426 protein-coding genes, 10 pseudogenes, 8 riboswitches and 5 other annotated features (1 of these 449 running past the window's edge) are annotated in these 461373 nt (G+C 40.2%); of the genes and pseudogenes, 312 read left to right on the forward strand and 124 right to left on the reverse strand.

The features are described 5' to 3' along the window. From ACQKMH_RS00515 to ACQKMH_RS00540, 6 genes are all read left to right on the forward strand, one after another. Positions 1–1009, forward strand: partial view of a methionine ABC transporter ATP-binding protein gene (locus ACQKMH_RS00515; protein ID WP_427585592.1) — the 3' portion only. 14 nt of this gene lie to the left of the window's left edge; 1009 of the gene's 1023 nt are visible here — the last part of the coding sequence; its start codon lies off the left edge, out of view; its stop codon occupies positions 1007–1009. Between the two features lie 13 nt (positions 1010–1022). Further along, positions 1023–1673 carry a methionine ABC transporter permease gene (locus tag ACQKMH_RS00520; protein WP_427587465.1) on the forward strand — a complete coding sequence of 217 codons (651 nt, stop codon included), beginning with the start codon at positions 1023–1025 and terminating at the stop codon, positions 1671–1673. Between the two features lie 21 nt (positions 1674–1694). Beyond that, a complete protein-coding gene (locus ACQKMH_RS00525) occupies positions 1695–2567 on the forward strand; it encodes a MetQ/NlpA family ABC transporter substrate-binding protein (protein ID WP_427585593.1) in 873 nt (290 codons plus the stop codon). Between the two features lie 88 nt (positions 2568–2655). Next, positions 2656–3900, forward strand: a complete 1245-nt coding sequence (locus tag ACQKMH_RS00530) for a M20 family metallopeptidase (RefSeq protein ID WP_427585594.1) — start codon at positions 2656–2658, stop codon at positions 3898–3900. A 229-nt stretch (positions 3901–4129) separates the two neighbouring features. After that, positions 4130–4324, forward strand: a complete 195-nt coding sequence (locus tag ACQKMH_RS00535) for a Fur-regulated basic protein FbpA (protein WP_427585595.1) — start codon at positions 4130–4132, stop codon at positions 4322–4324. 125 nt (positions 4325–4449) lie between these two features. Beyond that, on the forward strand, positions 4450–4650 hold the full coding sequence (locus ACQKMH_RS00540; protein ID WP_427585596.1) for a Fur-regulated basic protein FbpA: 201 nt from the start codon (positions 4450–4452) through the stop codon (positions 4648–4650). Between the two features lie 30 nt (positions 4651–4680). Here ACQKMH_RS00540 and ACQKMH_RS00545 read toward each other — a convergent pair whose 3' ends face one another. The 3 genes from ACQKMH_RS00545 to ACQKMH_RS00555 form a co-directional block, all read right to left on the reverse strand. Next, on the reverse strand, positions 4681–5274 hold the full coding sequence (locus ACQKMH_RS00545) for a dienelactone hydrolase family protein (protein WP_427585597.1): 594 nt from the start codon (positions 5272–5274) through the stop codon (positions 4681–4683). 236 nt (positions 5275–5510) lie between these two features. Next, the gene (locus ACQKMH_RS00550) at positions 5511–5651 is read right to left on the reverse strand and encodes a YjcZ family sporulation protein (protein ID WP_427585598.1); all 141 of its coding nucleotides are present in this window, start codon (positions 5649–5651) and stop codon (positions 5511–5513) included. A 192-nt stretch (positions 5652–5843) separates the two neighbouring features. Beyond that, entirely contained in the window at positions 5844–6182 is a 339-nt protein-coding gene (locus ACQKMH_RS00555; protein WP_427585599.1) for a VOC family protein, read from the reverse strand. A gap of 147 nt (positions 6183–6329) precedes the next feature. Here ACQKMH_RS00555 and ACQKMH_RS00560 point away from each other — a divergent pair, with 147 nt between their 5' ends. The 3 genes from ACQKMH_RS00560 (at position 6330) to ACQKMH_RS00570 (ending at position 7941) form a co-directional block, all read left to right on the forward strand. Further along, positions 6330–6944 carry an undecaprenyl-diphosphatase gene (locus tag ACQKMH_RS00560; protein WP_427585600.1) on the forward strand — a complete coding sequence of 205 codons (615 nt, stop codon included), beginning with the start codon at positions 6330–6332 and terminating at the stop codon, positions 6942–6944. A gap of 121 nt (positions 6945–7065) precedes the next feature. Then, the gene (gene fabZ, locus ACQKMH_RS00565) at positions 7066–7491 is read left to right on the forward strand and encodes a 3-hydroxyacyl-ACP dehydratase FabZ (protein WP_427585601.1); all 426 of its coding nucleotides are present in this window, start codon (positions 7066–7068) and stop codon (positions 7489–7491) included. A gap of 27 nt (positions 7492–7518) precedes the next feature. After that, the gene (locus ACQKMH_RS00570) at positions 7519–7941 is read left to right on the forward strand and encodes an NUDIX hydrolase (protein WP_427587466.1); all 423 of its coding nucleotides are present in this window, start codon (positions 7519–7521) and stop codon (positions 7939–7941) included. A gap of 72 nt (positions 7942–8013) precedes the next feature. On the opposite strand, the gene ACQKMH_RS00575 is transcribed toward ACQKMH_RS00570, so the two are convergent. Then, positions 8014–8595, reverse strand: a complete 582-nt coding sequence (locus tag ACQKMH_RS00575; RefSeq protein ID WP_427585602.1) for a TIGR00730 family Rossman fold protein — start codon at positions 8593–8595, stop codon at positions 8014–8016. Between the two features lie 97 nt (positions 8596–8692). On the opposite strand from ACQKMH_RS00575, the gene ACQKMH_RS00580 reads away from it, so the two are divergent. The 4 genes from ACQKMH_RS00580 to ACQKMH_RS00595 all read left to right on the forward strand — a co-directional run bounded on the left by ACQKMH_RS00580 (position 8693) and on the right by ACQKMH_RS00595 (position 14010). Next, positions 8693–9013, forward strand: coding sequence for a MazG nucleotide pyrophosphohydrolase domain-containing protein (locus tag ACQKMH_RS00580; protein ID WP_427585603.1), 321 nt, complete (start codon positions 8693–8695; stop codon positions 9011–9013). Positions 9014–9290: 277 nt separating this feature from the next. Next, on the forward strand, positions 9291–9866 hold the full coding sequence (locus tag ACQKMH_RS00585) for a TetR/AcrR family transcriptional regulator (RefSeq protein WP_427585604.1): 576 nt from the start codon (positions 9291–9293) through the stop codon (positions 9864–9866). 71 nt (positions 9867–9937) lie between these two features. Further along, positions 9938–13105, forward strand: coding sequence for a bifunctional cytochrome P450/NADPH--P450 reductase (locus ACQKMH_RS00590; protein ID WP_427585605.1), 3168 nt, complete (start codon positions 9938–9940; stop codon positions 13103–13105). A gap of 455 nt (positions 13106–13560) precedes the next feature. Next, positions 13561–14010, forward strand: a complete 450-nt coding sequence (locus ACQKMH_RS00595) for an NUDIX hydrolase (RefSeq protein ID WP_427585606.1) — start codon at positions 13561–13563, stop codon at positions 14008–14010. Positions 14011–14055: 45 nt separating this feature from the next. Here the strand turns inward: ACQKMH_RS00595 and ACQKMH_RS00600 are convergent, their stop codons facing one another. Then, on the reverse strand, positions 14056–15453 hold the full coding sequence (locus ACQKMH_RS00600; protein WP_427585607.1) for an NCS1 family transporter: 1398 nt from the start codon (positions 15451–15453) through the stop codon (positions 14056–14058). Between the two features lie 284 nt (positions 15454–15737). Here ACQKMH_RS00600 and ACQKMH_RS00605 point away from each other — a divergent pair, with 284 nt between their 5' ends. From ACQKMH_RS00605 to ACQKMH_RS00620, 4 genes and pseudogenes are all read left to right on the forward strand, one after another. After that, a complete protein-coding gene (locus tag ACQKMH_RS00605; protein ID WP_427585608.1) occupies positions 15738–15935 on the forward strand; it encodes a hypothetical protein in 198 nt (65 codons plus the stop codon). 38 nt (positions 15936–15973) lie between these two features. Further along, a complete protein-coding gene (locus tag ACQKMH_RS00610) occupies positions 15974–16861 on the forward strand; it encodes an alpha/beta hydrolase (protein ID WP_427585609.1) in 888 nt (295 codons plus the stop codon). Positions 16862–17258: 397 nt separating this feature from the next. Beyond that, positions 17259–17860 (forward strand): annotated as a pseudogene (locus ACQKMH_RS00615) (BBE domain-containing protein). 105 nt (positions 17861–17965) lie between these two features. Then, entirely contained in the window at positions 17966–18124 is a 159-nt protein-coding gene (locus ACQKMH_RS00620) for a hypothetical protein (RefSeq protein WP_427585610.1), read from the forward strand. A 363-nt stretch (positions 18125–18487) separates the two neighbouring features. On the opposite strand, the gene ACQKMH_RS00625 is transcribed toward ACQKMH_RS00620, so the two are convergent. Continuing rightward, positions 18488–19819, reverse strand: coding sequence for a PLP-dependent aminotransferase family protein (locus ACQKMH_RS00625; RefSeq protein ID WP_427587467.1), 1332 nt, complete (start codon positions 19817–19819; stop codon positions 18488–18490). 256 nt (positions 19820–20075) lie between these two features. Here ACQKMH_RS00625 and azlC point away from each other — a divergent pair, with 256 nt between their 5' ends. From azlC to ACQKMH_RS00640, 3 genes and pseudogenes are all read left to right on the forward strand, one after another. Continuing rightward, positions 20076–20831, forward strand: a complete 756-nt coding sequence (gene azlC, locus ACQKMH_RS00630; RefSeq protein ID WP_427585611.1) for an azaleucine resistance protein AzlC — start codon at positions 20076–20078, stop codon at positions 20829–20831. Beyond that, complete coding sequence (locus ACQKMH_RS00635; protein ID WP_427585612.1) at positions 20828–21160, forward strand: branched-chain amino acid transporter permease; 333 nt, start codon at positions 20828–20830, stop codon at positions 21158–21160. Before azlC ends, ACQKMH_RS00635 begins: the two co-directional genes overlap by 4 nt. A gap of 232 nt (positions 21161–21392) precedes the next feature. Continuing rightward, positions 21393–21488, forward strand: a pseudogene (locus tag ACQKMH_RS00640) (phenylacetate degradation protein); the annotation flags it as partial. 321 nt (positions 21489–21809) lie between these two features. Here the strand turns inward: ACQKMH_RS00640 and ACQKMH_RS00645 are convergent. Beyond that, the gene (locus tag ACQKMH_RS00645) at positions 21810–23168 is read right to left on the reverse strand and encodes a D-serine ammonia-lyase (RefSeq protein WP_427585613.1); all 1359 of its coding nucleotides are present in this window, start codon (positions 23166–23168) and stop codon (positions 21810–21812) included. Between the two features lie 451 nt (positions 23169–23619). Here ACQKMH_RS00645 and ACQKMH_RS00650 point away from each other — a divergent pair, with 451 nt between their 5' ends. After that, a complete protein-coding gene (locus ACQKMH_RS00650) occupies positions 23620–24006 on the forward strand; it encodes a DUF192 domain-containing protein (protein WP_427585614.1) in 387 nt (128 codons plus the stop codon). 415 nt (positions 24007–24421) lie between these two features. On the opposite strand, the gene ACQKMH_RS00655 is transcribed toward ACQKMH_RS00650, so the two are convergent. Further along, positions 24422–24646 (reverse strand): LysE family translocator, encoded by a 225-nt coding sequence (locus tag ACQKMH_RS00655; RefSeq protein WP_427585615.1) that lies wholly within the window; start codon positions 24644–24646, stop codon positions 24422–24424. A 153-nt stretch (positions 24647–24799) separates the two neighbouring features. On the opposite strand from ACQKMH_RS00655, the gene ACQKMH_RS00660 reads away from it, so the two are divergent. From ACQKMH_RS00660 to ACQKMH_RS00700, 9 genes and pseudogenes are all read left to right on the forward strand, one after another. Beyond that, on the forward strand, positions 24800–25345 hold the full coding sequence (locus tag ACQKMH_RS00660; RefSeq protein WP_427585616.1) for a helix-turn-helix domain-containing protein: 546 nt from the start codon (positions 24800–24802) through the stop codon (positions 25343–25345). A 407-nt stretch (positions 25346–25752) separates the two neighbouring features. Continuing rightward, positions 25753–26556 carry an ABC transporter ATP-binding protein gene (locus ACQKMH_RS00665; protein WP_427585617.1) on the forward strand — a complete coding sequence of 268 codons (804 nt, stop codon included), beginning with the start codon at positions 25753–25755 and terminating at the stop codon, positions 26554–26556. 87 nt (positions 26557–26643) lie between these two features. Beyond that, positions 26644–27000, forward strand: a pseudogene (locus ACQKMH_RS00670) (iron chelate uptake ABC transporter family permease subunit). Between the two features lie 204 nt (positions 27001–27204). Beyond that, entirely contained in the window at positions 27205–28086 is an 882-nt protein-coding gene (locus ACQKMH_RS00675) for a PhzF family phenazine biosynthesis protein (RefSeq protein WP_427585618.1), read from the forward strand. A 151-nt stretch (positions 28087–28237) separates the two neighbouring features. Beyond that, the gene (locus tag ACQKMH_RS00680; RefSeq protein WP_427585619.1) at positions 28238–28939 is read left to right on the forward strand and encodes a response regulator transcription factor; all 702 of its coding nucleotides are present in this window, start codon (positions 28238–28240) and stop codon (positions 28937–28939) included. Further along, a complete protein-coding gene (locus ACQKMH_RS00685) occupies positions 28936–30279 on the forward strand; it encodes an ATP-binding protein (RefSeq protein ID WP_427585620.1) in 1344 nt (447 codons plus the stop codon). Before ACQKMH_RS00680 ends, ACQKMH_RS00685 begins: the two co-directional genes overlap by 4 nt. Positions 30280–30307: 28 nt before the next feature. Continuing rightward, entirely contained in the window at positions 30308–31039 is a 732-nt protein-coding gene (locus tag ACQKMH_RS00690) for a PepSY domain-containing protein (protein WP_427585621.1), read from the forward strand. A gap of 217 nt (positions 31040–31256) precedes the next feature. Beyond that, positions 31257–31925, forward strand: coding sequence for a beta-class carbonic anhydrase (locus ACQKMH_RS00695; RefSeq protein ID WP_427585622.1), 669 nt, complete (start codon positions 31257–31259; stop codon positions 31923–31925). Next, positions 31922–33679: a SulP family inorganic anion transporter gene (locus ACQKMH_RS00700; RefSeq protein WP_427585623.1), complete on the forward strand. Its 1758-nt coding sequence runs from the start codon at positions 31922–31924 to the stop codon at positions 33677–33679. Before ACQKMH_RS00695 ends, ACQKMH_RS00700 begins: the two co-directional genes overlap by 4 nt. A gap of 278 nt (positions 33680–33957) precedes the next feature. Here ACQKMH_RS00700 and ACQKMH_RS00705 read toward each other — a convergent pair whose 3' ends face one another. Together ACQKMH_RS00705 and blaOXA are read right to left on the reverse strand one after the other, a co-directional pair. Continuing rightward, positions 33958–34608 carry a DUF1796 family putative cysteine peptidase gene (locus ACQKMH_RS00705; protein WP_427585624.1) on the reverse strand — a complete coding sequence of 217 codons (651 nt, stop codon included), beginning with the start codon at positions 34606–34608 and terminating at the stop codon, positions 33958–33960. A gap of 270 nt (positions 34609–34878) precedes the next feature. Continuing rightward, positions 34879–35670, reverse strand: coding sequence for a class D beta-lactamase (gene blaOXA, locus ACQKMH_RS00710; protein ID WP_427585625.1), 792 nt, complete (start codon positions 35668–35670; stop codon positions 34879–34881). 429 nt (positions 35671–36099) lie between these two features. On the opposite strand from blaOXA, the gene ACQKMH_RS00715 reads away from it, so the two are divergent. Beyond that, a complete protein-coding gene (locus tag ACQKMH_RS00715; protein WP_427585626.1) occupies positions 36100–36303 on the forward strand; it encodes a DNA-binding protein in 204 nt (67 codons plus the stop codon). Between the two features lie 137 nt (positions 36304–36440). On the opposite strand, the gene ACQKMH_RS00720 is transcribed toward ACQKMH_RS00715, so the two are convergent. Then, complete coding sequence (locus ACQKMH_RS00720; protein ID WP_427587468.1) at positions 36441–37037, reverse strand: spore coat protein; 597 nt, start codon at positions 37035–37037, stop codon at positions 36441–36443. A 328-nt stretch (positions 37038–37365) separates the two neighbouring features. On the opposite strand from ACQKMH_RS00720, the gene ACQKMH_RS00725 reads away from it, so the two are divergent. The 18 genes from ACQKMH_RS00725 to ACQKMH_RS00810 all read left to right on the forward strand — a co-directional run bounded on the left by ACQKMH_RS00725 (position 37366) and on the right by ACQKMH_RS00810 (position 65542). Next, on the forward strand, positions 37366–37755 hold the full coding sequence (locus ACQKMH_RS00725; RefSeq protein WP_427585627.1) for an iron chaperone: 390 nt from the start codon (positions 37366–37368) through the stop codon (positions 37753–37755). Positions 37756–37924: 169 nt separating this feature from the next. Further along, positions 37925–38416, forward strand: a complete 492-nt coding sequence (locus ACQKMH_RS00730) for a PTS sugar transporter subunit IIA (protein ID WP_427585628.1) — start codon at positions 37925–37927, stop codon at positions 38414–38416. A 258-nt stretch (positions 38417–38674) separates the two neighbouring features. Then, positions 38675–39091, forward strand: a complete 417-nt coding sequence (locus ACQKMH_RS00735) for a VOC family protein (protein ID WP_427585629.1) — start codon at positions 38675–38677, stop codon at positions 39089–39091. Between the two features lie 1224 nt (positions 39092–40315). Further along, positions 40316–41332: an ABC transporter substrate-binding protein gene (locus ACQKMH_RS00740; RefSeq protein ID WP_427585630.1), complete on the forward strand. Its 1017-nt coding sequence runs from the start codon at positions 40316–40318 to the stop codon at positions 41330–41332. A 251-nt stretch (positions 41333–41583) separates the two neighbouring features. Then, the gene (locus ACQKMH_RS00745; protein WP_427585631.1) at positions 41584–43257 is read left to right on the forward strand and encodes a cache domain-containing sensor histidine kinase; all 1674 of its coding nucleotides are present in this window, start codon (positions 41584–41586) and stop codon (positions 43255–43257) included. 39 nt (positions 43258–43296) lie between these two features. Beyond that, positions 43297–44496, forward strand: coding sequence for a response regulator transcription factor (locus ACQKMH_RS00750; protein WP_427585632.1), 1200 nt, complete (start codon positions 43297–43299; stop codon positions 44494–44496). After that, a complete protein-coding gene (locus tag ACQKMH_RS00755; protein ID WP_427585633.1) occupies positions 44489–46375 on the forward strand; it encodes a substrate-binding domain-containing protein in 1887 nt (628 codons plus the stop codon). Before ACQKMH_RS00750 ends, ACQKMH_RS00755 begins: the two co-directional genes overlap by 8 nt. Before the next feature lie 201 nt (positions 46376–46576). After that, positions 46577–48103, forward strand: coding sequence for a sugar ABC transporter ATP-binding protein (locus ACQKMH_RS00760; RefSeq protein ID WP_427585634.1), 1527 nt, complete (start codon positions 46577–46579; stop codon positions 48101–48103). Next, complete coding sequence (locus ACQKMH_RS00765) at positions 48084–49085, forward strand: ABC transporter permease (protein ID WP_427585635.1); 1002 nt, start codon at positions 48084–48086, stop codon at positions 49083–49085. The genes ACQKMH_RS00760 and ACQKMH_RS00765 overlap by 20 nt, the downstream gene beginning before the upstream one ends. Further along, positions 49085–50137: a galactofuranose ABC transporter, permease protein YjfF gene (gene yjfF, locus ACQKMH_RS00770; RefSeq protein ID WP_427585636.1), complete on the forward strand. Its 1053-nt coding sequence runs from the start codon at positions 49085–49087 to the stop codon at positions 50135–50137. The genes ACQKMH_RS00765 and yjfF overlap by 1 nt, the downstream gene beginning before the upstream one ends. Positions 50138–50548: 411 nt before the next feature. Continuing rightward, positions 50549–53929, forward strand: coding sequence for a PA14 domain-containing protein (locus ACQKMH_RS00775; protein WP_427585637.1), 3381 nt, complete (start codon positions 50549–50551; stop codon positions 53927–53929). Between the two features lie 115 nt (positions 53930–54044). Continuing rightward, entirely contained in the window at positions 54045–55088 is a 1044-nt protein-coding gene (locus tag ACQKMH_RS00780) for an aldose epimerase family protein (RefSeq protein WP_427585638.1), read from the forward strand. 112 nt (positions 55089–55200) lie between these two features. Beyond that, positions 55201–56697 carry a UDP-glucose--hexose-1-phosphate uridylyltransferase gene (galT, locus tag ACQKMH_RS00785; RefSeq protein WP_427585639.1) on the forward strand — a complete coding sequence of 499 codons (1497 nt, stop codon included), beginning with the start codon at positions 55201–55203 and terminating at the stop codon, positions 56695–56697. Between the two features lie 29 nt (positions 56698–56726). Then, positions 56727–57929, forward strand: a complete 1203-nt coding sequence (locus ACQKMH_RS00790) for a galactokinase (protein ID WP_427585640.1) — start codon at positions 56727–56729, stop codon at positions 57927–57929. A gap of 486 nt (positions 57930–58415) precedes the next feature. Continuing rightward, positions 58416–59012, forward strand: a complete 597-nt coding sequence (locus ACQKMH_RS00795) for a TlpA family protein disulfide reductase (protein ID WP_427585641.1) — start codon at positions 58416–58418, stop codon at positions 59010–59012. A 123-nt stretch (positions 59013–59135) separates the two neighbouring features. Beyond that, a complete protein-coding gene (locus tag ACQKMH_RS00800) occupies positions 59136–62645 on the forward strand; it encodes a family 16 glycoside hydrolase (RefSeq protein ID WP_427585642.1) in 3510 nt (1169 codons plus the stop codon). Between the two features lie 229 nt (positions 62646–62874). After that, positions 62875–62953, forward strand: a riboswitch (ZMP/ZTP riboswitch). A gap of 139 nt (positions 62954–63092) precedes the next feature. Next, positions 63093–64292 (forward strand): phosphoglycerate dehydrogenase, encoded by a 1200-nt coding sequence (locus ACQKMH_RS00805; RefSeq protein ID WP_427585643.1) that lies wholly within the window; start codon positions 63093–63095, stop codon positions 64290–64292. 353 nt (positions 64293–64645) lie between these two features. Continuing rightward, positions 64646–65542, forward strand: a complete 897-nt coding sequence (locus ACQKMH_RS00810) for a DUF4405 domain-containing protein (protein ID WP_427585644.1) — start codon at positions 64646–64648, stop codon at positions 65540–65542. Positions 65543–65707: 165 nt separating this feature from the next. On the opposite strand, the gene ACQKMH_RS00815 is transcribed toward ACQKMH_RS00810, so the two are convergent. Further along, positions 65708–66181, reverse strand: coding sequence for a hypothetical protein (locus ACQKMH_RS00815; RefSeq protein WP_427585645.1), 474 nt, complete (start codon positions 66179–66181; stop codon positions 65708–65710). Positions 66182–66368: 187 nt separating this feature from the next. Here ACQKMH_RS00815 and ACQKMH_RS00820 point away from each other — a divergent pair, with 187 nt between their 5' ends. From ACQKMH_RS00820 to ACQKMH_RS00830, 3 genes are read left to right on the forward strand one after another with little or no spacing between them, the layout of a single operon-like run. Next, positions 66369–66563: a hypothetical protein gene (locus ACQKMH_RS00820; protein WP_427585646.1), complete on the forward strand. Its 195-nt coding sequence runs from the start codon at positions 66369–66371 to the stop codon at positions 66561–66563. A gap of 24 nt (positions 66564–66587) precedes the next feature. After that, on the forward strand, positions 66588–67649 hold the full coding sequence (locus tag ACQKMH_RS00825; RefSeq protein ID WP_427585647.1) for a M4 family metallopeptidase: 1062 nt from the start codon (positions 66588–66590) through the stop codon (positions 67647–67649). Positions 67650–67681: 32 nt separating this feature from the next. Next, positions 67682–67999, forward strand: coding sequence for a protealysin inhibitor emfourin (locus ACQKMH_RS00830; RefSeq protein ID WP_427585648.1), 318 nt, complete (start codon positions 67682–67684; stop codon positions 67997–67999). 229 nt (positions 68000–68228) lie between these two features. Here ACQKMH_RS00830 and ACQKMH_RS00835 read toward each other — a convergent pair whose 3' ends face one another. The 4 genes from ACQKMH_RS00835 to ACQKMH_RS00850 all read right to left on the reverse strand — a co-directional run bounded on the left by ACQKMH_RS00835 (position 68229) and on the right by ACQKMH_RS00850 (position 72650). After that, complete coding sequence (locus tag ACQKMH_RS00835; protein ID WP_427585649.1) at positions 68229–69668, reverse strand: GntP family permease; 1440 nt, start codon at positions 69666–69668, stop codon at positions 68229–68231. Positions 69669–69890: 222 nt separating this feature from the next. Continuing rightward, positions 69891–70919 carry a 4-hydroxy-2-oxovalerate aldolase gene (dmpG, locus tag ACQKMH_RS00840; protein ID WP_427585650.1) on the reverse strand — a complete coding sequence of 343 codons (1029 nt, stop codon included), beginning with the start codon at positions 70917–70919 and terminating at the stop codon, positions 69891–69893. Positions 70920–70944: 25 nt separating this feature from the next. Beyond that, on the reverse strand, positions 70945–71829 hold the full coding sequence (locus tag ACQKMH_RS00845) for an acetaldehyde dehydrogenase (acetylating) (protein WP_427585651.1): 885 nt from the start codon (positions 71827–71829) through the stop codon (positions 70945–70947). 47 nt (positions 71830–71876) lie between these two features. Next, positions 71877–72650 carry an IclR family transcriptional regulator gene (locus tag ACQKMH_RS00850; protein ID WP_427585652.1) on the reverse strand — a complete coding sequence of 258 codons (774 nt, stop codon included), beginning with the start codon at positions 72648–72650 and terminating at the stop codon, positions 71877–71879. Between the two features lie 313 nt (positions 72651–72963). Between ACQKMH_RS00850 and ACQKMH_RS00855 the strand changes: the two genes are divergently transcribed. The 3 genes from ACQKMH_RS00855 (at position 72964) to ACQKMH_RS00865 (ending at position 75676) form a co-directional block, all read left to right on the forward strand. Then, complete coding sequence (locus ACQKMH_RS00855) at positions 72964–73842, forward strand: phosphatidylinositol-specific phospholipase C/glycerophosphodiester phosphodiesterase family protein (protein ID WP_427585653.1); 879 nt, start codon at positions 72964–72966, stop codon at positions 73840–73842. 833 nt (positions 73843–74675) lie between these two features. Next, positions 74676–75236, forward strand: coding sequence for a competence protein ComK (locus ACQKMH_RS00860; RefSeq protein ID WP_427585654.1), 561 nt, complete (start codon positions 74676–74678; stop codon positions 75234–75236). A gap of 170 nt (positions 75237–75406) precedes the next feature. Continuing rightward, positions 75407–75676, forward strand: a complete 270-nt coding sequence (locus tag ACQKMH_RS00865) for an excalibur calcium-binding domain-containing protein (protein ID WP_230137119.1) — start codon at positions 75407–75409, stop codon at positions 75674–75676. A gap of 319 nt (positions 75677–75995) precedes the next feature. On the opposite strand, the gene ACQKMH_RS00870 is transcribed toward ACQKMH_RS00865, so the two are convergent. Continuing rightward, positions 75996–76370 carry a hypothetical protein gene (locus tag ACQKMH_RS00870; protein ID WP_427585655.1) on the reverse strand — a complete coding sequence of 125 codons (375 nt, stop codon included), beginning with the start codon at positions 76368–76370 and terminating at the stop codon, positions 75996–75998. 385 nt (positions 76371–76755) lie between these two features. Between ACQKMH_RS00870 and ACQKMH_RS00875 the strand changes: the two genes are divergently transcribed. Together ACQKMH_RS00875 and ACQKMH_RS00880 are read left to right on the forward strand one after the other, a co-directional pair. Next, positions 76756–78069 (forward strand): Nramp family divalent metal transporter, encoded by a 1314-nt coding sequence (locus ACQKMH_RS00875; RefSeq protein ID WP_427585656.1) that lies wholly within the window; start codon positions 76756–76758, stop codon positions 78067–78069. A 101-nt stretch (positions 78070–78170) separates the two neighbouring features. Next, entirely contained in the window at positions 78171–79148 is a 978-nt protein-coding gene (locus ACQKMH_RS00880) for a 2-hydroxyacid dehydrogenase (protein ID WP_427587469.1), read from the forward strand. Between the two features lie 282 nt (positions 79149–79430). Here the strand turns inward: ACQKMH_RS00880 and ACQKMH_RS00885 are convergent, their stop codons facing one another. Beyond that, positions 79431–79688 carry a zinc ribbon domain-containing protein gene (locus ACQKMH_RS00885; RefSeq protein WP_427585657.1) on the reverse strand — a complete coding sequence of 86 codons (258 nt, stop codon included), beginning with the start codon at positions 79686–79688 and terminating at the stop codon, positions 79431–79433. A 654-nt stretch (positions 79689–80342) separates the two neighbouring features. On the opposite strand from ACQKMH_RS00885, the gene helD reads away from it, so the two are divergent. The 3 genes from helD to ACQKMH_RS00900 all read left to right on the forward strand — a co-directional run bounded on the left by helD (position 80343) and on the right by ACQKMH_RS00900 (position 86421). Further along, complete coding sequence (gene helD, locus ACQKMH_RS00890; protein WP_427585658.1) at positions 80343–82679, forward strand: RNA polymerase recycling motor HelD; 2337 nt, start codon at positions 80343–80345, stop codon at positions 82677–82679. Positions 82680–82860: 181 nt separating this feature from the next. After that, a complete protein-coding gene (gene sspL / locus ACQKMH_RS00895; protein ID WP_427585659.1) occupies positions 82861–82995 on the forward strand; it encodes a small, acid-soluble spore protein L in 135 nt (44 codons plus the stop codon). A 255-nt stretch (positions 82996–83250) separates the two neighbouring features. Beyond that, positions 83251–86421 carry an ATP-binding cassette domain-containing protein gene (locus ACQKMH_RS00900; RefSeq protein WP_427585660.1) on the forward strand — a complete coding sequence of 1057 codons (3171 nt, stop codon included), beginning with the start codon at positions 83251–83253 and terminating at the stop codon, positions 86419–86421. A 268-nt stretch (positions 86422–86689) separates the two neighbouring features. On the opposite strand, the gene ACQKMH_RS00905 is transcribed toward ACQKMH_RS00900, so the two are convergent. Continuing rightward, the gene (locus tag ACQKMH_RS00905) at positions 86690–87958 is read right to left on the reverse strand and encodes an ATP-binding protein (RefSeq protein WP_427585661.1); all 1269 of its coding nucleotides are present in this window, start codon (positions 87956–87958) and stop codon (positions 86690–86692) included. Between the two features lie 229 nt (positions 87959–88187). Between ACQKMH_RS00905 and ACQKMH_RS00910 the strand changes: the two genes are divergently transcribed. From ACQKMH_RS00910 to ACQKMH_RS00940, 7 genes are all read left to right on the forward strand, one after another. After that, positions 88188–88643, forward strand: coding sequence for an SRPBCC family protein (locus tag ACQKMH_RS00910; RefSeq protein ID WP_427585662.1), 456 nt, complete (start codon positions 88188–88190; stop codon positions 88641–88643). A 122-nt stretch (positions 88644–88765) separates the two neighbouring features. Beyond that, entirely contained in the window at positions 88766–89566 is an 801-nt protein-coding gene (locus ACQKMH_RS00915) for a hypothetical protein (protein WP_427585663.1), read from the forward strand. A 41-nt stretch (positions 89567–89607) separates the two neighbouring features. Continuing rightward, a complete protein-coding gene (locus ACQKMH_RS00920) occupies positions 89608–89943 on the forward strand; it encodes a hypothetical protein (RefSeq protein WP_427585664.1) in 336 nt (111 codons plus the stop codon). Positions 89944–89979: 36 nt separating this feature from the next. Next, positions 89980–90789: a hypothetical protein gene (locus tag ACQKMH_RS00925; protein WP_427585665.1), complete on the forward strand. Its 810-nt coding sequence runs from the start codon at positions 89980–89982 to the stop codon at positions 90787–90789. A gap of 235 nt (positions 90790–91024) precedes the next feature. Further along, positions 91025–91273 carry a hypothetical protein gene (locus ACQKMH_RS00930; RefSeq protein WP_427585666.1) on the forward strand — a complete coding sequence of 83 codons (249 nt, stop codon included), beginning with the start codon at positions 91025–91027 and terminating at the stop codon, positions 91271–91273. A gap of 944 nt (positions 91274–92217) precedes the next feature. Next, positions 92218–92895, forward strand: coding sequence for a cell surface protein (locus ACQKMH_RS00935; protein WP_427585667.1), 678 nt, complete (start codon positions 92218–92220; stop codon positions 92893–92895). Between the two features lie 207 nt (positions 92896–93102). Continuing rightward, positions 93103–93429: a hypothetical protein gene (locus ACQKMH_RS00940; protein WP_427585668.1), complete on the forward strand. Its 327-nt coding sequence runs from the start codon at positions 93103–93105 to the stop codon at positions 93427–93429. Positions 93430–93642: 213 nt separating this feature from the next. Here ACQKMH_RS00940 and ACQKMH_RS00945 read toward each other — a convergent pair whose 3' ends face one another. After that, on the reverse strand, positions 93643–94626 hold the full coding sequence (locus ACQKMH_RS00945; RefSeq protein WP_427585669.1) for an ornithine cyclodeaminase family protein: 984 nt from the start codon (positions 94624–94626) through the stop codon (positions 93643–93645). Between the two features lie 34 nt (positions 94627–94660). Continuing rightward, a complete protein-coding gene (locus ACQKMH_RS00950) occupies positions 94661–95959 on the reverse strand; it encodes an MFS transporter (protein WP_427585670.1) in 1299 nt (432 codons plus the stop codon). A gap of 172 nt (positions 95960–96131) precedes the next feature. Here ACQKMH_RS00950 and ACQKMH_RS00955 point away from each other — a divergent pair, with 172 nt between their 5' ends. The 10 genes and pseudogenes from ACQKMH_RS00955 (at position 96132) to ACQKMH_RS01000 (ending at position 104116) form a co-directional block, all read left to right on the forward strand. After that, the gene (locus ACQKMH_RS00955) at positions 96132–96644 is read left to right on the forward strand and encodes a helix-turn-helix domain-containing protein (protein ID WP_427585671.1); all 513 of its coding nucleotides are present in this window, start codon (positions 96132–96134) and stop codon (positions 96642–96644) included. Between the two features lie 256 nt (positions 96645–96900). Then, positions 96901–97650, forward strand: coding sequence for a methionine ABC transporter ATP-binding protein (locus tag ACQKMH_RS00960; RefSeq protein WP_427585672.1), 750 nt, complete (start codon positions 96901–96903; stop codon positions 97648–97650). Then, on the forward strand, positions 97643–98305 hold the full coding sequence (locus tag ACQKMH_RS00965; RefSeq protein ID WP_063235218.1) for a methionine ABC transporter permease: 663 nt from the start codon (positions 97643–97645) through the stop codon (positions 98303–98305). Before ACQKMH_RS00960 ends, ACQKMH_RS00965 begins: the two co-directional genes overlap by 8 nt. 18 nt (positions 98306–98323) lie before the next feature. After that, positions 98324–99151, forward strand: coding sequence for a MetQ/NlpA family ABC transporter substrate-binding protein (locus tag ACQKMH_RS00970; RefSeq protein ID WP_427585673.1), 828 nt, complete (start codon positions 98324–98326; stop codon positions 99149–99151). A 322-nt stretch (positions 99152–99473) separates the two neighbouring features. After that, positions 99474–101255: a T7SS effector LXG polymorphic toxin gene (locus tag ACQKMH_RS00975; RefSeq protein ID WP_427585674.1), complete on the forward strand. Its 1782-nt coding sequence runs from the start codon at positions 99474–99476 to the stop codon at positions 101253–101255. Positions 101256–101267: 12 nt separating this feature from the next. After that, complete coding sequence (locus ACQKMH_RS00980) at positions 101268–101723, forward strand: SMI1/KNR4 family protein (protein ID WP_427585675.1); 456 nt, start codon at positions 101268–101270, stop codon at positions 101721–101723. Positions 101724–101993: 270 nt separating this feature from the next. Next, complete coding sequence (locus tag ACQKMH_RS00985; RefSeq protein ID WP_427585676.1) at positions 101994–102350, forward strand: hypothetical protein; 357 nt, start codon at positions 101994–101996, stop codon at positions 102348–102350. Positions 102351–102675: 325 nt separating this feature from the next. Continuing rightward, positions 102676–103020 (forward strand): annotated as a pseudogene (locus tag ACQKMH_RS00990) (tRNA-Val4). A 109-nt stretch (positions 103021–103129) separates the two neighbouring features. Then, the gene (locus ACQKMH_RS00995; protein WP_427585677.1) at positions 103130–103432 is read left to right on the forward strand and encodes a contact-dependent growth inhibition system immunity protein; all 303 of its coding nucleotides are present in this window, start codon (positions 103130–103132) and stop codon (positions 103430–103432) included. A gap of 175 nt (positions 103433–103607) precedes the next feature. Then, a pseudogene (locus ACQKMH_RS01000) lies at positions 103608–104116 on the forward strand (ankyrin repeat domain-containing protein). Positions 104117–104322: 206 nt separating this feature from the next. Here ACQKMH_RS01000 and ACQKMH_RS01005 read toward each other — a convergent pair. After that, on the reverse strand, positions 104323–106419 hold the full coding sequence (locus tag ACQKMH_RS01005; protein WP_427585678.1) for a GmrSD restriction endonuclease domain-containing protein: 2097 nt from the start codon (positions 106417–106419) through the stop codon (positions 104323–104325). A gap of 382 nt (positions 106420–106801) precedes the next feature. Between ACQKMH_RS01005 and ACQKMH_RS01010 the strand changes: the two genes are divergently transcribed. Then, the gene (locus ACQKMH_RS01010; RefSeq protein WP_427585679.1) at positions 106802–109612 is read left to right on the forward strand and encodes a DEAD/DEAH box helicase; all 2811 of its coding nucleotides are present in this window, start codon (positions 106802–106804) and stop codon (positions 109610–109612) included. A gap of 5 nt (positions 109613–109617) precedes the next feature. Here the strand turns inward: ACQKMH_RS01010 and ACQKMH_RS01015 are convergent, their stop codons facing one another. Then, the gene (locus ACQKMH_RS01015; RefSeq protein ID WP_133350234.1) at positions 109618–110031 is read right to left on the reverse strand and encodes a (deoxy)nucleoside triphosphate pyrophosphohydrolase; all 414 of its coding nucleotides are present in this window, start codon (positions 110029–110031) and stop codon (positions 109618–109620) included. Between the two features lie 383 nt (positions 110032–110414). Between ACQKMH_RS01015 and ACQKMH_RS01020 the strand changes: the two genes are divergently transcribed. Continuing rightward, a complete protein-coding gene (locus ACQKMH_RS01020; RefSeq protein ID WP_427585680.1) occupies positions 110415–113468 on the forward strand; it encodes a DEAD/DEAH box helicase in 3054 nt (1017 codons plus the stop codon). 196 nt (positions 113469–113664) lie between these two features. Here ACQKMH_RS01020 and ACQKMH_RS01025 read toward each other — a convergent pair whose 3' ends face one another. After that, the gene (locus ACQKMH_RS01025; RefSeq protein WP_427585681.1) at positions 113665–115623 is read right to left on the reverse strand and encodes an FAD-dependent oxidoreductase; all 1959 of its coding nucleotides are present in this window, start codon (positions 115621–115623) and stop codon (positions 113665–113667) included. Positions 115624–115962: 339 nt separating this feature from the next. On the opposite strand from ACQKMH_RS01025, the gene ACQKMH_RS01030 reads away from it, so the two are divergent. The 3 genes from ACQKMH_RS01030 (at position 115963) to ACQKMH_RS01040 (ending at position 119577) form a co-directional block, all read left to right on the forward strand. Continuing rightward, complete coding sequence (locus ACQKMH_RS01030; RefSeq protein WP_427585682.1) at positions 115963–117738, forward strand: sigma-54 interaction domain-containing protein; 1776 nt, start codon at positions 115963–115965, stop codon at positions 117736–117738. Between the two features lie 96 nt (positions 117739–117834). Continuing rightward, complete coding sequence (locus tag ACQKMH_RS01035) at positions 117835–117975, forward strand: hypothetical protein (protein ID WP_427585683.1); 141 nt, start codon at positions 117835–117837, stop codon at positions 117973–117975. Continuing rightward, entirely contained in the window at positions 117976–119577 is a 1602-nt protein-coding gene (locus ACQKMH_RS01040) for a sodium:solute symporter family protein (RefSeq protein ID WP_427585684.1), read from the forward strand. A 161-nt stretch (positions 119578–119738) separates the two neighbouring features. Here the strand turns inward: ACQKMH_RS01040 and ACQKMH_RS01045 are convergent, their stop codons facing one another. Next, positions 119739–120641 (reverse strand): DMT family transporter, encoded by a 903-nt coding sequence (locus tag ACQKMH_RS01045; protein ID WP_427585685.1) that lies wholly within the window; start codon positions 120639–120641, stop codon positions 119739–119741. Positions 120642–120802: 161 nt separating this feature from the next. Between ACQKMH_RS01045 and ACQKMH_RS01050 the strand changes: the two genes are divergently transcribed. Next, positions 120803–122179: a PLP-dependent aminotransferase family protein gene (locus ACQKMH_RS01050; RefSeq protein WP_427585686.1), complete on the forward strand. Its 1377-nt coding sequence runs from the start codon at positions 120803–120805 to the stop codon at positions 122177–122179. Between the two features lie 126 nt (positions 122180–122305). On the opposite strand, the gene ACQKMH_RS01055 is transcribed toward ACQKMH_RS01050, so the two are convergent. Continuing rightward, positions 122306–123223, reverse strand: a complete 918-nt coding sequence (locus ACQKMH_RS01055) for an aldo/keto reductase (RefSeq protein WP_427585687.1) — start codon at positions 123221–123223, stop codon at positions 122306–122308. Positions 123224–123949: 726 nt separating this feature from the next. Here ACQKMH_RS01055 and ACQKMH_RS01060 point away from each other — a divergent pair. Continuing rightward, entirely contained in the window at positions 123950–124300 is a 351-nt protein-coding gene (locus tag ACQKMH_RS01060; RefSeq protein ID WP_427587470.1) for a hypothetical protein, read from the forward strand. 286 nt (positions 124301–124586) lie between these two features. Further along, complete coding sequence (locus ACQKMH_RS01065) at positions 124587–126041, forward strand: Msr family ABC-F type ribosomal protection protein (protein ID WP_427585688.1); 1455 nt, start codon at positions 124587–124589, stop codon at positions 126039–126041. A 77-nt stretch (positions 126042–126118) separates the two neighbouring features. Here ACQKMH_RS01065 and ACQKMH_RS01070 read toward each other — a convergent pair whose 3' ends face one another. The 3 genes from ACQKMH_RS01070 to ACQKMH_RS01080 all read right to left on the reverse strand — a co-directional run bounded on the left by ACQKMH_RS01070 (position 126119) and on the right by ACQKMH_RS01080 (position 130151). Continuing rightward, the gene (locus ACQKMH_RS01070; protein WP_427587471.1) at positions 126119–126613 is read right to left on the reverse strand and encodes a L,D-transpeptidase family protein; all 495 of its coding nucleotides are present in this window, start codon (positions 126611–126613) and stop codon (positions 126119–126121) included. A gap of 880 nt (positions 126614–127493) precedes the next feature. Beyond that, positions 127494–129128 (reverse strand): flavin-containing monooxygenase, encoded by a 1635-nt coding sequence (locus tag ACQKMH_RS01075; protein ID WP_427585689.1) that lies wholly within the window; start codon positions 129126–129128, stop codon positions 127494–127496. Positions 129129–129200: 72 nt separating this feature from the next. After that, complete coding sequence (locus ACQKMH_RS01080; RefSeq protein WP_427585690.1) at positions 129201–130151, reverse strand: alpha/beta hydrolase; 951 nt, start codon at positions 130149–130151, stop codon at positions 129201–129203. Positions 130152–130297: 146 nt separating this feature from the next. Here ACQKMH_RS01080 and ACQKMH_RS01085 point away from each other — a divergent pair, with 146 nt between their 5' ends. The 6 genes from ACQKMH_RS01085 to ACQKMH_RS01110 all read left to right on the forward strand — a co-directional run bounded on the left by ACQKMH_RS01085 (position 130298) and on the right by ACQKMH_RS01110 (position 135803). Further along, on the forward strand, positions 130298–130993 hold the full coding sequence (locus ACQKMH_RS01085; RefSeq protein ID WP_427585691.1) for a response regulator transcription factor: 696 nt from the start codon (positions 130298–130300) through the stop codon (positions 130991–130993). A gap of 740 nt (positions 130994–131733) precedes the next feature. Then, a complete protein-coding gene (locus ACQKMH_RS01090; protein ID WP_427585692.1) occupies positions 131734–132072 on the forward strand; it encodes a hypothetical protein in 339 nt (112 codons plus the stop codon). Between the two features lie 157 nt (positions 132073–132229). Then, positions 132230–132955: a ZIP family metal transporter gene (locus ACQKMH_RS01095; RefSeq protein ID WP_427585693.1), complete on the forward strand. Its 726-nt coding sequence runs from the start codon at positions 132230–132232 to the stop codon at positions 132953–132955. A 595-nt stretch (positions 132956–133550) separates the two neighbouring features. Then, entirely contained in the window at positions 133551–134405 is an 855-nt protein-coding gene (locus ACQKMH_RS01100) for a hypothetical protein (RefSeq protein WP_427585694.1), read from the forward strand. 148 nt (positions 134406–134553) lie between these two features. Then, positions 134554–135039 carry a hypothetical protein gene (locus ACQKMH_RS01105; protein WP_427585695.1) on the forward strand — a complete coding sequence of 162 codons (486 nt, stop codon included), beginning with the start codon at positions 134554–134556 and terminating at the stop codon, positions 135037–135039. A gap of 398 nt (positions 135040–135437) precedes the next feature. Beyond that, positions 135438–135803 carry a hypothetical protein gene (locus ACQKMH_RS01110; RefSeq protein ID WP_427585696.1) on the forward strand — a complete coding sequence of 122 codons (366 nt, stop codon included), beginning with the start codon at positions 135438–135440 and terminating at the stop codon, positions 135801–135803. A 145-nt stretch (positions 135804–135948) separates the two neighbouring features. Here the strand turns inward: ACQKMH_RS01110 and ACQKMH_RS01115 are convergent, their stop codons facing one another. From ACQKMH_RS01115 to ACQKMH_RS01125, 3 genes are all read right to left on the reverse strand, one after another. After that, positions 135949–136830, reverse strand: a complete 882-nt coding sequence (locus ACQKMH_RS01115; protein WP_427585697.1) for a 5'-methylthioadenosine/S-adenosylhomocysteine nucleosidase — start codon at positions 136828–136830, stop codon at positions 135949–135951. A gap of 145 nt (positions 136831–136975) precedes the next feature. Then, positions 136976–137079, reverse strand: a riboswitch (purine riboswitch). 507 nt (positions 137080–137586) lie between these two features. Further along, positions 137587–137940 carry a hypothetical protein gene (locus ACQKMH_RS01120; RefSeq protein WP_427585698.1) on the reverse strand — a complete coding sequence of 118 codons (354 nt, stop codon included), beginning with the start codon at positions 137938–137940 and terminating at the stop codon, positions 137587–137589. A 159-nt stretch (positions 137941–138099) separates the two neighbouring features. After that, positions 138100–139023 carry an NAD(P)-dependent alcohol dehydrogenase gene (locus ACQKMH_RS01125; protein ID WP_427585699.1) on the reverse strand — a complete coding sequence of 308 codons (924 nt, stop codon included), beginning with the start codon at positions 139021–139023 and terminating at the stop codon, positions 138100–138102. 325 nt (positions 139024–139348) lie between these two features. On the opposite strand from ACQKMH_RS01125, the gene ACQKMH_RS01130 reads away from it, so the two are divergent. Further along, a complete protein-coding gene (locus ACQKMH_RS01130) occupies positions 139349–139918 on the forward strand; it encodes a dihydrofolate reductase family protein (protein WP_427585700.1) in 570 nt (189 codons plus the stop codon). A gap of 365 nt (positions 139919–140283) precedes the next feature. Here the strand turns inward: ACQKMH_RS01130 and ACQKMH_RS01135 are convergent, their stop codons facing one another. Then, entirely contained in the window at positions 140284–141168 is an 885-nt protein-coding gene (locus ACQKMH_RS01135) for a LysR family transcriptional regulator (protein ID WP_427585701.1), read from the reverse strand. 433 nt (positions 141169–141601) lie between these two features. On the opposite strand from ACQKMH_RS01135, the gene ACQKMH_RS01140 reads away from it, so the two are divergent. From ACQKMH_RS01140 to ACQKMH_RS01165, 6 genes are all read left to right on the forward strand, one after another. Continuing rightward, on the forward strand, positions 141602–142885 hold the full coding sequence (locus tag ACQKMH_RS01140; RefSeq protein WP_427585702.1) for a GntP family permease: 1284 nt from the start codon (positions 141602–141604) through the stop codon (positions 142883–142885). A 26-nt stretch (positions 142886–142911) separates the two neighbouring features. Continuing rightward, entirely contained in the window at positions 142912–143688 is a 777-nt protein-coding gene (locus tag ACQKMH_RS01145) for a 3-hydroxybutyrate dehydrogenase (RefSeq protein ID WP_427585703.1), read from the forward strand. Between the two features lie 146 nt (positions 143689–143834). Further along, entirely contained in the window at positions 143835–145262 is a 1428-nt protein-coding gene (locus tag ACQKMH_RS01150) for a GntP family permease (protein ID WP_427585704.1), read from the forward strand. Between the two features lie 199 nt (positions 145263–145461). Beyond that, complete coding sequence (locus ACQKMH_RS01155; protein ID WP_427585705.1) at positions 145462–145974, forward strand: DUF6773 family protein; 513 nt, start codon at positions 145462–145464, stop codon at positions 145972–145974. 11 nt (positions 145975–145985) lie between these two features. Beyond that, positions 145986–146183 (forward strand): helix-turn-helix transcriptional regulator, encoded by a 198-nt coding sequence (locus ACQKMH_RS01160; protein ID WP_063235187.1) that lies wholly within the window; start codon positions 145986–145988, stop codon positions 146181–146183. A 117-nt stretch (positions 146184–146300) separates the two neighbouring features. After that, positions 146301–146555, forward strand: a complete 255-nt coding sequence (locus ACQKMH_RS01165) for a sigma-G-dependent sporulation-specific acid-soluble spore protein CsgA (protein ID WP_427585706.1) — start codon at positions 146301–146303, stop codon at positions 146553–146555. Positions 146556–146601: 46 nt separating this feature from the next. Here ACQKMH_RS01165 and ACQKMH_RS01170 read toward each other — a convergent pair whose 3' ends face one another. Both ACQKMH_RS01170 and ACQKMH_RS01175 read right to left on the reverse strand, forming a co-directional pair. After that, positions 146602–147252 carry a hypothetical protein gene (locus ACQKMH_RS01170; RefSeq protein WP_427585707.1) on the reverse strand — a complete coding sequence of 217 codons (651 nt, stop codon included), beginning with the start codon at positions 147250–147252 and terminating at the stop codon, positions 146602–146604. Between the two features lie 235 nt (positions 147253–147487). After that, on the reverse strand, positions 147488–148360 hold the full coding sequence (locus ACQKMH_RS01175; protein WP_427585708.1) for a LysR family transcriptional regulator: 873 nt from the start codon (positions 148358–148360) through the stop codon (positions 147488–147490). Between the two features lie 191 nt (positions 148361–148551). Between ACQKMH_RS01175 and ACQKMH_RS01180 the strand changes: the two genes are divergently transcribed. The 5 genes from ACQKMH_RS01180 (at position 148552) to ACQKMH_RS01200 (ending at position 150470) form a co-directional block, all read left to right on the forward strand. Further along, positions 148552–148788: a DUF2798 domain-containing protein gene (locus ACQKMH_RS01180; protein ID WP_427587472.1), complete on the forward strand. Its 237-nt coding sequence runs from the start codon at positions 148552–148554 to the stop codon at positions 148786–148788. A gap of 199 nt (positions 148789–148987) precedes the next feature. Continuing rightward, a complete protein-coding gene (locus tag ACQKMH_RS01185; RefSeq protein WP_230159983.1) occupies positions 148988–149206 on the forward strand; it encodes a DUF1659 domain-containing protein in 219 nt (72 codons plus the stop codon). A 37-nt stretch (positions 149207–149243) separates the two neighbouring features. Then, positions 149244–149462: a DUF2922 domain-containing protein gene (locus ACQKMH_RS01190; protein ID WP_427585709.1), complete on the forward strand. Its 219-nt coding sequence runs from the start codon at positions 149244–149246 to the stop codon at positions 149460–149462. A 53-nt stretch (positions 149463–149515) separates the two neighbouring features. Beyond that, positions 149516–149671 (forward strand): YvrJ family protein, encoded by a 156-nt coding sequence (locus tag ACQKMH_RS01195; protein WP_057913045.1) that lies wholly within the window; start codon positions 149516–149518, stop codon positions 149669–149671. 337 nt (positions 149672–150008) lie between these two features. Continuing rightward, positions 150009–150470 (forward strand): KGG domain-containing protein, encoded by a 462-nt coding sequence (locus tag ACQKMH_RS01200; RefSeq protein WP_427585710.1) that lies wholly within the window; start codon positions 150009–150011, stop codon positions 150468–150470. Positions 150471–150582: 112 nt separating this feature from the next. Here ACQKMH_RS01200 and ACQKMH_RS01205 read toward each other — a convergent pair whose 3' ends face one another. From ACQKMH_RS01205 to ACQKMH_RS01220, 4 genes are all read right to left on the reverse strand, one after another. Further along, positions 150583–150975: a thiol-disulfide oxidoreductase DCC family protein gene (locus tag ACQKMH_RS01205; protein WP_427585711.1), complete on the reverse strand. Its 393-nt coding sequence runs from the start codon at positions 150973–150975 to the stop codon at positions 150583–150585. A 255-nt stretch (positions 150976–151230) separates the two neighbouring features. Next, positions 151231–152445 (reverse strand): Ger(x)C family spore germination protein, encoded by a 1215-nt coding sequence (locus ACQKMH_RS01210; protein WP_427585712.1) that lies wholly within the window; start codon positions 152443–152445, stop codon positions 151231–151233. Further along, positions 152429–153532 (reverse strand): spore germination protein, encoded by a 1104-nt coding sequence (locus ACQKMH_RS01215; RefSeq protein ID WP_427585713.1) that lies wholly within the window; start codon positions 153530–153532, stop codon positions 152429–152431. The genes ACQKMH_RS01210 and ACQKMH_RS01215 overlap by 17 nt, the downstream gene beginning before the upstream one ends. Before the next feature lie 26 nt (positions 153533–153558). Continuing rightward, the gene (locus ACQKMH_RS01220; protein WP_427585714.1) at positions 153559–155127 is read right to left on the reverse strand and encodes a spore germination protein; all 1569 of its coding nucleotides are present in this window, start codon (positions 155125–155127) and stop codon (positions 153559–153561) included. A gap of 359 nt (positions 155128–155486) precedes the next feature. On the opposite strand from ACQKMH_RS01220, the gene ACQKMH_RS01225 reads away from it, so the two are divergent. Continuing rightward, positions 155487–156005: a histidine phosphatase family protein gene (locus tag ACQKMH_RS01225; RefSeq protein WP_427585715.1), complete on the forward strand. Its 519-nt coding sequence runs from the start codon at positions 155487–155489 to the stop codon at positions 156003–156005. A 124-nt stretch (positions 156006–156129) separates the two neighbouring features. Here ACQKMH_RS01225 and ACQKMH_RS01230 read toward each other — a convergent pair whose 3' ends face one another. Next, entirely contained in the window at positions 156130–156972 is an 843-nt protein-coding gene (locus tag ACQKMH_RS01230) for an alpha/beta fold hydrolase (protein ID WP_427585716.1), read from the reverse strand. Between the two features lie 460 nt (positions 156973–157432). Here ACQKMH_RS01230 and ACQKMH_RS01235 point away from each other — a divergent pair, with 460 nt between their 5' ends. Continuing rightward, the gene (locus tag ACQKMH_RS01235) at positions 157433–158356 is read left to right on the forward strand and encodes a peptidoglycan-binding protein (RefSeq protein WP_427585717.1); all 924 of its coding nucleotides are present in this window, start codon (positions 157433–157435) and stop codon (positions 158354–158356) included. A 281-nt stretch (positions 158357–158637) separates the two neighbouring features. Here ACQKMH_RS01235 and ACQKMH_RS01240 read toward each other — a convergent pair whose 3' ends face one another. After that, on the reverse strand, positions 158638–159150 hold the full coding sequence (locus ACQKMH_RS01240; RefSeq protein WP_427587473.1) for a GNAT family N-acetyltransferase: 513 nt from the start codon (positions 159148–159150) through the stop codon (positions 158638–158640). 157 nt (positions 159151–159307) lie between these two features. Between ACQKMH_RS01240 and ACQKMH_RS01245 the strand changes: the two genes are divergently transcribed. The 12 genes from ACQKMH_RS01245 (at position 159308) to ACQKMH_RS01300 (ending at position 171749) form a co-directional block, all read left to right on the forward strand. Next, complete coding sequence (locus tag ACQKMH_RS01245) at positions 159308–160789, forward strand: sigma-54 interaction domain-containing protein (RefSeq protein WP_427585718.1); 1482 nt, start codon at positions 159308–159310, stop codon at positions 160787–160789. A gap of 267 nt (positions 160790–161056) precedes the next feature. Then, positions 161057–162493: a lysine 2,3-aminomutase gene (gene ablA / locus ACQKMH_RS01250; protein ID WP_427587474.1), complete on the forward strand. Its 1437-nt coding sequence runs from the start codon at positions 161057–161059 to the stop codon at positions 162491–162493. A gap of 2 nt (positions 162494–162495) precedes the next feature. After that, the gene (locus tag ACQKMH_RS01255) at positions 162496–162762 is read left to right on the forward strand and encodes a YokU family protein (RefSeq protein ID WP_427585719.1); all 267 of its coding nucleotides are present in this window, start codon (positions 162496–162498) and stop codon (positions 162760–162762) included. Between the two features lie 65 nt (positions 162763–162827). Further along, complete coding sequence (ablB, locus tag ACQKMH_RS01260; protein WP_427585720.1) at positions 162828–163691, forward strand: putative beta-lysine N-acetyltransferase; 864 nt, start codon at positions 162828–162830, stop codon at positions 163689–163691. A gap of 13 nt (positions 163692–163704) precedes the next feature. Further along, the gene (locus ACQKMH_RS01265; RefSeq protein ID WP_061464616.1) at positions 163705–163935 is read left to right on the forward strand and encodes a ferredoxin; all 231 of its coding nucleotides are present in this window, start codon (positions 163705–163707) and stop codon (positions 163933–163935) included. Positions 163936–164007: 72 nt separating this feature from the next. Then, entirely contained in the window at positions 164008–165375 is a 1368-nt protein-coding gene (locus ACQKMH_RS01270; RefSeq protein ID WP_427585721.1) for an aspartate aminotransferase family protein, read from the forward strand. A gap of 10 nt (positions 165376–165385) precedes the next feature. After that, positions 165386–166084, forward strand: a complete 699-nt coding sequence (locus tag ACQKMH_RS01275; protein WP_427585722.1) for a CoA transferase subunit A — start codon at positions 165386–165388, stop codon at positions 166082–166084. Further along, on the forward strand, positions 166069–166731 hold the full coding sequence (locus ACQKMH_RS01280) for a 3-oxoacid CoA-transferase subunit B (protein ID WP_427585723.1): 663 nt from the start codon (positions 166069–166071) through the stop codon (positions 166729–166731). Before ACQKMH_RS01275 ends, ACQKMH_RS01280 begins: the two co-directional genes overlap by 16 nt. Positions 166732–166750: 19 nt before the next feature. After that, positions 166751–167932 (forward strand): thiolase family protein, encoded by a 1182-nt coding sequence (locus ACQKMH_RS01285; RefSeq protein WP_427585724.1) that lies wholly within the window; start codon positions 166751–166753, stop codon positions 167930–167932. Positions 167933–167943: 11 nt separating this feature from the next. Then, the gene (locus ACQKMH_RS01290) at positions 167944–169269 is read left to right on the forward strand and encodes a peptidase (RefSeq protein WP_427585725.1); all 1326 of its coding nucleotides are present in this window, start codon (positions 167944–167946) and stop codon (positions 169267–169269) included. A gap of 159 nt (positions 169270–169428) precedes the next feature. Then, the gene (locus tag ACQKMH_RS01295; RefSeq protein ID WP_427585726.1) at positions 169429–170892 is read left to right on the forward strand and encodes an amino acid permease; all 1464 of its coding nucleotides are present in this window, start codon (positions 169429–169431) and stop codon (positions 170890–170892) included. Between the two features lie 248 nt (positions 170893–171140). Further along, positions 171141–171749 (forward strand): DUF7010 family protein, encoded by a 609-nt coding sequence (locus ACQKMH_RS01300; protein ID WP_427585727.1) that lies wholly within the window; start codon positions 171141–171143, stop codon positions 171747–171749. 35 nt (positions 171750–171784) lie between these two features. Here ACQKMH_RS01300 and ACQKMH_RS01305 read toward each other — a convergent pair whose 3' ends face one another. Continuing rightward, positions 171785–172060, reverse strand: a complete 276-nt coding sequence (locus ACQKMH_RS01305) for a hypothetical protein (protein WP_427585728.1) — start codon at positions 172058–172060, stop codon at positions 171785–171787. 121 nt (positions 172061–172181) lie between these two features. Beyond that, positions 172182–172404, forward strand: a binding site (T-box leader). 31 nt (positions 172405–172435) lie between these two features. After that, positions 172436–172658, forward strand: a binding site (T-box leader). 31 nt (positions 172659–172689) lie between these two features. After that, positions 172690–172913, forward strand: a binding site (T-box leader). 59 nt (positions 172914–172972) lie between these two features. Between ACQKMH_RS01305 and thrS the strand changes: the two genes are divergently transcribed. Next, on the forward strand, positions 172973–174880 hold the full coding sequence (thrS, locus tag ACQKMH_RS01310; RefSeq protein WP_427587475.1) for a threonine--tRNA ligase: 1908 nt from the start codon (positions 172973–172975) through the stop codon (positions 174878–174880). 87 nt (positions 174881–174967) lie between these two features. Here thrS and ACQKMH_RS01315 read toward each other — a convergent pair whose 3' ends face one another. Both ACQKMH_RS01315 and ACQKMH_RS01320 read right to left on the reverse strand, forming a co-directional pair. After that, complete coding sequence (locus ACQKMH_RS01315; protein ID WP_427585729.1) at positions 174968–175552, reverse strand: hypothetical protein; 585 nt, start codon at positions 175550–175552, stop codon at positions 174968–174970. Positions 175553–175798: 246 nt separating this feature from the next. After that, positions 175799–176425: a LysE family transporter gene (locus ACQKMH_RS01320; RefSeq protein ID WP_427585730.1), complete on the reverse strand. Its 627-nt coding sequence runs from the start codon at positions 176423–176425 to the stop codon at positions 175799–175801. A gap of 243 nt (positions 176426–176668) precedes the next feature. Between ACQKMH_RS01320 and ACQKMH_RS01325 the strand changes: the two genes are divergently transcribed. Next, complete coding sequence (locus ACQKMH_RS01325) at positions 176669–177895, forward strand: MFS transporter (RefSeq protein ID WP_427585731.1); 1227 nt, start codon at positions 176669–176671, stop codon at positions 177893–177895. A 609-nt stretch (positions 177896–178504) separates the two neighbouring features. Then, a complete protein-coding gene (locus ACQKMH_RS01330; protein ID WP_427587476.1) occupies positions 178505–179842 on the forward strand; it encodes an amino acid permease in 1338 nt (445 codons plus the stop codon). Between the two features lie 53 nt (positions 179843–179895). Here the strand turns inward: ACQKMH_RS01330 and ACQKMH_RS01335 are convergent, their stop codons facing one another. Then, positions 179896–181569, reverse strand: coding sequence for a ribonuclease J (locus ACQKMH_RS01335; RefSeq protein ID WP_427585732.1), 1674 nt, complete (start codon positions 181567–181569; stop codon positions 179896–179898). 319 nt (positions 181570–181888) lie between these two features. After that, positions 181889–182788, reverse strand: coding sequence for a TetR/AcrR family transcriptional regulator (locus ACQKMH_RS01340; RefSeq protein ID WP_427585733.1), 900 nt, complete (start codon positions 182786–182788; stop codon positions 181889–181891). A 255-nt stretch (positions 182789–183043) separates the two neighbouring features. Between ACQKMH_RS01340 and ACQKMH_RS01345 the strand changes: the two genes are divergently transcribed. Further along, positions 183044–184492 carry a DHA2 family efflux MFS transporter permease subunit gene (locus ACQKMH_RS01345; RefSeq protein ID WP_427587477.1) on the forward strand — a complete coding sequence of 483 codons (1449 nt, stop codon included), beginning with the start codon at positions 183044–183046 and terminating at the stop codon, positions 184490–184492. A gap of 117 nt (positions 184493–184609) precedes the next feature. On the opposite strand, the gene ACQKMH_RS01350 is transcribed toward ACQKMH_RS01345, so the two are convergent. Both ACQKMH_RS01350 and ACQKMH_RS01355 read right to left on the reverse strand, forming a co-directional pair. Next, entirely contained in the window at positions 184610–185278 is a 669-nt protein-coding gene (locus ACQKMH_RS01350) for an MOSC domain-containing protein (RefSeq protein WP_427585734.1), read from the reverse strand. A gap of 82 nt (positions 185279–185360) precedes the next feature. Then, positions 185361–187364, reverse strand: a complete 2004-nt coding sequence (locus ACQKMH_RS01355; protein ID WP_427585735.1) for a YhgE/Pip family protein — start codon at positions 187362–187364, stop codon at positions 185361–185363. Positions 187365–187486: 122 nt separating this feature from the next. Here ACQKMH_RS01355 and ACQKMH_RS01360 point away from each other — a divergent pair, with 122 nt between their 5' ends. Continuing rightward, on the forward strand, positions 187487–188392 hold the full coding sequence (locus ACQKMH_RS01360) for a LysR family transcriptional regulator (protein ID WP_427585736.1): 906 nt from the start codon (positions 187487–187489) through the stop codon (positions 188390–188392). A 321-nt stretch (positions 188393–188713) separates the two neighbouring features. Here the strand turns inward: ACQKMH_RS01360 and ACQKMH_RS01365 are convergent, their stop codons facing one another. Continuing rightward, positions 188714–189340, reverse strand: a complete 627-nt coding sequence (locus ACQKMH_RS01365; RefSeq protein ID WP_427585737.1) for a TetR/AcrR family transcriptional regulator — start codon at positions 189338–189340, stop codon at positions 188714–188716. Positions 189341–189533: 193 nt separating this feature from the next. Here ACQKMH_RS01365 and ACQKMH_RS01370 point away from each other — a divergent pair, with 193 nt between their 5' ends. The 3 genes from ACQKMH_RS01370 (at position 189534) to ACQKMH_RS01380 (ending at position 191683) form a co-directional block, all read left to right on the forward strand. Beyond that, positions 189534–190292: an SDR family oxidoreductase gene (locus ACQKMH_RS01370; RefSeq protein WP_427585738.1), complete on the forward strand. Its 759-nt coding sequence runs from the start codon at positions 189534–189536 to the stop codon at positions 190290–190292. Between the two features lie 101 nt (positions 190293–190393). Then, positions 190394–190708, forward strand: coding sequence for an ArsR/SmtB family transcription factor (locus tag ACQKMH_RS01375; protein ID WP_427585739.1), 315 nt, complete (start codon positions 190394–190396; stop codon positions 190706–190708). Positions 190709–190783: 75 nt separating this feature from the next. Then, a complete protein-coding gene (locus tag ACQKMH_RS01380; protein ID WP_427585740.1) occupies positions 190784–191683 on the forward strand; it encodes an NAD-dependent epimerase/dehydratase family protein in 900 nt (299 codons plus the stop codon). A 406-nt stretch (positions 191684–192089) separates the two neighbouring features. On the opposite strand, the gene ACQKMH_RS01385 is transcribed toward ACQKMH_RS01380, so the two are convergent. The 3 genes from ACQKMH_RS01385 to ACQKMH_RS01395 form a co-directional block, all read right to left on the reverse strand. Continuing rightward, positions 192090–192791 carry a FadR/GntR family transcriptional regulator gene (locus tag ACQKMH_RS01385; RefSeq protein ID WP_230161395.1) on the reverse strand — a complete coding sequence of 234 codons (702 nt, stop codon included), beginning with the start codon at positions 192789–192791 and terminating at the stop codon, positions 192090–192092. A 162-nt stretch (positions 192792–192953) separates the two neighbouring features. Next, positions 192954–194312 (reverse strand): glucarate dehydratase, encoded by a 1359-nt coding sequence (gene gudD / locus ACQKMH_RS01390; RefSeq protein WP_427585741.1) that lies wholly within the window; start codon positions 194310–194312, stop codon positions 192954–192956. Positions 194313–194342: 30 nt separating this feature from the next. After that, on the reverse strand, positions 194343–195710 hold the full coding sequence (locus ACQKMH_RS01395) for an MFS transporter (protein WP_427585742.1): 1368 nt from the start codon (positions 195708–195710) through the stop codon (positions 194343–194345). 311 nt (positions 195711–196021) lie between these two features. Between ACQKMH_RS01395 and kdgD the strand changes: the two genes are divergently transcribed. The 17 genes and pseudogenes from kdgD to ACQKMH_RS01480 all read left to right on the forward strand — a co-directional run bounded on the left by kdgD (position 196022) and on the right by ACQKMH_RS01480 (position 213343). Further along, positions 196022–196954, forward strand: a complete 933-nt coding sequence (gene kdgD, locus ACQKMH_RS01400; RefSeq protein ID WP_427585743.1) for a 5-dehydro-4-deoxyglucarate dehydratase — start codon at positions 196022–196024, stop codon at positions 196952–196954. Between the two features lie 17 nt (positions 196955–196971). Next, positions 196972–198435, forward strand: coding sequence for an alpha-ketoglutaric semialdehyde dehydrogenase GucD (gucD, locus tag ACQKMH_RS01405; protein ID WP_427585744.1), 1464 nt, complete (start codon positions 196972–196974; stop codon positions 198433–198435). An 83-nt stretch (positions 198436–198518) separates the two neighbouring features. Continuing rightward, positions 198519–199868, forward strand: a complete 1350-nt coding sequence (locus ACQKMH_RS01410; protein ID WP_427585745.1) for a glucarate dehydratase family protein — start codon at positions 198519–198521, stop codon at positions 199866–199868. 216 nt (positions 199869–200084) lie between these two features. Then, positions 200085–201404, forward strand: coding sequence for an MFS transporter (locus ACQKMH_RS01415; protein WP_427585746.1), 1320 nt, complete (start codon positions 200085–200087; stop codon positions 201402–201404). Positions 201405–201568: 164 nt separating this feature from the next. Then, positions 201569–203104 (forward strand): galactarate dehydratase, encoded by a 1536-nt coding sequence (garD, locus tag ACQKMH_RS01420; protein WP_427585747.1) that lies wholly within the window; start codon positions 201569–201571, stop codon positions 203102–203104. Positions 203105–203298: 194 nt separating this feature from the next. Then, the gene (locus ACQKMH_RS01425; RefSeq protein WP_427585748.1) at positions 203299–203751 is read left to right on the forward strand and encodes an N-acetyltransferase family protein; all 453 of its coding nucleotides are present in this window, start codon (positions 203299–203301) and stop codon (positions 203749–203751) included. 125 nt (positions 203752–203876) lie between these two features. Further along, positions 203877–204347 carry a VOC family protein gene (locus ACQKMH_RS01430; RefSeq protein WP_427585749.1) on the forward strand — a complete coding sequence of 157 codons (471 nt, stop codon included), beginning with the start codon at positions 203877–203879 and terminating at the stop codon, positions 204345–204347. A gap of 44 nt (positions 204348–204391) precedes the next feature. Beyond that, the gene (locus ACQKMH_RS01435) at positions 204392–204841 is read left to right on the forward strand and encodes an ASCH domain-containing protein (RefSeq protein WP_427585750.1); all 450 of its coding nucleotides are present in this window, start codon (positions 204392–204394) and stop codon (positions 204839–204841) included. A 209-nt stretch (positions 204842–205050) separates the two neighbouring features. Next, a complete protein-coding gene (locus ACQKMH_RS01440; protein WP_427585751.1) occupies positions 205051–205749 on the forward strand; it encodes a polysaccharide deacetylase family protein in 699 nt (232 codons plus the stop codon). Between the two features lie 211 nt (positions 205750–205960). Further along, complete coding sequence (locus ACQKMH_RS01445; protein ID WP_230161374.1) at positions 205961–206146, forward strand: hypothetical protein; 186 nt, start codon at positions 205961–205963, stop codon at positions 206144–206146. Positions 206147–206560: 414 nt separating this feature from the next. Further along, positions 206561–209596 (forward strand): efflux RND transporter permease subunit, encoded by a 3036-nt coding sequence (locus tag ACQKMH_RS01450; protein WP_427585752.1) that lies wholly within the window; start codon positions 206561–206563, stop codon positions 209594–209596. A gap of 292 nt (positions 209597–209888) precedes the next feature. Continuing rightward, positions 209889–210539 carry a DsbA family oxidoreductase gene (locus ACQKMH_RS01455; RefSeq protein ID WP_427585753.1) on the forward strand — a complete coding sequence of 217 codons (651 nt, stop codon included), beginning with the start codon at positions 209889–209891 and terminating at the stop codon, positions 210537–210539. Between the two features lie 47 nt (positions 210540–210586). Continuing rightward, a pseudogene (locus ACQKMH_RS01460) lies at positions 210587–211190 on the forward strand (nitroreductase family protein). A gap of 196 nt (positions 211191–211386) precedes the next feature. After that, positions 211387–211998 (forward strand): flavodoxin domain-containing protein, encoded by a 612-nt coding sequence (locus ACQKMH_RS01465; RefSeq protein ID WP_427585754.1) that lies wholly within the window; start codon positions 211387–211389, stop codon positions 211996–211998. Beyond that, a complete protein-coding gene (locus ACQKMH_RS01470; RefSeq protein WP_230161365.1) occupies positions 211919–212086 on the forward strand; it encodes a Fur-regulated basic protein FbpA in 168 nt (55 codons plus the stop codon). Before ACQKMH_RS01465 ends, ACQKMH_RS01470 begins: the two co-directional genes overlap by 80 nt. After that, the gene (locus tag ACQKMH_RS01475; RefSeq protein WP_427585755.1) at positions 212079–212228 is read left to right on the forward strand and encodes an FbpB family small basic protein; all 150 of its coding nucleotides are present in this window, start codon (positions 212079–212081) and stop codon (positions 212226–212228) included. Before ACQKMH_RS01470 ends, ACQKMH_RS01475 begins: the two co-directional genes overlap by 8 nt. A 662-nt stretch (positions 212229–212890) precedes the next feature. After that, a complete protein-coding gene (locus ACQKMH_RS01480; protein WP_427585756.1) occupies positions 212891–213343 on the forward strand; it encodes a DinB family protein in 453 nt (150 codons plus the stop codon). Positions 213344–213611: 268 nt separating this feature from the next. Here ACQKMH_RS01480 and ACQKMH_RS01485 read toward each other — a convergent pair whose 3' ends face one another. Beyond that, complete coding sequence (locus tag ACQKMH_RS01485; protein WP_427585757.1) at positions 213612–214244, reverse strand: DUF2238 domain-containing protein; 633 nt, start codon at positions 214242–214244, stop codon at positions 213612–213614. A gap of 105 nt (positions 214245–214349) precedes the next feature. Continuing rightward, positions 214350–214540 (reverse strand): annotated as a pseudogene (locus ACQKMH_RS01490) (alpha/beta fold hydrolase); the annotation flags it as partial. 544 nt (positions 214541–215084) lie between these two features. Here ACQKMH_RS01490 and ACQKMH_RS01495 point away from each other — a divergent pair. Beyond that, positions 215085–215645: a peptidoglycan-binding domain-containing protein gene (locus tag ACQKMH_RS01495; RefSeq protein WP_427585758.1), complete on the forward strand. Its 561-nt coding sequence runs from the start codon at positions 215085–215087 to the stop codon at positions 215643–215645. A gap of 543 nt (positions 215646–216188) precedes the next feature. On the opposite strand, the gene ACQKMH_RS01500 is transcribed toward ACQKMH_RS01495, so the two are convergent. Continuing rightward, positions 216189–216632, reverse strand: coding sequence for a hypothetical protein (locus ACQKMH_RS01500; RefSeq protein WP_427585759.1), 444 nt, complete (start codon positions 216630–216632; stop codon positions 216189–216191). A 231-nt stretch (positions 216633–216863) separates the two neighbouring features. Here ACQKMH_RS01500 and ACQKMH_RS01505 point away from each other — a divergent pair, with 231 nt between their 5' ends. Both ACQKMH_RS01505 and ACQKMH_RS01510 read left to right on the forward strand, forming a co-directional pair. Then, the gene (locus ACQKMH_RS01505; RefSeq protein ID WP_427585760.1) at positions 216864–218300 is read left to right on the forward strand and encodes a phospholipase D-like domain-containing protein; all 1437 of its coding nucleotides are present in this window, start codon (positions 216864–216866) and stop codon (positions 218298–218300) included. 131 nt (positions 218301–218431) lie between these two features. Further along, positions 218432–219283: an MBL fold metallo-hydrolase gene (locus ACQKMH_RS01510; RefSeq protein WP_427585761.1), complete on the forward strand. Its 852-nt coding sequence runs from the start codon at positions 218432–218434 to the stop codon at positions 219281–219283. 691 nt (positions 219284–219974) lie between these two features. Here ACQKMH_RS01510 and ACQKMH_RS01515 read toward each other — a convergent pair. Next, positions 219975–220652 carry a hypothetical protein gene (locus ACQKMH_RS01515; RefSeq protein ID WP_427585762.1) on the reverse strand — a complete coding sequence of 226 codons (678 nt, stop codon included), beginning with the start codon at positions 220650–220652 and terminating at the stop codon, positions 219975–219977. Positions 220653–221362: 710 nt separating this feature from the next. On the opposite strand from ACQKMH_RS01515, the gene ACQKMH_RS01520 reads away from it, so the two are divergent. Beyond that, on the forward strand, positions 221363–221533 hold the full coding sequence (locus ACQKMH_RS01520; RefSeq protein ID WP_427585763.1) for a hypothetical protein: 171 nt from the start codon (positions 221363–221365) through the stop codon (positions 221531–221533). A 319-nt stretch (positions 221534–221852) separates the two neighbouring features. Here the strand turns inward: ACQKMH_RS01520 and ACQKMH_RS01525 are convergent, their stop codons facing one another. From ACQKMH_RS01525 to kynU, 5 genes are all read right to left on the reverse strand, one after another. After that, positions 221853–222485: a LysE family translocator gene (locus ACQKMH_RS01525; RefSeq protein WP_377447842.1), complete on the reverse strand. Its 633-nt coding sequence runs from the start codon at positions 222483–222485 to the stop codon at positions 221853–221855. A gap of 221 nt (positions 222486–222706) precedes the next feature. After that, positions 222707–223333, reverse strand: a complete 627-nt coding sequence (kynB, locus tag ACQKMH_RS01530) for an arylformamidase (RefSeq protein WP_427585764.1) — start codon at positions 223331–223333, stop codon at positions 222707–222709. 40 nt (positions 223334–223373) lie between these two features. Then, complete coding sequence (kynA, locus tag ACQKMH_RS01535; protein WP_427585765.1) at positions 223374–224228, reverse strand: tryptophan 2,3-dioxygenase; 855 nt, start codon at positions 224226–224228, stop codon at positions 223374–223376. 49 nt (positions 224229–224277) lie between these two features. Beyond that, a complete protein-coding gene (locus tag ACQKMH_RS01540; protein WP_427585766.1) occupies positions 224278–225699 on the reverse strand; it encodes an amino acid permease in 1422 nt (473 codons plus the stop codon). A gap of 89 nt (positions 225700–225788) precedes the next feature. Further along, positions 225789–227066 (reverse strand): kynureninase, encoded by a 1278-nt coding sequence (kynU, locus tag ACQKMH_RS01545; RefSeq protein WP_427585767.1) that lies wholly within the window; start codon positions 227064–227066, stop codon positions 225789–225791. Between the two features lie 173 nt (positions 227067–227239). Between kynU and ACQKMH_RS01550 the strand changes: the two genes are divergently transcribed. The 7 genes from ACQKMH_RS01550 (at position 227240) to ACQKMH_RS01580 (ending at position 232187) form a co-directional block, all read left to right on the forward strand. After that, a complete protein-coding gene (locus ACQKMH_RS01550) occupies positions 227240–227854 on the forward strand; it encodes a TetR/AcrR family transcriptional regulator (protein WP_427585768.1) in 615 nt (204 codons plus the stop codon). 333 nt (positions 227855–228187) lie between these two features. Then, complete coding sequence (locus ACQKMH_RS01555; RefSeq protein ID WP_063232490.1) at positions 228188–228535, forward strand: hypothetical protein; 348 nt, start codon at positions 228188–228190, stop codon at positions 228533–228535. 19 nt (positions 228536–228554) lie between these two features. After that, positions 228555–229190 (forward strand): PspA/IM30 family protein, encoded by a 636-nt coding sequence (locus ACQKMH_RS01560; protein WP_427585769.1) that lies wholly within the window; start codon positions 228555–228557, stop codon positions 229188–229190. Between the two features lie 149 nt (positions 229191–229339). After that, on the forward strand, positions 229340–230086 hold the full coding sequence (gene liaF / locus ACQKMH_RS01565) for a cell wall-active antibiotics response protein LiaF (protein ID WP_427585770.1): 747 nt from the start codon (positions 229340–229342) through the stop codon (positions 230084–230086). Beyond that, entirely contained in the window at positions 230083–231129 is a 1047-nt protein-coding gene (locus ACQKMH_RS01570) for a sensor histidine kinase (RefSeq protein WP_427585771.1), read from the forward strand. Before liaF ends, ACQKMH_RS01570 begins: the two co-directional genes overlap by 4 nt. Beyond that, a complete protein-coding gene (locus ACQKMH_RS01575; RefSeq protein ID WP_053536075.1) occupies positions 231122–231763 on the forward strand; it encodes a response regulator transcription factor in 642 nt (213 codons plus the stop codon). Before ACQKMH_RS01570 ends, ACQKMH_RS01575 begins: the two co-directional genes overlap by 8 nt. 121 nt (positions 231764–231884) lie before the next feature. Beyond that, positions 231885–232187, forward strand: a complete 303-nt coding sequence (locus ACQKMH_RS01580; RefSeq protein ID WP_427585772.1) for a hypothetical protein — start codon at positions 231885–231887, stop codon at positions 232185–232187. A gap of 58 nt (positions 232188–232245) precedes the next feature. Here ACQKMH_RS01580 and ACQKMH_RS01585 read toward each other — a convergent pair whose 3' ends face one another. Further along, entirely contained in the window at positions 232246–233409 is a 1164-nt protein-coding gene (locus ACQKMH_RS01585) for an MFS transporter (RefSeq protein WP_427585773.1), read from the reverse strand. Positions 233410–233851: 442 nt separating this feature from the next. Continuing rightward, positions 233852–234088: a binding site (T-box leader), on the forward strand. A 59-nt stretch (positions 234089–234147) separates the two neighbouring features. On the opposite strand from ACQKMH_RS01585, the gene ACQKMH_RS01590 reads away from it, so the two are divergent. From ACQKMH_RS01590 to ACQKMH_RS01600, 3 genes are all read left to right on the forward strand, one after another. Continuing rightward, on the forward strand, positions 234148–235497 hold the full coding sequence (locus ACQKMH_RS01590; protein WP_427585774.1) for an amino acid permease: 1350 nt from the start codon (positions 234148–234150) through the stop codon (positions 235495–235497). A gap of 287 nt (positions 235498–235784) precedes the next feature. Beyond that, positions 235785–236441 (forward strand): phosphatase PAP2 family protein, encoded by a 657-nt coding sequence (locus ACQKMH_RS01595; protein ID WP_427585775.1) that lies wholly within the window; start codon positions 235785–235787, stop codon positions 236439–236441. Positions 236442–236637: 196 nt separating this feature from the next. Then, positions 236638–237792: a hypothetical protein gene (locus ACQKMH_RS01600; protein WP_427585776.1), complete on the forward strand. Its 1155-nt coding sequence runs from the start codon at positions 236638–236640 to the stop codon at positions 237790–237792. A 140-nt stretch (positions 237793–237932) separates the two neighbouring features. Here ACQKMH_RS01600 and ACQKMH_RS01605 read toward each other — a convergent pair whose 3' ends face one another. Beyond that, positions 237933–239321 (reverse strand): L-cystine transporter, encoded by a 1389-nt coding sequence (locus ACQKMH_RS01605; RefSeq protein WP_427585777.1) that lies wholly within the window; start codon positions 239319–239321, stop codon positions 237933–237935. Between the two features lie 323 nt (positions 239322–239644). On the opposite strand from ACQKMH_RS01605, the gene ACQKMH_RS01610 reads away from it, so the two are divergent. Then, positions 239645–240154 carry a GNAT family N-acetyltransferase gene (locus tag ACQKMH_RS01610; protein WP_427585778.1) on the forward strand — a complete coding sequence of 170 codons (510 nt, stop codon included), beginning with the start codon at positions 239645–239647 and terminating at the stop codon, positions 240152–240154. 61 nt (positions 240155–240215) lie between these two features. Then, positions 240216–240350, forward strand: coding sequence for a hypothetical protein (locus tag ACQKMH_RS01615; protein ID WP_427585779.1), 135 nt, complete (start codon positions 240216–240218; stop codon positions 240348–240350). A 4-nt stretch (positions 240351–240354) separates the two neighbouring features. On the opposite strand, the gene ACQKMH_RS01620 is transcribed toward ACQKMH_RS01615, so the two are convergent. Beyond that, positions 240355–241227: a DMT family transporter gene (locus ACQKMH_RS01620; protein WP_427585780.1), complete on the reverse strand. Its 873-nt coding sequence runs from the start codon at positions 241225–241227 to the stop codon at positions 240355–240357. Positions 241228–241686: 459 nt separating this feature from the next. Here ACQKMH_RS01620 and ACQKMH_RS01625 point away from each other — a divergent pair, with 459 nt between their 5' ends. The 3 genes from ACQKMH_RS01625 (at position 241687) to ACQKMH_RS01635 (ending at position 244080) form a co-directional block, all read left to right on the forward strand. Then, the gene (locus tag ACQKMH_RS01625; protein WP_427585781.1) at positions 241687–242598 is read left to right on the forward strand and encodes a putative protein N(5)-glutamine methyltransferase; all 912 of its coding nucleotides are present in this window, start codon (positions 241687–241689) and stop codon (positions 242596–242598) included. A gap of 149 nt (positions 242599–242747) precedes the next feature. Beyond that, positions 242748–243485, forward strand: coding sequence for a MerR family transcriptional regulator (locus ACQKMH_RS01630; protein WP_427585782.1), 738 nt, complete (start codon positions 242748–242750; stop codon positions 243483–243485). A 184-nt stretch (positions 243486–243669) separates the two neighbouring features. Then, entirely contained in the window at positions 243670–244080 is a 411-nt protein-coding gene (locus ACQKMH_RS01635; protein ID WP_427585783.1) for a UPF0715 family protein, read from the forward strand. Between the two features lie 70 nt (positions 244081–244150). Here ACQKMH_RS01635 and ACQKMH_RS01640 read toward each other — a convergent pair whose 3' ends face one another. Next, positions 244151–244831 (reverse strand): copper homeostasis protein CutC, encoded by a 681-nt coding sequence (locus ACQKMH_RS01640; RefSeq protein WP_427585784.1) that lies wholly within the window; start codon positions 244829–244831, stop codon positions 244151–244153. Between the two features lie 251 nt (positions 244832–245082). Here ACQKMH_RS01640 and ACQKMH_RS01645 point away from each other — a divergent pair, with 251 nt between their 5' ends. The 4 genes from ACQKMH_RS01645 to ACQKMH_RS01660 all read left to right on the forward strand — a co-directional run bounded on the left by ACQKMH_RS01645 (position 245083) and on the right by ACQKMH_RS01660 (position 247411). Beyond that, a complete protein-coding gene (locus ACQKMH_RS01645; protein ID WP_427585785.1) occupies positions 245083–245349 on the forward strand; it encodes a transporter suffix domain-containing protein in 267 nt (88 codons plus the stop codon). A gap of 53 nt (positions 245350–245402) precedes the next feature. Then, positions 245403–246044, forward strand: a complete 642-nt coding sequence (locus ACQKMH_RS01650; protein WP_427585786.1) for an NUDIX hydrolase — start codon at positions 245403–245405, stop codon at positions 246042–246044. Positions 246045–246420: 376 nt separating this feature from the next. Beyond that, positions 246421–246882: a DUF2690 domain-containing protein gene (locus ACQKMH_RS01655; RefSeq protein WP_427587478.1), complete on the forward strand. Its 462-nt coding sequence runs from the start codon at positions 246421–246423 to the stop codon at positions 246880–246882. An 85-nt stretch (positions 246883–246967) separates the two neighbouring features. Beyond that, entirely contained in the window at positions 246968–247411 is a 444-nt protein-coding gene (locus tag ACQKMH_RS01660) for a DUF2690 domain-containing protein (protein WP_427587479.1), read from the forward strand. A 97-nt stretch (positions 247412–247508) separates the two neighbouring features. Here the strand turns inward: ACQKMH_RS01660 and ACQKMH_RS01665 are convergent, their stop codons facing one another. Then, on the reverse strand, positions 247509–248036 hold the full coding sequence (locus ACQKMH_RS01665) for a methylated-DNA--[protein]-cysteine S-methyltransferase (RefSeq protein WP_427585787.1): 528 nt from the start codon (positions 248034–248036) through the stop codon (positions 247509–247511). Next, positions 248026–248622 (reverse strand): bifunctional transcriptional activator/DNA repair enzyme AdaA, encoded by a 597-nt coding sequence (locus ACQKMH_RS01670; RefSeq protein WP_427585788.1) that lies wholly within the window; start codon positions 248620–248622, stop codon positions 248026–248028. The genes ACQKMH_RS01665 and ACQKMH_RS01670 overlap by 11 nt, the downstream gene beginning before the upstream one ends. A gap of 251 nt (positions 248623–248873) precedes the next feature. On the opposite strand from ACQKMH_RS01670, the pseudogene ACQKMH_RS01675 reads away from it, so the two are divergent. The 11 genes and pseudogenes from ACQKMH_RS01675 (at position 248874) to ACQKMH_RS01725 (ending at position 262928) form a co-directional block, all read left to right on the forward strand. Then, positions 248874–249797: pseudogene (locus ACQKMH_RS01675) on the forward strand (DNA-3-methyladenine glycosylase family protein). A gap of 188 nt (positions 249798–249985) precedes the next feature. Next, positions 249986–250360 (forward strand): collagen-like protein, encoded by a 375-nt coding sequence (locus ACQKMH_RS01680; RefSeq protein WP_427585789.1) that lies wholly within the window; start codon positions 249986–249988, stop codon positions 250358–250360. 616 nt (positions 250361–250976) lie between these two features. Then, on the forward strand, positions 250977–252566 hold the full coding sequence (locus ACQKMH_RS01685; RefSeq protein WP_427585790.1) for an ATP-binding protein: 1590 nt from the start codon (positions 250977–250979) through the stop codon (positions 252564–252566). After that, positions 252566–253258, forward strand: coding sequence for a response regulator (locus ACQKMH_RS01690; protein WP_427585791.1), 693 nt, complete (start codon positions 252566–252568; stop codon positions 253256–253258). Before ACQKMH_RS01685 ends, ACQKMH_RS01690 begins: the two co-directional genes overlap by 1 nt. A 319-nt stretch (positions 253259–253577) precedes the next feature. Then, positions 253578–254870, forward strand: a complete 1293-nt coding sequence (locus tag ACQKMH_RS01695; RefSeq protein ID WP_427585792.1) for a CitMHS family transporter — start codon at positions 253578–253580, stop codon at positions 254868–254870. Positions 254871–255078: 208 nt separating this feature from the next. Next, positions 255079–257022: a PTS mannitol transporter subunit IICBA gene (locus ACQKMH_RS01700; RefSeq protein ID WP_427585793.1), complete on the forward strand. Its 1944-nt coding sequence runs from the start codon at positions 255079–255081 to the stop codon at positions 257020–257022. 86 nt (positions 257023–257108) lie between these two features. After that, positions 257109–259199, forward strand: a complete 2091-nt coding sequence (locus ACQKMH_RS01705; protein ID WP_427585794.1) for a BglG family transcription antiterminator — start codon at positions 257109–257111, stop codon at positions 259197–259199. Positions 259200–259204: 5 nt separating this feature from the next. Further along, entirely contained in the window at positions 259205–260350 is a 1146-nt protein-coding gene (locus ACQKMH_RS01710) for a mannitol-1-phosphate 5-dehydrogenase (protein WP_427585795.1), read from the forward strand. A gap of 594 nt (positions 260351–260944) precedes the next feature. Further along, the gene (locus ACQKMH_RS01715; protein WP_427585796.1) at positions 260945–261349 is read left to right on the forward strand and encodes a DoxX family protein; all 405 of its coding nucleotides are present in this window, start codon (positions 260945–260947) and stop codon (positions 261347–261349) included. Between the two features lie 4 nt (positions 261350–261353). Beyond that, positions 261354–262202: a VOC family protein gene (locus ACQKMH_RS01720; protein WP_427585797.1), complete on the forward strand. Its 849-nt coding sequence runs from the start codon at positions 261354–261356 to the stop codon at positions 262200–262202. Between the two features lie 39 nt (positions 262203–262241). Then, entirely contained in the window at positions 262242–262928 is a 687-nt protein-coding gene (locus ACQKMH_RS01725; RefSeq protein ID WP_427585798.1) for an FMN-dependent NADH-azoreductase, read from the forward strand. Between the two features lie 78 nt (positions 262929–263006). Here ACQKMH_RS01725 and ACQKMH_RS01730 read toward each other — a convergent pair whose 3' ends face one another. After that, positions 263007–264419 (reverse strand): sigma-54 interaction domain-containing protein, encoded by a 1413-nt coding sequence (locus ACQKMH_RS01730; protein WP_377355499.1) that lies wholly within the window; start codon positions 264417–264419, stop codon positions 263007–263009. Positions 264420–264798: 379 nt separating this feature from the next. Here ACQKMH_RS01730 and pruA point away from each other — a divergent pair, with 379 nt between their 5' ends. The 16 genes from pruA to ACQKMH_RS01810 all read left to right on the forward strand — a co-directional run bounded on the left by pruA (position 264799) and on the right by ACQKMH_RS01810 (position 284490). Then, the gene (gene pruA, locus ACQKMH_RS01735; protein WP_427585799.1) at positions 264799–266346 is read left to right on the forward strand and encodes an L-glutamate gamma-semialdehyde dehydrogenase; all 1548 of its coding nucleotides are present in this window, start codon (positions 264799–264801) and stop codon (positions 266344–266346) included. Positions 266347–266363: 17 nt separating this feature from the next. Next, positions 266364–267557, forward strand: a complete 1194-nt coding sequence (locus ACQKMH_RS01740) for an ornithine--oxo-acid transaminase (protein ID WP_427585800.1) — start codon at positions 266364–266366, stop codon at positions 267555–267557. Positions 267558–267579: 22 nt separating this feature from the next. Then, positions 267580–268845: a Glu/Leu/Phe/Val family dehydrogenase gene (locus tag ACQKMH_RS01745; protein ID WP_427585801.1), complete on the forward strand. Its 1266-nt coding sequence runs from the start codon at positions 267580–267582 to the stop codon at positions 268843–268845. Positions 268846–268882: 37 nt separating this feature from the next. After that, a complete protein-coding gene (locus ACQKMH_RS01750; RefSeq protein ID WP_427585802.1) occupies positions 268883–269137 on the forward strand; it encodes a hypothetical protein in 255 nt (84 codons plus the stop codon). 659 nt (positions 269138–269796) lie between these two features. Beyond that, positions 269797–270474 carry a DUF975 family protein gene (locus ACQKMH_RS01755; RefSeq protein ID WP_427585803.1) on the forward strand — a complete coding sequence of 226 codons (678 nt, stop codon included), beginning with the start codon at positions 269797–269799 and terminating at the stop codon, positions 270472–270474. A gap of 269 nt (positions 270475–270743) precedes the next feature. After that, positions 270744–271991 carry a CynX/NimT family MFS transporter gene (locus ACQKMH_RS01760; protein WP_427585804.1) on the forward strand — a complete coding sequence of 416 codons (1248 nt, stop codon included), beginning with the start codon at positions 270744–270746 and terminating at the stop codon, positions 271989–271991. A 36-nt stretch (positions 271992–272027) separates the two neighbouring features. Continuing rightward, positions 272028–272936 carry a LysR substrate-binding domain-containing protein gene (locus ACQKMH_RS01765; protein WP_427587480.1) on the forward strand — a complete coding sequence of 303 codons (909 nt, stop codon included), beginning with the start codon at positions 272028–272030 and terminating at the stop codon, positions 272934–272936. Positions 272937–273019: 83 nt separating this feature from the next. Beyond that, the gene (locus ACQKMH_RS01770; protein ID WP_427585805.1) at positions 273020–273199 is read left to right on the forward strand and encodes a DUF4083 family protein; all 180 of its coding nucleotides are present in this window, start codon (positions 273020–273022) and stop codon (positions 273197–273199) included. Positions 273200–273768: 569 nt separating this feature from the next. Then, positions 273769–275004 (forward strand): cytochrome P450, encoded by a 1236-nt coding sequence (locus tag ACQKMH_RS01775; protein ID WP_427587481.1) that lies wholly within the window; start codon positions 273769–273771, stop codon positions 275002–275004. A 325-nt stretch (positions 275005–275329) separates the two neighbouring features. Then, a complete protein-coding gene (locus ACQKMH_RS01780; protein ID WP_427585806.1) occupies positions 275330–275980 on the forward strand; it encodes a phosphatase PAP2 family protein in 651 nt (216 codons plus the stop codon). 83 nt (positions 275981–276063) lie between these two features. Continuing rightward, positions 276064–276678 carry a DedA family protein gene (locus tag ACQKMH_RS01785; protein ID WP_289315218.1) on the forward strand — a complete coding sequence of 205 codons (615 nt, stop codon included), beginning with the start codon at positions 276064–276066 and terminating at the stop codon, positions 276676–276678. Between the two features lie 180 nt (positions 276679–276858). Continuing rightward, on the forward strand, positions 276859–278496 hold the full coding sequence (locus ACQKMH_RS01790; RefSeq protein ID WP_427585807.1) for a spore germination protein: 1638 nt from the start codon (positions 276859–276861) through the stop codon (positions 278494–278496). After that, complete coding sequence (locus tag ACQKMH_RS01795) at positions 278486–279709, forward strand: Ger(x)C family spore germination protein (RefSeq protein WP_427585808.1); 1224 nt, start codon at positions 278486–278488, stop codon at positions 279707–279709. The genes ACQKMH_RS01790 and ACQKMH_RS01795 overlap by 11 nt, the downstream gene beginning before the upstream one ends. A 21-nt stretch (positions 279710–279730) precedes the next feature. Next, positions 279731–280840, forward strand: a complete 1110-nt coding sequence (locus ACQKMH_RS01800; protein ID WP_427585809.1) for a GerAB/ArcD/ProY family transporter — start codon at positions 279731–279733, stop codon at positions 280838–280840. A 27-nt stretch (positions 280841–280867) separates the two neighbouring features. Beyond that, entirely contained in the window at positions 280868–281098 is a 231-nt protein-coding gene (locus tag ACQKMH_RS01805) for a hypothetical protein (protein WP_230161028.1), read from the forward strand. 170 nt (positions 281099–281268) lie between these two features. Then, positions 281269–284490, forward strand: coding sequence for an SNF2 helicase associated domain-containing protein (locus ACQKMH_RS01810; protein ID WP_427585810.1), 3222 nt, complete (start codon positions 281269–281271; stop codon positions 284488–284490). 186 nt (positions 284491–284676) lie between these two features. On the opposite strand, the gene ACQKMH_RS01815 is transcribed toward ACQKMH_RS01810, so the two are convergent. Then, on the reverse strand, positions 284677–284862 hold the full coding sequence (locus tag ACQKMH_RS01815; protein WP_377355512.1) for a hypothetical protein: 186 nt from the start codon (positions 284860–284862) through the stop codon (positions 284677–284679). 435 nt (positions 284863–285297) lie between these two features. Between ACQKMH_RS01815 and ACQKMH_RS01820 the strand changes: the two genes are divergently transcribed. From ACQKMH_RS01820 to ACQKMH_RS01830, 3 genes are all read left to right on the forward strand, one after another. Next, complete coding sequence (locus tag ACQKMH_RS01820; RefSeq protein ID WP_427585811.1) at positions 285298–285780, forward strand: DUF2975 domain-containing protein; 483 nt, start codon at positions 285298–285300, stop codon at positions 285778–285780. 10 nt (positions 285781–285790) lie between these two features. Beyond that, positions 285791–286012, forward strand: a complete 222-nt coding sequence (locus ACQKMH_RS01825; protein WP_427585812.1) for a helix-turn-helix domain-containing protein — start codon at positions 285791–285793, stop codon at positions 286010–286012. Positions 286013–286090: 78 nt separating this feature from the next. Further along, a complete protein-coding gene (locus tag ACQKMH_RS01830; RefSeq protein ID WP_427585813.1) occupies positions 286091–286882 on the forward strand; it encodes a DUF817 domain-containing protein in 792 nt (263 codons plus the stop codon). A gap of 217 nt (positions 286883–287099) precedes the next feature. Here the strand turns inward: ACQKMH_RS01830 and ACQKMH_RS01835 are convergent, their stop codons facing one another. The 3 genes from ACQKMH_RS01835 to ACQKMH_RS01845 all read right to left on the reverse strand — a co-directional run bounded on the left by ACQKMH_RS01835 (position 287100) and on the right by ACQKMH_RS01845 (position 289128). Continuing rightward, positions 287100–287414, reverse strand: coding sequence for a DMT family transporter (locus ACQKMH_RS01835; RefSeq protein ID WP_427585814.1), 315 nt, complete (start codon positions 287412–287414; stop codon positions 287100–287102). Further along, on the reverse strand, positions 287414–287755 hold the full coding sequence (locus ACQKMH_RS01840; RefSeq protein WP_427585815.1) for a DMT family transporter: 342 nt from the start codon (positions 287753–287755) through the stop codon (positions 287414–287416). Before ACQKMH_RS01840 ends, ACQKMH_RS01835 begins: the two co-directional genes overlap by 1 nt. Positions 287756–287827: 72 nt before the next feature. After that, positions 287828–287928, reverse strand: a riboswitch (guanidine-I (ykkC/yxkD leader). Positions 287929–288132: 204 nt separating this feature from the next. Next, positions 288133–289128: a DMT family transporter gene (locus tag ACQKMH_RS01845; RefSeq protein ID WP_427587482.1), complete on the reverse strand. Its 996-nt coding sequence runs from the start codon at positions 289126–289128 to the stop codon at positions 288133–288135. A gap of 528 nt (positions 289129–289656) precedes the next feature. Between ACQKMH_RS01845 and ACQKMH_RS01850 the strand changes: the two genes are divergently transcribed. Beyond that, positions 289657–289941, forward strand: a complete 285-nt coding sequence (locus tag ACQKMH_RS01850) for an AbrB/MazE/SpoVT family DNA-binding domain-containing protein (RefSeq protein WP_230161044.1) — start codon at positions 289657–289659, stop codon at positions 289939–289941. Positions 289942–290002: 61 nt separating this feature from the next. On the opposite strand, the gene ACQKMH_RS01855 is transcribed toward ACQKMH_RS01850, so the two are convergent. The 4 genes from ACQKMH_RS01855 to ACQKMH_RS01870 all read right to left on the reverse strand — a co-directional run bounded on the left by ACQKMH_RS01855 (position 290003) and on the right by ACQKMH_RS01870 (position 294378). After that, complete coding sequence (locus ACQKMH_RS01855; RefSeq protein WP_427585816.1) at positions 290003–290440, reverse strand: N-acetyltransferase family protein; 438 nt, start codon at positions 290438–290440, stop codon at positions 290003–290005. Positions 290441–290668: 228 nt separating this feature from the next. Next, a complete protein-coding gene (locus tag ACQKMH_RS01860; RefSeq protein ID WP_427585817.1) occupies positions 290669–291814 on the reverse strand; it encodes a Ger(x)C family spore germination protein in 1146 nt (381 codons plus the stop codon). Between the two features lie 4 nt (positions 291815–291818). After that, positions 291819–293303 (reverse strand): spore germination protein, encoded by a 1485-nt coding sequence (locus tag ACQKMH_RS01865; protein WP_427585818.1) that lies wholly within the window; start codon positions 293301–293303, stop codon positions 291819–291821. Continuing rightward, a complete protein-coding gene (locus tag ACQKMH_RS01870) occupies positions 293278–294378 on the reverse strand; it encodes a GerAB/ArcD/ProY family transporter (protein ID WP_427585819.1) in 1101 nt (366 codons plus the stop codon). The genes ACQKMH_RS01865 and ACQKMH_RS01870 overlap by 26 nt, the downstream gene beginning before the upstream one ends. Positions 294379–294854: 476 nt before the next feature. On the opposite strand from ACQKMH_RS01870, the gene ACQKMH_RS01875 reads away from it, so the two are divergent. The 3 genes from ACQKMH_RS01875 (at position 294855) to ACQKMH_RS01885 (ending at position 296540) form a co-directional block, all read left to right on the forward strand. Beyond that, entirely contained in the window at positions 294855–295379 is a 525-nt protein-coding gene (locus tag ACQKMH_RS01875) for a YfiT family bacillithiol transferase (protein ID WP_427585820.1), read from the forward strand. A gap of 83 nt (positions 295380–295462) precedes the next feature. Further along, complete coding sequence (locus ACQKMH_RS01880) at positions 295463–295948, forward strand: SRPBCC family protein (protein WP_427585821.1); 486 nt, start codon at positions 295463–295465, stop codon at positions 295946–295948. 394 nt (positions 295949–296342) lie between these two features. Continuing rightward, positions 296343–296540, forward strand: coding sequence for a hypothetical protein (locus tag ACQKMH_RS01885; protein ID WP_427585822.1), 198 nt, complete (start codon positions 296343–296345; stop codon positions 296538–296540). Between the two features lie 79 nt (positions 296541–296619). On the opposite strand, the gene ACQKMH_RS01890 is transcribed toward ACQKMH_RS01885, so the two are convergent. Beyond that, the gene (locus ACQKMH_RS01890) at positions 296620–297015 is read right to left on the reverse strand and encodes a winged helix-turn-helix transcriptional regulator (protein WP_230161060.1); all 396 of its coding nucleotides are present in this window, start codon (positions 297013–297015) and stop codon (positions 296620–296622) included. Between the two features lie 137 nt (positions 297016–297152). Between ACQKMH_RS01890 and ACQKMH_RS01895 the strand changes: the two genes are divergently transcribed. The 4 genes from ACQKMH_RS01895 to ACQKMH_RS01910 all read left to right on the forward strand — a co-directional run bounded on the left by ACQKMH_RS01895 (position 297153) and on the right by ACQKMH_RS01910 (position 302576). Next, positions 297153–297671, forward strand: a complete 519-nt coding sequence (locus tag ACQKMH_RS01895; protein WP_427585823.1) for a DJ-1/PfpI family protein — start codon at positions 297153–297155, stop codon at positions 297669–297671. 483 nt (positions 297672–298154) lie between these two features. Then, positions 298155–300236: a methyl-accepting chemotaxis protein gene (locus ACQKMH_RS01900; protein ID WP_427585824.1), complete on the forward strand. Its 2082-nt coding sequence runs from the start codon at positions 298155–298157 to the stop codon at positions 300234–300236. Between the two features lie 295 nt (positions 300237–300531). Continuing rightward, on the forward strand, positions 300532–301887 hold the full coding sequence (locus ACQKMH_RS01905; RefSeq protein ID WP_427585825.1) for an arsenic transporter: 1356 nt from the start codon (positions 300532–300534) through the stop codon (positions 301885–301887). Positions 301888–301910: 23 nt separating this feature from the next. Then, positions 301911–302576, forward strand: coding sequence for a DUF2642 domain-containing protein (locus tag ACQKMH_RS01910; RefSeq protein WP_427585826.1), 666 nt, complete (start codon positions 301911–301913; stop codon positions 302574–302576). Between the two features lie 50 nt (positions 302577–302626). On the opposite strand, the gene ACQKMH_RS01915 is transcribed toward ACQKMH_RS01910, so the two are convergent. Further along, a complete protein-coding gene (locus ACQKMH_RS01915) occupies positions 302627–302908 on the reverse strand; it encodes a HesB/IscA family protein (protein WP_427587484.1) in 282 nt (93 codons plus the stop codon). A 452-nt stretch (positions 302909–303360) separates the two neighbouring features. On the opposite strand from ACQKMH_RS01915, the gene ACQKMH_RS01920 reads away from it, so the two are divergent. Continuing rightward, on the forward strand, positions 303361–304551 hold the full coding sequence (locus ACQKMH_RS01920; RefSeq protein WP_427585827.1) for an NlpC/P60 family protein: 1191 nt from the start codon (positions 303361–303363) through the stop codon (positions 304549–304551). 63 nt (positions 304552–304614) lie between these two features. Here ACQKMH_RS01920 and ACQKMH_RS01925 read toward each other — a convergent pair whose 3' ends face one another. The 8 genes from ACQKMH_RS01925 to ACQKMH_RS01960 all read right to left on the reverse strand — a co-directional run bounded on the left by ACQKMH_RS01925 (position 304615) and on the right by ACQKMH_RS01960 (position 313451). Further along, positions 304615–305244, reverse strand: coding sequence for a poly-gamma-glutamate hydrolase family protein (locus ACQKMH_RS01925; protein ID WP_427585828.1), 630 nt, complete (start codon positions 305242–305244; stop codon positions 304615–304617). A gap of 87 nt (positions 305245–305331) precedes the next feature. Continuing rightward, positions 305332–305481, reverse strand: a complete 150-nt coding sequence (locus ACQKMH_RS01930; protein WP_427585829.1) for a CapE family protein — start codon at positions 305479–305481, stop codon at positions 305332–305334. Positions 305482–305548: 67 nt separating this feature from the next. Continuing rightward, positions 305549–307132 (reverse strand): gamma-glutamyltransferase family protein, encoded by a 1584-nt coding sequence (locus ACQKMH_RS01935; RefSeq protein ID WP_427585830.1) that lies wholly within the window; start codon positions 307130–307132, stop codon positions 305549–305551. A gap of 71 nt (positions 307133–307203) precedes the next feature. Beyond that, on the reverse strand, positions 307204–308469 hold the full coding sequence (locus ACQKMH_RS01940) for a CapA family protein (RefSeq protein ID WP_427585831.1): 1266 nt from the start codon (positions 308467–308469) through the stop codon (positions 307204–307206). Positions 308470–308479: 10 nt separating this feature from the next. Then, the gene (pgsC, locus tag ACQKMH_RS01945; protein WP_427585833.1) at positions 308480–308929 is read right to left on the reverse strand and encodes a poly-gamma-glutamate biosynthesis protein PgsC; all 450 of its coding nucleotides are present in this window, start codon (positions 308927–308929) and stop codon (positions 308480–308482) included. 15 nt (positions 308930–308944) lie between these two features. Then, positions 308945–310126 (reverse strand): poly-gamma-glutamate synthase PgsB, encoded by a 1182-nt coding sequence (pgsB, locus tag ACQKMH_RS01950; RefSeq protein ID WP_230161085.1) that lies wholly within the window; start codon positions 310124–310126, stop codon positions 308945–308947. Between the two features lie 776 nt (positions 310127–310902). Next, entirely contained in the window at positions 310903–311115 is a 213-nt protein-coding gene (locus tag ACQKMH_RS01955) for a hypothetical protein (RefSeq protein ID WP_427585834.1), read from the reverse strand. A gap of 656 nt (positions 311116–311771) precedes the next feature. Then, positions 311772–313451, reverse strand: coding sequence for a methyl-accepting chemotaxis protein (locus ACQKMH_RS01960; RefSeq protein WP_427585835.1), 1680 nt, complete (start codon positions 313449–313451; stop codon positions 311772–311774). Positions 313452–313636: 185 nt separating this feature from the next. Continuing rightward, positions 313637–313679: riboswitch (PreQ1 riboswitch) on the forward strand. 55 nt (positions 313680–313734) lie between these two features. Between ACQKMH_RS01960 and queC the strand changes: the two genes are divergently transcribed. From queC to queE, 3 genes are read left to right on the forward strand one after another with little or no spacing between them, the layout of a single operon-like run. Then, positions 313735–314400: a 7-cyano-7-deazaguanine synthase QueC gene (queC, locus tag ACQKMH_RS01965; RefSeq protein ID WP_427585836.1), complete on the forward strand. Its 666-nt coding sequence runs from the start codon at positions 313735–313737 to the stop codon at positions 314398–314400. Next, positions 314400–314870 carry a 6-carboxytetrahydropterin synthase QueD gene (queD, locus tag ACQKMH_RS01970; protein ID WP_427587485.1) on the forward strand — a complete coding sequence of 157 codons (471 nt, stop codon included), beginning with the start codon at positions 314400–314402 and terminating at the stop codon, positions 314868–314870. The genes queC and queD overlap by 1 nt, the downstream gene beginning before the upstream one ends. Further along, positions 314863–315591 (forward strand): 7-carboxy-7-deazaguanine synthase QueE, encoded by a 729-nt coding sequence (gene queE / locus ACQKMH_RS01975; protein ID WP_427585837.1) that lies wholly within the window; start codon positions 314863–314865, stop codon positions 315589–315591. Before queD ends, queE begins: the two co-directional genes overlap by 8 nt. 52 nt (positions 315592–315643) lie before the next feature. On the opposite strand, the gene ACQKMH_RS01980 is transcribed toward queE, so the two are convergent. After that, a complete protein-coding gene (locus tag ACQKMH_RS01980) occupies positions 315644–315991 on the reverse strand; it encodes a DUF4260 domain-containing protein (protein WP_427585838.1) in 348 nt (115 codons plus the stop codon). A gap of 52 nt (positions 315992–316043) precedes the next feature. Then, positions 316044–316613 (reverse strand): TetR/AcrR family transcriptional regulator, encoded by a 570-nt coding sequence (locus ACQKMH_RS01985; RefSeq protein ID WP_427585839.1) that lies wholly within the window; start codon positions 316611–316613, stop codon positions 316044–316046. Positions 316614–316854: 241 nt separating this feature from the next. Here ACQKMH_RS01985 and ACQKMH_RS01990 point away from each other — a divergent pair, with 241 nt between their 5' ends. Then, a complete protein-coding gene (locus ACQKMH_RS01990; protein ID WP_427585840.1) occupies positions 316855–317139 on the forward strand; it encodes a hypothetical protein in 285 nt (94 codons plus the stop codon). Positions 317140–317185: 46 nt separating this feature from the next. Further along, a complete protein-coding gene (locus ACQKMH_RS01995) occupies positions 317186–318157 on the forward strand; it encodes an HD domain-containing protein (protein ID WP_427585841.1) in 972 nt (323 codons plus the stop codon). 154 nt (positions 318158–318311) lie between these two features. On the opposite strand, the gene ACQKMH_RS02000 is transcribed toward ACQKMH_RS01995, so the two are convergent. Then, the gene (locus ACQKMH_RS02000; RefSeq protein WP_427585842.1) at positions 318312–318779 is read right to left on the reverse strand and encodes an SRPBCC family protein; all 468 of its coding nucleotides are present in this window, start codon (positions 318777–318779) and stop codon (positions 318312–318314) included. A 366-nt stretch (positions 318780–319145) separates the two neighbouring features. Beyond that, positions 319146–319188, forward strand: a riboswitch (PreQ1 riboswitch). Positions 319189–319238: 50 nt separating this feature from the next. Here ACQKMH_RS02000 and ACQKMH_RS02005 point away from each other — a divergent pair. After that, a complete protein-coding gene (locus tag ACQKMH_RS02005) occupies positions 319239–319781 on the forward strand; it encodes a VUT family protein (protein WP_427585843.1) in 543 nt (180 codons plus the stop codon). Positions 319782–319803: 22 nt separating this feature from the next. Further along, the gene (locus ACQKMH_RS02010; RefSeq protein ID WP_427585844.1) at positions 319804–319956 is read left to right on the forward strand and encodes a hypothetical protein; all 153 of its coding nucleotides are present in this window, start codon (positions 319804–319806) and stop codon (positions 319954–319956) included. 107 nt (positions 319957–320063) lie between these two features. On the opposite strand, the gene ACQKMH_RS02015 is transcribed toward ACQKMH_RS02010, so the two are convergent. Then, positions 320064–320384 carry a PadR family transcriptional regulator gene (locus tag ACQKMH_RS02015; RefSeq protein ID WP_427585845.1) on the reverse strand — a complete coding sequence of 107 codons (321 nt, stop codon included), beginning with the start codon at positions 320382–320384 and terminating at the stop codon, positions 320064–320066. A 310-nt stretch (positions 320385–320694) separates the two neighbouring features. On the opposite strand from ACQKMH_RS02015, the gene ACQKMH_RS02020 reads away from it, so the two are divergent. Next, positions 320695–321441, forward strand: a complete 747-nt coding sequence (locus tag ACQKMH_RS02020) for an alpha/beta hydrolase (RefSeq protein WP_427585846.1) — start codon at positions 320695–320697, stop codon at positions 321439–321441. A 255-nt stretch (positions 321442–321696) separates the two neighbouring features. On the opposite strand, the gene ACQKMH_RS02025 is transcribed toward ACQKMH_RS02020, so the two are convergent. Then, complete coding sequence (locus ACQKMH_RS02025; RefSeq protein WP_427585847.1) at positions 321697–322401, reverse strand: DUF421 domain-containing protein; 705 nt, start codon at positions 322399–322401, stop codon at positions 321697–321699. Positions 322402–322785: 384 nt separating this feature from the next. Beyond that, a riboswitch (purine riboswitch) is annotated at positions 322786–322890 on the forward strand. A 169-nt stretch (positions 322891–323059) separates the two neighbouring features. Here ACQKMH_RS02025 and ACQKMH_RS02030 point away from each other — a divergent pair. Then, a complete protein-coding gene (locus ACQKMH_RS02030; RefSeq protein ID WP_427585848.1) occupies positions 323060–324253 on the forward strand; it encodes a nucleoside transporter C-terminal domain-containing protein in 1194 nt (397 codons plus the stop codon). A gap of 105 nt (positions 324254–324358) precedes the next feature. Here ACQKMH_RS02030 and ACQKMH_RS02035 read toward each other — a convergent pair whose 3' ends face one another. The 3 genes from ACQKMH_RS02035 to ACQKMH_RS02045 form a co-directional block, all read right to left on the reverse strand. Then, a complete protein-coding gene (locus ACQKMH_RS02035; protein ID WP_427585849.1) occupies positions 324359–325498 on the reverse strand; it encodes a CAP domain-containing protein in 1140 nt (379 codons plus the stop codon). A 5-nt stretch (positions 325499–325503) separates the two neighbouring features. Beyond that, a complete protein-coding gene (locus ACQKMH_RS02040) occupies positions 325504–325848 on the reverse strand; it encodes a hypothetical protein (RefSeq protein ID WP_427585850.1) in 345 nt (114 codons plus the stop codon). 342 nt (positions 325849–326190) lie between these two features. After that, positions 326191–326562 (reverse strand): winged helix-turn-helix transcriptional regulator, encoded by a 372-nt coding sequence (locus tag ACQKMH_RS02045; protein ID WP_137018715.1) that lies wholly within the window; start codon positions 326560–326562, stop codon positions 326191–326193. 186 nt (positions 326563–326748) lie between these two features. On the opposite strand from ACQKMH_RS02045, the gene ACQKMH_RS02050 reads away from it, so the two are divergent. Both ACQKMH_RS02050 and ACQKMH_RS02055 read left to right on the forward strand, forming a co-directional pair. Further along, positions 326749–327954 (forward strand): MFS transporter, encoded by a 1206-nt coding sequence (locus ACQKMH_RS02050; protein ID WP_427585851.1) that lies wholly within the window; start codon positions 326749–326751, stop codon positions 327952–327954. 194 nt (positions 327955–328148) lie between these two features. Continuing rightward, a complete protein-coding gene (locus tag ACQKMH_RS02055) occupies positions 328149–328991 on the forward strand; it encodes an aldo/keto reductase (protein WP_427585852.1) in 843 nt (280 codons plus the stop codon). Between the two features lie 132 nt (positions 328992–329123). On the opposite strand, the gene ACQKMH_RS02060 is transcribed toward ACQKMH_RS02055, so the two are convergent. Next, entirely contained in the window at positions 329124–329564 is a 441-nt protein-coding gene (locus ACQKMH_RS02060; RefSeq protein ID WP_427585853.1) for a MarR family winged helix-turn-helix transcriptional regulator, read from the reverse strand. Between the two features lie 184 nt (positions 329565–329748). Between ACQKMH_RS02060 and ACQKMH_RS02065 the strand changes: the two genes are divergently transcribed. The 4 genes from ACQKMH_RS02065 (at position 329749) to ACQKMH_RS02080 (ending at position 332978) form a co-directional block, all read left to right on the forward strand. Then, the gene (locus tag ACQKMH_RS02065) at positions 329749–330777 is read left to right on the forward strand and encodes an NADH:flavin oxidoreductase/NADH oxidase (protein WP_427585854.1); all 1029 of its coding nucleotides are present in this window, start codon (positions 329749–329751) and stop codon (positions 330775–330777) included. Positions 330778–331023: 246 nt separating this feature from the next. After that, a complete protein-coding gene (locus ACQKMH_RS02070) occupies positions 331024–331335 on the forward strand; it encodes a rhodanese-like domain-containing protein (protein WP_427585855.1) in 312 nt (103 codons plus the stop codon). 309 nt (positions 331336–331644) lie between these two features. Next, positions 331645–332727, forward strand: coding sequence for a tartrate dehydrogenase (locus ACQKMH_RS02075; protein WP_427585856.1), 1083 nt, complete (start codon positions 331645–331647; stop codon positions 332725–332727). Between the two features lie 65 nt (positions 332728–332792). Continuing rightward, the gene (locus ACQKMH_RS02080) at positions 332793–332978 is read left to right on the forward strand and encodes a sporulation protein Cse60 (protein WP_230154436.1); all 186 of its coding nucleotides are present in this window, start codon (positions 332793–332795) and stop codon (positions 332976–332978) included. A gap of 136 nt (positions 332979–333114) precedes the next feature. Here the strand turns inward: ACQKMH_RS02080 and ACQKMH_RS02085 are convergent. Beyond that, a pseudogene (locus ACQKMH_RS02085) lies at positions 333115–334006 on the reverse strand (SDR family oxidoreductase); the annotation flags it as partial. A gap of 363 nt (positions 334007–334369) precedes the next feature. Between ACQKMH_RS02085 and ACQKMH_RS02090 the strand changes: the two are divergent. Both ACQKMH_RS02090 and ACQKMH_RS02095 read left to right on the forward strand, forming a co-directional pair. Beyond that, positions 334370–334930, forward strand: coding sequence for an MEDS domain-containing protein (locus ACQKMH_RS02090; protein WP_427585857.1), 561 nt, complete (start codon positions 334370–334372; stop codon positions 334928–334930). An 18-nt stretch (positions 334931–334948) separates the two neighbouring features. Then, positions 334949–335263, forward strand: coding sequence for an MGMT family protein (locus ACQKMH_RS02095; protein ID WP_427585858.1), 315 nt, complete (start codon positions 334949–334951; stop codon positions 335261–335263). Positions 335264–335469: 206 nt separating this feature from the next. On the opposite strand, the gene ACQKMH_RS02100 is transcribed toward ACQKMH_RS02095, so the two are convergent. Next, the gene (locus ACQKMH_RS02100) at positions 335470–336735 is read right to left on the reverse strand and encodes an NAD(P)/FAD-dependent oxidoreductase (protein ID WP_427585859.1); all 1266 of its coding nucleotides are present in this window, start codon (positions 336733–336735) and stop codon (positions 335470–335472) included. 205 nt (positions 336736–336940) lie between these two features. On the opposite strand from ACQKMH_RS02100, the gene ACQKMH_RS02105 reads away from it, so the two are divergent. Continuing rightward, positions 336941–338542, forward strand: a complete 1602-nt coding sequence (locus ACQKMH_RS02105) for a putative polysaccharide biosynthesis protein (RefSeq protein ID WP_427585860.1) — start codon at positions 336941–336943, stop codon at positions 338540–338542. 122 nt (positions 338543–338664) lie between these two features. After that, a complete protein-coding gene (locus tag ACQKMH_RS02110) occupies positions 338665–339387 on the forward strand; it encodes a pseudouridine synthase (RefSeq protein ID WP_427585861.1) in 723 nt (240 codons plus the stop codon). 83 nt (positions 339388–339470) lie between these two features. Here ACQKMH_RS02110 and ACQKMH_RS02115 read toward each other — a convergent pair whose 3' ends face one another. After that, on the reverse strand, positions 339471–339692 hold the full coding sequence (locus ACQKMH_RS02115; protein ID WP_034309346.1) for a DeoR family transcriptional regulator: 222 nt from the start codon (positions 339690–339692) through the stop codon (positions 339471–339473). A gap of 543 nt (positions 339693–340235) precedes the next feature. Here ACQKMH_RS02115 and ACQKMH_RS02120 point away from each other — a divergent pair. Then, entirely contained in the window at positions 340236–340586 is a 351-nt protein-coding gene (locus ACQKMH_RS02120) for a hypothetical protein (protein WP_192206148.1), read from the forward strand. A gap of 64 nt (positions 340587–340650) precedes the next feature. Here the strand turns inward: ACQKMH_RS02120 and ACQKMH_RS02125 are convergent, their stop codons facing one another. Both ACQKMH_RS02125 and ACQKMH_RS02130 read right to left on the reverse strand, forming a co-directional pair. Continuing rightward, a complete protein-coding gene (locus ACQKMH_RS02125) occupies positions 340651–340830 on the reverse strand; it encodes a hypothetical protein (protein WP_427585862.1) in 180 nt (59 codons plus the stop codon). Between the two features lie 144 nt (positions 340831–340974). Then, positions 340975–341733 carry a DeoR/GlpR family DNA-binding transcription regulator gene (locus ACQKMH_RS02130; protein ID WP_427585863.1) on the reverse strand — a complete coding sequence of 253 codons (759 nt, stop codon included), beginning with the start codon at positions 341731–341733 and terminating at the stop codon, positions 340975–340977. Positions 341734–341961: 228 nt separating this feature from the next. Between ACQKMH_RS02130 and ACQKMH_RS02135 the strand changes: the two genes are divergently transcribed. Genes ACQKMH_RS02135 through phnX form a run of 5 tightly spaced genes read left to right on the forward strand, consistent with a single transcriptional unit; the run spans position 341962 to position 347261 of the window. Continuing rightward, complete coding sequence (locus ACQKMH_RS02135; protein WP_427585864.1) at positions 341962–342714, forward strand: ABC transporter ATP-binding protein; 753 nt, start codon at positions 341962–341964, stop codon at positions 342712–342714. Next, entirely contained in the window at positions 342707–344323 is a 1617-nt protein-coding gene (locus ACQKMH_RS02140; protein WP_427585865.1) for an ABC transporter permease subunit, read from the forward strand. The genes ACQKMH_RS02135 and ACQKMH_RS02140 overlap by 8 nt, the downstream gene beginning before the upstream one ends. Before the next feature lie 13 nt (positions 344324–344336). Beyond that, a complete protein-coding gene (locus tag ACQKMH_RS02145) occupies positions 344337–345329 on the forward strand; it encodes an extracellular solute-binding protein (protein WP_427585866.1) in 993 nt (330 codons plus the stop codon). Between the two features lie 25 nt (positions 345330–345354). Then, positions 345355–346449, forward strand: coding sequence for a 2-aminoethylphosphonate--pyruvate transaminase (gene phnW / locus ACQKMH_RS02150; RefSeq protein WP_427585867.1), 1095 nt, complete (start codon positions 345355–345357; stop codon positions 346447–346449). Beyond that, positions 346446–347261 carry a phosphonoacetaldehyde hydrolase gene (phnX, locus tag ACQKMH_RS02155; protein ID WP_427585868.1) on the forward strand — a complete coding sequence of 272 codons (816 nt, stop codon included), beginning with the start codon at positions 346446–346448 and terminating at the stop codon, positions 347259–347261. Before phnW ends, phnX begins: the two co-directional genes overlap by 4 nt. A 199-nt stretch (positions 347262–347460) precedes the next feature. On the opposite strand, the gene ACQKMH_RS02160 is transcribed toward phnX, so the two are convergent. Both ACQKMH_RS02160 and ACQKMH_RS02165 read right to left on the reverse strand, forming a co-directional pair. Next, entirely contained in the window at positions 347461–348816 is a 1356-nt protein-coding gene (locus ACQKMH_RS02160) for an APC family permease (RefSeq protein WP_427585869.1), read from the reverse strand. 350 nt (positions 348817–349166) lie between these two features. Beyond that, the gene (locus ACQKMH_RS02165) at positions 349167–350288 is read right to left on the reverse strand and encodes an alanine dehydrogenase (RefSeq protein WP_427585870.1); all 1122 of its coding nucleotides are present in this window, start codon (positions 350286–350288) and stop codon (positions 349167–349169) included. Between the two features lie 435 nt (positions 350289–350723). On the opposite strand from ACQKMH_RS02165, the gene ACQKMH_RS02170 reads away from it, so the two are divergent. Together ACQKMH_RS02170 and ACQKMH_RS02175 are read left to right on the forward strand one after the other, a co-directional pair. Then, complete coding sequence (locus tag ACQKMH_RS02170) at positions 350724–352349, forward strand: PucR family transcriptional regulator (RefSeq protein ID WP_427585871.1); 1626 nt, start codon at positions 350724–350726, stop codon at positions 352347–352349. Positions 352350–352675: 326 nt separating this feature from the next. Continuing rightward, the gene (locus ACQKMH_RS02175) at positions 352676–353740 is read left to right on the forward strand and encodes an NAD(P)/FAD-dependent oxidoreductase (protein ID WP_427585872.1); all 1065 of its coding nucleotides are present in this window, start codon (positions 352676–352678) and stop codon (positions 353738–353740) included. Positions 353741–353791: 51 nt separating this feature from the next. Here the strand turns inward: ACQKMH_RS02175 and ACQKMH_RS02180 are convergent, their stop codons facing one another. The 4 genes from ACQKMH_RS02180 to ACQKMH_RS02195 all read right to left on the reverse strand — a co-directional run bounded on the left by ACQKMH_RS02180 (position 353792) and on the right by ACQKMH_RS02195 (position 358280). Further along, positions 353792–355738, reverse strand: a complete 1947-nt coding sequence (locus ACQKMH_RS02180) for an FtsX-like permease family protein (protein WP_427585873.1) — start codon at positions 355736–355738, stop codon at positions 353792–353794. Further along, entirely contained in the window at positions 355728–356489 is a 762-nt protein-coding gene (locus ACQKMH_RS02185; RefSeq protein ID WP_342602618.1) for an ABC transporter ATP-binding protein, read from the reverse strand. Before ACQKMH_RS02185 ends, ACQKMH_RS02180 begins: the two co-directional genes overlap by 11 nt. 100 nt (positions 356490–356589) lie before the next feature. Then, on the reverse strand, positions 356590–357594 hold the full coding sequence (locus ACQKMH_RS02190) for a sensor histidine kinase (RefSeq protein ID WP_427585874.1): 1005 nt from the start codon (positions 357592–357594) through the stop codon (positions 356590–356592). Continuing rightward, positions 357591–358280 (reverse strand): response regulator transcription factor, encoded by a 690-nt coding sequence (locus ACQKMH_RS02195; protein WP_214771334.1) that lies wholly within the window; start codon positions 358278–358280, stop codon positions 357591–357593. Before ACQKMH_RS02195 ends, ACQKMH_RS02190 begins: the two co-directional genes overlap by 4 nt. Before the next feature lie 157 nt (positions 358281–358437). Here ACQKMH_RS02195 and ACQKMH_RS02200 point away from each other — a divergent pair, with 157 nt between their 5' ends. Then, positions 358438–358776: a zinc ribbon domain-containing protein YjdM gene (locus ACQKMH_RS02200; protein WP_427585875.1), complete on the forward strand. Its 339-nt coding sequence runs from the start codon at positions 358438–358440 to the stop codon at positions 358774–358776. Positions 358777–358852: 76 nt separating this feature from the next. On the opposite strand, the gene guaC is transcribed toward ACQKMH_RS02200, so the two are convergent. Then, entirely contained in the window at positions 358853–359836 is a 984-nt protein-coding gene (gene guaC / locus ACQKMH_RS02205; protein WP_427585876.1) for a GMP reductase, read from the reverse strand. Between the two features lie 538 nt (positions 359837–360374). On the opposite strand from guaC, the gene ACQKMH_RS02210 reads away from it, so the two are divergent. The 13 genes from ACQKMH_RS02210 to ACQKMH_RS02270 all read left to right on the forward strand — a co-directional run bounded on the left by ACQKMH_RS02210 (position 360375) and on the right by ACQKMH_RS02270 (position 371902). Next, positions 360375–361232 (forward strand): PHP domain-containing protein, encoded by an 858-nt coding sequence (locus tag ACQKMH_RS02210; protein WP_427585877.1) that lies wholly within the window; start codon positions 360375–360377, stop codon positions 361230–361232. Between the two features lie 249 nt (positions 361233–361481). Further along, a complete protein-coding gene (locus tag ACQKMH_RS02215) occupies positions 361482–362183 on the forward strand; it encodes a GntR family transcriptional regulator (protein WP_427585878.1) in 702 nt (233 codons plus the stop codon). A gap of 280 nt (positions 362184–362463) precedes the next feature. Continuing rightward, a complete protein-coding gene (gene phnG, locus ACQKMH_RS02220) occupies positions 362464–362889 on the forward strand; it encodes a phosphonate C-P lyase system protein PhnG (RefSeq protein WP_427585879.1) in 426 nt (141 codons plus the stop codon). A gap of 12 nt (positions 362890–362901) precedes the next feature. After that, positions 362902–363519 carry a phosphonate C-P lyase system protein PhnH gene (phnH, locus tag ACQKMH_RS02225; protein ID WP_427585880.1) on the forward strand — a complete coding sequence of 206 codons (618 nt, stop codon included), beginning with the start codon at positions 362902–362904 and terminating at the stop codon, positions 363517–363519. Next, on the forward strand, positions 363501–364637 hold the full coding sequence (locus tag ACQKMH_RS02230; RefSeq protein WP_427585881.1) for a carbon-phosphorus lyase complex subunit PhnI: 1137 nt from the start codon (positions 363501–363503) through the stop codon (positions 364635–364637). The genes phnH and ACQKMH_RS02230 overlap by 19 nt, the downstream gene beginning before the upstream one ends. Then, positions 364630–365484: an alpha-D-ribose 1-methylphosphonate 5-phosphate C-P-lyase PhnJ gene (locus ACQKMH_RS02235; protein ID WP_427585882.1), complete on the forward strand. Its 855-nt coding sequence runs from the start codon at positions 364630–364632 to the stop codon at positions 365482–365484. The genes ACQKMH_RS02230 and ACQKMH_RS02235 overlap by 8 nt, the downstream gene beginning before the upstream one ends. Then, positions 365485–366330: an ATP-binding cassette domain-containing protein gene (locus ACQKMH_RS02240; protein WP_427585883.1), complete on the forward strand. Its 846-nt coding sequence runs from the start codon at positions 365485–365487 to the stop codon at positions 366328–366330. Between the two features lie 31 nt (positions 366331–366361). Further along, entirely contained in the window at positions 366362–367540 is a 1179-nt protein-coding gene (phnM, locus tag ACQKMH_RS02245; protein WP_427585884.1) for a phosphonate metabolism protein PhnM, read from the forward strand. Positions 367541–367562: 22 nt separating this feature from the next. Beyond that, positions 367563–368276 carry a phosphonate C-P lyase system protein PhnL gene (locus ACQKMH_RS02250; protein WP_427585885.1) on the forward strand — a complete coding sequence of 238 codons (714 nt, stop codon included), beginning with the start codon at positions 367563–367565 and terminating at the stop codon, positions 368274–368276. Positions 368277–368404: 128 nt separating this feature from the next. Beyond that, on the forward strand, positions 368405–369439 hold the full coding sequence (gene phnD / locus ACQKMH_RS02255) for a phosphate/phosphite/phosphonate ABC transporter substrate-binding protein (RefSeq protein WP_427585886.1): 1035 nt from the start codon (positions 368405–368407) through the stop codon (positions 369437–369439). Positions 369440–369466: 27 nt separating this feature from the next. Further along, on the forward strand, positions 369467–370255 hold the full coding sequence (gene phnC / locus ACQKMH_RS02260) for a phosphonate ABC transporter ATP-binding protein (protein ID WP_427585888.1): 789 nt from the start codon (positions 369467–369469) through the stop codon (positions 370253–370255). Then, positions 370245–371030, forward strand: a complete 786-nt coding sequence (locus ACQKMH_RS02265) for a PhnE/PtxC family ABC transporter permease (protein WP_427585889.1) — start codon at positions 370245–370247, stop codon at positions 371028–371030. The genes phnC and ACQKMH_RS02265 overlap by 11 nt, the downstream gene beginning before the upstream one ends. A 59-nt stretch (positions 371031–371089) precedes the next feature. Next, positions 371090–371902: a PhnE/PtxC family ABC transporter permease gene (locus ACQKMH_RS02270; protein WP_427587486.1), complete on the forward strand. Its 813-nt coding sequence runs from the start codon at positions 371090–371092 to the stop codon at positions 371900–371902. 226 nt (positions 371903–372128) lie between these two features. Here the strand turns inward: ACQKMH_RS02270 and ACQKMH_RS02275 are convergent, their stop codons facing one another. Then, the gene (locus tag ACQKMH_RS02275; RefSeq protein WP_427585890.1) at positions 372129–372632 is read right to left on the reverse strand and encodes a DinB family protein; all 504 of its coding nucleotides are present in this window, start codon (positions 372630–372632) and stop codon (positions 372129–372131) included. Between the two features lie 770 nt (positions 372633–373402). On the opposite strand from ACQKMH_RS02275, the gene ACQKMH_RS02280 reads away from it, so the two are divergent. The 3 genes from ACQKMH_RS02280 to ACQKMH_RS02290 all read left to right on the forward strand — a co-directional run bounded on the left by ACQKMH_RS02280 (position 373403) and on the right by ACQKMH_RS02290 (position 375956). After that, positions 373403–374071, forward strand: coding sequence for a YdeI/OmpD-associated family protein (locus ACQKMH_RS02280; RefSeq protein ID WP_427585891.1), 669 nt, complete (start codon positions 373403–373405; stop codon positions 374069–374071). Between the two features lie 116 nt (positions 374072–374187). Next, positions 374188–375198: a permease gene (locus tag ACQKMH_RS02285; RefSeq protein ID WP_427585892.1), complete on the forward strand. Its 1011-nt coding sequence runs from the start codon at positions 374188–374190 to the stop codon at positions 375196–375198. Beyond that, a complete protein-coding gene (locus tag ACQKMH_RS02290; protein WP_427585893.1) occupies positions 375198–375956 on the forward strand; it encodes a TIGR03943 family putative permease subunit in 759 nt (252 codons plus the stop codon). Before ACQKMH_RS02285 ends, ACQKMH_RS02290 begins: the two co-directional genes overlap by 1 nt. 63 nt (positions 375957–376019) lie before the next feature. Here the strand turns inward: ACQKMH_RS02290 and ACQKMH_RS02295 are convergent, their stop codons facing one another. After that, positions 376020–377354, reverse strand: coding sequence for an aldehyde dehydrogenase family protein (locus ACQKMH_RS02295; protein ID WP_427585894.1), 1335 nt, complete (start codon positions 377352–377354; stop codon positions 376020–376022). A 174-nt stretch (positions 377355–377528) separates the two neighbouring features. Between ACQKMH_RS02295 and ACQKMH_RS02300 the strand changes: the two genes are divergently transcribed. The 12 genes from ACQKMH_RS02300 (at position 377529) to ACQKMH_RS02355 (ending at position 388628) form a co-directional block, all read left to right on the forward strand. Then, entirely contained in the window at positions 377529–378710 is a 1182-nt protein-coding gene (locus ACQKMH_RS02300) for a TetR/AcrR family transcriptional regulator (protein WP_427585895.1), read from the forward strand. 413 nt (positions 378711–379123) lie between these two features. Continuing rightward, positions 379124–379579 carry an RrF2 family transcriptional regulator gene (locus ACQKMH_RS02305; protein ID WP_230154509.1) on the forward strand — a complete coding sequence of 152 codons (456 nt, stop codon included), beginning with the start codon at positions 379124–379126 and terminating at the stop codon, positions 379577–379579. 74 nt (positions 379580–379653) lie between these two features. Further along, positions 379654–380364: a DsbA family oxidoreductase gene (locus ACQKMH_RS02310; RefSeq protein WP_427585896.1), complete on the forward strand. Its 711-nt coding sequence runs from the start codon at positions 379654–379656 to the stop codon at positions 380362–380364. Between the two features lie 165 nt (positions 380365–380529). Then, positions 380530–380811, forward strand: a complete 282-nt coding sequence (locus ACQKMH_RS02315; RefSeq protein WP_427585897.1) for a hypothetical protein — start codon at positions 380530–380532, stop codon at positions 380809–380811. 127 nt (positions 380812–380938) lie between these two features. Continuing rightward, the gene (locus ACQKMH_RS02320) at positions 380939–381481 is read left to right on the forward strand and encodes a hypothetical protein (protein ID WP_427585898.1); all 543 of its coding nucleotides are present in this window, start codon (positions 380939–380941) and stop codon (positions 381479–381481) included. A gap of 179 nt (positions 381482–381660) precedes the next feature. Then, on the forward strand, positions 381661–382476 hold the full coding sequence (locus ACQKMH_RS02325) for a uroporphyrinogen-III synthase (protein WP_427585899.1): 816 nt from the start codon (positions 381661–381663) through the stop codon (positions 382474–382476). A gap of 13 nt (positions 382477–382489) precedes the next feature. Continuing rightward, positions 382490–383938, forward strand: a complete 1449-nt coding sequence (gene cobA / locus ACQKMH_RS02330; protein ID WP_427585900.1) for a uroporphyrinogen-III C-methyltransferase — start codon at positions 382490–382492, stop codon at positions 383936–383938. A 260-nt stretch (positions 383939–384198) separates the two neighbouring features. Then, entirely contained in the window at positions 384199–384609 is a 411-nt protein-coding gene (locus tag ACQKMH_RS02335) for a DUF4064 domain-containing protein (RefSeq protein ID WP_427585901.1), read from the forward strand. 191 nt (positions 384610–384800) lie between these two features. Continuing rightward, positions 384801–386693 carry an immunoglobulin-like domain-containing protein gene (locus ACQKMH_RS02340; protein ID WP_427585902.1) on the forward strand — a complete coding sequence of 631 codons (1893 nt, stop codon included), beginning with the start codon at positions 384801–384803 and terminating at the stop codon, positions 386691–386693. Between the two features lie 187 nt (positions 386694–386880). Then, positions 386881–387264, forward strand: a complete 384-nt coding sequence (locus ACQKMH_RS02345) for a DnaJ family domain-containing protein (RefSeq protein ID WP_427585903.1) — start codon at positions 386881–386883, stop codon at positions 387262–387264. A gap of 64 nt (positions 387265–387328) precedes the next feature. Beyond that, positions 387329–387907, forward strand: a complete 579-nt coding sequence (gene lepB, locus ACQKMH_RS02350; protein ID WP_230154523.1) for a signal peptidase I — start codon at positions 387329–387331, stop codon at positions 387905–387907. Between the two features lie 235 nt (positions 387908–388142). Then, complete coding sequence (locus ACQKMH_RS02355; protein WP_427585904.1) at positions 388143–388628, forward strand: DedA family protein; 486 nt, start codon at positions 388143–388145, stop codon at positions 388626–388628. An 81-nt stretch (positions 388629–388709) separates the two neighbouring features. On the opposite strand, the gene ACQKMH_RS02360 is transcribed toward ACQKMH_RS02355, so the two are convergent. Beyond that, positions 388710–389444 carry an SDR family NAD(P)-dependent oxidoreductase gene (locus ACQKMH_RS02360; protein WP_427585905.1) on the reverse strand — a complete coding sequence of 245 codons (735 nt, stop codon included), beginning with the start codon at positions 389442–389444 and terminating at the stop codon, positions 388710–388712. 506 nt (positions 389445–389950) lie between these two features. Here ACQKMH_RS02360 and ACQKMH_RS02365 point away from each other — a divergent pair. The 8 genes and pseudogenes from ACQKMH_RS02365 (at position 389951) to ACQKMH_RS02400 (ending at position 399152) form a co-directional block, all read left to right on the forward strand. After that, positions 389951–391288: an MATE family efflux transporter gene (locus ACQKMH_RS02365; RefSeq protein ID WP_427585906.1), complete on the forward strand. Its 1338-nt coding sequence runs from the start codon at positions 389951–389953 to the stop codon at positions 391286–391288. Between the two features lie 146 nt (positions 391289–391434). Continuing rightward, complete coding sequence (pepV, locus tag ACQKMH_RS02370; RefSeq protein WP_427585907.1) at positions 391435–392847, forward strand: dipeptidase PepV; 1413 nt, start codon at positions 391435–391437, stop codon at positions 392845–392847. Positions 392848–392868: 21 nt separating this feature from the next. Next, positions 392869–393723: a D-amino-acid transaminase gene (gene dat / locus ACQKMH_RS02375; protein WP_427585908.1), complete on the forward strand. Its 855-nt coding sequence runs from the start codon at positions 392869–392871 to the stop codon at positions 393721–393723. Between the two features lie 338 nt (positions 393724–394061). Then, entirely contained in the window at positions 394062–395300 is a 1239-nt protein-coding gene (locus tag ACQKMH_RS02380) for an Nramp family divalent metal transporter (RefSeq protein ID WP_427585909.1), read from the forward strand. Between the two features lie 240 nt (positions 395301–395540). Beyond that, positions 395541–396095, forward strand: a complete 555-nt coding sequence (thpR, locus tag ACQKMH_RS02385; protein ID WP_427587487.1) for an RNA 2',3'-cyclic phosphodiesterase — start codon at positions 395541–395543, stop codon at positions 396093–396095. Between the two features lie 28 nt (positions 396096–396123). Then, on the forward strand, positions 396124–397134 hold the full coding sequence (locus ACQKMH_RS02390; protein ID WP_427585910.1) for an NERD domain-containing protein: 1011 nt from the start codon (positions 396124–396126) through the stop codon (positions 397132–397134). Between the two features lie 139 nt (positions 397135–397273). Beyond that, a pseudogene (locus tag ACQKMH_RS02395) lies at positions 397274–398059 on the forward strand (diacylglycerol/lipid kinase family protein); the annotation flags it as partial. Between the two features lie 310 nt (positions 398060–398369). Next, entirely contained in the window at positions 398370–399152 is a 783-nt protein-coding gene (locus ACQKMH_RS02400; RefSeq protein ID WP_230154535.1) for a phosphotransferase family protein, read from the forward strand. Here ACQKMH_RS02400 and ACQKMH_RS02405 read toward each other — a convergent pair. Further along, positions 399138–399428, reverse strand: coding sequence for a YtzH-like family protein (locus tag ACQKMH_RS02405; RefSeq protein WP_427585911.1), 291 nt, complete (start codon positions 399426–399428; stop codon positions 399138–399140). The genes ACQKMH_RS02400 and ACQKMH_RS02405 overlap by 15 nt on opposite strands. Positions 399429–399681: 253 nt before the next feature. On the opposite strand from ACQKMH_RS02405, the gene trmB reads away from it, so the two are divergent. Both trmB and ACQKMH_RS02415 read left to right on the forward strand, forming a co-directional pair. Further along, positions 399682–400320 (forward strand): tRNA (guanosine(46)-N7)-methyltransferase TrmB, encoded by a 639-nt coding sequence (trmB, locus tag ACQKMH_RS02410; RefSeq protein WP_427585912.1) that lies wholly within the window; start codon positions 399682–399684, stop codon positions 400318–400320. Positions 400321–400634: 314 nt separating this feature from the next. After that, positions 400635–401480, forward strand: a complete 846-nt coding sequence (locus tag ACQKMH_RS02415; protein ID WP_427585913.1) for a YtnP family quorum-quenching lactonase — start codon at positions 400635–400637, stop codon at positions 401478–401480. Between the two features lie 47 nt (positions 401481–401527). On the opposite strand, the gene ACQKMH_RS02420 is transcribed toward ACQKMH_RS02415, so the two are convergent. Beyond that, entirely contained in the window at positions 401528–401845 is a 318-nt protein-coding gene (locus ACQKMH_RS02420) for a hypothetical protein (protein WP_427585914.1), read from the reverse strand. Positions 401846–402022: 177 nt separating this feature from the next. Between ACQKMH_RS02420 and ACQKMH_RS02425 the strand changes: the two genes are divergently transcribed. The 3 genes from ACQKMH_RS02425 to ACQKMH_RS02435 all read left to right on the forward strand — a co-directional run bounded on the left by ACQKMH_RS02425 (position 402023) and on the right by ACQKMH_RS02435 (position 404723). Continuing rightward, entirely contained in the window at positions 402023–403096 is a 1074-nt protein-coding gene (locus tag ACQKMH_RS02425) for a M42 family metallopeptidase (RefSeq protein ID WP_427585915.1), read from the forward strand. Positions 403097–403178: 82 nt separating this feature from the next. Then, positions 403179–403691, forward strand: a complete 513-nt coding sequence (locus ACQKMH_RS02430; protein ID WP_427585916.1) for a DUF84 family protein — start codon at positions 403179–403181, stop codon at positions 403689–403691. Positions 403692–403853: 162 nt separating this feature from the next. Next, positions 403854–404723 (forward strand): AraC family transcriptional regulator, encoded by an 870-nt coding sequence (locus ACQKMH_RS02435; RefSeq protein ID WP_427585917.1) that lies wholly within the window; start codon positions 403854–403856, stop codon positions 404721–404723. A 146-nt stretch (positions 404724–404869) separates the two neighbouring features. Here ACQKMH_RS02435 and ACQKMH_RS02440 read toward each other — a convergent pair whose 3' ends face one another. Then, the gene (locus ACQKMH_RS02440; RefSeq protein WP_427585918.1) at positions 404870–405319 is read right to left on the reverse strand and encodes a YtoQ family protein; all 450 of its coding nucleotides are present in this window, start codon (positions 405317–405319) and stop codon (positions 404870–404872) included. A gap of 83 nt (positions 405320–405402) precedes the next feature. Here ACQKMH_RS02440 and ACQKMH_RS02445 point away from each other — a divergent pair, with 83 nt between their 5' ends. From ACQKMH_RS02445 to murC, 7 genes are all read left to right on the forward strand, one after another. Continuing rightward, on the forward strand, positions 405403–405951 hold the full coding sequence (locus ACQKMH_RS02445; RefSeq protein WP_427585919.1) for a hypothetical protein: 549 nt from the start codon (positions 405403–405405) through the stop codon (positions 405949–405951). A 110-nt stretch (positions 405952–406061) separates the two neighbouring features. Further along, complete coding sequence (locus tag ACQKMH_RS02450; protein WP_076364640.1) at positions 406062–406373, forward strand: thioredoxin family protein; 312 nt, start codon at positions 406062–406064, stop codon at positions 406371–406373. Between the two features lie 50 nt (positions 406374–406423). Then, a complete protein-coding gene (locus ACQKMH_RS02455; RefSeq protein WP_427585920.1) occupies positions 406424–407230 on the forward strand; it encodes a DUF1444 domain-containing protein in 807 nt (268 codons plus the stop codon). 369 nt (positions 407231–407599) lie between these two features. Further along, positions 407600–407703, forward strand: a riboswitch (glycine riboswitch). Positions 407704–408009: 306 nt separating this feature from the next. Then, positions 408010–409431, forward strand: coding sequence for an MFS transporter (locus ACQKMH_RS02460; protein ID WP_427585921.1), 1422 nt, complete (start codon positions 408010–408012; stop codon positions 409429–409431). A gap of 14 nt (positions 409432–409445) precedes the next feature. Further along, entirely contained in the window at positions 409446–410633 is a 1188-nt protein-coding gene (locus ACQKMH_RS02465) for a M20 family metallopeptidase (protein ID WP_427585922.1), read from the forward strand. 426 nt (positions 410634–411059) lie between these two features. Beyond that, the gene (locus ACQKMH_RS02470) at positions 411060–413870 is read left to right on the forward strand and encodes a DNA translocase FtsK (RefSeq protein WP_427585923.1); all 2811 of its coding nucleotides are present in this window, start codon (positions 411060–411062) and stop codon (positions 413868–413870) included. 282 nt (positions 413871–414152) lie between these two features. Further along, positions 414153–415457, forward strand: a complete 1305-nt coding sequence (murC, locus tag ACQKMH_RS02475) for a UDP-N-acetylmuramate--L-alanine ligase (RefSeq protein WP_427585924.1) — start codon at positions 414153–414155, stop codon at positions 415455–415457. 97 nt (positions 415458–415554) lie between these two features. Here the strand turns inward: murC and ACQKMH_RS02480 are convergent, their stop codons facing one another. Beyond that, positions 415555–416667, reverse strand: coding sequence for an aminopeptidase (locus tag ACQKMH_RS02480; RefSeq protein WP_427585925.1), 1113 nt, complete (start codon positions 416665–416667; stop codon positions 415555–415557). Between the two features lie 228 nt (positions 416668–416895). On the opposite strand from ACQKMH_RS02480, the gene ACQKMH_RS02485 reads away from it, so the two are divergent. From ACQKMH_RS02485 to ccpA, 5 genes are all read left to right on the forward strand, one after another. After that, complete coding sequence (locus ACQKMH_RS02485) at positions 416896–417405, forward strand: DUF948 domain-containing protein (RefSeq protein WP_427585926.1); 510 nt, start codon at positions 416896–416898, stop codon at positions 417403–417405. A gap of 50 nt (positions 417406–417455) precedes the next feature. After that, complete coding sequence (locus ACQKMH_RS02490) at positions 417456–418028, forward strand: YtxH domain-containing protein (protein WP_427585927.1); 573 nt, start codon at positions 417456–417458, stop codon at positions 418026–418028. Between the two features lie 135 nt (positions 418029–418163). Beyond that, on the forward strand, positions 418164–418490 hold the full coding sequence (gene ytxJ, locus ACQKMH_RS02495) for a bacillithiol system redox-active protein YtxJ (RefSeq protein ID WP_427585928.1): 327 nt from the start codon (positions 418164–418166) through the stop codon (positions 418488–418490). Between the two features lie 550 nt (positions 418491–419040). Next, positions 419041–420117, forward strand: coding sequence for a bifunctional 3-deoxy-7-phosphoheptulonate synthase/chorismate mutase (locus tag ACQKMH_RS02500; RefSeq protein ID WP_230154590.1), 1077 nt, complete (start codon positions 419041–419043; stop codon positions 420115–420117). 368 nt (positions 420118–420485) lie between these two features. After that, positions 420486–421490: a catabolite control protein A gene (gene ccpA / locus ACQKMH_RS02505; RefSeq protein ID WP_427585929.1), complete on the forward strand. Its 1005-nt coding sequence runs from the start codon at positions 420486–420488 to the stop codon at positions 421488–421490. A gap of 94 nt (positions 421491–421584) precedes the next feature. Here ccpA and ACQKMH_RS02510 read toward each other — a convergent pair whose 3' ends face one another. The 3 genes from ACQKMH_RS02510 to ACQKMH_RS02520 are packed head-to-tail and all read right to left on the reverse strand — an operon-like array spanning position 421585 to position 424068. Further along, positions 421585–422766 (reverse strand): acetoin utilization protein AcuC, encoded by a 1182-nt coding sequence (locus ACQKMH_RS02510; protein ID WP_427585930.1) that lies wholly within the window; start codon positions 422764–422766, stop codon positions 421585–421587. Next, positions 422759–423409, reverse strand: coding sequence for an acetoin utilization AcuB family protein (locus ACQKMH_RS02515; protein WP_427585931.1), 651 nt, complete (start codon positions 423407–423409; stop codon positions 422759–422761). Before ACQKMH_RS02515 ends, ACQKMH_RS02510 begins: the two co-directional genes overlap by 8 nt. Before the next feature lie 26 nt (positions 423410–423435). Next, positions 423436–424068: a GNAT family N-acetyltransferase gene (locus ACQKMH_RS02520; protein WP_427585932.1), complete on the reverse strand. Its 633-nt coding sequence runs from the start codon at positions 424066–424068 to the stop codon at positions 423436–423438. Between the two features lie 326 nt (positions 424069–424394). Between ACQKMH_RS02520 and acsA the strand changes: the two genes are divergently transcribed. After that, positions 424395–426113 (forward strand): acetate--CoA ligase, encoded by a 1719-nt coding sequence (gene acsA, locus ACQKMH_RS02525; protein ID WP_427585933.1) that lies wholly within the window; start codon positions 424395–424397, stop codon positions 426111–426113. Positions 426114–426272: 159 nt separating this feature from the next. Here acsA and ACQKMH_RS02530 read toward each other — a convergent pair whose 3' ends face one another. Beyond that, entirely contained in the window at positions 426273–429275 is a 3003-nt protein-coding gene (locus tag ACQKMH_RS02530) for a transglycosylase domain-containing protein (RefSeq protein WP_427585934.1), read from the reverse strand. 149 nt (positions 429276–429424) lie between these two features. After that, positions 429425–429641: a binding site (T-box leader), on the forward strand. Between the two features lie 66 nt (positions 429642–429707). Between ACQKMH_RS02530 and tyrS the strand changes: the two genes are divergently transcribed. Then, the gene (tyrS, locus tag ACQKMH_RS02535; protein WP_427585935.1) at positions 429708–430964 is read left to right on the forward strand and encodes a tyrosine--tRNA ligase; all 1257 of its coding nucleotides are present in this window, start codon (positions 429708–429710) and stop codon (positions 430962–430964) included. Positions 430965–431063: 99 nt separating this feature from the next. On the opposite strand, the gene rpsD is transcribed toward tyrS, so the two are convergent. Then, a complete protein-coding gene (gene rpsD, locus ACQKMH_RS02540; protein ID WP_057911405.1) occupies positions 431064–431666 on the reverse strand; it encodes a 30S ribosomal protein S4 in 603 nt (200 codons plus the stop codon). A gap of 537 nt (positions 431667–432203) precedes the next feature. On the opposite strand from rpsD, the gene ACQKMH_RS02545 reads away from it, so the two are divergent. Both ACQKMH_RS02545 and ACQKMH_RS02550 read left to right on the forward strand, forming a co-directional pair. Then, positions 432204–432542, forward strand: a complete 339-nt coding sequence (locus ACQKMH_RS02545; protein ID WP_427585937.1) for a hypothetical protein — start codon at positions 432204–432206, stop codon at positions 432540–432542. A 32-nt stretch (positions 432543–432574) separates the two neighbouring features. Then, the gene (locus ACQKMH_RS02550; protein WP_427587488.1) at positions 432575–432715 is read left to right on the forward strand and encodes a diguanylate cyclase domain-containing protein; all 141 of its coding nucleotides are present in this window, start codon (positions 432575–432577) and stop codon (positions 432713–432715) included. Between the two features lie 40 nt (positions 432716–432755). Here the strand turns inward: ACQKMH_RS02550 and ACQKMH_RS02555 are convergent, their stop codons facing one another. Continuing rightward, positions 432756–433235, reverse strand: coding sequence for a GAF domain-containing protein (locus ACQKMH_RS02555; RefSeq protein ID WP_427585938.1), 480 nt, complete (start codon positions 433233–433235; stop codon positions 432756–432758). Positions 433236–433389: 154 nt separating this feature from the next. On the opposite strand from ACQKMH_RS02555, the gene refZ reads away from it, so the two are divergent. Further along, positions 433390–434046 (forward strand): forespore capture DNA-binding protein RefZ, encoded by a 657-nt coding sequence (refZ, locus tag ACQKMH_RS02560; RefSeq protein ID WP_427585939.1) that lies wholly within the window; start codon positions 433390–433392, stop codon positions 434044–434046. A gap of 1 nt (position 434047) precedes the next feature. Here refZ and hisJ read toward each other — a convergent pair whose 3' ends face one another. Next, on the reverse strand, positions 434048–434851 hold the full coding sequence (gene hisJ, locus ACQKMH_RS02565; RefSeq protein ID WP_427585940.1) for a histidinol-phosphatase HisJ: 804 nt from the start codon (positions 434849–434851) through the stop codon (positions 434048–434050). Positions 434852–435019: 168 nt separating this feature from the next. On the opposite strand from hisJ, the gene ezrA reads away from it, so the two are divergent. The 7 genes from ezrA (at position 435020) to rarD (ending at position 444077) form a co-directional block, all read left to right on the forward strand. Next, positions 435020–436714 carry a septation ring formation regulator EzrA gene (ezrA, locus tag ACQKMH_RS02570; RefSeq protein WP_427585942.1) on the forward strand — a complete coding sequence of 565 codons (1695 nt, stop codon included), beginning with the start codon at positions 435020–435022 and terminating at the stop codon, positions 436712–436714. Between the two features lie 229 nt (positions 436715–436943). Continuing rightward, entirely contained in the window at positions 436944–438092 is a 1149-nt protein-coding gene (locus tag ACQKMH_RS02575; protein ID WP_427585943.1) for a cysteine desulfurase family protein, read from the forward strand. Next, positions 438089–439300, forward strand: coding sequence for a tRNA uracil 4-sulfurtransferase ThiI (gene thiI / locus ACQKMH_RS02580; RefSeq protein WP_427585944.1), 1212 nt, complete (start codon positions 438089–438091; stop codon positions 439298–439300). Before ACQKMH_RS02575 ends, thiI begins: the two co-directional genes overlap by 4 nt. A gap of 81 nt (positions 439301–439381) precedes the next feature. Then, entirely contained in the window at positions 439382–439588 is a 207-nt protein-coding gene (locus ACQKMH_RS02585) for an alpha/beta-type small acid-soluble spore protein (RefSeq protein WP_034309203.1), read from the forward strand. A gap of 138 nt (positions 439589–439726) precedes the next feature. After that, complete coding sequence (mbcS, locus tag ACQKMH_RS02590; protein WP_427585945.1) at positions 439727–441310, forward strand: acyl-CoA synthetase MbcS; 1584 nt, start codon at positions 439727–439729, stop codon at positions 441308–441310. Between the two features lie 155 nt (positions 441311–441465). Continuing rightward, positions 441466–443067 carry an amidohydrolase gene (locus ACQKMH_RS02595; protein ID WP_427585946.1) on the forward strand — a complete coding sequence of 534 codons (1602 nt, stop codon included), beginning with the start codon at positions 441466–441468 and terminating at the stop codon, positions 443065–443067. Positions 443068–443147: 80 nt separating this feature from the next. After that, positions 443148–444077: an EamA family transporter RarD gene (gene rarD, locus ACQKMH_RS02600; protein WP_427585947.1), complete on the forward strand. Its 930-nt coding sequence runs from the start codon at positions 443148–443150 to the stop codon at positions 444075–444077. Between the two features lie 92 nt (positions 444078–444169). On the opposite strand, the gene ACQKMH_RS02605 is transcribed toward rarD, so the two are convergent. After that, positions 444170–444997, reverse strand: a complete 828-nt coding sequence (locus ACQKMH_RS02605) for a protein-glutamine gamma-glutamyltransferase (protein WP_427585948.1) — start codon at positions 444995–444997, stop codon at positions 444170–444172. A gap of 302 nt (positions 444998–445299) precedes the next feature. Next, positions 445300–445409, forward strand: a riboswitch (TPP riboswitch). Between the two features lie 129 nt (positions 445410–445538). Between ACQKMH_RS02605 and ACQKMH_RS02610 the strand changes: the two genes are divergently transcribed. From ACQKMH_RS02610 to ACQKMH_RS02630, 5 genes are read left to right on the forward strand one after another with little or no spacing between them, the layout of a single operon-like run. After that, a complete protein-coding gene (locus ACQKMH_RS02610) occupies positions 445539–446543 on the forward strand; it encodes an ABC transporter substrate-binding protein (RefSeq protein ID WP_427585949.1) in 1005 nt (334 codons plus the stop codon). An 11-nt stretch (positions 446544–446554) separates the two neighbouring features. Next, positions 446555–446839: a thiamine-binding protein gene (locus tag ACQKMH_RS02615; protein ID WP_427585950.1), complete on the forward strand. Its 285-nt coding sequence runs from the start codon at positions 446555–446557 to the stop codon at positions 446837–446839. Continuing rightward, positions 446836–447618 carry an ABC transporter permease gene (locus tag ACQKMH_RS02620; protein WP_427585951.1) on the forward strand — a complete coding sequence of 261 codons (783 nt, stop codon included), beginning with the start codon at positions 446836–446838 and terminating at the stop codon, positions 447616–447618. Before ACQKMH_RS02615 ends, ACQKMH_RS02620 begins: the two co-directional genes overlap by 4 nt. Beyond that, the gene (locus tag ACQKMH_RS02625; RefSeq protein WP_427585952.1) at positions 447602–448345 is read left to right on the forward strand and encodes an ABC transporter ATP-binding protein; all 744 of its coding nucleotides are present in this window, start codon (positions 447602–447604) and stop codon (positions 448343–448345) included. The genes ACQKMH_RS02620 and ACQKMH_RS02625 overlap by 17 nt, the downstream gene beginning before the upstream one ends. Before the next feature lie 17 nt (positions 448346–448362). Beyond that, entirely contained in the window at positions 448363–449133 is a 771-nt protein-coding gene (locus ACQKMH_RS02630; protein ID WP_427585953.1) for a TatD family hydrolase, read from the forward strand. Positions 449134–449174: 41 nt separating this feature from the next. Here the strand turns inward: ACQKMH_RS02630 and ACQKMH_RS02635 are convergent, their stop codons facing one another. Beyond that, positions 449175–449975, reverse strand: coding sequence for an NAD kinase (locus tag ACQKMH_RS02635; RefSeq protein WP_427585954.1), 801 nt, complete (start codon positions 449973–449975; stop codon positions 449175–449177). Positions 449976–450339: 364 nt separating this feature from the next. Between ACQKMH_RS02635 and ACQKMH_RS02640 the strand changes: the two genes are divergently transcribed. The 9 genes from ACQKMH_RS02640 (at position 450340) to tpx (ending at position 459287) form a co-directional block, all read left to right on the forward strand. Further along, positions 450340–452007 carry a PrpR N-terminal domain-containing protein gene (locus ACQKMH_RS02640; protein WP_427585955.1) on the forward strand — a complete coding sequence of 556 codons (1668 nt, stop codon included), beginning with the start codon at positions 450340–450342 and terminating at the stop codon, positions 452005–452007. Between the two features lie 148 nt (positions 452008–452155). Then, the gene (locus ACQKMH_RS02645) at positions 452156–453130 is read left to right on the forward strand and encodes a 2-keto-3-deoxygluconate permease (RefSeq protein ID WP_427585956.1); all 975 of its coding nucleotides are present in this window, start codon (positions 452156–452158) and stop codon (positions 453128–453130) included. A gap of 30 nt (positions 453131–453160) precedes the next feature. Beyond that, positions 453161–454453: a four-carbon acid sugar kinase family protein gene (locus ACQKMH_RS02650; RefSeq protein ID WP_427585957.1), complete on the forward strand. Its 1293-nt coding sequence runs from the start codon at positions 453161–453163 to the stop codon at positions 454451–454453. Beyond that, positions 454453–455448: a 4-hydroxythreonine-4-phosphate dehydrogenase PdxA gene (gene pdxA, locus ACQKMH_RS02655; protein ID WP_427585958.1), complete on the forward strand. Its 996-nt coding sequence runs from the start codon at positions 454453–454455 to the stop codon at positions 455446–455448. The genes ACQKMH_RS02650 and pdxA overlap by 1 nt, the downstream gene beginning before the upstream one ends. A 341-nt stretch (positions 455449–455789) precedes the next feature. Next, on the forward strand, positions 455790–456791 hold the full coding sequence (gene sppA, locus ACQKMH_RS02660) for a signal peptide peptidase SppA (protein ID WP_427585959.1): 1002 nt from the start codon (positions 455790–455792) through the stop codon (positions 456789–456791). A gap of 12 nt (positions 456792–456803) precedes the next feature. Then, positions 456804–457343: an RDD family protein gene (locus ACQKMH_RS02665; RefSeq protein WP_427585960.1), complete on the forward strand. Its 540-nt coding sequence runs from the start codon at positions 456804–456806 to the stop codon at positions 457341–457343. Between the two features lie 100 nt (positions 457344–457443). Then, the gene (locus ACQKMH_RS02670; RefSeq protein WP_427585961.1) at positions 457444–458136 is read left to right on the forward strand and encodes a DUF2953 domain-containing protein; all 693 of its coding nucleotides are present in this window, start codon (positions 457444–457446) and stop codon (positions 458134–458136) included. A gap of 15 nt (positions 458137–458151) precedes the next feature. Further along, on the forward strand, positions 458152–458625 hold the full coding sequence (gene ytfJ / locus ACQKMH_RS02675) for a GerW family sporulation protein (protein ID WP_427585962.1): 474 nt from the start codon (positions 458152–458154) through the stop codon (positions 458623–458625). 161 nt (positions 458626–458786) lie between these two features. Further along, positions 458787–459287 carry a thiol peroxidase gene (gene tpx / locus ACQKMH_RS02680; RefSeq protein WP_427585963.1) on the forward strand — a complete coding sequence of 167 codons (501 nt, stop codon included), beginning with the start codon at positions 458787–458789 and terminating at the stop codon, positions 459285–459287. A gap of 166 nt (positions 459288–459453) precedes the next feature. On the opposite strand, the gene ACQKMH_RS02685 is transcribed toward tpx, so the two are convergent. Continuing rightward, positions 459454–459768, reverse strand: a complete 315-nt coding sequence (locus tag ACQKMH_RS02685) for a hypothetical protein (RefSeq protein ID WP_427585964.1) — start codon at positions 459766–459768, stop codon at positions 459454–459456. 571 nt (positions 459769–460339) lie between these two features. Here ACQKMH_RS02685 and ACQKMH_RS02690 point away from each other — a divergent pair. Further along, positions 460340–461326: a class I SAM-dependent methyltransferase gene (locus ACQKMH_RS02690; RefSeq protein WP_427585965.1), complete on the forward strand. Its 987-nt coding sequence runs from the start codon at positions 460340–460342 to the stop codon at positions 461324–461326. Positions 461327–461373 lie beyond the last annotated feature (47 nt).

Below are 461373 nucleotides of genomic sequence, written 5' to 3' on the forward strand. Positions count from 1 at the left end.
AAATGTTAAAAAGGTTTATCAAACAAAGAAACAGACTGTTGAAGCTTTGAAAGGAATCAATTTGACAGTAGAAAAGGGAGATATATTCGGTGTAGTCGGTTATAGCGGAGCAGGAAAAAGTACGTTGATTCGGTTAGTCAATCTGCTTGAACATCCTTCAGATGGCCGAGTGATCGTTGGGGGGAAGGAATTAACTTCATTGAACCCGAAGGAATTACGGGCAGAAAAGAAAAAAATCGGGATGATCTTTCAGCATTTCAACTTGCTAAATTCAAAGACCGTTTTTGATAATATCGCCATGCCGCTGGTTTTGTCGGGGACGCCCAGTAAAGAAATCAAAGAGCGGGTAGGCGAGTTGCTGGAGTTCGTTGGCTTATCAAGCAAAGCAAAGAGTTATCCGGAACAATTATCCGGCGGTCAAAAGCAACGGATCGGGATTGCGAGAGCATTGGCTACAAACCCATCGATCCTATTATGTGATGAAGCTACATCGGCATTGGATCCACAAACAACGAGTGCTGTTCTGCAGCTCTTAAAGAAAATTAATAAAGAATACAATATTACCATTCTATTAATCACTCATGAAATGTCTGTAATCAGGGAAATTTGCAATAAGGTTGCGGTCATGGAAGGCGGATGCGTGGTTGAACAAGGTTCGGTTTTCGAAGTTTTTGCGAAGCCGCAAACGGATATAGCAAAAAACTTCGTGAGAACGGTCATACATGACGAGATTCCACAAAGTTTCCTGAAAAGCATAGGGTCCCATATCCCGATTATTTGGAAAATTAACTTTATTGGGACTACTTCAGGCACTCCTTTACTTTCAACCATCTCGAAGAAATATGATGTGCATTTAAGTGTATTATCAGCCAATATTTCTGAAATTCAGGAAACGCCCTTTGGGAATTTGATCATCGAAGTGACAGGGAACAAAAATGAGGTGGACAAGGCTTATCAATATATTAAAGATGAGGGGATTCTCGTCCAGGAGGTGCAGATAAATGGGTAATACGCTTTGGGGAATGGAAATAACGGCCGAGCAGCTGTCGACAGCTTTCGGTGACACACTTTATATGGTAGCCATCTCATTGGTATTTTCCGGATTGATCGGGCTTCCGCTCGGTATCCTGCTTGTCATTACAAGGAACGGTCACATCCTGGAGAATAAATGGATCTTTAATGTATTGAACCCGATCATCAATATATTGCGGTCGGTTCCTTTCATCATCTTGCTTGTCGCACTGATTCCTTTTACTAGAATGATTGTGGGCAGTGCAATAGGAACGAATGCAGCAATTGTTCCACTGATCTTTTATGCAGCTCCTTATATTGCCCGTCTTGTGGAAAACTCCCTTTTGGAAGTGGACAAAGGGATCATCGAGGCAGCTCAGGCAATGGGGGCAACGACATGGCAAATCATATATTGCTTTTTGATACCTGAGGGACTTAGTTCATTGATCCTTACATTTACAACCGCCACGATTGGCCTTGTTGGATCTACAGCCATGGCAGGTGCCGTCGGTGCAGGCGGGGTGGGAGATTTGGCCTTGGCTTACGGTTATCAAAGGTTCGATACGATGACGATGGTCGTCACCGTAGCGGCGCTCGTGATCATCGTTCAATTACTGCAATCCACCGGGAATTTCGTTTCAAAAAAAATCAGAAGAAGATAAAAATTTGAGGAGGCAGGAAAAATGAAGAAAATCTTATTAACAATCATCGTATTGGCATTGGCCGTCGTGGCTGCAGCATGTGGGAGCAAAGAAGGTGCAGCAGGAGGCTCAGATGATGTAAAAACAGTAAAAGTGGGTGTCAGCAGCGGGGATACGAGAACGTGGGAATACATTGTCGACTTAGCGAAAAAGAAAGGCCTGAATATCGAACTGGTCACTTTTAACGATTATATCCAACCGAATCTTGCGTTAAGTGAAGGAGAAATTGATGCGAATTCATTCCAAACGGTTGCCTACTTCGATGAATTCGTTCAAGATCAAAATTTGAAATTAGAAGCCATCGGGTCGACTGTCATTGCGCCAATGGGTCTTTTTTCGAAAAAGCATAAAAGCCTTAAAAGTCTACCGGATGGAGCTACCATTGCCGTTCCGAATGAAGCTACAAACTTTGGCCGTGCATTACTCCTTCTTCAAGACGCTGGCTTGATTACATTGAAAGAGGAATTCAATGGGTCTGGATCATTGGAAATCATTAAAGATAATCCGAAAAAATTGAAAATCAAACCTGTTGCTGCCGGCAATACGCCGCGTCTATTGGATGATGCCGATGCCTCTGCGATTAATAACAACTTTGCCGTTGAAGCAGGCCTTACTTTAAAAGATGCATTATTCCATGAAAGTAAAACGGCAAAACCATATATTAATATCATTGCGGTGAAAAAGGGAGATGCCGATCGTCCTGAGCTGCAAAAATTAGTAGAACTTTACCAATCGAAAGAAGTGGAAGCGTTCATTGAAAAAACGTTTGACGGAAACACGATTCCTGCATATGTATCTGTAGATGAATTAGTGAATTACCAAGATGCCTGGACAAAACCGGCTAATGAAAAATGATGATTGAAACAAAGTGAAAAATTGCCGGATAGATTCAAGATACCTATCCGGCTTTTTATACCCAATAAATAAAAGGGGAGATAAGAATATGGGAATTGAACTAGTGAAGTCGCATCAGCAAATCATTGCAGATCACATCGATCAGCATTCCAAATTATATGTCGAAACGAGTCAAGCCATCCATGCCAAACCCGAAATTGGCAATCAAGAGTTCTTCGCTTCGGATACGTTAACCAAATTACTTCAAGATGCAGGATTTGAAGTGAGCCGCAATATAGCTGGGCATGAAACAGGATTCATCGCCAAAAAAACCTCTTTAAAGAATGGCCCCACAATTGCCTTTTTAGCCGAGTATGATGCATTGCCTGGTTTAGGTCATGCTTGCGGCCATAATATCATTGGCACAACGAGTGTAGCAGCAGGAATTTCCTTGGCTCAAGTGCTGGAGGAGACAGGGGGAGAAGTGATTGTTTTCGGAACGCCTGCTGAAGAGGGCGGGCCGAATGGTAGTGCAAAAGGCAGCTTTGTGAAGCATGGTCTATTTGATGAGGTGGATGCAGCCATCATTATCCATCCTGCTGGAAAAACGGGTGTAACAAGTCCGTTTTTGGCTGTCGACCCACTTGATTTTCATTTTTATGGAAAATCAGCACATGCAGCTGCAGCTCCTGAACAAGGCGTGAATGCTCTTGACGGGGTGATTCAGCTGTTCAATGGCATTAATGCTTTACGACAGCAGCTCCCATCCGAGGTCAAAATCCATGGAATAATCACCAATGGCGGGGAAGCGCCTAACATCATTCCTGAATATGCTTCCGCCAGGTTCTACATCAGGGCAACAACATGGGAACTATGCGAAGAAGTATCTCGGAAAATACGTGATGTGGCAAAAGGGGCGGCACTTGCCACAGGAAGTACGGTTGAAGTCGAACGTTTCCAAAATGAAGTACTCGATTTTGTGATCAATCCAGTCCTGGACGACCTGTTAAAAGAAGAACTGACGCAATTAGGGGAAGAAGTGGCTCCTAGAAAAGAGGATGGTTTTGGTTCGACAGATGCAGGAAATGTAAGCCATGTGGTACCGACAGCCCATCCATATATAAAAATTGGACCAGACGAGTTGATTGCCCATACGAATGAATTCCGTGATTGCGCGAAATCCCCAAGAGGAGACAAAGCCATCCTCACTGGAGCAAAAGCTCTTGCACTAACAGGTTATCGCTTGATTTCAGATAAAGACCTTTTGGATAAAGTTAAAACCGCATTTCATGAAGCGAAGCCAAGCCAAAGTAATGATAAAAAAAGTTACTCTAGAAAGAATCAAGCCCAATAAATTTAGAAAAATAAAAATTTATTGTTGACTGCGGATCACAGAGTTAGTATTATAAAAAATAACAATACCTAGTAATTGAATAGGGATTATAGGTTAATTGACCGGATAACCGGAGACTTTTCTTTCATGTAAAGAGATGTCTCCGGTTTTTTTGGTGAAAGGGCAAGCAGGCAGATCCCGACCGAATGATTCCACCGTAGTTGTTCAGATAATAAAGGGGGTTTTTATTATGGGGATATTATTACGTAAAGCTATTGAGAATAAAAGAAACTTTCTTATTAACAAATTGATTAACGAGGGAATTTATAAAAAGAATGACACCCATTTATTTGAATTAACCTTAACCGACTTAGAGGAAGAATATATGAAAATAAAAAAGAATGAATCCTTGCCTTCTGACGAGCCCTGTTTGAATATCCATTAATTCAATATTTCGGGCAGGGAGTGGTACGTTGAACTGTTGGAACAGGTATTCCTCATCGCTTCTTGCTTCAACCCGATTTATTTATGCTTCTAACACCATCAAATAACAAAAAAGGAGATGGCGACATGAGAAAGGGTGTGGAAGAAAAACGGAAGGAATTAATCTATAAACTCATGATCTATCATGTAAATAAGAGTGAGGAACAGCTTTCGAAGCTTTCTCTAACAGAATTGGCAATAGAGTACAAAAAGATTCAAACAGACTGTCATCCCCATAGTGATGCGGGTTCAATACATTGGATCAATACAAAATGTAAAGTTGAATGAAAGACCAGGTGGCTTAGTGTTACTTAGGTTCTAATGCTTCGTAAAAAAATTCATCATGGTGCTAAATGCCCTTTGAGCGGATTCAACATTATATTTTAAAGTGTAAGGGTCACTGAATCCGTGTTTTCCATTGAATTTATGTATGTCTATATGCTTTATTTTTAACGTTGAAATCAATTCATCCACATTAAAGGATTGTTCTTCTTCCGGAAAGAATAGCAGTGTAGGGCATTGAGGCTCCAATTCCACATAATTCCTAATGCGAGAACCGTAGTATCCAACTATTCCATTGACACTTCCTTCCTCACTGCACAGCCAAGCTACAGTTGCTCCTACGCTGAATCCAATGATAAATATTTTTTGATATTCATCTTTAACATCCGATATAATATCTTTTATTTTTTGTAAAGCGCCTGAGAAACCTATGTTCTTCATGAAATAATGATAAGCCGCTTCCTCTTGGGAATAATCAAAAGGTGTCTCCTGTGCTAATAAATTTGGACAAATGACATCGAAATTCTGCTTTGATAATAATTCACAAAACCCTTGTATATGTTGGTTAATTCCATAAATTTCGTGAATGACAATGATTACAGTATGAGACCTTTTCTGTCTTTGCGGCATGTTGTACCCCCTTGTACTGATACTTCCATTATACTAAATTTTATGAACGGTCGAGCTTTATTAAAATTCGTAGGAAAGCAGGTTGTTGGAGAATTGCCCGAAGTTGGGTAAGTTGAACGGCTTTTATTTTTATGATAAAGGTGGAAGAATATGTGCCCAAATTAAGCTTTTTATCTTGGAGATGGGAATCAAAATAAAAGAACCGACCATTTAAGGTCGGTTTTTTTCATTCTATATTAGCAGTATCCGCCATATCCTTGACCGCCGCCGTAACCGCCGCCGGCACAACTACAGCCGACAATGATTAAGAGTATAAACAATACGACTATAAAGGCGAAACCTCCGCCGAATCCAAAACCACTTTCACAACCTGACATATCGAAACATCTCCTTATTAGTTTTTAAAAAGGAATTAAATGGGTTATATAATCTTATGCTCTAATCATGATAATGACACAAATAGTCTCCAGGTTTGTTCATAAGATGAAATTTTGGAGGTGCACTTTTTAGAAACCACTTCCCCTGTTTTGCACAAATAAAAAAGCTGTCTTTAAGACAGCTCCGATAGTTTAACACAGTACTTCAACGCTAAATCCTCCAGGCGCCTCTACGTAGAAAGTATATCTGTGTAGGTGTTGTGGAGGTTTAACCATGAATCCATCAACTTTCAATCGTTGATTGATTCTGTTAACTTGTTCTTCATTTTCTTGAATGAATCCAACATGAAAAGTCTTGGGGTATTGTACATTTCGTCCTTTCATTAGTGTCAAAACGGAACCATCGTCATCTAACATTGCGGCGAACCCGTCCCCGCGACTTCCTGTACAGGTCAGTCCAAAATATGTTTCTAAAAACTCACGTGTTGCTGTAACGTCATTAACAGTTAAATTTAAATGATTGATTTTCATTCTTTCACCCCTTCTCTTTTATCATACAATTTCTCAATAACCAGGTGACAATATTGTAAGATGGCAGCTTAAACTGTTAGGAAGAACGATGGCGATTTACTCCCTTTCTCTTTAATATATAAGAAAAAGCGGAAAGTTGGGTAGATAATGGATTTTTTTGAACTGAACATTACTGGATTTAGAATGATAAATGACTTAGGGAAACAATACACTTATTTAAACTCTTCTGCCATTTTCATTGCCGAGTACATGGTATTTTTCTTCGCTTTAGCTGTCATCGTAATATGGTTAACTCGAAATGAACAGAGTAGAATGATGGTTGTTTGTGGGATGATTACGTTTGTAATAGCTGAAATGATGGGGAAAATGGCAGGGAGATTGCATTCGAACAATCAGCCATTTGCTGAATTGACCAATGTTAATAAGTTAATCGAAAAAGCAGTGGATAATTCATTTCCAAGCGACCATACCATTTTGTTTTTCTCGTTTTGTGTATCCTTTTGGCTTTTCAAAAGAGGATGGTGGTTGTTATGGATCATGCTGGCTTTACTTGTTGGTATTTCCCGTATTTGGGTAGGTGTCCACTTTCCTGCGGATGTACTGGCAGGAGCTATACTGAGCACCATTTCAGGCTTGGTGGTTTACCTTGTCGTTCCTAAAATAAGCTTGATTCATAAATTATTAGGGGGTTACGCGAGGTATGAACAAATGGTTCTATCCCCGTTAACTAAATTGAAGGAAAAAAAATCAAAGGATTTTTAAACGAGATCAAAGGTTGCTCAGGCAGCCTTTTTTTGTTAAATGGTAAATACAAAAATATCCATATGATGATACTGATGGTAAAATAAAGTGAAAGCAATCCATCGAAAAGGGGGACTTACCATTGATTGATATCCAGGAAATCAAAGACATTATCAGGCATCGCTACCCATTTCTTTTAGTTGATAGAGTTTTGGAATTGGAAGAAGGAAAGAGGGCGGTGGCCCTTAAAAATGTAACAGCAAATGAAGCGTTTTTTAATGGGCATTTTCTAAATTACCCAGTGATGCCAGGTGTATTGATCGTGGAGGCTTTAGCACAGGTAAGTGCTGTTGTTATGCTTACAAAAGACGAAAATCAAGGTCGTATTGGGCTATTGGCTGGGATTGATGGATGTCGTTTTAAAAAGCAAGTAAGTCCAGGGGACCAATTACGTTTAGAAGTGGAGATTACTCGCTTGAAAGGCCCTATCGGTAAAGGAAAAGGAAGGGCTACTGTCGATGGAGAAACTGTATGCGAGACAGAGCTCATATTTGCTTTTGGTGATTGATCTATCATTTGCAATAACGGGGGAATGATGGTGATACCGATAAAAAAAGCTTACGGGTATGTGACAAGAATCAATAAGGGAGAAACACAGGTATTGGTTTTTCAACATCCCATTAGGGAAGCGGGGATACAGATACCCAAGGGAACAGTGATGCCTCAGGAAGATCCTTACCAAGCGGTGATTAGGGAAATGAAAGAAGAAACAGGTCTGGAAAATTTTCATGTGGAGAAATTGATTGCGGAAGATTTTTGGGAGAAGGTTGATGGTGCCATACATAATAGATATTTTTATCAAATACGTGTATACAATGTTCCTGATGAATGGGATCATCGGCCAACAGGTGGAGGAGATGAAGAGGGGCTGACATTTCATTTCTTCTGGATCTCATCCGAACATGAAGTGCAACTTATTAAAGGGCATGGAGATTATTTAAACCAGATATTCAATTAACCCTTCAGTCCGCAGCAGTTATCACAACCGGCCAAGGTCATTATTGATCTTGGCCGGTTGTTTTTTTTATTATCAGGTTTGGTTTTCGGTAATGAAAGTTTTTACGGTTGGCGGTTCATATGTATTGAATTGATCAAGAAGTCCACTTGGTTCAACATCTACCATCGCCATGGAACGGAATTTTTCATGCAGGAACTGTTCATCGGACATATGATGGAATAAAGCGATCAAAGGATCATAATAATGATTGATATTTAAGAGTCCGCAAGGTTTTTGATGAAGACCAAGCTGTGCCCAAGTGAAAATTTCAAAGAATTCTTCTAATGTTCCTGGTCCACCTGGCAACACCATAAACCCATCTGCAAGCTCTGCCATTTTTGCTTTTCTTTCATGCATGGATTCAACGACAATCAGTTCAGTCAGGCTCTTATGTGCAATTTCTTTTTTTTCTAGAAACTCTGGCATGACTCCAATTACTTTTCCGCCCGCTTCTAAAACGGAATCTGCAACCGCACCCATGATTCCTACGCTTGAGCCCCCATAAACTAGGGTAATATTACGTTTTGCCAGTTCCACACCCAGTTTTTTAGCCTTTTCTAAATAGATAGTAGATGCTCCGTTGCTTGATCCACAAAATACAGCTAGACTTTTCAAAATATCACATCTCCCATTTCGTAATCTTCCTTTCATATCATACAAAATTCAAGGAGATTTGTTAAACTTGAATTATCTAAATGAAAGGTGGATGAATATGAACATCACTGAATTTCAACAATGGGTAAAAGATTATTATGAAGCACGAGGATGGTCAGAATTGGACATTTTCATTCGCATCGGCTTTTTGGCAGAAGAAACTGGCGAGGTGGCACGAGCCATTCGCTCCCTTGAAATTGGCAGGGATAGACCTGATGAGGTTATTGGTTCGTATGAAGAAAACAAACAGGAGTTAACCGAAGAATTGGGAGATGTGCTAGGAAACTTGATTGTGATTGCGAACAAGTACAATATCCCATTGGAAGAAGTGTTCAACGCCCATAAAAAGAAACTATCTGAACGCTATTATCATGCATAAGTTCCTTTGATTTAATTGATGAACATGAAAATCACCCTGTTTTAAACTTGAAGAGCTGTGACTATCGGCTCTTTTTTATATGGGCAAACGATGGTTTATAGTACCCATTTAATTCCTTAAAAAGAAATACTTTCAGCCTTTTATCCCCCTCCGTTAACAAAGAATTCACAAAATATGGGTAGTATGCGCGATTGAGATGGGATTTTATTGGGTATACACTTACATTAAAAAGGAATGAACATTCATTCCGCACTTGTAAAAAAAGGGGTGAATCATTATGATCACTGCAGTAAATAAACGAGACAGTATAGTATCCAGCGCTTTAGTGCTATTCGCAGAACGGGGATATGATGCGACAACGATCCCGATGATTGCTACATCGGCAGGAGTTGGAGCGGGTACCATTTATCGCTATTTCGAGAATAAGGAAGTGCTGGGCAACAAGATTTTTCAAGAGTACTTGGATATTTTCACTGAAACGGTCAAGAATGAATTTCCTCATGAAGATTCAATTCGAAATCAATTTCACCATATTTTTAAATCAATGGTTCACTTTACAACCGAGCAGGACCAAGCTCTTTATTTTATTAAAATACATAGTGGAGCCCATTTTTTAAATGAAGATAGTCATGCTAGCTTTAAAGGGCTATTGGATATATTTAAAAATTTTTTTGATAAAGGAAAAGAGAAAAAAGAAATTAAGGATATTCCTTCTTCAGCTTTGATTGCCATCATTTACGGAGCATTTCTTGAGCTTGAACGACTTGTTCGCATCGGGGAGTTAGAACCTGAACCAAAACTTTTGGAAGATGTGGAAGAAAGCTTTTGGGATGCAGTCCGATTGCACGCTTGAGACATTTTTAATTATAAACGGAATGAACGTTCATTCCGCATTCTAAACTATTGTAAAGAGGTGCTAATAAAATGGAAAAAACAACTCAGTTTCCACAGCCAAAGACATATGGCCCCCTAGGCAGCCTGCCTATCATTGATAAGGATAAGCCGCTTCAGTCTTTCATGAAGCTGGCACGAGAACTTGGGCCGGTTTTTCAGTTTCAATTTCCGGGTCGAATCACTACATTCGTATCCAGTGCTTCACTCGCTAAAGAAATTTGTGATGAAACTAGGTTTGATAAGAAAGTCGGTCCAGTCCTCCAAAAAGTGAGAGCGTTTGGTGGCGATGGTCTTTTCACAAGTGAAACGACGGAGCCGAATTGGAAAAAGGCCCATAACATCCTGCTGCCCAGCTTTAGCCAGCAGGTAATGAAGGGATATCATGCTAAAATGGTGGATCTTGCTACCCAACTCATTCAAAAATGGGCTCGCTTGAATCAAGCTGATGAGATAGATGTTCCTGAAGATATGACACGATTGACCTTGGATACGATCGGACTTTGCGGGTTCAATTACCGCTTTAACAGTTTTTATCGGGATACCACCCATCCTTTTGTCACCAGTATGGTGCGTGCTTTGGATGAAGCGATGAGCCAAACGCAGCGACTTGGCATCCAAGATAAACTGATGATCAAGTCTAAAAAACAATTCAGGGAAGACATTCGATATATGTTCTCTCTAGTGGATGAATTGATTACTGAACGAAAACAAAATGGTGATCAGGGAGAAGATGACCTTCTTTCCCATATGTTGAAAGGAGTCGATCCTGAAACGGGTGTATCGCTGGATGATGAAAATATTCGTTTTCAAATCATTACCTTTTTAATAGCTGGGCATGAAACGACGAGCGGTCTCCTATCGTTCGCCATCTATTTCCTCATGAATAACAGAGACAAGTTAAAAAAAGCGCAGCAGGAAGTCGATGAAGTGCTGGGTGATGATGTTCCTGTTTACAAACAAGTGAAAAAGCTGAAATATGTCCGGATGGTACTGAATGAAACGCTTCGTCTGTGGCCGACTGCTCCGGCGTTTACCGTTTATGCAAAAGAAGATACCATGCTGGGTGGAAAATACAATGTGAAGAAAGGTGATGTGTTCTCGCTGCTGATTCCCGAGGTTCACCGTGATCCATCCGTTTGGGGTGATGACGTTGAATCGTTCATTCCTGAGCGGTTCGAGGATTTGGATTCCATCCCTTATCATGCTTATAAACCGTTTGGAAACGGGCAGCGCGCCTGTATAGGACAGCAGTTTGCCCTTCATGAAGCGACATTGGTGCTCGGCATGGTTTTACAGCACTTTGACTTGATTGATCATGAAGAATATCAATTGGATGTTAAAGAAACTTTGACTCTCAAACCGGATGGATTGACTATGCGCGTTTCACCGAGGAAGCCGGCGATGTCATTTTCCGCTACTTCTCCAGAATCAAAGTCAGCGGACAAAGAAACCACGGTATCTCCAATCGAATCAGCACATGGGACACCATTACTCGTCCTGTTTGGATCAAATATGGGAACAGCGGAAGGGATTGCTCGTGACCTTGCTGAAACAGGGAAGCGACAAGGCTTCAATGCCGAGGTTGCCCCTTTAAATGATTACACCAATCGGCTTCCTCAAGAAGGAGCTGTTCTTATAGTCTCGGCATCTTATAATGGAAATCCCCCGGATAATGCGGGTGACTTCGTTTCATGGCTGAAGGAAAGCGAGGGTAACACATTGGATGGTGTTCACTATGCGATCTTCGGCTGCGGGGACCGCAATTGGGCCAATACGTACCAACGCATTCCGATCTTCATTGATGAGAGGCTGGAACAAAAAGGAGCAGTGCGGCTGTCAGAAACAGGATATGGAGATGCAAGCGATGACTTTGAAGGGGATTACGAGAAATGGACAGAAGCCCTTTGGCCGAATCTTGCCGAAACCTTTAACATTGAAGTGAATAGGAATGAACGGGAAATTAGTCCGATTGCGATGAACTTCGTAAGTGATGTGAGCGGCACACCACTTGCGCGCACCCATCATGCTTTTACATCCATTGTAAAAAGGAATTTTGAATTACAACATGAAGATAGCGAAAGAAGTACACGGCATATAGAATTATCTCTGCCAGAGGGAATACATTATCAGGAAGGCGATCATCTCGGGGTACTTCCGCAAAATCCATCGGAACTTGTCGAGCGAGTGCTCAGTCGATTTAACCTAAACGGACAAGATTACGTCAATCTAACTGGGGATTCCGGAAAAGCTGCCCATCTTCCTACAGGAAAACCGGTAAAACTCGAGGAGTTACTATCAAACTATGTGGAGTTCCAAGAACCCGCCACCAGGTCTCAAATTCGGGCGCTTGCCACTCATACGGTGTGTCCTCCACATGTAAAAGAACTTGAAGATCTTCTTTTGGACAGTATCTATAAACAAGAAATCCTGAACAAGCGCAAAACCATGCTTGACCTTATAGAAGAGTATCTTGCGTGTGAAATTCCATTTGAACGTTTTCTGGCTTTGCTGCCGCCTTTAAAAGCAAGATACTACTCTATCTCAAGCTCACCACTCCACAACGAAGGAGAAGCAAGCATCACCGTCAGTGTCGTCCGTGGAGAAGCTTTGAGCGGCAACGGGGAATACAAAGGAATTGCATCGAATTATTTGGCAGAACGCTTCCAAGGGGACAAAATAGCCTGCTTTATCAATACGCCGCAATCCAATTTCCAGCTCCCAGAGCAAACAGGAAAACCAATCATCATGATTGGCCCTGGAACAGGAATTGCACCATTCAGGGGGTTCATACAGGCACGTCGCGTTTTGAAAGAAAAAGGTGAAACTTTAGGGACTGCCCACCTTTATTTTGGATGCCGTAATCCGGAACACGATTTCCTCTATCAAGAAGAACTCGTGCAAGCCGAAAAAGAAGGCCTTGTAACACTGCACACCGCTTACTCAAGATGTCCCGGTCAAGAAAAAACATATGTCCAGAACAGATTAGCGGAAAACGCCCATGACATCCTTCCTTTATTACAAGAAGGAGGACACCTATACATCTGCGGAGACGGAAGCAAAATGGCACCCGATGTTGAACGAACACTAATCGAAAGCTATATGCATTTCTATCAAACACCGAAAGAAGAAGCCACAGTATGGCTGCAATCTTTAGAGGAAAATGGCAGATATGCGAAAGATGTATGGGCGGGAGCATAAATAGGAGGAGCAGCGATTCTTAAGGGAATCGCTGCTCTCTTTATGAGGCGATGATAAAAATCCGAATTCAGAGAAAAAACAGCAAAACTCACGAGTGAAAGCGCAAGCTCACTTGTATATCACTCAAACTCTAGAATATATCACTCAAACTCACGAGTAAATGCGCTAAAATAGAAGAATTGGAACTAATGGGGAGTGCATTCATACATTGACGGAGAGCGTTTATGGATTCTTTATTCATTGTTAATTTGAGAGTGTGTAAATACTTTTGAGGCAGAAGAAGTGAGGGAAGCTAATATGTTTAATAGTGGGCAAACTGTATTAGATATGCTTGATCAAGATCTTTCCTAATTATATGGACTGAAATATAGTGGGAAAATCACGTGTGAATCATTTGTATATTCGTAACAGTCATGTGGTGGGGTTAATTAACGATAAAGGGGTCACTTTGTATAATGTTTAAGTATACGGTTTGTTTTGTGAAGATAAATAATGAAATACTCATGCTTAATCGGGAGAAGGCTCCAATTATGGGTGTTTGGAACGGAGTGGGGGGTAAAATCGAGAAAGAGGAAACTCCTGATGAAGGTGCGTTGCGTGAAGTGTTTGAGGAAACGGGCATAAAAGTAGCGAACTTTTTTTCAAAAGGAACGGTTACCTGGGAGACTTCAGAAGGTGAACTGGATGGAATATATGTCTATTTGTATGAAGTGGATGATGATTTAACATTTGTAACACCCCAAAAAACACGAGAAGGTATTCTCGATTGGAAATCCATTGATTGGATTCTTCATCCCAGTAATCTCGGCATAGCGGAAATGGTTGCCCAGTACTTGCCGGTTCTATTGAAAAAAGAAGGAAACTACTCATTCATTTACAAAAATGGTCAAACATATCTTTCATAAGTTGAAAAAGAGATACTACCTTTTTAAGTAGTATCTCTTTTTTGCCTACTTCTCAAATATCGTACCCTTTTTGAATCTTGAATCCTTAAAGGTGAACTTCATCAGAATCATATAAGCAATGCCTGCCACGACAACGCCGATGATCCATGCCAGCTCGACTTTTATAAAGGCAGCGCTGGCGCCGATAAGCATGGCGAGCAGCGCGCATGGATTATATCCTGTAAATGGCCCGCCTTCTCTGTACAAATCGGCAACATTAATCTTTTGCTTTCTTAATAGATAATACTCGACTAATAAAATCGAAACGATCGGACCTAAAAATGCGGAATAAATCAGAATGAACAAACCAAGCCCCTTCGCCGAAGAATCCTGTACAAGCACCCAAGGGGAGGAGCAAAAGGCAAGAATTCCGGTTATGATAACGGCAACCTTATATTTCAACTTTGTAAGCAAAGTGATGACATATGTTGGCGGAATAATATTGGCAACCATATTTACTGCAATTGCACCGATAACGATAAATGCAGAAACGCCTACTGTGATATAAGGATTATCCACCACAATTGCAAACGCCTTAACGGGATTGGAAATGCCGGTAGCGGAAGCAAGCATTACACCGATTGTCAGTACTAAGCCGTATGCTAGTAAAATGGGCGAAAAATACAAAAACCCTCGTTTTGCATCACTGATGCCAGACTTAAGCTCTCTTGAATAGTCCCCTGCGCTTAAAAAGATAGCCGCATAATTTCCTAAAAACATCATGATGAAAGCAAAGAACGGCAAGCCCCATGACCCTTCAGCATGCACCCATTTTTCCGCGATGACCTCGCTATGTGATGTAAGCAGAATACCAAATACATAGACTAGCGCTAGCATGATAACAATGGATGCAAGCATTTCCACCCATTTGATGGCATGAAAGCCGTACAGCGAAAGCGCAATTTGCACCAATTGAATCACGACAAAGCAAATGACGGCATTATCAAAAGCACCACCCGTAATGACCTTCGCGATTTCGTTTAAAGCAGTACCGCCGATCCAACTTTGGAAACCGTACCAGATGATGGCCGGAATTCCGCGCAAAAGTGATGATATGATGGAGCCCTTCATCCCGAAGGACATTCTGAGCTGAACCACATAGGGAATGCCTGTCCTGTATCCAATCCTATCATTCAAAGCGAAAATCACGGAAATGATAGCGATGGCAATGGCAGCTGCAGCAAATGTCTGAATGATGTTCAATGTTGCGGTTCCCGCTACGACCAAGCTGGCTCCTAGTGTCATATTCCCTAAATTGACACCGTCTCCAATCCACATGAATGTATAGGATATCGGGCCAACCGTCCTATCTTCTTTGCTTTTCGGCTTCAGAGATTCGTCAAGACCCTCAGTATGATGGAACTCCGACTCTTCTAAAGCTTGCCTTTCTAGATATGTAGACAATGTACACTCAACTCCTATCCGAAGTGTTATATGATATAACTACCTATGTAATGAAAACTAACATGAGAAAAGTATACAGGTTTCGTATTTAGGAATCATTAGAAGAAGTGTGAAATTTCAGATATTATTTTGTGCTTTGTAACTAAAAGAATATCAAATATGTGAACAGAAAAAGACTTCCTGTAATTAACTGGGGGGATATGAGTCCTACTGTTTCGTGATTTGTTAGTAAGGTTGCTAAGGCAGCCTTTTTCTAGTTGAACAACAGGTGCCTTGTTCATTACTTGGATATTGATCTACTTGATAAGCTTATTGAAGAATACATTTACGAATTAGGGGAGATTGCGAATCAACATTTGAATGGGATTCTTATTTTCACAGTTTGGAATCAGTACGGTTACTTCAGTTTCTCCATCGTTCTCTATTGCGGATTTTTTTTCGGCGGATCGAGTGTGGGAACCTCTCAAACGAAGTGGGCATAAGCTGATAGTATATGTCGATTTGAAAGGATGTCTTGTACATGTTTCCTTATCTCCAAGAAATTCATCAATTCCCCTATCCCGATTATAGGTTTATGCCTCGAGGCTATTATTACTCCCCTTATTCTGAAGGATGGTGGCTCTGGAGCAATGGTACCCTCGAATCGGATGAAAGATACCGTTTACCCGCACAGCAACGGCTTACCTTCGTTCTCGTGCATGGTTCTTGGGCTGACGCTCACTTCTGGGACGGCGTAGCGGCGGAACTGCGCAGTCGAGGGCATGTCGTCTATACGCCGGAATACGCAGGTCACGGCAAAGATCCGAACAAAGATGTTACGCATGCGATGATCACGAAGTCCGTCGTTGATTTTATAATGAAACTGAACCTACGCAACTTTGTTCTCGTCGGGCACAGCTTCGGCGGAACTGTCATCCAAAAGGTTGCAGAACAGGTACCGGATCGCATAAAGCGCCTTGTCTTCTGGGACGCGTTCGTACTGAAAGACGGCGAATCGGTTGTCGACGAGTTCTCGACCCAAATGAGGCAAGGATTCGAGCAGCTCAGAGCCGGCTCGAAGGACGATACGATCATGCTTCCGTTTCCGCTGTTTCGGGATTTGTTCGTCAATACGGCCACTTTGGAGGAAGCCGAACGGATGTATGCAGGCATTACTCCGGAACCGGCTAAGCCGCTTTTCGAGAAGCTAGATCTTAAAGCATTCTACGCGCTGCCTACGCCCAAAAGCTATGTCTATTTCTACCAAGACAACGCATTGCCACAAGGAGAGGGCTTCGGCTGGCATCCGCATATGTCCATACGGCTCGGCCAGTTACGCCTGATCGTCGGCGACGGCGACCATTTTACGGACACGCGTACAAGGCCGGCTATGGTGGCGCAGAAGTTTTACGAGGCAGGCAGGGACTGATGTGCTGTAAGGGCATTTTATTGTGTAGCCAGAGCAAGATCAGTATGAAGGCCACTAGGTGAATATCCCTTTAGTAAGTGGTATGGATGGGTTCAGGATTAGAGGGTGAATAAAACCCCACTTTTTTATGAATCCGTCCTAGAGATTTCTCCAACTTAAATACAAGACTTACCCAACCAACTATTTCTGTTCCATATGATCAATGTTATTAATCCTATCCTATTAATGTCCTATCAATATCAGTCTAGTTGCATATTTTATTCTATACATTACATAGAATGTATATGTACATACACATTCTATATTTAACGAAGAAAGAAAAATTGGAAGAGTGAAAAATGAATTGTTTCATAGTTTAGTTCCAATACAAATGATATTAAGGTTAGGAGTCGAATTGATGGTCTCAAAAATACGACTGACGGGAAGAGTCATCTATAAAGGAGATACAGGATATGAACAGGCACGCAAAAACTGGAACCCGTACGTTGATACTTTTCCTCTTGTATTTGTCTTTGCTCAAAGCACTAAGGATGTTACAAATGCTATAAAATGGGCACGAATGAACAATGTGCCGATTCGGGTTCGGAGCGGGCGACAGCTTTGTTTCCGGATGAAGCAATCAAGATCATGCGCAGTTTCCTAGAAGAATCGATCGGAACAGAATCCAGTTTCCTTTTTCTGAACTGTGGTGGCGCTTTAAGTAGAATCTCTCCTGAGGCGACTGCTTTTTTTTGGCGGAATCCGAAGTTTTATTTGGAGTGGAATACAACTTGGACACAAGAATCTGAGGCATCAAGGAATCTTGCATTGGTTGCAAGAACACACCAGCAGTTGAATCCTTTCGTTGAAGGGGCCTACGTAAATTCTCCAGATCAGAATATTATAAACTTTGGACCGGCTTATTATGGAACTAACTTTGATAGATTACAAAGAATAAAAGCCAAGTATGATCCCGAAAATGTATTCCAATTTCCTCAAAATATTCCTCCTGAATTTTAAGTCTATCTTATGCATTTATCATTTTTTATGTTAGTCAGGTAAAAGATATCTAGAATTGTTAGTATGAAGAAACAACTTCCAATACCCGCATTAAAGTGTGATAAGATGTCGCTTTTATATAGTGTGGTTTACGCCACTAGTTTAGAGAAGTATTCAACGACAGAGAACGTCACATGCTCGATTATGAAAGCACCATTTCCAATCGATTATCAATCTACAATCCATGTTCGCATTAAGGGAACTTTAGCCTGCATGGCTGAATAAGAGGAGTTTGTAGGCTAACGGAAAAGGGATTCCTTTAAACATAATATAGTGTCAAACAACATAATTGTAGACCAATTGGTGTTCGGAATGAATGCTCTCATCCCGAACCATGATAGTAAAACAAGAATTGATTATGGTTATGTTTTTTACGGTAATCCTAATTGGATTGAAGAAATTTGCGATCACTCCTGCCGAATAACTGGCTAGCCGAGACCCCACAGACGCTTGCTTTGATGAGGCTTGGCAGACAGTCGGCGGAAAGGGAGCTGATTTCTGAAATCAACTGGAACGTTTATTAAAAATAAACTGTAGACAAACGTATGTAACTAAAGGTACAGGTTCGTAATCCTTCATCTTTTTGAATCAGTTGAGGTACTGTTTTAATAGGGCTAATCCTATTTTTAACTCATCAAATGAGTTTGTAGAAGAAAGTGCAATACGTAAATACATATCAGGGGTGGTCTGCCCGCTTTGAAAACGATTGGAATGAAAAACTCGAATACCGTGCCTTTTCAAATCCATTTCCAGCTCTAACGCATCGTAATGTCCTTGAATTGGAAGCCAACGATAAAAACTGAGAGGATGCCCAACATCCTTTCTTAAAGGAAAATATTCCGAATAAATATCATTTGCAGACTGTGCAAGCTGTTTCTTTTGAGAAACAATTTCATGAGCCTTCCCTGATAAGATAAGCTCTGTGATAACCTCTGCATCAAATGAAGAGGTTTTTACATTTATGTTGAAAATGGCCTGGGAAATTTTCTCCCGTAAAGCATCTCCATAGACCATATAGGCAACTCTTAATCCAGAACATATGGACTTAGAGGTGCTACAAATATAAACGCTTTGTTCTGGAAGCAAACGGAACATCGGCTGCCGGTAATCGGAGATAATACCTGCCGTCATAAATGCATGAATATCATCCTCGATCAAAATTAAACGATGTTTACGGATGACTGCAGCCAATTCTAGCTTTCGAATATCCGACATCATGATTGTGGTTGGATTGTTGCAAGAGGGCATCAGAAAAATGCCGTCAATCTTTATTTGACAACACTGCTTTTCAAGTTCGTCTGGCAGCATTCCAAACTGGTCTACGGGAATGGGCACTAACTTAATATGGAACATCTTTGCCAACTCGATAAAGTTTGAATATGTGTATAAGTCAGTTGCAATTCTATTACCAGGCTCAAATAAAGAAGCCAAGGCTATGGCCAATGCATTTTGGGCACCAGAAACGATTGCTATATGCTCTTGATCCGCGTGAATGCCGAAAGATTCCATCCAGTTTAGAGCTGCTGTTTTTTGATGTGGAATACCAGTCGGATCGTTGTAATTTAGTAACTGCTTCAAATAACTTTTGTTCACAGTTTTTTGAATAGTTTCTGCTACAATATCATTGGTTTGCTCAAAAGATGCCACAAAACCAAGATCAATGCTGTTTGCCGTTTTATCCGCAGAAATGGTTATAGAACGAGTGGCATTGGGAGCCACAAAGGTTCCGCTTCCCGTAACGGCATAAATTAATCCCTTTACCTCGCATATTTTGTAGGCACGGGTAATCGTGGTGAAGTTTAAATCAAGAAAATCTGCCAATTCTCGTTGCGGGGGCAACTTTGTTCCGGGTGCTAAAAAACCATTTGTTATATTTTGTTCAAGTAATGATGCAAGAGATTTATAAAAAGGACGCTTTATCGCTGTCTTATCAGGTTTCTAAGACATTGGATAATTGTCAAATGAATTTACTGGCATACTTCACCTCTACTATTTTTTTCCATACAATCATATCATTTTTTGTATGGAATTCTAATAATGAAACGGTATGATTTGAAAAGGCGCTTTACACGAATATAAGGTGATAAGTCTATCAGTACCCCCATTTTGATAAAATGGGGGAATTTTATTTTAATTGTAATCCATACAATTAACTTGTTTTTTGTACGGATTTTGTATGTTAAGTTTAAATAAATTTAGCCATCAGGATGTGATTTATATGAAAAAAAGAACTCAAATGATACCTGCATTTCGTGCAGCTTTTCCGTACACAGTGCCCATTTTGGCAGGCTTTTTATTTTTAGGCATCGCATATGGAATCTTTATGAATTCATTAGGTTTCAGTGCAATTTACCCGATATTGATGAGTCTAACAATATTTGCAGGATCAATGGAGTTTATTGCTGCCAATTTATTGCTTGTCGCATTCAATCCGATTAACGCTCTTTTTCTAACGTTAATGGTGAATGCACGGCATTTGTTTTATGGCATTTCCATGCTGGATAAGTATAGGGGGACCGGAAAGAAAAAGCTGTATCTGATTTTTGGGCTTTGCGATGAGTCTTTTTCCATCAATTGTACCGTTGATGTTCCGAAGAATGTAGACAAGGGCTGGTTCATGTTCTTCGTGACACTGCTCAATCATTCCTATTGGGTGATAGGATCGGCGATTGGCGGCATTTTTGGATCTCTTGTCAAATTCAACACAGAAGGACTCGATTTTGTTATGACGGCTCTCTTTGTAGTCATTTTCATTGAACAGTGGATGAAAGAGAAAAAACATCATAGTGCTCTCGCAGGGCTTGGGCTGTCAGTTGTCTGTCTTAGTATTTTTGGCGGAAGCAATTTCATCATCCCTGCCATGTTTTCAATTTTGGGGGTACTCACCTTACTTAGAAAGCCATTAGAGAAAGTTGAGGTCAAGGCCATATGACAATGGATGTAACACAGCAGATCATTACTATTGCAATGGTTGTTTTAGGCACAATGCTTACAAGGTTTATTCCATTCATCATTTTCCCATCTGGAAAACCCACACCGAAATATGTACAGTATCTAGGTAAAATACTGCCATCCGCGGTAATTGGGCTTTTGGTCATTTATTGTTTAAAGGATGTGAGCTTACAATCCGGAAGTCACGGCATCCCTGAATTTATGGCAATAGGGGTAGTTGCCCTGCTTCACATTTGGAAGAAAATGATGCTTCTTTCCATAGCGGGGGGAACGATTGTCTACATGATGTTGGTGCAATTGGTTTTTTAAAGCGCATCCGCCTCACGATACAATTCCTGTTATCAAGGGTACTGGGAGTGAAATATTCAATCAAAGGGGTAGGTAATAGTGAAGTAGAAAATTGATGAATATCAAATTTATGAAAAACACTATGAACAAATTCATGAGCAAGTAAAAAACGATCCGTATGATCAGTCGTTAGGCAGATCATGCTTTTTCCGTAGCCTGTAATGCATATGGAAAAACATCCTTAGGACTCTCGACAACAATCCAGTTTATTGAATCAGCTAAACCCGGAGACAAGATAGTAGCCCGTGCAAGTGAAGTGAAACGAAACTATCGGGCAGGATTCGAATAGACGTCTTGCATGAGCAAAACCTGATTGCAACCATGAAGGCGGTGTCATACCGTAAGAATCACTATTTTATTGAACTTGATGAACAGGATTAATCAGTTTAATAGTTATTGATCAGTGGACTTGAAAAAAATAGGGCTCCCCAGTAGATATGAGTAAGACAACACTCTAACTCAAAACCAAAGGAGGAACCCTAATATGAAATAATACAAGATAAACAAAATCAACTAATAGAGATAATTTCCGAAAAACACCTTGTTGTTGGAGTGGAAATCAACGTTCGAATGTCTACATTCTGACACGGGGTTACTCCCCCGTGTTAAATTACTTCTGTTTCTCTGCTAATTTCAACCCTTTTTGATAATATTGCGTCATCATTTCTGCAGGAACCATGCTTCCACCAGTCCCCCAAATAATATGTGTACTCTTACTCATCTTTTCCGTTAAATTATGCTTCTGTAAATAATCGATGCCCTCTTTACATAATTTACTTGGTCCTATCATGCCTGCTAGTGCTGAAGGTTCTAAATGAATCCCCTCTGTATCGACTAGTTCTTTTAGCAACATATACAACTTTTCATCGCTAACCGTATAATTGCCACTTAAAAAAGGTTCCATCGTTTTTCCTACAAACCCAGATGGCCTTCCAACAGCAAGTCCATCCGCGTCTGTAACATTATCAATACCAACATCTTGTACAGAAACTTTATCATGAAGTCCTGTCATTAAACCAAGTAACATACATGGTGAGTGGGTAGGTTCTGCAAAGAAACAGTGAATATGGTCTTGATACAATAATTTCAATCCAAAAGCTACGCCTCCAGGACCACCACCCACTCCACATGGAAGATAAACAAACAAAGGATGATTTTCATCTATTATTATCTCTAACTCTTCTAATTGTTTCTTCAAACGAGATGCAGCCACTGCATATCCTAAAAATAGATCGTGAGAATTTTCATCATCCACAAAATAACATGTCGGGTCACTATCTGCTTGGATTCGACCTTCCTCTACAGCTTTACTATAATCAGCTTCATATTCAATAACTTTGACATTTTTGCTTCTAAGCAAGTCTTTTTTCCACTGTTTTGCATCAGCTGACATATGAACGGAAACATTAAAACCTAACTTTGCACTGATGATGCCAATGCTAAGTCCTAAATTTCCAGTCGAACCTACTGCGATTGAATATTTTGAGAAAAGGGTTCGGAACCTATCACTATCTAAAATCGAATAATCATCTTGAACCGTTAACAATTGATGTTGAAAAGCTAATTCTTCTGCATGTTTGAGAATTTCATAAATCCCGCCTCTTGCTTTAATAGATCCTGATATAGGAAGGTGGCTATCGCATTTTAGTAATAATTCTCCTAATATAGGTTGTTGATAATCCTGTTCTAAGGATTGTTTCATGGCAGGAATCTTCACTAAAGGAGACTCTATGATACCATTCGTTCCTTTTGTTTCAGGGAAAACCTTGGCGATATATGGAGCAAAACGTTTCAACCTTTCCTCTGCATCTCTTACATCTTCTTGAGTAAGGGGGGATTTATTAATGCCCATTTGAAATTTTTCAATATTTGGATTGAGCCAAAATACTTCATCCATTGAAATGAGCTTTTTTAGTAAAGGATATTTATCTTTCCATGTTTGTATTTCTTTGCTTTCAATCTCTTTCATTTGTTTGATCCTCCTAATTTTATTGTAACAAGTGGGTTTGTGAATTTTAATTAAATATAATTAAATAAATTTTAACACATATTTCTCTCGAAGTTAATTTATATTAACTTTAATTAAACTTAACTTAACAATCGTTAAGAAGTTTCGATTATGGAAAATATAGATTTTGGCAAGAAAGTTGAAAAATATAGGAAAGCTAAAGAATTGAGTAGTAGAGAGTTTAGCAAAATTAGCTGAAGATCGGAGCTGTCTTAAGGAAGCTTTTTAATTGAACAAATCTTTTTATATATTGTTGCTGTGATAATTGAAAACCACGTATTAAATTAAAAACCCCAGAATAAGTATTGAAGTGAAAAGACGCTTTTTCGAAAAAAAGAAATTTCGATCTTATGAACTTCTTAAAAGACATCAATTTTCTTTCCTGCTTATAAATACTTGAAGGTGAGTGATCATGAAAAATAGAATAAAACGAAAAATGATAAAAATACACAGTGGAAACAGGGAAACTATATTAAGCGTTCAAGTTGCAGATACCCAAAGAAAAAGAGAAAAGGGCTTGATGTTTGTTAGAAAATTACCGGAAAATGAGGGGATGTTATTTGTGTTTTCAGAAAAAATGTTTGATGGATTTTGGATGAAAAACACATTAATTCCTTTATCTATTGCTTTTCTTGATTCAGATGGGGAAATTCTAAAAATACTTGATATGGAGCCGTGTAAAGAGGAAAATTGTCCTACCTATGATCCAGAACTTTTTTATCTTTATGCAATTGAAGTGAATCTTGGATGGTTTCAAAAGAATCAAATCAAAGAAGGGGATTATGTAATGCTTGATTGAAATTCATCTCACATTCAGTTATTTGAGGTGTGGTGATTTTTAATGGATATTTAGGTTAATATTACTGAAAAGATTGTGAAGAAATATTCTTAAACTAACAGGTAAGTTATCTGATCAGAGCGGTCTTTAAGGCAGCTCTTTTCTTATTGAACTAAGGTATAGCCAAGGAGTGGGTTCTATATGCCGCCAATTAGCAAAAGGGGGAGGTGCGTTTTTCTCTTGTTTTCACAAATTGGGGTAAAAAAGTTAAGAAAAACATGGCAACCTAGGGATTTAGTACATTAGAGAAGAGTCCTAGTTTAAATGCTGACTTCTGCATTTCAGAATTATTTAGATGTTCAACATTAGTAACTTCCTTCTTTGTCCTATTGATAAAAGAAGATAATCCGAGGTATTTCAAGTAGATAGCACCAACCTATTTAACGATTTCAAAAACAACAGCAGATTGCATTAAAATCGTTGAAATCCCAAAGGCAGCAGCGAATGTATGAACGAAAGAACCAGTTGACAAACCTATAGCCAATCTATAACCATCATTTCTTCCGTCTGAAATGGTCCTTTTGGTAATAAGTGCAGTATCGATACCTGGGCTCATTATCACAAATAATGAAAGGACTAAAAATGTAAAGAAATCATTCACTTTCTTCTCTCCTTACTGACTTGTAAAAAACCATATGATAAAATGTAATTTAATAAATGTTAAATAGAGTTTAACACATAAGTTCGATTGGTTATTTATTTATTTTTAATAACGTTAAATTACTTTTAATTTTATCTTTAAGGAGTTTTGTTGATGGAAAACATAGATATTGGTAAAAAAGTTGAGAAATACAGAACAGCGAAAGGTTTGAACAGTAGAGAATTAGCAAGATTAGCTGAAATAACCCCTTCAATGTTAAGTCAAATTGAACGGGGGTTGGCTAACCCTTCCATTCAAACGCTAAAGGTTTTAGCTAAAGCCCTTGATGTTCCTACCTTTAGTTTTTTACTTGAAGAAACAAACACCGAAGATTTAGTTGTTAGGTCAAATGAGCGAAAGAAAATGGTAGTTGAAAACCTATCGTATGAGTTAGTGTCACCTGATTTTACTGGAACACTGGCAACTGCTATTATGAATGTTCCTCCTAACACATCGTCGTCTGAGAAACTTTTGGAACACAAAGGAGAAGAAGTTGCTTATGTATTAGAGGGGAAAATTAAAGTGTTTTTAGATGATGAAGAATACATATTAGAAACTGGTGATAGTGTCAAAATACCTGGCTATATGAAGCATAAGTGGGAAAATAATTTTACTGAAACTGCTGTGATACTTTTCTCGGTGACTCCGCCAGCTTTTTAGGTTCATTGTTGAACTAACGGGGGTTAAATTCTATTAGGAAGGTTGCTGAGGCAGCCTTTTTCTTATGCAAAAAACGAGGCAGCATGTTATCCCTCATGCGGCAACATTTGTGGTACTTCAAACAGCGCGTAATTTATGTCCCCTTACTTTCTTCAATATCAACTTCAATCGTTCCAACTTCACTGCATATCCGTATTGCACTTAAAGGCGTTATTCAAATCAAGTGAAAGTCCCGAAATCCAATCTAGTTGCTATGCTGCAGTCCTTTTTTTAATATATTAGGACAAGTCACCATACAATGGAAGACTCTCTGTCATAACATATAACAACTTAAAGAAATAGGTAGTGACAGGTTGATAGAGAGACCATTCGAATTCCTTATTTGAAGCAACACTAGGAGTGATAACATGGATCCATTGGAAGCAAGATCATTAACATTAGCCTATGGGGAAACAATAGTTATTAACCAACTAAATTTACAAATTCCAAATGGGAAAATCACGGTTTTTATAGGTAGTAATGGTTGTGGTAAATCAACCTTGCTTCGTTCTTTAGCACGTCTATTACGTCCAAAGGAAGGTTCTGTTATCCTCAATGGGAAAGAGATTGAAAAATGGCCGACAAAAGAAATTGCCAAACATTTGGCTATTCTTCCACAGGGACCAATTGCTCCGGAAGGACTTTCTGTCATTCAATTGGTAAAGCAAGGGAGATACCCTTATCATAATTGGCTGAAACAATGGTCGGAAAAAGATGAAATGATAGTGAACAATGCATTGGAAGCTACAGGAATGAAATCTTTAGCGGATCGTTCGATTGACTCCCTATCTGGGGGACAACGACAAAAAGCCTGGATTGCCATGACACTTGCGCAACAAACAGACATCATTCTATTAGACGAACCAACCACGTATTTAGACATGACCCATCAAATCGAAATACTTGATTTGCTGTTTGAATTAAACGAGAAAGAACAGCGTACTATCGTGATGGTTCTTCATGATATAAATCTCGCTTGTCGATATGCTCAACATATTGTAGCGATTCATGACCGAAACGTTTTTGCTCAAGGAAAACCAGAAGATATTATAACTACTGATATGGTTCGTTCCGTTTTTCAAATAGAATGTGAGATTACTGTCGATCCATTGTTTGGGACACCTTTATGTATTCCATATGGCAAAGGGAGAAAAGTAAAAGATGGGAAGTAACAAAGCAGGAAGCACCTATGCTAAGGGCTGGGGAGAATTGAATTTTCTGGGATGGTCGCACTTATTACAATTCCCTTGAGCATTTTATTGATTAAAAAATTTGATGTGATTTCCTTTGGAGATGAAGTTGCTGAGGGACTGGGAGTAAATATTAAAGTGACGAGGCTTTTAGCGATTATGTTAGGAGTTTTTATGAGAGCAGTCAATGTATCTATTGTAGGGACAGTCGGGTTTATAGGTTTATTAGCACCCCATGCAGCTAGGAGAATGGTTGGGTTTGAACATAAAAAGGTTATTCCGGTCAGCCTTTTTCTTGGAGGAATCCTTTTAACTTCAGCTGATTTTATAGGATGACTTGTTTTAGCCCCTAAAGAAATTCCTTCTGGACTTGTCGTTGCTCTAATAGGCACTCCATATCTCATATATTTACTGAGAAAAATATAGGCGATGACGTATAAAAAGATCCTTTCTGACATCAGGGGCGGAATAATACTTAAAGTAAATAGGGCTTTTAACATGAGAGTTGCTCTGACAGCTCTTTTTTTTTTATGGAGCTAACTGGGTAAATAGCGTCTTTATTTTTAAAATTTTACATGTAATAATTTGTACATTCGTTAAAATAACTAAAAAGTAATCGAGGGGAAGTTAATGGAGAGGGTTAATTATTCTATTGTTGATGTGTTTTCAAATGGAAAATATACAGGAAATCAACTAGCGGTTTTTAAAAACGCTGGAAATATTCCGGATAATGAAATGCAACAAATAGCCAAAGAAATTAATTTTTCCGAAACTACCTTTATCATGTCTGATTCAAAAAATGATGGCGGCTATGATGTTCGGATTTTTACGCCTAATGAAGAGGTTCCTTTTGCTGGACATCCGACTTTAGGAACTGCATATATCATTCAAAACGAAGTATTAGAGGAACAATTGGATAACCTTATTTTAAACTTTAAAGGTGGTCAGATAACGGTTTCATTCAATAATCAAGAAGAGCTTCTATGGATGAAACAAAATGAACCAACTTTTGGCACGATTTTAGATACAGATAAAATTTCTGAAGTTTTACATATACATAAAGAAAACATAGATGATAGATTTCCGATTCAAGAAGTTTCGACGGGACTTCCAGTGCTTGTTGTCCCATTAAAATCATTGGAAGCAGTTAAAAAAGTAAAGATTAATAGAGAAAAATATTTTGAGTTAATTGAACATATGGATGCAAAAACCATTATGGTTTTTTCTCCAGAGACGTATGATTCGAAAAATGATTTGAACGTTCGAGACTTTGCGGACTATTATGGAATCCCCGAAGATGCAGCCACTGGCAGTTCTAATGGATGTTTAGCTGCTTACTTAGTTAAATACCGGTATTTTGAAAAAAGTGAAATAGACATTCGGGTAGAACAAGGGTTCGAAATCGAAAGACCTTCTTTATTGTTTTTAAAAGCAGGTGATGTTAACGGGGAAATCGACGTTCATGTAGGAGGTAAAGTAGTGAAAATTGCTCAAGGTGAATGGTTTCTTTAATGACCTAACCTACTCAACTGACAGATGCTCTAGGTTGCTGAGGCAGCCTTTTTCTTATTGAACGAGCAGGCATACTTACTATTAATCCAAACCATTATTGAAAATGAATGACACATAAATGGGGACAGTCACACAAAAGGAGGTCTTCCAAATGAATAAAGAATCAATACTAATCGTAGAAGACGAAGAAAAAATCTTAAGACTGCTTGAATTGGAGCTTGAAATCGAAGGCTACCAAATCGGAAAGGCAATGGACGGAAATGAAGCCCTTGAAGCGTATCGATCAAGAAAGTGGGATTTGATCTTATTGGATGTGATGCTTCCGGGCATAAGCGGGATCGAGCTGCTTCGGAAGATTCGTACGAAAAACAATTTCACCCCTGTCATCCTGTTAACTGCAAAGGGCTCGGTTGAAGATAAAGTTTCCGGTCTTGATCTCGGCGCGAATGACTACATCACTAAACCTTTCCAAACTGAAGAATTGCTTGCCCGAATTCGTGCGGTTTTAAGAATGCGGACTACAGCAACTTCAATGGAGGATGAAGACGATGGATGGCTCAATACTGCTGATTTAAAGGTGAATGTCAAAACACGCGAAGTCATTAGGGGTGAAAGTGAAATTGAACTAACGCCAAAAGAGTATGATTTACTTCTTTATTTATTGAAGAATAAGCGTCAAGTGCTAAACCGGGATCAGATTCTGGAAGCGGTTTGGGGGTATGATTTCTATGGAGAAACAAACGTGGTGGATGTGTATATCCGATATGTTCGCAAAAAGCTCGACTATGGCTTTGATACGCCGCTTATTCATACTGTAAGAGGCGTTGGCTACGTCATGAAGGATGCAAAATGAGACTGCGGAAGAAAATAAATTTATATACAGCGGTGTTATTCATTTTCCTGCTTCTTTTGATGAATGTTTCCATTTATTTTGTTTTCAGTAATCTGATAATGGTGAATGAACTTAATCGTGCGAAAGCGGAGACAGAGAAAATTGCCTATGATGTTAGTAAAAATGTCAATAATATATCACCAAATGATTTACTTCGAGCTTATCTGCCTATTGATGGCATGATTGGTATTGTAAAAGAGGGTCAACCAAAAGGAACAGTTGTTACATCCAATTCTGAAAAACAATTAAGCTATCGAAATAGTGGCTTTTACCCCGGTGAGAAGAGCGCAATCATCACTTATCATTTGAAAAAGTATGTATTCGTTTCACACCCGATTGTTTGGGTGGATGGAAGTGTAGTTAATCTTCAAATCACCAAAAGCATTACCGCAACAGAGGAAATGCTCGCTGTTCTGCGCATCGTGTTAATCGCTGTAACGGTCATTGCGATGATACCTGTTCTGATATCAAGCACTATTCTTAGTAACTTCATCGCCCGTCCGATTCGATCGATGATTGATACGATGAAGGCGATTCAAACAAGCGGCCAATTTAAGCGAATTAGACTTGAGGAAAAATCAAAAGATGAACTTGTGGAAATGGGAAAAACCTTTAATCATATGATTGATTTGCTACAAGCTAACTTCGAAAAACAGGAGCAATTCGTATCAAATGCTTCACATGAATTAAAAACACCGCTAACTGTCATCGAAAGCTATGCAAGTCTTTTGAAGAGAAAAGGGTTGGAGCGTCCTGATTTGTTTGATGAATCAATAGAGGCCATTCATTCTGAAGCCATTAGAATGAGAGAGATGACAGAGCAAATGCTCCTGCTTGCAAAGCATCAGGAAAAATGGAATATAGAGAAGGAAAACTTTAATCTGAACGCTATCATTGCAGAGTTAGCGAAAGTATATAAAAATGCGTACAATCGATCAGTGGAGATATATAGTGGCGATGCAATTGAAGCAGTAACGGACGTTCAAAAGTTAAAACAGCTTTTGTTTATTTTTTTAGATAATGCAAGAAAGTATAGTGACGAGCATATCTCAGTCTACATAGGACAAACAAGTAATGAAGCATATATCCGCATCGAGGACAGAGGGGATGGAATCCCAAAGGCTGAATTGCCAAAAGTGTTTGATCGCTTTTATCGTGTGGATAAAGCAAGAAGCCGAAAGCAAGGCGGGTCGGGATTGGGGCTTTCCATGGCAAAGGAAATTGCTGATGCAATTGATGTACGGATTGAAATGGATAGTCTCGAAGGCAGGGGAACGATCGTAACTCTATTATTTAATTAAGCAAGAATGACGTTGGATGGGGGATACGATGAAGAGTAGAAAAGTGCTGATAACAGCTGGATTGACTCTCGTTTTTGGTCTGCTTTTCGTCGGGTTTCAATGGTGGGCTCCATCATTATCCGCGGAAAGATTGACGAAAGAAGAAGTGAACCAGACAGCAAAGGATAAATATCCTGGAACCATTATAAAGACAACGAAAACTGAAGGTGAAGAATATCAGATTGAAATGCAGCTTGAGACTGGGGTATATCAAATTAGGATGGATGCGAAAAGCGGTGAAGTTCGTTCTATAAAAAAAGAAACCATAGTTCATGCAGCTGAAGAAACGACGGAAAAAACACCCCAAAAGCAACTGACCCAAAAAGAAATAAAGGCACGTATTTCATCACAGGGTGATCTGGAACAAATTGACTTTGTGCAGGAGAAAGACAACCCCTATTATAAAGCAGTTGTAAATAAGAATAACGAAAAAATCACATTAATACTCGACCCATATACAGGAACTATTATTGACTCAACTATGGTGGCGGATAGTATCATTACAGAAAAAGAAGCAATTGAGATTGCGGAAAAACATGTAAAAGGAACAGGTGACGATACAGAATTTTATCAACCCTCAGATCAGACACCCTATTATTTGGTCGAGGTTGAATTAGAGGACGATCGAGACGCAGTCGTCCAAGTGGACGGCTACACAAAAGAAGTAAAAACAATCACATGGGAAGATGATGAAGAAGATGATAAGGATGGACCTGAATAAATCAAGACGTAAATGGAACAAAAGATAAAAAAGGGTGATGCATCGTTTAATATGCATCACCCTTTTTTACTTCGTTGAGTAAGAAAAATGCAAAAAAAAGAGAAGAAACTGTAATAATTCTCACTAATTTCTAATCCATCTATCATTTAACTCTAATTTAATATCTTTAACATGGAATAAAGCACCAAATGATAAAGCAGAGCCAAATAAGTGTTGGATGAAAGGCATCTGGATTATTGTACATAGAACATTTGCACGTGAAAGGAGAATAAGTAATGTCAGTTATTTCGAGCATTCTGGATTACAACAAGACTTTTGTCGATCAAACAAATTTAAAGAGTTTCAAACGACAAAGTATCCAGATAAAAAGATCGTCATCATTACATGCATGGATACCCGTCTGTTGGAATTGCTTCCAAAGGCGATGGGGTTAAGAAATGGAGATGCGAAAATCATTAAAAACGCTGGAGCTATAGTTTCTCATCCTTTTGGCAGCATTATGCGCAGTATCCTTGTCGCTATTTATGAACTAAAAGTGGAGGAAGTGTGTGTGATCGGACATCACGGATGCGGTATGGTGGGGCTTCAATCATCTTCACTTCTTGATGCCGCAAAGCAGAAGAAAGTCAGTCAGGAGCAAATTGATGTCCTTACAAACTCTGGTATTGATTTATCAAAGTGGCTGTCGGGTTTTCAATGCGTTGAGGAGAGTGTAACAAATAGTGTTCGTTTGATCGAGAATCACCCATTATTACCGGATTCCATTGCCGTTCACGGTATGGTCATCCATCCCGAAACGGGTAAATTGGATCGAATCATAGATGGATATAGCGAAAATGTCCAAAAACGAAATACATATTCAATAAAAGAAGGAGCGATAAAATGATGGGTTCTAGCAGGCTTGAAGGATATAACTTAGGCCATTTTCAGAAAGACCTGGTTGCCGGGGTGGTAGTTGGGATTGTAGCGATTCCTTTAGCGATGGCCTTTGCCATAGCCTCTGGAGTAAGACCGGAATACGGGCTGTACACATCAATTATTGCCGGAATCATGGTCTCCATTTTTGGAGGCTCCAAATATCAAATTGCAGGCCCGACTGGAGCCTTTGTCCCGGTCCTGTTCGGGGTGGTCATGCAGTACGGATATGAAAAACTGTTAATCGCCGGTTTCTTGGCAGGTATCATGATTTTCCTTATGGGTGTCTTCAAACTGGGAAGATTCATCAAGTTTATACCCCGTCCAGTTACCATCGGCTTTACAGCTGGAATTGCTGTGATAATCTTCTCTGGGCAGATTGCCAATTTCTTTGGACTCAGTAACTTAAAAAAAGAAGAAGCCTTTCTTTTAAATATGAAAGAAATCTTATTGAACTTCAATACAGTGAATGTCTATAGTGTACTGGTAGCTATCATAAGTTTAACTCTCGTCATAGTAACTCCAAAATATTTACCGAAAATCCCCGGGGCATTGCTGGGATTGATTGTATCAACTCTAGTAGCCAGCTTATTCTTTCCAGGTCAGGTAGCGACAATTGGATCGGCTTATGGCGCCATTCCTAATGCATTGCCCCATTTTCAGTTTCCCCAGATCACTGGCGGCCTAGTAATTGAACTCCTGCCGGCTGCTTTGGTCATTGCCATGCTTGGAGGAATTGAATCACTTTTATCCGCAGTAGTGGCAGACGGAATGACCAACAGTAAACATAACAGCAATAAAGAGCTGATAGGGCAAGGATTGACCAATATGATTACGCCTTTATTTGGAGGCATTCCGGCTACAGGTGCCATCGCCCGTACCGCAACGAATATTAAAAACGGTGCAGTTTCCCCTATATCAGGTGTGATTCATGGGCTGGTGGTATTGCTGGTGTTAGTCAGTTTGGCTCCTTATGCTTCGGCCATTCCACTGGCCAGTATGGCCCCCATTCTTATGTTTGTCGCATGGAACATGAGCGAACGCAAAGAATTTTCACATATCATAAAAGCAAAAACCATGGATTCGGTCGTATTAATCGTTACCTTCGTGTTAACCGTATTGATTGACCTGACAACAGGTGTCGGAATCGGATTACTATTAGCCATTCTATCGTTCGTTAAACTGATGAGCGGTACATTGAAATTATCAAAGGTATTACCAGATCCAGCCGATCAACTAGTTAAACCAGAAATGGTGCAACAAGGTTCAAGCTGTCCGCAGATTAACATATATACGATAGAAGGACCTTTATTCTTTGGTACAATCGAAAGGCTGCAAGAAGAAATCGAGGAAATAATGCGTTCTAAACCAAAGGTCCTCCTATTAAGAATGAGCAATGTACCATTTATTGATACATCAGGAGAAGCACTTCTAACCGACATCGTGAAGCAATTCAAGTTCCACAATCTACAAGTGTTGATTTCCGGGATTCAACCCGAACCTAAAGAAATACTGATAAAAACTGGATTTATTGAACTGATAGGTGAGGAACAATTCTTTACCAGTACAGGTGATGCCATTAATAAAGCTTTATCCAAGCTTGATGAGAACCGTTGTAAAGGGTGTAAACAGTTTTCATTTGCTGAATGTGCCGCACTCTCCCGGCAAGTTCCAAAGTCTAAGGCAATAAAGCAGAAAAGAAAACGGGAGATAGGATTAACTTGATCCCTGTAAAGAAGATAAGGCATCTGCTTTTGGCAGATGCCTTTCTTTTCAACCTCTTTTATTAATTCCCAAGGGGGATAACTTGATTTATGATAGCCTAAATAAAATAATTCCTACTTTAACAAGATGATTTGCTTAATGTACGAAAAAAAGAAAGAAGCGAAAAAGCGATGATTATTTTTGGCTCGATGAAAAACCTAAGAAAATAACTACAATCATCCAAAGTGAAATCATTGACACATTAGCATGGTTTGCCCAGGGATTAATCCTGACAGAAGTTAATTTAATTGTATGCCACTAAAAGCATGATTCCAAATGTCCTCATCCCAAATTCGGTTAGGAACTTCTAAAACACAAACGTTTTCTAGGTTCCATTCTAATTCAGAAATACTTGTTGCCTCATCCGAGGGGATTAATATTAGTACATTAAATACTTTTTCTTTTAACATGTCCTGCATTGCTTGTTGAAACAAATAGGCTTGGTCATCATATGTTGACCATCTAACAAATAGGATTGAATCACTATTGTTCATTGTTTCATTGAATCTTGCTATTCTTTTATTTAAATTTTCTTTAAAATCAGGATATGTTTCAAACCACTCTTTATCAGGAAGGATGGGGAATTCGTGAACTGAAGTAACCTTATAGTAGTTATCTCTGACCAAATAAGTATTTACAGCAGTTATATCTACGTCATCGTCAAAATAAGTACCGGAACCATCTACTACATTCAAATTCCTCAATTCCATATATTCCTTGAACTGGTTTTCATATAGCCTTGCCACTTCTGCAAAAGACTCAGTATAGACCCAGTCAAGAGGCAAAGAAAAACTTCTTAAACCAAGTCTTCTAAGGTTCAAAGTGGGAGAGCAAGCACTCCCACAAGGAATGATTACATCATAAGTTTTCCTGAGTTCGGATAATTTCAATACTAATCCCCCTTCTATATTATCAAGACTATATTAGATGAGAATTTTCTCTTTTTTGATTGGACAAACCAAAGAAAGGCTCCAGAGCATGCAAAAGCCCAGGCTATCTACCTTTCAATGCAAGTAGAGAATAAAACCACCTTTTTCATGAGATATGTGGAAACTGATGATATAAAAAAGCGATGGTGCATACATACTGTGACATGATTTTAGATTTGTAGGTATATATAAAAAAACGCATGCCCAAGTATTAAGAGCATGCGTGAACTATCATTCTTTTATGATATCCAACTCTTTCAGGGCATCAAGCGTAATCGTCTTGGCTTTGCTTCCGCTGCCGTCCATGTTCGTTGCGAAGGCCCATTTCCCTTTGTCCGTTTCGATGTAACCCACATACCAGCCCAATCCCATATCGGAAAGGCGTGTACCGGTTTTTCCATGGAGGACATATGTGTCAGCCTCTTCATTGATCATGATTCTCTTAACCGTTCTCATATGCTGCGTATCAATGGGTAGTTTCTCCTCTACAAGGTTTTCGATGAATTGGACTTGTTCCTGTGCAGATATTTTTATAGAGCTATCCAGCCAGAACTGATCGATTCCACCGGAGATATCACGATTGCCGTAATCGAGCATGTTCACATAGTACTGCATGTTTTCCGCCCCAATATCGCGGGCCATTGCTTGATAATACCAGATCACTGAATGCCTCATGGCTGAAGCTAGTGTATGATCTCTATTCCAATCTTCAAATTCCCTGATTACGCCATCCCAGCGCTTCACTTCATATTCATCGCTCACCGCTTTTGTCTGTAAGCCGATTAATGCATTCGCCACTTTAAATGTCGATTCTGGAGTAAAACGTACTTTACTTCTCTTTTTGTTATAGATATAGACTTTATCATTTTTTAAGTTTTGGATGATCATCGTGCCATCCACACCATCGAAGGATTCCCCAATTTGCAATTCTTTCACAGTATGACCGTTTGCACTTGCATGAATCGTGCTCATGGAACCAGTGACTAGCAGGACAAGAATGAAACATAACATTTTGATTTTCATTACACACTCTCCTTTAAGGCTGGATTTATGAAACGCCAAAATCAATTCTATGTTTTTCCAAAAAATAGGATAACAATTAAAGTATACATTTTTCAAGAGAGGAACGATACATTTAATACTATCAATCAAGGAGGAATGAAGCGGGCATCCAAGGAATATTTAGAGTAAACGCTAGAATGGGGAGCGTTCCTGAAGGTTAACCAAAGAAAAATTAATAGCAATGAGTTACACGTATGTATTCGACAATGCTCATGCTTCAAAAATCAGTTTGATATCGTTCATATTTTTATTCTTACGAGTGGAAACTGGCTAAAAAAATATCTATATTTAAACATGATACGAAAGCAATAAAAGGGAACAATTTTTAGAGAGAGATCTATATAGAAGTTTGCTGTGTGTAGGATATTGTTTTTATAAGGAGGATGAATCATGAAAAATAACGAGAGTGATCTGCCCACGGAATTAGCGAAACCTGCACGGCGGGCCTTGGTCGGGGCGGGGTATGTGCATTTGGATCAGTTCACCCAGCTAAGTGAAGCAGAAATCCTACAGCTGCACGGGATGGGGCCAAAAGCAATGGAGCAGCTTAGGCGCGCACTTGCTGAGAAAGGGCTAACCTTCGGGGATAAATGAATTAGTTGTACAATCATGTTTACCTGATTCGAAACTGAGGTTCAAAAGCACCAAATAGAGTTGGATTTCCCTGATGAAAGCCGAGTTATCCTTGAAATATGAAGGATAACTCGGCTTTTTAATTGGAGTTGAGACTTTTAATTTATTATATTTTTTGTGGATGGGGCAAAACTTTTAATCATTTGTGTCATATCCTGTGGAGCCAGTTGTGGTACTTGGTAATAGCGGTGCTTGTTTTGATACAAAAAGATTTCATAGGCCATTTCAATAAAATTAGGGACACTGTCAGCAACGACCCGTCTTAGCACTGGGTTTGTCATTTCAGCAGCAGTCATGGCCAGCAGTGATCCGGTTGACTTGATTAAGCCTAACATATGTCCTGAAACGCCATGTTCATTCATGTCATTTACAGATTGATTTGGCTTTTTAGGCTGAGAGGGAGTTAATCCATATATAACATCATTATTCTGGTTCATTTCGTAGGGCTGGGAAACGTGCGATGGCTTTTTTCCTTGAGTGAAAGCTTCTACGGCAATGTTATATACATCCGTAATGAATGTATACTGATGGTTAAGAATCGCTTTTAACTCTTGGTCTTTGATGTGCTGGTCAAAGAGTTGATACTGATCTAATACATTAATAAATCCTGAAAGGACCTCGTGAGCATCAAATATTTCGTGACCACCATGGTTCACATTTGGCATCATATTTTCTGATTGTTGGTGGTTGGACATATTCATTTCATTTTGCAAAATCATTACCTCCAAATTTTTTTAGCATACTTCTTTAAGATGGTCAGTGACGCTTAAAAGTATGTAAGGTTTAATAAAAAAGAGGTAGTGCACTAGCATGCTTTGGTGCTTCTAACAGACTGGTCTTCCTTAGTATACTTGGCCTGCTTTAAACATTCCTGATGATGGGTTTAATGGCAGGAACAGATATATTTTCATGGAGCATTTCTGTTTAATTGAAGTGTTTTTAAGGGTAACGTAGCAGGATAGTGGCAGAAGAAAATGTTATAATATGGGTTAAGTATTCTGGGGATACATGAAAGGAGAAATCATGGAGGGAACCAATACGTTTAAAACGATTGATGAATACATACTACGATTTCCCGAAGAGGTTCAGGAGATACTAAGTACGTTAAGAAAAGTCATAAAAGATGCAGTTCCGGAAGCGGAAGAAAAGATGAGTTATCAAATGCCTACGTTTGCTTTACATGGAAACCTCGTGCATTTTGCTGCCTATAAAAACCATATAGGGTTTTATCCAACTCCTGGTGGGATCTCTGCTTTTGAACATGCTTTATCTGAATATAAAAGTTCAAAAGGGGCCGTTCAGTTTCCACTAAATAAGCCTATTCCTTATGAATTAATAAGCGAGATCGTTACATTTAGAGTGGAGGAAAACATAAAAAAGAAAGCAGAAGCCAAATTGAAAAAGAAAAAATGATTACATTCAATTCTTTCGATTATCATTTCGTAATGAATAATAGATGCAATTTTTCATTCTATGGGACAGGAAGGAATGTAATCAGATACAATCAGTGTGGACTGATTAGCACATACAGGGCTTGAAATCACCTTAATAATATCGACTGAAAGAGGAAGGTAGGGATAGTATGTTCAAAAAATTATTCGGTAAAAAAGAAAATGTGGAACAGCTGCTTGCTCCTATAAATGGACAAGTAATGAATATTGAGGATGTACCGGATCCGGTGTTTTCCGGGAAGATGATGGGGGATGGAATAGCGATTCTGCCTGAGGAGGGTTTGGTTGTCTCCCCTCTTGATGCAGAAGTGGTCCAGGTTTTTCATACTAAACATGCCTTAGGCCTTCGCACAAAAAGTGGCATCGAATTGTTAATACATATTGGCTTAGAAACAGTTAACCTGAAAGGCGAGGGATTCGAAGTCCATGTCGCAGAAGGGCAAAGTGTAAAAGCAGGGGACAAACTCGTTACATTTGATATCGAATTTCTAAAATCTAACGCACCCAGCATTGTAACTCCGATTGTCATCACGAATGGCGAGCTCGTTGAAAAACTAGAAAAAACAACTATCACCCAAGCACGTATTAACGAAACGGAGATTATGAAAGTTTATTTGAAGTAAAAGTGTCCAATTAGACGTTAAGTGCCTTCAAAAAAACTAGAACCTTCTAAAAATGAATAAAGTAAAAGCTGCAAAATATGCAGGCGAGCACTTGGCGAGAAAGGACTAAGATCCAGTGTTGCTCTTGAATCTTTTATATTTAGTGCCATAAAAGACTGGGGTGCCGGTCTCTCCTTTTTTGATGCAAGCAGGATATTCCGAAAATGCATCGAATAGTAGGTGAATGAACGTAAAATAATTCAAGCGAGGGTGAATTTGATGGGAGTTCAAGCAGAAAAGATTTTTGTTAACTTGCCTGTTAAAGATTTGGAAGCCTCAATAGAGTTCTTCACGAATGTTGGCTTTCAGTTTAATGAGCAAATGACCAATGAAAATGCAACGTGCGTGGTTATCAGTGAGACGATATATATCATGTTATTGGTTGAAGAGTATTTTAAATCGTTTACCAAAAAAGAAATCCCGGATACAGCAACGAGTACGGAAGCGATTGTGGCCCTATCGGTTAAAAGTAAGGAAGAAGTGGATGAAATCGTGAATAAAGCATTCGATGCTGGCGGAAAGCCTTTTAATGAAGCCATTGATCATGGGTTCATGTACGGTTGGAGTTTTAAGGATATCGACGGACATTCCTGGGAAGTATTTTACATGGATGAAAGCGGATTTAATCAAGAATAAAGCTAAGACAAAGGCACAATCCTTCACTAAGGACTGTGCCTTTATTTTTGAAATCAATGCCGTAAAGTCAACATGATGCCAAAGGAAAACATCAGGAGCTCCTATCAAATAATAGGAGCTTTTTTAATTCACTAATTGTACGGAATCAATCCATTCAGCTCAATTAGACCTGGTGGTGAAGGATATTGGAATATGAAGCGCCAATTAACGAGTTACGCGCGAGTAACGCTCGTGCAGTTTAAAAAATTACAAATAATTGCGTTTTATTGTAAATACTATTCTCGAACTTTTTTGTAATCTAATGGTAGTCCCCAGGAACCCTACAATCTTTGTCTATTTGTATAATCGTATCTCAGGGAAATGCGTACAAAAAAAGATAATGGAGGAAATTTCGTACGATGGGTATATCATTCGGCAACGGCTTGAATAAAAGTTTTAATACATGGGGGGGAGTCACCATAAAAAAGTGTGAGCATCAACAACAGTCGAAAATAAAACAGTTAAGTGGTCCTACTTTAATTATGTGTACAACATGCAATGAAATTATAAAAATAGTAAAAGGGTAATTTCCTCGATTATGATTTTGTGTTACAACTATAGAATCTAATAAAGAATAAACAGAATAGCCCCTCTCAGTCATGATGCAGAAAATATCTTCAAGTATTGATCAATTGAAACTCGTTCTGCTCCACATAAAGCTCTGGTCATTTCACTATTATCATTAAGATACTTCATTCCAATTAAAGTAACTAAAACTTCTCTACACGTGTTCCTTTTGTGAATTGATTTCTTCTTCCCCCTTTATTTCTACTAAGAGTGGCTGATGGAGTGTAGTCAATGGGGCCTTTTTGTGTAGAGATAATTACTTTAATCGCTGTAGAAGTAATGATAGGTTTCAGCCAAAACGCCATCCTTTTTCGTAAGCTTCTTACGATAAGCATAGCGTTTTTTCATGTGGAGGATATGATGTAAACTTCGCCTGATGGGCTGTGACGAACCCCCTATATGGGGAATTGGTAAAGGGAAAGCAATAAAGAAATACATTCTTGCTCTTGGTTTTTTTGTAAATGTGATCTTACTGGATTTCCTTGCTTTATTTTCTTCAGGATTTTGATGAAAACGCTTTAAAAAGACGAAATATTATAAATAATCCTGTTTTATTATAAATACAATTCCTTATTTTAGCTGTAATCTAATGGGGAATAAGATAAAGGGGGAAAAGAAATGGATAAAACAAAAAAGTTATGGATGTTCTTATTTACTTCATTGATGGCCATATTTTTGTTGGCAGGGTGTAATAGCCAATCATCTGGTTCAGGCGATGAAGGCAGTGATAGCGGAACGAAAGGTAAGGGAGATAAAATCGTTGTAGGATTCTCTCAAATTGGAGCGGAAAGTGGCTGGAGAACAGCGGAAACGGATTCAATTAAAAAAACGTTAGGTGATGATCCTCAATTTGAATTAAAATTCTCAGACGCTCAGCAAAAACAAGAAAATCAAATTAAAGCACTTAGAAGCTTTATTGCTCAAAAAGTAGATTTAATTGCATTGGCGCCTGTTGTTGAGTCAGGTTGGGAAACAGTACTTAAGGAAGCTAAGGATGCTGGTATACCCGTCATCTTGTTAGATCGTGGTATTGATGTTAAAGATGAATCATTATATACAAGCTTTATCGGATCTGATTTCATTACTGAAGGCGAAAACGCTGCCAAAGAGTTAATTAACTTAATGGGAGAAGATTCGAAAGTGAATATTGTCGAGTTACAAGGAACGGTAGGAGCAAGTGCGGCAAATGATCGCATGGGTGGATTTGCAAATGTGATTAAAGAAAACCCCAACTATAAAATCATTAAATCCCAAACGGGTGATTTTACACGTTCGAAAGGTAAAGAAGTCATGGAGGCATTTTTGAAATCGGATGGCGACAATATTGATGCGGTTTATGCTCATAATGATGATATGGCATTAGGTGCCATTCAAGCAATTGAAGAATATGGATTGAAACCAGGGGAAGATATCAAAGTTGTATCTGTAGATGGAATCAAGGATATTTTTAAAGCTGTTATTGCAGGGAAAGCAAATATCATTGTCGAATGTAATCCATTATTAGGGCCACAACTTGCTCAGGCTGCCAAAGATCTACAAGCTGGGAAAGAAATTGAAAGATGGATTAAAACAGATGAAGATGTTTTTGTAGGGAAAGAGAAAGCAGAAGAAGCATTACCATCCCGACAATACTAATATTTGGGCAAAAATCGAAATTGTTTATAACAATTTCGATTTTTATATTAAATCATTTTATTAAAAAAGAATTTTGATTATTGTGAATTTTATTGAAATTGAGTGTCACATTGGTAATAATATAATTTAGATCCAATTATAGGGGAGAGGGAGAGTTAATTATTGGTTCGCAATTGTTATCACATTTTAATAACAGCAGTCTTCGATTTAAACTATTTTTCTATTTTTTCATAATAATCATCATGTGTATTATGACATTAAGTTTTTTTGGCGGGGAAATATACAAAAAATCGATTGAAAAAGAAGCGAATATGCACACAGATCAGATGATTGACCAAGTATGGAATCATATTGAGATGCTAATTCAAGAGAATGATAATATTATGTATTATTTAGCAAATGAAGAGGTCGTTGAACAATTTATGGAACAAAAAAACCCATCAAAAAAGTTAGAACTGGCAGCCAAAGAAAAAGTCCAGATTTATAAAGATCGGCATAAGGAAATTGCAGGAATCATCCTCGTTAATCAGTACGATCAATTAGTTAGTAATGAAATGATACGTATTTCCAGAGATCCGCTTACAAAAGAATCCTGGTATAAAAAGGCCATACAAACACCAGGGAAAGTTCAGATAATTAGTAAGCCAATTGGCAGAAATCTTAAAAACACAAAGAATTACCAAGTCAACAATGTCCTATCACTTGTCAAAGCAATAGAAAATCCTGCAACCAAAGAAGTTGAGGGTGTAATTTTAATCGATTTAAAATTTGATTTCATGAAAAGCGTGATAGAATCGATCAAACTTGGGAAAAGTGGATTTATATTTATTATGGATAAAGAAAGTAAAGTTGTCTATTCACCAGTAAACTCAACTGTTTATCGCATAGATCCCAAATGGTTAGCAAAAAAAGAGTCTCCTCCAATTGAAAAAGAGATTGATCATGACAAGTTTCAAATTATTTATAATACGATTCCTGATATTGGTTGGAAGATTGTCGGTGTTTTTTCTATTAATGAAACGACAAAGGTTGTTTCTAAAGTACAAGGCTTTACATTAATAATTGCTATTATTACGCTAATAATCAGTTTGATAGTATCTTTATTTTTTGCAAATACGATAACGGAACCATTAAAAAAACTCAAGACGCTAATGGGGAATGTGGAAGAAAGACGCTTCGACTTACGTTTTCACTCGAAGTATAACGATGAAATTGGTCAATTGGGCAACAGCTATAATAAGATGATTCAGGAAGTGGAAGAACTCATTGACTTGGTTTATCAGGAACAAAAAAGTAAAAGAGAGGCAGAGCTAAAAATATTACAAGCTCAAATTAAACCGCATTTTTTATACAATACATTAGACACCATTCAATGGATGGCAAGTGAGTATAAAGCCTATAAAATTATCGAAATGGTTAATGCCCTTACAACCTTATTCAGAATTGGCTTAAATAAAGGGAATGAATTCATAACGGTAGAAGAAGAGGTCGAACATATAAAAAGTTACCTCACGATACAAATGACTCGGTATGAATCCAAAATAGAATATGAATTGAATGTTGACGAAACGGTGAAAAATCACCAGGTACTGAAGCTTATCTTACAGCCTTTAGTAGAAAACGCAATTTATCACGGAATAAGAAATAAAAGAGGGAAAGGGAAAATCTCAATCAGTATAGGCAACCAAGAAAATAAGCTTTTATTTTCCGTAAAGGATACAGGAATTGGTATTGAAGCGGATGCCTTACATCGATTGAATCATTCTTTAAAAAATATGAGTGGTGAACATAAAAATGGATATGGCTTATTTAATGTAAATGAAAGAATAAAGTTATCGTATGGATCACAATATGGAGTAGAAGTATATAGTGAATACAAAACAGGTACAACAGTCATGGCGATACTTCCTATAATTAAAAAATAAAGCGCTTACAAATTTAATGGATTATCGTGGAGGGTTAATATGTGGAAGTTATTAATTGCCGAAGATGAAACAACGATAAGAAAAGGCCTTAGGCATGCAGCTAATTGGGAAGATTATTCTATTAATATAATAGATGAAGCGGAGGATGGGGAAATTGCATTAGAAATGGCGATAGAACAAAAGCCAAATATATTATTTGTTGATATCAATATGCCGTTTCTAAATGGGTTAGAACTGATGAAACAATTGCGAAAACATCTTCCAGAAGCCATTTTTATTGTCATATCGGGCTACGATGAATTTGGCTATGCCCAACAGGCAATCAAGATGGACGCATTTGACTATTTAATAAAACCTGTTAATACTGAAGAACTAAAAAAGACGGTTAAAAGAGCAACGGAGCATTTGGAAAAAAACGGTAGAAGTAAGCAACTTGCTTTGCAATTAGAAGGCAATAAACCATTACTAAAAGAAACATTTTTACAAAAGTGGTGTTCAGGCTTGCTTTCAGAAGAAGAAGTGAATGAACAGTGCCAATTACTGGATATTAAACTTAGAGGAAATATAGGCATGTCCATCTTCAAGGTAGTTAGAGGAATGGATGACGGTGGAACGGAGAAGTACTGGAGTGATAGTCTCATAATATTTTCATTGAAGAATATTATCAAACATATTTTGAATGCGTACCCAAATGTTGAACTATTTGACGACAATTCGGGTAATATTGTCGTTCTTATACCAAACGTTAACATGGAGCAGCTAATCAAACAAAACAGGGAAATAAAAGAATATGCTGAAAGTTTTTTATGTAAAGTGATAGTTTGTGTGGAGAACATGTTCTGTGATGCTCTATCTTTTCCTAATCAATATACGAGTTTAATAAAAGAAATGAAATCATTTAAAAGTTTATCTCCAATGGTGTTATTGGCAAAAAATTATATTGATCAGCATTATTATGAGCATAAGATATCGTTAAAAGAAGTTGCCGGAATTGTGCAAGTGAGCCCTACGTATTTAAGTAAACAAATTAAAAATGAATTAGGTGTATCGTTTATACACTATCTTACAAAAGTACGAATAAATAAAGCACTTCTGCTGATAAAAGACCCGTATTTAAAAATCTATGAAGTTGCGGATATGGTTGGCTATAGTACACAGCATTACTTTTGTAGTGCCTTTAAGAAAGTGATTGGAATTTCGCCAATGGTTTATAAGAGCGGTGTAAAGAGCAATGACTAAAAATGTGAATTATGGAAAAATGATTATTGGGACAAGCGTCTGTTGCTTACTTCTTATAATAGTCTATTACAAAATGACCGATAAAGATGAAAAAGCGAAGCAAGAAATAGAATATGTGATTGGTGTGTCACAACCAAACTTACTTGAACCATGGCAAGTGCTGATGTATGAGGAGTTAACTGAAGAAGTGGCTAAACATGACAATATAAGAGTAATTTATACAGATGCCGCTCACAGCCCGGAGCAACAAATTGAAGATATACAAACATTGAAGTCCTATGGAATTGATCTTTTAATTGTATCGGTCGATAATTCTGCTGCATTGACTCCTGTGATCTCGGAGTTGTATGAAGAAATGCCTGTTATTGTTCTTGGAAGAGGTGTCGAGGGGTACAATTATACCTTATATATCGGTTCTGATCATTATTTCATAGGAGAAATGGCCGCAGAAGCTGCCATGAATTTACTAGGCAATAAGGGCGGGGACATTATTGAACTGCAAGGGGTAGCGAGTGCATTGCAAGTGGAGGAAAGAAGTAAAGGTTTTCGCGAGAAAATACACGAAAATTCGGATTATCGGATTACTGATTCAATTGTTGCAAACTGGCAGAGGGATATAGCAGAAGATAAGCTAAAGGAGTTATTGGTCCATCGGTCAAACCCACCTGACTTAATTTATGCGCACAACGATGCGATGGCTTTAGGTGTACATAAAGCCATCGAATCATTGAATCTTAAAGGGATTTCCATCATTGGCAGTGACGGAGTAAACAAACCGGACGGTGGGTTGCAATTAGTGAAAGAGAAAAAAATTGATACCACATTCATTACACCAACTGGCGGAAAAGAAGCTGTACAGTATGCTATTGATATTCTAAATCAAGACGCAGAGATCCCCAAAAAAATTATATTAAGAAACCACCAAGTAACACTTAAGAACGTAAATGGGTACTTACAAGAAAAAGATGTATCGATTAATCAGCTAAAAGAAGAAAATACAGAGGTCACATTAGGTTTTGCACAAGTCGGTAAAGAAAGTGACTTTAGAGCTGCCAATACCAATTCAATCATTACGGCAGCAAAAGCCGAAGGCGTAAACCTTATCCTGAAAAATGCAAATAATGATCAAGAAAAGCAAATTGCAATAATAAGGGGATTTATCGATCAGGGGGTAGATGTCATTGCATTTTCTCCGAAGGTCGAACATGGCTGGGATGAAGTACTGCAAGAAGCAAAGGATGCGGGAATTCCTGTCATCCTTTCTGATCGAGAGATTAAAGTAAATGATTCCTCATTATGGACATCGTTCATCGGTTCTGATTTTGTTGAGGAAGGCAGAAGGGCTGCACGATGGTTAGTCAATGAAAGTAATACGGCCGGAGAAGAAAAAAATATTATTGAATTGGAGGGTACTAGCAATGCTGCCCCTTCGATTGGCAGAAAACAAGGGTTCGAGGAAGTACTGCAGGATCATCAATCCTATCAAATTCTAGATTCTTTACTAGGCGATTTTACATTTGAAAAAGGGAAAGAAATGATGAACACTGCTTTAGCTCGATATGGTCGAGATATTGATGTTGTTTACGCACATAATGATGATATGGCGATTGGTGCGATTGAGGCAATTGAAGAATTTGGCTTGCGTCCTGGGAAAGATATTAAAATCATCTCAATTGATGCAACCAAAAAGGCATTTACTGCATTAAGTACAGGTAAACTAAACTTCTCTGTGGAATGTAATCCATTATTAGGCCCTCAACTAATGAGGTCTGCTAAAGATCTTAAGATGGGAAAAGAAATTCCTATGAAAATCATCACTTCAGAAAGAACATTCACAAAGGAAGAAGCAAAACAGGAAATCCAAATGAGACACTATTGAGGTCGTTATATAAGAAGAGCTATGGTATCCGTTCATACCATGGTTCTTCTTTTTGTTTTGGAGGCCTTGCATTAACTGAAAATTGTAAAAAAAGACCCTTTTTTTTAAATACATAAAATAAGGGCTACCTTATACTTAATTTAACACTTATTTTATGTAGGATTACATGATACTCAAATAGTGATAAAGAAGGTGTTATACATGAGTTCCATTTTACTGAAGGCTGAAGGAATTACCAAATCATTTCCTGGTGTTAAAGCATTGTCTAACGTGAATTTCAATTTACAAAGGGGTGAAATTCACTCTCTTATGGGAGAGAATGGAGCTGGCAAATCTACATTAATCAAGGTATTAACAGGTGTACATGAAAAGAACGGCGGTACGTTCTATTTGGAAGGTCAAAAGATAGAACCAGCGTCTCCCCAAGATGCACAGCGTTTAGGTATCAGTACCGTTTATCAAGAGATAAACTTATGTGAAAACCTTTCTGTTGCAGAAAATATCTTCATAGGCAGAGAACCAATGAGGAAAGGGAGAATCGACTGGAGTGAAATAAATCGAAGAGCAAAGAAGGTTCTCTCGGAACGATTGAATATAAACATCGATGTAACAAAAATATTATCCTCATACTCTACGGCCATACAACAAATGGTTGCGATCGCCAGGGCTGTTGATATGTCCAGTGGTGTGTTAATTCTTGACGAACCAACATCAAGTCTAGATAAAAATGAAGTAAAACAGTTGTTTGAGGTTATGCGGAATTTAAAAAATGAGGGTATGGGGATTATTTTTGTCAGCCACTTTTTAGATCAAATATTTGAAATTACGGATCGGGTCACGGTGTTAAGAAATGGTGAATTCATTGGCGAATATGAGACGAAAAACATATCTAGAACAGAGCTTGTTTCCAAGATGATTGGGAGGGAATGGGGAGAGAATTCCAGTCAAGAAGACAAGGAAATAAGGGAAGTTAGTCAAGAAATTTTTGTGGATGCGAGCAGTTTGGGCAGGCAGGGAACGATACATCCATTTAATTTACGTTTGCGAAGAGGAGAAGTCCTAGGATTAGCGGGATTGTTAGGTTCGGGCAGGACCGAGGTTGCTAAGTTGATATTTGGAATAGAAAAAGCAGATGAAGGAATCATGTCGATCGATAATGAAACAGTCAGGTCCATGAATCCAAAGGTGGCTGTCGATAAAGGCTTAAGCTTCTGCCCGGAAGATCGGAAGGTAGAGGGAATTGTGAATGATTTATCCATACGGGAGAACATTATCTTAGGTCTACAAGCAAAGAGAGGATTATTTAAATACATTCCAATGAAGGAACAAAAGGAGATCGCACAAAAATACATTGATTTACTAAGAATCAAAACTCCTACTATGGAACAAAAAATCGATAATTTGAGCGGTGGAAATCAGCAGAAGGTAATCCTGGCAAGATGGTTGGCGACAGACCCTAAATTATTGATATTAGATGAACCGACAAGGGGAATCGATATTGGGTCAAAAAGGGAAATCCGCAAGTTAATATTGGATTTAGCAGCTGAGGGAATAACGATTTTGTTTGTTTCTTCAGAATTAGAAGAAGTGGTAGCTTGCTGTGACAGAGTTGTTGTGCTGCGGGACCGTAACATGATTGGAGAATTACAAGGTGATGAAATGAGTGAATCGAAAATCATGGATATGATTGCAAAAGGAGGTGGTGTAAATGAATCAATTCCTGTATAGGATGGCTCAAACGAAAATATTTTGGCCAATTGTTGCCTTATTCGTACTTCTCCTCTTGAACTTCCTTTTAATTCCTGGATTCTTTTCGATAGAAATTAAGGATGGGCATTTATTTGGGAGTCTAATCGACATTTTTAATCGGGTAATGCCCTTATTAATTATATCGATTGGGATGACTTTAGTCATTGCAAAAGGGGGAATCGATATTTCGGTTGGATCCATTTTGGCCATTTCAGGAGCATTGGCTGCATATATCATGGAAAACTCTTCGATTTGGATCGCCCTAATTGCAGCGGTGGGGGTTGGGGTCATTTGTGGCATGTGGAATGGAATATTAGTTTCTATATTTGAGATACAGCCAATGGTTGCCACACTGATTCTTCTGACGGTAGGCAGAGGGATCGCCCAATTAATAACGGGTGGACAGATATTAACGATAGATGATGAGATTTACAAATATATCGGTTCGGGTTTCTTATTTGGACTGCCATTTCCGATATTTATTGGCGGAGCCATTTTTCTGATTATTTTGTACATGAAGAAAAGAACGGCAATGGGCTTATTTCTTGAATCTATAGGTAATAACATCACGGCAAGTAAATTTGCTGGCATTCAACCAAGGAAAATCATTTTCCTCGTATACACCATCAGCGGATTGTGTGCGGCGATTGCAGGGGTTATCGTTAGCGCCAATGTAAGCAGTGCTGACGCAAATAACGCAGGATTATGGATTGAGCTCGATGCCATTCTAGCCGTTGTAATCGGTGGCACGTCCATGCGCGGCGGAAGATATTTTCTTGGAGGTACGGTGGTAGGAGCTTTATTCATTCAGACACTGTCTACAACAATCTATTCCGTCGGCATAAATCCCCAAATCGTGATGGTCGTTAAAGCTTTTGTCGTGATTATGGTATGTCTATTTCAGTCAGAGCAGTTTAGGGGCCTATTTATGCAGTTTAACAAAAAGAAGGTGTCCATCTAATGAAGCATGTAAAATTCAGCATAAAAGAGAATCATATATTCATAATTGCTACCATGGTGTTAATTGTCATGTTATACGGATATGGTTCCTTTTCCTTTAGCGGTTTTTTTAGTACACAGGTATTTCTAAATCTATTTATTGACAATGCTTATTTAATTATTGTAGCTACAGGGTTGGCATTTGTCATCATTACTGGCGGTATTGACTTATCGGTTGGGGCGTTGGTTGCCTTTATTAGCATGGTTTCTGCATCGTTGTTGGAAGCTGGTGTAAATGCATACCTTGTCATAGCTCTTACGTTACTGATTGGAATCGCTTTCGGGGCATTCCAAGGTTATCTTATTTATCGCTTCGATCTCCATCCTTGGATTGTTACACTAGCCGGAATGTTTCTTGCAAGAGGTGCAAGTTTCCTCATTAGTACGGATAGCATTGTCATTACGAATGATACGTATAGCGCCATTTCACAAGCAAAAGTCTATTTGTTTGGAGGCAATTACATTTCAATAGGAGCCGTCATTGCAATCGTTGTGGTCGCTTTTGCAGTCTATATGGCCAAACTAACGAAGTTTGGGCGAAATGTATATGCCATTGGCGGAAATGTGAAATCAGCCAAATTAATGGGATTACCGGTGAAACGAACACTTATCATGGTATATGTTTTTTCGGGTTTTTGTGCCGCTTTAGGTGGAGTCGTTTTTACATTATATATGTTATCGGGATATGGTCTTCATTTATTGGGAATGGAAATGGATGCGATTGCTGCCTGTGTTATCGGCGGTATCCTGCTCACTGGTGGATATGGTTATTTAATTGGTCCAACGCTTGGTGTATTGAGTATGGGGATTATCCAAACGATTATTATGTTTCAAGGAACGCTTAGTTCGTGGTGGACAAAAATTGCAGTCGGGTTTCTACTGTTTTTATTCATTCTCTTACAACGGCTGATTGTCATGAGAAGAAGAAAAAGGAAAGTCATTCGACTCAAAAAAGTGACTGGGAATATACAAGTTCAGCCCCCGTCCCAGTCTGTATCAACCGATTATAAATAATCTTCGTTTTAGAAGCCCCGATTCAGATTAATTGGGGCTCTTTTCTAGTTTGTTTTTATTAAAGTTCTATTTTAAGAGGGTGATTGATTATATGCCTTTTGTACGTTCTCTTAATTAGTTCTGCTACAAACATATCATTGGTGATATAGACCTATCAGTTTGCGGCAGTGTTCGTATACTCTCCCTGTGTTCAGTGAAGAAATGAAAGAATTATCTGAAAAGTATAAAATGTAACTGGTTTTTACAAATAATTTTTCATGAATGATTGGTAAAGTAGTAATTGAAAGGAGTAGATTAGATGAATTAAGTCCATGTATCTTCTGTTCTTGGTGTTTCAATGAAAGTGATTTGAAAGCGATAACATAGTTGGCGTTTGCTTATGGCCGTACTTAGGGGAGGTAATTGTTCGTTATGAAGAAGGCATTAATGGGTTGTTTATTCGTTAGTTCTATTATGATAGGCGGGTTTAATGGATCACCTGCTTCAGCAGCCAGTGAAACTGACAATGGAAATCACGGTTTAAAAGGCGAGTACTACACTTCAACAAAGCCCGGTGTATTTGATTTCAATCAATTGAAGACGACAATCATGGATTACAACATCGACTTTTCAGACCTTAATCCAGCACTGGAGCAATTTACGGGGCAGAGCGATGCTGCTGCTGTGAGGTGGACTGGAAAACTGGTTGCTGAGCATTCGGAAGATTACACGTTTTATATGAAAGGGGACAATGGGTTCAGAGTATGGATTGACGGGGAACTTGCCATCGATTTTTGGGAAGATAAGTGGGATATTGAACAAAAAAGCAAGCCGATTTCATTGGAGGCAGGTAAAGAGTACGATATTAAAATTGAATATTTTGAACATGAAGGTGGAGCGAATTTAAAACTATTCTGGTCAAGTGACAGTGTTCCAAAACAAATCATTCCTAGCAGTGCCTTTTATTTACCTGAAGGCTATGAAATGGATGGGGGGGTTCAATCCGTACAAGTTCTTGAAGACGGTAAACAAGTAGAGCTTACGTTTGAAGACCCATTGGATAAACTACCACGAAATCTTGCAGACCATTTCGCTATCAAATTGAATGGAAGAGATTGGGAGATTGATGATGTCGCTTTAAAACAGAATAGCAAGAATACCGTTGTTATTCATACTGAACAGCCAATATATGAAAGGACAGGAAATCAAGTTCTAATCACATACGATGGAAAAGGAGCATTGCGTACGAAAGAAGGAAAAGATGTACCAGCCTTTTTAAACAGAGTTGAAAATCGTTCACAATTTAACATTGAAACGCCTTGGGCTTCTAAAGTGAATAAAAAGAACGTGCTGCCAGAATATCCAAGACCTCAATTGGCCAGGGAAGAATGGATGAATTTGAATGGGGAATGGGAATTCCAAAGTGCCGCTGATGGAGATGAACTGCCGACGGGGAAAAAATTAAAGGAGAAAATCTTAGTGCCTTTCCCAGTTGAATCAGCTTTATCTGATGTCGAAAGAATGGAAGATCATATGTGGTACAAACGTGATTTCACCATACCGGATAAATGGAAAGGCGAACATATTAAGTTGAATTTTGGAGCAGTTGACTGGAAATCGACATTGTATGTGAACGGGGAAAAGGTAGGGAAACACACAGGCGGTTATGATTCATTTAGCTACGATATCACAAAGTTTTTAGTGAAAGGAAAAAATGAACTGATTTTGGAAGTATATGATCCGACTGGCGGCGGGCAGGCGAGAGGAAAACAAACGCTTGTACCAGAAGGCATTTGGTATACACCAGCATCAGGAATCTGGCAAACTGTATGGATCGAGCCCGTTCCAAAGGCAAATATAACATCTTTGAAAACGACACCGGAAATAGACTCTGAACAATTAAAATTAAAAGTCAATGGGGACGGTGTCACAAACGAAACCGTTGAGGCAATTGTCTATAAAAAAGGGAAGAAAGTGAGCACTGTAACGGGCAAGGTAGGAAAGGAAATATCCGTTCCTGTTCCAGATGCACGATTATGGACTACCAAAGATCCGTTCTTATATGACATGGAAGTTCGCTTAAAAAAGAAAGGGAAAGTAGTGGATACGGTTGAAAGTTATTTTGGAATGCGTGAAATTACCATAGGCAAGGTGGATGGTAAGCTGCGTCCTTTAATCAATGGAGAATTCATATTCCAGATGGGTCCATTAGATCAAGGCTATTGGCCAGAAGGAAACTATACGGCTCCTACGGATGAGGCGCTGAAATTCGATATTCAAAAAACAAAGGAACTTGGATTTAATATGATCCGAAAGCACATTAAAGTGGAGCCTGCACGCTGGTATTATTGGGCTGATAAGATGGGCATGATCGTTTGGCAGGATATGCCGAGTTTAGAAGGTTCATCTGCAGGAGGGAAGGCAACTGCAGAGGAAAGAAAGCAATATGAACATGAATTTAAGGAAATGATTCAAGAGAAGTACAATCATCCTTCGATTGTGCAATGGACCGTATTTAATGAAGGCTGGGGACAATACGATACTGTACGATTAACGAATTGGGTAAAAGGATTGGATCCTACACGTGTCGTAACAAATGCAAGCGGCTGGACAGATCATCCTGTCGGAGATGTCATTGACTGGCACACATATCCGAATCCAAGATCACCGAACGTGGAGGAAGATCGTATCGCGGTCATTGGCGAGTATGGCGGATTGGGATTGGACGCACCAGGACATGAATGGGGTACAAGTGGCTGGAGCTATGCCATGCAGTCCAATAAGGAAGAAATAACAGATACGTATATCGAGTATATTGAATCATTAAAAGGATTCATACATGGGAATGGGTTAAGCGGGGCGGTTTATACTCAAACAACGGATGTTGAGGGCGAGTTGAATGGGTTGCTCACATATGACCGAAAAGTGACAAAAATGGATGGAAAAAGAGTAGCTGAGGCAAATCAGTCGTTAATAAAATCTGCTTCACCTAAATACGTTTTAAAGGAAGAAATAGATGAAACAAAAGCTGTATTAAAAAGTGCAAAAATGGGTAATACCCCTGGCACGTATCCAAATACGGCCATCTATTTCCTGAAAAAATCGATAAAAACGGCAGAGTCGGTTTATGATAATAAAAAATCTACATCCGAGGAATTTTTTAAGGCGGTAGACCAGTTGAAAAAGGATATCCAAAGCTTCAAATACGAGGTTAACTCACCGATTGAAAAAAAAGCTGTAGTGGATCAATTTGACAGTGGAGTTCTAGATAAGAAGTGGTCGGTCTTTAACGATAGCCCATCGAATTGGAGCTTGACTGAAAAACCTGATCACCTTACGATTACTTCCCAACCGGGTGATTCATTCCAGGATAGTAATAAAATCAGTAATGTCTTTCTACAGAAAGCTCCATTAGGGGATTTTGAGATAACGACGAAAGTGAACGCTTCAATTAGGAATAACCATGAACAAGCGGGTCTTTATGTATGGCAGGATCAGGATAATTACGTAAGACTTGGTCACGTTTGGGATAATGGATTAAAGCTGGAGACGGCAAAAGAAGAAGCGATGAAATACAGCAAAGCTCAAAATCTGGCATCACATCCCGGTGATGATACATTATTCTTGAAGATTAAAAGAGTTGGTGATGTATATTCAACTTATTATTGGGTGAACGGGCAATGGGAGAAAGCGGCAGACCCCATTACTGCTAAGCTAACGAATGTGAAAATTGGATTATATGCGGCAAGTCCTGTTAGTGGAAAAAATGTTAAAGCGAATTTTGATTACTTTACCGTTCAGGAAGTTAAATAATGAATTAGATATTCGCCCCATGTGAATCCACATGGGGTTGAATAAATGAAAGGTGCATTTTGGGTTTTTTACAAGCATGTAAGTGGTTTGTTAGGAACGGAAGGGGTTTAATTGCATGAGAATTACTTCGCGAAAATTTGGAGAAATAAACGATCAAGAAATACACGCATACACGATGACCAATAAGGAGATTGAGATCACTTGCATGAATTATGGATGTATCATCTCAAATATCATTATGAACGATAACGGTGGGAAACGTGAAAGCATCGTATTAGGATTCGATACTTTAGAAGAGTATATTCAGCATTCCCCTTATTTTGGCGCGATTGTCGGTCGTGTGGCTGGAAGAATAAAAGGGGCACAGTTTGAACTAGATGAAAATGTATATAGGTTAGCGAAAAATGAAAACAAGAACCATTTGCACGGGGGAATGGAAGGGTTTAGTCATAAAATATGGAAAGCGGAAATGATTGAGGGGAAAAGTGAAGTCGGTGTTGAGTTCTCCTATATGAGCCCTGATGAAGAAGAAGGATATCCAGGCAATCTTCATGTGAAAGTCACGTATACATTAAATGATAGAAATGAGTTTCAAATTACTTATGAAGGTAATGGAGATCAAAAAACCCTTTTGGATTTGACGAATCACACGTATTTTAACTTAAGCGGAAATGCCAAAAGGGATATTTTAGACCATACATTGAATGTAAAGAGCAGCAGGTTTTTAGAATTGGATCATGAACTATTACCAACAGGCGAATTTATCAATGTTGATCACTCATCGTTTGATTTTAGAGAAGGAAGAAAAATACGAGATGGAGTGAATTCAAAGAATCCGCAAAACCTGCTAGTGGGCCAAGGCTATGATCATCCCTTCCTTCTTGATCATGAAGCAGAAACAAACATCAGTTTATTTGATCATGAAAGTGGACGCAAAGTGAGCATTGAAACAGATCAACCATCAGTAGTCGTATATTCCAGTAATCAACTTATAGGAGATTTTAGTATCAGGGGAGTACATGCGCAAAAATATTTAGGTATTTGTCTTGAGACTCAAGGATTACCGGACTCTATCCATCATCCACATTTTCCATCTACTATCTTACAAGCAGATGAAACGTATCAATCCACTACTAAATATACATTTGAAGTTTATTGATATATCGATTTTTCAAGAAACTATTAGCCTCATATTTTGAAGTTCGAGGTTGAAATATAGCGAAAAAGATTAACAAAGGTCTGTACTGTCATGGAAAGCAGGGGTGTGGACAATGACTATCTATCAAGAAATTCAAAGATTACTTGAATACGGGAAAAAAAAGGACTTGTTTAAAAAAGATGATGAAATATATGTGCGCAACCGGATTCTCTCCGTGCTGGGATTAAGTGAATGGGAAGAAAGCACCTCAATGGAACCCATTCCTTCTGTTGCGGTTATTTTAGAAAAAATCATGGATTGGGCTTACGAGCATGGAAAGCTTAACTCTAATACGACCATAATGCGTGATATTTTTGATACGGAAATCATGAATTGTATGATGGCACGACCATCTGAAATGATTCGTGGCTTTTATCAAAATTACGAAGAAAGTCCGAAAAAAGCGACTGAACGCTTTTATGATATGTCGGTTGCATCGAATTATATCCGTGCCGACCGGATTGAAAGAAATAAGCAGTGGAAGGCAGTGACGCCATACGGAGAGATTGATATGACAATAAACCTAGCTAAACCGGAAAAGGATCTTAAAGAAATAGCTTTAATAAAGGATGCCCGGGAATCAACGTATCCAACATGTTTATTATGTATTGAAAATGAAGGGTATCAAGGAACACTTCGCAATCCAGCGCGAGCTACGCACAGGATCATTCCGATTACGTTGAAGGATGAAGATTGGTATATACAATACTCCCCATATGTTTATTATAACGAGCACTGTATTGTGTTAAGAAAACAACACATGCCCATGCAGATTTCGCGAGCGACGTTTGACCGCCTGTTGGACTTTACGAGGAAGTTTCCGCATTACTTTATCGGGTCAAATGCGGACTTGCCAATTGTGGGCGGATCGATTTTATCGCATGACCATTTCCAGGGCGGGGGTTATACGTTTGCTGTTGAAAGAGCTGAAATTGAAGAAACGCTACAGCTTGCAAGCTATCCATCCGTAACGATTGGTATCGTCAAGTGGCCGATGTCGGTAGTGCGGGTCTGTGGCAACCAAGAGGACGTGGCCAATGTAACGGAGCATATTTGGCGGAAATGGCAAGTATATAGCGACTCTACCGTTGGCATTATTGCTTATACCGGTGATACGCCTCACAACACCGTAACACCCATTGCGAGAAGACGCGGAGATTTATACGAAATGGATATCGTTCTAAGAAATAACAGGACATCCGAAGAACATCCGGATGGAATTTTCCACCCGCATCGCGAGCTCCATCATATTAAAAGAGAAAATATCGGTTTGATTGAAGTAATGGGCCTGGCCGTTTTACCTGGCCGTTTGGCATTCGAGTTGAAACGATTAGGAGAGTATTTAATCGCACCAGTCGAACGAAGTGAGTGGGAAGAGTCACTCTTAAAGCACTGGGATTGGTACAAAGAAATTTTACAAAAATATGAAACGATCACGACTGATAACGTCATGAGGATTTTAGAGGTCGAGGTTGGTGAAAAGTTTCAAAGGGTGCTTGAGCATGCTGGGGTATTTAAACAAACGGAAGAGGGCAAGCGTGCCTTTCTGGATTTTTTGGAGATTCTTTAATCAGGATTTAAAGAAGGGTGGTTTGAAAAATGGATGCTGCAGAATTAAAGGGGAAATTTGCTGAAGCGTTTGGATACGATGAAGGTATTCGGATTTTTTTTGCTCCCGGCCGTGTTAATTTTATTGGGGAGCATACCGATTATAACGGTGGCTACGTACTTCCAGCCGCGTTGACGTTCGGAACATGGGCGGCCGCAAGTACCCGAGAAGATGGCATATACCGTTTCCGTTCAACGAACTTTGATACGAAAGTGGAAAGCGACGTTTCAGAGATGATTTATAAAAAAGAGGATGATTGGGCGAATTATCCAAAGGGTGTTTTGCGTGAATTGATTCAGTTAGCGGGCCCGGAAAATTCCAAACACTATCACGGTGCCGATATTCTTTATCATGGCAACATCCCTAACGGAGCCGGCCTGTCATCATCTGCATCCATTGAGCTCGTCACTGGACTTGCTTTAAGCAAATTAGCAGGCATTGATATTCCGATGATCGAGTTAGTAAAACTGGCACAGCGCGCTGAAAACCATTTTGTCGGCGTAAACTGTGGAATCATGGATCAATTTGCAGTGGGTATGGGGAAAGAAGGCCAAGCAATGGCTTTAAAATGTGACACACTCGAATACGATTATATGCCAGTTAAAATCGACGGATATAAGCTTGTAATCACCAATACCAATAAACAGCGTGGACTTGCTGATTCGAAATATAACGTTCGCCGCAGAGAATGCGAACAGGGATTGGAAATGATCAAAACAGTCATTCCACATGTGAAGTCTTTAGGAGATGTCAGCTTTGAGGTATGGGAAAAGGTCCGCCACGTAATAAAAGATCCTGTTATTGGTCGTCGGGTAGAGCATGTCATTATGGAGAACGAACGAGTATTAGCTGCCATGAGGGTACTTGAAAGAAATGATTTAAATGAGTTTGGTGCATTGATGATACAAAAACATGAGTCACTGCGTGATTTATATGAAGTAACAGGTGCGGAGCTTGACACACTTTTTGACGAAGCTTCAAAAGTGGAAGGCTGCATCGGTACGTGCATGACAGGGGCAGGGTTCGGCGGATGTACTGTCAGCCTTGTAAAAGATGATGAGGTCGATACATTTAAAGAAAGAGTAGCAGAAAAATATACGGCGAAAACGGGCCTTGTGCCAACGTTCTATATTTGTGAAATAGGTGATGGAGCAACAGAAAAGCTTAAGGAGGAGAAACAATCCCGATTTTAGTGACAGGTATTGCCTCTGCCGAGAGAAAGCGCAAACTGTTTAGGATGGATACAATAACTTGGAAACCACCTGGCAATGTCTGTTCATTCCGTATGTCCACCGAGCTGCATCTTCGTACATACAGATGAAGTTCTTCCGGGAGGTTATTTCTTTGGAAATAAGATACGGATAGGGCTCTCGCTTCATTCCAATAAATTATTAAGCTAGGAACCTGTGAAACGGAGGCATTCTGAAATAGATATTTTCATAACACCAATCCCCTTACTAAATCAGTGAGGGGTTGTTTAATGTAGCTTTCACTCTTTCTAAAGCACCACATTTCCTTGACGCTGTCGCTACATAAGCGTAAATATTCTTTTGCCGAAAATCGCAAAAATTCTATGTTTATTGTAAATACATGCTGAATGTAACCATTTATGATAGATGTATGCGCTCGGTTATAAAATGATAGCGCTGCCATTCCGCGGGGGAAAAGGAAGGTTTTTTATGAAGAAAAACTTATGGCTATATATCGCTCTATTACTCGTCGTAATCTTTGCAGCCTTCCAGGCCGTAAATAATATGGCAGCCGACAAGGCAGATACAGGTGAGGTCAAAGCTTTAGATGCGGAAGATTTAGAAAAAATCATCAAAAAGAAGGATTCCAGAGAAATAGGGAAATCAACCGGTGTTAAAGCACCTCCGTTTACACTGAAATCACTGGATGGTTCCAACTATGTTTCCATTGGCGGAAAAAGCGCAAAACCGATCGTCTTGAATTTTTGGGCGAGCTGGTGTGATGCTTGCTCGGTCGAAGCTCTGGAGCTGAGAAAGCTCCACGAGCAGTATAAGGATCAAATCGATTTCTATGGAATTAATGTGACAACGGAGGAACAGCCCGAAAATATTAAGGCTTTCGTTACGAAAAACGAACTTAAATACTCGATTTTGCTAGATGAGCATAAGCACGCGGCCGATCTTTATGAACTACATTCGCTTCCTACTATGTTCTTAATCGATAAAGACGGCTACATCGTCGATACGTTCCACTTAGTGGATCCGCTTGAGCTAGATGAGAAGATTGGTCGTCTGGCAAAGAGGTGAATGTTCTAACCTTAACAAAGGAGGTGATCGAACATGGGAATTAAATTAAAGAGAAGGGGGCTATGCTTACCCTATCAGAGTGATAGAGTTTAATATTATAAAACATATAGTGAGGTGGATTCGTTGAAGTGCAAATTAATGATTGTGCAGCTTCTTGTTCTGACTTTATTTATATCGTGTGTTTTCCCGTTTTCTGCTCAAGCGGCCAAGCATCATGAAATCTCCGATTATTTCTCGGATCATTTCGATAAAACGATAATCAATGATAAATGGAATGTGATTGAAGGTCCATGGTCATTCGATTCAGGTAAGTTGACTGTAAGCAAGGGTGCAGGGTATAAGGCTATCGCCAAAGACACCACCGTTTCGGACTTTACTTTGGAGACCGATATCAGCCTCGCAGACCAGAACGGTGATGCAGGGGTATTGTTCCGGGTTAACGGGGCTGTGCCTGGTGCTGACAATGTCAAGGGCTACTACGCTGGAGTATCGGCTAATGGAACCGGGTCCGTGTTTTTGGGACGCATGAACAACAATTATACCGAATTGAAACGGGCTGCGGTTATCATTAAGCCAAACACATCCTATCATTTGAAGGTGACTGCTGTCGGCAGCAAAATCCAAATCTATGTGAATGGTGATTTGGTCCTTGAACAAACCGACAGCACGTATGCAAAAGGCAGCATCGGAATTAGAAGTTACAATTCGCAGCCATCTTATGATAACTTCACAGCAAGCACCATGGATGGCAGCAGCTTATTCTTGGATACGTTCGACATTGCTCCAGAGCAGGCAATCGACTCATGGAACATCATTAATGGAAGCTGGGAATTATCATCAGGATCTTTAAGGGTCAATAAGGGTGAGAGCCATAAAATTCTTGCTAAGGATAGCCAGTTCGATGACATGACTTTGGAAGTTAATATTAAATTACCTGGTGACACAGGAAATGGAGACGCCGGCCTGTTATTCGGATTGAATAAGGTTTCCAAGGGAGAAGATGGTGTGCGCGGTTATTATGCTGGAATCAGCGTTGATGGACACGTAACGCTTAATCAAATGAAAAACAACAAGCGGCAGGTACTGAAAACATCGAAAGTGTTTGATAGGATCGATCCGAATAAGCTTTACCATCTGAAAGTCGTAACGAACAAAAATGATATTAGGGTTTACGTAAATGATACGGTCACTCCAGTCATTCAATATCGTGATAAAAATCGATCACAGAAAGGTAAAGGTGGGGTTGGTCTGCAAACCAACCAATCCCAAGCATCATTTGATAACTTCATTGCAAGCGCATATGTGATACAGGACAAAACCTTCAAAGAACCGATTGCCAACAAAAAACCACTCATCGAGACACCATTTACACCGCTGCCTCTAGGGTCGGTGGAGGCCAAAGGCTGGCTTCAAAAGCAACTCGAGCTTCAGCGTGACGGGGCTACCGGTCATGCTGAGGATCTATATAGCGAATTGGGAACAAATGCAGCATGGCTAGGAGGCACAGCGTCAGATTCTGATTGGGAACGGCCTGTTTATTATTTAAAAGGCTTAATTCCTCTTGCTTATACGTTGAATGATGAGGAACTCATAGCCACTTCTCAAAAATGGATGAACGCCATATTGGCGAGTCAACGAAAGGACGGTTCCTTCGGTCCGGAAACAAACGACGATTGGTGGCCTCGCATGGTAGCTCTTTATGCGATGAAAGATTATTACGAAGCGTCTGGTGACGAACGCGTTCTCCCCTTCATGACCAACTATTTTAAGTATCAAGCCGCAAATTTGCCGGCCCAGCCTTTAAAGGATTGGGGAAAAATACGTGTTGGAGATAATATCGATACAGTCCTATGGCTGTACAACCGGACAGCCGATGCTTCCTTGCTGGAACTGACAGATTTGCTGGCAGGGCAGGGCTATCCGATTGCTGACATATTTAACAAAAATAAGTTCCAAGACTTTGGCAGTGATTTCCAACCAATCCATTCCGTCAATGTGAATGAAGCGATTAAAATGCCTGCCGTTTACTACCAACGTTCACATGCCAAAAGCGATCGTGAAGCTTTCGGGGCGGGAGTGAAAAATTTATCGAATCATAATCAGATCACCGGCATGACTTCCGGTACTGAAATGCTCGCTGGAACCTCTTCCACGCAGGGGGTTGAACTTTGTGCCATCACAGAGCGAATGCAAAGTAATGAGGAATCTGCGATGATTCTTGGCGATCCGAAGATTGGCGATGATTTAGAAAAAATCACGTTTAATTCTCTTCCTGGGGCTATGGATAAGGAAATCAAGAACCATCAATATTATTCCTTACCTAATCAAGTGGAGAGCAACCATGCAGATCATGGCTTTAAACAAAACTATTCCAACGGGATGATGCCTTCGCCGACTTCCGGTTATCCGTGCTGCCGCTTCAATATGCATATGGGCTGGCCATATTTCGTGAAGAATATGTGGGCAGCATCTGCCGATGGAGGCATCGGAGTCATTGCCTACGGGCCAAGCCAGGTATCCGTAAGACTGAAAAAGGCAAATGTTACGATTAAGGAGACCACAAATTATCCATTTGAGGATCAAATCAAATTTAATATAACGTCGTCTAAAAAGGTGCAGTTCCCGCTTAAACTGCGTATCCCGGCGTGGTCGGTCAAACCAACCGTAACGGTGAATGGAGAGAGTGTGAAAGCTGTGAAAGCAGGAGAGTATGTAAGCATCAACAGAAAGTGGAAGAGCGGCGATAAAGTTGTTCTTCAAGTACCGATGAAGCTTAAAACGACAACATGGATCAATAATTCCATTGGAATTGAACGCGGTCCGCTTGTGTACTCCCTGCAAATGAAAGAGAATTGGCAGGTTAAGGATAAGCCAATTGCTGAATTGCCAGGCTTCGATGCATCTGCTCTGGGATTCAATGAGTATACGGTGAAAGCGGATAATCCATGGAATTATGGTTTGCTCATTGACAGGGAGCATCCGGAAAAATCCATCGATGTGATTACCGGACCAATGCCGGAGAATCCGTTCAAGCAAGCGACGACACCAGTTAAGCTGGTAGCCAAAGCGAAAAAAATTCCAACATGGGGCAAGGCAGCCAATAATGTAGAAAGCGCAGAGCCGCCTGCTGGTCCGATTCTCTCCAAGGAGCCGACTGAAAACATAACGATGGTTCCTTATGGAGCGCAGAACCTGCGTATCACTTATTTCCCTGAAGTGACAGAGAAATTGGCAGACACAGGTGCAGCCAAATATGAAGCGGAACAAGCAGACCTTTTCCGTGCATCAGTGAGAACGAACGAACCCAACGCATCCGGAGGAAGCTATGTTGGCGGAATCGATTTTGCCGATAGCTATGTGAAGTTCAATCAAGTCAATGTTCCTAAAGCGGGAAATTACAACGTTGATATTTGGTTTGCAAATGGTCTCGATCCTGCAACAGGCAAAATGATTGTCAATGGCGAAGCAAGCTCGTTGAAATATCAAAATACGCGTAACTGGGGACGTTTCATGGCCACAAAAATGGAGGTTCCCCTGAAAAAAGGCACCAATACGATCACGTTCATGAAAGATCAAGGATTTTATGAATTGGATTATATTGTGGTCAGGCCGCTGCAAACTGACGGGCGCTAATAGATCATACAGTCAATCGCCATCACTAAAATGAATTGATTATTGGAACCCAGTCATTACCTTGCTGGGTTCTTTTTATAGGATTCTATTTATCTCCTATCATTGTATTCTTTAATGATTTTCTTTTATTAGTCCAGCTTTGCCTTAGTGAAAGAAATTAAAAAAAGAGATAAACCTTTAAATTAATATTGAAGATTGCTGAATAATTTGATAAAATAAAATAAATGAAAAGACTATGTGCAACTGGCGAAACACGGATAACCGTGAGGGAACACATAGTGTCGTAGCCGTTCGCCTGGGCAGAGGTAAGGGATTTTATCCCTTGCCTCTTTCTGTGTATTTACAGAAGATAGTGAAGTTTTAAAGGAATGCAGATTTTCATGGGTTTAAAATCTTGTTAATATTTTGAAATCTAAAAACTATCATGATCAAAGAGGAGCAAACAAAATGAGCACAATAACTTTAGAAAAAGTGAAAACGATCAAGGCGTTAAATAATATTGCCGAAAGCGGGCTAAATGTATTCAACAAAGGCGATTTTACGGTCGACAATGACAGTGAAAACCCTGATGCGATCGTTCTTCGCAGCTTTAATATGCATGCAATGGAATTCGGCACTGATTTAAAAGCAATCGCAAGGGCAGGCGCGGGAGTCAATAATATTCCGGTCGACAAATGCACCGATCAAGGAATTGTTGTTTTCAATACACCTGGTGCTAACGCAAACGCCGTAAAAGAAATGGTACTGACGTCATTGATGGCTTCATCTCGTAACCTTTTTGCTGGTGTGGCCTGGACAAAGACGCTGGAAGGCGAAGGAGAACAAATTCCAAAACTTGTTGAAGCAGGAAAGAAACAATTCGTTGGTAAAGAAATCAAGGGGAAAACTCTTGGCGTAATCGGTTTAGGTGCGATTGGTGCACTTGTAGCGAATGATGCCCTGGATTTGGATATGGACGTCATTGGGTTTGACCCGTTCATCTCTGTTGATACAGCTTGGAACTTGTCCCGCAATGTACAGCGCGCCATGACGATTGAACAATTGTTTGCAGAATCTGATTATATTACAGTACATGTGCCATTAACGGACGACACAAAAGGAATGTTTAACGAAGAAACATTCAGCATCATGAAGCCAGGCGTTCATATTTTGAATTTCTCACGCGGCGAGCTAGTGAATGAAAATGATATGGCAGCTGCACTTGAAAGCGGAAAAGTAGGAAAGTTCATTACAGACTTCCCGAATGAAAATGTGTTGAAAATGAAAAATGTCGTTCCAATTCCGCATCTTGGTGCCTCTACGCTAGAGTCAGAGGAAAACTGTGCCATCATGGCTGCTCGTCAGTTGAAGAACTTTTTAGAAACAGGGAACATCAAGAACTCTGTGAATTTCCCAAACACTTCCCTTCCTTATACAGGAAACCGTCGTGTGGCAACGTTCCACGAAAACGTTCCGAACATGGTTGGACAAATCACACTGGCTGTATCCGGCTTTAATTTGAACATCGCTGACATGGTTAACAGAAGCCGTGGGGGTTATGCGTATACGATCATCGACATTGACGGAGAAGTAAACGGCGATATCATCCCTGGTTTGGAAGAAAAAATTAAACAAATCGCAGGCATCGTCACAACTCGCATTATTTAATTTTTTCTTGCTCAAATGATCATCATTAGTACAAGCCTCAATTCCTTTAAGGAGTTGAGGCTTTTTAATTTTGTTAAACTTTTTGAACAAAATGGCATTCATTCCTGCTTCCTTTGGAACGAACGCACTTGCCAGTTCAGGAGCCTGTTTAAAGAATCGCGCCGGTTGTTAGTAGTTACTGTCTTCCAAGATAAAAATCCTCCCATTAATTATTCAACTTAAAAATCATTTCACCATGGCTTTAGGTACCCCTTAATAAAAAGTTAAGAAATTCTCTTCATAATAAGTTTCACCACGGGTAGCCCCCTAACACATAAGATAGCTTGGAGAAACAACATAGGAGGACAAAAAATATGAAAAAGATGATGTATGTTAAGCTTGGATTAGATATTCTAATGGCCGTTACGTTCGTATTATTTTTTAATAAACAAGTATTAGGGGGATTAACGTTTCACGAAATTGCCGGGTTAGCTATTGCCGTATTTTTTTTCACCCATGTGTTGCTCAATTGGCAATGGGTAAAAAAAGTTACTATTAAAATATTTGACCGTAGGCTGCCTCTTGCAACAAAATTTGGTTACTTTTTAAATGTAATGTTGTTAATGACAATGACCTTTATTATGATCAGTGGTATTTTTATTTCAAGAGTTGTATTCCCGAATATCAACGTTGGAAATGAACAATGGTTTAAAATTTCTCATATATCGATTTCGTTTTTAGCACTTATTTTAGTTGCAGCTCATGTTGGATTACATTGGAAATGGGTAATAAATGTTTTTAAAAATATAATTAGCTTCAAAACTCCGAAACCAAGCATAGGGATTTTAGCAAGAGTGGCAACAGTTGCCTTATTAGTGTTTGGAGGCTATCAAATGTACTCAACACATTTCATCAGGCAGGTGCAAGGAGTTGTGAGCGTGTTTAATCTTTCTTCTTCACAAATGCCAGAAGGCGGCTTTAAAGGGGGAGAAAAACCGAACTTTCAAGCTGGAGGCTTCGAAGGGGGAGAAAGACAAAACCTTCCGGAAGGCGGCTTGGAAGAGGGTGATGGCTCATTTGAAAAAGCAAACCTTTCAGAAGGTGGATTCAGAGGGGAAAAGGGTCACTTCGAGAGTTCGAACGCTTTAGGCGTTATCGTTACGTATTTTGGCATCATGTCTGTATTTATCATTATCATTTATTATATTGAAAAATTAATAATGAGCCATACACGTAAAAGAAAAAAACGAACTTTAGTGAAGGCGATTTAACGAGTGTGTAAATGTAATTTAGACTTCAGATGAGCACTCTACATAGCATAGAACAAACAAAATCAGTGACGATACTAAAAGAAGTCCCAAGTGAAGTAAACTACTTGGGACTTTTATTAGTTAATAGAAGGCGATCTGCTCTACAGCTTACGCAAGCGAACACCCTCAAAAATTTTGATTCCGCTGTTGATGAAGGATAGTTGATGTTAAAAAAGCTCCAACAGGAGGCAATTGCTGGGTATAGGAATTACCACTAATAGGATATTCATTTAGACTTATATCTGTCGTGGCAATCCACGTTCCATACTCACCTGCTTGTAGTGAGGGAGGCTTCATAAGTATGCGTCCCTGCAAAATAAAATGCCGGATTCTAATCTGGGGATCATCAAATATCGTTAAGTTTCCAGAGAAAGAGGCAAAAGGTGAATCAAATGTGATTTGTTTGGTGTTTTCATTCCAAAATCCATTAATCGGAATAGGTGAACCGCGAAAATTAACCGTACCAATTACACTGTTATTTGTAATAGATTGAATGACAAGTGTGCCAAAAATAATCGATCTGCCAGCTATAGAAGCATGGATGCCCCATACTGATGGGAATGGAAAACTAACTGAACTAGTACCTTGTGCAGTTACCAATGCTATGCCCTCCCTTAAAGAATAGGTTCTGAGGATAAAAGGATGAGATATGTTTTAGCTCCCTTGTTTTAATGAATATTTCAGTATATGCAGCACGAGCAGAATAAACCCATACACAAAGGTGAAGTTTTACATGACAAATCCTCATCCCTATATTTGTAGTACCAACAAAAGAGGGGTAAGCGGGATGGACTGGAATGGAATGAAGGGAAATGAGGTAAGTGCGGCGAAAGTATACTATAGAACTGAAAGATATATGGAGAGCAGCGATATAAAATGTTGCGGAACAGATAATTTGCCAATTGCCATGAATTACGTTGAAGACTGGACGCCGTTAAGAGGAGCTGCACCCTTGAATAACGAAGCACACCAATGGTTTTAAAAAAATCATGAAGGAGTGGCAAATATGCACAAAAAAGATTGTTCAAAAAAGATGTGCCAGTGTTTCATTGTCCCTAACTATATCTTAGAGAATTTGGCACAAAATGAAATAGAAGCAGCACGGATCAGTTTAGCGAAAAGCAGTCAAATGCGCAGGCGCAGAATTTTGAAAGAATTTGATATTGACGGTGTTGTCGCTTTAACTGATGCAGGACCAGGACGTCATGGTGAATCTGCCCGCCATGTTTATGATTGCAAGGGAAAAACCAAACTTCGCCAGAATGAGGTTAGAAAAGAAGGGGATCGATCAAGTGCAGACCCTGTGGTCAACACTGCATATGATTATAGTGGGGTTGTGCGTGACTATTTCAAGGATGTCCTGCACCGTAATTCCATTGATAACCAAGGCCTTGATCTCATCCTGAACGTCCATTATGGCGATAAATTCACAAATGCCTATTGGGACGGAGATGAAATGGTATTTGGTGACGGCGATGGGGTTATTTTCAGCAATTTTGCCAATTCACTCGATGTCATTGGGCACGAACTTACGCATGGTGTAACGCAGTTCACAAGCGGATTGGAATATGACGGTCAGTCTGGGGCTTTGAATGAGCATCTTTCAGATGTGTTTGGAATCGCGATCAAACAATTTCATTTAAAGCAAACAGCAGGAGATGCCGATTGGCTAATCGGTGCTGATATAATGGGACCAACACTAAAAGGACAAGCTCTCCGTTCCATGAAGGCACCTGGTACGGCATTTGACAATAAATTGATGGGGAAAGATATACAGCCTGATCATATGAGAAACTTCTATAAAGGGGATCGAGATAATCATGGTGTCCATATCAATAGCGGCATACCAAACAAGGCGTTTTATCTTGTATCGATGGAGATCGGAACCGACAAAGCAGCGTTGATTTGGTTCAATGCGATGCAGAATTTATTTGCCACGGCAAATTTCAATCAATTCGTCCAAATTGTCAGCAAGTCCGCACAAAAACTCGTCGATAGTGGAGAAGTTCCTGAAACTGCTATAAAAACAATTGAAAATGCGTTTAAAGCGGTTGGACTGCCTGAGTAGTTATCTTTTATGAATAGGAGGCTTCATCTAACATGCATATCCAATTTAGCTGCATAGGGGGAATGGCCAACCTCGATTTGAATGTTGTGATAAACACAGACGAATTACCGAAGGAAAAGTATGAGGAATTACAAAATTTGGTGAAGGTAGCTAATCTTTCTCATGCTGAACCAAGTAAAATGGCTGGAGCTAAAGCGCACGGAGCGGACTCTTTTTCATACAAGCTGGATATAGCAGATGAAAAGAAGGAACAGTCCTTCTTATTTACCGACACGACAGCTCCACATGAAGTACGGCCCTTATTGGATTATTTACGTAACTTGGCCATTGAAATAAAAATGGCAGAATAATAATAAAGTAAGAACCTTAATCACATCAAATAGGCAGCTGTAAAATAAACCAGTGCGTGTCCCTTTTTGATCGAGATGCACTGGTTCATTTTTTCTATTAATAATTGACACATACCTTTTTGAAGCAAATTAATAAGAAATTTTTGTAATCCATCAACCCTACTAAAAAAACAAGTAGACTTGTCTGAATATGAGACGTTGTCTACTTGCAGCACTACCTATACTATTGTTAAACGATTCCAGTTAGCATATAGACCCCAATTACAAGGAATGCTGTGATGGTTTTTATGATTGTTATAGCAAAAATATCTCGATAAGATTGGCGGTGTGTCAATCCTGTTACCGCTAGTAAAGTAATAACAGCTCCGTTATGAGGTAAAGTATCCATCCCCCCGGAAGCTAATGCGATGACACGGTGCATAACCTCCAGTGGAATACCAAACTGATTGGCGAGTTCAATATACTTGTCTGCCATAATTCCTAATGTAATCGACATCCCAGCTGTTGCGGAACCGGAAATCCCAGCTAAAATATTCGTTGTCACAGCCCCATTTATCAAGGGATGGGTAAAGGCTTGAGAAAGACCATCTCGAACTAAAGCAAACCCTGGAAGAGATGCGATGACAGCACCAAATCCAAACTCAGAAGCAGAGTTCATCGATGCTAATAAAGCGCCGCCGATACTAACAGACAGTCCTGCTTTTGCACCGGTCAAGACTCCTTTGTAGTTAAAAGCGATCGTAGCGAGTATCCCCATCACTAATGCCATTTCAACTGACCATATTCCCACAACTTGAGATGTTTCAATTTTTGCGTATCCATCCATCCCAACAGCAGTAAAATCAAATCCATTAGGATACCATTTTGGAATATAGATAGTAAATACCTTGTTCATGACACCAACGAGAGTAATCGGAATAAAAGCAATAATTTGACGGGCAACGGAAAACTCAGCCTCTAATGAGACGACTGGCAATTTCTCTGCTTCAGCCGCAGCGGCCATTTCTGTTTTTGCATCTCCTGCAAAACCATAATATCCTTCCTTCATTTTTTCTGCTTTACGACGACGAGAATCTAAATAACACATACCAAGAATAAAAACGATACAAGCCGCTATGAAACCTAGTGTTGGTGCAGCGTAAATATCTGTTTTAAAAAAGGTAGTGGGAATAACGTTTTGAACCTGCGGAGAACCAGGTAAAGCATCCATTGTAAATGTAAACGCTCCTAAAGCAATGGTACCAGGAATAAGCCGTTTCGGAATATTGGATTCACGGAATAAATTAGCCGCAAATGGATATACAGCAAAGGCTACCACAACTAAACTGACGCCACTGTAAGTCAAGATCGCACAAAGCAATACAATGGCTAACATGGATCGTTTAGGACCAACTACTTTAATGATTGTTTCGGCAATTGACTTTGCTAATCCTGACATTTCAACTACTTTCCCAAAGATGGCACCTAATAGGAAGATAGGAAAGTACAATTTAATATAATCTACCATCTTCGCCATAAAAACATTGGAGTAGAATGGAAGTACATGACCTGGGTCGGTTAAAAGGACGGCCAATAACGCACAAAGTGGAGCAAAAAGAATCACCGAAAACCCGCGATAGGCTACAAACATTAGTAATCCAAGCGATAGAAGAATAATAATTAGTTCCATAAAAAACCCCCGTTTCAGAATATGGCTTAAATTCAGATAGCAAAGCGCTTACAAAAATGATTTTCCAAGATACCTAAATAGGTATCCATGGATATAATGAAGGAAGATTCACTTTTTTAAGATAAGAGAAATCTTTTTCCAGATTAAGTTCGTAATCAATAGGCGTGAGCTAGCATCAATTATGTCTTCTATATTAATTAATGCACTAAGAATAGTACGATCTTAACGCGAAACAACGCCATGCTTTTCTTTTGCAATTTCTGCAGCCACATCCACGATCATATCCTCTTGGCCACCGACCACTTTACGCTTACCTAATTCAATTAAAATATCACGAGAATCAATATTGAATTTTTCTGCTGCGCGTTTTGCATGAAGAGCAAAGCTTGAGTATACACCAGCGTAACCAAGTGTTAGGCTGTCTCTTGTAATTTCTTGCGGAGTTTGCAGAATCGGTGCAATAATGTCTTCTGCTAAATCCATCATTTTGTATAAATCGACTCCTGTTTGAATTCCCATCCGTTCAAGAACGGCAACAAGTACCTCCGTTTGCGTATTTCCTGCACCAGCACCTAAGCACCGAACACTGCCATCAATACGAGTAGCTCCTTCTTCAATAGCCACTAACGAGTTTGCCATAGCTAGGGACAAATTGTTATGACCGTGGAAACCGATATTTATGTCTACAATCTGTTTTAGGACATGAATTCGTTCACGAACTTGGTTTGGAAGTAGTGCTCCGGCTGAATCGACCACATATACAGTATCAGCTCCATAGCTTTCCATTAACTTTGCCTGTTCAGCTAACTTTTCAACTGGGGCCATATGAGACATCATCAAAAATCCAACTGTTTCCATTCCTAGTTCCTTTGCCGCAGCAATATGTTGAAGAGCCACATCTGCCTCTGTAACATGTGTAGCGATACGAGCCATTTTTGCTCCCAATCTTGCAGCTTCCTTTAACTCTTTTACAGTACCAATGCCTGGGATTTGTAGAACAGCAATTTTAGATTTATCAGCTACAGAAACTGCCGCTTCGATTAATTCCATTTCATTCGTTCGTGATAGACCAAATTGTAAGGATGATCCAGCTAAACCATCGCCGTGAGATACTTCGATATAAGGAACGTTTGCATCATTCAAAGATTTTGCAACTTTAAGTACTTGATCTACAGTATATTGATGAGCGATCGCATGACTTCCATCCCGCAATGCTACCTCAGTGATATAGATATCTCTTTTATTCGTCATTGTGTTATAGGCCCCTTTCCACAGCTCAAACTGGTGCTTTCATTAATTGGTTTTTTGCAAACTCTTCTGCCACCCTAACGCCCGCCGCTGTCATAATATCAAGATTTCCTGAATACTTTGGCAGGTAATCCCCAGCACCCTCAACTTCAAGGAAGATGGTCACTTTATTCCCCTCGAAAATAGGTTCACTGCGGAGTCGATAACCAGGAACATAAGATTGAACAACTTTAGCCATTTCATCAATTGATTGCTTGATAGTTTCCTCGTCCAATGTCCCTTCTTCTACAAGAGTATAAACAGTATCACGCATGAGAATTGGAGGTTCAGCAGGGTTTAAGATCATAATGGCTTTTCCTTTTTTAGCACCGCCAACCTCAGCAATTGCACGTGAAGTGGTTTCAGTAAATTCATCGATATTCGCCCGAGTTCCAGGTCCTGCACTTCGACTGGAGATCGTGGCAACAATTTCAGCATATTCTACTGGACTAATTCGGTTTACGGCATGGACCATTGGGATTGTCGCCTGACCTCCGCATGTAATCAAATTGATATTATCTGCCTCTATATTTGATCCGAGGTTTACGGCTGGAACCACTAATGTTCCTACAGCAGCAGGTGTCATATCAATTACTTTTTTTCCTGCTTCCTTTAATACTCTCGCATTATGGATATGGGCTTTTGCAGATGTTGCATCGAAGATAATGTCTGCCAATTCTGGTCTTTCCAAAAACCCATCTATGCCAGTATCAATGGCCACATAACCTAATTCTCTCGCGCGATGTAATCCATCAGATTTTGGATCGATCCCTATAACAGTAGTCAACTCTAACACTTCAGAGCGTCCCAGTTTTATCATAAGATCAGTACCAATATTTCCTGAGCCAAGTACAGCAACTTTTACTTTTGACAAAATAAATCCCTCCTAATTATGAAAACATTCATCATACTATGTTCATATCATTGCGAATTATCTTTATAACCCAGACATTTTGAAATCTCAGAGGCAGCATTTTTTATTCCTGCGATTACTTCTGGAAGCCTATCTTGGCTAAGCCTCATTTTAGGTGATGCACAACTGATTGAAGCGATGACAGTTCCTTTGTTATCAAAAATGGGAGCCGCGACACATTTAAGCCCTAGCTCGATCTCTTCATCATCAATCGAATAGCCTTTCTCCCGTATTAATCCTAAATGGTTCTTAATTTCCTTTGTGTCAGTCATCGTATGTTCTGTAAACGGTTCCAAATCAGACGAAGATAAAATTCTGTCAATCTCTTTTTCATCCTGGTAGGCAAGAATAGCTTTACCTACACCTGTGCAATGAATCGGAGCTCTCTTCCCAATATGTGAATAGATTCTGAGAGCACTCGGTCCTTCTACCTTTTCAACGTAGATGAGTTCATCCCGCTGACGTACTACCAGGTGAACCGTTTCCTTCAGTTCCTCTACTAAACTCTTAATGATTGGTTGAGCAATTTTTCCAATATCAAGATGTTCGCCAATGTAATTACCAAGTTCAAAAAGCTTCATTCCCAACTTATACTTTAAATCATCTGGATTTTGTTGAAGATACCCTCTGTGCACTAAGGTTTTGATCAGCCCGTGAACCGTACTTTTGGATAAATTAAGTTGTTGACTAATATCTTTGATACTTAATTCTGGACCAGAGGCCAAAAACAATTCAAGGATATCAGCAGTTCTTTCAACTGATTGGATAAGACGTTCAGTCACGATTATCTTCCTCCGTTCGACATTATCGAATGCCGTTCGTAAATTTATTTATATATAGATAGTAAACTATCATTTTCCATCTCGTCAATATATTTTTATTTTTCTGAAAAAAAGAGCTGGTTTTAAAAAACATATATAAATTGAGAGTAACTTTTACTCTTCCTCAACAAAAAAGGATAGACAGCCATCCTATTTTTGTTTGTTTTTGTTGTAAACAATTTTTCAGATTCCGTTAAGGTTCTGTAAATACCATTGTTTTATTAAAAGAAAAAGCTACGATAGAAGTGAATTGATAAAGAGGAGGAAACTGAAAATGAATAAATGGTGGCTAACGATGTCTTTAGCTGTTGCTGTTGTTATGCCCTTTTCAGCAACAAATGCTTCCGCTGAACAGGTTAAGAAGGAACCGAAAGTGATAGTGCCACTTGTAAAAGCGCACGCACACAATGATTATGAGCATGCACGTCCTCTCTATGATGCACTGGATCATGGGTTCACAAGTGTAGAAGCGGACGTCTGGCTAAAAGACGGTGAATTACTGGTAGCCCATGATGAAATCAATGTTAAACCAGAGCGGACACTTAAGTCCCTTTATTTGGATCCATTAAAAGAAAAAGTGAAGCAAAACAAAGGCTCTGTTTACAAAAATCGTCACCAGGATTTCTTACTTTGGATCGATATTAAATCCGAGGACAAAGCTACATATGAAGAAATTGATAAACAACTGGAAGAATACAAGAAAATGGTTACAAAATTCTCAAAGTCAAAGGTAAACCAAGGTGCTGTGACTGTCATTATTTCTGGAAACCGTCCGCGTGAGCTAATGGAAAACCAGAAGGTGCGTTATGCCACATTTGATGGCCGAATGAGTGATCTGGAATCAGATGCACCTAATGAATTCATGCCTGTAATCAGCGACAACTGGACAAAGTATTTTTCATGGAATGGTGAAGGTAAGATGCCTCAAGCTGAACAAGAAAAGCTGGATCACATTGTCAAAACGGCTCATGCCAACGGTCAGATGGTTCGATTCTGGGCAACTCCAGACGAGGCGCTACCAAACCGTGAAGCTGTATGGGATGAGATGCTAAAAGCAGGAGTAGATCTTGTAAACACAGATGACCTTCCAGCCTTACAGCAATACCTGCTAGAAAATGATCCACACCCTACGAAACCACATATTAACTGGTAGACTATCATACTCTTTATCAATTAACCAGAGGATCCGCAGCGGGTTATCTGGTTTATTTTTGATGCCACCTAAGCCATATTTCTTAGACATATATCAGGAAGATGGAATGAGATTCATAGAACCGAAAAAAGATAATAGAAACCAATAAAAAAGTCTATCAAAAATAGGCTTTTTTGCGTTCACCGAAATGTCATTTCTACTCACTTTTCATATTGGTTTTGCTTATTATTTCTAAAAATGGACACAAATTAACAACTATATGTGGAAACTGACTAACAGTTTCATAGGAAATCAATCACTATCGCTTAATGAAGACGGTTCTTAAAGAGTAAGTCAATTATGCTAGTCATTTAGTTAAAAAGGGGGAGGTTTTACAAAAAATGCGGAAAATAGGATAATAGTCGCATAGGTGAAGTGAGATGCATATTAAGACAAGAAAGTTACAAATTCAGGGAAGAGTATCACCCACTTCATGAGAAAATATTAATCTTGTAAGCCCAATTCTTAAACGGCTTATCAACTCCACTAACATCATGAATTCCCCCTCCGAAAAGCAATCAATCCACTTAAAAAACAGCTGTTCCTGGAAATAAGATGAGGCCTCATTTTCACATATCTTCGACCGATAAAGGGAGTCGACTATTATTTCATGTAACCAATGACAAAAAACAATAGGCTAGTAAGATGGCTTTGCACTTATAGGAGGTGAGAAAAATGTGAACGAAAAATAGAAAAATCCATAGGGAGAAAGTCACCTAAGGGCTGGAAGCGGGCGTATACCTGACTGTATGTTCAGTCCTATTAATTAAATAGAAAATGGGGGAGTGAATGGAATGATCATACGAAAAAACTATTTAATGAATATGGAAACCGTGGCAATGATGGAGCGTTACGATTCAAATGGTGTAGAGATGACGATGGTGGTGGAAGGAGAAAACACATTTCTTGTTGCACAACCGCGCCAAGAAATCCTCAATCATACGCTAAATTATTTTGGATTGGATCTTGATGGCGGGCTTGCAGGGGCCAAATCGGTGCTTGGCGGAAAATACAGGCTGCCAGTTTGCCTAAACGCCCAGCTTGGAATGGTCTGGTTCTCCTCACGTTCATTCCGAAAAAGCGGAGGGGTCTGGTTTTCCTACATCCACATCAGTGACCTTGAGGAAATGAACGAAAAAGAAACCCTGGTCCACACAAACTATGGACATTGCCTTCCTGTGTCCTTAAGCAAAAATCAGCTCGCCTTCAAAAGGGACCAAGCATCCTATCTGCACACCACCTTCCATGAACGCTCTTTAGGCAAAAAAACCTTTTATTACGAACCGGGAAGCGGAATCACTTTTTGCAAAGAACCTGGTGAGGTTCATTACAGGGTGAAAGGAAGGGGAGATTAAAAACAGAGAGAGGAAGACCGCCGAATTGGTGGTCTTTTCTTAGGCGTAGATCAAGTGAGAGCAGGTTTTATTTAAGAAAACTCTAAATATGGAAATATAGTTATTGTAAAAAGTGGAATGATATATTATGATTAGTAAAAAGTTAATTTTTAGGAAAGGGAGTACATATTTTGAAACGAATATTTGCTATTTTACTATCTTTTGGACTAGTTTTGGGTCTCTCGTTTGGCGCGAATGATGTTGCCGGTGCCAAAACAAAGGTGAAGACGTATAAAAACTGTACAGCATTGAATAAAGACTATAAAGGAGGCGTAGCTCGTACATCTTCCGTTAAAAATAAAGGAGGAAAAACGAAATACAAACCTCACGTTTCAAAGGCGCTATATGATGCCAATAAAAAAAGCGATCGTGACAAAGACTTGATCGCTTGTGAAAAATAAGGAAATTCTAAGAGACCTTTAAAAAGAGGTCTCTTTTTATTAAGATTGCTGCTTTACAAAATGGTAAGCACTCAGGCAGTTTAGGATGGATGGAGGTCCATTACAGGGTGAAAGGGAAGGAATAATTAAATCAATAAGAGGAAGACCGCCGAATTGGCGGTCTTTTGTATTTCCAACATATCATTGATCGTTTTTGCTGCCTTCTAGTTTAGTTTTAATGAAATCGATCCATGTTCTAGTTGCTATACAGGTCTTTAGCTTTTTTCTCGCGGTTTATCTTCCACTAACCCAATTTAATTCAATAAGACAGACATCTTTTTTATCTTTCAAACCGTCCAGTATGTGTATTTTCTCGATTTATAAGTCCATCACCAAGATTGATTCTGCTCATAAGTCTCTCATGGTCCGAAGGAAAACGTTCTTTAATATTTGCAACTCCCTCTATTGTTAGGATATTACCATTAGGCCCAGGGCGTTCTTCTCTTTGAAATCCGGGGTTCAAACTATCATCAATCATTACAGGTCTGTCGATTGTATCGTTGTCATCATTATTATTAGTGGAGTCTCTATCAAGGTTTCCGGCATTATTAAATGGATCATTGTTATTATCTTGTGGCATGTATTTCACTCCTTCGCTTATATTATCCGCCGATGGCATTAATCTATTCGCACGCTGTACTAATCCCTTATCCATATAGTAACGAATCCTGTCTTTTCTAATCCGCACAAACTCCAATTCTCTTGAATTGTCATCAAGTACGAAGGGTAAAAAGGTTTTTTTACGAAAGGATATTAAAAATACGTATAAAAAATATTATTGACTTACATTTTAATTTGTCTTACAATTTCAATGTAAATATTCGAAAGATTCAATCAAATGGGAGGAGAGCTTTTTTAAGAGCCGATTCACTTCAACATGAAGCATGACAACATACTGCAGCACAAACTTTATGTGGATACAGGAATTCTATTGTCAGAAAGTTTCTTAATAAATTTCAATATCGGTAGTCTAGAGCTATCAAAGTATTTTGCTCGAGAAATGAAAGCGAATACATACACTTTGGAATGGAGTGAATAACTTGAAAAATCAATCAAATCTTGCTGAATCTACTGTGATTGTTTCTGAGGTCGAAAGTAAGAAACCAAATTTCATCACAAAGTTTAAAACTGCCTATGGTCCAGGAATTCTTGCCGTGTTAACGTGGCTTGGAGCCGGGGATCTGGTGACTTCTTCTGTTGCCGGTGCAGATTATGGATATAGTTTAATGTGGATTTTAGCTCTGTCATTAATACTTCGTTTTCTTATCGTTAATATTATTGCCCGGTTCCAGCTTTGCAACTCAGAGGGGCTAACTATCCTTGAAGGATATGGACGTATCCACCCATTTTTCGGTTACTTCATGTTTGGTTATGCATTAATCATGGGTCATCTTTTTAATGCGTATATGATTAAGGGAGCGGGAGAGGTATTATCGACCCTATTTCATGTTAATCAGTCATTCATAGCTTCAATGGTAGTTGTGGCATTAGTATTTATGCTTATAGGCAGAAATATTTATACCAGAATTGAAAGTGTAATGAAATTGCTTTTGGCAGTATTGACAATTGTCTTCTTGTACCTGGCCATTCAAGCAACTCCGGATGTGGGAGAAATTATTAAAGGGACAGTTGGTTTTAGCATTCCAAGTGATACTGGCGTCCATGGAGCATTATTGGTGGCGATTTCAATTATCGGAGCAGTGGCAGGATCTATATCGAACTTTGTTCATCCATATTTCATGAGGGAAAAGGGTTGGACGAAACCGAGTCACGTAAAAGTTCAAAGAAATGATTTACTGTTTGCCATCGGTGTTTGCATTGTTATAAATTTGGCCATTTGGGTTGTTGGTGCAGAAATTTTAAAACCGAATGGAATTCATGTGGAAACGATTGATGACTTGGCAATGGCATTGCAAATGTCGTTAGGACAACTTGGCTGGTACATTTTTTATCTTGGTGTATTTGGCGTATTATTCGCAAGTATAGTAGGGAAGTCAACTGGTTTTCCAAGATTGATTGTAGATGCCTTTTACGTAATAAGTAAGGATCGGCGCGAAAAGTACAATGGTAAATATGAAAAAGATCCAATGTATAAATGGATTATGATTTTTGTATTAGTTACGCCGCTTATTTGGTCAATTCCCGGCATGCCTGGTTTCATTACATTGACGATTGGCGTAAGTGCATTAAACATAATCGGTTTTCCAATCATCGCAATTGGAATGCTAGTGCTATCAAATAAAAAAAGCTTGATGGGAGCATATAAAAATAATTGGTTCGAAAATATTGTTCTTACTTTAGCTTCAATATTAGCGGTTTGGTCCGCAGTTCAATTAGCTATTACCTTTGTCTGAAATAATGGTAGATTATAGGTAGAGGTTATTAAACAACAAATGGCTTCTGTCGCGATTTGATCCCGAGGGGGTCCTACTTTATTGGAAGTGAGGTATCAATGATGAAACCGAAAGTAATCGTCTATAAGAAAGTGGAGCCAGAAGTGTTGGAATATATTCAAAGGACTTGTGATGTCGTATATTTTGAAGGTCTTGACTCACTAAATTACTCTGAATTTCTTCAAGAGCTGAAGAGCGCACAAGGTATATTAGGTTCAGGATTAAAAGTGGATAAAAGTTTACTCGATCAGGCACCGCAATTAAAAATCGTCTGTAATGCCTCAGTTGGTTACGACAATTTTGATGTAACAGAGTTGTCAAATCGAGGAATTATGGCTACGAACACTCCTGAGGTATTAAATGAGACAGTCGCAGATACGATTATGGGCTTGATATTATCTACAGCGAGAAGAATGCCTGAGTTGGATCAATTGGTTAAGTCAGGGCAATGGACATCTACGATCGGAGAAAAATGGTTTGGGGTGGACGTCCATCATAAAGTATTAGGAATTATCGGTATGGGTGGAATAGGATCTGCCGTTACAAAAAGGGCTCGTTTTGGATTCGATATGAACATCTTATATCACAACAGATCTAGAAATGAGGAAGCAGAGCAAAAGTATGGGGCAACATACTGTTCAATGGAAGATCTGTTAAAGCAGTCTGACTTTGTCTGCTTAATGACACCTCTTACTCCCCAAACTGAAAATATGATGGGGGAAAAAGAATTCAAGCTCATGAAAGAGAGCGCCATTTTCATCAATTGCTCAAGAGGGAAAACAGTTGATGAAGATGCCTTGGTCCATGCGCTGGCAACCGGGGAAATATACGCGGCAGGACTGGATGTCTTCGTACAAGAGCCCGTCAACGAAGACAATCCATTGCTTTCCATGAAGAATGTCGTTACCTTGCCTCATATCGGTTCCGCAACATCTGAAACCCGCTTGAAAATGGCGATGCTGGCCGCAACCAACCTTGTCGCCGGATTACAGGGAGAAATTCCACCTACCTTGATCAAAACTGGCGTAAGGGTAAAGTGATTTGTTAGAAGGCATGAAAGAATAGTAGAATGAATGACGCTGGATAGCCTTATGTTGGGCTATCCATTTTTTAATAACGGATTATTAAGTATTTTACTCACCCTGCAAAACAAACAAGCCCTCTCTATAAAGGAGGGCTTCAGACTGTAGACAAACTCGGGTAAATTGATTTCCACTCCAGGCACTCGCTTTTCGCGGGGGTCTCCCTTGGACGTGCTATTTTCGCACACCCGTCCCAATCACTTTTGAATGAAAAAAGTTCATTCGTTTTCTAATGGTTGATTAATTCCATCGCTCTAACTTTGGGATTCCTCTAGTAAAGAGCTTAGCAATAAATTTAGGCATCTTCATATTTTCCATCATATGATTTTGAACAAATTTTTGCATTTCTATCGCAGTAATATCTTGAGTGAATTCACCATTTATATAACAATGACTACAATATTTAGTGCTTTTACTACCATCTTTTTCAGTTCCTCCACCTAATTCATCTTTAGAAAGCGGCATTCCACAACTCTGACATGTTTTATATTGTTTCATTATAAATTCCTCCTACAATTTCAATATGCCAAATCATGAACGGAAACGATTCGGTAAAAGCCGCCCCCGTATTTTTAGTGATGGCACTCTACTATTAAAGAACTTTTTTATATTTTAAACAACTTAATTATTTTTTAATTACCTTTATTATCGTGTACCCATATGAAAAGGTCCAATAATCCTTTGTCTCTCTTCAATTACTCTATCCAAGAGCACTATAAATCCATCTGGCAAGCCTTTATTTAAGGATTTCAAAGAAGCACACGTTTTATAAAGTATTAGGAATTATCGGTATGGGTGGAATAAGATCTGCCGTTATGTCATGGGATACTACGAGTCGCCGTTGGTGTCGCCGCTACCATGAAATCAGTGACCGGCGAAGCAACGAAGCTTTCAAATATGTAATTAGTCATAAAAATAACCAGTCAAGCTACGGGCTTAACTGGTTACTGTACATGTTAAATTAAAGTTTAAAACGACGATTTATTATGGCAACTGTTGTGAAATATACATTGATATCATTCAGAAATTGTGATAAATTAGTATAGAAACACATTTATAAATATATAAAAACAGTTTGCCCCTTAATATAAGTATAAGGTAAAACTCACCTCTAGTCAACCCCAATTTTTATTTTTTGAAGGAGTGTCTGATATGAATAATGAAATTCGGCAGGAGCAAGAACGTTTGGATGAGGTGATAGAAACAATTGCGAATCAAATCAGCAAAATAGAAGGAGAAACTTCACAGCGCAGAAAAGAAGTTGTTAATATCCGTAAACACTTTTGGGATGACCTCAAGGTTAATATAGATACTTTCGATGATTACCTCGAGACCATCATTGGCTTAAGGCAGCAAGCTCAAGACTTGTCACAAAGCGAAGGCGCACATAGATATTCCTACAAGAGGTTGTCAACACTGCACCGCATGCAGGAGGTACCTTATTTCGGCCGGATTGATATTACTGAAGAAGGGTCTTCCCTTACGGAACATATTTATATTGGGACCTCCACTCTTACTGATACAACAGGAGAAAACTTCATTGTCTACGATTGGAGGGCTCCGATTTCGAGTGTTTATTATGACTATCCTCCCGGTCCCATAGAATACTCTACTCCTGGAGGCGTAATTCGGGGGATGCTGGAGAAAAAGTGGCAATATATCATCAAGGGAGGCGTTATCGAATCAATGTTCGATACGAGTCTCACCATTGGAGATGAGATACTGCAGCAGGTGCTTGGTAAGGGGACGGATAAGCATATGCACAGTATTGTGGCCACCATTCAACGGGAGCAAAATAGAATCATCCGGAACGATCGCGGACGACTGCTCATTGTTCAAGGTGCCGCTGGCAGTGGCAAGACATCAGCTGCCCTCCAACGGATCGCTTACTTGCTCTACAAGAATCGAGATAGGCTAAAAGCCGATCAAATCATTCTATTCTCTCCTAACTCAATGTTTAATAACTACGTATCAAATGTGTTACCCGAACTTGGCGAAGAGAACATGCAGCAGGTAACATTCCAGGAATACCTGGATCATCGTCTGACTGACTCGTTTCAAGTTGAGGATCCTTATGAGCAATTAGAATTTTTGTTGACTGCAGCGGATGATCCTTCCTATAGCACTAGGACAGCGAGTATCCGATTTAAGGCATCCATTCGCTTCTTTGAGATAATCAAAACATACAGACAATCACTAGAACTTTCTGGAATGCTCTTTAAAGGGTTGAAGTTCAGAGGGGAAACGCTCGTCTCCGCCAAACAAATCTCAGAAAGATTTTATAACACAGACACCACACTAAGATTTCACAATAGGATTGAAAAGTTGAAAGAGTGGTTATGTGATTTACTTGATGAAACGGAAAAGCTTGAATTGAAAAAACCTTGGGTCGAGGAAGAAATCGAGTATCTTAGTAAAGAAGACTATCAAAAGGTATACACCTACTTAGAGAAAAAACGCGGCCTTAATGAAGATTCCTTTGACGATTATGAGAAAGAGAATAAAATGCTCGCGCGTATGATTGTTCGTAAGAAATTGAAGACGTTACGCAAACGGATAAAAGCACTTCATTTTATCAATATTAAAGGAATATACAAGCAACTTTTTGACGAACAAATACGGATCGAACTGTGGAATGAGGGGAAAACACTTGCTGAAAGGGAAATATGCGTATCAACGCAAAAAATGCTGGACGAAGGTAAACTGTATTACGAAGACGCGACTCCATTTTTGCTGCTGAAGGAGCTAATTCAAGGATTTCAGACGAATTCTTCTATCAAATACGTGCTTGTAGACGAAGCACAAGATTACTCTCCATTTCAATTCGAGTTTTTGAAAAGGTTATTTCCATCTGCAAGGATGACCGTGCTCGGTGACTTTAACCAGGCAATATTTGCTCATGCCAGCGAACGGGTGGATTTCCAGACTCTTACCAGTTTATACGGAATAGGTGAAACCGAGAGTATAACCTTGGATCAAAGCTACAGATCCACAAAGCAGATTATAGAATTTACACGTGAACTAATTCCTGAAGGCCATCGAATTAAGGCATTCGACCGTGAAGGTGAGAAGCCTGTACTGACTCAAGTGTCTAGCCGTGATGAATTGCACCACAAAATCGTGTCTAAAGTCAAAGAGTTTCAAAGTCGTGCGTATAATACCATCGCAATCATATGTAAATCTGCTGCCGAAAGTGCCGCTGCATACGACGCCCTTAGTGTCCACGGTAAATTTAAACTCGTACAGAAAGGCACAAATGAATATGAACAGGGTGTTGTTGTTATTCCGGCTTATTTGGCCAAGGGCATCGAATTTGATGCTGTCATCATTTATGATGCATCTGTGCAAACATACGGTGATGAGAGCTTGCGAAGATTGTTCTACACCGCATGTACCCGGGCAATGCATGACTTACAGATTTATACGGTTGGCGAACCCAGTCCTTTCTTAAACGATGCAACGGATCGTTTACTTCTGACCATAGATTGACAAAGAGGGCCTCAAATATGGAAAACAGCTTTTTGAAGCCTGTATAGACTTTAGTTCTATGCAGGTTTTTTATTGGGGTAATCTTTATAAGTTCTTGATTGCAGGGAGACCTTCACAGAAAGAAACGACATCCATTTTAATTTACAACTGTTCGGACATAATAATCTTGGAGGTGAAGGAAGTGAGTAAAAAGTCAGCAGGAAGAGGCCAAATTGCACCAAGTGTTAACCCGCAGGGACATGGAAAAGACGTCGAATTCTCGACTGAGCCCAAAAGCGAGCTTGAAAACAAGGCGAAAAAGTCCAATACAAAATAAACGTACTTAGTAAAGAAAGCCCTTCTCTTAATCGAGAGGGGCTTTAATAATCTACAAGAAGGCTCTAATCATCTTATTGATTATGGGAAAAAACCCTATCCTAAGTCCACGATTTTTGTCGATGAATCATACGTTTTTGGAGCCTTGGAATGTGAAAGAATAGAAGGATGGGGCTACCGTTAAAAAAATACCAAATACATTTGTCGCTGTGCTAATATGAAAGACTGAGCTTAACAAAATGGAGAGGAGTTACATATGAAAATAAATCGATTAATAGCGAACAATATAAACCATTTAGATTCATCACTACCAGACGATCAATCATTAGGAATTGCTGGGTTATCCGGTTCCGGAAAAACGACTTTTTGTCAAACCATTGGGGAAGAATCCAAGAAGCGTCTCGTTTCCTTATTGCCCAAGTCTGAATATCAGTATTTATTTCCTAATATTATGGAAACCAACTTCAGTGCCATCAAGATGGAGGAAATGCCGCTGGTCCTTTTTCTCGGCAAATCATCCATTTCAGCCAATCCTCGTTCGACCATTGGCACACATACTGGTGTGTTTAAAGAGATTCGTGTTTGTCTTGCAGAAAAATTCAATCTTTCTCCGGAAGTTTTTTCTTTTAATAATGCCTTAGGCTGGTGCCCCACTTGTAAAGGACGCGGTACGACGAAAAATGTCGAATGTTCAAAGTGTGAGGGGAAGCGCTACAATTCAGAAGTCGAGCAATATACCATTGAATTATTAGATCGCCCGCATACTATTTCCGATATCAACAACTTAAGCATCGAAACGATCCTTTCACTCTCAGAGACCTTACATATTAGTGAAGCTAAACAGCATATTCTCCAAAATATAATCAATATGAATATTGGGTATTTAGGCTTGAATCGTATTATGGGGACAGTGTCAGGGGGAGAATTAACCCGGCTTTATTTGGCCGAATTCATGGCAACAAGTGAAAATACCGTGATCATCATTGATGAGATCTCCGTCGGTCTTGATCATCAAACACTTTTGAAAATTTTGGAACAGATTAAGCAATTAGGATATAAGAATCAAATTTGGCTCATTGATCACTCAGACACGGTGTTAGATAGCACAAATGAACAATTGTTCTTTGGACCTGGCAGCGGGAAATATGGCGGGAAAATTGTTGAGGAATCACCACGTCCCAAACCAATCAGCTGGGAACGAAATGAAGCAATGCCTACTGAATACTATCAATTTCAGGATCTTTACTGCCGTAATATTCAAATGGAAGAAATCCGCATTCCCAAGAATAGACTCGTTACCTTTACGGGTGAGTCAGGTTGTGGTAAATCTACACTAGTCAATGAATGTATCTCTAAAGATTTTCAGAAGCGGTATCCAAAGGATAAGCTGGTCATGGTCGGGCAGGACCGAAACAAATCGATTACCAGTCGTTCAACCGTTGCGACGTTTCTTGATATTAAAAAGAAACTAACCAAGTACAGTGATGAAATTGATGATATTTTTCAGCGTTCAATCGAAGATATCATCGAAGAATTGCCATCTGAAGACATCGCTCATAAACGCTTGAGCTTATTGATCAAACTTGGGCTTGGTTATTTGACGTTAGAAAGAAAAACACAAACACTATCGACGGGTGAATTTCAATGTGTCCACTTAGTTTCCGAGCTGTTTGCGAAGACTAGGAACCCGCATACGCTGTTCATTTTTGACGAGCCTTCAAAAGGGTTATCGCAAAATATTTTAAACCAATTCATTGATAGTGTCAGAGTCATTCTAGAGGATGAATCGGTCTCCATCATCATGATTGAACATAATGCCTATATGCTGGAAAGCTCGGATTATATCGTTGATTTTGGTAAAAGACAGCTAACGCCTGTCCAGCATCTTGACGTTGTCAGTCATGATGATTATTGTCGTAACAAAAACAGTGACGATCAAGTGGAGCCATTGCATATCTCTTCCACACTGCGGTCAAAAAATGGCATCAATTATTTACAGGAAAACCACCTGGACTATTTCAAAAAGGCAGAGAACGTCTACAAGGGCGGCATTTTAAAAAGCTTATCACCAATCGCTCGTGTGATTTATGGGGAGTACGAGTCAGACACGATTGCACCTGTAATCGCCATCGACCTTGAACGGCACTTATACAGTCAATATACGTTTCTTTATGAATTGGGCGGAATGATCAACCATATAGTGGCTGCACATCCGACCAATAAGGATACAAGAAGCTTCGATTTCTATTCTGCAGAAAATCATTGTCCGAGCTGTTCGGGGCGTCGGGTCATTGAAAAATTTGACATTGATGTAGTCATTCAAGATAAAAACGTACCATTCTGGGATGGCTTATTACATCCAGACGTGATGGAAGTTTTAAAATATTATCAACATTCAAAGCTGCAATTCCTGTTTGATGAGATCAAGAATGAACTCGGTCACGACATTAGTAAAAGCTATAATGAGATGACAGATGCCGAAAAGCACACCTTCTTATATGGGTATTGGGAAAAGTCCTTTTACGATAAAGCGGGCAAGGCGTCGCGAATTTGGGAAGGATTCAATTTCATCATTGGGCGTTATATCTTCGTATCGAAATCAATCATTAAAGAGCAGATGAAAGAAACAAAAGAGATGATCGCCTGTCCTGTCTGTCAAGGAACGGTCCTGAACCATCATAAAAAACTGACATTTGGTGATACGGATATTCGTGAGATCATCCAACAGCCGATTGATCAAGTCATCAAAATTGTAGGGAAGCTGCCGGAACTGGAAAAACTAAAAGCGATTGTGGGCGGCAATATCGCACTTACTGATGATGTCTCATTCCTTCCGCGGGAAACAAAAGCGGCGTTGAAAATGCTTGAACTGGAACTGGCAAGCTTTGTCGGCTATGAAGTGGTTTTACAAAATACCCAACCATTCTGGGGCAGCATTAATGGCAATATCGAAGCAATCAGCAGCAAAAATCAGATCACCATCTGTGACTTTGCCAATATTAACGAAACAAGAGAAACCATTATTGATAAATATTTCACCAATGGCAAATACAAAAAACTAACCTATGTCTATGAAGCATTTGGCTACAAAAAAATCGTTACCCAAATCAATAAAATTAAAGCAAGTCATAAATGCCCATTCTGTAATGGCAAGAAAGTCATTTCAGAAGATAACATCCATGACGGTGTATATAAATTAACCATCCCTTGTGTGAGTTGTCATGCCAGTGGAATCGATGATGAAGGGCGTAAAGAAATCGTCGAGGGCATCGACGTACAGACCTGGCTGACAGGGAAAGTAAGTGATGCTGTAACAGAAGGAGAACGTACCGAAGCCGTTGCCGATATTCCGATTTTCGCCCGGATTCGTGAATTGAACAAACGAGACATGATGGCGGTTTATCAATGCCTTGACCAGAAAAAATAAATTTAACAGCACTCTATTGAAAATCAAGTTTGTCTACAGCTTTATAAAGGTTTGTACAATTTGACCGTTGATTTCCACTACAGGCACTCGCTTTCCGCGGGCGGTCCGGGAGCCTCCTCGGCGCCTTTGCGCCTGCGGGGTCTCCCTTGGACACGCTTTTCCCGCAGGAGTCTCGCACCTTCCGTTCCAATCAACTTTGGTTTTAAATTTAAATAAAACCCTTTTTGTCTACAAACTAAAAGTCCGCCGTAAATGGCGGACTTTTTTATTATTTTGCAGAATAATCTTCTGGATAAACGGGAAGTGTTATTGAAATCGTTGTTCCCTTATTCAAAAGGCTATTTATATGAAGTGTACCATTCATCGTTTGGATGGTCTTAACAGCTACCATTGATCCCAACCCAGTCCCTTTTTCTTTGGAACTGTAATAAGGCTCGCCAAAACGATTTATTTGTTCTTTGTTCATTCCCACTCCATTGTCACTTATTTCGATAATGATGTCGAAATTATTTACATAGGAAACAATACTAAGTTCCCCGCCGTTTGGCATTGCCTCTATACCATTTTTAATGAGATTTAGGAAGCATTGCTTGAAATGTTGAATATTCCCCCGGGTAATCCCTGGAGCCAACTGTTCAGATATAGTAACTAAATTCATGCTAGCCAATGGTTTTATCATTTCAATTACATATCCTATTTCACGGTTAATTGAAATAGGATCCACTTTCTCAAGTGCAGGTTTTGCAAATGCTAAGTATTCACTAATAATGGATTCTGCACTATTAAGCTCCCTAACAACATGCTCTATATATTGTTCTTTTACTTCCTGAGTTAGATCAGGAGTCTTTAGCAGTTGAACAAATCCTTTCACAACCGTTAAAGGATTTCTAACTTCATGTGAAATGCTTGCTGCAAGCTGACTGACTACCTCCATTTTTTCAAGCCTTATCATTTGTGTCCGGATTAAAATGGCATCTTTTAAAATTTCCATGATATATACAGCTAAAGCAATAATGAAAGGTGGGAGGATAATAAAGTAAAATACATACGCCTCCGTTATTCGAAAATAATCAGACATAGCGAGTGAAATAAAGCTGGTTAGTATTCCTAGAAACAAAATTAATAGTATGGAGCTATTTAGCTTATTTTTTCTATTAAGATTTTTGAATTTGGAAGAAAATAGAGCCGATATAATAAAGATAACGATATATACAATTAACGTAAGTATATTGAAACCATAAAAAGCAAACCTAAAAGTTAATATGATGACTAACAGGGCAGCCCCTACAGGCCAGCCACCATAAAGGGTTCCTATTATAAAAGGGATTTGCCGGAGATCATGGACACAATATTCATCGATATAAATAGGAAACTTCATACATAATATAATAGGAATGCTCATGCATGCAGTGATAAGGGTCTTGCCATATTGACTTAACCTTTTGCCATGATCTAATAAAATGTAATAAATCAAAATACTTACCAAGATATAAAAGAGATTATCTAATATGTTTTGATTAATATAAATAAAATTCATAGGATTCTCCTGAAAAAGTAACCGTTTGGTTTATTATACAAGAATAACACTAAAAAAGAGAGTCTTAATAAAGTAATTTTTTTACAAAAAGGCATTTAAATTCAAAAAAAGTGTTGTTTAAAACCTCCTTTGGGTAAAAAAATGCAACTCGAATTATTTACCGATTTATCAGTTGAAAAGTTGGTTTTACATAATAAAGGAAATATAATATAGGTAGAGGTGATTTACATTGAAAAAATGGACAAGAGAAATAGAAATAAACGCTCCAATTGAACACGTTTGGAAATTTCTTGATGGTTCTGTAGAAAATATGCAAAAAATCATGCCTCAAGTAGTTGAACAAAAGCCGGTTAAAATAACGGAAGAAGTGGTTGGAAGCGTATATCGCCAAAAATATAGAGAAGGAAAACGAACAGAAGAGTATGATATAGAAACATTGGAATATTTGAATGAGACAAATGAGAAAAAGCTTAAAGTAGGCTTCATACTTGCAAAAATGTTTGATATTACAGCTTTATACGAACTAAATAAAATCAATGATAATAGAACTTCCTTTACATATACAGTCACCAGTCGCCCATTAAAGTGGTTTTTGAAATTACTTTTATTATTTGCCACCGATAAAGTGGTCGTTGAATTTTTAGACCGAGTCAAAAAGGTAGCTGAAGCAGAAGTAAGTAGTTAATGATATAAGTTTATTGAAAATCTGCTCGATAAGAATCCAACTTGATCAATTTTTTCAAGATGGATTCTTTTTATTTGTCGTGAAATGTGTTTACCTCTCCCTTTGACCCTATTAATCAGCAAATGAGTAAGGGAGATACTATTTTAGCTGGGTATCAAGCAGCTTCAACTAGAAAACTACAAGTTCATTATTTTGGGAAAACACCATCACTTTGGCAAAAAATAAAGGGTAAATATGAATTCACAGTAAAAACAGACCCTTCTTGGACAAGTAAAGGGAAACATAGTGATAAGCTCGTAAAGTGGTTACTTAATTTTGCAAGATCACCTATTCTTACTAACCCAGTGATGAGAACTTTACAGAGTTCTATAAAATCTTATCAAAGTCCTGCACATCTTTATAAACATTTGGCTGGATTCCCGAAGAATTTTGATCGAGTATCTGGAATGGAATTTATGAAGGGAAATCAAGCAAGGATGTCAACAGGTACAAAGGAAGTAATAGGTAAGACAATTACAAAAAGTGGTCTTGCAAAGGTTGGTATGAGAATACCTGGGGTAGGTACAGGTATATCAGTAGTAGCAAATTTTGGGGAGCTCTTTACAACTGAAAATAAGAATAAATCAACTGCTGAAAAGATAGGAAGGTTTACTGGCGGTTTTGCGGCTGATATGTTAACTATAGCTGCTGGTGCTAAAATAGGCGCAACAATCGGAAGTGTCGGAGGCCCTGTAGGTATAATTGTAGGTGGTTCCGTTGGTGCTCTTGCTGGGGGAATTGCAAGTTCTAAAGTTGGAGACATAGCCAAAGACTTCGGTGGAAAAGTTGGAAAAGAAGTTGATAAAACTACAAGGAAAATTGGATCAGCTATTACAGAAGCAGGAGGTAAATTAAAAAAATCTATTAGTAGTTGGTATAATTAATATAATATTATTGATTTTTTGTTATTAAAGGGGTAAAAGAAATGATTGCGGTGATTTTAGAAGTTTTTAAACTGTCATTAGGTGCATTTTTAGCTCTTCAATGGGTTTCAATAATGCTTTTTCTTATAGCAGAATGGGCAATGGTCGATTTCTACAAGTTAGGAACTTTTGATAATCCAAAATCTGTATTTGATAAGGTTCCAAATTTCATAATGAGGCTTATTCTTGGTACAGGTTTTTATTTTAATAATAGGTTTAGTAAATATAATTGGTTCACTAGAAAACTTTATATGTTAATTGCATTGATTTTAATTGGTATTGTTTCCATAATTATCTACAATCTCATTACTGTACCATTGGATCTAATTTTTAATTAATTTTATTAAATATAAAATGTAAGGATTTGAAAAAAAATGAACCACTTACTAACCTGCACAACTGAAGAACTCGCGTTGATGGTCAGTGTCGCTGGACATCATAACATCGCAAAGGGTATTGCTGAGGCATCCGTCGGGAGTAAATCCGAAAAAGAATGGATTGGAATCATGGAAGCAACTGTTCATCAGCTCATTATGAAACAAATGTGGGATCAAGAAAAAGAATATAAGGACGAAACTCCTTTAACAGAGGAAACAACTCAGTTTATTAAGAAGTACGTGGAGTCAAGACGTATGATTCGTTGCTCAAATGCACCTCAAAAATCCGTATTAATGTTACATCATTACGAAGGTGATAATTGGTTGTTCCATTTAATTGATCGGGATATTATTCATGAATTTGCAGTTATCCCGAATGCTCAAATAAAAAATATAATAAGAGAATATTATGGTATTTTATTTGAGCAATATGGTGGTAAGCAAACCTTCTCCTTAACTGATAAAGCATTTGATTGGCTTAGCAATCCGAAAAAAATTGAGAAAGTTCGTAATAACTCAATGTTTACGCAAAAAGAAGAAGATAGTTTCTATCTATTTATAGAAGATTTACGTGCGTTTGATTGGAAATTATTTAACATTTCAAATTTCAGTATCGTTTCTTTAGAAGATGAAATGTTTTTAGAAAATATTCTTTTCTTCCTCCCATCTAAACGCGGTGTATGGATTTCCGAATATACAGAAGATCCGAAAACTCCTATACATATCCATTTAGCAGATAATGAAGAATGGGAAACAATTTTAACTGGAATTGGTGATTGGGTAGACTTTCAAGTACAGAATCAGTAAGAATGATCGTTTCAAAGTTAAAAGATATAACTCTTTTATCGGATTTAACATTGATGAGGATTTTCTAATGAAGTGAAAAATCCAAAGGGAGCCTATTTTTATTCATATTGCCCGCCAGTATATTATGATTTTTGAATACCTTTTGATGCGCTTAAATGAAATCTATTGAAATCGAAATTGCTTTAAGTCCTTATTAAAAAGGCTTTTGTGTATGCTTAAATGAGTTGAAAGTACATTGAAAAATGAAAGTAAAAACAGTCTTAAAAACGTACGTTGGGAATCTCAGTTAACAAAATGTTCTCAGGTTAAACAACTATGGATCGAACGTTCACTTGAATCATCAAAAAATGGTTCAACATCAGTATTCTTAGCTTCAGAAGGTTCAGCAGCCATTACAGGTGAAGAAACCGGTGTTACAGGTGGGATATGTAATGCTAACAGTCTGTTAAAGCGGTACCTCATAAAAATAAACGGGCTTGCGTAATGCTTGCCCGTTAACTTGCGTCATAATCATATAAATAAATTGCTTTGCCTTCTCGATATCTTCATCACTAGCTATTACAACTTCTAAATCCCCGGTAACGTAAACCACATATCCGTATTTGACGGCCTTTCCAAAAGCGTCATAGAAGCCGGTGGAAAATACCCCCTAATCTCCATAACCTCCTGTCGACATATACTATCGTCCTTGGATAATAATATTAACAATTATAGTAATATTCTAAAATATAGTTAATTCCTTGATATAGGGGCATCTATACATAAAAGGGACACATACAATGATTTCTTTAATGATTGGTTGGATTGATTATTCGGGTGAACATTGAAATAAGGGGATGGCGGTTCTTGCTGCACAGTCATCTCTAGGAGCATTTGACGAACTCGGAAAAACAGTGGTTAAAACAAAATAAAAATTAGGTGGTGAATTTTGATTTTGATGTCTAGAAATAAAGAGAGTTTTAAGAAGGCTTTAAATTTTGGATTATTATTTTATGCGATATTCATGGGATTAAGTGGAACAATAACCTTTTCAGTTCTATTACTTTGGGCTGTCCCAAAAGAACAAATATCATCAATATTAGCACCTATACTTTTCATAGCTTTATTTCTCTATGGTTCTTGTGCCATATCTATACTTATTCGTTCAAAAATCAATAAAAAATGAGTGATTTTGAATTAATAACTTTTACCAATCTTAAAGGTAATTGATCGTGGCTAAATTGATTATATAAAAAATAGTAATCATAGGTTTTTTCTTCAATGCATCTGATATCACATGAGTATTTGGTTTAATTAATATTATTAAATATTCCATATATGAAAATCCTGAATTCAATTTTGGGATATTTGGTTAGTATAGCATTATGATAAAGCGTCTTATACCGCTGCTTATAAGAAATACTAACAGGAAGAAAGAGAGGTGAAAAAATGGGTGAGAAAAAAGTTCGGTTACTTGCTTCACTATTATTTATAGTTAGTCTTTCTTTGATAGTTTCAGATTGTTCTATTTCCAAGAAAGATGTAAATTCGGAGGATAAAAAAAATCTAAAGGTAATTCAAATGGTTGGTACTTTTGCTGTAGATGTGGATGATCCAAATGAAACTGTAGGTGATGCAGATTACGTTTTTATAGGCCGAGTCGATGAAGATGTTGACACTCTATACAAAGATCCTGTAACAATTGAAACTAGTGACGGTGCTAAAGAGGTTTCAACACCGTATACAAATTACCAAGTTACTGTCCTGCAAAATATAAAGGGTGATCTAGTTACAGATACTTCCATACCTATTCAAAAGGCAGGAGGGATAAATGAAGATGGCTCTTCTGTTATTTTGTATGAAGATGATACATTACCGGAAGAAGGAAAATCATATGTGTTTTTAGCGTATGCACAAGATGATGGTTCTTTATTAGTATCTGGTCCAAATTCGAATGAATACGTTGAAGGTATTAAGCAAGATGTGACTAGTGAAAAAATGGAAAAAGGTAAAGTTTCTTTGAACGAGGAAGCCACAGAGGTAGTTTCTGAGTATGAAAATGCATATGAAAATGAAATACCTACTGATAGAGACCGTTCAGAATCTGAATTTGATGATGAGCAATAAAATGAAAAAACTGGCGATGGTGATAGGTAGTTTATGTGTTTACTGAGTATGTTTAAAATTGAATGCTGATGATGTCATGCAGCTAATTCACTTACTTTTTATAAAAGTTCATGGAATTTAGAACCGTGGCCACCAGATAAAACATTGGCGGGTGCTTATATTAATATCTGTAATCCAGAATAAGCTATTTTTAGAAGGGGGGTTAAGATGCTAATTAAAAGTATGAGTGACTATTTTTATGAGCCATTTTACATACCGATTTTATTGCTGCTGCTTGGAATATTATATTTAGGTGCTTTAGTATATAGTTTTACAAAGATTAAGTTTAATAACATAGGTTATTTTTTGTTCGGAATATCTATAATAACGTATCTCCTTGTTGGATTGTATATGACCGGTAAAGGATATTATTCAGACGGACACGCTCCAGACATGTTTCTTTTTGGAAGTATGGGTTTTTTAGAGCTTAATTTATTAACTTATCCTTATATATCCCTTACTTTGGCGGTGGCTCTTGGAAAAAAAGGCGAATAATTCAGGTGGATAAATCAAAGCTTTTTGCACTATATGATGCCAATAAAATAAGCGACGGTGATAAAGACTTGATCGCTTGTGAAAGATAAGGATTATTCAAAGACCCTTCCGAAAGAAGGGTCTCTTTTTTAAAAGATGAAATGTTACTGCAAGCTAAGTCAAACAAATCGGGTTGTTATTACATTCAGCGATAGCAAAATGTAGGGGCTCCTGTTATACCTCAATCTCCATCCCGATGTTCCGTTCTTTTGATTGGCAGTAAACGCCTTTTGCTACAGCGAGGTCAAAGTAAGCAGCACCGACTGATTTAAAGAAGGTAATTTCCTCTTCATTATCCCTGCCTGTTTTTGTCAGCGTTACAAGTTCATAGAGCTCGCCGTGAATATCATTAAACGACCAATTTCCCTGATTGGCTGCAGAAATGAGTTCTCCTGCTTCATCCTTCACGCCCGCCAAATCGTCGACGATAATTTTAGCAGCGCGTGAAACCGTAGTATTATCCACTTCTTTCATATCCGGCAAATAAGACCCGACCCCGTTAATGTGTGTGCCCGGCTTTACATCCTGCCCATTAAATACAGGCTCGTTCGAGCGGGTTGCACAGCAAATAATATCTGCTTGACGAACTGCTGCTGAAACATCTTCGTAAACCTCAAAAGGAACGGTTACTCCGAATGCCCGCAGCTTTTCACCGAATTTCTCCGCTTTTTCTCGTGTGCGATTGACTAATAAAATACGTTCAATGTCCCTTACGGCTAACACACCGATTGCTTGTTCAAATCCCATAGCTCCTGTTCCAATAATCGTGAGAACCCGGGCGTCTTTACGAGCAAGAAAGTCTGTGGCGATGCCGCTCAATGCCCCCGTTCTGAGACGTGTTAAATAGGAGGCATTCAACAATGCTAAATGTTCGCCATTTTCTGCATCTGACAGCATGATGACCCCTTGTGTTGTTGCCATCCCCCTTGAAGGATTCTTCGGGAAAATGGTAACGACTTTGACCGCTGCAACTTCTTCAGATAAATCAGCGCTTGGCATGTAAAGTGCCGATGCCTCGTGTTGAGGGAAAGCAAGAACCGTGCGATGAGGGTTGTCTATTTTTCGAGCACCATGTGCATGCAATACGGCCTTTACATCCGCTATTGCGTCTTTCATTCCATAGGATTGTTGAATTACCTTCTCGCTTATAACCAACATTCAATTGTCCTCCTTGAAGTAAAAGAACCATGGATTACATGGCTCTATTATTATGGGTTTCGTCTAATTTCTGATTACTGCGATCCTTAACTGCCCAAATCGCTGCTAGTGACAGGACAGATGCAAAAATAATATAAATGGCGACAGGAACATAGGAGTTATTAAATCTATTAAGTAGAGCCGTTGCAACTAGCGGCGCTGTTCCTCCTGCCAGAGCTGCTCCGATTTGATATCCAAGCGTGATGCCGGTATAACGGATCTTTGCATCGAAAATTTCCGAGAACATCGTTCCAAGAACAGCTGTGATGGGGGCCCAAATAACCCCTAAACCTATCACTGTTGCAACGATTAATAGCAGTACCGATTTTTGCTGCAGCAACCAGAAGTATGGGAATGCAAACAGTGCCATCCCAATCGTTCCGCCTATAAACAGCTTTTTGCGGCCAATTGTATCGGATAAATTCCCCATGATAGGTATTAAAATCGTCGTTATAATGGTCGCAATCATGACTGCAGTTAATGTAGCTGTCCGGGAGAAACCGAGATTTGCAGTAGCATATGATACGACAAACGTGCTAAAAATATAAAATGGAGCTGTTTCTACCACTTTGGCTCCCACGGCGATAAGGACTTCACGCCAATAATTCTTAAGAGTTTCTACAATCGGCAGCTTTGGAACTTCTCCGGATTCCTTTACTTTTTTGAAAGACGGTGTTTCATCAATTCCTTTACGAATCCATAGGCCAAAAAATACAAGCAGAGCACTAAAAATGAATGGTAAACGCCAACCCCAAGTCATGAATGCGCTTTCAGGGAGCAGTGTCATAATAGATAAGGCAATGGTTCCAAGCAGCATTCCTATCGTAACACCCATCTGAGGAATAGCTCCGAACAAGCCCCGTTTCTCAGCGGGAGCATATTCAACGGCCAATAAAAGCGCGCCTCCCCATTCACCGCCAATTCCCAGACCTTGTACTAAGCGTAAGGTGATTAATAAAATCGGCGCCCAAATCCCAACGGCTTGATACGTAGGAAGAAGCCCCATCCCAAAGGTAGCGACACCCATTAAACTAAGTGTTAAAACAAGTGTTTTCTTTCTCCCGATACGATCGCCAATATGGCTGAAAATCACTCCGCCAAAGGGGCGGATGAAGAATGCTAACGCAAAGGATGCATAGGAAAGCAACAGCCCTATTGTCGGATCCTCATTCACGAAGAATAGCTGGTTAAACACGAGAGCTGAAACGGTCCCATATAAAAAATAGTCAAACCACTCAATCGAACTTCCGACTAAACTTGCGATTAAAATTCGTCGCATTTGTTTCTTCTCCATCTTGAGTCACCTCTTTAAAATTGAAGTGTCACTTCAATTTGTTATTTTCTTTATTTTAAATAATTAAAAATTTTCTGTCAATAATTTTTCATAAGTTATTAATGACGGAACATTCATCAAAATTTGTCATGTATAATGAAGCTAGATACTATGTAAAAAAGGGGGCATCCCTATGCCTTTTGATTCAATCGGAAATAAAATGAAATCATTGAGGAAAGAGCGAAAACTAACATTAAAGAGCCTTGCTGAACAAACAGGCGTTTCGATCAGCTTTTTATCACAAGTAGAACGGGGTAAATCAAGCGTCACTTTAGAGTCATTAAAAAAAATCGCTGATACATTAGATGTCAACCCAAGTTTCTTTTTTTCTGAAGACCGCTCCGAAGAAAATTCAGATTATAAACATGAACAATTTCATTATCAGAATTTATCCAGCGGCATACGTGATGCAGTTTTTTCGCCTATTCTAGTCACCTTAAAGCCAGGGGAAAATAAGGGAAGCGCTTTTTCCCATAGCGGACATGAATTCTTATTCATTATCGAAGGGAAGTTAACCGTGGAAATAGAGGGGGAGAGAACAGAACTCCATGAACAGCAGTCGTTCATGTTCGATGCTAGAAAAGCCCATTACTGGTTTAACTTCTCAGATCAAATTGTCCGGTTTTTGGTGGTGTCGTCGAAATAACGTCACGGTGTTCTGGAATGAAAGTATCCAGTTAACGAAATAGTTGGTTGTTGTTGTAAATGAGGTCATATGTCGTACAAAAGGATAGATGTAAACAGGGATTCCTCACTGTTCATCTATCCTTTCTAACTGTTAATTTGTGTCTTTGCATTAGGTCCTCATTAGTTGATAAAATGATTTATCAGCTGTGTTTCTTTGATGAAACGATAATGAGGAGCGGTATGCTTATCTTTCAACAAATAGAAAGTGGGATTTTATGATTAACCTGCATCAAGTGAGTAAAAAATTTTCACAGTTTCAGGCCATTAAGTCTGTTACTTTAACAATACCTAAAGGTGAAATTCATGGAATAATCGGAGCAAGTGGAGCAGGGAAATCAACGTTGCTGCGGCTAATGAATTTGTTAGAGGTACCAGATGCGGGCGAAGTGGAGGTAAACGGCCAAAGACTGACAACATTGAACAATAAAGCACTCCGAGGGGCACGGAAGTCGATTGGCATGATTTTTCAGCATTTTAATCTTGTGGCAAATAAAACGGTTTATGACAATGTGGCAGCCTCTTTAGAGCTGGCAAATTACCCAAAGAAAGAACGTCGGAACCGTGTTGTAGAGTGTCTTCAATTTGTCGGATTGGAGGGTGAGATGGAGAGATATCCTGCACAATTAAGTGGGGGACAAAAGCAGCGTGTTGCCATTGCAAGGGCATTGGCGAATAACCCGCAAGTGTTGTTATGTGATGAACCGACCTCTTCCCTTGATCCAAATACAACGGCTGAAATATTAGACGTGCTAGAGAACATAAACAAACGCTTCGGTGTGACGATTGTCATTGTTAGTCATGAGCTGGATGTCATTAAAAGTATATGCAATCGTGTTACGATCATGGCAGATGGAGAGATTTATAACACTGTCTTAATCGAACCAACCGGGATTCAAAAAAGGGATAATCGTCCAGAATACTTTATCGAACAATTAGCAGAGAATGGTGGGCTAGGTCATGCCTGAGATTTTAGTTCAATATGAGGCAGAAATTTGGCAGTCAATTGGAGAAACCATTACCATGGTTGGTGTGTCCATTTTAGCTGCGATTTTGATTGGATTGCCTGTCGGGACCTTGCTATTTCTTTGTAGGAAGGGTCATTTGCTTGAAAATCCGTGGGCTTTCTCGATATTAAATTTACTTGTCAATATCATCCGTTCATTCCCATTTTTGTTATTGGTTGTTTTTTTAATCCCGTTTACAAGGCTCATAATCGGCACAGCCATTGGTACAGCATCTGCTTGCGTCCCATTAGCAATCATTGCCATTGCCCATTATTCGCGATTGGTCGAGCAATCTTTATTGGATGTGCCAAAGGGTGTAATCGAGGCAGCCATTTCCATGGGGGCTTCCGTTAAGGATGTCATATTTAAATTTCTTTACGTGGAGGCTCGTTCAGGGCTTGTCCTCGGACTAACAACATCGATTATCAGCTTTATTTCCTATTCAACGATCATGGGAGTGGTCGGAGGCGGCGGTATCGGCGATTTTGCCATCAGGTATGGCTATCAGCAGTTTAAAACAGAGCTAATGATTTATATGATTATCATTATGATTATTCTAGTACAGCTTATCCAATTTATTGGAACAGCTGTAGCCAGAATGATTGATAAAAGATAAATAATGGAGGGAAACATCATGAAAAAAATACTCTTTCTCATGACAGCAATTATGCTACTTTTAGTAGGATGTGGAAAGGCGAATGAAGTAAAAGAGAAAGAAAATGCGCAGAATCAGGAGAAGGAAGAGGTAACATTGAAAGTGGCCTCACTCATTCCCCCAATGACGGAAATTCTTGAGCTTGTTAAACCAAAGCTGGCAGAGGAGGGCATTAACCTGGAAATGGTTGTATTAGGTGATAATGTGCAGCCTAACACCGCACTAGCGGCAGAAGAAGTGGATGTGAACTTCTTCCAACACGTTCCATATATGGAGGAATTCAATCGAAACAAAAATGCCGAGCTTGTACCAGTGAAACCCATTTATTTTGCCAATTATGGCGTGTATTCCAAAGAATACGATTCAATGGATAAATTGCCAGAGGGTGCCGTTATTGCCATTGCAAATGATGTGTCGAATATCGATCGTTCATTGGCATTGCTGGCACAGCATAAAGTTATTACTTTAAAGGAAAAAAAGGGTCCATACTATACAATGTCTGATATTACTGAGAACCCTAAAAACTATAAGTTTAAAGAAGTCGATTTATTAATGCTAGCGAGAACGTATGATGAAGCAGATGCGATCGTGATAACACCTGCTTACGCTGCACCGCTTGGATTGACACCAAAAAATGACGCTCTTCTCACAGAAGGTGTTGAAAATGACTTTGCGATTACATTAGTGGCACGCAAGGATAACGTGGATTCTGAGCCAGTCCAAAAGTTGGCAAAGGCTATGACAAGCCCAGAGGTACGCAAATTTTTAGAAGAGAAATATAGTGAAACGGCCATACCGGCATTTTAATTTTCAATACAAAGAAAGGGCTATTCCTTCAACAGGAATAGCCCTTATTTACGTATTAGTTTAAAATACTGTCCAGCTTGCCAATTTTTTGGCTCCTGGACAGCCCACTTTTGTTCAATATTACAAAGCTTAAAGAAATATTCTATTAGCCTATTCTCTTTGAAAACTATTTACTTCATTATTAATCCGTTTAGTAAAAAGAGCCTTCATTTCTTGAATAAATATAGAAACTCTTCTAAAATATATTTAGTCCATAATTTTACAGTGAATAAAAATATTACATATAAATGAATAAGAAAAGAAGTTGAAAGGACTTTCCATTATGTCGATGATTTACGAATCTCAAACACTAGTTTCTGCCATGCAAACGCGTGTCGGACAATATAAGGATCTGAAAGAACAGCTCACTGAATTAAAAAAAGGATTTGAGAGTATCGTTCATTTGGATGATGAGCTGCAGGGTCAAGGGGCAGAGGCCATTAAAGGGTTTTACAAAGCACAGATCGATGTTGTGGATTCTTGGCTGCGTCTGATTAATCGGCATGTTGCCTTTTTAAGTGGAATTCAAGGAGATACAATCGAAGCTAACCTGAGTGAAACCGTGGTTACGGTCCCTTTTTTAGAGGAAGAGCTGGATAACGCCAGTCGAAATTCCAAGGAAATGGTCACAGCCCAAAAAAATGATCTGAAAAAAATATTGGCTGGAATTGATGATATCATTCAGTTAGAACCCTTTTCCGATGATGTGTTCTTTGAGAATATGGAGAAAGCTGAAAGGAAACGGAACCAAACGATAGACAAAGTAAACGAGATCGATCATAAGTGGACGGCTGAATATGCTAAATCCGAAGCGGACCAAGCGGCAGTGACGGCACTCATGGAGCAATTGAAAGTATCCAGTACAAGGGGAGGAGTAGTATCCCCGCTCTATTTTAATGCAACAGCTTATAAAAATAGTGAAGCCTATAAAAACCTAGAAGTTAGGAAAAAAGAGACCGCGCAATATCTGAAGGTTAAGGAAGAGGAAGCAGAGAATCGCCGGATCAAAGAATTGAAGGCACAACTCGATCATGTCACAGATCCGAATGAGTTCCTCAAAATCGCCAAAAAGATCGGATATGAAAACTTAGGACCCACCCAGCAGCAATATGTCATGCAGCTAGAAGCATCCAAGCAAACAGCAGACATTGCAAAAGGAATCGGCGTAGGCCTGTATGATGTAGGTAAAGACTTTGTGACAGGAGTATGGGATTTTGTCACAGATCCCGGGGAAACAGTTGAAGGTGTAGCAAATTCGATCATGCACCCGATAAAAACCTATAAATATATATCCAAGTCCATCTCGGATTCATATGAAAGAGATATGGTAAATGGCGATGCCTACTCGCGGTCTCATTGGGTAACTTATGCCCTCGGAACAGTCGTCACATCAGTAGTGGGGACAAAAGGCGCAGGTGCTGTAGCGAAGACTGGTGTAGCAACTACAAAAGCGGCTGCAGTTAAAGGCGTTACGAAGGCAAAAGAACTGGCCTCTATCCCTAACCTATTGCCATACAATCCAAAAAACCAACTGTCGTTGGCAGGTGGAGTACCTTATAATGTGGTTAATGGTGCGGGGTTAAAAGAACAGTTAATATCTAAGGCTCAAAAAGTCTCAGATCCAACAAGAAAACCATTTACAGGGAAAAATATATCCCTACCTTGGTTGAATAATGAAAAATATAATGCTGTTGAAGTACAAGGGAAAGTTAAAGCAAAAGGTAAGATAAAAGATATAGACAGAAGAGTGTATCAGATCAAGGATTTAGATATAAATAAATTAGATCCGATAACAAATGAAACCAATTTGCAAAGAATGAAGAGTGGTCGTGCTCCTTATGCAAATGATGGAACTAAAATTAATTTACATCATTTAATTCAAGAAGAACCTGGCACTATGTTAGAGATACCAGAGAGTCTACATAAACAATATAGTAAAGTAATACATGGATTGAAAAATAATGGAGAAAGTTTTAGAAATATTCCTGAGCTTGAAAGTCAATATAAAGCATTCCATAGAAAGTATTGGAAGTGGAGAGGTAAGCAATACGAAATTCAAGACTAGAAGGTGAATAAGTTGAAGTATTCTGAGTTACAAGAATTTATTATGGAAAATCGTCAAGATGCTTATTTTACAGGTGGAGTAAGCGATGAAAAAGTTAAAGAAACTGAAATTAAACTACAAGTCCCACTTCCGGATAGCTACAAATGGTTTTTAAGAAACTATGGTTATGGTGGTATTTTTGGTGTAGAAATAATTGGTTATGGTTTAAATGGTCCAGCAGTAGTAGATGCCACTAATGATTATCAGAGATATTATAAATTAATTGATGGGATAGTTGTTATAGAAAACGTTGATGAATTTGCCTATTGCCTCGATACTAATAAAATGAAGAATGGTGAATGCCCAGTTATTATGTGGGATAATCAAGAAGGCTATGGTCGAAAGGTAGCTGATAATTTCCTAGATTATTTGATCGAAAGCCTTGAAGAGGCAAAAGAAAACTGGGATGAAGATGAAGAAGATTGGTAAAAGCTAGTGTAATAGTTAATTATCATGCTTGGAAAGTAAGAAATGTCTTTATATAAGAAGAAGTGGATAGAGCCTTACGAAAATCAAAGGGACTATCCATTTTTTTATTGATTTAGATTTATCGTACACTCATATCTTACAATGAAAAAAGGAACAAAACAGCTAGTATAGGGAAAGACTTTGTGACGGGAGTTTGGGGTTTGTCACAAATCCTGGGGAAACTATTAAAGCAGTGGCAAATTAGAATTTTAATATAAAGGAGAATAATAGATGAGTAAGATGGCAATTAAAATAAGCACTAATGGTTCATTTAGTAAATGTGTAGTACCCTTAAGAAAGTACACTGATTTAAGAATTACAGACATAAAAAATAAAATTGAAAACAAAGATTATTTTGCCGAAACAGATGCTAATGATATTGATGATATGGAGAATTTAAAAGGATTAGTTGATAATTTGATGAAGTTAGGTGCAGAAGTAAAAATGTTTGACAGTGATGAATATGGAGAAGGGATTTTCGATTATCTAGAAATTTCATACGACGAATTTAATAATAATATTGACCGATTAAAAGAAATCATGGAAGAATTACAGGATTACAATGATGCTTTGTCTGACGAAGTTTAATTTGAAAAGATTAATGCTATGAATTGGTCTTAATAACATTATTGTAAAAATCATATGTTAATGGTTTGTGTTAGAAATGCAACATAAGCGAGTGAAACTTTAAAGCACTTGATTGCCTTTTAGGCAACAGGTGCTTTTTGTTTTTATGAGATATTTGGATGACATAAATGATGCTTGACTGAAACTCAAAGTTCATACAGGTTGTACCATCATGGCATAATGATTTTATGCTTTGTATTAAAGTAGAAATGTATTTAGATAAAGATGAATCAATAGAAAAGGCATATCCATTATATATAAATGAGCTAAAAGGGGATAAAAGCGTATGAAATATTCATATGAATTTAAAAGAAACCCATTAGGATATCTAAAAATCATCCTTTCACAAGAAATTAACCTTTTCTCAGACTTCATTGAAGATATTGTATTTTAAACAGAAGTGGATGAGTATATTGATATTGTTCACAAAGTAATGGAAGGTGAATACGATGAATTTGAAATAGAAGTGAATGCTACCAGTGTGTTGATAAAAAAAGATACAACGGTTCTTCACCACTTTTATATCTTCGATAAGCCAAATAAGAACGAAATGGAAACTGAACAATTTAAAGAACTTATGCTAATATGGAGAAACAAAATTCTAGAAAGATACAAAGAATCTATGAATTAAGTTTTATAGATTTAGATAAAGTACAGGGCTACCCAAAATAATATGCCTTTATGTAATCCCATATCCTCTCAAACAGGTTATCCAAATTAATACTAAAGGTTGTGATGTTATGTTATCTTCTAACAAATTAGAAGAACCAGTTTTTCAGTTCTTGGCTGGAACTTTTCATCAGGATATTGAATCTCCAGAAGAGGCATTAGAAGAATTATTATCAGAGGAAAGTAAAGAGTATCTGGAATCTTCTATTGTCTTTTTAACAGATTTTATTGGAAGTGAGTATTCAGATATCGAAAAGAATGAATACATTCAATCTTGTGCAGATGGTGTGTACTTTCCCGCTCTTGGTTTAGAACCACTTCAGTGGCTCTATCAAGTAATTGAACAAATAAAAGAAGCTGTTAAATCAAAATAGAATTATATAATAGAAAACCTTGATTGGTTAAAAGCCTTTCAAGGTTTTTCTTTTGTGTGGGGCTACCTATCTTTATTCCCTAAAGGCCGAAAGAAAGAAAGAAAGAAAGAAACAAAGTCAGATTCAGATCTTGATGACATTATTGAAACAATAGAAGACCTAAAGGAGAAACTAAATGGATAAAACTCAAATTGCGAAAGACATTAGATGTGCCATCAAAAGTAGCAAGTTGGATACGGTAAGAGATTTACTTGAGAAAGAACCAGAAATGTTAACATGGGTAACTCCCTTTGGTACATGGTTACATATCGCAGCAGCTCATGGGCATTTAGAAATAATAGAATATCTTATTAATGCCGGGATAGATACTAATGCACAGGGTGGAACTTTTTCTACAAATGCCCATGAAAGAGCAGCTACCAAAGGCATTTAGATATTGTCGAATATCTCATTAACCAGAATGTTGAGATTGATACTAGTGAACCAGATAGGAATCCTCTGTTTGCTGCAATATATGGTGGTCATTTTGAAATTGTTAAATTGCTAGTTAATTATAATATAGATATATCTATAAAATACTCTGGTGACAACATGAAAGATATGGATGCTTATGCATTTGCCATTGAAAGAGGACAAACGGAAATTGCTGAATATTTAAAGCAGAAGGTGGATGAAAAGGAATAGGGATAAAGAGAATGTGTCTCATTAGGAACAAATGATTTGGCTGATGCCAAAAAAAGCGATCGTGATAAAGACTTAATCGCTGGTAAAGATAATTATTCTTTACTATTTAAAGACCCTTCCGGAAGAAGGGTCTCTTACTAATAAATAGAGTAACTACTTAAACTAGAGTAAGGATTACAAATTTAGTTTGCTTATATATTCCTTATTCATTCTGAATCAGAGTTTAATATAAATGACTGCTGAATAAGGTCCATAATAGGTTCTAAATCTGTCTCTGATTTTAAACTAATTTCGATGTCTCCATTTCCACGGTGGCCAATATCTGTGACATCTCTTCCAAGATGATCAGGATCATGTAATTCACCGAATTTACAATTTAGCCAAATCTTTATAGTTTGTTTTGCTGGTAATAAATCTACGAAATTTCTATTCCCATACTTAAAGGCGATATAAAATTTCTTTACTTCCTCATGTACGGAACTATCTATGTTTAAGATGCGAGTTTTTAATAAGTCATATAACTTATGGGTTTCAGAACTAAATGCATTGGCATGATGTTCAATTGAATAATCTGTTTTTGATTTTGACTCATTTTCGTTTTTCTTAAATCGTTTTAAAACATCTTCTGAAAGAGTCGGAGACTGCCAGACAGTAATTGCTCGTTCGGCTAAGATATTTGCTCTTTCTTCAATCGATTCTTTTTTCCATGTTGTAAATTTGGAAACACTACGATTTAACCATAATGGGCTATCTTTGAAGCCACCTACAAGAGATAATTTTTCAGAAAAACTTCGATCGCTTAATTCAGAATTATATCCAGTTAAAGTTAAATTGCCTAAAGTATGAAGGTAAGAAAGTTGGATTGCTTCCCACTCTGATCCTAAGGCTGTTTGCCATTCAACTGAAAGGTTTTTGTTTTGTGGCATTATATGTTCAATAGTATAATTTTCAACATTGACAATTTCTTTTCTATTATGATTTTCCAGCTTTCGTAACAGATAATTCCGATTTCTGAAGTTGTATAGATCTTTAATTAATAGGTCCCGACGAAATTCCTCATCAGATGGAAAGCGTCGATAGGATGTCTTAAATATAAATGCAGCTTTTAAGCTATTTAAGTAGTCAGTTTTATCAATCTCTTTTGACAAAGCTGCGAAAGTATTATTTAACGAATTTGTTGGTATACTGCAAATTGCGCGTCTGAAAACGTAACTTTCAACTAATCTAAAAACAGTAATTAGTTCGTCTTTATTAATAATGTTTTGTACATAGTCATTGTAAACTTGCATTAAGAATGGATTTGCGGTATCTACTCTAAGTCCACGTATATCACGAAATACATTTTCAAGTACAGGATCTTTATCACGCAAATTAAGATTTACATAATATTGCCCATATGAGTAAACATCGATAATTATTTCTTCAGTTGATAGGTGAGCGTGTTCAGTTACATAGGATTTAAATGCCTCGTATACAAAACCAATTTTGGGGATTACTCCTGTTTTAAGCGTAATATAATCCCTAATAAAGCGATCAAAATAGCTTGAATCAGGTAGTTTGTCGAACTTTATTTCAAGCTTATACCAATATTTGTTATATAGGTATTCCTGATCTTTTGGCTGTAACCCCATCAGGAAATAGTTGCGAATTAAATCAGCTTGTGATAAATCAAGCCCTGTAGAATTGAGACTCTCAAAGATTAATTGGGGGTTATCTTTATCACGATCTAAAGCTATATCCACAACAATAAGTTTATTAAGAGCTTGATAAATTTCATCCAAAGTTAATTGACTTTTCATTATCTTATCCTTGAAGTACTTCTGATTCTCTACAATTCTTTTTGAATAATCATCCTCGAATGCATTTCTTTCAAGTAAATCAATATAAGTTTGACGATCTTTTTGGGTTAACAATAGTTTATACTGGGTGTCATCTTCTTCTTCAGCGTTAAAAAGGAAGTAATTACGAACTTTCTTTGATGTAATTGATTCGCAGGTTTTAATCTGTTCTTCAATTACTTCAGAAAACGCAGATAATATTAAACTTAAGGTTGTTAATCTTTGCTGACCATCTATTACTAAAAGTTGGGGCACAGAAGTTACATGATATAAACCTTTCTCAACATAAACAATTGAACCTAAGAAATGTGCTGATAGATTCACTTCATCAGAGATTCGTTCAATATCGTCCCATAACTGAGCACATTGTTTTTTTGTCCAACTATATGTACGTTGATAAATCGGAATAACAAATTGCTTTGGCCCTTTTAGAAATTGTAAAAAGTTTGTCTCGGTGGCTTTCATAAATGTACCTCCCATTTTCTTTTCATACTATATATTATAACGAAATATGGATAATGGGTTTAATTATACAGGATGATGGTAGAGTCAAAACGTTTATATTAGTACTTAAAATTGCTGATAATTATTTATAGAGCAGAGAAGGTAATTCTTTCGGATGTGATATGTTGAACCGTATCATAAATGATGGTGAGCAAAGGAAATTATTCCTGAGAAAACTGAACACCTATTAAACATTATTTAGAATTAATTGCAACTTTCCTTGTAAGCTATATTTATGAAATTCTATGCTATCATTATCTAAGCACTAATGTTCGATAAATTATTCAATGTATCTTTAGATAGCTGAAACATTCTCTTATATAACCACAGTCAGGAGCAAATCATGAGCATCGAGAAAAAGCTAATTGTCAATTCGGACAAGGGTAATTTATTAAATGAATTAATTTCTTCAATAAATGAATGTGAAAAGTTTTATTTCAGCGTGGCCTTTATTAATTATAGTGGTCTTCAGCTGTTGTTGGATACTTTCAAAAACGCGGAAAAAAGGGGCGTAAAGGGGAAGATTATTACTTCTACTTATCTGAATTTTACTGAAGCGAAGGCTTTAAAGAAAATAAATGAGTTTAGTAATATTCATTTGAAGATTTTTGAGACAGATAAGGCGATTGGTTTTCATACGAAAGCGTATATTTTTGAATTTAAGGATAGTTATAAGGTAATTATTGGTTCTTCTAATATTACTCAAAGTGCCCTTAAGAGTAATATTGAGTGGAACGTTGAGATTATTGCTAAAGAGGATGCTCAATTTCTGAAAGATGTTTTAAAGGAATATGATGGCTTATGGAATAGTAGTGTCGTAGCGGATGACAATTTTATTAGTAAGTATGAAGAGTTTTTGAGTAAATTAAAGGGCTATACGAATACGCATCAATTTATTTATGAAAGCTCTGAATATATCATTCCTAATAACATGCAAAAACGTGCGGTTGAAAACCTTGAAAGAATTAGATCGTTTGGGGAAAAGAAGGCTTTAGTTATAGCAGCAACAGGGACAGGTAAAACGTATATGTCTGCTTTTGACGTAAAGGGATTCAAGCCTAAAAGATTACTGTTCATTGTACATAGAGAAGAAATATTAAAAAAAGCAAAAGAGACCTTTGAAAAGCTCCTTCCTAATGAAAAACTGACATTTGGATTACTGACTGGGAATCAAAAGCAAAAAAATGCTGATTATATTTTTTCTACCATTCAAACGATATCTAAATGTTACGAGGAATTTAAACGAGACGAATTTGATTATATTATTTTTGACGAGGCCCACCATGCGACAAGCCCTAGTTATCAAGCAGTGCTAGAATATTTCGACCCACAATTCACATTAGGGATGACAGCTACTCCAGAGAGAAGCGATCAACAAAATGTCTTTGACCTATTTGATAATAATGTTGCTTTGGAGGTTCGTTTACATGAGGCTTTAGAGGATGAACTGGTTATTCCCTTTCATTATTTTGGTATTACCGACATTGAGGGAATTGATTTAAGTGATGTAGATATTGACGATGTAGCGGAGATAACGAAGAGATTAAAGGTTAACGAGAGAGTCGACTTTATTATTAAGAATATGAATTTCTATGGTCATGACGGTGAAAAAGGAAAAGGCCTTGGTTTTTGCGTAACCGTTGAACATGCACAATATATGGCACAGGAATTTAATAGTAGGGGTATTCAAAGTATCTGTTTATCTGGAAATGACTCAGTTGAGCTGAGATCACATTATATAAATAAGTTAGAGGATGACCATGATGATTTAGAATTTATTTTCACCGTTGATATTTTTAATGAGGGTGTTGATATTCCTTCTGTAAATACAGTTTTAATGTTAAGACCTACTAATTCTCCGATCGTTTTTATTCAACAGCTAGGACGAGGACTCCGTAAACATAAAGATAAGAGTTTCCTAACAGTCCTTGATTTTATCGGGAATCATAGTAAAACGTTCTTAATTGCTATCGCTTTGAATGGTAGTCGATATTATGATAAAGAGAGCTTGAAGGTTGCTATTGCGACTGGATTTGCAAATATTCCAGGTTGTACACATATTCAAATGGATAAAATCTCTGAAGAACGGATATTGGCGCAGATTGATAAGGAAAACTTTAATTCTTTGAAGTATTTGAAGGAAGAGTACTTTGAATTTAAGAAAATGAATCAAGGTAAAATTCCTTTATTATTAATGGATTATATGAAATTTGATGGAGCTCCAGATCCGATTAAGTTTATTAATCGCGAAAAAACATATTTGCAATTTGTAGCAAAAGTAGAAAAAGAGGATTACTTGAAAAGGCTATTACTAGACGAGGCTTTTGAGGGAGTATTAAGGGAATTATCGAGTAAGCTACCTTTAAAGCGAGTGTATGAATTTGCTATTGCTAAATATCTCTTGGATCATGAGGATATTTCTTTAGCAACCGCAAAACATGAGATATTAAAGTTGGTTAAAGAGGTAGATGAAGATAGCGTATTGCATGCCTTTCAGTGTCTAAATCAGGATTATTATGATCCTGGTCAGAAAAAGAGGAACTTAAAGTTATTTGCTCTTGAAAATGATCATTTAACCAAGACATCTTCTTATCAAAAGGTTCTACAGAATGATGAATATAGAACGTATATAGAAGATCTTATTATTTATGGAATCTTTAGATATGAAAAGGAATTTAAAGAAGGCTACTATGGTGTGCCACATTTGAAGCTTTATGAGCAATATCAAATGGGTGATGCTGCATTACTATCAAATTATCGCAAAAGCCACAGTGCCTTTAGGGGTTCTGGTCTACTTTCAAATGGAAATGACTACTTCTTATTTATTGATTTGCACAAGGAAGAAGATATTAAAGAGAGCATTAATTACCACGATGAATTTATAAACGAACGCATTTTTCAATGGCAGACTCCAAATAGTACTGCCCCAAGTTCTGAGAGAGGAAAGAATATTGTTTTCAATCAGGATAGAGGGATACATTTACATTTATTTATTAGAAAGTATAAAGAAATAGACGGAAAGACAGAACCGTATATTTATATCGGGAAGGGTAACACCGTGGAATATGAAGGGGAAAAGCCAATTACTGTTACAATGGAATTAGAGAATGAAGTTCCGGCTAGTTTATATACTGAGTTCACTAAAAGAGTATAGTCTTCTCATTTGAGAAGACTATTTTTTTCATTGATCAATTGCTCCACAGCTGGAATGTCAGCAGGAGCCCATTTTAGTGAGCTTAGATTCTCACGCCTTAACCATATCAGTTTAGAATGTTCATTGGCTGTGGGTGTACCTTCAATGATTCTGCATTTTATAGACAATAAATTAATAATAAAGGTTTCATATTCATGCGTAGTATCATTAAAGACTGATGTCTCTGTTTCAACCTTGCATTGTAACTCTTCATCAATCTCTCTTTTTAAAGCAGTAAAAATATCTTCACCCTTTTCTACTTTTCCACCTGGGAATTCCCACATGTTCGGAATGCTCATATCTGGAGAGCGTAACGCACATAGTATTTCATCTTTGTCATTTTCAATAATGGCTGCAACTACTTTAACTTGCTTTTTCATGTTATCCTCCTATAGGTTTGCTATGATTAAATAATATCATGATTAAGTGAGGTTTGTTATAAAAGAAGAATTTGGGTAAAAATAGGATGTTTTGTTATAATTGTAAAATAAACTTTGAAGTGAAGCATTAAAAGCAGTTGTTGAACGCGGAGCTGAAATTAAGTCGTGTACAGGTGATTATTTATATGTGACCCAGCCAGATTTCATTGCAGATGTTTTTGGAGATTGATTCAAGAACTGATGTCCGGAAGTAACGGGAGGTCCTTTCATCCTTAGCTTATCTGTTTCAAAAGCAGAGCAAGATTGCTTGTTTTTTGGCTCAACTAATCTTTCGCGGTCAGCATTGAGGTAAATGAAAAGTTAATAACAATGGGAGTGAAAAGATGGAAATAAACAGAATAAAGTCAGTGCTTGAGTCATGGCTCTTAGTAGAATCATTAGCCCCAAGCGAAGTTTCTGGTAAAGGTGAGGTAATAAAAGAAGATTATTTTAAAGATAATCAAAATAGGGCTAAAACACGTTTGATAAAGCTTTATGAACGGCCTTGGGAGAAGGATCAATTAAAACGTAAAGATAAATATCAAATTCAATACCAGTATTATCTAGCTTGTTTTGATTATCATAAACTTGTCCGCTTTATACGAGAAATTTTTAAAAATAAGGAAGAGATTATTAATAAGGAGCATAAAACTTTATTTAGTTTTTCTTTTTCAGTAGACAGCAAGGGGCAATATGTAAAAGATTCTTTATTTGTTCCTTTCCTTATGTATGTAATGAAAATAATGACGGAAAATTCAAGAGTAAATTATGAGGATCTCATCACCCCTTTCCGGAGCCAATTGCAACTGTTTGAGGAACAGGCACAGACCATCTTTATTAATGGAGTAACAAAAGAGTCTTTAATAAAGATTCAGCAAGTTTACCAGCAGTATTTTCATCGATTAGATAATGATCAACTAAACTATTTGGGGATGGAAGTTACTAAAGCAGACCAAGAACCCAGATCTAAGAAATTTAACAGCTTCTACCAAGAAGACTTAGAACAAATACTAAAGAAAGGAGAGAACGAAACACTTGGTCAGTTTATTGAAGGAAAAGGGATTGAAGAACGAATAGATATTAATGAAAATAAAGAATATATTGAAGAAATCTTACAGCCTAAAAACATGCCAGATGGTCGCTGGCCGTCACCAGTAGATCATAGATTGTCATTAATGCAGCAAGTAGCTGTAAATCAAATCTTAAAGAATGACCAGAAAATTAGTTCTGTCAATGGACCTCCAGGAACAGGGAAGACTACGTTATTAAAAGATATTTTTGCTAACATTGTAGTCGAAAGAGGAAAAGGAATGGTGCAATTTAATAATCCCACTGATTGTTTTAAGAAAGTGAAAACAATTAATCTAAAAGGTTATCACTATCCTATCTATTTATTAGATTCAACACTAAGTAAGTATTCTATGGTTGTTGCTTCTAGCAATAATGGGGCTGTTGAAAATATCTCAAAGGACCTTCCTAAAAAGGATGAAATTATTCGTCCTGCTGGAAAAAGTAAATTCAAAGATTACGATGAATTGTATGCTAAAGAGGCGAAAGATTTATCTATGTACCCATCAGCAGCAAAAGATCTTTTAGGTGACAATAGTGATACCTGGGGACTTTTTTCTGGAGCTCTTGGAAAATCTGATAATATATCTAAATTTGGTTGGAAGCTATATCGTGGTAATAACAATGGAGAAGCTTTTCTTCAACAATTAGAACATGATAGTAAGCAAGTAAAATTAAAAGATTGGGAAGATGCTGTAAAGGATTTTCAGAATATTTTTGAATTAGTAAGACAAAAAAAAGAGAATCTTCAAAAATTTTCCGATGATTATAAGAGCATACAAGCTTCAGATATGCTATTAAAAGAGTTAGAGAATCAGCTACCTATACTTGAGCAAGATCAAATGAATATAGAGGATGAGAAGAGACATTTAGAACAGCAAAAGCGATTGACGGAACAACAAATTAAAACCTTACCTAAGCAATCCCTTTTGCAAAGAATCCTATTCAAAAAAAATATAAAAAAAATTGAGTTGGAAAAGGAATTAAATGTTATTATTTCATTCTTAAAAGGAGAAGAAAAAAAGCTTTACCTAAAAAGAAAACAACTAGAGGAGACTAAAGCGAAGGTAGAAGGAGTAAAAGAAATACTAGCTTCTTTCGCAGAACAGTTAGATTATTATAAAAATCAAGGACTAGCCTTACCTGAGGAAGGCTACTGGTCAAATTCGAAGCAGTCATACGAACGTCGCCAATTAAATACAATTTGGCTTACGGACGAACTAAATTCCACAAGGGGATTACTGTTTTTAAAGGCCATGAAACTCCATAAATTAATGCTAGCTTTTAATTTTGAAGCAATCAAATCTACTTTGCGATTATTAAATAATCGTAAACAATTGAATCTTAATGATACGGATCATAGATTATATCTAAAGAATATTTGGAAGTCAGTTCATTTAATTACACCGTTGGTCAGTACAACTTTTGCAAGTTTAAGCTCTATGTATAAAGGTGTAGAAGATGAATGTATAGATTACTTGTTTATAGATGAGGCGGGACAAGCAAGTCCCCAGCAATCAGCAGGTGCTATATGGAGGTCAAAGAGAGTAATAGTAGTAGGTGACCCAATTCAAATTGAACCAGTTGTAACAATCGATGAAACAATTTTAGGGGATATCAGAAAGTACTCCAATGTAGATGATAAATATATTGGTACGGGTGCCTCTGTTCAAACATTAGCAGATCTAGCAAATCCGTACGGAATGATCAATAATTATGACCAATGGATTGGAACACCATTATGGGTTCACAGAAGATGCTTAGATCCTATGTTTACCATTGCGAATGAAATAGCCTATGATAACAAAATGGTATTAGCTCAAAAGAGTCGAGGGAAGAGTGCTTGGTTTGATTGTAAAGGATTGGCTGTAAATCGTCAGTTCGTAACAGAGCAGGGAGATTTAGTAGCAGATCATATTGTTGAGTTATGGGAAAAGGCCTCCGCTCCTCCTGATGTATATATAATCTCACCTTTTACTGCAGTGAAAGATGGTATTAAACAGGTCCTAAAACAGAGGCTGAAAAATATGCAAATTTCTAATGAAGAAATAAAGGATTGGTTGGAAAAATCTGTAGGTACTGTTCACACATTTCAAGGGAAAGAAGCTGACATTGTTTATTTGGTAACTGGTACAGATGAAAATAGTGATGGAGCGGCTAATTGGTCATGTTCAAAGCCTAATTTACTAAATGTAGCGGTTACAAGAGCTAAAAAAGAGTTTTATGTAATTGGTGATTATCAACGCTTTTCTAAGAAACCCTTCTATGCATCTATCATAGAAAACATAGATGAGGTTAAAAGTGATAATATATCAGCCTTACACCTCTAAATTTTATATGAAAGGGATTAATAACTAAATGTGTTTTTTTTGAAAATCGTATTTTAAATACAAACTGGATCTATTAATGGTGGATGTCTTGATATTTAAATCAAACGATGGAGCAAATGGATAATATTTGGTTAGAGGTTTAGGGCAGTTGAAAACTATAAAAAAAGAGACATCCCCCAAGGAATGTCTCTTTCCCTTATAAACTTATAACACTCATCATCCCCTCATGCGTAGCTTCCTCTATCGTCCGCGGACCAAGGCAATCCCCAATCTGTTTCACGATGGGCGCATGGCCTTTCATTTCTTCGAATAGTTCTGTGTTGGGTATGCGTCCAAGGGAGAGGACGATGGAGTCCCAATTGGTTAGTTCTTGTTTTTGTTGGGTGAATAGGTTCCGGATAATGACATGATTTTCTTTGATTGCCCCGATGTCGTAATGGGGTAGGAGTTTGACGTTTAGGTTGTATAGTTTTTTTAGGTATTCATTCCTGAGATATTGGTGGACGGTTTCGCCGATGTGCAGTCGTGATGATATGAGTGTGACTTGGTGACCTTTTTCGGCTAGGTAGATGGCTGCTTCCATGCCGGGCCAGTCGCCGCCAAAGTCGAATACCAGTACGTTGTCGCCAACTTTTTTAGTTGAGCTGAAGAGGTCATCACTCATGATGATCCGTGGGTCATCGATTCCTTCGATGGCTGGTGTATAGGGCCGTGAGCCTGTGGCACAGATGATGGCGTCCGGTTTCGATTCGGATATTTCTTGGGTGGTGGCCGTTTTGCCTAATTGTACATTTATGTTGCTTCTCATTAGTTTGCGGGAGTAGTTATCGAGCATCGATTCTGCGAGTTCATGCCGCATGGGTGCTTTGCGCATGGTGCGGAGCAGGCCGCCGATTGATTTGCTTTGATCGATCAGTGTAACGGAATGACCGAGTGAGTCCGCTGTTATGGCTGCTTGTAATCCGCCGGGGCCGGCGCCGATGACCAGGACATTTTGTTTGTTTCTCGTTTTCTTTAATTCTGGTAAAATCCATGCTTCTTTACCTGTTGTCGGGTTTTGGACACAGCCGATTGGCAGTCCTTTATGATAGTGGCCGATACAGGCTTGTAAACAGCCTATGCATGCATCGATTGCTTGCAGGTCGCCACTTTTTGCTTTGTTGGGCATGTCAGGATCGACGATTAAGGCCCTTGTCATTCCTACGACATCGGCCTTTCCGGTTGATACGATCTGCTCAGCTTCAACCGGGTCGACAATTCGATTGCCGACAAAGACCGGTACGGCTCCTGCCATCCTGATTTTGAATCCATGTGGAGATAGGTATGCGTGCTTTATCGGTGATGGCGGAACGATATGTGTTGACCCCTCGAAGGTACTTGAATCTCCGGCCGTGACGTTGATGAAATCCAATCGGACTTTCTCCGCGAGATATTCGACGATTTGCACGGAATCCTTCATCGTTGTCCCGTCCATCGTCAATTCATCTGAACTCATGCGAATGCCGACGGTGAAGTCTTCCCCGACTCTTTCCCATACTTTTTCTAAAATTCCCACGATGAATCGCATCCGATTTTCAAATGACCCGCCATAGAGATCGGTGCGCTTATTTGTATGCACTGACCAAAACTGGGCAGGAAGATATCCATGTGAACAGCAAATTTCAACTCCGTCCAGTCCGCCATCCTTTGCCAGCTGTGCTGAATGGGCGAACCCTTCTATCACTCCTTCAATATCCTCTAAGCTCATTGGTTTTGGCATCACGCCGAAGCGCAAGCTGGGAACGGCCGATGGCGCCCATGCTGCATTTCGATAGTCGCTCGATACGACTTCTCGTCCTCCATGAAATAGCTGCGAGAAAACCTTCGTTCCATATGTATGGAGCGTTTCGGAAAGTTCTTTGTAGGCATCGACAATTCTCTGGTCATATCCGGCAATCGTTTTGGATGTAAGCATGCCGGATGGATGGACGGATGCCGCTTCAAGAATGATCAATCCGACGCCCCCTTTAGCGCGGGCTTCATGATAGGCGACCATATCCGAAGTGGGGATTCCGTCCGTGACATGATTTGTTTGATGTGCTGTACTTAAGATCCGGTTTTTTAATTCAGTAGAACCGATCGTTAATTGGGTAAACAGATTTTTGAATTGAGCCATAGTCGTGACCACTCCTTAATTTTAGATAGAATGAGAGTATAGAGGGATCGAATCGCCCACTACCTTTTCTCCATATAGGTTCAATATGCAATAATCATGCCGTTTGGGGAATGTGGCTGAATAAACATTTTTTATATTTGTAAAGAGGGTATAGCTCATGAATCGAGTATTTTATATATAGATAACTGAACCTTTTTTGAAAAGTGGTGATTCATTATAGGTTCAGGTTCGAAAATGGTTGGTATATGGACTTTCGTTGCTTATGAAAGGGGCACTTATTTTTTTGTGTACGAAAAAGTGTAACAAAATCGGTTCGAAATCAAAATATGGGGTGATTGTGTGGATACGGAAGTAAAAAAAGAATCACTAATTGTATTTTCCGATATTTCTATTTTGGATGTAAAATCCTTACTGAAAATTAATTCCTCGCCTTTTATTATCATGAAAAATCACTTGGACATCCTCGGCATATTAGAGGAAGGTTTCTTTTTGAAGAGATTGGATAGGGAGGGTCAAAATCAGGAAATCACGGCTTATCTTAATTCATCTTTTGTCGTTGTGGATGATGTCGATAAGCTCAATGAAGAGGATATGAGCACCTATGACTTTGTGATTCAACATGGCGATAACCAATATAGATGCTATCCGAACTATGAAGTAAGGGAAATATTGCTTAAAAAGAAGATTAAGAGCTTAATAAGTTTAAATGAATCACTGCATGAAGAGCTGGAGGTGACAAGAAAGAAAGTAAAGGAGCTCACACAGATCCTGCATTCCAGCTATGATGAAATATTTGTAACGGATGCAAATGGGGACACGTTATTCGTGAGTGAAGCGTGTAAGAAGCTTACAGGGCTGCCGCCGGAGGCCTTTATTAATAAGAACATTAAAGAGTTAGTTGAAAAGGGACTGATCGTCAATTCGGTTACATTAGAAACGATGAAAACGAAAGCGATCCATTCAGCGGAACAAACCTATCCGCATGGGTTGACTGTATTCAGCACAGCCAAGCCGATCTTTGATGAGGAGGGGAAATTATATAGAATTGTTTCGAATTCCAGGGATATCACCGAGCTAGTTGAGATGAAGAGTAAATTGAACCAAGTGAATCTTAGGAGTCAACTAGCACAAAATGAATATTCACAGAGTAAAAAAACCGTGTCGTTCAATAACTTCATTACAAATTCAGATAGGATGATACATGTTCTGGAATTAGCTGAAAAAGTGGCTCCAATGGATTCATCGATCTTCATCCATGGAGAAACTGGAGTCGGAAAAGGGGTATTGGCAAGGATCATTCATGATCTCAGTAATAGAAAGGATAAAAAGTTCATTCAAGTGAATTGCGGCGCGATTCCATCCGCATTAATTGAGTCCGAGCTGTTTGGCTACGAAAGCGGGGCCTTCACGGGAGCTAATAAGCACGGGAAACAAGGACTTGTTGAGAGTGCTGATGGAGGCACGTTGTTTCTTGATGAAATCGGGGAAATGCCGCTCGACATTCAGGTGAAAATCCTGCATCTGGTCCAGGATCGAACATTCATGAAGGTGGGGGGAACCAAGGAGAAAAAGGTGAATATTCGGATCATCTCCGCTACGAATAAAGACTTGAAGCAAATGATCAAGAATAATCAGTTTCGCGAGGATCTATATTATCGATTGCATGTCGTTCCATTGGAAATTCCACAGCTGCGTGAGCGAAAGGAAGATATCTTATTATTAACCGATTATTTCCTGAAGAAATTCAATGAAAAATACGGACAATCAATCCGTATCGATGATCATTCCAAGTTGATTTTGCAGCTGCAGCAATACCCGGGTAATGTCCGGGAATTGGAAAATGTAATTGAGCAAATTGTCGTGACGGCTAGAAAGCCCATCGTAACCATAGAAGATCTGCCTTCCGATTTAACGTACAAAGATACGGCACTAGTCAATTTAACGGGAATCATCCCCTTGAAAAAAGCGTTAGAGGAAACGGAAAAGCAATTATTGTCCCAGGCCCTTTCTACATATAAATCTACCCGAAAAATGGCCAAAGCCCTGGAGGTTAGCCAAACGACGATCATGCGCAAACTTGGCAAATACCAATTTGTATATGATGAGAATAAATAACGATGCCCCTTGTTGAAATCTGAAAATTCGAAAAGTTGGTATGGATATTGCATATTTAACTATTGATTATTTCAATTTTGATAAGGGGGTCAAGAAATGGGTGAGTTAATTTTCTCTTTAAGTTATGGGGGTTCATTAATTGTCATGGGGTGGATCACGAAGGTTTTTCTGATAAAAATGAAAAGGAATCAAGAAGCAATAAAAGAAAAGGATCCGATTGAAAAGGTGGGGATGTAGATGGCTTTCCTCATAGGAATCATTGTATCTTTTTGTGTTTATGTCGCAATCGGCATCTTTTTATTCAGGAAAGTGAAAAACTCAGAGGAATATTATGTATCTGGACGAAGTGGAAATACATTGATGATAACCGGTACGCTTGTTGCTTCTTTCTTGAGTACCGTATCCTTTATGGGAGAAGCGGGATTTTCCTATGAAGGGTACCCGATCTTGCTGCTTATCCTCGTTATTTTTAATGCAAGCGGCTATATATTCGGCGTTTTCCTGTTTGGGAGATATTTAAGGAGAAGCAGGTCATTAACGGTCCCTGAATATTTTGGTAATCGCTTTCAGTCCAAGAAAGTGCGATTGGCTGCTGCGATCACGACGATTCTCGGAATCTCTGCATACTTAGTTGCCGTCACTCAAGGTGCAGCCGTTTTATTGGCCGAGGTTTCCGGTGTTTCCTATCCAATGGCCTTGGTGATCATGTGGGTAGTCTATTCATCCTTTACCATTCTTTCAGGAGCGAAGGGAGTCATGGTGAATGATACCGTGATGTTCTTTTTGTTCTCCATCGCAACGTATCTTAGTTTTCCTTATATTATTAAATCCGCAGGTGGATTTCCTGAGGCCATCACCAAAGCCGCAAACCTGGCTGAACGACCTGATCTATTAAGCTGGCATGGCATTACCGGATCTGGCGCAACGATGGGAACTCCTTGGGAGGCATTGGCCTGGGCAGTCATCATGGGATTAGTCTGGGGAATTGTCATTGCAGTAAGCCCATGGCAAAGCAGCCGGTATTTAATGGCTAAAAATGAACACGTAGCCATCCGTGCTGGCGTTTGGGCAACCATATCGATTTTGACCGTCTACTTGTTTCTCCATATCAGCATATCGACGATCACCACGATTAAAGCGGATATCGCCCCGACGGAAAAGGTATTCATTTGGGCAGCGATGAATATTGTCCCTACATGGCTTGGGGTCATCATTATTAGCGGCATCATGGCCGCGGCATTATCTTCCTGTTCAAGCTTCCTTCAGATAATCGGGAGCAGTATAACACGGGATATTATGGAACAATCAAGAAATAAGAAATATGCAGATCACCATCTCTTGCGTGCCAGCCGCATTTCCATGGTTGTCATTAGCTTGATCATTTTATTGATTGGGTTGTTCCAGCCGCCAGCTGTCATGTGGATCGGTTATTTTGCGGCTACATTATTCGCCGCATCATGGGGACCAATCGCCATTTCAAGTGTATTTTCAAAGAAGATAACGAAAGATGGGGCTTTTTGGAGTATCGTTTTCGGTTTCTTTGGAGTGATTCTCGGAGAAAGCCTAGGCATGTTCGGGATTAGCCTTCCTGTTTACTTCAACCCTGTGATCATCGGATTAATTTTAAGTATAAGCGCACTCATCATTGGCTCTAAATATGGAGTGATCACCAAGGAAGAAAGGGAGTTTCAGGCAAATATCCTTCAAACTCCAATAGAAATAGACGAGCAAAAAGAAATGAACATCACTCGCAGATACCCAACCTATTTAATGATCAGCGGCGTCATGATCATCATGGTTACACTGGTGTTTTATTATTCGCCGATCCATATGAATTGATTGGGGACAAATAAATTAGTTATAGTGGATTCTATGTTTAACACATAGATTATCCACTATTTTTTTAGGTTTTGTTTTCATTAAAAATGACATCCGTTGCTCGTCTGTACTTTATTTTCCCTTCTAGTTTGTTGATATTTATTTTCTCAGGTGGTCTTGCATTAGATTTTCTCTGATACAGCTACTTTTTTTGTTACGTGAGCATTTTTGCCTAAAATAACAGAAAAGACAACAATCACTGCTGTTACAAGAGTGAAAAATGTGATGGATTCATCAAGAAATACGGTTGCAAATAGAATCATTAAAAATGGTTGTAAGTATTGAATCTGACTAACTCTTGATATTCCACCCATGGCCATTCCGCTATACCAAGCAACATATGCTAGAAATTGACTAACCACTGCGAGATACATTAAACTAACCCAAGCTTGGATAGGGGCATGGAGCATTTCAGTAGTAAGGTTTAGCCCAACTGGAATAATGAAAAATGGAGCACCGATCATTATTGCCCAAGCAATCACTTGCCAGCTGCCTAATTCTTTCGCTAATTTCCCCCCTTCTGCGTAACTAAGTCCCAGTATGATCACTGCTGTTAGTAAAGCTAAATCGGCAAATTGCAATTGACCGAATCCAAGATGAAGTGCATACATAATGACAGCTAAAGAGCCGATTATACTTGAAACCCAGAATTTGATTGAAGGGATTTCACCTGCTCTAAACATAGCAAATCCAGCTGTTGCTAACGGTAACAGGGCGACTTCCACAGCTCCATGAGAAACAGGCAAGGATTCCATTGCCCAGGAAGTGAGGAGAGGAAATCCTAAAACTGCACCAACAGCAACAATAAGGAGACTTTTGAATTGGCCTGGAGAAGGCAGTTTTTCCTTTCGAACGATCAATACTACAGCTACTAAAATAGCAGCAACAACTGTTCTTCCTAAACCGACGACCGTAGTCCCAAAATACTCTACAGCAATACTTGTAGCGGGGAGCGTTAAGCTAAAACAAATGACGCCTACTAATCCCAACAATAATCCTAATTTCTCCCTTGTTACTCCCTGCATCTTACCCAACCCCAATCTTTATATTTCGTATCACATCTGTACCATTGTTTATTTATCATAAAAAACAGTTTTGCTATAATTACCATACTATGAGTACATACAATGAAAATAAACCCGTTTTTTACTCATCTGACCTGGTACAGTTTAAGGAGGAATAATGGATGAACTCAAAATATATTAAGATAATGGAAGAAATTAAGCTTCGACTATCGGGTGGTTCGCTCATTGCAGGCAGTAAACTCCCTTCTGTTCGTCAGTTATCTGAATATTTTTCATGCAGTAAGAATACGGTCATTAAAGCATACGAGGAACTTGAAAAAGAGCATTTAATTTATTCCGTTCCTAAAAGCGGCTACTATGTTGTGAATGAATTTCAAAAAGCCACGGAAGAAAATGAGGTGATTGATTTCTTATCTGCAGGTCCAGATAAAAACGTTATGCCTTATGTGGAATTTCAACATTGTATGAATCAAGCAATTGACCAATATAAAGAAGAGCTTTTTACCTACTCTGACCAACAAGGGCTGTACTCACTACGAGTACAGGTAGTGAAGTATTTGCAAGATTTACAGGTGTTCACTCAACCTGAAAGATTAGTCGTTGTATCTGGCTCGCAGCAAGCCCTTCATTTATTAGTTTCTATGCCATTTCCAAATGGTAAAAACAATATTCTAATTGAACAGCCTACTTATTTCGGATTCATTGAGTCCATCAATATGCATCAAGCTACTGCTTTTGGAATTGAATTATCGATGGATGGGATTGATCTTGATCGTCTGGAATACATTTTTCGAAATAATGATATAAAATTTTTCTATATCATCCCGAGATTTCACAATCCACTTGGACATTGTTACACGAATAGCGAAAAGAAAAAAATCGTTGAGCTAGCAGAAAAATACGATGTATATATAGTGGAGGATGATATTTTAGGAGACCTTGATCCAAATCCAAAATCCGATCCTTTATTTTCTTTTGATCCTTCTGGGAGAGTGATTTATATAAAAAGCTTTTCGAAGGTTTTTCTCCCAGGGTTAAGGATTGGGGCTGTTGTTCTTCCTGCATTAATGATTAACAATTTTTTACGATATAAATTCAGTTCGGATTTCAATAGTTCAGCACTTTCACAAGGTGCGTTAGAAATCTATTTAAAAAGTGGTATGTTTAATAGCCATCTCAAAAAAGTAAAAGAGGTTTATCATACTAAAATGCAAATCCTTCAGGAAGCATGTGATGAATTGCTTCCGGCTAATACTTCTTTTTCTAAACCGAGTTCAGGATTCTATCTATCCATCAATTTGCCCGAGAATGTGACAGCCAAACAGGTCGTCCAAATGCTAAACGAGCAGCATATCTATGTTGATGATGCCTCTAGAATGTTTTTACCAGAATATAAAAAGGAAAATCTTGTTCGAATAAGCATCTCACAAGTGAACGAGAGTCAAATTAAATTAGGGGTAGAGCGATTGGCTCACTGTATTGCTTTAATTGACAGCAGAAAAAATAAACTGACTCCAAATAACTTTTTACACATTTAGTATGGGTGTTGATTTCCACCGCTTAGAAATTTGAACAAAATAGAACCCTCTAAAAAACGATGTTTTTTGGAGGGTTCTTAATTATCATTCTGATTTCTTTACACAGAAAAAGGTTGATCGGCGTGTTTACGGCAGCACATTGCCTGCCTCACGATAGATGCCATACCATTCTTCGCGTGTAAGATGAATATCGCTTGCCTTACAGCAATTCTTGAGGCGGTCTTCATTCATTGTACCGATGACCGGCTGCATATGTGCGGGATGGCGTAAGAGCCATGCGATGACAATTGTCGTGTTGCTGACTTCATATTTGTCGGCGATTTCATTTATCTTTTGGTTCAATTCAGGGAACTTGTCGTTTCCGAGGAATACGCCTTCAAAGAATCCGTATTGGAAAGGTGACCAAGGCTGAATGGTGATATCGTTCAGTCTGCAAAAATCCAGCACACTGCCGTCCCGGTTCACAGCGTGGTCATTGTCCATATTCACGTTAAATCCATTTGAGATCATGTTGGCGTTGGTGATACTTAATTGTAGTTGGTTTGCCACAATTGTCTGCTTCACCGATTTTTTTAGCAACTGGATCTGCATCGGATTTTGGTTGGAAACGCCGAAGTGGCGCACTTTTCCTGAGCTTTCAAGAATATCGAAGGCCTCGGCTACTTCTTCCGGCTCTACTAACGTGTCCGGACGGTGGAGAAGCAGAATATCCAGATAATCCGTCTTCATCCGCTTCAAGCTTGCGTCCACCGATTCGAGGATATGCTCTTTGGAGAAGTCAAACATCCCCTTGCGTATGCCGCACTTGGATTGCAGGATGATCTTTTCACGAATGTCCGCGTTCATCCCGATGGCGTCCGCGAATATTTCCTCACATTCGCCACTGCCATAAATATCAGCATGGTCGAAGAAGTTCGCACCCTCTTCCAGTGCCGTTTGGACAAATTGCCCAGCCTCGGCTTTGTCCAGCGAATTGATTCGCATGCAGCCGACTGAAACAACCGGCACCTCTAATGTGCTGTTTCCAAGTTTCATAGTCCTCATGAATTATGCCCTCCTTATTTGTAATTGAATACATGGTGTGCGAGTCCGTCATCTGCAGAGAAGAAATGGTTCACCCTTTCATTTCAGCGGGTTGCCCAGGTCTGTCTTAGCGTCACAAGTAAATCTGCGTATTTCTTTTTGATTGTGACACACACTCCTAGTAGTTTTCAAGATTTACCATGTGGTGACGAGAAATTCATGGAATCATCCATTATACAAAACAAAAAATTGACTATTGGAAATATCCTGGTTAGAATAGGGACAAGAATTGAAAGGAGCGATAAACGTGGCATTTTTACAACTATACTAATATACACACATATTATGGAAAAAACCGCTTTGCATAAGGGGTTATTTGCTGTGTGTATAGGATGGATATGTTGTAGAAGTTTTGTCGTTCTACCGAATATCTATGCCGATTATTTTAGTACACAGAGCCTTCTGTGTACTTTTTATTTTGGAGGGATTTAACTTGATGATGTTACTTTTCCATTGATACGAGTTTGGAAGCTCATATTGATTACATGGATTTGATAAAACACAATACAAAAAAGCTGGACATTGGCACGTTCATGTTTACAAGCGGAAATAGGAAATGGTTAAAACATAGTCTAATTTAATTTAAATCAGTGGAAAGCTGTATATATGAAAAGGAATGATAAAAATTAGAGCGATAATGCCAGATTTAAAAGATTAATGAGACTGAAAAATTTCGAATTTTTTCAAGTGGTATTGTCCGATGAAGAACAAAATGCATATTTACTAATACATGATAAAAATAAAAATCTCAAGAATGTAAAAGATAAGTTTATAGATGTATATCTTATAACGAATTTCGAATTATCTGACCTATCTTATCAAGACGTACTAAGCTTTAGTGAAGATCTTTTGGGGATGAAGTATCATTGCTCTTATCATCTACATACATTAAAAGTAGAAGAGGAGTTTGTTTTTGATTTTCCTTTTGACATGATGGCTATTCGAAAATATGTACAGGAAATGTTGATAAGATTAGATATCAAAGAACAGCTTCCTAATTTTCAAGAAGCTGACTTTGATCACTTATCTCAAGATTAAAAACCAAATGAAACATTTTATCTCTTATTCTATTCATCATAGATATATTCAACTATCTTCTAATTATTAGTTTTAACTTCGGGTTTTAATACATATCTATCGTTGCTTCAAACCAATTAGGTTACGGTAGCTGGTGTAATTGTTTTTAATTCAGTGATGATTATGAAGACGAAGTAGGAGGGGAGAAAATTGCATTTCTTATTATTCTTTTGATGCGAGCTTGAAATAGAAGCTCGTATCGATCCAAGCTATCGATACGAAATCACAAATTTCGGAGGTAGCGAATATGGAACAAATATGCTTTGAATTAGAAAATGTCGAAGTGACATATTTAGATAAAGATGTATTGAAGATTGAACGATTAGTTGTACATCAATTTGACCGCATCGGCATCGTCGGGAAAAATGGTACAGGGAAAAGTACGTTATTAAAGTTACTTGCTGGAGAAATGCAACAGACAAGTGGAAAAGTAAAGAGTTACGTTGATCATGGCTATTTTGAGCAAATTGAAGCCCCTGCTGTTGCAGAAACTGATCCAGCGTTACTGGGGAAATTAGCCGTTCCTCGAAATTCAGAATCGCTTAGCGGTGGTGAGCAAACGAGGTTGAAGCTTGCCCAATTGTTCACGCACTATTTTGAAGCGTTACTTATCGATGAGCCGACAACCAACTTGGACCAAGATGGCATTTCGTTTTTACTTGATGAATTACGCTATTACTATGGTGCGCTTGTAATAATTAGTCATGACAGGGCTGTATTGGATGAACTTGTCACAACGATTTGGGAAGTGCACGAAGGCAAGGTACATGTATATTCCGGAAATTACAGCGAGTATATGGCACAGAAGCAGTTAAAACGTGAACAACAGAGGCAAGCTCATGAACAATTCATAAAAGAAAAGAGTCGGCTTGAAAAAGCAGCGCAGGAAAAAATGAAAAAGGCTGAAAAAATCGCTCAAGCTGGAAGATTGTCAAAAAAAGAGGCGAATGCAAAACCGAATAAAACGTTTATGACGAAATCAAAAGGCACCAGCCAAAAAGCCGCACAACGTGCAGCGAAGGCAATTGAGCATCGAGCGGAAAAACTTCAAGAAGTGGAAGCGGTACAAGAGGAAAGGCAAATCATATTTCGCCAGTCAAAGCAATTGGAATTGCATAATAAGTTCCCGATTATGGCAGACCGATTGACTCTACAAGTTAAGGACAAAGTATTATTGGATGAAGTGAGTTTCCAGCTGCCACTCGGTAAAAAAATTGCCATTACAGGCAGCAATGGGAGCGGTAAAAGTACTTTGCTTCACCATATTGCGAATGATGGTGGGGGATTAGCGCTTTCTCCAAAAGCAAAAATTGGTTACTTCCGTCAAATGAGCTATAGATTTGGAAGGGATGAAACGGTTCTGCAATTCTTGGGAAACCGATCGGAATATGATGAAGGATTTTTAAGAAGCGTCCTGCATTTAATGCAGTTTGTCGGTACGGATATACTGAAAAGTGTTCAGTCATTAAGTGGCGGAGAAGCGATTCGCCTCCAACTTTGTCAGTTGTTCTTAGGGGAATACAACATTCTGTTATTAGATGAACCGACCAATTTTTTAGATATTCATGCCATTGAAGCATTGGAACGATTTATAGCGGCATATGAAGGGACGATAGTATTTGTATCCCATGACCAAGCGTTCATAAACCATGTAGCAGATCTTCAGTATAAAATTCTTGCGAAAAAATTGGTTCAATTGTAATTTTTAAGTTCATGCCAAAATAAGCCGATGAGACAATCTCGTCGGCTTATTTATAATGCGGGGAAAGCCCCTGCACACTAAGGGTGAATCGTAACCAATGTACCGATTGGAACAATCCTTGATAATTCCTCCACATCCCGATTATGCATGCGAATACAGCCTTTTGATACAGCTCTACCAATTGAGCTTGGATCGTTTGTTCCATGAATGCCATAGTGTTCTTTGGATAAACTCATCCACATTGTACCAAATGGACCACCAGGGTTGGGATCTTTATTAATGATGATGAATTGTCCTACTGGTGTACCGAACAGCATTCTTCCAACGGCGATCGGATATTGTTTTTGCAGTACGCCATCTTTTAGCAGCCTTAGCTTACGATTGTTAACTGACACATCAATTCTGTATGGAATGGTATCAGGAGGGGGAAAACCAGGGATCAAAATGGGTTGACCAGGATAAATGACATTTGGATTTATGGACGGGTTGGCATGAATGATGGATGATAGTGGTGTACGATAGTCCCTAGAAATCTGAGTCAGTGTTTCACCTGATTTAACTGTATGAATCAGCTTAAACACCTCCATAGGTTATAGTTGTCACGTTACATTGTATGTAGTTTATAAAAAGCGGTTATTGATCAGCTAGCTACAGGCTGGGGAGACTGTTATCTGTTTTTAATAAAACTTATTTATTAAGTAACTAAGCAGAAAAGTGGAATTGTCTACTTGGAAGAAAAGGGAGCAATTTTTTTGTAGGAAGGTGTAAGAAAAGACCTGTTAATGATCACGGCGCTGGGGTAGAAGTGAACCTATCATACAAGGATAAAGTCGTCTCCTTAAGAGATGGGAAGCATTATAAAAGAATTTGCAAAACCTATCCGAGAACATAATAATGATGTGCCTGTTCTTCTTCACGGTCTCGAAAGATGTGAGCAGTGGCAGTAGTCATGTTGGAAATCATTCATGTTAAGCAAATGAACATTACCAAAAATAAAAGTCCGTGAAATTAGTAACTTCCCGGACTACCTGTTTATGCACAAAATGTGCTTGTATGTTGTATTCATGATTTATTTTCAACTGTGTCGTCCTAAACTAACGCAGCGTTTAGGATTATTAGAAACATTTAAGGGATATATGTATTTGCTTAACCTTATTGAACAACCTAACCTGAAAAAAATCAATATAGATACAAATAAAAGCCGAGGCATGATTCCCCTCGACTTTTTCTCATTAATTGGAATTTTATATTTATGACATTACTGGATGATTAATCATACAAAAGGGATCTAGTATAGTATTCTTCTACTTGTGAAACCGTTGTAGGAAATTTTCCATTCAATTCAGTGTTTGTATAAAAAAATCCCCCGTAAGAATAGTGAATCATTCTGCCATAATGGAATACTGATTTTTTACAGGTGAGTTTTTAAAACATCTTCAATTTGGTGTTTTTTTAACGTAACGCAGTGGACAACAAAGAAAATCCTTCGTATCCCTTTGCAGCAATTTCATCGCATTTTTCGCGGTATGTTCCTACACCTCCAAGATAAATCTGGAAACCTCGTGGCTTACCTTGGATATTTGCACCTGTGTACCAGGATTCTGTCTTGGTAAAAAGTGTTGCTTCAGCGACCTCCCTGCAATGCAAACTCCAGGCTTCTTCTGCCTCTACCTTTGCCTCAATTGTATCTATATCATTCTTACAAAGATACTCGATACAATCTGCAATCCACTCCACATGCTGCTCAATTGATACAGGCATGTTGCTGAGTACGGAAGGACTTTCGGGGCCAGTAATCATAAACATGTTTGGGAAACCAGCGTTGGCGATTCCGAGGTATGTCCTTGTTTGTGCCCCTCCATCCCATTTTTCTTTCAATGATACCCCTTTCTTGCCTCGGATATCGATTTTCATTAATGGGCCAGTCATTCCGTCATAACCGGTAGCAAAAACGATCGTGTCCAGTTCATACTCTGCCTCTGTGGTTCGCAGACCCTTGTCCGTGATTTCTACAATTGGCGCTTTCCTCACATCTACTAAGCTGACATTCTCACGGTTATAAGTTTCATAGTAGCTGGTGTCAATGATCGGCCGTTTCGTACCGTAATAGTACGTTGGCATAAGTTTTTCCGCCATATCGGGATTTTGGACAATCTCTCCTATTTTGGTGCGGATGAATTCAGCAACAGTCTCGTTGGCAGCTTCGTTAATTGTTATGTCGATATAGGCACTGAATAGCCCTAATCCACCTTTTTCCCAAGCCTCTTGGTATACTCGTTGCCGTTCTTCAGGTGAAACTTCTAGCGCAGACTTTTCAGGGGGGATTACCGGTTGTCCTCCAGAAGATTTCCGCATTTGTTTCTTAATCTCCCTGAAGTTTTCTTTCGTTTGCCGAATATATTCCGGATCATAAGGATGGTTTCTCGCTGGGGCGCTATACTGTGGAGTCCGTTGAAAGACAGTAAGATGACCTGACTCTTGGGCAAGAACAGGGATAGCTTGAACACCACTCGAGCCAGTACCAATTATGCCAACTCTTTTATCCTTGAAATCTACCTTTTTGTCTCGCGGCCATTGACCAGTATGATACCATTCTCCCCTGAAGTTCTCTAATCCCTTAAAATTTGGAAGATTGGCTGATGAGAGGCAGCCTACTCCCGTGATGAAGTATTTAGCCGACACGCTGGTTCCATCATTTAAGTGAATCTGCCATCTATTAATCGATTCATCATAATGAGCAGATTGGATCCGTGTATTGAATTGAATGTCCGGACGTAGGGCGAACTTATCTGCCACAAAGTTTAGGTATCGAAGTATTTCGGGCTGTTCAGGATATCTTGAAGTCCACGTCCATTCCTTATATAGCTCTTCAGAAAAAGTGTAGTTATAATAGATGCTTTCTGAGTCGCACCTTGCACCAGGATACCGATTCCAATACCATGTACCTCCTACACCTTCACCTACCTCGAAAACACGAGTGGAAAAGCCGGCCTCACGTAAGCGATAAAGCATATATAGACCTGAAAAACCAGCCCCGACTACAATTGCATCAAAATTAGCGACATGATTCTGCTGAGTAGATTCCATTATCGTTCATCCTCCATTCAGAGTTCATAGAGTACCTTATTCTAAAAAATTCGATACATAAACCCTTTAATTTCAAAACTTACTGGTAACCTCTTGATTGATTTCCCTTAAAAACTGTGCGATTCTAGAAATTGATCCTTTTATACGCTCAGGAAAAACCGCCATATTGGTAAAATATCCATGGATTAGTCCTTGCTCGCAAATTGTTTCAACCTTTACTCCTGCTTCTTTCAACCGTTCGGCATAGGCCATTCCCTCATCCCGAAGGACATCATTCTCTGCAGTAATCACTAAAGCTGGAGGGAGTTTACTTACATCATCTGCTAATAATGGAGCTACATATTTATTGCTTGTTTCCTCGTCATTATTAAGATAGTTATTACCAAACCAAATCATTAGGTCTCTATCAAGACCAAATCCATTCTGAAATTCAAAATAAGATTTAGTGTCATAACTCAAGGCAGTTACCGGGTAAATAAGAATCTGTCCCGTTATGGCAGGGCCGTTTCGGTCTTTAGATAGGAGGGAGACTACGGCGGAAAGATTTCCTCCTGCACTATCACCGCCCACAACTAAATTGGAAGCGTTTCCATTAATTGCAGTGGCATTTTCACTAACCCATTTTAAAGCCGCATAGGAGTCTTCCACCGGCACTGGAAATTTATATTCTGGTGCTAGCCTATAATCCACAGAAACTACGATTCTTCCTGTTCGATTAGCAAGCATTCGGCAGCTTGCATCCGATGTTTCAAGATCACCTATAACCCAGCCGCCACCATGATAATAAACAAAGAGAGGAAAAGGACCTTGACCTTCAGGTGTGTAAATTCTGACATTAATTTCAGCATCCTGGCCTACAGAAATCAGCCGGTTCTCAACTTTTTCGATCGCTGCAAGCTCTATCTCGACCGGGGGAGCTAGTGAAAATAATTCTCTCACTGCTTGTGGCTCCATTGTATGAATAGCCGGCATTTGACTAAATATTTCTAAATACAACTTTGCTTGTGGATCTAAATTTGCCAAAAGACATCTTCCTTCCTAAAATAGAATAATAATTACATTGTAAGAAAACAAATTCTTAAAATGTCTACCTAAATTTTATAATTTTCTGTATAATTTGAATATTCCTAATTTTGCATGTGTGTTATCCCTCAAAAGGAGATGAATAAGTGGCCTCAGACTATACCATTCATGAAAATGTTCAAAAGCTTTCTGGTATTTCAAGTCATGAAGAACAATTATATAAAATTCTTGAAGTCTATTTGGAACTATTTCCGGTCCAAGATGCTTATTTATTTAGATATTCACCTTTAGGATATCTGGCAGAGGGAATTATATTACTCTCTTCAACTGGGTTAGTACATATTAGAGAAATACGGGATGATATTCGGTCTTTGTCCATCGTTTACTCAGCCATTCGAGAAAAAAAGGCAAAATACTGTTCAGGGATAGAATATTTAAAGCAAATGAGCAGCAGGTATATCATTTCTTCAAGCGTTAATTCAATGGTTGTTGTCCCCATTTGCTATGGTTCGAGCGTAATTGGGTACATTTGCTCTACAGAATTTATAAAGGGGGCAACATTTAATGATGAAGTACTATCATCTTTTACTCTTTACGGTAAACTCATTGGCAAATTTATTGAGAACTTTAACGGAGTAAAAAATTCATCATTATTAAGTAAGAGAGAGTTAGAGGTTATGCGGAAAATTGCGTGGGGGGAAAGTACAAAGGAAATGGCTTATTCCATGGATATTAGTGAATTTACTGTGAAACAATATGTTAAATCAGCCATTAAAAAGCTGGGAGCTACGAATCGTTCACATGCAGTTGGTGAGCTATTCCGGCAAGGAATTTTTCCATGAAATTGAAAGCGTTTTCCATTTATCGAATAGAAAAGAGTTTGTAACCACCATCCATTATTTGGAACTCCGATAATATACTACAAATTATATAATAATCGGCTGCATTACTCCTAGAATAATCTCCCATTTGAAGACTTCCTGAAACTTCAATCCTTACTTCGTTATAGTGATAAATATATACATCGATTTCGGTACAAAGGAAGTCTGAATGTCAACGGTTGCATGCCACGAGAAAAAAGATTCAAAAAGCAGTGCTCTCATCCATGTAATTTCTGGTCACTTGCTCCCTAAACGGTGCTTCCAACGCTATTTCGGAAAATTAAATTAAACAATTTGTGCATAAAAACACTCATCTATTTAATGAGTGTCAGGCTGTCGAGGGGGTCTCGACAGCCTAAGCACCGAGGTTAAGAAAATCTTCGAAATGACTGTGAGCATTTTTGTGTACCCAGTTTCTTGATCCGATTTGACGTATTGATTTACATTTATTTCGCTTCGGTGTTATACATGGCATCCCTCATTCTTTTATGCTTTCTCCCAAGGATATCCTGTTCATCACTTCCATATCTTTCTTCAGCTGCTACGGTTTTTGTGCTAAAACCTTTGTTTGGGGAGGCTGTTATCTGTTTTTAATAAAACTTATTTATTAAGTAACTAAGCAGAAAAGAAACCGAAATGAATGTTTGGTAAAATACATTTTTATGGAGACGGATTTTTACATATAAAGAGGGGGAAAAAAGGTGGAGGAACATGTGAAGAAGGCTTTAGTTGAATGGCATGAAGAAATTAGTGATGTATTAAATGGGATAGAAAAAGAATATGATGAAGTTAAACGTGAACTGCAGGTTTATTCCTATAAATTCAATATCACCAAGCAGGTTGTCCAATCGACCATTAATGATGAAATTATTCGGAGTATTCGCGAGCTCTATCATAAACCTTTTGAACAAAAACTGAACGAATTGAAGGGATCGATAAAGGAGCTGGAAGAAAAGAGAAAGGTCTTTCAAATGTTTGTTGATAAAATTGAAAAAGTTAGTGAAAAAGAGGAAGGAAAACCACATATATCAGTCATATAAGCTAGCGATGATCCAGTCCATGAATGATTGATAAACTCCTCGATTACAGCAGGGAATATACCTGCTTTTTTTTGTGGCAATTTTGATGGACCTACCCCCTGTTTACCGCAACATCAACTCGGGTACTATCCTATAAAAAAGGAAATGAGGGAATACCATGTGGAATGCGGTCTTTTGGGGAGGTGTTTCGGGTTCTGCTGTCTTGCTTGGTGCACTTGCGGCCATCTTCATTCCGATAAAGAAAAACATCATTGGCTACATCATGGCATTTGGAACGGGGGTATTGATTGGTGCGGCTGCATATGAGCTGCTTGCCGATTCTGTGAATGATGGAGGAATCTGGGCGACGGCAATTGGATTTATAGCAGGAGCCGGCGTGTTTACTTGCTTGGATTTTCTTGTTTCCAAAAAGGGTGCGGATAAAAGGAAACGGTCTAATAATAGTTCATCGAAAGAAGCGGGCATGGCCATTTTTATTGGGACGGTGATGGATGCCATACCAGAGTCGATCATGATTGGCGCAAGCTTAATAAGCGGAGGTACGGTAAGCTGGTTATTGGTCATTGCCATCTTCATCAGTAATATTCCGGAGGGACTTTCAAGTACAACGGGTCTGCTCAATAGTAACTATTCCAAGAAGAAAATCATGCTGCTGTGGTTTTCCGTCCTGCTCATCTCCGCATTATCCTCGATGTCGGGCTATCTCTTTCTCGATCATGCCCCGGAATATGTGATGGCAGCTATGGCAGCCTTTGCAGGCGGTGGCATTATCGCCATGATCGCGTCAACGATGATGCCTGAAGCATACGAAGACGGAGGACCGATCACGGGCATATTTACCGCAGCCGGCCTGCTCATCTCTTTGGTTCTGGATTCGATGTAACGCGAAGAGTAGCAAAAAAATAAGATTGATCTATTAAAGTATTGGGATTCAAACTTTTTGATACAGAGTTAGACATGAAGATTAAATCAAATGAGTCGGTCGTCCCTGACCTATATAATAAGAGAGACATTCGCCATAAGAATGTCTCTTTATAAATTTTAACATTCCTTTATGTGTTGCTTCCTCTAATGTGTGGGGTCCAAGACAATCCCCTATCTGTTTCACCGCGGGATCAAGCCTTTTTAATTTTTCAAATAGTTATGTATTGGGAACGCAATCAAGAGAGAATGATGGAATCCAAATTATCTGAATTTCTTCTTTTTGTTGTGTAAATAAATTTGGATAACAACTTGATCTTGCCCAATGATTTATACTCACAAATTGCAAAATATTTAAGTATAACAAAATCTACAGTTCAAGATACATAGGAAAGGGCTGATAGGAAAATATGTATTAGAATTACAACAGTTTTGTTCTGTGTGAATTAGATGAGTGTCTTTTTTTGTCGAATGAAAACCCTATACAAATATAATAAACAGAGTTACAATTCCATTTGTATTATATTAGAAAAAATGGATATAAAGGGAGAATTGTAATGAAGTTCAAAAATAAGTTTTATTCAGTGTTATGTACCACAGCTTTATTTAGTAGCCTAACAGGCTTTACAGCTTACGCTGAAGAGTCAGAAAGTGTGAACAATGAAGTTATCAGTAAAAATGAGAAAACTGCCAAAGTTGAAGACTCAAAAACGGGAGAGATTGTTAAAGTGAATTTTGAATCGAATGCAAATGGAATGGACATTTCTGATACACTTATTGAAGATATTGTAAGTCAAGCAGATGGCAGTGATAACATAACAATTTATGATGTAATAACGGACACAACTAAAGACACATCTGAAACATATTCTACAAAAAGTTTAGAAAATGCTCTAAGTCCTATTCAAAGTAAATCAGTTAAGGTATCGTCAGCAAGTGGAATTTCAACGTTTAGCATAATGGGGATTACTATCGAGGATGATGAATCAGATTACTCCGCACAAGGAGTAATCTATAAATATTCTACAGCAAAGAAATTTTCTGACAGAACAAATGGTGCCGCTAAATCAATTATATCAGTTCCAAGAGGATTAAAAGAAACTTTGTCGGACTCAGTAACTATTTCCAATAGCGCAACTGCGACAGGGTCGTTAACTAAGGGTGCAGCAGCGTCTTTAGATGCAAGTTTAAGCAATACAGTGTCGTATACTTATACTAGAACTCGAGAATTTTCAGGTCCTCCAAAAGGATATACAACAAGATTCTACTATTCAACAAAATACTATGATAGAGGTAATTATACAGTAACTAGAACTACTAGAGCTACGGGCAAGAAAAAGTATTTTAAAGGAACATATAGAGAACCTAGTAATCAAGATCCAATTGTAAATTGGTCTAGGGATGCAAAATAAAATATTAATCATATATAATGGTTTGCGATAATTGAAAATAATGTGAAAAACTTTACATTTAGTAAAGTTTTTTTCCCATCGTTATTCATAAATAAGCGAAGATACTACATAAGATATTATATAAAATAATGAAAGTAGTGACGGAAATATGAATAAAAAAAATATTTTTTTTGTATTGGTGGTATGTATTGTTATTGTTGCTGCAATAGTGAATTATTCTTCTCCTGGTTTAGCATCGAATATGATTTATTCCTATAGTGTAACTAAAAGTTATACAGAAAATGTAGAGAATACTACGAATTATGCTAAGGTTCCCTTTGGCAAGGAAGTGACTAAAAAAGTAGATTATTATAGTGGAGTTGATCTAAAAGACGGAGAAATTCCAAAGAGAATCGAGGCTGAATTAAAAGGTAGCTTCAATAAGCCAGTAAAATATAAACAAGAAATGATATTGACTGGCCCAGAAAAAGGATATAAATATCGAAATTATTTTATTACAGAAAAGCGCGATAAAGGTGAATATACAATTATTGAGAAAAATAAAATAACCGGAAAAGAAAAAAAGTATGATGGAACCTATATAGAACCTAGTTCACAAGATCCCTTAAAAAATTGGTCTCGAGATACAAAGTAATTTACCGGGGAATGCTACTTAATAGTATAAACACTTAACTTTTTGTTTCGTTTGTGTGGCAGCTATGAATAGTGTCCCTTGGCTTGGGGGAATTATTGTATGTAGAATCATGGCTGCAGTCTTATCTTCCTGTTCGAGCTTCCTTCAGATTATAGTGGGTAGTATAACATTAGATGAACTTAAAATCTTTACTAGAGCAAACAGTGTAATAAACTGATTGCTCTAGTGAATTTATGTTTATATTTGGTATAAGCGTTTATCAGATATTGATATTAATCGGGAGAAAATTTTTTTTGGAGAATACAGAATTAATTGTATGGTTGGTGTTAAAATATCATCTCAAAACATACACTCTTCATAGAAAAGTATTAGATTTTAGACATTGAGGAGATGGAGAAATGAACTTCGAGATGCAAATCGCGAATATGCTGGCTAAAAATATACATGGTTTTATAAAATTTGTTGATGAACATCATAAAAATAAAAACAACATCTTTTGTTTACATACAGATAAATTGTATCAATTAAAACTACTTGTTGAGGAGTTTAAGTTTCAAGTATGGGCAGATGAACTTAAAAGAATCAATCGGTTTACCTGGGATGAAAACTATACGCATTTATTGGTTGATAGATTTAGAAAAGGAATGAGCATCATTGAGGAATACGTAGAAAATAACTACAGTGATTTATTCATTTTTACCGCCAGACTTTACACATTGAATAGCCTCAGCTTATTATTTTGCAAGGAGGAAGAATCAATATAACCCAAAAAATAGTCCGGTAAATATGAGCACAGCCCTCCGCGAATAAAAGAAGAGCACATATTATTGTATCTAATATGTGCTCTTCTTTTATTTAATTATAGGGATAGTTTGCAATGATCAAAAAGACTTTCCTTCGAGCCCGATCTTATTTGCTTGGCATCGTAGAAATATATTGTTTGACTACTTCATAAACGTATTCTTGATTGGATGCTGCTGTATTAGGGTTATATTTACCGCCATTCACTTTATTATTGGATAGCACTCGTATTCCTAAGAAGGGCACATCGTAAGCTTTGGCGATTTGTGCTGCCGAGGCTCCTTCCATTTCTTCTACAGATGTACCATATTTCGTATGGAACCACTTAATCCGATCCACTTCATTATTCCAAACGTCTGCAGAACCGATAGTACCATCGACAACCTTACCTTTTGTGTAGGTATCTTTAACGGCATGAGCAGCTGCGAGTAAATCCTTATCTCCCTCGTAGTAGCGTGGTTTTTCAGCATTAGGATCCTCTCCTGCACTTCCTTCAGAAGCCATTAGGTCCATCGGTTTCCATACAGTTGGATCAATTCCTTGGTTTTCCGTTTTATCTGCCGTTTTTAATGAACCTAGGTTTACCGTTCTTTTTCCTAAAACAATATCAAAAACGTTTAAACTTGGATCATGACCGCCTGATGTGCCTTGATTGATGATGGCAATAGGGTTATATCTTTCTATAGCCAATGCTGTAGCGGCAGCTGTGTTTTCCATCCCTTTACCTGTTTTTGCAACGATTACAGGATAATTGTCTAAAGTTCCAATGTAAAATACAAAATCTCCTGATTTTTCCTCTTTAACATTTTTTAACTTTTTCGCGAAATTTTCAGCTTCGATTGGCATGGGACCTTGAACGATAATAGGCCTTTGAGCCTTTTTTTCTGCCGTTTCATTTTTGGGAGCAGAACTGCAAGCTGCAATCATCGACACGAAAAGTAAAGTAATGATTCCTAATAACGAGTACTTTTTTAACCTGTTTTTTCTCATATAAACTCTCCTTCAAATAAATTATCAGATCGTTTTGATACACTCGTAGGTTGGTCTAAAGAAAAAGGTCCAGAACGGCAGAATGATTTCTGCCTTCTAGACCTACAAAGTCAAAGTAAATCATCAGCTGCTCAAAAAAGCCGGCCAGACGAATACTTTAACTCGTAGTCTAGTTCTTTCACTGGGAACCAGGTAGAAACGCTCAGACCATATTTCCGAGCATATACGAGTAATGATATATACGATTATTACTTTGCTAATATAACAAATAAACGATAGATAATCAATAGAAAAAGTGAACATTAAAATATAAAAATGATTTAATGTTCGTATTTAAGAAGATGTAGTGCGTTAAAATCGTTGATTGGATCGTAGGGCATTCGCTTTCCGTGGTCGGTCTGGGAGCCTCCTCGGCGCTCGCCTGCGGGGTCTCCCTTGGACACGCTTTTCCGGCAGGAGTCTCGTACCTCCCGTTCCAACCAACTGGAACATTTTTTAAATAAAAAAAACTATAGGCAAACCCGCTTTTTTCGAATTTGTCTACAGTCTGAAACTGATGGATTTATCTGCTTAATTATTGGCTTAATCGTTTAGAACAATCCAATTACGGTATTACGGATCTTTTCAGCGATCTGCTGTTCACTTCGAAGATATCCCTCTTTCTTGATAATGGAAAAATGAGGACATTTGCATTCATTAATTAATAGAAGAAAATGATAATAGGATAGAAGAATAAGTGAAATGGGCTGCACCTATTTAATAATTCGCCCATAATATGATAGAAAAAGCGATTAATAAAGTGATGATTTTTAGCACGGCCTTCCGCTTTGATGGAGCATCTAACCATGTCAAAACAATGCTCACCATTATTCCAATAGAAAGAAGTACAACGCCAATTGTTTTCAGCCAAGTCATTTCAAAAATTGGTTCAAGCAAAAAGAATAGTAGACTGAGTGCCACTGAACCAATTGTAGAGATAAAACGCTTACTCGTAAAATCGGTCTTCACATCATTTTGTTCTTCTTCTGACATCTTTTTATAGGCCCGCCACATCATGAAGGCCGGAATCCCTATCATTAAAAATAATCGTACGATTGCATCTATATTCATTAAGTCCTCCAGAAATTACTAGCTACCATCCATATACGTTTGTGACTGGTAAAAGTTTCAAGATCTTCCTGCATAGTGACATCCGAATCACGTAAGGTCATACCCCTAAGACCCGATTGTCTAAGGGGTATTTCCACGTTCAAGCAGTTAGTGATAGCTTCAGGGTTTATCATGAACCAAAGTTATGACTACATTTCCCTTTTTATGTCCTTGTTCTACATAACGATGAGCCTCGGGAATTTGCGCCAGCGGGTAGCGTTTATCAATGACCGATTTTATTTTTCCAGTTTCGATAAGCTCCTTTAGGAATAGTAAATCTTCCGTAAGTATCTTTGCTATTCCTTGTCCTTCAACTGACACATATCGCCCGTTCGGTGTTAGTGCTTTTTTGCAAGTGGCTTTCGAGCTTTTACCGACTGCATCAAAGATGATATCATATCGCTCTTGTCTTTCTGTGAAATCCTCTATCGTATAATCAATGGCCTTTTGTGCTCCGAGTGATTGTACCAATTCAAAATTAGCGGCACTGCATACACCGGTAACTTCTGTTCCAAAGTATTTGGCAAGCTGTACGGCTGAAGTCCCTACCGAACCTGATGCACCGTAGATGAGGACCTTTTGTCCTTCCTGGATATTTCCTTTTCTGAAAAAATGCAGGGCTGTCGTTCCCCCAAAAGAAATGGCGGCGGCTTCCTCATAGGTGACATGATCAGGCTTCATCGCGATTGCCCCGTCTTCAGGTAAGCATGTGTATTCGGCATGAGCCCCAAAATTCATGCCAGTCATGGCAAAAATCTGGTCGCCCTTTTTGAATTTTTTCACATTCCTGCCCGTTTCCTCTATCTCCCCGGCCAATTCCACTCCCAGTATCGATTTTCGCGGTTTCCTAAGACCCAGGAAGATTCGCATCGGCAGCCACAACAAGAAAGGACTATTGAAACTCCGGACTCTTATGTCCCCTGAAGCCACTGTTGCAGCATGTACCTTCACCAGAACTTCGTTATCCTTGGGAGTTGGTTTTGCTACCTCTTTGAGTTCCAGTACATCGGGTGAACCGTATTTGGTGCATACCATTGCTTTCATCGCGAGTCTCCTTAGTTTTTGATTCAATCTTTTAATACTATGTTGGAAGCTGTAAGATAAAACTAACGTAACTGAAGTAACTTCGGATGAAATGTTGAAAAGCAGTGAGATTCATGGGGATTTGCGGGAACAATAGGTTTTCACTTCGCCTTTTGTAATGTCCCTGAGGTCATCCAATAGTACGTTCAATTCGGGTAATGCGCGAAGGCTTTTGGCTTTGCTGGTACACGATTTTGTCCGGCATCGGTCAGGGGCAAGTGTCTCGTTGAGTGGTCGAAACCTTATGATTAAGTGAAATTTCTATAAGACAAAAGGAGATGAAAGTATGGCCATTACCGAAAGACCAAGAAGAATAATTTTAGATTTAGCAGTTACTTTAGATGGATTTATTGAAGGGCCTAAAGGAGAAGTTGACTGGTGCATTATGGACTCTGAAATGGGGTTCATTGATTTCTTAAATCAAATTGATACTATTTTTTATGGGAGAAAAAGCTATGATTTATGGGGACAATATACTCCAGAAAATGAGGTATCTGATACAGAAAAAGAAATTTGGGAATTAGTTCATGGTAAAGAAAAATTTGTATTTTCTAAAACAAAAAAAGAGACGGATAATAAAGGAACAATCATAAATGATAATATTGTTGAAGAAGTAAATAAATTAAAGAAAAAGCCTGGTAAAGATATCTGGCTTTATGGCGGGGCAAGTCTTATTACATCTTTTATAAGATTGGGGTTGGTTGATGAATTTAGGTTATCTGTTCACCCTGTTATTTTAGGGGAAGGAAAACCTTTGTTCATTGACATAAAGGAGAGATTGAATCTAAAACTGGTTCATACAAAAAGCTTTTCCTCTGGCGTTGTTCAACTTTGCTATCACCTTAATGAAGAGTAATGGATAAGCATAATAATAGGAGTAATCCAAGGTGAAAATGAATTTCTTCCATACTACTGGGAAAGTTTGCGGCATAAGGAACATTGAAATGATCAAAAACTTTTTGATCTGAAAGGGTCGTTTTTTATTGTCCTAAATGTAATAAAACCCTGTTCATTAGGGGTGGAATTTCAAGTAATTTATGTAACCATCATTCTTTTATCTAAAAATGATAAAACGCTGTTCTTCCATTATTAACGTAGGAAGTAGCAGCGTTTTTTTGTTATGAGTTTAAAATGGGAACTTAAATGGAGACCCAATGTAATTTGGAACCTTTGACCTAAATGTCAGAAAATCGATAGGTAATTCTTTAAGGATAGCTAAATTTACAAGCTAACTCCCTCATTCAGCATCTTCAATAATTCTTTCAAGGCGTAGGAATGGTAGGCGTCTTTTTTAGTGATGATCCCGAGTTTCCAGTGAAGGTTCGAGTTGTTTAACGGGATGATTTTCACATTTTCGTTCGTTTGTTTATGGTATATCGATCTGGGCAAGAGGGTGATGCCTAGTTTGGATGAGACGAGCTCGATGATTAAATCCCATTGTGAGCTTTGGTATGAGATGTCTGGGGTGAATCCCTCTTTTTCACATGCCTGGATAATGTAATCATGTAAAGTGAAGTCTTCTGAAAAAAGGATGAACTTCTCGTCTTTCAATTCAGTCAAGGAGACGGCTGGTTTGTGGGCAAGTTTGTGATCTTCGTGAAGGAATAAAATGAATTCATCTTCAATGAAGGGGTAGATATTAAAGTTTGCTTCACTGGCTGGCAATACGACGATGCCTAGATCTATTTGGCCTTCTTCGACAAGCTTGCCGATCAGCTTGGCGCCCAATTCAACCAACTCGAGGGAAACTTTCGGATAACGTTTCTGAAAATTGCGGGCAATTTTCGGGAAAAACAGGGTACCGATCAGCGGAGGGATGCCAATTTTCACAACACCTGCGTTTATGTCCCTGAGATCATCCAAGAGTACGTTCAATTCGGATAAAGCGGCGAATGCTTTTTGGCTTTGCTGGTAGACGATTTGTCCGGCATCCGTCAGGCGCAAGTGTCTCGTCGAGCGATCGAATAACTCCACACGCAGTTCTTCTTCGAGTTTTTTGACGGCTTTACTTAAGGAAGGCTGTGTTAAATAAGATTTTGCAGCAGCATTCGTAAAGCTTTTATGTAACGCTACTTCCATAAATGATTTTAAATCTCGTAATTCCATAACTGTCTCCTATTTATTCGATATAAGCATAAAGTATATTCTTTTTATTCATTTTACTTATAAATTAAGTGGATGTAAACTATATGAGGATAAAAAAGCAAGTATATATAACCCTATATTAATAAAATATTCTTTTTTGTAGAAGTATAAGGGGAAAAGGCTTCCTATATGAGCTGTATATGATATTTTCCTTAATGAATATATTTCCAACAAATCAAGCTGCTTATTCAACTTTCTCGGAATGCGAACAAGGTATGTTTATTAAGTTATTTTGAGATAGCAAAAAAGGGTATTCTTGCTTTCATTTCTTTATAGGGTTGATGCTGTAAGACAGGGATTTTGAAGTTTACAGCTAAAGGGATATACACAATCAAGGGGGAAGCATGATGGAAAGCAAAACGATTTACATCACCTGGGAAAGAGGTGATTTCGAGTGTTAAGTATAATTGTAGGCTTAGTGCTGCTGATGGCTTTAGCATATTTGGGATGGTCCATTATTTGGGTGGCCCCGCTGGTGGCTGGAGTTGTAGCATTGATGAGCGGATTGGATGTATTTGATACGTATACCGGTACGTATATGACCGGATTGGTCGGATTCGTTCAGAAGTGGTTCCCAATCTTCTTATTGGGAGCGATTTTTGGAAAGTTAATGGAAGAAACGGGTGCAGCGAAATCCGTTGCCAAGAAGGTAACGCAGATCATTGGTAAAAAGAGGGCGATTCTTGGGGTACTGATTGCTTCCGCTTTATTGACATATGGCGGAGTTAGTTTATTTGTCGTCGTGTTTGCCGTTTATCCGATCGCTTTGGCGTTATTTAAAGAAGCAAACGTTACGAGAAGGCTGCTTGTTCCCACTTTTGCGCTTGGGGCATTCACTTTCACGATGACGGCTATTCCAGGTACACCGCAAATCCAAAACCTGATACCGATGGAGTATTTCCATACGACACCTACTTCAGGCATGATCATCGGGATCGTCACTTCACTGATAATGGCAGTTGGAGGTTATTTCTGGTTATCCTATAGAGAAAAATCTCTTTCTGCTAAAGGAGAAGGATTCATTGAATCGGCTGATTCGGTTACCGGTTCTGAGCAAGGTGAAAAAGTACCGAATTGGTTATTATCTTTAGTTCCACTTCTTATTGTTGTGCTATTGCTTAACGTTGTTAAATTAGAACCTATTTATGCTTTATTATTAGGGGTTCTGAGCATTATGATCATCAATATCAAGGATTACAAAAAGTTCATTTTCTCTGTTAATGAGGGAGCGAAAGGGTCAGTGATGGCCATCCTGAATACAAGTGCCGCTGTTGGATTTGGAGCTGTCATTGCCGTTATACCTGCATTTGATAACATCACTTCTTGGCTGCTTAATATTTCGAGCAATCCGCTCGTTGCTGAATCTCTTGCCGTACAAATCATGGCGATCATCACTGGCTCTGCATCAGGCGGTATGGGGATTGCGCTTAATGCTCTTGGCGATACTTTTTACAGCTTGTCACAATCGACGGGAATCAGCCCGGATGTATTCCACAGAATGGCGGCAGTTGCCTCAGGTGCATCCATTTTCCCTAATAATGGTGCTCTATTAACACTGTTGGCGGTTACAGGATTGACTCATAAAGAAACATATAAAGATGTTTTCGTGGTAGCGTTCATCATCCCGACCATTGCTATGATCGTCGGCATTATTATGGGTGCCATTGGTATCGTTTAATAAATATACTCTAGGAGGAATTCATAATGGTTGAAAATAAAGTTGTTATTATTACAGGTTCTGCTCGTGGTATTGGATTTGAAATTGGTAAGCATTTCGCTGAAAGTGGAGCCAAAGTCGTTCTTTCAGACATTAATGAAGAATCGGTGAAAGAAGCTGCGGAATCATTGAAAGAACTTGGTTTCGATTCAATTGGAATCAAAGCCGATGTAACTAAAGAAGAAGATATCGTAAATATGGTGAAGGAAGCTAAAGAAACGTATGGTTCGATCGACATCGTGATTAACAATGCCGGTTTGCAGCATGTCTCACCAATCGAAGATTTCCCAACGGCTAAATACGAATTGATGATAAAAATCATGTTGACAGCGCCGTTCATGCTAACTAAAGCCGTGTTCCCAATCATGAAGGAACAAGGTTTCGGCCGCATCATTAACGTCTCTTCCATTAACGGAGTTATCGGATTCGCAGGTAAAGCGGCTTACAACAGCGCAAAACACGGAGTCATCGGTTTAACGAAAGTTGCTGCTTTAGAAGGTGCAGAGCACGGTATTACGGTCAATGCTTTATGCCCTGGATATGTGGATACGCCACTTGTTCGCGGACAAATGGCAGACTTGGCGAAAACACGTAATGTACCAATTGAGGATGTATTAGCAGAAGTCCTTCTTCCATTAGTACCTCAAAAACGTTTATTGGATGTAAGTGAAATTGCTGATTATGCCTTGTTCTTGGCAAGCGATAAAGCGAAAAGTGTAACAGGTCAAGCCGTTGTCATTGACGGTGGATACACAGCTCAATAAATTGTAAAAGAAATAAATGATAAGAAACAATAAGGGTGAACCATTCTGACAAATTTTCATTTGACAGAGGGGTTCACTTTTAGTGCATTTTTGGCTAGGTTGGGGAAATTTTTCAAACTTGGATTAAATGTTTTAGGGGGATCTTCATGGACTTACTGATTATATTGCTATCTCTTGGGTTATTGATGTTTGCCGCATACCGCGGTTATTCTGTTATTTTGTTTGCACCTATTTTTGCACTTTTACCGGTTTTCTTCATTGACCCTGGTAATATTTTACCGTTCTATTCCGGGGTTTTCATGGAAAAGATGGTCATTTTCATAAAAAATTATTTTCCCGTCTTTTTATTAGGCGCCATTTTCGGGAAAATCATCGAAATGTCTGGAATCGCCGAATCGATTGCAAAGACAATCGTTCGCTTGATCGGTGCCAAACAAGCCATGCTGACGATTGTCCTTTTAGGTGCGATTTTAACCTATAGCGGCGTTAGTTTATTCGTAGCGGTTTTCGCCATTTATCCTTTTGCGGTTCAATTGTTCAAGCAAGCCGACATTCCTAAAAGGCTTATGCCGGCTACCATCGCGCTTGGAGCATTCACGTTCACCATGGATGCTTTGCCGGGAACGCCGCAAATTCAAAATGTCATTCCTACAACGTTCTTCGGTACGGATATTTATGCCGCACCGATCCTCGGCATCATAGGTGCCATTTTTGTCTTATCGGTTGGTTTGCTCTATTTAGAAAGCCGTAAGAGGCGGGCCAAAAAAGCGGGAGAAGGATATTATGGGCTCCCAGGGGAAAATATATCTGCACCAGAACAGGAAAAAGAGGAGCCAACACCTGATTTACATTCAAACCAAACGGTATTACGGCAGATTTTAGCTTTTGTTCCGCTGGGGTTAGTTGCCTTCATGAATAATTATTTGACCAAAGCGATACCGAAATGGTACCCGAATGGATTTGATTTTTCTGCGATCGGGTTGGAAGCCTATTCTGTTGACGTAACGGCCACTGCTGCAATCTGGGCGGTTGAAATTGCCTTGGTCGTCGGCATCGTCACGGCTCTTGCTTATGATTGGAAACGCGTTACGAAAAACATGAAAGAAGGACTGAACAACAGTATTGGCGGTTCACTGCTTGCCGTCATGAACACAGGATCCGAATACGGCTTCGGGGGTGTCATCGCTGCCCTTCCTGGATTTGCAAAAATCAGTGATGGAATATCCGGTGTATTTTCGAATCCGCTTGTCAATGGTGCTGTCTCGACCAGTGCACTCGCAGGAATAACGGGATCGGCATCCGGGGGAATGGGAATAGCCTTAAGCGCTATGGCCGATAAATACAATCAGGCAATCGCTGCGGCAAATATCTCACCTGAAGTAATGCACCGAGTAGTTGCCATGGCGTCAGGCGGGATGGATACACTTCCGCATAACGGAGCTGTCATTACCTTGCTTGCCGTCACGGGATTAACGCATAGACAATCGTATGGCAGCATCTTCATGATCACGGTTATTAAATCATTGGCTGTCTTTGTCATCATTGCCCTCTATACTTGGTTTGGTATTATATAAAATGATGTATTCACGAGTAAATCCCCAAAACTTACGAGAAAAACCCTAAATAAGGCTAGCGAGGTATCCATGCTTGATGTGTGGATACCTTTTTTTACGTATTGCAATATATAATTTATGAAATGTAATATATATGTTGCGAAAAGTTAAATAAATCATATAATAGAGGGGAGTAATGGAATTAAATGGAGGTCGATCAATGATGAATATATTTAAAAGAAAGAAAAAGATCACGGATGAGCGGATTGAGAATGTAAGAAATAAAATTTATAAAGAAATGTATCACGTCATCTTGGCCATTTGCCTGGTGAGTGCACTTTTCAAACTATATAAATATGGTGCAGGCAGCGGGGAGTTATATTTGGAATGCGTGATCATTGTTGCAGGAGGGCTGTATTACTTAGCTCGTTCCATTTTCTTAGGTGTATTCTGGGATGAAGTGGAAATGCATGACCGCACCAGCAAAACACCGATGAGCAGGAAAACGATTTTTGGTACGGTTGCGTTAGCACTCATCATCGCTATATTCATGGGGGTGAATAGTGCTGTATCCTATGCGGATAGCAGTTCCCAGGGCGTATGGTATTTTGTATTGGTATCGTTTGTTTCCGTTATGATCTATTTGCCGATTTTACTTCTGTTTTTTGGTGGTATATACTTGCTAGCGAAGAAAATCGGTATGAAAAATAGCGAAGATAATAAGAAATTGTAGGTGCGAATCCCTTGAAAAATATAAAACTGAAGCTTGCGAGAGTAGAAAAGGACTTGTCACAAGATGAACTGGCCAAGATTGTCGGCGTTTCCAGGCAAACGATAGGATTGATTGAATCCGGAAAGTATAACCCCTCATTAAGTTTGTGTGTAGGTATTTGTAAAGCATTATCGCGTACATTGGATGATTTATTTTGGGAGGAAGACTGATTAGGGGTATCCATTGACTTGGATATCTTTTTTTTCAGGAATTTTACATCAAAAAATGGGGGAAGGTATAGATGGAGCATGTAAGCAAAAATCTAACAGTCGAGAGGGATGGTTTTGATGGATCGTACGATTGGTTACTTACGTGAGATATTATCTAACTATACGGACCAATATCCTGAAGCGCAGGAAATTTATAATAAAATCAAAAGCGGACACTTTCATTCTGAAGAAGAACTCGTCAATAAGCTTTCCGGTAAGGAAGCCAGTCTCCTTAACCATATTCTTCCTCAGGAAATTAAGCATGCAAAAGAAGCCAGTGATACGGAACGGGTTGCGCAATTATCTGAGGTATATGAACTGATTCTTATATAATAAAACCTTGTCCATGATGATCATGGACAAGGTTTTATTGGTTTTTTTATTCCATTTCACTAAGTGAATCCATATGACTGGCTATCATGGCGATGATCGTGCTTGCTTCTTCTTTGCTGAAAATGAAATTCGTTTCATCCTTTATCAGGTCATCATCCGCTGTCCGAATCCGATTGATCCGTTTCAACACACCATCACCTGTTTCCTGCACGATACCGAATTGATAGGTGACCTCGACTTCATTATCCTGGATATACGCGGTCACTTCAGGTGTTTCCCAATCTACATCGATTTCGTATATATCGGATTCTTCGCCGTCTGGATCATACAAATCATCATCATTTTCATCATCCATATCCATATCATATTCATAATCGGTATCATCCTCTTCCAGATAGTTATGGAAGCTCTCATGGACAGCATCGACGATATCTTCAATATCCGAAAGAATCACCTTGCTAACCTGCCCTAAATCCGGCTCGAACGATTCCATATAAAATTCTTCATTATACGGATCAAAAAACAGCGAGGAAAAATAAGCCCTCTCATTGTCATCCAGCTCTGTATAAAATTCGATGCGTGGATGCTTAGACCCGCGCTCCACGATCATGCTGCCATTGCGGTCATATTTCTCACAAATTGATTGAAGATGATCCTGCAATTCCCCGCTTACTCTGTCAAACCATTCTAATGACATCAACATCCACTTCCTTTCGTGATTATTATTTCCCAGAAAAGGCGGACATGACGTGCCATATAAAGCCAAATGCAATTTATCTTCAACAAAATATGTCAGTTATAAAAAACTAATCTAAAGGGAAAATAAAATCAAAAGCAAAAACGTTATTATAATTAGAAAAAATATCAGGATTTAATTTATGAAACAAGTAACTGGGACGGGATAAGGCGCAGGATTTGCTAAATAATTTTTATTAAGCTTCATATACTTTTTTATACCTTTCAATAATAAAGTCAATAAAGTACCTACTTGCTATTGGCAATACCCTTTTATCCTTGTACGCCAATGTAATGGTTCGAATAATGGAAGGAGAGATAGCTTTCATTACAATATTATAGGGACATTTATTTAAGAGAAGTTTCGGTAAAATCGAAATGCCAAGCTCTTGTTCAATCATGGACATAATCGCATAGGGATCAAATACTCGATATTGTGTATCTGGTTCAAAATTGTACTGATTAAAAATGATTAATGGTTCATTTATAACTCCCTCATCCAACAGAATATAAGGATCTTTTAGCAATTCTTTCAATGAGACTTTTGTGGATGATGCTAAAGGATGATCTTCTGGCAATACAGCCAGCATTTCATCTTCTTGCAAGGGTATCGTAGTAAGATCCGAAATATTTGAATTCACAAAGCCAAAGTCTACGCTTCCTTCTTTAATCCAGTTTGAGATTTCCGTATAGTTTCCTTGAAGTAATTCGAAATGAACAGTTGGGTAAAGTTCTTTAAAATCTTTGATCAATCCCGGTATCCAATGACATGTAACACTGGAAAAGGTACCAATTCGAATAAGGCCACTTTGCAGTCCTTCCATCTCTTTATGTTTTTCAGTCAGTTCCCTATGTGAATTACAAATTTTCCTGATATATGGCAAAAATTCCTCGCCATCTGGTGTCAGTGTAATACCCTTTCGAGAACGTAAAATAAGAGTGGTAGAAAGTTCTTCCTCTAATGAATGCACCATTTGGCTAATGGCGGACTGAGTATAGCCAAGTTCTTCAGCAGCTTTTGTGAAACTGCCTGTTTCTATGGTTTTGATAAAAGCATAATACGAATTCACCCTCACTAACCCCTTTGTATTAGTAATTCTAATAGATATATTATAAAAATTCGTTTTACTAATGTAAATAGAAGAAATAAAATATAGTTGGAACAGAACTAAAGAAAAGGTAAAACTAGAAACCTTGGGAGTTGAAGTAGAAAATAATGAATATTAACGTTAAATACAGAAATATCATCTATGCATTTTTAATGGCTTTTAGTATGTCCTTTTTTATTTCATTTATATTAGTCTCAATAAATAGGGGGTATGATCATATATTCTTATCTACATGGTTAAAAACTTGGTCACAGGCTTTTATCTGTGCTTTCTTTGGAGCTTACTTTTTTCCGAGAGTAATACAACAAATAATGAGAAAAATTAATTTTGTAGAAAAACCGCTAATAATGGAGAAAGATTTTTTAGTGAGAGAAGAAGACAATAGATAATGGCCAGTAGAGAATTAAAATGTGGATATTATTTTAAAGGATTTCCTGAAAAAAAGTAAAAAATATGGATATTAAGAATACGGATCACGAGCTGCCCATATGATGGGCGGCTTTTTATTCGTTTCCCTGAAGAAATTTTAAGAACATGCTACTTTCATCTCGTGAAAGTTTATATAGAGTGTGAAAGGGGGTGAGCGACATGGCAAACCAAATTCCTGTATCAAGTACGTTACGGATTGATTTTGAAACGGGGTTAAATGAAAAAGGGGTCATCGTCTTCAAGCGTAGAGCTTTCTCGAACATCAGAATCGAGGCGACGGCGGATCAGTTGTTTTCGACAGCTGTTGCCATTGCAAGCGTACAAAATTACCCAATGGGTGAAGTGACGCGGGTAGATACGTACTCGTTGATTGGCTAAACGGCTAGTGAAACAGATTGTAAGGGAGGTGAGTGGAATGGCTAAAGTATTGGAAATGATTTTCGATACGGAAGAAGGGAAGTCTGCGACGATATCTATTGATAATCCGAAGGAGCCGGTTCATGTAAATACAGTAAAACTGGCAATGGAACGAATAATTGCGGGGAATATCTTCGTTTCATCTTCTGGAGGATACGTCGGTTTGAAAGCGGCACGCCTCGTCGAGCGGAATGTCGAGGATGTGGAACTTAGCTAACGTACCGGGTGTCATCTTTTTAGGACACCATGGAGGAGAGGTGAAGAAGAAAAATGGATCAAATCTTGCCATTTGTCAGTGATATCGGGTTTCCCATCATTGTAACCCTCTATTTGCTTCATCGGATTGAAACGAAACTGGATACATTGAACGAAACCCTTGTTGAGCTGCCTGATCGCTTGCGAGAAGGGATTCCAAAGTCAGGGTAAAGGATAAATGGGGAGCATCATGAGTGATATCATTCATGATGCTTCCTATTTGGATGGGAAAATCAGTGAAAGTTTAATAGATTCTAGTTTTATATGAAAGCTATCGGGTATACATACAACTGTAGCTAGTTCATGAAAAATCCAAATACTAAGGAGGAATTTTAATGACTAACGACAATGGAAAAATGAGCGGGGAAGAAGCAGGACTCAGGAGGCGGGAAAAGATAGTGAGAGCGACCTGACGTATTTAGTAGATTCTAGTTTTATATCCGTCCAAACGGGTACATGACACATGTAGCTAGTTCATGAAAAATCCAAATACTAAGGAGGAATTTTAATGACTAACGACAATGGTAAAATGAATCGTGAAGAAGCAGGCCGTAAAGGTGGAGAAACAACAGCCAAAAACCATGATAAGGAATTCTATCAGGAAATTGGCCAAAAAGGCGGAGAAGCAACATCCGACAATCATGATAAGGAATTTTATCAAGAAATCGGGCAAAAAGGCGGAGAAGCAACATCCGACAATCATGATAAGGAATTTTATCAGGAGATTGGCCAAAAGGGCGGAGAGGCAACATCCGACAATCATGATAAGGAATTCTATCAGGAGATTGGCCAAAAGGGCGGGGAAGCAACATCCGACAATCATGATAAAGAATTCTATCAGGAAATCGGGCAAAAAGGCGGAGAGGCACGTGCCAATCAACGTGATGGCGGCAGCTCTGACGGGCCCAATGATGGAAAAATGAGCCGAGAAGAAGCAGGACGCAAAGGCGGGGAAAAGAGCCGCCGTTAATATAGAAGGAAAAATTGAGTGACACGATAAATGACCGAGGGAGATTACCAATCCCTCGGTTTTATTAGTCGTACATTAAAAAAGGTAATTCAGCTGGATTACCTTTTTTGCGTTATAAAAAGCGCTTTCGAACACTTGGCGATGGCAGCATACAGCTTTCTTCTTTCTTGCCGAACCATTTGTAGCGGTTCTTGGCAATGAAGTCATAAACGCTGTTTCGGATGAAGCTTGGAACGATGATGAAGCCGTAAAACAATTTCCATGCCCCTTGTAAACGGCGGCAAATCCTCAAGGCTGCAGACGATTTATAGTGGGCCTTATCCTTTTCGATTAGCACCATACTATCGATATCTGCAGGAGCATCGTACTTCTTCAGCAACTCTTGACCCGCCTCACTTTGAAGCGAAGCGAAATGAAAAAGCCCTTTCGGATCGCGCTTTATAATGAACTGGACACTCGAATCACAAAAGTTACATTCACCATCGAATAAAATGACCGGATTCATGAACATTCCTCCTATAGAGAGACGTTTATCATACTCATGCTTCTATCATACACTACCCGTTTTGGTAAGGCGAAAACGTGTCTCGCAAGTAATGGCTTGGAGATTGGGTATAGAAGGGCCAGGATTCCTGTGGAACGAATATACACTTTTTTACAGAATTTAAATAGATTGCTACTACCATTTTGAATAGATCATTTAGGTCTTTTTTTGATCTTTTCATTTTTAGAAGGTCCAATCGTAATTAAGCTTGATGTCTCACTTCTTTGATCCTCCTGATGTTCCATAATCATTAATGGTTAATTTTACATTGTAGTTGATCGGAGTTTCACTAAAGGTTTGGTCCCAATCCTTTTTGACCTTCTTCCATACTTTAGGATTCTCAATTCGCAATCGATTTCCGAAGCCAGCAACGTCGACTTTGTATTCTTTTTGCATTTTTTCTAATACATTCCTCACCAAGCGTTTCACTTCTTTTTCAGATGATTTTTCTGCTTTTTTGAGAAATTCATTTTTAAAAGTATTTCCCGAAAGCACCCAATTTTCTGAAAGCCTTCCCACTGATTCAATGTTTACATCAAAAGAGATGTTGTTTCCTTTAACTCGAGGTATAATTCTGCTTTTCATGGTCTCTATCTCATACACAATCAGCTGACCGGTTTCTTTATAAAAGCTTTTCACTACACCGCCTTTCCCTTTACCTGTTATCCATGTTACGCCCTCCAGTTCTTCCTCATTCAAAGTACCAGTCATTTTGTGTGTCTTTCCATCGATCACGGCAGCTCCGGCAAATTTGACTTGCCCATTCACTGATAGTACATTTTGCAACAGAAAACTAGATCCTGATTTGATCTTGCTTTCTACTTTAATATGTGACATGGGAGGCAAAATCCTCGTTGTTCGATAGGCATTTTCTACAATGCCAGCCAGACGGAACGCTGGAATTTCTCCTGCTTTCTTTGTTTCAAGTGTCTTGCTTGCTCTACCTTTACTGATGAGAACAAGACAGCTTGGTCTAACCTCACTTTCTCGGAAATTTTGATCAAGTAATTGTTCCAACCTATACGATTTTGCAAGACTTTCACCGATAACAACCACTTTCATGTGGTGAGCGGTTACGGGTTGTTGACTTCTCAATGATAATTCACGAACCATTTGATGGAGGGAATCTCCAGTTTCGGAAACGTTAACATAAGCTTTTTGTTGTGGTCCTGCTTGTTTCGTTGTTGAACTCGCTACCTGTGGAGTAATAAATTGATAAGTTGCAGTAATCAGGTTTCTTTTTGAATAACTCTCCCCTTGTTCGTTTAACTTATTCTCAATGGAGGACTGCTTGCCTTTATCAAATGCCAAACCTATACCTAGACTTTGCTCTTCAATTTCATGACTGCTCCAACATCCTGTAAGGGATAAGAACAAAAAAACGGAGAGGGAAATGAAGAGGGGCCGTATCTTGCTATGTGTTCGTTTCATATTTTCCTCCCTTTATTCTTGAGATGATAAGCAGGAGAAGCGGGAGTAAACCAAATAAAAACAAGGCCATATTGCCGACGAAATCTCCTTGTTTAAATAGGTCATTGATATTTCTCGGAATCATGGCAATGATGTATAGAATCGGAAGCAAGCCGAACATGAATGGGTGAATGCTCTTTTTAGAAAGTTGAGCTAGCCCTAAAGCAGCTGCAAAGTAGGTTATGGTAAATGTGGCGAATATTTGCATAATCCAAACCACGAGCAATAAAGATTCAAATCGTTCAAAGATCAAGCCGGAGATTTCAAAACTTCGTATAAGATCAAGTGTCGGCCATGTTCTCATGACCACTCCATCAACAGATAGTGCCCCGATAACCATTACGACCGTTATCACGTAAAAAATCAATGGAATGGAAACTCCGACAATCAGGGCTTTTGCTGCTTTTTTTGGCTGATTCATAAACGGAAGAAGCAGTAACATGACTTCAGGCCCTGAAAAAGCTAGAGCCGTTGTTTTTACACCTTTTAGTACAGGGATGATTCCTTCTCCTAATACCGGACGCAGATTATCGATCTCAAATATTTTAATACTCATAAAGGTGACTACTAAAAAAAGGATAACTGTCAAAGGTAATATAATTTCAAAAAGACGGGCGATCGGGTTAATGCCACCGATGATGAGATAAAGACTTACCCACATGAAAATCATAATAATTGCCCATGTAGGGGTACCTTCCAGAAGTAAATACTTTATTACTTCCGCCATTGCCCGGAGTTGAAATCCGGAAGTTGTAAGAAAATAACATATTACAACGAAACTGAGCAACCTCCCCACCCATTTTCCTACAATATCATTGATGTATTGATAAAAGGTCTTTTCTGGAAACTGTTGGCTTAATTTAACCATGATCACCCCCGCGATTATGGCAATAACCCCACCTAAAATAACGCTTATCCATACATCTGGTGTATGTACCTTCTCCGTAGATGATCTGGGGAGGGTGAGTAATCCTGTTCCGAGTATAAAGTTGATGACAATGACAGCTGCTTGAGGAGTTGTAATTTTGTCTTTCGGACTGAGAATCATTCTTTTATCACCCTTTCATCGATAGGTTATCCTTTACGTACAGGGTTTTTTGTATGCATCATCTTTGGACGGCGTTTCATCATCATAAGCGGCATGCGAACCATCAGGTCTTTCCATTCACTTAAGCGATAAGGAACGGCTGGACTCAAAAAAGGTACACCAAAGCTTTTTAATTTCACTAAATGGCTGGTCATGAAAAGAAAAAAGAGAATGACCCCGTATAATCCAAATGTGGCAGCACATAGCATTGCAGGAAAACGAAGAATCCGTAAAGTAAACCCAGCACTATATTGCGGAATGGAAAATGATGAAATAGCGGTTAACGCTACTACAATGACCAAAACAGGGCTAACGATCCCGGCCTGTACAGCAGCTTCCCCAATGATTAAACCGCCGACAATTCCCATTGCCGGACCGATTGGCTTAGGTAAGCGCAGTCCTGCTTCCCTCAAAATTTCGATGGATATTTCCATGAATAATGCTTCGATAAGTGCCGGAAACGGGACCCCGGACCTGGTTCCTATAATGGAAATGGCCAGTTTGGTCGGAATCATCCCTGAATGAAATGAGATAAAAGCTATATACAAAGACGGGGTAAAAAGAGCCAGGCTAGCTGCGAGGTAACGAAGGATTCGTATGAATGTGCCAGGTATCCATCTTTCATAATAGTCTTCCGGTGATTGCAACATCATGCTTAAGGTAACTGGAGCGATCAAAGCAAATGGAGTCCCGTCCAATAAGATGGCCACTCGTCCTTCCATCAAAGCAGCGATCACCCGGTCAGGACGTTCTGTATTCTGTACCTGTGGAAAAGGACTTAGGTAATTATCTTCAATGAGTTGCTCTACATAACCTGATTCAGGCACACTATCCATATCGATTTTCTTAATTCGGTTTTCTACCTCTTGAACTAATTCGGGATCAACAATATCTTTTATGTAAGCGACAACCAAGTCTTTTTTTGAACGCTTCCCTACTTGGAATTTTACTAATGATAAATTCTCAATTTCACCACTACCCCTTAAAAAGGATGTATTATCACTCAATGATTCAGTGAAACCGACCCGTGGGCCTCTGACTAATGCCTCTGATACCGGCTCTTCAATTGCCCTTGTTTTAAGTTTTGTAGTTCCAAGGATTAGCGCATCCAATGATCCATCCATTATAAGAGCGGTAGAGCCTGTTAGTACTTTTGATGCTAACTCTTTAATGGAACGGACTTCTTCCACTTCACTAATGGATAACACTTCATTTTTTATAAAATCTTTTGAAATGCCTTCTTTGAAGTTAGGAAGGTCCTGTTTATATGCTGTTGAAAAATCAACCATCAATGTTGGCATAATATGCTTATCAATAAGGTCTTTATCCGATAGCCCGTCCACAAAAATGATAGTGGACCTTATACCTGTATGCCCTAAATTAAATTCCCGAAAATGTACATCCCAATTATGGCCAATTTCTTGCTTGACCATTTCAAGATTTAAAATGGGGTTATCTGTACCCTGACCCGTTGTATCTTGGGAGGTAGATACTTCTAGTTTGTCATTATTAGTAATTTTTCCTTTTTTACCAATCTTTGATATCCACTCTTTCATTATCTTCACTCATCCTTTGAGGTACGAAGCAAAATAAACAATTTGCTGATTAGAAACGGAATAAAAAACGCAATAAAAGCTTGTATAAAAACCTGCCATTCTGGAAGGTAGGAAACAATCGTTTTCCACATTTTCATCACCCTATACTTGTCTCAGATAGCAGATAAAATCTGTAAAATTCCTTTATATCTCAAATAGTATTAATATCTTCTGCGTTTCTTATGCAATGAAGTTAAAAGCAATATTTAATACAGGATTTTAATTGGTAACAAATACCTCAGTTTTTATTCTTTTAAAGGTTTTATTTAAGTTGAATAGAATTACTAATTTGGATAAATAAACAAAATTGAGGTGCTATCTTGCAGATACTATTAATTCGACATGGTGAGTCAGAAGACGATTTTCTAGAAGAAAATTACGAAGGAACCACAGATTTACCACTAACTAGTAAGGGAGTTGAACAAGTAGAAAAAATGTGCCGACGTGTATTAGAAGAGTTTCCACCAGAATTCATATGGTCAAGTACCTTGCTTCGGGCTAGTAAAACTGCCGAAACTTTATCGAATACTATCAAATGTCCGGTAACATGCTTAGATGAGTTGCGAGAGATGCAAGATGTGGAGAGTAAATTTGATTTTACATTACGAGCTCAAAATGTACTTTCCTATATTAAAGAAAACAGTGCAAACTATAAAAGAATTGCTGTTGTATCCCATGGGGGGATGATTACAAAACTAATTGAAAGTTTTCTTCAATTTCCACGCGAAATTAATGATGTGTGGTTCAATTCTAGTAATACAGGTATACATCTTCTTGAGTATACCGAACATCCATATAAACTTATTAGATTTTTAAACAGTACCACGCATTTGAATTAACCAATGAAGTAAAGGAAGCCCCCTTTCTCGTTTGTAACTCTGAGAAAGGGGGCTTTAATTAGGGTTATTCATCTTCCGAATTGCAACCGTCTTACATAATGGCTAAATTTTTCGACTGATCCTTTTATTGCGAACTAAGGTTAATAACTGAATCTATAATTTCGTCCCAGTCTTCACTATGAATCTCATGCCCTGATCCATCAAGAGTAACTAATTCAGCATGAGGGATGGCTTTCGCAAGAGCAAGACCGTGCTCGTATGGCAGGGCTGGATCTTCTGTACCATGAATAATGAGGACAGGTACGCTGATCTCATCCATTCTATCGTAATATACGTCTCCTCCTTGTAGCATGGTATGATTAAACCTGCTCGGTAGCTGTTTGGCACGGTCCGACTCTCTTTTTGCCAGTTTATATATTCTTTCCTGCTCATAATGTTTGGAACCGGCTAAAGTTTTCCATCCATCCGCAAGATAGGGAATGACCGCCTCCCGATTTGACCAATCTATGGAAGCACTTTTCGCATGGTAATCCAGTATGCCCTGGTCCATCGGAGGCAGTTTTTCCATCACAGTCCCGAACACACTTGATGCAATTAGCGTAAGCGTAAATACGCGTTCCGGATATCTCAAGGCAAGTATCTGGCCAATCAAACCGCCTAGGGACATTCCAACGATATGAGCCTGTTCTATGGAATAAGCGTCAAGGACACCCGCGGCATCGTCAGCCATGTCCGTTATTGTATAGTTGGAAGTTCCGGGCTTATAAACGGTCGATCGCCCCAGATCCCGATGATCATACCGAATGACAAACCTCCCCTGATTAGCGAGGCGAAGACAGAATTCCTCATCCCACCAGTCTAATGAAGACATCGCTCCCATGATCAAAAGCACAGCAGGGTCCTTAGAGTCTCCAAAACTTTCTGTACATATATCCACTTTATTTATTTTCAGTATCTGTTCACTCATGTTATTTACCTCCGTATTAAATCTTATCTAATGTTCAGATCAATAAATTTTTTCCGGAGCATGATGGGCCTGCCCCTTTAATTATCGTAGTCTAACCCACTTAATAATCATGACGAGGCCTCCTTTTATATTTAAAATGGGAAATATCCCTATGCTTATTACTGTAACATGGGGACATACCTTGTACCACCAAAATTTTCCACATTATACTGATATTCAACTATTCATTTTCTATGCGAGTGCCTGGAGTGGAACGCAACGGTCAAATGTTAAAAACCTAAAAAAACTGTAGACAAACTTAATTATTATCGAGTTTATCTACAGTCTAAGACCACAACAAGTGGTCTCTTTTATTTGTTCAAATATCAACAATATGTGAAAACTTTTCCCCTAACATGCTACTTTTCCGATAAAAAAGCTTATATAAGGTCTGAAAGGGAACTTAAAAGGAGGGATTAGAGTGACAGTGGCATTACGAACATTATTGGATCGATCAGTGAAAAAGATGGGCAAAGGGATGAATCAAGTGGTGAAGGCATCAGCATTAGAAATGGTAGAACGTGCTTATAATGAAGGGATTTATGTACAGATTAGTGCGGGTCATCGCTCTTTTGAAGAACAAGCTGTGCTTTATGGTCAAGGACGAGTTTATAGTTACAATGGAAAAGATTATACTAATCTTGCCAAACCTAAAGTGACAAACGCAAAGCCAGGCCAATCTTATCATAATTTTGGACTCGCTATTGATTTTTTCCTTGTGAGTGATGATGGGAAGAACGCAATATGGACAAGGAATGCAAAGTGGCAGCGTGTGGCTGTTATAGGCAAAGAGTTAGGATTTAACTGGGGAGGGGATTGGACTTCATTCAAGGATTATCCTCACTTGGAGATGACGGCCGGGTTATCCCATACACAGTTACAGGCAGGGAAAGACCCTCAACTTACCTTTAACCTCGAAGAAACTGAACTATCAAAGACCAGCAAAGGAGATGGCCATATAATTTTTATTCAAAAAGCGTTAAATAGGCGGTATAAAGCGGCACTTGCTGTGGATGGGGTTAATGGTCCTAAAACTCGATCGGCCCTTATAAAAAGTTTGCAAACGGAACTGAATAAGCAATTCAATAAAAAGCTTGCTGTTGATGGAAAATGGGGACCCAAAACGAAGGCGGCGATCGTCCCTGTAAAAAAAGGCGCCACCTGCAATATTACATGGATCCTGCAAGCAGCACTATATATGGAAGGATTTAACCCTGGACCCCATGACGCAAAATTCGGAAAAAATACTGAGGCGGCAGTATTTAACTTCCAAAGAGCAAGAAGGATTTCTGCAGATAAAAAGGCAGGTAAACAAACATGGAATGAATTGTTTGCTAGAAAATGAGAACCATAACATCTGATGTGAAACGTGAATGTTCGCGGATAGGCATCTTAGCCGACCTCACCCCGAGTAATTCGTCCTAAATCGAGATAATTCGACCTACGCCGGGAATAATTCGGCCCACGCGGCAATAATTCGACCTACGCCCAAAATATTTAGACTTTCCCGGGAAATAATTCACCTAAAACCGCCATAATTCGACCTACCACGGAATATTCCGTCCTAAAATGAAATAATTCGTCCTTCACCCCGATTAATTCGTCCCACACTACAATTAATTCGACCTAAACAATTTCCAAGCGCCAATCATTGCATCGCATAAAGCTTCCTGGAGGGTATTCGAATTCACATTCAGAGAGGAGTGTGAATTCCAGCTTGCGGCAAATTGCATTGGAAGCAGGATTAGTGAGGGACGGGAATGCGTGAATATATTTGTATTTTCGTTCGGCTTTGATTTTGGCTATGAGAGCCTTCACGGCAATGGATGCGATTCCTTTTCCCTGATAGGAAGGGAGGACACTCCAGCCGACTTCGTACACATTTTCATCATTCCGTACGGTTTGCCAGTAGCCAACGGAACCAATTGCTACTGCCTCTGGAAACAGGATGATGCTATACATACATCCCTTATCCTCAAGCTGAAGATATCGTTGATGGCGTTTCAGAATTTGTTCTTTACTTTCTGGACCACCGAGATGCTCCATCATTTCTGGGATATTTAGTTGAAAAAGTAAATCAAGGTCCTTATCTTTCCAAGTTTTAATTTCAATACTGGTTTCTTTCGTTCGTTTTGAAATCCCAATCACCCCTTTCGTTTCATTTTTTCTATTTAAACTTTCTTTGAAGATAGTGGTTTTACCTTTATTTTTGGGGAAATTTTGGTTTTGAAATTATTCAAGATAAAGAGATGAATAGTTCCCATTAAATGCTATAATTTACAGGTGATTCTATCAAATGGCAGAGAACGGAGATGAAGAAATGAAATCTTCAGTAAATCAGTTTTCCACTCAATTTGAATGGATATTGAATGTGATCAATGTGGGTGTCCATATCGTGAATAAAGATGGGGATACCGTATTCTACAATGAAATGATGGCACATATTGACGGGCTTGATCGTGAGCAGGTGTTGGGTGAGAATATCTTTTTGCTTTATCCTTCATTGACTGATGAATCCAGTACGCTGCATGTAGCCTTGGATAAAGGCATCGAAACGATTGAGTCCATTCAAACGTATGTCAATTTAAAAGAGAAAAAAATAACTTCCATCAATAGTACGTATCCGTTATACGAGGACGGTAAAATTATTGGGGCAGTGGAAATTGCAAAGGATATTACCAAGGTCATGAACATGTATGATCAAATTGTTGATTTGCGTTCCCAGCTGGTTGAGACCCATAAGAAAAATAAGTTCTTTGAAGGGACGGCGACCTATCATTTTAGTGATTTAATCGGTAGCAGCCCGGCTTTTCAGCAAGCGGTTTCATTAGCGAAAAAAGCAGCCCGTACACATTCACCGGTGATGATTTATGGACCGACGGGGACAGGAAAAGAACTGGTCGCTCAAAGTATACATAATGTAAGTGCTCAGCGAAATCAACCATTCATTGCGCAAAATTGTGCGGCTGTTCCAAAGGAATTGATGGAGGGACTGCTGTTTGGCACGACAAAAGGGGCTTTTACCGGAGCGATGGACCGGCAGGGGATTTTTGAACAGGCAAATGGCGGTACATTGTTTCTTGATGAATTGAATAGCCTTGACCTTGGCCTGCAGGCAAAATTGCTGCGAGTGCTGCAAGAAGGTGAGGTACGCCGTGTTGGGGGATCGAAGGAGCAAAAAATTAATGTGAAAATCATTGCTGCGATGAACATCTCTCCAGACGAGGCGTTAGAGCGTGGTATCATTCGCTCGGATTTATTTTTTCGTTTGAATGTCGTGACGATTCAAATGCCCTCTCTCTTGGAGCGTAAAACGGATATACCGGAAATCGCCGATCACTTTATTCGAAAATTTAACAAGTCATTCTTTTCAGAAGTACGCGGGATCAGCCAAAAGGCGATGCAACGGCTTCTTCAATATTCTTGGCCCGGAAACATTCGTGAACTGGGACATGCCATCGAGTTGGCCTTTAACGTAATGGATGCGGGGGAGGATATGATTGATGAACATCATCTTCCTGCTTATCTCTTCCCTTCAGGAAAATATTCTGCCTCAAGTGCGCAGAGCCCCCAACCTTCATTAAAGAATAAGATTGATTTACCGGTCGTTCTTGAAGAGATGGAAAGGGAAATGATCATCAATATGTTTGAGAAATATAACGGGAATATCAGCAAAACAGCTGAGGCCCTCAATATTAAAAGACAGGGATTACAATATAAGTTAAACAAGTACGGTATTGAAAAAGTTTATGCGGCGGGATCAAAGGAATCAAAATGAATGGAAAACGCCATCATCAACTAAATAAGGAGGTACTTGAAGAGGGCTCTCATGTATAGAGACCCTCTTTTTTTTAACGATTAGCCTGGCGCAAAGAATCTGGCTGCAAAATATTAGGCATAACGAAAAATTTCTTGCGTTTTTATTTAGTAAAAATCTCTTTTTCCTTTGTTTTCCCTAGTTGAGGATGTTGGCATCATTCTTGCGAGTAGATGTATATAGGTTCTTAAGAATATTGGGGGGGAATTATTAATGAATTTGATGGGAATGGATGTAAAACATAAAGAATACCTTGGTGGACGCAGACATTATAATGAGATCGAACTGTGGAAGGATGTAACGGAAGAGCAGTGGAATGATTGGATTTGGCAGTTGACCAATACGATTAAAACATTGGATGATCTGAAAAAAGTCGTCAACTTGACACCGGATGAAGAGGAAGGGGTCCGTATTTCGACCCAAACGATTCCATTGAACATTACGCCATACTATGCATCTTTGATGAATCCCGATGATCCTCGCTGTCCGATTCGTTTACAGTCGGTACCGCTTTCGGCAGAAATGAATAAGACCAGATATGATTTGGAAGATCCGCTGCATGAGGATGAGGATTCACCTGTTCCAGGCTTGACGCATCGTTATCCGGATCGCGTGCTTTTCCTTGTAACGAACCAATGCTCCATGTACTGCCGCTATTGTACGCGTCGCCGTTTCTCAGGTCAGGTTGGCATGGGCGTTCCAAAGAAGCAGCTGGACGGGGCGATTGAATATATCCGGAATACTCCGGAAGTGAGGGACGTGCTGATCTCTGGAGGAGACGGCCTGTTGATTAATGATAAGATTCTCGAATACGTATTGAGTAACTTACGTGCCATTCCGCATGTGGAAATCATTCGGATCGGCACACGTGCACCAGTCGTTTTCCCGCAGCGGATTACGGAAAATTTATGTAATATTCTGAAAAAATACCATCCAATTTGGTTAAATACGCATTTCAATCATTCACTTGAATTGACGGATGAAGCGAAAAAAGCATGTGATATGTTGTCGATGGCCGGCGTCCCACTTGGTAATCAGGCTGTCATCCTGGCTGGTATCAACGATAGTGTCCATATCATGAAAAAGCTTATGCATGACTGTGTTAAGGCAAGGGTAAGACCTTATTACATTTATCAATGTGATTTATCTGAAGGAATCGGCCATTTCCGGGCCCCGGTTTCAAAAGGATTGGAAATCATTGAAGCGCTGCGCGGCCATACATCAGGGTATGCGGTGCCAACCTTTGTGGTGGATGCTCCTGGCGGAGGCGGGAAGATTGCCTTGACTCCAAATTACCTTCTTTCGCAAAGTCCGGATAAAGTCGTTTTACGGAACTTTGAAGGTGTCATCACTAGTTATCCGGAGCCGAAGAATTATGTTGCCGGCAGTGCAGATGCTTACTTTGATGAAGTGTATGGTACTGAGGACAGGAAAGAAGCCGTCGGAATCTCCGCTCTCATGACGGACGAGAAATTCAACTTAGTGCCAGAGGGCCTTCGTCGTCTTGACAAGAGAAAAGCGTATGAAAGCACTGATGAACATGCTTCTTTGAAGGATCGCCGTGATAAACGGGATGAAATGAAGGAAAAATTAAGGGTAGCCCAAGAAAAAAAGAACGCCATGGTCGCAAGTGGCTCGGTGAAAACTGAAGGCAAGGAGGAATAAAGATGGATTGCTTGTGGTGTAATGCGCCTAACGTTGAAGAAAGCGAAATGAAGGATTGCTACTGGATCATGCCTGATGGGAAACGCTCAATAAAAGTCCTTCAAGTTCCAGCAGTGAACTGTCCGGAATGTGGAATCTATGTGTCTGATTCGATGAATCAAAAGGTGGATGAAGCCTTATCCATATATGATGTGAGTGAATATCCTGATGAGTTTACGTATGATCAGCTTCTTCAGGCGCCTGTTAAGCAAATATTCAATTGGAAATAGAATGCCGGGAGAAGCAGATGTGATGCATCTCTTCTCCCGAATTCATTAAATAAGGGGGGGACATAATGCCTGTTCAAAAGCTGCCTTTTTTCACCCAAATGGAGTCTGGGGATTGTTATACGATGGAACTGTATCATGATCATGCTAATCAGCGTTTACGTTTGGATGATTATCGGGGGAATTTAAAAAAAGCTGTGACTCATGCGCTTGCCATCGCACATGAGCAGAGCTATACAAAGGTGATACTAAAAGCTCGACAGGAAGATTTATCTGCTGCATTGGCTCAAGGATTCATGCTGGAAGGAATAATGAGCAGATATTTCAAAGGGAATGATGCCTATTGCATGGCCTTCTATTTAACGGATGAAAGGCGAACAAGCGACTTTTGGGTGAAGGAAGATAAAATCATCCAAGATGTAAGTGGCGTTCCTAGACTAATGGAAAATCAGCAAATACCTGAGAATTATATACTACGGTTTGCCACGGATGAGGATGCACAAGAGCTGGCGATTTTATATAGTACTATTTTTGAAACCTATCCTACACCGATGAATGATGAGCGATATATCAAAAAAGTGATGGTAGAAGGTACGATTTTCAGTGTTATTGAATATGAAGGAACCATCGTGAGTGCTGCATCCGCGGAAGTGAATGAAATGTATCATAACGCTGAATTAACAGACTGTGCAACACTTCCCAATCATCGTAAGCACGGTTTCATGAAAGTGCTCATCTCCGCATTGGAACAAGAGCTGATCAGGAAAAATATTTATTGTTCGTATTCATTGGCACGATCTTTGTCAATGGGCATGAACGCCGTTTTTCACCAGCTTGGTTATGAATATGGAGGCAGATTAACGAAGAATTGCAATATTTGGGATAAGTATGAGGACATGAATATTTGGGGTAAAGATTTATCTTTCAAGTAGGAGGTTTTTTTCTATGGCTAAATACACATGGGTAGATAAGGAAACCTGTATTGCGTGCGGGGCATGCGGTTCAACCGGTCCTGAAATTTATGACTATGACGATCAAGGGATCGCTTTCGTCATCCTGGACGATAATCAGGGGATTGCCGAAGTTCCTGAGATCCTGCATGATGACATGCAAGATGCTATGGAAGGCTGCCCTACAGAATCGATTCTGATTCAGGATGAACCTTTTAGTTGGTAAACTCAGTTTTAGAAATTAATTGATTAATAGAATAATGCACAGTGGGTAAGAACGTTAAAAAGGAGAGATGACATGACACGCAATTATTTGATTAAGCCTACTTTAGATCATGACTATCCCACTATCTCTCATGGGAATGGAATTTATCTTTATGATATAGATGGAAAGCAGTATATAGACGGGTCATCAGGAGCAGTCACAGCGAGTATTGGCCATGGTGTATCAGAGGTTGTCGAGGCAATGACGGAGCAGGCCCGCAAAGTTTCCTTTGCCTATCGATCTCATTTTACGAGTGAGGCCGCAGAGGCATTGGCCAAAAAGCTAAGTGAGTTGGCTCCCGGGGATTTGAATTGGTCATTTTTCGTGAATAGCGGATCGGAAGCGACCGAAACGGCGATGAAGATCGCGATTCAACATTGGCAAGAAAAAGGATATGAGCGAAAAAATCGTATCATCTCCAGATGGACGAGTTATCACGGGATTACGATGGGCGCTTTATCGATGTCCGGTCATGTGCCAAGAAGAAAGCGTTTTGTTCCGCTATTGGAGGATTTTCCTAGCATATCTGCTCCCTACTGCTATCGCTGTCCTTATAATAATGATACTTCCGGATGCAAGCTTCAGTGTGCAAATGAACTGGAGACAGCCATTCAAAGGGTCGGCTCCGAGAATATCGCAGCCTTCATCGCAGAACCTATTATCGGGGCATCCGCTGGTGCTGTAACACCGCGGGATGGCTACTATCAAAGGATTAAGGAAATCTGCGAAAACTATGAGATTCTCTTTATCGCCGATGAGGTCATGACGGGAATCGGACGGACAGGAAAAATGTTCGCGATGGAACATTGGGGAGTCACCCCGGATATCATCGCATTGGGTAAAGGAATGAGCGCCGGCTATACGCCGATGGCAGCCACAATGGTTACTGACCGTGTCATGGAGCCCATTATAAAAGGCTCGAAATCAATCATGGCTGGACACACATATAGTGCAAACCCTCTATCTGCTGCCGTTTCATTGGAAGTGCTTTCCTACATTGAGGGAAATGAACTGGTTCAGGCTGCGGTAGAGAGAGGTCAATATCTGTTTAAGAAGCTGCAAGGGTTGGCTGGAAAATTCGATATCATTGGTGATGTAAGAGGGAAAGGACTTCTCCTCGGACTTGAGTTTGTCTCCAATCGGCTAACGAAAAAGCCGTTCGATTTGCAAATCGGCCTGACTACAAGGCTTGTCAATAAGGCTTTTGCGAAGGGGCTGTTGATCTATCCTGCTGCAGGTGCGATTGAAGGAATCGCTGGTGATGCGGTTATCTTATCTCCGCCATTGGTCATTACGAATGAAGAAATTGATTGCCTCGTCAAGATACTGGAAGCTTCCCTTGAAGAGTTGCAGCATGAATTGCACGCGGAAGGTTTGATTGAGGACATGCAGGCTATTTAGGAGGAACGGTATGAAGCAGGCCATTACGAAGAAAAACAAAATTGTGACCATGGAAGAAGCATTGGAGCATATTTCCGATGGATGCACGCTCATGTATGGTGGATTTGGCGGCGTGGGAACTCCTCCCACGCTCGTACAGGGTATCCTTGCCAAGGGCGTTAAGGAACTGACCTTGATTGGCAATGACACTGGATTCCCTGATATCGGCATTGGTCGGCTTGTCACTGCTGAAAGGGCAAAGAAAGTCATCGCCTCACATATCGGATCCAATCCTAATGCCGGCAGGCTCATGACTGAAGGAAAGCTGCAGGTGGAATTTTCACCGCAAGGTACATTAGCTGAACGGATTCGTGCCGGCGGTGTAGGCTTGGGCGGGATTTTTGTCGATGTCGGGATTGGTACGATAGCCGAAGACGGCAAGGAAAAAATGGTAATCGACGGAAAAGAATTTTTGGTAGAAACCGCTTTGACCTCGGAAGTCAGCATCGTTTATGCCAAAAAGGCAGATTCGCTGGGGAATTTAGTGTATGACAAGACTGCATGTAACTTCAATCCGCTGGTGGCGATGGCTGGGGCCTTCACGATTGCGGAAGTGGAAGAAATCGTTCCTGCAGGAGAATTGGATCCGGAATGTATTGCCACACCAGGCATTTATGTAGATATGGTGATTCCGACAAAAGGGGTGAATTGGAAATGGGCATGGCAGTAGATGTACGAAATCGCATCGCGAAACGCGCTGCCAAGGAAATCCATGATGGATTGATCGTCAATTTAGGCATCGGCATCCCTACCTTGGTGGCCGACCATATACCTCAAGATATCCAGGTGCTGTTCCATGCGGAAAATGGAGTTCTCGGTACAGGCCCAAGTCCAGATCCGGGGAAAGAAGATCCTGCTCTCTGTAACGCAGGAGGTTTCCCGATCACCACTGTAATGGGTGCTTCATACTTTGACAGTGCAACTGCATTTGGGATGATCCGGAAAGGATATATCGACATTACGATACTTGGTGCCTTGGAGGTTAGTGAAAAGGGAGATCTTGCGAATTGGATCGTCCCAGGTAAGCGGGTTCCGGGGATGGGCGGAGCGATGGAACTTGCCCAGAAAGCCAAAAAGGTAATCGTCTTGATGAATCATATGAATAATCAGGGTGAATCGAAGATATTGAAGACATGCACGCTTCCATTGACGGCAAGGCAGAGTGTGGATTTAATCATTACGGATATGGCTGTCATGGAAGTTACCGAAGAAGGATTGGTGCTGAAAGAAGTCATGGCGCCATATACAGTGGATGATGTGCTAAGGAATACGGAGGCAACGTTGAAAATCCATGCTGCTGTCAACACCATTGAATAGGTAAGAGGAGGAAAAAAGCATGAATGAGGTTGTCATCGTTGCTGGAGCGCGAACTGCAGTTGGATCCTTTGGCAAATCACTACGGAATGTTAAAGCTACCGAATTGGGCCGTCAAGTATTGGAAGGTTTAATGGAGAATTCCGGGTTAGGTAAAGAAAAGGTCAATGAAGTGATTTTCGGACATGGCTATGTCCACGGAGGCGGACTTAACTCGGCCCGAATTTCGTTGCAGATGGCATGTTTCCCACACAATGTCCCAGGGCACGTTGTAATCAAAGCATGTGGATCAGGTTTAAAGGCCATTACCAACGCCGCTTTAACTATCGCTGCTGGTCAAGAAGACGTAATCATTGCCGGCGGAGTGGAGAGCATGAGCAATGTGCCTTATATCGTGAAAAATAGATGGGGCGGTAAATTTGGAAACATAACGATGGAGGATGCTCTGCTGGCAGATGGATTAATATGTTCCTTGGGAAATGAGCATATGGGAATAACTGCCGAGCGCTTGGCTGAAAAATACGGTATCCGTCGTGAAGAACAGGATCAATTTGCATATCATAGCCACAAGAAGGCCTGGAAAGCTAGAGTAGAGGGTCGCTTTGATAGAGAAATTATTTCGCTTAAAATCAAGGGTCGAAAAGGACTTCAAATCTTCAACCATGACGAAGGGGTACGCGAGGACATTCATCTAGATCAACTAGCTAGTCTTCCAGCAGTATTCAAAAATGAAGGAACCATTACGGCAGGAAATGCCTGTCCTATGAATGATGGAGCTGCAGCTGTACTAATAATGTCCAAGCAGCAAGCGGAAGAAAAGGGATTGAAACCGCTCTTGAAAATAAAGGCTTTCGCCAGTGCAGGAGTTGAACCTGGAGTTATGGGGATTGGACCCGTACCAGCGACTCGAAAGGCATTGGCAAAAGCAGGTCTATCGTTAAAGGATATCGGACTGATTGAACTTAATGAAGCTTTTGCTGCCCAAGCACTTGCAGTGATCAAGGAGTTAGATTTGAATCAGGATATTGTCAATGTCAATGGAGGGGCAATTGCACTTGGTCACCCTGTAGGAGCAACAGGTGCAAAATTGACAGTCACACTGATGCATGAAATGTTGCGTTCACAAGTTAAGTACGGAATGGTAACGTTGTGTATGGCAGGTGGAATGGGAATTTCGGTAATCTATGAGAATATGTGTAATTAAGGAGGATTAATGTGCCGGATATAAAAAAACGGATTAACCAATGGATCAAGGATCATCGGGAAGAAGGAACAGACCTGTTACAAAGAATGGTACAAGCGCCGAGTACGCAAGGAAATGAAGCAGGGGCGCAAGCCATCGTCGCCGAAAAACTGAAGGAAATGGATTTGCAGATTGATAGCTGGGAACCTGATGGGGGCGAGCTGAAAAAGCATGACTATTTCTATTCTCCACGTAATGACTTTTCCAACAGTCCCAATGTGGTGGGAATCATGAAAGGAACTGGAGGCGGCCGTTCCATTATCTTGAACGGACACATCGATGTGGTTCCGGATGGAGATCGGAATCAGTGGGATGACGATCCATATAGTGGGACGATAAAGAATGGGAAAATGTTTGGACGCGGCGTAACTGATATGAAAGGGGGCAATGTATCCCTGATCCTTGCCATGCAGGCATTGAAGGAAAATGGCATCCGTTTAAAAGGAGATGTCATTTTTCAAAGTGTGATTGAAGAAGAAAGCGGCGGGGCAGGAACATTAGCAGCCGTCCTTAGGGGATATAAAGCCGATGCTGCGCTTATCCCTGAACCGACGAATATGAGGATTTTCCCGAAACAGCAGGGTTCGATGTGGTTTCGAATCCATGTTAAAGGGCGGTCAGCGCATGGCGGAACTAGGTATGAAGGCGTTAGTGCGATTGAAAAAAGCATGACCGTGATCAATCACATTCGAGCTTTGGAAGAAAAGCGAAATGCACGAATCAGTGATCCGCTTTATCAGAACACGCCTATTCCGATCCCAATCAATCTAGGTGTCATTGAAGGTGGTAATTGGCCATCATCCGTTCCCGACCTTGTAAAGATCGAAGGGAGGATGGGCGTTGCACCGGAGGAGACGATGGAGCAGGCGAAGAATGAAATGGCGGACTGGTTATTGCAGCTGAAAGAAAGGGACGAATGGTTCAAGGAACATCCGCCCGAATTGGAATGGTTTGGGGCACGCTGGGTTCCAGGGGCAATTGATGCAGAGCATGAATTGATGAATGCGCTCATCAATCAATACCGGCAAGTGGAAGGGCGAGACCCGGTCATTGAAGCCTCCCCGTGGGGAACGGATGGAGGATTGCTGACACATGTCGGTGAAACGCCTGCCATCGTTTTCGGGCCTGGAGTAACCGAGGTTGCCCACTATCCAAATGAATACATCTTACTGGACAATGTGTTCTCGACAGCAGAGATCATTGCCCTGACTTTAATTCAATGGTGTGGAATGGAACCTGAACAGGACGAGCCTTATCCAGCTAATAAAAGACTGACGATACCGAATGATGTCGGTTAATCTTTATGTCCGGTAATGATATTCCTTAGTTGAAATATAGTCTTCCGCAATGCGATTGTGGAAGACTATTCATCTCTATTGACCTCTGCTCTGGCAAGACAAATATCTTTTACTATTTCCTGAACTTTTAACTTTAAAAGAAAATGAGGTAGGAACCATATGGACATGAATCTCATTAATAATCAAGAACCGACAGTTAAAAGGAAACTGAAAGCTAGGCATATGACCATGATTGCCATTGGGGGTTCAATCGGTACTGGATTATTTCTGGCAAGCGGGGCAACCATCCAAAGTGCTGGACCCGGTGGTGCCCTAGCTGCATATGCCTGCATTGGAATCATGGTTTATTTTCTTATGACGAGCTTAGGGGAAATGGCGACGTACATGCCTGTATCGGGATCATTTTCTACCTACGCCACACGCTTTGTAGATCCCGCATTCGGATTTGCACTTGGCTGGAATTATTGGTTTAACTGGGCAGTCACCCTCGCAGTGGAAATAGCTGCAGCTGCCATCATCATGAAATTCTGGTTCCCGGATGTGCCCAGCCTTATATGGAGCGCATTATTTCTTGGAATCGTCTTCATCCTCAATGCTCTATCCATTAGAAGCTATGGTGAATCAGAATATTGGTTTGCTTTAATAAAAGTCGTAGCCATCATTTTCTTTATCATTATTGGATTATTGACGATCTTAGGGGTGTTTGGCGGAAAGGTGATTGGATTTGAAAACTTCACAATGGGGGAGGCACCATTCAAGGGAGGATTTTTATCGATCATCAGTATCTTTTTAATAGCGGGATTTTCTTTTCAAGGCACGGAACTGGTTGGAATTGCTGCCGGAGAAAGTGAGAATCCAGAAAAAAATGTTCCGAATGCGATCCGCCAAGTATTTTGGCGCATCCTCTTGTTTTACATCGGGGCCATCCTGATACTCGGCCTCTTGATTCCATATACAAGTCCAAGTTTGCTGAACGGGGATGTGGAAAACATTTCTGTAAGCCCTTTCACACTCGTTTTTGAGCGCGCGGGGTTTGCATTCGCGGCATCCGTCATGAATGCGGTGGTGTTGACTTCCTTACTATCCGCAGGGAACTCGGGGCTTTATGCATCAACGCGGATGTTATGGTCGATGGCGAAAGATAAACAAGCTCCCAAATTCCTGGCAAAAGTCAACCGCAGGGGGATCCCGATGAATGCTTTGATTCTCACGGCATTAATTGGCGGGCTAGCCTTCTTGACCTCCATTTTTGGGGACCATGTATTTACATGGCTATTGAACGCATCAGGGCTAACCGGCTTTATCGCCTGGATTGGAATTGCCATAAGCCATTATCGCTTTAGACGGGCCTATGTCGCACAGGGCGGTGACTTGAACGAATTGAAATATAAAGCAAAATGGTTTCCATTCGGTCCGATTCTTTCATTCGTCCTTTGCATGGGTGTCATTGCAGGGCAGAATTATGAAGCATTCATTAAGGGCAGCATCGACTGGTATGGCGTCGCTGTCTCCTATATCGGGTTACCGATATTCCTGGCGATATGGCTAGGATACAAGGTGTATCATAAGACCAAATTAATCTCATTGAAAGATTGTCAATTTGATAAATCAGATGTAGCTTGATATGAATGGACAAAAAACCTGAGATCCCCTATTGGACTCAGGTTTTTTTATGAAAATCCAGTTATATCTGCGAAAGTAAGAATATATCGGCGAAAATCCAGTTATATCGGCGAAAAACCAGTTATATCTGCGAAAGTAGGAATATATCGGCGAAAAACCAGTTATATCTACTTTTCAGGACATGAATAATTAATGAAGAGATGCAATATTATTAGTCTATGTACGATATGACTTAGGATGAAAGGAAAATGATGATGCATACGAAAGAGGCTGTTCGCGGTTCTGGAATTGGAGTCATTTTCATGGCATTCTTCGGTACGATGTGGGCAGGTATCGGTGTAATGGGTTTGCAAGGCTGGGGGTTTCCTTACGTGGAGCTCGTTGCCATTATCACTGGAATCATCATGGTAATTGGCGGCATTTCATTCATACATGCATCACGAAAAATGCCTGTTCAAGTTTCAGAAAAAGGGGCTAGGCATTTGAAGCGTATCGGATTCTGGTTTAACATGGTCTTCCTTGCCGAAGCATTGCTGATTGTGGCTGCCATTGCCATCTGTAACATGATCGATCAGACCGATCTAATACCGGGTGTCATCGCCATTATTGTAGGGATTCATTTTTTGCCTTTGGCGTCACTTTTTAAAATCAAGCTATACTATGTAACTGGAGTACTGCTCTGTTTATTGGCACTTATCACCTTGTTGGTCGTTCCAAGGACGATCATGTTTGGGGATCACCGAATCATTGCACAATTATCCTTGCTCGGCTTTGGGTGCGCGCTAATCCTGTGGGCCACTGGACTAACCCTTTGGCTTCGTGTGAAGAATTCAAAGCGAGCGGAAACAAATAATTGATCAAAAAAAAATAACCGTCATCGCGGACGGGTTTTTTAATTTTTCATCCAGGTTAATAACCTGATAATTTGAAAGGGTTCATTCCAAACCAGAATGAAACTTAAAAGGAAGAATGCAGCCACGGACAAAAATTTCGACTTTCCTTTTTCATTTTTATAAATGGCCCCGAAACTGCAAAACATGCCAATAAGTAACGCACCGAATCCTGAGATCATAAGCAGCTCGAAGGCTTTTGGTAATGCAAGTGAACAGCAAAATGATAGTGTGCCAATCATGGCAAATACGATAGACCAATTGCTTAAACTTTTCATAGAGACTCCTTTTTTACTAATTATACCAATTTGGTGTTTGTAATGAAATTAAAAAATTTGAGGTTGTCACTTATGGGAATATATTGTAATATATATAACAATATAAAAGTCCATCTACATTTTAGAAGCATTGAAAAGGACATGAATCATTTTTACGGTCTGCAGAGAGGGAAGGGCAGCTGAGAACTTCCTGGCTTAGGAAACTGATTTACCGCCTTTGAGCTATATCAGTGAACAAGAGTAACTGATATCGTCTAAGCTGCGTTACAAGCTCCAGAGCCATGAGTGTTTTTTGCACATGGGAAATTGGGTGGAATCACGGGTATAACGCACTCGTCCCTTACTTAGGGATGGGTGCGTTTTTTTATATATAAAAATATTGCCATGATAAGGACATGAATCATTTTTACGGTCTACAGAGAGGGAAGGGCAGCTGCGAACTTCCTGGCTTAGGAAACTGATTTACCGCCTTTGAGCCATATCAGTGAACAAGAGTAACTGATATCGTCTAAGCTGCGTTACAAGCTCCAGAGCCATGAGTGTTTTTTGCACATGGGAAATTGGGTGGAATCACGGGTATAACGCACTCGTCCCTTACTTAGGGATGGGTGCGTTTTTTTATATATAAAAATATTGCCATGATAAGGACATGAATCATTTTTACGGTCTGCAGAGAGGGAAGGGCAGCTGCGAACTTCCTGGCTTAGGAAACTGATTTACCGCCTTTGAGCTATATCAGTGAACAAGAGTAACTGATATCGTCTAAGCTGCGTTACAAGCTCCAGAGCCATGAGTGTTTTTTGCTCATGGGAAATTGGGTGGTACCACGGGTATAAACGCACTCGTCCCTTATATAGGGATGGGTGCGTTTTTTTATTACTAATAAGGGGTGTATAAATGATGGGTGAAAAAATGATTAAAGTTCAATTCCCGGATGGGCAGCAAAAGGAATATGTGAAAGGGATAACAGTGGAAGGTGTGGCAGGGGCCATCAGCTCAAGTTTAAGGAAAAAGGCAGTAGCAGGAAAAATGGATAAGCAGCTGGTTGATCTAAGTCACAAGCTTAATAAGGATGCCGAACTGTCGATCTTGACTCTGGATTCGGATGAAGGATTACAAGTTTTACAACATACATCGGCGCATGTTTTGGCACAGGCAGTGAAAAGATTGTACCGAAATGTGGAATTAGGGATAGGGCCAGTTGTGGAAGATGGTTTTTACTATGATTTTAAGTTAGATCATCCTTTGAGCTCGGAAGACCTACTAGTTATTGAAAAAGAAATGGAACAAATCATAAATGAAAATTTGGAAATAAAAAGGATTGAAGTATCTTATGAAGAAGCTGTAAAACTATTTGAAAGAAGAGGGGAGTCATTCAAGTTGGATATAGCAAAGAACATCCCCAAGGGTGAAAAACTATCGCTCTATCAACAGGGGGAATTCATCGACCTTTGCAGAGGGCCGCACCTTCCGTCCACATCATTTGTAAAATCGTTCAAATTGACTCGTGTATCTGGTGCCTATTGGCGGGGAGACAATCAAAATGAAGTTCTTCAAAGGGTTTACGGCGTGGCATTCCGAAAGAAAAAGGATTTACAGGATCATTTTAAATCCCTGGAAGAAGCGGCCAAACGCGATCACCGTAAATTAGGGAAGCAGTTGGAGTTATTCATGTTTTCGGAGGAAGCTCCTGGAATGCCATTCTATTTACCGAAGGGACAAATCGTTAGAAATGAATTGGAGAAGTTCTCGCGGGAGCTTCAGACCGAAGCCGATTACGACGAAGTTCGGACTCCTTTCATGATGAACCAGCGGTTATGGGAACAATCGGGTCACTGGGATCATTACCATGAGAATATGTACTTTTCTGAGGTGGATCAAACAAAATTCGCGATGAAGCCAATGAACTGTCCGGGTCATATGCTTATATTCAAAAACAATCTTTACTCTTACAGGGATTTACCCATCCGGATGGCCGAATTCGGTCAAGTCCACCGTCATGAATATAGCGGTGCATTGAACGGGATGCTGCGGGTCCGTACTTTTTGTCAGGATGATGCTCACATTTTTGTTCGGCAAGATCAAATCGAAAGTGAAATTAAACAAGTGTTTCAGCTGATTGATAAGGTGTATCGCACTTTTGGATTCGAGTATTCCGTGGAGCTCTCGACTCGTCCAGAGGATTCAATGGGCGATGATTCCCTTTGGGAAGCTTCTGAAACAGCCTTGAAAAATGTTTTGGAAAGCATCGGGATGCATTATCAAGTAAATGAAAGGGACGGGGCATTTTATGGACCGAAAATTGATTTTCATATTAAAGATGCATTAAAACGAAGCCATCAATGTGCAACAATCCAACTTGATTTTCAAATGCCAGATAAATTTGATCTGACTTACATCGATCAAAATAATGAAAGAGCTCGTCCGGTCGTCATACATCGTGCGATTTTTGGATCGATCGATCGTTTTTTTGGAATCCTGATAGAACATTTTGCCGGTGCTTTTCCAATATGGCTTGCCCCGGTGCAAGTACAGATCATCCCTGTCTCACAAGTTCACTTGAATTATTGTTTAAAGGTTCAAAAAGAACTGAAGGATCGAGGCATAAGAGTGAAAATTGATGATCGGAATGAAAAGCTGGGGTATAAAGTCAGGGAAGCACAGATGGGGAAAATCCCATATATGCTGGTCCTTGGAGATAAAGAAGAGAAAGAAAATGAAGTGAATGTCCGGAAATACGGGGAACAAGAAGTTGAAAATGTCGCAATAGAAACGTTCATCAAGAAAATAGTCCAGCAAATAAAAGAACGCAGCATCTAACAAGATAGCAGCTTAATCCGGAACTTACGAGTAAAGGTCCTTTGGATTAGGAAAAAGACAGCCGATTAAATTGGCTGTCTTTTTTTTCTATCTACAAATCCATACCCAGCCAACACCCTGAATGAACTGCTGGAAACAGTTACCGCCCGGGCCACCTTGACCGCCACCTTGACCGCCACCTTGACCGCCACCTTGACCGCCACCTTGACCGCCACCTTGACCGCCGCCTTGACCGCCACCTTGGCCGCCACCTTGACCGCCGCCTTGACCGCCGCCTTGACCGCCACCTTGACCGCCACCTTGGCCGCCGCCTTGACCGCCGCCACCGACAGGGCAGGTTAAGCCTAGATATTGTAATCCAACTATATCTGTATGATGAACCTCATTTGGGATGCCGCCTTCGAGTATCTGTACCATACCTGTAGCATCATTGAGCCCCATTAAAATAAAGGTGTGCTCGGAGTTACCCCAAAAACCTTTGAAACAATGACCTTGTCTGCCTGCGTTTAAATGGCTCTTAATTGTTGCTACTGGAACGAGTGTTTGTATTGGTAGCCTGTCATCATAATAAGGCAATCTGGCATAAGAATTATCGTAATAATATGGAACATTATAATATGGATCATTATAATATGGATCATTATAAGAGTAATAACCGTAATTATTATACATTAAAGAAATCCTCCCTTTGTGTTTACCCTTTCAGACTATGAACAAAGGGGGATAAGTGTCCGACATGGACAAAGATGGACAATAAAATAGGCGGCCTATAATGCGAAATTCACGAGTAAATGCTAAGTTTAGAATTTTTATAAAGGCTAGATTGGGTTTGAAGGAAGATTGTTAGTTCATAATCCTGATAAAGATTAAAAAAGGCCTCTAGTGGGGCCCTTTTCTCTTTTCCGATTAGGTCGATCTTTATGTAAATAAAACCTTGGCTGCTTGTATGGCAAAGTAAATGCCAACGCCTATAAGTGATATTCCTGAAATGACTGAAATGCCAATAAGAATGGGCTCCGATAAAAACCGTCTGAAGGTACTGGCTGTGATGGCCATTGTGGTATCCCATGCTAAGAGGCCGAGAAGGATGGCTGAACTGTATAAAAGTATATGATGAAAATCATATTTTGTTACGGTGTTTGCAAGAATGGATCCATAAATCCCCAGCCAAAACATGATGGATAAGGGATTTGAGAGGGACATGATGAATCCTGATAAAAATGAAGAAATGTGGGAATCCTTCGCTTTCCGTGCCTGAACTTCTATCTTACCCGCGCTAAGAAGGCTTTCAATGCCAGTATAGGTCAAGATGAAAAAGCCAAAAAGCCACAAAAATGTCTTTATGAAGGAGTTATCCAAAAAGTGAACGACCCCATAATAGACGAGGGCAATATAGACGGCATCCGCTAAAATGGCACCCCAGCCAAAAATCCAGGCATGCCAAAAACCTTTCTTGATTCCTTTGTCCAATTGAGCAGCATTAATGGGACCGATAGGAGCTGCTAGCGATAAGCCTAATAATACATAGCTGAAAAAAACACCCAAATCATCACCTCGTCATTTGATACATTTACTTATTTGAATGTATTCAAACAAATGTACTTGTACCACTTTTTTTGGTATGGAAAAATAGCCATTCATTTTCATATGAAACGATTGAATAAATCCTTTAGCCCTACAACATATTAAATAAAGACATCTAAAAATCAATGGAAGTTGAATAAGTATTCATTTTTTTTTGCCTTTGTATGTTGAAAGTGGTGTTTATAATGGATGAGGAGTGTAGGTATGGAAGGTCATGAGAAAAAAAATGTCAGCATATGGTGCTTGATTAGCATGGCATCAATCCCATTGGTTATGACGCTTGGAAATTCAATGCTTATCCCGGTATTACCCATATTCGAGGAAAAGGTGGGGATAACTTCATTTCAATCAAGCATGGTCATTACAAGTTATTCCGTAGCTTCAATTTTTTTAATCCCCATAGCTGGTTATTTATCAGATCGATTCGGAAGGAAAATGGTGATCCTGCCAAGTTTGGTCCTTGCCCTGATTGGTGGATTGGTTGCGGGCTATGCATCGTGGAAATTGGATGATCCGTTTACTTGGATCATCATTGGGAGAGTATTGCAGGGGATTGGTGCTGCTGGTGCCTCGCCCATCATTTTGCCATTGGTGGGAGACCTTTACAAAGATGATGATGAAAAAACCAGTGCGTGTTTGGGTATAATCGAAACTTCGAATACATTCGGGAAAGTACTGAGCCCAATATTGGGTTCGCTTTTTGCCGCATTTATCTGGTTTTTACCTTTCTTCTCGATCTCATTCTTCAGTTTAATATCAATTGTATTGGTCTTCTTCTTTATTAAGGTACCAAAAGAGAAGGAAGAACCAAAGAAATTTAAAGAATTCTGGCAGGATACGAAACAAATATTCAAGCAGGAAGGGAAGTGGCTATATACTGTTTTCCTGATTGGTGTATTTGTCATGTTGGTATTGTTCGGGGTCCTTTTCTTTTTGTCGGAAAATCTGGAAAAAATACATGATTTGCATGGAGTAAAGAAGGGTTTTGTGATAGCGATCCCGCTGTTTTTTCTTTGTGTATCTTCATATGTTGCAGGGAAAAAAATCAAAGGCGAATTACCGATCATGAAAAAGATCATCATGATCAGTTTAGTTATCCTGTCAATCAGTCTGGTTTTTGTCGGATATACAAAAGAGAACGTATTTCTTCTGTTAATCGTAACAAGTCTTGTTGGAATAGCGATTGGTGCGTTACTGCCGACACTTGATGCCATCATCACCCAAAACATTGAAAAGGAACTAAGGGGGACGATAACTTCCTTCTATATGTCCTCAAGGTTCATCGGAGTTGCGGCTGGCCCTCCGGTCATGTCCCTTGTCATGAAAAATCATCTTAATATGAGTTATATCATTTCTGGAATCATTGGCATTTGCATCGTTTTGATTGTTATGAAATCCATTAGTACAGACAAAAAGGAAGCCACTAATTAATGGTAACAAGAAAGCAAAAAGCCGGTTTTGAACTGCAACTCCACGGCTTTTTTTGTATGTAACGCTCACCATCACAGTTATAGGGCGTAGGTTGTCACATAGAATGTACAAGTTGTTTCCTAGCTCGATGGGAGTGAAATCTATTTTTTATTGGGCTTACCCTTGCATTCCCGAAAATGGTTTTTGGCATGGCTGTATCGTTGGGGCAGGGTTCAGCAACAAGTCCGTTAACCATCTTATTATATGGATCCATTTTGGCCAAGACAGCTTCAAGTTAGGGCGAATCCCAACTTTTCACTTATAGCGGGATGAACTTTCTTGGCCTTACTTGTTGGGACTTCTTTGTAGCCGCATTGACGAATGGGTTACGAAGGTTTTTAAATGAAAAAAGTCTATTGCTCATTTCGATCATGCATGGATTATCACTGTAGGGATCGAGGCCTCGTATCATAATAAAGATTGGAAAACTTCTTCCTTGCATAATTCAATATGGCTTTATCAACACTATGAATGATGGAAAGGGGGAGCGTAATGAAAGATGCCAATTGCAGTTCATCAATAGGTAAGATTGGGACAGATTCCAGTACCTCCGGCGAACAAAATGGCGATATGAAATGGTGGCAGCTATCATTGGTTGGTGTAGGCTGTACGATCGGGACAGGGTATTTTCTAGGATCGACAATAGGCATTAAAACAACGGGTCCATCTATTGTCTTTTCATTTGTATTGGCTGCACTGGGTACATACATCGTTTATAATTTACTTGCTAAGATGACGGCTGCGGATCCTCAAGAGGGTTCTTTTTGTTATTATGCCAATAAAGCATTTGGAAGATGGGCAGGCTTTAGCTGTGGCTGGAATTATTGGTCCTCCAATATATTGATCATGGGAAGTCAGCTGACTGCCCTTTCGCTATTATCCCAATTTTGGTTGCCGAAAGTTCCGCTATGGTTGTTTGCAACCGGGTTTGCTGTTGTTTCAATAGTTGTGGTATTGCTTGGAACAAAAGGGTTCGACAGAGTGGAAAACATCCTTGCGGTCATTAAGACAGCTGCGATCGTCATGTTTATCATTATCGCTATCTGTGCAGTTGTCGGTTGGTTTGGACTAGATGGAGACAAGCCCCCGTCATTTCCGAATACGTACAGTGAGTTATTTCCTAAAGGACTAAAAGGGTTTTGGACATCGCTTATTTATGCTTTTTATGCGTTTGGCGGCATTGAAGTGATTGGGTTGATGGCGATGCAACTGAAAAAGAAGGAAGATGCGCCAAAGGCAGGGACCATCATGCTCTTGGTTTTGACAATCATCTATGTCGTTTCATTGGGGTTAGCCGTCACCATGGTATCGTTAGGCGCATTCAGTGAAAAAGAAAGCCCTTTTGTTACGGCATTGGATAGTTATCACCTGACATTTTTTCCGCATGTTTTTAACGGTGCAATCATCATTGCCGGTTTCTCGACAATGACCGCTTCATTATTTGGTGTGACAAATTTATTGGTAACTCTATCCAATGATGGGAATGCACCCGCATTATTCATGCAAAAGATCAAAAAATTCAAGGACCTTCCATTACCTTCACTGGGGCTTGGCGCCATAGGCCTTTTAGGATCAATCATCACTGCCTTGCTCCTGCCAGGCAAGATTTATGAATACATTACAACATCAGCTGGTATATTACTGCTGTATAACTGGGCCTTCATCATTCTTTCTTCATTTAAAATTTTGGAAGGTAAGATTTGGAGTAAGATTACGGCAGTTTTCGGGCTTCTTTTAATTGTTGCTGCGGTCAGTGGAACTTTGCTTGAAAAAGAGATCCGTCCTGGATTCTTCATAAGCCTCATATTCGTCGTTATCATAGGACTAGCCGCTCTTTTCATGATGTTCAAGGTTTGGAATAAGAACAAGGCCATGGCTGCAAGAGCAAGTAAATCGAACCTTGATTAAAAATGGAACTCGACTGAACAGCCTTGAGTTCCATTTTTTTGAGCTTTGTGATGCTAAATTTCAATAATGATCGGTAGGATCATTGGCTTTTTCTTAGTTTGGTTAAAGAGATATTGCCCCAGTTCCTTCTTTATGGTTTGTTTGATGATGTTCCACCGGTATATTTTTTCACTTTGTAAGTCGTTGACCGTTTTCGTGACAAGACGATTTACATGTTTAAGGAGGTCTTCGGAATTTTGAACATATACAAATCCACGGGAAATGGTATCGGGTCCTGATACTATTTTTCTTTCCGTCTTGCTTAGTGTTATGACGATTACGAGCATTCCATCTTCGGAAAGCTGCTTCCGGTCCCGCAGTACGATTTCTCCAACATCACCAACGCCCACACCGTCAACAAAGGTATTGCCGGCAGCCACCTTTCTTGTTTGACGGGCAACGGAGTTTTCAATATCCACGACATCGCCATTATTGATGATGAAAGTATGGTCCTTCTCCACCCCGACAGATTCAGCTAGTAATCGATGCTGGTGCAACATCCGATACTCACCGTGAATGGGTATGAAATACTTAGGTTTCATCAGGGTAAGCATGAGCTTTAATTCTTCCTGATAGGCATGTCCGGAAACGTGCATGCCCGTTACAGTCCCAGAACCGTAAATGACTTTGGCACCCAGTTGAAACAGGTTGTCGATGATACGTGAAACATCCCGTTCATTTCCGGGTATTGGAGTGGAGGCAAGAATCACTGTATCATCAGGCAATATACTCATGTCCCGATAATTCGAACTGGAAAGGCGAGAAAGGGCAGCAAATGGCTCGCCTTGACTTCCTGTACATAAAACCGCGACCCTTTCTGGAGCATAATTATCTACTTCTTGTGGTTGGATAAGCATCCCATCAGGAACCTCGAGGTAGCCGCGTTCAATGGCAACGGATACGACGTTCACCATGCTTCGTCCAATTAAGGCTAGTTTACGGTTTGTCTTCTGAGCAGCGTTCACTGCTTGTTGTACACGATTAACATTTGAAGCGAAGGTTGAAAGAAAGACTTTCTGTTTAGCCTGCATAAAGGCCTCTTCAATATGGCTGCCAACCAAATGTTCCGAGGGACTGGAGCCGGGACGTTCTGCGTTCGTGCTTTCAGATAATAAAACCAAGACACCTTCACTCCCGATTTTGGCCATTTTATGAATATCAGGATACTGATCATTCATGGGAGTCAAGTCAAACTTAAAGTCCCCTGTGTGAACAACCGTGCCTTCTGGCGTATGGATGGTGACTCCAAGGCAATCGGGTATACTATGATTCGTTTTGAAAAAGTCCATAACCATCTCCCCAAATTCCAACTTTGAGTCCGAGTCGATCTGGATTAATTGCGTATCACCCAAAAGGTTATGTTCTTTTAACTTCAATTCAATCAAACCAAGTGTTAAACGTGTAGCATAAATGGGTACATTCAATTTTTTTAAGAAATAGGGAATACCGCCAATATGATCTTCATGCCCATGAGTCACAATTAGAGCCCGGATCTTATCCTTATTTTCCTGAAGAAAGGAAATATCAGGAATGATTAAGTCTACTCCTAATAAACTTTCATCAGGAAACTTGGAACCACAGTCAATGATGACGATATCGTTTGAATATTGAACAACGTACATGTTTTTTCCGATTTCATTCACTCCGCCTAACGCAAGAATGGACAAAGTACTTTTATTCGCACTCAAATAGCTAGACCTCCTTTTATAAGGCTAGTCTTTCCTTAGGCCATGCTTATAAAACCAACACTTATCCTTTCTTTACAAGATGTTTTTTTCCATAAAGGGAGGAGGGCTGAAAACAAGCTATTGCCGAAATGAATGCACTGTGACCCAGGGATATTCACACGTTGGCCAAATTGGAGGGATTCGTGTGAATCATCAATACCCGACTGTGCAAAAATACTTGCAGCAAATCCACCTATAGCGGCAAATAAAGTGAAAAAAACACCTGCATTTTTCAGCAGGTGCTTGTCTTATTATGCAACCTCATTAAATCTTCCGACTTTCATTGGTACAGACAAGAGTTGATGCTTTTTTCAAAGTTCTCCATGCATGCAGGGACCTGCACGGCATATTTTGTCTTTAGCGTGAGCAGCAAACTTTCTATCAAAAATTTCCGCGGATTGTCGGACTGCATCAGCTCGTCTTGGATAAAATCGACAAGTTCAATGGCTCTTGTTCTATTTTCACCGCATGGGAAGGCTTTGTTAATCGCTTTTTTCAATTCAGAGGTGGAGTTTAGCAATTCATTATGGCATGGGTTAAGATGATTTTTAAATTTTGGAAACCACGTATCGATTAGTTCCGGATTCAGGATCTGTTCTCCGTTTTCTGCCACTTCGTCGACTAAATGGACAATTCTGTTCATGCAGTAGCGGATAATCTGTACTTCCGAGGAACCTTCCGCATTAGCACGATAATTAAAATGATTTATATGGGTCATCATCGAATGAAAGATAATGACGCTATCTAAAAGATAGGGTTTTTTGCTTTCCCCGAAAATATCGAGAAAACGTTCATACATCCAGCGTATGCTTAATAAAAGGGCCTCATTGATGAATTGTTTTAATTCATCGTCGTTTGAAACGCGGACTTCTTCGATCAGAATAAGCATTTTACTTTGTTTGTTCTCCATCATTTGCAGTTCGAGCTGCTTGATGAAAATTTCAATATCTGCTGAATCTTGATCAACCAATAGTTTTTCTCGTTCGTGGAGAATCCTTTTATAGAAGGAACGGAAAATGGCAATAAATAATTCTCCCTTGGAAGGGAAATAATTATAGAATGTACCTTTGGAAATGCCGCTGCCTTCTAAAATGTCCTGGATGGACGTGGCTTGGTAGCCTTTATCAATAAACAGCTTATGAGCCGTATCGATAACATTCTGCCTTCGATTATTCATCATATCACCTGATTTTCAATTATACTGCTTGTATAAATGTAATCGTACTCTATTTTCCATCACAGCACAAACCCTTATTTAAACCAATAAATTTTTATTGCAAAAAATGAACTGTGGGTATATTATTGATTTTATGTGATTGGGATATACCTATCGTACAATTAAATGAACCAACAGTTTGAATGGAGGAATAGATAAAAAGTGAGTACTGCACAAACAAAAGAAAAAAACGGGTCAAATGTCATTTTGGTCATTTTGATGATCGGGGCGTTTATATCGATATTGAACTCGACCCTTTTAAATATTGCACTGCCATCAATTCAAATAGACCTGGGAATAGAGACTTCCACAGTCCAATGGCTGACGACGGGCTACATGCTCGTAAATGGAATCATGATTCCGACTACAGCCTTCTTAATAAGAAAATATTCGGTACGTAATCTCTTCCTGACAGCCATGCTCCTATTTTCAATCGGGACGATCGTTGCAGGTGTAGCGCATGCATTCCCGCTATTATTGAGCGCACGTATGGTTCAGGCTGCCGGTTCGGCAATTATGATGCCATTATTAATGAACGTACTTTTAACTGCATTCCCTGTTGAAAAACGGGGCTCGGCAATGGGATTATTCGGATTAGTCATGATGTTTGCCCCTGCAATCGGGCCGACGCTTTCAGGCTGGATCATCGAACATTATGATTGGAGAATGCTATTCCATTTCATTACTCCGCTTGCATTACTAGTGCTTATTCTCGGCTTCTTAAAACTTAAAGACAAAAAGGAAAAAGTCGATATTAAAATCGATATATTATCGGTCATTCTATCGAGCTTAGGCTTTGGCGGCCTGCTTTACGGATTCAGTTCGGCAGGCAGCAAGGGGTGGGATAGTCCTTGGGTTTATGGAACATTGATTGTCGGTGCCATCTCCCTGATCCTTTTCATTACACGCCAGCTTAAAATGGAAACACCGATGCTTGAATTCAAGATCTTCAAACATCCGATGTTCGCTTTATCTGCTACGATTTCAATCGTGCTGAATATGTCCATGTTCTCGGGAATGATCTTGATGCCGCTGTATATACAAACCGTCCGTGGCATTTCACCATTTGATTCAGGATTGCTGATGCTGCCTGGTGCACTATTAATGGCCATCATGTCACCGGTCACCGGAAAGCTCTTCGATAAGTTCGGTGCTCGCGTGCTTGCTTCTATCGGTTTGCTTATCACCGCGGTCACAACGTATTTCTTCAGTAAATTATCAATGGACACTTCTTATACACATATTGTGATCCTGTTTTCCGTTCGTGCATTCGGGCTGTCCATGGCCATGATGCCGATCATGACAAATGGATTGAACTCGCTGCCAGCCCGTATGAACCCGCATGGTACAGCCATGAATAACACGCTGAACCAAATCTCCGGTGCAATCGGTACAGCATTGCTTGTAACGGTCATGTCAAACCATGCCGCATCTTCCGGTGAGACTTTAATGACCAAAGCAATGAGCAAACTAACAAGCCAGCCCACTGCTGAGATGATGGAACAAATGCAGGCCCAAATCGGGATGCAGGCGATGCTCGATGGAATAAACTTCTCCTTCCTTGTATCCACCTTCATTGTTGCAGTGGCACTGATTCTGACATTATTCATTAAGCGCGCATGGCCGGCTGAAGAAAAGCCTGCTGAGAAAAAAAATCAAACCGCTTAAAGGAAACATAAAACAAGGCCCCTATGTGAATAGGGGCCTTGTTTATTGATTTTTATCATTAAATTGTCCTATAATCGGAAAATCGTCCTAGAACTCAATCATTCACCTCACATTCCATCAGCCCCAACCGTTTTTTCTTCCAGATTCGAACTGTTCTTTAATGGCACGATGAAGGCTTTCAGATAATTCTTTGACATGTAGGACCTTATTCACTTTATCAGGATTAAAACGGTCATGGAATTTAACATCATTCACTAATGCGACAGAAACCTGTTGTGGGTGAGGCTCGATTAATACCATCCGGTCGTTGGAAGAAATCATTCCTTCCCTCAACACCCTTAGCAGGAATCCCGTATAACCCGTATTTCTAACTTGGACGATCAAACTAGGCACTTCATATTTCGCTGCCAGTTTATAACAAGGATTACGTGGTTCGGAAACTTGAATAATGGCCTCTCCAAGAGAAAAGATATCACCGATATGGGCTTTGTCCTCCGTTAGGCCCCGAACCGTAATATTTTCTCCAAATTGAGCTGTATCGATCATATTTTGGAAAGAGGGCTTCCAGTGATCATAATGGTCGTAGGGGTATAAACATAATGCTTTATTTTCACCGCCGTGGTGTTCATAAGCCTGTTCATCCCCAACCAATCCTACTTTGCTTAAAAAAATGGGGCCATCCACTGGCTCCTTTTTAATGGCGGATCGATAAACCTTTTTACCGAAATGGTAGGTTTGCGTTTTACCCATATTCAGTGACTTCAGTTCATATTGCTGTTCATGCATCCCCGATTCCCCCTCCGGAATTCTATTTATTCCCATTATACAAAAAGGAAAAGCGCAGTGCCATTTAGCACTGCGCTTTGGGTCAAGATATAACTTCCTCTGCATTCACTTTTGCATGCTGGATATGACTGGTGATCCAGCCGATGATCGCAGCAGAAACGAGATAGGCAAGTAAGATCCATATCTGCGTCCGTAAGTTTTCCCAGCCTCCTAATGAAATGACTTCTTGAAGTTCCTGTAAGGAGTGGGCCATTGGTAAAAATTGACCGATTTTTGTTAATACTGACATGCCCAGTTCACCCGGGAATGTTCCGCCGCAGGTAGCCAATTGGAACACGAGAAGGGTTACGGCCGCAAATTTGCCGACCACTCCGAATACGGTCACCAACATGAGAATGAACGTCATGAAGGTAAAGGAAACGATGATGCTTGAAAGAATGAATACTGGGACACTGGCCACATGTAAATGGAATCCAAGGAGAACGACTGCATCCACAATAAGTGCCTGAATCAATCCGATTACATAGACCAGTCCCAGTTTATTCGTAAAATGAACGGTTCCGGTAACCTTAAGGTTCTGTCTGCGGCCAAGCGGCAAGATATTGGAGGCCATAATGCCGCCTACATAAAAGGCTAGAGACAGGAAATAAGGAGCGATTCCCGTTCCATAGTTAGGGACTTCCGAAAGATTGGATTGGACCAATTCCACAGGTTCAGAGAACATCGAAGTCGTCGAATCGTCGTACTGAAGACTGGCTGTTTTATCGGCAGCTTCATTAAGCTTGGACGATAACTTGTTTGATCCCGTTTCCAGTGAAGCCAGTCCGTCTTGTAGTTCCGTCGATCCACTGGCGAGGCGACTGCTTCCGCCGGCAAGCGAATCGATTCCTGTATTTAAAGTGGAAAAACCATTTGTCCATTTAGAGAATCCATCGGTGAAATCCACAGATCCTTCGTTTAATCGTTTGGCACCCGAGGTAGCTTGTGCCATTTTATCACCAAAGGTTTTCATCCCGGTTTGAATGCTGTCTTGACCATCTGCCACTTTAGCCGCACCTTCGCCCAGCTGCTTTTGTCCAGCGTTTAAAGAGGTGGCTGCTTTGGACAATCCTTCTGATAGGGCAAGGATTTGCTTGAAGTCTTGATCCTGCATTGTATCTGGATGACTTTTGATATAGGCATCCAATTGTTTCTTAAGAGTGTTTGCTGTATCGGCCGCCTGTTCTTGTCCTTGCACCAATTTTGCATTTCCGGCTGACCAGTTTTTAACACCCTGATTTACTTCGTTCATCCCGATTTCCAATGATTGATGTCCATCCGTTAGCTGCTTCATGCCGGAATACAAGCTCTGTGAACCTGATGTTAAACCCTCCGCACCATCAGCTAAGGGCTCTTGACCATCCATGAGCTTGGTGCTTCCTGTTTGCAGCTTGTGTGCTCCATCATTCAAATCCTGAATGCCATCATTCAATTTCTCACTGCCGCTTTTGGCATCTGCCGTTCCTTGATGTAGCTCTTCCGCTCCATCCCCAGCATCTGCCAATCCTTTAGAAACATCCTGGAATTTCGAAAGAATGCCTTCAGAATAGACTTTCGTAATGCTTGCATTGATCTTTGTGGTCATTTTTTCAACAGCAGTCGTGCTGATCTGTGAGGCCACGAAGTTCTTACCTGGATTGACCGAATACAAAAGTTTAGCCGTTTCCGGTTTTTTATCCATTAAAGTCGTGACATTTTCCGAAAAGTCATCCGGGATCGTGACGACCATATAGTAGGTGCCTTCTTTAAGACCTGTATCAGCCGTCTTTGCCGATACAAAATGAAAGTCCAATTCTTTCTGCTTCTTCAATTGTTTAACGAAGTCATCTCCCGCTTCGATTGGTTTATCGTCCATTTCCGCGCCATTATCGAGATTGACCACTGCTACTGGGAGCTGATCCAACTTCCCATAAGGGTTCCAATATCCTGCCAAGAAGAAACCTGAGTAAATCAATGGAACAACCAAAAGGAAAATCAATGCGATTCTCCCATGTTTATGTTTCCACATTGCTTTTATATCTTGAAGTACTAGTTGTAAACCTTTCATTATTGAGCCTTCCCTTTCTTACTAAATGAGATTATTTCATCATAATGGCTTTTTTTGATACTGTATAATACATAATTGGTTATGTAATAATAGATTTAAATCTATACGAAAAGAGTGGGAAGATGGAAATATTACAGCTTCAGTATTTTCAAACCGTAGCGCGCCTGGAACATATGACGAAGGCAGCGGAACAACTTCAAATTGCTCAGCCATCCCTCAGTAAAACCATTTCCCGTCTTGAAGAGGATTTGGGAGTTTCATTATTCGATCGGGAACACCGGAAAATCAGGCTCAATGCAGCCGGAAGAATATTCTTGAACCGGGTCGATCGGGCTTTTGCGGAACTGAATGAAGGAAGACGGGAAATCGTGGAACTAACAGATCAAGACCAAAAGAACATCACGTTGGCTGTTACCATTCCTAGGGTCCTGCCTGATTTATTGGGGACATTTTTATCCAAATATCCAGATGTCCGCTTCCAACAATTCCTAAAATCCATATCATCCATGAAACAGCTGCTAATAGAAGCGGAAATCGATTATTGTATTTCATCCGTTCCGATTGAAGGCCCGGACATTAAGTGGGAACCGCTGATCACCGAAGAAATATATCTGATTGTGCCACCCAATCACCGGTTGGCTGGCAGGGAGAGCATCCAACTCCATGAAGTGAAAGATGAACCATTCATCAGCATGAACACAGGCTTTGGATTCCGCAGCCTAACCGACCAATTTTGCCTCGAAGCTGGATTTGTCCAGCACATCGCGTTCGAAGGCGATGAACCTGCTGTCATCTCCGACCTTGTCAGGAAAGGATTGGGCGTAGCCTTTGTATCCGAATTGACATGGCTGCATCAAACCGGATCACTTTCCCATAAAATTCGGATAACCGAACCAGCATGTCAAAGAACAATCGGTCTCGGCTGGTCGGAAAAACGCTACTTCACACCAGTAGCCAAGCAATTCCGTTCATTTGTCATGGACTACTTCTCTGCCGTCAACACCGCTAGGTTGAAGAAGGACGAATAAATGGTTTGTGGGCCGAATAAAAGGGTTGAAGGACGAATTAAATGGGTTGTGGGCCGAATAAAAGGGTTGAAGGACGAATTAAATGGGTTGTGGGCTGAATAAAAGGGTTGAAGGACGAATTAAATGGGTTGTGGGCCGAATAAAAGGGTTGAAGGACGAATTAAATGGGTTGTGGGCCGAATAAAAGGGTTGAAGGACGAATTAAATGGTTTGTGGGACGAATTAAAGGGCTGAAGGACGAATTAATCGGTTTTCCTATAAATTAAATGTAATAAGAAGTTTCTTCATTTGGAATTTTCGAGGGTTGCCAATGCAGCCCTCTTATTGCTGTCCATCATTATTAAATATATGGTTTATTTTATAAACAGCATTAACCGGCTTATTGGTTATGAATTCTAGTAATTGTTCAGCCATATAGTCGGCGCTATATGTGAAGCCAGTGTTGACCCATTCGATAATCATGCCTAAAATGGCATAGGCTTGGTAGCTGGAGGCAAGTTCTGTATTAATCTTAGGGTTTGGCCGATGATCTTCTAGGTCCTCTAAAGGCAGTTTCTTTAATTCATTACAAATTCTATCGTGTAGTTTTGGCAATGCATTCGACTTTAGAACGAGAGTATAAATATTTTTGTAGTTAGCTACATGTTCAAATATTTTGATGACTGATGCCGTTAGTTCATTGATGGTAAAGGTATCACCATTTTTATAAGGTTCCCGGTAAGATATGATCAAATCGGCTATGACATCCTCCATGATTTCTTCAAGCAGTTCTTCTTTGTACTGATAATGTTTATAGAAGGTACCGCGATTAAGGTCGGCGAGTTCTACAATGTCAGTAATGGATATCTCCCTAAAATCCTTAGTTTGCATTAATGATATGAGGGACTCTTTTAAAGTCTTTTTGGATTTCCTGACCCTTCTATCGATCCCCGTGTTATTATTGGACATTCTTCTCATCCTTTGTTCGTTTTTGGACTTATAATAAACAAAATGAATCATATGTGTTCATTGTTCAACATCGAGAGCTGCATTTGCTGATTGTATAACCTTATTGAAACTAATTATACTATAAAGGAAGTTAGTTAATGAACATCTGTACAATAAGTGGCGATTTTACTAGATTGAATATGGGGGAGATTACATGAAATTACAGGACAAGGTTGCAGTCGTTACAGGTGCAGCATCAGGCATGGGAAAACAAATTGCCATACTTTATGCTCGAGAAGGGGCTAAAGTTGTCGTGTCGGATTTAAATCTCGATGGTGCGAACGCTACGGTAGAAGAGATAAAAGCAACTGGCGGAATGGCATTTGCGATTAAAACGAATGTTGCGGTAGAACAAGATATTCAACATTTGATCGATACGACAGTCAGTACGTATGGTACGGTTGATATTCTGGTGAATAACGCGGGTATCATGGATGGCATGGAACCTGCCGGAGATATTGAAGATTCTAAATGGGACCGGATTTTTGCAATTAACACGACAAGCGTCATGCGTTCGACAAGAAAGGTGTTACCAATCTTTTTAGAAAAACAAAAAGGAGTCATCCTCAATATTGCTTCTGCCGGCGGTTTATATGGTGCTCGTGCAGGCGGAGCATACACTGCCTCGAAACACGCAGTGGTTGGCTTCACAAAAAACACCGGCTTCATGTATGCAGATAAAGGAATTCGCTGTAATGCGATAGCACCAGGCGGAGTTGAAACAAATATTGGCTCAAGCATGACGAATATCAATGGATTCGGTGCATCTCGTCAGCAATTGGGAATGGCCATCAATCCACGCAATGGAAAACCTGAGGAAATCGCGAAAATTGCCTTGTTCCTGGCTTCGGATGATTCCAGCTTTGTCAATGGTACTGTCATCACGGCAGATGCTGGTTGGAGTGCTTATTAAATCGAATGTAAACAGACCACTGCACAGGGGTGAGGTGGTCCTGTTTTTTCGAAATATCCCTGCATATTGACATATCGATAAAATTCGATTAACATAGGGTCATGGATAAAATAAATATAATAAAAGCACTTTCCAATGAGAATCGCTTGGAAATTCTAGAGTGGTTAAAAGAACCAGAAAAGCATTTCGATAAACCTACTGCCCACTTATCGAAGAATATCAATGAAAAGGGAGGTGTTTGTGTCGGTGATATCCAAGAAAAGGCCGGCTTATCACAATCAACGATATCCCTATATCTTTCAACGCTACAAAGGGCTGGTTTATTGGAATCTGAAAGACATGGTCAATGGACTTACTATAGAAGAAATGAGAAAGTCATTAAAGAATTCTGTAACCTGTTAAATGAAGAACTTTAATAGGTTCTTTTTTTAAATAATATATCGAAATTTATAGATATATAAATAAATAAATGAAAAACGGAGGTTTATTTTATGAATATTTTCGTCACAGGAGTTACAGGTTACATTGGTGGGTCAGTTGGTAAATATCTAGCGGATGAAGGGAATACGGTTTATGGCTTGGTCAGGGACTCGTCAAAATTGGACGATATCAAAAAGCTGGGCATTATCCCTGTTAAAGGAACGTTGGAAGACAAAGATATCCTTACAATGTATGCAGAAAAAAGTGATGCTGTCATTAACGCCGCTGATTCTGATAATCGTCAAGCAGTAGAAACTTTTATCGATGCATTGAAGGGGACAGGAAAAACATTTGTGCATACCTCTGGTTCAAGTGTAGTAGGCGATGATGCTCGAGGTGACTATACAAGCACGCAAATATATAGTGATGATACTCCATTCGTTCCTATGGATATAAGGCAAGAACGTGTTTCAATCAATTCTTCAATCAGGAGGGCAGGTATCGAACAAGGAATCAGGGCAGTTGTACTATGTCCTTCGATGATTTACGGAGACTCACTCGGTTTGCCAACGGAAAGTGATCAATTACCAAAAATTATTCGTAAATCCCGTGAATTGAAGGCTGGTGTCCATGTTGGAAAGGGAGTGAATCGGTGGTCTAATGTCCATATAAAGGACTTGGCCAGGTTGTATCAATTGCTTCTGGAAAAAGCACCGGCTGCATCTGTTTTTTATGCAGAAAATGGGGAAGAATCTTATGGCGATCTTGCCGCAGCAATCAGTGAGGCACTTGGTTATGGGGGAAGAACATTAAGTTGGCCGATGGATGAGGCCATTGAGGAACTTGGTGACTGGGCTCGTTTTGCCATTGCCTCCAACAGCCGGGTAAGAGCTGTGCATGCCAGGGAATTACTTGGATGGAAGCCAAAAGAGGAATCCATTATGAGTTGGATAAGTAGAATGAACGATTAAATAAGTACTAATACATGCATTCCTGCCAGTAAGCAGGGATGCATTTTTTTGAATGGATCCCTGGTAGGTAATGCCATACAATTGGATGGGGATGTTGGTCAATTGCTGTGGTAACATTCCTTGTTAGCCAGACAATTTGTAAGAGGAAGATGTCGACTTCATCCGGGAGCTAATGGGTTGCTCCTGACATTGTCATTTCAATCGAAAGTGGATAAGTGGGGGCTGGATAGTTCAACTACTATCCAGTTTTTCTCAAAAAGAATTATGCTATCAATTGGATTTAAAAGATAAGTTGAACTCTGAAATCTTGGAAGCAAAATAAGTTCCTAGAAAAAATCCACTTTCCCTATGAAATTGGATCATTGAGTGATCCATTAGTTTGCTGCGATACCTCTCAAACGATATATTAATTGGCGTGAGAATATTGAAGGACTTTCTGACGTACGTAATCAAGGTGCTTGTACATTTGGCTGAATGCTTCATGTGGATCATGGGCTGCAAGTGCCGCATAAATTGCTTTATGATACTTTACTGTCAATTCCCGTTCTCTGAATTGGATCAGGCTATTTATTTTATTATGGGTAATTAATAAGGAATCGATCATACCTTCGATAATAGGATTGTTCGCACTTAAAGCAATGATCTTGTGGAATTCTTTATCAGCCTCTCCATAATCGTTGTCTTCACTATTGGCAATCGTGTCAATCGTAACTTGGAGTTTCTCTAGTTGTTCGTTTGTGATCTTCTCGGCAGCCATTGTTACTAATCCCAACTCCAATGCCATTCGTGCTTCGATGATTGCAGGTAAATTATCCGTAGCAAGCGCCAGCATAACAGAGAATGGATGCGTACCGATTTTATCGTTAAAAAAGGTTCCTTCACGCGTTTTCCTTGTAATGACCCCTAACGTATCAAGTGCACTGAGCGCCTCCCGTAAAACCGGTCGGCTAACTTCAAGTTCTTTCATAAGTTCCATTTCAGGAGGCAGTTTGTCGCCTGCTTTCATTTGTCCACTGACGAGCAGATGCACAATTTGATCCACGACTTGTTGTGAAAGAGTGTTGCGATGTACCGATTGTACGCCTAATTTCTTTGACGATTCTTCCATTATGTAACCCCTTTTCTGTGAAATCCGATATGTATTTTTACTGTAAGACTAATTATATAATATAATACACTTATTTGCATGTGAGGAAGAGAAGGCCTATGCCCCCAAAAAAGTAAAATGCGTCGCTCTATAGAGAGAGACGCACGCATTGTTGGAAAAAAATCATCTGACAAGGCAAGGTGATTTTGGGTCGAACTTCCACCCGGAGACCAGGTATTGCATAGCCATTGAATCATCACGGGCACCAAGCCCTTTTTGTTTATAAAGCTGATGTGCCTTCTCGATTTGTTCCATATCCAATTCAATTCCAAGTCCGGGTTTGGACGGGACATCCACCATTCCACCGACAATTTTAAAAGGTTCTTTCGTCAAACGTTGCCCATCCTGCCAAATCCAGTGGGTATCGATCGCAGTGATTTTTCCTGGTGCCGCTGCTGCAACGTGTGTAAACATGGCAAGTGAAATGTCAAAGTGATTATTGGAGTGTGATCCCCATGTCAATCCCCATTCCTTGCACATTTGAGCGACGCGGACGGAGCCTTGCATCGTCCAAAAATGCGGATCAGCAAGAGGAATATCAACGGATTGAAGTTGAATGGAGTGCCCCATTTGCCTCCAATCCGTTGCGATCATATTAGTAGCGGTGGGAAGGCCCGTTGCGCGCCTGAATTCCGTCATGATCTCCCGGGCGGAAAAGCCATTTTCCGCTCCGCATGGATCTTCCGCATAGGCTAAAACATGATGCTGGTTCCGGCAAAGTTTAATCGCATCCTCAAGTAGCCAGCCGCCATTTGGGTCAAGGGTGATCCTGGCTTCAGGGAAGCGTTCCGCAAGTGCCGTCACCGCTTCGATTTCTTCTTCCCCGCGCAAAACCCCGCCTTTCAATTTAAAATCATTGAATCCATAGCGAGAGTGGGCGGCTTCTGCCAAGCGGACAATCGCTTCGGGTGTCAGCGCTTCCTCATGACGGAGGCGAATCCAGTCATCTTCCGCTTCCGGTTCGCTTATATAACCAAGATCTGTTTTCTTACGGTCACCTAAATAAAATAAGTAGCCCAGCATTTCTACCTTATCACGCTGCTGTCCTTCTCCTAGAAGGGCTGCGACTGGTACACCTAAGTATTGTCCGACTAAATCAAGAAGTGCCGCTTCCAATGCTGTTACGGCATGAATGGCTATACGGAGATCGAACGTCTGAAGGCCGCGCCCTCCTGCATCCCGGTCCGCAAACTGCTTACGGATGGTATTTAGAATGTTGTTGTATGTCCCAATGGACTGGCCGACAACCAATTGTTTGGCATCTTCGAGTGTCTGGCGAATTTTTTCGCCTCCAGGAACTTCACCTACACCTGTATTACCCGCATTGTCTTTTAAAATGACAATGTTCCGGGTGAAATAAGGAGCATGGGCACCGCTCAAGTTCAGAAGCATGCCGTCATGGCCCGCAACTGGAATGACATTCATTTCCGAAATGACCGGTGTGCCGATTTTCACATTATCCTTAAGCAATTGATTATTCATAATTTTCCCCCTGACAGAATATTTAGTTATCTATGATTTTAACTCTACACGTTTAATTTCACCAACAAGGAATAAATAGCTGCAGACCGCGACAAGAGCATTAGCACATACGAAGACTAGTGCCCCATTAAATGACCCCGTTGTGGCAAGGATGTATCCGATAATAATCGGTGTTGTGATACCTGCAATGTTACCGAATGTGTTGAAAAGCCCCCCACTGATACCGGACATTTCTTTTGGTGAGGTATCGGCAACTACCGCCCAGCCGAGTGCCCCGAATCCTTTACCGAAAAATGCAAGGGCCATAACGAATATAACAACCCATTCCGTATCTACATAGTTTGCAGCCACTAAGCTCATCGATAGAAGCATCCCAACAACAATTGGCATTTTTCGAGCGACAGTCAATGAGAATCCCTTCCGTAACAAGAAATCCGAGAATGTCCCACCGAGAATGCCTCCAAAAAATCCACAAATGGCTGGAAGGGAAGCGACGAGTCCAACTTCAAGAATGGTCATGCCTCTTTCTTGTACAAGGTACACAGGAAACCAAGTCAGGAAAAAGTACGTTAATGTTGTAATGCAATATTGTCCGAGATAAACACCTAACAGCATACGGTTTGATAAAAGCTGCTTAATATGATTCCAGTTGACGCCTTTCTTTTCCTCCTTATTTGTAGTTGTAGTAGTTTGATCCATATTAATCAAAGCGCCGCCTGCTTCGATATATTCAAGCTCAGCTTTGTTGATACGCGGATGTTCCTTTGGTCCATAAATCGTTTTCATCCAGATGAAAGCAACGATGATTCCCAAGGCGCCCATAAAGAAGAAGACATATTCCCAACCAAATTTATACGTAATATATCCCATAATCGGTGCGAAGAGAACTGTTGCAAAATACTGGGCTGAATTGAAAGTGGCAGCCGCGGTTCCACGTTCATGGCTTGGGAACCAGGTAGCAACGATGCGGCTGTTGGCCGGGAAGGAAGGAGCTTCTGCCAATCCAACTAAAAAACGGAGTCCGAACAATACCATGACAGCTGTTCCGGCAGAACCGAGAAACCCGATCAATCCTTGTAAAAGCGTAAAGGAAGACCATAGCGTGATACTCCAAAAGTAAACTCTTTTTGAGCCAAAACGGTCTAAAAGCCATCCTCCTGGAATTTGTCCAGCTACGTAAGACCAAGCGAAAGCGGAGAAAACATAGCCCATCATGACTGAATCGAGTCCAAGCTGACCTGACATATCCGTTCCCGCAATTGATAGCGTCGCACGATCTGCATAATTCAGAGCGGTAACCAAAAAGAGCATGAAGACAATGAACCATCGTGTGCGCGTTTTTTTCTGGGCATTTGGCAGTTTAGTAGATGCTTGGAAAACTTTTTCTTCAGCGTTCATATACTCACTTCCTTAAACGTATTTTATTTATTTGATACCGCTTACAAACTTAATCGCTTCCCCCTTTGTGAAAATTCTTAATATTTAGTTTTGTCCAATGGTAAGACAAATGAAATTGTTTGTCAATGACTATTTTTTTAAAATCGTTTTTCATTTCCGCTCCTTCATTTTCCGTTTTTTTGTATAAAGTAGAAGCAAAATTATTGAGTTATGAAGTGATGTTGGATTTTTCAGAAAATAATAAAAATACAATTGACCGAACGGTATATTTGTCTTACAATAAAACAATAATACACAAGGGGGAATAAATAATGAATAAGATTCGCAAGGCACCTAAAGGGATTCTCGGATTTCCCGTGGCACCATTCACAACGAGTAATAAGCTTGATGAACAAGCACTCGCCCAAAATATCCAATTTTTAATAGATGAGGGACTCGAGGCCATTTTCGTGGCATGTGCAGCAGCAGAATATCCATCGTTAAGTAAAGAGGAATATGAAGCGATGGTGGAGGTAGCCGTATCCGTCACGGCTGGAAAAGTCCCTGTTTACACAGGGGTAGGAGGCAATATTCAAACTTCTCTGGAACTTGCCAGAATATCAGCGGATAGAGGGGCAGATGGTTATTTAATATTACCTCCATATCTCGTTACTGGAGAACAGGCAGGTCTGGCGGCTTATTTCAAAGCCATCTCAGAAAGTACAGACTTAAACTCAATAGTATATCAGCGTGATAATGTGTCATTTTCAATTTCAACTTTGGAAGCGCTCGCGGAGGTCCCTCAGGTGGTCGGCGTCAAAGACGGTCTAGGCAATATGGAGCTGAATGGACTCCTTACACAAACCTTCGGAAAACGTTTCGGCTGGCTGAATGGAATGCCACTTGCGGAAGTTACCATGTCAGCCTACGTTCCACTTGGCTTTGATTCATACTCATCTGCGATATCCAATTACATCCCGCACATCTCACGAAAATTCTATAATGGCATTTTGAGTGGAGATCAAGAAACGGTCAATGAAATTTACCAACAGGTCATTATGCCAATCAACAACATTCGCCGTCAGCGAAAAGGGTATGCCGTTTCTCTCATTAAAGCAGGTATGGAGATTATGGGCATGCCGGTTGGGCAAACAGTCAGATTACCAATTCTTCCGGTGGAAAAAGAACATTATGCAGAAATGCAAAAAATATTAGAACATGCTTTAGATCGTTTTCCAAAAGAAACAACAATTCAATCAATCTAATAAGGGCGGGATTATATATGATAACTACTGTTCAAACAAAAACATATCTTAACTATATTAACGGTGAATGGGTTGCTTCCATTTCAAATGAAGTTGAAAAAAGTTTAAACCCGGCAGATAAACAGGCACTTGTCGGATATGTACAAAAATCTACCAAGGATGACTTGAACCTTGCTGTGGAAGCTGCGAAAAAGGCGAAAGAAAAATGGCGCAAACTAGCTGGTTCAGAGCGCGGGGAGTATCTATATAAAGTAGCGCAAATTCTTGAAAAGCGGATGGATGAAATCGCAGAATGTGCAACTAGGGAAATGGGAAAGACCTTTGCTGAAACAAAAGGGGAAACGGCACGCGGTATTGCGATCCTGAAATACTATGCAGGAGAAGGAATGCGTAAAGTGGGGGATGTCATTCCATCTACCGACAGTTCAGCGCTTATGTTCACGACGCGCGTCCCGCTTGGTGTAGTGGGCGTCATTACACCTTGGAATTTCCCAATCGCCATCCCAATCTGGAAGATGGCTCCTGCTCTCATATATGGGAATACGATTGTCGTGAAGCCAGCCACCGAGACGGCCATCACCTGTGCAAAGATTATGGAGTGTTTTGAAGAAGCCGGTTTACCAGCGGGAGTTATCAATATGGTCACGGGGCCGGGCAGTGTCATTGGGCAGGGCATCGCCGATCACGAAGATGTAAACGGCATTACCTTTACCGGCTCAAACGGCGTTGGAAAAAGGATTGGACAAGCGGCGTTGGCACGTGGAGCGAAATACCAGCTTGAAATGGGCGGGAAAAACCCGGTAATCGTTGCAGCGGATGCGGATCTTAATCTGGCTGTAGAAGCAGTCATTACAGGTGCTTTTCGCTCGACGGGTCAAAAATGTACCGCGACAAGCCGTGTCATTGTTGCAGCTGAAGTTTATGAAGAGTTCAAACAGTTGCTGGTGGAAGAAACGAAAGGCATTTCCATCGGGGATGGATTGGACAGCGGGACATGGATGGGACCATGTGCTAGCGAAAATCAATTAAATACAGTTCTTTCCTATATTGAAAAAGGAGTGGAAGAAGGCGCTATACTTCTAATTGGCGGAAAGCGTGCTGAAGAAGGCACTCAGGCAAATGGCTTTTATGTAGAGCCTACGATTTTTGATAACTGCACGTCAGATATGACAATTGTACAGGAAGAAATTTTTGGCCCGGTGATTGCTTTATTGAAAGCTGATTCAGTTGAAGAAGCCCTGCAACTTGCGAACAGCGTGGAATACGGCCTTAGTGCTTCGATTTTTACAGCCAATATCAAACATTTGCTTTCATTTGTTAACGATATGGAAGCGGGATTGATCAGGGTTAACGCTGAGAGTGCAGGCGTTGAATTGCAGGCGCCATTTGGCGGCATGAAAAACTCCAGCTCCCACTCCAGGGAACAAGGAGAAGCAGCAAAAGAGTTTTTTACATCCATTAAAACGGTGTTTGTAAAATGATAAATTTCCATATAACGTGAATGCGATCAATAGATAAGGCTTTCGTATTAATGATTAGAGTACTTATGAAAGGAAGTTATAAGATGAAATCGCAGGGATCGCCAATTATTACAGATATGAAGGTTATTCCAGTAGCAGGTTATGATAGTGCGCTACTCACACTAAGTGGCTGTCATGCTCCTTATTTTACTCGTAATATTGTTATTTTAGAAGATGAAACGGGGAATACAGGCATCGGTGAGATTCATGGCGGCGATGATATTACTAGAATGATAGAAAGTTATCGTCCATTTGTGGTAGGACAAGAGATTGCCAATTATAGAGGTTGTATTACTGCAATACGTAAGGGTGGTTTGAGTATAAAAGGTGACTCTGGTGAAGGATTACAAGGATTAAATTTAGCCAATTTAAAATTTGTTGTGCAAGCAGAAGCTGCTGTTGAATGCGCCATGATGGACTTACTTGGTAAATTTGTTAATAAACCAATTGCAGCATTACTTGGCGATGGAGGTATTCAACGGACAGAAGTACCTTTCTTAGGCTATTTATTCTATATCGCAGATATGGAAAAACTCGATCTTCATTATTTACGTGAAACACAATTTAAGGATGATTGGGATCGTGTTAGACGAATTGAAACGTTAACAGCTGAAGGAATTGTAGCTCAAGCAAAAGCAGCTGAAGATCGTTATGGGTTTAAGAGTTTCAAATTAAAAGGTGGAGTACTTCGTGGAGAAGAAGAAATGGAAGCGATTCAAGCTTTACATGAAGCATTCCCTGATTCAAGAATCAATCTTGATCCAAATGGTGCATGGTCATTGGAAGAAGCCATAAAGTTTTGCAAAGGTAAAGGAGATATACTTGCTTATATTGAAGACCCTTGTGGTCCTGAAGCGGGATTCTCTAGCCGTGAAATAATGGCTGAATTTAAGATTGCAACTGGTCTACCTGTTGCAACAAATATGATTGCTACAAATTGGCGTCAATTCCATCATGCAGCAGCACTTAGAGCAGTCGATATTGTGTTAGCTGACCCTCATTTCTGGACATTGAATGGTAGTATCCGTATGGCACATGTATTAAATGATTGGGGCTTGACATGGGGTTCACATTCCAATAACCACTTTGATATTACATTAGCGGCATTTACACAGGTAGCAGCTGCTGCACCAGGAAATATTTCACCAATTGATACACACTATATATGGCAAGATGGCCAAGAATTATGTGATGATTCTTTACAAATTAGAGATGGAGTCATTAAACTGCCTGATAAACCTGGTTTAGGTGTAGAAATAAATATGGATAAAGTTATGAAAGCAAATGAATTATATCGTAGTCTGCCTTATCATGACCGTGATGATTCAACATCTATGCAATATCTAATTAAAGAGTGGAAATATAACTCTAAAAAACCATGTTTGGTGAGATAAACTTTTCGAATGAAAAGAATGGGTAATTACCATGAGTAAAAGAATTAATATTTCTATCTAATAAAGATGAAAGTATTACATTCTACTCATGGTAGTTGCTAAAAAAACATTAATTGTAAGCCCTTACTTTATTAAATTCAAACTCAATGAGAAAAAATAAAAGGTATTAAGCTGCGCGGCGTGTTACTAGAAAAAACAAAAATAGGAGGAAGCTTGATGAACAGTAGCGGTGCTCAACGCCTCAGCAATGAAAATGAATACCCTAAAAAAACCAATGTGCGTTTTATCATACTTGCAATGTTATTTATCGTGACCGTTATAAATTATATTGACCGTTCTGCGTTGGGTATAGCTGCTCCAGTAATGAAAGAAGACCTTGCTTTCGATGCAGTGAAATTGGGAGTCGCTTTTTCAGCCTTTAACTGGGCTTATACCGCATTTAACATTCCAGGCGGGTGGTTACTAGATCGGTTTGGAGCACGAAAAGTTTATGGTGTTGCTTTATTATTGTGGTCCACATTTACTTTTTTTCAAGGATTTATTAGCACCTTACTTGGGTTATTCATTTTAAGATTCTTGGTTGGTATTACTGAAGCTCCATCTTTTCCTGGAAATAGCAGATTGACAACGATGTGGTTTCCACAACATGAACGTGGACGAGCAGTATCGATTTATAACTCTGCACAATATTTTGGATTAGCACTTTTCACACCAGTCATGGCATGGATTTTACAAGAGTTTGGCTGGCACGATGTTTTCTTTGTTGCAGGAGGAGCAGGTATCATTGTAGCAATTTTATGGTTTGTATTTGTACGTGAACCATACAACCATCCTCGTGTAAATCAAGCGGAAATCGATTATATTAATTCAGGTGGAGGCTTAGCAAATAAAGAAGAAAAAAGAAAAGTGAATGGGTCTGATATCCGTCTATTGTTGACAAACAGACAAATGGTCGGAATTTATATTGGTCAGTATGCGTTGAATACAATTGTTTGGTTTTTCTTAACTTGGTTCCCTACTTATCTCGTAACGGAGAAGGGTTTATCTCTGATTCAAACAGGGTTTGCAGCATCGGTACCATATATAGGAGCATTTTTTGGAGGTATCGCTGGTGGGTTCATTTCTGACCTATTATTAAAAAAAGGAAAATCGCTCGCTGTTGCACGTAAAACACCGATTATCACAGGGTTTCTTTTATCCAGCACAATCGTATTAGCTAACTTTACTTCAAATATTTTTCTTCTTATCCTAATCATGTCCATTGCCTTTTTCGCAAAAGGTTTGGCAGGACTTACATGGTCTCTTGTCGGTGATATGGCACCAAAAGAACTTATTGGATTAACTGGCGGTATTTTTAATACCATTGGGAATATCGCAGGTATTGTAACACCACTTGTCATTGGATTTATTTTAGCCAAAACAAATTCTTTTAGTGGTGCCCTAATCTTTGTTGCAAGTGTATTGTTCGTAGGAGCTCTATCCTATATTTTCATAGTAAATAAACCTGAAAGAATCGTATTAATAGATAAAAATTAACATAGGAAAAGAGAACAAACTTATTGAAAATAAAATACGTAAGTTAAAAGTTGTAATGAAGATCCCTAAAAGCATAAGGAATATAATTGAAGCCATTTAAAAAGCAACCTTTATAACTATATCAGACAAGTTTGCTAGCTTATTATATTGAAAGGGTTGGTAAAGTGGATACGAAAACGCAACTAACGGAGGTACCGCTTTATATTAAGGTACATAGGATGGACAATGTCGCCATCGTAGTTAATACCGGGGGCTTGGATCAAGGAACCGTATTCCCTTGTGGGCTTGAATTGAAAGAAAGAATACCACAAGGTCATAAAGTTGCTTTAATGGATATTGTCGAGAATGAAACCATCATCCGCTATGGAGAAGTTATCGGTTATGCGGCAAAATCGATCAGTAAGGGCAGTTGGATTGACGAGTCATTGGTGATATTGCCGGCATCTCCAGATTTAAGGGAATTACCGGTAGCAAATGATATACCCAAAATTTTGCCCCCATTGGAAGGATATACATTTCAAGGATTCCGCAATGAAGATGGCAGTGTTGGAACTAAGAATATATTAGGCATTACAACAAGCGTTCAATGTGTAGTAGGCGTTTTGGATTTCGTCGTGAACCGGATAAAAAAAGAGATTCTCCCGAAGTATCCGAATGTTGAAGATGTTGTCGCTTTAAATCACAACTATGGCTGCGGAGTCGCAATCAATGCACCGGAAGCGGTTATTCCCATCCGCACTATACAGAACCTTGCGAAACACCCTAATTTCGGCGGGGAAGCCTTGGTAGTCGGTTTGGGTTGTGAAAAACTGTCTCCGATGAGAATAAATCCAAGCGGGGACGATTCAGATATCATTTCACTTCAGGATCAGCAGGGGTTTGCGGGAATGGTTCAATCCATCATGGAAATGGCGGAGGAACGATTAATGAAGTTGAACCGCAGGCAGCGGGAGACGTTTCCGGTTTCCGAATTAATCATCGGGACGCAGTGCGGAGGAAGTGATGCATTCTCTGGTGTGACTGCTAACCCTGCAGTTGGATATGCTACAGATCTGTTAGTTAGAGCAGGGGCAACCGTTCTATTTTCTGAAGTCACGGAAGTACGGGATGCGATTCATTTATTGACGCCTCGTGCAGTGAATGAAGAAGTAGGAAAGGCCTTAATAAAGGAAATGGATTGGTATGATAACTACCTAGCTTTGGGTGATGCTGATCGAAGTGCCAATCCGTCGCCCGGAAATAAAAAAGGCGGATTGGCCAATGTAGTGGAAAAATCATTAGGCTCCATTGCCAAATCAGGTAGCAGCCCTATATCAGGCGTACTGGCTCCAGGTGAAAAAGCTGTTGAAAAAGGTCTGATTTTTGCAGCAACACCAGCTAGTGACTTTGTTTGCGGAACGTTACAACTTGCTTCCGGTATGCACCTTCAAGTTTTTTCGACTGGAAGAGGGACACCCTATAATCTATCAGTGGCTTCCGTCATTAAAGTTTCTACAAGAAATACATTGACCGAGCAATGGAAAGATCTGATTGATATAAATGCTGGAACCATCGCTACTGGAGAAGCAACCATAGAGGAAGTTGGGTGGGAAATATTTCACCTTATTTTGGAAGTGGCCAGTGGTAAAAAGAAAACCTGGGCAGAGCATTGGGGTCTGCATAATGATTTGGCATTGTTTAATCCTGCGCCAATTACCTAATAATGATTTACTGGACGGACTTCCTTTTAATAGGGGAAGTTGGTCCTTTTTTTGTTGGCCCAATTTTTACAACCGTCATTATATTTCCTCCAGAAAAGAGGACCGCGGGATTATTAGCAGAAGTTATTAATGAAAGATTGGATTTCATCATGACGAAAAAGGATGATACTGAGGTGCATATCAGGAGGGATAGAATGATCACATTCAGGAATGCGACAGTAAAAGACTTAAGTGAGATAGTTCAGATGCTTGCCGACGATGTATTGGGCAGGAATAGGGAGCGCCATGAAAATCCTCTTCCAAAAAGCTATCTAAAGGCATTTGAAGCAATTGATTTAGATCAGAATAATGAATTGATTGTTGCATGCCGTGGTGAGGAAATCATTGGGGTGCAACAGATCACTTTCACTCCTTATCTTACACATCAAGGTGGTTGGAGAGCGACGGTTGAAGGGGTTCGAACGGCATCTTCAGAACGCGGGAAAGGTATAGGCAGAAAGATGATTCAATTCGCAATAGAGCGTGCAAAGAAGCGGGGCTGCCATATCATTCAGCTGACGACTGATAAAAAGCGGGAGGAATCGCTGCGTTTTTATGAACATTTAGGGTTCACGGCGACTCATGAAGGGCTGAAAATGAAGCTTTAATGCAATCGTTTTTATCCGGCGGCCTTTTAATCTACTGTTAATATTTTTGTTAAGACCGGGTGAAGCCTGTAGTTCTAATAGGTAATCGAATGATGCGGATAGGTTTGACTAATAGGGGGGATTCCATGATAAGAGGTTTATATGAAGCACATTTACCGGTTCGTGATTTGGATCGTTCCATAGCATTTTATGAAGGGCTTGGTTTGCAGTTAGATCATAAGGTTGAAGACAACCTGGCTTTTCTATGGATTGAAAAGGACAAAAGTTGGTTGGGGCTTTGGGAAACGGAAAAAGTGGAGGTTGAGTATCATCCCTCCCTACGGCACATCGCTTTTCAAGTATCATTGGAAGATCTAAAGTGCTCAGTCGCATGGCTTGAAGATAGAGGCTATGCGCCAAGAGAGGCTTTTGGATTTAAACCAATTGAACCTTTCGTGATGCCGCACGGGGAATATGCCCACGCTAAAATTCACTTCAATGATCCAGACGGAAACAGTTTGGAGTTTATTAGTAAACTGGAGAATCCAAAAAAAATCACGAATCGTATGTATTTAAGTGAATGGGAACATGAGTATAGAAGTGAAAAATACGAATGACAAATGGGCGAAAATTTTAAGAATAAGAATGGGAGAATCATAGAATGAATGTCAAAGCGGAATTATATTGGAATGAATTTTGGCAGGGGAAAGACGAAGAAAAACCCCAGGCAGTCAGTGCATGGCAATTCGGGGCCGATCCCGATCATTTGGCTCAATTAGTGATGGATGGGAAAAAAACGGCTACGTGCTCTGGGTATGTTTTTTATGAAACGGAAAATGAACCATTACCATCCGTGGGTGATTACAGCATTATTTTGAGCAGTGAGGATGAGCCCTTAGCCATCATACAAACAGTGAAAGTCGAAGTATTGCCCATGAATGAAGTGAGTGAAGAGTTTGCCATTGCTGAAGGAGAAGGCGATCGAACATATACATACTGGTGGGATGCACATGAAAAATTTTTTAAAGAAGCACTGGACAAAATCGTCCACACCTTTAAAGAAGATATGCTGCTTGTGTGTGAGCGTTTTGTATTGATACATGTAAAGTGAATGTAGGTGGTTCGTTCGGTAGATCAAAATAAAGGATAATCACCTGTTGAACTGTAAAATAGACTTCCTAGATTATGAGAGATTAGTTTAAAATGGGGTTGCTGTGGCAACCTCATTTCTTTTTGGTGTTAATATAAAGTTGAAACGTTCAGTGATTTGCTATAATAGGTCATTGGATTAAAAAACTTATAGAAAGATAGGTCCTAGTCATGAAAAAGAAACTGACATTTATTGGATTTGTGATCCTGATTGTTTTCCTTCTATTACTGGGTACATATAAATTAATGAATTCGAGGACATATCAGGTATTCGGCGGATTAACGGATAAAGTCGAGACGAAAGAAAAAGTGGTCGCTTTGACTTTTGATGATGGTCCTTCGAAGAATGTAAATCAGATCCTTCCGTTATTGGATAAATACGATGTGAAGGCTACGTTCTTCCTGATCGGTAACGAAATCGTAAAGTACCCAAACGAAGCTGGAAAAATAGCGGAAGCAGGACATCAGATTGGAAATCATACGTATTCCCATAGGCGAATGGTTTTTAAATCGCCCACCTATATCAAAACGGAGATCGAGAAAACGGATAAATTAATTCGAAACGCGGGATATAAGGGTGAAATTGACGTTCGGCCACCAAACGGGAAAAAGATTGCAGGTTTGCCTTATTATTTAAACAAAAATGATAGAGAGACGATTACCTGGAATCTGGAACCAGATAGCTATTACACTTACGCATCTGACAAAGTGAAGTATGTGAAGGAACAAATAAAACCTGGGTCAATCATCCTGATGCATCCGATGTATGATGATACGGGTAAAGAACTCCAGGCGATTGAAGGGATTTTACAAGAGTTAACGAACGAAGGATATACGTTTGTAACGGTCAATGAACTTCAAGAGATGTAGGTTTCATTTTCCTTATGAACCTTATGGGGAAATCGGGTTGCTGCGGCGACCCTTTTTTATTATCCCGCTTTGTGAAGGGGAAATATTTAACGATATACTGAATAGTACAAAATGTGGGCGGCATATTGTTTCTTAACGGAATGATGTGGTGGGGCATGTTTTCGTGATATTCCTTCGAGTAAATAAAGTTTTAATAATGGGGCTGGTTACGTTGTATCGGAATAAAAATACCGCTCTGATCATTATTTTAAGTATCCTTTTACTCCTATTCCTTGTTGTGATGGCTTTCCGCAATATCACTGTATACTTTGTGTATAGTTCAGGAATCGGGCCTTTATTGTTTATTGGTCTGATCATATTGGCGATCATTATGCTTTTTTTAAAAGGTTACAAGTAACAAAGTTTTGAAACTTGAGGCTGCTGCGGCAGCCTTTTTTATTTGGAGCGAAAGGCAAAAGGCAAAAGGCAAAAGGCATGGTTCTGCCAAGCCAAATGCTTTGTATTTATATCGAAATTCTTTCACCTTTGTTAATTGTTCTCCATGTAAGGTTTTTCAGTATGTTTGCAGGAGGGGCAATTTTGCTATCAGACTGTTCAGCCTTTTCGAATTAGAAGGGATGGAGATGAAACACTCCAGACTTTAGTATGATGCAACTTAACATCAAACATACTTTTGTCTGTAGCTACATACGTTAACTGCTCAATAAATCTAGGTTAAAAGTTATAATTTCTATACACTCATGTTAGTAATATATGGTAATATTTAAAATGGAATTATTTTCTTTAATTTAAAATCAGGGGTGATGTGCACGTGGAATTTTTTACTAAGTGGTCATTTAAGAACAAGGCTGCCGTTTCATTGGTAACAATCTTTATTTTATTGATAGGAGTTGTTAGTTATTTTAAACTGCCGATGGAATTTTTACCATCCGCGGATAATCCACAGGTTACGATTGTCACAATGGGGCAGGGTACTGATTCGAAAACGATGGAAACGCAGGTTACAGATCCGATTGAAAATGCTGTTACGGGAGTAAAAGGAAAGAGTTCAATCTACTCCACCACTGGAGATGGATTTTCAAAAGTAGATCTATTCTTTGAATCGGGATCGGATATGAAACAAGCAAAACTTGATGTTCAAGAGGCCTTAGCCAATGTAGCGTTGCCACAAAGCATTGCAAAGCCTACTGTTACACAGCTTAATACCTCAATGATTCCGATATCATTTATAGCTGTGACTTTTAAGGACGGTTTAACAGCAAAAAATATAGACTTTACGAAGAAGGAATTAGAGCCTCTATATAAAGATATTAAAGGAGTTTCGGATGTACAGACATTTGGAGTTTCCCAATCTGTTCTTTCCGTCAAAGTGGATAATGAACAACTGGCTAAAAAGAAAGTCTCCATTCAAAACGTCATGAGCGCCCTTAACGGTCAGAATACAGCTCTCGCCGTTGGTGAAAAGGTGATTGATGGGAAGGCAAGTAATATTAAGGTCATCGGGGATTTAACAAGTATTGATAAATTAAAAGCGCTGAAGGTCACTTCAAAAGTCAAACTTGGAGAGATAGCAAAAGTTGATGAAGCGAAAGATGGTAATCTAATCAGCCGTTTTAACGGAAAAGAAAGCATCGATATTAGCATTATCAAGGACAGTCAATCAAATGCTGTCACAATCAGTAAAGAAGTAGAAAAGGTAACAAAAGAAATTAACAAAAAGTATGGTGAACAGAATTCAACCATTTATTTGTCCACAGCTGATATGGTGGAAACTTCTGTTCAGACGATGGTTAAAGAAGTGCTGCTTGGTGCACTATTTGCCACCATAGTGATTATGGTCTTTTTACGAAATGTACGGTCTACTTTCATTACGATCATATCCATCCCGTTATCTCTTGGCTTTACGTTATTTTTGCTGTCATTATCGGGAGTTACGCTGAATATCCTGACGCTAGGCGGGGTTGCTGTAGCGATCGGTCGCTTGGTGGACGATAGTATTGTCGTTATTGAAAATATTTTCCGGAAATTGCAGCAGGAAAAGATGTCAATCCAATTGGTATTGGACGCAACAAAAGAGGTAGGAGTGGCGATAACAGCTTCCACCCTTACTACTGTAGCCGTTTTCTTGCCTGTAGCTTTATTGAACGGAGGGCTTCAAGAATTTCTGCTGCCCTTCGCTTTAACGGTCACTTATTCTTTGCTGGCTTCTTTAATTGTCGCATTAACCGTTGTTCCGTTAATGAGTGCGGGATTGCTGAAAAGAGCGAAGCTGCCAAAACATCGGCCAGCCAAGCGTTTTACGAAGCTTGTTACCTGGTCACTAAACCATAAATGGGTTGTCTTGATTGTTGCGTTGCTGTTGTTTGTCGGTTCCGTTGGTACATATTTTGCCATGCCAAAAGGGGCGATTGATAATTCTTCAGCTGACTATGTCTCCGTGACGTTAACTTATCCAAATGATAAGCCCTTTGATGAAGTAAAAGAAAAAGCGATAGAACTTGAGGAAACCATTCAAGATATGCGTGAAACGGAGAATGTTTTCATGCAACTAGGAAACTCAGCCGAAGCGGCTCAATATGGTGCTGTCACATCACCTACAGAGGCGACTTTCGGTATCTTGGTGAAGGACAAGGAAAACATAGATAAAATCTTGGGGGAAATCGAAAAGCAAAAAGATAGCTATCCTGATGCGAAGCTAACAACCACCGCTTCTTCATTTATGATGGGGGCATCCAAGACGAACATTACGATTGATGTGATTGGCAGCAATGTTGAAGATTTGGAACTGACAGCCAATAAGATCAAAGGAAATATTCAAGATATTAAAGGAATTGAAGACGTTACAACGAACCAAGACGAAAAGAAAACCATTTATTCATTCAAGGTAGATCCATCTAAAGGCAATACAGAACAAATAGGCCAACAATTAGGCATCATGCTTAATAAAACCCCTATCGGCAATATTACGTTAGAGGATAAGCAGACACCTGTTGTCCTTGAACCTGTCTTGGACCCTAAAAAACCGAATGATTTAAAAAATATTCCCATCATGACAGATGGCGGTTTAGTGCCGGTGTCAAAAGTTGCTTCTATAAAGAGCGAAGAGAGTGCAACAACCCAGTTCCATAAAGACGGAGACACGTATCTTCAAGTAACGGCAACAGTCGATCCGACTAAACTTTCCGATATTGCAAGCAAAGTAAATCTTGAGATATTTGGAGACAAGGAGAACAAAGGCCTTGATATTCCGAAAGATGTGGATATTTATGTGGGTGGAGCAAGCGCTCAGCAGACTGATGATTTTACAGACTTGTTCCTGACGATGTTAATTTCCATAGGCATTGTCTTTCTGATCATGGTTATAACATTTAAATCAATGAAAGCACCGATCGCCATTTTATTTTCATTGCCGTTCGCTGCGATCGGAGCCGTGTTAGGCTTGGTCATCAGCCGAATTCCAGTGGATATTACCGCGCTGTTGGGTGCGCTCATGTTAATCGGGATTGTGGTGACAAACGCAATTGTGCTTCTCGATCGGGTTAAGCAAAACGAAGAAAAGATGATTATCCGAGATGCGATCATTGAAGCGACAGCTACAAGATTTCGTCCGATCATTATGACGGCTGTCGCCACCATTTGTGCCATGCTGCCTCTTTTATATAAAAAGGCGGAAACAGGAAGCCTGGTTTCACAAAGCTTAGCCATCGTTGTCATCGGAGGGCTGGCAGTTTCTACATTGCTCACCCTTATCGTCATTCCGTGTATATATGAATTACTATATTTTAAAAAATCGAAAAAACAAAGAAAGAAAAAGAGAGCACCTGTAAGCGAGAACGTCGAGATGTAAGGGAGCTTAATCAAAAAGTTTGTAGAGAAAGCAACGCTTTCTCTACAAACTTTTTTTTATTGGCAGGCATACTTTTTAAAGTTTTTTCAAAAAATGGTTGACTTCCATCTAACCTGTAACTAAAATGATTACAGCAGAGATGATTTCACATACCCATATCATCTCAAAGCAGCACAGTGAATTTGAGGTTCAAATGCAATCTAGATTGTATAGAAGCATATTTTTTTTACTCTCCATTGTAACTGATTTGGTTACAAGTGAGAGCTAATGACATAAAGTGAGGGAATATATTATGACTGTAAAAATTAAAGCTTATTCTGATTTTATATGTCCATTTTGTTTTTTAGGTAAAGGTCCTTTAGACGAAATCGCAAAGGAAAAAGATGTGGAAGTAGAATGGATGCCATTTGAACTGCGTCCAAGTCCATATTCCAAAATTGATCCATTGAAAGAACCAGATAAGTTGAATTCATGGGATGCATATATCCTTCCTACAGCAAAAAAGCTCGGGGTAGATATGCGTTTGCCACGTGTTTCTCCACATCCATATACACATTTGGCTTTTGAGGGGGTTCATTTTGCAAAGGCGCATGGTAAAGGGAGTGAGTTCCACAACAGAGTGTTTGCGGCATTTTTTCAAGAGGAGCAAAATATTGAAGATATTGAAGTATTGACAAAATTAGCGGGTGAAGTTGAACTTCCTGAGGATGCTTTTAGAGAAGCGTTAGTGTCACGAAAGTATCGGGAAGTGCACCAACAAGCTCTTAAACATGCTTACGAAGAAGCAAACATCAGGGCTGTCCCAACGTTTATCATTGGTGATGAAGTGATTCAAGGACTAGCTAGTAAAGAAAGGTTAGCACAAGTCATTGAAAACGAAGAAGCAAAAAATAAACAGAATGAATTTGAAGGCTTGCAATGTGAGGTTAAGGGGAATTGCTAATACCGGTTTGAATATCATTTTATTAAACATAATTTGGAGGAATCAAAATGACAGCAACTACAACAACAATAAAAGATGCAATCATAAATCGCCGTTCCATTCGTAAGTTGAAAAAGAACGAAAATATTACGAGGGGAAAGAATGAATGAAGTTTTAAAAACCGCTTTACATGCACCAACTTCATTTAATATGCAAAGTGGACGAGTGGTGGTAATGATGGATGACGAACATGAAAAATTTTGGGATATAGTAAAAGAAACCCTTCGCTCTCGCGTTCCAGAAGAGAGCTTTGCTGCAACAGTAGAACGATTACAAGGTTTTCGTGATGGAGTAGGTACCATTCTTTTCTTTGAAAACCAAGAAACAATAGAGAAAATGCAGGAAAAAGCACCATCCTATAAAGAACAATTTCCATATTGGTCCCATCAAGGAAGTGCCATGTTGCAGTATGCCATTTGGATGACGTTATCAGCAGAGGGCATTGGGGCATCTTTACAACACTATAATCCAATTATTGATGAAGCAGTGAAGAAAACTTGGGATATTCCAGGGAAATGGAGTTTAATCGCGCAAATGCCATTTGGTGAGCCGAATGAACAACCTGGAGAGAAAACGTTCTTATCTTTTGAAGATGTCGTGAAATTTTATTAATCAAAACTATGAAGTATAAACTGTGAATCTATAAAAATCCGAGCCTTTTTACTTTTAACCGAGTAAAACGGGCTTTTTTTTGTTGAATGAAACTTTATTGTTCGTGATTGTGGCGCTTTATAATTGACAATGAGAATCATTTTCATTTATAGTGGAGGTATATTGAAAGTGATTCTCAATTAGAGGGGTGATATAGATGAAGGTATTCATTGGCTACGTCAGTTTATCCGGTAATACCGAGAAAATGGCGATAAACATTAAGAATAGAATGAAGGCTGTTGGCTGTGAAGTATATATGGAAAGATTGGATACAGTAGAAGTAGATACCTTGAAGGATTTTGATTTAGCCTTTATTGGTTTATATACATGGAATCATGAGGATTTGCCATATGAAGCAAACGAATTTTATGAAGAAATTAGCCAAGTGGATTTTCATGGAGTAAAAGTCGCATTCTTTGGTGCCGGCGACTTGAACCATCCGAAACCTTGTGCTGCTATACATATTCTTTCCGATAAAATGAAGGAATATGGGTTTGATGTCTATGATCGAGTATGGAAAACTCACCAGGAAAGCACAACATATGACGAAATAAGGAAATGTGAAGTCTTTGCGGATCAGGCGCTTATATGGGGAAGCAAAAGGAAGAAATGGCGATTTTTCTTATGGAATCGGATGCTGGGCAACCCAAAATACCAAAAGTCTGCATATTTGTTAAGGAGGGCTCTTGATGATTACCCAATTAAGTACAAAGGCAGAAGCAAAAAAAGAGGAACTTATACAAGAACTTCTGAAATTCGGGATATTTAAAAAATATAATAAACAGCTATACGAGCTACCGATTGTCGTCCTGCAGAAGGAGTTCAATCACTTGAGAGGTGGATTGAAAAATGTCTAGGAAAAGGAAATCTTATAATGTACTGCTCAACGAAAACCGTGAACTTCTCTTGCGTGACAAAATGGAGTTGGAACGGATCTATACAAAAATTGATCAAAAAGCAATTGTTGATATAAAAAAGAAGAAGCAAGTACAATCATGATTGGTTAAAAATGAAAACCGAAATCCATTTTTTGATTTAAGTTCAGTGTGTCGACAAAATGTGGTTCGGAGGGTCTCAATCCCTTTCACGTTTTTATCGAGGTAATGATTACCCGAATTTCTAAACAAGACTGGGATATACTCCATGTTTTTTACTGTAAAGGGGCGGATTTCTGAAAACGACTGGAACGTTTTTTGAGGGTTTGTAAAATTTATGAACGTTGATTTCCACTCCAGGCACTCGCTTTCCGCGGGCGGTCCGGGAGCCTCCTCGGCGCTCTTTGCGCCTGTGGGGTCTCCCTTGGACGCGTACTCCCGCAGGAGTCTCGTACCCTCCGTTCCAATCAACTGGCATTTTTTCAAGAAAAAACTGTAGGCTGGTCCCGCCCCTTGATTAAGACTAATTTATACTCCATGATTTTTTACTGTTTTATATGGGATGAACCCCCTATTAGATTGAAAACTCGCTTTTCTTCGAGTTTGTCTATAGTTTGATTTGAACCGAAATCCTCTTTTTGAATTTCGGTTTTTTTCTTTTGGGTCTGTTATTGAAAGCTGTTGTTTTCCATATTCAACAAACCGTACAGATTAGTTGAAAGAAGGGATTTTCCGGTTGGTTGCCGAATAAAAATCCTTACGCAAAAACTTAGGGGGAGTACTGCAATGGAAAATGTAATAGATGGAATCAATCATTGGATAGGTTTTATACCTGAAGAGTTCAACCGGATGACAGAAAAGGAATTGAATCATCGACCATTGCCACACAAATGGTCAAAAAAAGAGATTTTAGGACATCTATGCGATTCTGCATTGAACAATATGGACAGGTTTATCAGGATTCAGTACGAAGGACAGCCATATGTTATACAATCATATAATCAAGGCCAATGGGTATTAGTCCAGAATTATCAAGAGCGACCAATGGATGAGATCGTTAACCTTTTTTGTACTTTAAATAAGCAAATCATACATATAATAACGAATACACCAAATGATAGATTATCTAATCTTTGTGATATAGGAAATAATCAACTCAAATCATTGGAGTGGCTAATAAAAGATTATCTAGAACATATGGAACATCATATTAACAATCAAATACTAATTAAAAAATAGTGATCTATATAGGTCACTATTTTTTAATTTATCGTTTTTCAGAGCCTTTCTTTAAAGGGGAATGTAAGAATATATATGAAAAGATTTTGCAGGTAATTCGTATATCTTGTTAGATAAGAAGGGAAGATGATCATCGTTAAAATTCATTACAGAAATGAATATCTTATATTACTGATATGAAAAGGCTAAGTGAGTCCTGATTGTAATTCCTTTAAGCTCTTTACAGTTTTTGTTTGTAGGTCGGACGCATTATTACATCTTTTTCTTCTCAATTTGTCACTTTTCGTAACAGCTTGTCATGAAGTTTGGACAAGGTAAACAATACAAGAATAGAGCCGATTAATGTTAACGACATATCCCATTGTGCGTCCCAAATATCACCTTGTGTTCCTAAAAATTCTTTTGAAGCTTTACCGCCTTTTGAAATGATGGCAGCTAGCCATTCGATGATTTCATATAAGGCTCCAATGGCAAGCGCAAAACTTAATGTGACAGCAAATAACCAGGGTCCTTTTGTTAGAGAAGTTTTACGTATTAATATTTCTCTAATTACAATCGCAAATAAACCTTTTAGGAAATGTCCAAAACGATCATAGTGGTTTCGGTTTAGATCGTAATGATCTTTTATCCAATTAAATAGAGGCACTTTTGAGTACGTATAATGGGCACCGATAAACATGGTAATTGAAAGAACGGCAATAACGAAATAGGATAATGTAGTGAGGCGGAATTTATTATATGTGGCAATTACAAAAATCAGAAAAACAACGGCAGGAAGTACTTCCATTGTCCATATCAAGTATCCTTCAGGCTTAATAACTGACCAAATCAAAATTGCAGTAACTAGCAATAGTAATAATAAATGAATCGTTTTACTTTTATCTCTTCCCAATTTTTTCACTCCATTAAATTTATGATATGAACAATAGTAAAAGATTGGAATTATCTACATAGTACTTGATGGATTGGTTGATTCTTTTTTGCAATCGAAAGAATCAAACAGTAGTCTTGAATACTGACTTCTTCCGTGACCTCTAATATCAAAAGTGATAACTTTGAATTCTTTGGATAATTCCTCCATTTGGTATTGGAAATTCACTCTAGTTAGTACAGGAGAATAAAAACAATTGGAATCCCTTTTCCCTTAACAGAATAATACAAGCTAATGCCGTCCACATATAACAATGGCTTGAATATTCACCTCAATAATTTTTCAATCAATCTTTAATCAGAAAGGTCAATTTGAATGGATATACTATTGAATAACTTGATAAGCGCGTTTGGGTTTTAGCTACATAAAAGTAAAATTCCGATTCGAAGAGTGCTTGTATAATATCCCTCCTGAAAGAATTTTCCCTTTAAAACATGTTTTTATTACTAATCATTTTGGTAACAAATATCTTGAATGTTTTGAACAAATTATTATAGTTCAAAAATATAATGAATAAGGTGATTCTGATGAAGGTAAATATGGATAAAATTTTACCAGTTGTCGCTTCAGTCGGTGTAGGTATTCAAGAATATCAATAAATCAAAATAATCCCCTTTAGGGGTTAATTTTTTAAATAAACGGCGTTTCCAAAATACTGACTTTTTGAAATGCATACCATGGATATTTTTTACCATTTTTTATAATTAAAGTAATAAAACACCAATTAAGTAACTCTATACGTTATAATGAATGGGCTCCAAGGAAAGAGACAGAAACCTGCAGGAGTGATCATATGATTGGAGGTTATATGTGTTGAAGAAAAAATTATTGGTCATTATTCCAACAGTTGCCCTGATATTGGCACCACTAGGAACGGGATCATCAATTACTCACGCAGCATCAAAGGGCAGTCAAACCCAGAAAATCGAAACGAAGGCGGAAACGCGCCCGACCCTCAGGAAGGGCTCACGTTCTAGTTATGTAAGAGATTTACAGCAAAGCCTTAAAGATGTTAAATATAATGTAGGCTTTGATGGTATTTTCGGTACCCAAACACAAAATGTGGTAAGGGAGTTTCAAGTGGATCATAACTTGGCTTCAGATGGTATCGTCGGACCGCGGACATGGGCTGCTTTAGATGAAAATAAGGTGGAAAGAAAACAGTTTACGGAGAAAGACGCGATTGCGTTAGGGAAGAAGAAGCTGGGTAACAAGATCATATTCAGCGGTGATGGCAGATTGCTGAAAGATGGCAAAGAAAAATCATATTACAATTTTAAAGCTGCTAATAAAGATTGGATCGATCAAGGTGGCACAGGAACGATTGGGTGGTTCCACATTTATAAAGATGGCCGTGTAGTGGAACAATAAAGGGATATACGTGCAAAGAATGTTCTCACTTTATGTGGGATTTTTTTTATGTAAAGCATGGATATAATAAGAAGACTAAATACATCTATTTTTGGCTATAAATAACATGTAAATATAGATATAATAGTAAATGGACAGCAATTTGGTATAGTGGGCAGCGGTCACTCCTTTTCAGAAAGGGGGTGTCGCTGGTGATTTCTATTATGGACGGACTGATGCTAATGATTTCATTCGCCTCTTTAATCGTCGCAATAATCGCGGTTACATTAAAAAAGTAACCCCCTCCATACCATCCGGCCAGATGTATGTAGGAAAAGGGTTACTTTCATGATTGAGTAGCTACTGACTTACCACAGAAAGCCGCTGCTCTTTATGCAGTTTGCTGTTCATTAAGACGCTGGTTTAACCAGTGTCTTTTTTTTATATTTGTTAGTTATCATTATTATATCCTCATTTTACCTATACATTCAACTAAAAAACATGGAAGAAAGTATATGAAGTTCGAATGAACGGAGGTAAAATCCGTTCATTTCAGATGTAATATCAAACGTTGAGTGAACTGTCAGTTTCCAGTTTGTATAATTTCATTCCTTTATAAGAAACTATCGAAGGAATCAAACATAATAACGCCATCGGGAAACAATAAAGAAGATAGAAATGTCCTCCATTTTCCAACAAGGGAATATAAGCTAAAGCGGCAAAAAGTAAAACGAAAAAAATGATCGTGAAGATCCCGAATGACTGATGATAGAAAGCATGAATTTCCCTTCTTCGTTCTTCTTGATTGGGTAAAGTCTTTGCGGTTTTGTGAGTTCGAAGGAATAGGTACAAGGAGAACATTAGAAATAAAGCGGAAAATGGTAAAGCTAAAGCAAATAAGGAAACGTCTAGAATGGACAGATAAAAGCTGGATAAAAAGAACACCTCTGAAACACCTAATGGAAAACAATAATTGAAGATACTTATACTATTCGGTTGTTTAAGCATGAAATCCCTCCTTCTATATAATAGTATGCAACTGCTTTCATGTTCACCACTTTGTCACATTTAAAAGAAAAAATAAATATTCCAAGCTGCCCCCAGGATTGACGTTTTCCTGTAGAAATAAGCCCCGCTGGCTAACTAGTCAAAGGGGCAATCTTATGGAGGTTTATTGGATATTGAATAGAGTCCTTACTTATTACGAATAGTATTAAAATATCGGTTAAAGGGGGGATTGTGGCAGTGACTGTAAAAATGGCGATGAAAGGAATCCTGATCGTTCTTCTATTATATCTCCTTTATGTAGTGGCGACGGCAGTGGTTCTTTTTTACTTCCCTAAAGAAAAAGAAGAAGATAGGATGACTAATCATATTCGTTCATATTTGGGAGAGAAGGACTCCACCGTGGATCGCGTACTGCTTCTCGAAGACGGATATGAGTCGGGACTAGCCCGAATGCAAATGATTCAGGATGCCCAGTATTCAATCGACATTGCCTACTACTCTATTTCAAAGGGCGAAACAAGCGAGCTTCTTCTGGGAGCACTGCTCGAAGCTGCTGACCGCGGTGTCAAGATCCGAATCCTTCTGGACGGCATTTGCCATGGCCTGAGGGGAGAATTAAGCAGTGTCCGTTATGCACTGGCCTCGCATGAAAATATTGAATTAAGGTATTATGAAACCTTTAAACCTTTTAAGCCTTGGACCTGGCACAATCGACTTCATGACAAAATCATGACCGTAGATGGGAAGTTAGGCATCATCGGAGGCAGAAATATCGCCGATAAGTATTTAGCAAACCAACCGCCAAAGGATTTTGTTTACGACCGGGATGTACTCATTTTTAATGCTAAACAGGAGAGAGATAGTGTAATCAATGATATGAAGGACTATTTGAATGAATTATGGACTCATCCGTATACGAGCGATGTTTTTTCGGACCTATCTAAAAGGCAAACTGAAAAAGGAAAACGTGAAAGAGATGCATTATCAAGTCAATACAGCAAGGCGATGCAAACGAAAGCCGATTTCGTTAATCCAGTCGTCGATTGGAGCACGTCAACAACCGCTACTAAAAAGGTGTCCTTCATTCATAATCCAATCGAACGTTTCTATAAACACCCTTTTGTGTGGCGATCTCTAGTGGATATTGCAGCGGAAGCCAATAAGTCAGTATTCATCCAGAGTCCCTATATTGTTCCTGCCGATATGTTGAAGGAGAACGTGCCGAAGAAAATGGATTCAACGGCTGATTGGACCATACTCACTAACTCGGTGACTTCAACCCCGAATGTGATCGCTTTTTCCGGTTACTTGGCACTTAGGGATGATATCGTCGAGACAGGGGCAAGGCTTTATGAATATTCGAAGCTTTATTCATTACATGGTAAATCGGTTGTATATGATCAACGATTAAGTGCAGTTGGTTCCTTCAATTTGGATTCACGATCTGCTTTTTTAAACACAGAATCAATGGTGGTCATTGATAGTGAAACATTTGCGGAGCAATTGATAGGGGCTATCGAGTCGAAAATCGCTGATAGTACACTTGTTGCGGACAAGAAACGATATATACAACCACCTGAAGATCAGAAAAAGGAGCAGTCTTTTTTTAAAGCCACCTTTTTAAATGCCCTCTCGAAAATCACAGTATATCTCAACAGGTTCATTTGAATAATGATAAAAAGGACAGCAATCAAGGATTGTTGTCTTTTTAGCCTTTTTGCAGAGATTATCTAATGAATGTATAATTTGCTATACTTGAGCAAGCTAATCTACATATCTATCCGAAGGAGAACAGAAACATGCAAACATTACAGCACCTTTCGAAACATATCGTCTACCTGCCGCCAGTTCAGGAAACAGATCGGCCGATTCTTGCCGCCGTTACTGGAAACAAAAAAACGCTCATCATCGATGCCGGTAACTCTGTCCGGCATGCACAGCTCTTTCAGGACGAATTACTTCGGAATGATCTAAGCGGGAATTTCCTCGTTCTTACCCATTCCCACTGGGACCATGTATTCGGACTGGAGAATATCGAGATTCCGGTGATTTGTCAGGAAAAAACATATACGAACATTAAAGATATGCAGCTGCTTTCATGGGAAGATGAGGCTCTTGATCAACGGGTCAAAGAAGGGACGGAGATTCCATTTTGTGCGGATGCAATCAAATTGGAACTTGAGACGAATCGAGAGATTTCCCTGCCTCTGCCAGATATGATCTTTGAAAAAAAGATGACAATTGATCTAGGGAATGTAACCTGTGTCATTGAACACGTTGGCGGTGATCATGCAAAGGATTCCTGCATCATTTATGTTCCAGAGGAAAAAACATTATTTCTCGGAGACTGCCTTTATGCCAATCTTTATGCTGAAAAATGGAATTATACGGCCGAACAGGCTTCGCTGCTCGTTCAAAAAATTGAGGATTATGATGCCGATACCTATATTCTTTCCCATCATGATCAGCCTTGCACGAGACTGAAAATGGAGGCAGAACTTAAGCTAATGAAAGAATGTGCCAGAGCCGTGGTCGATCATCGGGGAAATCGAGCTTTAATGGAACAGGATATGGCTAAAGTGTTAAACCGGAAATTAACGGAAGATGAGCTTGAAACGCTTGGATTTTTTGTGAATGGGTATGTTGAGTGAAGTGTAAACCTATATGAAAAGCCGCTTCGTAAAATGAACACTTTAAGGTGCGGTTGGGTTATGAGTTGGTTTTAACTGGGCTCATGCCCTTTAATTTGCCCTTTCTCCGCAACAGTCCTCAATAAGCTCATTGATAGTCCCTGCAAAAAATCGAGTAATAGAACAAAACTTATTGGGAAAGAAGAAAAACCAACAAAACCTTTTCAGCCACCAACACATCCTTATGAATTATAAAAAGAGCGCGAGGAGCTACGCAACGTGGTCGTTAACGCGGATTATTCCAGCAGGAGCCGGACAATGTGAGGCTTCTTTTTTTGTCCGAAAGTTGTAGTTCGGCGGCATAGTTATTGTGGGGCTGAAAAATAGGGGAGGAATGGTTTTATTGCAGATGTTCTTAGCCATTATTCATTTTTTAGTGTTACGTCAACAGAGATAATTAGCATCCAAACGTTTTACGGGATCATGAAAATCTACTAGTTAGACAGGAAAAGTAAGTACACTGCCTGAGTACGATCATAACCAAAAAGTAATATGCGAAGGCCAATACTAACGGTGCATCCCTAAGCCTTAATTCTGGAACCGTTTATTATAACTAAAATGAAAAAGCTCCCTTAGGGGAGTCTTTTATCGCTTGCACATGTATCACGCGTGAGGATTCCAACCATATGGATCACTTCTAAAGGGCTTCTTTTTAAATTCTATAAACAAAAGGGCTTTTATAGGCTTTTGCTCTTTGTTTGGAGGTAGTCATAGCCCTTAGTTGTCTTTGTGAGATTGGCGGTACAATTACTGTTCCTGAGGGATACATAATGTTGTTTTTGTCATCTAAATGACGTGCATTAACTAACAAGGCATGCCCAAATTCATGAGCTAAGATATCCATATTTTCTTGTTGGAATGTACTGTATGTCATGACAACATTACCTAAAGTTCCGTTACCATTCCATCTGACGTTACCAATAGCCTTTCCATCTTGAAGGTCTTGTGCATGAATGTAAAACACAGCAAGTCCAGTTTGACGGCGACAATTACCTTTTCTTAATGCTCTAAAAACTTTCTCTAGCTGCGCCGCCTTTAAAGGCACGAAGATCCTTGCTAAAGTGGCATTAACGCCTAAACCACACTTCCGTGCTCCTTCTCTAGTTCTTAAATCACAAATATTCGGCCGAAAATCAATTCCCCATATGTCACTGGCGTATTCAAATTGTGTTTTTATATCTTCTTCTCTTACTCCAGCAGCGTTACCTAAAATGAAAACACAAACATCGGTTTTATACCGAGTACTCTGACCGTTGGCGTTCAGACTGTTATTCTTACTAGACTTTTGCCTCTTATTCTTACTGGTTTTCTTATTTTTATTCTTTGACAAAGCATTCATCCTTTTTGTTTATAAAATTGCCACATGATTAATAAATGCATAAACTCCTCAATATGTTTGGACAACCCTAAACAAAAAATTGAATGAACAAAGGATTTAAAAAGCTCCCTAAAGGAGCTTTCAGACTGTAGACAAACACGATAGAAATCGAATTTGCCTACAGTTTTTTTTATGGCTTTTACAATTTGAACGTTGATTGGAACGTAAGGCACTCGCTTTCCGCGGGCGGTCCGCCCTCGGCTTGCGCCTGCGGGGTCTCCCGTAGACGCGCTTTTCTAAGCAGGAGTCTCGAACACCCGCCCCAATCAACTTTGTTTTAACATTTAGATAGAACTTATTCCTAAATTAAAATAGAAGTTAGGTGATAACGATGCTTTCTGAATATGATTTTATTCAGCGAGATCAACTTGAAATGGTTACTTTAGTTCAACTCGTGCGAGCGAACCATTTGGTTCGTGAAATGGAGGCAGCCATTGACTTCAATCGATACTTGGGCGACCTACCTTTGTATATATATCTTTCACCAAATCATAAATGAAAGTCAAAACAGTTTGCCTATTCATTCCACGCGGCCGCAGACTGCAATGGTTTTGTATTAGGAACGATTGTAACACCTGGCAATACACAGGACTGTCATATTTTAGAGCCACTTGTAGTTTAATAGAATAAATTCCCCCTGTATAATAAGGTGGGAATTTATTATGGATTTTGGTTTTATTAATAAACACGTTTTTGTAGGAAAGGCAAAGAACAAATGGAACCGTTATCAAGCTGGGCGAATTGTTGGTATCGGTAATGATCGGTATTTCATAGTAAGATTTGAAGATGGAAGGAAAACGTGGATTGGGAAAAATTGGATTATAATTCAGTAAGACTCCTTTAGGGGATGAAGTGAACGTATGAATCTCTTTTGAGGTTCTTTTTTTGTTTCCACGACAAATAGCCAAAAGGAGCTTATCCCTTGCGGCTAATTTCGCTAGTCCTCGATTTAGCTTGCTTCTCCCAACTTTCGTCAAAGTCATGGAAATTCGCTCGTTAGCATAAAAACACAAAATTATGTTTTTTTGTATTGTGACATAATTCAGCAAGTACTTAAATCCCTACACCTGTATCAGAACCCAAATATACTACTATAAAAACTGCACCCTAATTGTTAGATGTTGTCTAACAATTAGGGTGCAGTTCAAATGATTAATTATGAGCTTTTTCCAAAGCTAGCTTTATCCCGAAACCAATTAAGACCGTCCCGGTTATACCCTCGAAAATCGCTTGGGTTCTAGGCTTTTTCATAAAAGCACTGATTTGGTTCAGCAGATAGATATAAAATACAAACCATAATGCAGTTAAAACGGTATACGTTATGCCCATGATCAGGAACGGTAAAAACGTATCATTTCCTGGATTCACGAACTGAGGCAGAAACGTTAAAAAAAAGACGGCAACTTTAGGGTTCAGCAGGTTGGTAAGGAACCCTTGCTTAAAGCAAGACTGGTTTTCGTACTTACTTTTGACTGACGTTTCCGCCGCTGCGGCCACTTGCTTATTTTTTAATCCCCATAAGGTCTTGAAGCCTAGATATACCAAGTAAACGGCACCGACATATTTGAAGATGGAAAATAGTAAAGCCGATTTCACAATGATGGCTGAAAGTCCGAACACGGCGGCTGATGTATGAATAAGCAGGGCACAGCACGTGCCGAACATCGTTTTAAAACCTCCCGACGTCCCAACGGTAACGGTGTTCCTTGTGGCTATTGCTGTATCTGGACCAGGTAAGATGATGAGAAGAATGCACATGATGATGAACAAATAAAAGTTTTCCATATTTGGACCTCCACTCTTGGTGATGAATTCTGAAAATTATAACATAGATGTACTTGGTTTAGGGAGATAAATTAGATAGTTATGATTATTTCAGTACAATGGTGGAGAGGGAAAATCGGCTTGACTAATGAATACGTTGTTTAATGAAACAAAAAAACAAGCCAAATCATTTTAAGATCCGGCTCGTTTTTTTATTAATTCAAAACCAACACAGTTATATGTTAGGGTAACTTTTTCAACACAGCACGTACCGGACTTCCATCTGCTTCAACTAAAGGAAGAGGGAGGGCTGCCAACTCATAATTACCCGGTTCAATAGCGTCTAATACGAGTCCTTCCAATATGTGAATTCCCTGACCGGCAAGTTCATGATGGGCAGACAGTTCTTTACTATCCAGTGGATCTACTGATGGTAAATCAAGACCAATAAGACGAACGCCGTGTTCTGAAAGATATGCCGCTAATTCTGGTTGGATATGAGGAATGATTTGTGGAAACACACTTCGATCCTTCCATGCATCCGTCCGAATTAACAGACGGGTGACGCCTTGTAGATCTATATTGGATAATTCATCGACTCCGATGCTTGTCATGTTTGGTAAATGGATAACTCGGGCATTTCCCATATATAATTCGAGATCCAAATCAATCACTCTTTTTCCATCATCATCGAAATGGAACGGTGCATCAATATGGGTACCTGTGTGGATACTCATATTGATTTGACCTACATTTACAGATCCACTTTCTTCTTTACTCCAATTGACTTTGTATGAGAAAGGTGTATCTCCAGGCCAAACTGCAACGTTTTCATCCAGACGTTGTGAAATATCAATCCATGTCCCCATGCACCTTACCTCCATCTTTTCTGGCTGTTACTTATATATCTTATAGCTTCGTTCTAAGACTCCAAAGTTCCGGGAAAAAGTGTTGATCCAGTGCTCTTTTTAAATACGTTACACCTGATGATCCCCCAGTACCTTGTTTATTACCAATAATCCTTTCCACTGTGGTCATATGATTAAAACGCCATAATTGCTGTTGATGGCCAATATCCACTAACTTCTCGCCCAACTCATATAAGTCCCAATATTGCTCAACATCGCGGTAAACTGTCAGCCACGCCTCTTCTACACTGGCATTTGGTTCATATCTTTGTGACCAATCCCTGCTGATGGCTTCTTGATCAATAGATAATCCGCGCGCCACAAGAGCATTGATCGCTGCGTCATAAATACTTGGCTCATGAAGGGCCTGCTGCATTTGCTCGTAAAGATCTGTTTGGTGCTGATAGACTGATAGTGTATGGACATTTTTGTTTCCTAATGCAAATTCAATCAAACGATTCTGATAGGATTGGAAACCGGAAGATTGTCCCAGTTTATCCCTGAACTCCATGTATTCAGCAGGTGTCAAAGTTGAAAGGACGTTCCATGACTGAATCAATTGCTGCTGGATCCTCGAAACGCGCGATAGCATTTTAAATGAAGGTTCCAACTTGTTTTGGCGTATAGACTCAGTTGCTGCCGTCAACTCATGTAAAATGAGCTTCATCCATAGCTCACTCGCTTGATGGATAATGATGAATAGCATTTCATCATGATGATCGGAACACCTATGTTGACTAGTTAAAATCTTATCAAGGTGGAGATAATCTCCGTAAGACATCGATTTTTGAAAATCGGTTTGAATCTCTTTCTCTAGACCGGTTATTGTTTGTTCATTGTTATCGATATTCTTCATTCCGCAATCCCCTCACTTTTCATTTGCCAAAACTATTTATTCCTTGATTCTATTCTATCTTCTTTTCCAGAGATTTCTCCATTACATTTTGGTTCATATTTCTTCTTTTTGAAACAAAATAAGCGACAGCTAAAAATAGTAACCAAGGTATCCCGAATTGAAGCATGATCTTGAAATCTGTAAACCATGTTGTAATCATCAAACTGAATAGAAGAACGGCTCCTAGTATCGTTAAATAGGGAAATCCGATCATCCTTACCGGTAACTTGCGTCCGCCGGTCTTCTCCCATTTTACCCTGAAAAACAAATGGGAAATGAAGATCATGAGCCATGTGAACATGGCACCGAACATGGAAATACCCATCATGAATGCATAGGAGGAGCCAGGAAGTAACGCATGAACCCCTGCAGCAATGAAAATCCCTGTTGTAGAGACAGCAAGTGCTTTTGCCGGAACGCCCCTTTTGTTTAACTTTCCTAAAAAGCTAGGTGCATGTTTTCCGCGAGCCAATGAAAACATCATCCGTGTTGAAGCATAGAGCTGCGCATTCATGGCAGATACTGCAGCCGTTAAAATAATAAAGTTCATGATCCCGGATGCACCAGGAATGTTCAAGATTTCCATTACTTTCACGAATGGACTTTCCTCGATTCCAGCCGTTTTCCACGGGACGATCATCAACATGATGCCGATCGTCAACACATAGAAGGTGGATAAACGGAACACGGTCGCTTTTAAAGCTTTCGGAACAGCCGTATCCGGATCTTTTGCTTCCCCTGATGTAACCGCTATCATTTCGGTTCCAAGAAAGCTGAATAAAGAAATAAATACGGCAACCCACATTCCCCATCCACCAAATGGGAAAAAACCGCCTTCATTTACAAAGTTCTCAGGTCCTATATGTGGCTGATCGGATGAACCGAATAGTACATAGGATCCAAGAAGGATAAAACCAATAATGGCACTTATTTTAATAAAGGAGAACCAATACTCAAATGTGGCGAAAGTATTCACGCTAGTAGCATTTACATAAATCAGGACAGCTGCAAACAGCAAAATCCATACGATTCCCGGTACGGTCGGAAACCAATACTTCATATATACACTGACTGCACTTACTTCAACCCCAACAGCCAAAACATTGGCAATCCAATAAGAATAGCGGACAAGATAGCCAGCCATCGGAGTCATGTACTTTTCAGCAATGGCCCCAAAAGATCCTGAAGTAGGATGGGCAACCGTCATTTCGGCTAAGCAGCCCATCAACAGTAAAACAATGAAAGCACCGAGTGCATAGCTGAGCAAAACACTTGGCCCTGCCGCTTGAATGGCAAGCCCGCTGCCAAGGAATAGCCCCGTCCCGATGGCACACCCCATCGCGATCATGGAAAGCTGATTTGTTTCCAGCTCACGTTTTAACCCTTTATCTGGCTCATCTTTCATGTTCAATTGAGTATTTTTGTTCTCCATAGTTCATCCCCTTTTTATTCATGAAAATTTTATACTGCCCTAATTAACTAACCATTTGAGGGATGAGCCCCATTTGGCGGAGTTCCATGTTATGCGACCACTTCACGCTCATTCTTGAATTTTTCATATTGTTTTTCTAACATGATTTTCTTGAGTATTTGTACAACTTCCCAAACTTCTGCGTAGGAAGTATATAGTGCAACCGGAGCGAGACGAATGATGTTAGGTGCTCGGAAATCTGGAATGACACCGTTCTCTTTCAATGCCTTACATATTCTTGCAGCTTCTTTATGCTCGAGGCTTACATGACCTCCGCGGCGTATGTCTTCTCTAGGAGTTCCAATGAAAAATCCCATGTCTTCCAATTCGAATTCGACTAAATCCATTAAATATTGATTGATTCTCAGGGATTTTTCGCGAATATTCTCAATTCCTGCTTCAATAAAAATGTCTAAAGACCCAATCAAAGGTGCACAACTTAACACATGCGGCGTGCCAATTTGATATGCGCCTGCTGATTCAGCTGGTGTTAAGGTATGTTCCATATCGAATTGTTTATCTTTTTTGGAACCGAACCATCCAGCCAATCCAGGCATTGTTCCAAAATGTTTTCGATTTACATATAAACCGCCAACACCGCCAGGGCCGCCATTTAAATGTTTATAATTGCACCAATACGCAAAATCCACATCCCATTCGCTGAATGAATGCGGGATCGCACCAATAGAATGACATCCGTCAAATCCGATTACTATCCCTCTTTTATGAGCTTCATCAGTTAATCGTTTCATATCCAATATTTGACCGCTGCGATACAGGACCGTTGGCAAGATGATCAAAGCGATGTCATCGGTCATTGCTTCGATAATGTCATCCTCTTCAAGAAATCTGCCATCCGAGCTTTTGACGCGGATAAGATCGGCTTCCGGATCGTATCCATGTGTACGGAGCTGACTTTGAAGAGCATAGATATCAGTCGGAAAGGTTAATTCATCTGCTAAAATTTTTGTGCGAGTTCCTTCAGGCTTATAAAAAGTGGCTACAAGCTGATGCAGATTTACAGTTGTGGAGCCGGTTACGATAACTTCCTCGGGAGAAGCTCCGACCAATGGGGCCATCTTCGCACCCAATTTCTCAGCCATGAAAAACCAGGGGTGATTCCCTTGTGTCCATCCATCAATCCCATGCTCTTTCCAATCTTCCAAAGATTCCAAAAGAGTGCGTTCAGCCCTTTTTGAAAGAAGCCCCAATGAGTTTCCATCCATATAGATGGAATTCGGTTTTAAATAAAACTCTTCTCGAAAACCTTTAAGCGCATCATTCTCATCCATTTGTTTAGCGTGATCCAATGTGTATTCAGAAACCATAATCATCCTCCTATATTAGTTTTCTAAATAATTCTAGGAGAATCGTACCAAAGAATATGACACGATGTCAATAAGTTGATTCAGAAAATTATAAATATTAAATTGATCTTTCCAACAAATGTTTTTTATTTTATGGAAATCCTTTATGCTAGAAGATAAGGGGAGGAATAGGCATGGAGAATGGCAAAGTAGGGGATAAACGGCATTTACGCTCAATCATGACACGTCAAAAGTTATTGGAAGCTGCAAAGGAAATATTTCTTGAAGAAGGTTATCAAGCTGCGCTTATTTCCCAAATGATCAAAAGGGCAAACATCGGATACGGAACGGCCTATGTGCATTTTAAAGGGAAAGAAGATCTGTTAATTGTATTAATGGAAAATGTAATGGAGCAATTTTATGAAATTGCCGAGACCTCTTTCTTTCCAAAATCTAAAGACGAAGCAAAACATATCATAAACAAACAAGCTAATGCCTTTTTGAAAATGGCAGAAGCTGAACGCAATATGATGCAAGTTTTCGAACAGGCAATTGGGATATCAACCGTTATTTCAGATAAATGGAAAGCGATCCGCATGAAGTTCATTCAGCGAATTTCAAAGGATGTTGCCTATGCACAGCAAAATGGGCTGGCAAGAGCTGAACTAAACCATGAGCTTGTGGCAAGAGGGTGGTTTTTCACAAATGAGATGTATCTGTGGGAAATTGTCAGAAACGAACATCAAAGTACTGTCGAAGAGATTGCTCAAACCATTACCTCAGTTTACGTCGAAGGTTTGTATTTGTGATTATATTTATGTATGATGCTATATTTGATAGTCCAACAATCTTCCGGTTTTATACAATCGGAAGATTTAATTTTTTTAGACTTTCTCACCATATCGAAAAAACTTCTTCCCGCCTCTTATAACCCGCCAAAACTAACGAGTAAAACCGCAGAATTCACGAGTAAAACGCCCAAACTCACGAGTAATCCCACTAAACTCAGGAGCAAAACTCCCTCATTAGCGTGGGACTTATAGCTTCTACGCCTTAAGTCTTACTAGAAAATATAGCTAAGGCTCATTATACGAACTTGTAAAAGTAGATAAGATATAAACAAGGAAAGGAGGACGAAAACAATGAAGAAATTTGGTTTATTTATTGTAGGACTGATCGCATTATTCCTGTTACTGGCGAATGTTGGTCCATTGATCAGCCTGGCGATTTGCTTGGCGATCCTATACTTTGGATTCAAACAGTTCATGAAGTCCGAATCGACAGGGGCCAAGATTGCGTGGGGATCAGTCTCCATTATCGTGCTGATCGTTTCTATTTCCCATATCCCGGCAATATTGGGATTGGTGGCAGCTTATGTTCTTTACCTGGTCTATAAAAAATGGAATGAAAATGATGAAAGTGCATCATCGAAAGAAAATGACCCATTCTCAAATTTTGAAAGAGAGTGGAAAGAGTTGAATAAGAACTAATAGAGGGGATGGAATTGGAATGGGTAATTTATTTTCAAGAATGAAACAAACGATTACAGCTGATTTTCACGACTTGTTGGATAAAAAGGAGCAAAAAAATCCCATTGGCATGCTAAATCAATATTTGCGTCAATGTGAGCAGGAGACCGAAAAGGTCGGCAAGCTGCTTGAGCGTCAATATCTTCTGAAAGAAGAGTTTACGCGTGAATTTAGTCAAGCGCAAAATCTAGCTGAAAAACGTAAACATCAGGCCGAGATTGCTAAGCAGTCTGGAGAAACCGATTTAATGGAATTTGCCTTAAAGGAGAGCTTGCACTATGAAGATCGTGCGTCAAGTTTGATGGAGGCGCATAAAAGTGCAGAGGTTCAGTTGGCTGAACTGGAGCAAAAATATGAAGAAATGAAGCATAAGCTCAAGGATATGCATCTAAAGCGAATGGAATTGATGGGCAGGGAGAATATTGCCCGGGCAAACTATAGGATCAATCGCGTTTTGGATAGCGGCCGCTCTGAAGCCAAGCCGGTGGCGATGTTTGAAGAAATGGAGCATTATATCGATCGCATCGAGCACCAGGTCCATACCGATTATAATCGCCATACGATCGATGCCAGAATTGTCCAGCTAGAAAAAGAATTGGAACAGAAAGAAGCGTAAACAGCATTGCTGTGATCCCCCACGCTCCAGGAAGCGAAGGGTGGGGGAAAACAGTCTGTCAGAACGTGATAATTTCATGGTATTCTTAAAAGGCACGGGTTCCTGTGCCTTTTAAGAATATCATGATCATATACAGGGGAGGCGAACCGATGTTGAACAAGATGAAGACGGACTATATGGGATGGATACTTCTCATCGGAGTCGTCCTGCTTTTTTTAGAGATTTCATTTACGGGTGGAGGTCTCCTTTTTTCCCTCGCTTTTTCAATAGGATGTATCTATTTAGGCAGGAAATTCACAAAACGGTCAATCGGGAAAGTCCTATTTTTTATAGGGGCGATTTCCCTTATCATCACGGTCTTGAATATGTTCGTCTTTAGATTTTTTCTTATGGCTGTTCTCGTTTATTTATTACTTTTATATTATCAGTCGAAAAAGAATCCTGATTGGATCAACCCCATTATAACCAATGAAGAGATTGACGAAGAACGGATCAATAAAGAGCGATTATTGAAAACCGATTACCTTTTTAAAAATAAGTTGTTCGGTCATCAACAAACGGCCGAGCATGTATATGAATGGAATTCCGTGAATGTTCAGGGCGGGGTCGGTGATACGGTTATCGATTTAAGCAAAACGATTTTACCGAAAGGTGACGCTGTCATTTCCATCAGGAATATCATTGGCAATATCACTGTGCTTGTACCGTACGGCATCGAAATCAGGGTCCATCATTCTGTCGTGGCAGGCAGAGCGCGAATTTTCGAAAATAAGCCTGAATCCAGGGTCTTTAATCAAATTTATTCCTACCAAACGGAAGGGTTCAATGAAACGGATCACAAGGTTCATATCATCACTTCAATCTTAGTTGGGGATTTAGAGGTGAAGCGGATATGAGTATACTGACACGGCAGATATTGACTGCCCTTGGTGTTGCTTTCGTTCTTTCCCTTGGCTTGCCGGCAGCGGTTTTCTTCATTTTTCCTTTATCCGACTGGAGCTTATTGTGGGAGAAAGTGGTCATGGGATTACCCTTCATCATATTCCTGCCAAGCCTGGTCATGACGGTAGGGCTGATTTATGGAGTCGTTTCGGGGATGTTTTGGAAGCGGCAGCTGGAAAGGGTGAATGAAGGGCTGTATTTACTCGAACAGGGCCGCTTACCTTCGCAACAGGAGACGTATCCGGTCCAAGAGATGGCAAAAATGATGGAAAGGATGCAACTGATCCATAAGCAAATCAATGAGCAGACAAAATTATCGCAAAAAATGGCGAATGAAAAGGCCGTTGATCAGGAGAAACAGATCCAGGAAATCGTATCGCAGGAACGAAACCGTTTGGCGCGGGAACTGCATGATTCGGTGAGCCAGCAATTGTTTGCCGCTTCGATGTTCATGTCGGCCATCACCGAATCTCAAACTGATATGGAAAAAACGGAAATGAAACAATTCAAGGTAGTGGAAGAAATGATCCATCAATCCCAGCTTGAGATGAGGGCGTTATTGCTTCACTTGAGACCTGTTGCATTAAAGGGAAAATCGTTACATGAAGGAATGAAGGAGCTCCTTTTGGAATTGGCCCAAAAAGTGACGATGGATATAAATTGGAAGATGGAGCCTGTCACTCTGGATAAGGGGATTGAGGACCATCTGTTTCGGATTTTACAAGAATCGATTTCCAATACACTAAGACATGCAAAAGCGAACTCGCTTGAAGTGCTATTGATCGTTCGTGATGGGCTGATCATTTTACGGATAACGGATGACGGCATCGGTTTTAACGTTGATGAGTCGAAAACGGGATCATATGGTCTGCAAAACATGCATGAACGGGCTGTTGAATTAGGCGGAACGATGCAACTTGTAAGCGTTCCGAATAAAGGAACGAAACTTGAAGTGAAAATCCCATTATTAAATGCTGGAGGTGATCATGATGATTAAAGTATTGTTTGTCGATGACCATGAAATGGTAAGGATCGGGGTATCGGCTTATTTATCGGCACAGTCGGATATCGAAGTGATCGGGGAAGCGGACAATGGCTTGAAGGCTGTCGAACTGGCAATGGAATTGCGTCCGGATATCATTTTGATGGATTTGGTCATGCCGGAAATGGACGGCATAGAAGCGACGAAACGAATTATCGAAAAATGGCCTGAAGCAAAGATCATCATCGTGACAAGCTTCCTGGATGATGAAAAAGTGTACCCGGCATTGGAAGCCGGAGCGACGAGCTATATGCTGAAAACATCAAAGGCCAGCGAGATTGCGAGAGCCGTCCGTTCCACTTTCCAGGGTCAAAGCGTACTTGAACCTGAAGTGACGGGAAAAATGATGGAAAAGCTGCGTCGTCCAAAGATTACCCAGCTTCATGATCAATTGACAAACCGTGAAATGGAAATTTTGCTGCTGATGACACAAGGGAAAACGAATCAGGAAATTGCGGATGAACTATACATAGCCCTGAAAACAGCCAAAGTACATGTCAGCAATATATTAAGTAAGCTTGCCGTGCAGGACCGCACGCAAGCGGTGATTTACGCATTTAAGCATTCGCTCGTTCAAGAAGAAGAGTAAAACGCGTCTATTTACTAATAGTTGAATATTTGTTATATTTAGGGAATTACGCCATCCTGTAAAGTTCTTTCAAGGTTGCTGCGGCAGCCTTTTTTTACGGATAAAGGGGAAAGCAGGTGAAATGATGTTACGAGTTATCTTAGAATTATTTCGTATTATCACTATTATTTTTGTTATTGGAATGATAATGGGGTTCATCATTAATTCAATCTATGCGATTTTTGGTATAACCATAGAGAATACCGCAGGCGGATGGGTTGTTGGTATGGCAATTTTTCCATTACTTTATGTCCTCTATAAAAACCGCCTTCAATTTTCAGGGTTCTATAAAAATGACGGACAAGTAAAACTCTCAAACAGGACAACGACAATCCTGCTTTGCTTCTCTGTGTTAATGTTAACGGTTGCCCCTTTATTTCGCTAATGGAATGCAAAAGAGCATGTTTTGATCAAAACATGCTCTTTTGCATACATTTTTTTGATTATACCGCTTCCTCGGCAGTATCGAGCCTCTTGCCATATATCCGATAAAGTACCAAAGCGAATACCATTCCTATAAAGGATATGGAGGAGATGAAAAGGTAAAGGGTCTTGCCCCCGAAAGCCCCATATATGGCACCGCCAATATAAGAAGCTATGATTCCCGAAACCCCGAAGAATAGCAGCGCCAGTACGGTCTGGCCTGTGGCACGCCACTCCACCGGAACGATCCGGTATAGATATTGGATGGCAGCCGAGTAGAAAATCGGGAAAGTCAATAGCTGCATGACCTGCAAATAAGCTAATAGCTGTGGATCGGTAATCCAGGCAGAGACGAAATAGCGAATAAAGAAAAAGGCTGCTGCAAACGAAATGATGATGATTTCCTTACCTTTGCGCAGCCACCAGAAGCTTAGGGCGAATACGACGATTTCACTTCCCGCCGCTAAAAACCAGGTCAAGCCTACAAGCTTGGCACTTCCTCCAAGTTCCCGGATATATACGCCGAGGAAAGTATCGTTCATCCGTGCTGGAACAGCACAGATAAAGACCAATAACAGGAAGAGAAGTGTCTCTTTATTGCTGAAAAAATGCTTAAGGCTGCTTAAGGTGACAGGTTTCCCTGAAACGGGTGCATCCGGCATCATCCAGCTGACAATGAAACTGATCAAACCTATGCCGGCAAAAAGGAAAGCAAGGCTGTTCGCTCCGAAGTATGACATCACATAGCCGGTGATCAGCGATATGACGGCATAACCTAATGCACCATATGTCCGGACGGAACCGTAACTGATCCCGGATTTCTCTGCAATCGTAAAGTTGAGGCTTTCCGTCAGGGGATCGATCGGCATCAGAAAGAAATATAGCAGCATGGCAAACAGGATAAGCTGAAGATAACTGCTTGAATCATAGAGGAAATAACCGATTACGCTCGAGAAAAAGATGAGTAACAACAGGACTTTTCGTATAGTCCTTGTTTTGTCGCTGATCATTCCCCATAAAGGCTGGGTGATGAGGGTGACAAAACCACCTGTACCGATGATGAATCCGATTTGGGCTGGACGCAAACCTTGATCAGCCAGATAGACTGGGAGAAAGGGAATGAAAATGGCAAGCAGTCCAAAATATAAAAAGTTAAAACTCTTTAATAATCGTAATGCTTTCATAAAAAGTATGATACCTCACGTGTTCTATAGATTGAATTGATTTCAACCTTGTTATTGTAACATTTATGACAGAATTTGAAAAAATAGTTTTAAATTTTATGGCTAAAAATAGACAAATAGAGTGGGTTTCAAATAGGGAAGATATTGTAAAAGAGAAGGACAACTTTATAATCATTTAGAAGATTTCATAATAACTTTTTAAGTTCATGACCCATCATTTTGAATAGCCCTCTTTTTAAACTGTATTAGTGAAAAAGCAGTTGCCCATAAGACATGCATCATCCTTTATTTCGAATAGTAATTTTAATGATTTTGTATAGCTAGCCCACCACAATTCACTAAGGTTTGTTTCTGGTAAATATTATTCTAAAAAAATTATTGACAAAAGTACTTCGAGTCCGTATAGTAATGGATATTATTAAAAATATTCAGAAATAACTTTTGAAACGCAATGATCAGGAGTAGTAAAAGCTATTATTCGGTAAAGAGAGCTGCGGGGTGGTGGAACGCAGTCCAATGATACTTTGAACTTGCCTGGGAGTGGTAAAGCAAAAGATTAGATTTGATCTATTCTCTTTGTATTTAACGATTAACCTTCGTTACAAGGTTTTAAAGCAGGGTTCTTTAAAGAGCCAATAAGAGTGGTACCGCGGTAAGCTTAAGGCATATCGTCTCTTTCTTCATTTGATTATGAAGGAAGAGACGATATGCCTTTTTTGAATTTTGGGAGGTAAGGATATGGAAACGGACAAACGAAATTTACAGAGGACAATGACTTCAAGGCATATAACGATGATGGCATTAGGTGGTGCCATCGGGGCAGGTTTATTTAAAGGAAGCAGTTCCGCCATTGATATGGCAGGCCCATCCGTCATTATTGCGTACTTGATAGGAGGCATCATCCTATTATTCATCATGCAAGGCTTAGCTGAAATGGCGGTCCGCAATAGCGGCGCAAGAACATTCAGGGATTTGGTTCAATCTATTTTAGGAAAGTATCCAGCCTATTTCCTTGATTGGATTTATTGGAAAATGTGGGTATTGAATATAGCTGCCGAATCAGTCGTTGCAGCGATTTTCCTTCAATATTGGCTGCCTGGATATCCAATTTGGATACTGGCATTAGCGGTTTCCGTGTTGGTTACAGCGATTAACTTGCTGTCGGTAAAAGTTTTTGCTGAAACGGAGTACTGGCTTGCATTAGTTAAAATAACCGTCATTATCGTGTTCATCATAGCTGGATTATTGTTACTGCTCGTAACGTATGGTGATCATACAGCCGTCGGTTTTTCTAACTTGACTGACCACGGTGGTTTCTTTCCGAATGGCTCAACAGGATTAATCACTGCGATGCTGGTGGTAATCTATTCATATGGTGGTACGGAAATTATCGGGGTCACATTAGCTGAAACGAAAAATCCCGAAAAAGTGGTTCCAAAAGCTGTTCGCAGCACATTGGTACGGATCATTTCCTTCTATATCATTCCATTTTTCATTATCGTTAGCTTAATTCCTTGGAACGAGGTGAACGGGGTGCCAGAAAGCCCGTTTGTAATGGTCTTTCAAATGATAGGGATTCCGGGTGCCGACCATATTATGAACGCAGTTGTTTTACTTGCGATCATCTCATCAATGAACTCTGGATTATATGGTTCATCCCGTGTTCTTTATACACAAGCCGTGGACGGTCGTGTTCCTAAAATATTTTCACGTTTATCCAAGAAGAAAGTTCCTGTTTTCGCAATCTTCATGTGTACTTCCGCTTTATATGGCGGTGTACTGATTTCATTATTTGCTGGAAGCAAGACCTTCGATTTCCTGATGGGGTCGCTGGGATATACCGTATTATTCATCTGGTTGATTATTGCCGTCGCTCATTTGAAGTCACGTAAACAAGAGTCTGGAAAAACAAGTGCCTATTCGGTCAAATGGTTCCCTTATACGACCTGGGCTGCAATTATCGCTTTAATAACGATCCTGATTGGAATCATTTTCACGACATCCATAATCGTTACGATCATTACACTTTGCATCTACATCTTCATTTCCTTAACGTTTGTATGGAAAAAACGCCATAACAAAATCTAGCACAAGCAAAAAGACCTCTTGTTCTCATGTAGAGTTTCAGTTTCAAGCCATGGTATTGTATACCATGGCTTTCCTTTTGTCATTAAATGAATGAGAAATCAGATCCTTTTGTCATGCAAAAGAATGGGAAATTTGATCCTTTTATTCTGCTATTGGAAAGAGTAAGAGATATCCATTTTAATAGTTCCTGGGAATCATTATATAATCATAAAAAGAGTTCATCCGATGAAAAATGTTGTATAATAATCATTGGGAAATACCCAATATATTGAAAGACGGAGCAATCTATGAAAAACAACTCGATTTTATCTTTTCACCCGTTATATTATTTATTCCTTTTGGTTCTTACTAGTTCCATTTACTCGATCATCAATCAATCTTCAGGTCACGCTGTCGATGTTACGACAATAATAGATAGAGAGATTCCCTTTATTAAAGAATTTGTCGTTCCTTATTTACTATGGTATCCATATATATATGGATTGATGATTTACTACTGCTTCGTTGATCGTAAGCACTATTTTGTTGCTATAGGAAGTTTGGTATCAGGGAAACTTCTCTGTTTTCTTGTGTATTGCCTTTGGCAAACGACAGTCCCGCGTCCAGATGTGGTGGGGAATGATATCTTTGCACATTTGATGAGATTCGTTTATAGTCATGATCAGCCTGTCAACTGTCTTCCGAGTATACATGTACTGACTACATTCATCCTGATGATCGTTGCCCATAAACGGAAAGAACAGCATAAATGGGAATATGCCAGTGTCACCACATTTGGAACGCTGATAATCCTTTCCACCCTATTTACGAAACAGCATGCCGTATTGGATGTACTTGCAGGAATACTTCTTGCTTGTGGGGTATTTGCTTCGATACAGTATATGTTCCAAGCGCTATCGGCCTATCAGGCCAACCATTATCCAGCGAGGCAAATTAAAAAGTGAATCACAGTTAAGCCATTGTAAGAATATTAGCTCCCATGAGCTGATAAGTTACAGTGGTTTTTTGTATATTAAAAATTTGGATATTTATGTTAAATTATATATAGGATTATTTTTTTAGTCGAATTGAAACAATGGCTGGAGGAAAAGAATGTCACATCATCTTAATCGAATTGCTGAAGACTTGGTTAAAACGAAGTTGGAAAATTATTGGTCGGGTTTTGAACTTGTTGCTTATGCATTATATGATAAGAGAAATGTTTATCTATTCAATCATCCCAAATTCAGTAACAATCCACATTGTGCATATCATACTTTAAAGTGGGATGTACAGTTTACTGGCGACACAATTATTTTGTATGAAGAATATCCCACTGCAATTGTTGATATGGATTCGTATGAGGATTATGAAGATTTGTATTCAATAGTGGTTCACGAATTATTTCACGGTTATCAGTATATTAAAGATGAAAAACGGTTTCCTGATGAAATGATGGGAATCACATATCCGTTGTCAAAAGAAAATGTGGAATTGCGAAATCAGGAAAGAACAATTCTTTATCATGCGTTGTTGGAGAATAACATAATTAAGAAGAAACAATGCCTTAATGCTTTCATTGCACTAAGGGAAAAAAGAGCAGCTAAGGTTGAAGAGTACCTAACATATGAAAAATTGATTGAAACCATTGAGGGACCTGCGTGGTATGTCGAATTAAGTGCTTACTCCGAAAAAGGCCCGCTTGATTACCATTCAGTTTTAAAAAAGTATGCACAACAACTAATAAACAAATATGAATCTACTTCTAGTATTAGAAGTAGTTGTTATAGTTCCGGTTTGTTTATGTGTTTGTTACTTGAGGAGCTTTCACCAGGCTGGATGGAAAGTTTTTTTGATAGAGAAGAAACATTATATGACCTATTAAAACAGCATGCCGGTGACTATATGGAAGATTCAATAGCTGATGTGGAGATAAGTTCTGAAACAGAGGAAGTCGTTAATTTTGCCATAAAAAAGAGAATAAAAGCATTTGAAGAGTTTAATGAACAAGCAGGAATTCATCTATATATTGAAGGGGAAATAACTGCTGAATCCTTTGACCCGATGAATATCATCCCATTAGAAGATAAACTTTTACATAAGAGCTTTATAAATGTAAGAATGAACAACCAAGATTTTCTTATTCAACAACCTGTTATTGCCCATGTTGGCAATGGAATTAAAAACATAAATAAATTACACCTGATATTAGGGAAAGCACCCATTGAAAACATTGATTCGCTTACAATTGATGATGTTGGAGAAATAAAGGGAAGATATAAGAAACAAGAAAATATCTGGCGTGTACTTATTTAAAATGAATTACATCGGTGCTTAAAATGAAGCATGGAGATCATATACCGTTTGGGGTGTGTCTGCTAACATAAATTTGATACCGACATCCCATAAAAAAAAGCATCAAACTTCCCATAACAGAAAGTTTGATGCTTTTGCTTTTACATTTCAGCTTCTATTTTCAAAGATGATTCTTCGCTGAATTGTTGCTTATCCAGGTCTCCCGTTATTTTACTTGTAAGAATACCTGAAGTCATGCTTCCGCTGACATTCACTGCCGTTCTTCCCATATCGATCAATGGCTCGACGGAAATCAAAAGTCCAGCCAAGGCAATTGGCAAGTTCATCGCAGATAATACTAGAATGGCAGCAAATGTTGCTCCGCCACCTACACCGGCAACCCCGAAAGAGCTGATGGCCACGATGGCAATCAACATCGCGATAAAGGATGGAGTGAGTGGGTTGATTCCCACTGTTGGTGCGATCATGACCGCTAACATAGCCGGATAGATGCCGGCACAGCCGTTTTGACCGATTGACAGACCGAAGGATCCAGCAAAGTTGGCAATACCTTCAGACACTCCTAGTTGTTTCTGTGTTTGGATGTTCAATGGCAGAGCACCTGCACTTGTTCTTGAAGTGAAGGCAAAAGATAATACTGGGAAAGCTTTTCTCATATATACAATTGGATTCAATCCTGCAAGCGTCAGCAATAACAAATGGATGAGGAACATGACAATCAGGGCGACATAAGAGGCTCCCACGAATTTCCCCAATTTCAGGATGGCGTCCAAATCACTCGTTGCTACCGTCTTCGTCATGATCGCCAAGATTCCGTATGGCGTTAAACGAAGAATTAACGTTACTACGCGCATGATGATGCTGTGTAATGTATCTACTATCTTCGCAAAAAATTCTGCATGTTCAGGCTGCTTCCTTTTGACCCCTAAATAGGCAATTCCAAGAAAAGCTGCAAAAATCACAACGGATATGGTCGAAGTCGGACGTGCCCCCGTTAAATCTTGGAATGGATTTGAAGGAATCAATTCAAGGATCTGCTGAGGCATCGTTTTATCCTGAATCGTACCGTATGTTTCCGATATTTGATCCCCACGGCTTAACTCTGCTTCTCCTTGCTCGATTTGAACGGCCTCCAAATTGAATACAGATGCGGATGTAATCCCAACAGCCGCTGCAATCGCAGTCGTTCCAAGCAGGATACCGATGATCAAGACACTGATCTTTCCGATATTGCTAGTTAGTTTCAACCTTGTAAATGCGGACAAAATCGAGATGAAGACAAGCGGCATAACAATCATTTGCAGGAACTTGACATAGCCAGAACCAACAATGTTAAACCAATCGACCGATTTAACGATCGCTTCTGACTGTGGTTCATAGAAATACTGCAAAAGTAGTCCGAATACAATCCCTAAACCTAGACCAGTAAAGACCCTTTTTGTAAAGGAGACATGTTTTTTATTCATGTAAAATAAAACGCCTAAAAGAATGAGCATTATGGCAAGATTTAAAAACACATAACCAATCATATATATTCCTCCTAATTCCGATTAAGCTAATAAGTTTAATAAATATCTGATGCCTATGATACATCATCCCTTGATTTTTTACCAGATAAAAATAATATATTTTTGACATCGGAAGATATTCATGTATGTATCCATATTCACGAACTGGATTAGAAGGATAATAAAAGGTATAAGATTCTTTCGACGCACAAGGATCAAGCCCTGTACAAATCTTCCATTATATATATAGTATCAGGAAGGATAAGTCTTTTGGTTTCTTGAATCAAATGATGAAGGATCAAATTTTAAAAGATATAACAATATTTGTTAGGGGTGAAGCAGCGATGGAAATATCCATTGAAATGCTTAATGATGAAGATGCAAAAGGGTTATTTGCATTCGAATGCGATAATAGAAGGTTTTTCGAGAAAACGGTCCCAGGCCGGGGAGACGATTATTATGGCTTTGAAAACTTTAAAGTCAGACATAAGGAATTATTGAATGAACAAGAAGTTGGACTCTCCTATTTTTACTTGATTAAGGATGGCTCAGGTACAATTGTTGGCAGGATTAACCTTGTGGATATAGATCCCATCGATGGTACGGCTGATGTCGGTTATAGAATTGGTGAAGCATTTACGCAAAAGGGGATAGCGAACGAAGCTTTAAAGCGATTGGTTAAACTAGCGCCGGGATTGAATGTGATTCAAATACATGCGAAAACGACAAGCGACAATATTGCCTCGCAAAAGGTTTTGGGGAAAAACGGTTTTGAACGGATTTCAACTAATGAGGAAAATAATGTGGATGCCGGTCAAAAGCTAACATTCTACCATTATAGTAGGAACCTATAAATCGTTCGTTTTGTTCTATTGAACGCATGTGTTCGTTAGAAGCCCCGATGCATATAAGCATATGACGGATAAACTTTCACTGGAAGAATGGGTACAATTACTTTCTGACGGATTGAACGATAATAAAGAGCTTACATTGAAGGCAAAGGGAATAGAAAAAGCTGATCGGCATATAACACCAATCAGCTTTTTCTAGATGCTTATCCTTCTCGAATGACAACTATAACACCAATAAAGATTAATAGAGTACCCATCCAAAAAGCCAAGCCAATTTGTTCTCCTAGCAATAGCCAGCCCAGAAAGGTACCGACTATAGGCTGGAAAAAGAAAAATAAACCGCCACTTGAAGCATTTAGCATCCGCAATCCGCGGTTCCATAGTAAAAAGGCACTTGCCGTCGATATGACTCCCAAGTATAAAAGCCCGCCCCAAATAGATGGGTGCACCATGGCTTGAAAGTCGAGTTTAGCTAATCTATTAATTGTAAAAGGCGTTAGTAAGACAATGGATACCAGAATGGCATAGGTGGTTACGACAATTTGTGAATATTGCCCAGGTACACGTTTAATAAGAACAGACATAAGCGACCATGTTAATGCAGCAATAAGCAGCGCTATCGCACCAAGTTGATTGGATGAATTGATATTCGCATTTCCGACAATAATACAGACACCAATTGAAGCTAGAATGATTGAGAGTGCTTTTCGTAATGTTATCTTTTCTTTTAAAATGATTCGTGCAAAAAGGACCATGAATGCAGGTGTCGTTGAAGTGATAATGGCACCCATTTGTGCAGTGGAGAGCATCGTACCAATCTCCTGGGTTACAATGGAAGTTGTATTACCAATGAGCCCGATCATGAAAATTAACAGCCAGTGTCGTTTTTCAATACGCCATGATTGTTTTGTTACAATCCCGATGATCAGCAATGGAACAATTGCAATGACATAGCGTAACCAAACCAATTCCAGTGGCGGCACTGTGTCCACCACAACCTTTACCACCACATACATCCCGCCCCAAATGCTGGCAGCGATTGATAAATATAATGAACCTATTAAGGTATTTTTCACTTTGCACCCTCCGTTTTCTTTAGACAATTATTGCTGTCCTTAACGGAGTTGTAGTTTTCTGCCGTTAAGGGAGAATAACTACTGGCACATCATTTTCAAATAGTGGTGAATGCATCATCGTTTTTCACCTCACCTGCGCAATTATTATAGTAAACTCATCATACAACAATTAGTTGTATATAGTATATAACTGTTCCGTTTAAAAGTTGAAGTTAATCAATCAGTACTGTAATCTCCCACTCCCTTCATGGTCATGGAAAATTCTTTAGTGTACATGTAGATGACACAGGCAATCGACTCATGGCACTTCAGTGGAATCCAAGGCCAATACGCTTACATTAAATAAATTCCTTTTTTGCATATAAGGGTTTACACGATCTTTTTTTGCACTACGGAGCATTTGGTAGTTCGATTTTAAGTTTTATAATATACAGATTCATAGAGAGCGGGGGGAAACTTATGGACTTTAGAAAGGCGTCTATTAACTGTGGGAAAATAAATGGTGTTGATGGAAGTTCTTATTCAATGGAAACTGAAACTTTAAAAAAAGATGACGACTTAACGATCTATACAGAGTTGGAACCATTTGTGAATCATTCTGTGTATGCCAACATCGTCGCCACTCTTTCTGCCGCTGGCTGTGTTTTTGCCGAAGATGAGGCCCGATTGTTGATATCCGCGGCACGGACGCCAGCCGAACTTACTGTCATGATGGAAAGACGCGCAGCCGGTTTGCCCCTGGAACATGCCATCGGCTGGGCGGAGTTCTGCGGTATCCGGATAGAGGTGGATCAGGGTGTCTTCGTGCCCCGCCGACGCACTGAGCTTTTAGTCCGCCAAGCAGCAACCCTTGCCATGCCTGGAGATGTCTTGGTTGACCTTTGCTGCGGCACGGGCGCTGTGGGTTATGCGGTCGCAAAAGTTTTGGAAGATTTCGAGTTGTATGCTGTCGACATCGACCCAGCTGCGGTGCGGTGTGCCCGCCGCAATATCACTTGCATCGGTGGTCATGTGTACGAGGGTGACCTTTATGAGCCTCTTCCAGCCACACTGCAGGGACAAGTCAACATCCTCGTCGCCAATGCTCCCTACGTTCCTACCGGGGTTATTGGGCTGTTGCCTCAAGAAGCCCGTATATATGAGGCGCGGGTGGCACTCGATGGAGGTACGGACGGGCTTGACATCCAGCGTCGTGTTGCGGCTGCGGCTGCACTATGGCTTGCACCGGGAGGGCACCTGCTCGTCGAAACCAGCGAGCGACAGGCGCTGAAGACCTTTGAGATTTTTGCTCAAAACGGCCTAATAACGCAGATGGAACATTACGAGGAACTTGACGCTACTGTTGTCATCGGAACCAGGGCGCAAGAATAAAAAAGTTTTCATATAACAGGTGCGATTCTTAATTTGGAAGGATTTCCTTTTCTTATGGAGCTAAAGGAACAGGATAAATTTCATTTTCCATTTGACTCTCACGTTGCGTAATACCTTACAGTTATTTATATCGAGAGGAGGGGATAGCAGTGGCGATGAGAGTGAAGGAACTTGCTGATTTAGTTGGCATCAGTGTGCGGACACTGCATTATTATGATGAAATCGGGTTATTATCGCCAGAGGAGACCAGCGATTCCGGTTATCGCCTGTATTCCAATGATAATCTTGAGATGTTGCAGCAAATCTTGTTTTTCAGGGAACTCGACATGCCTTTAAAGGAAATTAAACATATCATAAGCAGTTCTTCGTTCGATAAACAAGAGGCGTTATTGCAGCATCAAAGAATGTTACTGGAGAAACGCAGTCAACTTGATAAATTAATTAACACGGTCGATAAATCGCTCAAGCATATGAAAGGGGAAATTCAAATGACGAATAAAGAAAAATTTGAAGGGTTTGACTTCAGTCAGAATCCATATGAACAAGAAGCTCGCAAGCTTTGGGGGGATAAAGCGGTTGATGAGTCGAACGCTAAAGTGGCGGGCATGTCCAAAGAGGCACAAAAAGCTGTATCGGAAATCTATACAAAACTTGCTTCCATCCGAAATGCCTCACCTGAATCGGAGGAAGCCCAAGCAGCCATTAGAAAATGGTATGATTGTTTAAACCAAAACTTTGGCACATACTCACTGGATGCTTTCAAAGGGTTAGGCCAAATGTATGTTGATGATCAGCGCTTTACCAAAAATATCGACCAATATGGTGATGGATTAGCCAAATTCATGTGCGATGCCATGGGGCACTTTGCTGATGCTAACAAAAATTAATGTGAATGTTCTGGGCACCCTAAAAAAGCTATATTTGGAAGGTTGCTGCGGCAGCCTTTTTCTTTTGAGCCTTAAGGTTATGTAAAAATTCCCATTAGCTTGTTGCGGAGTACATTCAAATGAAGAATAATGGTGTTAATGCGTTATCCGTATAAAAGGGAATCATGCATTTGTGGAGGGTAAAATGGAACTTTGGAAATTGAGTGAAAAGGTATCGAAGGTAAGCGATGTGATTCCTTATTATTTTTTTAGTCTAGTCTCTTCCTGTCTATCGCTTTCAACGGTGATGGTTATTTTTACAGGCGGTCCCTCCTGGGGGCTGCCTGGCATTATCATATTTTCTTTTTATTTGGTTATCCCTTATTTATTATTTGCCGTTCCGGTACAGGTCCACTTCAATAAGCAGCCTAAAAAATTCAGTTTAATTTATTTCTGCCTTTATATTTTGTTCTCTTTGCTGACTGTATTCATTTTTAGTTGGGTGCTTAATTTTGACGTCAGTATGGATGTATTAACTACAAAGAATTACTATGTATTAAGCCTTTCTGCAGCTATTATTTTTTGGTTTTGGGACTCGGTCTTTTTACAAAAATGAAAAGCCATCTATATCAAAAAAGGGACCAAAGAATGAATTGGTCCCTCCTGAAATTTTAAGCGGAATGTTCTTATATCTTTAGCATGTTTACAATTTCTTTGGCTTTTTCCAATTGAACTCCTTCAATGAGACTGTTGTTTCTTCGAACAGCCGTACCGAAATGATAGTAACCGGTATTTAGTTCGGAGGAGACTGAAAGGATATTATCCTTATTCAAGCCGCTTCCCACCAATAGCGATATGTCCCCGCAGACGTTTTTCATTTGCAAAATGGTTTTCATTCGGCTGGGAAAATCCCCATGGCCGCCGGAGGTCAAGATCGTTGTTATTTCCGGATACTTTGCTAGCATTTGAGCTGAACGGACTGGGTCGGGCGTATCATCGATGGCGCGGTGGAATGTAACGTCCAAACCGTCACATGCCTTTAATAGCACTTCGAGGTATGATTGATTGATTTCATTTTTTTCATTTAATGCACCCAATACCACACCGTTTGCTCCAAGGGTACTTATCATCTCGATATCATTTTTCATAATATCCAGATCACTTTGAGAGTAACAGAATGATTGGCTATGAGGTCTTACCATCACGTTGACGGGAATGTTGACTGAACGCACGATAGCTTCTATCAGGGCGTGACTGGGAGTTAATCCTCCCTCGGTTAAAGAACTGACGAGCTCGATTCGGTCTGCACCCGATTTTTCGATTAAAATGGCATCTTCTATGGTCGTGGCAATGAATTCAATGTACATGGGCTTTTCCTTTCTTGGTTTACTAGTGTGATAAATAGTATGTCCTACACAGTTATTATAACCTGGCCACATTTCAAATGCCTGTTCCGATCTTTGCTAGCTTTCCTCAACTGGCATTTCTTTATTTCTCATATTTTGAAACGAAATGAGCATTCAAACGTATAAAAAAAGAATATATTCAAGATGGTATTCTTGTATGTGAATGTTTGGCGAGTAAGTAAAGCAATTTGATCATTTTGGAGGTTATTTAATTGGATAAAGAAGGTAAGCAAGTAACGAAATCGAAGTTTTACAAAATAGGGTTGGGTTTCTTGATCGTTTCCCTCCTGACTTGGATCATTCCTGTAATAGCTCCCTTTACGCCTTTTTCGACTGCGGTGAAAGCTGGGGTCATAACAGGGGCGATCGTATTTGCAGAAGTCATGTTTTGGGTAGGTGCGCTATTGGTTGGGAAAGAAGTGGCTGCAAAATACAAAGGTTATTTAAACCCGAAAAATTGGAGAAAAGAAAAAGAGTGAAGCAACGGAGCTACTGAATTTTCCGGGCCTAGGAAGGAAAGGAGGGACGAACGATGGAAACGGAGATGTTGAAAGTATTCGATGATGATCGCAATCAAATCGGCGTGGCTGCGCGTGAAGAGGTACATAGACTGGGACATTGGCATGAGGTTTTTCATTGTTGGTTCGTTAGCAGGGAAGCGGGCGTGGAATATCTATATCTTCAACATCGTTGTGCAATGAAAAAAGATTATCCGAACCTATTGGATATTACGGCTGCCGGTCATTTGCTGGCTCATGAAACGGTATATGACGGAGTAAGGGAGATAAAAGAGGAAATAGGCATTGATGTTTCCTTTGACGAGTTGGTTCCATTGGGGATTATTGAATACCAACAAGCAAAAGAGCATTTCATCGACAAAGAATTAGCAAACGTCTTTCTATATGTAAGTACACATCACTTCGATGATTTCATCCTGCAGCAAGAAGAGGTTTCCGGGTTGGTTAAAGTCGTACTGAATGATTTCGAGGAGCTTTGGACCGAAGCGAAGGAAAAAGTGAATATCCAGGGATTTGAAATAAAACAAGAAGACAAAAGAATGATGATCGATCGCTATGTAGGGCGAGATGAGTTTGTGCCGCATGATCGTTCCTATTATGTAAGCATCATTAGATTGATCAGAGAAAACTTATCTAAGCCGCCAAGTGCTAAGTGAAAGTGAAGCCCCAACGAAACAATACGAGTTTTGTTAGGGCTTTTCTCTTTATTTGATACTCATCCATTTAAGTATATCGACCTGTGCTTATTCCAGCCAAAGGTGGCCTATTGGCTCGTTTTGACTCCACGTGAGACGTAAATTCCCTTCATTTATCTCTTACTTATACTGAATTTCTCATGGGGATAACGACTTTGTCCGTCCGTTGATTTTGATGATAAAACGAGACATACCAGACTGTAAGAGTTGTAAAAGGATGAAAGGTAAAGGAGTTTCTGCCGATCTTCATGAATTGGGGAATTTATCACTTGTAAGAATATTACAAAATTGTAATATGAACAGTGTACAAATTTTTGTTAAGGGGATGAGTGAAACAATGAAAAAAAAGGTTTTGTGCATTTCATTTTTTGTAGCTTTTTTAGTTCTATTTGGCTCCCTGGATTCTTTTGCCAGCAAAGCATCGGCAGAAACCCACACTTATGATGGAAAAAGTCCTTACTATAATAATTGTGCGAACAGTGCAGTGACGAAGAAGTCTGTGAAAATTAATGCCAACGGTGCTTCTGCCAATTTGGAGTTGAAATTCAGCACAACTTGCAAAACGGCTTGGGCAAAGATCACTTTAAGCAGGCCAGCTAAATCGGATGGGGAGGCAACGGCATTGGTTGTCCGCAATACTGATAATAAGCAATTCAGTTGTGCATCTCCTGGTGGAAATGGTGAAATAAATAAAGGTCAAACGACATGCTACACCCCTATGGTATATGATTTAGATCCTCGAAAAGCAAAAGCAGTCGCATTTTGGCCTTATACAGCAGGTGAAACAGGCTGGTATTAATGATAAAGGAAAAGCCTTCTCTATGTTATTCGAAGAAAGGATGAATGACTTGAATAATAAGCTTAAAATGATAGGTTTATCCATAATGATGACTATGTCGATATTCATTCTCGATTTTTTCGTAATTGGGAATGAACAAGCATTGGCAGAAACTCATACTTATGATGGAAAAAGCCCTACCTATAATAATTGTGCAAGCTCGGCTGTAACGAAGGATAAAAAATGGATCGATTCCGTTTCATACGTAGAATTGAAATTCAGTACGACCTGTAAAACAGCCTGGGCGAAAGTCACCGTTACCCGTCCGGCCGTATATAATCATGATGCGGATGCGAGAATCATCCGCAGTACTGATGGTAAGGCCTATACGTGTGCAAGTTCCGGTGGAAATGGTGTTGTGAATAAGGGGCAGACCTCGTGTTATACACCAATGGTATATGACTTCGATCCTCGCAAAGCACAGGCCCAAGGGATACATGCGATCCCTAATAGTGATGCATATAAAAAAGCGGTGACCATTTGGTTCTAGAAGTAGTGATTTTTTGCAAGCATCCGAATGATCGGATGCTTTTTTTAGTCATGAAGTAATGTAAAGTTGTCTTGGCCGGATAGTAAATGCATCATATTCATTTATCGCTTCCATTTTGTGCTTCCAATTGAAGGAGATATTGCTTCATATCCGTTCCTCCGCGGTAACCGGTTATGGATCCATTCTTACCGATTACCCGATGGCATGGTACCGTGATCAGAACAGGATTGGCGCCAATGGCCGTTCCGACAGCCCGAACAGCTGTAGGCCGTTGGATGATTCTTGCAATATCGGAATATGAACAGGTTTCCCCATAGGGTATTTGATTCAATGCGTCCCAAATTTCCTGTTGAAAGGAAGTTCCATTTACATCATTGGCAAAAGAGAAAGTTTGCCGGGTTCCTTCAAAATACTCTTGCACTTCCTTTAGATACGGTTTTAATGCCCCTTCATTTTCAACAAGTCTCGCTATAGGGAAGCGTTTTTGTATCCAAGCTTTCAGTTCCTCATACGATTGACCTGGTGAACCTACGTAACAAAGTCCCTTATCTGTCTTGGCCATATATAATTGCCAATTCTCATAATGTAAAATGGCCCAGTCAATGGTTTGTTCTTTAGCACTCATCTTGTTCGCTCTCCTTCCTTACGTTCTGAATATAATCTTTCCGGTATCCCATTGGTGTCTCGCCCATTTTCTTTTTGAATAACGTTATGAAATAGGGTGTGCTCGAGAAACCTACAGCCAATCCTATTTCTGCTACAGGCTGTTCGGAGCTTTCAAGAAGTCTCGTTGCTTTTTCAAGACGAAGGCGTTGAATGTATTCAGTGGGCGATATCCCCTTCACACGCTTAAATATTCTTTGTAAATGGTATGGGCTGCCGTGTGAAATATCCGCCAATTTGTTCAATGAGAGGGGCTCGCTGAAATGTTTGTCAATCCATTCTGTTATTTGTTCAATCCAGTCCTCTGTCGGCAGGATCAATCCTTCGGGTTTACACCGTTTACAAGGCCGGAAATCCTCATCCAAGGCCATCATGGCATTTTTGAAAATCTTCACATTTTCCTTTTTCGGCACCCTGGATTTACAGGAAGGCCTGCAAAAAATGCCTGTTGTTTTCACTCCATATAAAAAATGATCATCATACGCTGCATCACAATCTATAATCGCCTTCCAATAATCATTCGGAATGTCTGCCTTTTTCGAAATCATTACATTCACCTCTCCTTTTAGTATACAAGAAAGTGTTGATATGCAATCGTTTCAATAATATAAAAGCAAGATAACGTAATTATTTTGCATATGGATTGGCATGAAAAATCTGTTAAAATTAGGGAGTTAATTGGAATACGCGGGATGAAGCGATAATCCCTTTATTTCTGCAAAAATGAGTGAAAGAGCAAGATAACGTAATTATTCCTTGATTAGAATAAAGGGAGCATGACAAAGGAGGCGCGCGCAAGATGAAAGAGATATTATCAATAGAAGAAAGCAATGAATGGAGAATTCATACACCCAAAGAGTTTAGTTTTTCGGAAAACCTTAAATACTTGGCTCGATCCTCCAATGAATGTCTGTTCGATATTGAAGATCAAAAGATATATCGCGCCTTGGATGTAGAAAATGAGACGCTTATAGTGGCAATCAGTGCAGAGAACGAAACGGAGCTGTCCGTTCGACTTCCAGGCAGGAATGAAGCAATGGAAAAACATATTAAAGACGCTGTATCCCAATACATTCGCGACTGGTTCGATCTTGACACAAATTTGCTGCCTTTTTATGAGCTAGCCGAAAATGACCCTATACTGAAAAGGCCAGTAAACCAATTCTTCGGTCTAAGGAACATGGGCATTCCAGATCTATTCGAAGCTATTGCCTGGGGAATTCTTGGACAGTAGATTAACTTGTCTTACGCCTATACCTTGAAAAGGAGGCTTGTTGAGGGATTTGGTGAATTTGTAGAATATGAAGGAAAGCAATATTGGCTGTTTCCAACACCAGAGGTGATAGCGGAATTAACGGTAGAAGATTTTACCAAGATGAGAATGACCGTGAAGAAGTGCGAATATTTAATTGGAGTGGCTCAACTTATCGTGCAAGGAGAACTTACGAAAGAAAAGCTGTTGAATGCAAAGGATGTGAAAGTGGCTGAAAAAATGCTGACCAAAATACGTGGAATTGGTCCGTGGACAGCGAATTATGTACTGATGAGGTGTTTACGTTATCCAGCAGCCTTTCCAATCGATGACGTCGGGCTGCATAATTCAATGAAGCTGGTCATGGAGACGGAAGTGAAACCTACAAAAGCGGAAATTCTGAAGCGATCGGAAGCGTGGGCCGATTGGGAGGCATACGCAACATTCTATTTATGGAGATTGCTATACTGAAGTGCTTCTTTGATATAACAGTGGACTTCGTCGATATATTTTAATTTTCGAAGATATAACTGAAGGTTTCGTCGATATATTTCATTTTTCGGAGATATATTGCCACTATTCATTATTCCTGGCAGCCCAAACAACTTAGGTCCATATATCATACCTTATATCATTCAATCATATAGGGGTGAATGACCATGTATATGTACCCAACGTATCATTATGAAGATCAAGCTTATCTTGAACGACAGTTTCCGGGCATACCTGGATTTCCGGGCATACCTGGATTTCCTGGCCCACCGGGACAACCGCAATATTCGCAAGCACCAACAGCTCCCCCGCCAGCGTTTATCCCTCAACAACAACAGGCTTCAACATTTGCTGTAGATCCAGGGGCGATTTCGTTTTGTTTATTCAGGAATACGTTCATCTGGCTGAATAATGGGGCGAGTTTTTGGTATTACCCGATTTTTGTCGGCCCGCGGTCCGTTGCAGGCTTTAGATGGAATGGCAGGTTCTGGACGATTTTTGGCATCGATACAAGACAAATCAGATCTTTTAGCTGCTTTTGAAAAAATGCTCAAAACAAATTTACCGAATTAATACAAGAAACTTTTATAAATGAACAAATAGAAAGGGCGTGTTTTGAAAAAAGATTCTTCAAAACATGCCCTTAAACCATGTAATGGGATTACTCTATAAAAAACAAGAATTAAAAATGATTTAATGAAATCAAAAAGTGAGCTACGCATAGGATGGCCGACTAGTAGAATAGAGCTTAGGGTGTAATGGACCTGCTTTGATAAATCAACTATCTTTTATAGTTTTTGCAATGGCTAAAAAAACGATTATGACAAAAATACCTATTAAACCTAATATAGTAATGATACTGGACAATAGATTTAAATCCTTTCTGTTCGTTATTACCTCCAATTATGTCTAAATATCACCATATTAATCCAACTTTATGCTGATGCTTTATAAATAAACTACAGTTCTAATGAACAATGAACTAAGAGGATGGAGAAAATGATTTTAGGCGAAATGTAAAAACGGGACTGCAACAGGAAGTTATGTGATTAATTGGTATCCGTATTATTACAATGTTCAATATTTAATAGAAATGGTAAAATCATTATGCTCCTATAAAATTAAGTATGTGAAAATGAATATAGAGGACTGTGGAATATGAGGAAAATATCGCTGGAAACCAAGATTCTCGGGTTAGTCTTATCGTTGAGCCTTTTTTTGATCCTCTTATTGACGACCTCTTTTTCCTATATGGAAGGAAGACAAATAGCGAAGGATAAAGGCCATTTAGCTTTGGGGCTCTCAAAAACGATTAGCTTCATGCCTACAGTTATCGAGGCTTTTGAAACTGAAGATCCTGCTGACACCATTCAGCCGATTGTCGAAAAGATCCGCAGGGAAACAGGGGCTGAGTTCATTGTAGTAGGGAATAAAGAGGGCATTCGTTATTCCCATCCGTTGGCTTCAGAAATAGGGAAGCGGATGGAAGGCGGAGATAATAGCAGGGCGCTTTCTGGCGGCGAATATTATGTTTCCGAAGCTGCAGGATCACTAGGTCTTTCCATTCGGGGGAAGTCACCGATTTTCAATAAGGATGGAAAAATCATTGGAATCGTCTCAGTCGGTTTTTTAGTGGACGACGTCCGTGCCCAAATTTTCAAGGATCTGTCGAAAGAGATGATTGTATCTTTAGCCGCCATCATGATATCGATCATTGGCAGTTATATGCTGGCAAGGAGCATACGTAAAGATACATTAGGACTTGAGCCATTTGAAATTGCTAATTTATATAAAGAAAAAAATGCAGTACTGCATTCGGTGAAAGAAGGAATTTTGGCCATTGACCAAAATGGGTTGATTACATCGATGAATCAACCAGCGAAAAAATTGCTGGATATAAAAGAGTCCGTTCGCCATTTGAATGTGGATGATCTATTTCCTTCGAAATATTTATTCGAAGTTTTAAGGTCTGGTGAACCACAAATGGATAAAGAGATTTCATGGAAAGATAAGTCCATTATCGTTAATTGCACACCAATCTTCGACAGTGAAGGGGTAAGCGGTGTTGTCGCTTCATTCCGCGATCGAACGGAAATTGAAGAAATGGTCAACACACTATCCGAGGTGAAGATGCATTCAGAGGATTTGAGGGCACAAACCCATGAATTTACCAATAAGCTATATGTATTATCAGGTTTAATACAGTTAGAGGAATATGATGAAGCAATAGATATGATCCAAAGTGAAACATCTGAATTGCATTCCCTGAACCGTGTCGTATTCGAACAGATTAAGGATACAAAGGTACAAGCCCTGTTACTTGGTAAGATAGGCAAAGCATCGGAAAAGAAAATCATCTTTGAAATCGACGCACAAAGCTACTTAGAGAAACTCCCAGATCATATAAAATTGTCACAGCTTACATTGATTCTTGGCAATATTATCGATAATGCGCTTGAAGCGGTTTCGGGCACGGATGAGCCGCTCGTGAAATTTTTCGCAACCGATATAGGAAACGACATGGTATTTGAAGTGAGTGACAATGGAAAAGGAATACATGAGGATGATATCGCCTATGTTTTTGATCGGGGTTTCACATCGAAGAACAATGGAAGTCCGAGTGGATATGGACTTTCAAATGCCGATCAGGTCGTAAAAGAGCTGGGTGGCATCATCGAAGTTCAAAGCGAGGCTGGAAACACGATATTCACCGTGTATCTCCCTAAAGAACCGAGAGGAGGAAAATAATGCTGAAGATAAGAGTGGTTATCGCAGAGGATGATTTTCGTGTAGCGGATATCCATGAAAAATTCCTGCAAAACTTTGATGAAATAGAAGTGGTCGGAAAAGCAGTCAATGCCAAAAAGACGCTTCGGATCTTGGAGCAAAAAAGCCCTGATTTGCTATTGCTTGATGTATATATGCCAGATCAGCTTGGGACAGACCTCCTTCCGGACATCCGTCAAAAGTTCCCGAACGTGGATATCATCATGATTACGGCAGCCACAGAAAAAGAACAACTTGAAAAGTCGCTTCACTACGGTGTAGAGAATTATTTAATTAAACCAGTGGAAATGAAACGCTTCAACCAGGTTATCGAAGAGTACCTTAAGAAAGCCCATCTGATGCAATCGAAACAAGAAATAGATCAGGATTTTGTTGATCTTATTTTGAAAAAGGGGTCTTCGGCTTCGGAAACGAAGAACAGTGGTCCCGTCTTACCGAAAGGGGTCGATGAAATCACTTTAACGAAAGTGATTGAGGTTCTAAAAGCAAGCGATATAGGTTTGTCTGCAGAGCAAGTGAGTGTACAAATCGGCGCTTCCAGGACAACCGCGAGACGCTATTTGGAATACTTGATATCCGTAAAGAAATGTAAAGCGGAAGTCGTATACGGGGTAGTGGGAAGACCGGAGCGAAGATATTATAAAATTCCATAAAGAGTCTTGTTTAAGTAAAACACCTTCCTAACTGGAGGTGTTTTTTCATGGGGAATAACGGTGGAAATATGGAATCGGAGTTTTGCCGTTATGTTCCTTTTGAAGATGTATTCAACTGCCTGCATCAATGGCTATAATCAGTGTGTAGTTCCGTTTAGATAACAGCATTCCACCCCTGTAATGATAAGAGTGAAAGCGTCTCCGTGAACACAATGAACACAATTAACAAAATAGTTTTAAAACACAATAAATTGAAAACGCTTACAGATAAAGCGATTTCATATACAATTTAGAAAATTAGAAATTGAGGAGTGATCATATGCTCGCTTTATTAGGATACTTGATGATAGTAGTTTTTATGATATTAATTATGACAGGGCGACTTTCAGCCATGATAGCTTTGATTGCAGTACCAAGTGCCTTTGCACTTATTGGTGGGTTTGGCGGTAAAATGGGCGAAATGGCTTTGGAAGGAATCAAAGATGTGGCGCCAACGGGTATCATGATTTTATTTGCGATCCTTTTCTTTGGCATTTTGATAGATGCTGGCGTTTTTGACCCGATCATTAATACAATCCTTAAGGTTGTAAAAGGCGATCCAGTCAAAATTGCCATCGGCACGGCAGTACTGGCTTTGCTGATTTCCTTGGATGGAGATGGTACGACTACTTATATGATAACGATTTCAGCCATGCTTCCGCTATATAAACGGATTGGAATGAGACCGCTAGTATTGGCCGGTATTGCTGTTTCGTCATCTGGAGTCATGAATCTACTTCCTTGGGGAGGCCCGACAGCACGGGTGATGACCGCTTTAAAACTTGATATGTCCGATGTTTTCACACCTGTCATTCCTGCGATGATTGGCGGAGTCCTATTCGTCTTGTTCATGGCATATTGCCTGGGTAAAAAAGAAAGAAAGAGAATTGGGATCATAGAAGTCGATTATCGTACTGTGGCACAGCACGCGGCTGCAACGGAAGATGCTTATCTTAAGCGTCCTAAATTGATCATATTCAATTACGCATTGACTCTTACACTGCTGGTTGCGCTGATTATGGAACTTATGCCTTCAGCAGTTCTTTTCATGATAGGTTTTGCCATTGCCATTACGGTTAATTATCCGAAACTCAGTGATCAAAAAGAGCGTGTGGCAAACTATGCGGACAATGCTTTATCTGTCATTTCGATGATTTTTGCTGCAGGTGTCTTCACTGGAATCCTTGCTGGTACGGAAATGGTCGATGCCATGGCAAACTCTTTGATTCAGCACATTCCAGATCAAATGGGTGCACATTTTGCTGTCATCACAGCCATCATCTCAGCACCTTTCACGTTCTTCATGTCTAATGACGCATTTTATTATGGAGTGCTCCCATTACTTGCTAAAGCGGGAGCTGCATATGGAATTGATCCTGCCTTGATCGGTAGAGCTTCACTATTAGGGTTGCCCGTCCATCTATTAAGCCCTCTTGTTCCATCTACCTATCTATTGGTTGGAATGGTAGGGGAAGATTTCGGTGCATTGCAGCGCACTTTCCTGAAATGGGCATGCGGATCGACGCTTGTCATGATAGTGGTATCCGTCCTATTGGGAATCATCCCACTATAATAAAGTTCATTTAAGAGTCCCGTTCGTAACGTTACGAACGGGACTCTTTTCTTTTTCATTCATCATGGAATGAATAAAAATGGAAAAACGAGAAACATTATGTTTGTCTTCTCTTCAACGACAAAGTTAGCTTTTTCTTTTGTTGAATGCGGCTGGCACGTACATTAACATTAATGGAAACTATATTAATATGAAGGGAAGAGAGCAAATGGCTCACTTTAATATAAAAGTTGCAGTTCAAAAGTTCGGTAACTTTCTAAGTTCAATGGTCATGCCAAATATTTCAGCTTTCATAGCTTGGGGGTTAATCACTGCCCTATTCATACCATCTGGTTTCTTGCCAAATGAAAGCCTTGCCAAGATGGTTACACCAATGGTTACGTTTTTACTGCCGCTTTTAATTGGATATACAGGTGGTAAGTTAGTCCATGACCACCGAGGTGGCGTAGTGGGTGCCATTGCGACAATGGGTGTCATCGTTGGATCTGACATCCCGATGTTCCTTGGTGCGATGATAATGGGACCGTTTGGCGGTTATGTCATCAAGAAATTCGATCAACTGATTGAAGGGAAAATAAAAGCCGGCTTTGAAATGCTTGTTAATAATTTCTCGGCTGGGATACTTGGCGGCTTGCTGTCCATTCTATCCTTCTTGGCGATCGGGCCAGCTGTTAACGTATTTACTGGATGGCTTGTAGCAGGAGTTGATTGGCTTGTAGGTACAGGTTTACTGCCACTTACGAGTATCCTGATCGAGCCAGCTAAGGTATTGTTCTTGAACAATGCCATTAATCATGGTGTACTATCACCAATCGGTGTTGAGCAAGTTAAACAAACCGGTGCTTCCATCCTGTTTTTACTTGAATCGAATCCAGGACCTGGTATAGGCGTTCTGCTTGCTTATTGCTTTTTTGGAAAGGGCACTGCAAAGAGATCGGCGCCTGGAGCTGCCATCATTCATTTCTTTGGCGGTATCCATGAGATCTATTTCCCTTACATTCTAATGAAGCCGATGTTATTTTTAGCGGTCATTCTTGGAGGAATGAGCGGAGTTTTCACTTTGGTCCTTTTAGGCGGCGGATTATTCGCTCCGGCTTCACCAGGAAGCATTCTAGCTATTACAGCGGTAACTCCGCATAATGCGGGCGCATATATTGCGAACTTTGCAGGTGTGATCGTAGCGGCCCTTGTTTCATTCATCGTCGGTGCATTCATTTTGAAAACAGGAAAGCAGTCGGATGAGAATATTGAAGATGCCGCGAAAAAAATGCAAGAAATGAAAGGGAAGAAAAGCTCTGTTGCGGATGTATTCGCATCAGAACCAGGGAATTTGCCAACAAACGTCAGCAAAATCATATTTGCTTGTGATGCTGGGATGGGATCAAGTGCAATGGGAGCTTCCCTGCTTCGTAAGAAAGTGAAGGAAGCTGGCTTGAATATCGCAGTTACTAATACAGCGATCTCAAACCTTCCTGCTGATGCACAAATCGTCATTACACAGGAAGAGTTAACTCCGAGGGCACAGAATAAAGTGCCGAATGCTTATCATATTTCCGTCGATAACTTCTTATCAAGCCCTGAGTACGATTCATTGCTTGCACGTCTTCAGGATGACGGTACAGATGAGCTTCATGAGATTGTCGAAGATGCTGAAGAGAAAGTTCCAGGTGTTCGTGAACATTCCATTGAACCTGGCATCGAAGAAGATGAACAGGAAGATAATGAATTGCTTCGCGAAGAGAATGTCTTCCTTAATCAACATTTCGCCAATAAGGAAGAAGCAATCCGCTTTGCGGGAAGGGCTTTGTTCAATGCAGGTTACGTTAATGAAAGTTACATTGAAGCAATGATTGCACGTGATGAACTGACTTCAACCTATATGGGCAATGATGTAGCCATTCCACATGGTACCGAGGAAGCGAAGAAAGATGTCCTTAAATCTGGATTCACCGTTCTGCAGATTCCGGAAGGTGTCGACTTTGACGGCCAAAAGGCACGACTGATATTCGGTATTGCCGGCAAGGATGGGACGCATCTTGAAATACTTTCTGGCATTGCAGTTACCTGCTCTGATATGGAGAATATTGAAAAGATGGTTAAAGCCACATCAGCCAGGGAATTGATGAATATTATCAATGTAGAAAATAAATAAATACTCTTCACCTTGAATAGAAAAGCGTTTTACGCTTTTCTATTCAGTATTTTCTCGTGTTACTCCACCTGAAATGAGTTGGTAGCATGTATATTACTTCAAGGGAAAAATCAATCATAGAATTGATCATTAAAACTTCGGGAAAACATACGGCCATATCCATTGCGACACATCTGAATGTAAGTGTCCGGACGGTTCAACGTGATCTGAAGTCCATCGAAAAAATCCTGCAATCATTTGAGTTGCATTTAACACGCAATACACATGAAGGGCTATCCATCGATGGGAAGAATGAACAAATCTTTCGGCTTGTACAGCATCTGATGGGCAATCATCCCATCGATCAAACGCCACAAGAACGAAAGATGCATCTCCTTTTAGCTTTACTGCAGGAAGAATCATATAAAACGCAAGTTCTTGCGGGGCATCTCGGTATAAGCATTACGACTCTTACAACCTATTTGGACGAACTGACTGAATGGTTAAAGAATTTTAATATCGTGATTACCAGGAAAAGGGGAGTCGGAATTGAGCTTGCCGGCACTGAAGAAAATAAACGGAAAGCCCAGGCAGCCTATTTCTTGCACTTTTTTAATGAAGAGCTGATTGAAAGTTTATTTTTGTTGCAAGAGGGAAAGTTCCCAGAAGCGAAAATCCTCGACTATTTCGATCCAGAATATCTTCTGGCTATCGATGGGGTGCTGAACTCTACCTTTAATAGTGTCCATTCTCGTCTGGCTGATAGCGGGTATATAGGGTTAATTGTACATATTTATGTAACCCTGCAAAGGAATGAAAGCCAATTTTTTTTGGAGAAGGACTTCAAGAAAATAAGCGAACTTTCGGATGAGAATAATCTCATGAATAAAATAGGCAAGGAACTCAGCAACATTCTGGAAGTCTCTTTTACCATTGATGATATAAGCTACCTGGCAGCCATACTTAAAGGTTCCAAGCTTCATGCAGCCGATGCCGTTCCATATGACAGTGTGTTGCTGGGCCAGCTGATAAGAAACCTGATAAAAGATGTTTCGGCACAACTGCAAATCGACTTGACCAAGGATTTCCCGTTGTATCAAGGGCTTCTAGCCCATATGGAACCATCGCTTTTCCGGATTAAACAGGACATGGGATTGTACAATCCCTTAACCGAAGATATCAAACGAAAGTATCCGGTTCTCTTTTTGGCAGTAAAGACCAGTCTGGAAAAGGGATTCAAAGAAATTAAAGGTTTTCCTGAGGATGAAATAGCCTTCATCGTCCTTCATTTCGGATCTGCATTGGTGCTGCGGGAGGAAGAAATATCAATAAGGGCACTCATCGTTTGCCCGACAGGTATAGGTACCTCGAAGATGCTTGCAAGCCGGATCCAAAAAGAAATCATCGAAATCGAGACTGTAGAAATCAAGACGATCAAAGACATCCAGCAGCAGGGCAGTCTGAAAAACTATGATGTAATCATTTCTACCGTCCGGCTTCCGTATATCGATATGGATTATATCCTAGTATCCCCTCTTCTGAGTGAAGAGAATATATTGAACATCAGGAATTATTTAAGGAAGAATATCGAAAACTTCACGAAGAATAAGCGTTATAGCAGTCATTCAGCCAACAAGGATTTCCACCCGAAAAAAGAGGATGGCGAGTTAAAGGAAGTTCTGCAGGAATTGAAAGATGCCCAGCGTAGCATCGAGTCGATCATGGATAATTTCCGGTTTTATCGGCTGCCGCATCTGAAAGGACATCCAGAAATCATTAAAGAAATGGTCAGGATGGCTGAAAAGGAAGAACTGTTAAAGGGTGCGGATGATGTAATTAGATCCTTGAATGAACGGGAGAAAAAAGGTGGTTTAGGCATTCCAGGAACTGGAATGGGTCTATTTCACACTAGGCATAACAACGTAAAAGAATTGATATTCCAGGTAACTCACTTGGAGGAAGATTGTCTCGTAAAAGGTATGGACGGGAAAGACGTCCATATGAAGAACTTGCTGCTGATGCTTGCCCCTGAAGAATTGAGTGTGAAGCAGCAGGAAATCGTCAGCTTAATAAGTTCAAGCTTGATTGAAAGTAATGAATCGATCATGATTTTTTCATCTTCGGACGAAGAAATGATCAGCAGAAGATTGGAAACTGTATTTTTGGACTATTTATATACTAACTTGATAAAGGGATGATTGTAATGAAACAAGCAGTACATTTTGGTGCAGGAAACATTGGAAGAGGATTTATAGGAGCACTCTTTTCACAGTCTGGATATCATGTGACATTTGTAGATATTGCTGATCAAATCATCGATCAGTTAAATGATAAAAAGCAATATCAAGTCAAATTGGCAACTGATCAACAAGAATCCGTCACGGTAGAAAATGTTTCAGGCTTAAATAGCTTAAAGCAGGAAGAGGAAATCATAAAGGCCATTTCCGAAGCAACCTACCTTACCACGGCAATCGGACCGAATATTTTGCCCCATATCGCTCCCCTAATTGCAAAAGGATTGGCTTCAAGAGTGAAGGAAACCGATGAAAAGCTATATGTGATCGCTTGCGAAAACCAAATATCGGCAACGGACCTGTTAGAAGGATACATTCTAGAAAAACTGGATCAAGATACGAAAGAAAAACTAGCCGATAAAGTATACTTCTTTAACTCAGCAGTCGATCGTATCGTTCCTATCCAAAATAACGAGGGATCACTCGATGTTTTGGTCGAACCTTATTATGAATGGGTCGTTGAAACGAATGAAAGCATTCCTGCCGTTGAAGGGATGACCATTGTAAAAGAACTCGCTCCATTCATTGAGAGAAAACTGTTTACCGTTAATACAGGACATGCCGTCATTGCTTACCTCGGTTATCTCAAAAATAAAAAATCGACGATTGATCAGTCATTGGAGGACGCAGGCATTGTAGAGCAAGTCAAGAAAACCCTTGGGGAAACGGGCGCTTATTTAATAAAGCAATATGGGTTGGATGCCGATGAACATCAGCACTATATAGAAAAAATCATTAATCGATTTAAAAATTCTTATTTAAATGACTCAGTGAATAGAGTGGGCCGTTCACCGATGCGAAAGCTTGGACCGAACGACCGTCTCGTACGTCCCGCCGTAGAAGCGAAGAAAGCCGGACTTTCCTACACGAATTTGGCAAAGGCCATAGCAGCCGCATTGCTGTTTGATTTTAACGAAGATGAAGAAGCAGTTAAGCTGCAAGCAATGATCAAAGAAAAGGGTGTAGCTGCCGTTCTTAAGGAAGTTAGTGGATTGGACAAAAGCAGTGAAATAACAAAAGAGGTTGTCAATCATTACAATGCGTTGAAAAAATAAATAATTTAAGTTAAAAGCTCCTGAAATGAATTTTCAGGAGCTTTTAAACATAGGAAAATTGGTAAAAGGACTCATTGTGCTTACTATCGTGATCGAATGCGGTTAACAATGCTCAGAAGGAAATAATACAATACCAACTAAAAGTGTTTAATAATGAGGGATAATCAAGAAAAAAGTTGCATTTTAGGATTTACTTTAGGAATTTATGCATGTAAATAGAGGTTATAGTGCAGTTAAATGAGAGTTTAGTGGCTGAGTTTGAAGCGATAACTCATGAATTTAATCCAAATACTTGAACCCTGGCGCAACGTTGCAATACGGTCTGTGGACGGCATTCATCCATTATGTATGAGCCGTTGATGCAACGAAGTTCAGTAGAGTAGCATGTAAGGAAGTCGGGAGAACGATTGCGGATTGATTCATCATCAATTCAACTATTTATTATACATGTAAACAGTAACACCATATGAACGAGTTGCTTCGGCAATTCGTTTTTTTATTTAAGTGTAAAATTCCAATAAACTTACTTGACATTATAAGCTTATGAAAATATAATTACTTACATAAAGTAACTGACAAAAGGAGAATTCATACATGAATAAAAATAATGCAGGTCAAGTTTTTTTAAGAATAATATTAGGTCTTACTTTTTTCATTCACGGCGTTTCAAAGTTTCAAGGGGGAATAGGTAACGCGGCGGGTTTTTTTGATAGCCTTGGTATTCCGGGGTTCATGGCATATATCGTTGCAGCTATCGAATTAATCGGAGGACTTGCGGTTATACTTGGTTTTGGAACACGTATCGTTTCCGTCTTGTTCGCGGTCATTTTGGTTGGAGCGATTTTCATGGCTAAATTACCTGCTGGTTTTCTTGGCAATGGGCAAGCGGCTGGGTACGAACTGGACTTGGCACTACTTGCCATGTCGGTCTATCTTGCGTGTGCAAACAACACAGTTCTTTCTTTGGGTAACATGATTTTCAATAAAAAAGGGAAGTGACAATATGGATAAAAATTTTCATCAAAAACCAATTACTTTTGTTGGCGAAGTCAGTATAAATGTTTTGGACTTAAATAATGCCATTCTGTTTTATCAAGAAATCATTGGTCTTCAAGTATTGAAGAAAAACGACCGGCAAGCTGTTTTAACGACAGACGGAAAAACCCCGTTGCTGACACTTGAGCAGCCTGCTGATGTGATTCCGAAAGAAGGGCGGACGACGGGCTTATATCACTTTGCCCTTTTGCTGCCGACCCGTGCCGATTTATCGATTTTTTTGCGCCATTTACTTCAAACGAAATATCCATTTGGAGCGGGGGATCATGAAGTGAGTGAAGCGCTGTACATTACCGATCCGGATGGCAATGGCATTGAAGTATACTCTGACCGGCCATCCACTGGTTGGAGATGGACCGATGGGGAAGTCGCAATGGGCACGGATCCGCTGGATGGGAATGACCTTTTGAAAGAAAGTAATGGCGAGTGGAGCAAACTGCCTGCAGGTACGTTAATGGGACACATCCATCTGCATGTATCGGATTTAGGTAAAACGGAGGAATTTTACATGCAAGGTCTTGGGTTTACCGTTGTGAATCGATACGGAGGAGCGCTCTTTACTTCTGCCGGGGGATATCACCATCACATCGGATTGAACACTTGGAATGGAGTTGGCGTCCCTGCTCCTAAGGATAATAGTGTCGGGCTAAACTGGTATACCCTCGTTTTTGCAGATGAAGAAGCGAGAAACAAAGTAACGGAACAACTAAAAGAAATCGGAGCTGTCGTCACGAAAAAAGAAGAGTTATTCGTTGTAACAGATCCTTCAGGTAATAAGATTCATTTAGTCGTCTAATATTATAAGAATTAAATTAGAAAGCAATGGTGAGGGAATATGGGATTTTTAAGTAGATTATTTGGAAATAAAGAAGCCGCTACAGGGGAGAATGCAAAAATGACAAAAGTATTATTCGTTAAAGTGAATGATCGTCCTGCAGAACAAGCAATCAGCTCAAACATGTATGACACATTTTTAAAAGCATATAAAGAGACCCACCGTACAGATGAAGTGATTGAGTTGGATTTATTTAAAGAGGACCTTCCTTACTACGGAAATACTGCCATTACTGGTTTGTATAAACGCAATCAAGGTCTTGAACTGACAGGTGAAGAAGAAAAAGCGGCCAATCTGGTTGATCGCTATTTAAATCAATTCCTTGCGATGGATAAAGTGGTATTCGCTTTCCCTTTATGGAACTCAACGGTTCCTGCACCGCTAATCACATACCTTTCCTATTTGTCACAAGCCGGTAAAATGTTCAATTATACAGCAGAAGGCCCAGTTGGGTATGCTGGTGATAAAAAGGTCATGCTATTGAATGCGCGTGGTTCGGATTATGCATTAGAAGGAATGGCTTCTGCTGAAATGGCTGTCAATTTAGTAAAAAATATCATTGGCCTGTGGGGAATCAACAATCCGGACGTTGTGGTCATTGAAGGACATAATCAGTATCCTGATCGGACACAACATATCATCGCTGATGGTTTGGAAAACGTTGCAAAAGCGGCTGAAACATTCTGATTACTAGGTTTTCAAAAATGGATATGCAAGCAAAGAGGGCCCTCCACATCTGTGGGGGGCCCGTCTTTTGGTAAGCCGTTATTTGACCTGATACTTTTTCAAACGGTATTGAAGACTTTGACGGCTAATATTCAGGGCTTTTGCTGCTTGAGAGATATTCATGCCATGCTCCTTTAATATCTTCTCCAAGTATAGCTTCTCTGTATTAGCGATATAATCATCAAGAGATAAGGTAGTCTCCTGTAATTCTCCATTTGCAAGGTCATCTTTTTTATCAAAATGAGTGTCCTCCAAATGTGCTTTCTTTTTAAATAAAGTGGGAAGATGCGTGATGGAAATCTTTGTATCGTCTGGTTCCATTAAATTCATGGCCCCTTCGATGATATGTTCAAGTTCCCTTACGTTCCCTGGCCAATCATAATCATAAAAAAGGGAGTAGACCTCCTCGCTGATCCCTTCAATATTCAATTCGAATAGCGCATTGAATTTCTCGATGAAGGATTGTGCCAGCAAAGGAATATCCTCTTTCCGTTCACGTAGAGGTGGGATGAATAACGATACGACGCTTAATCGATAATATAAATCCTTTCGTAAATGATCATTAGAAATGGCATCTATTGGATCTTCATTTATCGTTGCTATGACCCGTACGTCAATTTTTTTATCTTTTGTATCCCCAACACGGCGAATCGTCCTTTCTTGAAGAGCCCTTAATAATTTCGCCTGCATATTCGGATTTAAGGAATTGATTTCATCGAGAAGAATGGTCCCGCCTTGTGCCTGTTCGAATAAACCAGGCCTTTCAATCGATCCGGTGAAAGCCCCTTTCTTCGTACCAAAAAGAATTCCTTCAATAAGACTATCTGGAAGGGCAGCACAGTTTTGGCTAATGAAAGGATGTGTCGAGCGGCTGCTTCCATTATGGATGCTTTGGGCAAAGAGTTCTTTGCCCGTTCCCGTCTCCCCGACGATAAGGATGGAGGATGTAGTCCTGGTCGAACGCTTGCTTTTTTCAATGACTTCCAAGAAATTCTCACTGGTTCCGATGATGCTGTCAAACGTATATTTCGTATCGCCCTTATTCAAGATATTATCTTTAATGATTCTTTCAAGATTCGTTATATCCTTTGCCACTTCAATGGCTCCAATGATATTTTGGTTCTGATCCAAAATAGGAAACGTATTATTGATTGTTGTAATTTCTTGTCCGAGATTATTGAAGTAGGTCTGCTTCGAGTTTTCGGTTTTCCTTCCAGAATGAAGCGCCCGTATTAATGTGCTCTCCGTTTCTTCCTTGAATATAAAGATCTCGTGAATCTTTTTCCCTAATACCTCTTCTGAATCCATGCCTTCAATTTCAGCCATTTTCTTGTTATATACAATGGTTCGACCTTTGATATCGATTATATGTAACCCGATATCGATTACGTCCACAAGTGAATGGAGGATGGTTTGGAAACCTTCTATTTTAACGATTTGATCTAAATACATGAATACCTCCCGCTTTTCATTTCATAGAGCTATTGTAGAGGAATTGAAGAAAAGGCGCAATTAAAATTTGCATAGCAAGATTATTTTGCATTAAAGTGCAAAAATATTTTGCGGAAAAAGTGAAAAATCGTTGTTTTTTATGTTATTTCGGGTTGGCATGAATCTTGCATTAATAAAAAGTGTAAGGTTTAAGTGACAAAAATAGGGATTAGAGCAAAAAATAATGGCATTCTTTGTCTATTTTGCCCCCGAAGTGCTGAATTTCATTGCATATTTCAAAAAAGAACAATATTTTTTCGAAAAAATGAAAAGTTGGCACGGAACTTGCTTATTAAATAAGTGTGAAATAAAAACATAAACTTTAGGGAGATGAGCCATAATGGTCCAACCATATAAACACGAACCATTTACTAATTTTAAAATCGAAGAAAACAATAAAGCTTTTCAAACGGCATTGAATGATGTAGCTAATGATTTAGGGAAGAAATACCCGCTAGTCATTAATGGTGAAAAAGTGTTCACTGATGAAGTCATTACCTCTGTAAACCCAGCAAATAAAGAAGAAGTTATTGGAACCGTGTCCAAAGCAAATAAAGATCTTGCTGAGCAAGCCATGCAAGCGGCAGATAAGACATTCCAAACTTGGAGAAAAACGAAAGCGGAAGTCCGGGCAAATATTTTATTCAGGACTGCAGCCATCGTTCGCAGAAGAAAACATTATTTCTCGGCTCTATTGGTTAAAGAGGCAGGAAAGCCTTGGAATGAAGCGGATGCAGATACAGCGGAAGCGATTGACTTCATGGAATATTACGCTCGTCAAATGCTGAAGCTTAAAGACGGCATGCCAGTGGAAAGCCGCCCGATTGAACACAATGCTTTCACCTATGTTCCACTTGGTGTCGGTGTCATCATCTCACCTTGGAATTTCCCGTTTGCGATCATGGCAGGCATGACGACGGCAGCACTTGTTTCAGGTAATACAGTCTTATTGAAACCAGCCAGTACAACACCGGTCATTGCAGCTAAATTCATTGAAGTGTTGGAAGAAGCGGGCTTACCTGCAGGCGTTGTGAACTTCATTCCAGGAAGCGGTGCTGAAGTTGGCGATTATTTGGTGGATCATCCCCGTACACGTTTCATCAGCTTTACAGGATCTCGTGATGTTGGAATCCGTATTTATGAGCGTGCGGCAAAAGTTCATGAAGGCCAAATCTGGTTGAAGCGTGTCATCGCTGAAATGGGCGGTAAAGATACAATCGTTGTTGATAAAGAGGCTGATCTGGAATTGGCGGCACAATCAATCGTCGCTTCTGCCTTCGGATTCTCCGGTCAAAAATGTTCTGCTTGTTCACGTACCGTAGTAGTGGAAGATGTATATGACCAAGTCTTGAATCGTGTCATTGAATTAACAAAAGAAAAAACAGTCGGGGAACCAACAGATCTAAACAACTTCATGGGTCCGGTCATCGACCAAGCAGCTTACGACAAAGTCATGAGCTATGTTGAAATCGGTAAAAAAGAAGGGAAACTTGTTGCAGGTGGAGAAGGAGACAATTCAAAAGGTTTCTTCATCCAGCCAACGATCATTGCCGATGTGGATGAGAATGCACGTGTAATGAAAGAAGAGATTTTCGGGCCAGTTGTTGCGTTCTGTAAGGCAAAAGATTTCAATCATGCAATCGAGATTGCCAATAACACGGATTATGGGTTAACAGGTGCGGTCATCTCAAACAATATTGAACATATCGAACAAGCACGTGAGGATTTCCATGTAGGGAACTTGTACTTCAATCGTGGTTGTACCGGTGCCATTGTAGGATACCAGCCATTCGGCGGATTCAATATGTCAGGTACAGATTCAAAAGCAGGTGGTCCTGATTATTTAGTTCTGCATCTTCAAGGAAAAACAACATCTGAAACGCTATAATTTTAGGGGGAATCAACATGACAACAGTAACGGAAAAATTAATCGAGCAAACGGAACAATATGGTGCAAACAATTATAATCCACTTCCAATCGTCATTTCGAAGGCAGAAGGAGTTTGGGTGGAAGATCCTGAAGGAAACAAATATATGGATATGCTAAGTGCCTATTCAGCAGTGAATCAAGGCCACAGACATCCGAAAATCATCGAAGAATTAAAAAAACAAGCTGATCGCGTAACGTTAACGTCCCGTGCGTTTCATAGTGATAAATTAGGCCCATGGTATGAAATGGTTTCCCGTCTTACGCAAAAAGATATGGCGCTGCCGATGAATACGGGTGCTGAAGCCGTTGAAACTGCAATCAAGGCAGTTAGGCGATGGGGTTATGATGTTAAAGGAATCGCTGAAAACCAAGCGGAAATCATTGCTTGTATAGGAAATTTCCATGGCCGTACAATGGCAGCTGTATCCTTGTCGTCTGATGAAGAATATAGAAGAGGCTTTGGACCGATGTTACCGGGAGTCAAGCTAATCCCTTATGGCGATCTTGATGCATTGAAAGCAGCAATTACACCGCAAACAGCTGGATTCTTAATCGAACCGATCCAAGGTGAAGCGGGAATCATCATACCACCACAAGGATTTTTAAAAGAAGCTTTTGAACTATGTAAAGAAAATAATGTTCTATTCGTTTCAGATGAAATTCAATCAGGACTTGGACGTTCAGGAAAAATGTTTGCCTCTGACTGGGATGGAGTAGTTCCGGATATGTACATTTTAGGCAAGGCGCTTGGTGGTGGGGTTTTCCCAATCTCTTGCGTAGCTGCAAACCGTGAAATCCTTGGCGTATTCAACCCTGGTTCACATGGTTCGACATTCGGTGGTAATCCATTGGCGTGTGCGGTTTCCATCGCTTCCTTGGAAGTGCTTGAAGAAGAGAAGCTAGCAGAACGCTCATTGGAGCTTGGACAATATTTCATGGATAGTTTAAAAGAAATCAAGAATCCTATGATTAAAGAAATCCGTGGTAGAGGCTTATTCATCGGAGTTGAATTAACAGAAGCAGCAAGACCATATTGTGAGCAACTTAAAGAAGAAAAATTACTTTGTAAAGAAACACATGATACAGTCATCCGTTTTGCTCCGCCGCTAGTGATTACAAAAGAAGACTTGGATTGGGCAATCGAACGTATTAAAAGAGTTTTATCCTAATATCCCTATGAGGTGAATTCCATTGAGTACAACAATCAAAGAAGAAAAAGAAACTGCCAGCTTGCTTGAATCAACACAGGTCGTCATCAAGGAGGCGCTGGATAAGCTTGGTTATTCTGAAGAAGTGTTCGAGCTTTTGAAAGAACCTCTTCGCATGCTGACCGTCCGGATTCCAATTAAAATGGATGATAATACGACTAAGATATTCACTGGATATCGTGCCCAGCACAACGATGCTGTTGGTCCGACGAAAGGTGGAATCCGTTTTCATCCCGAAGTCGATGAGGAAGAAGTAAAGGCACTTTCAATGTGGATGAGTTTAAAATGCGGAATCGTGAATCTGCCATATGGCGGAGGAAAAGGCGGCATCATCTGTGATCCGCGCCAGATGTCCATTGGTGAATTGGAAAGACTTAGCCGTGGCTATGTACGGGCGATCAGTCAAATAGTGGGGCCGACTAAAGATATTCCGGCACCGGATGTTTATACCAATTCACAAATCATGGCATGGATGATGGATGAATACAGTAGAATTAGAGAATATGATTCTCCTGGTTTCATTACAGGTAAGCCACTTGTTCTGGGCGGTTCACACGGTAGGGAAAAGGCAACTGCACAAGGTGTCACGATCTGTATCGAGGAAGCGGCGAAACGTAAGGGCATAGAACTGAAAGGTGCACGGATCATCGTCCAAGGATTTGGGAATGCAGGAAGCTTTTTAGCTAAATTCATGCATGATGCAGGTGCGAAAGTGATTGGCATTTCGGATGCATATGGTGCCATATATAACCCGGATGGCCTTGATATCAATTACTTACTTGATAAAAGGGATAGCTTTGGAACGGTTACGACACTATTCGAAAACAAAATCACCAATCAAGAGCTTTTGGAACTAGATTGTGATATTTTAGTGCCTGCCGCAATTTCCAATCAAATCACCAAAGAAAATGCACACCTTATCAAAGCCCAAATTGTCGTGGAGGCAGCGAATGGACCAACCACTTTAGAGGCAACAAAGATCTTGACGGAACGCAATGTGCTTCTTGTTCCAGATGTATTGGCAAGTTCAGGCGGTGTGACTGTTTCTTACTTTGAATGGGTTCAAAATAACCAGGGTTATTACTGGGAAGATGAAGAAGTCCAAGCCAAATTAAAAGCGTTATTGGTCAGCTCATTTAATCAAGTCTATGATATGGCAGAGACAAGAAATGTGAACATGAGGCTGGCGGCATATATGGTGGGTGTCAGAAAAATGGCAGAAGCCTCTATATTCCGTGGCTGGGTATAAGCTTTAGCCAAATAATGGGGAGTGGAGGAGTGATTCCGTGTTAAAACCGATTCATACCATCGAGTGTGCTCATGATGGGACCATCGAACAAGTTTACGTTCAAAAGAATTCCTATGTTTATGAATGGGAGAGGCTCTTTTTAGTAAAAACGGAAGATGGGAAGTTGATTGATGTTTCAATAGGTGCCAGTGGTCACATTACTGAAATTAATGTCACGGCAGGGGATCCTATAAATAGAAAGCTCCCTTTAGCTTTGCTCCAAGACGATTTTATTATAACTGGCTCTGATTGATTTTAGAAAAGAGGGTGTTCCAAATGCGGAGGCTATTCTGCTTTTGGGATGCTCTTTTTTTTGCTGTTTTAATGGGGAAACGGGAGTGCCAGGAAATAGTTTGAAAAGAAAAGGCGCTCTGTTTCCTAGTAAAATGGAATGAATGGGGCTATGCACCTTTGTGCCTTTTTCGCGGTTCCCTACTATTCTCATGAGTAAGCCAGGCCGTTCCAATTAAGCAGCTGAAGGTGTTTTTTATTTGAAAGGAATTCTAACTAGATTTATAGCGTGTTTATCTGCCGAGTTCATTTTGAGTGAGCGATGGTTCCAATTAACATCTTTGGCCTTGCTAAAAGTCTGGGAGAGCATTGTGACTGAAGTAATAGCTGGCATATTGTCATATTCCCATTCATAAACTGTTAGGGGATACAAACAAGTAAAGAATTATTCATTGCACTGATGGGAGGTGATCATTGGTTGCTTGAAACAAGATTCTATTGCTTTAAAGATGTTTTGTGTAGGCTTTCTAGGGAAATAAGCCCACGCCTAGTAATATTATGTTAAAATACAACTTGAGATTTAAATATCAAATAAATAGTGGATTTTCTGAATTCATCCATATTTAAATGAATATGGAAATATTCTGAATTCTGCCATAAAAAGGGGAGTTAAATTAAAGTATGAGAATCTCAGAAGTAAAAAGGAAAGCCCTTCAATCGTTAAAAGGTAAATGGGGTGTAGCCGTTTCGCTTATGCTACTCTTGTTTTTGATCAATGTCATTTTACCTTTAATCATTGAAGTGATTGCAAGCGGTGGGTTTACACAATGGTTCATGGAGGAAGAAACACCTTTATGGTCTGATATTTTCGGAACGGTGCTGACAATCGTATTAATCCCGTTGACTATAGCAACCACTTGGTTTTATCTGAATTTGGTCAGGGAAGGAAATCCTGAAATTACAGAGGTATTCGCTATCTATAAGGATGGAAAGACCTCTTTTAAGCTGATTGGTGGATCGATTTTACAAGCTATTTTCATATTTTTATGGTCATTATTATTAATCATTCCGGGTATCATCAAAAGCTTGGCCTATTCGCAGCTGTTTTTCTTATTGAGGGATCATCCAGAATACACCGTGCTTGAAGCCATTACTGAAAGCAGAAAAAGGATGAAAGGTTTGAAATGGAAGTATTTCCTTTTGAATCTAAGCTTTATAGGGTGGGGCATTCTTTGTATGTTCACGCTGGGAATTGGATTATTATGGTTGATTCCTTATATCGGAACAACACTGGCAGCATTTTATAATGAATTAATTGTGCCTCAAGATGACTCTGACAACGATCAAATAGAAGCATAAACGCTCGGCCGATAGCAAAGTTGCTATCGGTTTTTTTCTTGTTAGTATCTCGTATTCAGTCATAAGAGAACGACAGTATTATAGACTATTTACAGTTTGAACGAACCCAATTAAGGCCTTTGACTTTTACTCATAACTCTTCGCCATTCATAACTATTTGGTTATGAAATGATGATTGAATTTCTATTATTTTCCTCACGAAGGCGGGAGTATAATGAAGATTGAATGGAAAAATAAAGGCTTTATGCGTTCAGGAGAGAAACGGAAAAATGAGAAAAACCATAAGGATCAAAGACAATAAGGTAAAGATCAGCATCATTTGGGTAATCGGCATTCTGTTCATCGCGGCCAATCTTCGTGCACCCATTACATCGATAGGTCCTTTAATTAGCCTGATTCGTGATGATACAGGAATCAATAATGCAGTCGCAGGGATGGTGACGACTATTCCGCTGATAGCCTTTACCTTGGTATCCCCTGCGGCCCCATTGATTGCAAAGCGAATTGGAATGGATTGGACTTTACTATATTCATTACTGCTACTCATAGGGGGATTATTTCTTCGATCGATTTCAACGGTTACGGCTTTAATGACCGGAATGGCTTTTATGGGAATTGCGATTGCAGTTGGGAATGTTCTACTTCCAGGTATCATTAAACAGAAACATCCAGAGAAGGCAGGCATCTTGACTGGTGCCTACATAGCGAGCATGAACCTTTCATCAGCCATAGGCTTTGGAATCAGTATTCCATTGGCCAAAGAAGCTGGCTTAGGATGGAAAGGATCTTTATTATGTTGGGCAATTCTAGCTATTTCCACTCTGATTCTTTGGTTGCCCCAAGTGATGGGCAAACGAGGGGAAAGAAATAATGGCACTTCAAAATCAAAAACACCGATTTATTCTTTTGAAATGTGGAAATCACCGACAGCTTGGAACATCACACTATTCATGGGCTTACAATCATTGCCGTTTTATATTTTGTCAGCATGGCTTCCTGATATGTTGATGGCTCAAGGCATGGATCAGGCTAAAAGTGGCTGGATGCTAAGCATCAATCAATTTACTTCGCTTCCTGCAACCATCATTACCCCGATTGTCGCGATGCGTATAGCGAACAGGAGCATTCTTGGAATCATATCAGGGATATTAATGACCATCGGCATAGTGGGTGTGGGGTTCGGTCAGCTTTCACTGGTACCGATTTGTATGGTCGTGATCGGTTTAGGGAACGGTATGGCCATCAGCTTTGCGATGATCATATTCGGGTTGCGTACGGAGTGTGCACAACAAGCAGCGGATCTTTCAGGAATGGCACAATCTATTGGGTACTTACTTGCCGCGATTGGACCAATCTTGATTGGCTTTATTCACGATCTTACTCATAGTTGGGCATTACCGAAACTGATCCTGATCTTCATTACTGTACTATTGATCATATCCGGTGCCTTTGTAGGTCAAAGGAAACCTGTTTTGAAGAAAATCCAAAAAAACGATGAAAAGTCATATAGTATATAATGGGTTTTTAAAATACGTAGAAAGAGGGCGTCCCTGATAGATCTTTTACAAATGAGATACTTTCAAATCGTTGCAAAACATCAACATCTAACAAAGGCTGCGGAAGCATTGAACATCACTCAGCCAGCCCTCAGTAAAATGATTGGTAAATTGGAAAATAGTCTTGGGTACGAATTATTTGATCGTAGAGGCAGGCAAATTCAATTGAATAAATTAGGTGAATCCTATTTGCGAACTGTCGAACAAGTCTTTTTACAATTAAAAGAAGGGGAAAAGGAATTAGCTTTCCTCGCAGATAAGCAAGATAAACTAATCTCCATAGCGGTCACCATTCCGAGTATTCTGCCAGAGTTATTAGGCGGTTTTCTAAAGAAACATCCCAATGCAAGATTTAGACAACATCAGGCTTCTTTCGAACGTATCAAAAAACAAATTGAAATAGGGGAGATAGATGTCGGTATCTCAACGGTACCTGTGATAGGGGAACATATAGAGTGGCTTCCCATTCTAGAAGAAGAAATACTATTGGCTGTACCCCTTTCCCATCCTTTGGCTAATAGAAAGAGCATCTATCTAAAAGAAGTGGAGAATGCCCCGTTCATCGTTATGCCTAGAGGCTATGATTTTCGCGATATGACAGAACGCTTTTGCAGAGAAGCAGGCTTCTATCCTGATTTTGCCTTTGAAGGGGATGAAACGGGAATCACTCATGAGCTTGTTGAAAAAGGCCTTGGTGTTGCCTTATTTCCATCACTGCTATCAAATGAAAGATTACATGATTTAAAAACAGCAAAATTGAAGATCATTGAGCCTCAATGCTCCAGAACAGTTGGGTTGGTTTGGCATAAAAATCGTCCATGCAATGATATTGTAAAGAGCTTCATTCAATATACGATGGTATTTTTAGAACATAAAAAAGATCAGGAAAGTAAAAGTGATTTTTAAGTAATTCCCCTTAAAAAGTTAAATTGTTAATTTTGTCTGGTGTATAATTGAATATTGAGAATGCCATTTAGGGGGATTACATAGTGAGTGGGTATAATATTGCGGATATGATATACCAATTGCTTTGCCTTGTATTTCTAATCCTGATCATCGTTGGGGTCATATCCCTTTTCCGTTCCATCAAGCACCGTAAAACCAGATTGGATATCATGGAAAAGAAAATGGATGATTTGCATGATCTGATTAAAAAGGGCAAAAATTAACGGATGTATGTTGCAGCCGGCAAACTGTAGACGAACTCGATGAAAATCGGGTTTGTCTACAGTTTTTTTGAGGGTATGTAAAAATTAGATTTCCACTCCCAGGTATGCGCTTTTCCCGTCTCGAACGCTCGTTCCAATCAACGTTGATTTAACAGTTAGATAGAACTCCTATTGTTTACAAATCCACGGCTGCATGTGCAGTCGTTTTTCTATGAAGTTGGAGCAAGAAAACTATACTAAAATAACTTGTTGGAAAGCCCTATCTCCGAATTTAAAAAGAAGATTGGCCTTTTAGCATTAATTGAAAGACATAAAAAAATAGAAAAAGAAAGGGAATTGTGAAAAATAAGCAGTTTTACATAGGGTTGATGGGATACGGTCCATTTATGGGGCAAATTTCATGTTAGGGTGCTGGTATGGAAGATGCATGGTCTGTTGCGGATTTTTACCCTATAATGGAATAGATGTGTATTTTAGGATTTTGTGAAAAAGTCTATCGGGTATGCTCGACCCTATAACAGATCGACGGAGATGGTGTTAGGTATCTTTGAGAAGTGGGAGGAGTCGGTATCATGAAAGAAGTTATAGCAGTAAAAGAAATTACTAATTTTAAAACACGGGTGGAGGAATTTAGTCCATACCCTTGGTGTAAACGGATGTTACAAAATGACCCAGTGAGTTATCACGAAGGAACGGATACGTGGAATGTTTTTAAATATGAAGATGTGAAGCGGGTTCTCAGCGATTATAAACATTTTTCAAGTGTTCGGAAACGGACTACCATATCGGTTGGAGCGGATAGTGATGAAGGTTCTATTCCTGAAAAGATCCAAATTACTGAAGCTGATCCACCTGACCATAGAAAACGCCGTTCACTGCTGGCCGCAGCATTCACACCTAGAAGTCTTCAAAACTGGGAACCTCGCATTCAGGAAATTGCAGATGAATTGATTGGACAAATGGATGAGGAAACGGAAATCGATATTGTGCAATCATTGGCGAGTCCGCTTCCGATCATTGTCATGTCGGATTTGATGGGCGTTCCCTCGAAGGATCGTTTATTGTTTAAGAAATGGGTGGATATCTTATTCCTTCCTTTTGATAAAGAAAAACAAGAAGAAGTTAATGAATTGAAGCAAGTGGCAGCAAAAGAGTACTATCAGTATTTGTATCCAATTGTTGTGCAAAAAAGATTAAACCCGGCAGATGATATCATCTCAGATCTATTAAAGTCAGAAGTGGATGGGGAAAAGTTTACGGATGATGAGGTTGTCCGGACGACCATGCTGATTTTAGGAGCAGGGGTCGAGACCACCAGTCATTTACTGGCCAATAGCTTTTATTCCCTGCTATATGATGACAAAGAAGTTTATCAAGAGTTACATGAAAACCTGGATTTGGTTCCGCAGGCGGTCGAAGAAATGCTACGTTTCCGATTCAATCTTATTAAATTGGATCGCACCGTACAGGAAGATAACGATCTATTGGGAGTGGAATTGAAAAAAGGGGATAGCGTGGTTGTTTGGATGAGCGCAGCTAATTTGGACGAAGAGATGTTCGAAGATCCCTTCACCCTTAATATCCACCGTCCTAATAATAAGAAACATCTAACCTTTGGAAATGGCCCACATTTCTGCCTGGGGGCGCCGCTTGCCAGACTGGAAGCAAAGATTGCGCTTACTACATTCCTGAAGAAATTCAAGCATATTGAAGCGGTGCCATCGTTCCAGTTAGAAGAGAATCTTACCGATTCAGCGACCGGGCAAACATTGATATCACTACCGCTTAAGGCATGCCGTATGTAAAAAACGAAAAAACCTTGTGCACTAACCTGCATAAGGTTTTTTTCGTTTTTGTAGGGACGCTTGGCATACATGCTGAATGGTATGAGTTATATCAAATGGATGTTCCTGCCACTCCCTGAACCATTCGACAATGAATCTATAGTAACCTGAAGTTGAGGTGACAATGACGAATAGAGTAGTATGAAACAGTGGAAGATTTGTGCTATATTCTCTGAGGGTGAGGGTGGTGGGCGATGAAGCATTTACATACACCCTGAAATGAAGAAGATATGATAAAATCGAAATTTCCATATGAAACGGTTTTAAAAAGTGAAAGGATGTTATTATGAAATTAAAGCAGCAATTAACTATTGCCTTTATAATATGTGTACTTTCTTTAATCGGATTCAGTTTCATGGCATTTACCATAAGTGCAAATGAATACCTGAAATTTGATGAAGATGTTATTTCCTTGGTGCAGGGATGGGAGTCTCCTCTTCTGACGTACATCATGAAGTTCTTTACCTACATAGGTTCTACCGGTTCCCTGATCATTCTTTCCTTGGTTATTTTGTTTTTCTTATATAAGGTTTTGAAGCATCGTTTGGAACTTGTCCTATTCACTGCAGTCATGGTTGGTTCACCTCTTCTCAATTTGATGGTTAAGCTATTCTTTCAACGCGCCCGCCCAGATTTACATCGACTCATCGATATAGGGGGTTACAGTTTCCCTAGTGGACATGCCATGAATGCTTTCTCTTTATACGGCATACTCACATTTCTGCTATGGCGGCACATAACGGCTAAGTGGGGAAGGATTCTATTGATTTTATTCAGCATGATGATGATCCTCTCAATAGGAATAAGTCGGATATACTTGGGGGTCCATTATCCTAGTGATATCATCGCTGGATATTTTGCGGGTGGATTTTGGATTGCGGTTTCCATTTGGTTTTTCCAAAGGTATCAAGACCGGCAGAAGAACAAAAATCGTTAATAATGGGAGCAAGGTTATTGCAAAATAAGCAGCCGGCATGTAATAAGTCAGCTGTTGATTCAAGAAAGTTAGGAGCGTATTAAATGGAAAACTGGATTACGGAATTCATGAATGATTTTGGGTATATGGGAATCTTTCTATTAATAGCATTGGAAAATATTTTCCCTCCAATCCCTTCTGAGGTCATTCTTACTTTTGGCGGTTTCATGACGACAACAGCGAATATGACGATTATGGGCGTCGTGATCGCCTCGACTATAGGGTCAGTGGCAGGGGCAGTCGTCCTTTATGGAATTGGTTTACTTCTTGATGTTAAGGTGATTGAAAAGTTCGTGGAAAGATGGGGCCATATTCTTAGGTTAACGGTATCGGACGTCCATAAGGCGAATTCATGGTTCGATAAGTACGGGGCATGGACCGTGTTTTTCTGCAGACTCGTTCCGCTGATCAGAAGCTTGATCTCGATTCCAGCAGGCATGTCGCATATGAGCTTTTGGCTATTTTTGCTATACACGACATCCGGAACGTTAATTTGGAACATCATTTTAGTGAATATCGGGGCGGCTGTTGGGTCTTCTTGGGAAGATATCGTAGGGTATATGGACATTTATTCAAACATCGTTTATGCAATATTGGCATTGTTATTCATACTTTTCGTTGTTTTGATTTTTAGAAGAAATAAAGGCAAAGTGAAATAATCTTAGGTTAGTTGAATGGGCCGTACGAATGGCACTTTCCCTACATAACCGAATATGACCACCAAAGGCTGTCACCGTGACAGCCTTTTTCTTATGTGAGGAAGAAGGATGGACTCTAGAATAAAGGGAATATGCTTTGGACAAAATGAGTGAAACGAAAAAGGAATGAGGTTCGGTGCTATGGCTTCTTTTTTCAAACAAAAGAGACAAGTGAAGCAACGTGATAAGAAAAAGGAAGATACAGGTCAATCCAAAAGCAAAACTCCTGATTATATTGATAGTTCCATTTCAGCCAATCTGGAAAAAGTGAAGAAAAAGACGGGAAACAGTCCGGACATCATTATCCGAACGTTGAAGATCGGCCAAAATCCGGAGATAAAAACAACTATTTTGTATGTGCAAGGTCTGATTGATAATCCAAGCGTTACGGACTTTTTAATTGAATCCATCATGAAAAATCCTCATCTATCAGAAAAAATCCTTCCACAAGAAGCATTGGATGTAATTTCTGAAGACGTGGTTTCCCTCGGTGGGGTAGAAACGGTCAAGGAATGGGAAAAACTATTTTTGTCCTTATTATCAGGGGACAGCATCATATTCATTGATGGGATAAACATCGCTTTGGTAGCCAGTACAAAAGGGGGGGAACGTCGGTCGATTCAGGAACCAAGCACCCATTTGACTGTCCGGGGATCAAGAGAAGGGTTTACGGAATCGAATGGAACAAACATCGCCATGTTACGCCGCATCATCAATACCCCGGATTTATGGATAGAGTCGATGAAAATAGGCACGGTGACAAAAACGGACGTTTCCATCATGTATATAAATGGAATTGTCAAAGAAGGGATTGTCGAGGAGGTCAAGAAGCGCTTAAATCGAATTAACATCGATAGCATTCTTGAATCAGGATATATTGAACAATTGATAGAAGACCAGGTCATGACCCCATTCCCAACCCTTAACCATACAGAAAGACCGGATATGGTCGCAGGAAATCTTCTGGAAGGAAGAGTGGCGATATTCGTTAATGGAACGCCTTTCGTCTTGGTGGCCCCGGCAATATTCGTACAGTTTTTTCAATCTGTCGAAGACTACTATAATCGCTTCGACATTGCTTCTGCCACACGTTTTTTACGGATCATCGTTTTCATTGTTTCTATAGTCGGACCAGCTGTCTATGTTGCAGCCACGACTTTTCATCAGGAAATGATCCCAACGAAGTTGCTGGTCATTGTAGCGGCCCAAAGGGAAACGGTTCCTTTGCCTGCCGTCATTGAAGCGCTTCTCATGGAAATGACCTTTGAAATATTACGGGAAGCAAGTCTTCGGATGCCAAAGGCTGTTGGTTCGACCATGTCCATTGTCGGAGCATTGGTCATCGGGCAGGCGGCTGTCCAGGCTGGTATCGTATCGCCGGCAATGGTCATCATCGTCTCGATCACGGCGATTGCCAGTTTTGCAACCCCTTCTTATTCCATAGCGATTTCTGCCCGCATTGTGCGGTTCGGATTCATCATTTGTGCCGGCACTTTAGGCTTTTATGGGATGATTTTAGCCTTTTTCATCCTTATTGTCCATTTATGCAGCCTGCGTTCACTTGGAGTTCCTTATATGACACCGCTCGCCCCTCTGAATCCGGAAGGGTTAGGCGACACATTTTTCAGAAGACCTATGTGGGCGTTCAAGGAAAGGCCAAAATTTTTAACCAACGAAAATAACCTGATAAGGGAAGGCGATAATCAAAGACCTCTGCCTCCAGAATCGCGCGGTATGAAAACTTTTGACGAGAAAAAAGGTGAAGGCAATGAATCGTAAAAAGCTAATTCTGTTCTTGATGTTGATCTGTACTACATTCACCACCGGCTGTTGGGATAAAACAGAGTTAAACGAAATGGCCATCGTCTCGGCAGTTGGACTCGATAGAAATAAAGAAGGAAAGTTAGTGGGAACGTTCCAAATCATTAATCCAGGCAATGTAGCGGGAGCTCTTCAGGGCGGCGGCGGAACAAATCCACCGATATCCATTTATGAGTCCACCGGAGATAATGTGCTTGAACTGGATAGTCTCGCTTCAACCAAGATTTCACGAGATATGTATTTTGCCCATGCCAACCTGGTTGTCATAGGTGAGGAACTAGCAAAAGAAGAGGGCCTCAACGATATTTTCGACGCATTTGAGCGCTCACCGGAATTCAGGGCAACTACGAGGATCGTGATTGCTCGGGGTGTGAAAGCAAGGGATATTGTCGAAACATTAACGGCAATCGATAAGGTATCTGCTGAGAAAGTCATTAAAACGATTGAAACCACTGAAAAAACCCAGGGGAAAAATATTAGCATCAATCTCCAAGAAGTGATCAAGAATCTGCTTAGTACCGGAAAAGAACCGATAATAAGTGGTTTTACCGTGAAAGGAAACACAGGTAAAGAGGATAAAATGGAGAATACCATGTCCTCGGATATTGAGGCAAACCCTAATGCAGTAGGGATAGGTGTTTTTAAAGATGGGAAATTGATTGACTGGCTGGATGGCGATAAGGCAATAGGATCAATGTGGGTATTGGATAGGATCGAAAGTACCAATTTAAACCTTGATTGGGAGGGAAAAAAAGACGCAATCACCTATCAGGTTATTCGCCAAAAAACCAACGTCAAAGTAAAATTGGTAAACGGCAAACCGAAAATATCGATAAAGGTCCGTGCAGAAGGCGATATCCGGGAGGTGAATGTTCCTTTGAATCTAACCGATACGCATGTTCTGATAGATCTTGAAAAGAAGTTAGCGAAAGACGTGAAGAAGGAGATGGAAGTGGCGATCGTTCGGGCACAGAAAAATAAATCCGATATTTTTGGCTTTGGTGAAATCATGCATGAATCCCACCCTAAAGAATGGAAGAAAATCGAAAAAAACTGGGACGATGTTTCTTTTCCTAAGCTCGAAGTAGACGTGCAGGTAGAGACTTTCATTCGCCGTACAGGATTACGTAATAAGCCATTTCTTTCAAATTTAAAAAAGAAAGATCAATAATGGAAAGGAAGTGGCATCCTCATGGAAAAGGCAAAAATCAGCGGTTACCAGCTGTTCGTCCTTATTTTCCTGTTTGAAATGGGCAGTGCACTTTTGGTTCCGCTTGCAGGTGAAGCCAAGCAGGCTGCTTGGCTAGTCATACTTATTGGGATGATAGGCGGATTTTTATTATTTTTCATTTATTATGGCCTTTTTCAATATTACCCTGATCAGCTGTTAACAGAGTTTGTAAAACAGATATTGGGGAATTTTCTAGGCAGGATCGTAGCTTTTCTATACATCCTTTATTTCATCTATCTTGCTGCAAGGGTGTTGAGGGATTTCGGAGATACACTGCTTACTTTTGCCTATCCTCATGTTCCGTTGTTTTTTGCGAACGCTGTATTCATTTTAGTCGTGGTGTATACGGTTCGTAAAGGGATAGAAGTATTGGCGAGGACGGGGGAACTATTCTTTGTCTTGGAGAATTTACTATTAATGACCTTCATGCTTCTGATTGTTGCTTCAGGCATGATCCATTTAAACAACTTAAAACCCATTTTTGAAATCGGCGGGACAGAGATGATGAAAATGGGTTTCACTAAAAGCGTTTTCTTTCCATTTGGCGAGGTCATAGTGTTTTTAATGATTTTTCCTTATTTGAATGAACCTCAGCGACTGAAAAAAATTGGATTAGGGAGCTTGGCGACAAGCGGTATTTTTCTCGCGATAATAATGGCTGTGAATATTGCTGTACTTGGTGTGGACCTTACAACACGTTCGCAATACCCTCTTCTTACCCTCATTCAGTCAATAGAGGTCGCTGGCTTTCTTGAACGTCTCGATGTGTACTTCTTGTTTTTGTTGATGATTGGCGGGTTCATCAAGATAAGTGTATTTACTTATGTAGCAGTAACGGGTACGGCGAATGTTTTCAATGTTAAACAGCCCTCCAGACTTGCTTACCCTGTTGGCATAGTCATTTTATTGATCTCAATTATTATGGCAAGTAGCTATACGGAACATATCCATGAAGGGCTAGGAGCCGTACCGAGATACATCCACCTCCCATTTCAGGTGATCATCCCGTTGCTTCTCTTGATCATTGCCTTTTTTAAGAATCGAAAAAAAGGAAGACAAGCATCAAAATAAGTTCCTAAAAGGTGGAATTGATGAGAAATGAAAATCTTTGGTATTACAGTTTTGATCCTAGTCCCTTTAGTGGTCATATCTTTAGGTATGGATATATTATTGGGATTTGATTTGGATAATTCAATAAAGCATGCCTTTAACCCATTTTTGGTGAAGGACCCCGCTGAACTCATCCTTTTTCTCATTCTTCTTGTATTCCTTGTGTTCAGCTTCTTTTATCGAAAGAAAAAGAAAGGCAACACCAAAGGACAACAATAATGGTGCAATTCCCCTTGCTGGAATAGAGATGAACTCCGAATATGGGAGTTTGTCTTTTTGCTTTTTTACAACCCCGTAAACCCATTTCATAGTATGATGATAAAATGAGCTTATTTTTCAGCGGATTTTAAAATCACTCAACAAAAAACCCCGGGAGGAGGACGGCAATTTTGGATATCAAAATAAATCAAAAAATCATAAAAGACATGTGCGGGGCCGTCTCCTTCAAAAGAGGGGAAGCATTTCATCGTGCCAATAAAGTGACATTTGAAAATTACCGTCCTGATGGTTGTGAAGCAACGGTTAAAGGAAAGGAAGACTTCCATGTCACGATTGAAGTGGATGCTGTCGGCGGATTTCAGACGAAATGCAGCTGTCCTACGCTGGCTTCCTTCCAAAGGGATTGCCAGCATATTGCAGCCGTCCTGCTGTCGGTTTACGACCATCAGCGACATGGAACGGTCCCTGAAGGCCTACATGCACCCGGTTCTGATGCTTCAGCCAATAAGAAGTTGTCAGAGGGCTTGCTGACCCTTTTCAATAATCAGCCTGTTCGCAAAAGCGGTCATCAGCGCCACTTTGAAAAAAGAAAGATGCTTGAAGCGGAATTTACGTGTAAACCAGTATGGATGGGAACGGAACAATATATGTTAGGACTGGAAATGAAAATCGGTTCTTTCAATGTGGCGAATGTCCGGGGTTTCCTGATGCGAGTTAAAGAAGGAAAGTCTGCCCAAGTGTCCCTATCATTTATATATGACCCGGTATTGCATTGTTTTCAGAATGAAAATGATTCCGTGCTTCAGGAGCTCATTACCGTGATATCGGATGAAAAAGTCTATGTTGACGCCCTGACGGATAAATCTGAATATACATTGGACAATCACTTATTACTTTTGCCTCCATCTTCTTTTCGAAGGCTTGTCCCCGTCCTTGAAAGAGCGCCCTTGGTGGCGCTTGCCTATGGTGACCTTACATTCAATGGTTTTCATTTATCAAACGGACCGCTTCCTTTACAGTTTGACTTTACCGAAAGCGAGGGCAAAGGTTATCAACTGAATATTAAAAGGCTGCACGAGATGATTGTCATGAATGCATACACATTGGTTCTATTTGAAGGGAAATTGGTCCAGCTCGAAAATGAGGATTTCCAGCGCCTTTCAGAGTTAAAGCAAATGATGGAGGATTCGGGGATGAATCAAATTCCAATCCATCATGACCAGTTGGAATTATTCCTGGACAAAGTGGTACCAGGTTTGAAAAGACTCGGTGAAGTCCAGATAGCAAAATCCATCACCGAATTGTTTTTGAAGGCACCGCTGGTTGCTAAGCTATACTTGGATCGAGTGAAAAACAGGCTGCTTGCGGGGCTGGAATTCATTTATGAAAATATCGTGATCAACCCTTTGGAAAAACAGGAATCCAAGGCAGTCTCCATGATTATAAGGGATGTTGAGAAGGAGGCGGAGATACTAAGGCTGATGGAGGATAGCCAGTTTGCCAAGACGGACGGCGGCTATTTCTTGCATAACGAAGAGTTGGAGTATGAGTTTTTGTACCACATCGTTCCGAAACTCCAGAAGCTGGTTCAAATCTATGCCACGACCGCTGTGAGAAACCGGATTTCACGTGGGAATGCTGCACCGCGGATTAGGGTGAAAATTAAAAAAGAACGGACTAATTGGCTCGAATTCAAATTTGAAATGGATGACATCCCAGATAAACAAATACGTGAGGTCTTAGCAGCGCTTGAAGAAAAAAGGAAGTACTATCGTTTAAGGAATGGATCGCTGCTTTCCCTTGAAACAAGGGAATACGAGGAAATCAATCGTTTTCTGAATGCACTGCCCGTACAGGATGAAGACCTGGAAAGCACGCTGAACATGCCAATCGTAAAAGGGCTGCAGCTCCTTGATTCCGTGAACGACAGCCAGACATTCACAATGGAGGAATCATTCCGTCAGTTTTTGGATAATATCAAGAATCCGGGTGCCTTGGAGTTCGTGGTGCCAAATAGTCTAAGCCCGATCTTGCGCGAATATCAAAAAAACGGCTACAAATGGATGAAAATACTTGCCCAATACGGTTTTGGCGGGATTCTTGCTGATGATATGGGTCTGGGGAAAACACTGCAAAGCATCACGTTCATTTTATCCGAGCTACCTGACATCCGTAAGAAAAGGGTTCCGGCGCTGATTGTCTGCCCATCATCATTGACCTACAATTGGCTGAGCGAATTCACTAAATTCGCTCCTGATATACAAGCCGTCGTCGTAGATGGCGATAAGACGGAAAGGTCGAAGCTGCTTAAGGAAGTGAAGGACGTGGATGTAGTGATCACCTCTTATCCATTGCTCCGGAAAGACATCACGTCGTTTGAAAAAGAGGACTTCCATACGGTGTTTTTCGACGAGGCACAGGCCTTTAAGAACCCAGTGACACAAACGGCACGAGCGGCCAAGAAGCTAAAAGCGGCACATCGCTTCGCGTTGACTGGTACGCCTATCGAGAATTCACTAGAAGAGCTCTGGTCCCTTTTCCACGTCGTATTCCCTGAACTATTCATGGGGTTAAAGGAATATAGCAACCTCTCCAGGAAGCAGATTTCCCGCAGGATCCGTCCATTTTTGCTGCGGAGAATGAAAGAGGAAGTACTAGCGGAACTACCGGAAAAAATCGAGTCACTAGAATCGATGGAACTGCTCCCTGATCAGAAGAAACTGTACGGCGCTTATCTGGCGAAGCTGCGGCATGATACGCTGAAACACCTGGACAAGGACACCCTCCGGAAAAATCGGATCAGGATTCTCGCTGGCTTGACCCGGCTTCGGCAAATATGCTGTCACCCCGCCTTGTTTGTTGACGGGTATAAAGGCAGTTCAGCAAAATATGAGCAACTGATGCAAATTCTTGAGGAATCGAAGCATTCTGGAAGAAGGGTGCTGATTTTCTCCCAATTTACAAAAATGCTTCAAATTATCGGCAGGGATTTGGCTATGAAGGGACAACCCTTTTTCTACCTGGATGGACAAACCCCATCAAAGGAACGTGTGGAAATCTGCAATCGGTTTAATGCAGGAGAACGGGATATATTCCTCATTTCATTGAAAGCGGGCGGTACGGGTCTCAATCTGACGGGTGCCGATACAGTCATTCTATATGACCTTTGGTGGAATCCGGCAGTTGAAGAACAAGCTGCGGACCGTGCCCATCGAATGGGGCAGAAGAATACGGTTCAAGTCATCAAACTTATAGCCCGTGGCACAATTGAAGAAAAAATGAATGAACTTCAAGAGAAAAAGAGACACCTTATTGAAGAAATCATCGACCCTGGAGACAAGTCGTCATCTGCACTTACAGAAGAGGATATTAGGGAAATCTTGATGATATAAGGGAGGGGCAATTTCTGTCGTATTAGTTTCATCGATTTGGCTCGCATCCTATCGATTGAAAAATCACTTCATGTCAGCACGAAAAGGCCGCCCTCCAATGGGTGGCCTTTTTGTTTTATCATTGGAAGGTAACATGCAAACCTAAATCCGCCTTAGCGTTAGGAATGAATTGGGGCATGTACCAAACTAGATCGACTTCTTCATGCCGCACCCTCTGCACTTTCGAATATATACATAATCCTTTACCGAACTCTCGAACTGAGCCTTCCCGCAATTGTCACACCGTCCACTAACGATGTCAGGATGATCTTTGTAATCATAAATGATTGTGATGTCATATTCCTTTTTTTCTTCTGGGATTTCTTCGGACAAAGTAAAATCACCTTCACTAATTTATTTAACCCATGTATCATACCAAATATTCAGTTGAGGAGGTAGGTGGTTTGAAATAAAACGAGAATTTTTAGGATGCCTTTATTTTTCCTATGAAACATGTTTTGCTCCGACAGAAAAAACATGAAACCTTTGAAAATTGAGGAAGAAGGAGACGGGCTGGATTGCTGGGGAGCAGAAGGGATTTTGAATAAATGTTCTTTAAGTAACGGGACAGGTTGAACCAATTTTAAATGGCATGTTTAAAGTTATGGAGTATTTCTTTGTAAGTGAGGAATGCTTTTTTTGTTTTTTTAAAATGAAAAGGATATTTGCTTAACAATAATAATATAATAAAAAACAACAATGTTTTATTGTAAAACGATAAAAAATGTGTTAAATTCAAATTGACAAAAATTAAATGAGGTGCTTTTTATGAAACAAGTGTCAACGACCTTTTTAAAGATAGCTGTTATTCTTATTGGAATGCCAGTTCTTGCTTTGTGCATCTTTTTGGTGCCTGAGATAGCGAAGTTTGCAGCAGAATTGTATCCGGATATGGCTTTTTTGAAATATCTCGTTTTAATCGATTTGTATGCATCGGCGATACCATTTTACTTTGCTCTATATCAAGCCTTTAAACTTTTAAGCTATATTGACAAGAACAAAGCGTTCTCGGAATTATCTGTAAGATCTTTAAAGACTATAAAAAATTGTGCCATCACAATCAGTGGCTTGTATGTGGTAGGCATGCCGCTCTTTTACCTGATAGCGGAGATGGACGATGCCCCAGGTATCATATTAATCGGATTGGTCGTCATTTTTGCTTCAATGGTGATTGCAGTCTTTGCTGCTGTTCTTCAAAGGCTTTTACAAGAAGCCATCGATATAAAATCAGAAAATGACTTAATAGTCTGAGGTGAATAACATGGCAATTATAATCAATATTGATGTGATGCTTGCTAAGAGGAAAATGAGTGTTACAGAACTTTCTGAGAGGGTTGGAATAACGATGGCTAACCTTTCCATATTGAAAAACGGCAAGGCAAAAGCGATTCGATTATCAACTTTAGAAGCGATTTGTAAGGCTTTAGAATGTCAACCTGGAGACATTTTAGAATACCGAAATGATGAAAACACCGGAGATTAATAGTTGAACGGAAAAGAAAGATTTCATAAAAGGGGAATTACTCATGAATTTAACCATTCGAAAGTGGAGGCACATATCATGAGAGCACTAAAACAACTCGTTCATTTTGGTTGGGAGCAGGCCCTATCATGTTTGTTTCCTGTCGTTATTTTTGCCTCTTTGGCTTTTACCAAATTCATTCCGCTCCCCTTCCTGCCACGGTATGACTGGTTGCTCATCATTTGCCTTGTGATGCAGTGGTGGATGGTGCGTTCTGGGCTTGAAACAAGGGATGAGTTAAAGGTTATCACTTTATTTCACCTTATTGGACTTGCACTTGAACTTTTCAAGGTACATATGGGCTCCTGGACTTATCCAGAGGAAGGATATTTCAAAATTTTCGGAGTGCCATTATATAGTGGATTCATGTACGCAAGTGTAGCGAGTTATCTTTGCCAGGCGTGGAGGAGGTTAAAGGTTGAACTGGTTAAGTGGCCACCGTTTTTGGTCGTTGTACCTCTTGCCGCTGCGATTTATTTGAATTTTTTCATCCACCATTATTGGATCGATGTTCGTTGGTGGTTATCTGGACTTGTCATTATCGTCTTTTGGCAATCATGGGTCACATACGAGGTTGAGGGTACTCGTTACCGTATGCCACTCGCCCTTTCTTTTGTGCTCATCGGATTTTTTATCTGGATAGCCGAAAATATCGCAACGTTCTTTAGAGCTTGGGAATACCCAAACCAAACCGAAGCTTGGAGTCTGGTTCATCTAGGAAAGGTAAGTTCATGGCTCTTATTAGTGATTGTTAGCTTTCTTATAGTAGCTACGCTAAAGCAGGTTAAGGGGAAAGATTCCACTGAGATGGATGCTGGTCAATTTTTATAAAATGACTTCACACTCGAAAAATTCGCCCAAGGCGGAAAAAATTCTACCTAATTCAAGTTAATAAAAAGAAGACGGCACATAATGGACATATATATGTGTCGTCTTTGAATTTCTAAGCTTTTATATAAAATACGTCCAGGATGGTCCTTAATAGTGGTTTCATATTCCTTTTTTCTGGAATTACTGCAGACAAAGTAAAAATCACCTTCACTCATTCTTATGAAACAAGTTTTAATCCAACTGCTGCGCCAAGGACCATGGCTATAAATAAGAGCCTTCGCCAATCTTTGGATTCGCCGTATAAGAGCATCCCGATTATCGCTCCGCCAGATGCACCGATTCCTGTCCAGATTGCATAAGCCGTCCCCATCGGCAAGGTTTGCATGGCATAAGCAAGAAATAGAAAACTTGCTCCAAATCCGATGAGTAACAGCAGCAAGGATTGCCAATTACGGTCTTTATGCAATTTATTTATCATCGCGACACCAAACATTTCAAATAGACCAGCTAAGATTAAAGAGATCCAAGCCATTAAGTTTCATCCCCTTCCTCAACCTTATCTTCAGTCACTAGTTTCAAGCCGATCACCCCTGATAATAAGAGGAGAATCAATAGCGTTTTGCTCAGCTTGAAAGATTCTCCGAAGAAGATGATTTCAGAAAAAACGGTGCCGGCCGTTCCCATACCTACAAAAACGGCATATACCGTTCCGACAGGAAGTTTTCGGCCAGCCATTATCATCATATAAAAACTGATGATGATGGAAATGACCGTTCCAGTCCAAGTCCAAAAGTCATCTGCATGCTTTAAGCCGATTACCCAAAATACTTCAAAAAAAGCTGCAATGAATACTTTAATCCAGTTTGTGCTCATGAATTATCGCACCTCCAATTTTATTCTTTACCAAAAAAACAAAAAAAGCCCAAGAGATAACCGTTAAACAGTTTCTCCCAGGCTTTTATCCTTCCGTGACACAGCATGCTGTGAGTTTTCTCTCGGACCAGACCAGCAATAAGACGCACTGCGGAACCCTAGAAAACCTTTGACATATACAATTACCTTTCATTATACATACTTTTTGAACTTACTCAAGGTAAAAGTTTAATGGAAAAAATGAATGGTGAGCTTTTTGCCATTCTAAAAAATCATCAATTTATTATGACCTGTCAATGGAAAAAAAGAACGTAGTCCGTTTTGTTTTCAAGTAAGAAAGCCCCGAAATCTTATCCGGGGCTTTTTTCGCTTCCTATTTAGGCACTAGCCGTCCGTTTTCTGGATGAGCCTTCTTTCTTATGTGACGCATAGCTATGCAAGATCATTCCTATGATCACGATAAAGATGCCGAACCAAGATAAAGGAGAAGGGATCGGTAAAGATAGAAATAGTAATTCGCCGGCAAGGGCAAAAAGGACTTCCATCGATTGTGTCGCTTCAACGGAAGCTAATTTCTGCATATTTCCATTTACCAGATCGGTCGCCTTGAAAAAAAGGACCGTGGCAATGACACCAGAAAATAGTGCGACCAAAAGGGATTGAAAACTTTGCATCTTCGTCGGCGCCCCAACCGTAAAGAAACCATATAATGAAAGCAATAACCAGAATGGCAAACTTGCCAAAGTCATCCCCAATACACGTTGGTAGGCATCTAAACGTCCTTCAGAAACTTCCATCATTTTGCGATTCCCCAAAGGGTATGCAAACGAGGCGATGACGATTGGAATCACTCCTAACAAGAGAGTGGCTAATGAAATATGTTTGGTGTGTTCCAATTGCATCAGGATGATCCCAAGCAGAATGATCATAGACATGAGGAGGCCTTTCACGGAAACCTTCCCTCTTTGCCTTTCGATTCCATCTTTCGTTTGGGCACTTTCAAAAAATAGCGGGGCAAGTAAAGCGCCTGAAATGATCGTGATTTGCCAAGTGCCAGCGATTAGCCAGCCAGGCGAGTAGGCGGATGCAAAACATAAAGGAGCATAAAACAACCCAAATCCTACAAAACTCCAAAGCAACCAAGATCCCGGCCGTTCTCTCATCACTCGTAAAAGGGGAAGCAGGTTTTTTCTGCTTAAAACGATACACAAAAGAAAAGGCACCATAAAGATATACCGTAGCGAAGCACTCCATATCCAACTTCCACCAGACAACTCCATGGACTGATTTAATACGAATGTAAATGCAAAAAAGAAAGCAGAACAAATACCTAATATAATCGGACGCAATTGACTCACCTCTAACTGTTTTATGAGCCAGTAATTAGCCAAGACTCTTGAGTATGGCACGTTTCGGCTTTCTTATAGTAATGAATGATGTGAAAACATTGTTTATCATATTCAAAAATGGGATCACGTTCCAATGCATGATTAGCAGAAGAATGAAATTTCTAAATATTATAATTGCCAATTTAAATTGTCCTTCAAATGCACAAGAAAATCAATAGGATTCTATTAGACCCGTAAATTTCCTTCTTCATCAATCGGCATGAGTAAGATTTATCGTGGGTGAATACAGAATGGAAGCGATGAGATGAGATTAATACAATGACACTACCAATAAATCCCATGATGAATGTCCAGGAATGCTGTTATGAAGCGTTTTATGAAGGGGTTATTGACATGTAATATAAAAATCATATAAAGGCAGATAATATACGAAGATACGAGAATTGACGAATATGGCAGGGAGTGGTATCTTAATAGAAGTGCAAATAATGTCGAATGGTGACGAAATATATAAGTGAACATTCGAAAGAAAATTAGTGGGGTAAATAGAATATGAAATCTACAGGTATAGTACGTAAAGTTGACGAATTAGGACGCGTAGTCATTCCAATTGAATTACGCCGTACATTAGGAATTAATGAGAAAGATGCTTTGGAGATCTATGTAGAACAAGAGCGTATCATTCTTCAAAAATATAAACCAAACATGACTTGTCAGGTAACAGGTGAAACATCCGATGACAATATGAAACTTGTTGACGGTAAATTAATTCTTAGCGCTGAAGGTGCGGAACTTCTAATTAAAGAAATTCAAGCCAGCATGGAAACTGCTAAATAATTAATTTGCTAGAAAAATAGCATCCAAGTGTAGGGAGACATGTTCCCTACACTTTTTTATGTTAAAGGGTGAAATGATAGAAATGATTCGATTCTCGGACGAAACCAATTTTTTCGTAAAGTTTTTGTGCGTTTACATTATCCTTACCTGTCTCGAGGGATACCCCTTTGGCACCTGTTTCTCGTGCGAAATTGATGGCTGCGTTCAATAACCCCTCGCCAAATCCTTTTTTGCGGGCCGACTCCTTCACGAATAAATCGTTCAGTATCCATGACCGCATCATGCTCACAGATGAAAATGCAGGATATAATTGGACAAAACCAACAGGTTGCCCTTCATCAACCCCCATGAAAACCACAGACTCTCCATTTGTCAGCCTTTCTCTTAAAAACTCCCTTGCACGATCATAATCAGATATTTGCTCATAAAACACTCTGTATAAATCAAAAAGTTCTGTTAGAGATTCGAGCTCATGTAATGTAGCCTTCTGAATGCTCATATGTGCCCCTCCTAATTGTTGGAATACTCTTAATTTAACATTTATTCATACAATATGACATATCAGGTTATATTTTTTACATGTCCCAATACTAAATAAAAAGCCAAAAAATTCAGGATGGAGCCTAGTATGGCCCCATCCTCTAAAGTCGTTACATTAGCATTACTTGAGAGAGTGAGCATTAAACTCATGAGTTTGAACAACTGCTCGAGAATTCAGATAACTTCATTAACGTAGTGGTTTAGCTTCTAAACCGCCGGTGTTCAGGATGTGTACCTTTACGTTGATATGATTAATTGAATCCTTGTCCAGGAAATCGACCGGCTCTTTAATATGATTTTTTTTCCAGTATTTTGTCTCTTTAATATAGAGGATTTTTCCTAAGCTTAAAGGATCTGAGTTCTTTTCAATCCCAGTCTTAAAGGTTGTTTGGATTTCTCTTTTTATTTCACTTTCGAATTTTCGTTTGATTGTTTCGATGTCCATTTGTGTATCAAGTCCTAGAATTTTACCATTTACGACGACTTCAATATCAAACTTGTACTTGCCATTCTTGAAAACAGGTCTTACTTTATGATACGGATGCGAGAAAGAAGCATAGATGTCTTGCTTGTTCAAGTTAATGGTTACGGGAGTTCTGTTGGTTCTTTTTGTGAGCCAGCGTACACCGCTCAATTCATTTTCCGAGAACCAGGGTTGGGACACTTTATAGTAAATGACAAAAGCACCATCCATATAAAGGTTTTTTCGGTTTTTATCTTTTTCTTTCCATGCTTTATCGTTCCAAGTAATGGTAGGTAAGATGGTGGTTGATGATTTTTCCCGTTGATTTGAATAATACCTCTGGACCGTTATGGGGTGAATGAATGATCGGTTCCGATAGATATCTTCCGGTAAATATAATGTTGTGTATAAAGGTGACAAATTAAAATAACCATTTATGGAGAAAAGCTCATCCAGGGAACTTTTTGTGCCAAAAATATTAGCTGAGTATCTAAGTAATTGGTTTCTATAAATATAATCGACTATTTCAGTGCTTTGTTGCTTCAACACATTTTCACTGATTACAAATGTGGAGACATGACCTATATAGAGAGCTTGTTGAGTATTTCGCATAAGTTGATTTATGGCGCTCGAGATGGAACGGCCTTTTTGTTTTCCTACATATACGGGGGGATTTTCAGTCGGCTTCGCTTCCGTTTTAGCTACAGCAGCGAAGTCAACTAGCTGCGCATAAACGATATATTCCCCATCTTTGTAGTCAATGCCCATAGCCGTTATATAATGGAAGTCCTGTATCGTTTTTTCATCCCAGCAACCCGAAAGTAAAAGGATTAAAGGAATGATCAACAACATTTTATAGATGCGGAACATGATCTTACTGCCCCTTTCTTGTCTTATCATTGGCGGCCAAGGATCGCTTACTCATGGAATTCCATGGCCTCTTTATGAATGCATCCAGGATTTTTGTGAGTCTAGGTGGTTTTGTTCCGCCGATATATGAAACCCCGAATGATTCAAGTCTGGATAATAAAGTGACAATCGAAAGTAAACCGATTATCAAGCCATAGATTCCATATATGCAGCTGAGCAACAACACAAACGTACGCAGGATGGTGACGGCGCCTGTTAGCGACTGGTTTACAAGCGTATAAGATGCGACAGAAGTTACTGCAGTGACCACAAGCATGGTTTGTGAGGTGAGTCCTGCCCTTATCGCGGCATCACCGACAATGAGACCGCCCACAACGGCAACTGTCTGCCCAACCGCTTTAGGTAACCTGACTCCGGATTCACGGAATAGTTCAAATAAAATGAGCATGAGAATGAATTCCATGGTGGCGGATAAGGGGAGACCTAGCCTTGAAAGGGTAATGGTGGCTAGTAACGGAAACGGTACCTGTTCAATGTTGAAAGCGGAAATGGATATCCAAAATCCTGGTAATAAAATGGTGATCCCAAGCCCCAAAAAACGAAGAAGTCGCTCAATGCTTACATACAAATAAGGAAGGTTCGAATCTTCTGCGGTTTTGATTTGAAGCAATAATGTAGAAGGAGCCACTATTATTGTTGGCATACCATCGACGATCAGGATAAATCTTCCTTGATTGAGCGCTTCCACTGCAAAATCAGGGCGACTCGTATAATGAGTGAGTGGAAATATACTGAATTTACTGTTTGAGATCAATTCCTCCAATTGTTGACTGCTAACCAATACATCAATATCGATGGAGTTAATCTTGGACCTTACTTGTGTGACAAGTTCTTTATTAATGATGTCATCCATGTACATCAGTGCGACTTTCGTTTGACTGCGCCTGCCCACTATAAAATCTTCATAGGCTAGCGATTTTGTTTTTAGACGCTTTCTGACTAAAGCTGTATTTATGGATAAGTCCTCAACAAACCCATCCCTTGGACCTCTTACGGAGACTTCGAAAGAAGATTCCTCAGGTTGCCTATTAGGAACATCGGACAAATTTATTGAAAATAGCTTTTGGGTGGACGGTATGAATAATAAGGCATTCCCCGAGAAAATCAGCTGCTGTACGCTAATGAATTCCCGATCGATCGTTACTTTCGTCAAATCGATCAAGGGGTTTAACTTGTTTATGGCGTTTTCCGCACCGATTTTCTCATCCAATTCCATCATTTTGTTTAACTTTTCCAAAATCCCTTCATTCAATAAGCTGATATCGGCCAAACCCGAGCAATAAAAGATAAGGGCAGGAATGGGTCTTTCGGTTTCTCCGATATAGATTGTGTCAAATATGATATCTGAACTTGCACTAAATAACTCCCGAAATGTCTCCTCCCTTAATTCAGGCAGGGCTGGCTCATTTTTGAATCGTTTCATTCTCATGTTTTTTACCCTCCTTAGAACGAATGAAAGTGCCGATAAACAAGATGGTGGACAAAAGTAAAAGGAAATAAAAAGCACCAGGGTAATAAAAAGTTTGACTTACATGCAAGAACTTGAAGTTACTGAATGGTACGATGGATATGACTACCATAAGAAAACCGACTGAGAACAGGATTCCGAGCTTCATATTGTTAGTTTTTCCTTTAAAGACTTCCGTGATTAAGAATAACGCTAGGGAAACGCGCATATAGGCACCGGCAAGCCATTGATAAATGGAAAAGAAATCTGTATGCTCGATATATTTACCAATCGTAAGCAGCCGCCATTGTTCATAAGCGGGGTACCTCATGACTTCGGCTAAGGTGGGCCCAAACTCAGCAATGGCAGCCGTTAATGGTCCAAGAAGCAGAAACACTAACCCAAGACATAAGAAAACCAAAACTTTGCGACTGAGTGTATCCGAAAGTTTCTCCTGAAAAAAGACTAGTAAAATCAGTTCGGCTAATCCATATCCACAATACTGGAAGGCTTTTATGCCATGAAAATAACCATTTTCAAAAAGAGGCAGAAGGTGGCTATAGTCTTTAGTCGGAATATTTCCAGTCGCAACAAAAATGCCAAGAATAACGACAACGGGCAATAATACAGAAGAACTGATGGCAATGGAACGAATGCCAGAATGGGCCAAGAATATGCATAGCAGGGTAAACGGAATGATAATGGCTAAACTTGGGGTCTCAAAAAGAAAACTTGTAGTGATCCAATCAATCGTTTCCTTGGTGGTGGCCAATACTAGGCTTATTAGATAGATCACAATACAGAATAAAACGATATTTTTAATAGGTTTTCCAAATCTACTTTCAAGCCAATGGTTCAGTGATTCATTATTCATATTCTTGATTATCCGAGATAATATGTAGACCCAAATTGGTATCAGCAAAATAGAAAGGAGAGAGAAAAACCAAGAATCCCTTCCGCCGGTAGAAAGAAGGAAAGGGATCAAAATAACATGATTAAGAAGGCCAATGGATAAAAAGAAAATACTTAAGGTTTGTATTGAACTAATTTTTTTCAAGGTATCCTATCCCCATTTCCATTGTTGAATGCTTTGTTTAAAAGATATTGATGAACATACTATTCATTTGTTTATGGTTGCTAAATGTGGAAATAGTATACGTCATAATGAAATGGATTAATATTCCTATTGGTGAATTTTTGGTACTTTCATTTTAAGAGCTTACGTTCTGGGGAAATCGTCATCGACCGAACGGAGGGAAGTATCTGATTCGGGGTACAGGTTCAAGAAACGGGTTTTCAGGATCGCTTAACAGTTGAAGAAACATATCCAGCGGGGGCCAATCGAACGCTTTAAAAAGGAAAGTGCAGATTACATTCGGGTTAGCCATTATCAGAACTTCGATTTTAAAATGCGATTTGATCAAATTTAAGATGGCTTAACCAAGAAGGAATTGCGGGTTTAAAGGATTTATCAGCCGATATAAAGAATGTAATATGGGTGCTATTTTTATTGAACATCAAGGGGGAATGAAGATGGATTTAAGATACCCGATTGGAAAGTTTCAGTTTGATGGGGAAATGACTAGTGGTGTAGCCGAGGGGTGGATCAAGGAGATTGAAGTTTTGCCTGGGATGCTGCGGGAAGCGGTAAGTAACATGGATGATGAACAGCTTGATACAGCTTATCGTCCTGGAGGATGGACGGTCCGCCAAGTGGTGCATCATGTTGCCGATAGCCATATGAATGCGTATATTCGCTTCAAATTGGCCCTTACGGAAGAAAGCCCAGTCATTAAACCGTACGAGGAGGGGCAATGGGCAGAGCTGCCTGATAATGATTTGCCGATTGAAATTTCTCTATCCCTTCTTGAAAGTGTACATATCCGCTTGTGTAAACTTTTATCGGGCCTTCATGCTGACGACCTGAGCCGAACATTCATCCATCCTGATTCAGGAGAGGTGACGGTTGGTGAAAATATAGGCATTTATGCGTGGCACGGCCGCCATCATCTTGCGCATATTACTTCTTTAGCCAAACGCAAAGAATGGTATAAATGAGGGGAAAGCAGTGAATTCGATTCGACCGTTTTTTTTGAAAAAAGTCATATCCATGTGAACGAATAGAATGAGGAGGAATTTAAATGCAAGCTGTAATCGAAAAAGATGGAAATGGGATTATCGCAAGATTCGATCGTCCACTTTGCCATTCAATGGAGAAGGTATGGGGTGCGTTAACGGAGAATGATAAGGTGGAAAAATGGATGTCAAACCTGGAAATGAAGGACCTTCGAAATAAAGGGACCATCCTATTCAATATGAATGATGGAACAGGGGAATCGTTTAATATGAAGATAAGGGACTTCCAGGAATTTTCCGTTTTAGATTTTGAATGGGGGGACGGATGGGTTCGTTTCGAGGTATCCCCTGAAGAGGATGGATGCTTATTAGTATTGAAAGAATCGATCCGACCAGTGAATGACCATACAGCAAAAGATTTGGCAGGCTGGCATGTTTGCCTTGAGATGTTAAGTGATTTATTGGATGGTCATTATAAGGACTTTCCAATGGATGAATGGGAACAACGGCATAAGGAATATATGGACGCCGTCAAACGGATTGATGCATGAAATGTGAGAATGCGTGCGTTTGAAAAAAATCCTTGAGCCTTGTGACTTTTGATAGTGTGAAAAGTGGTATGAACCCGGTTTTAATGACCCAATAGTTTAACTAATCCATTTATTCTAAACACAGGCAAATAGCTTGTGTTTTTTTTGCATTTAGAAAAAGTAGTTAAATTGAATGGGGTGTTTGCTGGAAAGCCGATGCAGAAACCCAAGTGATGTTACAGTAAACGCCATGAGAAATTGAGCGGTTAACCCAATGACTTGTCCATTTCTTCATGAAGTGTCTTGTATAATGAGATTGGATAGGGCGGCTTCAGTTATCAGATTATAAGGGGCGTATCAGGAACATCAAATGAAACCTGCATAAGACATCAATAGAATGCTTAAGGAGGATAACATGGATTTTTTGGGGAAAGTATTTAATTGGATGGTAATAATCGGATTGATTCTATTATTGGGACGAATCGTTACGGCGGTGTTTTTATTTATGGACATTCCGTTCACATCCTTTTTTAAAGAATACAGTGTCATTTCGATCATCGTATTAATAATAGGTGTCATTGGTCAGCATTACACCAAGCCAGATAAAAAATGAAATATCGTTTTTCAATGGAACTGATCAGCTTTGAAATAAACAGACCGACATATCATCATTGTCGGTCCGTTTTTATACCTTATTTATTCAAATCATTTTCACTTGCATGCATTTCTTGTTTGATTTCATTCATTCTGGTTTTTCCCCACTCATACATCATTTCAACGATTGGGAGCAAGGTCATGCCAAGTTCGGTCATGGAATATTCGACTTTTGGAGGGACTTCAGGATAAACTTCCCGGTGAACGATGCCATCTTCCATAAGTTCCCGCAATTGATTCGTTAAGATTTTATGTGATATTTTTGGGAAAAGTCTTTGAAGGTCACTGAATCGGTGTGTACCTTCAACACCTAAATGCCATAAAATGACGATTTTCCATTTACCGCTGAATATGGATAACGTAAGCTCTTTTTCGCAATTATAATGGCCGTTTAAGATCTTTTCTTTGATTTCATCTCTTAATGTTTCTGACATGGACTTTAACTCCTTTTTTATTTAACAGTAACCTCTAGGTAACCTCCGCACATTAAAGTGCGTTCTTCCCGGCGCCGAAAAGCAGCGATACAATATGAATAGTCATACAGACAATTGAATTATAGGAGGCAATTTATATGAGTAAAAAAGCTTTACTAATTATACCACCAGAACGTTTTAATGAAGATGAATTATTTCAGCCTAAAGAAGTTTTGGAAAATGCAGGAGTGGAAGTAACGATAGCGAGTACGAAAATAGGAGAAATTACTGGTGACTATCAAGGAAAGGCAATGGCTGAAGTGATCTTTTCTGACGTTTCAGTCAGTGATTTTGATGCAGTGGCCGTAATTGGAGGATCCGGTACGAACGACCATCTATGGGGTAACCTGGAATTACAAAGCTATTTGAAACAAGCTCATGAGCAAAAAGTCCTTGTAACGGGAATATGTGCAGGATCTGTAACTGTAGCGAAAACAGGTTTGCTTTCTGGCCGAAAAGCTGCTTGTTACCCAGTTGATGTTCAAATTAACGAATTGAAAGCTAATTCCGTTGAATATGTTGAACAACATGTCGTTGCACATGATGATATCATCACTGGTGATGGACCGGATGGCGCCAAAGAATTCGGAGAAAGCTTAGCTGGAGCATTACGCTAATTCTTGCATTAAACCTATTATTACCCAAGAGAAACCCTTGATTCTAAAGAATCCAAGGGCTTTTTTTGAAATCATCAATGCTATCCACTTTTCTGATTTCATAACCGTCGATTTCGACCAATAGAGTCATTTTGGTTGAAGTCTGCAAAAATAATTGTAAAAGAATCATGAAAATATGGAAAATGATCAGAGGAATATAAACTTATAGATAAAGGTATTTGGTTAGAAAATGTCTTAAATATAGGCGATTTAAACACCGTTTGGAATACGAACGGTGTTTTTTGTGCATAGGAACATCTTAGGGCCTATGACTTTTATCTTTATTTGTAATTGACAATGATAAAATAGGTATATAGTATGTTTATGTGGAAAAATAAAGTAAGTGACCTTAATTAAGGAAGGATCCATTTTGGCATAGATTAAATCTTTGTTATCAAACAGGGAAGCAGAAGCTTCCGCAGCAAATAAAGGGGGAAATTATTAATGGGAAGTTCAGTGGCTGACAAGAAAGAAAAAGTAAAAAGAAGGATATCGATCCGGGTAAAATGGATATTGTTTATATGTATATCCGTTTTTCTCGCTATAGTCGTTTCCGTTTCGATAATGGGGGTGAAGGTAACTTCCATCTTTAAGGATGATAGTATATCCCTCAACAAAAGCTCGGCACAAAATGCTGCGGCACAAATCAATTTAAGCATGGCCACATATGAAAAATCGCTTGAGCAATTATCCCAGCTAATCTCCAATCAGATAAAGAATGGAGATTCAATCAAGGATATCCAACAAACGTTAAAGGCATTTCAAACGAACAATGAAGATTTAATTTCGGTTTATTATATGGATGGATCGGATGGTTCCTTATATGCTTCTCCCCATATGGATTTCAATCAGGATGCCCGGGAGACCAAAACTTATACACAGCTAACAGAAAAACCAGAAACGAAATGGATGGACGTGTATAAGGATAGTGTTTCAGGGACGATCATGACTTCCGTAGTCACTCCCGTTTTATCAGACGGAAAAATGGCAGGTGCTCTCGGTTATGATATTGACCTCTCTACAATTGGAAAAATGAGGGCCAATATCGAAAACGACTCTACTAGTAATTTGGTAATCTTGGATTCTCAAGGTTTTATCGTGAGTTCCTTCATGAAAGATATGGATGGAAAGAATATGAACCCTGAAAAAAGCGGAAAGGAAGAGGGGGTGGAGGATTTCATTTCCGATACTGCCCGATTTAATTCGGAGTTCAAGTGGGTGGCTGACATTTATAATGGAGCTGCTGAGACAAGTCAATCCTTGACGTTGGATAATGAAGATTATACAGGTGAATGGGGAACGGTTCCTGAAGTGAACTGGAAGGTGTTGGCGCTCACTCCAGACAAAATACTGCAATCCAAGCTGGATGACATTAATAGAATCGTAGTGATATCAGGTATTTTGGGTCTTTTATTCGGGACGGTATGTGCTCTTTATCTAGCAGGGAAGTTAACGAAAATCATGGTCGACTTCCAAAAAATCATAGAAAAGACGGCGAATGGGGATTTAGTGACCGAATTTTCCATTAAAACCAATGATGAGTTTGGGGACTTAAGCAAAAGTTATAACTCGATGCTGGGGAAATTAAGAAGATTGGTTGCCAAGGTAAACGACAATGCGGAATCGGTGACAAATGCCAATGCCGGCTTAAGTCAAATAGCTGCTGAAAATAGTGCCGCCATTACGGATGTTTCACGCGCGATAGAAGAGATTGCGGCTGGCGCATCGAATCAATCTGAACAAGTGGAACATGGGGCAAGCACCATTCAGGTACTAAGTGAAGAAATCGATGGGTTATCACAACAATCCAGAGAGACCCAATCCGTTTTGGAACAGGCTTCTGAAAAAATAGAATCAGGGAAACAGCAGGTCAGTGGCTTGGAAACTACTTATCAGAAATTGGAGTTGGCGTTTACGGCAGTCACTAGCATGAGCTTGAAACTTGTAGAAAAATCAAAAACCATTTCCGATGTCACGAATGCCATATCGAAAATATCAGAACAAACCAACTTGTTATCTTTGAATGCATCGATAGAAGCGGCAAGGGCAGGTGAGTCCGGCAAAGGGTTTGCTGTTGTAGCAAATGAAGTGCGGAGCTTGGCTGATGATTCAAAGGAAGCTACAAAAAACATTCAAGCAATCATCCAAAGCATTCTGCAAGATACAGAGGAACTGTTAAAAACGACCAATGAAACGAATCAAATCAGCAAGGATCAGAAAAATGCCGTGATGACGGTAAGTGAAGCCATGAAAGAGCTGGAGGATTCCGTTGAGAGGATATCCAATTCGATAACTGAAGAAAAACGATCCATTGAAAGCATCAATCAACAAAAAGAAACGGTAGTTAAAGTTATAGAAGAAATAACCGCCGTATCTCAGCAAACAACGGCTTCATCCGAAGAAATTGCATCATCGATGGAAGAACAAGCTGCTTCATCCAATGAACTTGCGCAATATACCCTGCAGCTCACACAGTTAATAAATGATTTGGAAAATACGCTGGAGGAATTCCAGATAAAGAATTAGAGTAACGAATATACGCTTTTTGCAAAAGGGGACGCCACTAAAGTGGTTTCCTCTTTTTTTGTATTGGGAGTTCAGTGTACGGAGCAAAGGGAGCCATTTTATCATTTAATAGGCACTAAACCATGCTTGCTGGCAATGCGCATCTCTCTTTAGGGGACATTTTCACTAGAAGGACAAAGGTACAATTTAGAAAGTCTGGTCAAGTATCCCGTGCTTTTTTTACAAAAGGGAATATATATATATCAATCGGACAAGTAGGGTCCAATGTCTCAAGGCCCAAAAAGGGGAGAACAACATGAATTTCGAGATTGGAATGACTATTTTTGTGTTCGTCATGACAATGATAGTTGTATTATGGAGGCCAGGAGGATTAAATGAAGCATGGCCAGCTTCAATTGGTGCAGGAATCATTTTACTGACTGGTACAGTATCCCATAGTGATATTTGGGATATCATCAACAAAATCGGAGGAGCATCGATCACCATCATGGCAACGATAGTGATGGCGGTCATCCTGGAAAGCTTCGGTTTTTTTCACTGGGCGGCTGCAAGACTATCCATCATGGCTAAAGGATCTGGATACCGCCTATATTGGTACATTCAATTATTATGCTTTTTAATGACTCTGTTATTCAATAACGACGGTAGCATCATGATTACGACACCCATCTTGATCTTGCTTCTGAAAAACCTCAGATTGAAGTCGCATCAAGCCATCCCGTATCTTTTGAGTGGAGCGTTGATTGCGACTGCTTCCAGCGCGCCTATCGGCGTGAGTAATATCGTTAATTTAATCGCATTGAAAATTGTGCATATGACGCTTTATATGCATACTGCCATGATGTTTGTACCCGCAACTCTGGGGTTGATCTTTATGTCATGGTTGATGTTCATGGTGGTCAAGAAAAAATTGCCCAAGAAATTACCCAATATCTCTTACGACATAGAGGAAAGTTTCTTCACTAAGAATTTCCACCCCTTAAAGGGGAAAATGACGGTTGAAACAAAAAAGCAACGCACTAGATTCATGTTGAAAGTATTACTCTATGTGTTTGTGGTGCGCTGTTTACTCTTTGTCGCTTCTTATTTTTCCATTCCGATCGAATGGGTTGCAGTACTAGGGTCTTTATCTTTGCTGGTCTGGAGATGGTATCATTTACGGACCAATCCAGTCGATATTTTAAAAAAGACCCCTTGGAAAATCCTGATATTCGCATTCTCCATGTATGTCATCATTTATGGTCTCCATAATGTAGGGCTTACAGCCGTGCTCGTTGAGATATGTGAACCGATTGTAAACCGAGGATTACTGAGTGCAAGTTTTATCATGGGAGGATTAGTTTCGCTTCTATCAAACATCTTCAACAATCATCCAGCGCTAATGATAGGTACCATTACCTTAACTGAGATGGGACTTGATCCCATCACCTTAAAAACCATTTACCTCGCTAATATAATTGGTAGTGACATGGGCTCATTGCTATTGCCCATCGGTACTCTTGCCTCACTGATCTGGATGCATATCCTGAAACAAAATAAAATGAAAATAAAGTGGAAAGATTATTTAAGCGTATCCCTGATAGTCATACCAATATCAACAGTGGTGACACTGCTCTTATTGTTCTATTGGGTGCATATGATTTTTAACTGATTAACCCCTAGGAGGAGATAGTAATGAGTGATGCAGTTGCATTACTGGGTAAACAGATTGATGTTCAACTCTCTGGAAAAACAACGTTCAAAGGAATTCTAACTGATCTGAGCACGGATATTCTGGTATTGTTCAATGGACAGCGGTTTTTATACTTTCCAATGCTGCATGTCCAAAGTTTCAATCTAAGTTCTGAGATTGATGACGATATCAGATATCCTATAGAATCCCCCATGATGGAAGAGGTGGCCTCCATTTCCTATCGAAAAACGCTGATGAATGCAAAAGGATTTTTTTTAGAACTCCAAGTTGCGGGACAGGCCCCTTTACACGGTTATATCACCAATGTTTTAAATGATTACATTGCCTTCTACTCGCCAGTATATAAAACGATGTATATATCGCTGCATCACCTTAAATGGCTTACTCCATATAATCAAAATGCCACGCCCTATACCCTCAATAGTGAGAGTTTTCCCGCCAATCCTTCTCGGGGGCCAATGCTTCGTTCCTTGGAAGAGCAATTAAAGAAAAATGCAGGAAAGCTTGTCGTTTTTAATGGGGGAGAGGACCCCATGAAGATTGGAGTGCTTAAAGAGGTTGAAAACAATTTAGTGGAGTTAACGACAGCTGGCGGGGATCAAATGTTTTTGAAGCTTGCACATATTAAAACCGTGTATATGCCATAGATTCATAGAAATAGGGGAGAGCTGTTTAAGCTTTCCCCTTTTTTCGTCTACTAGATGATGGGTGATACCAACGGGTTCGGGTTTCTGATTATAAATCCATCGCCTTCGAAATCAATCTCCGTCAGATCTGTAAAATGGGAGTCCGATGGATCGATTAAAATTTTAATATCGTGTAAAACGAGCACTTCCTCTTGCTCCTTTTTAGTTCGTGCCAGGGTTAATGAGTAGTTCATCTGGTTACAACAAGGTCTGTTTACACCAAATCTCAAATACGTTTCCTCTTCCAAGTTTTGTTGCCTGTCCTTAATTACCTGCTGGGCTTTATCTGTCATTTTTATCAAGATGATCACTCCAATATCGAAAGGCTCTGACAAAAAGAGCGAGCCGCATATGTACAACTTTATCATGACCGAGTTCAAAACCGATAACGATGGCATTTCATGTTTTAGGGCATTCGGTATTTAGCGATGGATACCATTGGTCGTAGGATTCCGAGGAAATGGAAACGGTTGAAAAGTTACCATTTTTTTAGCGGAAGTATAATGTGCAGGTACAATGATTTGTTTTGAATCGTTTTATAGAGGGAGAATAATTATTTTATAGAAAATAGGTTAAAAGTTTAAAGTGATTCACCGATATTACTGGTGATGGTAAGTATTTAGGCATGGTCATTTGTTGTTTTTTAGTATAAAGGAATGACATGAAAGCTTGTTGGGCTTTCGTATAATGGAGTGTTTTGACTGGGAATTGATTGAAATAGTTTCAGTATAAAGGAAGGGGTAAAATGTTTAAAGGAAGATTAAGCAGCATGGTCTTTTTATTAGTATTCATGGTTAGTTTCACTTTTTTACCTGGCTTAAAGGTCGAGGCGGCAGAGCGGTTGCATACTGTAACTACTGGCGATACGGTAGAATCGATTGCCAAGACTTATAATATATCGTCCTGGCAATTGATGAAAACGAATGGTCTACCCGATGGAAAGTTATATGCGGGCCAGAAGTTAACGATCGCTCAAAATGCCTATACTCCTTCCGTCTATCAGTGGTCGGAGAGAGGAAAACAAATTGCGAACTATGCGAAATCTTTTATAGGATTTAAAAAGACTGCTGGAGAAGAGACGCCAGCAACAGGGTTTGATTCCAGCGGATTGATTCATTGGGTGCTTTCCCAGCAAAATGTACCCATCGACCGTTTGACAGTGGATGGTTTTTATAAGCAAGGGATGGATACAGCCAATCCGAAAACCGGAGATATCATATTCTTTTTGGAAAGGGATAGTTCAAAAGTCGTGACTGCAGGTATCTATCTCGGCAATGACCAATTTGTCAATGCTGGATACGGTGCAGAAACGGTTCAGGTGAGGTCTAGCACAGAAAATTACTATGCAAGATACCAAATGGCATATAAAACATACACTCCTAAAGGAGAGCATATTGTCCAAAACGGGGAAACGCTAATAAGCATTGCAGAAAGATACAATACATCCATAAATACGATTAAAAGTCGTAATGCCCTGCCGACAGATGACTTGATGAAAGGACAGTATCTTCAACTTTATAGCAACCCTTTGTATCCGTTCTATGTAAAACAAGAAGCTTCTTATGATAAAGCCTATGATGTCATTAAGTACGCCTACACACTAAGAGGATTCACCTATGTTTTCGGGGAAGATGATCCGATGCTTGGCATGGATTGCAGCGGATTCATCTATTGGGTCATGAAGGAGCAGGGACTTTCAGTAAAACGCGGTTCCGCAGCGAACTACTTCTCATTGCTCCCGAAAATTGAAAATCCAAAGGCAGGGGATTTAGTGTTCTTTAGGGATACAGGTGCAAGAATAGGTGTGACCCACGTAGGCATATATCTAGGCGATGGCCGTTTTCTCCATACAACGGAAAAAGCTGGCGTTCATATCTCCAACCTTGAGTCAGCATATTTTGCCGAGAAGTTCGAAAGCTTCGGTCAAATCTTTTGAACTAAAAAGAATGGGTATAAGACATTGCATGCTTCTGGCGTCCTTTTGTTAAACGTAGGAAGTTCATTCGCGCTGTTTATATTTCAAAGTCGCTTTTTCAAGGGCGCGGACGAAACGGTGAAAAAGATCCGATCGATTGACCCTGTTTTTACTGGTAAAGTCATCATCCTTGAACAGGCTTTTTCTAAGCTTAGTGGAAAGTTCCAATTGAACGCCTGCACCCGTTTTACATATGTTTGTGATATTGTTTTCATTCGTGCCTGAAAGGTGCTGTGGCGCGTACTCAGCTTGAAATCCAGCTTCATTCAGGGAATGTAAAATCAACTTCTTATAGGTTTCATTTCTCCCTCCGATGTAAACGAGGACGTTATGTACGTCGCAGTGTCCATGGATGGAGAGGTTTGTCAGTGAATCCGCAGCCATTGAAACCCCTATGGGTTCATTGAAAAAGTTGGATGTTATATGGAGGACTTTGTTACCGCTTGGTTTCAGACCTTCGAAAAGATAGGTGCTGGCACCAAGCCTTTCTCCAAAGGCAGCAGCAATTTCACCAGTACCTGGTTCGATATTCCCGCCATGTATAGCCAGGATCGCAATATCCGGGTTCCTGTGGTAAACGGTGATGCGGTAATCGGTGGATTCTTGTTCGTTTTGCTGAAGCTCGGCATAATTGGTATAGCTATTTTCGTTCATCGTTTTCCCCCCGTATCTGTAACTTATTTACCCATTCCATACCCGTCGAGAGCAAAAATAAAAAAAGCGGGGATGCCCCTGCTTTTTTTATTCTTCGATAGTCGTATATTGTTCTATTTTCTTTTGCTCGTCGGGCGATAAAGTTTCAGTCCGCTTAAACATATTCATGGTCACGAGCATGGCTGCTATAAGAATAACAGGTATAACCCAGCTTGTGATTTTTTTTACAATATCCATATTATCATCCCCTTATGCATCGGTAAAAGTTCAAATGATATTCGAATGGCGAGGCAGGACTGCATTTTTATTGCTGCGCTTTCCAGCTCCCATTTCTTCTCTTATCCCCAGCTCCGGATAACAATCCTGTTTTCTCGTTTTTAACGAGAACCTGAACCCCACCATAATACATGGGGTTTATCTTTTGAATGACTTCATATCCTGAATCTTCCAATTCCGATATTATTTCATTCGAAAACCGTGATTCTGTATGAATTTTCTTTCCATCATAGACGAACCGGTTACGGTCGATGATATCCTGAAATGAGCCATCATTCTCTGTATATGAATAAAGGACCTGCATCAATACTTGAGGAATTCTATCACCGCCGGGTGAACCGATCCCAATCGATTCCTTCCCTGGATTTTTGAGAATGGTTGGTGCGGTGAATGTTCTAGATCGTTTATATGCCTTTTGGGCATTCAAGTCAGACCCAAAATTTTTCAATTGATCATTAAGGAAAAAGCCATTCGTATAGTCACCAGATCCGAAAAAATTACTGAGCGTATTTGTTGCAGAAACGACAGTGCCATACTTGTCCATGATCACAAAATGTGTGGTACTTTCATGTTCTTCGGAACCATTCGATTCTTTATTTTCCCAGTTATCACTTGTGATATTACTTTTAAGATTATTTAAGTGAATGGGGGAGAGCAATTGTTCAGCCTTAGCTGCACTGGTTCCATCCCCTATATGGGCGGCTCGATCTTGATAAGCCGTATTTGTGATGCCCCCCAACACTTTCATATAAGCTGATTTGCTTGAATAACCACCTAGGTTCGTTTCCTCGGCAAGTTTCAACATTTCAAGAACTGTAATCCCGGAAAAGGGAGGAGGGGCGGTCAGGACGTCATAACCGGCAAATGTCCCTTGAACAGGCTTACGTTCTTTCACCTCATAACGCTTTAAATCCATCAGGTCAACGTCTGTCTCTCTTTTAATATCCCGTGCGATCTCCCCTTTATATAAACCATCAGTACCTTCCTGTTGAATCTTCTTCAATGTATCAGCAAGCTTTTTTTGAATAAGCGTCTTTCCTGGTTCAATGGCATCACCATCAGGATAAAATAGGGAAGTCTCATCTGAAGAAATCCTTGGTTGGGCTCCAGCCAAGCGTGAGGATAACATTTCGTCCACTTTAAACCCGCCTTGAGCCAAATCGATGGCAGGCTGAATAAGATCTTCCATCGGTACGCTTCCATACTTATCATGGATAACTTGCATGCCGGCTACTAAACCAGGAATCCCCGTATGGTGTCTTGAACTTGGATCTTCCGGAGAGGATTCACGATAATCGATGAAATTGGGTTTGCCGGACTCAGGGTCGATCAGCATACCGCCGCCGCCACCTATCCCCGATCCATAGGGTTCGATTACACCTAATGCATAAGATACCGCAATAGCGGCATCCGCCGCAGTTCCGCCGTTATCCAAAATATCCATCCCCACATCTATTGCGATAGGGTTTGAGGAACTGACCCCATATGATTGTGCTGTCTTATTATCTATCGGTTCATTCGTGTCAGAAATAGGGGGTGGCTTCGAACATCCAGCTATATATATGAGCATGCAAAGGGAAAGGAGCACTTTTCTCGTTATACGGTTAATCATCTGTTGTTCCCCCTTTTCGTTGAGCATCTAAGTAGTGTGTTTCTCTTATTCACGTAGGATCCATTGTTTTCTTACTGGATGGGGTGCATGTTCTGCTGTTTAACTTTTTCTTCTTTTTTCTCTTGTGCTGCTTTCTTGTCTTTCGCAGCTTTTTCTTCTTGTTCACGTTGTGCCTTATGGTCGATTACCTTCTTGTGATTCATGGTAATCTCGATATGATCCTCTTTTTTCGACCATTGGACTTTTTCACTCGTTTCCTTCGTCAACTGACGGTAAACTCGTGATTGATCGATTGATGAGGTGGCTGGCCTTGGTGTGGCTTCTTCAATTTGCAGAGGAACGACATCGATTGCAGCTTTTCCGTCTTCCGCCAAATGGTATTGAACCATGGCTGAATCCTTTGTACGTGTCCAGCCTTGATCGAAAATGAAGTTTCCTAAACTATAGAAAATGATCCCATCTTTATAAACATCAAAAGATTGTAGTACATGGGGATGATGGCCGATGATGATGTCTGCCCCCGCATCGATGACCGCTTTAGCCAAGTCAGTTTGACGAGAGGTTGCAGATGATGAATACTCTTGACCCCAATGCATATTCACTACAACCAAATCTGCGTTACCTTGCTCGGAATCCCTTGCTTTGCCAATCATTTCAAATAGCAAATCAGGATTCGAGTTCAATAAGCCAGCTTGATCATTTGTTGGAACGGCATCCTTTTTATAAACATCTGTGAAGCCAAGTGTTGCGACACGTAAGCCATTAACGTCCGCATAGTCGATGCTAGCTTTAGCGTCGGCAGTGTTCGATCCAACACCGACATAGTCCATATCCGCATTTTTGAATTCATCAATCGTATCAAGAAGTCCTTGTTCTTCAAAGTCCATCATATGATTATTGGCCAATGTCATCACAGAGAAGCCTGCATCTTTAACGGCCTTCACACCACTTTTATTGGAGTTTAACCGGATGGCCGTGTCTGCTTCCTTGTAGTTGGATACCCCGTTTTTTAAAGCAGGGTGTTCATAATTCCCGCTGACATAGTCTGAAGCGGCAAAATAGGGCTTCATATAACGGAACAGATAATCATACCCGTGCTTTTCCGTCACTTCTTCAACATTACGCCCCATCATCACATCACCGACCATTGTCATCGTCAATGGTTGATCAGATTTGGAAGCGGCTGTTTTCACATCTTCAGCCCGTCCCATCCAAGTGGTAATGCCTAAAGCGATTAGTAATATAGGTAGTATGATTCCAGCGTATTTAAGATTCTTTTTCTTAGTGCGCTTTATAAAGATAAGTGTTTTTTCTTTTGAATTTAAAGTCCGTTTCATTTTATGCACCTCAGAATAGGGAGTACACGTTCATTAAACCGAAAGTTAAGCCGGATAATAAAAGTGTGCTGCCGAGTGTTAATGGCATTCCTTGTCTTTGAATGGTATTGGCTATCAATCCAGGTACGATTATACCGATTCCCCGAAACTCGAATATTTCAAACGGCATGACGGGGTAGACGAAGTCCAATAGGAGTTTCAAGCAAATCCCGGTCACCATCATGGCTGCGAATTTTCTTCTTCCATATAAAATCACCCATCTTGAAAGGCCGTGAGTGACGATTAAATAAGTTACGACACTAATGATCAGGATGGTCAGCATGATTTCCCATTGGTCAAATACTAATGCCAAATAACCTGGTACAATAAGTCCTGCGGGTACGACACCCGTTTTTTCTGAAAAGATAAGGCTTAGCGTTACTCCTAGAACTAGTGCTACATATAAATCCGTTCCAAACATTAAGGTTCCTCCTACTTAACTCGCTTTTTGCTTCGTTTTAGATTTCATGAATGCTTCGATTAATGGTTCCGCGGCACCATGAATATTACCGACACCGTAAACGATGCGGTTTTTCATTAATGGGCGGAGACGGGCCACGATTTCTTCAGTTGACCAGTTTTCTAAATCCCAATACTCTTTTGTATCTAAATTACCTTGCTCGAAAACCCTTGTGATCGGTGATGTAGTTTCACCAATGGCAATGACGATTTCCGACTTTATGTATGGCAAGACATCTCTTGCAAACTGCTCGGTACGATCAACACGATCGGGACGGCAGTTCATGATGACGATAGGAGGTTCTGTGCTGTATCCGAACGTATTGACACGTTCCCAGATATTCAGAGTCGATGACGCGTCATTTGCTGCAAAGCCATTTACAAAGAAAGTTGGCTGGATTGGATCCCCGAACTTGGTGATCCGCATGGCACCTGGATCGGGATGTGCATTTAACATGCCGCGAAATGCCGTTTTTTCATCAATGCCCAAAGCTTCTGCAACGGCCAAAGCCAGTGAAGCGTTATCAGGAAATACCATATAGTCGAATTCGCGTAGGAAATCTTCCGATATTCTTGAATTATCTGCCACAATCACTTTTGTGTTGCGTTCTTTGGCAATTTGTTTGAAAAAGTCCAAGTATTCACTTTCGATTGTTATTAAATGACCATTATGGGGTATGGTAGCAGTGAAGGCCTCAGCTACCTCATCCAATGTTGGTCCCATGACATCCATATGGTCTTCTAATACATTCACGATGACCCCAATGTTGGCTTGTATCATTTTATTTTGGAAGATTAGTTGATAATCTGGCTGAACGGCCATACATTCACAAACAAGTGCCTCTGTTCCAAGATCGGCAACTTCTTTGACCACACGCCGTTGTTCACCAATGTTCGGTCCCTCTGGGCGGCGTACAATCGGTTTTTCTTTGTCCGTAAACCAATAGATCATTCTTGCCGATGTTCCGGTTGTTTTACCTACTGTTTTGTACTTAGCTTCCTGAATTACACCTGTAATTAAACGCGTTACAGTCGATTTCCCTCGAATCCCATTCACATTTACACGTACTGGAATGGAGTCGAGACGCTTTTGATGGCGTTTTTGTTCGACTATTCCATAGCCAAGCAAAAAGATCGCACATATAAATATTGGTGCCATTTTTTTACCTCTCTTTTTTGAAGTATTTGATTTACTGAATACACACTACATGATTTTAAACTTAATAGGCAAGAGCCAATTATTCTATCGCGATATAGTTTTCATCATCTTTTTCAAAAAAATGTATATAAGAGTGTAATAGTATCTAAAGGGATTAAAAGTTCTATGAGTACAAAGATACGGATGAAAACTCAGTAAAACCTGGTTTATTTACACTAATTTATGGGAGTTGTAACAAAAATCCATGATTAATAGCGCCAAAACAATTTCGTAAGTATTTGAACCCAATGCTTAATGGCTATATTTATATAATGAATTGTTTTTGGAAGTGAGGTTTATTACAGTTAAATAATTGTTTATACCCAGAAGTTAATCCTTATGTAATATTGTTTATGCATTTGTCATCCAATGTCAGGGATTGCATCTATCGACTCAATTAGTTGGATTCTTTTGAATATGAATAAAGATGAGTAAATGAACACATCTCTTTTTTTTGAGATTTTTCTGCTTTTTGCCAAAAAAGCACCTTGGGACCTATATTCACTTCTTTACCTGAAACATGAAATAAACTAAAGTTAATCCAATTTTTTTAAAAAATACCTAGTTTCTTCTATTATAATGTTAATGGGTGAATGAAAAATAAAAAGCTCAGACGTATATCTGAGCTTTCTGCTTATTTATGGAATGGGTAATGAATCTCAATCTTTCATGAGGGAATTTACATTTAAGGGAAAGGAGCTAACTACCAGTAGCTGATTATGGAAGAAGAATTAAGATTAACTGGATTTCTTTCTGTCAGAAACCTCTGGGGTGGAACCTTTTTTACCACCATCAATCACATAAAGTTTAGGAGCTAATCTCCTTTTTCCTTTGTTTTCAGAATTCATCTTCATATAATTTTCGTATTCCTTGCGAAAGAATTCGTTGGTTTCCCGTTCTAGGGCTTTCCTTTCGTTAAACTCTGTTATGAATTTGAAAAAACGTTTCATATGAATTCCTCCTTGTGGGGTAAAAGGTCTTGGTTTAATCGTAACATGAAATCACATAAAATTAACCTTTTTTTACAATTTTGGAGAGAAAAATATGCTTTGGCGGTAATAAAGTTGTGCATTATTTGTTCTGTAAGAAAACATGCGATTGTTCCTTCCTGAGCAGAAGTCCCTATTCAGTGAAAGGATATGAAACGTTGGGATCATGAGTTCAATTACTTGAACTCACCAAGGTAAGGAAACAAAACCCCCTCAGTTTGTAGAAAAAGAGGTGCCATCTAATCTTCAAAACAAAGTTGATTGGAACGGAAGGTACGAGACTCCTGCGGGAATGCGCGTCCAAGGGAGACCCCGCAGGCGCAACGGCGCCGAGGAGGGCTCCCGGACCGCCCGCGGAAAGCGAGTGCCTGGAGCGGAAATCAACGGGACAAAACCAAGCCATTTGTCAATAGTTTAAATATTCATACTATAACACACTTAGTATTGAGGAAACATAGCAAAATATTCACTTCCAATAGCTTTTTTGATAAATGATTCTATCAGTTAATGATACTGTGTATAATTTCATTTATTCCCCGAATTCCGGAAAATGAAACAATCTTCAAGCAGGAAAGAAAAAAGCATTTCCCGCATTCAAGTGGCGGGAAATGCTAGTATTATAATTGGAATTTCCTAACCTGTTCAGTTAGTTGCCCGGCAGACGATGCAAGTTCACTGGCGTGATTCGTGATTTCATCCATTGAAGAGCTCGATTGTTGAGCGGAGGCAGAGACTTGTTCGATTCCTGCTGCTGACTCCTCAGAAACGGCTGCAATGTCTTCGATGGCCTGATTGATCTTTTTACTATTTGTAGAGATGTAGTTTAATTCATTAGTAATATGTTGTATCTTCGTACCCATATTCCCGACAGAGTGATTGATCGTTTCGAAGGTTTGGCCGGTAAGGGTTATCTGTTTCGTGCCCTCATCCACCTGTAAATAACCATCCTCCAGGGAATGGACGACGTTTTTTGAACCAGCTTGTATTGCGGTTACGATTTCGGTGATATCCCCAACCGAGTGTGTGACCCCTTCAGCGAGTTTTCGAACCTCATCCGCGACGACGGCAAAGCCCTTTCCATGTTCGCCAGCCCGTGCCGCTTCTATGGCCGCATTCAAGGCCAATAAATTGGTTTGATTGGATATATCCTTGATGACATGAACAAGCTGAGAGATTTCCTGTGAATGGGAATCGAGCCCTTTCACTTGCTCGACGGCATTTTTGACGACCTCATCAATCATTTTCATTTTTTGGACTGAACTTCGCATTAAAGTGGTTCCTTCCTTTGTCATGGAAAGGATCTCGGTTGAGCTTTGTGATACCTCGACTCCTTCAAGGTGGGCCTGTTCGATCTTGCCGCTGAATTCATCCATCATGCACACCATTTCAGATGCCCGGTTTGCTTGCGACTCCGAACCCTCCGAAAGTTCGTACATGGTGGTCGCTATCTGTCTGCTGCCCTGTTGGACTTCATTCGCTGATTGTGTCAAATTTTCACTTTGGTTCGAAACGGATTCGGATACAGCCAGCATTTTTTCAATCGTATCACGCAGGTTTTTCTGCATTTGGTTGGTGGATACTGTTAATTCCCCAATTTCGTCATTTGACTTTTGCACAAGGGGCTCATGATTCAGCTCTCCGTCAGCCACCATTTTCATCCTGTCCCTGATTTTAAGGAGGGGGGTGGTAATGAGGTTGGCTGTAACAAGCGCAAGCAGAAGACCGATAAGGACTGCCGCAATGGATATGATGATACTTGTCGTCTTAACCGATTTCCCGCTTGCGATGACGGTTTCACCTGAAGCGACAATCAATTCCTCGCGTTCCGAAGCAAGCTCCTTGAAACCCTCCATTACTTCATTGCTGATTGGCGCGACTTCATTTTTGAGTATTTCTTTAGCGCGTTCTTCATTCCCATTTTCATATTGTGTAAACACCCGGTCTACAATCATCGTCCTCCAATCCACGCTTTTCTCGATCAAATCCTTTGCTTTATCAGAATCGCTTAAGGCTAGGAGATCCTCCTGGATGACCTGGCTTTCTTCGGTATATTGCAAGAACCTTTCTTTATAACTCTCGTCACCATATAGAATATAAGCTCGGGCGAATGCGGTTCTTTGTGCTAGATTATATAGTAGCTTTTCATCTTGGATAAGAAGCGGAAGTTCCTTTTGGATGATATCCTGGGAATATACCAGTGACTTGTTGCTGCTATAAATATTGAATGCTCCTAAGATGATACATAAAGATATGATGAGTGAAAATGCCACTAATACTTTTCCTTTAATGCTTTTCAAATGAATGGACCCCTTTATCGATATTTTGTTCATACTTTTTTATCGGATAGATAATGGGATATTTAAGCAATGAAAAGATAACCAAATTTTCCATCAGATCTATTATTCACTAAATATAATCATCTTGATTTTTTCTCGTTTTCAAGTTACTATTGACTTGGAAAAATATAATATTCCGCGTTAAGGCGGAAGAGGTTCTAGCTACCCTCTCAAAAAAACTAAGGAGAAACAGTGCTCTATTCTTAGGGTGCTGTTTTTTTCCGTAAAAAGGAGTTTTATAGAAATGAAGAAGAAAGAAAAGGCAGTGGTTGTGTTTAGCGGAGGTCAGGACAGTACGACGTGCCTGTTCTGGGCATTGGAGAGATTTGAGGAAGTGGAAGCGGTGACGTTCGATTATAATCAGCGGCATAGCTTGGAAATCGAATGCGCTCAAAACATTGCCAAGGAATTGGGCGTGAATCATCATATCCTTGACATGTCGCTGCTGAACCAATTGGCACCGAATGCATTGACGAGAAGTGATATAGCAGTGGAGGACGGGGAAGACGGGGAATTGCCTTCAACGTTCGTACCAGGGAGGAATTTGCTGTTCCTTTCGTTTGCCGGGGTGTTGGCCAGTCAGATTGGCGCTAAACATATCGTCACAGGTGTATGTGAGACGGATTTCTCGGGATATCCAGACTGCCGTGATGTATTCATTAAATCGTTGAATGTGACCTTGAACTTGTCGATGGACCAGTCATTCGTGATTGATACGCCGCTAATGTGGCTTAATAAAGAGGAAACATGGGAGCTTGCGGATCAGCTTGGCGCATTCGACTTTGTCCGCGAAAAGACCTTGACTTGCTATAACGGGATCATCTCCGACGGATGTGGAGATTGTCCGGCATGTAAGCTGCGGAAAAAAGGACTGGATGACTATGTAAGCAGACGGAAGGTGCTTTCATGATGTACGGTTTTACTATAGTGGATAAACTCCAAAAAATAGATGAAGATATTCAGCGCAGCCAATTGAAGTATACAAATAAGAGGGTTCTCGTGAGTAAGGAATTCACCTTTGACGCGGCGCACCATTTGCATGACTATGAAGGAAAATGCAAGAACCTGCATGGCCACACATATAAGGTCATTTTCGGATTGAGCGGGTATACGGATTCACGCGGTTTGATGATAGATTTTGGGGATATCAAGGATATATGGAAAAATGAAATTGAAATCCATCTGGATCATCGTTATTTGAATGAAACCCTGCCGCTCATGAATACAACAGCTGAAAATATGGTTGTCTGGATTTATGAAAAAATGGCCGGAGCCCTTTCATTAAAAGAATATGAGGGTGCTAGAGTTGAATTTGTTCGACTATACGAAACGCCAACAAGCTATGCTGAAGCCAGACGGGAGTGGATGGAAAGTGAGTAAACTCCCCGTTATGGAAATCTTTGGCCCGACCATCCAAGGTGAGGGAATGGTCATTGGTCAAAAAACCATGTTCGTTCGGACGGCCGGATGCGATTATTCGTGTGCCTGGTGTGATTCCGCATTTACTTGGGATGGGACCGGTAAGGAAGATACCGTCCAAATGACTGCTAGAGAAATATGGGATGAGCTGAAGCGAATTGGGGGTTCCGGTTTTTCCTTCGTGACGATATCAGGCGGAAACCCGGCTCTGCTGAAAAACCTAAACGGCTTGATAGCGATCTTACATGAAAATAAAATGAAAATTGGTGTCGAAACACAGGGGAGCCGATGGCAGGATTGGTTTCTCGATATTGATGAACTGACTATTTCACCTAAGCCGCCGAGCTCTAGAATGAACACGGACTTTACGGTGCTTGATCAAATCATATCGAACCTGGCTGTTCGTAATCCCGATAATAATGTCTCGTTGAAGGTAGTCGTCTTTGATGATGAAGATTATCAGTATGCAAAAAAAGTACATGGCCGGTACCCGGATATTCCTTTTTATCTGCAGGTCGGGAATGATGACAGCAGGACGGCGGATGATCAGCAGCTAATTAGCGGACTTTTGAAGAAATATGAAGAGTTAATTGATAAAGTGATAGCTGATGATGAATTGAATGATGTGAAAGTGCTGCCACAGCTGCATACCTATATATGGGGGAACAAGCGAGGCGTGTAAAGAAAAGAGAGCAGGAGGCAGTGTGATGCGTAATCACGCTGCCTTTTACTTATTACAGCCTTTGAATGTGCGTAGCTTTGAAGGATGATGTGTATTTAAGACCATACCCTAATAAGCGATCCATTCCAATATGAGCGGTCCAAATTAAACCAATCATCATCAATGCATCCGACTTTAGAAAAACGGCTAGTAAAATCGTGAATATGGAGAGGGTATAAGTATGAAATAAGTTATAAACTTTTGCTCCAATCCGCTCGTTAATCAGATAGGCCAGCATGGAAACATCAGGAGACAAAATCAATAAAAGGAAAATCGACCAGCTGAATTCATATGACGAATAGATGAAAATCGTAGCTAAAAGGACCATGAGTCCTTCAATATGAAGGAAATTCTTTACCATTTAAAAGCCTCCCGAATTTTAATTGACCATTGGTTAATAATGTTCAAAAAAATTATATGATGTTCTTCGTGATATTTTTAACATGAAAATATGCTAAACCTTTTACATCTTGATATGATAGTTCAGAATTAATATAAAAAGTTATGAATCCGTGAAGAGAAAGAAAAATGGACCATATCGATGCAGGATTCAGTTTGTTGTCCGTTAGGTCCGTCAGGGACTGGATTAGCTTCTCGTATGTTTTATTAGAATCGAATTGAAGTAACTGCTGAATTTCTTTTTCCTTCGATAAAAACATGATGGAATAATGATTCTGTTGGGTTAAACCGAACTCTAAGAAACACAATAAAATCTTTTCCATTTTTTCAGAAGGGTCATTTTCCGACATGATGATATCATCGATTAAATGATTTAGAACGGAAAAATCCGTTTTCACCAAACTATAAAATATTTCTGCCTTATTTTTAAAATGATAATAAATGGCTCCATGGCTGCAATCCAATGATTTAGCCAATTGCCTCATTGAGACATTCGAATATCCTACCGTTGCAAAAAGGTCTCTGGCTTCATTCAAGACCATTTCCCTGGACAATTCTTTACCCGCCGATTTTCTTGGAGACATCTTGTCACCTCCCTATTTATTGACCACTGGTTAATAAGAATGATAACTCACTGATTTCCAATTGTCAATTCTTAGATAAAATTATACATGGCTGTTTATAAAGTTGAACTTTCCATTTAATGAAACGAAAATTCACGTAATCGTCAAACAGAGTTAACCTGAATCTTGATTTATTTTAAAACCATTAATATCCTTTTGTGGTATTGTGAGGGTATTCAATGGGCGTTGGGAGATGAAATAAATGAAGAAGAAATTCGGGATATTATCTTCAATTATCATAGTCTTGACAGGGTGTTTTCTATACACTAAGCCTTATAAAGATAAAACAAAACCTGTAGAAGACATTTTTGAAGTGTATCCACCAGATCAAGTAATAACAAATGAAATGATAATCATAGCGGATATGGATGAGGTCAATCCAGGTGATATCGATTTGAATGATGAAGAGGAGTTAATTAAATTTACAAGAAAACAATATGAGCAAAATGAAAGGGGGGAAATAATTTTTACAGAAGAGGATCAGTGAAATCACCTACCTGTAATGAGTAAACTAATGGAGGAGGCCGCAGTTATTGATTGTTTCGGATAGTATCTATGGGAAACACATTGTAGAGGGAGTCCTGGAAGAGCTGATAGGGAGCAAACCGGTCCAAAGGTTGAAGGGGATACATCAAGGAGGGGCAAGTTATTTAGTTAATGAGAAGTGGAATGTTACACGATTTGAACATTCTATTGGTGTGATGCTTTTAATAAAGTCGATTGGTGGGTCATTAGAGGAACAAATCGCGGGCTTGCTGCATGACGTATCCCACACTGCATTTTCCCATGTCATTGATTTTGCTCTGGATTATAAGGATGAAGATTATCATGAAAAAATTTATGATCATGTCATTATGGTATCCGAAATTCCATCTATACTGAAACAGTATGGATATAATTGTGAAGATATTTTTCAGTCAAAATGGGCATTGCTTGAACAGCCAGCACCTGAGTTATGTGCCGATCGGGTTGATTATACTCTCCGGGATATGTATCAATACGGACATATCAAACTCGAATCCGTTCATGACTTTCTAGGACATATAACCATCATAAACGGTAGGATGTATCTGGATAATATTGAATCGGCGGAATGGTTTGTGGAAACATATTACAGCGAAGTTATTGATTTTTTCATGGACCCACTTAATATATATGGCTATGATATGTTGGCAAAGACCTTAAAACTGGCTTTGGATAAAAACCGGATCAGCCTTGATGACTTACTCGGAGAAGATGATGAAGTCATGCTCTTGTTAAGCTCTATTGGAGACGATGAAGTGCAAAACCTGCTAAAACGGATTCATGGTAACGTATTGGTGAAGGAGGATCAATGGGACTACGATATACACCTGAAAAATAAAGTGCGCCTCATTGATCCTTCCGTTATTCATGGAACCCAATTAGTAAGAGCATCCAGTTTATCTGAAAAAGTGAAGAACATGGGAATTGAAGCCAATAAAAAAGCTTCGAAGGGTTTGTATCTAAAAGTGATTTCCGAATGATTTTTCGCGTCAAACCTTAGGGAAAGTGAAAACTCAAGGGTGACATTTCATCCTTAAATAATAATGATTCCTCGATGAGGATTACGATGGCTTCAAACACCTCATAAGTTGGCATCACTATTTCCATACTAACTAACGTTTTTCCCTAACTTAATTACCGATCAACAGATATTGGCGGCAAGGTCCGTCCAGTTTCAAGCAAGCTCTTCAGGTTACTTAGAATGGCTGGCCATCCATTATTTAAGCCTTCAAAGGTAATATCATCAGCAACGAAATCTGTTTCCAATAGCCCCTCATGCTTAAGCGTTAACTTCAAGGTTGAATCATCCATTGGCTTTAGTTCAAAGGTGACCCGAGTGGGATGGTCGCGAGGTGTTTCGTCTCCTACCATGTTCCATGTGAACGAGAGCAAGTGAAAGGGCTCACACTTTAGTATTTTACCATGATCAGTAATCCGCCCATCTTCAAGCAAATAATGAACGGTGGAGCCTTCTTGCCAGTCAGACTGGACTTGACAGCCAAAGTGATATTTCTTCGTGACTTCACCACTCGTTAGAGCTTCCCAAAGCCTCTCTGGTGTGGTGGCGATATAAATAGCATAGACAAACGATGTTTTTTTCATTTTTCTATTCCTCCTCGCGTTTATACTTCTGTCATTCCTTCTCAGGACCCTGCTTTGGCACTTAGATACCGCTTGTTTGGATATTTAACTCTATCAATGATTGTCTGCTTTTCATATACAGCCGGTCAAGCAGTTTTCTGCGACAAAAATCGGCAAAAGCCTGCATGGAGGAATTACAGAGTCATAGTAGAGGATTTTCAGGGATCATAGCTAAGTGCGAAGCTCTGGAAAGACGGATGTTCTCTTAGCAGGTCTGAAAACGATATCCGCGGATTCGCAGCCTTCCCAGCGCCAGCCGTATGGAAACTTCTTGATTTCCAGTCATTTTCAAGCTACGATAAATAAGGAAAAAAATAATCCGCTCGGGCGGAAGAGGTTCTAGCTACCCTCTCAAAAAAACTAAGGGGAACAGTGCTCTTTCTTAGAGTGCTGTTTTTTCTGTATAAGGAGAATGAAGAAATGTTAAGAATTTTATTGTATTTAGTATCCATCGTCACCGCGAATGTGGTTACAGCCGCTTTTGCACCACTACATCTTGGTGTGTTCATCATTCCGATGGGTACATTGCTCATTGGGGGAACCTTCATCTTTCGAGATCTGGTCCAAAATAAATTCGGCAGGACGAAAACCTATTTATGCATTATTACGGCACTTATTTTATCTGCGTGTGTATCATTTTTATTAGGAGATACGTTATTGATTGTCTTTGCTTCCGCATTATCGTTCGTGGTGGCAGAAACAGCGGATACTGAAATTTATACCCGATTAAAACTTCCGATGAGTTGGAGGGTGTTTTACAGCGGGATTGTTGGAGGGTTTTTCGATTCGGTGATATTTGTCGTGATTGGCCTTAGCCCACTGGGTGCCAATATATTGCCATGGGAAGCCGTACCCGCTGCGGTTATCGGCCAAATTATCGTTAAAACGATCATTCAGTCAATCGGTGCCGTATTATTGGGACGAATCAACGTAGAGCTGGAGAAGCGTGTAGTCTCCGGTTGAAATGCTAGGAGGGATGCACTCGATGGATGGACCCAAAAAGGAAGAAGACAAATGCTATTGCCTCGAGGCCTTTCGTGAAAAATATGGTCCGCATGTCCAAGGAGAATGCATGAAGCTCTCCTGCGCCAATTATCGGAAGCATAAAGGAATAGACGACAAAAAAGGACCAAAATAGGTCCTTTTTTTTGTAAATGGAGGAATTCACGAGTAAAGCGCACAATATCAGAGTAAATCAGCAAAAAAGCTTCCTGCACCAGAAAGCTTTTTTATATTGCTTTTTATTCAGAATGCCTTTGCGCTTTTACGAACTAATTTTTCCAGGAAGTAAAAGCAGCTTCGTTTTCGTTCTAGCTCGGTTTGTCCACTTTCTGTAACATGATAATATTTCCTTCGACCTGACTCGGACTCTTTCCAATGGCCTTCAATGAACTCCTTTTTTTCTAACCGTTTGAGGGCTGGGTAGAGTGTGCCTTCACTTATTTCATATTTGCCCATGCTCATTTCCCTCAAAATCTTTGTCATTTCATAGCCATATAGCTTTTTTTGTGACAGAAGTGAAAGCAAAAGGAGGTCAACGCTTCCCTTCATTAATTCTTTATCCAAATAAAATCGCCTCCTTTTTCATTTGTAAAGTGTAATACGTTGTACCTCGTAACACAAGGTGCATTTTACTTTTCTTAAAAAAAATGGTTAAATGACGATTGCTAAATGAAATCAATCATAGTAAAATGTGCTCTGGAACGGATGAGTTGTAACGAGTGTGGTAAGGATACTTATATACATGATTTAACTGTTTTAATGAAAAAACGGAATAGGATAGAAAAAATCCCACTCAAGGGGTATTAATTGATTTTTTTTTGAAAATCATTTAGATTCTATTTATTAACAAGAGCAGAAAGAAGGTCCTAGATAGATGAAAGTGAAAGCACCCGAGTCATTCACATACAAAGGTGGAAATAGAGCAGTTCTTTTACTTCACGGGTTTACTGGAAGTACAGGAGATATGAAAAAATTAGGGAAATACCTGAATGATCGTGACTATACTAGCCACGGACCTCTTTATAGAGGACATGGAATGTCAGGTGAGGAACTCATTCAGACAGGCCCAAAGGAATGGTGGGAAGATGTAGTCAATGGCTATCAATTCCTTAAGGATGAAGGCTATGATGAAATTGCTGTTGTAGGAATTTCATTAGGAGGGGTTTTCTCATTAAAGGTAGGAATTGAGTTGCCTGTAACAGGAGTAGTTTCAATGTGTGCTCCGACGCAAGGAAAAAGTATCGATCGACAAAAAAACCGTTTGCTCAGTTATGCACAGGCCTATAAGAAGTTTGAGGGCAAAGATGCGGAGCAAATTGCTACCGAATTGAAGCTATTGGAAGAAGAGCCTATGTCTTTTCTAAATGATGTGTTGAATATAATAAATGACACGGGTGAAAATTTAGATTTGATCACATCACCAACTCTAGTTTTACAAGGACGTTTGGATGATCCCGACTATACGAACAGTGCTACAGCGATTTTCAATGAAGTCGATACGCAGCACAAACACTTGATATGGTATGAAAAATCTGGTCATATCATCACATTAGGTAAAGAACGTGAGCAGGTTTACGAGGATGTATATAAATTCTTAAATACACTGAATTGGTCGGAGTAATAAGCGGATTTTCTTGAAGGTCATGAGAGAAGACCGCCGGATATCATATTATCCCCTTTAAGTTGAAAGTGCAAAAACCCACATTTATATGTAGGCTTTACACTTTTCTTGAGGGGATTTTATTTTGGCTACAAAAGATAAAAACTCCGAGTAATCAATGCTCTTAGTCTTTTTTTATGAACAATCAGATACACTGTTTATTCTGGTTCCTGGGTAGTTATTGTTTTTTTTGGAGTGCCCTTAAGCTTTACGTATTTAATTGTAGAAAAAGACCTTTAAGTTATCGTTATTATCAATCGTTGCTAATAAAATATCATTTACCTCCGCATTATAGGTCACTTTGATTCTGTTTTTCAGCCATACTTCGTCTTTACCGTCTCGATTTAATTCTTTAAAATCAATCTTTCCTTCTCTGATAATCGTTTTAGGAAAAGGGAAGGCATTTGTTGCTAGATGCATATCTGCTGGGGTTACTGCTTCATATTGAGGATGTAAAAACAATGAAATAGTACCATCTGGTTCCCATAGTGCGAGCGATACTTTTTGAAGATCATCAATTTTTTCTTTTCTTAATTCTGATAATAAAAAATCGATGGAGATTCGCGCCCTTGCCAAGCTTTTGTAAACGATTTGCCCATTTTCGATAAGAGGAAAAGGGAGTGGTTCAAAGAAACTTCGGAGTTTGCCCCACTTAAGGCTCGTAAACACACTGATAATATATAAAAGAACTAATACACCGGTCGTTATCATGGAGCCCTCCAAACCTAACTGTTCATCAGACAAAGGGTGGGCAAGAATGTTTCCAATAATTAATGCCATTATAAAATCAAGTAATCTTAACTGTGAGATGGCTCGTTGCCCCATCAATTTAACCGTTAAAAGTAAAAAGATGAAGGAGATAATGGCTCTCAAAGTCCACTGAATTGTAGTGAGAGTTTCCTGGCTATTAAAAAAATCCACCAAAATTCACGTCCTTATTTCTTTATATAGGAGATGTGATAATTAGTATGAAGCATTTAATCAAGGATTATCACAACGGGAAAATTTAATTTAAGCCGTTTCTATCCAAATGCAGCGACATGACTATATGGATTAATAAGCGCATTCACTTTAACAATAACCGATTGCTCAAATAATAAAATTACAACACCGCTAAAAAGCAGGTGTTTTTTATTGTTGATGGTTGGGACATCGTACTTCATAAGTATTGCCCTACATTGGCCGCTTTGAGACTTTCTCTTTCCTTTTTTTAATTATTTTTGTCTAAATATTTATATTAATATAACAATTACGAAACGTATTGTAATTGAAAATAAACTGTTTTAAAATGTATCTTTCCTAATCAATTCATTTTGAAAATATCCTTGTATAATATCAGTGACAATGGTCTGATAGTTTCTACCTGGCAGCCGAAAATAATGCCGGACTACAAGGAAGTATGAAAATAGAAGAGATGAACAGGTATATGTTGGTTCGCTTGATCCGACATACCCTGTTTTAATGAAAGCTCTTATCTTTTCACACTTTCTTCCTGCGGCTGAAAGTGTAAAAAGATAAGGGCTTTTTTATATAAAAAAAATGAATGGGAAATGATAAATCAAAGGGGTTGAAAACAAACATGTATTTTTTATTGAATATACTCGGTGTTATCGTTGTAATGGGCATCGTTTACCTTTGTTCGCCAAATAAAAGGAACGTTAAGTGGAAAGCCATTCTTACCTTACTTGTTGTAGAATTGCTTATCACTTGGTTTATGTTATCGACTAAAATAGGGGGATGGGTCATTAATCTGATCGCTTCTTTCTTCACCTGGTTGATTGCATGTGCAAATGAAGGGATTTCTTTTGTCTTTCCATCTTTAATGGCAAATGAACAAGTGGATTTCTTTTTCAGCGCTTTGATGCCAATTATTTTCATTATCACGTTTTTTGATGTTTTATCGTATTTCGGTATACTTACCTGGATCATTGATAAAGTGGGATGGCTCATCTCCAAAGTGTCCGGTTTGCCGAAACTTGAGAGTTTCTTTTCCATCCAGATGATGTTCCTTGGGAATACCGAGGCACTTGCCGTTCTCCGGATTCAACTCGCTGCGATTAAAGATCAACGTTTATTGACATTTGGTATCATGAGCATGAGCAGCATCAGTGGTTCCATTATTGGGGCCTACCTTTCCATGGTACCGGCAACCTATGTTTTTGTGGCGATACCCTTGAACTGCTTAAATGCCTTGCTGATTGCTAACATGTTAAACCCAGTAGATGTAAGTAAAGAGGAAGACGTCGTTTATGTTCCTGCTAAAGAGGAACGTAAAGATTTCTTTTCCACCATTTCTAACAGCATGCTAGTGGGAGCCAAGATGGTTTTCGTCATCATGGCAATGGTTATCGGTTATGTGGCATTAACAGCAAGCTTGAATGGGATATTTGGTTTCTTTGTGGATGGCCTGACCATTCAAAAAATCTTCTCTGTGATTTTTAGTCCATTTGCATTCCTGCTTGGATTAACTGGACATGATGCCATGTATGTCGCTCAATTGATGGGAATCAAGCTTGCCACGAATGAGTTCGTTGCCTTGCTCGATTTAAAGGATAAAATCAGTACACTACCCCCGCATACAGTAGCTGTCGCTGTCACTTATCTGACGTCATTTGCCAACTTCAGTACAGTAGGCATGATTTATGGAACATTCAATTCCATCCTTAATGATGAGAAATCGAACATTATCGGTAGGAATGTTTGGAAGCTGTTGCTTAGCGGGATGGCTGTTTCCTTGTTAAGTGCCATGGTCGTTGGATTATTCGTTTGGTAAAATATTTTAAAAACAAGGGCATCCATTTTTCTAGATGGATGCCCTTTGTTATATCCATGATGAAAAAAAACTGTGCTGGATTTCCCCATGCACAGCCTTTTTCGTTTACTTCCTCAAATAGTTCTCCGTATAATAAGGTTTTTCTTCATCATCGAAGGCAACACCGACCCCGAGCGATTCAAAATCTTTCTGTAACTTGTTTTCCCTGTGTCCGATGGAATTCATTAAACCTTCATGGGCAAAGATACTGCTGTTCTGCCCGGCCGCCAGGTTTTCTCCTGCCATTCGAAATTTGATTTGGTCATCTTCCATCCGGTCAAAGGGAGATTCTCCTTCAAGATTTGTATGGTTGAAGTATTGGTTCACAGCCATATCTTCACTGTGATCCTGTGCAGTGACTTTCACTTGTTTATCCCATGAAAGTACGGAGAGATCATGGTTGACCCTTGATGCATTGGTCAAATCGAATAATTGATATTCAAAGCCCTTCTTTAACTCTGGGCTGGCTTCTGCAAAATAGCCAATTTTTTGCTTTTCAAGTTTTGTGTCGATGATTTGGATCGATGTGACTGTATTTTTCTCGTGTTTGTCATAAAAAATGGTCACATAGCTGTTATCTATTTCAAACATATCGTATTCTCCATCACTTCGAATCTGGTAATAGACGTTTCCTTTAAGCAGCTTAGTTACAGGCTCCCCCATTTTTTCGGTTACGACCTCTTTAGGTGTGCCGCGTTTAATGCCTTCCTTTGAGGAAATTAAATCTTGGTTCGTATATAAACCAACGACTTTATCGTTGGTATCGTAGGCAACCATGAAGAAATTTTGATAATTTTCGTGATAGGAAAACCAGTCTACGCCATATTCATTCTGCGTATGCCGCTTTGCTTCACCAGCCAGTTTTTCCACGGCATCCTTCGTGTCACCGATTTCGATATTACGGACTGAAAAGGACGCCTCGGCAGGTGCTTCCAGTGTTGGTTTTTTCACTTTTTCTTTTTCCTGCCGTTCTTTTTCAGAAACCGAATCCAATTTTTCCGTTAGTGAACCGAATAGGTTGTTGACACCAGTATTCACCTTTTCCAAGGCAGTTGAAACCTCTGGCCCATTTATGAAAGAACGAACATCGGACACGAAGGAACCTACTCCGGCCTTGAACCCAGACTCCTGAATGTCTTTACCATATCCGTACCAAAACCCACTGAGTAGGAGTATGAGGACCACAATATTAAAAAAATTCCGCAAATCGTTCACTCCTGCCCTATACTTGATATATAATCCAGATTATTGAAGACCATCTGTAACACGCTTAAAATGGGTGGGGCACATAACAATAAAAGTGAGCACATGATGAGTATTTGTGAGGGTATTTTGGGGAGTTTTTCCTGCCCTTTTCCTGCATACCAGCCTCTAAACTGAAGTTTATTTCTATACCAGACAAATAACAAAATAAGTATAGCAATCGAACCCAGCCAGCCATACTGTTTCGTGTTAACTCCTATGTTGGTATATATGCCGTTTAAAATGGCGGAAATGATTGCTCCGGCTATCCCGAATATCAATATGATGCGTATCAATTCTAATAAGACCCTCATATGTCACCCTTGGTTTCACCATTATACTCATTCATAAATAAAATATAAAATTTAAATGATCAACACTGTACTTGTTGGTCAAGATAGTTGGATTTATTAGTATATTACATATTATACCAAAAATGAAGGGATTAATAATAGTTCTTATAAAACACGAAACTCATGGAAAAAACAAAAAATATTTCCAAAGGTTTAGATAGCATGAACGTACTTTGATGGCTATGTAGTATCCACAACTTTTGAATGAGTATTTTCTCTTTGTATATATTAGCTAAAATAGGAGATTTATAAACAAAAAAAGATTAGTCATTTTGAGCTAATCTTTTTTGTATTTGTGGCGGATTACTTCAATTGATCATTCAATACACTTTCCTCGAGAACGGAAAACTTATCACCATACACCCTTGTTATGTGATTTTCCCCCCACGTACATAGCGCGGATAGGATACTTTCAAGGCTTTGTCCATACTCACTTAGTTCATATTCCACTTTTGGGGGGACCTGGTTGTATACGATCCGATTGATGACTTCGTCTTGTTCCAGCTCCCTCAATTGTTGGGTCAACATTTTTTGGGTGATGTTTGGCATAAGACGCTTCAATTCACTTGTCCGCTTTTTTCCGTGGGTCAGATGGCAGAGGATTACGCATTTCCACTTCCCGCCCAGTACTTCCAGTGTCGCTTCAACTGATATATTGTACTTCTTCTTTTGCATGATTTGCATACTCTCCTTTTTTTATAGGAACTTTAAGGTGCCTATATTACTTTAAAGTACGTACTGTTTTTTATTTGCATTATATCTCATAATAACATTTGCACACCGAATTACAATGTACCATTTATAAAAAAGTTGCTTAGGCAATTTCAACGATAGTCAAAACAACGGGAAGGAGAAGAGGATATGATTTCAAGTAAAAATAGAAGTACATGGGCATTGCTGGCGTTAGCGATCAGTGCCTTTGCGATTGGAACGACAGAGTTCATCAGCGTGGGATTATTACCACTCATTTCAAAGGATTTACACATTACAGTCACGACGGCCGGATTGACGGTATCCTTATATGCCTTGGGGGTCATGTTCGGGGCACCTATCCTGACATCCCTGACATCGAATATGTCGAGAAAGACTTTATTGCTTTGGATAATGGTCGTGTTCATTGCCGGAAATGCACTAGCGGCTTCTGCGACCACGATCAGTGTATTATTGATCGCCCGTGTCATTTCAGCACTTGCCCACGGTATCTTCATGTCAATAGGTGCGACGATTGCTGCTGATTTGGTCCCTGAAAACCGCAGGGCGAGTGCCATCGCCATCATGTTTACAGGTCTGACGGTGGCAACGGTGACCGGAGTTCCTTTTGGAACCTTCATCGGTCAACAATTCGGCTGGAGATACGCTTTCATCATCATTGTGGCAATCGGTTTGATTGCTTTCATCGGGAACGGCATCCTAGTCCCATCCGATTTAAGAAAAGCTGCACGGACCACGTTCCGTGACCAAATCAAATTGGTGACGAATGGCCGGTTGCTGTTAGTATTCATCATTACAGCGTTAGGCTATGGCGGTACATTCGTCGTCTTCACGTACTTGTCTCCTTTATTACAGGAAGTGACAGGGTTTAAAGAAGGAACTGTCGCCTTGATTTTGCTAGTATATGGAGTAGCCATAGCAATAGGAAATACCCTTGGCGGGAAATTGGCCAATCGCAATCCTATTAATGCCCTATTCTATATGTTTCTTATACAGGCCATTGTACTCGTGGTCTTGACTTTCACGGCACCGTTTAAGATAGCTGGGTTAATTACGATCATTTTAATGGGATTGTTTGCATTCATGAATGTTCCAGGGCTTCAAGTCTATGTCGTCATGTTAGCGGAGCGTTTCGTGCCGAGTGCAGTGGACGTGGCGTCAGCCATCAATATTGCCGCCTTCAATGCAGGAATCGCCATTGGTGCTTACTTAGGAGGGGTGATTACGGATTCGATCGGGCTGATCCATACAGCGTGGATAGGTGGAGTCATGGTGTTTGCAGCAGTGATTTTAACAGGGTGGAGCCGGGCCTTGGAAAGTAAAGACAAAACCAAGCGAACGGAAAAACTAGCATAGGATTGAAAAAATGATGCATGTTAGAATGGTCTGTTTCATTTCTTAAATTGCGTGAAATAGTATCATAAACCAAGTATCATTACATCCCTTCAGCGAATGGGGGAGATTCCTTGAAGGGATGTAATGATACTGATACTAAAAGCGCATTACAGTCTATAAAAACAATGAAGAAAAAATCAGGAGGTAGATGGATAATGGTAACAAATTTACAAGATACAACAACGTTGCATAATGGTGTTAAAATGCCTTGGTTCGGGTTGGGCGTTTTTAAAGTGGAAGAAGGTCCTGAGTTGGTAAATGCGGTTAAAGTGGCGATTAAACATGGTTATCGCAGTATTGATACGGCAGCCATTTATGGAAATGAAGAAGGGGTTGGACAAGGGGTCCGTGAGGGTTTAAAAGAAGCTGGCATCTCCAGGGAAGATTTATTCGTAACATCAAAAGTCTGGAATGCCGATTTAGGGTATGAATCGACTATTGCGGCTTACGAAAACAGCTTAAACAAACTTGGCTTGGAGTACTTGGATTTATATCTCATCCATTGGCCAGTGGAAGGAAAATATAAAGATGCTTGGAGAGCGCTGGAAACTCTTTATAAAGAAGGAAAAGTAAAAGCGATCGGAGTGAGCAATTTCCAGATTCACCATCTTAAAGATGTAATGGAAGATGCAAAAGTGAAGCCGATGGTCAATCAAGTGGAATATCATCCGCGTTTAACTCAAAAAGAACTACAAGCATTTTGTAAGGAACAAGGCATTCAACTTGAGGCTTGGTCTCCTTTGATGCAAGGTCAATTACTGGATAATGAAACATTACAAGCGATTGCTGCAAACCATGGTAAATCCGTCGCACAGATCATTTTACGCTGGGATTTACAAAATGGGACGGTAACGATTCCTAAATCCACGAAAGAACATCGTATTGCAGAAAATTCATCTGTATTCGATTTCGAATTGACGAAAGAAGAAATGAACCAAATTGATGGATTGAATCAGGATCATCGAGTTGGACCAGACCCTGATAATTTTGACTTTTAATAGTTGAATGAAGGAGAGAGACGAGAGCATTCGTCTTTCTCCTTTTTTTGGATACCTTACTAAATATGGAAAAGAAAAAAGCCCCAAATTGAATGGAGCACAATTTCATATAAGCTATCGAAATCGCTTCAATCATTCTTCTGAGGTCCGCTTTTTTGCATGGACGAATAATTTCAGTGCTGTGTCGATGTCATTATTCTTTAAAGTCTTTTCAAGTGTTTCATTTACGGTGGCAAGGATTTCCTGAAGTCTTATCTCCCCAAGGTCCGTAATGATCGCACACACACCGCGACGGTCGTCTTCATATCCAAGCCTTTGAATGACACCGCAGCTTTTATTTTCCATTCTAACAGAAAGCCTTGACATCGCACTTTGACTTAACCCGACTAACTGTTGCAATTCCAGCAGCCTCAGTTTTTTTTCTGGTGTTTTTGATAAAAATAATAAAACATAAAACTCATTCAAAGCCGTTTGGTGTCTTGCTTGCAGCATTCGATCAAGCTCATTGGCGAGCTCGGCATGAATACGTGTAAAAGATAGCCATGTATTTAAAAGGGTTTGTTCACTGGACATTTATATTCGCCTTCCTCTGCTTACTTCCTTTAAATATACCACATATTAAAGAATGTGTACCAACAGACGATAGCGTTTACAATGAACGCAATCGTCTGTTAAGGAGAATCTGATTAGTTGACACAATATTATCGAGATGATATAAATGCATGTGCATGCATTATAAATTGAAGGAGACAAAAAAATGAAAGATTTATTTTCGCCTTATCGCATAAAAGAACTTGAACTGAAAAATAGGATCGTCATGCCGCCGATGTGCCAATATTCCGTCGAAGCGGAAGATGGGATACCAACTAATTGGCATCAGCACCATTATGTGAGCAGAGCAATTGGTGGCACTGGGTTAATCATCGTGGAAATGACGGATGTAGAACCTGATGGCCGGATTACGAATGGCGATCTTGGATTATGGTCTGACGATCAAGTTGATGCCTTCTCAAAAATCGTTAAGGAGGTTCATCAATACGGAGCGAAAATCGGTATCCAAATAGCCCATGCAGGCCGTAAAGCGCAAGATGCCGAAACTCCAGTAGCCCCATCAGCCATAGCATTTGACGAAACGTTTAAAACTCCAAGGGCTTTAGAGACGGAAGAAGTGAAGGAAATGGTCGAAAAATTCCGTTCTTCAGTCAGAAGGGCTGTTCAAGCAGGGTTTGACGTAATTGAATTACATGGTGCACACGGATACTTAATCCACCAATTCACATCACCGCTTACGAATAAACGTGAGGACGAATATGGAAGGGACCTGACTAAATTTGGAGTGGAAGTGATTAATGCTGTGAAAAGCGAAATGCCTGCTGACATGCCATTAATCATGCGCATTTCCGCCAAAGAATATGTTGAAGGCGGATATGGTCTGGAAGAAAGCATTGCCTTTTCAAAAGCCTTTAAAGAAGCAGGCGTGGATATGTTCCATGTGAGTTCTGGCGGAGAAGGTCCTATTGGAGCAGACGGAAGACCGGGTACGCATGCTAGTTATCAAACGCCATTGGCTAGGGAAATTAAAAAAGCTTTGGATATACCAGTGATTGCTGTTGGTCGATTAGACGATCCGATTCTTGCAAATTCAATCATTGGAAATGAAGAAGCAGATTTGGTGGCAGTGGGCAGAGGGATGCTGCGCAATCCTTACTGGACTCTGGAAGCATCAAAAACCTTAAATAAACAAGTAAAGATTCCTAAACAGTATGAGCGAGGTTTCAGACATTAAGAAAGAATCATAAGTTCAAAATAAGACGCCAGCCATTTATATTAGCTGGCGTTTTAATGTTATAGGAGCGGAGATCATTCGGATACGAATCCCGATTTGGCTCCGGATTTCAGAACGGGATGCTTCATGATGAATGGATGAATGGATTCACGAGCTTGAAAAGCGATGGTCCCATTATGTGATGTTTGACTGGAAATTTTGTTATAATGAATAAGATAAATCAAACGATAATTCGAGGTGCTAATTATGGAAGAAATCAAAATCATTACAACGGAAGAAGTGGAAGCCAAGCTTGAGGCAGGAGAGGCGATGGAACTTGTCGATGTTCGTGAAGATGAAGAAGTGCAAGAAGGAATCATCGAAGGCGCAAAACATATTCGCATGAATGATATCCCAGCAAATCTTGACTATTTTGATAAAGAAAAAGAATATATCTTTATCTGCCGTTCAGGACGCCGCAGTGAAAATGTATGCTATTATCTTCAGGAACAAGGATATAAAGTGGCAAATATGGTTGGCGGAATGCTTGAATGGGACGGCGAAGTCATCGTTAAGTGAAGATGTTATTCAAAAAAACCTGTTACTTTTGCAAGCGTAAATCCAAGAATGTAACGACTTATTTGAATGAAGATAGAAAAAAGATCACGGTTTGTTCACAATGCCGTGAGTATGCGGAAAGACGAGCATATTTAAAAGCATGAAAAAAGAGCCCTTTCATTATGGAGGGGCTCTTTTTCATGAACGTTTTCATCCATGTTTTATGCTCAACTCTTCAGAAAATTTTTATCATTAGGATTAGGGCTAATAAGTTATATGTTAAAATTAGGATGAAAAAATCAGAAAATATAGACAAAGGAGAATGGAAGGATGAATGTTTATAAAATAGCGGTCATCGCGGGTGATGGGATAGGCCCAGAAGTGATTAACGAGGGTGTGAAGGTCCTTAAAGAAGTTGCTGGGATTGCCGGGGATTTTTCTTTCGAATTTACATATTTTCCATGGGGTTGTGAATATTATCTTGAGCACGGTAAAATGCTGCCTGACGACGGACTGGAACAATTGAAGAAGTTTGAAGCCGTGTATCTTGGGGCGGTCGGTTATCCTGGTGTACCGGATCATGTCTCATTACGTGAACTTTTGCTGAAAATTAGAAAGCAATTTGATCAATATGTGAATGTTCGGCCCGTAAAATTGCTTCAAGGTGCGCCCTGCCCATTAAAAGACGTTACTCGTGATCAAATTGATATGGTCGTCATCCGTGAAAACAGTGAAGGGGAATATTCCGGTGCCGGTGATTGGCTATTCAAAGGCAAGCCGGAAGAAGTCGTACTGCAGACTGGGGTCTTTTCACGAAAAGGAACGGAGAGAATCATCCGATATGCATATGAACTGGCTCGTAAGACGGGCAGGACACTAACGAGTATAAGCAAGGCGAACGCATTGAATTATTCCATGGTTTTTTGGGATCAGGTATTTGAAGAAGTCGGGATTGAGTATCCGGATGTTGAAACGAATTCATATTTGGTCGATGCGGCCAGCATGTTTTTTGTCAAACAGCCTGAGCGATTTCAAATCGTTGTCACTTCCAATTTGTTTGGTGACATCATCACGGATTTAGGTGCTGCCATTGCAGGCGGGATGGGACTGGCGGCAGGAGCCAATTTAAACCCGGAACGGACCTATCCTTCAATGTTTGAACCGATTCATGGTTCAGCGCCGGATATTGCACACCAAGGCATAGCCAATCCACTTGCCGCCATATGGTCTGCCAGTCAGATTCTTGATTTCTTTGGGCATGAGGAATGGGGCGCAAAAGTGTTGGACGTGGTCGAACAGGTGATGGTCGATAAAAAAGCGCTGACCCCAGATATGGGCGGGGCAGCTTCTACAGAAGAAGTCGGAGATGAGGTGGTTGCATTATTATCCGCTTTACAAACAAAACAAGTATAATCATCATGAAAAACGGGTATCCTGCACAATAACTATCATTATAGTAAAAGGGCAGGGGAGAGTCGATGATTCAAGTGAAATTATTTGATTATGAGCATGAAAAGGACCTAGAGGATGAAATGAACGTCTTCTTGGAAGACATTCGTGAGAATCAAATCGTCGATATCAAATACAATGTCGCCACTTCGGGTGAAGAGGAAGAGGAACAGATTTACTGTTTTAGTGCGATGATCATTTATAAGAAAAAATAAGGGCATGAGGGCCCGATCGTTTTCCGTTGCATAAGACCATATTAGACTACCTATTGCTGCACGAGGGGCAACCAAGGTAGTCTTTTTTCATTAAGTCTAAGAACCACATAAACCCAAGACCTTGACTATGTCTCCAGGATGAAGTCGGTTCCCCACCATTGACATGAAGTGTTTGTCCGGTCACGAAACGGGAATCATCAGAAGCGAGGTATACACATAGGTGGTAGCCAGTTCAAACGGCTGGCCTTGACGTTGCATCGGGTTCTCGACTTGCGTCACTTCATCTGCAGAGAAACTTGCCGGGATGAGCGGCGTCCAAAATTTTCCAGGTGCAATGGCGTTCACCCGGATCCCTTGATCGACAAGACTGTTTGCCAGGGCACGGGTAAAACCAATGTTGGCTCCGTTAGTCGCTGTGTAATCAATTAATTGCTTATTCCCATTAAACGTCACGACTGAAGATGTATTAATGATGGAGGACCCCGCTTTTAAATGTGGAAGGGCTGCTCGGGTTGTGTAAAAGTGGGAATAGATATTCACTTTAAAATATCATCGAATTGCTCATCCGTAATATCAAGCAAGCTTTATTGCTGAAATTGAATGCCTACATGGTTACTAAGAATATCAAGCTTTCCAAATGTTTCGATGGTTTGTTCCACGATATTGATGCATTGCCGTTTATCCCTTAAACCACCAGGCAGCAGTAAGCATCGTTGTCCAAGCTCTTCAATTCTTGTTTTCGTCCGATTAGCATCCTCATGTTCATCCAAATAAGCAATGGAAACATCTGCGCCTTCTTTAGCAAAAGCGATGGCGGCCGCTGCACCGATCCCGCTATCACCGCCAGTTATTAATGCGACCTTGCCTGTTAATTTCCCGCTGCCTCTATAATTGGGATTTTCGATGATAGGCCGTGGCACCATTAATTTTTCTACACCAGGCTGACGAAATTGGCGTTGCTCCGGAACCGTGATGGGGATGTCTTGATAACGAGTTATCTTTCCATAATATTGGTCGAACAATCGGATGAAAAAGTGGAGTTGTTATATGATTCCAATCCCTTTACCTTTGACTTGCCCCTCATAGGGCCAAGTCCGTCCTATTATTATAACCCGCGTTATGTGCCGTATTATCCTGTAATTTAAGGACGAACATCAAAGGGGGGTAAATACATGAAGTAACGGCTATTGAATGGGGCTGCCTTTGTTACTCGAATGAACGGACCCTCATTCCGACGAACCAGATTCCCATTCCGAACCGTTTTAATTTTCACGGGATAAATTAGCAAAGACTGATTATATCCTTCTATGAATTTTACAAACAAGCGGATTATAGGTAAAGTTAAACGTAATACATAGTGCGGACTGGTGTATTTAAAGGAGAGATTCTTTTTGGATAACAATATGAAACAACTGATAGAAAATATGCAACAATCAGGTGGAGGCCATATCTTATACTGTTTTAATGAATTGGAAACCTACATTGAAAACGAGGCAACATTCATTATTGCCGGTGTTGAGCAGGGAGACAATATCCTGGTCGTGGAAAATGATCGCATCTTTCCTTTCGTGCAAAAAAAATTACAGCTTCATTTAAATGAAGAGCAATTGAAGAAAGTGAATCTTATTAATAATTTTGATTTTTATTGTTTTCATGGAGACTTCCATCCTTCAACGCTGGTTCATTATTTCTTGGAAAATATCGATTCATATTCAAAACAAAATCAACTCGTGCGAACCTGGGGCCATGTAGAATGGGGCCAAGAAGATCAAGCAAGCGTTGCGATAGGTGAATATGAAAAAGGAATCGATAAATTGATAACGGAGCGAGGATTGATTTCTGTTTGTGCTTACGATGACCTCAGAGTACCTGAAACGCTTAAAGCAGATTTGATCAAGCATCATGAAATCCTCATAACCGATGAAAAAATTACGATTTTGAATAACAGATAGGACAAAGGGGCGAAGAATATGGAAAGTTTTACTGAACGGGTTATTAAGATCATTCAACATATCCCCTCCGGTAAAGTGATGACATATGGCCAGATTGGACAGCTTGCTGGAAGTCCGCGCGGCGCAAGGCAGGTCGTAAGGATCCTTCATTCAAGCAGCAAAAAATATGACCTTCCTTGGCATCGGGTAATCAATGCCAAAGGCGAAATCGGCATAAAAGCAGAGGGAGCCGCGGAACACCAGAAGGCGATGCTGGAAAGTGAAGGCGTCACATTCACCAATCGGAATACCATTGACCTGGAAGCTTTTCGCTATCATCCAGAAATTTATTAAGGATAGGCCAAAAAAACTGTCGGCGGCACAATGAAAAAAAGTAGTGGAAGGACGAATACGTTCGGCGGGTCGAAAAACTGTGAAATCAATCGAAAAAAGAGGGCTGTCTGCGGAATTATTCTCCAGGAAAACGCTGAATGAATGCCACAACAAACGAAATCACACACAAAAAAGGCTGATCCAACTAGATCAGCCTCTTTTGTGTATTATGAACGGGCATACATGGCAGCATTCAACCCGGCAAGTCTTCCGGTTACTAATGCCGATGTTATATTGTAGCCGCCTGTGTATCCGTGTATATCCAAAATTTCACCGCAGAAATACAGTCCGTCCATTAGTTTGGAAGCCATTTCTTTAGGGTGGATTTCTTTGACGGATACACCGCCGCCTGTGACGAAGGCCTTTTCTAGCGGCTGGGTGCCGTGTACTCCAAATTGGAATTCCTTACATAGTTCAGCAAATCGGCGAATTTTCTCATTTGAGATCGTTGCTCCTTGTTCTTGAAGGTCGATGCCGCTTCGTTCAAGCAGGAAGTGAAGATATCGTTCCGGAACCAACCCTTTTAATGTATTTTTAATGGCTTTTTTCGGTTCGGCTTTGATTTCTTTTATGATGTCTTGAAAGACTTCTTCTTTGTTTCGATCGGGAAGGGCATCGAGCTTCATGGTCACTTCCGAGAGATTCCACTTTTTCATCGCTTTTACGACGAATTGGCTGCATCTTAGTACAGCTGGACCAGAGACGCCAAAATGGGTGAAGAGCATATCCATTTGGTGCGTAATCAAGGCTTTTCCTTTTGGGTTAAGGACACTCAATGAAACATCCCGGAGTGCGAGACCCTGAAGCGTTCGATCTTTAATGAATGTTTCTTGGCTAAGCAAGGGAACTTCAGTCGGGAACAGTTCGGTAATCGTATGCCCCGCCTTTTTAGCCCATCCATAGCCGTCGCCAGTTGAACCGGTATGGGGAACTGATTTTCCACCGACAGCGATCACGACTGCATCTGAATCAATGGTCTGTCCATCTTTCAACCGGACCCCGCTTGTTTTTCCGTGTTCATAGAGTACTTCAGCAACTGGGGAGTTCTTATAAATCGTAACCTTTAAATGCGCCAGGCGCGTCAGCAGGGCATCCACCACACTTTGTGCCTTATCGTTTACAGGGAACATCCGGCCATGGTCTTCTTCTTTTAGAGCAACGCCTAATTTTTCAAAGAATTGAATAATGTCTTCATTGTTGAACTCTGAGAAAGCACTGTATAGAAATCGCCCGTTTCCAGGGATATGCTGAATGATTTCATCGATAGAGAGCCTGTTCGTCACGTTGCAGCGTCCGCCGCCCGAGATTGCAAGTTTCCTTCCAAGCTTCTCGCCTTTATCCACTAACAATACATGGCTACCTTTTTCCCCGGCTGCAATTGCTGCCATCAATCCGGAAGGGCCGCCGCCAATTACCACTACATCATATTTCATATTGATCACCACTTTATCATTTTCAGTCCCTCCATTATATAGCAAGAGCCCGTCAGATTGCGAATGTTGAAAAAGAGGAATTATTTGTTTGTGTATTATCTTCGAAAACGATAAACTTGAGTGTAGTTTTCTATAGAAAAAAAACTTTATTATGTTAAGATAAAAAGCGTGTGAAACGTAACTGACAGAGGCAGGATGGGATTAGATGTCGTCTAAATTTTTAAAAGGGGCTTTTATATTAACGCTGGGAGCGATCATTTCCAAGGTTCTTGGTTTATTTTATGTCATCCCATTTGAACATATGGTTGGGAATAAAGGGGCTTCACTCTATTCATATGGGTATATCCCCTATACCATTTTCATCAGTTTTGCAACGGCAGGGATGCCGCTTGCTGTTTCTAAATTCATTTCGAAGTATAATGCGCTTGAGGAATATGCGGTCGGTGAGAAGTTATTTAAATCGAGTTTGAAATTAATGGTTGTTACCGGCTTTCTTGCCTTTTTGATTCTCTATACGATGGCACCGATGTTTACTGAAGTCTTTGGTGTCAGGAAGGAAGATGTCAGGGATGTCACGGCGGTCATACGGGCAGTCAGCTTTGCCCTGATCTTTGTACCGTTCATGAGCATCATCCGCGGTTACTTTCAAGGACATGAGGCGATGGAGCCAACGGCCATTTCGCAGGTTGTTGAACAAATTGTCCGCATCGTGTTCCTTCTGGCAGGTGTGTATGTTGTATTAAATGTCCTGGATGGAGAATTAGTGAAGGCCATCCAAATAGCTACGTTCGCGGCGACGGTCGGGGCTGTCGGCGGTTTAGTGGTGTTATTTTGGTATTGGAAAAAACAAAAACCCCATTTGGACAGCTTGATGGAGAATGACCGGGGGACGATGGACATTTCCTTGCCGGAGATCTATAAAGAAATATTTCTTTCGTCGATTCCTTTCATATTTGTCGGAATCGCGATGCCATTGTTTCAGTTTGCGGACTTATTGTCTTTCAATAAAGCGATGGCGTCCATCGGTTTACAGCATGTGGCTAAAGATGCCCTTGGGGTTTTGAATGTATATGCCCAAAAGCTAGTCGTAATTCCCATGACGCTTGCAACCGGGTTTTCGATGGCGCTTCTTCCCTCGGTGACGAAGGCATATGCAAGCGAGAATACCGAAGAGTTCAACCGCCAGCTGGACCAAGCCTTTCAAATTTTGTTGTTCATTACGATTCCCGCTGTCGTTGGGATGTCGGTGCTGGCCGATCCAATCTATAGTGCCTTTTACAGCCATGATCCACTTGGAATCAGTGTCCTGAAGGCATATGCGCCCGTTTCCGTTTTGTTTGCACTCTTTTCCATTACGGCGGCTGTTTTACAAGGAATCAATCAGCAAAAATATACGGTGCTCAGTCTGCTTTTAGGTTTTTTAATCAAATTGAGCTTGAATATCCCCATGATCAAGTTGTTTGAAACGGAAGGATCCGTTTATGCAACGGCATTTGGCTATTTAGCGGCGGTCTTGCTGAATATGTATGTCATTACCTACTTTACTGGATATCGTTATAGCCTTACTATCAGAAGGAGCGTATTGATCACTGTTTTTTCCGCGATAATGGGATTGGCAGTATGGGGCATGAACAGTTTATTAGCGATGTGGTTTACAACGGAAGGGCGATTCCAAGCGATCTTGATCGTGGCCATTTGTGCGACTTTCGGAGCTCTCATTTTTGCAGCACTTTCCTTGAAAAGCAAACTTGCCCATCGCCTATTCGGAACCCGGATCGATCGTTTAAAAGAAAAATTAGGATTATAAGATAGAAGTTTGATGTGTAAAATAAAGGGTATTATTAAGTGAATCCCCAGATTAAATTATATTGGCCTTGCCTGTCATAATAGGGGCAAGGCTTTTTACTGAAAAGGCTTTAGGAGGAAACGATGAGAATAGATAAAATATTATCCAATATTGGTTATGGCAGCAGGAAAGAAGTGAAAAAACTCCTGAAATCCGGCGCCGTTAAGGTCAATGATCGGCTACTGAAAGATCCGAAAGAACAAGTCGACCCTGAAGCAGAAATCGTGACGGTTCATGGTGAACGTGTTGAATACAGGGAATTCATCTATTTAATGATGAATAAACCGCCAGGCGTATTGTCGGCAACGGAAGACAAACACCAAGAAACGGTCATCGACATATTGGAGCCAGAAGATTCCGTATTCGAGCCATTTCCTGTAGGTCGTTTGGATAAAGACACAGAAGGTTTATTGCTGATCACGAATGACGGAAAGCTTGCCCACCAACTGCTTTCCCCGAAGAAACATGTCCCTAAAACGTACTTTGCGGTCATTGATGGCGAAGTGACGGAACGGGATATTGAGGCATTCCGCAACGGCGTGACCTTGGATGATGGGTATGAAACAAAACCGGGTGAATTGAATATTCTAAAATCAGGTCTGACATCGGATATCGAGCTGACGATCATGGAAGGGAAGTTCCATCAGGTGAAGCGAATGTTTGAGTCCGTTGGTAAACGTGTCGTCTATCTTAAGCGTCTTTCCATGGGAAGTTTACAGCTTGATGAGGAGCTTGAGCTTGGTGAATACCGAGAGTTAACGATAGAAGAGCTTGAACAGTTAAAAGCGGGCCAACCTGCAGAATAATGATAAGAGGAAAAATGAGGCGGACAAATATTGTCCGCCTCAAAGTATTTTACATATCGATCTTGTTCGGGTGGTCGTTCTTTTTACGATGACATCTTCACCTTTTTACTTGTTGTCGTCCAAAGGCCACGGCTTGGGCTTTGAACAAGGTCATTGTATGCTAAGACATTTAAATCGCGCTGCACAGTTCGAGGAGTGATGCCAAATTCTTCTACAAGCTCTTGAGTAGAAACCGTACCGTTATTACTAATGAACATATAAACGGATTTAATACGGGTTAACATGCGATTTGTTGAAGGTTTCAAAAAATCACTCCTTATTCTTTTCATTGTTATTCTGAACAAATGAAAACAACCGATATGTCGGACAGCATTTCAGCTGTCACTATGTACTTGCTATACCCACCCTATAACTCCTCGGAAACATTTAGAAAAAACAAGATGTCATTAGCTACATTTTACTCCTTTGCAAAAGCAAATTCTATAAAAAGATGCTAATTGACTAAATATTACATTTATTATATCAAATTTTAACAAATATATTCTCTTAACATGTATAAAAATTAATAAAGATATGACTCCATTTGCTCATACTCACATTTTGCCAATAAACGATGCGAAATATGCATCTAAAAAAATGATAAACAGCAAGAACGTTGACTATGGGGAATATGCATGTTATTTTACTAAAAACAGACTTTAAACCGTAATTATTACGGTTTGTGTATAGTTGGAGGATTTGCTTGATGGCTTGCTGTAACGATGTCATAATGAGATATTGAGCAGTTTAACCTTTTCATACATAATCTAAAAGGAATTTAAATATGTACAAATTCGAGGTAGAGCCATATGAACGAAAGATTAATGGAGTTTTTATTACGCGACGAAGTAACCAGGCTTTCTGGCGTGAAAAAACAAGTGTATGAATTCATCGTGAACGAAGAAGATTATCTTGCTTCAAAGGCGGACACAGTCGATCAATTTATGAGACTGCTTGTAAAGCACTCTCCACCCCGGCTCGCAGCCCGTCATTTTAATATGCCATATGGGGAAATCATTCGTTTCATGAATGAAATAGAAGATGAGCTGAATGAGAGATTAGAGGAAAGATGCAAGAAAGTGAAGTGGATGGACTTCACGGAAAAGGACCAGCAGGCATTTGTGGAGTATCATCGAAAGTTATATCTATTCGTAAATTAATTCCGATTGGAAAAATAAAAGACGAGGGGATCAGTATTCCACTTACCCTCGTCTTTTATTAATTTCAAGCCGTTATTCCTGAACTTTGCAAAACAGATTCTGCATTTTCGTTTGCCGGGAGATATCCCTTTTCTAATAGTTCTTTAATGTAAATCTTGTTATGTACAAAAGAAAAAACGATTCCACTGATCAATCCGCCGATGCCAAATGTAAATGAACCAAGTACAACGGTAATGATAAACATAATGATTGCCCATTTTAAATCTCCACGGAATAACGCAGGTAAAAAACCAAAGAAGAATGTAGTCCAACTGAAAAGATGGACGAATGATTTTAAGTGGAAAAACGGGAACGATACGATTGTATCTTTCCCGTTTTTCTCTTGCTTTTAAGAAATGATCAAATGTGTGTCCGTTTCTTTATACATATGGATAAAATCTTTATGTAAATGATCGTCAGTAATGATGTAATCGATCTTATCCAGTGATGAAATCCCGATGGTCACGTCTTTCCCGAACTTTGTGCTGTCAGCGGCAACATAGACTTCTTGTGATAATTCAATGATTTTTTTTCTTGTGTTCGCTTCTTCTAAATTATAGTCGGAGATGCCTTTTTCCACGGTGATGCCACTCGCACAAATAAATGCCTTCGAAATATTCAATTCACTAAAGTTGAATAAGTAATCAAATGCTACAATGGATTGTTCATTTTGCCTCACTTTACCCCCTATGATCAATATCTCGATATCGCTATTGATAAGCTCATTTACAACAGGGATTGAACTGGTTATCACAGTCAGTTTCTTTTTCTGTTTTATATATTTTGCGATTTGATAGGTTGTCGAACCACTATCGATATAGATGCAATCACCATCATTGATATACTCACTGCATTTTTGGGCGATGCTTTCCTTTTCTTCTAATTGGCTGAACATGCGTTCATCTATCGTCGATTCACCAAACTTCGATTGACCTAGCTTAACTCCCCCATAAATCTTTTCTATTTTTCCTTGCCTTGTAAGAAGGTTTAGATCTCTTCTGATGGTTTCGATGGAAACTTGCATTTCTTCAGTAAGCTCGGCAATCTTCATAACTTTTCTAATCGTTAATAACTCGATGATCTTCTTTTGCCTTTCAAGAGGAAGCATAAGTTACACCCGCCTATTCTTCATATCTATCTTCCTGATACTCATTTTAAGTGTACTGTTTACCGTGAACATATTCAACATATAGATGATAAAAATATCACTATTTGGTCAAGAGTTAGTATGAAGTTAGTAAAGAAGTGTTCAGTATTTACATAGTATTTACAAAAATCTCAAATTCGTTTTACAAATGGCTTTTATACTAAGGGAGTATTAAAGGAGGTGAACGGTTTGCTAAAACTACAAAATATTAGCAAGCAATTCGATGGAAAATCAGTTTTGGATAATATAAATCTTGAAATTAAAACGGGGGAGATCGTTTCACTATTAGGACCAAGTGGAAGCGGCAAAACTACTTTATTGCATATAATTTTGGGCTTGACCGGTATCAATCATGGAAAAATCATTTTCAATGATGCCGATTTGAGTAACGTGCCCATGAAAGACCGAGGATTTAATATCGTCTTCCAGGATTACGCTCTTTTCCCTCATTTAAACGCCTATGAAAATATCGTTTATGGATTGAGGAACAGGAAGGGATCCGTTTCCAAGGAAGAGCTTCAGGAATACATCGATTTCCTGGAATTAACACCACATTTGAAAAAAAGGATCAGCGAATTATCCGGGGGTCAGAAACAAAGGGTTTCGATCGCAAGGACTCTTGTCATGAAACCGAAGATCCTCTTACTTGATGAGCCACTGAGTGCTTTGGATGGTGTGATCAAAGAATCAATAAAGGAACGCATCAAATCCATTGCCCGGGAATATAAGCTGACGACAATCATAGTGACACATGACCCGGAAGAGGCTTTGACGATGTCCGATAAAATTTTGATCATTAATCAAGGGAATATTTCTCAATTTGGATCACCACAAGAGATCATCAATCAGCCAGCCAATGATTTTGTTAAGGATTTCATCCTTAAACAGCTGGAGATCAAGAGAGAAAATATTTATAACTTATTCGGTGAAAAGTATGCCTGATGTAAAACCGGCAATGAGAATCATTTATATACCTATCTTACTGCTATTTGCCGCTTTTCTTTTCTTGCCGCTTGGCACATTGTTCGTCCGTTCTTTTAAAACGGCTGATGGAATCAATCTCTCGAACTATCTTACGGTCCTTTCAAATGCAGAGCTGATGAAGTCATTTGGAAACAGCGTGAAAATCTCAGGTCTCACAGCCGTCATTACGACTCTTTTAGCCTTTTTCCTGGCCTATTCGATCCATTGCACCCGATTATATAGGCCATTAAAAAGTGTAATTAAAACAGGAATCCTAATTCCGATGCTGCTGCCGACGATCACATTCGGGTTTGCTATCATCTACTCTTTCGGCAATCAAGGGATCATAACGAAGATTTTTGGAAGGACTCTATTCGATATATACGGATTTAATGGATTATTGATAGGTTATGTGATTTATACATTGCCATCAGCTTTTCTTCTCATTAATAATTCCTTCAAGTACATGGATAAAAAGTTCATCATCGTTTCAAAACTGATGGGTGACGGAACGATAAGAAGTTTCATGAATACGATCATACGGCCATTGGCGGGAACTTTAGGTGGAGCTTTTGTACTTTCCTTCATTTTGAGCTTCACCGATTTTGGGATACCGGCTTCAGTCGGCGGGACCTACTCCGTCGTTGCGACGCAACTGTATCAAGTCATGCTAGGTTCAATCCCGGATTTCAATAATGGTGCAGTGATTGCCATGCTCATGCTCATTCCGGTAGTATTCAGTGTTTTCCTATTAAACTATCTCGAAAAACTTAATTTTCATTATGACAAGTTCAGCGATATCGAATTGACTCAGCACAAAGGGAGGGATATATGTTTTGGAGGTATCTCGCTGCTGGTCTTAATAGGGATGTTTTCTGTATTTGCGGTCATGTTCATTGCACCATTTTTAACTAGTTTTCCTTACAATCTCTCGTTCACCTTAAAGCATTTTATCGACACATTCCAATCGAGCGATTTAACGGCAGTTTATAAAAACTCCTTATTCGTTGCATTGATGACGGCCGTACTGGGAACGTTCATCGCCTTTAGCTCGGCTGTTTTGAATGTCCGGACGCCCCTTAAGGGGAAATCATCAATGGATGTCATTTCGATGTTGACGAATACAGTACCGGGAATGGTGTTGGGTTTATCGTATTTGCTGCTGTTCAACGGCAGTAGCTGGAAGGGGACCTTTGCCATCATCATTCTATGTAACATGGTCCATTTCTTTACAACACCCTATTTAATGGCGAAGAACTCTTTATCCAAAATGAACCCTGCTTGGGAAACCACCGGGAATCTATTGGGGGATAGCTGGATCAGGACAATCTATCGTGTCATCCTGCCTAACTCGGCATCCACGGTCATCGAGATGTTCAGCTACTATTTCATCAATAGTATGGTGACGATCAGCGGAATCATCTTTTTGGTCACCGCCCAAACCACATTAGTGGCCAGTAAAATTAAAGAGCTTCAGCATTTTGCCAAATTCAATGAAATATTCATCCTGTCTTTACTTATCTTTTTTACAAATCTAGTCGTGAAGCTACTTTGTGATCATTATCAAAAAAGACAATTCAAACATTAATGAGGGGGATATTATGTTTAAAACGATGAAGATAGCCTTATTGTCTCTAGTTGCTTTAGGTTTGGTATTTGTATTGGTGGGCCGTAACAGCGGCAAAGCGGATGAAGAAAAGGTGGTCATTTATACGAATGGCGACGAAGAAGCCACTGCAGCAATGGAAGCTTCCCTGAAAGATGCAGGATACGAAGGGAAATATGTCCTTCAATCATTAGGCACATCCGAATTAGGAGGGAAACTGCTGGCAGAAGGCGATGAAATCGAGGCTGATGTCGTGACGATGAGCTCCTATTTCATCGAAAGTGCCCAGGAACAGCACTCCATGTTTAAGGACCTGTCATTCAGTACAAAAGCATTGGAACGAAATCCAGCTTATTATACGCCGATTTTGGCAAATACCGGTTCCATTTTTGTGAATACGGAAGTGATCAAACAAAAAGGCCTGCCGATGCCGACCTCGATAAAGGACTTAACAAAGCCGGAATATAAAGGGTTCGTTTCAATTCCTAATATCCTGGACTCTTCAACAGGGTGGCTGTTAGTTCAAGCCATTATCAGTCAATACGGTGACGAAGAAGGGAAAAAGGTTCTCCATGACTTAATAGCAAATAGCGGTCCGCATCTTGAGAGCTCAGGTTCAGGTCCAATCAATAAAGTGCAAGCAGGGGAAGTTGCTGCCGGTTTTGGTTTACGCTATCAAGCCGTGATGGCTAAAGAGTCGGGCTTACCGATCAAGTTTGTCGATCCGACTGAGGGGAATTTCTCCTATACGGAATCTGTGGCTGTAGTGAATAAAGATAATGAAGCTATAACAAATCTAGCGATGAAAATGGCAGAAACAATCAGTAAAGATGCTAGAGAGGAATTGTTAAAGCATTACCCGGTCGCACTTTATGAAGGTGAAAAGGTAACCGAAAAGAACAAGCCAGCCCACCCTATGAAATTCAAACAGCCTCTAACGGTCGAATTATTAAAGCAGCATCAAGAGTTCTTTAAATCAGCAAAATGATAAATACAGTGAGGAGTGAAGGAATATGAATACCTATAAACTTTTAACGCCTGGACCATTGACCACTACTAGTACGGTGAAACAGGAAATGCTTGTTGACCGGTGTACGTGGGAAAATGATTATAAAGAAATTACACAAAAAATCAGATCCCAGCTTCTTGAGCTGGCATATGCAGCAAACGGAGAGTATACGGCTGTACTTATGCAGGGAAGCGGCTCGTTTGTTGTAGAATCTGTGTTGACGACAGCACTTTCAAAATCCAATAAAGTGCTGATCATAACGAATGGCGCATATGGAAAACGGATTGTGAAAATGGCGGAGTGCATCGGACTGAATCATGTGGAATATGGCGTTGAATACAATGAATTTCCGAAAGAAGCTGAAATCCGGAACATTTTACTGGATGATAGTGACATCACCCATATTGCAATGGTTCATTGTGAAACGACGACAGGGATTTTAAATCCGATAGAAATGGTTTCGAAGATATCAAAGGAACAAGGGAAAACCTTGATCATTGATGCGATGAGCAGCTTTGGCGGAGTTGACATAAATGTGCCTGAACTCGGAATTGATTATTTGATCAGCAGTGCAAATAAATGCATTCAAGGAATACCTGGCTTTGGTTTTGTCATTGCAAAGCTTGAAAAATTGTTGGCCTGTGAAGGCAATGCCCGCAGTTTGTCCCTGGATTTATATGATCAGTGGAAAGAGATGGACAAGGATGGGAAATGGCGTTTCACATCCCCAACACACGTAGTGGCCGCGTTTGCTAAAGCGTTGGAAGAATTAACGGAAGAAGGCGGCATTCCAGCCAGATTCGCCCGCTATAAAAATAATAATGATAGGCTGAGGGAGTGGATGGGTAAATTAGGCATTCATGCATACATATCCACTGAAAAGCAATCGCCCATCATCACAACTTTCCTTTTTCCTAATGAAACATTTGATTTTGAGGAATTCTACAATTTTATCAAAGTGAGGGGCTACGTAATCTATCCCGGAAAGCTGACTGACATAGATACATTCCGTATCGGCAATATTGGTGAAATCCATGAAGAAGATATCGAGAAACTTGGCAGGATCGTAGAAAAATATATGAAAGTGGTGTCAGTATGAATAAGGTAGAGGGAATCATTTTGGATTGGGCTGGAACGGCTGTGGATTTTGGATGTTTTGCGCCAGTGAATGTTTTTGTGGATATTTTTAAGAATGCTGGACTGGAAGTGACGATGGAGGAAGCCAGAGCTCCGATGGGCATGCTGAAAATCGACCATATTCGTGCGATGCTGACCATGCCAAGGATATCTTCTTTATGGAAAGAGGAATATGGAAGGTCATTCAATGAAGAAGACGTTGAAAAACTGTATGCCGAATTCGAACCTGCACTAATGATGTCATTGGCGGATTATACAGATCCCATTCCAGGGGTTATCGAGACAGTGGAAGCATTAAGAAATCGCGGCCTGAAGATTGGGTCGACAACGGGTTATACGGATACCATGATGGATGTTGTCGTTTCAAATGCGTTGAAAAAAGGGTATCAGCCAGATTTTCATGTAACCCCAGATGCAACCCATTCGATTGGAAGACCCTATCCTTACATGATTTATCGTAATATGGAAGAATTGAAGTTATCGGCATCATGGAAGGTTGTGAAGGTAGGGGATACCATTTCCGATATGCAAGAGGGAGTGAATGCAGGGGTATGGTCCGTCGGAGTCATTGTCGGAAGCTCTGAAATGGGGTTGAGTTTGAATGAGTATACGAGTCTATCAGAATTTGATAAAGAAATTGTGATCTCCAAAACTGCAAACTCTTTTATGCAAAATGGGGCTGATTTTACGATTAAAACGATGAGTGAACTTCCCGATATTATCGAAAGAATTAATAGTCTTATTTCAGATGGTAAGAGACCTCGTACAAACTAAACAGTAATTATAGTAAAAAAAGTGTAGCATATACTCTATTCTTGATTGAGAAAGAATAGAGTATATGCTGCATCTTTTTTATTTGTCGGCTGTGTGAAAAGGGGTGTAGGGGACTTCATCGACCTAGAGGTTTCCACCATTTCAAGTGACAATTATTACGTCTAAGATGTTTTTCATCTTTCTTATAAACTTCGTGACTTTATTTTAAATCTACACCATAATTTTCTTCGATTTTCAATACTGGTGGCTGTTTTTTTAGTCCTTTTGTCAATACAAGTAAATAAATGAAGCCGATTATTAACCAACTTACTCCAAGTACTTTTGAGTGCGCATCCAGATTCACAAGGAGCAAAATATCAAGAGCAGCTCCAATAATGGGAACAAATAAATATAAGACAGTTCCTTTTACCGAACGTTCTCTATTTCTAATATAATAATGAGCAATTACTGAAATATTAACACAAGTGTACGCAAGAAATGCCCCGAAATTAATAAATGATGCTACAAGATCTAAACTTAAAAATAAGGCAAGCAAAGAGACAAAACTAATGATCAGTATATTATTTACGGGTGTTCTATATTTCGGATGCAGGGTGCCAAAGAACTTTTCAGGAAACTGTCCGTCTCGCCCCATCGTATAGAGGACTCGTGATGCACTTGCCTGGGAAGACATGGCACTACCCAATACAGCTAATGCGTAAAGCGCAAGATATATTGAGTACATCGCCTTTCCACCAACAAGTTTAATAATTTCGTAGGCAGCCGAATCGGGATTATTAAATGTGTTATACTCTGGCCATACAAGATACGAGAAATATGAAACACTTGTAAAGATTAAACCACCACCAAGAGTAATTAAAATAACAGCTCGGGGAATTGTTTTCTTAGGGTTCACTGTCTCTTCCGCAAACGCTGTAACTGATTCAAACCCAAGGAAACAAAAGCATAATAATGCTGCTCCAGCTATTGTATAAGAAAAGGGTTCTTTCGAATTATAGAATGGCTCAAGAGATAAAAGAGTTGCCGTGCTTTCTCCCGTGAAAATTTCCTTAATAGAAAAACCTATAAAGATAAGGATAAAAAGAAACGCAAAAATCGTTATGAATGCGTTTACATTTGTGGCGATCTTCAATCCTTTAATATTAATAAAAGTGACGAGCAGCAGCATACCTGCAATCCAGATGTAACTTGGAATTGTAGGAAAGGCAGCTGAGAAAAAAATACCAAATACTAAATAATTCACCATTGGCATAAATAAATAATCCATTAAGATCACCCATCCGACAAGAAATCCAACAGAGGGATTGAGCGATTTTTGCGTATAAACATAGGCAGAACCGGAAGATGGAAACGCAATTGCCATTTTCCCATAACTGTAAGCAGTAAACATCATTACCACTAGAGCAACCATCATTGCCCCCGGAACCGTACCGTGGGAAATATTGGCCGCAATACCATATGTAGTAAAAGCTGTGGTTAACCCCATAAATGAAAAACCAAACAATACAACTGGAATGAGTGTCAGTGTTCTATCCGTTTTCCTTATATTTGACATGTAAAATACTCTCCTCTTTTACCTGATTTAACCTTTTGTAAGAAATAGGAACAATATTATTACTTCCATGGCTTTTTTAATACGGTGGGTTTCTAGAAATCATAAAAAGGTCAGAAAGATGCTAGGGAGCCTACTTTGATTTATCCATGAATTTGATGTCTTATTTCCCCATTCCTCGTAAGGAATTCCGTCTGCAGAATAACAAAGATAATTCCTGTAAAAATCTTCTCGCTGGCATCTTTACTGACTCCTGAAATTTCTTTAGTAGCGACTTGTTCAATAACGTGTATACTGATTTCTAATCAATAGAAATGAAACGTAGAATATGAGATAACTCTAAAGACGCTTTATTATTTTGACAATAGTAACTCATTTTTTATATCTGTATAAGGCATGTTATGATTGATCCCAACTTCGTGATGAACAATTTCACCGTTCAAAGTGCTGATACAATTTCTTACTATTACATCATTTTCTACAACCTCTTTCAAACCATTATTCGCAATGTTCATAATATATGGGCCGGTTGTCATCAACATCATGTTTGTCGAGGTTTGAGGACATAGTGCCGGCATATTCGGGACACAGTAATGTAGGACTTCTTGTTCGTAGTAAACTGGATCCTCTAAAGTCGTATAACGTGAGGTTTCAATTATACCCGTTCCTGCAATATCAATAATCATAGAATGGGGTTTCATCTTACTGACCATCTCTCGTGTTATGATAGGTTCGGTTACCCCTGGCAGCGGATAAATTGTATTAATTAAAACATCACTTTGAATAAGTTCTTCGAACATTATATCTTTATCCCAACACAAAATGTCCACCTGTGGCAACTGATTGTTCAAATAATCGATGCGTTTCATTGATGCTTCCATGATTGTTACATTCAATCCAAGGCCCACAGCAACTTGCGCAGTATTGAGTCCAGCATTGCCACCACCAAGTATGAATACTTTGCTCGACGGTAAACCTGCCAGTTTCCGGAGAAGTATTCCTTTTCCACCATAACCATATTGAGCATATTTGACTGCTTCAAGCATTGCTAATGTTCCTGCAATTTCACTCATTGGTTTAATCGTAGGTCTTGTCCCATCAGGTAAAACGATTAATTCCATTGATATTGAAATAGCTTTTTTATCTAGTAAGGCCTGTGTCATCTCATGATTTACATCTTCCGCCAAATGAAACCATGCCATTATCATTTGATTTTCTTTAAGAAGGCCGTATTCATAGGGTTGAAGTTCCTTCACCTTAACAACAAATTCTGCCTTCTCATAAATTTCGTCAATCGTGTTTACTATTTTTGCTCCAGCCAAAATATATTTCTCGTCACAAAAACCACTAGCTTCACCTGCCATGCTTTGTATTAGTACTTCATGACCGAAAGATGTTAATTTTTTTACCCATGATGGATTTAATCCCACTCTAGTCTCTGCGGTTTTTAATTCTTTAGGAACCCCTACTATCATTGTTCATTCTCCTTTTTAATTGCATTTAATTTATTGAACATTCTAAAATCTTACAGGGAAATGATAACCCTTTCATTAGACACGAGGTTAAATGTATAGTAGTTTTTTTTTAACCAAGCACTTTTGGTCATCTTGAACTTTTATGAATACAGCATGGGTGAAAAAGTGATAATTTTTCCATTGTATATCTAATGCTTTGGTCGTTTTAAGTTTTAGTACTCCACCGTTCATGCATACATATAACTGATGAAAAATGGTGTAAATGGATACCATTATGAAAGATTCTCAGGTTGATTAAGGTATTTCATCAAAGCACGTAAAAGAACATTATTGGGGGTTAAACAGAGATAGGAATCCATATTTTATGGGCTTAGACTTTCTAGTATAGTTATAATAAAATGATACAGCTAGAAATTATTAAATGAGGAGGTACACATGCTTACAGTACAAGATGTTCTTAAGCGCTCACTCTTTTCAAAAACGGAGGTAGTTGCGGGGGCAAACGGGTTGCACCGTCAAGTCAAATGGACACATGTCCTTGAAATTCCGTTTTTTGATGATACCATCTTTCAGGGAGGGGAACTGATACTCTCCACCGGATTTGGGTTTGAATGGAGAGACTCCTCTAATACTTCATTTTTGTTAAATCTTATCGAACGCAACGCCTCATGTTTATGTATAGAACTTGGACACTACTTCGAAAAGGTCCCTAATGAAATGATCGAGATGGCAAATGAGTATAACTTTCCGATTATTATTTTCAAAGAATTCATAAATTTCGTTGAAATAGCACAGGATCTACATTCGTTTATCATTAATGTTCATCATGAGAAGTTGGTTACATTAGATTCGATATCAAGAGAGTTCCATTCATTGTCACTCACTACTCATGGGTTATCAAATATTTTAAAGTTGTTGCAACAGAAGACAGAGGCACCAATTATCTATCTTCCTATAGAAGGAACACCTTTTTCGATTCCAGGATTGAAAAATGAATTTATGGAGCAGCTACTTCAAACCATTTATGATGATAAAGAACACTGGCATGACCGGATTACAAATGATTCGCCCGTTGAATGGAAGGCATTAAACCATACTATTCTACTCCAACCGATCGGAGCAATGGATCAAATCTGGGCATACCTTGTTATGGTTTTAGATCGTGAATCGGATGAATTTGATTTCCTAATCCTTGATCGTGCTTCCCTAGCAATCTCACAAGACTTACTGCGCAAACATTATTTGGATGAAAAACGATTACGTTTAGAATCTACATGGCTAAATGATTTACTATATAGACGCATCAATAATGAGGAACAAGCAAGGGGATTTATTTCGTTAAAATCTAAGCGCGCTTCTATACATTATCGAGTTGCAATCGTTGATATCGAAGATGCTCTTCATCCGTCTTCATTAAGTTTATCGGATGAAGAAAATGAATCTGCTATTTATCATTATTCTTTAAAAATTCGATCTGGGTTTGCAAAATATTCTTTTACACCCTATATCACCTCAATAAGAAATCAGATTATTGTATTAGCTATTGATCTCGGAACTGCCGATTCTTCTAAGGCACGCTTCTTGAAAGTGATCGATGCCTTGCTATATGTTAAAGAAGGTGAATCTAGCCAAATCCGTATAGGCATTGGGCGACAATACCAGTTACTTTTGGATGCTCATACTGGGTATCGAGAAGCGCAGTTAGCTTTAAATTATCGTGCGTTTTCAACAAGTGCCTTTTACGAAGACCTTGGCATCTTTCGGTTGATACACTTAATTCAGCATGATCAAGATACAGCCCATTTTATTGAGGACTATCTCTCTCCTTTAATAACCTATGATAAGGAATATGGAACGGAATTGCTTCTGACTTTAGCAAAATACTTTGAGCTTGATCGATCAAAGAAGCTTACTGCTCAAAAATTACATGTTGTAAGACAAACACTCTATCATCGGCTGGAAAAAATAAAAAAGATTCTTGATTTTGATTTTGATATGCCAGAGAACAGATTAAACGTTGAAATGGCATTGAAAGCATATCAACTCATACAACAAGTGTGAGTTCCTACGAAGTAGTGATCAACAGCCAACCACGGGCGCATAGGTAACAAGGTTAAGAACGAGGATAAAAATAATTTAACAATAATATTCATTGACGTCCCATACCCTCATTCCATTTTTAACCTACAATTCATTCTAATACTCCATTTATCATTCATACGTTTTTAATGAGTGGTAAGTTTGCGAGATTGGAAATAAAAAAACTCTGTTTATTATTAAAATGAACAGAGTTTTTTAATAAATCCATATTGTAAAAAGTGAGAAAAGAGTGTACGATTAAATGAGAATGATAATCAATCACATTTGATTACCGGGGAGTGGACGTTATGGAACAGCAAGATTTATTTGATGTAACGGTTATTGGGGGAGGGCCAGCGGGCCTTTACTCCACTTTTTATAGCGGACTTAGAGAAATGAAAGTTAAACTGATTGAATACCAGCCACGGCTAGGCGGGAAAATTCATGTCTATCCGGAGAAAATGATTTGGGATGTAGGAGGGCTTACACCCACAACTGGGGAAAAATTAATTGAGCAGCTGGTGGAGCAAGGTTTAACATTCAATCCAACAGTCGTCTTGAATGAAAAAGTGGAATCAATCACACGTAATGAAGAAGGTATCTTCGTTTTACATACCGCCTCAGGGCAAATGCACTTTTCCAAAACGATCATTGTCGCGGTTGGCGGCGGAATTCTGAATCCGCAAAAGTTGGAAATAGACGGAGCTGAAAGGTTTGAAGTCTCTAATTTAAACTATACTGTTAAGTCTTTCAATCGTTTCAAAAATAAGACGGTGATCATTTCAGGCGGCGGGAATTCTGCAATAGACTGGGCAAATGAATTGGAGCCCATCGCCCAAAAGGTGTATCTGACATACAGGAAAGATAGTTTAGCTGGTCATGAATCACAAGCAAGGCAATTGATGGAAAGCTCTGCTGTTTGTTACTTGAATACGACGATTACAAAACTGATCGCCTGCGCTGATCATGAATCAATTGAACATGTTGAACTGACGAATCACGCAACGGGAGAGGTTTCTTACTTGCCAATCGATGAAGTCATCATCAATCATGGTTATGAGCGTGATGCATCACTGCTTCGAAATAGTAAAGTGGATATTGCCATAGTCGACAATTATTATATTGAAGGTACTCCTTCAAGTGAATCCTCGATAGATGGAATATATGCTGCCGGTGATATCTTAAAGCATGAAGGTAAATTGAACCTGATAGCAGGTACTTTTCAAGATGCAGCAAATGCCGTAAATAAGGCAAAGCAATATATCCAGCCTGACGCCCACGGAGTGGGAATGGTTTCCTCCCATAATGAAATCTTTAAAAAGCGCAACAGGGAATTGATCAAGGAAATGATGAAACCGGCTGGGGTACTTTAAAGGAAAAGGAAAAAGCTCCAGGGCCTCATGGGCCCTGGAGCTTTTTAGCACTTATAGAGATTCTTTAATGACCTTCTTGTAATGAAATACGGATAGGATTCCGAAGATCGAATACAATGCCGTGTATAATGCCATAACGATGATCATCGGTGTCCAAACTTCGGTCCCGAATAAGAACCAGCCTGATTGGACTGCGAAATAACTGTGAAGCAGCCCGACGACTAAAGGAATGCCGAAATTGAAAACTTGTTTTGCTTGGATTCCTCTTAGTAAGTCACCTCGAGTGAATCCCAGTTTTCTTAAGATGGTATAATTGGATTTTTCACCTTCACTTTCATCCATTTGTTTGAAATATAGGATACAGCCGGATGTGATGAGGAAGGTTAACCCCAAGAATCCGACGATGAACATGATAAGCCCCATGTTCTTCTTCTGGGTGTTGAACATTTCAAATTGAGAATCATTCACATGTTCTTCTTTAAAACTCATTTTATTGAATAGATCATTTGCTTTTTCAAGTTGAGCTTCATTCTTCACATCAATGCCGATATTAACGGATGAAACTTTTTGGATTTTCGGGTCGACATCCTTTTTCAAACGGTCGAATATCGTTTGGTCTACAATGGCAACGGGCAGTCCGCCACTCGTAAAATAGTAGGACAAGAAGGTATCATCATTCAATCCCATATATGTTTGCGGAATGACTTCGTGTTTGCCCTTCAGTTCAATTTTTCCGGTATCCTTCAAGGACATGACCTTCTCCATCATATTACTGTATCCGCTGAAAAGGGTCTCATCTTCGGCGAGGTTTATGCCTTTAACAGATTCATCACTGATGACGGGAACAGTCATGATGTCGGGATCAAAGTTCACTCCTTCGAGGCTAGTCTCCATAATTTCCTTTACATTGACATCCACTTGAATGACATCGATCACCTTTTCGTCATAATCAATTTTACTGTCGGATAAAGCTTTTTTGAATGTATTCGCATCTCCCTTATCCGTCATCGAAAAATCGGTAGGGATACTGCTTTGTGCCATTTTCTCCGCTGAGTAGTAAGAGATATAGCTTAATGATAATAACCCGATCGCCAGGGCGGAAACGGTCGTGATGATCGTCAATAATATCGCATTCGATTTCATCCGGAACATGATGGATGAAAGGGATAATACTTCATTGATGTTCAAATAGCCATTTTTCTTTTTACGGACGATATTAAAGATGAAGCTTACAGATCCTTTATAGAATAGGTAGGTACCGATGATGACAGTTGCCAAAATGAAAACCATGGCCATAAAAAGCTCGGTCATCTCTGTAAAAGCTCCATCGAATAATTTGGATGAGACGACATAGCCGGCAATGATCAGGATGATTCCGAATATCCCGATGATCATTTCGAACATCGAAACCTTTTTCACTTTTCCTTCCGTCATTGAAGTCACTCTAAATAATGATAGAATGGTCTGCCTTTTAATGAAGGTATAATTCATCAACATGATGAAAAGATAAATGGCGCTAAAAACGAGAATGGTTTGCACAAGCGGCTGAAAAGAAAATTTAAGGGTCGCGATCGCCTGGACACCCATTATTTTAAAAAGTATCATGATGATCAATTTTGAAGCGGCAAACCCTACAAAGATTCCCAGGAATACGGAACAGAAGTACAGGATCAGGTTTTCCACACTCAGAATCCGGAATATCCTGTTCTTGGTCATGCCTATCAATTGGAATAAGCCAATTTCTTTACTGCGTCTTTTTATGAAAATGCTATTGGCATATAAAAGGAATATGGAAACAATCGCAACAAGCAGGATCGACGCAGCCTTGATGGAGGCGGCCCCTTTCACCGTACCCTCCGCTTCATCCAGCGATGGGTCATATTGCAAGGTGACAAAAGCAAAGTAAAGGGAAGCGCTGAAGACCAGGGCAAATACATACAGATAATAGTTCTTCAGATTCTTCTTCAAATTTCGAAAGATGAGTTGATTAATGCTCATTTTGAACCCCTCCCAATACACCTTGTGTTTTCATGATGTCCTTGAAGAAGGTTTGTCTGGTTTCTTCACCTTTATTCAATTGTGTATATATTTGTCCATCTTTAATGAAAATGACTCGGCTGCAATAACTGGCCGCCACTGGATCATGGGTTACCATGATGATGGTCGCTTTGCGCTTTTGATTCATTTCACTCAGTTTGTTCAGTAAATCGGATGCTGATTTGGAGTCAAGCGCCCCAGTCGGTTCATCCGCAAAAATGATGCTTGGATCATGGATGAAAGCCCGTGCTGCAGACGTACGCTGTTTTTGACCCCCGGAAATTTCATTTGGGTATTTATCCTTCACTTCATATATACCTAGTTCTTTCGCCACGTTATCAAACTTTTGTGCCGCTTCATTATTTGGCGTTTTGGTAATGGATAAGGGCAGAAGGATATTTTCTTTGACAGTCAGTGTGTCCAATAAGTTATATTCCTGGAAGATGAAGCCCAGATGGTTCTTCCGGAATTCGGCCAACTTCTTTTCCTTCATCCCTGAAATCACTTTTCCATCAATCGTAATCGTGCCGTTGCTGATTTTATCGATCGAGGAAAGGACATTCAGCAAAGTCGTTTTTCCTGAACCGGATGCACCCATGATACTTACGAATTCACCTTCTTGTATGCTTATATCGAGACCCTTTAATACTTCTTGTTTATTGAATTTATTACCATAGCTTTTATGGATTTTTTTCGCTTCTAATATATTCATTTGGATACACTCCTTTTTTTCTATATCCTCATTATAAAAGGCCATGTATTTCTTTTCCTTCGTTTGGACGAACAAAGAATAAAAGCATGTGACACTTTTGTCACATGCTTGTGATATTCACGAATTCATTTCTTTTTGGGAAGGTCAAGGTAACGGTCGTTCCGGTTCCAAGCTCTGATTTCACGTCAATGGTGATGAATAGGGACTCGGCAGCATTCTTGGTTAAATATAAACCCATGCCAGTTGCCGCAGTGTCACGATGATTTGTCGTGGAAGTAAATCCTTTATCAAATATGCGGAATAAATCCTTTGGATCGATGCCCCGTCCAGAATCCTTCACTTCAAGAACCGTTTGTTCAGCTTGTTCATAGCTATATATCGTGATATCCGAGTTATCACTGTATTTAATGGAGTTGGTCAAGAGCTGCCTCATGATGAAGGCCAGCCATTTGGCATCAGTAAGCACCTCGGTTACATCCAATTGTATGTCAAAGCCGATTCCTTTTTGAATGCACCATGATTGCAGCGTTTTAATCTCATCAAAGATTATTGTTTCCAAATCGTTTTTCTCTATATACAAATCATTTTTGATGAAAGGCATGCGCCTTTGATGGAGCTGCTGATCAAGAAGCAGGTGAATGCGCAGCCACTCATACGTCAAATGGGATTTCAGCAAGTCATCATCCAAGCGGTCAATCATTAAATGCATCGCGGTCAATGGTGTCTTCACTTCATGAATCCAAGATAATAATTCATCCTTCTCCTGCTCTAAAGTCATTTGGCCAATTGATGCGGATTGCTTCAAAATTTCGGTTTGGTTAATGATGCTGTTTTCTATGATTTTTTCGAAAGGGCTTTCCGGTTCGGCTATATTCGTTATATCCAGATTGTCTTCCCGCGCTTCTAAACTTTTATAAAAATATGTTTCTTTTTTATAGCGGAATATCAAAAACATACTGAATATGAGCAATGATAAAAAAACAATATATAGGATTGGCTTTAGCGGAATGGCCGAATCAAGATAAGCGACAAAGATAATGAATAGATGAAGAAGTATGTAGAATGTGATCCAGCTGAACCTTTCCACGAGATATTTTCCAATCATGCATTTGCCTCTTCCACTGCGATATAGCCCTGTCCGACTTTCGTTTCGATAAAATGCCCCAACCCCAGTTCATCCAATCTTTTTCGTAAACGGTTCACGTTTACGGTAAGGGTGTTATCGCTTATGAAACGTTTGTCATCCCATAAGCTGTTGATTAATTCTTCACGGCTTACGATCTTGTTTTTCTGTTCAATGAGCTTTTTTAAGATGAAAATTTCATTTTTCGTCAATTCGATTGTGCCAGTCTCGGCCGATACCGTGTTCTTCTCGTAATCCACAGTTGCGCCGCACCAGGTCTTCAATTCAATCTTTTCAGTATTGTAATTATAGACACGGCGAAGCGTGGCCTGTATTTTTGCGATGAGTACGTCGAAATGAAAGGGCTTCTGGATAAAATCATCAGCGCCAAGCTGCATGGACATCACCATGTCGGTAGGATGATCACGTGATGATAAAAAGATGATGGGAACATTGGAATGGGCCCGGATCATCCTGCACCAATGAAACCCATCGAACTTCGGCAGCTGTATATCAATGATGACCAAATCAGGTTTAATATCCGTGAATTCCTGAACCACTTTACTAAAATCACTAATCCCGTAAATATCATAAGACCATTGCGCCAATCTATCTTTAATTTCATTGAATAACGTCGTATCATCTTCTATCAATAGTAGTTTAAACAATGGATTCACCGTACTTTCCAGCTTTTTCTTAAAAGTATATAGTAAAACCTTTATAGGTTCTAGAGGAAGGGAGGAACTGGAGTTGTAATCGCCTACCGGTTGTATGTAAACCATTATTATATTAAAATTGACAATAACGAATGAAGGAAGTGAATGTATGTCAGATTTTCCTAATTGTCCTGCATGTAATTCAGAATATACTTACGAAGATGGTAGTCTTTTTGTTTGCCCGGAGTGCGCTCATGAGTGGACGACAGAAGTAATAACTGATAATAGTGAACAAAAGTCTATTAAAGATGCAAATGGAAATGCCTTGAACGATGGTGATACTGTTACAATCATCAAAGATCTTAAAGTGAAGGGGAGCTCTTCCGTCTTAAAAATGGGTACAAAAGTCAAAAGTATCCGCTTAGTCGATGGAGATCATGATATCGATTGCAAAATTGATGGTTTTGGTGCTATGAAATTAAAATCCCAATTTGTTAAAAAGGTATAAGTGAACTTAGCCAATACATAAAACAACGGCCTAATCTATTGATTAGGCCGTTGTTTTTTACGAGAATGGACACTCATTAATAAACTTTGTCACCGTTAAAGATCGAATTCTTTACGACCACATAATCCACATTCCGGATGGCTTCTAACTTGTTTCCTCCGGCATATGAAATGGAAGACTGAAGATCTTGTTCCATTTCCTTCAACGTATCTTCCAAAGATCCTTTGTGCTCGACAAACATCTTTTTGCCTTCAACGTTTTTCTTTTCACCTTTTTGGAATTCAGAAGCTGAACCAAAGTATTCTTTAAAGGCCTTTCCATCTTTCTCGATCGTTTGACCTGGAGATTCTTCATGTCCAGCAAATAATGAACCGATCATGACCATGGACGCACCGAATCGAACTGATTTAGCGATATCACCGTTCGTGCGAATGCCGCCGTCAGCTATGATTGGCTTGCTTGCCGCTTTTGCACACCAGCGAAGTGCAGCCAATTGCCAGCCACCCGTTCCAAATCCAGTCTTGATTTTAGTGATGCATACTTTCCCTGGTCCAATCCCTACCTTTGTAGCATCTGCACCGGCATGTTCCAATTCCCGTACCGCTTCCGGAGTTCCCACATTTCCTGCAATGACAAAACTTTCAGGTAAATGTTTTTTAATATGCTGTATCATCTTTATCACGGCATTGGAATGGCCGTGTGCAATATCTATCGTAATATATTCAGGGACAATGTTGTCATTTGATAATTGTTCGATGAATCCGTATTCTTCTTCTTTAACGCCGACACTGATGGATGCGATTAATTCTCGTGAATGCATATCTTTAATGAAAGTCAGGCGTTTTTCTGGCTCAAAGCGATGCATTACATAAAAGTAACCGTTTTCAGCCAAGTAAATGGCAATCTTTTCATCAATGATTGTTTGCATATTGGCAGGTACTACAGGTAACTTGAATGTATGTTTACCCAAAGTAACGGAAGTATCACACTCTGAACGGCTATTTACTACACATTTTGCAGGAATTAATTGAATATCTTCATAATCAAACACGTTTTCCATGTTATGCACCTCTATATACGAATATTTTTGTCTTTTTATATAAAAATTGTTCGCCCACTAGGTAATGTACATCATTTTTGACAGTAAGTCAAAATTTTTAATGGTTTTATTTTGTTTTTATTTCAGATAGATCGAAAATCGATACAGGGAAGGAAACTGAAGGAGACAAATCAACCGAAAAATACTTATGTATTTCAGTTTGTCGACAAAACCGGGTTGCCACTCCAGGCACTCGCTTTCCGCGGGCGTTCTTTGCGCCCCCTTGGATGCGTATTCCTGCAGGAGTATTGTACACCCGTTCCAATCAACTTTAGTTTTAAAACTTAAACCATTTTGTTGACAAAAGGGGGGCGGAAAGGGAGCGGATTTCGGAAATCAACTCGAACGTTTGTATTTCTCTGCAGCCAGAAATACTTATATATTTTCACCAATCTGTTCGACTTTTACACTTTTACGTTTTTTTACATTTTCTTAACGTTGACCGACTTGGCACTAGGTTAGAATGATAATAGGTGACGAATATGAATGGGGGATTGGCATGAAGGTTGAATTACATTGTCATACGAACATTTCGGATGGGTCTAGTTCTTTTGAAGAACTATTGGAGGTTGCGAAAAGGGAGAGCATTGGTCATTTAGCGATTACGAATCACGATACAACGATGGGTTTGCAGGAGATGGTGAAAAAGGGAAAGGATAAAGGAATTGAAATCATCCCTGGAATAGAGGTTTCTGGTTATGATTTTGCAAGAGGCAGGCGTGTACATATTTTGGGCTATTTTGTTGAGCATGGACATAAGGCGCTTGAGGAGCTATGTAATCCATTGATTGAAAAGAGGAATGCAGTTTCTGAAAAAATGGTGGAGCGGCTAATCAATGCAGGATATCAAATAACTTGGGATCAGGTTTCTAAGTTTAGGGGGGGAACTGGTGTTTATAAGCAACATATCATGCTAGCGCTGCGAGAAGCGGGGTATACGAATTCTATCTATGGCGCTTTGTATAAGAAAATCTTCAGTCGCGGCCAAAACGGAGAAGAGCCAGGCATTGCTTTTATTCCTATGGAGTATGTAGATGCTATTCTAGCTGTGAAGGCGATTCGTGCAGCCGGAGGCGTTCCGGTCCTTGCTCATCCTGGACAATACGAGAGCTTTGAAATGATTCCTGATCTTGTAGAAGCAGGGCTTGAAGGGATTGAAGTTCTTCACCCACATCATGGTTATGCAGAAGAGGAAAGGGCGATTCAATATGCAGATCAATATAATCTCATTAAGACAGGAGGTTCAGATTTTCATGGGGAGTATGGAGATCAACCGAATCGGCTTGGCAGTATGAGCCCTGGAACGGAATGTATGGATGCTTTGAAATTAAGGAAAAAAAGCATGGCTATTAAATGATGTTCTTGAAAAAAGGAATTTTGCTGTGAGAGTCGCCTGCTCATATGCTGGATGAGCAATTTGAAAGACTGAGCAAGGCAGGATGGCGTATTGAAAAGATTCATAAAATAAGTATTCTTTTGTTCTGGTAATTGACCAGGACTTTTTTTTTACAAGAAAATCATGGTAGCTTCATATTTTCTCATTACACTGACTTTAACAAGGAAAAATAGTATTAGGCAAATCGAATTGTTTAAAGGGGGATTTCTGTTGGCGGAAAAAAACTTTCTAGTGGATCATTTGATATCTGAAATTAAGAGCGGGACCTTTCAATTGGATAAAAAGTTACCTTCAGAGCATATACTCGCTGATCAATTCAATGTTCCCAGAATGGTTGTCCGGAAGGCATATGAACAGCTTCAAGATTTAGGCTTTATCTATTCAAAGCAAGGTAAGGGAAGTTATGTCCAGGAAAGCAAGAAGCAAATTCCGTTAATTCTATCTGGAGATGTTAGTTTCACAGATAAAATGAAAGAATTCCAGTTTTCCTTTCAAACGAGTACTATTTTTTGCGAAGAAATTTCTTATGATCAGAAGATGTTTCAAAGCCTCGGCGTGGGAAGTGATGACAAGGTCTTTAAAATTGGCAGGCTTAGGTTAATGGATGATTTCCCGATTGCTCTTCATACATCTTTTGTAGCAAAAACAACATTTCCTGAAATAGAAAATGACGGACCTGCTATCACCTCTATGTTTCAATATTATAGGCAGCATGGTTATGTAGAATTCGGATCCAGCAGCAGCACACTGAACGTGATGTTTCCTACTCTTTTCGAACGGGATATCTTGCAGTGTTCAAGTTTAATTCCACTTTTACAAGTGGAATCATTATGCCGGGATAAGAGGAGCAATCAAGTCCTTGAGCACACGGTCATAATCTATAGAAGCGATTGTTTCACATATGTTATATAAAAACTTCCATTCCAGATATCGTTCGAATTCACGAGTAAATTCTCCGAATTCACGAGTAAAAGTACGAAACTCACGAGTAAATGCTCCGAATTCACGAGTAAAAGTACGAAACTCACGAGTAACCCTCGAATTCACGAGTAATAGTACGAAATTTTGAATAGTGTAGACCCGCCTTTAACAAATATCATACAAAGATTTACCCTTTCTTAACGTACGTTCACTTGGCAACAAGATACATTAAAGATGTAGCGAGAAACTAAAACATTTGGAGGCCAATGGAATGAGAAGAAAGGAAAGAACCGAGATTTTGATTCAAGGCTCTGAGGCCATTGCTAAGGAATTTGCCAAGGAAATAGAAATGAAATATAAAGTTACCGTCATTCAAAAGCCAGAGAGTGCCCTTGTCTTGCTAAAGACAAGGGAAACGGCAAAAAAGAGCTTGTTTTATCTTGGGGAAATGCTGGTGACAGAATGCACGGTCCAAATCCAGGATTCAATCGGGATTGGTATCGTGAAGGGACATCGGGAAGAGTTGGCACATCGTTTAGCTATCATTGATGCCGCTTTTCAGGCTGATCTTGGCGAAACAAGATTATGGTCACTTGTTTTAGAAAATGAGAAGAAGAATATACAGAAAAATCTTCAAGAGCTGAATCAATCAATTCTAAGAACCAAGGTTAACTTTGAGACAATGGATGTTCAATAAGGGGGGAAAGCAATGAATTTGGATGTAGTTCATGATATACAAACTGTTTATAGAAAGCTTGTAACGGCGACTTCAAGACCTGGAACTTTAGTGGTTTTGGAGAGGGAAGCCAAGACTTTGGATGTTCAAATGGAATGCTTATCTTCTACTATCCTGCTTGCACGCACAGTACTTGACCCTGAAGTGACTTTCAAGGTCATTGCAAAGGAGGGGGAGGCAGTGTCAAAAAGGATTAATCAGCTTACATATTCAAAGCCTGTCGAATTGCCGGAAGCAGATTTCATCTTCATTTTACATGATGCTTCCGAAGAGCAACTGAAGGAAGCTTTGAATCATGCAAAGGTAGGTAATCTGTTGAACCCTCATGAATCGGCAATGATTATTTTAGAAGTACCAGATGTAACAAAAGGGGACTCCATAATCCTTTCAGGACCAGGAATTCAACAGGAATCAATTATAACACTCCCGAATGTTACCTCTTGGCTGGGTGCAAGGAACGAAAGAAACAGAGAATTCCCGTTAGGAATCGATATGTATTTTGTGGATCAACAAGATCGTTTAATAGCTTTACCGAGAACGACTCAAATCAAAGAAAATGGGGGTGAGATTATATGGGATATGTTGCAGTAAAGGGCGGAACAAAGGCGATTGAGGAATCCATCAAACGCTTAAAGTATGAACGGGTCAAAAAAGGGACGGCTATAGAGCTGCATAAGATAGAAGCTGGGATGAGAGGGTTGATTGATCAGGTTATGTCAGAAAGCAGTTTGTATGATCAATCACTGGCTGCACTTGCCATCAAACAGGCTGAAGGCAATCCGGAAGAAGCTGTTTTCCTTTTAAGGGCCTATCGATCTACTTTGCCGCGAAAACATGTTTCACGAGTGATCAGTTCTGAAAATATGAAAGTGGAACGGCGGATATCAGCTAGTTTTAAGGATGTACCTGGCGGTCAGATTTTAGGTGCTACGACCGATTATACGCATCGGTTACTAGATTCGGAGTTGGAAAAAGAATCGGATATAAGCATTCAAGATTGGTTACGAGCTTTTCAGGAAGAGAATCATTCAATGGAATATCAGAGCCATATGGGTGATTTAAACCATTTGCCTAAAGTTTTGGACTACTTAAGAAGTGAAGGCTTATTAGCAAGCTGTGAAAACAATGATTTGCAGCCTGGGGATGTTACAAGGAAAAGTCTAGAGTTTCCTTCAATGCGGAGTGAACGCCTGCAAATTTTAACAAGAGGCCAAACCGGTGCAGTGACATCACTTGCTTATGCAGTCATTCGTGGATATGGTGCACTGCATCCGACAGTAGGGGAGCTACGCGTAGGCCAGCTGCCTGTCCATCTCGATCACCCACTGCTGGACGAAGGGCAAGAGGAAGATAGCTATTATATTGGAGACTTCACAGCAACGGAGGTAGAGATGCTCATTCCGCTTACGGTAGAGAAAGACCAAGGCAAAAAAGAAATAGAGTTTGAAGTGGGTTATGGCATGTGCATGGGACAAAATGAAACAAAGGCAATCGCCATGGGCATCTTGGATAATTGCCTGGAAAAACCAAACAAAGAGTTTCCAAGTCACAACGAGGAATTCGTCCTTTATCATATAGATTCAGTGGAATCAACGGGTTTTATCTCCCATTTAAAGATGCCTCATTATGTTACGTTCCAATCCAAGCTTGATAGCATTCGGAAGTCGAAAGATAGGACTACAGAGCAGGAGGTTGGATTGCATGAATAATACCTATAATTTCGCATTCTTTGATGAAGGGTCGAAACGGGAAATTAGAAGGGCAACACTGAAGGCGATTGCCATTCCCGGTTATCAAGTCCCATTCGCTTCAAGGGAAATGCCGATTGGACGTGGTTGGGGAACGGGCGGACTGCAGTTGACATTGTCATTGATCGGAAAGGATGACGTCCTTAAGGTGATCGACCAAGGCTCGGATGAATCCGTTAATGCCGTTAACATTAAAAAACTCGTATCTGATACCACTGGGGTAAGGACAACGGAAAGCACAGCAGATGCCTCTTTAATCCAGTCTAGACACAGGGTGCCGGAAGTGCCGCTACAACGAGACCAAATTTTAATTCTTCAAGTTCCGTTACCAGAACCTTTAAGGAATTTTGAACCGAGCGAACATGAAACGAAAAAGCTGCATGCTGAGAGAGAGTATAGCGGAGCATGGCTGATGTTATTTGAACAAATTATGAAATACGGAATAATGGCGACGGATGCAGACCATCCGGTAATGGTGCACGACAGGTATGTCATGGCACCAAGTCCGATACCAAGATTCGATAATGCCAAGCTAGACGATAGTGAAGCACTCATTTTGTTAGGTGCAGGTAGGGAGAAAAAGGTATATGCATTACCTCCATATACAAATGTATCATCTTTAGCATTTGATGATTATGAATTTGAAATAGAGTCCTTTACAAATCATGCTTGCATTCTATGCGGTTCCAATGATGTGTTTTTGGATGAACTTGTTGATGGGGAATCAGGGGAAACGTATTTCCAATGCAATGATACAAGCAATTGCCTTGAAATGGTCAATCAAAAACAAACATCGGGAGTGAAATAAATGTCTGTGCTTGAGGTACCTGTATTATCAGTTAAACAGCTGAACAAACAGTATGGAAACGGATGTTCAACATGCAAATATATGAAATTAGGAAAAGTGACGAAAAACTATTGTCACGAATGCGGGACGGTATATGCCTGTAGAGATGTGACGTTCGATTTGCATCACGGTGAAGTTCTCGGAATTGTAGGGGAAAGCGGCAGTGGCAAATCCACTTTAATGAAAAGTTTGTATTTTGACGAAGAAGTAACCGACGGAGAAATGTATGTGGCTGGCTTTGAGGATGGAAAAAAGAATTTATTCATGGAGTCTGCCCAGAAAAAAAGATTCGTTCGAAACCACCTAATGGGGAAGGTTTATCAAAACCCTATTCTAGGATTGAAAATGAATTTCTCCTCGATAGGCAATATTGCTGAGAAGTTAATTTCAGCTGGGAACAGACATGTTGGCAGCATGGAAACAAGAGGGGCCAAGCTTCTTGAAGCAGTCAATATTCCCATTCATCGAATGAAAGAGGAACCAAGGAATTTCTCAGGCGGAATGCAGCAACGGGTCCAGATAGCCAAAGCATTGTCCAACAATCCACCGATACTGCTTTTGGATGAGGTCACCACAGGTTTAGATTTATCCGTTCAAGCAAGTGTATTGGATTTAATTAAAGGCCTCCAAAGAGATTTGAATATTAGCATTGTATTGGTATCCCATGATTTAGGCGTAATCCGAATGCTTGCAGACCGTACGCTCGTTATGCTGGAGGGTAAAGTAATCGAGCAAGGTTTAACAGATCAAATACTCGAAGATCCACAGCATCCTTACACCCAGCAATTAGTACACTCGCTGCTGTAAAAGAAACTAAAGGAAAATGGGGGAAGAGACATTGTTGCTAATTAAAAATGGAAAAATAATAACGGAAGACTCGATATTGATGGACCATGATCTCTTAATTAAGGATGATAGAATTAGCCGGATTGCACCTGTGGGAGAAATCGAAACTAGTCCTGAGATGGAGGTGCTGGACGCTTTGGGGGGATATGTTACACCTGGTTTTATTGATCTCCATTCGGATTATATTGAACATATGACTGCGCCGCGCCCCACTTCTTTAATGAATTTTCATTTGAGCTTAAGAGAAACGGAAAAGGAACTGATTACGCACGGGATTACGACTATGTTTCACTCTCTATCGCTCTATAAATCTACAGAATATGCATATAAGCCAATTCGGGAGCCTGAGAATGTAAGAAAGCTTATTGACTTAATTGATCAAACACATAAGATGAAGCACCTGGTCCGTCATCGGTTTCATGCCCGTTATGAAATCGATAATCTGGAGGATATTGATAGTTTAAAAGAATATGTTTCGGAAAAGAAGGTGCATCTGGTCTCATTCATGGACCACACTCCAGGACAAGGGCAGTATCGGCATCTAGAGATTTATCGAAACACTTTAAGAGGATATAACGATTATAGTGATGAAGCCATTGATGTGATGATCCGGACTCATCAAGTGAAAGAAAAGCTGACGATTGAAAGAATGAAGGAAATTGCACTGCTTGCAAGAGAAAACAATATTGCCGTCGCCTCACATGATGATGATTCAATAGAGAAGCTTGAATTGGTTCAAAGTTTTGGAACGAGTATAAGTGAATTTCCAATCACACTTGAGATTGCCCGTAAGGCCCATGATATGGGGATGTATACCATAGCCGGTGCACCAAATGTGCTTTTGGGAGGTTCTCACAGCGGGAACTTAAGTGCCTCTGAAGCCATTCAAGATGGATGCATAGACATATTATGCAGTGATTATTACCCTGCAGCCCTGCTCCATTCAATGTTTGAATTAGTTGAAAACCATGGGATGGACCTTGTCGATATGCTTAAGCTAGTTACGATTAATCCCGCAAAGGCAGTCAAGATGGAAGACGAAATTGGATCGATTCACGAAGGGAAAAAGGCTGACATACTTATTATTGAAAAAATTTCTGGTGATTTCCCTGTCATAACAACTGTGATCGTAGATGGGAAGTTGATTCAAAAAACGAATTACAGGATATAAATTTTAGAAAGTGGGTGGCAAAGTGGAGAACATATTGGAGATCGAAGATTTATCCAAGTCTTTTATTTTACATAATCAACGCAAGAATATCCATGCGGTTAGCAACATTACGATCCGAGTGAAAAAAGGAGAATTCATCGGCATAACAGGCAAGAGTGGCAGCGGAAAATCAACGATCTTAAAATCGATTTATGGTACCTATCGGGTTCAAGAAGGAGACATCTGGTATGAATCTTCCCATTATGGTGCGATTAATCTAGCAAAAGCTACTGAAAGGGAAATGATTTCCCTGCGTAAGCATGAGATAGGCTATGTGTCCCAATTTTTAAATGTCATGCCAAGAACGACAGCAAGGCAGCTCGTTACAGGGGCCATCCTTGAAATGGGACAAACCAGGGAAATGGCCAATATCGAAACAGAAAAAATCCTCGACCACTTTGAAATAGGAAAAGAGCTATGGGACAGTTACCCTGCTACCTTTTCAGGAGGAGAGAAGCTAAGGTTAAATATAGCAAGAGCAATGGTGAAAAGGCCGAGGCTCCTCCTGTTGGATGAACCGACAGCAAGTTTGGATCACGATTCTAAAGCGAAGGTGAAAACCCTGCTGGAACAGCTAATGAAAGAAGGAACGACCATGCTGGGCATTTTTCATGACTTGGAGTTCATGAATCGGTTAGTAACTAAAGAATACAGCATACAGAATGGATGTTTTACCCAAGCTATTCAAAAAATTTAACGATGGATTCACACAAATTTTACTGAATATTCAGCCTCCTTAACGGCAGGTTAGTATTGTACCGGTATTGTTATATGGGAAGTGACCGAAATAAGAAAAGATCTTTTAAACTGGAGGGGAGATTTAACGTGAAAAAATCGATGATGTCCATATTGATGTTAGTTATTTTGCTGGTGTTTACAGGCTGTTCTTCTAGTAGTTCAACAGGTGCAAATGAAGATGATACATTAACCATAGCATGGCTGCCAAATGAGTCCGGGGAAGATTTAGGGGAAGCCCGCGATGAAATCGGGAAGATCTTAGAGGATGCCACAGGAAAGAAAGTCGAACATAAGACCACTACGGATTATAACATTGCAATCGAGGCAATTGCTAATGGAAACGCAGATTTAGCTTTCCTGGGGGCACAAGGCTATATTGAAGCAAACAACAAAAACGATAAGGTTCAACCTCTAGTTGTTTCAAGCGGTGAATCAGGTACGTTGGATGATGCAGTCTATAATAGCTGGTTGGCTGTTCAAAATGCAGATGACTTTAAAAGTAACGGCGAATACAAGATAGACGGTATCCAAGGGAAAAAGTTCTCCTTCGTATCAAATAGCTCTACATCTGGCTTCAAAGTACCTTCCACAGGAATCGTTGATTATTTTTCGCAGCAAGATAAGTTTAAGGAATTAAAGGCCGAGGATTTATTGGAAGGCGGCAAAGATAAATTCTTCAGTGAAGTGCTTTATGGAGGTTCACACCAAGGATCCGCTGTAAATCTTTTAACCGGGAAAGCGGAAGTGGCAGCTTTTTGTGACACATGTGTCAATAATTATGTGGAGCTGGCTGAGGGGGAAGAGAATAAGGCAGGTGCCGTGTATAAGGTAAAGAAGGATGCAGCTGAACCCTTCAACACAGTTGTAGATAAGACATTCTCACTCATTTCAGTGACTCCAGTTTTGAATGCACCTTTTGTTGTTAATACCGAATTAGTCAGTGAGGACACTCGTGAAAAAATTCTTGAAACGATGATGTCTGATGAAATGGCAAATAACGAGAACGTTTTTGTACCAGAAGAATCTAAGTCATCAGGTCTTTTTAAACGGGTGAGTGGAAAAGAAAGATTGGTGGAAGTTGAGGATGACTGGTTCAATCCAATTCGGGAATTGTCTAAATAAAGGCAGTAAAATGTAGGAGGATCATACATGAAAACATTATTGGAAGTGAAAAATGTCTCAAAACATTTTGGAAATGGTACAAAGGCGTTATCCAATATTGACTTCACGGTGAAAGAAGGGGAATTCGTTTCGATCATAGGGCCATCTGGAGCAGGGAAATCAACTCTACTTCGATGCATCAATAGGATGATCGATGCCTCTAGCGGAGAAATCATTTTTGATAATGATCATGTATACAATGTAAATAAAAGGGAGTTAAAGAAAGTACGCAGGAAAATAGGGATGGTTTTTCAGCATTACAATCTTGTAAATCGGCTAAGTGTGATTGAAAATACCCTGCATGGACGATTAGGCTATAAATCTACACTGGCAGGAATCCTTGGCCTTTATAGTGAAGAGGAGAAACTTCAGGCTGCAAAGGTTCTCCAAATTCTCGGTCTGGAAGATCAAATCTATAAAAGGTCCGATCAGTTGAGCGGAGGCCAGAAACAGCGGGTGGGCATTGCGCGGGCGCTTATCCAAAATCCTAAATTGCTATTGTGCGATGAACCGATTGCCTCTCTTGACCCGAATTCTTCCAAAGTGATCATGGATCATTTAAGGAATATCTGCACTTCCATGGGAATCACAGTAGTAGTCAACCTGCATCAAGTCGATGTTGCCCTGAAATATTCGGATCGAATCATCGGTGTGAATGGTGGCAAGGTTGTTTTCAATGGTACAACTCAAAATATAACCTCAAATGATATCCATCAGATTTATGGATCAGATGAAGGAAAGTTGATTTTTGATTTGGGAGGTTCCCATGTCGGCTGATGTTTTTGCAAAAAAGAGAAGAAATTCACTTGTATTGTTTTTGCTTATTGGGGCTGCGACGGCTGTTTCCATTATCATTACAGAATTCAGCATCGCAAAAGGGGTTACCTCCGTTCCTAAGGCCATACAATGGTCGTTATCGAATTTTTATCCAACACAGGATTCGCTTACCAAACTGCCAGACATTTTGATAAAGCTGAAAGAAACACTATTAATATCCGTTGCTGCAACGACAATCGCGGGAATATTGGCTTTTGTATTTGCAATATTGGGCTCCAATACGACAAGAGTGAATGCTTTTTTCGGGGGTTTTAGCCGTGGGATAGCAGTTTTATTTAGGAATATTGATGTCTCAATATGGGCGTTGGTTCTGTTATTTTCATTTGGACAAAGTTCTTTGACCGGTTATTTTGCCTTGTTTTTCGGATCTTTCGGTTTTTTAACAAGAGCTTTCATCGAAACGATTGATGAAGTGAGCTGCAGTTCCGTAGAAGCTTTGCAGACAACCGGCGCAAGTTATCTAACCGTCATTGCGCAGTCTGTTATTCCTTCAACAATTCCGCAAATGATCAGCTGGGTACTTTTTATGATTGAAACGAATATCAGGAATGCAACATTGGTCGGACTGCTTACAGGATCGGGAATTGGCTTTACGTTTAATCTGTATTATAAAAACTTAAGTTATGACATTGCCAGTCTTGTCGTCATTACGATCATCATTTCGATATTAAGTATTGAATTGATCTCAAATTATGTGAGGAGGGTGATTTTATAATGCAGGCAGAGGGTCCAATCAAACCATTTCCTTCTCCTACTGGCCAGGAGTTAGATAAAATGCTACTTGAACGACTATCCAAAAAGCCCTTCTCTAAATCTTCAATCGCGATTAGGTTGAGTGTGCTGGTACTTGCAGTTTTGACTATTTATGCATTTGCCAGTTTTGATTATAAGGATGTTAAACTGTGGGATGCGCTATTATTGACCGTCGACAATTTGAAGACCATGTTTATTGAGCCGCATCTAAAGCACTTTACTTTTACTCAAGCGCTTTATCAGGTGTCGATTACATTAGGTCTAGCTTTCTTAACGACACTATTTGGTGCAATCATTGCGCTGATGTTGGGACTTTTAGCGGCTGAAAATATCTCGTCCAAACCATTATCGGTTATCATAAAAGGATCGGTTGCCCTGATTAGAGCCGTTCCTACCGTGTTATGGGTCCTCATTTTTGCAGTCGCAGCAGGGTTGGGCAGTGTAGCAGCAGTTATAGGGATGACGTTCCACTCCATAAGTTACCTTGTAAAGGCCTACTCGGAATCTTTCGAAGAAATTGATAAAGGTGCTATAGAAGCCCTGCAAGCAAGCGGTGCGAACTGGTGGCAAATCGTGTTCCAAGTCATCATTCCATCTTCGATCACCTATATCATTTCATGGACATTCATGCGCTTTGAAATCAATTTTGCAGTGGCGGTCGCAATGGGCGCAGCGGCTGGCGCAGGAGGAATCGGCTTCGATATGTTCATGGCAAGTGGATTTTACTTTGACTTGAGTGAAATTGGCGCAATCACTTATTTTATCCTGATAATTGCAATCTGTCTTGAAATCTTCGCAACACAGATCAAAAGGAAACTGAAAGTATCATCTTGATAGATAAATAGGGTTTCTGCCTATCTATCCATTTGATTTTTCGAACACTCTATGCAGGCCCATGACAGTTGCGTTCGATTCCATAGTATACATGAAAGAAGACCACAAAATGAAGTGGTCTCTTTATTTGTTTGAAAATCGATAGGTATGACTAACAAAGCGTACGCTCCATTTAGCTTGGCGCCGCTGATTACGAATAATTATGGCCGATATTGTCATTGTAGGCTTAAATAAGGGCGGCCTTTATTTCTTGTATTTGTTTGACATGCCTTTGTTCATGTAAGGATAATAATTCAATCCATTGATCCAAAGAGAGGTCCCCGAATAGCGGATGCTTGGCCTTCTTTCTATTTAAGACGGTATCTGTATCCATATCATAAAGAACCTGTAATAATCGATCCCTTGATTCTCCCAGTAAATCCATGAGGTTCGATAATTGAAATGGGTTTGGAGAGGGTGAAATGATATCAGGGGATGTGAATTTCCTTGTTCTATCAGTAACGAAGTAAATGTTTTTTTGAATGATATTATGAAAATCCCTTTCTCGAAGGCCATGAGCTATCGCTTCAGTAAATAGCTGTTCCGTGAGATATAAGTGATGACAAATTTGGGCGATATTCCATACTTCAGGCACAGGCCTATGGTGCAGCATATTTTCATCCAAATCCGTGATTTCCTCTATTAATTGGTTTCTTGATGCAAATAGCAAATCATACTCGATAAAATTCATGTGAACTCCCCCATTTGTGACACCCCAAAGCATCACTGATTTTTTGATATAGGAAAAATAAAGGGATATGGGACTGCATGACGAATGCATAAAAAACTAAGAATATGGTGAATTATTTAAAAACACTTTCAACCGATCTGGAGAACAAATGGATTCATGATTTCGATTCATTGCTGGGATATGTGTGATTCATGATTGTAGGGGTGCGACATCATGTTTGTAAGGAAGGCTTCTATTGAGTGAGAGTGTTTAGAGATACCTCGAAAAGGTTTGTTTCATGGGTAAGAACAGGATTCAAGGATCGGCTCTTCTGCTTGTTAGTGGAAGAAATAGATCTGAAGTCAGGTCTATATTTCCAGGGATTTGGTTTTTCTTGAGCAGCGATACCCTATCATGCTATGCATATAACTTAGGTTTATGCATGTAATTGATGCATTACTTGGTTACCAAAAATCATGAATGGTAATATAAGCTGAGTCAAAAAAAGAGCAGGCAGGAGTTTCTTCTTTTCATAACAATCTACCATATAAGTTTATCATAAAAAATAGGGATGTTTTTAATTAAAAGTAACTTCTTACCTGAAAAGCGAAGGGTTAAAAAATTTATATGCTTACAGCTGAGGAAATTTTAATTGTATGCCATGTAATAAAAAAGACGGAGGGTTTACTCTTTGTCTTTTTTTTGCTTTTTATATAGGATAGACTATCAAAAGAAAAGTTGCGTACCAAATGGAAAACTTTTAAACTGGACGAAATGGACGGGTGATTGCGATGGCGAAAACAATAGTCGAAAAACTGAATTTACATAAATATAAACGGGTGGCAGTCTTGGACATACCAGCCGGGGCGGATTATTTAGCGGAGCTGCCGGAATACGATACAGAGCTTACAGAAGGTGCTTATGATCTTATATTTGCCTTTGTATTGGATATGGACTCTTTAAAAAGATTCGTGAATAAGGTGATAGAGAAAAATCATTTGAGTAAAAACGGTTATATGTATTTGGCATATCCCAAGAAGGGGAATAAGGAATATGCTACATATATTCATCGTGATGATTTGATGCATGGCCTTGGTGCGGATGAAAACGGTTATGTTGGCCCAAGTGACATAAAGTTTGCACGTATGGTTGGATTGGATGGTGTCTTTACCGTAGTCGGGTTAAAAGAAGATTCGAAAAATAGAAACCGTCCATCTACCAAAGCAAGCCAATCAGTAGATGATTATATCGAAATGATTCAGGAGATTGAGAAAGATTTGCAGGATTCTCCAGATTTACTTGCGTTCTATCAATCACTTACACCAGGTTATCGTAAAGATTGGGCTCGATACGTTTATAGTGCAAAACAAGTGGCGACCCAAGTAAAGCGGCGCCAGGAAATGAAAATGATTCTAGGAGAGGGTTACAAGACTCGGGATCTATATCGAAGAAATAAGTAGGGGGGATTGTCTTCCATTCTTCTTCTGTTTTTTGTCATGTTCATCCTATCAAAAGCATATACTAGACCGAATCAAAACTTAAATCGTAATAATTATGATTTGCGAGGTGGTTGAACATGCTTTTGAAACGATACACGGTCAATTTGCTGTTATGGACGCTGTTGTTTTTACTGCTGGCATTCTTTTTTCTTGGCGATGTGTTTATGCCAAAAGCAATTGATTTCTCGGGATACCCGGTGCTTCATTCAGTGTGCGTCGTGTTTTTAGGGTTGTTTTTAGAATCGATTCCATTCCTGTTCCTCGGTGCCATTGCATCTTCGTTCATTCAGCTGTTCATCAGTGAGGAAATCATTCAGCGGATGATACCCAAAAGCCCCCTGGCGGCCATTTTTGCTGCAATAGGGGCGGCGTTGATCATTCCAGTTTGCGAATGTGCCATCATCCCGGTCGTGAGGAGGTTAATTCAAAAGGGTGTTCCGGTACATGCAGGTGTTGTCTTGCTCGTAACGGCCCCAATATTGAATGTCATAGTGTTCGGCTCAACTTATTATGCGTTTCAAAATAATCCGTCCATTCTATACGGGAGAATCATTCTCTGTGTCCTAACGGCCGTGATCGTAGGTTTATTCATTTATATATTCAGCAATAAAGATGTGGTCAAAGAGGAGAAGATAGTACCAGTTCATGATCATCACCACGATATTCCCTCTAGTAAGTGGACAAGCTTCATCGTTCATACCTCACAGGAATTTTTTATGGTAGGCAGATATTTTATCATCGGTGCCTTGTTTGCCAGCCTATTTCAAGTGCTTATGGATCGAACAGCAATGGCCGATATAGGGCAGGCGCCGATAAAGGGGACAGCGTTGATGATGGGAATTGCCTTTGTGCTTTCGCTCTGTTCGTCAGCTGATGCATTTGTTGCCGCTTCCTTTTCCCATAGTTTTCTGCCAGGTTCCATACTTGGTTTCCTTGTATTTGGACCCATGCTGGATTTGAAAAATGTTCTGATCATGATGTCCTGCTTTAAACGGAGCTTTGTCATCACATATGTCTTGCTTGTTTTCGCCGTTGTCTTTAGCCTATGCCTGATTGCTGGCGGATTGATCAGTAAGGGGGGAGTGTGATGAAACGATATTTTATCCAAAAACTTGAGGGCTTGCTGCTGCTTGGATTGGGTCTCATGATTTTTAAATTGTATGTTTCTGGTCATTTAACGAAATTGATTGCACCTAAAATGGTTCCCTATGCATTGGCAGCGCTTTTTGCATTTTTAGTCATCAGTCTACTCCGTCTGAAAAAACAAAAACACGGAGCACATCATTGTGATTGCGAATCGAGTGGAGAGTCTTCATCGTTGGTCCTGAAATATAGTTTGTTTTTTGTCCCGATTCTTCTGGGCTTCATCCTGACTGACTTTACATTAAGCGGGGAAGTGCTGGAAAATAGAGGGATGGCGAAGCAGCAGGCACAGAAGGTAAGTTCGTATGATTCAGGGAAACATGCGAATGAGGAGAAAATCTCCGTAACGGATGATAATTATTTTGAAGTACTGGATGATTTACTGAATAACCTCGATTCGATCGAGGGGAAGGAGATAGAGCTTTCGGGATTCATATATCGTGAGGATACATTTACGAAAAAACAAATGGCCATCTCCCGCCTCTCCATGTCCTGCTGTGTAGTGGATGCAACGTTATACGGATATATGGTCAACGGAAATGTGGAAGGGATGAAGACGAATGATTGGTACACCATTACTGGTACTTTAAAAAAAGGAAGCTATAAAGGTGAACCCGTACCGGTGATCGACTTGAAAGAGTCCAAGAAAATAAAGGCACCGGAAGAAGCTTATTTATATGAGAATGTGCAAATCATCCAGTAGTATTGGAAAACCCGGGAAAAGGATGCTTTTCTCGGGTTTTTAACTGGTGCAGAAAGAGGTATATTATTTTGCCTGTACGAAGACACCTTTTTCATGTGAAAAGGCCTTGAAGCCATATATTCCATGATAAGATCCCATTCCGCTTGTATTTACACCGCCGAATGGCAGATTGTAATCGGTGAAATGAACCACTACATCATTGACGGATGCGTTACCGGAAGTCGTATGATTCAAAACTTCCTCAACGACCTCCTGATTTGAACTGAAAACATACAAAGCAAGAGGTTTATCCCGGTCGTTAATAAAGTCAACGACTTCATCCAGGTCATCATAATTAAGCAACGGTAGAATTGGTGCGAATATTTCCTCTTGCATGATCTTCATGTCAGAAGTAACATTCTTCAGCACCGTTGGTGAAATGGTACGGTCGCTTAGGTCGAATTGTCCGCCAAAGACGACTTCAGCACCTTGGCTGATCGCATCATCAAAGAGGACCTTGACCCGGTTGAAGTTCCGCTCGTTCACGATTTGCGTAAATTTATCCCTGTCGGCTGTTCCATCTTCAGCCAAGAAACCAGCTTGGACGATTGCTTGTAAATGGTCTGTGAATTCCGCTTGCCGTTCCTTCCTGATGAAAATATAATCAGGTGCAACACAAGTTTGGCCAGCATTCACGAATTTACCGACCGCAATTTTTTTCGCGGCATCCATTAAATCATATCCGTCATCGATGATCGTCGGGCTTTTACCGCCAAGTTCAAGCGTCACGGAGGATAAATGCTTCGCTGCTGCAGTCATGACGATCTTGCCTACATTCGTGCTGCCTGTGAAGAAGATGTGGTCGAATGGCTGATCGAGAAGCTCTGTTGCTACATCCACATCCCCTTCAAAGATTGCCACTTCGTTTTCATCGAACGCTTCACGGATGATCTTAGCAGCGATGTTGCTCGTTTTCATCGTGAAATCGGATAACTTAACGATTGCAGTGTTACCTGCTGCAATCGCCGCAGCAAGCGGGGCCATCGTAAGCATGAATGGATAATTCCATGGCCCAAGCACTAAACAAGTACCTTTTGGTTCATACATTAAATATCCTTGAGCATCAGGATTCAAGGAAGAACCCACCGCTTTAGGAGCCATCCATTCATCGAGATTATTTATATTATCATTAATCGATTTGACCGTTCCGAGGATTTCCGCTCTCTTCACCTCATGGTAGGGCTTGCGGACATCTTGACGCACGGCCTCGATGATTTCTTCCTCATGAGCCACTATCACTTCCAAAAATCGGTTAAGTTTCGCTTTCCTTTGTTCAGAGGTTGTCGAACGCATCACTTTTTGGTGTTTCTTTTGCAATTGGAATATACGTTTTATATCTTTTTTCATTTGAATATCCATGTAGTTATGTCTCCCCCTTTAATTAAGTGCTGATATGAAATTTGCTTTATTCATCTCTCGAAATTATTATAGTTTTTAAGATGACCTAAATAAAGACAACGACCCGGGGAAGTGTACGTTACCGTATATTTGCTTCGGAACTGTTCAATATTTAACATACCAGGAGGTCCTTTTGTGCCATACGATCATGAAAATCCTGCAAGTGAATCAACCCCTTCAAAGATAAAGGAAGCACTGCTGACTTTACTTATAGGAAAAGACATTCGCCATATCACTAGTAAGGAAATAGCGGAGCATGCAAGCGTCAGCAGGGGGACGTTGTATTTCCACTATGAAGATAAGTTTGATATTTTCGAGGAAATTGTCGAAGAACAAAAGGAAGGGGTAAGGAAAGCCATCTTTGATTCCCTAAAGGGAATGGACCATATCAACCTTCAAGACATGAATCTGAAGGTCCTTCCTGTCTTATCGTATGTTGCGGAGCATACCCCCTTTTTTCTGAATATGATGGAACGGAATAAAATGCCCTATGTCAATTTTCATGCGTTTTTCATTCAAGTATTCAATAAGGAAATCATGTTGACTCCCATGAAGGAAAACATCTCGGACACTTTAAAGGACATGTACGTGCATTATCGGACCCTATATACTTATGCCTTTATCCTCTTCTGGTTTAAAGAAGGGATGCAACCCTCCCCAGAGAGGGTCAGCCAGCAATATTGGGAACTGGTTAGCCAGAAAAGGTACTATTGGATTTTTGGTCTCCCGGTTCAATCTGATGAAAGGGAGGTTCGCATCGATCGGCGTGTAATAAGGACAAGACAAGCTTTGCAGGAAGCGATGCTACAACTGATCATTGAAAAAAAAGAGTATTCCGCTGTGACGATTTCCGATATCACCCGCAGAAGTGATATGCGCCGGGCGACTTTCTATGACCACTATTCGAGTAAAGAGGATTTGCTCAAAGCGATTACCCATGGATTCTGTTCGGATTTAATTGGGATATTAACGATTGAAGGGAGGACGGAGAAAGTCACAATTGAACAATCAGAAGCCATTCTCGTTCAATTGTTTACCTACCTTACGGAACATACATCCATTGTTCATTTTATAAGTGGGAATTATGGTATTCCTGATCCAATTCCGGAAATCGTCAATGTATTGAGCACTTTTTATTTGAAGCAGCAAATAGAAATCCATGCAGGTAAGGAAATGTACGCGTACTATGTTTCCGGGCTGATAGTCGGCCTTATCGTTTATAGGCTCCAAGAAGGAAAGGAATACACACCAAGATTTCTGGCAAAGGAATTCATTCAGTTCCTGGATTTGAAGAAATATAAGATCAATCTGCTTTAAACGATAAATATCAATATGGAAGTGCGCCACGGTCGGAAAAAACATGTAACGTCCGGATTACCATGCGGCACGGTCGGAAAAAACATGTAACGGCCGGATTATCATGCAGCATGGTGGGAAAAAACGGGAAACGGCCTGATTATCGTGTGTCGCGGTCGGAAAAAACGGGAAACGTCCGAATTATCATGCGGCACGGTCGGAAAAAACATGTAACGTCCGAATTATCATGCAGCATGGTCGGAAAAAACGGGAAACGTCCGAATTATCATGTGTCGCGGTCGGGAAAAACGGGAAACGTCCGGATTATCATGCACCACGGTCGAAAAAAATCGGGAAACGGTACCATTTGTTCTAAGAGAACGTAACATAGTATAATGGGCTTATTATGGACAGTGGCATAAGGGGGAATAAGCATGTCTTCAGGTAATCGCAACAATCAAATTGGACCGCCGCGGTTTGCAATTGCCATTCACTCATTGGTTTGGCTCGCACAAAGCGAAAAGCTCCTGACAAGTTCGGCAATCGCCTTAAAGGTGAATTCACATGCCACTTTTTTAAGAAAGGTGATGGCTCAGCTAGCATCTGCGGGGATCGTCGAAACTAAGGAAGGCAGGGATGGCGGGTATAGCTTGAAGGTGCCTGCGTCGCAGCTTACTTTGGCCGATGTGTATCAAACGGTACGGCCGGAATGTCTTGTGTGTATGGAGACGAGCGAATGCGGTGAAGTCGTGAAGCAGTTGGATACGGCTTTGGAGGAGATCATGAATGAAGCCGAAAAGGAAACATTGCGCCTATTAAAGGGCTATACATTAGAAGAATTCATGAAAAAAGTCGACTTCACCAATTTTGAAAATGAGTGTCTAGGGTAATTTCCTTGCAAGAGGATACCCTAAAATATATAATGTGCTTAATGCGATTGCATTTAAAATGAGGGGGTATTCACATGAAGGTAGAAATTTGGTCGGATTATCAATGTCCGTTTTGTTATATAGGGAAGCATCGATTCGCAGAGGCTTTAAAACAATTTGAAAATAAAGATCAGGTAGAAGTTACGTTCCGCAGTTTTGAGTTGGATCCAGAGGCAAAACGGGATATCAATATGACCCAAAATGAAATGCTTATGAAGAAATACGGCATGTCACAAGCCGACGTGGAAGCGAGCAGCCAAAACCTGACCCAACAGGCAAAAGAATTGGGACTTGATTATCATATGGACAAGGTGGTCTTAACGAATTCGTTTGATGCTCACCGCTTGATGCATTTTGCTGAATCAAAAGGTAAAGCGAATGAAATGAATGAACGCCTATTCAAAGCATACTTTACGGAAGGCAAACATATTGGCGATCATGCTACATTGGCCAGTTTGGCTGAAGCAGCCGGATTTGAAAAATCTGAGGCGGAAGCCATGCTGGCAGGGACAGCATTCACGGCGGAGGTAAGAGGGGATGAGCAAGAAGGAAGTCAGCTTGGAATTACAGGTGTTCCATTCTTTGTCATTAACCGCAAGTATGGCATCTCCGGCGCTCAGCCAACCGAGGCGTTCCTGGATACGCTGAAAAAGGTATGGGCTGAGGAAAATCCGCTTCAAATGGTGAATGATCCAGCAACAGGCGAAGCATGTACGGACGGTTCTTGTAACGTGCCGGAAAAATAAAAGTTGATGTGTAGTCGGAGACCTGAAACTGGGGTCTCTTTTTTTATTGGAAATTGGTCTGGTTAAAGAGAAGTTCAGTTTGAAAAGGAAATAGTGCATAGAGCAAAGAATATAGTGTAATGGATGACAATATCGAAAGATCCGAAATGAAAAGGAGCTAAAAAAGTGTTTATCATAATTGGAATATTAGTTGTCGCGTTTGCATGTGTATTAACTGCTAAATTAATTTCCTATAAATATTGGACTTGTATCTATACGGCCTTCGGACATGATAATTATTTTAAGGTGATAGCGAAATTGGAAAGCGAAGGGATACATTTCAAAACGAAAACGCCTATGAATTTAGGTTCCGAGCACATTCAAAATCGCCATGAAACTGCTCAATATGATGTTTTTGTGAAAAAGGAACATGCGCAAATTGCCCAAAGGGCCTTGCACAAAAATTAATAAAGTGAAAATTTTGAATCTGGCTGTCCTGGTGGCAGTCTTTTTTACTGGGCAAAAAAATTTAGGGAGGGAATTGATGTTTCATGGAGAAAGGGGACTTTATAACATTTTGGTGAAAGGGAAATAAATGATGAAAAAACATTTGCTTAAGATAGCGGAAAGAGAAGAACTTGTCGAATTATACGCGGATACGAATGATTTAAGGAAATTCGGTGTGGCTAAGATCTTGAAAGTGTCGGATGTCTTTGTCGTGGTAGCTAATATTGCTTCAACAGGGATGTATGATGGTTACAGTTTGCTTTATATGGACAGCATTCACCAAATGAATGTCAATACGAAATACATTAAGAAAATTAAGAAATTATATTTGGAAAAAAAACAAAATCATATTGAATTCGTTGATGGAAATGATGATTTACTTTTGAGTTTTCTGGATTTTGCACATGAAAATAACTTCATGGTCTCTGTTGAACTTTTCAATAGTGGTTACGGGGATGTTCAGGGTTTTATTAAAAACCTGGAAGATGATATATTTGTAATTTCCATGGTGAACGAAGTGGGGAAACTTGATGGTGAAGCATTCATTAAGTCGGCTGCCATACATTGCATCTCGTGTGATGGTGAAGAGGTAGCCGATTTAATGCTTGTATATTCGGATATGAGGAAGTGATCATTGAGATTATTTTCAAGTGTAGGTAGGGTGGCTGTATGGGGTTCAATGGTTTTAAATTAGATAAAAGAAAAGACATGGATTTTGAAGTGTCATATGTTTTCCATAGTTTCAAAGACTGAAAATTTGTATAATGGGTGAGATAGATTTAATTGAATGTACATATAGGAGGAACATGGATGAGTAAGCTTAATGGCAAGACCATTGCTTTATTGGGAGCGAGGAAGACGGAAGAACTTAGTAAGATCGTTCATAATCTTGGGGGAGTCCCGCTTGTTCGTCCGGCACAGGGGACGGTATTCCTTGATGATTCCCATTTAGAAGAGGATGTCACCCGGTTGATGGCAGGGGAGTTCGATTGGATCATCCTCACGACGGGAGTGGGGACGGAACTATTATATAAAACGGCAGTGAAGATGGAAGCGGGAGATCGTTTCATAGAAGCTTTGATGTCAATGAAGATAGCTGCTCGGGGCTATAAAACGGTGAATATGCTAAAAAAACTCGGGCTGCAGCCATTAATCCGTGATGATGATGGCAGTACGGCAGGGCTCGTTCGCAATTTGGAAGGTCATCTATCTGGAGATGTAAAGGTCGCTTTGCAGCTTCACGGCGATCCGGCGCCTCTTTTGATGGGCTGGTTGGATGAACAAAAAGTGGAACATAAAGAAATCCTTCCATACGAACATATACCGCCCGAAAAAGAAACGATGCAACAGCTGACCCAAGAAATCCTTGAAGGAAAAATTGATTCGGTTGTGTTCACAAGTGCACCGCAGCCGCGTAATTTAATGAAGTTTGTCCGTGAGCAAGGGGTGGAGGATAAAATAATCGACTTGTTTACATCCGAGGTAATTGCTCTTGCAGTCGGAAAAGTAACGGCGCAGGTCGTAATCGATGAAGGAATCGAGCGGGTCATTTATCCTGAAGACCAACGGATGGGCAGTGCAATGGTGGAGCTGGTGAAGTATTATCAGGGAATTGCAAGCAGATAGGGGGAAGAGTGGTATGACCAAAGGCAAGGTCTATTTTGTCGGGGCAGGGCCGGGTGATGAAGGCCTGATTACCGTAAAAGGTCAAACGGCGATTGAAAAAGCGGATATCATATTATATGACAGGCTGCTAAATCCCAAACTATTGGAGGCTGCCACTCTTGGTTGTGAGTTGATATATTGCGGAAAGACACCATATACGAATGGCATCAGTCAAGGGGAAATCAATGAACTGCTTGTGTCCAATGCATTGGCAGGACATCGCGTCGTCCGTTTGAAAGGCGGCGATCCTGCCGTTTTTGGAAGAGTTGGGGAGGAAGCGGAAACGTTAAATGATAAAGGGATCCCATTTGAAATCATTCCGGGCGTTACCTCAGGCATTGCCGCGGCCATGTATGCTGGAGTCCCCGTTACACATCGGGACTATGGCCGTTCCTTTGCGATGGTGACAGGCCATGACCGTACGAAGAAGGATATAGATTGGAAAGGTCTTGTACACAGTATAGATACTGTTGCATTTTATATGGGAGTGACCAACCTTCCCTATATCCGCGAAAATATGATCAGTAATGGAAAGCCTGGGAATACGCCGGTGCTCGTCATTCAATGGGGTACATATGGAAGACAGGAAACGGTCGAAGGGACATTGGACGATATCGTCGAAAGGGTAAGGGAAAGGTCGCTTCAAAACCCTGCAATCACCTTGGTCGGAGATATCATTTCACTTAGGGGAAAACTGCAATGGTTCGATAAGAAGCCACTATACGGACAACAATTTTTAGTGGCCCGAACCGGAACGGCAAAGAGTTCCTTGGCTGAATCCCTGCTTGAACTTGGGGGCGATGTCATCGAGTTTCCTAAATGGATGACTGCAAAAGTGAAAATAGAAGAAAATCAGCTGCTCTCTTTTCTTTTGTATGATCGCATTCTCTTCACTTCACCTGAAAGTGTCCATGGATTCTTGGATTTACTCACTGAATATGCTATTGATTTCCGCCGTATTTCTTCAAAACTTTATGTACTATCAAGAAAATCTAAGATGGTTTTACAGCAACGTGGACTAATGGCCGAGCTTAAATCCGAGATGGAAGAAGCCGGAACCTTGTTGGTCATTGGAGATCGTAGCAAGGACCAAAGAGATCCGGCTCACGGGGACGGGGACTATTTTCAATCCATCGATAAATTTGTCGATGAAAGATTCCTTGAAATTCTGCCGAGAATGCTAGAAGGGAAAGCTGTTGATACGGTACTTTTTTCGAATCGGCATTCAGTCGATGTGCTGATGCAATACGGGAACAAGGCTGACATGGATGTTGAAGAGCTGCTAAATCACGCCTCCATCGGGGTAATCGGGAAAAGCACTGGCCGGAGACTTGAAGAATTTGGGTTTTCACTGGATATGATGCCCAAAGAACCTTCTGTCGAACAAATGGTGGCGCTGATTGCGAAGAGGAACGTATTTTAGCCTCAGTTATCCAGGCCGGTTTCCTATTTGCAGCCTATTAAGGGTGGATGGGTGTTTTTTTTGATCATCACCTGTCTTTTTTTCAGAAGAGCCAAGCTCAGAATGGTCCTTTCATCGGATTAGTTTTACGATCATTTGTCTTATTGATGATAATACCAAATGAACTTATCAGGGTTTTGTCGATGAAGGTATAAAAGACTTTTATTCCTTCCCGGATTGGGTATTATATATAAGTGACTTTTCTAGGGGGGGCGAAGCAATTGAAACGCACATGGGAATTCGTATTAAGTATTATTGGCGTAAGCATCGCTGCGATTTTTTTGATCGTGACGATTTTAGCGGCAATTTATATCAACAGTATTAATTTGACGGAAATGGTGGACTACTCATCCATAACAGATTCACAATTTTCGACGTCTGAGGTCGATATGTCTATCAAGTTATTCATGGGTTTACTATGGGCAGGTATCATATCGTTGTTTCTTGCATTGGCAGGCGGCTTGATCGCTATCTTTCTATTAAAAGGAGGCAAAGCGAAGCCAGCCGGAATCTTATTGATCATTACAGGCATACTGACGATCTTTCATGTATGGCCGCTTATCTTCTTCATCGTACCGGGTATCATGTGTTTGGTAAGGAAACCAAGGGAACCGGTGGAAGTAATCGTATGATCTTGCACCATACATAGTTTTGTGTTTTGAAAACAAAGGAGCTTCCCGAAAATACGGGTAGCTCCTTTGTTCTGAGAATTAGCAGATACAAGATATTTTAGGGAAATATACCTTTTTATACCTGCAATGACCAGTTTATCATGTTACTATAATTATAGATTTAAATATAAATAGACTGGGGTTTACGATCGATGAAGATATCTTTAATGAAGGTTGGATTCTTGACCTGTTTAACATTCGGCATGTTCAATGGACAGGCTTTAGCTGAGTCTGGATTAACCAATGCGTGCTCATCATTTGGTGAAATCCAACCGAATGAAAACCCATCCCATGAGCAGATTAACTGTTTACTGACGAAAGCCGCAATTGAGGCTGAAATCCCCCCTGAAGTGGTAAAAGCCGTGGCTACACAGGAAAATGGGGATTGGAGGCAATTTAATGATGACGGTAAACCGATTATATCCGGCGATGGCGGTATCGGTCTAATGCAGCTTACCAATAAAACTGGGTATGTCCAGGGAAAGCTGGAAAATGATATTGTCTACAATATCGAGGCTGGCGTCGAGGTTCTGAGTAGCATGTATTCAAAAAGGGTGGATTTGCCCAAGATCAAAGGTGCAGGACGCAGGGTCATCGAAAATTGGTATTTCCCTGTCATGGCATACAATGGGACAAAACCGGTTAACAGTCCACTTTACCAGGAAAACGGGAAAATAAATGCGAATGCCTATCAAGAGGAAGTTTTTGCTGAGATAGAAAACCAAAGTTATTTGAATGATACAAAACTAGCAAAATATCCATTCAAAACATCGGACTTTCAATATGATCGGGAAAGTAATAAAAATATCTTCTTTAATAATCTGGTATACACACTGACAGATCAAACGCATGACTCTGTTTATTGGTTTAAGAAAGACGACAAAGCGGTGACGTCGTCCAGCGTGAAAATACGGGAACAAGCAAGTACCTCGTCTGGCTTCAAAACAGTGTCAAAGGATACCATCTTGATCATCACGGGTGAATTTGTCTATGACAAGTCTAAGGAAAATAAATTTGTCTGGTACCCCGTACAAACGGAAGACAAGAGTATGAAGGGGTATGTTTCATCAGCTTACATCTCCAATAGTCTATCGAATGTCGCGCCTATCCAGGATACGAATAAACCTGTGATTTCAGGGGTTGCCAGTAAATCCATTCCATTCAACTCAACTTTCAATCCTAAAACGAGCGTAAAGGCGAAGGATGATAAAGATGGTGACTTAACGAGTGCCATACGTGTGGAAGGTAAAGTGGATACCAAGAAAGTGGGCACCTATAATTTGACTTATACGGTAGCTGACAGGGCTGGTAATATTGCCAAGGTCACAAGGGAAATAACCGTTTATGATCAAGTCAAGCCAGTGATTTCAGGTGCCGGGAATAAAACCATCAAACTTAATTCTTCATTCAACCCAAAAACGAACGTGAGTGCCAAGGATAATGCCGATGGCAACTTGACTAGTAAAATAAAAGTGACGGGTACAGTGAACACGAAGAAAAAGGGCACCTATACATTGAAGTATACGGTCACCGATCAATCGAAAAATACTGCGACAGTCACCAGAAAAATCACCATAGATGGCACCAAGCCAGTCATCTCCGGAGCCAATAGTAAAACCATCGCTTATAACTCGACATTCAACCCTAAATCAGGCGTAACGGCGAAAGATAATCTGGATGGCAACGTGACTAGTAAAATCAAGGTGACGGGTACGGTAAATACGAAGAAAAAGGGAACGTATACATTAAAGTATACAATCACAGACCAATCGAAAAATACAGCTACTGTCACCAGAAAGATTACGATAGACAGCACCAAGCCCGTCATTTCCGGAGCCAAAAGTAAAACAATTGCCTATAACTCGACATTCAATTCCAAATCCGGTGTATCCGCGAAAGATAACCTGGATGGAAGTTTGACAAGTAAGATCAAAATAACAGGGACTGTAAATACGAAGAAAAAAGGTTCCTATACATTGACCTACACAGTTACGGATAAATCGAAGAATAAGGCAGTTGTAACAAGGAAAATCACAGTTAAATAGATGGCAAAAAGGGATTCCATTACTATTGGAATCCTTTTTTATTGGGATGAATGAATATAAATTTCGGAAAGCAAGGCATATATAATAGTAGAAAGTGTGTGTTGAATGATATTTCAGGTGAGTGGATGTTGATAAAAAATGTTATGATTGTAAATAGATGTAAAAATGATCTAAAGGGGGATTGTTTATGGGCAAAGAGCAGGGGCATGTAAACTGGATGGATCAGATTTTCCTCGATTATGAAAAAAACGGCGGTCTAAAGAATAATCCTGGCTTTGGAAAACCACTTCCGGAGTCGGCGCTCTCGGGAAATATGTATGACAACTTCTTGGCGAAGGCCAAAGATGCCGGCTTTCTTCCGCTTTGGATAAAATGGCAAAAAGAAATTCGGGAAGCACTAGCCGAGGTGGTTCGTTTGAGAAAAATGAATGAACAAGAATCTGAAATAAACAATCGAATTGAAGATATTAATGAGAAAGTCCGTACATATAATGCGATTTGTCCGCCCAAAATGCAACGTAGGGAAATAGAGTTGGAAAGCGTTGAAATCCAGTATGAAAAATGGAAGTAATTGATAATGTACAAAATGTGGGTATTTGTATGACGTGATTATGAAAGGATTATGATATAATGGCATGAATAAAAAACAGAGAGAGGGACTTCGATTGGAAAACAGAAAAGAAGTTTTTTCATGGATAAAAGCGATTGTGATTGCAGTCATTCTAGCTTTTTTAATTCGAACGTATATTTTTGCTCCCATTGTCGTGGACGGTGAGTCAATGATGCCAACTCTGCAAGACCACGAACGAATTGTACTTACCAAGTTTGGAACCGATATCGATAGTATCGACCGGTTTGATATTGTCGTTTTTCATGCAACGGCAGATAAAGATTATATTAAAAGGGTTATCGGCCTGCCAGGTGATCATATCGAATATAAAGATGATACGCTTTATATTAATGGGAAAGCTTATAAAGAACCATATCTGGACAAATATAAGAATGAGATGGCAGGAATGCCGCTGACCGAATCCTTCAAGCTTGAGGATATTACAGGCAGCATGACAGTGCCGGACGATCAGCTGTTCCTTATGGGGGACAATCGCCAAAATAGTTTGGATAGCCGTGAAATCGGTACGATTTCCGTTGATGAAATCGTCGGCAAGGCGAATCTAGTGTACTGGCCGATCAAGGAAATAAAAATCGTGAATTAAGACGTAAGCGGACTCGGTCATCGAGTCCGCTTTATCATTGGCAAATATTCATTTCGCATTCAAGTTTTCCAACACAAAACGTGTTTATTCTACTTTTTTTTACTTTTTTTATGAAATTCAACTCATTTTAGGTTAAATTAGGTTATCCTATTAAAAAGAAGTAATCACGTTAACCAGGCCCGCATTATTAATTGGATTACTTTGTAAAAAGGGTGACTGAGATGGAGTACTAAAGATGGAAATGGTAAAAGAACTAATATCAAACTATGGTTATTTCGCGATATATGCACTGCTGGCCATCGGTATTATTGGCTTGCCTGTACCTGATGAGTTTATGATGACTTTTGTCGGCTATTTGTCATCCATTTCTGTTTTGAATGTCCAAGGGGCATTCCTCGTAAGTTTTCTTGGTTCGATTTCTGGGATGCTGATTAGTTATTTCATTGGGAAAAAGGTGGGCAAGCCTTTTTTGAGAAAGTATGGTAAGTGGATCAAACTGACTCCTGCAAGGGTGGAAAAGCTGGAGAATTGGTTCAATAAATACGGTCCATGGACCCTTATCATTGCTTATTTCATCCCTGGTGTTCGCCACTTCGCTAGTTATTTTTCCGGAATGAACGGGATGGAGAAACGGAAGTATTTCATTTTTGCAGGTGCAGGAGCATTTAGTTGGTGTTTGGTATTTACGTCTTTTGGCTATTTCATTGGTGTGTTGACTTAATTTATTACTCCAATAGCTTTGCCAAGGTTAAAAATCCCGTTTCTGGATTCCGGAAACGGGATTTTCCATTTCTGCCTTTTATTATTGGGCGGAGTATCCACCGTCGATGACTAGCTCGGCACCAGTTACGTATGAAGCGTCATCGGATGCTAGATAAAGCACGGCATTTGCAATATCCGCCGGCTGACCCAAACGTTGTAAGGGAGTTGCCTTGATCATTTGGTTCACTAACTCTTTTGACTCTTCTAATTTTTGTGTCATTGGTGTTTCGATGATACCTGGGAATACGGCATTGACACGGACGCCCATGCGGCCATATTGTGTTGCAGCTGCCTTGGAGATAGCACGAACGGCACCTTTGGAAGCTGAATAAGAGTTTAAGCCCATACCGATTTGAGCTGTAAAGGAAGAAATGTTCACAACTGCGCCTTTACCTTCTTTAGCCATGTAAGGAACAACGTGTTTCATTCCAAGGAATGGTCCAAATCCATTAATGCTTAACATTAGCTGCCAATCGGCCAATGACGTATCGTTAATGCCTTTTTCTGTTGAGATCCCGGCATTGTTAACCAAAATGTCGATTTTGCCAAATTTAGCGATCACTTCATCCGTCACCTTTTTCCAGCTTTCGTCTGAAGATACATCAAGCACAGTTCCATGGACGTTATCCAATTCATTGACAGCAGCTACAGCTTTTTCATTGATATCAGCGGCAATGACTTGTGCTCCTTCTTTTGTGAATAGGTCTACCATTTCCCTGCCCATGCCAGATGCTCCCCCAGTGATAATGGCTACTTTATCAGTCAATCTTCCCATCACGATCACTCCCAATTAGTTGTTATAACGATGAATGTATGTTCAATTATCGTTCAAAAGTTATATTATCAACGAGCAATACTATTCCTCCTGGAGGAATCCGTCAAGCATTTTATTTTCCAGCTTGCGCAATTACTTTTTCTTGCTGGATAGAAAGTGGATGCATGTTTGCAATAGTTGATATATTTAAATGGACTGCCCATAACCGCTGCAATTTGAAAACGCTATCAATCTTTTATTATTCAAATTTTGCTTCCGTAGATTGGCAAAATCCAAATACTTAACCGTTCTATTTGAAACGATTCACAAGTAATCTTGTAGAGGCATTGCAAGCAATTAGGTTCCTCGAATTCCTGGCAACTGTTGTCCGGGAGCACGATATGTTCAATTCTAGTGATTAAAATTAAATCCTGCAATCTTTTTGTACTTTTAATACAAAGTTTTATAACGCTGTTCCAATTTCGTGTTTTTCAGAACCTTAATCTAAAAAAGGAGGTCATCCATTTATGAATAACAGAACATATCTTTCCTTGGCCATTCCGCTTACGATTTCGACGATGAGCACGCCCTTGCTCGGTGCAGTTGATACGGCTGTGGTTGGAAGGTTGAGTGATCCCGCCTATATTGGCGGGGTAGCCGTCGGAACGATTATCTTTAATACGATGTATTGGCTTTTTGGTTTTCTTCGGGTCAGTACATCTGCCTTCGCTGCACAAGCAGAGGGTGCAAGGGATGAAAATCAAAGCCTGCTGGCCTTGATTCGGCCTTTTTTCATAGCGGCGATTATCGGTCTTCTTTTTATCGTGATACAAAACCCCATTTTGAATGTTTCGTTAGGCGCAATTGGTCCGGGATCGGAAGTATCCGCTTTTGCTGCAGATTATTTCAGCATCCGGATATGGGGTGCGCCTTTTGCATTATTGAACTATGTCATCTTAGGCTGGTTAATCGGGAAATCGAAGATCAAAACATCTTTGTTCATACAAGTTTTCATGAACGTGATCAATATTGTCTTATGCCTGGTTTTTGTAAATGGCTTTTCATGGTCTGTATCAGGCGTTGCCGCCGCTTCATTGATATCAGAGGTTGCAGCTTTTTTACTGGGCTTGTGGGTTATCCGGAAAGCGGTTAACGTCCCGGCTGCATTTTCATTCCGGAAGGGGTTCGATCGGGCTTCCCTGAAAAAAATGATGGTGGTCAACAGGGATTTATTCATCAGGACCGTTTGTCTGATCATGGTTTTCAATCTTTTTACGGCCAAGGGAGCCACTTTCGGGACAGAGACGCTGGCGGCCAATGCCGTACTCATTCAAATCCATTATCTGATGGCCTATTGCTTTGATGGATTCGCGAACGCTTCGAGTCTCCTTGTCGGGAAGGCCATAGGTTCGAGAGATATACACCTTTATAAAAAAACACTCTTACTCTCGGCGCAGTGGGGCTTGTATGCTTCTTTCATACTTGCCGTATCATACTATCTATTTAGCGATGAGATCATCCTGCTTTTCACGAATATTCCAGGCGTCATCGAACTGGCCCATGAATACGGACTTTGGATTGTTCTATTCCCTTTCAGTGCCTTTATCGGACTCATTTTCTATGGAGTGTTTACCGGTGCTACTGAAGCCGTTCCTGTAAGGAACTCGATGCTCCTTGCCCTATTGGCTTTTCTATTGGTCCAATTCTCAGCAGTCCCGCAACATGGCAATCATGGATTATGGCTTGCATTTCTGGCTTTCAGTTTAGGACGTTCCATGTTTTTGGCATTATACATCCCAAGACTGAACCGAAAAGTAACAAAGCTGATGGATGACGAAAGTCTAATGAAATCATCTTCTTTTTAATGAAAAGAGGGTTTGTGCAGGGAACTTTATCGGTAGTTTGACGTTAGCGATAATACGGGAATACGAAGAAAAGGTAGCAACATTTGGCGAATCAGATAGTAAAAGTGATAAAATGAAAAATATATATAAAAGAGGAGTTGTCGATTTTGAATGAATTGAATTGGCGAGAAGAAGTTGAAAAACGGAAAATGGACCTGTTACTGGACACACAAAATTTATTGAAAATAAAAAGTGTACTGGATGAAGAACATCCGACTAAGGAGGCCCCATTCGGTAAAGGGGTGAAGGAAGCGCTTGATTTCATGCTTCAATTAGCCGAAAAAGACGGTTTTACCGTGAAAAATGTCGATAATGTCGCTGGTCATATTGAAATGGGTGAAGGCGAGGAGTTAATCGGGATATTATGCCATGTCGACGTGGTACCTGAAGGAGATGGCTGGAGTTCGGATCCGTTTGGAGCTGAAATCCGCAATGGCCGCATATATGCTCGTGGGGCAATCGATGATAAAGGGCCGACGATGGCTGCCTATCATGCGATGAAGCTGGTCCGGGAGCTAGGGACACCATTGAACAAACGGGTGAGGATGATCATTGGTACCGATGAAGAATCGAACTGGCGCTGCGTTGACCGGTACTTTGAAGTGGAGGAAATGCCCACGATGGGCTTCGCACCAGATGCTGACTTCCCGATCATCAGTGCGGAAAAGGGAATCTGGGACTTCTCTGTAATACAACCAGCCGATGTAGGAAATGGTACGAACTCTGAAGTGAACGTAATGGAATTTTCTTCAGGCCGAAGGACGAATATGGTACCGGATTTTGCTACGGCTCTAGTGGAGGCGGCTAACCCTGCTGAAGTGGTGGCAAGCTACCAGGATTATTTGCAAAAATACTCATTGAAAGGCCAAGCTGTTCCGCAAAAAAATCAAGTGCTTCTGGAATTGAACGGTGTCTCGGCGCACGCGATGGAACCGAAAAATGGAAAGAATGCAGGTCTACATTTAGCCGTATTTTTATCTGATCTTACTCTTGATCCGCATGCGAAAGCGTACTTCTCTTTCATCAAGGATCGTTTGTTTGAAGATTCCCGCGGAAATAATTTAGGTGTGGCATATTCGGATGAGCAAACGGGTGAATTGACGGTCAATGCCGGCGTTTTCAATTATTCCAAACAGGGGGACAGCTCGATTGGTTTCAGTATGCGTTATCCGGTGACGTTCGAATGGGACAAGGAAAAGGCGGCATTAGAAGATAGACTGGCGGCATATAATTTGAAAGTGAAAACCAATTCGCATTCAACGCCGCATTTTGTGGACAGTGAAAGCTTTTTGATTAAGACGTTGCAGCAAGTTTATGAAGCGGAGACAGGTGATAAAGCTGAACTCCTTTCGATTGGGGGAGGCACTTACGCCCGTTCGTTAAAGGAAGGCGTTGCATTCGGCCCGCTTTTTCCTGGCAGCGAAGACATTGCGCATCAGAAAGATGAATATATTGATATTGAGGATATGCTTAAGGCTACGTCCATTTATGCACGTGCCATTCATGAATTGGCTAAATAAGAGGTTAAAGAGGGAGAAAACATGGGAAAAATCATTTTTAACAGCGACCTTAAAAGCAGGTCCGAAGTAAAGGTTGATATTGAAGACCGGGGATATCAATTCGGAGATGGCGTCTATGAAGTCATCCGGGTTTATAATGGCGAATTATTTGCGGGGGACATGCATCTGAACAGGCTGATGGACAGCGCGAAGTTGATTCAGATGAAAGTTCCCTATACTGTAGGGGAAATCAAGACCCGTGTGAAAGAGCTGATCACTGAAGACCAGCTGAAGGACGGTATCGTCTATATGCAGTTGACGAGAGGAGCATCTCTGCGTACACACGCTTTTCCAAGTGCAGAGGTGGAACCGGTCTTTGTTGCCTATACGAAGGAAACCCCTTATACAGGAAAAATGAAGCCAGGTGTAAAAGGTGTTACGACCGAGGATATTCGCTGGCTGCGCTGTAATATCAAGAGTTTAAATCTACTGGGTAATATAATGGCTAAACAGCAAGCGGTGGAAGCTGGCTGTGACGAAGCGATCCAGCATCGTGATGGCACGGTGACGGAGGGAAGTTCGTCCAATGTCTCAATCGTGGTGGATGGACTACTTAAAACGCATCCGGCCACAAACTTGATCCTGAATGGAATCACCCGTCAAGTGATGCTGAAGCTTTGCGCTGATCATGGAATTCCCTATGTCGAGGAAGCCTTCACGGTCGAGGACATGATGGCAGCCGACGAAGTCCTTTATACGAGCACAAGCGTCGAAGTGACACCAATTATTAATATCGATGGCCAATCGATTGCTTCCGGAGAACCCGGTCCGATAACCCAAAGACTGGAGAAACTGTTTTCCGAGGAAATCGAGAGGCAATGCGGTCCGGTTCAATAAATGTGTTCATCCCCTTTGCCATAACTGGCAAGGGGTTTTTTTATTTTTCAACAATCTCAGAACCCTATTTTTCATTTAAGCCGGCATGTGAATGATTTTTTTACTAAGGCAATTGCTGATTACATGTGTGGCGGAAGGGAAGAAAAACATGTCCGAATCCTTTTTACCCCCTTGTTTTTTTAACATTTATAACATCCTCCTTATGCGGTAGAAAACCTTTGGAAATTTCAGTTTGTCCTTTTTGACATTTTCAAGATTCAGGAATATACTTGCTAATAACCTAAAAAGTTTACCCGTTGCAACATTTTGAGTTGCGTGTAAAAGGAGTTGAAATAGATATGTCTGATGTATTGCAACAATCTTCGTCCAGAGGATTCAAAAAACTGCTTCCTTATCTAGGACCGGCATTTATAGCGGCTGTGGCCTACATTGATCCGGGGAATTATGCCACCAATATTACAGCCGGTTCAAAATATGGCTATACGTTATTATGGGTTATCTTCGCTTCAAATTTAATGGCTGTGCTCATTCAATCACTGTCAGCTAAACTAGGGATAGCAACAGGGAAAAATCTTCCTGAATTATGCAGGGAGAAATTTTCGAAAAAGACCTCATTCTTATTATGGATACAGGCCGAAGCCGTTATCATGGCAACAGACTTAGCAGAATTCATAGGAGCTGCACTTGGAATCTATTTGCTCTTTGACTTGCCGCTTATCACATCGGCCATCATAGCCGCGATTGGCTCCTTTGCCATTTTGGAAATTCAGCGTAGAGGGTATCGCACATTCGAAGCCTTGATCACGGTCATGATTTTTGTTGTAGTGCTTGCCTTCGGTGCTCAAGTTTTTTATGCGCAACCTGACACTTCGTCTGTTGTTTTAGGACTCTTCACTCCAAAATTCGAAGGAGTGGACAGTATTTTACTATCAGCGGGTATGCTTGGAGCGACCGTTATGCCACATGCGATTTACCTTCATTCCTCTTTAACTCAGAAGAGAATAGTCGGTAAAAACGATTTGGAAAGAAAAAGGATTTTTCGTTTTGAACTAATTGATATTGTCATCGCCATGTTGATAGCAGGTGCTATCAATGCCGCCATGGTCATTGTTTCAGCTGCCCTATTTCATAAGAACGGAATACTTGTAGAAGACTTGGATGTTGCCTACCACCAATTTGGTGCCATGCTTGGACCATCTGTCGCGATGTTTTTTGGAATAGGATTATTATTTGCCGGTTTATCAAGCTCTTCCGTTGGAGTAATGACAGGTGACGTAGTCATGCAGGGATTCATTAAAAGGCATATACCGATTTATTTGAGAAGGGTCATTACGACCGTTCCACCCCTGATCATCATATTATGGGGAGTAAATCCATCTAAAGCTCTTGTGATGAGTCAAGTGATACTCTCGTTTGGAATCGCGTTTGCCTTAGTGCCATTGATCATGTTTACTAGCAATAAAAACATCATGGGCAACCTGGTTAATCATAAAATCACCACGAGCGTTGCCTGGCTTATTGCAATTCTTATCATCGGGCTGAACTTATTCCTGCTTTATGAAACACTGTTCAGCTAAAGGGGAGAAGGACCAATTTTTGGTCCTTTTTTCTTTACTTTTCAATTGTTCGTTCTATAATTCGATCGTCCGTCACCGCGGGAATCCGACCTAGAACATGAACAATTCATCCCCTCTAAGACCCTTGTTTACGGATTGGATTTCCCGGTAGGAATATCATGAAGACAAGTACAAGTGGGGGTATGCGCAATGGAAGTTATGGTAAAATTATAGAGAAAACAGGAAGGAATGTTCGTGACCATGAATACTCATTTTTTCTTTGCTTTAGTGTTACCTGATGATATAAAGGAATATTTATATGCTGTAACGGAACAACTGAAGTCAGAGTTCCCATTTAAGAAATGGCTGCATCCAGCCGATTATCATATTACGATGGCGTTTTTGGGTAATGCTCCTGATTCATTGAAAAAGGATGCTTTGGAGTGTGTCGAAAGGGAGCTTGCCAATGAGACCTCATTCGAGCTGAAACTTGGTGGTATTGGAGGTTTTGGCAAGAATGAAAGTCCAAGAATTCTTTGGGCAGGTGTCCAAAAGCAAGAAAAGCTTTTTACCATTCAAAAGAAAATCTATGACTCATGTGTAGAGGCGGGTTTTGAACTTGATAAAAAGCCGTTTAAGCCCCATATAACGCTAGCAAGAAAATACGAGGGGGAAAGTCCCTTTTCGCTAGAAGGAGTCCGACAGATAGCCAATTTGGAGGATGAACATTTTGAAGCAGTCCAGGTTGCGCTTTATCAAACACATCTCGGGGCTTCCCCTTCATACGAAAAGATATTCACGATAAACCTTCAATAATAGAGAAAGAAAGATGGGTGGTGGTCGAATGGCACAGCTCATAAAGATGCAGGATTATATTTCCCGGTATGAGCAGGATATTTATCGATATCCAACACAATTTGCACGACTGAAAAAACAGCAATGGGATAAATTGAAGGCTGCATATGATGCGGGCGAGCTAGATCGATTGTATAGCGAATATGACGGTGCCGAAATCGAGGTCAAACTTGACACGCCTCAAGAAGAGTCAAAGGGCTTGTTCAAAAAAGTGAAAGGCATATTTCACCGAACGGATAAACAGGAGGCAGAGGCAGAAGAGTTGCTAATATCGAACCAGGTTGAAAATCCCAATATATTTTCATTGAGATTTCCGTACCGACCAGCTAGTGTGGATGAATTAAAGCAGAATTTTTTAAATCAATTGCTCCGCTTTCAAATGAAATGGGGGAGTTCGACGCTTCGAGAAAAGTCATTCGTGGACCAATCATTCTTTTTGGATGAAAGGCTCCGCTTTTTTCTGCAGCGTTTTCCGGATACGTTTCTCGTATTATATAAACCTATCTTTCTATTGAAAAACGCGCCTGTCGAAGTCGATGTCATTTTATTGACCCCTATTGACGCTTGGTGCATCACTTTTCTGGAAGCGGAAGAAGACGCAGCTTTCATCGGTTCGAGCGAACGGTTCTGGGTCCGCAGGCACCATAAGCATCCTGATAAAAAAGTGCTCAATCCTTTATTGGGTGCAAATCGGATGGGGAATATCGTTTCCCAATTATTTGAGCTTTATGAAGTGAATGTGCCGATAAAAAAGGTGATTCTATCGCGAAATGGTTATGTGGATTATCCTGAAACTCCATATGATATGACCATATTGGATAAGCGGACCTTCCCGGAATGGTTTGAAAAAATGAGGTCCATTTCATCTCCGCTTAAGGCACAGCAATTAAAAGGAGCGCAGGCATTGCTGGAATATTGCCAAACTACATCCAGCCTGCGACCGGAATGGGATTCGGAACATAATAACCAAACAGAGGGAAATGAGCATGCCGCACCTTAACGAAACGCTGTATTTCATTGTCAATCCAATGGCGGGAAATGAAGAAAGTATGAAGGTTTGGAAAAAAGCCGAGGAAATGTTGAAATCACAAGCTGTTCCTTATGAAGTTTTTTTTACGAGATAAAAGGGGCATGCATTAAGATTGACGAAGGAAATCCTATCAGGGACGAATCAGGAAACAAGGGTGATCGCTGTCGGGGGAGATGGTACGATTAATGAAATGGTAAATGGCGCCATTCATTTTCCTCATGCAATCATCGGAGCACTTGCGGCTGGATCTGGCAATGATTATGTAAGGGGCATTCAAAAAACAAAGAGTGTGGAAGAAGCCCTTTCTTTATTTCAGGAGAACGCCTGCAGGTCCGTTGACATTGGACAGTTTGAGACGGATGGTAAGGTTGGTTATTTTATGAACAGCCTGGGTATGGGGATTGACGCGGAAATTTCCTATGAATCGGAAAGTTCGCTTTTGAAAAAATGGTTTAATTTTGTCAAAGCGGGTAAATTAATTTATCTGTTCATATTTTTAAAAAAATTATTCAAATATGAGCCTAGCTGCATGGAATTGATCGTTGATGGAAATCGGCATCTATTGAAAAAGGTTTGGTTCATCGTCATTGCGAATCAGCCGTACTTTGGCGGCGGTATGAAGATTTCACCGATGTCAAAGCTGGATGATGGCAGGTTGAATGTGATTGCGATCCATGATATTTCATGGTTGAAATTATTGAGCGTATTCATCACCGTTTTATGGGGAGGTCACCTAGCCATTAAAAACGTGGATGCTTTTTCTGGAGAAACGATGAAAATGAAGAATTACGGGTCAGTAAGAATCCAATCGGATGGAGAAATTGTTGGAATGGATGAAGTAGCTGTAGAGGTTCTGAGGGAGAAAATCCGCGTCATGTTCAAGGGTGATAGTTGATACAAAAATATGAAATGATTTATTTGTTTTTGTTTTATGCGTATAATCGTTTTATAGTACTTGACGAAGAAACCGTTTTTCAACTAAAATTTAATTTATGGCTATTGTTAAATTGCTCAATAGCTATTTTTTTATTTCTCAAAAATGAGGATGTTTTTAATTGCGGGTGTCATCCCGATGCACGTATATATGCAGCTTCGCCAGCAGGCGGATTTTTTATTAAACATGGACTCAAAGTAGTGGTAATACATACACTAGGTGAACGTACCCACATTTGTATGATTAAGCGAGGAAATCGAAGGTGAACCAGTTGGAACATTTATTAGGTCAGGAGTGGGATATATCCCCTGCTGGAGGAGCTACGGGAGAAGCCTTTATTGCCGAAAAAGATGGGCAGAAGCTCTTCCTTAAACGAAATTCATCGCCATTTTTAGCTGTTCTATCAGCTGAGGGCATTGTTCCAAAGTTAATGTGGACAAAACGCCTGGAAAATGGGGATGTAATTACGGCCCAGCATTGGATGGAAGGCAGGGAGCTATCTCAGCAGGAAATGAACAATATAAGAGTCGCAAAGCTGCTTCAAAAAATTCATCAATCCGATCCTTTGTTAAGCATGCTCAAAAGGCTTGGGAAATCCCCTTTACGACCTGAAAGTATACTTACAGACATAGAAACCGGGTTAACTTCGGATGTTACGGAAATACCGATTATCAAGCAAGCCATTCATTTTTTACAGAACAATCTCCTATTGATTGAATGTGACGAAAAAGTCGTCTGTCATTGTGATGTGAACCATAATAATTGGCTTATGACGGAAACCGACGGATTGTTCCTAATTGATTGGGACGGAGCGGTCATTGGCGATCCGGCCATTGACCTCGGAATACTTCTGTATTCTTACGTCCCAAGGAATGAATGGAAGCAGTGGCTTGCCCGATATGGCAAGAAGCTTGACGCAGGCCTGGAGATGAGGATGAAATGGCACACGGTTTCACAACTTGTGCTTTCCATCCAATGGCATCATCGTAGAAAGCGGTACGAGGAAAGAAATGATTTACTGCAAAAACTTGAAGCATTATTAACGGTTGACTGATCCGTATTGATCCATGTCATCCACCCACTGGGATAAGTCATTCTGGTGGGTTGTAATATGTGCATCTAAATCAGCGGCACCGATGCCTGTCTGACTGTATTCGTAAATCTCTGTCAGTATCGTTTTCACATTGCTATCAATATCCATATTGATCATTAAGGATTTGACGAGCCTTTCAACCTGCTCACATTCAGAAACGGATCCGCAGCAGTCTGATTGATGATTGGTTAAAATATCTTTTAATAGTGACATTTGATGTTCATGGGAAAGCGGCATTATAATTTTTCTCCTTTCTTAAATATGGATCTAAGGGATTCTCAGGTGTTTTCGCCTGCCCTTCACTTATTTATGGTGTGTTTTGCGGAAAGTTTTATACATGAAAACTACAGGGACTGCCGCCTGGATGGACGGCGGTTTTTTTGTGGATTCAGTGGGTACATACAGGCTTTTCCTGAAAAAATCAACTTGCAGGAATCCATCCACTCGTGTTATGGTTTGAACGATTATATTTATAAATAGGGGTGTCATCATGCGTTTAAGAAATAAACCTTGGGCTGAAGACCGTTTGAATGATTTTCCACAATATGTAATTCAGCAGCCAGTGAGCCATAAAGGTAAATGGCATGAAGTTTTCGGTAACGATAATCCGTTATATATTGAAGTGGGTACGGGGAAAGGCCGTTTCATTACAGAAATGGCGAAGGCTCATCCTGATGTGAATTTCATTGGAATAGAAGTATATAGAAGCGTCATTGTAGCTGCACTGGACTTGCTGATTGAGGCGGAAGTGCCAAATTTAAAGCTGTTGAATGTCGATGCTGCGAACTTAGGGGAATATTTTGAAAAAGGTGACGTTGATCGCGTCTACTTGAATTTCTCTGATCCATGGCCGAAATCACGTCATGCTAAACGTCGGTTAACGTATAAGACATTCCTTGAAGTCTATGAAGGTATCCTGCCAGACCAGGGAGAGATTCACTTCAAGACGGATAACCAAGGATTATTCGAATCTTCATTGAAGAGTATATCCGAATACGGCATGCTCTTGAAATATGTAAGCCTTGATCTGCATAACAGCAGCTTTGAAGGGAATATCATGACTGAATATGAAGAGAAGTTCTCGAGTAAAGGAAACCGGATATACCGATTGGAAGCAATGTTCCAATAATGTTCGATTAGAAACCAGGTGCACTGCATCTGGTTTTTATGTGGTTTAAGAAATAAATCACTGCGCTCTTTGCGTGCAGAAGCAATGAAGGCTGCCGTAAACCTCTCGATAAAACATCTGCTTGTTGACAGGCATTTTTCATGATATTAAGTTATGGATCAAATGTTATAACACCTTAAGCCGATAAGAAAGATTTTCATTGGGTAAATCGTATAGGATAAATAAGAGTGTTTTTTATTCCTACCGATGGGATGACTGTTATCAATTTCAATAATTGGAAGTGGATGTTAAACTAAAGGGAGAGGAGGGGTAAAATGGAAACTTTGCAAATCGGGGAAATTAAATTAACATGGCTGAATGGCGGTGTGACTCACTTGGATGGCGGTGCAATGTTTGGTGTTGTACCGAAACCGCTCTGGTCCAAGAAGTATCCTGTTAACGAAAATAACCAGATCGAGTTACGTACGGATCCAATTTTAGTGCAGACAAATGGGTTGAACATGCTAATCGATTCAGGGATTGGTAATGGGAAGATGAATGATAAGCAAAGACGGAATTTTGGGGTGACGGAGGAATCCAATCTTGTTGAGGATCTTGGCAGTCTTGGGATAGGGCCAAATGATATCGATTACATTTTAATGACCCATCTGCACTTCGACCATGCATGTGGTTTGACGAAACGTGAAGGTGAAACTTGGGTCCCTGTTTTCGAGCGTGCAGAAATTATTACGACACAAACTGAATGGAAAGAAATGCAAAACCCCAATATTCGTTCAAAAAGTACATATTGGTCTGAAAACTGGGAAGCAGTCGCTTCTCTTGTGCGTCCTTTTGAAGGAGAGAAAGAAATTACGGACGGTATTAAAATGATCCATACAGGGGGGCATAGTGATGGACATGCGATCATCATCCTTGAGGATGGTGAGGATAGGTTGATCCATATGGCAGATATCATGCCGACGCATGCACATGCGAATGTCCTCTGGGTACTCGCTTATGATGATTATCCGATGACTTCCATCGAGGCGAAGGAAAAGTGGATGAAATCCGGACTGGAAAAGGGGTCATGGTATAGCTTTTACCATGATGCCCATTACCGTGCAATCAAATGGGATGCAACAGGTAAGGGGATAGTAGCCGAATTGAAACGGAAGCGGTAAGTGGGATAGCGAAAGGAGGACGTCATTTTGACGGCCCTCCTCTTGTTTCAATCATTTTGCGCATTAAGCTCCAAGATCGTTCCTGTAGAGGCATCTGCAACAAATTCGAATTGCTCGCGTTTTCCCTCTGTGTTTCTAGTGATCCCGCCTTTATACACTTCATAGTCCAAATCATTTTTTGTATAGTTTTCCGGCTTCATCAAGATCCATGAGCCATATATATTTCCATCCTTTTTGACTGTTTCCTTCACTTGGGCTAACACTTTATCCGGAGAAGGTTTGCTAGATTGATCCAATATTTGTTTTGTCGCATAGCCAGCAGCGAACCCGGCAACAGTACCTAGTAAAAACGTTTTCCAATTCATTGATTTCTCCTCCATTGCTTTTTTTCAATCACTTCTTCTAGTATACAGAAGAACGCTTTATTTGACTAACAATTTGAAATTTTAACCATTAACTGATAAGTTAGAACTATCTAGTGTAAACATGATGCTAAGTTCTGTAAAATAGTAAGAAACAATACATAGGTTAGGGGTAGAAAGATGAATCATGAGACTTTAGAACTTTTTAAGACATTGACGGAATTACCAGGTGCCTCGGGAAATGAACATGCAGTTCGGAGTTTCATGAGGGGTGAGCTTGGAAAATATTCAGATGAAATCGTCCAAGACCGGCTTGGCGGAATCTTTGGCGTAAAAAGAGGGAATGAAGAAGGACCCACTGTCCTTGTTGCCGGGCATATGGATGAAGTAGGCTTCATGGTCACCTCAGTAACGGAAAATGGAATGATTCGCTTTCAGACTCTAGGTGGCTGGTGGAGTCAGGTGCTTTTGGCACAAAGAGTGGAAATCATTACCGATAATGGTCCTGTCATTGGTGTCATCGGTTCGATTCCGCCTCATTTACTTGATGAATCACAACGCTCAAAACCAATGGATATCAAAAATATGCTTATTGATATTGGTGCGGATGATAAGGAAGATGTGAAGAGAATCGGAATTAAGCCTGGTCAGCAGATTGTGCCGATTTGTCCATTCACGCCGATGGCCAATGAGAAAAAGATTCTCGCAAAAGCCTGGGATAATCGCTATGGTTGCGGACTGGCAATCGAGTTGTTAAAAGATCTGAAAGATGAGACATTACCGAATGTCTTATATTCCGGAGCAACCGTGCAGGAGGAAGTGGGATTACGGGGGGCGCAAACGGCGGCTCATATGATCAAACCGGATATTTTCTTCGCTTTGGATGCAAGCCCGGCAAACGATATGTCAGGCAGTAAAAGTGAATTTGGCCAGCTGGGGAAAGGGGCACTGCTCCGCATTCTTGATCGTTCCATGGTTACACATCGCGGCATGAGGGAATTCATCCTTGATACAGCAGAGTCTAATGATATTCCGTATCAATATTTCGTATCCCAAGGCGGCACGGATGCAGGCAAGGTCCATATTGCAAATGAGGGAATTCCAAGTGGTGTGATTGGTATTTGTTCACGCTATATTCATACACATGCATCCATGATTCATATTGATGATTATGCCGCTGCACGTGAATTGATTGGAAAATTGGTTCGTTCCTGTGATAAAACGACATTTGAAACATTGATAAATAACGGTTGATTGAGGAAGCTGAAATGGAAAGGGATACAGTCAGATATCCTTTTCCATCAGTTTTTTTTTGCATAGAAGGAAGGTAACTATTATGAAAATAGCAGTGGGCAGTAAAAATCCGGCGAAGGTAAAGGCTGTGCTGGGCGTATATGAAAAAGCTGATATCATATCACTCCAAGTGGAAAGCGGGGTCTCGGAACAGCCATTTTCAGATGAAGAAACGATGGATGGGGCAAAGACGCGTGCCCTGAATTGCTTGATTCACAGTGATGCCGAAATCGGTATTGGTCTTGAAGGCGGCGTCGTGAAAATGGAACAAGGCCTATTTCTGTGTAATTGGGGTGCGATGGCAACGAGAGACGGCGAGGTCTATGTTGCAGGCGGTGCGAGAGTTCCACTGCCCGAAATTGTAGCTGAGAAGCTGCTGGGCGGCGAAGAACTGGGACCGGTGATGGACAATTTCACAAAGCAAGAGAATATTAGCAAAAAAGAAGGAGCGATCGGCGTGTTTACAAATGAGCGAATCACCAGGGGAGATATGTTCCTTCATATCATGAGGATGCTTGCAGGTCAACACGAGTATAAAATGAAAATGAAAAAGTAGAATGTATGAATTACTGGCATGAACGTATGCTTCATTTTTGATATTTCAGCAGTAGGATATCCATTCGACGAGCGATTCAATGGAATACTGCCGCAACAGAGCAAAATTTGACAGGATTTTAATTTGTGGGGTTGCTAGTATAGATGACAAGGAGTGAGGGGGATGGGGTGGATTGAATCGATCCAAAAGGCACTCGACTATATCGAGGAGCACTTATTGGATGACCTGACAATCGAGAATATTTCCTGGGAAGCGAATGCCTCCGCTTTTCACTTTCAACGGACGTTCACCATCTTAACGGATATATCCGTTGGTGAATATATCCGGCGCCGAAGATTGACCTTGGCGGCTCAGGAAATATCAAGCACAAATGGCAAGGTCATTGATTTAGCCTACAAGTATGGCTACGACACTCCCGAGGCCTTCTCAAAAGCTTTTCGAAGGCAGCACGGAGTATCTCCAAGTGAAGCCCGGAAGTATATGGGGAAGCTGAAATTCTATGAACGCCTGGTGATACAGGTGATTTTGAAAGGGGAAAAACCGATGAAATACAATATTCTTGAAAGAGATTCATTTCAATTGATTGGAATCAAGCAAGAGTTTTCTTTGGTTAATGAAGGAAATTTGGTTGGGATTCCGAAGTTGTGGGAGAAAGTGAATGCGGATGGAACGAGCGACAGGTTAGGGCAGTTGAACAATGGCCAAATAGTTGGATTGCTCGGTGTGTGTGTAGATAAGAGGGCAGAGGAAAAAAATGAAACGATGGATTATTGGATAGCTGCAGAGTATGCCGGGAAAGTGCCCGAAGAGTTTTCAACCCTTATGATACCGGCTTCCAAGTGGGTTGCATTTGAAGTTCACGGACCTATGCCAGATGCCATTCAAAAAGCGTGGAAGCAAATTTTTTCCGAATGGTTTCCTACAAGTGGTTATGAACATGCCGGAACTCCTGAACTGGAAGTATACTCAAATGATGACGCATCAAACCCTGATTATTACTCGGAAATTTGGATTCCCATTAAAAAGAGATAAGTTTAAATGCATTTCGCTTGTAGGGTGGGTTATTCTGCTTCCCTACAAGCTTTTTGCGGTTTGATTGTACATAATCGTTTTCCCTTTTTCCTTGATGAATGCATGCATTCTAGAATGGCAGGCATGATTGGCTCGTCAAGGGAGAATCACAATCCATCTTCAAAAATATAAGAGAGCACCTTCATGGCTTGATTCACGGATTCGACCGTGACACTCGCCTTTTCTGATAATTCCTTTAAGGCATGGTGATGGGATTCGGGGCGGATCAAAATAAGCGGTTTACCGAGTGAAACGGCAGTGCTTGCGTCCATGGCGGTATTCCATTGTTTATATTTTTCGCCAAACAGAGCAACGACTAGGTCAGCCTTTTTCATCAAAAGACCTGTCCGCAAATTATTAATTTGGGAAGCGGCCATATCCTTTTGAATCGAGTTCGGTTGTTCACCAAGAATATCTTCACCAATATGATCGGACCGTTCATGGTTTTCCATCGGACCGACAAATTCTAACGGAAGCTTCAAGGCAGCGGCCTTATCTCTCAACTCACTTCTCCAATTTGAATGTATTTCCCCAGCAAGATAAACGGTTAATTTCATGGTTTTCCTCCTCTGAATTTAAATTGCTTTCATTGTATCATGTTTTGAGAAAATGGATGAATTTCATAAATAAGGATAATAGTATGCATAAGAGAGTAAAAGTGACGGCTGGAGGAATGACAATGGCTTTATCGAATAAAAAATTTCTTATTATTTTCCTGATATTGAGCAGTTTGGTTGTGAGCTGCTCCAGTATCGATAGACAAACAAAAAAAGCAGAGAAGGCCGCAGAATTGGCATTTCGAAACGATGAAAAACAGCCCAATATTGAGGCAGGGCTTATTCAGGTATATCTGCCAAAGGATTTTAAAGTAGTGGAAGAACATGATAATAATTTGATTTTACAAAAAGGTGATAAGATTTATATATTATTTGTCAATCCAAATGAAAAGGAAGACAGCTCCGTCTTATTTTTGGCGATAAAGGAACAAGATGATCAATATGTAGTGCTGCATTCATTTCAAAATGATGATAAGTTCGGCTTTATCTCGATTAAAGAGTCACCGAAAGAAAAGTATGAGCTAGCAGTGGGGATCGGTGGAGTCAAGTTGACAACCGAAACGGATAAGGATCATCTAAAAACCGATGCGAAACAAATGATGGAAGTCGTTTCATCTGTGCCGCAGAAATAAGTAAAAGTGCTGTCATTCAACCAATCCGTATTAATGGTTGATTTCTGGAGAGTCTGGTATGATGGGATTATAAAACCTAAGGTATCATTTAGAGCAGGAGGAATATTCAAATGGAAAATTTACAAACTGTGGAGCAATATGATGCATTAAAAAATGAAGGCAAACATATTTTTCTATTTTCAGCAACTTGGTGTGGAGATTGCCGTGTAATCGAACCGATCATGCCCGAGATTGAAACGAAATTTCCGGATTTTACATTCATTCATGTAGATCGTGATGAATTCATCGATGTGTGTGCCGCTAATGATGTATTCGGTATACCAAGTTTCATTGCTTATGATAATGGCAAAGAGCTAGGCAGATTCGTGAGCAAGGATCGCAAAACACAAGAACAAATTGAGGAATTCATTCAATCACTATAATCAATTTCCCCTTCTCGCTGGGGATTTTTCAATGAAGAGGAGGGTCAAACATGAAAATGGACAGCACGAAGCTGAAAAATATCTTGAAGGATCGTTTAAAAGATGATAACCGATCATTCAAATTCGATAGCAAGCAAGATACGTTACGGGTGGAAAATGTGAAAACCGGGAAGGGGATCACCATCGAGTTGCCACCTGTCCTTGCTAACTATGAAAACGTGCAGGAAAAAGCCATCGATGAGGTTGCCTATTACGTGGAAGAGGCCTTGAATGTAATGGGGGGAGAACACAGCATGGAAGGCAAGGAGAAATCCATTTTCCCTGTCATCCGTTCGACTTCCTTTCCAATGGAATCAGAAGAAGGAAATCCCTTTTTATTCGATGAGCATACGGCTGAAACCCGGGTTCTTTATGCACTCGATTTGGGGAAAACCTACCGTCTGATTGATGAAAAGATGATTCAACGGGAAAATTGGCAGGGTGACAGGATCCGTGAAATTGCCCTTTTCAATGCCCGTTCCCTTTCCACTGAAATGAAGTCGGATATCGTCGCCGATAATAAATTTTACTTTTTAAACACCAATGATGGATATGATGCTAGCCGAATTCTTAACGAATCCTGGCTTCGGGACATGAAAGACAAGATGGAGGGAACAATGGCGGTGGCCATTCCGCATCAGGATGTCATCATCATTGCAGATGTGATGAACGATACGGGATATGATATTCTGGCACAAATGGCCATGAGCTTCTTTGCGAGCGGTCATGTACCGATAACGGCTCTATCATTCCTTTACGAAGAAAATGAGTTGGAGCCCATATTCATTATGGGTAAAAACAAAAAGCGTGAACAATGAATCATTGAAAAACATAGGACCGTGTCAGGATGGAATAGTTCCAGCGGCAGTGGTCCTTTTTTTATGGTGTACCATGTGCAAGTTTAGTAGAGTGAGAAGTTTTTCAGTCCATATGTTCAATGAAAAGGAAGCGTGCTTACAAAGCAGCAAGGAATTTTTATTTTCAGCCGTAAGAAATCATAGTTCCAAGAGGGATATCTTTGGAGTGTTCTGTTTAATGGTGTTGAAATTTATCTTAGCATGGGTGATAATATAGTTAGATTATTTTGAAAATAAAGATTATTACTAATGGTGAAGAGGGACTGGTATGAGTCTCAGTCAGAATTGGTTCATGAATTAAATAATCTGAATATTTAAATTATACAGCGGATGAACGTTGTGGGAGAGTGCAAAGTATGAAGCCACCGAAGGAGCAAGTTCCAAAAATAGCCCTTGGATCAAATCTCTCAGGTAAATGGAACCGCAACTGGACGCAACTCTGGAGAGCGCGTATGAAACATGACGCCACCAAAGGGGAAATCTCCAGAAAATAAAATGGAGTTAAACTCTCAGGTAAAAAGGACAGAGAAGGGGAGCAGTAAGTTTACGCAACCCTTCTCTGTCCTTTTTTTGTGTGTAAAAAAAGAATGGGGTCAGCTTTATTTGGCTTCTTACAGGAAGGTGTGCAGCGAAGCTTATTATTTAATGAAGGAGGAGTAAAATGATTTAGTTCTTTTATTAAGACAGTGAGCAACGATTAAGTGAAAAGGAAGCCTGATGTTTAACAATAAGGGGGAGTCATGATAGAAACGAACTATCAAGGTACCAATAAGATGATAATGGGAATTGTATTTGGTGTTCTTACATTTTGGCTTTTTGCCCAGACGATGGTAAATGTTGTCCCAGTAGTTCAATCAGACCTGGGCATTTCATTAGGTGTTTTAAATGTCGCCATCAGTTTAACAGCTTTATTTTCAGGGATTTTTGTCGTTGCAGCGGGCGGATTGGCAGATAAGGTTGGAAGAAAGAAAATGACATATATCGGTTTATCATTAAGCATCGTAGGCTCTCTTTGCCTTATCTTCACGCAAGATGCCGGATTTCTGATCATCGGGCGAATCATCCAAGGTATTTCAGCCGCCTGCATCATGCCGTCTACAATCGCTTTAATCAAATCGTATTATGAAGGCGAGAATAGGCAGCGTGCCTTAAGCTACTGGTCTTTCGGGTCGTGGGGAGGTTCGGGTATCTGTTCTTTTGCAGGAGGATCGATTGCGACATATATGGGTTGGAGATGGATTTTCATATTTTCAATTATTTTTGCTTTACTAGCGATGATCCTGATTAAGGATACACCAGAAAGCAGAGCGGAAAAAACAAGCTCTACTAAATTCGATATCGCTGGTTTATTGGTGTTTGTCATGGTTATGCTTGCATTGAACCTGGTCATTACGCGTGGGGATGATTTTGGTTGGACAAGTCCAATCACGTTAAGTTTAATTGCCATCCTGGTCATTGGTTTTTTCGTATTCTTCAAAATCGTAGGTAACAAGTCAGATGGGTTTATTGAGCTAACTTTATTTAAGAACAAATACTATACAGGGGCCACGCTTTCTAACTTTTTGCTGAATGCAGTAGCGGGAACATTGGTAGTTGCCAATACATATGTACAGGTAGGGAGAGGGTTCAATGCCTTTCAATCCGGAATGTTATCCCTTGGATACTTGGTATGTGTATTAGCGATGATTCGTGTTGGGGAGAAAATATTGCAGCGCGTCGGGGCAAGAAAACCGATGATCATCGGTTGTGCATTAGCGGCGATTGGCGTTGGCATGATGTCCTTAACATTTTTATCAGGAACGATTTACACTTTCGTCGTGTTTGTCGGGTTTACTTTGTTGGGAATCGGACTTGGGATGTACGCAACCCCATCTATTGACACAGCCGTTTCCAATGCACCCGTAGAGAAGATCGGAGAGGCGTCAGGAATCTATAAAATGGCTAGCTCACTCGGTGGATCATTTGGCGTGGCTATCTCCGCCACAGTGTATGGTACGATTGAAAATTTGGAGGTAGCTGCAGCAGCGGGGTTAACGACCAATGTGATTTTTGCTGTACTTGCGCTACTTTCCATATTATTCATCATTCCAAGGGGGAAAATGAGCGAAACGAAGCCTTCCATTTCGAAAGGCCTTCCTGATCAAAAACTTATATTGAAATAAAGGGGGAAAATATTTTGAAAAATCAATTAATGAATATGCTAGATGCCCGTAAAGAGGAAATGGTTCAAATCCGCCGTCATTTACATGAGAATCCCGAGCTTTCCTTCAAAGAAGAGAAAACAGCACAATATATTATTGATTTTTATAAAGGTAAAGATGTGGACATTCAAACGAATGCAGGAAATGGATTAGGGGTCATCGTAACGATCGAAGGCGGGAAACCAGGGAAAACGATAGGTCTACGTGCCGATTTCGATGCATTGCCGATTACAGAAGAAACGGAGGTTCCGTTCCGGTCAAAAAATGAAGGTGTCATGCACGCTTGCGGACACGATGGCCATACCGCTTATTTATTGGTCCTGGCAGACTGCCTAGTAGAGTTAAAAGATTCTCTTTCCGGTACCATTAAAATCATTCATCAACATGCAGAAGAAACACCCCCTGGAGGCGCAAAAAGTATTATGGAATCAGGGGCTCTGGATGAACTGGATGCTGTTTTTGGCATTCATTTATTCCCGACACATCCAACTGGGGAAATTGGATATCGCGGCGGCTTTTCGATGGCTGGAAGGACCTATTTCAAATTAGCAATAAAAGGAATGGGAGGTCATGGTTCATCCCCGCATATGGCCAATGACGCCATTGTCGCAGGTGCCCATTTCGTCACAGCCGTGCAAACCGTAATCAGCCGTCGCTTGAACCCTTTTGATATGGGTGTGGTTACGATCGGTTCTTTTGATGGAAAAGGTAGTTTTAATGTCATTAAAGATTGTATAGAAATAGAGGGGGATGTCCGTTATATGACAGCAGAGACACAAAAGCTGATAGATAAGGAAGTCCACCGGATCGTTAAAGGGATAGAAACGGAATTTGGTGTTCAGTGTGAACTGTCGTATGTTCCTGATTATCCACCGTTATATAATGACCCTGAACTGACTGGATTCGTGAAAAATAGTCTTGAAAGTATGAACGATGAAGATATTAAGAAGGTCGTGGAATTTCCGATGTTCTCAGGTTCGGAAGATTTTTCGTATTATGCAGAAAAGATTCCTGGCTGCTTCTTTTACATTGGCTGTAAACCAAAAGGGGTGGAAAGGGCTTATTTCAATCACCATCCTAAATTCGATATAGATGAAGATGCCCTATTGATCGCTGCCAAATCAGTCGCACAAGTTGTATGCAACTTTTGTGAATCGGAATAGTCAAAATGGCCCTTTCTTAGCAAAAAAACGCTGGAACCCACAAAACACCGTTCGGTTTAAACGAACGGTGTTTTATAAGTTTCAGCAGTTATATGAATGCCACCGGAGATTTCGTATAGGGTGATGGCATGTGTTACGGACGTCTCAAATGGTTGCATGGAAACTTAATCTCTTTGTAAACGCGATTTAACAGCGGTGTTTTATTTAAATAGTAGACTAGGGACTAAAGTTATTTCGCAGTGGATAGGTTTAAACTCTTTTCAGAAGGGGTTTAGTAGGGTAGGAGTTAGGCGAAAAACGCAGTGTCGGTAAAGAATCGGAAAAAAATGTACATACTAATCCCAATTTAGCTTAAATTTTCTCGATATTTTAAAAATAACTGGTAGAATTAGTTACATAACTACAGATGTAGAAAGAGTGATAGGTTTGAAATGGCTAAATAAAATGAAAAAATGGTTCCAAGCAGAGGAAATTATTGAAATTGAAGAAATTATTATAGATGAACCGCTTGATGAAGAAACTTTAAGGAATATGGATTTTTCGAAGATTTCTAAGGAAAAGAAAGAAGAAATAAAAGTTTACAATCAAACAGTGGAAAAAATGTCCCAGACAAAAGATCCGGATACAAAAATCCTGTTTCAATATCCAAAAGGAGAGTTCAAGTTCCCTCTCATTCCCGATCGGGAGCATAACAAAAGAAGCCCTAGGGAAAGAAAGAAAGAAGATCGCGAACCAAAGCAGGGTAACATGACCAAAGAAACGAGAAGGCCAGTGAGGGAGCCTGAACCAAAACGGAGAAGCACGAATCGGGATCCAAACCCAAAAATAGTCCCGTCGAATACTCCATTCCGCCCAACGGAAATCCCTTCACCCATTTATGGATTTCGCCGTCCGGAAAAAAAGATCGTCCCTTCTGAAAAAATTGTTGAATATGAATTAGAAAGCACATTGCCTGTTCTTAAAAAAGAAGAACTTTATAATGATATTCCAGCATCAATCCCTGAAGTTCCAGCAGCCTATGAGGAATTGACGATAGAACCATCCGTTCTTGCACCAGAACAAATAGAAGAAAAAAGGGAAGGGTCGGAGATACCCGCTTTCTTTCGTAAAAATTCCATTGAGGCGGAACCTGAAGAACCAGTAAGCAAGCCCGCTGAACTTATAACAAAGCAAGTGGAAGAAAAAAAGGCTTATGAACACGATCATGATGATTTTGGACGAGAAGTCGCTGTATCCTTAATGGAACAGATTGAAGATGCACCGTCTGAAGCTATAGAGGTTCCTCGGGAAACCGCCGTACTATCAACTCAACCAATGAGTCATGCAAGTGAGCCATCATCTGTGATACCTGATGAACAGCCTAAACAAAAGAAAAAACATATCCCTTTTAATGTGATGATGCTTAAGCAAGATCGAAAAAGTAACGAGTTCTTGAATAAAATGATCCCGGAAAAAAAAAGCCTTAATGTCGAAAGGGGTATAGTTTCACTTGATAAGGAACCTCTAATGAATACTGATGAAGCGGATGTAGGACAAGCGAAACAAATCATACCTGAATGGCAAATGGAGGAAGGCAAGGGTTCGTTGAAAGATGGGACTCCTGTCACTCTGGAACCCGCAAACTTCACGGAAACCAACTTTGTTTCCGAAAAGGTCGCCAAGCCCGAAAATGCCGTTGAAGCCAATATCGGTTCGAACCCGGTCCAAGAAACATCGATTTCTGAAAGTCGTAATCATGGTGCAGCTTTCTCCGAGGAAAAAGCGGAAGGGAGACAAAGCGCAGCCCCAGAATCTTTTGGTCCACTGGAAGTAGATGATAATCCATACTATGTGTTTCCAAATATTGAGTTGTTGACACCTCCTACTTATGCTGTGCATGATGATGAGTGGCTCGAGGAACAAACTTTATTACTGGATGAGACGTTGAAAAATTTTAATGTTCGTGCAAAGGTTGTCAATGTCACTCAAGGGCCGGCAGTGACTCGTTTCGAGGTGCATCCGGAACCGGGAGTGAAGGTGAATAAAGTGACAAACCTGATGGATGACATCAAATTAAGCCTTGCCGCCCAGGATATGCGGATGGAAGCGCCGATTCCGGGTAAACATACAATTGGGATTGAGATTCCGAATAGGAAAAGCAAGCCGGTATTTTTGCGAGAGGTTTTGGAAAGTACTGAATTTCAAGAGCATGAATCACCTCTTGCAGTGGCACTCGGCCTTGATATATCAGGTCAGCCGATTATCACTGATTTGAGAAAAATGCCTCATGGATTAATAGCCGGACAAACGGGATCAGGGAAAAGTGTCTGTATCAACACCATGCTGGTCAGCTTGCTGTATAAAGCGACGCCGCAGGAGTTGAAATTACTATTAATCGATCCGAAAATGGTCGAGCTTGCCCCGTATAACCGAATCCCGCATTTGGTCAGTCCGGTCATAACCGATGTAAAGGCCGCTACGGCTGCGCTGAAATGGGCGGTAGAGGAAATGGAACGACGCTATGAATTGTTTGTACATGCCGGTGTCCGTGATATCAGCCGCTTTAATGACCAAGCGGAAAAAGCCGGTCAATATTCGAACAAGCTGCCCTATATCCTGGTGATCATCGATGAGCTTGCGGATCTAATGATGATGTCCCCGGCTGATGTCGAGGAGGCGATCTGTCGCATTGCTCAAAAAGCCCGGGCCTGTGGCATTCATTTAATTGTAGCCACTCAGAGACCTTCAGTCGATGTCATCACTGGTTTGATCAAGGCAAATATCCCGACAAGGATCGCGTTCTCTGTTTCTTCCCAGGTCGACTCGCGCACAATTATCGATAGTGGGGGAGCAGAAAAGCTGTTAGGAAGAGGAGATATGTTATTTGCTGAAAACGGCTCATCAAAAACTGTTCGTTTGCAAGGAACTTTTGTAAGTGATGAAGAAATAGATCAGGTCGTCAACCACGTGAAATTGGAACAGCAGCCGAAGTATCTTTTTGAACAGGAAGACTTGCTGAATAGGGCCCAGGTCACTGAAGAAGCGGATGAACTGTTTTTCGAGGCATGTGAATTTGTCGTGAGCCAGCAGGCTGCATCTGCATCGAGCGTCCAAAGGCGCTTCAGAGTCGGCTATAACCGTGCAGCGCGTCTAATAGAAATGATGGAGCAGCAGGGAGTCGTATCTGAATCCAGAGGATCAAGACCCAGGGATGTTTTGATTACAGAAGAAGAACTGGAATTTTTACATGGTAATTAAGAGAACCGATTAAAAGGAAATTGTATATAATGTGAAAGGGTGAAAACCCGTTGTTATCACCTTAATGGACGCAAAAGCCAATGATTTGATAAATTGGCATCTGCCTGACATGGATGAATGAATAAAAAAGTGATATAATAGTTATTTGTTGATGAATGATTGAAAATATAAGCATTAAACCTATGAAGAAATTGCGTTTCTAACAAGTCTCGTAAAGAAAAACAAATAAAAGATGACGTCATATACTGTCATACAGGTAGACGATTGGTGGAGGTTCGCTTTATGACTGCTTACCATTTTGTGGGAATTAAAGGGTCGGGTATGAGTGCTCTTGCACAAATACTGCATGATATGAATATTGAAGTGCAGGGTTCCGACTACGAAAAAGAATTTTTTACACAATTGGCATTAGAAAAAGCCGGGATTAAAATCCTTCCTTTCAACGAGGAAAATATACAACCTGGAATGACCATCATTGCAGGAAATGCGTTTCCGGATAGTCACCCGGAAATCGTGAAGGCAAATGAACTTGGTTTGCCGATCATCCGTTATCACCGTTTCCTTGGTGATTTCATGAAAAACTTTATCAGTGTGGCGGTTACCGGAGCGCATGGAAAAACATCAACGACCGGATTACTTGCCCATGTAATGGGTGGCGCAAAACCGACATCCTTCCTGATTGGGGATGGAACGGGTAAAGGAATCGTGAATTCCGATTACTTCGTATTCGAAGCATGTGAATATCGTCGTCATTTCCTTTCTTATTATCCGGATTATGCAATCATGACGAATATTGATTTTGATCACCCTGATTATTACGCCAATGTCGAAGACGTGTTCGAGGCATTCCAAGCAATGGCCCTTCAAGTCAACAAAGGCATTATTGCGTGCGGTGATGATGAGCATTTACCACATATTCAGGCGAAAGTACCAGTTATTTTTTACGGATTTGCAGAAGGAAATGATTTTCAAGCGAAAAATGTTTCCGTCTCTCCGAATGGCACTACTTTCGATGTGCATGTAAGGAACAATTACTATGATACATTTACTATTCCTACTTTTGGAAAGCATAATGTTTTGAATGCACTTGGTGTCATTGCTCTTTGTAAATATGAAAACTTGGATACGGAAGCTGTGAAAGCCCAATTGCGCACTTTTGGCGGAGTTAAACGCCGGTTCTCTGAAAAGGAAATCGGAAGTCAGATCATCATTGATGATTATGCGCATCATCCGACTGAAATCTCAGCAACTGTTGACTCAGCGCGTCAAAAATATCCGGAGCGTGAGGTTGTTGCGGTATTCCAGCCGCATACTTTCTCGAGAACGCAAGCATTCCTGGATGAATTCGCCGACAGTTTGAATTTGGCCGACAAAGTATACTTATGTGAAATTTTTGGATCTGCTCGTGAACATCAGGGGAAATTATCGATTGAAGACCTTCAAGATAAAATTCCTGGTGCCGAACTGATTACGGAGAACACAACATCAATATTGCAAAATCATGAAAACAGTGTCGTGTTATTCATGGGTGCGGGGGACATTCAAAAGTTCCAAGCTGCCTACGAGCATTCACTGCAGGTAAAATAAAAAAACGATCGATCCCGTATAGTGGATCGGTCGTTTTTTTTATCGGTATTTATTTAAAAAAACCAGCCGCATGTTTCGTATGCTGCTGGCTTTTTCGTTATTTTAAATTTTCTGGATTTAAATTTTCCAGTACCGGTAAAACGAAACGTCCGTCCTTACGTATCAAGACGTCATCAAAATGGATTTCCCCTCCGCCATATTCAGGGCGTTGAATATTGACCAGGTCCCAGTGAATGGCTGAATGGTTTCCGTTAAAGGCATTATCATAGCATTGTCCGGGAGTGAAATGAAAACTTCCATCAATTTTTTCATCAAAGAGGATATCTTGCATCGGGTGTAGAATATAAGGATTTACACCAATTGCAAATTCACCGACATATCGTGCTCCTTCATCAGTATCAAAAATTTTGTTAATGCGTTCCGTGTCATTCGCAACTGCTTCAACGATTTTTCCATCCTTGAATGTTAACTTCACGTTTTCAAAAGTAAAACCCTGATAAGGGGACGGAGTATTATACGAAATCACTCCATTGATGGAATCTTTCACAGGAGCTGTATATACTTCACCGTCAGGAATGTTCAGCTCACCTGCACATTTGATGGCTTTAATGTCTTTGATGGAGAAGGTTAGGTCCGTACCGGGCCCAGTTAAGCGGACCTTATCCGTTTTATCCATCAATTCAACAAGGTTGTCCATGGCTTTGCTCATTTTGCCATAGTCGAGGTTGCAGACTTCGAAATAAAAGTCTTCGAAAGCTTCTGTACTCATTTTGGCTAATTGGGCCATGGAATTTGTCGGGTAGCGAAGTACGACCCATTTTGTTTTTGGCACGCGGATATTTCTATGTACTTTACCGACTGTTTGTCCATGAATCGCCATTTTCTCTGGAGGGACATCGGATTGTGCATTGATATTATCCCCGGCACGGAGGCCGATATATGCATCCATCTGGCTCATTACGTTCGCTTCAAACTCACCCATCATCTTGTACTGTTCTTCTTTGGCACCCATCAACAAGGCACGATCCACTTGATGATCCTTTAAAAGGACGAACGGATAACCACCTGCTGTATAGGCTTCATTAACAAGGGCGTTAACAAGTTCGCGCTGCAATCCAAAGTTTTCGATCAAGATTCTTTCACCTTTTTGAAGTTTCACGGAATAATTGATTAGGTTTTTGGCCAATGTTTCAATTCTGGGATCTTTCATTAAAATACCTCCATTGTATAAATTCGACTTATCTTTCTATCATACCCGATTTCCTGCCATAAGTGTCACACGTAGAATTTTATGGAGGAACTGGATTTAGACAATAATATTTCCAGATTAGGGTTTGATAGGGTATATTGAAAAAATAAATAAGTTTATAATATTAGGGAAGGGGTAATTAATAACTATCAGTTACCAAGTAAGTCGATTTTTTTCGGAGGTGTTCCAATGGAGATTATTTTATACGTAAGTGCTGCTGTTGCAGCGATAGCTTTCTTGATCCTTGTTATATTCCTAACAAAGGTACTGACATCACTTCAAACAACCCTGGACAGTGTGGCCCGGACGCTGACAGGACTTGAGAGCCAAATGCAGGGCATAACGCTCGAAACTACCCAGTTATTACATAAAACAAATACGTTGGCTGAAGATTTGCAGCATAAGTCAGAAAACCTGAACACAGTGGTTGATGCTGTGAAGGAAGTGGGTACATCCATCTCTAGCTTTAATTCTTCGGTCCAAAAAGTTTCCCATAAAGTGCAGGCGGAGATTGATAATAATCAAGAACGAATCTCACAAATTGTACAATGGAGTAACGTAGCCTTAGAGATTCGGGACAAATGGAAGTCAAGAAACAAACAGGCTGCCCCGAGCCCCACTGAAAGGGCGGAGTTAGAAAGGGAAGCGTTGGAAACCGATAACTTACCTAAAAAAAGGTTTTTACGTTCTAGATCTTAAAATCTAGTTAAATAAAAATAAATAACTGAAAATTGAAAGGGGAATGTATTATGACTCAAAAAGAATTTCAAACAAATGACTATCAGAAATCCTATGAGGACGAACGCGACTCGATCAATTCAAAAGACTTTATGATTGGCGCCTTAATCGGCGGGATGATCGGAGCGGCTACCGCTTTGTTCATGGCTCCGAAAGCAGGCAAGGAATTAAGGAATGATTTTAATGAACAAGCTAGAAACATTTCTGAGAAAACAGAAAAATTAAGACAAACAGCTATTGAAAAAGGTACTATTTTTGCAGATACTGCAAAAGAAAAAACAAGTTCCGTCACTGAGATCGTTTCAAATAAATCATCCGATATCGTTAATAAAGTGAAAAGCTTAAAAACTGGAAAAGAAAACGGTGACGCGGCTGATGATACGACAAATTCCAGCAACAAAGATATAGATGTAACGGGAGCTTCCGATTCTCCAATCGTATCCGTCGAAACCAATTTTGCTAACGGCACGGACTCAGAAAATAATCCAGCCGACCCAACAAGCGGAAATAAGAATGCGGCAAAATTAAAACTTGATGAAGCGAAAAAAGCATTTGAAGAAACTGAGAATAAATTGACGAAATAAACTCTAAACCCTTTCATTCCTTCATTATGGATGAAGATGCATAGAGGTACGAAAGATAAGGCGGTGAAGTGCTTCAATGGCTTCATCGCCTTTTTGATGGTAAAATTTATAGGACAAGGAAAGGAGACATATAGTATGACCATAACTAAAATTGAAACAGAAGAACAATTCAATGAGCTTTTAAAAGAGGATACATTCCTGCTCTTCAAGCATAGTGTTACTTGCCCTGTCAGTGCGGAAGCATATGAACAATATGAGAAGTACATCTTAGGGAACGAACAACTTAAAACGGCCTACCTAGCCGTTCAGGATGCTCGTCCACTTTCCAATTATGTGGCAGAAACATTTGAAATCAAGCATCAATCACCCCAGGCCATACTTTTTAAAGGTGGAAAACCTGTCTGGAATGAATCTCATTGGCGGATTACAAACGATTCATTGAGCAAGGCCATTACTGAATGAATTTAAAGGCCGGATCCCTTTCCTTTGGTAAGGGGCCGGCCTTTTATTATTCCATGGTGGCAATAGGATTATTAAACGGTGTCCAGGGGAAACCTTTTCTTGAAAGGTGTTGCCTGTTCATTAGCTGCGCAAGGAGTTCAGGCAGCTGCAACTCTTTAATCATTTCTGGATGGCTCCAGGCAAGTGGCAGACGATTTGATCATGGTCCAATTCTCGTGAGATAAAATATCAATTAAATTATAGCTTTCCTGTTCTATTTCCAATATAATTCCTACAACGGATCGTGTTTCAATATTCAGTGTTCTTGCATGAGTAACACCTGCTTTTAAGCATTTATAACTTTAATGCTTAAAAGCGTTTAATTATTAAAGAAAAATATCGTGACATTTGCGGATACTTCATTTATAATTAATTTAATCATACATGAAATATTCTAAAATTTTCATTGATAAAATGATCGGGGTGAATGATCGAAGACTCCAAAGGTATTTTTGAGTTTGATGATCGCAAAACCGATTTCTATTTTAAAAAACGAAGGGATGGATTTGTAATGAGCAACAAAGAGCTTGATGGACTTCGTAATCAACTGGACGATGTGAACCTTCAGTTATTACATCTTATTAATCAACGTGCTGAACTTGTACAGGAAATTGGCCGCGTAAAAGAAAAACAAGGTGTAAACCGTTACGATCCGGTCCGTGAAAGAACGATGCTGGATCTTATCGAAGCTAATCATCAAGGACCACTTGATCTTGGTTCGATTAAACATATTTTCAAGGAGATCTTCAAATTGGGCTTGGAGCTTCAAAAAGATGATCAGAAGAAAACGCTACTTGTTTCTAGAAAACAAAAGGCAGAAGACACCATCATCGACATTAAGGGTGAATTGGTCGGTAACGGGATTCCTAGCTTCGTTTTCGGACCATGTGCCGTTGAATCTTATGAACAAACAGCTGCGGTAGCTGAAGTCATTAAAGCTAAAGGTTTGAAATTGATGCGCGGCGGTGCATTCAAGCCACGTACATCCCCATATGATTTCCAAGGACTTGGTTTGGAAGGCTTGCAAATACTTAAACGTGTTGCTGATGAATACGGCTTGGCTGTCATCAGTGAAATCGTAAGTGCTAACGATATTGAAGCGGCTATCGATCATATTGATGTCATCCAAATCGGTGCACGCAACATGCAAAACTTCGACTTGTTAAAAGCGGCTGGTGCCGTAAATAAACCAGTTCTTTTAAAACGCGGACTGGCTGCAACGATTGAGGAGTTCATTCATGCAGCGGAATACATCATGTCGCAGGGTAATGGTAACATCATCCTTTGCGAACGCGGTATCCGAACTTACGAAAAAGCAACAAGAAATACACTTGATATCTCTGCTGTACCGATTTTAAAACAAGAAACTCACTTACCGGTCATGGTTGATGTAACGCATTCGACTGGACGTCGAGACCTATTGCTTCCAACAGCTAAAGCGGCTCTTGCCATCGGTGCTGACGGAGTTATGGCAGAAGTGCATCCGGATCCTTCCGTTGCTTTATCGGATTCTGCACAGCAAATGGACTTCAAACAATTTGATGAATTCTACGAAGAAATTAAACGTTTGAACTGGGTTACTGTATAAGCTGTAAAGTCTTAAAATATCTATTTAGGGCCCTTACCACCTTGGCAAGGGCTCTTTTTAATGGTTTTTTCAGAAAAAGTATCGAAATAGGCACTATTGGATTGCAGGAAAGATTCGACTATCGTATGATAAATAACAAGAATGAGAACTGTTCGGAAGATTGGGTCATACATAAAGAGATATCTATGTGAATTTTATACTTGAAAAGGGTATTGAATATTTGGCTGAGAAGAGAGTAAGACTGCATTTTTTGTTAGGCAGATCGTTCCTGAAAAATCTTCCTTATAGAGGAAAACGCATAAAAGAATATTTCCCGAAATAATTCGGGTCTTTTATGGGAAAAATGAAAGAAATGGAGGAATGGATGAATGAATAATATAACCATTTATGATGTGGCGCGTGAGGCGAATGTTTCCATGGCCACCGTTTCCCGCGTAGTTAACGGGAATCCAAATGTAAAGCCAGCGACAAGGAAGAAAGTTTCGGATGTGATTGAGAAGTTAGGGTACCGTCCCAATGCAGTGGCAAGGGGTCTTGCCAGCAAGAAAACGACTACAGTCGGGGTCATTATACCAGATATCTCCAGCATCTTTTTTGCCGAATTGGCACGAGGCATAGAAGATATAGCGACCATGTATAAATACAATATCATTCTAAGCAGTTCTGATGAGAATATAGATAAGGAATTCCATTTGTTGAATACGATGCTTGGAAAACAAGTGGATGGTATCGTATTCATGGGAGGCAACATTTCTGACGAGCATGTCAAAGAGTTTAATAATTCACCCGTTCCAATCGTTCTGGCCGGTTCGGTGGATGAAAGCGGACAAGTTCCATCGGTTAATATTGATTATGAGGCTGCGGCATTCGACGCAGTGACTTTTTTCGCTCAAAAAGGACACAAGCATATCGCATTTGTAAGCGGAAACCTGTCCATGCTGATTAATGAAAAGAAATTGGCTGGTTATAAACGCGGGTTGAAAGAGGCGGGGCTTTCATATAATGAAAGTTATATCGTTGAAGGCGATTATACATATGATTCTGGAATTGAGTCTTTTGAAAAATTCCTGGAAGCGGATGAGAAACCGACAGCATTCATTGTCGGAGCCGACGAAATGGCGCTTGGAATTGTCCATGCCGCCCAGGACAAAGGACATAATGTACCGGAAGACTTTGAAGTGATCAGCTTTGACAATACTAGATTGACTTTGATGGTACGTCCGCAAATCACGACGATCGTCCAACCTCTCTATGATATTGGTGCGGTTGCGATGAGGCTCCTGACAAAATTGATGAATAAAGAGGAAGTGGAAGAAGGTCATGAAATAGTGATCCTGCCACATCGGATTGAAGAACGTCAATCAACTAAATAAGCTGGTTTAGAGAGTGCCCTGAGGGCGCTCTCATTTTTTATTCCACAGGTTATATCCACAAAACAAAAAAGATCGTTTTTCAACGATCTTTTCATTAGCTGTGTTCATTGCTTGACCATGTTTGTTTGGAAGAACGGATGGGATAAAGGACCTTTTCAAGCGTTAGGGCATTCTTCTCGCTAATTTCAGGCTTCCTCGGAATGGGTTCGTATATATCTTCCATATCATCCCATTCTATCGGGAGGGGCACAGGGGACTCCGGCTGCCATGTATCAATCCATTCTTTTGATAGGGGACCTGAAATATCATTATTCGTCATTTCAAGCCAGACCCTCGACCAGGCCCTCGGGACGACGCGCCATATATCATAACCGCCGCCACCCACGGCAATCCAGCGCCCGTCGCAATACTTATGGGCCATTTCGTGGGCCAACTTTGGTATCTCCCTGTAAATCTTCATGGTGGCAGATAAATGGGTAAGTGGATCGTAATAATGGGAATCTGCTCCATTTTGCGTTAATATGACATCCGGTTTGAAGAATTCTATGACCTCTTTAAAGGCAGCCCTATAGCATTCCAGCCAAGAGTCGTCTTCCGTGAACGCATCGACCGGGATATTGAATGAATAGCCATAGCCTTTTCCTTGACCCCGTTCATTAATATTGCCCGTGCCGGGAAATAAGTACCGTCCCGTTTCATGAATGGATAGTGTACATACATCCGGATCGTCATAAAATGACCATTGGACTCCGTCACCATGATGGGCATCTGTATCAACATACAAGACGCGTGCGCCATATTTTTTTTGCAAATACTTAATCGCTACCGAACTATCATTATAAATGCAAAAGCCTGAGGCTTTCCCGCGGAAACCGTGATGCAGGCCCCCTCCAAGATTAAGTGCGTGCAGGGACTGACCGGTCATGACGAGATCCACGGCCGTCAAGGTACCTCCGACAAGCAAGGCGCTTGCTTCATGCATGTTGGGGAATATTGGGGTATCTTCCGTTCCAAGCCCGTAATTTACAGCCTTTTCAGCGGGGAGCTTTCCCTCACCTGCCAATCTGACAGCGTTTACATAATGCGGATCGTGGATCAGTTCCAATTCTTCATCGGTAGCCATTCTGGGCTTGATAATTTGATCATCACTGATGGCATGGTGTTTTTTTAATAAATCAAGCGTGAGTTTAAGCCGTTTTTGATTGAATGGATGATCATCGTTGAATTTATAGGTAAGAAGTTCATCCGAATAGACAAAAAGGGATGTATCATTCATGGGAAATCCCCGGTAGACTAGGCCATAAAACGGTATAGCCCTCTTTCTTCAAATCCTCCACTACCATAAATGGATTCATCGTCTGCACACGAATTACAAGAATTTTATAATCGGTACCATCTTTTTCAGGATAAACAAGAGTACTGAGGATATTCGTATTGCGCCTTTTGAAAATATGGGCAATATCATGAAGGCTACCTGCCTTATCCGGAATTCTGATTTCGATTTGGGAACCGGGTTGATTGACTCCAGTCAACTCAACGTAAGAATGAAGTAAATCAGAACCGGTTATGATGCCTACTAACTTTCTTCCCTTTACAATTGGAAGGCAGCTGATATTGTTATCACAAAAAACAGCCCCGATTTCTTCCACGAAATCTAGCGGGTGCCCTGTGATTATTTCCGTTTTCATGATGCTGGATAGTGGTTTTTGTAAATCATTTTTGTATTCTGCGGTGCGGAATATAGAGGGGGCAGCATCCCGAATATCACGGTCGCTGACTAATCCCACAAGTTGAAAGCTGTCATCGACAATGGGAATATGGCGAATTCGTTTCTCCTTTATGATCATGACAGCGCTATGGATTGTATCCGTTGGAGTGAGGGTGAAAATATCCTCATTCATTATTGTTTCAACAATCATTTTCTTTCCTCCTCTTCCTCGCCTCTTTAATACATGAACCGATTCATAAAACGTAATTGGTCGAATTTTTGGATGGATTCCTGCGGGACTCTTTTGCCAATACGGGCCATCAGGCAGTTGGCCGGGTGGGAACTGATTTCAGGATCATCTGTTGCAAAGTAGACCAAGCCGCCGGCACTCATCATTTTTTCCATGACCTTGCGATAGTCCCAAATATTCAGGCCTGTTCCTTTCAAATCCCAATGCCAATAGTATTCAGTGGTGATGATGATGAAGTCTTCAACGGAATCGTCTTCCATGGAAAGGCGAATTAAGTTCTTGCCGACGGAGGCACCCCGGTATTTAGGGATGACCTCGATTGCACCAAGCTCAATCAGGTCCTCCATCTCGATTTCCGACCAGCGCTCCAAGGGATCGGGATATAAGTAAGTTACATAACCCACGATGGTTTCATTTTCACGGGCGATGAAGATCCTGCCCTCAGGCAAGTCTGCAATCTCTATTAACGCTTTATGCTGCAAAGCAGGCGGGCGAAAGGCGACCAAGTCTTCGTGAAACTCATAAGCGGACATTCTTTCGCCGTTTAACGGCCCCTCGATGATGATAGTTCCGCTTAATGTCTGCAGTTCCTTAGTATAAAAGGTCTTATTATATTCCATTCTTTCACCCCCCTTGTAAATTAGTAATCTTTCACTCTCGCATTCCGGAGTATAAGAAGCATTGAAAGCTTACATAAATTATACATAAAAACAAGGGGCATAATTCAGAAAGTTCAAAGCATATATGAATCTTTTGTTACAGGGCTTCTTCTTACCCGCCCATCAATATGAATTCACCTTAACTATAACAATATACTTGTATTATTCAAGATTCAGCAAGAAGGAATTTCCCAAAAATGGAAGTATTGAATATTTAAAAAATTGAGATAATTCATTTCTTATACTATAATGAAAATATAGAGCCGAATAAAGGGGGAGTTTGTCGTATGAATGTGAAAGCGTTGCCAGTAGTGGAAGGTAATTTCAATTTAAAGAATTATGATGAAAAATACAAGAAGTTTGACTGGTCCGAGACGGAGAAGGAATTCTCCTGGTCTGAAACCGGTAAAGTAAATCTTGCGTATGAAGCCATTGACCGCCATGTAGAAACATACAAAAAGAACAAAGTAGCCCTTTATTACAAAGACGATAAAAGAAATGAAAAGTATACATTCAAGGAAATGAAGGATTATACGAACCAAGCGGCAAATGTGTTCAAGAACATTGCCAATGTGGAAAAAGGTGATCGTGTTTTCATCTTCATGCCTCGCTCCCCGGAGCTTTATTTTGCATTGTTGGGTGCGATTAAAACGGGGGCGGTCGTAGGGCCGTTGTTCGAAGCATTCATGGAAGGCGCAATAAGGGATCGTCTTGAAGATAGTGAGGCAAGTGTGTTAGTGACGACACCAGAACTTTTGCCGCGCGTACCGGTTGATGAATTACCCCATTTAAAGCACATTTTCTTGGTGGGGGAAGATATAAAAGAAGAAGGAAAGCATCATAACTTCAATAAGAAATTGAAAGAAGCGGATAAAAAATTCGAAATTGAATGGGTGGATCGGAATGACGGTCTGATTCTTCACTATACCTCGGGGTCCACAGGAAATCCAAAAGGGGTGCTTCATGTTCATAATGCGATGATCCAGCATTATCAAACGGCAAAATGGGTTCTTGATTTACAGGATGAGGACGTGTATTGGTGCACAGCGGACCCTGGATGGGTGACAGGGACGTCCTACGGGATCTTTGGGCCGTGGCTGACAGGGACCTCGAATGTCATTGTAGGCGGGCGATTCAAGCCTGAATCCTGGTACAAGACCTTGGAAGACTTTGGTGTAACGGTATGGTATAGTGCCCCGACTGCCTTCAGGATGCTGATGGGCGCAGGCGACGAAATCGTTAAACGGTTCGATTTGAGTTCCCTCCGCCATGTCTTAAGTGTAGGTGAACCGTTGAATCCGGAAGTGGTGCGTTGGGGAATGAAGGTGTTCAATCACCGTATCCATGATACATGGTGGATGACGGAGACCGGAGCTCAGGTCATATGCAATTATCCTTGCCTGGAAATCAAACCGGGTTCGATGGGTAAACCAATTCCTGGTGTGAAAGCGGCGATAGTGGATGATCAAGGCAACGAGCTTCCACCTCATAGAATGGGGAACCTAGCCATCAAGAAAGGATGGCCTTCCATGATGAAGACCGTCTGGAAGAATGAAGCGAAATATGAATCTTACTTTATGCCAGGTGATTGGTATGTTTCCGGAGATTCGGCATATATGGATGAAGATGGTTATTTCTGGTTCCAAGGCCGGGTGGATGATGTCATCATGACGGCAGGGGAAAGAGTCGGACCTTTCGAAGTGGAAAGCAAGTTGGTCGAGCATCCAGCCGTAGCTGAAGCGGGGGTCATCGGGAAGCCGGATCCGGTCCGGGGGGAAATTATCAAAGCATTTATCGCCCTCCGTGACGGATACGATGCTAACGATGAGCTGATAGAAGAAATTCGACAATTTGTAAAGAACGGTCTCGCAGCACATGCGGCGCCACGTGAAATTGAATTCAGGGATAAACTTCCTAAAACAAGAAGCGGTAAAATCATGCGCCGTGTCTTGAAAGCTTGGGAACTGGATCTGCCAACTGGTGATTTATCATCGATGGAGGATTGAGAAGCTGAGTTATGCTTTTAGAGAAGGTAAAAAAGCATCCATGCACATTTGCGTGGATGCTTTTTTTGAGAGTTGGGCGAATTTACCAATCGAGTAGGGAGAGGGTATAAAAAACAGGCTGCCGGGTTATATCCCGACAGCCTGTTTACTTAAAAAATGTCATTCTTTCTCTTCTTCAACTTTATCCGTGTCTTTATCTTGATCATTGACTGTGTCTTTATCTTTGTCAGTCTCTGGGTCTTTTTTATCTGTATTGTCTTTATCTTTGTTTTGCTCTTGTTCTTTGTTTTTATCTGTTTCTTTTTCTTTTTCTTTATCTGGTATACCATTCTCATCTTTTGAGTCTGGTTTTTTATCTTTGTCAGCTATTTGATCTTTTTCGCGATCATCTTCGTCCTTTGTGGAATCATCTTTTGAACTTGTCTTCTTAGCACCGCTTTCTATACGTTGCGATGGGGCTGATTCTTTACCGACTATGTCTACAGCCGTTACGTAATAGGAACCGCCTGAGCTGACTTTGTAAACAAGATTCTCTCCAGCATTGATGCTTGCTACTTTTTTACCGTCTTTATAGACGCGATAGCCGACGACATCTCCTTCATGATGCAAGCCCCATGTAATCTTTTCGTTACTTATGGTTATGGAGAGGGGATCAGGCGCTTTGCCATTATCATTCAGCTTCGCTTTCGTCCCGACGACACCACCTGATTTTTCGCTTCCAGGAATCACTGAACCCGGGTCATCCACATATTTCAATCCGATGTCTCCAAATGACTCCGGATTCAGCATGAACCCGCCACTTGTGAATTCGCCAGGTGTTTGCGGAAGGGCCGCGTATCGTTTGCTGCCGACTGATACATATTGTCCATCTATGAAACTATTATCCGCCCTTGATGGAGCATATTTTGCGATGAATAAATCCGATTTGACAAGTCCTGCCTTTTGACACGAACTTGACGGAAGCAGTCCTGAAACGCCACAGAAGGAACGGCTGACGATCCCGCCCGGCATTTCAAAGCGCTTATCGGGGTCGACGAGTTTCGGTTCGACCTTGTATGCGGCATTGATCAAATCTGCCCAATAATATATATTACGTTTATTATATTCTAGACCATTATACGTTCCTTGCAAGGATTTAGGTGTGTCATAACCCAACCATGTTCCGAATGATACATTAGGGTTGGTAGCGACGAACCAAGCGTCCTGATAGTTTTGTGAAGTCCCGGTTTTACCAGCCCAATCACTTGAGAAAGCAAGGCGGTTCCTGACCGAAGCGGCCGTCCCGCTGTTTACGACATCACGCATCATATCAAGCGTCAAGTAAGCGGCTTGTGGTGAAAAAACATTCACTGGTTTCGCTTTATGTTCATAGATGACCTCGCCATCTTTCGATACGATTTTATCGATCATATAGGCATCTATGAAGTCTCCTGAATTGGCAAATGTGCCGAATGCATTGACGTTTTCTTCAACGGTTACACCATTTGTCATCGCTCCTAGTGACATGGCAGGATTAGAGTAATCCCCTTCTGTTAAGGTTGAAAACCCCATTTTTTCCAAATAGGAAGCCGGCCTGTTGTTGATTATTTTCATGTAAAAGAGCGCTGCCGGAATATTATAGGAGTTCTTCAGGGCCTCTCGTGCTGTTGTTACCCCTGTATAGCTTCCGCCTCCATAGTTTCCTGGGTGCCACATTTTTCCTGCCGGAATGGAAATGGGTACGTTGGCTGATACGCTTCCAGGTGAGATTTTTCCTAATTCAATGCCTGGACCATATACGAGCAGCGGCTTCATCGTTGAACCGTTTGATCGCAGTGATGAGGTAGCATGGTTCGTCTGCTCCCGCTTGAAATTACGGCCGCCTACGAAACTGATGATTTTCCCAGTTTTATTTTCGATAAGAATGGCTCCCGCCTCAACGGGTTCGCTCACCGTTTTCATTTCTTTCGTATCCGGATCGACGACTTGTGCCGTTTTATCATATCCGAAATTTGGATATTTTTTCGTTACTTCCTGCATTTTGTCATAGATCTTTTTATTGACTGTCGTATAAATCTTATAGCCGTTTTGACGAAGCTTACGATCAGCAAGTGCTACATATTGATCTTTTAAATCATCATTCTCTAAATCTTTCTCTTCGTATCCATCTTCTTTTGCTAGACTGACGGATAGAATTTCAATGGATCGTTTTTCAATTTCATACGTGAGCCATGGATACTTCTCTGATGGCATCTCCGTTTTACCGATAAAGTCTTTTGTTATGTCGTATGCGCTTGCTTTATCATATTCTACTTTTGTTATGTATCCGTTACTATACATTCGTTTTAAAACGGTTTTCATCCGGTTGATGCCGGGTTCTTGATTTTCTTTCAGTTTTCCTTGCTGGGTATATGGTGTATAACCGAAAGGGCTTTGCGGCAATCCAGCAATAAAAGCGGATTGGGGCAGAGTCAGATCTTTGGCCTCCACACCAAAAATACCTTCAGCAGCCGACTCGACACCAGCGATGTTCCGGCCGGAAGAATTTCGTCCCAACGTGGAGACGTTTAGGTAGGTTTCCAAAATCTCTTCCTTTTCAAAGAACTTTTCCACCCGGAGTGCAAGCAGGATTTCTTTTGCTTTCCGGTCAAATGATACTTCGTTCGTGAGGACCTGATTCTTAATGAGCTGCTGTGTTAAAGTACTTCCTCCGGATTGGACGGATGCATTCGAAAATTCCTGGTAAATGGCACGCAGGATAGCCTTCGGGACAACCCCGTCATGTTCATAAAAATACTCATCTTCTGTAGCGATGACTGCATTTTTAAGATACTCCGAAACTTTATCGATGGACACTTCTTCACGTTCAAGGTCACTCTTAAGTTTGCCTAAGTATACGTCATCAGCAAAGTATACCTCGGAGGTCTCTTCATAATTGTAGATGTCTTTTTTTAAATCTTCTTTTGAGCGAACCGGCTCATCTTTGACGAGGGCAGCGAAATAGCCGGCTCCGACGCCGCCGGCGAATGAGAATCCTAGAATCCCGACAATAATGAGGATCAGCGTTAAATTCCAAATGACTTGGTATGTAACCCGCGCGTTTTTTTGTGTTTTTTCATTTTGGAAAAAACGTGTCAGCTGCTTCCAAACTGTTTGAAATCTATCTTTTTGATTATTATTCATCGTATCATACCCCCTGAAATCACATATATTATAGCATATAACATGTAGGAGAAAGGGCATCTTTCTTATTTTTCTATAATCTGTAAGGGTGATGTTGACAAGCAATCTTATGTATGATAAAAGTTTATTAACAACTATAAATTGATGAATTGATCGCGATGATAGGACCCAGTAGTCAGACTATCCCTGTTTTAGAGAGCCGGTGGTTAGTGGAAATCGGTACAAATAGTATGATGAATTACTTCCTGGAGCATTTGCTGTGAAATGATTAGTAGCAGTGAACGGTTGACGACCGTTATTCGTCTTGAGCGGAGGGCGTAGTATGTCCTCAAGTTGGGTGGTACCGCGAATTTATTCGTCCCTTCATATTTATGAAGGGGCGTTTTTGTGTGCTTTTTGCGGTTTTTTTCTGAGATGAAGGAGGAATATTAAATGGATTTGCTTAAGGAACTCGAGTGGAGAGGGATTATTTATCAACAAACGGACGAAGAGGGGTTTAAAGACCTTTTAGAAAAAGAGAAAATATCTTTATACTGTGGTGTAGATCCAACTGCGGATAGCATGCACATCGGACATTTACTGCCATTCTTGACATTGCGCCGTTTTCAGCAGCACGGCCATCGTCCCCTTGTGCTAGTAGGCGGTGCGACTGGGCTTATCGGTGATCCAAGCGGTAAAAAAGAGGAACGCCAGCTGCAAACGCTGGAAAAAGTGCTCTATAATGCCGACTGCATTAAAGGACAGCTATCACACATTTTTGAATTCGACGGCGAAAATGGAGCAGTCATGGTCAATAACTATGACTGGTTGGGTAAAATTGATCTCGTCACGTTTCTGCGTGATTATGGAAAATACATCGGCATTAACTACATTTTGGCAAAAGATACAGTTGCTTCTCGCTTGGAAACGGGGATTTCCTTCACTGAATTCACGTATACGATTCTACAAGGGATTGATTTCGAGCATTTATACAGCAATTACAACTGTAAATTGCAAATTGGCGGAAGTGATCAATGGGGCAATATTACGACAGGGCTTGAAATGATTCGGAAGTCCAATGATGAGGATGCAAAAGCATTCGGTATGACGATCCCGCTCGTAACGAAAGCGGATGGAACGAAATTCGGTAAAACGGAAGGCGGAGCGATCTGGCTTGACCCGGAAAAGACGACCCCGTATGAATTTTACCAATTCTGGATTAATACAGCCGATGCTGATGTTGTGAAATACTTGAAATTCTTCACATTCCTATCACGTGAAGTGATTGAAGAGTTGGAGCACTCCGTACAGTCCGAACCGCATTTGCGCAAAGCGCAAAAAGCTTTAGGGGAAGAAATGACCCGTTTGATCCATGGGCAGGAAGCTCTTGACCAGGCAATCAAAATCTCTGCCGCGCTATTCAGCGGTGAGGTGAAAAATTTAAGTGCAACAGAAATTAAATTGGGCTTTAAAGATGTCCCTAGCTTTGAACGTGAAAGCAAGGAAGATATCGGTTTGGTCGATTTAATCGTTGAAGCTAAAATTTCCCCATCGAAGCGTCAAGCCCGTGAAGATATTCAGAATGGGGCAATCTCCATTAATGGAGAGAAAGTGACTGATTTGCAATTTGTAGTGACGGAAGCTGCTAAGATTGAGGGAGAGTTCATCCTCGTTCGTCGCGGAAAGAAAAAATACACATTAGTGAAATGAGTTTTCAAAGCCCGGCTGAGTCAGCCGGGCTTTGTTATGTCTGGAAGTTAAGTTCTGTACACAAAAAAACCCCATCCAAGGATGGGGTTTTTGAAGTTATTAACGAGAGTAGAACTCAACGATAAGCGCTTCGTTAATTTCAGCAGGCAATTCAGAACGTTCTGGTAAACGAGTGAAAGTACCTTCTAATTTCTCAGCATCGAATGTAAGGAAATCAGGTACGAAGTTAGTTGCTTCAACTGATTCTTTGATGATTGAGAAGTTGCGTGATTTTTCACGAACTGCGATTGTTTGTCCAAGAGACACTTTGTAAGAAGGGATGTCTACGCGACGTCCGTCTACAATGATGTGACCGTGGTTAACAAGTTGACGTGCTTGACGACGTGTACGAGCTAAACCAAGACGGTAAACAAGGTTGTCAAGACGTGATTCAAGAAGAACCATGAAGTTTTCACCATGAACACCTTTTAGTTTGCCAGCGCGGTCGAACATTGAACGGAATTGACGTTCAGTGATTCCGTACATGTGACGAAGTTTTTGTTTCTCTTGTAGTTGCATTCCGTATTCAGAAATTTTTCTACGTTGGTTAGGACCATGTTGTCCTGGAGCATAAGGGCGTTTTTCTAATTCTTTACCAGTACCTGTTAGGGAAATTCCTAAACGACGGGATAGTTTCCAGCTTGGGCCAGTATAACGAGCCATAGGATGACTCCTCCTTTAAATGTTTTTATTTTGGTAAAATAAAAACCGTGTGAATGAACGATCATGACCATTTTGTTTTCATGTACCTTCGCCCTAGCAGCAGAGAGTTACGAGATACACCTCTGGTTGGAGGAACAAAATGAGAACATAAAAGCTGTCACATAGGCTGCAATATTTTACACAAGGAGTATTGTATAATATTCTGCTCAATGAGTCAAGGACAGTTGGCTATTAATTAAAAGAAGAGAGAAAAGCTGTATTGAAGCAGATCCTGTAATTTATTAAAAAATACAAGTAACAAGGATGGTTTTTCCATTGTAGACGTTATAATGAAATCATGAGGATGGTTCCCATCTATCATGGGAGTCATTACTATATGTATCGTTCTATCCCGGTTCTTTTGCATCATTTCAAAGTAAGGATATGAGGGAATAGTCAGAAGTTTTCTGAATAATAGGCTGTAATATAGGGATGATGAAGATGAAGAATAAAATAGCTTAGGTGTTAAATGAATTAAGGATGCTCTTCTTTCAACACATGCAAAATAGGCAAGGTGACCTTGATAACGAAATATTTTTGGAGACATTTTTATTCGCTACGAAAGACGTGCTGGGAATGGAAGAGGTTACGTTCTATAAATTTGACGAGTGGAAACAGCAATTCTATAAAGAGGCTTCAACGGGAAACCTTCACGATTCTATCATGCAGGCTCCTGCTCAGGAGTATATTGAAATGATATGGAGAGAACATGAAGATGATGGGGAAGAGCTTGTTCACATTCAGCAAGACGTCCAGGATTTTCAAGTCGTTATCCCACTTTGGGGTAATGGGAAGGTAATTGGGGTGACCGCCTTTACAGAACGGAAAGATAGCTAAAGGATAAAGTGAGAGATCTTTCCAATCCAGGGGTGACGATTTCAGCAGGCGTGTCCCAATGGGTAAAAGGACAATGGGATAGTGTAAAAGAGGTTGTTAAAAGGGCCGATGAAGCTTTATATATGGCGAAGAATTCGGGGAAGGACCGGGTACATGTACATGGAATACGGTAATGGAAAAGGGAGCAGGCATGTGTTGCCGCTCCCTTTCAATTTATAGATGCCTGGAAAGGATTTCAGCGAACTTTTCAAGTCCTTGCTGATCCATTTCGTCAAATCGGTTCGTGATAGGGCTGTCGATATCGAGCACACCGATCAATTTGCCATCCTTCATGAGCGGTATGACAATTTCAGATCGCGATGCTGCATCACAGGCGATATGTCCAGGGAATTGGTGGACGTCCTCGATGCGCAGCGTTTTTTCAGTGGCTGCTGAAGTCCCGCATACGCCCTTACCCATTGGAATGCGGACACAGGCTGGAAGGCCCTGAAAGGGTCCTAAAATTAATTGGTCTTCTTCGTATAAATAGAACCCGACCCAGTTAATCTCATCGAGAAACAGATTCAGTAATGCTGCCGCATTGCTTAAATTAGCTATCCGGTTTGTTTCATCTTCTATTAAGGCAAAAAGTTGTTTTTGGACAAGTTCATAGTTTTTTTCTTTTTTTCCTTGATACATTTCGACATTAAACAAAAGCGTTCACCTGTCTTCCTCATATTTTTACAGCACTTTCCAGTCATGTTGCTTGATTGTTGGGAAATTGTCGAGAACTTACTAAAGGATTCTCTCTATTCCGTGCAGAAATAGTCCACAAGACTTGTCTCAAAGAAAGCGAGGGATTGCCTAAATGAATCGCCAGACGCCAACGAAACAAGCCATTGTGGAAGCTGCATTACACTTATTTCATTTAAAAGGCTATCATGCTACATCCATAAGGGATATTGCGAATAAAGCGAAAGTGAACGCAGCCAATATTGCCTACTATTTTAAAAATAAGCAGGGATTGCTGGAATTCTGTTTCACTTCCTATTTAGAAGAATATATCTTGGTCCTTGAGACGAACATGACGCTGTTGGACCTTAAAGGCCCGCAGCAATGCTTGATGAATCTAGTAAAGGATATTCTCACTTTCCAGAGGGAAAACTTCCTGGCCGCACGGTTCATATATGGGGAATCTTCACTGGATTCCAATTTAAACCGGGAAATTCATTCGACTTATTTTACAAAGGAAAAGTCTTATTTTCAATATATTTTGGAACAAGGGATTAAAAGCAGGAGTTTCCAGCCGGTCTCGATTCCCATGTATATGCTCCAGTTGAAGGGCCTGCTAACGGCTCCTGTCCTGCACACCCATTATGCGATGGATGTTCTTCATGTGTTCCCGCAGGAAGCCTATTACACGAATATATATGCTAATGAGGTCGGACGTTTTCTGCAAGATACACTTTTCAATGCCGAAGACCGTCAGCCGCTGCTAGCTGGTGGGCCAAAAGTGTATACATGAGTTATCCATTGAACTCTGCAATCAATGCCCGATAGCCCTGACCCAAATCTTTAGCCTGATGGGCATCTGAACCATAAATAAGCGGAATTCCTAGATCATGGGCACGTCTAGCGAATCGTTCTGGAGGATAAGGCTCACCGCATAGAGGTTTTACAAGCCCAGCTCCATTATAATCAAGTTCATATTTATTTTCATTGATCATGTCCAACACTTTGTAAACACGCTCGTCAAAACTTAATGCTGGCGGATATCGAAGCTGGAATTTATGGACAAGGGTAATATGCCCAATCCGCTTAGGCTTATAAATGCCTAAATCCGCTTTGATTGATTGTTCTAACGTATCGTAATATTTGGCATATACCGCTTCGACAGATCCTAGTTCATTGGCAATCGCACCAAATTCATTTTCACTGAAGTCAATGCAATGCCAACTATGTTGATGCTTGATGAAGTGGACGGAAAGTATGCTATCATCAAGGAATTCTCCGATGTCATCGAGAAATTCTTTTGTTTCTTTTTCATAACCCTCTATAAAGTCAACCTCAAGACCACTTTTGATCAAGATTTTGTCTTTATAACGTTCTTTCAGTACGCGGAGCTCTTGAAAGTAATCCAGGAGCAGGGCAGCGTCCATACCGCTGTCTTTTTCAGGTGTAGGATCTTGAAAATCTCGTGGCAAAGGAGCATGCTCCGTAAATGTGATTTCCTTTAATCCTAGCTCGATTCCCCGCGTAATATATTCATCGAATTCATCCGTAGAGCCGTGAGGGCAAAACGGAGTATGCACGTGACTGTCAGCTTTCATGGCCATTCCCTCCCAAAAAACAGGTATTTGTAGCAATTTTCTACAAATAATTCATTTTTCTCATCAAAAATTATTGCTAACATGGTATCATAAAAGCATTAAATTTAACATTTTTAAAATTGATATATAATAGAGCAAGACTGTAAGGACTAGAACAGGGGGCTTACCATGGATTACATAATTGGGGTAATTGTATTAATTTTGATTTTCATCATTTGGGGTTATTTTTTCAAAAAAAGATATTTTAAAGAAATCGATCGACTGGAATCCTGGAAAATTAGCATCATGCACCGCCCCGTGCTAGAAGAGCTTTCTAAAGTCAAACAATTGAACATGACAGGTGAAACAGAAGTAATGTTCGAAAACTGGCGCATTGAATGGGACGCTATCATTACGGACCATATGCCTGAAGTCGAAGAGCTTTTATTCGATGCAGAGGAGTTTGTCGATAAATACCGTTTCAGCCGATCAAAAGAGGTACAGCGCAAAATTACAGTCAAGCTCAATGAAATCGAAGAAATGATCAAAAAGATTCTATATGAATTGAATGAACTAGTAGGCAGTGAGGAAAAGAATCGCTTGGAAATCGAGGAAATTAAAGAATCCTACCGCACATTGAAGAAATCATTGCTTGCACACAGACATAATTATGGAAAAGCCGCTGATAAGCTCGAAAACTCCTTGGATGAAGTAGTGCAAATCCTGCAGAAGTATGAAGAAGAGACTGTGAACGGAAATTATTTAAATGCGAGGGAGCTTGTTCTTTCCATAAAGGAAAAACTAGCAGCCCTGTCGGTTAAAATGGAGATGCTTCCAAAATTATTGGTTGATAGTCAATCCGAGCTGCATTCCCAACTTCATGAATTAAAGGATGGGTATGAGGAAATGTCAGGACAGGGGTATCTGTTGAGTCATATCCAATTCGAACAGGAGATATCCAGGCTTGAGAAAGAACTGGATTTATATAAAACACAATTGGAAAATGCCGAAACGGAAGCTGTTGATAAAGGCATTAAAGATATGCGCGAAAGCATTGACGTGCTATATGACCTACTGGAGAAAGAAGTGCTTTCAAAACAGTATATCTTGAAAAATGATGAAGTGCTCAGGAAAACGATAAGTGACCTTGAATACGAAAGTGATAAACTCAAAGTTGAAACGATACATGTTCAACACACCTATCATTTAACAGAAAACGAGCTGGATGCACAAAGAAAAATGGAAAAGCAGATTGCCCAGATTTCGAAACGCCATCAATTGCTTGTCTTGAAGATGGAGGACAATGTGATGGCAAGCTCGCTGATCAGCGAAGAGATGCAAGGACTGGCAGTACAGTTGACAGAATTACAGGAAAATCAGAAAGACTTTGCCGTTAAATTACAGGCTTTAAGGAAAGATGAAATGGATGCCAGGGATTCACTGGCTGAATTGAAACGCAAAATGGTTGATACGGGCCGTTTAATTGCCAAAAGTAATATTCCTGGTCTACCTGAAGAGTATAAAGTGGTGTTATCTGATGCCAAGGAAAGCATGGATGACGTTCAAAGTAAACTTGAAGAAAAACCGCTTGACATGGCAGTTGTTTATATTTATTTAGAAAAAGCGGTTCAACAGGTGAATAAGGTCCACGAAAAAGCACAAGAATTGATCGAACATATGTATTTGGCCGAAAAAGTAATTCAATTCGGCAATCGTTATCGCAGCAGTCACGAAACAGTGGCCGATAGCTTAAGGGAAGCGGAAGCAAAATTTCGCAGCTATGAATATCAAGCTGCACTGGAAACGGCAGCCACGGCCATTGAAAAGGTCGACCCAGGAAGTTTACGGAAAATTGGAGCGAACGTAGAAGAAGTTCTTTCCTGAAAACCCGCCATGGCGGGTTTTTTCTTTTTCCGGACCCTAAATTAGTTTTCTACCAATATATTCGAGTGGGGTGGGAGTGAAGAGTATGCAAGGCTTCTTTCTTACATGACCAGTGTTTTACATTCTCTTTCAAATTCAATTATGTTAATATTAGAAGTTGCAACAGCAACATTTGAAGCGATATTTAGAAGAGTGACCATCATAGATACAAAACATGGAAGGTGAAACCATGATTTATTTTGACAATAGTGCAACAACAAAACCATATCCCGAAGTAATCGAATCGTTCGCAAAGGTTTCTGCGGATTATTTTGGCAACCCTTCTTCGCTGCACGGGCTTGGCGTACAATCCGAAAAGCTTCTTTCTGCTGCAAGAAAGCAGATCGCAGATTTATTAAAGGTGAAGAGCTCGGAAATATATTTCACATCCGGAGGAACGGAAGGGAATAATCTTGCCATTAAAGGAGCCGCCCATTCCCAGGGAAATCGGGGCAAACACATCATCACGACAGCGATTGAACATCCTTCGGTTGAAGATGCATGCGAATCATTGACGAAAATAGGTTACGAAATCACCTATCTGCCTGTGAACGAATTTGGGCAAATTGATTTAACTGATCTTAAGAATGCACTGAGGGAAGATACCATTTTAGTGTCCGTCATGCATGTTAATAATGAGGTTGGCTCCATACAACCGGTAGTTGAAATAGGAAAAGTGTTAAAGCAATACCCACACGTGCTCTTTCATGTCGATAATGTGCAGGGGGCAGGCAAAGTTTCATTATCATTACGTGATGCCCATGTGGATTTATGTACAATTTCAGGACACAAGGTACACGGCTTGAAAGGGACAGGCATCCTTTATATTCGTGAAGGCGTTCGGATCGATCCGCTATTCCACGGTGGAAATCAAGAAACGAAACTCAGAAGCGGCACCGAAAATGTCGCGGGAATCGTCTCTCTTTCGAAGGCTTTTCGTATTAGTATGAACAATCAATTGCAGTATCATGATAAGCTGCAGCAAATCAAACAATATTTATATAAAGGGTTGAACGAAATGGACGGGGTGATGGTTAACACACCTAAGGAGGGTGCACCCCATATTTTGAACTTTTCCGTTCCGGGACTTAAATCAGAGGTATTGCTGCATGCTCTTGAATCGGATGGAATATTTGTTTCGACGACAAGTGCATGTTCTTCGAAAAAAAGGACGGTAAGCAAAACGGTGGATGCGATGTTCCATAATCAAGCCCGTTCCGAAAGTGTCATCCGGATCAGTACTACCTATGGCAATGAGATGGAAGAAGCGAAGCAAGTTCTGGCGGCGATACAGAAAATAGTCGCTAAATTAGAAAAAATAATGAGGGTTGCTAAATGAAATTCGATCATATAATTATTCGTTATGGAGAGATCTCCACGAAAAAGAGAAACCGCAAAGGCTTTGTTGACAAAATGAAGGCGCATATCCGCTGGAGTTTAAAGGATATTGAAGGCGTAGTCCTTACAGCCAACCGGGAGCGGATGTACGTTCTTTTGAACGGGGTGGATCATAAGCCTGTCATAGACCGATTGAAAGGTATTTTTGGGATTCAGTCTTTAAGCCCTGCGATAAAAATCGAGCGTGATTTAGAAGTGATGAAAACGGCAGCGTTATATTACCTTAATCACACGCTTGAAGATGTAAGCACGTTTAAAATCACGACAAAACGCGCGGATAAGGATTTCCCATATAATACCGATGAAATTAACAGGGCACTCGGCGGGCATTTGCTTCGAAATACGGAAGATTTAAAAGTGGATGTAAAGAACCCGGATTTGAACCTGTTGGTTGAAGTAAGACGCGAAGCTGTGTATTTGACGGGTGAAATCATCCAGGGGGCAGGCGGGCTTCCATTCGGGTCGAGCGGAAAGGCAATGCTGATGCTTTCTGGCGGGATTGATAGCCCTGTTGCGGGGTTCCTTTCAATGAAACGCGGATTGGATGTAGAAGCGATCCATTTTTACAGCCCTCCCTTCACAAGTGAGCGTTCTCGTCAAAAGGTCATTGATCTGGCGGGCAAGCTTGCTGAAATAAATGGGAGCATGAAAGTGCATATTGTTCCATTTACGGAAATTCAATTACTGATTCAAAAACAGATTCCGGAAAACTACTCCATGACGACAACTCGTCGTTTGATGATGAAAGTCGCCGATCGAATCCGTGAAAAGGAAGAAGCGATGGCACTCATTACAGGAGAAAGCCTTGGACAGGTAGCGAGCCAGACGATGAGCAGCATGTTTGCCATCAATGAGGTGACGAATACACCGATTCTGCGTCCATTGATCACCATGGATAAAACGGAAATCATCAAAATTGCCAGAGAGCTTGATACTTTTGAAATATCCAATCTGCCGTACGAAGATTGTTGTACGGTCTTTACGCCGGCAAGCCCAAAAACGAAACCAAAACGTGAAAAAGTCAATTTCTATGAAAGCTTTGTCGACTTTGAATCATTGATTGAAAAAGCGGTTTCCGATACCGAAATATTGACGGTTAGACCGGGACATACATTCAATAATGATGAGGCTATGGATGATTTATTTTAATTCCTGTAATTACCAATAAAATTGTGCGAATGAAGCCATGTGTTTTAACACATTCTATAATCACAAGGAGGTGAAAAACACATGGCAAACAACAACAGCTCAAACGAATTATTGGTACCTGGAGTAGAACAAGCTCTACAACAAATGAAATACGAAATTGCAACAGAATTCGGCGTACAACTTGGTGCCGACACAACATCTCGCGCTAACGGTTCAGTTGGTGGAGAAATCACAAAACGCCTTGTTCAAATGGCTGAACAACAATTAGGCGGAGGATTTAACCGTTAATTTAATAAATATGGCTACAGAGAGCAGGTTTATAACCTGCTCTCTTTATTTATTTATTTGTAAAAATACATAGAAATATTAGAGAAGTATCTTGTATAATGAGTAGGTACTAAGAGTTCATAATTGGAGGGGAAGAAAATGAAGCGTGAAGATTTATTAGCTCCGGAACATTACAACTTAGTGAGTGAAATGGAACGTTTTGCAAGAAATCCAGAAAAAGTTGCGGTACTTTGGGAGAACGAATCCGGAGATAAAAAGCAACTTACATATGAAAATTTATTAAAAGGTGCAAATAAAATCGGAAATGCCTTCAAGAAAAAAGGACTGGGAAAAGGGGATACGGTCCTGATCATCATTCCTCGTCTAGTGGAAGCTTATCAGGTTTATTTAGCCGCATTGAAAATAGGCATGATTGTCATTCCTTGCTCCGAAATGCTTCGGGCAAAGGACTTGCAGTATCGTATTAATCACGGTGATGTTAAAGGGATAATCAGTTATCATGAATATACACATGAATTGGATGAAGTAGAGGGGGCGGCAAGCCTTCTGAAATTCTCGATCGGAAAACGAATAGAAAATTGGCTTGATTTGAATGAGCTTGCCGATGCGGAATCGGATCAGCTGTCCATTGCCGCCACGAAGAGTGAGGATATGGCATTCTTATCTTATACTTCCGGAACGACAGGAAACCCAAAAGGGGTCGTCCATACACATGGCTGGGCTTATGCCCATTTGAAAACGTCTGCTGCAAACTGGCTGGGCATCAGTGAAGGGGATGTGGTTTGGGCAACGGCAGGTCCGGGGTGGCAAAAGTGGATTTGGAGTCCGTTCTTGGCTGTTCTTGGAACGGGAGCAACCGGTCTTGCCTATCATGGGAAGTTCGAGGCCAAGAAATATCTTCAGCTTCTGCAGGATTATAAAGTGAATGGGTTATGCTGTACACCAACCGAGTACCGATTGATGGCCAAGGTGGATAACCTTGATGATTATGATTTATCCCATCTTCATAGTGCTGTATCAGCAGGCGAACCATTAAATCAAAAAGTGTTCGAGGTGTTTAAAAACCATTTCCAGATCGAAGTCCGCGATGGATATGGACAAACCGAAAACACTCTTTTGGTAGGTGTCACAAAAGACATGGCAATTAAACTGGGCTCCATGGGCAAACCAACTCCAGGCAACCATGTTGAAATCATTGATGATTCCGGCAATCCTTGCTCTCCAGGTGTAGTGGGGGACATTGCCGTGCACGTCGATACTCCTGCTCTCTTTAAAGAATACTTTAAAGATCCCGAGCGGACATCGAAGCAATTCCGCGGTGATTATTATGTCACCGGCGATCAGGCGAAAAAGGATGAAGATGGTTATTTCTGGTTTGAAGGTCGTTCTGATGATATCATCATCAGCTCAGGCTATACCATTGGACCGTTTGAAGTGGAAGATGCACTCGTTAAGCATCCATATGTGAAAGAGTGTGCGGTTATAGCCAGCCCTGATGAAATAAGGGGGAATGTGGTCAAGGCATTTGTTGTCTTAATGGATGATATCGATCCATCATGCCAGGACTTGATCAAAACCCTCCAATTGCACGTAAAAGAATTGACGGCTCCATATAAATATCCAAGGAAAATCGAATTTTTAGAAGAGCTTCCTAAAACAACATCCGGTAAAATCAAACGGGTGGATTTACGGAAAAGGGAAGAAGCACTCCTTAATAATTGATCGAAAGCATTACCGTCAGCCCCAAAGGCTGGCGTTTTTTTATATAACAGGGGGGATTGCATAAAAGCATAAATATGGGAATTCTTAATTTGAGATGATACACTTACTGCATATCTGTACAGTAACAATCATTTAATAAGGAGTGTAAAGCCGGAATGGGAACGTTATGGTTCAATGGGTCGATTTATACGATGATTAAAGAAAACGATCAAGTGGAGGCAGTCTTCACTGAAAAGGGGGTAATTGTAGATACAGGCAGCCCCGACTATTTAAAAAATGAATATGGAGGCAATATTTCCAGGGAAATCGACTTAAAAGGACAAACGATGCTGCCTGGGTTAGTGGATAGTCACCTCCATTTGGTCGGGCATGGTGAACGATTGCTTCGTCTAGACCTCTCTTTGATGGATAGCAGGGAGTCCATATTGAGTTCCTTGAAGGAAAGATGCGCAATGACACCGGCTGGAAAGTGGATTGTCGCTGAGGGTTGGAATGAAAATGAATGGCCTAGTGCTGAATTGATATTGCGTGATGAGCTTGACGCGATATCGAAAGAGCATCCCATCGTATTGAAAAGAATATGCCGTCATGCCTTGGTGGTTAATTCTTGCGCCCTTTTAGAAGCTAATATTAAAGAGGCTACGAAAGAACCGCCAGGCGGGGTTATCTGCCGTTATCCTGATGGGAGGTTAAATGGTTTATTTAAAGAGAACCAGGCGCAGAACCTTATTTTAGACAGCCTTCCTGGCATTGACCAGGAGTATATCGAAAATGCGCTTACAGAGGCGATACAAGACGCCTATAAGGTAGGATTGACTGGCGGGCATACTGAAGACCTCCATTATTACAATGGCTTCATGCCGACTTATCAGGCGTTTAAATCTGTCATCGAGGACCGGAATAAGGTCTTTCGCGCCAATTTACTCGTCCATCATGGAGCGTTTGAACAGATGCTGGCAGCAGGCGGCCGTTATCAAGAAGGTACGCGATATATCAAATTCGACAGCATGAAGATATTTACTGACGGCTCCTTAGGAGGCCATACAGCCCTGTTGAGCGAACCTTATGTAGATCAAAAAGACACGAATGGCGTGGCGATATTCACCGAAACAGAGCTTCAGGAATGGGTGCAAAAAGCAAGGCAGGCTGGAATGCCGATTGCTGTCCATGCCATTGGCGATCTTGCTTTTGAATATGTCTTGAATGCAATGGAAGCCCTCCCCCCAAAAGAAGGACTGAGGGATCGGCTCATCCATGCACAAATTGTCCGGCCGGAACTGTTGGAGCGGGCGGCAAAACTACCGGTCATCTTTGATATCCAACCAGGTTTCGTACCTTCCGATTTTCCGTGGGTGGAAGAAAAGGTTCCAGCAAATCTATTGGAATCCTCCTACGCCTGGAAAACATATTTGAATATGGGAATTATTTGTGCGGGAGGGTCAGATGCTCCGATTGAGCCGTTAAATCCAATTTTGGGCATTCATGCTGCTGTCACAAGGACGAAAATCAACAGTGAGGATGGCCATGTATATGGCTTGGATGAAAGACTTTCCGTATATGAGGCATTCGTACTTTATACAAAAGGGAGTGCAGCAGCAATAGGCCAAGAAAAACGTCGCGGTCAAATCATTAAAGGGTATGATGCGGATTTTACCGTTTTTGATCTGGATGTCTTTGCAGTTAAGCCAGATGATCTTCTAAAAGCTGAGGCGGTCATGACGATCATTGATGACAGAGTCGTGTATGATAAAAATTAACAGTTGCAAAAAAAGAAATGGATATGCAAAATAGTTAGATGGATTTCGATAAATGATTGTAATTGGAAAGAAGGCAGGTTATGAAAGTGGATGAACAAAAAGAAGGGGCAATTTATGCCGCCCTTTCTTATATGATGTGGGGACTTGTTCCAGTTTACTGGAAGTTTCTTCAGGGAGTCGGTGCAACAGAGATTTTAGCGCAGAGGGTATTATGGTCTTTCGTCTTCATGCTGGTTTTATTGATGTTCATGAAAAAATGGCAATCGTTCGTGGATTATGTCAAAAACATATTGGGTAATCCAAAACTCTTTGCGGCATTACTTACGGCATCACTGCTCGTTACAGCCAATTGGGGAGTGTTCATCTGGGCCGTTAATTCAGGACGGATCCTTGACACGAGCCTAGGTTATTATATCAATCCGCTAGTCAGTGTATTATTGGGAGTGATTGTCTTAAAAGAAAAATTGAGCGGAGCCCAGATCTTTTCGTTCCTGCTTGCAGGAATCGGAGTCTTGATCCTTGGCATTCATTTCGGCACCATTCCTTGGGTCTCTCTCGTCTTGGCCATGACCTTTGGATTATATGGTTTGGCAAAAAAAATGATCAAGGCCGAATCAGCGATAGGGCTGACGCTCGAAACGATGATGGTAACGCCTCTGGCCCTGGGTTACCTCATATATTTGATGACGAAATCAGACATGCAATTCTTTACAGCGGGAAGCACAGGCTTGCTGTTGGTCGGCGGTGGGATTGTCACGGCTTTACCTCTTTTATATTTTGCGAAGGGGGCGGAGAAAATCCCGCTATCGATGCTTGGCATTTTTCAATATATCGCTCCGACCTTATCCTTATTGATCGGTGTATTCGTTTATCACGAGAGTTTTACCAAAGCACATCTTTTAGCCTTTTTGTTCATATGGTCAGCCTTGGCCGTTTATACGCTATCCATTACGAAATGGGGGCAGGCAAGTGCCCGCAGGTTTAAAGGTAAAAGGAATATTGGTGCTTGAATAAGAAAAAATGCTTGGGAGTTTTCTCCCCAAGCATTTTTTTATGCCGGTATTTAATAAAACGGTTTTACGGCATAGGGGAAATGCCAGGGTCATGAAAGGTACATATTCGAACCTATTTCAGAAACAATACAATTGGAAAGGCTGACAGGACTGTGATCGGGCTTTGCACGGGGAGTATTTTGTTGGAATTGTCTATAGTAGGAACTATCCAGAAAAATGATATGATCTGTCAGGAATGCTGATATGGTGGCGTACGGCTTTCTATTGCTATTCAATTCATCGATGATTCCCTGTGAATTGGTAATTCCGATCCCGTGGCCATAAAAGAGGTTAGTTCCTAATAATATGGCATTTTCACCTTGCCATTCAGGCTTTGCCTCATCGTGATCAGGGTTTTTGAAGTAAACGCAATCACCTGGTGAATAATCCCTTCCTTTGTGAACGATGAGAGCCATATTTTGTGGAGGGTGCCAGTCATATAAAAAAAGGTCTGAAAAAAGGTTGTCGAAATTCCTAGGGCCAATTAAATCCAAAATGGCCTTTAAAAAAGTGACGACCATTGCTGTCCCGCATTCGAAAGCATAAAGCCTTCCATTTATGAAAATGTCAACGAGTGCAGCATGAGGGAGAATCCCTGGCTGAAGGGTAAAGGTGCCATCCTTTGAAAGGCTCCAATATTGTTTATTGCTTCCCGATTCCTCAAGTGTGGAAAATTCTGCACCACTTTTATCCAACGCAATAGCTGCCGCAATGACTCGATTCCTCAGTTGTATCTCGAAATTAAACTCTCCAAAGTTCCGGTATTCAAAAACGTTAGAATCTTCCGCCAGTAATTGGACAATTTCAGGCGATTTAGCAGATGCTATTCCTGGTTGGATTTGACTGACATCTAACCATTTGTGATTAATCTTTATCATGATCATATCCACCTTTTGCTTATGAAATTAACGGTTTATAAAACCGGTAAACAAAAATGTCTACATGTAATGCTCATTATATGAATGCAAGCTTTAAATTGACTATTTGGAACGTTTCAGCTGCCGTTTCAGCCGAGAATGATCGGAATGAAAAGAGGCAGTATTTTTTTGCTTTCATTCCAAAAGATGTTTTGCTAGATAACCTAAACTGCTAGGAAACCTTTCCAATTAGAGAGAAGAAGCAAATTAGTATTCCCTTTTCGGCATGAATTGATATAATGAGAGAGAAAAGTTCATATGTGCGAGAAATGTAGGGGGGCCGGTATTGCTGGCTGAGATTGCGTCCTTTAGATGCTGACTCTTTGAACCTGATCTGGATGATGCCAGCGGAGGGAACATACATATTATTACTGACTTTCTGTTTTGTATGTTAACGTCCGAATTCATCTTCGGGCGTTTTTTGTTTTTTATTTGAAGAGAACCTGGCGCCCGTTATAGTTCCGGCATATCGATCTTATATAATGTGTAGGAGGATAAAGTCTTGAATAAATTTTTGCCACTGTTAGCTTCGTTGTTCCTTTTAGCTGGATGCGGTGCAGGCGGAACGAATGAAAAAGAGGAAGCATCTAAAAATGAAGACAATAAAGAATTAAAAAAAGTATCGGTCGTGCTCGATTGGACCCCGAATACAAACCATACAGGATTGTATGTAGCGAAGGAAAAAGGATATTTTAAAGAACAAGGACTGGATGTAGAAATTATCATGCCTGGTGAAGCTGGAGCTGATAAGCTTGTGGCTTCAGGGAAATCTGAATTTGGCGTAGGCTACCAGGAGGGCATCACGCAGGCTCGCGTACAGGGCGTGCCAATAGTTTCGCTAGCTGCCGTCATCCAGCATAATACCTCAGGTTTCGCTTCCCCTGAGGCAAAAAACATTAAAACTCCCAAGGATTTTGAAGGGAAAACGTATGGTGGCTGGGGTTCTCCAGTTGAAAAGGCCATTCTTGATTCACTCATGAAAAAAGATAATGCGGATGTAAATAAAGTGGATATTGTGAACACAGGGGACACAGATTTTTTCACTTCAGTTAAAAGGGATATAGATTTCGCCTGGATTTATTATGGGTGGACAGGTATCGAGGCCGAGTTGAGAAATGAAAAGCTGAATATGGTTTACTTAACCGAATACTCTGATAAGCTTGATTACTATACGCCTGTATTGACCACAAATGAAAAGATGATTAAAGAAGATCCTGAAACCGTTAAAGCATTCGTTCATGCAGCTTCGAAAGGGTACCAGTTTGCGATTAAGAATCCCGATGATGCAGCAGACATGTTAATTAAGGCTGCACCGGATCTTGATGCTAAACTAGTGAAGAAAAGCCAGGAGTGGCTTGCAACCAAGTATCAGGATGATGCTCCGCGTTGGGGTGAACAAAAGCTTGAAATTTGGAAGAATTACAGTGATTGGATGACTGAAAATAAGCTTCTCGAAGGTGATTTCGATCCTGAAAAGGCATTTACCAATGAATTTTTACCAAAATAGGAGGAAAAGAAATGGCCAATTCATTAATTAGTATACAAATTATCCCTAAAGGGGAAAATGTCATCCCTATGGTCGATGAAGCAATCAAGATCATTGATGAATCAGGTGTCAAGTATGAGGTTCACCCGCTTGAAACAACAATGGAAGGTGAGCTTTCCGAACTTTTCGCCGTGATAGAAAAAATGAATGTAAGAATGATTGAAATAGGATCGCCGAATGTCATTTCCCAAGTGAAAATATTATATCAGCCGAGCGGGATTACGATGGGTACGTTAACGGAGAAATATCGGGCATGATCGGAAGGAGAATTTGGAAGAAGGGGGCTCCCTTCTTTCTTTTATTATTGTTGCTGATAGTATGGGAATCAGTGACAGTCTTATTAAAAGTTGAAGAATGGTTGCTTCCTGCTCCATCAGCCATTTTGACTGAAGGAATTGAATCGTTTCACGATCTTTCGGGACACCTAATATCAACTACTGAGCTTGCGTTAAACGGTTTTTTTATAGGAAGCTGCATCGGCTTATTAATTGCGGCAATCTTACACCTGTTTCCTGGTGTAAAAGAGGCGGTTTATCCCCTGCTCATACTATCACAAAATATTCCAATCATAGTTTTGGCACCGCTATTAGTGATCTGGTTTGGTTTTGGAATGCTGCCAAAGCTAATAGTGATTTCTCTCGTGTGTTTTTTTCCTGTTGCCGTTGCTTCATTAGACGGTTTTCGCCAGACACCATATGAACTTAAGCATTATTTCAAGATGATGGGGGCGGGGAGAAACCAGTTATTTTGGAAGCTGGAGCTTCCTCATTCGATTCCGTCCATTTTCTCAGGCTTGAAAATTTCGGCAACATATAGTGTAATGGGTGCGGTTATTTCTGAATGGCTTGGAGCTAAATCGGGGATCGGCGTTTATATGACGCTAGCTTCCTCTGCATTCAGGACAGATCGGGTGTTTGTTTCTATTTTCATCATTATGGGAATGAGCCTTCTCTTTTTTGGAATCATTAACTTACTGGAGAAATACCTTGTTTCATGGAAGAGAAAGGAGGGTGAAAAGGATGAAACTGGAAATTAAAGATGTCTCCTATTCTTTCGGTGGTAAACAGAATATTTTAGAGAATATACATTTCCATGTAGGTGATGGGGAGTTTGTCACGATCCTTGGACCATCCGGCAGCGGTAAAAGTACATTGTTCCACTTGATCGGGGGCATTTTGAAGCCGAATCAGGGCATCATTTCGCTGGATAGTAAAAAAATAAATGGCTTAAAGGGCCATATAAGCTATATGCCCCAACAGCCTTCCCTTTTACCTTGGAGAACGGTATTGGAAAATGTCTTGCTTGGAAGTGAACTGGCTGGGATTAGAGACAAAGAAATGGCAAAAGCCCTTTTGGTGAAAGCGGGATTGGAAGAGTATGAGAAAGCATATCCGCACGAATTATCTGGAGGCATGAAGCAAAGAGCCGCATTTATTCGAAGTATCTTAAGTCCACAGGAATTGATGTGTCTGGATGAACCTTTTTCTGCATTGGATGAACTGACAAGATTGCAAATGCAAAAATGGCTGATGTCTGTTTGGGAAGAAAATCGGAGATCGGTGCTTTTTGTTACGCATAGCATTGATGAAGCGGTTTTCCTTTCCGATAGAATATATGTGTTATCAGCAAAACCCGCTACTGTCATAAAAGAGGTTGTTGTTCCATTTCCAAGGCCAAGAAGGGAAGAACAGCTCCTTAGTGATGAATTTTTTAATTTGAAGAGAGAACTATATGCAGCACTAAAGCCGACTGTTACTACGTAGGAAGGAGAAAGTGAAACATGAAAATCATCGATAGCCATATCCATTTGGATAGGTATGATGAATGGAAGCAGAAGCAGATCCTTACTGATATGGAAAAGGTTCATTTGGAATCTTTGCTTACTGTTTCCATGAATTTGACTTCTTCCATAAACAATTATCACCTTTCACTAAAAGATTCACGAATCAAGCCGGCCTTTGGTTATCATCCCGAGCAGCCACTCCCGAGTAAAGAAGAAATGAAAGATTTACTGAGTTGGATGCGGGAACATCACCACGATATGTTTGCCGTAGGTGAGGTTGGGCTGCCCTATTACTTAAGGCAGGAAAATCCCAATATGGATACGTCAGAGTATATAGAAATACTGGAGAGGTTCTTGGTGCTAGCTAAAGAAATCGAAAAACCGGTTATTCTTCATGCCGTCCATAATGATGCACCTATTGTTTGGGATCTATTGGAAAAACATCAAATCACAAAGGCACATTTTCATTGGTTTAAAGGTGATATCCACACAATCGAAAGAATGGCCAAAAACGGGTACCTCATTTCAGTCACACCTGATGTATGTTATGAAAGAGAAATACAGGAGTTGGTTTCTGTATACCCACTTAAGCAAATGATGATTGAAACGGATGGCCCCTGGCCGTTTGAAGGGGTTTTCAAAGGGAAATGGACACATCCGGGCATGATGCATGACAGTGTGCGTCAAATTGCTTCAATTAAAGGCTTAGCCATAGAAGTCGTGTATGAAATCCTTTATCAAAATACGAAAGATTTTTATAGTTTATAAAAAGGTACCAGATAGTAGATCTGGTACCTTTTTAATATTTTTTATAGAAAGGTTCTTTTTACCTTTTCCCAAAAGGAATTGTCCTTAAGTTTAACGGTTTTGATGACTTTACCGCTTAATCGGACCTGGACCTTTTCGACATGACTGATGCTCAAGGCTTCATTGTCCATTCCGATGATTGGATAGCTTGGCCCATTTTGCTCCAGGTGGACGTTCAACGTCTTATCTCCGCTTAGGATGAATGAAGAACCTAGCGTCCGATATGTATTGTTATTGATTGAAGCGAGCTCGCTCACTTGAAAGCATGGGAGAAGGGGGTCCACAACGGCTCCATTGACCGATTTATTATAGGCGGTGCTTCCGGTCGGAGTAGCAATGATGATTCCGTCGCCGCGAAAAGTTTCAAAATGAAGTTGGTCAATGAAAATATCCATGATGAACGTCTTGGTGATGGAAGTCCGGATACTGAGTTCGTTGAGCGCATAAAAGGATGGTTGACCGTCCAATTGTATATCGATGGTAGGATATTTGCGAACCTCGATTTGCTCTCTTGTCATGGCATCGATCATTTTGTCCGTGTCTTCCAAGTGGAAATCGCAATACATATTCAAGTTTCCTGTGGTGGAAATGCCAGCATATAAACAATCATCCCTGAATCCGGTTTTTCGGACTGCCTGTAAGAATGTCCCGTCATCACCAATACTTACGATAATGTTGGCTTCAGTGAAATTTTGCACGATTTCATATGATTGTTCCTTTGCCAACTCGGCTAGACGTTTCACCTTGTTTTGCATTTCTGAATTTGAAGCATGGAAAAAATAAATATTTCTTCGACTCTTCATCATGACCCCCCTAGTATGAATAGTGGTGAAAAGGCTTTCTTTTATTTCCATAAGAGAAAGCCGACAGTACAAAGAACAGCTGCATTCGAACAATATTATATGACTTAGTTTATCATGGAATGAATGACTATTGTTAACCGTTTGCGGAAGCGTTGTCGAAAGGAAAAACCGGCCCACTCCTGCATGATTAACGGGATAGCGATAATTACATCGGATTATGAGGTGAAACAGTTCTTTTTTAGGAAGTGAACATAAAAATGGTATAATTAATTCTTGATAAGGGCTCTTTCAATCCCTTCTATACATTGGGTATATTAACGAATTCAGAAAAGGATTCGGATATTTAAGAAAGTAGGTTTTGTGTATGAAAGTGCATATCATTGCCCCGTATGAATCAATGATTCCAATTATAAAAGCGTGTGTACCTCTTTATCCAGATTTAGAAATAGGCTACTCCATAGGCGACTTGGAAAAGGGTGTGGAACTTGCAAAATTGGAAGAGAAAAACGGAGCGGATGCCATTATCAGCAGGGGAGGAACGGCTAAGTTAATTAAGAAATCCGTCCATATCCCAGTGATCGACATGCACCTTTCCGGTTATGACATGATTCGTTCCCTGACATTAGCCAGTGAGCTTAAAGATAAAACAGCCATCGTAGGGTTTTCAAACATAACTTCAGGCGCCCAATCGATTATCGACTTATTAGACCTTCCTTTACAGGTTTATACGGTTCGTGAATCTGAGGAAGTAGCTCCTCTCATTTTGATTTTGAAAAACGAGGGTTATAAACAAATCGTTGGTGATGTAATTACAATAAATACGACCATCTCTTATGGCATGAAAGGATTTCTGATTCAATCGGGAAGGGAATCCATCATCAGGGCTATTAACGATACGAGAGAGCTGATTTCCTATCTTCAGTACAAAAGCGACATCAATAGGATGTTTGAAAGGCTTTTAGTCAAAGAAGTCCAAAATATCGTCATTTTAAATAGTGATAATCAAATTGTCCATGAGCATTTAACTGATTTCGATTCGAATCCATTAACCGATGATCAATATAGGAGCATGAATAAGGAACTTAACTTAAGCAAGCAGCTTCATACCCACTTTTCACTGGATGGCAGGAGTATAGATGCAGAGGGCTTTTTACATGATGGTTTGTACGCATCATATAGGATTTATGTATTAACGTCCAGTGCGATGATACGATTCGATCAAAAAGGGTTGAAGATTAAGGCAGCTTCTATCTCAGAACCGATTGCCATGGATCCAACGCTCATAAATAATGTGACAGCTCTCTATAAGAACCGTGAAATCATTCATTTAAAAGGAAATAGAGGGAGCGGTAAAGAGTTTCTTGTAAATTATATACATAATGAACAAACAAAAAATGGGATGATCCTTACCATTGATTTCAATGAATTCAAGGAAGCTACACTTAACAAGCTGCCTCTAGACAATATCCATACAATCGTCTTGAAGAATATCGATTGTATACAGGATCAAGAACGCTTAATCGAATTTCTAAACACTTGCTGCAAAAATAGCTTAACGGTATTCATCGTAACAAATGATCAAATTAGCGAGGCTATTGCTTCACACTTTGCAATAAACACCATCCATATGCCGGATTTATCCGAACGTAAAAGCGATATAGAAAGATTAACGAAATTCTTCTTATCCTACTATCATCAAACGTATGGAACAACGGCAATGAATATAAAAAGTGAAGCTCTTGCTCTTCTGGAGGAGTATTCGTTTCCGAACAACATTGACGACTTAAAACAGTTCATTAAACAGATAGCTTTAAATGAAACAGAGTATGTGATCCAAAAGGAAACGATCCTGAAATTAATGGGAGATAATAGCATTCCTGCAGATATTTTCTTTTCAAAAAAAGCGACACTAAAGGAAATGGAAAAGTATATCATTCAGAGAGCACTTAAGGAAGAAGACTATAATCAAACTAAAACGGCTGAACGATTGGGTATCAACCGGGCAACATTATGGCGCAAACTTAAAGAATGACTTTAAGTTTGTTTTTTTGATTGGAGTGTTGCAAAATTAAACTATTTTCATTGATTGTAATTTTATATTATTTTAAGTGTTGCTTTTATTAACATGCTATTTTAATATAAACATTGTAAGCGCTTTAAAAAACAAAGGGGGTTTTGTTATGAGAATTAAAGCAACGCTTGATCGTATCCCAGGGGGGATGATGGTTGTTCCCTTATTACTGGCAGCGACTATTAATACATTATTTCCAAATTTATTAAGGATTGGCGGTTTTACAGAAGCACTGTTCGTGAACAGTTCAAGTGCTTTAATTGCATTATTCCTTTTAATTGCCGGAACGCAAATCAATCTTCGTACTGCAGGTACTTCGGTGAAAAAGGGCGTTACACTTTTAACATATAAGTGGGTATTAGGAGCACTGGTCGGACTACTTGGATTCTGGCTGGCCGATAGTAACGGATTGTTTTTGGGAATGGCACCATTGGCCATTATTGCAGCAATGACAAATTCTAACGGCGGGCTTTATATTGCACTGGCAGGTCAGTATGGGAAGGAAGAAGACAAGGCTGCCTATCCATTTCTGGCATTAAGTGACGGTCCATTCCTAACAATGGTAGCGCTTGCTATTTTCGGGACGATGGGTTTCGCGGATGGCATGTTCTCTCCAACTTCGTTCATAGCCGTATTGCTTCCTCTGCTAGTAGGGGTGGTATTAGGGAATTTAGATCCTGAGATGAAAGAGTTTCTTTTTAAAGGGAGCGATAAGCTTGTTCCATTCTTTGCCTTTTCATTAGGGATGGGGATTAATTTCACAGCGATAATCCAAGGGGGATTAAGTGGGGTATTGCTTGGTGTGATTACCGTTGTCCTAACTGGTGGAGGAGGGTATCTGATCTTTAAATGGATAGGTTGGAATCCGATTGTCGGTGCTTCTGAAGGTTCCACTGCGGGTAATGCTGTCGGAACTCCTGTAGCTATTGTGGCAGCAAATGCTGCATTTGGGGTTCATGCAGAGCTGGCGACTGTACAAATTGCAGCAAGTGTTGTAACAACAGCTATCCTTCTCCCAATATTCATCGGATTCCTATCCAAGCATTTGGATAAAAAGGGTGGAGTGGCTAAATACAATAATTAGAGTTAACCCATGTTTTGGAGGGGAAATAAAATGAAATTAGCGATCATCGCGGATGATTTAACGGGTGCCAATGATAGCGGAGTTCAATTAGCTCGCCATGGTCTCAAAACGACCGTTCTTTTTGGATTGGATGAAGAAAATGTACGGGATTATGAAGCTGTCGTATTTGATACAGACAGCCGTTCACTTGATAGGCAAGAAGCTTACAATAAAGTCAAGGCAGCAGCAGTTTTTTTAAAGCAGGCTGGTTTCACAACCATCTTTAAAAAACTAGATTCGACAATGCGCGGAAATATCGGTGCTGAAATAGATGCCATGTATGATGCAATAAGGCCTGATTTAGTCATGATCGCTCCGGGGTATCCTAAAAACGGTAGATCCATACTGAATTCTACCCACTATTTAAATGGGATTCCTCTTGCAGAAACAGAGATATCCAAGGATCCTAAAACGCCCGTGACCCTATCCTATCTGCCTGAGCTAATTGGTGCACAGACATCACATCATATTGGTACAATTACAGTGGAGGATTTGGATAAAGGTAAAAACCATGTGAAGAGTAAGTTATCACGGTTTGCAGAGGATTCGATTACGTACATCGTCATCGATGCGACCGAGGAGCAACATTTGATAGATATATTGAATTATACAAAGGAAATGAATCTTGAAGTTGCCTGGGCGGGATCGGCAGGGATCGCCAATTACCTGCCTGATCATTATTCTATTCCAGCTAAGGAAAGTCGAATGAAGATTCCTAAATCGACCTCCCCGGTTCTTACAGTGATCGGAAGTGTGAATAAGAATTCACGGATACAATTGAAAAAAATGTTGGAACAGACCCAGGTACATGCGGTATCGTTCGAGTCCTATAAAGCTGTGGCGGATGATCTGGAAAGAACAGAGGAAATCAGAAGAGTCTATCATGAGGCCATCCAAAAGGCAGGAGAAGGGCGGGATGTCGTCATTTATTCCACTGCTGAAAAAACGGACATTGAAAAGGCTTGGAGAATGGGCGAATCTAAAGGTCTTACTCATAAACAGATCAGTAACGAGATTGTGAAAGCGATAGGGACAGTATGTTCTGTCCTGTTAGAGAAACAATATTTTAAAGGTGTTACCATGACCGGCGGCGATACAGCCAAGCAAATATGCAATCTATGGGATGTAAAAGGATTCGAATTGCTGGATGAACTGGAAATAGGAGTCCCTATCTCCAGGTTCTTGGGTAATGAAGCTATTTATGTCGTCACGAAAGCTGGCGGCTTTGGTACAGAGAACGTATTTATACATGCGATGAGAAAGTTGAAAGGGGAGAATGCTTGATGAGACCCATTATCGGAATTACCATGGGAGATGCTGCGGGAATAGGACCAGAAATTATCGTAAAGGCATTGGGACATGAAGAGGTGTATGAACAGTGCAGGCCGCTTATTATCGGAGATGCAAAAATAATAGAAAAGGTAAAGCCTATCGTAGGCTATGCGGGGATTGTGCATTCCATAAAGGACCCTTCTGAGGCGAAGTATGAGTTCGGTTCGATAGATGTTCTGGATTTGGACATCCTTCCTATGGACCTTCCATTTGGAGAGGTTTCCGCTATAGCGGGAGACGGTGCATTTCAATACTTGGCAAAAGCCATCGACTTGGCGATGGAAAAGAAAATCGATTCGATCTGTACCGCCCCTTTGAATAAAGAAGCGCTCCACAAAGGAGGACATATGTATCCGGGGCATACTGAGATTCTTGCTGACCTTACGGATACGGAAGACTTTTCGATGATGTTAACCACCCCAAACTTAAAGGTCATTCATTTGACGACACATATGGGACTGATTGAAGCAATCGAGAGCATTAATCCTGAGCGGACGTACAAAGTGATCAAGCTTGCACATGAAACACTGACAAAAGCGGGGTTCAAAAATCCTAGCATCGCTGTATGCGGGATAAACCCTCATGCAGGGGAAAATGGTTTATTCGGAAATGGTGAAGAAGAAGAGAAATTAATGCCCGGAATAGAAAGGGCACAGAATGAGGGAGTCAATGTAACAGGGCCGCTTCCTGCAGATACATTATTCTTCAGGGCTGGCCGTGGAGATTTTGATATTGTCATTGCCTGTTATCATGACCAGGGACATGCCCCAATCAAGGTTATGGGAATTGAGGCTGGGGTCAATATTACCGTAGGACTGAAAGGCGGAATTATCAGAACTTCCGTAGATCATGGCACAGCCTTTGATATCGCTGGGAAGAACATCGCTGATGAAAAAAGCATGCTTGCGGCCATTCAGTCAGCCATTGAATTAGCTCCAAAGAAATGAATGTAGAAGCTGCCGGGATGAATTCCGGCAGTTTTTCTATTTATGCCATGGATGAGCAATGATTGAAAACAATCCGGATCATCGTTCGACATCTCTGAATTTGAAGTATGGAAAAAATAAATATTTCTTCTGTACATCATAATCCCTCTAAGTATGAATAATGATGAAAGGGTCTTCTTTTTTCTTTATAGGGGAAAGTTGATATGACAAAGTGCACTACACATTTCCAATTAGGGTATTATTTGCTACAATTTTAGATGTCTTGGTTTATCATGGAATGAAACATTTTTGTTATTAGTTCGTATGGTAAGAAGGATACATATATTTAAGGGGGAAAACAGATGAATGGAAAGCGTTGGGCAGCACTTGGAATTGCAGCCGTTTTATTTTTTGTCTCTATTGCTGTAGGGACGGCTACGACTCTATTTACAGCCGATACGGAAAATATTATTGAGGATTTATTTGCTTCCGAAAGTGCATTTTACGAGGAAGTCATAGAAGGTGAAGATTTCTCTAATATTATTGCCGTATTTGATGTGGAAGGCACGATTCAAGATACTGGAGAAGCATCATTACTTAGTTCAGCAACATATAATCATCGCGCCTTCATGGATAAGCTAAAGATGGCGGAAGAAAATGATGATATTAAAGGAATCATCCTGCGGGTGAATTCTCCGGGCGGCGGTGTCGTAGAAAGTGCAGAGATCTATGACAAAATCCTAGATATAAAAAAAGTGAAAAAACCTGTCTATGTTTCCATGGGGTCAATGGCGGCTTCCGGTGGATATTATATTTCTGCACCAGCCGATAAGATATACGCTAGCCCAGAAACGATGACGGGTTCACTTGGTGTTATCATGCATGGGTATAATTACGAGAAGTTGGCCGAGAAGTATGGGGTTGAATTCGAAACAATCAAAAGCGGACCACACAAAGATATTATGAGTCCGACCCGGGAAATGACTGGTGAAGAACGTAAAATACTGCAAGATATGATTGATAATTCTTATGATCAATTTGTAAAAGTCATTGCCGATGGACGCGGTATGACAGAGAAGGAAGTAAGGAAAATTGCCGATGGGCGGATTTATGATGGGCGTCAGGCGAAAGAAAACCATCTAATCGATGATTTCGGCCATTTGGATGATGTAATTGCCGCAATGAAAACGGATATCGGTAATAAAGATGCTCAAGTTATCCGTTATACAGATGAGGCAGGTTTCGGTTCATTATTCAGTATGGGAGCGCAAAAAATGTTGGGAAATGATGTGGAAACGGCGGTCTTGACAAAAATCCTTTCCTCCTCAAATTCTCCACGCTTAATGTATTTGTATGCGGAATAGGGGGGCTGAAGGATGACGGAACGAAATGAAAACAATGAACAAATCGCTTCATCCAATCTAATGGCAAATCATGAGATTCCCGTTCAGCAGGAATTTCCACATGCCGAGAAGACCGTGGATGATGGGGAAGTCAAGGTCGTTTATTTTGCTGGTTTTTGGATGAGATTTTGGGCTTATTTAGCGGATCTGTTGATTATCGGTAGTTTGAATCGTATATTGATTCATCCTATCTTTAAGTTCTATGAAGGTACAGATGATCTTTGGTTTTCTGCAGAGGGCTTTTTAACAGGAATCGTATTCTTCTTATACTTTGTTTTGATGACCAAGTTCTTGAACCAAACCCTTGGCAAAATGATATTTGGACTGAAAGTCGTTGCATTGAAGGAAGAAACAAAAACCATTTCATGGGGTACGGTATTGTTCAGGGAGCTGATTGGCCGCTATATCTCAAAAATCACATGGATTGGCTATCTTTTGGCAGGCCTATTACCGAAGAAACAGGCTTTGCATGATGTCTTTGCAGACACAAGTGTGGTTTTGATCAGAAGATGATTTCTTTCATTTATAAATCTGTAAGAGCGTGATTTTTGCTTTTGCAGGTTTATTTTTTTTGGCATATGCCGATAATAATAGGCTGAAAGGATGTGGATGCATGAAGTGGCTTTTGTTGATTATGGGTATCCTCATATTGGTGCTGCTTCTTCTTATTTTCACTAAAGTAAGGGTGTACATTGATTTCAAACGTGTCCAAAAAAATGACCTAATACATATTAAATTATCAGCTTGGTATGGACTTTTTCACTATACTTTCAAAGTGCCGGTCATTAAAATGGATGATGATTCGGCAGCTATAGTAGTAAAGCAAGAACAAGGAATGAAGGAAGAAGAAAAAAAAGAAGAAATGAAAAAAATCACTCCCGAAGATTTACGTGATGAGTTCGCTGACATGAAGGAGATCCTACATCATGTCGTCGGTTTTCATCGGACCGTCCGTCATTTCACAGGGAAAGTGCAAGTTAAAAAATTCACTTGGCACAGTATGGTTGGTGCTAAAAACGCCGCACACACCGGTATGTTAACAGGAGTATGCTGGGCACTTAAAGGTTCCATCATTGGTTTATTAACTACCTATTTCAACTTCAGGATCATGCCCTCTTATTCCATAACTCCCGACTTTCATCGATGGCAGGCCAATACGACGATTTCCTGCATATTACAATTTAGAATCGGGCAAGCTATGGTGACTGGAATAAAACTGCTTCGTTATTGGAAAGGCGGAAAGGCAAACTTCAAGTCCAGGAAATTAGCGAAGCTATCAGGTGATTCCAATAAACAATCGTTCTAGAGTGGAGGAATTTAGATGTCAGATCATCCGATCCAAGGATTAATGAAAGAAGCGATGGAAAATCTGAAAGAAATGGTCGATGTGAACACGATCATCGGAGATCCGGTGGAAACTCCGGATGGAAGCGTCATTTTAACTGTATCCAAAGTTGGGTTTGGTTTTGCAGCCGGTGGAAGCGAATTTGTGCTCGATGGTAATCATCAAGGACAGCAAGGACAGCAAGGAGAGTCCAAGCAGCCATTTGGCGGCGGGAGCGGTGGTGGGGTCTCCATAACACCAATTGCCTTTTTGATTGTCGGTTCCCATGGCGTGAAAATGATCCATCTTGATGAAGGAACACACCTTCTCGAAAGAATGATGGATTTAGCTCCTCAGGTTGTAGATAAGATTCAATCCATGCTAGCCAAGAAAGACAAAAATCAAAAGCAAGCTGGCAGTCAACCACCCACAATGAGATACCAAGAACCTAAACAGGATTTAGATTTCTAACTGCGACTCGGCATCCGCCGAGTTTTCTTTTTGCTGAAATATCCAAACTATTGAAAGAGACATGTACACAAACATTTTTCCCAATTCAATTAATTGCAAAATTCCGGTAAAACAAATATGATTATCCTTGTACATATAGCAGAAAAAGGAGGAATTTTTTAATGGCTTCAGTAACATTTAAAAACAACCCGATCACTTTAGTAGGACAAGAATTAAAAGTTGGGGACAAAGCACCTGATTTTACAGTATTGGCTAATGACTTATCACCGGTTACATTAAGCGACTCTAAAGGTTCTGTCCGCATTATCAGCGTGGTTCCATCCGTGGATACAGGTGTTTGTGATGCACAGACACGTAAATTCAATGAAGAAGCGGCAAAATTGGATAATGTTAAAGTCCTGACGATCAGTAACGATCTTCCTTTCGCGCAAAAACGCTGGTGTGCTGCTAGCGGCTTGGATAATGTTCAAGTTCTTTCAGATCACCGTGACCTTTCTTTCGGTGAAGCTTATGGTGTAGTCATGCAGGAACTTCGCCTATTGGCGCGCTCTGTATTCGTAGTGAACAGCTCCGATGAACTCACATATGTAGAATATGTGAGTGAAGGCACTAACCATCCAAATTACGAAGGTGCAATCGAAGCGGCTAAAGCGGCAAAATAAGAGGCTAATTCTAAGAAACCGGGCACAATGTGCCCGGTTTTTTGTTTTAATGTTGATTTTCTTGTTGATAAACATCTTGTCGTTGAAGTGGACAGGGCATTCGTTTTCTAATACACTGGTTTTTTATGATTTTTGACGAGTTTCATTTTTTATATGCTGGATTTAGTTAAGGCTCTAAAGTCGGACCATTTAGTGGTAAAACAATCTTGCCAGACCACTCTTGACCATTAGGTGTACCAACTTTTATGTCAATTTCATTAGGCCAAGACGGCATTTGTCTTTGATGGGGTCCTGGAAAACCCGCTTGTTGCCCTGCTCGAAATCCTTCTCGGTACCCTTGGCGATACCCTTGTCGAAATCCTTGTCGAAACCCTTGTTGAAACCCTTGTTGCTGCCTGTTAAGTTCATCATCTGCCTGAATACCATGTTGCTGATTTAGCGGATTAACCGGCCCATGATAGTATTGATTTTCATTATCCATATAATCACCACCTCATGTATGGTATTCTGTTTGGGCATTCATTGAGCCTTTCCAAGTAGAAAAAAATACAGGGCAACAGCCCTGCATTTTGAGCCAAGTTCAACTGACTGTCGGGCTTCAAATGTAGTTCTAACTGACAAAGGTCAAAGTTTATTTAAAGCAATCTTTCCTCAACACGTTGAAGTAAAATCCGAAAATTAGTCTTATAGATAATGAGGAAAAAATACAGGTAACGGATCTTCTCAAAAGGCTTAATTTTGGTGCTAGTCAGATTAATAATTGCAAATAATTAAAAGAGTATATGGACCATCTAAGTTTGCGAACTGCTTAATAATGAATAAAAATCTCCCAAAATACACCAACCACCTATTTATCCGCACTAGTAAATGAACAAATTCACCTTTTATTTAATCATGGTGAAAAATTTTGAAAAAGAGAGCTTAAATGTGGACTTTCAAAATTGGAAAACAGTATATGAAATAAACGAAGAATCATCAGCAGGACGTACGGCTTGTATCTCTTTCTTCTTACCTTTAAAATAAGGACAGAAGCAAACAGGAGGAATTAATAAGTGAAGTCTACCCCAGTTGAACAATTATTTTATGAATTTGATGAAACAGCCCAAATATTACAAAGTGAACTCTCATGCACGTATCTGGATGCCCTGGGTGAAACGGGCGAGAATTTCTTTCAAGGGAAAGTCCTGCAGGAGGAAATCAGTGAAGTATCGAAGAAAAGGTTAATGAAGCATTATGCAGACTTTTCACTCGAGAAATATGAGAAGGAAGCAATCCGTAAAGCCTTTCAGCTTGCCATATTAAAAGGCATGCAGCAGAGCGTACAACCGAATCACCAAATGACCCCTGATGCAGTCGGAATGTTCGTCAGCTATTTAGTCGGTAAATTCGCCAAGGGTCAAAAAGAGTTAGTCATGCTCGATCCTGCTGTCGGAACGGGGAATTTGTTATTTGCAATCTTGAATCAACTTCCAGATAAAAATATCGCGTCATATGGTGTCGAAATTGATGAAACCTTGATTAGGCTTGCATATGCAGGTGCGAACTTACAAGAACACCCGCTGCAATTCTTCAATCAGGACAGTCTGGAGCCGCTTTTCATCGATCCTTCGGATGTTGTGGTCAGTGATTTGCCGATTGGTTATTACCCGAATGATGTACGTGCAGCAGATTATGAATTGAAGGCCGAAAAAGGACATTCGTATGCACACCATTTGTTTATTGAGCAAAGTGTTAAACATGTGAAGGATGGCGGACATCTTTTCTTCATTGTCCCAAATAACTTGTTCGTCTCGGAAGAAGCGCAGAAACTCAATGATTTCCTGAAAAAACATACACATATCCAAGGGATGGTGCAACTGCCGCTTTCCATGTTTAAAAGTGAAGCGGCTGCGAAAAGCATCCTGATCCTTCAAAAGAAGAAAGAGGGGATCGAAGCACCGAAAAAGGCACTGCTCGTTCAACTTCCGAAGCTTTCGGATTTCGATGCAACAAGGTCTGTCATGCAACAGATGGACGATTGGTTTAAAGAGGAAAAATAGTAAATGAAAGCTGATGCCATTCGCATTGGCTTTCATTTTTTTTGTAA

This window comes from Peribacillus sp. NPDC097895 (genome assembly GCF_050277555.1).
In the GTDB taxonomy this organism is placed as follows: domain Bacteria; phylum Bacillota; class Bacilli; order Bacillales; family DSM-1321; genus Peribacillus.

Bases quoted from the DNA above. Each gene is read 5' to 3' on its own strand.
- ACQKMH_RS01715 (WP_427585796.1), top strand. From the start codon at position 260,945: ATGAATAAAAATAATGCAGGTCAAGTTTTTTTAAGAATAATATTAGGT.
- ACQKMH_RS01990 (WP_427585840.1), top strand. From the start codon at position 316,855: ATGAAGAAGAAATTCGGGATATTATCTTCAATTATCATAGTCTTGACA.
- ACQKMH_RS02240 (WP_427585883.1), top strand. From the start codon at position 365,485: ATGTCTGTGCTTGAGGTACCTGTATTATCAGTTAAACAGCTGAACAAA.
- ACQKMH_RS00905 (WP_427585661.1), bottom strand. From the start codon at position 87,958: ATGAATTTTATTTATATTAATCAAAACATATTAGATAATCTCTTTTAT.
- ACQKMH_RS01100 (WP_427585694.1), top strand. From the start codon at position 133,551: ATGAAGTTCAAAAATAAGTTTTATTCAGTGTTATGTACCACAGCTTTA.
- ACQKMH_RS01525 (WP_377447842.1), bottom strand. From the start codon at position 222,485: ATGGAAAACTTTTATTTGTTCATCATCATGTGCATTCTTCTCATCATC.
- ACQKMH_RS01825 (WP_427585812.1), top strand. From the start codon at position 285,791: ATGGCAATTATAATCAATATTGATGTGATGCTTGCTAAGAGGAAAATG.
- ACQKMH_RS01010 (WP_427585679.1), top strand. From the start codon at position 106,802: ATGAGCATCGAGAAAAAGCTAATTGTCAATTCGGACAAGGGTAATTTA.
- ACQKMH_RS01200 (WP_427585710.1), top strand. From the start codon at position 150,009: ATGACTAACGACAATGGTAAAATGAATCGTGAAGAAGCAGGCCGTAAA.
- ACQKMH_RS02060 (WP_427585853.1), bottom strand. From the start codon at position 329,564: ATGTCCAGTGAACAAACCCTTTTAAATACATGGCTATCTTTTACACGT.
- ACQKMH_RS00790 (WP_427585640.1), top strand. From the start codon at position 56,727: ATGGATGCTGCAGAATTAAAGGGGAAATTTGCTGAAGCGTTTGGATAC.
- ACQKMH_RS01865 (WP_427585818.1), bottom strand. From the start codon at position 293,303: ATGAGAATGAAACGATTCAAAAATGAGCCAGCCCTGCCTGAATTAAGG.
- ACQKMH_RS01355 (WP_427585735.1), bottom strand. From the start codon at position 187,364: ATGAAAGGTTTACAACTAGTACTTCAAGATATAAAAGCAATGTGGAAA.
- ACQKMH_RS02010 (WP_427585844.1), top strand. From the start codon at position 319,804: ATGGATGGACCCAAAAAGGAAGAAGACAAATGCTATTGCCTCGAGGCC.
- ablA (WP_427587474.1), top strand. From the start codon at position 161,057: ATGGATGTAAAACATAAAGAATACCTTGGTGGACGCAGACATTATAAT.
- ACQKMH_RS02110 (WP_427585861.1), top strand. From the start codon at position 338,665: ATGAGAATAGATAAAATATTATCCAATATTGGTTATGGCAGCAGGAAA.
- ACQKMH_RS00950 (WP_427585670.1), bottom strand. From the start codon at position 95,959: ATGGAGAAGAAACAAATGCGACGAATTTTAATCGCAAGTTTAGTCGGA.
- ACQKMH_RS01780 (WP_427585806.1), top strand. From the start codon at position 275,330: ATGAAATTAAAGCAGCAATTAACTATTGCCTTTATAATATGTGTACTT.
- ACQKMH_RS02670 (WP_427585961.1), top strand. From the start codon at position 457,444: ATGAAGTGGCTTTTGTTGATTATGGGTATCCTCATATTGGTGCTGCTT.
- ACQKMH_RS01670 (WP_427585788.1), bottom strand. From the start codon at position 248,622: ATGATTTCGAAAAAGGCAGACATTCCGAATGATTATTGGAAGGCGATT.
- pgsB (WP_230161085.1), bottom strand. From the start codon at position 310,126: ATGGCACCAATATTTATATGTGCGATCTTTTTGCTTGGCTATGGAATA.
- ACQKMH_RS02145 (WP_427585866.1), top strand. From the start codon at position 344,337: ATGTTTAAAACGATGAAGATAGCCTTATTGTCTCTAGTTGCTTTAGGT.
- ACQKMH_RS02320 (WP_427585898.1), top strand. From the start codon at position 380,939: ATGATGAAAAAACATTTGCTTAAGATAGCGGAAAGAGAAGAACTTGTC.
- ACQKMH_RS01885 (WP_427585822.1), top strand. From the start codon at position 296,343: ATGGATTTTTTGGGGAAAGTATTTAATTGGATGGTAATAATCGGATTG.
- ACQKMH_RS00735 (WP_427585629.1), top strand. From the start codon at position 38,675: ATGGGAGTTCAAGCAGAAAAGATTTTTGTTAACTTGCCTGTTAAAGAT.
- ACQKMH_RS01275 (WP_427585722.1), top strand. From the start codon at position 165,386: ATGAAGCAGGCCATTACGAAGAAAAACAAAATTGTGACCATGGAAGAA.
- ACQKMH_RS01610 (WP_427585778.1), top strand. From the start codon at position 239,645: ATGGAAATATCCATTGAAATGCTTAATGATGAAGATGCAAAAGGGTTA.
- ACQKMH_RS01170 (WP_427585707.1), bottom strand. From the start codon at position 147,252: ATGTCATTAGAATGGTTTGACAGAGTAAGCGGGGAATTGCAGGATCAT.
- ACQKMH_RS00915 (WP_427585663.1), top strand. From the start codon at position 88,766: ATGAGTAAGGGAGATACTATTTTAGCTGGGTATCAAGCAGCTTCAACT.
- ACQKMH_RS01560 (WP_427585769.1), top strand. From the start codon at position 228,555: ATGGGTAATTTATTTTCAAGAATGAAACAAACGATTACAGCTGATTTT.
- ACQKMH_RS01215 (WP_427585713.1), bottom strand. From the start codon at position 153,532: ATGATTCTCAGTCCGAAAGACAAAATTACAACTCCTCAAGCAGCTGTC.
- ACQKMH_RS02050 (WP_427585851.1), top strand. From the start codon at position 326,749: ATGATTTCAAGTAAAAATAGAAGTACATGGGCATTGCTGGCGTTAGCG.
- ACQKMH_RS01295 (WP_427585726.1), top strand. From the start codon at position 169,429: ATGGACATGAATCTCATTAATAATCAAGAACCGACAGTTAAAAGGAAA.
- ACQKMH_RS02190 (WP_427585874.1), bottom strand. From the start codon at position 357,594: ATGATTGGAAAATATCTCGTGGAAAGGTTCAGCTGGATCACATTCTAC.
- ACQKMH_RS01055 (WP_427585687.1), bottom strand. From the start codon at position 123,223: ATGAGGACTATGAAACTTGGAAACAGCACATTAGAGGTGCCGGTTGTT.
- ACQKMH_RS01425 (WP_427585748.1), top strand. From the start codon at position 203,299: ATGATCACATTCAGGAATGCGACAGTAAAAGACTTAAGTGAGATAGTT.
- ACQKMH_RS02170 (WP_427585871.1), top strand. From the start codon at position 350,724: ATGCTTACAGTACAAGATGTTCTTAAGCGCTCACTCTTTTCAAAAACG.
- phnH (WP_427585880.1), top strand. From the start codon at position 362,902: ATGAATTTGGATGTAGTTCATGATATACAAACTGTTTATAGAAAGCTT.
- ACQKMH_RS02365 (WP_427585906.1), top strand. From the start codon at position 389,951: ATGAATAACAGAACATATCTTTCCTTGGCCATTCCGCTTACGATTTCG.
- ACQKMH_RS00880 (WP_427587469.1), top strand. From the start codon at position 78,171: ATGAAACCGAAAGTAATCGTCTATAAGAAAGTGGAGCCAGAAGTGTTG.
- ACQKMH_RS01165 (WP_427585706.1), top strand. From the start codon at position 146,301: ATGGATCGTACGATTGGTTACTTACGTGAGATATTATCTAACTATACG.
- azlC (WP_427585611.1), top strand. From the start codon at position 20,076: ATGTTAAGTTTAAATAAATTTAGCCATCAGGATGTGATTTATATGAAA.
- ACQKMH_RS01375 (WP_427585739.1), top strand. From the start codon at position 190,394: ATGGATAAAATAAATATAATAAAAGCACTTTCCAATGAGAATCGCTTG.
- phnG (WP_427585879.1), top strand. From the start codon at position 362,464: ATGAGAAGAAAGGAAAGAACCGAGATTTTGATTCAAGGCTCTGAGGCC.
- ACQKMH_RS00775 (WP_427585637.1), top strand. From the start codon at position 50,549: ATGAAGAAGGCATTAATGGGTTGTTTATTCGTTAGTTCTATTATGATA.
- ACQKMH_RS01180 (WP_427587472.1), top strand. From the start codon at position 148,552: ATGGCTTTTAGTATGTCCTTTTTTATTTCATTTATATTAGTCTCAATA.
- ACQKMH_RS00525 (WP_427585593.1), top strand. From the start codon at position 1,695: ATGAAGAAAATCTTATTAACAATCATCGTATTGGCATTGGCCGTCGTG.
- ACQKMH_RS01720 (WP_427585797.1), top strand. From the start codon at position 261,354: ATGGATAAAAATTTTCATCAAAAACCAATTACTTTTGTTGGCGAAGTC.
- kynU (WP_427585767.1), bottom strand. From the start codon at position 227,066: ATGGTTTCTGAATACACATTGGATCACGCTAAACAAATGGATGAGAAT.
- ACQKMH_RS00715 (WP_427585626.1), top strand. From the start codon at position 36,100: ATGAAAAATAACGAGAGTGATCTGCCCACGGAATTAGCGAAACCTGCA.
- ACQKMH_RS02290 (WP_427585893.1), top strand. From the start codon at position 375,198: ATGAAACGATATTTTATCCAAAAACTTGAGGGCTTGCTGCTGCTTGGA.
- ACQKMH_RS02310 (WP_427585896.1), top strand. From the start codon at position 379,654: ATGAAGGTAGAAATTTGGTCGGATTATCAATGTCCGTTTTGTTATATA.
- ACQKMH_RS01025 (WP_427585681.1), bottom strand. From the start codon at position 115,623: ATGGCTCAATTCAAAAATCTGTTTACCCAATTAACGATCGGTTCTACT.
- ACQKMH_RS01305 (WP_427585728.1), bottom strand. From the start codon at position 172,060: ATGAAAAGTTTAAGCAATTGGTCTATCGTATTTGCCATGATTGGCACA.
- ACQKMH_RS00750 (WP_427585632.1), top strand. From the start codon at position 43,297: ATGTGGAAGTTATTAATTGCCGAAGATGAAACAACGATAAGAAAAGGC.
- ACQKMH_RS00765 (WP_427585635.1), top strand. From the start codon at position 48,084: ATGAATCAATTCCTGTATAGGATGGCTCAAACGAAAATATTTTGGCCA.
- ACQKMH_RS01340 (WP_427585733.1), bottom strand. From the start codon at position 182,788: ATGATGAATAATCGAAGGCAGAATGTTATCGATACGGCTCATAAGCTG.
- ACQKMH_RS02510 (WP_427585930.1), bottom strand. From the start codon at position 422,766: ATGAATGATACATCCCTTTTTGTCTATTCGGATGAACTTCTTACCTAT.
- ACQKMH_RS02045 (WP_137018715.1), bottom strand. From the start codon at position 326,562: ATGCAAAAGAAGAAGTACAATATATCAGTTGAAGCGACACTGGAAGTA.
- ACQKMH_RS00690 (WP_427585621.1), top strand. From the start codon at position 30,308: ATGAAGAGTAGAAAAGTGCTGATAACAGCTGGATTGACTCTCGTTTTT.
- ACQKMH_RS00855 (WP_427585653.1), top strand. From the start codon at position 72,964: ATGAATAAATGGTGGCTAACGATGTCTTTAGCTGTTGCTGTTGTTATG.
- ACQKMH_RS02005 (WP_427585843.1), top strand. From the start codon at position 319,239: ATGTTAAGAATTTTATTGTATTTAGTATCCATCGTCACCGCGAATGTG.
- ACQKMH_RS02485 (WP_427585926.1), top strand. From the start codon at position 416,896: ATGGAGATTATTTTATACGTAAGTGCTGCTGTTGCAGCGATAGCTTTC.
- ACQKMH_RS01895 (WP_427585823.1), top strand. From the start codon at position 297,153: ATGAGTAAAAAAGCTTTACTAATTATACCACCAGAACGTTTTAATGAA.
- ACQKMH_RS01910 (WP_427585826.1), top strand. From the start codon at position 301,911: ATGAGTGATGCAGTTGCATTACTGGGTAAACAGATTGATGTTCAACTC.
- thpR (WP_427587487.1), top strand. From the start codon at position 395,541: ATGAATACTCATTTTTTCTTTGCTTTAGTGTTACCTGATGATATAAAG.
- ACQKMH_RS01110 (WP_427585696.1), top strand. From the start codon at position 135,438: ATGAACTTCGAGATGCAAATCGCGAATATGCTGGCTAAAAATATACAT.
- ACQKMH_RS00970 (WP_427585673.1), top strand. From the start codon at position 98,324: ATGAAAAAAATACTCTTTCTCATGACAGCAATTATGCTACTTTTAGTA.
- ACQKMH_RS01440 (WP_427585751.1), top strand. From the start codon at position 205,051: ATGAAAAAGAAACTGACATTTATTGGATTTGTGATCCTGATTGTTTTC.
- ACQKMH_RS02080 (WP_230154436.1), top strand. From the start codon at position 332,793: ATGATTCAAGTGAAATTATTTGATTATGAGCATGAAAAGGACCTAGAG.
- ACQKMH_RS00795 (WP_427585641.1), top strand. From the start codon at position 58,416: ATGAAGAAAAACTTATGGCTATATATCGCTCTATTACTCGTCGTAATC.
- ACQKMH_RS01210 (WP_427585712.1), bottom strand. From the start codon at position 152,445: ATGAAACGAACACATAGCAAGATACGGCCCCTCTTCATTTCCCTCTCC.
- ACQKMH_RS00900 (WP_427585660.1), top strand. From the start codon at position 83,251: ATGAAAATAAATCGATTAATAGCGAACAATATAAACCATTTAGATTCA.
- ACQKMH_RS02575 (WP_427585943.1), top strand. From the start codon at position 436,944: ATGATTTATTTTGACAATAGTGCAACAACAAAACCATATCCCGAAGTA.
- ACQKMH_RS00955 (WP_427585671.1), top strand. From the start codon at position 96,132: ATGCCTTTTGATTCAATCGGAAATAAAATGAAATCATTGAGGAAAGAG.
- ACQKMH_RS01035 (WP_427585683.1), top strand. From the start codon at position 117,835: ATGGGTGAGTTAATTTTCTCTTTAAGTTATGGGGGTTCATTAATTGTC.
- ACQKMH_RS02275 (WP_427585890.1), bottom strand. From the start codon at position 372,632: ATGAATTTTATCGAGTATGATTTGCTATTTGCATCAAGAAACCAATTA.
- ACQKMH_RS00835 (WP_427585649.1), bottom strand. From the start codon at position 69,668: ATGGAACTAATTATTATTCTTCTATCGCTTGGATTACTAATGTTTGTA.
- ACQKMH_RS01500 (WP_427585759.1), bottom strand. From the start codon at position 216,632: ATGCTTAAACAACCGAATAGTATAAGTATCTTCAATTATTGTTTTCCA.
- ACQKMH_RS02040 (WP_427585850.1), bottom strand. From the start codon at position 325,848: ATGAGGGTCTTATTAGAATTGATACGCATCATATTGATATTCGGGATA.
- ccpA (WP_427585929.1), top strand. From the start codon at position 420,486: ATGAATAATATAACCATTTATGATGTGGCGCGTGAGGCGAATGTTTCC.
- ACQKMH_RS01040 (WP_427585684.1), top strand. From the start codon at position 117,976: ATGGCTTTCCTCATAGGAATCATTGTATCTTTTTGTGTTTATGTCGCA.
- ACQKMH_RS01190 (WP_427585709.1), top strand. From the start codon at position 149,244: ATGGCTAAAGTATTGGAAATGATTTTCGATACGGAAGAAGGGAAGTCT.
- ACQKMH_RS02435 (WP_427585917.1), top strand. From the start codon at position 403,854: ATGGGGTGGATTGAATCGATCCAAAAGGCACTCGACTATATCGAGGAG.
- ACQKMH_RS01795 (WP_427585808.1), top strand. From the start codon at position 278,486: ATGAATCGTAAAAAGCTAATTCTGTTCTTGATGTTGATCTGTACTACA.
- ACQKMH_RS01790 (WP_427585807.1), top strand. From the start codon at position 276,859: ATGGCTTCTTTTTTCAAACAAAAGAGACAAGTGAAGCAACGTGATAAG.
- ACQKMH_RS00975 (WP_427585674.1), top strand. From the start codon at position 99,474: ATGTCGATGATTTACGAATCTCAAACACTAGTTTCTGCCATGCAAACG.
- ACQKMH_RS01370 (WP_427585738.1), top strand. From the start codon at position 189,534: ATGAAATTACAGGACAAGGTTGCAGTCGTTACAGGTGCAGCATCAGGC.
- ACQKMH_RS00695 (WP_427585622.1), top strand. From the start codon at position 31,257: ATGAAAGGCATCTGGATTATTGTACATAGAACATTTGCACGTGAAAGG.
- murC (WP_427585924.1), top strand. From the start codon at position 414,153: ATGACTGCTTACCATTTTGTGGGAATTAAAGGGTCGGGTATGAGTGCT.
- ACQKMH_RS00595 (WP_427585606.1), top strand. From the start codon at position 13,561: ATGTTTAAGTATACGGTTTGTTTTGTGAAGATAAATAATGAAATACTC.
- ACQKMH_RS01820 (WP_427585811.1), top strand. From the start codon at position 285,298: ATGAAACAAGTGTCAACGACCTTTTTAAAGATAGCTGTTATTCTTATT.
- ACQKMH_RS01125 (WP_427585699.1), bottom strand. From the start codon at position 139,023: ATGAAAGCAATGGTATGCACCAAATACGGTTCACCCGATGTACTGGAA.
- ACQKMH_RS02545 (WP_427585937.1), top strand. From the start codon at position 432,204: ATGCAAAATAGGCAAGGTGACCTTGATAACGAAATATTTTTGGAGACA.
- ACQKMH_RS00940 (WP_427585668.1), top strand. From the start codon at position 93,103: ATGCTAATTAAAAGTATGAGTGACTATTTTTATGAGCCATTTTACATA.
- ACQKMH_RS00810 (WP_427585644.1), top strand. From the start codon at position 64,646: ATGAAAAAGATGATGTATGTTAAGCTTGGATTAGATATTCTAATGGCC.
- ACQKMH_RS01920 (WP_427585827.1), top strand. From the start codon at position 303,361: ATGTTTAAAGGAAGATTAAGCAGCATGGTCTTTTTATTAGTATTCATG.
- ACQKMH_RS01695 (WP_427585792.1), top strand. From the start codon at position 253,578: ATGCTCGCTTTATTAGGATACTTGATGATAGTAGTTTTTATGATATTA.
- ACQKMH_RS00985 (WP_427585676.1), top strand. From the start codon at position 101,994: ATGAGTAAGATGGCAATTAAAATAAGCACTAATGGTTCATTTAGTAAA.
- ACQKMH_RS02235 (WP_427585882.1), top strand. From the start codon at position 364,630: ATGAATAATACCTATAATTTCGCATTCTTTGATGAAGGGTCGAAACGG.
- ACQKMH_RS01365 (WP_427585737.1), bottom strand. From the start codon at position 189,340: ATGTCCAATAATAACACGGGGATCGATAGAAGGGTCAGGAAATCCAAA.
- ACQKMH_RS01585 (WP_427585773.1), bottom strand. From the start codon at position 233,409: ATGAAAGCATTACGATTATTAAAGAGTTTTAACTTTTTATATTTTGGA.
- helD (WP_427585658.1), top strand. From the start codon at position 80,343: ATGAATAATGAAATTCGGCAGGAGCAAGAACGTTTGGATGAGGTGATA.
- ACQKMH_RS01075 (WP_427585689.1), bottom strand. From the start codon at position 129,128: ATGGAATCTACTCAGCAGAATCATGTCGCTAATTTTGATGCAATTGTA.
- ACQKMH_RS00665 (WP_427585617.1), top strand. From the start codon at position 25,753: ATGGATCCATTGGAAGCAAGATCATTAACATTAGCCTATGGGGAAACA.
- ACQKMH_RS02645 (WP_427585956.1), top strand. From the start codon at position 452,156: ATGAGAATTAAAGCAACGCTTGATCGTATCCCAGGGGGGATGATGGTT.
- ACQKMH_RS00885 (WP_427585657.1), bottom strand. From the start codon at position 79,688: ATGAAACAATATAAAACATGTCAGAGTTGTGGAATGCCGCTTTCTAAA.
- ACQKMH_RS00870 (WP_427585655.1), bottom strand. From the start codon at position 76,370: ATGGATAAGGGATTAGTACAGCGTGCGAATAGATTAATGCCATCGGCG.
- ACQKMH_RS00995 (WP_427585677.1), top strand. From the start codon at position 103,130: ATGTTATCTTCTAACAAATTAGAAGAACCAGTTTTTCAGTTCTTGGCT.
- ACQKMH_RS00560 (WP_427585600.1), top strand. From the start codon at position 6,330: ATGGATTTTTTTGAACTGAACATTACTGGATTTAGAATGATAAATGAC.
- ACQKMH_RS01860 (WP_427585817.1), bottom strand. From the start codon at position 291,814: ATGTTCCGCATCTATAAAATGTTGTTGATCATTCCTTTAATCCTTTTA.
- gudD (WP_427585741.1), bottom strand. From the start codon at position 194,312: ATGAATAATCAATTGCTTAAGGATAATGTGAAAATCGGCACACCGGTC.
- lepB (WP_230154523.1), top strand. From the start codon at position 387,329: ATGAATAAAAAACAGAGAGAGGGACTTCGATTGGAAAACAGAAAAGAA.
- ACQKMH_RS01385 (WP_230161395.1), bottom strand. From the start codon at position 192,791: ATGGAAGAATCGTCAAAGAAATTAGGCGTACAATCGGTACATCGCAAC.
- ACQKMH_RS02095 (WP_427585858.1), top strand. From the start codon at position 334,949: ATGGAAAGTTTTACTGAACGGGTTATTAAGATCATTCAACATATCCCC.
- ACQKMH_RS01550 (WP_427585768.1), top strand. From the start codon at position 227,240: ATGGAGAATGGCAAAGTAGGGGATAAACGGCATTTACGCTCAATCATG.
- ACQKMH_RS02070 (WP_427585855.1), top strand. From the start codon at position 331,024: ATGGAAGAAATCAAAATCATTACAACGGAAGAAGTGGAAGCCAAGCTT.
- ACQKMH_RS01410 (WP_427585745.1), top strand. From the start codon at position 198,519: ATGAAATCGCAGGGATCGCCAATTATTACAGATATGAAGGTTATTCCA.
- ACQKMH_RS01065 (WP_427585688.1), top strand. From the start codon at position 124,587: ATGGAACAAATATGCTTTGAATTAGAAAATGTCGAAGTGACATATTTA.
- ACQKMH_RS01205 (WP_427585711.1), bottom strand. From the start codon at position 150,975: ATGAATCCGGTCATTTTATTCGATGGTGAATGTAACTTTTGTGATTCG.
- ACQKMH_RS00780 (WP_427585638.1), top strand. From the start codon at position 54,045: ATGAGAATTACTTCGCGAAAATTTGGAGAAATAAACGATCAAGAAATA.
- ACQKMH_RS02280 (WP_427585891.1), top strand. From the start codon at position 373,403: ATGGCGAAAACAATAGTCGAAAAACTGAATTTACATAAATATAAACGG.
- ACQKMH_RS02355 (WP_427585904.1), top strand. From the start codon at position 388,143: ATGGAAATGGTAAAAGAACTAATATCAAACTATGGTTATTTCGCGATA.
- ACQKMH_RS02530 (WP_427585934.1), bottom strand. From the start codon at position 429,275: ATGAATAATAATCAAAAAGATAGATTTCAAACAGTTTGGAAGCAGCTG.
- ezrA (WP_427585942.1), top strand. From the start codon at position 435,020: ATGGATTACATAATTGGGGTAATTGTATTAATTTTGATTTTCATCATT.
- ACQKMH_RS02405 (WP_427585911.1), bottom strand. From the start codon at position 399,428: ATGCCGCTTTCCCATGAACATCAAATGTCACTATTAAAAGATATTTTA.
- pgsC (WP_427585833.1), bottom strand. From the start codon at position 308,929: ATGTTTGGAACGGATTTATATGTAGCACTAGTTCTAGGAGTAACGCTA.
- ACQKMH_RS02175 (WP_427585872.1), top strand. From the start codon at position 352,676: ATGGAACAGCAAGATTTATTTGATGTAACGGTTATTGGGGGAGGGCCA.
- ACQKMH_RS00620 (WP_427585610.1), top strand. From the start codon at position 17,966: ATGTCGCTTTTATATAGTGTGGTTTACGCCACTAGTTTAGAGAAGTAT.
- ACQKMH_RS00585 (WP_427585604.1), top strand. From the start codon at position 9,291: ATGATCACTGCAGTAAATAAACGAGACAGTATAGTATCCAGCGCTTTA.
- ACQKMH_RS01875 (WP_427585820.1), top strand. From the start codon at position 294,855: ATGGATTTAAGATACCCGATTGGAAAGTTTCAGTTTGATGGGGAAATG.
- phnC (WP_427585888.1), top strand. From the start codon at position 369,467: ATGAAAACATTATTGGAAGTGAAAAATGTCTCAAAACATTTTGGAAAT.
- ACQKMH_RS02650 (WP_427585957.1), top strand. From the start codon at position 453,161: ATGAAATTAGCGATCATCGCGGATGATTTAACGGGTGCCAATGATAGC.
- ACQKMH_RS01635 (WP_427585783.1), top strand. From the start codon at position 243,670: ATGGAACTTTGGAAATTGAGTGAAAAGGTATCGAAGGTAAGCGATGTG.
- ACQKMH_RS01520 (WP_427585763.1), top strand. From the start codon at position 221,363: ATGGATTTTGGTTTTATTAATAAACACGTTTTTGTAGGAAAGGCAAAG.
- gucD (WP_427585744.1), top strand. From the start codon at position 196,972: ATGATAACTACTGTTCAAACAAAAACATATCTTAACTATATTAACGGT.
- ACQKMH_RS01230 (WP_427585716.1), bottom strand. From the start codon at position 156,972: ATGAGTGAACAGATACTGAAAATAAATAAAGTGGATATATGTACAGAA.
- kdgD (WP_427585743.1), top strand. From the start codon at position 196,022: ATGAATAAGATTCGCAAGGCACCTAAAGGGATTCTCGGATTTCCCGTG.
- kynB (WP_427585764.1), bottom strand. From the start codon at position 223,333: ATGGGGACATGGATTGATATTTCACAACGTCTGGATGAAAACGTTGCA.
- ACQKMH_RS00645 (WP_427585613.1), bottom strand. From the start codon at position 23,168: ATGAAAGAGATTGAAAGCAAAGAAATACAAACATGGAAAGATAAATAT.
- ACQKMH_RS01120 (WP_427585698.1), bottom strand. From the start codon at position 137,940: ATGAATATAGATGCAATCGTACGATTATTTTTAATGATAGGGATTCCG.
- ACQKMH_RS02210 (WP_427585877.1), top strand. From the start codon at position 360,375: ATGAAGGTTGAATTACATTGTCATACGAACATTTCGGATGGGTCTAGT.
- ACQKMH_RS02360 (WP_427585905.1), bottom strand. From the start codon at position 389,444: ATGGGAAGATTGACTGATAAAGTAGCCATTATCACTGGGGGAGCATCT.
- ACQKMH_RS02125 (WP_427585862.1), bottom strand. From the start codon at position 340,830: ATGTTTATCATTACCGTTGTACTTGGTTCATTTACATTTGGCATCGGC.
- ACQKMH_RS02020 (WP_427585846.1), top strand. From the start codon at position 320,695: ATGAAAGTGAAAGCACCCGAGTCATTCACATACAAAGGTGGAAATAGA.
- ACQKMH_RS01380 (WP_427585740.1), top strand. From the start codon at position 190,784: ATGAATATTTTCGTCACAGGAGTTACAGGTTACATTGGTGGGTCAGTT.
- ACQKMH_RS01050 (WP_427585686.1), top strand. From the start codon at position 120,803: ATGAACTCAAAATATATTAAGATAATGGAAGAAATTAAGCTTCGACTA.
- ACQKMH_RS02285 (WP_427585892.1), top strand. From the start codon at position 374,188: ATGCTTTTGAAACGATACACGGTCAATTTGCTGTTATGGACGCTGTTG.
- ACQKMH_RS00540 (WP_427585596.1), top strand. From the start codon at position 4,450: ATGAGAAAGGGTGTGGAAGAAAAACGGAAGGAATTAATCTATAAACTC.
- ACQKMH_RS02390 (WP_427585910.1), top strand. From the start codon at position 396,124: ATGGCACAGCTCATAAAGATGCAGGATTATATTTCCCGGTATGAGCAG.
- ACQKMH_RS01005 (WP_427585678.1), bottom strand. From the start codon at position 106,419: ATGAAAGCCACCGAGACAAACTTTTTACAATTTCTAAAAGGGCCAAAG.
- ACQKMH_RS01595 (WP_427585775.1), top strand. From the start codon at position 235,785: ATGAAAAACAACTCGATTTTATCTTTTCACCCGTTATATTATTTATTC.
- ACQKMH_RS01415 (WP_427585746.1), top strand. From the start codon at position 200,085: ATGAACAGTAGCGGTGCTCAACGCCTCAGCAATGAAAATGAATACCCT.
- ACQKMH_RS00720 (WP_427587468.1), bottom strand. From the start codon at position 37,037: ATGTCCAACCACCAACAATCAGAAAATATGATGCCAAATGTGAACCAT.
- tyrS (WP_427585935.1), top strand. From the start codon at position 429,708: ATGGATTTGCTTAAGGAACTCGAGTGGAGAGGGATTATTTATCAACAA.
- ACQKMH_RS01015 (WP_133350234.1), bottom strand. From the start codon at position 110,031: ATGAAAAAGCAAGTTAAAGTAGTTGCAGCCATTATTGAAAATGACAAA.
- ACQKMH_RS01925 (WP_427585828.1), bottom strand. From the start codon at position 305,244: ATGAACGAAAATAGCTATACCAATTATGCCGAGCTTCAGCAAAACGAA.
- ACQKMH_RS02420 (WP_427585914.1), bottom strand. From the start codon at position 401,845: ATGAATTGGAAAACGTTTTTACTAGGTACTGTTGCCGGGTTCGCTGCT.
- ACQKMH_RS02120 (WP_192206148.1), top strand. From the start codon at position 340,236: ATGAACGAAAGATTAATGGAGTTTTTATTACGCGACGAAGTAACCAGG.
- ACQKMH_RS00965 (WP_063235218.1), top strand. From the start codon at position 97,643: ATGCCTGAGATTTTAGTTCAATATGAGGCAGAAATTTGGCAGTCAATT.
- ACQKMH_RS01115 (WP_427585697.1), bottom strand. From the start codon at position 136,830: ATGAGAAAAAACAGGTTAAAAAAGTACTCGTTATTAGGAATCATTACT.
- ACQKMH_RS01835 (WP_427585814.1), bottom strand. From the start codon at position 287,414: ATGGCTTGGATCTCTTTAATCTTAGCTGGTCTATTTGAAATGTTTGGT.
- ACQKMH_RS02515 (WP_427585931.1), bottom strand. From the start codon at position 423,409: ATGATTGTTGAAACAATAATGAATGAGGATATTTTCACCCTCACTCCA.
- ACQKMH_RS02160 (WP_427585869.1), bottom strand. From the start codon at position 348,816: ATGTCAAATATAAGGAAAACGGATAGAACACTGACACTCATTCCAGTT.
- ACQKMH_RS01665 (WP_427585787.1), bottom strand. From the start codon at position 248,036: ATGAGTGCTAAAGAACAAACCATTGACTGGGCCATTTTACATTATGAG.
- phnX (WP_427585868.1), top strand. From the start codon at position 346,446: ATGAATAAGGTAGAGGGAATCATTTTGGATTGGGCTGGAACGGCTGTG.
- ACQKMH_RS01220 (WP_427585714.1), bottom strand. From the start codon at position 155,127: ATGAAAGAGTGGATATCAAAGATTGGTAAAAAAGGAAAAATTACTAAT.
- ACQKMH_RS02445 (WP_427585919.1), top strand. From the start codon at position 405,403: ATGCATAAGAGAGTAAAAGTGACGGCTGGAGGAATGACAATGGCTTTA.
- ACQKMH_RS02640 (WP_427585955.1), top strand. From the start codon at position 450,340: ATGAAAGTGCATATCATTGCCCCGTATGAATCAATGATTCCAATTATA.
- ACQKMH_RS01465 (WP_427585754.1), top strand. From the start codon at position 211,387: ATGAAGGTATTCATTGGCTACGTCAGTTTATCCGGTAATACCGAGAAA.
- queC (WP_427585836.1), top strand. From the start codon at position 313,735: ATGAAGAAGAAAGAAAAGGCAGTGGTTGTGTTTAGCGGAGGTCAGGAC.
- ACQKMH_RS00805 (WP_427585643.1), top strand. From the start codon at position 63,093: ATGAGCACAATAACTTTAGAAAAAGTGAAAACGATCAAGGCGTTAAAT.
- ACQKMH_RS00945 (WP_427585669.1), bottom strand. From the start codon at position 94,626: ATGTTGGTTATAAGCGAGAAGGTAATTCAACAATCCTATGGAATGAAA.
- ACQKMH_RS01690 (WP_427585791.1), top strand. From the start codon at position 252,566: ATGCTGAAGATAAGAGTGGTTATCGCAGAGGATGATTTTCGTGTAGCG.
- ACQKMH_RS01650 (WP_427585786.1), top strand. From the start codon at position 245,403: ATGGAAACGGAGATGTTGAAAGTATTCGATGATGATCGCAATCAAATC.
- galT (WP_427585639.1), top strand. From the start codon at position 55,201: ATGACTATCTATCAAGAAATTCAAAGATTACTTGAATACGGGAAAAAA.
- ACQKMH_RS01705 (WP_427585794.1), top strand. From the start codon at position 257,109: ATGTATATTACTTCAAGGGAAAAATCAATCATAGAATTGATCATTAAA.
- ACQKMH_RS00680 (WP_427585619.1), top strand. From the start codon at position 28,238: ATGAATAAAGAATCAATACTAATCGTAGAAGACGAAGAAAAAATCTTA.
- ACQKMH_RS01555 (WP_063232490.1), top strand. From the start codon at position 228,188: ATGAAGAAATTTGGTTTATTTATTGTAGGACTGATCGCATTATTCCTG.
- ACQKMH_RS01730 (WP_377355499.1), bottom strand. From the start codon at position 264,419: ATGTATTTAGATCAAATCGTTAAAATAGAAGGTTTCCAAACCATCCTC.
- ACQKMH_RS02265 (WP_427585889.1), top strand. From the start codon at position 370,245: ATGTCGGCTGATGTTTTTGCAAAAAAGAGAAGAAATTCACTTGTATTG.
- ACQKMH_RS02605 (WP_427585948.1), bottom strand. From the start codon at position 444,997: ATGATAAAGATTAATCACAAATGGTTAGATGTCAGTCAAATCCAACCA.
- ACQKMH_RS02185 (WP_342602618.1), bottom strand. From the start codon at position 356,489: ATGAATATATTAGAAGCGAAAAAAATCCATAAAAGCTATGGTAATAAA.
- ACQKMH_RS01740 (WP_427585800.1), top strand. From the start codon at position 266,364: ATGACAACAGTAACGGAAAAATTAATCGAGCAAACGGAACAATATGGT.
- ACQKMH_RS02305 (WP_230154509.1), top strand. From the start codon at position 379,124: ATGTCTTCAGGTAATCGCAACAATCAAATTGGACCGCCGCGGTTTGCA.
- ACQKMH_RS01245 (WP_427585718.1), top strand. From the start codon at position 159,308: ATGGCAGAGAACGGAGATGAAGAAATGAAATCTTCAGTAAATCAGTTT.
- ACQKMH_RS02100 (WP_427585859.1), bottom strand. From the start codon at position 336,735: ATGAAATATGATGTAGTGGTAATTGGCGGCGGCCCTTCCGGATTGATG.
- ACQKMH_RS01805 (WP_230161028.1), top strand. From the start codon at position 280,868: ATGAAAATCTTTGGTATTACAGTTTTGATCCTAGTCCCTTTAGTGGTC.
- ACQKMH_RS00580 (WP_427585603.1), top strand. From the start codon at position 8,693: ATGAACATCACTGAATTTCAACAATGGGTAAAAGATTATTATGAAGCA.
- ACQKMH_RS01935 (WP_427585830.1), bottom strand. From the start codon at position 307,132: ATGATTAACCGTATAACGAGAAAAGTGCTCCTTTCCCTTTGCATGCTC.
- ACQKMH_RS01280 (WP_427585723.1), top strand. From the start codon at position 166,069: ATGGGCATGGCAGTAGATGTACGAAATCGCATCGCGAAACGCGCTGCC.
- ACQKMH_RS00685 (WP_427585620.1), top strand. From the start codon at position 28,936: ATGAGACTGCGGAAGAAAATAAATTTATATACAGCGGTGTTATTCATT.
- ACQKMH_RS02480 (WP_427585925.1), bottom strand. From the start codon at position 416,667: ATGAAAGATCCCAGAATTGAAACATTGGCCAAAAACCTAATCAATTAT.
- ACQKMH_RS01980 (WP_427585838.1), bottom strand. From the start codon at position 315,991: ATGGTAAAGAATTTCCTTCATATTGAAGGACTCATGGTCCTTTTAGCT.
- ACQKMH_RS01685 (WP_427585790.1), top strand. From the start codon at position 250,977: ATGAGGAAAATATCGCTGGAAACCAAGATTCTCGGGTTAGTCTTATCG.
- ACQKMH_RS01325 (WP_427585731.1), top strand. From the start codon at position 176,669: ATGGAAGGTCATGAGAAAAAAAATGTCAGCATATGGTGCTTGATTAGC.
- ACQKMH_RS02440 (WP_427585918.1), bottom strand. From the start codon at position 405,319: ATGAAATTAACCGTTTATCTTGCTGGGGAAATACATTCAAATTGGAGA.
- ACQKMH_RS00755 (WP_427585633.1), top strand. From the start codon at position 44,489: ATGACTAAAAATGTGAATTATGGAAAAATGATTATTGGGACAAGCGTC.
- ACQKMH_RS01435 (WP_427585750.1), top strand. From the start codon at position 204,392: ATGAATGTCAAAGCGGAATTATATTGGAATGAATTTTGGCAGGGGAAA.
- ACQKMH_RS00760 (WP_427585634.1), top strand. From the start codon at position 46,577: ATGAGTTCCATTTTACTGAAGGCTGAAGGAATTACCAAATCATTTCCT.
- refZ (WP_427585939.1), top strand. From the start codon at position 433,390: ATGAATCGCCAGACGCCAACGAAACAAGCCATTGTGGAAGCTGCATTA.
- ACQKMH_RS00830 (WP_427585648.1), top strand. From the start codon at position 67,682: ATGCATATCCAATTTAGCTGCATAGGGGGAATGGCCAACCTCGATTTG.
- ACQKMH_RS00570 (WP_427587466.1), top strand. From the start codon at position 7,519: ATGGTGATACCGATAAAAAAAGCTTACGGGTATGTGACAAGAATCAAT.
- ACQKMH_RS02295 (WP_427585894.1), bottom strand. From the start codon at position 377,354: ATGGATATTCAAATGAAAAAAGATATAAAACGTATATTCCAATTGCAA.
- ACQKMH_RS00740 (WP_427585630.1), top strand. From the start codon at position 40,316: ATGGATAAAACAAAAAAGTTATGGATGTTCTTATTTACTTCATTGATG.
- ACQKMH_RS01470 (WP_230161365.1), top strand. From the start codon at position 211,919: ATGATTACCCAATTAAGTACAAAGGCAGAAGCAAAAAAAGAGGAACTT.
- ACQKMH_RS00700 (WP_427585623.1), top strand. From the start codon at position 31,922: ATGATGGGTTCTAGCAGGCTTGAAGGATATAACTTAGGCCATTTTCAG.
- ACQKMH_RS02270 (WP_427587486.1), top strand. From the start codon at position 371,090: ATGCTACTTGAACGACTATCCAAAAAGCCCTTCTCTAAATCTTCAATC.
- dmpG (WP_427585650.1), bottom strand. From the start codon at position 70,919: ATGACGAATAAAAGAGATATCTATATCACTGAGGTAGCATTGCGGGAT.
- rpsD (WP_057911405.1), bottom strand. From the start codon at position 431,666: ATGGCTCGTTATACTGGCCCAAGCTGGAAACTATCCCGTCGTTTAGGA.
- ACQKMH_RS01430 (WP_427585749.1), top strand. From the start codon at position 203,877: ATGATAAGAGGTTTATATGAAGCACATTTACCGGTTCGTGATTTGGAT.
- ACQKMH_RS01900 (WP_427585824.1), top strand. From the start codon at position 298,155: ATGGGAAGTTCAGTGGCTGACAAGAAAGAAAAAGTAAAAAGAAGGATA.
- phnW (WP_427585867.1), top strand. From the start codon at position 345,355: ATGAATACCTATAAACTTTTAACGCCTGGACCATTGACCACTACTAGT.
- ACQKMH_RS01890 (WP_230161060.1), bottom strand. From the start codon at position 297,015: ATGTCAGAAACATTAAGAGATGAAATCAAAGAAAAGATCTTAAACGGC.
- ACQKMH_RS00730 (WP_427585628.1), top strand. From the start codon at position 37,925: ATGTTCAAAAAATTATTCGGTAAAAAAGAAAATGTGGAACAGCTGCTT.
- ACQKMH_RS02460 (WP_427585921.1), top strand. From the start codon at position 408,010: ATGATAGAAACGAACTATCAAGGTACCAATAAGATGATAATGGGAATT.
- ACQKMH_RS00820 (WP_427585646.1), top strand. From the start codon at position 66,369: ATGGACTGGAATGGAATGAAGGGAAATGAGGTAAGTGCGGCGAAAGTA.
- ACQKMH_RS01840 (WP_427585815.1), bottom strand. From the start codon at position 287,755: ATGAGCACAAACTGGATTAAAGTATTCATTGCAGCTTTTTTTGAAGTA.
- ACQKMH_RS01255 (WP_427585719.1), top strand. From the start codon at position 162,496: ATGGATTGCTTGTGGTGTAATGCGCCTAACGTTGAAGAAAGCGAAATG.
- ACQKMH_RS01195 (WP_057913045.1), top strand. From the start codon at position 149,516: ATGGATCAAATCTTGCCATTTGTCAGTGATATCGGGTTTCCCATCATT.
- pruA (WP_427585799.1), top strand. From the start codon at position 264,799: ATGGTCCAACCATATAAACACGAACCATTTACTAATTTTAAAATCGAA.
- ACQKMH_RS01640 (WP_427585784.1), bottom strand. From the start codon at position 244,831: ATGTACATTGAATTCATTGCCACGACCATAGAAGATGCCATTTTAATC.
- ACQKMH_RS00660 (WP_427585616.1), top strand. From the start codon at position 24,800: ATGGAAAACATAGATATTGGTAAAAAAGTTGAGAAATACAGAACAGCG.
- hisJ (WP_427585940.1), bottom strand. From the start codon at position 434,851: ATGAAAGCTGACAGTCACGTGCATACTCCGTTTTGCCCTCACGGCTCT.
- ACQKMH_RS02450 (WP_076364640.1), top strand. From the start codon at position 406,062: ATGGAAAATTTACAAACTGTGGAGCAATATGATGCATTAAAAAATGAA.
- ACQKMH_RS00935 (WP_427585667.1), top strand. From the start codon at position 92,218: ATGGGTGAGAAAAAAGTTCGGTTACTTGCTTCACTATTATTTATAGTT.
- ACQKMH_RS00675 (WP_427585618.1), top strand. From the start codon at position 27,205: ATGGAGAGGGTTAATTATTCTATTGTTGATGTGTTTTCAAATGGAAAA.
- ACQKMH_RS01830 (WP_427585813.1), top strand. From the start codon at position 286,091: ATGAGAGCACTAAAACAACTCGTTCATTTTGGTTGGGAGCAGGCCCTA.
- ACQKMH_RS01265 (WP_061464616.1), top strand. From the start codon at position 163,705: ATGGCTAAATACACATGGGTAGATAAGGAAACCTGTATTGCGTGCGGG.
- trmB (WP_427585912.1), top strand. From the start codon at position 399,682: ATGCGTTTAAGAAATAAACCTTGGGCTGAAGACCGTTTGAATGATTTT.
- ACQKMH_RS01185 (WP_230159983.1), top strand. From the start codon at position 148,988: ATGGCAAACCAAATTCCTGTATCAAGTACGTTACGGATTGATTTTGAA.
- ACQKMH_RS02415 (WP_427585913.1), top strand. From the start codon at position 400,635: ATGGAAACTTTGCAAATCGGGGAAATTAAATTAACATGGCTGAATGGC.
- ACQKMH_RS00650 (WP_427585614.1), top strand. From the start codon at position 23,620: ATGAAAAATAGAATAAAACGAAAAATGATAAAAATACACAGTGGAAAC.
- ACQKMH_RS01360 (WP_427585736.1), top strand. From the start codon at position 187,487: ATGGAAATATTACAGCTTCAGTATTTTCAAACCGTAGCGCGCCTGGAA.
- ACQKMH_RS01540 (WP_427585766.1), bottom strand. From the start codon at position 225,699: ATGGAGAACAAAAATACTCAATTGAACATGAAAGATGAGCCAGATAAA.
- ACQKMH_RS01680 (WP_427585789.1), top strand. From the start codon at position 249,986: ATGTATATGTACCCAACGTATCATTATGAAGATCAAGCTTATCTTGAA.
- ACQKMH_RS02030 (WP_427585848.1), top strand. From the start codon at position 323,060: ATGTATTTTTTATTGAATATACTCGGTGTTATCGTTGTAATGGGCATC.
- ACQKMH_RS02595 (WP_427585946.1), top strand. From the start codon at position 441,466: ATGGGAACGTTATGGTTCAATGGGTCGATTTATACGATGATTAAAGAA.
- ACQKMH_RS02425 (WP_427585915.1), top strand. From the start codon at position 402,023: ATGAATCATGAGACTTTAGAACTTTTTAAGACATTGACGGAATTACCA.
- ACQKMH_RS02000 (WP_427585842.1), bottom strand. From the start codon at position 318,779: ATGAAAAAAACATCGTTTGTCTATGCTATTTATATCGCCACCACACCA.
- ACQKMH_RS01625 (WP_427585781.1), top strand. From the start codon at position 241,687: ATGGACTTTAGAAAGGCGTCTATTAACTGTGGGAAAATAAATGGTGTT.
- ACQKMH_RS00555 (WP_427585599.1), bottom strand. From the start codon at position 6,182: ATGAAAATCAATCATTTAAATTTAACTGTTAATGACGTTACAGCAACA.
- ACQKMH_RS00535 (WP_427585595.1), top strand. From the start codon at position 4,130: ATGGGGATATTATTACGTAAAGCTATTGAGAATAAAAGAAACTTTCTT.
- yjfF (WP_427585636.1), top strand. From the start codon at position 49,085: ATGAAGCATGTAAAATTCAGCATAAAAGAGAATCATATATTCATAATT.
- ACQKMH_RS01330 (WP_427587476.1), top strand. From the start codon at position 178,505: ATGAAATGGTGGCAGCTATCATTGGTTGGTGTAGGCTGTACGATCGGG.
- ACQKMH_RS00745 (WP_427585631.1), top strand. From the start codon at position 41,584: ATGACATTAAGTTTTTTTGGCGGGGAAATATACAAAAAATCGATTGAA.
- ACQKMH_RS01800 (WP_427585809.1), top strand. From the start codon at position 279,731: ATGGAAAAGGCAAAAATCAGCGGTTACCAGCTGTTCGTCCTTATTTTC.
- ACQKMH_RS01615 (WP_427585779.1), top strand. From the start codon at position 240,216: ATGACGGATAAACTTTCACTGGAAGAATGGGTACAATTACTTTCTGAC.
- ACQKMH_RS02325 (WP_427585899.1), top strand. From the start codon at position 381,661: ATGAGTAAGCTTAATGGCAAGACCATTGCTTTATTGGGAGCGAGGAAG.
- ACQKMH_RS01880 (WP_427585821.1), top strand. From the start codon at position 295,463: ATGCAAGCTGTAATCGAAAAAGATGGAAATGGGATTATCGCAAGATTC.
- ACQKMH_RS01580 (WP_427585772.1), top strand. From the start codon at position 231,885: ATGATGTTACGAGTTATCTTAGAATTATTTCGTATTATCACTATTATT.
- ACQKMH_RS00825 (WP_427585647.1), top strand. From the start codon at position 66,588: ATGCACAAAAAAGATTGTTCAAAAAAGATGTGCCAGTGTTTCATTGTC.
- ACQKMH_RS01915 (WP_427587484.1), bottom strand. From the start codon at position 302,908: ATGACAGATAAAGCCCAGCAGGTAATTAAGGACAGGCAACAAAACTTG.
- ACQKMH_RS01130 (WP_427585700.1), top strand. From the start codon at position 139,349: ATGGCCATTACCGAAAGACCAAGAAGAATAATTTTAGATTTAGCAGTT.
- ACQKMH_RS01395 (WP_427585742.1), bottom strand. From the start codon at position 195,710: ATGAACGCTGAAGAAAAAGTTTTCCAAGCATCTACTAAACTGCCAAAT.
- ACQKMH_RS01455 (WP_427585753.1), top strand. From the start codon at position 209,889: ATGACTGTAAAAATTAAAGCTTATTCTGATTTTATATGTCCATTTTGT.
- ablB (WP_427585720.1), top strand. From the start codon at position 162,828: ATGCCTGTTCAAAAGCTGCCTTTTTTCACCCAAATGGAGTCTGGGGAT.
- queD (WP_427587485.1), top strand. From the start codon at position 314,400: ATGTACGGTTTTACTATAGTGGATAAACTCCAAAAAATAGATGAAGAT.
- ACQKMH_RS01480 (WP_427585756.1), top strand. From the start codon at position 212,891: ATGGAAAATGTAATAGATGGAATCAATCATTGGATAGGTTTTATACCT.
- ACQKMH_RS01930 (WP_427585829.1), bottom strand. From the start codon at position 305,481: ATGGATATTGTAAAAAAAATCACAAGCTGGGTTATACCTGTTATTCTT.
- ACQKMH_RS01570 (WP_427585771.1), top strand. From the start codon at position 230,083: ATGAGTATACTGACACGGCAGATATTGACTGCCCTTGGTGTTGCTTTC.
- ACQKMH_RS00925 (WP_427585665.1), top strand. From the start codon at position 89,980: ATGAACCACTTACTAACCTGCACAACTGAAGAACTCGCGTTGATGGTC.
- ACQKMH_RS01725 (WP_427585798.1), top strand. From the start codon at position 262,242: ATGGGATTTTTAAGTAGATTATTTGGAAATAAAGAAGCCGCTACAGGG.
- liaF (WP_427585770.1), top strand. From the start codon at position 229,340: ATGTTGAACAAGATGAAGACGGACTATATGGGATGGATACTTCTCATC.
- ACQKMH_RS01020 (WP_427585680.1), top strand. From the start codon at position 110,415: ATGGAAATAAACAGAATAAAGTCAGTGCTTGAGTCATGGCTCTTAGTA.
- ACQKMH_RS00550 (WP_427585598.1), bottom strand. From the start codon at position 5,651: ATGTCAGGTTGTGAAAGTGGTTTTGGATTCGGCGGAGGTTTCGCCTTT.
- ACQKMH_RS02635 (WP_427585954.1), bottom strand. From the start codon at position 449,975: ATGAAGAGTCGAAGAAATATTTATTTTTTCCATGCTTCAAATTCAGAA.
- ACQKMH_RS00920 (WP_427585664.1), top strand. From the start codon at position 89,608: ATGATTGCGGTGATTTTAGAAGTTTTTAAACTGTCATTAGGTGCATTT.
- pdxA (WP_427585958.1), top strand. From the start codon at position 454,453: ATGAGACCCATTATCGGAATTACCATGGGAGATGCTGCGGGAATAGGA.
- ACQKMH_RS01300 (WP_427585727.1), top strand. From the start codon at position 171,141: ATGATGATGCATACGAAAGAGGCTGTTCGCGGTTCTGGAATTGGAGTC.
- ACQKMH_RS01590 (WP_427585774.1), top strand. From the start codon at position 234,148: ATGGAAACGGACAAACGAAATTTACAGAGGACAATGACTTCAAGGCAT.
- ACQKMH_RS02630 (WP_427585953.1), top strand. From the start codon at position 448,363: ATGAAAATCATCGATAGCCATATCCATTTGGATAGGTATGATGAATGG.
- ACQKMH_RS01270 (WP_427585721.1), top strand. From the start codon at position 164,008: ATGACACGCAATTATTTGATTAAGCCTACTTTAGATCATGACTATCCC.
- ACQKMH_RS00725 (WP_427585627.1), top strand. From the start codon at position 37,366: ATGGAGGGAACCAATACGTTTAAAACGATTGATGAATACATACTACGA.
- ACQKMH_RS02230 (WP_427585881.1), top strand. From the start codon at position 363,501: ATGGGATATGTTGCAGTAAAGGGCGGAACAAAGGCGATTGAGGAATCC.
- dat (WP_427585908.1), top strand. From the start codon at position 392,869: ATGGGAAAAATCATTTTTAACAGCGACCTTAAAAGCAGGTCCGAAGTA.
- ACQKMH_RS01955 (WP_427585834.1), bottom strand. From the start codon at position 311,115: ATGAAACGTTTTTTCAAATTCATAACAGAGTTTAACGAAAGGAAAGCC.
- ACQKMH_RS00590 (WP_427585605.1), top strand. From the start codon at position 9,938: ATGGAAAAAACAACTCAGTTTCCACAGCCAAAGACATATGGCCCCCTA.
- ACQKMH_RS00635 (WP_427585612.1), top strand. From the start codon at position 20,828: ATGACAATGGATGTAACACAGCAGATCATTACTATTGCAATGGTTGTT.
- ACQKMH_RS01660 (WP_427587479.1), top strand. From the start codon at position 246,968: ATGATGACTATGTCGATATTCATTCTCGATTTTTTCGTAATTGGGAAT.
- ACQKMH_RS01940 (WP_427585831.1), bottom strand. From the start codon at position 308,469: ATGAAACGGACTTTAAATTCAAAAGAAAAAACACTTATCTTTATAAAG.
- ACQKMH_RS02340 (WP_427585902.1), top strand. From the start codon at position 384,801: ATGAAGATATCTTTAATGAAGGTTGGATTCTTGACCTGTTTAACATTC.
- ACQKMH_RS02105 (WP_427585860.1), top strand. From the start codon at position 336,941: ATGTCGTCTAAATTTTTAAAAGGGGCTTTTATATTAACGCTGGGAGCG.
- ACQKMH_RS00610 (WP_427585609.1), top strand. From the start codon at position 15,974: ATGTTTCCTTATCTCCAAGAAATTCATCAATTCCCCTATCCCGATTAT.
- mbcS (WP_427585945.1), top strand. From the start codon at position 439,727: ATGAAGCGTGAAGATTTATTAGCTCCGGAACATTACAACTTAGTGAGT.
- ACQKMH_RS01045 (WP_427585685.1), bottom strand. From the start codon at position 120,641: ATGCAGGGAGTAACAAGGGAGAAATTAGGATTATTGTTGGGATTAGTA.
- ACQKMH_RS01510 (WP_427585761.1), top strand. From the start codon at position 218,432: ATGCAAACATTACAGCACCTTTCGAAACATATCGTCTACCTGCCGCCA.
- guaC (WP_427585876.1), bottom strand. From the start codon at position 359,836: ATGGAAAACGTGTTTGATTATGAAGATATTCAATTAATTCCTGCAAAA.
- ACQKMH_RS02065 (WP_427585854.1), top strand. From the start codon at position 329,749: ATGAAAGATTTATTTTCGCCTTATCGCATAAAAGAACTTGAACTGAAA.
- ACQKMH_RS01605 (WP_427585777.1), bottom strand. From the start codon at position 239,321: ATGATTGGTTATGTGTTTTTAAATCTTGCCATAATGCTCATTCTTTTA.
- sppA (WP_427585959.1), top strand. From the start codon at position 455,790: ATGAATGGAAAGCGTTGGGCAGCACTTGGAATTGCAGCCGTTTTATTT.
- thiI (WP_427585944.1), top strand. From the start codon at position 438,089: ATGAAATTCGATCATATAATTATTCGTTATGGAGAGATCTCCACGAAA.
- ACQKMH_RS01905 (WP_427585825.1), top strand. From the start codon at position 300,532: ATGAATTTCGAGATTGGAATGACTATTTTTGTGTTCGTCATGACAATG.
- ACQKMH_RS02455 (WP_427585920.1), top strand. From the start codon at position 406,424: ATGAAAATGGACAGCACGAAGCTGAAAAATATCTTGAAGGATCGTTTA.
- acsA (WP_427585933.1), top strand. From the start codon at position 424,395: ATGAATGTGAAAGCGTTGCCAGTAGTGGAAGGTAATTTCAATTTAAAG.
- ACQKMH_RS01655 (WP_427587478.1), top strand. From the start codon at position 246,421: ATGAAAAAAAAGGTTTTGTGCATTTCATTTTTTGTAGCTTTTTTAGTT.
- ACQKMH_RS01105 (WP_427585695.1), top strand. From the start codon at position 134,554: ATGAATAAAAAAAATATTTTTTTTGTATTGGTGGTATGTATTGTTATT.
- ACQKMH_RS02500 (WP_230154590.1), top strand. From the start codon at position 419,041: ATGAGCAACAAAGAGCTTGATGGACTTCGTAATCAACTGGACGATGTG.
- ACQKMH_RS02490 (WP_427585927.1), top strand. From the start codon at position 417,456: ATGACTCAAAAAGAATTTCAAACAAATGACTATCAGAAATCCTATGAG.
- ACQKMH_RS02380 (WP_427585909.1), top strand. From the start codon at position 394,062: ATGTCTGATGTATTGCAACAATCTTCGTCCAGAGGATTCAAAAAACTG.
- ACQKMH_RS01475 (WP_427585755.1), top strand. From the start codon at position 212,079: ATGTCTAGGAAAAGGAAATCTTATAATGTACTGCTCAACGAAAACCGT.
- rarD (WP_427585947.1), top strand. From the start codon at position 443,148: ATGAAAGTGGATGAACAAAAAGAAGGGGCAATTTATGCCGCCCTTTCT.
- ACQKMH_RS02620 (WP_427585951.1), top strand. From the start codon at position 446,836: ATGATCGGAAGGAGAATTTGGAAGAAGGGGGCTCCCTTCTTTCTTTTA.
- ACQKMH_RS01155 (WP_427585705.1), top strand. From the start codon at position 145,462: ATGATGAATATATTTAAAAGAAAGAAAAAGATCACGGATGAGCGGATT.
- ACQKMH_RS01755 (WP_427585803.1), top strand. From the start codon at position 269,797: ATGAGAATCTCAGAAGTAAAAAGGAAAGCCCTTCAATCGTTAAAAGGT.
- ACQKMH_RS01285 (WP_427585724.1), top strand. From the start codon at position 166,751: ATGAATGAGGTTGTCATCGTTGCTGGAGCGCGAACTGCAGTTGGATCC.
- kynA (WP_427585765.1), bottom strand. From the start codon at position 224,228: ATGAAGAATATCGATAACAATGAACAAACAATAACCGGTCTAGAGAAA.
- ACQKMH_RS02345 (WP_427585903.1), top strand. From the start codon at position 386,881: ATGGGCAAAGAGCAGGGGCATGTAAACTGGATGGATCAGATTTTCCTC.
- ACQKMH_RS01095 (WP_427585693.1), top strand. From the start codon at position 132,230: ATGTGGAATGCGGTCTTTTGGGGAGGTGTTTCGGGTTCTGCTGTCTTG.
- ACQKMH_RS01575 (WP_053536075.1), top strand. From the start codon at position 231,122: ATGATTAAAGTATTGTTTGTCGATGACCATGAAATGGTAAGGATCGGG.
- ACQKMH_RS00520 (WP_427587465.1), top strand. From the start codon at position 1,023: ATGGAAATAACGGCCGAGCAGCTGTCGACAGCTTTCGGTGACACACTT.
- ACQKMH_RS00860 (WP_427585654.1), top strand. From the start codon at position 74,676: ATGATCATACGAAAAAACTATTTAATGAATATGGAAACCGTGGCAATG.
- ytxJ (WP_427585928.1), top strand. From the start codon at position 418,164: ATGACCATAACTAAAATTGAAACAGAAGAACAATTCAATGAGCTTTTA.
- ACQKMH_RS02140 (WP_427585865.1), top strand. From the start codon at position 342,707: ATGCCTGATGTAAAACCGGCAATGAGAATCATTTATATACCTATCTTA.
- ACQKMH_RS01985 (WP_427585839.1), bottom strand. From the start codon at position 316,613: ATGTCTCCAAGAAAATCGGCGGGTAAAGAATTGTCCAGGGAAATGGTC.
- ACQKMH_RS01760 (WP_427585804.1), top strand. From the start codon at position 270,744: ATGAGAAAAACCATAAGGATCAAAGACAATAAGGTAAAGATCAGCATC.
- ACQKMH_RS01150 (WP_427585704.1), top strand. From the start codon at position 143,835: ATGGACTTACTGATTATATTGCTATCTCTTGGGTTATTGATGTTTGCC.
- ACQKMH_RS02075 (WP_427585856.1), top strand. From the start codon at position 331,645: ATGAATGTTTATAAAATAGCGGTCATCGCGGGTGATGGGATAGGCCCA.
- ACQKMH_RS01315 (WP_427585729.1), bottom strand. From the start codon at position 175,552: ATGTATAATAATTACGGTTATTACTCTTATAATGATCCATATTATAAT.
- ACQKMH_RS01785 (WP_289315218.1), top strand. From the start codon at position 276,064: ATGGAAAACTGGATTACGGAATTCATGAATGATTTTGGGTATATGGGA.
- thrS (WP_427587475.1), top strand. From the start codon at position 172,973: ATGATTAAAGTTCAATTCCCGGATGGGCAGCAAAAGGAATATGTGAAA.
- ACQKMH_RS00960 (WP_427585672.1), top strand. From the start codon at position 96,901: ATGATTAACCTGCATCAAGTGAGTAAAAAATTTTCACAGTTTCAGGCC.
- ACQKMH_RS01855 (WP_427585816.1), bottom strand. From the start codon at position 290,440: ATGAGCATTCAGAAGGCTACATTACATGAGCTCGAATCTCTAACAGAA.
- ACQKMH_RS01145 (WP_427585703.1), top strand. From the start codon at position 142,912: ATGGTTGAAAATAAAGTTGTTATTATTACAGGTTCTGCTCGTGGTATT.
- ACQKMH_RS02615 (WP_427585950.1), top strand. From the start codon at position 446,555: ATGGCCAATTCATTAATTAGTATACAAATTATCCCTAAAGGGGAAAAT.
- ACQKMH_RS02625 (WP_427585952.1), top strand. From the start codon at position 447,602: ATGAAACTGGAAATTAAAGATGTCTCCTATTCTTTCGGTGGTAAACAG.
- ACQKMH_RS02520 (WP_427585932.1), bottom strand. From the start codon at position 424,068: ATGGAATATAATAAGACCTTTTATACTAAGGAACTGCAGACATTAAGC.
- ACQKMH_RS02055 (WP_427585852.1), top strand. From the start codon at position 328,149: ATGGTAACAAATTTACAAGATACAACAACGTTGCATAATGGTGTTAAA.
- cobA (WP_427585900.1), top strand. From the start codon at position 382,490: ATGACCAAAGGCAAGGTCTATTTTGTCGGGGCAGGGCCGGGTGATGAA.
- blaOXA (WP_427585625.1), bottom strand. From the start codon at position 35,670: ATGAAAATCAAAATGTTATGTTTCATTCTTGTCCTGCTAGTCACTGGT.
- ACQKMH_RS01135 (WP_427585701.1), bottom strand. From the start codon at position 141,168: ATGGAATTACGAGATTTAAAATCATTTATGGAAGTAGCGTTACATAAA.
- ACQKMH_RS00545 (WP_427585597.1), bottom strand. From the start codon at position 5,274: ATGCCGCAAAGACAGAAAAGGTCTCATACTGTAATCATTGTCATTCAC.
- ACQKMH_RS02180 (WP_427585873.1), bottom strand. From the start codon at position 355,738: ATGAGCATTAATCAACTCATCTTTCGAAATTTGAAGAAGAATCTGAAG.
- ACQKMH_RS02685 (WP_427585964.1), bottom strand. From the start codon at position 459,768: ATGGATAATGAAAATCAATACTATCATGGGCCGGTTAATCCGCTAAAT.
- ACQKMH_RS02165 (WP_427585870.1), bottom strand. From the start codon at position 350,288: ATGATAGTAGGGGTTCCTAAAGAATTAAAAACCGCAGAGACTAGAGTG.
- ACQKMH_RS02130 (WP_427585863.1), bottom strand. From the start codon at position 341,733: ATGCTTCCTCTTGAAAGGCAAAAGAAGATCATCGAGTTATTAACGATT.
- ACQKMH_RS01700 (WP_427585793.1), top strand. From the start codon at position 255,079: ATGGCTCACTTTAATATAAAAGTTGCAGTTCAAAAGTTCGGTAACTTT.
- ACQKMH_RS00530 (WP_427585594.1), top strand. From the start codon at position 2,656: ATGGGAATTGAACTAGTGAAGTCGCATCAGCAAATCATTGCAGATCAC.
- ACQKMH_RS01710 (WP_427585795.1), top strand. From the start codon at position 259,205: ATGAAACAAGCAGTACATTTTGGTGCAGGAAACATTGGAAGAGGATTT.
- ACQKMH_RS01350 (WP_427585734.1), bottom strand. From the start codon at position 185,278: ATGCATGAACAGCAATATGAACTGAAGTCACTGAATATGGGTAAAACG.
- tpx (WP_427585963.1), top strand. From the start codon at position 458,787: ATGGCTTCAGTAACATTTAAAAACAACCCGATCACTTTAGTAGGACAA.
- ACQKMH_RS02585 (WP_034309203.1), top strand. From the start codon at position 439,382: ATGGCAAACAACAACAGCTCAAACGAATTATTGGTACCTGGAGTAGAA.
- ACQKMH_RS02200 (WP_427585875.1), top strand. From the start codon at position 358,438: ATGTCAGATTTTCCTAATTGTCCTGCATGTAATTCAGAATATACTTAC.
- ACQKMH_RS01850 (WP_230161044.1), top strand. From the start codon at position 289,657: ATGAAATCTACAGGTATAGTACGTAAAGTTGACGAATTAGGACGCGTA.
- ACQKMH_RS02665 (WP_427585960.1), top strand. From the start codon at position 456,804: ATGACGGAACGAAATGAAAACAATGAACAAATCGCTTCATCCAATCTA.
- ACQKMH_RS02430 (WP_427585916.1), top strand. From the start codon at position 403,179: ATGAAAATAGCAGTGGGCAGTAAAAATCCGGCGAAGGTAAAGGCTGTG.
- ACQKMH_RS01345 (WP_427587477.1), top strand. From the start codon at position 183,044: ATGATCGGGGCGTTTATATCGATATTGAACTCGACCCTTTTAAATATT.
- ytfJ (WP_427585962.1), top strand. From the start codon at position 458,152: ATGTCAGATCATCCGATCCAAGGATTAATGAAAGAAGCGATGGAAAAT.